The organism is Gordonia sp. NPDC127522 (assembly GCF_042672305.1).
Taxonomy (GTDB): Bacteria; Actinomycetota; Actinomycetes; order Mycobacteriales; family Mycobacteriaceae; genus Gordonia; species Gordonia hongkongensis.
Window position 1 is genome coordinate 112,038 of sequence record NZ_JBHXVK010000001.1, and the last position, 381,461, is coordinate 493,498.

Here is a 381,461-nt window from a genome sequence, read left to right on the forward strand (position 1 = left end):
CGCTGACGACGATCGTGTTGTAGGTGACGTCGACGTCGACGTCCTCGAGGCCGTACACGCCGGCGACGAACTTGATCTGCGTCTGGGTGTCGATGGCTCCCGTGCCCGAGTCGAGCAGCACCGCCCCGATCTTGGTGGCGAGGTCGAGGACCTCGGTGATGGCCGCGACGTCGAACGGTTCGATCGGCTTACGCGGCGACACCATGATGCTGCCCGGTTCGATGGTGTCGATCGTCGCCTGCCGGCTGCCGCTGAGCCGACGCAGGACACGGCCGATCTGTTCGCGCACGCAGGCCTCCTCGGGTCTATGGTGGAGTGCTCGCGGGGTAACCGACACCCGGCCGGTTCAACCCTGACAGGAGACTGGATACACCTCCTTCGTCCGGACGACTCCGGCAGGGTCGGCGGAGGAGCCGACGGCGGTGGTGACCGGGGTTGCTCGTCTACGATCGCGGCATGTCCTCGGTACAGATCAACGGTCCGCGAGACGGCCACACCCGCAGTGCCACGGTGAGTCCCGGAAGTCTCGTCTTCACGGCCGGTGCGGCCCCCATCGACGACGACGGCGCGACCGTCGCACCCGGGAACGTCCGCGAACAGGCCGTGCAGTGCATGAGAAACCTCGAGGCCGCGCTGATCGAGTCCGGCGCGACGCTGCGCGACGTCGCGAAGGTCACCGTCTTCGTCGCCGAACACCTGCAGGCCGATCTGGTGGTCGCGTGGGACGCGGTGACCGAGGCCTTCGGCGACCACAAGCCGGCCGGCAGCCTGCTGGGCGTCTCGGTGCTCGCCTACGACGATCAGCTGGTGGAGATCGAAGCGGTCGCGGCCATCCGGGGCTGATCGCGGCCCGGCCGGTCCGCCGGGTGCGGATGAAGCGGAAGAGGTGCGGCCGATATACTCGCCCCGCGCGCCTCCTTAGCTCAGTGGTAGAGCACTCGCCTTGTAAGCGAGCGGTCGTCGGTTCAATCCCGACAGGGGGCTCCACGCACGAACGCCGCGCACCTCTTCCGGTGCGCGGCGTCTGTCGTCTCGCGGGTTCGGCTCGCCGGCCCGGGCTACCAGATCACGGCGAGGCCCGCGGCCAGCAGGGACAGGGCGCCGACGGACCAGAACAGGGCGCGCGGTACGGGTTCGCCGGTGCGCTTCTGCCGGGCACTGCCCATGCCGAGGATCCCGCCGAGGACGAGCAGGATCACCAGCTTGATGCCGATCTTCGGGTAGTTCAGCTCGATACCGGCCGGCCACGGAGCCGCGAGCGCGAGCCCGGTCAGCAGGGACAGCAGGAGTCCGTAGTCCATCACGCGGGTGAACCGGAACTCGCGAGCCACGAGTTGGGTGACCCAGCCGCCGAAGGTCACGGCGAAGCCGATGATGTGCAGGAAGATTACGACGTTGCGTAGTAGCTCCATGCGGTCACCATACCCAGCAGACACGGCCGAGTTCTGGATTACGAGAACAGGTTCACGGTGCACGATGGACGGATGAAGCACGACGAACCGGGCACCTCCGCCAACTCGACGTCCCCGACCGACGGCGTGGCTCCGGACGGGACCCGCCCAACGGCCCAGACCCGGGTCGGCACCTTCCGCGGGGTAGCCGGGGAACGGGCCGACGTGTGGCGGGGCATCCGGTACGCCCGTCCGCCCGTGGGGGAGTTGCGCTGGCGCCGTGCGGTTCCCCTCGAGGAGGCCGATGCGCCCGAGGACGTGGTGGATGCCTCGACCTTCGGCGCGGTCTGCCCGCAACAACTCAACCCCGCCGTGCGTCTAGGTCCCGATGTGGTCATGGACGAGGACTGCCTGTTCCTCAACGTCTGGACCCCGCCGGGGGCCGCGGAGCACGCCGACGACGCCGTCGGACTCCCGGTCATGGTGTGGCTGCACGGCGGCGCCTACGTGCTGGGGTCGGGAGCCCAGCCGTTCTACGAGGGTTCGAACCTCGCCGCCACCGGCGACGTGGTCGTCGTGACGCTGAACTACCGGCTCGGTGTGCTCGGGTTCGCCGACCTGTCGTCGATCGACCCGCGGTTCGAGTCGAATGCCGGCCTCAGCGACGTACTCACCGCGTTGCGCTGGGTCCGCGACCACATCGCCGCCTTCGGCGGTGATCCCGACAAGGTGACGGTGTTCGGCGAGTCGGCCGGCGCGGGACTGGTCACCGCGCTGCTCACCATGCCGGCCGCGGCGGGGCTCTTCGGCCGGGCCATCGCGCAGAGTTCGCCCGTGACGTCGATGTACGGCGCCGACCGGGCCGCGCGGGTCGCCGACCAACTGCTCGAGGTCGCCGGGATCGACGCCGGTGAACTCGACACCGGCGAGATCGTCGGGCGTCTCGAACAACTCGACGGCATGACGTGTTCGGCGATCACCACCACGCTGTTCGAGAAGGTCCCCACCGAGGTGCCGGGGACCATCGCGTTCGCGCCGGTCATCGACGGCGATCTGCTGCCCGAACATCCCCTCGACGTCTATCGCGCGGGTCGGGCGCATCCGGTGCCGCTGATCATCGGGACCAACCGCGACGAGGCGAATCTCTTCAAATACATGAAGTCGCCACTGATGCCGATCACCACCGCCGACATCGAGCGCATGTTCGCCGGGATGGCGAAGGAGTATCCGGACGTCGTCCTGCCCGAACGTGCGCAGGTGCTCTCCGCGTATTCCGGTCTGCGCCCGAAGGTCACCGGGCTCGGCGTCGCGCGTGACGTGGCGTTCCGCATGCCCACGCTGTGGCTCGCGGAGGCGCATGCGCGTTCGGCGCCGGTCTATGTGTACCGCTACGACTGGACGACGCGGATGTTCCGGCTGCTCGGTCTGGGGGCCGCCCATGCGACCGAGGTCCCGTACGTGTGGGGGAATCTGGGCAACGGGCCGAAGGACATCACGTTCTTGCTCGGCGGACGTAAGCAGGGAGAAGCGTTGTCGGAGAGGATGATCCGACGGTGGACCGCATTCGCACACGGTCAGGAGCCGGACGCCGGGGCGCTCGGGGATCCCTGGCCGACCTACGACACCGGCCATCGCCCGGTGTTGCGGATCGACGCCGAGGACCGGGTCGTGCAGAACCTCGACGGCGCGATCTGGGAGGCGTGGGGCGACGAGGTGCTCGGCTTCCGCTGAGCCGCAACGGCTTCAGTCCCGACGGCAGTCCGCGCGAGCGTCGATGTGCGGGAGATAGGCGTCGCGCTGGGCGTCGGTGACGGGTGCGGTGCTGGCGCAGATCCAGTCGCGGGCTTCGTCGAGATCGAGCGTGTGCAGGTAGACGTTCCCGGTGGTGTCACCGCCGGAGATGATGTCCTCGTCGGTGGGGAGTTGGGCGGGTAGTTGCCAGGTGGTGGTCGTGTCGGTGGTCGCGAGCAGCGTCCCGACCGATTGCGGGTCGGTGAGCCGGCCGTCGTCGTCGAGGGCGAAACTGATCAGCTCGTGCGTCGCGGTACCCACCGTGAGGCGGTTCGGCGCGACGGACACCGTCGAGGCGAACATGTCCTCCTCCCGGTCGATCAGTTCGGGTTCGGCGTCCGTGCCGGCCGGCGGGAGCCGCCACGTGGAGAGGTCGCGGGAGGCGACCACCAGCACATCGCCGTCGAATACGGCCTGGGCGGCCGGCGCCTCGGCGGTGATGACGTCGACCGGGTCCGCGCCCGGCGACGTCAGGTCGTACAGGTAGACGCGTTTGTCGTCGGAGGTGACCGCGAGCCGCGCGCCGTCGGAGCTGAAGGCGACGTTGCGGATGAGGTCGGTGGGTCCGCGCAGCGGTGCGCCCACGCGTCGCGGGGAGCCGGGCACCGAGGTGTCCCACAGGGCCACGGTGGTGTCGGTGTCTCCGGTCGCGAGCAGATGGCCCGACGGCGCGAAGGCGACCGGGAACGAATAGCGGGTGGCGACGTCGAGGGCCGCGGCGCGTCGCGGGGCCGCGGTGTCGGTGATGTCCCACAACTCGACGAGCCCGCCGTTGTTGTTGGCGGTCGCGGCGAGGGTGCCGGGGCCGTTGAGGCTGACCCGCGGATGGTCGTTGACCCGACGCTGGATGGGCGTGCGCGATCGCAGGGTGAGGCCGTCGGACATCGTCCACAGGTTCAGGGTGGTGTCGGCGCCGACCGTCGCCAGGACTCGTTGCGCGTCGTCGGTGTCCACGCCGGTGATGGTCCCGCCCCGGTCGGGTTCGGTTCGGCCGGGCAGGCTCCAGACGTCGATCGTCCCGTCGGAGCGACCGGAGACGAGTTGGCGGCCGCTGGGGTCGAACCGGGCCGCGAAGGTCCGCACCGAGCCCTGTTCGGAGGTCGTCTGCAGCGCCCACTGCAGGATCGGCGAGGCCGGGTTCGCGGTGTTCCACACCCGGACCAGGCCGTCGGCGCGGGCGGAGGCCAACTGCGCACCCGAACCGTCGAAAGCGATCGACCACGACCCGGCCGTGCTGTTGGGCAGCGACGTGCTCAGCGGGCGGGGTGCGAGCGGGTCGGCCACGTCCCAGAGTTGGGTGTTCGGACTGTCGCCGGTGATCGCCAGCGAGCGGCTGTCCGGGCTGAACGCGACGGCATGGGTGATGCTGGGGAAGCCGGTCAGCGGCCCACCCAGCGGCTGCGGCGATTCGCCGGTCGTCCACAGCCGGACGGTCCGGTCGTCGCCGCCGCTGGCCAGGACGCGTCCGTCGGGGCTGAAGGAGAGGGTGCGCGCCGCGGCGGTGTGGCCGCGCAGGACGGCCGTCTCCCGGATCGCTCCGGTCGGTGAGACGGCGTACATCGTGATCGTGCCGTCGTCGGACGATGCGGCCAGGGTCCGGCCGTCGGCGGAGAACCGCACCATGTAGACGGTGCCGTGGCCCGGGGACACCGTCGTCGCCAGCCGCGGGTTCGGTGCGTCGGTCAGGTCCCACATCCGGACGGAACCGTCCCCGCTGCTGCTCGCCAGCAGTTGCCGGGTCGGGTGGAAGTCGGTGCTGGTGACGTAGTTGCCGAAGCCGCGCAGGACCGCGATCTCGCGATAGTCCGACGAGCCGGACCGGGCCCAGACGCGCACGGTCCGGTCGCCGCTCGCCGATGCGAGCTGCGTGCCCGTCCGGTTGAACGACAGGTCGTAGACCGGGCCGGTATGGCCGGTCAGCGGGGCCACCAGGGGCGTCGTCGCGGCGCCGCGCAAGCGGCTCTGGACGGTCGGGTCGTCGGGATAGACCTCGTGGGCGACGAGCAACAGTCGCGCGGCCAGCGACGGGTTGGAGTACTGGATGCTGTCGATGTGCGACAACAGAGCCGATCGTTCGGCGGCGTTGCGCTGTTGGCGCAGGTCGTGGGCCTGCCGGAAGCCGATGGCGGCGGTGATGGACGCCGCGATGGCCAGCACGACGATCACCGACACCGCGCCGACGCGCGTGATGCGGCGCCGCTGCTGCATGGCGACCGCGGCGTCGAGGAAGGCGTCGTTCTCGTTGCTCAGCAGATGCAGGTAGTCGCTGCGCAGGGTTCGTCGCCGGCGCTTGGCGTCCTCGAGGCGGGACCCGGTGTAGAGGAACGACCGGCCGCGCCCGTTGGCCAGCCACGCCGCGGTGTCGGCGTCGACCTGCTGGCGCCAGAGGTGGTTGTCGGTGTCGTCGGCGATCCACTCGGCCAGACGCGGCCAGGCGGTGAGCACCACGTCGTGCACGAGCATCACCGAGTCGGTGGACACCGTGAGCAGCCTGGCCTGGGCGAATTCGTCGATGACGGTCGCGACCTCGGGCGGGAACCGGTTCGCGATGGTCGACGTGGAGAGTGGCACGCGCAGCGCGATGCCGGCCGGCCCGACGTGCACCAGGGCGAGGAGGACCGCGCGTGCGAGATCCCGATGACGCGGATCGATCGCCGCCCAGGCCGTCTCGGCGGTGTCGGCGACCGCGCGGGCGATACCGCCGGTGGCCCGGTACCCGGACAGGGTCATGCGGTTACCGGTGCGGCGTGCCCAGGTCGCCTGGAGAACGTGCGCCAGCAACGGGAGGCGGCCGGCGCGGTCACCGCCGGTCGACGCCTCGTACAGCTCGGTGATCATCACGTCGGCGAGTCCGGTCTCGATGCGGCCGCCGGCGAGTCGGACGGGCGCGGTGATCACCTCGCGCAACTGCGTGCGGGTCATCTCCGAGACGATCACGCAGCGGTGCTGCCACGCGTCGGCGAGGAACGGGTGCTCGACGCACTGACTGAAGAAGTCGGCGCGCACGCCGACCACGACCACGACGTCGGACGCCAGTTCTTCGACCTCGCGCAGCGTCTCGGTCCGCAGCGGGTCCTCGAGCGAGAAGACGTTCTCGAACTGGTCGATGACGATGACCGCCTCCCCGGTCGTCGCGGCCGGCGCATCGGTGGCTCCCGGCACGTCCGGGTCGGCGATGACGAGCCCGCTCGGGGTGATCTCGCCGAGTCGGGGCGACGACAATCGTGCGTCCCGGGCGAGACCGGCACGGAGCAGTGACGACTTGCCCGATCCCGAGACCCCGGTGACCACCACCAGCCGCGACGCGGGGGACAGCGGCGGCGGTCCGGAGCGGGCCGACAGGATCGCATCGACGAGGGTGCCGACGACGTCGTCCCGGCCGAAGTACATCTGACTGTCGGCCGCGGTGAGGGTCGCGAGGCCGGGGAACGGCCGGGCATGCTGCGGTGCGGGCGGCTCGGCGGTGGGGGTCTCGTCGGGCGTCCGGCGGTCCCACATCTCCCGCCACTGCGGGATGGTCAGGACGTCGTCGGTCCCGGCGGCGACGGCGCGTGCGGTCAGCCAGACGAGCAGCGGTTCGACCGTCGCGAAGTCGCGGGGGAGATGACGGCCGTTACGCCAGTCACTGATCCGCTGCGCCGAGACCCGGGCCCGTGTCGCCGCGGCGCGCAGCGTGGGCCGGCCGGCTTGCACGAACAGTCGCGTGAGTGCCTGACCGAAATCCACTCAGCTGTCCTTGTGCTCGCCCCGACAGATCGACCGCACCATCATGCGATAGCCGATCCCGCCGCGCCACCATCGGCGATCCGATGTGGTGACGGCCACACCGCGGACCGCGGATCACCGGACGTGCCGCCGGATCCGGAACCGGTTCTGTCCGGTCCGGATAGTCCGTTAGGGGCGTGATCTGCGCTTATGTGCCGGTTTCCGGAACGGGGGTGGAGTGGGTCGCGTTCGTGGGGTCTGCTGGTGGGGCGCAACTCGACGGGGGTCGGGAAGCGCACAGGTTGCGTCGGTCGAAGGACACACCGAAAGTGTCGCGAAACACTGCCCGTCGGGGGCTGTGTGTCGTTCGGCCCACACGACCGCGCGGGTGCCGGACACCGGGTCGACGGGGGTCGGCGGTCTCCGGCACCCGCGTCCCCTCCTCGCCTGCCGGGTCACCCGTGGTGTCGGCTCCGATCACTACGATCTGTCCATGCGACCACCCCGGGTGCCCGTGCGATGAGCCGCCGCCTGTCGATCACCGACGCGCAACGCCGCGCTCGCCTCATGCGCCGGCAACACCTCGATGTCTCGTCCCGAGCCGCCGACCCCGTCGAAGCCGCCGCCACGATGGTCGGTTTGCACGCCACCACACCGTCGACCGTTTACCTGGCCGCATGGGCCCGGGTCGGTCCGGAGCTCACGCGCGAGTCCGTCGACGCCGCCCTCTACGACGACCGGTCGCTCGTCAAGCACCTCGCGATGCGTCGCACGTTGTTCGTCTTCCCGCGGGACATCCTGGCCGAGTCCGTCGGAGCCCTCGGGCCGCGGATCTCGGCGTCGGAACGTACCAACATGTTGCGCGACCTCCGGCGCAGTCCCGACTTCGACGACCCGGAGGGCTGGATCGAGACCGCGCGGCAGGCGGTCCTGGCCGAACTCGCCGGTGGTGAGTCGCTGACCTCCACCGAACTCCGCGAGCGTCTGCCCGCACTCGACGGCTACATCAGCCACGGCGTGGGCACCACGTGGGCGGGACGCGCCCCGATGGGGCCGCGCGTGCTCAACATGCTCGACGCCGAGGGGGCGATCGTCCGCGGACCCAACCGGCTGCGCTGGCATCTGTCGCGGCCGGCGTGGACGTCCATGCCGCTCTGGCTCGGCGAGGACCTGTCGTCGATGAGCGTCCACGACGGGCACTGCGCGCTGATCGGACGCTGGCTGCGGACCTACGGACCCGGCACCGAGACGGACCTGGTGTGGTGGCTGGGGTCGACCAAGACCGCGGTGCGCGCGGCGCTGGCCGAACTCGAGACCGTCCAGGTCGACCTGGAGGGTGGCGGAGTCGGCCACGTCCTGCCCGACGATCTACCCGAGGGCACCGGGGCCGACGGCATGGGGGACGAGCCGGTCGAACCGCAGGCCGTGCTCCTGCCGGAACTCGACCCGACCACCATGGGTTACAAGGAGCGCGGCTTCTATCTCGGCGGCCACGCGCCGCAGGTCTTCGACTCCGCGGGCAACGGTGGCCAGACCGCCTGGTGGGATGGTCGCATCGTCGGTGGCTGGTATCGCCGCGCCGACTCGACGATCGACGTCGTCCCGCTCGAACCGTTGTCAAGGGAAGCGCGTCGGGCTCTCGATGCCCGGGCCGAGGAGCTCGCGGCGTGGCTGGGGGACGAACCACTGAAGACCGGCTACGCCGCGCCGTATGCGAAAGGGTTGTAGGTCGATGCTTTCGCTTGGTTCGACATGTGTCAATATTGATGAATGTCGAACCAGAACCTGCTGGCGACGGTCTCCCGCGGCATGACGACCGACGAGGCGGAGACCGTCGCTCCGGCGTTGAAGGCACTCGCGGACCCGGTCCGGTTGCGGTTGTTGTCCGAGATCTCCGCGCATCCGGGAGGTGAGGCGTGCGTGTGCGACATCTCCGGACCGTTCGACCTCTCGCAGTCGACGATCTCGCACCATCTGAGAGTGCTGCGCGAAGCGGGTCTGGTGACGAGCGAGCGACGCGCGACCTGGGTGTACTACCGCGTGAACACTTTTGCACTACAAGAATTGTCGGGGCTGCTCGGCTGTCTCGCCACGGTCGTGGGGGAAGCGCGTTCGTGTGAGGCCGGACGATGAACGTCACCGAAACCGCCGTTGCGGGCAGGCTGTCGATTCTCGACCGGTTCCTGCCGGTGTGGATCGGTGCCGCGATGGTGGTGGGTCTGCTTCTGGGTCGCAGTGTTCCCGGCGTGGGCGACTCGCTGGCGGCGGTCGAGCTCGACGGCATCTCGTTGCCGATCGCACTCGGGCTGCTGATCATGATGTATCCGGTGCTGGCCAAGGTGCGCTATGACCGGCTCGACTCGGTCACCGCCGACCGTCGCCTGCTGCTCGGGTCACTGGCATTGAACTGGATCATCGGCCCGGCGTTGATGTTCGCGCTGGCCTGGCTCCTGCTCCCGGACCTGCCGGAATACCGGACCGGACTGATCATCGTCGGGCTGGCGCGGTGCATCGCGATGGTCATCATCTGGAACGACCTGGCGTGCGGTGACCGCGAAGCCGCTGCCGTCCTGGTCGCGCTGAACTCGGTATTCCAGGTGATCATGTTCGCCGTGCTGGGCTGGTTCTACCTTTCCGTGTTACCTGGCTGGCTCGGCCTCGAACAGACGACCATCGACGCCTCGCCGTGGCAGATCGCGAAGTCGGTCCTGATCTTCCTCGGCATCCCGCTGGTCGCCGGCTACCTGACCCGCCGGATCGGTGAACGGACCAGGGGCCGCGAGTGGTACGAATCCGCGTTCCTGCCGCGTCTCGGTCCGTGGGCCCTCTACGGGTTGCTGTTCACCATTGTCATCCTGTTCGCGTTGCAGGGTGAGCAGATCATGTCGCAGCCCTGGGACGTCGCGCGTATCGCTCTGCCGCTGCTGATCTACTTCGCGGTGATGTGGGGCGGTGGGTTCGTGCTCGGCGCCGCGATGGGGCTGGGGTATGCACGCACCACCACACTCGCGTTCACCGCCGCCGGCAACAACTTCGAACTCGCCATCGCCGTCGCGATCGCCACCTACGGTGCGACCTCCGGTCAGGCTCTCGCCGGGGTCATCGGACCGCTCATCGAGGTCCCCGTCCTCGTCGCCCTGGTCTATGTGTCCCTCGCGTTGCGGAAACGGTTCTCTGCAACACCCGACTCGGCCGGGGAGCCCGTGCGCCATGTCTGACCCCATCGATGTGTTGTTCGTGTGCGTCAGCAACCGTGGCAAATCCGTGATGGCCGAACGTCTCTCGTCGACGGTCACCGACCGGATCGCGGCGTCGTCCGCCGGAACCAACGCGAAGATCGGCGGGCAGGTCAACGAACTGTCCGCGCAGGTGCTCGCCGAGGTCGGAGCCGACGCCGGCGGACACCGGCCACGACAGCTCACGGACGAGATGATGCGAGCCGCGGATCTGGTCGTGGTGGTCGGCACTGCCGAGGTCACCACGCCCGACGGGGTCCGTGTCGAGGTGTGGAACACCGACGAACCCTCCGATCGAGGCATCGACGACCTCGAACGGATGCGGTTGATCCGCGACGACATCACCACCCGCATCCGCGACCTCACCGACCGCTTGGAGCGGTGAGCGTTCAGAACGGTGGTGGGTTGGCGGCGTTCCACGCGTCGATCTCGCGACGGTGGGTGGTGGTGCGGGTTTCGCGCTGATCGGCGAGCTTGCTGCGGGCGGGGTGGTCGGGTGGCCGCCCGGGGACGAGGTAACCGAACAGGTCGCGGCCGTTGCAGGCGTTACCGATGAAGGTGTGTCCGGTCGGGGACTGGAACCAGGCCGTCATGTACTCGTCTTGGTAGTCGCGCCACATGCCGAAGGTTTTGATGCGGTGGTGAAAACGGCACAGCGGTTTGAGGTTGCGCTGCGTGGTGGCGCCACCGGCCTGCGGCAAGTCGTGGTCGAACGGGATGGTGTGGTCGAGATCGGTGGTCCACACCGGCTGATTACAGCCGGGGAAGGTGCAGCACAATTCGCCGCAGCGCACCAGGGTCTGGAGTGTGCGGCTCGGGGTGTAGCGGGATTCGGCTGCCGCATCGGCGTGGATGTCGGTGGTGACGAAGGAACGACGGGCATCGGCGAGCAGTGAGCGCATGGTGTCGGCGTCGATGAGGCCGTGGCCGTCGAGGAATCCGGGGTCGTCGTCGACGCCGAGCAGAGTCGACAGGTTCACCACGATGTGGAACGTCGGCACCGGCCGATGCGGTCCGGCGGTGGGTGCCGGGGCCGGTTCGGGTGCCGGAATCGGGTCCGGTGCTTCCGCACTGGTGTCGCCGGATTCGACTGCTGCCGAGAGGCTTTCCATCTCCGGCTCGTTGTCGGTGTCGTCGAGGTCGACCGGTTCGGGCACCGGAGCGCAGTGCGGGCAGCGGCACGGCAGGGTGTCGAGGTGGGCGGCGAGGGCGATCATCGCGTCGACGCGTCGTTGCCTTGTGTCGCGGGGGTCGTCGGGGTGCACGGAGGCGGCCATCGCGTCGAGTTGGGCGTTGAATGCGGCGGCGTCGGTGACCGGCAGGCTGCCGGTGATGCGGGCTTGGCCGGGTTGGAATCGGTCGGGTGCGATGGTGATGTGGCGATCGCGGGTGGCGCGGTCACGGCGGCGGCGGACCGCGTCGGGGGCGTGTTGGGCGACGATGGCGTCGACCAGGGTGGTGAACTGGGTCGTCGACATCGGCGGGCGGGCCAGGATCGCTTCGGCGAGATGGGCATCCACGGTTTGCATGTCGGCGTCGGAGACGTAGTCGGTGCGTTTCATGGCGATGGTGAAGCGGCGTTGGTCTATCCGTCCGCAGGCCATGGTGTTGCCGGTGAGCATGAGGCGGTAGCGCAGGACGTCTCCGGTGCGGATGAGGTCACGGGCTTGCGCGGCGGGGATCATCAGTGCCGCACCGAGTTCGGCGGTGGCCTGGTCGAAACCGTCGGGACCGAATTCGGCGTAGGGGTCGATCCCGGCGGCGGCCTCGGCGGCGCGGCGGTGCAGGTCGTCTGCGGAGGTGGCCTGACCGTCATGACTTTCGGTGCGGCGTAGGTGGTAGTCGAGTTCGCGTTCCTCGTGCAGCAGGCTTGCCGCGGTCAGGAGACGGTACGAGGCGGCGGAGGTGATCGACGCGCAGTGGGTGATGACGTCCACGAGTTCACCGGCAGACAACTCGGTATCGGAAAGCGCTGCGGGCAGCAATATTTCGTCTTCGGGATCGATACCCGAAGCGTCTGCGTCACCGCCCCCGAACTGCATGACATCACCATACGACCGCCCACCGACAAGAACGACGACGCTCGGTCAGCAGCAGGCTGTGCGAGCGTCGGCGGGGTCGGTGGCGCTACCGCCGCAGCACACCGACCCCTCGGCGGATTCGTCGACACCGCCCTGGGCCAACAGCTTCGGGCTGGTTCCGAAGGTGTCGGAATCCGCGAGCACGGTGTAGATCTCCCACTTTTCGTCGCTCGGACCGGTGACCCACACCTTGTCTTGCGTCGCAAAACAACAAGTGGAGTCGATCTCCTGCTGTGTGAACATGCCTTCGCCGGACAGTCGGGCGATCTCGGCATGCACCGTCTCGCTCGATTCGACCTCCACCCCGAGATGATTGATCGTGCCTCCCTGACCCGGATTCTCCAGGAGCACCAATTTCAGCGGGGGTTCGACGATCGCGAAGTTCGCGTATCCGGGCTTTCGCTTGGCCGGTGCGGTGTCGAACAGCTTGGAGTAGAACTCGATCGCGGTATCGAGGTCATCGACATTGAGTGCGAGTTGCATGCGGGACATGAGGGGAACCACCTTCACCTGTGAGACATATGTCGAATCAGGACGTTCTTGCAGAATGCCACCTTTTCGACATATGTCAATAGGGAGGGTAGGGTCGGATCATGCCCAAGACCCTGCCGATGGTCGACATCAGCGCACCCATCTGCTGTGCGCCCGTGTCGGCAGCACCACTCGACGACGCCACGGCTCTCGAGATCGCGTTGCGGCTCAAGGCTCTTGCCGATCCGGTGCGAATCAGGCTGGTCTCGATCCTTCTCGCCGACAGCGGAGACGGGATCTGCACCTGCGATCTCGCGACCGCGGTCGGGCTCACCGAAGCAACGACGAGCCATCACCTGGGTCAACTACGTAAGGCCGGAATGGTCTCCAGTGAACGTCGCGGGATGAATGTCTACTACCGATCACGGCCGGAGTCTCTGGAAGCGCTGCGCCGGGTACTCAGCGCGACCACTGGGTGCTGCTGACCGCCGGAGCCGCATCACAAGGACGCGACCCCGGCCCGGCTCACTCCCCGACGTGCGGCGGGACAGTGGTCGGGTCGGCCATCACGTCGGTGCCGCCGAGAGCCTTGTTCGCGCGGCGCTCCACCAGCAGCGGCACGAAGTCGCGGACTTCGGTCCCGCTGAAGTGCTCGTAGGCCTGCTCGACCGCGGCGGCGACGTCTTCAGGTCGTCGGTGTGAATAGAGGCCGATCAGCCGGTCCTGTACTTCGCTGATCTGACGCCGCTCGTCATTAGCATCCATGCACACAATTTAGTGCGAATGCGACAACGTCGACTGTCACGACGGATGGATTCACTGACAGTTCATCTCGTCGCCATCGGCACTCAATGTCGGCCGGCGGCCCGGTGGCCGACGGTGATCCTGAGCGGTCGACGAATGGGGAACCTACGATGACACCCATGGTTCCGTCACGGCGACCCATCGACCCGGCCGCGCAGGCGCAGGCGCGGGTGCTGGTCGACGAGCTGGAACGCGTCGCGGACTCGCTCGTGGACCGGCTGCAGGCCGGTGTCGGTGGCGAGAAGGCGCAGCGAGCAGCGCGCCGGGAACTGTACGAGGTCCGCGAACACGTGCGCCGACTCCAGAGCACGTACGCCCTCTCCACCCCGTAGCGGGGTGCGCTGCCGTCCGATGAATTCCGCCACGGGCGGGGGTCAGACCCGGTGGACTGTTCTCCCCACCGAGCGAAAGGCATCGTCATGACCGCGGCACTCCCACCCGTAGCCGACCGCGAGACCTGGGCGGCGGCGCTGGCCGACCTACGCCGCCGCGAGAAGGCGGCCACCCGAGAACTCGACGCGGTGGCAGCGCAGCGTCGTCGACTCCCGATGGTCGAGATGGACGATTACGTCCTCACCGGGCCCGACGGGCCGATTCGACTCGTCGACGTCTTCGACGGACGGTCACAGCTGATCGTCTACAACCACATGTGGACCGACGGCGCCCGGTTCCAGTGCCCGGGCTGTACCGGGTTCACCACCCAGTTCAGCCGGCTCGACTACCTCGCCGACTACGACGCGCGGTTCGTCATCATCACGCACGGGCCGATGGACGAGATCCTGGCCTACAAGCGGCGCGTCGGTAACCGCATGGACTGGTACTCGTCGGCGGGTACGACCTTCTCCGCCGACGTCGACGCCGCCCCGGGCGAAGGCTTCGCCCTCAACGTCTTCCTCCGCGACGGCGACACCGTGTATCGCACCTGGCACTCGACCGGTCGTGGTACCGAACAACTCGGATTCACCTTCGGACTCCTCGACGTCCTGCCCTACGGACGCCAGGAGGAGTGGCAGGATTCGCCCGACGGCTGGCCGCAGAGCCCGACCTACTCGCGCTGGCGCGCCTCGGAGGAGATGGCCGCCGCATACGGTGATCCGGAGGCGTAGATCGTCGTCCTGGAGAGAAACCGCAGGTCAGCGTTCACAGGAATCTCCCAGCGTGCCTACAGTGAGGTTCCAGGGCCGGCTGGGACTCTGGTCGTGTGAGTGAAGCGGCGAAACAGAACGGCACGCGCGGCGCGAAGGTCCTCGTGGTCGACGACGAGGAGAACATCCGTCAGCTGCTGTCTGTGTCGCTGAGGTTCCAGGGCTACGACGTCGAGACAGCGGCCGATGGCCCGGCGGCCATCGACCGCTGCCGGACCGCCAAACCCGACGTCCTCGTCCTCGACGTGATGATGCCGGGGATGGACGGGTTCGGGCTGCTGCGCCGGCTGCGTGCCGACGGGGTCGAGGCGCCGGCCCTGTTCCTGTCGGCGCGCGACACGGTGGAGGACAAGATCAACGGCCTCACCATCGGCGGGGACGACTACGTCACCAAACCCTTCAGTCTCGAAGAGGTCGTCGCCCGGCTACAGGTGTTGCTGCGCCGCAGCGGTTTCGACGACCAGAGGCGCGCGTCGTCGAAGATCACCTTCGCCGACATCGAACTCGACGACGAGACCCACGAGGTGTTCAAGGCGGGCGAACTGGTCGCCCTCTCGCCGACGGAGTTCACGCTGTTGCGCTACTTCATGGTGAACGCGGGCACGGTGTTGTCGAAGCCGCGCATCCTCGACCATGTCTGGAACTACGACTTCGGCGGCGAGGTGAACGTCGTCGAATCCTATGTGTCGTACCTTCGGCGCAAGCTCGACACCGGGGACAGGCGACTCATCCACACCCTCCGCGGCGTCGGCTACGTGATGCGTGAGCCCCGTGACTGATGCGACGGTGCCGAGTACCGGCCGTGGCACGCGGAAGCGCGGTGTCCCACTACGGGTCTCGCTGGTGGCGCTGACGGTGTTGCTCGTCGCCGTCGGACTCCTCGCCTCCGGTGTCGCGGTGACCTCGTCGATGCGCCAGGATCTGATCTCGCGCGCCGACGAGGGCCTGGAGAACGCCGTACGCACGTGGGCCGAACCCCGCGGGTTCCTGGGCGACGGCCCGGGCCCGCCCGGGCCGCGCAGGCCCCCGTCGCCCTACTACGTCGAGTCGGTCGTCTACGGGCCCGGAGGGGTGTCCGCGGACAACGTCTACAACCAGTTCGACGACGCTCCCGACCTCGACGGGCTGACCCGCGACAATGCCGGACCCGTCACCGTCCCGTCCGTCGACGGTGACGGGCCGCAGTGGCGGGTCATCAAGCACAGCAACGGCTTCGGCAGATCCATCGTGGCCACCCCGATGTCCGACATCGACGACACGGTCAGCAGGCTGATCTGGCTGCAGCTCGCGATCGGTGCGCTGGTCCTCCTGCTCATCGGGGTGCTGAGCTACGTGCTGGTCCGCACGAGCCTGCGCCCGCTTCGCCGGGTCGAGGAGACCGCGCACGAGATCGCGGAGGGCAATCTGACACGGCGCGTCCCGCCGGCACCGCCGAACACCGAGGTCGGCAGTCTGTCGGACTCGCTGAACCGGATGCTCGGCCAGATCCAGCATGCGTTCGCCTCGACGGCCGCGTCCGAACAGCAGGCCCGCGCCTCCGAGGAGCGGATGCGCCGTTTCGTCGCCGACGCCGGCCACGAACTGCGGACCCCGCTGACGTCCATCAAGGGATTCGCCGAACTCTATTCGCAGGGCGGCGTTCCCGATGTCACCGACGCGATGCGGCGCATCGACGACGAGGCCGGCCGGATGAACCTGCTGGTGGAGGATCTGCTGATGCTCGCGCGCCTCGACGCGCAACGGCCGCTCGACTCGGCGCCCGTCGATCTCCTCGGCCTGGCCGCCGATACCGTGCAGAGCGCCCGTGTCGCCGCAGCCGAGCGCGAGATCCGGCTCGACGTCGTCCCGGGCGACCGTCCGCCGGTCGTCCTCGGCGACGGGCCGCGCCTCGTGCAGGTGCTGCGCAACCTCATCGGCAACGCCGTCAACCACACCCCGCCGGACGCCTCGATCACGGTCGGGGTGGCCGTCGACGACGGTGCAGGCGAAGCGGTGCTGACCGTCGCCGACACGGGTCCGGGCATCTCGGCGGAGGATGCCGAGCACGTCTTCGAGCGCTTCTACCGCGGCGACTCCTCGCGGCATCGCGGTTCCGGCGGCGGTAGCGGCCTCGGCCTCTCGATCGTCGCGGCACTGGTCGCCGCGCACGGCGGCCGCGTCGGCGTGGACACGAGCCCCGGTGTGGGAGCGACGTTCTGGGTGCGCCTACCGCTCGCGGAGGCCGATTAGATCAACCGGCGCAACGTGGCGAACTCGGTGACGTCGTCGCGGAACCGGTCGAGTCCGACGAGCGTGTACATCCCGTCTATCTGCCGGTTCGCCCACAGCTGATGGATGCGGCGCAAGTCGGATTGCCGTGACTTCCAACCGATCCCGTCGATCACCGCGAGGACGAGCTGGGTCGGCAGCCGCACCTCGGCCATCTCCTCGATCTCCCGGACCGCGTCGGTGAGTTTGGAACCGGTCGAGTCGAACCCCTTGGCCGCCACCACGATGTCGGCCGACGCCGGATCGCCGACGATGAGGTCGGCCGGCGCGGTCCGGCCGTTGCGTCCCGCGAACCGCGAGCGGGTGACGTAGTCGAGACCGATGTCGCGGGCGATGTCCTCGATCTCGTCCTCGATGCGCCGACCCGACGCGCCCGCGCGGGTGGCGGTTGCGCGGGTGCCGGCGCGGGCCACGAGGATGTCGGCGAAGGTGAACGTGCGGGACAGCTGGGTGCGCAGCATGCGGACCAGGTCGAACTCGGTGTCGAGCCAGGTCACCAGCTCGACCGGTTGTGCGCGCGCCAATGCATGCCAGCCGCTGGTGTCGAACCGGTCGCGCAGGGCGTTCTTCAGCTTCTCCTGGGACAGCCCGACGGCGAGCCCCAGTACGGGGACATCGGTGGGGTTGTCGCGCACCCACGCCGCCAGGCCCGCGATGTCGGTGTCGAGGAGCTCGCCGAGGCGCGCCGTGGCCTGGGTGATCCGCTCGGCCTCCGGCGTCGACGCGGTCGGGTCGACGTGAGAGGTCAACCGTCCCAACGATTGCAGATAGTCGTCGAAGTCGCCCGCGGTGCTCATCGTGGATAGTCGTCCAACTCAGTCCCGGCCGATGAACAGGTACTCGCTGACGTCGCGACGGGTCGCTGCCGCGTGGGTGCCGAAGCTGTACTTGTGGTCGATCGCGATGACCTCCACCGACGGCTTGACCTTCCCGAGCAGGTCGACGATGCGATCTTTGCCCGGCAACGCATTCGACGAGTACGAGAGCACGATGGCGCCGGCGTCCTCGAAGTGTTCGAAGGTGCGCAGCAGCGCGTCCTCGATGGTCCGCTTGTAGGCGAAGGGGGTGAAGCGTTTCGGCAGCTTCTTGGTCTTGGTGTTCTCCATGATGCTCATCCCGCGCCAGTAGGCCGACAGGCCTTCGAGGAAGTGGTAGCGCTTGATGTAGTCGTTGTCGTCGGTCGGCGGGGCGTACGGAGGATCGAGGTACACGAGGTCCGGTGCTGCCCAGGGTAATTCGAGGTCGAAGATGTCGCCTTGCACGCTCCGGCTGTTGCGTCCGTTGCTGAACACGGTGGCGTTGTAATCCGCGGCCGCCCGCAGACGGAAGTGGTCGCGCAGCGACATCGTCAGGTCGCGACGACCGTCGGCGTAACGCGTCGAGTCGGTGAAGGTGAACACGCCACGGGGTTGTTTGCGCGCTGCCGAGAGGACGAGGGCGGCGATCGCGAGATCGCGTCGGTAACCGCGCAGTGCGTCGATGTGCGACCACGCGGAGTCCAGGAACGCACGGTCCTCGGTGGTGAAGTACAGCCCGTCAAAGGTCCGCGAGATGTAGTCGCGATCGTCGGCGGGCGGACCGCAGATGGCATCGATCAGTTCCGGCTCGAGCCGGACACTCGAATTGGCCACCGACGCGCGGGTGATGATGTGCGGGAAGTTGAGGAAGTCGTTGCCGACGACCTCGAAGCCCTGCGCCTTCAGCAGGTAGGACACCACCCCGGAACCCGAGAAGGCGTCGACCGCGGTGGATCCGCCGATCTCGGCGAAGGTGCGTTCGAGGTGGGGCAGCAGCCGGTACTTCGACCCCATGTACCGGAGGCGGGGGAACCGTTGGGCGCGGGCCAGGACGTCGCTGGATCCGACGACGGCTCGGGACGTGCGTCCTGCCCGGGATGATTCTGGCCCACTCACACCGAAAAGAATGTCATGGACCCCCGACATCCCGGGACAACACTCGCCGTCGCCCGCAGCGTCACCGTGGCGACGGCCGCAACACCTAGACTCGGCCCATGGCATCGGTCTTCAGCATGATCATCAACGGCGATCTCCCCGGTCGATTCGTCTGGAAGGACGGCGAGGCGGTCGCGTTCCTCACGATCGAACCGGTCACGCCCGGTCACGTCCTGGTGGTTCCCCGCGCCGAGGTCGACCACTGGGAGCAGATGGACACCGCCGCATTCGCGCACCTCAGCGCCGTCGCGCAGAACGTGGGTCGCGCGGTGAAGGACGCCTTCGACGCTCCGCGGATGGGCCTGCTCATCGCCGGCCTCGAAGTCCCGCACGTGCATGTCCACGTGTTCCCGGCGCTGACGCTCGAGACCTTCGACCTCGCGAACGCGAACAAGAACGCCCGTCCCGAGGACCTCGACGCCGCGGCCGAGAAGATCCGCGCGAGTCTGCGCTCGCTCGGTTACGGCGAGTACGTCGCCGACTGAACTACACCGTCCGGTGGATCAGCAGCGGTAGCACCGCGGTGGCGCCGGCCTCGCGGAGGGCGGCGGCGGCCAGCGTGATCGGCCAGCCCGAGCCGTTGGCATCGACCACGAGCATCACGGTGCGGCCCGAGACGTCCGGCGCGTCGCCGAGGTGGTCCCGCCAATATGCGGCCTCGACCGCGCCGGTCGCGTCGGTGGGCGGATCGCCCATGCGCACGGGAAAACTGCCGCCCTCGCGTTTCCCGACCTTCCGCAGGTGGTCGGCCAAGGTCTCGGCCAGGACGGTGCCGGTCAGACGGAGCGACACGATGACGTCGGCCCGGATGCCGGTGTCGCGCACCCACGCGGCCAGCGTCGCGACCGCGGCGTCGCCCAACTCGGCGAGCGCGCGCTCGTCGCCGTTGCGGGCCGCGGCCAGCACCTCGATCCACTCCGGGGCGTCGGCATGGGCCAGGACACGACCCGGCTCAGCCAGGAGATCGGCGGAAATCCTTCCGCGACGCCCGAATTCGCCGCCGGGCCACATCTTGCGGGGGTCCAGCGTCTGGGCCTTGCGGCGCAGCGTCGAGGTCACGGTGCGCACGACCTCGGCGTCGACCGAATCGGGGAGTCCTTCGCTGAGGGCGCCCCGGCAGACCGAGCAGCGTCCGCAGTCCGCGGCCTGCGGGTCGTCGAGGGACTCGGTCAGCAGCCGCATGAGGCACGTGCGGCCCGCGATGTAGGCGCGCATGATGTCGGCCTCCCGACGGCGCACGGCGAGGATGCCGTCGTAGTGCTCGGCGTCGTAGGTCCAGGGCTTGCCGGTGACGACCCACCCGTCGGCGGTCCGGTCGGTGACGCCGTCGACCGCCAGCTGCTTGAGCATCAACTCGATACGCGTGCGCCGGAAGCGGGTGGCGGCCTCGAGCTGCACCACCGACTGCGGCTCCGCCGCGGATTCCAGGGCAGCGAGCAGGTCACGCATCTTGTCCGGGTCGGGAATCGTCGCCGTCGCGAAGTGGTCCCAGATCCGGTCGTCGGTCTGCGACGCCAGGAGCATCACGACGGCGTCGTCGAGGGCGCGTCCGGCACGGCCGACCTGCTGGTAGTAGGAGACCGGCGACGGCGGTGACCCGACGTGCACCACGAAGCCGAGATCGGGCTTGTCGTAACCCATTCCGAGCGCCGACGTCGCGACCAGCGCCTTGACCTCGTTGCGCAGCAACGCGTCCTCGAGTTCGTGGCGGCGGTCGGCGTCGAGCTGGCCGGTGTAGGCGGCCACCGCGACGGTGTCGCCATGGACGGCCCGGATCGCCTCGACCAGGCGGTCGGCGTCGGCGACGGTCAGCACGTAGACGATGCCCGATCCCGGCAGAGCCGGCAGCGACTGCGCGACCCACCCGTACCGCTGGACCGGGGAGAGGCCGTCGAGAACGTTGAGATGCAACGACTTCCGCGCCAGCGGTCCGCGGAGGACGAGTGTCGGCTCACCACCGGACCCGGCGTCGAGCTGAGCGGCGACGTCGTCGGTGACGCGGGCATTGGCGGTGGCGGTGGTGGCCAGGACCGGCGTCGTCGGGTTGACGGTACGCAGCACGTCGGCGACGCGGCGGTAGTCCGGGCGGAAATCGTGACCCCAGTCGGACACCGCGTGCGCTTCGTCGATGACGAGCAGGCCGAGGTGGCCGGCCAAGGCGTCGAGGACCCGGCGACCGAAGCCCGGATTGGCGAGCCGTTCCGGTGACACGAGCAGCACGTCGAGGTCGCCGGCGCGCAGCTGTGCCTCGATCATCGACCACTCGTCGACATTGGACGAGTTGAGCGTCGCCGCCGACAGCCCACCGCGAGCGGCGGCGGCGACCTGGTCGCGCATGAGCGACAGCAGCGGCGACACGATGAGCGTCGGCCCCCCGCCACCCGCCCGGATGATCGCGGTCGCCGACCAGTAGACCGCCGACTTGCCCCACCCGGTCGCCTGGACGACCAGCACGCGGGCGCCGCGCTCGGTGGGATCGGCGGGCCGGCCGGCCAGTGCGGTCACGGCCCGGAGCTGGTCGTCGCGCAGCGCGGCGCCCTCACCGGCCAGGCTGGTGATGACGCGGTTGGCGGCGGTCAGCTGGTCCGGGGCGAGGGTTGCGGCCATGCGCCCCAATGTAGTGGCGCCCTCGGACACGCCGACGCCCTCCGTCCACACCGCGGCGTGCGCGCGGCGAAGCGTTCACAGGAACCCGGCAGTTCACCTGCAGGGTGACGCGAGGCTGGGAACCGAGAGTTGTCCGCATGATCCCAGAAGCACCGCCGGACGCCCCGGCGCAGATGTACACCGTCGCCGACACCTCCACGCCGAATCCGGTACTCGACATCGTGGTCCCCGTCTACAACGAACAGGACGACATCGCCTCGTCGGTGCGTCGTCTGGCCGACCACCTGCGCGCGCATGTGCCGTACGCGTCGCGCATCACCGTCGCCGACAACGCCAGCACCGACGAGACCCTCGAGATCGCCGTGGCGCTGGCCGGTGAACTCGAGGGCGTTCGCGTCGTCCACCTCGAACAGAAGGGCCGCGGACGCGCGCTGAGCGCGGTGTGGCAGCACAGCGACGCCGAGATCGTCGCGTACTGCGACGTCGACCTCTCGACCGACCTCAACGCCCTGATGCCGCTCATCGCCCCGCTGGTGTCGCGGCACTCCGACATCGCGATCGGGACGCGCCTCAACCGCTCCGCACGCGTGGTCCGAGGGCCCAAGCGCGAGTTCATCTCCCGCTCGTACAACCTGATGCTGCGCACTGCGATGGGCGCCCGGTTCTCCGATGCGCAGTGCGGATTCAAGGCCACGCGCACCGACATCGCCCGCGAACTGCTGCCGTTCGTCGCCGACACCGGCTGGTTCTTCGACACCGAGCTGCTGGTCCTCGCCGAACAGATCGGTCTGCGCATCACCGAGGTGCCGGTGGACTGGGTCGACGACCCCGACAGCACCGTCGACATCGTGCCGACCGCGATCGCGGATCTGAAAGGCTGTGCGCGCGTGGGGCTCGCACTCGCCATGGGTCGGTTGCCGATCGCCCAGCTGCGCGCCTCCATCGGCCGCGACCGGGCCGCGGGACCACAGCTCGACGGGGTGCCGACGGGCATGGTCGGGCAGCTCGCCCGCTTCTGTGTGGTGGGCGTCGCCTCGACGCTGGCCTACGCGGTGCTGTTCCTCGCGCTCCACTCGTTCCTCGGCGCCCAGATCTCGAACGTGGTCGCCCTCGCGATCACCGCGGTCCTCAACACCGCTGCCAACCGGCGCTTCAGCTTCGGCATCCGCGGACGCGACAACGCCCTGCGTCACCAGCTCTTTGGCCTCGGCGTCTTCCTCTTCGGCTGGGTCGTCACCTCGGGTGCGCTCTTCGTTCTCCACACCGTCGCCCCCGACGCGACGAAACACATCGAACTGATGATCCTGGTGGTCGCGAACCTGGTGGCGACGCTCACCCGGTTCGTCGGTCTCCGCTGGGTGTTCCGCAAGGCACCCGCTCACCACACGGAGGTTGCCGCGTGAGTACCACCCTCGTATTCCCGGCGGGCTCCGTTGCGGCGCCCGCAGATTCCTCAGTAGTGACGCGCTCCCCGGCGAAAAGTGCCATCTGGGAACGTCTCTCGCTGGCGGCGCTACTGGTCGGCACCACGGTGGCCTACCTGTGGAACCTGTCGATCAACGGGTGGGCCAACTCCTTCTACTCGGCTGCGATCCAGGCCGGTTCCCAGTCGTGGAAGGCGTGGTTCTTCGGGTCGTCGGACATGGCGAACTCCATCACGGTGGACAAACCGCCTGCCTCACTGTGGATTCCGGGGCTCAGCGCCCGGATCTTCGGGGTCAACTCGTGGTCGATCCTGGTGCCCGAGGCGCTGATGGGTGTCGCCTCGGTGGCGCTGCTCTACCTGATCACGCGGAAGTACTTCGGCCACTGGGCCGGCATCCTCGCGGGGGTGATCCTCGCGGTGACACCGGTCGCGGCGATGATGTTCCGCTTCGACAACCCCGAGGCGCTGCTCATCCTGCTGATGATCGCGGCCGTCTGGTCGATGATGAAGGGCCTCGAGGACGGCCGCCGGCGATGGTTGGTCCTGACCGGCGTGTTCGTCGGCTTCGGTTTCCTCACCAAGCAACTCCAGGTCATGCTCATCGTGCCGCCGCTGGCGGTCACCTACCTCGCCTTCGGGCCGCGTGGTTGGTTGCGTCGGATCGGACAACTGTTCGCCGCGCTCGGCGCGATGATCGTCAGCGCGGGCTGGTGGATTCTCGCGGTCGAGTTGTGGCCCGCGTCCTCGCGTCCGTACATCGGCGGCTCGCAGAACAACTCGATCCTCGAGTTGACCCTCGGCTACAACGGCCTCGGCCGGCTCAACGGCAACGAGACCGGTGCCGTCGTCCCCGGCGGTGGGGGAAACGCGATGGAGGGCATGGGCGGTGGACCGGGTGGGCCCGGCGGTGGGGGCGGCGCGTGGGGCGAGACCGGCTGGCTGCGGATGTTCGAACCCGCGCAGGGCGGTCAGATCGCCTGGCTCATCCCGACCGGCCTGGTCCTCGCCGCCGTGGCACTCGTACTGGTCGGCAGGGCCCGCCGAACCGACCCGCGCCGTGCGTACCTGGTCGTCTGGGCGCTCTGGCTGCTGGTCACGATGGGTGTCTTCAGCTTCATGGCCGGGATCTTCCATCAGTACTACACGGCGGCACTGGCTCCCGCGGTCGCCGCGGTCGTCGCCGGCGGCGCCGCGGTGTGCTGGTCGCACCGGGACCGGCTGTGGGTGCGGATCGCGCTCGGGATCTCCGTCGCGGCTGCCGCGATCTGGGGCTTCGTCCTGCTCGATCGCACACCCGACTTCGTGCCGTGGCTGCGATACGCGGTCCTCGTCGTGGGGCTCCTCGCCGCGGTGGCCATGGTCTTCACCCGGCGTCGGAGCATCGCGACCGCAGCGCTCATCGGGGCCATCATGGCGGGCCTGGCCGGTCCAGTCGCCTACACCGTCGACACGATCGCAACCGAGAAGAGCGGATCCATCATCACCGCCGGACCGCGCGTCGAGGGTGAATTCGGTCCCGGTGGCGGTGGACCGGGTGGACGAGGTGGCCCGGGTGGTCCCGGCGGACGGGGCATGTCCGGCATGCCACCGCAGGGATCGGGAGCACCGGGGCGGGGGATGCCCGGTATGGGTCAACAGGATGGGGGCGGTCGCGGTGGCGACGGCGCCGGAGGACTGCTCCGCGGTTCGACGCCGTCGGCGGCGCTCGTGGACAGGCTCACCGCCGACGCCGCCGAGTACACGTGGGTCGCAGCTGCCGTGGGCTCGATGTCGGCGTCGGGCTACCAGCTCGAGACCGGACACTCGGTCATGCCGATCGGCGGATTCAACGGCAGCGATCCGTCGCCGACCCTGGCCGAATTCCAGCAGCTCGTGGCCTCGAAGAAGATCCACTACTTCATCGGTGGCGGTTCTGGTCCCGGTATGGGGGGCGGCATGGGCGGCAACTCGTCGCTACCGTCGTCGCAGATCAGCACCTGGGTGCAGGAGAACTTCACCGCCGTCACCGTCGACGGCGTGACCCTGTACGACCTCACCCAGCCCACGAGCTGACCGGCGGCGACACCGTTTGGGTGGTCACGGGTACCGGCGTTTAGAGTCATGGACGTGCGCGTACTCGTGATCGGCTCGGGCGGCCGCGAACATGCCCTCCTCATCGGTCTGGCGAACGATCCGGCGGTCACCGACCTGCACGTCGCCCCGGGCAACGCCGGCACCTCGTCGATCGCCACCAACCATCCCGTCGACGCCGTCTCCGGCGACGCGGTCGTGGCGCTGGCACGCGAGATCGGCGCCGACCTCGTGGTCATCGGTCCCGAGGTGCCCCTGGTCCTCGGGGTCGCCGACGCCCTGCGCGCGGCCGGCATCGCGACCTTCGGCCCGAGTGCCGAGGCCGCGCAGATCGAGGGTTCGAAGGCGTTCGCGAAGGACGTCATGAAGGCCGCGGGGGTCACGACCGCCCACGCCGAGATCGTCGACAACCCCGCCCGGCTCGACGCCGCGCTCGACCGCTTCGGCCCGACCTGGGTGGTCAAGGACGACGGACTCGCCGCGGGTAAGGGCGTTGTCGTCACCGCGGACCGCGACGTCGCCCGCGACCACGCCGCCGAGTGCCTCGAGAGCGGCCACCCCGTCCTGCTGGAGAGCTTCCTCGACGGGCCGGAGGTGTCGCTGTTCTGCCTCGTCGACGGCGAGACCGTGGTGCCCCTGCTGCCCGCGCAGGACCACAAGCGGGTCGGGGACGACGACGCCGGACCGAACACCGGCGGGATGGGTGCCTACACGCCGTTGCCCTGGCTGCCCGCCGAGATGACGACGCGCATCGTCGACGAGGTCGTCAAACCCGTTGCCGCCGAGATGGTTCGACGCGGCATCCCGTTCTCCGGCCTGCTGTACGCCGGCCTGGCAATCGGGTCGGACGGGCCCGCCGTCGTCGAATTCAACTGTCGCTTCGGCGATCCCGAGACCCAGGCGGTGCTGGCCCTGCTCGAATCGCCGCTCGGGCAGGCACTGCACGCGACCGCCACCGGCGCTCTCGCCGACCTCCCGCCGCTGCAGTGGCGCGACGGGGCCGCGGTCACCGTCGTGGTCGCCGCGGAGAACTACCCCGGCAAGCCGCGCACCGGCGACCTCATCACCGGTGCCGACACCGACGGGGTGCTGCACGCCGGCACCGCGCGCAACGCCGACGGCGCCGTCGTCTCCTCGGGTGGGCGGGTGCTCGCGGTGGTGGGCACGGGCGCCGATCTTGCCGAGGCCCGCGAACAGGCCTACGCGCGGATCGCCAACATCAAGCTCCCCGGTTCGCACTTCCGCCGCGACATCGGCCGCAACGCCCTCGAGGGCCGGATCAGCATCTGAGTCTCGCTCACCCGTTCCGTTCCCGCTCACCGAAATCGGGTGAGCGAGAACGGAATAGGTGAGCGAAGGTCGACTCAGGCCGCCAGGTTCCGCCCGAGGAACTCGACCTGCTCGGGCAGGACGCTGCGCCAGTAGCGGTTGGTGTGACCACCCGCCGCGGTCCCGAACGCCGCCGGTGGGCGGAGTCCGGCGGCCCACTGCCGCGTGTAAGTGTAGAACTGATCGCTCGAGCCGATGTTGATCAGCAGCGGGATCTTCGCGAACTTCGGCTGGGCACCGAACAGTGAGTTCGCCTGGTAGTCGGCGAGGCCGTCGAAGGCGCGCGGCGGGAAGTTGCGCGGGTCGGCCCACATCGCGGGGGAGCTGACCGCGACCGCGGCGACCCGCGGCGAACCCAGCATGGCGGCCAGGCGCAACGCACCGTACCCGCCCATCGACCATCCGAACAGGCCGATGCGCTCGGTGGACAGGTCCAGGTCGGGGTTGCTCGCGAGCATCGGCAGGAACTCGTCGAGGATCATCGCGCCCCCGTCGGCGCCGTCGGTGCGTCGGTGGTAGTAGTTGCGCCCGATGTCGGCGGCGGCCAGCGCGAACGGCGCGTTCCCGGCGTCGACGTACTGCTGCATCACCGACTGCATCTCGAGCTTCGGCCCGAAGATCGACTTCTCGTTGGTGTTGAGCGCGTGCAGCACGACGACGACGGGCAGGGTGCCCGTCACCCCGTTGGGCCGGGCGACGGCCCAACGCGTATCACGCCCGGCCATGCGCGCCGAGCGGAAGCTGCCGGTGATCAACGGTGGGCCGCCGGTGACCGGTGGCGGCGACGCCTCGACCGGTAGTTCGTCGTCGGCCCGGCCCTCGAGCTTGCGGGGCTCCACCGACGTCGGCGGGGTCGACCCCGAGCACGCGGCGACCCCCAGCGCGGCGGCGCCGAGGCCGGCGGCCAGGACAGCACGACGCCCGACGAACGCACGGGCGTATTCGTCGGGATTGCTGGGGAGGGGTGGCACTCGGGTCATCGAGTCAACAGGGTAATGGCCGACCCCCGTCCCGCCGCAACGGAATGGCTCCCGACGCGCACCGTTGTGAGGAATCTCCTCTCAGCTGTGCTGCCAGAAACCGGCGTGGACCTCATGTGCGGCGTCGAGCGCGAACGGACCGCGTACCACGATCGGCCGACTGCCCGCCTCGAAGATCCGTCGGCACGGCATCGCCAGCGTGGGGTTGGCGGGATCGTCGCCGGTCATCTCCCGCAGTTCGTCCTCGCCGAGCGCGTAGACGACCGTCCCGACCCCGGCCCAGTAGATCGCGCCGGCGCACATGGCGCACGGCTCGGTGCTGGTGTACAGCGTCAGCCGGCGCGCGTATCGAGATCGAGGTGCCCGACCGCACGGACGACGTTCGTCTCGGCATGCCCGGTCGGGTCACCCGCGGTGCCCACGGAATTCATCGCTTCGGCGACCACGCTGCCGTCCGGCGCCACCAGGAGTGAGCCGAACGGGTGGTCGCCGCGCGTGCGGGCCCGGGCGGCAAGGTCGATCGCCTGCCGGAGATGGGTGATGTCGGGGTCCTCGTGACTGTCGGGGGACATGTCCCGATCGTCGCACGGTTCCGCACGCCGGCGCGGGGCGAACGGCGAGTGTCTCAGGCCTGCCCGACGAGTTCACAGCTGAAGTCGACGGGCCGCGCGCGCCGGTCGAACTCGACGTGCGCCACCGACTCGCCGTCGGTGACGTCGCAGATCGGCGACCGGCCGCCGTCGGAGCCGGTGCGCCAGCTGATGTGCCAGCCGCGCCGGGCGGCCATCCCGTGGATCGCCACCCGATGATCATTGACCGCAAGTGATCTCATCATCGTCGGCATCGTGGTGGCGAAGTCGGCGAAGGTCGGTTCGGGCAGCGCGACGTCGTCGAGGAGGTACACCGCGAGATCCCCGTCGTCGTGCTGTGCCGTCCAGTACGGACTGATCCCGGTGCTCTCGACCGCGGCCGCGGCCACGATATCGATCGCCTGTGTCCGGTAGTCGGCGATCTGGTCGCGAGACAGGCTGGGCGGCAACGATACCCGGGGAACGGCGAAATCATCGACGCCGAATCGGGAGCCGACGTCGCGCAGCGCCGCGGCAGGACCCGCCGGTTCGCCGCGGGGATGGGCCCACCCCCACACGATCGCGTCCGATTCGATGACCGCGATCAGGGTGGCACGCGAACGGACACAGTCGCGCTGCCCGTCCGGGTCGGACGAGGCCGTCGAGGTGAAGACGACGGACCGCTCCGCCTGGTCGCAGCGCGACTCGAAGCTACCGAGCCGTTCGCGCAGGAAGTCGGCGAACGCGACCTGTCGCAGACAGGTGTAGAGCGCCGCGTAATCGGCGACAGCATGGAGGCCGTCGAACTGCATGAGGTCACGGTAACCGCGGGTGTGGTCCTCGTACCCCTCTGTCCGACGTCCGACTGACGACCGACCGCCGTCGGCATTCCGCCGAGGTCAGCGGGCTTATACGGGAATCCGCCTGGGCGTGTATCGCTTTGGTGAAAGCGATACGACGGTACCGGCCCTTTGGCAGCATTGTCTCCCATGATGACCTCGGCGGCGACACCGAAGGGTGCGCGGCGGCGGTCTCGACTGATCGAGGCTGCCGGCGAGTTGCTGCTCGAAGGAGGCTTCGACGCGGTGCGTCATCGCGCGGTGGCCGAGCGCGCGCAACTACCGCTGGCGTCGACCACCTACTACTTCGGGTCCCTCGACGACCTGATGGCCGAGGCCGCCGCCAATCTGTGCGCGCACGACGAGACCGCAGTCGCCGCCCGCTGCAACGCTCTTCCGCGCCGGCACCGGGGCAGCACGGCGACGGCGGGTGCCCTCGCCGACGTCTTCGTCGGTTCCGACACCACCCTCCAGCAACTGTCCGCGCGGTACGAGATGATCGCGCTCGCGGCCCGGTATCCGCTACTGCGCGAGGTCGTCGCGAGCCGAGGACAATCGCTGGCGTTCCACCACTGCGAGGTCCTGGTGAAGTCGCACCGGGTCGCCGATCCGGCGCATATCGCGCAACTGATCGGCATCGAGGACGGAGCCATCGTGGGAGCGTTGTCCCAGACGGCCGTGCGGCCGGTCGACGCGGTGCGCGACGCCCTGCTCGACGTCGTCGACGTCCTCGCCCCGCGGGAGTGACCGGACAGGGTGTCCGGGCCGAACCTCGCGAACTCACCGCGCGGTGGACGCGGCGATGACACGATGGGGCGTCAGGTCACCGACGGGGAAGGGGATCGCGTGTCAGCGAGACGATGGATGGTGGGAGTCGGGGCCGCGCTCGGCGCCGCGGTCATGGGAGCGACGGCGTTCGTCGCCCCGACGGCGCAGGCGGCGCCGGCCGGACGGGTGGATGCGTCGATCCCGTTCTCCTCGGCGGTCTACGGCACCGGCTGCACCTATCCGCTGACCGTGGCGGTCAACTCGTCCGGCTGGGTCGAGTTCTTCGAGGTCAAGGCGGGTCTGCCGCCGCGTTTCGTGGGACGCGACCTGCCGCAGGGTGCTCTCGCCTCGACCACCTGGGTCCCGCACCGGACCGGTGACAAGTATCTGTATGCCGTGCAGAACGGCAAGGTGTCGGCGCCGACATTCGTCCGCGTGCGACAGGGTTACGGGTCCAACGGGGCGTGCATCGCGTTCTGACCGTGTGTGCTCGGCCCTCGCCGGGTTTTGAGGATCGCGACGGCCGCGACCTACACTGACCGGGTGTCGAAGCCCGTCATCGCCAACGTCCTGGCCAGCCGCTATGCCTCCGCCGATCTCGCCGAACTGTGGTCGGCGAGCACCAAGATCGAGCTCGAACGGCGACTGTGGATCGCGGTCCTCAAGGCGCAGCGCGACCTGGGCATCGATGTACCGGCCGACGCCATCGCCGACTACGAGCGCGTCGTCGACCAGGTCGATCTCGCCTCCATCGCCGAACGTGAGCGGGTCACCCGCCACGATGTGAAGGCCCGCATCGAGGAGTTCAACGCGCTGGCCGGCCACGAGCAGATCCACAAGGGCATGACCAGCCGCGACCTCACCGAGAACGTCGAGCAGCTGCAGATCCTGCGTTCGCTCGAACACGTCCACGCCCACGGCGTGGCGGTGCTCGCGCGCATCGTCGCGCGCGCCGCCGACTACTCGTCGACGGTGATGGCCGGACGCAGTCACAACGTCGCCGCCCAGGCCACCACGCTCGGCAAGCGGTTCGCCTCGGCGGCCGACGAGCTGATGATCGCGCTCACCCGGTTGCGCGAACTCATCGACCGCTACCCGCTGCGCGGGATCAAAGGGCCGATGGGGACCGCGCAGGACATGCTCGACCTGCTCGGTGGCGACGCGGTGAAGCTCGCCGACCTCGAGGGCCGGGTGGCCGATCATCTCGGGTTCGCCCGCTCGTTCACCTCGGTCGGCCAGATCTATCCGCGGTCGCTCGACCACGACGTGGTGTCGGCACTCGTGCAGCTGGCGGCCGCGCCGTCGTCGCTGGCCCACACCATCCGACTGATGGCGGGCCACGAGCTGGTCACCGAGGGCTTCCAGCCCGGTCAGGTCGGCAGCTCGGCGATGCCGCACAAGATGAACACCCGCAGCTGCGAACGCGTCAACGGGCTCGCGGTCGTACTCCGCGGATACGGCTCGATGGCCGCCGAACTGGCGGGCGCGCAGTGGAACGAGGGCGACGTCTTCTGCTCGGTCGTCCGTCGCGTGGCCCTGCCCGACGCATTCTTCGCGATCGACGGACTGATGGAGACCTTCTTGACCGTGCTCGACGAGTTCGGCGCCTACCCGGCCGTGATCGCCAACGAACTCGACCGCTATCTGCCGTTCCTCGCGACCACCAAGGTCCTGATGGCCGCGGTGCGCGCCGGCGTCGGGCGGGAGACCGCGCACGAGGCGATCAAGGAGAACGCGGTCGCGGTCGCGCTCGCCATGCGCGAGGAGGGACGCGAGCCCGACCTGCTCGACCGGCTCGCCGCCGACGACCGTATCCCGCTCGACCGCACCCAGCTCGAGGAACTGCTGGCCGACAAGACGGCGTTCGTGGGCGCCGCCGAGCAGCAGGTCGCCGACGTCATCGCGGCCGCGGAGAAGATCATCGGGCAGTACCCCGACGCCGCGGGCTACTCGCCGGCGCCGATCCTGTAGCGCGTCTGCCACCCCTGCGAGAACCACAAGACCGCTGGTCGTCAGGCCCTGCTCCCTGAGGAGCGAGCTTGCGAGCGTCACGAAGGGTCTTGGTGAGTCGGGTTGCGAAGACCTTTCGTGACGCGCCCTCCGCAAGCTCCGGGCGCTCCTCAGGGAGCAGAGGGCAGGTCGTTCGTTCGGATCAGGGAGCAGAGGGTCGGCACTGTCACTCGGGGGTCGAGACGTCGGAGTGCCCGAGGTTCCAGTCCGGGAGCGCGGTGTCGCGCACGCGGCGCTTGAGTTCGGGAGCACCGGGGAAACCGCCGTCCCGCTTGCGTTCCCAGATCTGGGTGCCGTCGACGTCGATGGCGAACACCCCGCCGGTGCCGGGGACGAGGGTCACCGAGCCGATCTCGGTGCCGAAGGTGTTCAACAGTTCCGAGGCCATCCAGGACGCCCGCAGCAGCCAGTTGCACTGCGTGCAGTAGGTGATGGTGATGTGCGGCTCGCTCATCGGTCCAGGATCGCAGACCCCGGGGCTCACGGCCGGACGGGTGGTCCCTGCCGCCCCGCAGGGTCACCTCACCCTCTAGGGTCGAGTCCATGCGTCCTGAACTGCAGTCCTACCGTCATCTGGCGTCGGGGAAGGTCCGCGAGATCTACGAGATCGACGCCGACACCCTGCTGCTGGTGGCGTCCGACCGGATCTCGGCCTACGACCACATCCTCAGTCCCGCGATCCCCGACAAGGGACGCATCCTGACCGCGATGAGCTTCTACTGGTTCGACGAGCTCGGCGTGCCCAACCATTTGGCCGGCGGCCCCACCGACGAACGGATCCCGGCGCATGTGGTGGGCCGGTCGATGGTGGTCCGTCGACTGCCGATGGTGCAGGTCGAATGCGTCGCCCGCGGCTACCTGACCGGGTCGGGCCTGCTCGACTACCAGGCGACCGGGTCGGTGTGCGGTGTCGAACTGCCGGCGGGACTGGCGGAGGCGAGCAAGCTCCCCGAACCGATCTTCACGCCGGCCACCAAGGCCGAGCAGGGTGAGCACGACGAGAACATCAGTTTCGAGCGGGTCGTCGAGCAGGAGGGGGAGGAGTTGGCGCAAGCGCTACGGTCGGCCACCCTCGACATCTACGCGCGCGGCGCCGCGGTCGCCGCCGAGCGCGGAATCATCCTCGCCGACACCAAATTCGAGTTCGGCCGCGGGGCCGACGGTGAACTCGTCCTGGCCGACGAGGTGCTCACCCCCGACTCGTCGCGGTACTGGGAGGCCGCCACCTACGAGGCCGGCAAGGTGCAGCCGAGCTTCGACAAGCAGATCGTCCGGAACTGGCTCACCGGTGCCGAATCCGGGTGGGACCGAGCGTCCGATGAAGCGCCGCCGCCGTTGCCCGACGACGTCGTCGACCGCACGAGGCAGCGCTATATCGATGCCTACGAATGGATCTCGCGAAAGTCCTTCGCGGACTGGCCCGATGCAGAGGTGATCTGATGACCGACGAGAAGACCATCATGAACGCCGCGCCGGTCACCGCGCCGGTGGCCAAGAAGGTGCCCACCGAACGCACCCACCACGGTGACACCTTCGTCGACGACTACGAATGGTTGCGCGACAAGCACGATCCGGAGGTCATCGCCTACCTGGAGGCGCAGAACGCCTTCACCGAATCGCACACCGCGCAGCTGGCGGACCTGCGCACGCAGATCTTCGGTGAGATCAAGAGCCGCACCAAGGAAACGGACATGTCGGTGCCCAACCGGCGCGGGCGGTACTGGTACTACGGGCGAACCCATGAGGGCAAGCAGTACTCGACGTCGTGCCGGTGCCCGATTCGGTCCGAGGACGACTGGACCCCGCCGGAGGTGGGCGACGACCCGCTACCCGGCGAGGAGATCCTGCTCGACGCCAACGTCGAGGCGGAGGGTCACGATTTCTTCAGTCTCGGGGCGCTGACCGTCAGCGACGACGGCAACTGGCTCGCCTACAGCATCGACATCGTCGGGGACGAGCGATACACCCTGCGCGTCAAGGACCTTCGCACCGGGGAACTCCTCCCCGACGAGGTTCGCGACACCTCGGGGGGTGCGGTGTGGTCGGCGGACGCCCGGCACGTCTTCTACTCGACGGTCGACGCCGCCTGGCGCCCGGACACGGTGTGGCGACACGACATCGGTGCCGGGACGGCCGACGTCAAGGTCTTCCACGAGCCCGACGAGCGGTTCTGGGTCGGGATGGGCACCACCCGGAGCGACAAGTACCTCGTCATCGGCGTCGGGTCCAAGATCACCTCGGAGAGCTACCTGCTCGCCGCCGACGACCCGACGGGTGAATTCCGCAGCGTCGCACCGCGGGTCGACGGGGTCGAGTACAGCGTCGAGCACGCCGTCATCGGCGGCGAGGACTATCTGGTCATCGTGCACAACGACGTCCGCGACGGGCAGAAGGCGGAGAACTTCGCCATCGACCTCGCGCCGGTCGCCGACCCGTCGGACCGTCGCCCGCTGATCGCGCACGACCCCCAGCGCCGGATCGAGGACCTGGACGCCTTCGCCGACTACCTGGTGCTGTCCTACCGCCGAGATGCGTTGCCGCGTCTCGCCATCGCCGATCTGCGGCAGATCGACGGCGTCCCGGTCGAATCGGATTTCCGCGAGGTGACCTTCGACCAGGAGCTCAGCTCCGCGGGCCTCGGCGCCAACCCGGAATGGAGTGCCCCGAGGCTCCGGATCGGATACGGCAGTTTCATCGAACCGGCGGAACTGTTCGAGCTCGACGTCGCCTCCGGCGAGCGGACCCTGCTTAAGCGTCAGCCCGTGCTCGGCGGTTACGATCCGGCCGACTACGTGCAGTCGCGGGAGTGGGCCGTCGCCGAGGACGGCACCCGTATCCCGCTGTCGGTGGTGCGGCGCAAGGAAACCGACGCCGCCAAGCCGGCGCCCCTGCTCCTCTACGGCTACGGCTCCTACGAGGCGAGTATCGACCCGTACTTCTCGGTGGCGCGACTCTCGATGCTCGATCGCGGCATGGTGTTCGTCCTGGCCCACATCCGCGGCGGTGGGGAGATGGGGCGCTACTGGTACGAGAACGGCAAGGAACTCAGCAAGCGGAACACCTTCACCGACTTCGTCGCCGCAGGACGGTATCTCGTCGACACCGGGTGGACGACACCGCAGCAGATGGTCGCCGAGGGCGGGTCCGCGGGCGGATTGCTGATGGGTGCGGTCGCGAACCTCGCGCCCGAGTTGTTCAACGGGATTCTCGCGTCGGTGCCGTTCGTCGACGCGCTGAACTCGATCCTCGATCCGTCGTTGCCTCTCACGGTGATCGAGTGGGACGAGTGGGGTGACCCGCTGCACGACCAGAAGGTCTACGAGTACATGAAGACCTACACGCCGTACGAGAACGTGGACGCGAAGCCGTATCCGCCGATCCTCGCCCTGACCTCGCTCAACGACACCCGGGTGCTGTTCACCGAGGCGGCGAAATGGGTTGCGAGACTGCAGGAGAAGACCACCTCGGACAATCCGGTACTGCTCAAGACCGAGATGTCCGCCGGCCACGGTGGCGTCAGCGGACGCTACAAGCAGTGGGAAGAGGTCGCCTTCGAGATCGCGTGGATCCTGCAGCAGTCGGGCGCGCTCGATACCCCCGCTGGTTGAGCTCACCTTCCGCTGGTCGAGGTCACCTTCCGCTGGTCGAGGTCACCTTCCGCTGGTCGAGGTCACCTTCCGCTGGTTGAGCTCACCTTCCGCTGGTTGAGCTTGTCGAATCCACAAAGCCCCACCGACCCGGAAATCGGTGGGGCTTTGGTTTGCGATCAGCAGGAGATGATCAGTGCATCATGATCGGACCGCGGTCCATGTCCTCTTCGGTGAGGGGCGACGCGATCTTCTTGCGGGGCAGGAAGAACGCGGGGATCAGGGTGAGGACGATCAGGACCACCGAGATGGTGAACGTACTCGAGAACACGTCCGCGGCCGTCTCGAAGAACGACTCCGGCAACGGGTTCGGCACGCCCGGCGGCAGCGGATCGTCGGAGGTGTTCGCCATGATCGCCAGTCCCGCCTCGGGCCGGCTCGCCAGGCTGCTGGCCAGGATCACCGAGATGACGGCCGTACCGATCGACGTGGCCGACTGCTGGATCACGTTCAGCAGCGTCGAACCGTCCGGGACCTGCGGGTTGCTGAGGGTCGCGAGAGCCGCGGACATGATCGGCATCATCGTCATGCCCATGCCGAGACCCTGCACGAACAGCGAACCGCAGATCAGCCAGTACGAGGTTTCGGCGCCGAGGAACATGAACGTACTCAGGCCCAGCACGATCAGGACGATGCCGCCGAGCACGAACTTGCCCGGACCCATCTTGTCGGTGAGACGGCCGGCGATCGGCATGGTGAGCATGGCGCCGATGCCCTGCGGGGCCAGCAGCAGACCGGCGGTCAACGTGGACTCGCCGCGCACGCCGATGAAGTACTGCGGGAACAGCAGCGCCGCACCGAAGAACGCGACCATGAACAGCACCATCGTGATGACGGAGATGCTCAGTGTGCGGTTCGCGAAGAGCCGCAGGTCGAGCAGCGGGTTCTTCTTGCGCAGGGCGTGCACGATGAAAGCGACGATCAGGATGGCACCGATGATGGTCGGCACCAGAACCGATGCGGTGACGAACGTGCGGTGCTCGGCGCTCGAGGAGATACCGAACAGGAACAACGCGAGACCCGGCGACAGGAGCAACAGACCGACGACGTCGATCGAGGGGCGGCTGGTCTCCGCGTCATCGCGCAGGACGATCCATGAGTAGACCAGGGCGATGATGCCGATCGGGACGTTGATGAGGAAGATCCAGTGCCAGCTCAGCTGCTCGATGAGGACGCCGCCGAGGATCGGGCCCGAGATCGGACCCAGAAGCATCGGGATACCGAGAACGGCCATGACCGAACCGACCCGCTCGGGACCGGCCGCCTTGGTCAGCATCATCATGCCGATCGGCATCAGCATGCCGCCGCCGAGTCCCTGGATGACGCGGAAGGCCACGAGCATGCCGATGTTCGGCGCCAGCGCGCACATCACCGAACCCACCGTGAACAGGACCAGCGAGACGAGGTAGACGCGCTTGGTGCCGAAACGCGAAGCCGCCCAACTCGACAACGGGATCACCGCCGCCAGCGCCAGGGTGTAACCGGTCGCGGTCCAGGCGGCGCCCGCGGCGTCGGTGCCGAACTCCTGCTGGAAGGTGTTCTGGGCGACGGCCACCACGGTGACGTCGAGGATCGACATGATCGCGCCGAGCACGACCACGCCGGCGACCAGCAGGACGTGACGGTCCAGCTTGGTGTCGGGTGGGCCGTCGTGCAGATGGCCACCTGTGGATGAGGTCATTCGCGTGTTCCTATCGGTCGGGCGAGAAATGAGCGTGCCGCGGCCATCCGCGGCAGAGAAGTCTGTGGGCCCGACCCCGTGAGGGTCGGTGGTCAGAGATCAGGGAGCGACGAGCTAGGAGAGGGAGTCACGAGGCCTGCCGTCCGTCGGTGGGCAGACAGAAATGGTCGACGCCGTCGTCGACGATGGGACGCAGTGCCGCGCAGAGGTTGTCGCGCATGTCTGCGGGCAGGTTGGCGACGAAGTGCCGGATGGTCCCGCGCTTCACGGCCAGATGGGTCTCGAGGTAGCGCCGGCCCGCGTCGGTGAGGGAGATGCGCTTGACCCGACGGTCGGACGGGTCCTCTCGACGGTCGACGAGACCTCCGGTCACCAGCTTGTCCACCGTCCGGCCGGCGGCCGCGAGGGACAGCTGAACGTGATCGGCGATCGCGTTGACCGGCATCGGCCCGGGTTGACATGCAAGCGTGGAGAGGATCCGGAGCTGCGAGAACGTGACCTCGCTTGCCGCCAGACTCTCCAGTGCCTCGGGCCGGCTCAGATCGATGAGCCGCTCGAGGAAGGCGTTGAGCGCCGACGACGCAGCGTTCACCGACTCGTCGGCGCCGCTGTTCGACCTGCATTCTCCGGACACCGAAAGATGCTAACCCGAATGCAACTATTGCCGAAACGCAATTAACGGTGACCTTGCGCATACCGTGGCGGCACCTGTGACCCGGGTCTCCCGAAGGCGGCGCGGGCGCCGTCTAATCTGGCAGCCATGGCCAACATCAAGGACATCCCCGTTACCGCTCTGGACGGCTCCGACGTCTCGCTGAAGGACTTCGGCGGACCGCTGCTCGTGGTGAACGTCGCCAGCAAGTGCGGCCTCACGCCGCAGTACGCCGGCCTGGAGGAACTCGCCAAGACGTACGGAGACAAGGGACTCACCGTCGTCGGAGTGCCCTGCAACCAGTTCATGGGGCAGGAGCCGGGTACCGCCGAGGAGATCGCGACCTTCTGCTCGGCGACCTACGGGGTGACCTTCCCGCTGCTGGAGAAGACCGACGTCAACGGCGAGGCGCGTCACCCGCTCTACGCCGAACTCACCCAGCACGCCGACGCCGACGGGGAGGCCGGCGACATCCAGTGGAACTTCGAGAAGTTCCTCGTCAACGCCGACGGTGAGGTGGTCAACCGCTTCCGTCCGCGCACCGAGCCGACCGATCCGACGGTCGTCGCCGCCATCGAATCCGTGCTCTGAGCCGATTTGGTGCACCCGGTAAGCTGACCGGCGTGAACTGATCGGGAGAACACCGGTCAGGCGACAACCGACCAGCAGACATTGAGGAGCGGTCCATGGCGCGAGTGGTGGTCGACGTGATGCCCAAAGCCGAGATTCTCGACCCGCAGGGGCAGGCCATCGTCGGCGCCCTGGGCCGGCTCGGGTTCAGCGGGATCGGCGACGTCCGTCAGGGCAAGCGCTTCGAGCTCGAGGTCGACGACACGGTCGACGACACGACGCTGGAGCGCATCGCCGAGGAATTGCTGACCAACACCGTCATCGAGAACTTCAACGTCTCGCGCGTCGCGGAGTAGAGAGCAGCACATGACAGCACGCATCGGGGTCATCACCTTCCCCGGCACCCTCGACGACGTCGACGCCGCCCGCGCGGTCCGGCTGGCCGGCGCCGAGCCGGTCGCGCTGTGGCACGGCGACGCCGACCTGAAGGGCGTCGACGCGATCATCGTCCCCGGCGGATTCTCCTACGGCGATTACCTGCGCGCGGGGGCCATCGCCCGCTTCGCTCCGGTGATGGGATCCGTCGTCGAGGCAGCCGGCAAGGGGATGCCGATCCTGGGTATCTGCAACGGTTTCCAGGTGCTCTGTGAGGCCGGGCTGCTGCCGGGCGCGCTGACCCGCAACGAGGGCCTGCACTTCATCTGCCGCGACGAGTGGCTGCGCGTCGAGTCGAACACCACGGCCTGGACGACCCGCTTCGAGCAGGGTGCGGAGATCCTCATCCCGCTCAAGTCCGGCGAAGGACGTTACGTGGCCTCGCAGCGCAAGCTCGAGGAGCTGGAGGGTGAGGGGCTCGTCGTGTTCCGGTTCCCCGAGCGGAACCCGAACGGCTCGTCCCTCGACATCGCCGGTATCTCGAGTCCGAACGGGCGGATCGTCGGCCTGATGCCGCATCCCGAGCACGCCACGGAGCCGCTCACCGGTCCCAGCGACGACGGCCTCGGACTGTTCTACTCGGCGATCGACTCGGTCCTCGCCTCGGCGTGAATGCGCGTTCGTCGATGAGTGCGTCCGCCAGGATTCCGACCAGCGCGACCGCACGCGGCCTCGGCGAGTTCGTCGACGCCTCGCCGTCGCCGTTCCACGTCTGCGCGACGGTGGCCCGCGAACTCGAAAGTGCCGGGTACACAAGGCTGTTCGAGGATCAGCCGTGGGCGGACGCCGGCCTCGACGCCCCGTCGGCGCGGCACTACGTCATCCGTGGCGGCTCGATCATCGCCTGGGAGACCGGGCAGACCGGCGCCTTCCGCATCGTCGGCGGACACACCGACAGCCCGAACCTGCGGCTCAAGCAGCATCCCGACCGCTCGTCGGCCGGGGTCGCGATGGTCGCGCTCGAACCCTACGGCGGCGCCTGGCTCAATTCCTGGCTCGACCGCGATCTCGGCCTCTCCGGCCGCCTCGCGTACCGATCGGGGAACTCGGTGGCGCACACGCTGGTTCATGTGACCGAACCGGTGGTGCGGGTACCCCAACTCGCCATCCACCTGTCCGAGGACCGGAAGGGCGTGACGCTCGATCCGCAGCGGCATGTCAACGCGGTGTGGGGGATCGGCGACGACGTCCCCGACGTCCTCGGCTGGGTGTCGGAGTACGCGGGCATCGACCCGGACGCGCTCCTCGGCTGGGAACTCATGACCCACGACGTCGCGCCGTCGGCGATCATCGGCGCCGACGGAAACCTGCTCAGCGCACCGCGATTGGACAACCAGGGCACCTGCTACACGGGTCTGCGCGCGCTGCTCGACGCCGGCTCGTCGGCGCACACGAAGATGCTGGTGCTGTTCGACCACGAGGAAGTCGGCAGCGGTTCCGAGCGTGGTGCCGCCTCGGACTTCCTGGGGTCGATCTGCGAACGAATCGTGCTCGCGCGCGGCGGATCACGCGCGGACTTCCTCCAGACGATGGCCGCGAGCATCTGCCTGTCCGGCGACATGGCCCACGCGACCCACCCGAACTATCCCGAGCGGCACGAACCCGGTCACCGCATCTCGATCGGCGGCGGACCGGTGCTGAAGGTGAACCAGAACCTGCGCTATGCGTCGGATGCGGTGGGAGAGGCCGTCTTCGCGCTCGCATGCGACGCCGCGGGCGTCCCCATGCAGCGATATGTCCATCGCGCGGATCTGCCGTGCGGGTCGACGATCGGGCCGATCACTGCATCGCGCACGGGTCTCACCACGATCGACGTCGGTGCGCCTCAGCTAGCGATGCACTCCGCGCGTGAGCTCATGGGTGCCGACGACGTTCCTATGTATTCGGCTGCGCTGCAAGCGTTTCTGACGCAGGGCTAGGAACGACGCGCGAGTCGACGAGCGCCCCTGAGGAGCGAGCTTGCGAGCGCCTCACCTCGCTCCCTGAGGAGCGAGCTTGCGAGCGTCACGAAGGGTCTCGCAAGCCCAGTCGCCGGACCCTTCGTGGCTCGTCGCTTGCGCTCCTCGCACCTCAGGGAGCGGTGGTGGGCGTTCCTCGACTTCAGGGAGCGGTGGTGGGCGCTCCTCGACTTGAGGGAGCGGTGGTGGGTGCTCCCCGACTTCAAACCGGTGGTGGGCGCTCCCTGCATTTGTAGGTGGCGCGAGGTCGCCTACCGCTCCCTGAGGAGCGCCCGGAGCTTGCGGAGGGCGCGTCACGAAGGGTCCTGGTGAGGCAGCGGGATCAGTATTCGCGGGCGAAACCGAGGACCTTGTTCACGTACTCCATCGAGTTGTTGTACCGCAGGACGGCGGTCACCAACGAAGACGAGTCGCGCAGGTCGAGGTTGTCGTCGCACAGGTAGTTCGCGGTGGTCAGCGCGGCGTCGAAGATGTTCTGCGGGTCGGACTTGCCGTCACCGTTGCCGTCGGCGGCGTACATCTTCCACGTCGACGGCAGGAACTGCATCGGGCCGACCGCGCGGTCGTAGACCGGGTCGCCGTCGAGTTCGCCGCCGTCGGTGTCACCGATGACCTGGTTGCCGGCGAGGGAGCCGTCGAGGCGCGGACCGAAGATCGCGCTGCGCAGCACGCCGTCGGGGTTCACGTTGCCCTGGTCGGCGTGGTGGGACTCGACCCGGCCGATCCCGGCGATGACCTTCCAGTCGATGCCGCAGCGCGGGTGGGTGCTCGTGACGGACTTCGCTGCCGCCTCATACGCGTCGTAGTTGGTCACCGGGACCGCACCGGTGGTGACGCTGGCCGGCCGAACCGGCGGCGGCGGGGGAGTGGGTGCCAGCGGGTGGGCCTTCACAGCCGGCGTCACGGACGGTGGCGTGGTCGGGGCCTCGGACGTCACCTGCGGCGCGGACACCGGCGTGGGGGCCAGCGTGTTGCCGGAGAGTTCGGCCCCGGCGGTCGCCGCGCCGGCCAGAACGCCCACCGGCAGCAGGGCGGTGGCCCACAACGGTGTGCGTGACTTCTTCCGTGGCTTGGAGTGCTTACCCAAAACTGATCGACCTCGCGTGTACATCTCGTGGTTCGTGCTTGCGGAACCGAGCCGACCGTACACGCGGCCGTGAGCAAAGCGTTACCTTGTCGTGATCAATTCAGGTCTGGACACCGCCACCGATTCGTGTCTGTGCAGGTGAGGCCGGAAGCTCGGCCCGGCATGTGAAACGGCCCACAAGAGGGATTGAGACCCTCGGGTTCAGGGGAACGGCGAGGTCAATTCGGGCGGAGCATCGACAGGGTGCTGCCCTCGCTGACGACGATGTATCCGTCGACGACCCGCACGAGTCCGGGGGAGGACAGGCCGCGCTCCCAGGCCGCGGTGTTCGCCGGGGTGAGCCCGGTCAGCACGCCCTGGTTGACGACGACCATGGTGGTGCCGCTGGACCCGACGCACCGCGGGTTGGCGAGGATCGGCTGCTGCGGTCCCGGCGGCGGTCCGCTGCCGATGTGCGTGCCGTCGGCGAGCGCGTAGGTCGTCCGCGAACCGTCCAGGCGACCGAAGTTCACGAGGGACCCGCACGCGATGGCATTCGCCTTGGACAGTTCACCGTCGCGGATCTGCCACAGCGCCCCCGGACGTGCCGGGTCGCGGACCTCGTACTGCCCCTCGGCGGCGAAGACCAGGTTCGCCGCGTTCAGGACCGGGAGGGTCGACGGCCCGGGCAGCACGCTCAGACCGTCGGCCTCGGCGACCGGATCGGCGTCCACCCGGCCGTTGACGGTGGCGTAGGTGACCACCTTCTCCTCGCCGTGCGTCTGGTGGTCGACGGTCACCCCGGTCGGGTAGAGCTTGATGCTGCACTGATCGCAACCGATGCGGTCCTCACCGGTGGCGGGGTTGACCAGGTGCTCGCTCGCGTCGGCGGTCCTGATGACCACGGTGTCGCCGGTGACCTCGATACCGACGACCGGCGCCGCGAAGGTCCGAGCCCAGATGCCGTTGCCGGCCGGCGTGTTCAGGGTGACCTGGTGCCCGACCCGGTTGACGCGCAGGAAGTTGTTGCCGAGGCCCTCCACCGATTTGGTGTCCAGGTATTCGGCGGTGCGGGTAGGGATGCCGCCGTCGTCGACGAGGTAGAAGCCGTCCTCGAGTGGGGTGCCGAGCTGTACCGCGCAACCGACCTGGCCGGCTTCGTTGACCGCGCAGTCGCCCTGCCCCGCGTTGATGGGGCTGTCCCACAGCAGGTTTCCCGATCGCCGGTCCACCATCATGAACGAGCGCCCCAGCCCGGAGGGGTAGGTGATGAGCCATCCCTCGTCGGAGGTGTCGGCGATCTCGATGGTGACCTCGCCGGAGTGGTCCGGTAGATCCTCCTGCCCGACGATCGTCCAGGCGGTCCCCGGTTCGCGTTCGTAGCCGCGCAGCTCGCCGTAGGCGTAGTCGCCGTCGTCGGTCTGGGCGGTGCCGCTCGCCAGCACCACGCCGCCGGTCACGACCAGTGCGGCGCACAGAGCGAAGACGACGGTCCCGATGCCGAAGGGCAGACGCGCGGACAGGGCCCGGACGCGGGAGCGAGAGGACATGGGTAAGAGTCAACCATGACGGTGGTGGCCGCTCCGGAGCCGGGAGCCGGACGGCGGAGCAGGAAATTCGCCGGTCCGGTCATGGTTTTCGCGCCCGCAGGGCACTGGACTGTTCCCATGGACCTGTTGCGTGATGTGTTGGTGACCCTGACGGTCGTGACCACCGGCCTCAGTGCCGGCGTACTGGCGGGGTTCGGCTATGCCGTGATCCCCGGCCTGACCCGGGCCGGCGCCGACGTCGCGGTCGCGGCGATGCAGCGGATGAACAGCGCCATCCTCAACCCGCTCTTCGCGGTGATCTTCGGCGGCGGCGTGGTGTTCGGCGCGCTGACCGTCTGGGCCTCGTGGGGTTCCGGGCTCCGATGGTGGGTCCTGACCGCGACGGTCCTGACCGCGCTCGGTGTCGTCATCACGATGGTCGTCAACGTCCCGGCCAATGACCGCCTCGACGCCGCGGGTGTTGTCCGCGGCGACGAGGCGGTGCGGGTCTGGACGCGGTTCACCGCCGTCTGGGGGCCGTGGAACATCGTGCGGTCCGTGCTGACCACCGCCGCGGTGGCGGTGCTCGTCGTCGGGTTGACCGTGGGGTGACTCAGAACAACTGACCGAGGTAGAACTGAGCGCCCTGGTCGTCGGTGCACCGCGCCGAGATGCCGTAAGGGGCCGCGTTCGGTTCCTCGAGCACCGTGCCGCCCGCGGCCCGGACACGTTCGACCGTGGCCACGACGTCGTCGGTCGTCCACATCGGCACCGCCACCGAGCTCTCGGCGCCGCCCGCGAGCCCGACCTGCGGTCGCGAGTCGTCGACCTCCCAGCCGTCGTCGATGCGTCCGCCGTGGAACGTCCAGCCGAGGACCGATCCGTAGAACGCGCGGAAGCGTCCGCTGTCGGGCGTCAACACCGTCAGGTAGGTCATGGCCCCGGGATCGCGCGGGTGTGCCTGCGGCCGTTCGTCGGCGGGGTTCGCGGCGTAGACCGCGAACCGGACGCCCTGATCGTCGACGGCGTCGACCAGGCGATGACCGTCGGGACTCGAACCGAACTCGCCCCGCCCGCCCGCTGCGACGATGCGCTCATGTGCGGCCTCGAGATCGTCGACGGCGTACGCGCAGAAGATCGTCGGTGCGCCGTCGGTCTCGAAGATGCCGAGGCGATGGCCGACGTTGGTGACGCGTCGGCCCTCGGCGTCGAACTCCCAGCCCAGGACGTCGGCGTAGAAGCGTCGGGCGCGGGCGGCGTCGGGCGTGTTCAGGGACATGTAACCGATGTCGCCCTGATGGACCATCTCGGTACCCACGGTCTTCGACGGTCCACTCAGCATCCAGCGGTGGCCGAACGGGTCGACGATCACCGCGGTGCGGGTGCCGTGGGCTTCGTACGGCTCTCGGGTCACCGCGGCTCCCGCGCGGGCGGCCGACGCGACCGCGTCGTCGGTGTCGTCGACGGCGACCATCAGGCTGACCGAGACCTGTCCGGGTGCGGGCGCCCGGAGTCCGAGGTCCGGGAACTCGGCGGCGAGATAAACGGCGCCGCCGCCCAGTTCGAGTTCGGCGTGACCGATCACGCCGTCGGACATCACGATCGGCTCGCCGCGCAGCCGGGCGCCGAGCGTGTCGACGTACCAGTCGATCGCGGCCTGCGGTTCGGCGACGACGAGATACGGGAGGGCGCCGGGGCGTTCGACCGTCGGTTCCGGTCGGGCGGGCGCCTCGGTCCGGACGGTCTCGGTTGCGTCGAGTTGTGTTGCGGTGGCCATGACGACTCCTTCGGGTAGGGTCGCCCCGCGCTCGAGGCGGTCCCGCAGCGCGGCGGCGAAATCCAGGTCGGGACGGACCGGATCGTCGAAGCCCGGCGTGCGCGCTGCGTTCAGGACGTGCAGCGGATCTCGTGCTGCGTCGAAGCGCGAGCTGTTCCGGGTGCTCATGCGTGACCTCCTCTCCCGCTGGGCTGGGGTTGTGTTTCGGGGTACGCGGCGCGAAACGCCCGCTTGGCCCTGGTGAGTAGCGCCTCGGTCGCGCCGACCGTGCGGCCCAGGATCTCCGCGCACTCGCCGACGGGGAGGTCGTCGACGTAGCGCAGCGTCAGCACCGAACGGTGCACCGGCGACAACTGGCCGAGGGTGTGATGGGCGACCATCCGGTCGAGTTCGGTGTCCCACGGGTCGTCCCCCTGGTCGGGCAGGTCGTCGACCGGTTCCGGCGTGCGCTGTGCACGTCGCCAGTGGTCGGCGAGCTTGTGCCGGGCGATCCCGATGAGCCACGGAGTGGTCGGTTCGGTGTCGCGGCGTCGTCGGACGGAGTCCATGGCGGCCAGGAAGGTCTCCGAGGTGACGTCCTCGGCGGTACGACGATCCGTGCAGCGCCGCACGACGAAGCCGTACACCTCCGGCAGTGCCTGGTCGTAGACCGCCAGCAATCCCTCTGGTCCCCGGGCCGAAGAAACCGGTTGGTCGCTGCTCACACCTCTATCGTCGCGGCCGGACCCGATGATCCGACGCCCGTGGCGAAAAAAACTTGCGCCGTTCTCCGGGTGGTCACGGAGCGGTGCGTTCTCCGACGGTGAGCTCGATGATCTCGTCGGCCAGAATCTGTGGCTGGTCGAGTGAGACGAAGGTCCGGGCGTCGGGAACCTCGACGAACGGCGCCCCGCCCGGGAAGGCGGCGGCCAGGCGGCGTCCGTGGGCCGGGGTGAAACACCGGTCGTCGCGACCCCACACCATTCGAACCGGGAGGTCGACGCGCGACATCCGCGGGGTGATCTGCGCCAGTTCGGCGGGGCGGATGCCGCGGAGGAACGCGATGAAGTCGTTGCGGATGCGTACGTCGCGCTGCAGCGGTTCGAAGACCGAGCCGGTGAGGTCGGGATCGGGATCGTTCAACAGCAGACCGACGCCCAGCGCGGAATGGCGCAGTGCACGCAGGCGCATCGCCTCGGCCAGCGGTTTCAGCAGAAGTCGGTGCTTCATCAGCGCGAAGTGCAACCGGAACGGCTGCGGCGGAAAGAGATCGAAGGCGTCGCAGTTGGTGAACACCAGCCGGCTGACGAACGCAGGATCGTCGTCGAGGGCGAATTGGGTGATGGCGCCACCGGAGTCGTTGGCCACGAGGGTCGCGTCCGACAGGTCGAACCGGTCGACGAACTCACGTAGGAGCGTGCTCATCCCGCGCGGCGAGCGGTCGGCTCCGGGGCCGAGCGGGATGCGGTGCGAGCCCAGCGGCATGAGGGGCACATGGCACCGGAATCCGCGCTCGGCGAGCAACCGTGCCGTCGGTTCCCACAGCCGGTGGTCGACGACGGCGCCGTGGACGAAGACGACCGGCGGATGCGCCGAGTCGTCCGGACCGTAGGTCGCGTACTCGACGACGCCGGACGGAAGTTCGACGGTCGGCAATGCAGTCGTCATGGCGAGACCCGCTTCTCGTAGACTCGGTAACTTACGAACACTCAGTACGAAAGTTACGTGCAACCTGTATGAAAGTCAACCGTCGTACCCAGGCCGAGCGGACCGCGGCGACCCGCGCGTCGTTGATCGGCGCCGGCCGGAAGCTGTTCGGCGAACGCGGCTTCGCCGACGTCGGCACCCAGGAGATCGTCGCCGAGGCCGGCGTGACGCGCGGTGCGCTCTACCACCAGTTCGACGACAAGAAAGGGCTGTTCGTCGCCGTCTACGACGACGTGGAACAGTCGATCGTCGCGCAGATCGCGGCGGCCGTGGGGGAGCGCGCCGGCGAGGACCCGCTCGCCGCGCTGAAGACGGGTATGCGTCTGTTCCTGCGGCTGTGCACCGAGCCGGAGGTGCATCGGATCACGCTCGTCGAGGCGCCGTCGGTGCTCGGATGGAGTGAATGGCGTGCTCGCGGAGAAGAATTCGGGTTCGCACTCGTCGAAGGCCTGATCGCGGCCGCGATCGCCACGGGCCAGGCGGTCGAGCAGCCCACGCGCCCGCTGGCCCACGTCGCGATCGGCGCGCTCGACGAGGCGGCGCTCTACGTCGCCGCCGCCGACGATCGCGAGGCCGCCACCGAACAGGTCGCCGCCGTCCTGGAACGGATCGTCGACTCCTTCGCGACCTAGTCGCTCCTGGCGGTCAGTTGCCGCCGGCGCGCACCAGCTCGGCGCAGCGTTCGCCGACGAGCATCACGGTGAGGTTGGGGTTCACCGTCGTGTGTTCGGGGAACACCGATGCGTCGGCCACCCGAAGTCCTGCAACACCTTTCACGCGGAGTTCGGGATCGAGGGGTGACAGCTCGTCGTCGGGCGCACCCATCCGCACGGTGCCGACCGGGTGGTAGACGGTGTTGTGGGTGCGGGTGATGTAGTCGGCCAGTTCGGCATCGCTCGTGGCGGCGGGGCCCGGATAGAGTTCGCGCGCAACCCACGTCGCCAGCGGCTCCGCGGCGGCGATCTCCCGCGCCTTGCGCAGGCCCGCGATCATGATCCGCATGTCGTAGCCCTCGAGGTCGGTGAAGTACCGCGGGTCCACGCGGGGCTTGTCGCGGAAGTCACGGGAGCGCAACCGCACCGTGCCCCGTGACCGCGCGTGCGTCACGTTCGGTGTCAGGCAGAAGGTGTTGTCACTGGTCGGATAGCCCTGACGAAGGGTGTGCATGTCGAACGGCACGCTGCCGTAGTGCATCATCAGGTCCGGCCGGGTCAGACCCCCATCGACGGTGGTGAAGATGCCCGCCTCCCACCACTGGGTCGACTCGCGGACCATCGGCTTCGCGGTCTCGAACCCGATCACCCCTTCGGGGTGGTCCTGCAGGTGTTCACCGACCCCCGGCGCGTCGACGAGGGCCTCGATCTCGTGCTCGCGCAGATCGTCGGCCGGCCCGATTCCCGAGAGCATCAGCAACTTCGGGGAGTCGATCGCCCCCGCCGACACTATCACCTCGCCCCGGGCCTCGATCCGTGTCGTGCGACCGAACGCGTTGTCGGTGATGTCGACGCCCACGGCGCGTAGCTCGCCGTCGACCCGCTCGATCACCACCCGTTTTGCCCACGACCCGGTGCGGATGGTGAGGTTCGGCCGGTCGAGGTGCGGGTGCAGATAACTGACCGACGACGAGGCGCGCACACCGTCGGGTCGTCGGTTGATCTGGAAGAAGTTGGCCCCGTTGACAACCGTGCTGCCGCTGTTGAACTCGACGCGGGGGACGCCGACCGACTCGCAGGCCTCGAGCAGGGCGACCCCGCACGGGTCGTTCGGCGGCACCGTCATGACGTGGACGGGCCCGCTGCGACCGTGGTGCGCGCCCGGCGCGTCGTTGGTCTCGATCTGCGGGTAGAGGCGGTACAACTCCGCCGAACCCCATCCCGCGCACCCGAAGTCGCGTTCCCAGGAGTCGAGGTCCTCGCGCGGCGCCCAGAAGGCGATGCAGCTGTTGTGCGAACTGCAGCCGCCGAGGACCTTCGCCCGGGCGTGGCGCATGAAGTCGTTGCCGTTCTCCTGCGGTTCGATGGGATAGTCCCAGTCGTAACCGGATTCGAGGAGTTCCATCCACCGGTCGAGCCGCAGGATCGCGTCGTCGCCGACATCGGACGGACCCGCCTCCAGCAGGCACACCGAGACCGAGGGGTCCTCGGACAGCCGCGACGCCACCACGGCACCCCCGGAGCCGCCGCCGACGACCACGTAGTCGTAGGTCTCGCTCATCGTCGCTCCTCGCCGTCTCCGGACCGGTCCGCGAACCAGCCGGTCACGCCCGGTCGGAGATTCTCGTAGACATGTTTGGCTTCGCGGTACTCCGCCAGACCGGACGGTCCGAGCTCCCGCCCGAAGCCCGACTGGCCGTAACCGCCCCACTCGGCTTCCGGCAGGTACGGCCCGAAGTCGTTGACCCACACCGTTCCGGCCCGGATTCGTCCGGCGATGCGGCGGGCGCGTGCCGCGTCGGCCGACCAGACGGCCCCCGCGAGACCGTAGACGGTGTCGTTGGCCAGGGTCACGGCCTCGTCCTCGGTGGCAAAGGTCTCCACGGTGACGGTCGGTCCGAACGCCTCGTCGTGCACGCAGGCCATCGAACGGTCGGCGCGATCGATCACGGTGGGCAGATAGAACCATCCGTCGTCCAGGCGCCCCGAACCCGCATCGCCCGTGGCGAACGCGCCACCGGTGCGGATGATCGCGCCATCCGCACGAGCCTGTTCGACGTAGGCGTGCACCTTGTCTCGGTGTGCCGCCGAGATGAGCGGTCCGGTCTCGGTGCCCTCGGAGTAGGGCAGGCCCAGCCGGATCTGCTCCGCGCGGCGGACCAGCTCATCGACGAAGCGATCGTGTGCGGACTCCTCGATGATGAGCCGCGCTCCGGCCGAACAGACCTGCCCCGAATGCAGGAACGCCGCGTTGAGTGCGTTGTCGACCGCTGCCGCGAGGAGTTCGTCGGTGGCGCAGGCGTCGGCGAAGACCACGTTCGGGTTCTTGCCCCCGAGTTCGAGCGCGACCTTCTTCACCGTCGCCGCCGCCTCGCGGGCGATGACCCGGCCGGTCACGAGCCCACCGGTGAACGAGACCAGGTCGACGTCAGGATGAGACGACAGCGGAGCGCCGGCCTCGGCGCCCGCGCCCAGGACGAGGTTGCCCACGCCTGCCGGGAGACCGACCTGCTCGAGGACCTGCATGAGCAGGATCGACGTGTGCGGGGTGAGTTCGGCGGGCTTGAGCACGAAGGTGTTGCCCGCCGCCAGTGCCGGCGCGACCTTCCACGCCGCCTGCAACAGCGGGTAGTTCCACGGTGTGATCAATCCGCAGACGCCGACCGGTTCGTACACGATGCGCGAATCGGCGTCGGGTGACCCGGTGTCGACCACACGCCCGGCGTCGGCCGCCGCGAGCTTGCCGAAGTACCGGAAGCAGTTCGCGATGTCGGTCATGTCGATGTCCGACTCGTAGGGCCGCTTGCCGGTGTCGAGGGTCTCGGCGCGGACGAACTCGTCTCGGCGCTCGTCGATCTGGGCGGCGACGCGGAGAAGGAGGTCCCCACGGTCGGCGGCGGGTGTGGCGCTCCACTCGCCGGCGTCGAACGCCCGGCGGGCCGCCGCGATGGCCTGCTCGGTGTCGGCCGCACCGCCCTCGGCCACCACACCGACGAGCGAGTTGTCTGCGGGACAACGGATCTCACGGGTCTCGCCGGAGGCGGCGGGCCGCCAGCGGCCGCCGATGTAGAGGGTCTCGCTCATCGAGCCGGTGCTCCTTCGGAACTGCTGTCGGGGATGTCCGTGTCGCTGTCGGGCACGGTACCGTCGCCGCCGGCCGGATCGGGTCCGGGGTCGTGGTGATCACCGGCCGCATCTCGCAGGTGCAGATAACCGAGATGGCGTTCGTACTGGTCGAGGATGTCGCCGATGATCTGGTCGCGGGTGTATCCGGTGAGTGAGTAGCCCTGGGACCCCTCGGTGAGATACACCTCGCACCGGAAGTAGCGATCGTCGGACCGCTGGGTCCGGACCGCGTACGTCGGGGTCGGCGCCGAGACCGGCCACACGCAGTACTCGAACCGGGGGACCTCGGCGAGTTCGACGACCAGGCGCGGCGACGGCAGCCCTTCGTTCTCGGCCGACTCGTCCACCGTCGCGGTGATCCCCTCGCGACCGAATTGTTCGGCGACCTCGGTCATCGCCGGAACGACGTTGGCCCCGATGAATTTTCGGGTGGCGACCGGGCCGGGGAAGCGGAGGGTCCCGATGAGTCGTTGCCGCCAGCTGCCGTGTTCGGTGGGACCGCGACCGACGGCGATCACCTTCGGCAGGGTCGTCCGGAAACTGTCGAGTTTGACCGACTCGTTGCGGACGGCGCGCAGCAGGGAGATACCGATCAGCCCGAGGACGAAGGAGAACGGCAGTCCCATGATCACCGTGGCGGCCTGCAGGGTCAGGATCGAGCCGTCGCCGCCGCCGGCGAACAGCATGGAGAGCGTCAGCAGCCCGATGGCCACCGACCAGAAGACGCGCAGCGAACGGGCGCAGTCGGCCATCGGGTCGCCGAGCCGACTGGTGAAGTTGCCCATCACGAGCGACCCGGAGTCGGCGCTGGTCACGTAGAAGAGCAGGCCGGTGATCGTGGCGATCCCGATGAGCAGCGTCGAGCCGGGGTATTGCTCGAGCAGCGAGTAGAACCCGGCCTCGGGTGTGGACGCGGTCGTCTCGGCGAAGTCCGCATCGCCGCGGGCGACCTGCAGGGCGCTGTTCCCGAAGATCGAGATCCACACCAGGATGAAGCTGAACGGGACCACCAGGACGCCGAAGATGAATTGTCGCAACGTGCGTCCGCGCGAGATGCGGGCGAGGAAGAGTCCCACGAACGGCGCCCAGGCCACCCACCAGGCCCAGAAGAACAGGGTCCAGCCGTCGACGAAGGCGCGGGCGTCGTTGCCGGGCGGTGGGTTCACCTGGTCCCATGCGAAGGTGTCGAGCGTCCGGTCGGCGAAGGTGGAGACGTAGTCGCCCGCATTCTGGACGAGGCCGTTGAGGAGGAAGTCCGCATCCTTGGCGACTGTGATGTAGACGAGCATGCAGATCGCAAGGATCACGTTGATCTCGGAGAGGCGTCGAATGCCTTTGTCCACGCCCGACGTCGCGGACGCGGTCGCGATCACCACCGCCAGGACGATGAGACCGATCTGGGCCGCCTTGCCCTGTTCGATCCCGAAGATCTCGTTCAGCCCGAAGTTGAGCTGGACGACCCCGATCCCCAGCGACGTGGCGATGCCGAAGATGGTGCCGAGGACGGCCGCGACGTCGATCGCGTCGCCCCACCGGCCTTCGACGCGCTTGCCGAAGATCGGGTACAGCGCCGCCCGGATCGTCAGCGGAAGATTGTGCCGGAAGGCGAAGTACGCAAGCGCGCCACCCATGAGCGCGTACATCGCCCATCCGGTCACGCCGTAGTGGAAGACCGTCCAGGTGACCGCCTCACGTGCCGCTTCGTTGGTCTCCCCGGCCCCGGTCGGCGGGTTGAGGAAGTGGGTTACGGGTTCGGCGACGGAGAAGAACATCAGATCGATGCCGATGCCCGCGGCGAACAGCATCGACGTCCAGGTGAAGAGGCTGTACTCCGGACGCGACTCCTCCGGCCCGAGCCGGTAACGCCCGTACTTGCTGAGGCCCAAGAACACCACGAGGCCGACGATGGCGGTCGCGAGGATGAAGTACCACCAGCCGAACCATCGGGTGATGAAGTCGCGTACGTCGTTGATCGTCGACTCGGCCGTCGCCGGGGCCGCCAGCGCCCAGGCGGCGAAGGCGACCACGATGACGGCCGAGGCGAGGAAGACCGTCAGGTTGACCCGGTGCGACCGGGGCCGGGCGTCGCTGCTCATGGGCTACGACGCTAGTCCGATCACGCGTGGAACGGGCGGTTTGGGCGAATCAACGGATGCCGAGAGCGCCGGTCACCTCGCGAACCGGGCGAGGAGTTCGGCGGTCTCGTCGCCCTCGCCGAGCTGCGCGATGGTGGCCGCCTCGTCGTCGAGATGCTCGGCGAAGGTCCGGCTGTAGGAGGCTCGGGCGAGGCGTCGTGCGTGCCCGATCGCTGCCGTGGGCCGTTCGAGTAGATGCGCGACGAGATCGTCGGCGGCACTCTCGAGTTCCTCCGCCTCGACGATCTCGTGGACCAGGCCCCACTCCAACGCGGTTGCGGCATCGATCTTCTCGTTCCGGACCAGCATGCGCAGCGCGCGCCCCAGGCCGATGGTCCGGGGCAGATTGACCGACACACCGCAGTCGGGGGAGAGGCCGATCGTGGAGTAAGCGGCCACGAATGCGGTCTTCGGCGTCGCGATCACGATGTCGGCGGCGAGGACGAGACCCAGACCGCCGCCCGCGGCGGTGCCCTGGACCGCGGCCACGACGGGAACCGGCAGGCGGTCGAGCGCGATGAGCGACCGGTGGACCGATCCGGCGAGTTCGGCGAGGAACTGTCCCCGGTCCGTCGCGGTGGCCATGCCGTGGACATCGCCGCCGCCAGAGAAGAGCCGACCGGCCGCGGACAGTCGGATGACCCGGACGCCGCCGTCGCTTTCGATGGTCTGCACCGCCGCTGCCAATCCGTCGGCGAGATCCATGTCAAGGGCGTTCGCGGCCTCCGGCCGGTTCAGCCGGATGGTGGCCACCCCGCGGTCGTCGATGGTGAAGTCGAGGCCCGTGGTCATCGAGCTGCTCCCGCGGTGGTCGCGAGTTCGGCTCCGGCACCGCGTGTCTCGGCAGCTGCTCGCAGCACCTCGTCGACGGCGGCCCGCGCCCTGGTGCTGTCGTAGGCCCGTGCGATCTGCATCTTCTCCGCCTCCAACGAACCCTCGGCATGGGTGGCCAGGACCGACTGGTAGCCGCCCCACTGACCTGTGGTCAGGTCGCCGATCAGATGGATGAGTCGCAGGCGCTCCTGAGCCGGACGCGCCGCGGCGAAATACTTCTCGAGCACCGTGCGAACTTCAGGGTCATCCCAGTCGTGTCCGCCGGGTCCGGTGGCCACGAGGCCGCCGGCGAGGTCGAGCAGCGTCGCCGCGGCCTGGTGGAAACCGTGTGCGAAGTGGTACTTCGCCATGTTGACCGCCAGTGGATCCGGTAGGTGGATCCCGTTGCCGCCGTTGCGCGCTCGAACCGCGGCCAGCTCGGCGAAGCCGCGTACCGTCTCGGCGTAGGTGATCAGTTCGGTCAGTTTGGTCTTCACATGGCCGGCGCCGGCGATGCCGTTGGCCTCCGCGATGCCGATGGCGGCACCGACCAACAGGTCGAGAATGGGGAGTTTGTAGTTCACCGCCGTGAAACGGTGGTAGTCGACGAACGCGAGTGCCAGCGGGCCCGCGAGTTCGGGCTCTCGGTTGAGGAACACGCGTTCCTTCGGGACACGGACCCGGTCGAACACCGTCAGGCTCTCGAGGAGCTTGTGCCGGGACGAGATCGGGTGTTCGAAGGGGTGCTGGTCGCCGTGCAGGTACGGGGACACATAGAGGGTCAGGCCCTCGGTGTCGACCGGGATCGCGAAGCTCACCGCCCAGTCGCGGTCGGCCTCCGACATCGCGCGGGTGGGCAACACGATGATCTCATCGGCGTTGGCGCTGAACGAGGTGTGGACCTTTGCGCCGGACACGGTGATCGAATCGGCGTCCTCGTCGACGATCCGCAGATAGTGGTCGGGATCGGGCTGCCGGTGCGGCGGGAGTGACCGGTCGCCCTTCACGTCGGTCTGGGCCACCGCCAGGGCGACGTCGTTCTCGCAGCAATACCGGTAGTACGCCTCGGCTTTCGCCAGACTGTCGCCCGACAGCGCGCGCAGCAGGGCGAACAGCGCGTCGCTGCCGACCTCTTTGAGCACGATCGTCCCCGCACCCATCCGGGACAGGGTCTCGATCAGACGGCCACGGTCGGCGATGTCCGCCGCGGTGCGCGGCACCCGGTAGAACGCGGTGTAGGGCCCGTCGCCGTCGTCGGCGACCGCGAGATCCGGCTCGGTGCGCGAGATCTCGTAGGCGAGCGACGAATGGGCGATAGCATCGGCGAACTCGTCGAACGCGGTGACGTCGTCGATCTTCTCGCCGCGGTAGACGACGCGCCGGTTGTCGCGCAGGCCTTCTCGATAGGCCTGCGGGTCGCGGATGGCCACAACTGTCCCCTCTCGATTGATCACTGCCGTGAGCGAGCGATCGCTCGGACAGCATGCCTGCCCAGTTGCGCCGGGGTCAAGTTCCATCCGGTGAACACTTCGGCGTGACGGGGGCGCACGGCATCGGATGTGCGCGTGCCCGGCTCGACGATGTGAGCGTGACATGGGTATTGATTGCCTAGGAGTGCATTCGAAAGCTACGCTCGGCGGAGCCGAACGGGTGTGCCCGGGGCCGGGAACGGTCGTGCCGCCCGGGCTCCGGGGCAATGCGGGACGTCATCCGCCCGTCTTCGGAATGTTTAGATAAACCAAACAGGCAGCGCGTGGTGGTGGTCGCGTGAATCGGCCCTCGCGGCGCTGTCCCGACCGCTCACACTCTCCACGGGTGTGCGCACCGAGAGGACTCACCGTGACACCGACCCACACCCCCGACGATTCGCTGCGGGGACGGACCCTGTTGATCTCCGGCGGCAGCCGAGGCATCGGCGAGGCCATCGCGGTGGCCGCCGCCGCGCGGGGCGCGAACATCGCGCTCCTGGCGAAAACCGCGGAGCCGCACCCGAAACTGCCCGGGACCATTCACACGGCGGCGGCCGCGATCACCGAGGCCGGTGGTCGGGCACTGCCGATCGTGGGCGACGTCCGCGACGACGCCTCGGTGGCCGACGCCGTGGCTCGTACCGTCGAGCACTTCGGCGGCATCGACATCGTGGTCAACAACGCCAGCGCGCTCGATCTGACGCCCGCCGAGAAGATCGACATGAAGAAGTACGACCTCATGCAGGACATCAACGCGCGCGGCGCCTTCGCGCTGACGAAGGCGGCGATCCCGCATCTGCGTGCGTCGGAGAACGCGCACGTGCTGACGCTCTCGCCGCCGATCGATCTCGATCCCAAGTGGTTCGCCCAGATCGGCACCGCGTACACCATCTCGAAGTTCTCGATGTCCATGGTCACCATCGGCCTGGCTGCTGAGCTGAAAGTCGATGACATCGCGGTCAATTCGCTCTGGCCGCGGACCACGATCAACACGGCGGCGGTGCGCAACATCCTCAGCGAGGAGCTCGTCGCGCGGAGTCGCAAGCCGAGCATCATGGCCGACGCCGCGATGAGCATCATCACCAAGCCGGCCTGGCTGGCGACCGGGCAGTGCTTCATCGACGACGACGTCCTCGCGCGCGACGGTGTCCGCGACTTCGAGCAGTACCGCGTCGTGCCCGGGGATCAGGAACTCGAGCTCGACTTCTGGATGAACTGGAACTGAGTCACCACGACGGCGCCGGGTCATCGACAACGATGACCCGGCGCCGCCGTGTTGTCCCGGGTTTCCGGGGAAGTCCCGGATTACCGAACAGGTGCGACCTGGGGAGCCGCGTCGTCGACGCCGGCCGAGACCGATGCGTCGAAGTCGCCGTGATAGCGCTTCTTGACGATCACGTACAGGCAGAGCAGCGATGCGGCGGCCAGGAGGGCGAGGAAAAGCCCGACGCGCCAGGCGTTGTCCGGGTTGCCGTTGATGATCGCGACCATCACGAAGGGTGCGAACCCGCCGACGATCGCCGAGATCTGATAACCCAGGGACGCGCCCGAGAATCGGATCTCCGGCGGGAACAGCTCGGCGAAAAGCGTTCCCTGCGTACCGGTCTGGAGTGCCATCGCCACGACCCCGACGAGAACGGCGACTGCGAACGGCCAGATGGACGTCGGTGACGACGATCCGATCAGCAGCCACATCGGGATCGCCCAGATCATCATGGCCGCCGAACCGATGGCGAAGACCAGCTTGCGTCCGATGCGGTCCGACAGCCAACCGAAGGCCGGGACGAGCGGGACCATCACGACGCAGGAGATCAGAATCCAGGTGAGCACGGTGGACCGGGCGACGTCGAGATAGGTCGTCACGAACTGCACCGAACCGGTGATCATGATGTAGAAGAAGACGATTCCGATCGTGTTCGCTCCGGCGGCCATCAGGATGGTCCCCGGGTTGCGTCGGATGACGTCGAGCATCGGTGAGCGCTGCACCTCCGGTGTCTGCGCGATCTTGGCCGCCACGGCCTTGAATTCCGGTGTCTCCTCGAGGAATCGGTGGATCGCGAAGGCCACCGGGAGCATGACCAGGCTGATCCAGAACGGGATCCGCCAGACCCAGGACAGGAAGGCGTCCGAACTCGACAGGCCGGTCGCGAGCAGGAACGCGACGTTGCCCAGCACGAGACCGATAGGCACGCCGAGTTGCGCGAAACTGCCGTAGAAGCCGCGCAGGTGCGCCGGTGCGTTCTCGGTGGCGATCAGGACGGCGCCGCCCCACTGTCCGCCCACGGCCAGGCCCTGGCAGATGCGCAGGATCACGAGCAGGGTCGGTGCGAGCCACACCGTCTGGGTGTTGGGGACACAGCCGATCAGGAAGGTGGCGACGGCCATCAGGCAGACGGCGCCGACGAGGACGGGCTTGCGGCCGTAGCGATCACCCAGCTGGCCGGCGAGGATGCCGCCGATCGGACGGGCGATGAAGCCCACGGCCACGGTGGCGAAGGAGTTGAGCGCGGACACGACGGTGCTGTCGGTGGCGAAGAACGTCACGTTGAACACCAGCGCGGCGGCGGTGGAGTAGATGAAGAAGTCGTACCACTCGAGTGACGTCGAGATCGCGGCGGCGATCGACGCTCGAGCCGAACGGGGTGCCGGCCGTACGCCGGCAGGATCAGTGGGCACGGGATCAGTGGGCACGGGGATGCTCCTGGCTCAAGGGGGTGCCGGGCCGACGAGATTCGGGCCCACGGCCGTCTGGCGGGGGTGCCGTGGGGTCGTCGAATGGAAGGCCGTCGGACCGGATTGGGGTGTCCCCGGACACAGTGGGCGCCGAGTGTCGGTCACGGCGCAGCTCCGGGTAGCAGGAGATTAGCCAACCTGCGACGAAACAGTCAAGACGTACTCTTACGTCCCCGTGGCGGCGTCAGACCTCGAGCAGGACGAGGGCGGTGTCGGTCCACTGGGGCAGGTGGGGGTCGCGTCGTGGATCGCGACGGTCGAAGGTGTAGGCCAGTGCGACGCCGCGCATGCTGGTGAAGAGGATCTCGCGCAACTGTGCGTACCGGGGATGGCCGACGAGCTCCGGACCCCACATGCGGTCGATGCTCGTACGGATCACGCCCCCGAGGTGGCGCTCCACCGGAAGCAGTGCCCCGGCGATCCAGTCGTTCGTGCGCGACGCGGTCCAGAGTTCGACGGCGGCCCAGAAGTGCGGCTCGTGGAACGACATCCACATCATGTCGACAATGGCCGTGACCCGCGCAGACCCGGTCGCCTCGTCGTCGATCGCGGCCACGACGCGGGCGGTCGTCGCCGCCACCCGCTCGGCGGCCAAGTGCTCGGCCGCCGCGACGAGCAGGTCCTCCCGCGACGGGAAGTGGTGGAGCAGACGGCCGCGGGAGACCCCGGCGCGCGCCTGGATCGCCGAGGTGGTCGCACCGGCGAAGCCGTGCTCGATCAGGCAGTCGACCGCCGCCTCCAGGATGCGTCGTCGGCTGGTGATGGTGCGCTGTTCGCGACGTGTCGGCGCCGGCCCGGCGGGAGCTGCCGTATCGGAGGGCGCCTCGGGTGAACTCACAATGCCACTTTACAAGTCAGGTTTGACTTGTTCGCGCATTCGGCAGCGGGTACCGCATGATGCCCAGCGCGTAGTCGACATATTCGGTCGCCAGCTGCTCGGGAGTCAACCGGCCATCTGGCTGCCACCAGGTCGGCAGGGCGGTGCACATGGTGACGACCGCACGAGCGGCGTCGGCCGGATGTGCGGGGCCGAAGAGGCCCAGCGCAGTGGCGGAGTGGACCTGCTCGTCGACCAGCGCCTGCTGACGGTTTCGTCGTCGACTGACATCTCGGTGATTCGGCGGCTCGAGCGCCCGGACCTCGCTGGAGCCCAGGAAGCCGAGCTGACGGCGGTGGGTGTGGTAGAGCGCCAGATTCTCGACGAGTGCGCAGAACCGGCCGACGGCGTCGGGCTCGCTCGTCCGCGCGGCTTCCGCTCGCCACTCGAGATCGTTCATCGTGCGGTCCAGGATGTCCATCAGGATGTGCTGCTTGCTCGGGTAGTGGTTGTAGATCCCGGGCACCGACATCCCGCATCGCGTGGAGATCCGTCGCATGGTCGTCCCGTGGTATCCGACAGCGAGGAACTCCTCGACCGCTGCCTGGAGGATCGGGGAGAAGTCGAGCGGGTCGTAGCGCCGCCAGTCTCGGTGCGCGACCGGAGCGGCCGGTGCGTCGCCCGGTTCGCGGAGCGGCACGGTTCCCGAGATGATCTGGGGGACGCCGATCCCGAGGGCGGACGCGATCGCCTCGAGCCGATCGACGCGCAGACCCGTCTTGCCGTTCTCGATCTGACTCAGGGTCGCGGGACTCACGCCGATCGAGGCCGACAACGACCGCAGACTCACCCCCGCGGCCTGCCTGGCCTGGCGAACCCGCATCCCGGCGGACCGGGCCGGGCTGTCGTCTGCGTGGACGTCGGTCGACTCTCCCGGGGGCACGCACCGCAGTGTAGGGACGCACATCGGGGGCGTCGACGCCGCGTTCGCTCTCGGCGTAGCGACCCGGGAACACAGCCCCGGCCAGCGCAGTTGTACTGGGCACATCCCCGCCGCAACGGGGGATCCATGCACTCTGCGCAGGCGTTAACTGCAGGTGCACCCCAGACGACCTCTAGAGTGGAAGCAGGCTGGTCGTCGTCTATCCGCACCGGTTGTCCTCCGGGACCTCCGAGGTGGTCTCCGCGGCGGCCGGGGCGCTAGCAATGTGAGGGAGAACAATGTTCGAACGGTTCACCGACCGCGCGCGTCGGGTTGTGGTTCTGGCCCAAGAAGAAGCGCGCATGCTCAACCACAACTACATCGGTACCGAGCACATCCTCCTCGGCCTCATCCACGAGGGCGAGGGCGTGGCGGCCAAGGCGCTCGAGTCGCTCGGGATCTCGCTCGAAGGGGTTCGCAGCCAGGTCGAGGAGATCATCGGCCAGGGCCAGCAGGCGCCGTCGGGACACATCCCGTTCACCCCGCGTGCCAAGAAGGTGCTGGAGCTCTCGCTGCGCGAGGCGCTGCAGCTCGGCCACAACTACATCGGTACCGAGCACATCCTGCTCGGCCTGATCCGCGAGGGCGAGGGCGTCGCCGCCCAGGTGCTGGTGAAGCTCGGCGCCGACCTCAACCGGGTCCGCCAGCAGGTCATCCAACTCCTCAGCGGATACCAGGGCAAGGAGCCGCAGGAGGCGGGCACCGGCGGTCGCAGCAGCGAGTCCGGCACCCCGTCGACCTCGCTGGTCCTCGACCAGTTCGGTCGTAACCTGACCGCCGCGGCCTCCGAGGGCAAGCTCGACCCGGTCATCGGCCGGGAGAAGGAAATCGAGCGCGTCATGCAGGTGCTCAGCCGCCGCACCAAGAACAACCCGGTGCTGATCGGTGAGCCCGGCGTCGGCAAGACCGCCGTCGTCGAGGGCCTGGCGCAGGCCATCGTGAACGGCAAGGTCCCCGAGACCCTCAAGGACAAGCAGCTCTACACCCTCGACCTCGGTTCGCTGGTCGCGGGCAGCCGCTACCGCGGTGACTTCGAGGAACGCCTCAAGAAGGTGCTCAAGGAGATCAACACCCGCGGCGACATCATCCTGTTCATCGACGAGCTGCACACGCTCGTCGGCGCAGGTGCCGCCGAGGGTGCCATCGACGCCGCCAGCATCCTCAAGCCGAAGCTGGCCCGCGGCGAGCTGCAGACCATCGGCGCGACGACCCTCGACGAGTACCGCAAGTACATCGAGAAGGACGCCGCACTCGAGCGCCGCTTCCAGCCCGTGCAGGTGGGCGAGCCGTCGGTCGAGCACACCATCGAGATCCTCAAGGGCCTGCGCGACCGGTACGAGTCGCACCACCGCGTCTCGATCACCGACGGTGCGCTGGTCGCCGCCGCCACGCTGGCCGACCGCTACATCAACGACCGGTTCCTGCCGGACAAGGCGATCGACCTCATCGACGAGGCCGGCGCGCGCATGCGCATCCGCCGGATGACCGCGCCGCCAGACCTGCGTGAGTTCGACGACCGCATCGCCGATGCGCGCAAGGAGAAGGAAAGCGCGATCGACGCGCAGGACTTCGAGAAGGCCGCCAGCCTCCGCGACAAGGAGAAGCAGCTGGTCGCCGAGCGCGCCGAGCGCGAGAAGCAGTGGCGCAGCGGTGACATGGACGTCGTGGCCGAGGTCGACGACGAGCAGATCGCCGAGGTCCTCGGCAACTGGACCGGCATCCCGGTGTTCAAGCTCACCGAGGAGGAGACCACGCGTCTGCTCCGCATGGAGGAGGAGCTGCACAAGCGGATCATCGGGCAGGAGGACGCCGTCAAGGCGGTCTCGAAGGCGATCCGTCGTACCCGTGCCGGCCTGAAGGATCCGAAGCGGCCGTCGGGCTCGTTCATCTTCGCCGGTCCGTCCGGTGTCGGTAAGACCGAGCTCTCCAAGGCGCTGGCGAACTTCCTGTTCGGCGAGGACGACGCCCTCATCCAGATCGACATGGGCGAGTTCCACGACCGCTTCACCGCGTCGCGTCTGTTCGGTGCCCCTCCCGGGTACGTCGGCTACGAAGAGGGCGGGCAGCTCACCGAGAAGGTGCGCCGCAAGCCGTTCTCGGTGGTGCTGTTCGACGAGATCGAGAAGGCCCACTCGGAGATCTACAACACCCTGTTGCAGGTCCTCGAAGACGGTCGTCTGACCGACGGTCAGGGTCGCACGGTCGACTTCAAGAACACCGTGCTGATCTTCACCTCGAACCTCGGTACCTCGGACATCTCCAAGGCCGTGGGCATGGGCTTCTCGTCGAGCGAGGGGACCCAGTCGAACTACGAACGGATGAAGCAGAAGGTCAACGACGAGCTCAAGAAGCACTTCCGCCCCGAGTTCCTCAACCGCATCGACGACATCGTCGTGTTCCACCAGCTCACGCGTGAAGAGATCATCCAGATGGTCGATCTCATGCTGACCCGCGTGGAGGGTGCGCTGAAGAACAAGGACATGGCTCTCGAGGTCACCGACCGCGCGAAGGCCCTGCTGGCCAAGCGCGGCTTCGATCCGGTGCTGGGTGCGCGTCCGCTGCGTCGCACCATCCAGCGCGAGATCGAGGACCAGCTCTCGGAGAAGATCCTGTTCGGCGACATCGCTCCCGGACAGATCGTCCTGGTCGACGTCGAGAACTGGGACGGCGAGGGCGACGGCGACGACGCCCGGTTCGTCTTCACCGGCTCGGAGAAGCCGCGCATGGTTCCCGACGCACCGGTCGAGCTCACCAAGGCCGGCGAGGCCGACGCGAGCTGACACCAGGCCCGTCTGAGCTGATCTGACACGATCGACGGCGGCGTCACCCGACAGGGTGGCGCCGCCGTTGTGTTGTGCCCGGCTGGTGCGCGGCTCCGCGGATTGACACAGCCGACGCGGAGTGTCCCAGCGCCCGATAGCATCGATCTGTGACGAGCGATACATCAGAGGTCGGGCGCAAGTCCCGACAGGACCAGCCCACCATCACCGTCGAGCGAGACGGGGAGATCGCGATCTTCCGGCTCGATCGGCCCGACCGGCTCAACGCCTTCACCATGCAGATGGGGGAGGAACTGCGTGCCGCGTTCGACGACACCGACGCCGACGACTCGGTGCGGGCGGTGGTGATCACAGGCAACGGCCGTGCGTTCTGCGCCGGAGCCGATCTCGAGGCGGGCGGGTCCACGTTCGACGCCTCGTCGGTGGTGGAGTCAAACGAGGTTCCGGCGGACGAGGGCGGCAAGTTGACGCTGCGGATGTTCGCCTCGCTGAAGCCGATCGTGGTGGCGGTGAACGGTCCGTCGGCCGGTGTCGGCGTCACGATGACGCTGCCCGCCGACGTCCGGATCGCCTCGGAGGATGCGAAGTTCGGGTTCGTCTTCGCCGCCCGCGGCCTGGTGCCCGAAGCCGCGTCGAGCTGGTTCCTGCCGCGGCTCGTCGGGTTGCCGACCGCACTGCAGTGGACGATCGGCGCGAAGATGGTGCCCGTCGCCGAAGCCCATGAACGCGGGCTGATCCAACAGGTGGTCCCCAAAGACCAGGTGCTCGAGACCGCGATCGCCGTCGCCCGCGAGATGACCGCGAACAGCGCCCCCGTCTCGGCGGCGCTGACCCGACAGCTGTTGTGGCGGATGGCCGGTGCGCCCAGTCCGCTCGATGCCCACCACGCCGACTCGAAGGCGATCTTCTACCGCGGGCAGTCCGGTGACGTGTACGAAGGTGTCATGTCGTTCCTGGAGAAGCGTCCGGCGACCTACCCCAACACCGTGTCGGAGGATCTACCCGAGATCTTCTGATTACTCAGTCGAGGGTCCCGGCCTGGATGCCGATCTCGAGTACCACGAAGATCATCGCCAGCTGGATGGCGCAGCACCACGCAGCGGCCGGCCAGGCCGGGAGTCCTCGGCGCACGCGGCGGACGACGAGGGTCACCGACACCGCCACCAGCACCACGGCCGACCCGATGCCCACCCCGATGGCGACCTCGGTCCAGACCGGACTCCCGCACGCTTCGTAGGCGCAGGCGTCGGTGACGAAGACCGTCAGACCTGCGGCGGCGATGGTGATCAGGGCCAAGACGGCGTGCACCAGTCCCAGCATCACCGACGCGAACGCGTCGAGGGTCGACACGGGTGGCTGCGGAGGGGGAGTCTCGGCGGTCTCCTCGGTGGGCATCCGCCGACGATAGCGCCGGATATTTTCCCGCGGGACCGGCACGCGGTGAAAAACTCCTGCAAACAGCCCGTGTGAACTGGGTGAACATCCGAACACGCCGGACATAAACGGTGGCAGCGTCCATCGACCGCGGTTATCGTGGCGACAGAGCAGGCCAGACCAACGAGAGGAGGTGACGCAGATGTGGATGGGTGAGAAGGCTTTCGCCGGCGAGTGGCGGACGGCCCCCTCCGACCGTCCGTGCGGACTGGAATCCGACGGTAGGCCGGGACCGATCACATCACGCGTCACCAGTTCCTGAGGTCATGAACCTCGGTGGTCGGCGCTTCACTCGCCCACGCATCGAGGAGCTGTCATGACCATCTTCGTCACCAATGCCGGACTGCAGATCCTGGCGCGAGTCACCTGGCGTCGCGCCGCGGTTCTGTTGACCACCGAGGTCGCGCGGAACGTCGAGGGCACGCCGCTGGTCCGCGTCGTCCATTCGCCGACGTTGTCCCTGCCGATCCACAAGGTGGTGGCGATCAAGCGAGATGCCTACCGCCCGTTCGCGGGTAAGACGATGGACTCCTACGCGTCGAACGCGACGATCCTGCGGCGCGATCAATGGATCTGCGCCTACTGCGACGGTCCCGCCGACACCGTGGACCACATCGTCCCGGTCTCGCAGGGTGGGCCGAGCACCTTCGGCAACCAGGTCGCGGCGTGCAAGTCCTGCAACGGTTTCAAGGCCAACCGGACGCCACGCAAGGCGGGCATGGCCCTACGGCACGCGCCGTTCGTCTACGACCCCTGGGCCGCGGACCAGAAAGAGGTGTGGGAGATGTTCATCCTGCATCCGAAGACGGACTAGACGTTCGATCCGTTGCCCCCTGCGATCAGGTCGGCAACGGATCGGCGCCGCGTTCCGCGAGCAGCATCGTCATCAGACCGATCTCGTCGCCCTGGTCGCCGATCATCATGAGCGCGAGGTCCTTCGTCGCGGAACCGGTCCGCTCGTCGTTGTATGCCGCCTGGGCCATCGACATTCCGCCGCGGTGATGCCGGATCATCAACTGCAGGAACAAGATCTCCGCCTCGCCGGGTGGCAGGGTGGAGAGACGGCCGATCTCGTCGATACTCGCCATGCCGGGCATCGGCGGAGGGGATTCGTCGTGATGGGTGCCTTCGTGGTGAGGGTCCCCGCCGGACATCCACGACATCGGCTCCGGCGCGGTCACCGGTTCGTCGAACCACTGCAACCAGCCACGCATCGTGGCGGTTTCGGCGGTCTGCGTGTGGATGATCCGGTCGGCGACGCCGCGGATCTGCGGCGCGACTCCGGGCACCGCACCGATCGTCCGCGACATGAGGATCGCCTGGTCGTGGTGCGCCGACATGTCCTGCGCGAAGCCGATGTCGGACAAGGTCATCGACGATGAGTCGTGGTCGCGTCCCTGCCACACCGCCCCGACGACGACACCCATGGTGACGAGCAGGGCCGCGGTCACGCCGAGGACCATCGCCCGCACCAGTGGGACGCCCAGGCGAGAAGTGCTCATCCGATCGAGGAGTTCTGGTCCGGCGGTGGCGTGTACACCGCGGGACTCAACCGCAACACCTGGAAGCCGCCGTCGGAACAGGTGACCCGCAGCTCGTTTCCGCGGAACTCGGGTGGGGACATGCACCAGTCCGTCGACATGTCACCGCCGACGACCATCCCGCTACGTGGACCGACCATCTCGTTCAACCGGACCTTGCCGTTCGCGATCGACATTCCGAGGCTGAGGAATTCGACGGCGGGCAAGCCCATCAGCGAGCCGACGACGTGCGGTGAGTTGGGTGACTCTGCGATCGTGGTGCCCTTGCGGGCCGGCGGGTTGTAGTAGGCGATCTCGCGAATGCGGTCGAGGTCGCGGATGTCGAAGACCCGGATACCCGACGATTCCCAGCCGCACGCGAGCGCGGTGGGATCGGTCGCCCGGTCGACCGTGCAGTAGTGCGGGTTGCTGCTGAACAGCGACCCGCCGGTCGACGACCGCAGATTGGTGTCGAGGTGCTCGGGGAGATTGATCTCGAGTTTGATCTGCGCGGTGTAGACGGGCTTGTTCACCCTCGTCACGTCGAAGATCTTGACGCCGCCCGAACCTGCTTCGTCGGCGGTGACGATGTGGGGCCGGCCCCGGTAGGTGATCGGGATGGAGTGCTGATTCAGCTGGCCGTCGGGCCAGAGATAGGCCGCGGTGTGGGGGACCTGCGGGTGCGGCCGCCGCTCCTGGATGTCGCTGACGTCGAGCACGGTGACGCCGGCCATGTTGGACAGGTACATCCGGTTGCCGTCCGGGGACATGCCGAACCCGTGGCCGAGGAACGAGTGCAGACCCTGCCAGATCACGCGGGGCGACCGGGGATCGGCGATGTCGATGGCGCTGAGGTGCCCGGGGAACACCCCGGACGCCCAGTAGGTGCGGCCGTCGGGGGAGAAGCCGCCCTCGTGTGAGGTGAACGGCAAAGGCGTCGTCGTGCCCGGGCCCGTGTTGAGGAGTCTGGGGCGGGTGCAGTCGGAGATGTCGTATACGGCGAAGAACCCGCCGCCCCAGAGCAACGGCACCGACGTGGCGGCCAGGAGCTTGCGTTCTTTGTTGACCTTCAGCGTCTCCCACGTGCCGCCGCGCATCGCCGGATCCGTCAGGGACCCAACGACTCGCGGTGCGCTCGGGTCGGATGCGTCGATGACCTGTACGCCCGGCGGGTTCACCCAGTTGTTTCCGGGGAACAGGCTGCCGGTGTAGCTGCAGTGCTCGAAGTTGGCCGAGACGATCCCGCCGCCGGCGCCGCGGACACCGCCGATCCGTGTGATGTTGCATCGGTAGCCGCGCATGCTGCGTCCGGACAGGCGGTCCTCGGCGCTGACGTCCCCCTGCAGGCCAGGTTCGGGGAGCGAGCCCGGTCCGCAGTCCGCCTGGGGAACCGCGACCTCGGAGATGTCGGGGAAATAGTGGTTGGCCGCGCCGGCCGGTGCCGCCACCAGCATCGTCGAGAGAAGTGTCGCGCCGGCCAGGAGGCAGGTGACGGCATGGCGACGGCGGCGCCGGCGGACCCCCGAACGGGCCGTGTGTCGCGCGTCGAACCGAGTAGGCATCATCGCATCCCCCGATCGTGATCTGAGACACCCTAGTGGGCGAGTCGAGACGACATCGGCGAATCGTCGAATCCGAACGGACGAACAGAGCCGGCCCGGGGTTCCCGGGCCGGCTCGTGTCGGGTGCGGGTGCGTCGGACGTCAGACGGCGTCGCCGCCGTCGATGCTGCCGAAGTCGCCGACCTCGACGTTGCCTTCGTCGTCGACGGCGGTGTCGAAGGTGCCGTCGCCGTCGGTGTCGGCGACGGCGATGTCGGTGTAGCCGTCGGCGTCGGTGTCGGCTTCGATGATGTCGATCTCGCCGTCGGCGTTGGTGTCGTAGGCGATGGAGTCGGCCTGGCCGTCGCCGTCGGTGTCGAGGATGGCGTCGGTGGTGCCGTCACCGTCGACGTCGGTGAGTGCGGCGTCGACGGCTCCGTCGCCGTCGGTGTCGATGAGAACGGCGTCGGCGGGGATCTCGGTGCTCATGGGGTATGTCCTTCCAAGTGGGGTGAGTGCTTCTGGGCGGTTCATGTACTTGGAGGCGACGTCGGGGACGAATGTTCCCGGGGTGCCGGGAGTCGTTCGGATGACCGATCCGGCGACCGACTACCGTTTGGTCTCGTATCACTCGACTTCGGAGGTTCACTGTGCAACAGATCGGCGTCATCGGCGGAGGCACCATGGGGGCGGGCATCGCGGAGGTGTGTGCGAAGGCCGGCAGCGATGTCGTGATCGTGGAGGTCAAGCAGGAGTTCGCCGACGCCGCGCGGGCGCGGGTGGAGAAGTCGCTGGCCAAGGCGGTCAGCAAGAACAAGCTGGCGCAGGACGACGCCGACGCCGCCCTCGGACGTCTGCGGGTGACGACCGACTACGCCGACCTCGCCGATCGCGAGCTGGTGATCGAGGCAGCCCCGGAGGTCGAGGAGCTCAAGCGGCAGATCTTCGCGAACCTCGACGAGGCGACCGGTGCCGACACCATCCTCGCGACCAACACGTCGTCGATCCCGATCATCAAGGTCGCGACCGCGACCAAGACCCCCGAACGCGTTGTCGGCGTGCACTTCTTCAACCCGGTGCCGGTGATGCCGCTGGTCGAGATCATCTCCACGCTGACCACCGCGCCGGAGACGGCCGACGCAGTGAGCGCATATGTCACCGACACCCTCGGCAAGACCGCGGTCCGCGCGGGTGACCGTTCCGGCTTCATCGTGAACGCCCTGCTCATCCCGTACCTGTGCCAGGCCATCCGGATGTTCGACTCGGGTTACGCTTCGGCCGAGGACATCGACCTCGCGATGAAGGGCGGCTGCGGCTATCCGATGGGTCCGCTGACCCTGCTCGACACCATCGGTCTCGACGTGACGCTCTCCGCCGCGGAGTCGCTGTACGCGGAATTCGCCGAACCCCACTACGCGCCGCCGGCGTTGCTGCGTCGCATGGTCGATGCCGGCCGCCTCGGACGGAAGACCGGTCGCGGTTTCTACACCTACTGACAGCTGGATCGCCGACGCCGAGCCCCGGCTCACCTTCGGGTGAGCCGGGGTTCGGCGTATGGCGGAGTCTTTCGGCTCCGGGATTGTCGGCCCGCGTGCTCCCCGCTAAGCTGACAGCAATCAGACAACAAGCGTTATCAGAATTGGTGGGGTCATGACGCAATCCGATGAGCGGATGTCGCGGGTGGAGATGGACAACATCGACAGCAGCTTCTTCGCGCGTTCCCTGCTCTCGATGGGGCAGACGATGAGCACGACGAACGTCATCATGCAGCTCGCCAATCCGGCGGTCGGCTACGGTGTCGCGCACAGCAAGGTCGAGAACGGGCGGCTCGACAAACATCCGGTCAAACGCGCACGGACCACCGCGTCGTATCTGGCGGTCGCGATTCTCGGCAACGCCGACGACCGGCGCCGGTACCGGCACGCCGTCAACCGCCAGCACGCGCAGGTGCGCTCCGACGAGAACAGTCCCGTGGAGTACAACGCGATGAACACCGACCTGCAGCTCTGGGTCGCGGCGTGCCTCTACTTCGGGTGGGAGGACATCTACGAGCGTGTCCACGGACCGCTGCAGGGCGCGGATCGCGAGAAGTTCTACCAGCAGGGCAAGGTCTGCGGGACGACGCTGCAGATGCCGGCCGAGGCGTGGCCCGCCACGCGCGACGAGTTCACCACCTACTGGGACGACCAGGTCTCGCGCATCGAGATCAGCGACGAGATCCGGGACTTCCTCCTCGACATCGCCAATTTCGGTTACGCGCCGGAACGCATCCAGGAGAAGTACGGTCCGGTCAAACTGCGGCGGACCATCGGCTATCTGCCGCAGCCGTTCCGCGACGCACTCCGGGTCGAGTGGACCGACGAGGATCAGGCGTGGTTCGACGGCTACGTCGGCCGGTTGGTGGAGAAAGAGCGTCGCACTCCGCTGTGGGTGTCGCAGTTGGGTTTCCGGCTCCTGCTGGCCGATGTCCGGCTTCGGGTCAAGATGGGGCGGCCGCTCGTCTAGGAGGCGCCGGCGCCGCTCCGGCGCGCGGCCAGGAAGGCGAGTGTTCCGGCGCCCAGGCACGCAACGGCGCCGACCGCGAGACCGACGCGCGCGCCGAATGTCTCGATGATCGCGCCGACGATCGGACCACCGATCGGCGTCGAGCCCATGAACGCCACCGACCACAGCGCCATCACCCGGCCCCGCATCCGCGGTTCGGAATTGAGCTGCAGGGTCGCGTTGCCCGTCGACATGAAGGTGACACTCAACCAGCCGACCCCGAAGAGTGCGCAGATCGCCGTCGGGAGGTTCGGGGCGAGTGCGGTCGCCGCGACGGCGACCCCGAAGCCGAAGGCCGCCAGCGTGAGTGGGCGCAGTCCGGTGTTCCCGCGAGCCGCGACCACGAGTCCGCCGACGACCGCACCCACTCCCATCGCCGACGTCATGAAACCGAGGGCTTGCGGCCCGCCGTCGAACACGAAGTCCGCGGCGGCGGGCAGCGTGACCGGGAAGTTGTACGTCAGGGTGCCGACGAGCGCCATCGTGGCGAGCGGGATCCACAGCACAGGACGACTCCGCACGTATCGAAGACCCTCGCGCAGCTGGCCTTTGGCGCGCGGAACCGGTGATTCGGCGGTGATCTTCGATGAGTCGAGCGCAAGCAGCGACGCGACCACGGCGATGAAGCTGACCGCGTTGATCGCGAAGCACAGACCGGAACCGACGAGGGCCAGGATCACCCCGGCCACCGCCGGGCCCACGGCGCGAGCGGCGTTCACCATGACCGAGTTGAGGGTGACCGCGTTGCGGATGAGGTCCTTGCCGACGATCTGATGGATGAACGCCTGTCGCGCCGGCTGTTCGAAGGCGTGGCCGAGCCCGAGCATCACCGCCAGCACGCCGACGTGCCAGACCTGCACCACCCCGGTGAGGGTGACGGCGGCGAGCGCCGCGGCCAGCAGCCCCATCATCGACTGCAGGACGATGAGCAGGCGTCGGCGGTCGACGCGATCGGCGATAACGCCCGCGTACGGCCCGATGAGCAGAACCGGTAGCGCCTGCAGAGCGACGATGAGTCCCAGGACGGACGCCGATCCGCTGAGCGTCAGCACGAGCCACGCCTGCGCCGTTGCCTGCATCCACGAACCCGTCATCGAGACGGCCATGCCGGCGTAGAACAGGCGGTAGTTGGGGATGCGCAACGACGCGAACATGCTCGTCCGGTCGGCGTCGTCGGGGCGACGACCGCCCGGTTCGCGCTCCCGCGGCACGTCTCCGATCTCGGGAACACGGTCGTCGGTCATCGACGACCATCGTAGGCGCGTGCGCCGCCACCCAGGGGCCCGCCTCCAGTAGGGTCGGCGGGATGACGCAGACGGTGATCGTGTCGGGCGGGACGGGCGGCCTGGGGTCGGCGGTCACCCGCACGTTGCTCGACGACGGATGGCGCGTGGTGGTGCCCGGGCGCACCGAAGCCGGGTTGTCACGCCTCCCGGAATCGGACCGGTTGGTCGGTGTGCACGCCGACCTCTTCGACGAGGCGTCGGTCGCCGAGGTCGTGGCGATCGCCTCGAGCGACGCGTCGGCGCCGGTGACCGCGGTGGTGAACCTGGTGGGCGGGTTCGCGATGGGGGAGCGGGTCGACGCGACACCGGTCGACGAGTTCGAGCGACTGCTCCGGCTCAACCTGCGGCCGCTGTATCTGCTGTCCGCGGCGGCCGTTCCGAAGGTGATCGAGGCCGGCGGCGGGTCGATCGTCGGGGTGTCGGCGAAGGCGGCGTTCGCACCCTTCTCCGGTGCCGCGGGGTACATCACGTCGAAAGCTGCGGTGTGGGCGTTCGTCAGTGCGCTCGCCGCCGAGTACAAGTCCGACGGCATCCGGGCCAATGCGATTCTGCCGTCGGTGATCGACACCCCGGGCAACCGCGCTAGTCAGCCGGATTCGTCGCGGGCGGGCTGGGTGTCGCCCGAGTCGATCGCTCAGACGATCTCGTTCCTGGTCTCCGACGCCTCGAGTGCGATCACCGGCGCGCAGGTCCCGGTGCCGGGCGTCGGCTGAGCCGGGGATCGGGTGCCCAGTCGACGAAATCGAGCGCCCAGTCGACGGGTTGTGAAAGCTGTTGCGGTGCTGACGATCAGGCGTCAGTGGTCGCGCGACCCGGCCGGGCGTGCACATACGCTTCGACGACGGTGCGCATCACCGGTTTGCCCTCTGTGTTGCGCAACTCGGCCGACGAGGTGACCAGCGCACGGTTGCGGTCGTCGAACTCGATCGCGTCGATGACAGTCGATCCGGTGAGGGTGTCGCCGGGGCGGACGGGACGCAGGAACTCCACGTCGCCCAGTCGCTTGCCGGCGATCACCCGCCAATTGGTCAGCACGCCGGTGACGTTCAGTCTCTGGTAGATCGACATCGTGTGCAGCCCACTGGCGATCAGCCCGCGGTAGGGGCCTCGTTCGGCAACGGCCTCGTCCACGTGGAAGTCCTGCGGATCCCATGCGCGGGCGAAGTCGAGCAGTTCGTCTTCGCTGACGTGATGCGTGCCGAACTCGAAGATCTGGCCCACGGACAGGTCATCGGCCCACAAGCGGTCCGATGCGTCGCTCACCTCAGGTCTGCCGCGATCTTCGGCCAGGTGGTCTCGAGGTCGCGTTCCCAGTAACCCCAGGAGTGGGTGCCGCTCGGCCGGAAGGTGACCTCGTGCGGCACCTTGAGCGCCCGCATGCGCGACACCATCTGCTTGGTGCACTCGTTGACCGCGGCCTCGATGATGCCGCCGATGACCATCTGGTTGGCCAGTGTCAGCGGATCGCCGGCGACCAGCGGTGCCTCGAGCCGGTCGAACTGTCCGGGCATGCCGGTGCCGCTGGTCATGTAGACCTTGGTGCCGCGCAGCTTGTCCGCGTGGATGTACGGGTCGTTGTCCCGCCAGCCGGCCGAATTGACCGGTCCCCACATGTTGTTCAGGTTGCCCTGCCCGCGGTCGGCGACGACCATCCGGATGTAGGCCTGTCCGACCGGGTCGCTGGTGCGGGCGCAGCCGCTGTAGGCGGCGGCCGACCGGTAGAGCTTCGGTGCGGCGATCGCGAGGTTGAGCACCGACGTCCCGGCCATCGAGATCCCGGCGATCGCGTTGACCTTGGTGGTGTCGAATTCCTTGTCCACCAGCGGCGGGAGCTCCTTGGTGAGGAACGTCGTCCACTTGTTGCGGCCGAGTACCGGATCGTCGTGCTGCCAGTCGGTGTAATAGGAGAACGCGCCGCCGATCGGCGTGACGACGTTGACCTCTTTGTCGGAGAAGAACTTCGCGTACTGGGTCTTGGCCGCCCAGGTTGCGGAGTCCTCGCCGCCGCCCGCGCCGTTGAGCAGGTAGAGCGTGGGGCGCGACTTGGTGGTGTCCTTGGGGCGCAACACGTTGACGGGGATGAGTTTGCGCATCGCCGCCGAATACACGATGAGTGTCGACTGCTGGGCGGAGTCGTGGACCACGGTGTCGATGCGAGCGCGATCGGGATCGGGGGTGGGCTCGGCCAGCGCGGCCGGAGCCCATCCGGCGGTCGCGACCGCAACGGCACATCCGACGACGCACAGTCGTCGCAACCAGGAGGATCGCACCACTAGCCCCTTCTGTTAACAGAATTCTCAGACGTAACAAAGGTAGCCGAGTTCGAGTGGCGCTCCCAAGTCGAGAAGGTGCTCGTCACCCAGTTGTGACGTCACGTTCGAGGGGAGAACCCGATTACTTGACGCGATCCTTGAGCAGGAGCCGGACGGTGAGTTCGAGCCGGTTCGTGACGTCGGTCGCCGACGCGCGACGGGTCAGCCACTGCACCAGGTTCGACATCCACACATCGGAGAGGACGCGCGCGATCGCGAGATCTTCCTCGGTGGGTTCGCCGTCGTCGACGATCGCTCCGGCGAGGAGCCGGTCGATGATCCCGGCGACCTGGTCGACCTCGGCGGTCGCCGACGCGTCGGCGAACATGAACGCACGCGTCATCGCCTCGGTGAGAAGCGGATCGCGCTGCATGGCGAAGGTGATCATGTCCAGGACATGACGGAGGCGGTCGATCGCGGTGTCGCCGCGCAACTGCGAACGATCGACCTTCGACTCGACTCGCTCGAACTCTCGGGCGAGCGCGGTGACGAGAAGGTGGACCTTCGACGGGAAGTAGCGGTACAGCGTCCCGACGGCGACGTCGGCCTTGTCGGCGACGGTGCGCATCTGCACGGCGTCGTATCCGCCCTTGGACGCCAGCGCGAGGGTGGCGTCGAGGATGCGGCGGCGGCGTTCGCGCTGCGCGGTGGAGCCGGCTTCGGGCGAGGCGGCCGGCGCCGCAGCCCCGTTGGGGGCGTCGACCGCGGCGTTGCCGGGTGCAGAACGGGCCATGTGCTCTCGAACATCCTCACGTGATCAAACGTCTCAATGGGTGGATCGTGGGTGGCTACCCGATCCGAGTACACCCATGGCATATTAGAACAGGTTCTAATTATTCGTCACAACTCGACATACAGGGATTGCCAGTGACAATCGCCACGTCTTCCGAGCAGATCGCGGTCCGTGACAGCATCGCGTCCTGGGCGCGCTCCACCAGTGTGACCGACATCGTGCGGTCCGACCTCGACAAGCCGAGCGACCAGTGGACCGGTCTATTTTCGCAGATCGCCGATCTGGGCGTGTTCGCCGCAGCGGTCCCCGAGGCGTCCGACGGTCTCGGCGCGAGTTTCCTCGACGTGGCCGCCATGCTCGAGCAGTGCGGGGCAGATCTCGTCCCCGGCCCGCTCGGTCCGACGGTGACCGCAGCGATCGCGCTGGCGGTTCGCCGTGCGGATTCGCCGCAGGGCGACACCGACCGGTCTGCCGGACTGCTGGGCGAGGTGCTGGCCGGGTCGGTGCCGGTGGTGACGCCCGCGACGAGCTACGCCGGGGCGGGTCTCGTCCTGGCCGACGGCGAACTCGACCTCGGGCTCGTCGCCGGCTACGTCGAGGGCTGTGCCGTGCTGGTCGAATTCGGGACCGACGATCGGGAACGGTCCTGGTGGATCCTCCCGCCGGGTGCGGGAGTCGCCGACGTCACGCCGCAGACCCCGCTCGACGGAACCGCGTCGGTCAGCCATGTGACACTGTCCGGGGTCGCCGTCGAGGACCTCGTCGAACTGGGTGACGGGACGTTCGTCGCGGGCCTGTTGTCGGCGACGCTGGCCGCCTATCAGAGCGGCGTCACCCGGTGGGCCCTCGACACCGCCGTCGAATACGCGAAGGTCCGCACCCAGTTCGGGGTGCCGATCGGGTCGTTCCAGGCGATCAAGCACATCTGCGCCGAGATGCTGTGCCGCAGCGAACGCGTCACCGCGGTCGCGTGGGACGTCGCCGGCGCGGTCGACGACGTGCTCGCGGCCGCGGCGGGGGACGAGCTCGCTCCGGCCCTCGAGCAACTCCAGATCAGTAGGCTGGCGGCGGACGTCGTGGTGGGCCGCGACCCGGTCGCCAACACCAAGGACTGCGTCCAGGTCCTCGGCGGCATCGGGTTCACCTTCGAGCACGACGCCCACCTGTATCTGCGCGCCGCACTCGCCGCGCAGGCGTCGCTCGCGAACGCGTCGTCGCACGCCGCCACCCTCGCCCGGCTCGGGCTCGCGGGGGCGCGGCGGCGCTTCCGTCTGGATCTCTCGCAGGTCGAGGACCGGCGCGACGAGGTCCGCACCACCGTCGCGAGGATCGCCGACGCCGAACCCGATGATCGTCGCCGTCTCCTCGCCGAGACCGGCTACCTGACCCCGCACTGGCCGGCGCCGCACGGTCTGGGGGCGGATGCCGCGATGCAGCTGCTGATCGACACCGAGCTCGAGGTGGCCGGGATCGAGCGGCCCGACCTGGTGATCGGCGCTTGGGCGATCCCGACGATCCTGGAACACGGCACCGACGCGCAGCGCGAGCGGTTCGTCGCCCCGACGCTGGCCGGCGACATCGTGTGGTGCCAGCTGTTCTCCGAACCCGAGGCCGGCTCGGACCTGGCCGCGTTGCGCACACGGGCGGAACGGGTCGACGGCGGCTGGCGCCTGGACGGTCAGAAGATCTGGACCTCTCAGGCACACAACGCCCAGTGGGCGATCTGCCTCGCGCGCACCGATCCCGAAGCGCCGAAGAACAAGGGCATCACCTACTTCCTCGTCGACATGGGTTCGCCCGGCATCGACATCCGGCCGCTGCGCGAGCTCTCCGGGCGGGCCAACTTCAACGAGGTCTTCCTCGACGGTGTGGTCGTGCCGGATGACTGTGTCGTCGGCGAGATCAACGGCGGCTGGCGGCTGGCCCGCACCACCCTCGCGAACGAGCGGGTGGCGATGGGCGGTACCGGTCTCGGCAAGGAGATGGAGTCGCTGCTCTCGCAGGTGCGGTCGATGGATCGGGAGCTGACCGCCGAGGAGTCGGCGTCGCTCGGCACCCAGCTCGCCGACGCCCACGTCGGCCGGGTCCTCGACGCGCGGGCGGCGACCAGGCAACTGGCCGGGCTCGACCCCGGTGCGTTGTCGAGCGTGCGCAAGTTGATCGGCGTCGAACATCGCCAATCGGTACCCGATCTCGCGCTGCGGCTCCTGGGGGTCGCGGGTCTGGCGGCGACCGAGGCGTCCGACGCGGTCCTGCAGAACCGCTGCCTCTCGATCGCGGGCGGCACTACTCAGATCCTGCGCACGGCCGCGGCGGAACGCATTCTCGGTTTGCCGCGGTAACCGGCTGCGGCGACAGTGCCGAAACCGCAGATAAGCGCCGATTCCGACACCCTTGCGCGCGGACTCTGATACAACTAGAACAGGTTCTAGTTCTTGACGGGTTCATGGTGAGGGAGGCGCAGGGTGGACTTTGCCCTGGACGGCACGGCGATCGCGGTTCGCGACGTCGCCGAGGACGTGTTCGCGCGACGGCAGCCCGACTGGGAGTCGACGTTCGGTGGGCGTCATTCCGGTGGGACGGCAGCGGCCGAGCCGGAGGCGACCCGCGGCGGGTTCGAGGCCGATGGCTGGCAGGCGCTCGTCGACGCCGGACTGCTTGCCCTGCCCCTGCCGGCCTCGCTCGACGGTGACGAGGTCGACGAGGCGGGTCTGCTCCCGTTGTTCCGCCGGATGGGCCGGGCCGCGGCGGTGACGCCGGCCCTCGGATCGCTGACCGCGGCGCTTGTGTTCGCCAGGGCCGACGCCCAGGACGGCGAGGGATCGGTGTGGTCGCGGTTCGGCAGTTCGCTCACCGGCGGCAGCTGGGTGTCGGTGGCGATCGGCGAACACGGTGACGCCCTGACGGCGCATCCGCGGACCTCGGTCCGCGACGGGCGGCTCAGCGGCACGAAGGTCGGCGTCCTGCACGCCGACGGTGCCTCGCTGTTCCTGGTGGCCGCCGATGCCGGTGTCGTTGCCGTCTCGCCAGCCGCCGACGGGGTCACCATCACGCGCACGCCGACCTCGAGCGGCTGGGGCGAGTACACGGTGGCCTTCGACGACGTTCCCGTCGACGACGCCGACATCGTGGTCCGCGACCTCGCGATCCTCCGTGACCGCTACCGCCTGGCGTTGTGCGCCTACGCCGACGGCCTGGTCGCCGGCGCCACCCGACTGACCGCCGACCACGTCTCCACGCGAGAGCAGTTCGGCAAGCCGATCGCCTTGTTCCAGGCGGTGGGCCAGCAGCTCGCCGACATCTACGTCGTCGGCCGGTCGATGGAACTCGCGACCACCTCGGCGGCCTGGCGGTTGTCCGAAGGTCTGGACGCCGCAACCGATCTCGCGATCGCCGCCTACTGGTTGGCCGAGGAGGTCCCGCCGACCACGCGGACGATGACCCACCTGCACGGCGGCATCGGCGTCGACATCACCTATCCGCTTCACCGCTACTTCTCGCTCACCAAAGACCTCGCGCGTCTGGTGGGCGGAGCGCACGTGCGGCTCGACGAGCTCGCCGACATCACCGACGTCCCCGCCGACGACACCCGTATCGCAGAGGTGCCCGATGTTCATTGATCTCACCCCCGAACAGCGCGCGCTGCGCGCGGAACTGCGCGAGTACTTCGCCGACCTCGTCACTCCCGACGAGGCGGCGGTGATGCTGACCGAACGCCACGGCCCGACCTACCGCAAGGTCATCAAGCGGATGGGTGACGACGGCTGGTTGGGCGTCGGATGGCCGACGGAGTTCGGCGGCAAGGGTTTCGGTGAGATCGAACAGCAGATCTTCACCAACGAGGCCGTGCGCGCCGACGTCCCGCTGCCGGCGGTGACGCTGCAGACCGTCGGGCCGACGCTGCAGGTCCACGGCACCGAGGAGCAGAAACAGAAGTTCCTGCCCGCGATCCTGGCCGGTGATGTGCACTTCGCCATCGGCTACACCGAACCCGAGGCCGGCACCGACCTGGCGTCGTTGACCACCACCGCCGTCCGCGACGGCGACCACTATGTGGTCAACGGCCAGAAGATCTTCACGACCGGCGGTCACGACGCCGACTACATCTGGCTCGCTGTCCGCACCGACCGGGATGCTCCCAAGCACAAGGGCATCTCGATCCTCATCGTCGACACCTCCGACCCCGGTTTCACGTGGACGCCGATCATCACCGCCGACGGCGCGCACCACGTGAATGCCACCTACTACCAGGATGTCCGGGTTCCGGTGTCGATGCGTGTCGGCGAGGAGGGGGGCGGGTGGAAGCTGATCACCACTCAGCTGAATCACGAGCGCGTCATGCTCGGCCCCGCCGGCCGCATCGACGGGCTCGCGGCCCGGGTGCGTGCCTGGGCGCAGCGGCCGGGCCCCGACGGGACGGTCATCGCCAAGCATCCCGACGTCCGTCGCGCGCTCGCGACCATCGACGCCTACGGCCGCATCAACGAGTTGCTCAACTGGCAGGTGGCCGCGACAGGTGAGGCCATCTCGATGGCCGACGCGGCGGCCACCAAGGTGTTCTCGACCGAACGCATCCAGACCGTCTGCCGGATGGTCGACGAGATCATCGGGCGCTACGGCGATTTCGCCGATCCGGAGACCGCGGCGCTGGTGAACTGGCTCGACGTCCAGGAGAAGCGTCACGTCGTCATCACGTTCGGCGGTGGCGTCAACGAAGTCATGCGCGACATGATCGCGACCGCCGGCCTCGGACTCCCGCGGGCCAAGCGGTGAGCGCGCCCGAGCTCGCCCGCGACGGCGTCGCCGGAGACGAGGCGATCAGAGCCGCCGCGCAGGAGATCATCGACGCCGGACCGAGCGCACCGGTCACCGGGCGGGACCCGATCAATCAGCCCATGATCAACAACTGGGTCGAGGCGATGGGCGACACGAACCCCGTCTACACCGACGACGCGGCGGCCCGGGACGCCGGCCATCCCGGCATCGTCGCACCGCCCGCGATGGCGCAGGTGTGGACGATGCGCGGCCTCCACGGGGTGCGGACCGCGGACGACCCGCTGGGTCGCGCCAGCGAACTCTTCGACGAGGCCGGCTTCACCTCGGTGGTGGCGACCAACTGCGACACCGTCTATCACCGCTACACCCGCCCGGGCGAGGAGGTAGCGCTGTCGGCCGAACTCGTCGAGGTCGTCGGGCCGAAGAACACCGCGCTCGGTGAGGGCTGGTTCTTCACCACCCGCAACGTCTGGTCGGTGGGCTCAGGCGACGGGTCGCGTGAGGTCGTCGCCGAGATGCGCTTCCGCATCCTGAAGTTCCGTCCCGCCGCACGTGCTGCTGCCGAGCCGGCTTCCGACGCGGGGGTTCCCGACGACCTCGACCCGGCGCGGCTGCTCAAGCCGAGCGCATCCCGGGACACCGCCTTCTTCTGGGAGGGCGTGGCCGCCCACGAGCTGCGCATCCAGCGCGACGGAGACGGGGTGCTGCGTCATCCGCCGGTCCCGGCGACCTGGAAGCCGCGCGAGGCCGACGGAACCGTCCCGCCAACGGATTACGTGGTCGCGGCCGGGACCGGCACCGTCTACAGCTATGTCGTGCATCGAGCGCCGAAGGTGCCCGGGCGGCAGCTGCCGTTCGTGGTGGCCCTGGTCGAACTCGACGAGGGAATCCGCATGCTCGGTGAGCTCCGGGGCGTCGAACCCGAGCAGGTGGCCATCGGCATGCCGGTGCGCGCGACCTATCTCGACTTCCCTGCCGATGACGAGGCCGGGACTCCGGCCTGGACCCTGCACGCGTGGGAACCGGCCGTGCCTACCGAAGGGGAGCCCGCATGACAAGCGTTGCCACCGACCCCGCTGCCGTCGGAACGATGCTGCCGGCGTTGACGATCGAGGCGACCCCCACGTTCGTCGTGGCGACCGCGCTCGCCACACGCGACTTCCAGGACGTGCATCATGATCGCGACCTCGCGCAGGCGAAGGGGTCCAAGGACATCTTCGTCAACATCCTCACCGACACCGGGCTGGTCGAGCGGTTCGTGACCGATTGGGCTGGCCCGACCGCCCGAATCCGCTCCATCGCGCTGAAACTCGGTGTGCCCTGGTACGCCTACGACACGGTCACCTTCACCGGCGAGGTCACCGCGGTCGACGCCGGGGTCATCACCGTCGCCGTGACCGGGACGAATTCGCTGGGCAAGCACGTCATCTCGACCGTCACGCTGACGATCGGCGCCACCGAACCCGACACGGTCGGTTCGCCCGCGGGTCGAGGGGAGGGACTCTGATGGGGTCACTGTCCGGTCAGGCGGTCATCGCCGGTATCGGTGCCACCGAGTTCTCCAAGGATTCCGGGCGCAGCGAACTGCGACTCGCCGCGGAGGCGGTGTCCGCGGCGATCGCCGACGCCGGTCTCACACCCGCCGACGTCGACGGTCTCGTCACGTTCACGATGGACACCAACAGCGAGATCTCCGTCGCCCGGGCCGTGGGGATCGGGGACCTGACCTACTTCTCGCGCATTCACTACGGCGGTGGTGCGGCGTGTGCCACGGTGCAGCAGGCCGCGATGGCGGTGGCCACGGGTGTCGCCGACGTCGTGGTGGCCTACCGCGCGTTCAACGAACGGTCGGGACTGCGCTTCGGGCAGGTGAATTCGGCGGTGGCGAACCAGGAGAACTCGTCCGGCACCGAGAACGCCTTCACCTACCCGCACGGGTTGTCGACACCGGCCGCGTTCGTCGCGATGATCGCGCAGCGCTACATGCACGACTTCGGCGCCACCAGTGAGGATTTCGGGCGGATCGCCGTCGTCGACCGCAAACACGCGGCGGTGAACCCGGACGCGTTCTTCTACGACAAGCCGATCACCCTGGAAGACCACCAGAACTCGCGGTACATCGCCGAGCCGTTGCACCTCCTCGACTGCTGCCAGGAATCCGACGGCGGTGTCGCGCTGGTGATCGTGTCCCCGGAACGCGCGAAAGACCTGCCGCACAAGCCCGCCGTGATCGCGGCCGCCGCGGCCGGCAGTGCTGCCGACCAGTACATCATGACCAGCTATTACCGGGACGAGCTCGCCGGTCTGCCGGAGATGGGGCTCGTCGGCCGGCAGCTGTGGTCGCAGTCGGGTCTGAACCCCGACGACATGGACATGGCGATCCTCTACGACCACTTCACCCCGTACACACTCCTGCAGCTCGAGGAGCTGGGATTCTGCGGTCGGGGCGAGGCCAAGGACTTCGTCCGGGAACCGGGTGCCCTCGAGGTGGGTGGCCGGTTGCCGCTGAACACGCACGGCGGTCAGCTGGGCGAGGCCTACATCCACGGCATGAACGGGATCGCCGAGGGGGTCCGGCAGATCCGCGGGACCTCGGTCAACCAGGTCGAGGCGGCCGAGAAGGTCGTCGTGACCGCCGGGACCGGCGTTCCCACAAGCGGATTGGTGCTGACCGCATGACAGCGGCCGATCTGAGAATCCCAGACGACCCTTCGAGGCTCGTCGCTATCGCTCCTCGCACCTCAGGGAGCAGATGGTCGACCGCTATCGCTCCTCGCACCACGAAAGAACTCCGCTCCCTGAGGAGGCCCGGAGCTTGCGGAGGGCCGTCACGAAGGGTTGTCGGCGTCATCGCTCCTCGCACCTCAGGGAGCAGATGGCGAACCCCCACCAATTCACTCCGTATGACCAAGGAGCGCGCACGATGAAGTTCAACCTCGCCGATGTCTTCGAGACCGTCGCCGACTCGGTGCCCGAGCGGATCGCGCTCAGCTACCAGGGCCGCCAGATCAGCTACGCCGAACTCGACACCCTCTCCAACCAGGTGGCACATCTGTTCGCCGGCGCGGGGATCGGTGTGTTCGACAACGTCGCGCTGTTCCTGAAGAACAGCATCGAACACGTGACGAGTCTGCTGGGGCTGCTGAAGGTGCGCGCGGTCCCGGTCAACGTGAACTACCGCTACACCAACGCCGAACTGCAGTACATCTTCGACAACTCCGACTCCCGCGCGATCATCGTCGAACTGCCCGAGCACCAGCGCAGCGTCGCCGCGCTGCTCGCCGAGACCCCCACCGTGCGAACGGTGTTCGTCATCGGGGACATCGTCGAGGAACTCCGTGCGGCGGTCGCCGACCTGCCCGACGACCGCGTCGTCGAGATCGTGTCGTTCGCCGACGCGGAGTCCAAGCCCGACGGCCGGGACTTCGAGCCGCGCAACGGCGAAGAGCTCTACCTGCTCTACACCGGCGGCACCACCGGGTACCCGAAGGGCGTCATGTGGCAGCACGACGACTTCTTCCGCAAGCCGCTTTCCGGCGGCAACCCCTACGGCGAGGCCCGCAAGGATCTCGCGGAGATCGGCACGGCGGTCAAGGATTTTCCGCCCATCGCGTTCCTGCTCGCGGCGCCGCTCATGCACGGCGCGGCGTCGTACTCGCTGTTCACGTTCTTCACCCTCGGTGGCCGGCTGGTCATCCAGCGCGACTTCGACCCCGAGGCGATCGTGACCGAGATCGAGAAGGAGAAGGTCAACATCGTCCTCATCGTCGGCGACGCCATGGGCATGCCGCTCGTCGAGGAGCTCGAGAAGCGGAAGGACTCCGTCGATCTGTCGTCGATGTTCTCGATCACCTCCGGCGGCGCGATCTGGTCCCAGCACGTGCGTGACCGGATGCTCGCGGTGAAGCCGGATCTGGTGCTGCGCGACAACTTCGGCGCCTCGGAGTCGGGTAACGACGGCGAGATCATGATGGACGAGAACGGGAACCTGAAGGTCCCGCCGACGGACCGGATGATGGTCGTCGACGAACGCCACAACAAGATCGAGCCGGGCTCGGGCGAGGTCGGTTACATCGCGCGCATCGGCAACGTCCCGCTCGGCTACTACAAGGACGAGGAGAAGACGGCGAAGACCTTCCCGACGCTGGCCGACGGCACCCGGATCTCGATCCTGGGCGACATGGGCACCGTGGAGGCCGACGGTTCGATCGTGTTCCTCGGACGCGGTTCGCAGTGCATCAACACCGGCGGCGAGAAGGTCTACGCCGAGGAGGTCGAGGCGGTGCTGCACGCGCACCCGGCGATCGCCGACGCACTCGTCGTACCGGTTCCCGACGAGAAGTACGGGCAGCGGGTCGCGGCGGTGGTCAACGTCGCCGACGGGGCCGACGAGCCGTCGCTGGAGGAGATCCAGGACCACTGCCGGGAGACCCTCGCCCGCTACAAGGTGCCCCGCACGGTCGTCTTCGTCGACGAGGTAAAGCGGACCCCGGCCGGCAAGGCCGACTACCGCTGGGCCAAGGCCGCAGCCGCGTCGAACGAGACCGCCCCGGTCTGATCAGCCCTCGAGTGCCAGGCGCACTCCGAGCCCGATCAACGCGACTCCGCCGATCGCTTCGACGCGACGGCGGATTCGTGCGCTCTGCAGCCATCCGGCGATTCGGCCGGCGGCGCCCACCAGCACGGTGAAGTACGCGGCGGTCAGCGCGATGTAGATCGCCCCCAACCCGAGGGTCGTCCCTCCCGTCGAGTAGCCGTCCGGCACGAAGCCGGGCAGGAGACTGATGAACAGGATGCCGATCTTCGGGTTGAGGATGTTGGTGAGCAGGCCGGCGGTGAAACCGGAGAACAGCAGGCCCGCCTTCCGGCCCGCGGGCGGCGCGGCCGCGTCCTGCGATGCTGCGAGATCGGGTGCGGCGCGCAGCAGCGCGCGGACCGAGCTGATACCCATCCACACGAGGTAGCCGGCCCCGACGATCTTGAGGATCTCGTAACCGGTCTCGCTGGCCTGCAGCAATGCCGACAGGCCCAGGACGGCGGCGGTGACCCAGACCATCAGTCCGCACACGATGCCGGCGGCGGTCCGGAAGGCTTCGCCGCGTCCACCGCGGACCACTCCGCGCAGGACCACCAGGGTGTCCGGACCCGGCAGCAGCACGATCAGCGTCGCGGTGACGATGAAGGACAAGAGCGCGGCGAGCATGAAGGTCATGGTAGGAACCGGGGCGCGGGCGAGCGCGCCGGGGCTGCCGCCCCGCGGACTGTCGAGGGCCCGCGGGGCGCGTCCGACGGCGGCGGGGCGCCCGGATGACTACGCCTGGATCGGGAAATTCGTTCCCGACGCCGCCGCGGCGAATGCCACCCCGAAGCCGCCCGGTGTCCCCCCGCTGATGAACCATCGTCGGGTCACGGCTCGATCACCAGCCGGCTGATCAGGGCGCCGTCGAGAACGAATCGGTAGTGCAGATCGGCAACGCCTCCGGGGAAGTCGCCCTGCAGATGCTGTCCGACGTCGACGGTGTCGCCGGTCGCGGTCGCGCCGGTGAACTCGGACGTGTAGGTGTACCCACTGCCGCTGACCGAGGCTGCCAGCCAGGCGCTGATCCCGTCGCGTCCCGCGTGGTCATGGCCCTCGTCGGTCACCACCGCATCGGCGGTGAACAGGTCGAGCGCCCGGTCGTCGTCTCGGGCGTCGAGCGCGGTCATGAAAGTCCTGATCGTGTCGGGGAGTGCATCCCATTCTGTGTTCATGACCCCACCGTGGGGCTTCCCCCAAGGGGAGAGTCAACCCCGCATGCTGCAGTGTTGACCTTGCCCCGGGGGAAGGTTGCACGATGTTCCCACCTGGCACACCGGATCACCGAGGAGGACGCACATGGGGGCACGGGTCTCGATCGGTGACTTCGCGGTGATGACCGGCTTGAGCCGGAAGGCGTTACGGCATTACCACGACATCGGCATTCTCGAACCGGTCCAGGTCGATTCCGACACGGGTTATCGCTTCTACGACACCGGCCAGGTCGACCACGCGCACATCATCCGCCGGTTCCGATCTCTGGGCATGTCCATTCCCGACATCAAGGCGCTGCTGAGTGCAGACGATGCCGCGACTCGCACCGACATCATCACCACTCATCTCGAGCAGATGGAGGCGCAGCTCCAGCAGACTCGAGACAGCGTCGGCGCCCTGCGCGAACTGCTCTCGCCGGTACGCACCCCCGCGCCCATCGCGGTACGTCATGAACCTGCGCTGGCCGTGTGGTCCGTCGGCGCCACCATCGAGACCGCGGAGATCGACGACTGGTTCGAGGCGGCGCTGAGCACGCTGCGGGACGCAGTTGCCTCGGCAGCCGGGGCACCTGTGGCGGTCGTGCCCGGAGGCCTCTACGACCGGGCACTGTTTCTCGAATCACGGGGCGAGGCAATCATGTTCGTGCCCGCGCCGCCATCGGCGACCCCGCCGGCAGGCGTCCGTGCCGACGTGTTGCCGCGGGCCGAATACGCGGTGCTCACCCACTCCGGCGGTCACGACGGAATCGACCGCAGCTACGGTGCCCTGGGCACGTTCGCGAACGAGCACCTGATCAGCCGCCAGGGGCCGATCCGCGAGCACTACCTCGGCGGCACGATCGCCGATCCGACCGCGTTCACCACCACCGAGATCTGCTGGCCGATCCTCGGCACGAGCACACCGCCGGAATGACGGCAGCCCGACACCGTGGACCGCGGGCGGCGCCGTCAGGTCAGCCGGAGCACGCCCCACAGCGCGACCACCGCGACGACGAGCGTGGCGGGCACGGTGAGTGCGCCGAGGCGTAGGTACTCGCGCGAGGTCGGGGCGCCCGTGCCCCCGCCGGAGCCGTCGCGGTGCATGATGTCGCGCCACAGCAGGTTGGCCAGCGACCCGAAGTAGGCGAGGTTGGGTCCGAGGTTGACGCCGAGGAGCATCGCCAGGACCAGGCCGGGCTCGTGGGCGACGAGCGGGATGAGCAGCAGGGTGGCGGGCAGGTTGTTCACCAGGTTGGCGAGGACCGCGGCCAGGGCGGCGACCGCGAGCAGCGCGAGGAGCGATGAGTCGTCCGGGATCAGGTTGCCGATCCAGTCGCCGATCGGGCCGGTGCGCACCGGGAGGATGACGACACCGAGCACGGCGACGAATCCGAGGAACGGGATGTTCAGGGCCTGCACCGTCTCCCGCGCAGTGGGCAGCGGTGAGTCGAGCAACCGCGGCACCGTGAAGGCGACCGCGCCCACGCCGGCCACCGCGGCCAACGGGACGCCCAGCGGTTCGGTCACGACGAAGGCGAGCAGCAGCAAGCCGAGCATCACCAGCATGAGGGTGGGGCGGGGCGGCGCATCCACCGGAGCCGGCTCGCCGGCGGTCGAATCGGCTGCCGGGGCAGTGCGCGCGAGCGAGTCGGCGAAGTAGATCCGGAAGATGAGGTATTCGACGACGATCGCGGCGACCCAGGGTGCCAGCATGACGCCGGTGAAGCCGAGGAAGGTCAGCCCGGTCGCGGTGAACGCCAGGAGGTTGGTCAGGTTCGACACCGGCATGAGGGTCGACGCGGTGTTGGCCAGGTGTGCGTTCGCGAACGCGACCGGGGTCACCGGCGCGCCGATCCGCCGTGCGGTGGCGACGGCGACCGGCGTCAGCAGGACGATCGTGGTGTCGAGACTGAGGACCGCGGTCGTCGCCGCCGCGGCCAGGAAGACGATGCGCAACAACCGATGTGGTGAGGCCCGACTCCACCGGGCCAGGAGGGCGCCGATCCAGGTGAAGACCCCGGCGCGGGCGCAGGCGTCGGCGATCACCAGCATCGCGGCCAGGAAGCCGATGGTCGGCGCCATCGTGGCGATCTCGTCGGCGGCCTGCTCGACGTCGGCCAGGCCGAGCGCGAGGAGCAGCGCGGCGACCGGTGCGGCCACCACAACGGCCGGAACACGCTGGGCGACAACGGTCGCGACGATCACCACGAGCAGGGCGGCGACTCCGACCAGGGTGCCGGCGATGCTGTCCGCGGTGAGTACCACCGGGACAGGCTACTCAGTCGCGGGCGTAGGTGTCGTCGCGGTCCTGGTCGGGGTCGGACTCGATGGTCGGCGGCACCTCGACGACACGTCGCGGCGTGAGCCACAGCAGCGCGACCGAACTGACGAGCATGATCCCGCCCAGGACGAGGCAGGCGTACTCGAACGGCACGTAGAACGCCTCTTGACTGCCGTCGGCGATCTTCTCCGCGAGCGATGCGGCCTGACCGGACAACCGGTCCACGACGACCGTCGCCTCGGCGAGGGATCGCTCGATCAGCGTCCCGGCCTGTTCGGCCTGGGCGACCATGGCCTGGCCACCGGCGGTGTCGCCGGCGGCGATGCGCTGCTCACCGGCGGCGGTCAGTTGATCGCGGGCCAGTTGTGCGGTCTCGCCGATGCGCGACTGGTATCCCGCGGCGACGATGCTGCCCGCGATCGCGATACCGATCGCGGCGCCGATCTCCCGGGCGGTGTCGTTCACGGCCGAGCCGACGCCCTGGTTGTCGAGCGGGGTGTTGGACATGATGGCCGTCGTGGCGGGTGCCGACGCCAGACCGATCCCGACCGCGATCAACGCGACCACGCCGGCGAGCGTCCAATACGTCTCGTACCGGAACATGCCGAGGAGGATCAGCCCGACGCCGGACAGCAGGGCGCCGGCGGCGATGACGAACTTGAGCGAATCCAGTCGTACGGCAAGCCAGTTCGCGATGAGCGTGGTGAGGCCGACGCCGGCCACGAACGGCATCAGCGCGACCGCCGACTGCAGCGGGGTGTAATCGAAGACCAGCTGCAGCAACTGCAGGAGCAGGTAGAACATGCCGAACGAGGCGAGGAACTGGACCGCGACCGACAGCGCCCCGGACCCGAAGGCGCGGTTGCCGAGCAACCGGACGTCGAACAGCGGCGACGTCGAACGCAGTTCCACGGCGACGAACCCGCCCGCGAGCAGGACGCCGCCCACAATGCAGATCAGGACAACGGGATCCGCCCAGCCCCGGTGAGGTGCCTCGAGCAGACCGAGGACGACGCCGGTGATGGCCAGGACCGAACAGACGGTCCCCGGGATGTCGAAGCGACCGGGGTCGCTGTCCTTGGAGGTGCCGATCGTCAGACACAGCGCGGCCGCGACGGCTGACGCCGCGGCGAAGGTGATGAAGATCGAGTGCCAGGAGAAGAACTCCAGGAGAAGCCCGGTGACCAGGAAGCCGGCGATGGCGCCGCCGCCGGCGATCGCCGACCAGATGCTGATCCCGACCGCGCGTTGACCTTCCGGCATCCCGGACGTGATGAGGGACAGCGTGGTGGGCATGATCAGCGCCGCAGCGGCACCGGCGAAGCACCGCGCCAGGATCAGCTGGGTCGGGCCGTCCACCCAGATCGCCACCAGTGAGGCGATGCCGAAGAGGAGAAGGCCGGCGATCAGTACCTCACGGCGCCCCAGCCGATCGCCGATCGCGCCCGCCGGGAGCAGGAGCGCCGCGAGCGCCAGGGTGTAACCGTCGACGATCCAGGTCATCTGACCGGCGTCGGCGCCGGTGTCGATCGCGATGTCGGGCAGGGCCGTGTTGAGGGCGGCCATGGCGGCCACGACCATGCTGACCGACAGACAGGCGACGAGGACGAGCCACGCGGACCGGGCGTCGAGGCGGATGGCGGACGGTAATCTCATTCGGCGTCCTGCGCTTTCGGGGTCGGCATACGGAACCGGTTCGGTCGGCACGTTCGCCGCCACCGCGGTGTTGCGGTTTCGTTATCGCGACACGCTATGTGGGCGCCGACGCTACTCGAGTAACTTGTGACACATTTATCACTGCAGTATCGATACCGGGCGAACGCGAGACCGCGCCGGTCCCCGTTGGCCCCGGACAACCGAAAGTGGTGACAGGTCATGGCCTCACCCCGAATCGCACGAACCCCCGCCGCTGCCGCGACCGCGGCCGCATCGCCCGACGTCGCCCCGAACGGGACCGAGATCTCGCCCGCCCGCGTCCATGTGTGGCGTGTGCTGTCGATGCTCGCCGCACTCATCGGCGTCGTCGTGGCACTCGTGGCAATCGCGTCGTCAGCGGTCTGAGCCGACTCCCTCGGGAGGCCGGTGTGACCGCCGACGACGCGCGCGCCGACTCCTAGGCGGCGTGCCGCTCGATGGCGGCACCCAGACGCGGCAGTGCCGCGATCACGTACTTCTTCCCCTTGCCGCGCAGCGAGTTGTACGCCTTCGCGAGTGCGGGCTTGGCGGTCTCGGCCTGCTGGTCGGTCACCGTCAGCAGGGCCTCGGCCGCGGCGTCGCCGTTGGCCGAGAGGTGATCGCCGAAGGCGACACCGGCAGGCTTGGAATCCCAGAAGGGCGCCAGCACCTTCAGGAAGTCCTCGGCCATCTGATCGGTGGCGCTGCGCACGACACCGGGCTTCACCTTCTGCACCGCGGAGTAGGCGGTCTTCACAGCAGCGCCGCTCAGACCCGACTGGTCGGCCACCTCGGCGTCGATGACACCGACGAGGTCGGTCACCAAAGCACTGCGGTTGTCGGCGAGTAGGGGCGTCAGCGAATCGCTCATGGGCGTCTCCTCGGGGATATGCGACGTGGAACCTGCGGGCCGCCTCGCGGTCCGCAGGTGTAGCGTACTGGCCCCACCAGACAGCGGCTCGGGGCTGCGCCCGGGCCGCCGCGGCGTAGGTACTACTGGCGACGTTCGCAGACCACATTGCCGAGGGCCTTCGCGCCGTCGCGTTCGACGACGGTCGCGGTGGCCAGCAACCGGGGGCCGTCCTCCCAGACCTCGACCGCAAGGGTCTCGCCCGGGAACACCACGCCCGCGAACGACGCCGAGTAGTCGGCGACCGCGGTGACGTCGCCGCCGAGGACCTCGTCGACGATCACGCGGCAGACCGTGCCGTAGGTGCACAAGCCGTGCAGGATCGGCCGGGGAAAACCGGCGCGAGAGGCGAATTCGGGGTCGGAGTGCAGCGGGTTGCGGTCTCCGCACAAGCGGTAGAGCAGTGCCTGCTGGGGGAGCGTCGCAACGGTCAGGCGATGATCCGGCGCGCGGTCGGGGTAGTCGACCTTCGCCGACGAACCGCGTTCGCCGCCGAACCCGCCCTCGCCCTTGGCGAAGATCGACGAGCGGGAGGTCCAGAGCGTCTGGCCGTCGTCGCCGGTGGTCACCGACTCCTGCACGATCACCGCGGCCGAACCCTTGTCCTGGATCTCGGCGATCCGGGTGCGGGTGGTCGCCTTGCCGGCGGCCGGCAGCGGCCGGTACGCGGTCACCTGCTGGCTGCCGTGCACGACCTTCGCGAGGTCGATGTCGATGCCGGGGAACGACACCTTCGGGGGCTCGGTGGTGTGGAACCCGGCGGCCACGGTGGCGAAGGTGGGCAGCACCTTCGGCGTCGCGTCGTGGATGTACTCGAGCCCGGTGGTGTCCATCGGGTCGGCTGCGGCACCCACCGCGAGGTTGTAGAGGGCGGCGTCGGAGGCCGACCATTCGAAACTCACCTCGGGCAGCTCGGCACCGAGGGCGACGGAGAGGTCGATGGGCATCGGGTCAGGCTCCTGTCGATGTCGCGGTGGCGGCCTTGGCGGCGATGTCGGCGGCGGCCAGATATCCGAAGACCATGGCCGGACCGATCGTCGCGCCCGGGCCGGCGTACGTGTGCCCCATGACCGGGGCGCTGGTGTTGCCCGCCGCGTAGAGGCCTTCGATGACCGAGCCGTCGGCCCGCAGCGCGCGACCCGAGGCGTCGGCGTTGATCCCGCCCTTGGTGCCGAGGTCGCCGGGCACCATCTTGACCGCGTAGAACGGGCCCTTGCTCACCTCGCCGAGGCTCGGGTTCGGCTTGTTGGTGATGTCGCCGTAGTAGTGGTCGTAACCGCTTGTGCCACGGCCGAAGTCCTCGTCGACACCCGTGCGGGCGAAGCCGTTGAACCGCTCGGTGGTCGCGGTGAGCGCGTCGGCCGGGACGCCGATCTTCTCGGCGAGTTCCGCGATGCTGTCGGCCTTGACGACAACGCCTGACTCGAACCACTTCTTGGGCAACGGCTGTCGCGCGTTGATGCCGGCGAAGAGGTAGCGGTTTCGGCAACGCTGGTCGAAGATGAGCCACGACGGCACGTTCTCACCGGGGCCCTCGCCCTGGCCGAACTCGCCGCCGTACATCTGGTGCACCGCTTCGACATACGGCAGGGACTCGTTCATGTAGCGCTGTCCGCGCGTGTTCACCATGAAGGTGCCGGGTACAGCTCGCTCCGACAGCGCGAACCACGGACCGCGCGGCAGCGGGATGGTCGGACCCCACCAGGCGTCGTCCATGAGCGACACCGCCGCGCCGATCTTGAGGCCGGCGTTGATGCCGTCGCCGGTGTTGCTCGGGGCGCCGGTGGTCCACTCGGAGCCGATCGGGTCGCGCTGGTACTTCTTGCGCATCTCGTCGTTGTGCTCGAATCCGCCGCAGGCGAGGATCACGCCGTGGCGGGCCCGGATCTCGACGCGCTTGCCGTCGGATTCGGCGATCACCCCGACGACGCGACCGTCTTCGGTGATGAGGTCGGCCAGGCCGGTGTTCAAGCGCACCGGGACGCCCGCCTCGCGGACACCGAGGAGGAGCTCGGCCGCGAGGGCTGCGCCCATGGCGATCAGCTTCTTGCCGCGGCTGCGCGCCCAGAAGAACCGGCTGCCGACCTTCGCCATGCGCAGCGGACCGCGCCAGTGACGCAGGCCGGTGTTGAGCCAGCGGTAGTCCGACTGCAGGACGACCATGTTCAGCGGCGCCTTGGTGTACTGCGGGTGCAGGGTCTTCAGGTCGTCCCCGAGCCGCCGCGCGTCGAACGGGCGCGGTTCGATCGACCGTCCGCCGAGCCGGCCGCCGGGTGCCTCCGGGTAGTAGTCCGAGTAGTTCTTGACCCACTCGAGGTCGAGGGGCGCGTGCGCCATGAGGAAGTCCAGCGCCTCGGGTCCGCGGTCGATGTAGGCGTCGATGCGGTCAGCGGGCGCGTGTTCGCCGATGATCGCGTGGACGTACTCGCGGGCCTTGTCCGGGGTGTCGGTCACGCCGTCGCGGCGGAGCACCGAGTTGTTCGGGATCCAGACCCCGCCCCCCGAGCGCGACGTCGAGCCGCCCCAGTACGGCGATTTCTCGATCAGGACCGTCGACAAGCCCTTCTGAGCTGCGGTGATCGCCGCGCTCAGGCCAGCACCGCCGGCTCCCACGACGACGACGTCGAAGGTCTCGGGTTCGGTACTGGTCTGTTCTGGTTCGGTCGAGCCGGCCATGGGGTCCCCTTCGTGCGGGCAGCTGGAACGTGTTCTACCTGAATTAGAACACGTTACAGAAATGCCACGCCAGGGGTGCTCCCGATCCCGTCGACTGTGCACCCGAACTCGTTCACTGTGCGCCCGGATCCGTCGACTGTGCGTCTGTTCCCGTCGACTGTGCGACGGGATCGGACGCACCGCTGATGAGGTGCCACGAGTCGACGCCGTCGTCGAGGATGCGCGCCGCCAACTGCTCCGACCAGTCGTGCTCGGTCCCGTACCGATCGCGCCACGTCCACAACGCGGTGGTGAAGCGCCCCAGCGCGTGCTCGGCGGTGAATCCGATGGCTCCATGGATCTGATGAGCCGCGGCCGCCACGTCGTGCGCGGACCGCGATGTGACGATCTTCGCGGCGGCGATCGCGTCGCGGGCCGTATCGATATCTTCCGACGCCGCGGCGGTCGCCGCTCGTGCGGCGGTCTCCATCAGCGTGGTCTGCGCGGCCATGTGCGCGAGAGTCTGCTGGATGGCCTGGAACTTGGCCAGCGACCGGCCGAACTGGACCCGCTCGGTGGCGTAGCGGACGGTCCGTTCGCGCACGGTCCGCGCAGCGGCCGCGAGGGCGACGGTGTAGACGAGCGCCCCTCGAGTGCGCAGCTCGTCGACCGTGACCGGCGACGGGGCGGAGAACGTGACCACGGCATCGTCGAAGACGATGTCGCTGTATTCCGATCCCGTCAGGTCGGTGCCGGGTTCGACGCGCAGCCCCGGTCCGCGACCGTCGACCACCGCGATCACCGCGCCGTCGGCGGTCGAGGCCAGGATCACGATGACGTCCGCCGACGCGGCGTACGGGACTCCGATCGCGCTGCCGCTGAGTCGAATTCGCTCGTCATCTCCTCGGACGGTCGCCTCGTCGACGACCGCGACGGTCGCACTCAGCCCGTCGAGCGCGTGATCGACGCGTCCCGCGAGCCACGCAGCCAGCAATGCGTGTTCGACATACGGGGTGATCGCGCCGGCCTCGGTGAGGGTGTCGAGGACGGCGAGAGCGTCGGCGAGGTCGGCGCCCTGACCGCCGGCCCCCTCGGCGACGTCGAGGGCGGTGAACCCGGCGTCGACCAGGGCCTTCCACAGCGCGGGGTCGGGTTCGGTGGCCGGGGCCCGCAGGTCGACGGGAAACCGTGTCACCATCGCGGCCGTCGCGGCGGCGAGTTCTGTTGCCAGATCGGTCATCGCATCCCCAGTCCGCGCGCGACGATGCCGCGCAGGATCTCGTTGGTACCCCCACGCAGGGTGAAAGCCGGTGTGTGCAGGACTGATTGAGCCAGCAGGCGGTCGAAGTCCGACCCGCCGGTGCGTCGCGGGGTCGCGCCGGACGAGTCCCGGATGGCAGTGACGAGGTCGCCCTCGAAGGTCGACCCGAGGTCCTTGACCATCGCAGCAAGTACATCGGGCTTGTCGCCGACGGACAACTGCCGCGCCACCTGCAACGACATCTGACGCAGCGCCCAAGCCTGCGCGGTCAACTCACCCAGGACCTTTCGCTGCTGCGGCGTCGCACCGTGTTTTCGAAGCAAATCGGTCCACGCGCGCAGAAGGGGCAACGTGCTGAGATACCGCTCCGGCCCCGACCGTTCGAAGGCCAACTCGCTCATCACCTGTCGCCATCCCTGCCCGCGCGCGCCGAGCAGGGCCGAGGAGTCGACGACGGCGTCGTGGAAGATCACCTCGTTGAAGTGCGCGTCGCCGTCGATGCTCGCGAGAGGACGGATCTCGATGTCGGGGTGCGGGAGGTCGACGACGAACTGCGACAGTCCCTGCTGGCGGTCCTCGGTGGTGCCGTCGGTGCGTGCGAGGAGCACCATGGCGTGCGCGATGTGCGCACCGGTGGTCCAGACCTTGGTGCCGCTGATCGTCCACGAGTCCCCGTTGTCGGTGGCCCGGGTGCGGACCGCGGCCAGATCGGACCCGGCGTCGGGTTCGCTCATCCCGATCGCGAAGAACATCGTGCCCGCCGAGATCTGCGGGATGTAGTGCTGTTTCTGCGCGTGCGTCCCGTTGGCGAGGACGCCCGGGGCCATCTGCCGATCGGCGATCCAGTGCGCGGCGACCGGCGCGCCGTGCGCGAGGAGTTCCTCGGTGACCACGAAACGCTCGACCGCCGAGCGCGCCTGTCCGCCGTACTCGGCGGGCATGGTCATACCCAGCCAGCCCCGATCGCCGAGTCGTCGACTGAAGTCGGGATCGAAACCCGTCATCCAACTGTCGACGTCGGGACGGAAGGCGCCCCCGGCGAGTTCGATTCGCAGGAAGTCGCGCACCTCCTCGCGGAGGGTGCGCAGGACGTCGTCGGAAACGTCCTCTGCTCCCGGGCTCATGGCCGGCCGGGACCGGGCTTCTGCTCCCTGAGGAGCCGCGGAGCTTGCGGAGTGGCGTGCTTCTGCTCCCTGAGGAGCCGCGGAGCTTGCGGAGTGGCGTCTCTCTGCTCCCTGAGGAGCCGCGGAGCTTGCGGAGTGGCGTCTCGAAGGGTCTGCCCCGTTCTGGCTCATGACCGGCCGGGCCCGCGGGACGACCAATTCTGGCCCTTGCGCGCCATCGACCACATCTGGGTGCCGCGCTCGATCTCGATCGCCGACTCCCACGTCACCGCCGGTGGGCCGAGTTCGAGGCGGACACTGGCCATCACGCGACGCGTCAGCTCGGGGTCCCGGGCGGCGGGTCCGGTCAGACCGCCGACGATCGCCGGGATGTCCGCCGTCGGCGCGCACGCATACGCCAGGCCCCGCTCGACGGCCTGCTCGCCCGTGAGCGACTCGCCGCAGGCCGCGAGCGCGATGGTGTTCGCGCGTCCCACCGCGCGATTGAGGAGGGTGAGATGGCCGCCGCCGGGGTGGATCCCGCGTGCGAGGAACCCACTGTCGAGGACGGCATCGGGCGTCGTGATGAGCAGGTCGACGGCGAGCGCGAGGTTGAGACCCGCCCCGACGGCCCCGCCGACGACGACCCCCACCGTCGGCACCGGCAGCGAGCCGACGCGTACGAACGCACGGTAGACGGCCGACAGCTGGGCCACCGACTGCGGCGCAGCGGGGTCCGCGGACGCGCTGGCGAGGATCCGCGTGTCGGCGCCGCTGCAGAAATAGGAACCGGCGGCGTCGACGACCACCGCGCCGATCTTCTCGTCCTCGGTGACCCGGTCGCAGAACTCCTCGATCGCCGCGGCCATCTCGAGGGTGATGGCGTTCTTGCGGCGTGGGTTGTTGAGGGTCAGCCTTCCCACGCCGTCGTCGAAGGAGGTGAGGACGGCAGCCGTCTCGTCGCAAGCCGAAGGTGCGGGTCTCGAGTCTGGGCTCATGGCTCGACGGTAGCGGCTGTGCGTGGACCGCCTTACGATTTCCGTCTGAGCGGGCAACCGCACGCGTCCACTGGTCGCACGGTGGGGTCAGAGGACTTTGGCGATGGCCTCGGCGATGTCGTCGATCTGCGGGACCCGCGCTTCGACCAGCTCCGCGGGCGTCGGAACGTTGACGAAATCCGCGGTCAGTCGGATCGGAGCAGCACGCAAGCTGTCGAGGCAGTTCTCTGCCACCAGTGCACATACCTCGGCGGCGATGCTGCACGGAGCCGTCGCCTCCTGGACGACGATGAGCCGCCCGGTCTTCTCCACGGACTCCAGGATGGTTTGGGTGTCGAGCGGCGAGATGGTCCGAGGATCGATCACCTCGACCGAGATACCCTGCCCGGCAGCATGTTCGGCGGCGTCGAGGGCACGATCGACCATCCGTCCGGTCGCCACGATGGTGATGTGTTCGCCGGGACGGCGGATCTCTGCAACGCCCAGTGGGATCAGGAAATCCGGATCGAGTGGTGTCTCCCGACGCACGGTGAGGAGCCCGTTGGTCTCGATCACCAGTGTGGGACTGTCATCCCTGATCGCCGACTTCAGAAGCCCTTTGGCATCGCGAGCATTCGACGGCATCACCACGCTGAGGCCCGGGATGGCACAGTACCAGGACTCGAAGCTCTGACTGTGCTGCGCGCCGTATGATCCGCCTGCGCCGCTCATCGTGCGGATCGTCAGCGGCAGCGGGTTCCCGGTGAAGTACTCGAACTTGGCAGCTTGATTGACGATCTGGTCCATCGCGATCATGCAGAAATCGAAGAACATCAGCTCGACGACCGGACGGAAGCCCATCGCCGCAGCGCCGACACCCATGCCGACCAGCGTTGCCTCGCTGATCGGTGTGTCGCGAACGCGGTCCTTGCCGAAGGTCTTCTGCAGGCCACGCGTCACCCCGTAGGGCCCGCCCGGGGCGCCGACGTCCTCCCCGAACAGGATCACGCGCTCGTCCCGTTCCATCTCCTGGACAAGCGCCTGGTTGATGCCCTGCCAGTACTTCAGGTCCTTCGTCGCGTTGTCGACTGGCGTGCTCATGCGATGTCCTCCACTGACACAGGTTCACTCTTGAGTGCGCGGCCCAGCGCGTCTTGGATCTCGGCCTCGACCTCGGCGTCGATGCGATCTGCCTCGCCGTCGTCGAGTTCGCGTCGAGCTATTGTGAGAGGGTCGCGCGCGCGCCACCGCTCGGCCATCGGGTGATCACGATTCGACGGATCTCCGACATAGTGGCCAGACAATCGGTAGGTCATCACTTCCAGCAATGTGGGCCCACCGCCCGCTCGGGCTCGCGCGACCGCAGCACGTGCCGTGGCGGCGACGATCGACACTTCGGTGCCCTGCACGCGCATGCCAGGAAAGTCGTGTGCATCGGCTCTCCGCCACAGTTGGCCGGCGACATGGACAGAGGTCGGGGTCATCTCGGCGAATTGGTTGTTCTCGCAGACGAAGACGATCGGCAACTTCCACAGAGCGGCGATGTTCAGTGCCTCGGCGAAGTTACCGGTCGCGGTGGCGCCGTCACCGAAGAAGCACACGGCGACGTCGGATGAGCCGCGAAGCTGTATCGCGAGAGCGGCTCCGACCGCTATCGGTATTCCGCCGCCGACGATTCCGTTGGTTCCCAGGAGCCCGATGGAGGTGTCGGCCAGATGCATCGACCCATTGCGCCCCCGGGAGTATCCGTCCTTGCGGCCAAGCAGCTCTGCCATGAGTTTGCCGAGGTCGGCCCCCTTCGCCACGCAATGGTGGTGCCCGCGATGCGTCGACGTGATGACGTCAGTGTCGGTCAGTGAAGAACACACCCCGGCCGCGACCGCCTCTTGCCCGATCGAGAGATGGAGTGGACCTGGGACATTGCCGAGGTCGTACTGCTCGTGCACGGTTTCCTCGAAGCGCCGGCACAGGAGCATGCTCCGGTAGTGCCACGCGGCGTCCCTGCTCGGTCCCGGTCCGGACATGGTCGGTACCTCCGTTGTCGACGTAGTTGCCAGGTGCGCTGATCAAGCAGATCCGGCGTTGGCAGTGTCCCGACCGTTCGGTCGGTCGGGAGTCGGGTTCACGGTATGCCACGCGCGAGGGTTGGTGCAAGGCTCTGGAGGACGGGTTGGCGCAAGGCCTTGGAGGGCGGGTTGGTGGCTTGGTCACTGGGGGCGCCGGCTCGACCCGCTGTCGACCACCGACATTGACGTGTGACTCCGATCACGGCTAGTATTCGACGGTACCGACCGACCGGTCGGCTGGGAATGATCACACAGCAGTGCTTGTGGGCCGGCGATGTGCGGCCCCAGGCCTGCACTCGACAAGGAGGCTCGAGTGAAAGCTGTCAGGATTCACGAGTTCGGTCCGCCGGAGTCATTGCGGGTCGATGAGATCGACGTGCCAGAACCCGGCCCCGGCGAGGCGCTGATCCGAGTTCGGGCGGTGGGTGTGAACCGGATGGACGTCGAGCAGCGCGCCGGTGTGTACGGCAAAGAGTCGTTGATGGATTTCTATTTCGGTCAGGCCATGGCGTTTCCGCACATTCCCGGCATCGAGCCGGTCGGTGTCGTCGAGGCGCTGGGCGAGGGTGTCTCCGGAATCGCGGTGGGCGACCGGGTTGCTCCGCACTCACACATCTCGTGCGGACGTTGCCGGGAATGCCTCGCCGGGCACGACAACGCGTGCGGGTCGATCGAGGTCCTCGGAGTGTCCACGCCGGGTCGCGGCGGTTACGCGGAGTATCTGGCATGGCCTGCCGAGCTGCTCATGCCGCTTCCCGACCACGTGTCCTTCGAGAGTGCCGCGGGTCTGCTCGTGAACTACGCCCCGGTCTGGACCGCGCTCATCGAGCGCGCGGAAGTGCGTCCCGGTGAAGTGATGCTGGTGACCGGTGCGACCGGTGGATGTGGCCACGCGGCAATCCAGATCGGGAGACTTGCGGGCGCGCGTGTGCTGGGCCTTGGCGGCTCGGACGAGAAGCTGGCCGAGCTCGAGGCCCTCGGTGCCGAGCCGATCGACTACCGGTCGGATGTGCCCGGTCAGGTCAGTCGGGCCACGGACGGCAGGGGAGCTGACGTGTTGCTCGAACTGGTGGGTGCGGACACATGGGCCGACACCATCGCCAGTGCCGCCCCCCGGGCCCGACTGGTGGTCGTGGGTTCGCACGGCGGTATCCGCGCCGAGTTGAACCTCGGAATGCTGTTCGCGCTCAATCTGCAAGTCCATGGAGCGACGCGCGCAAATCGCGCGGCGACCGCCGAACTCGTTCGCCTTCAGGGAACCGGACAGCTCGACCCGACCATCTGGAAAGTCCTCGGTCTCGAAGAGGCCGCAGAAGCTCACAGATTGATGGACGAACGCCGCCACAGCGGCAAGATCGTCCTTTCTGTCTAGACGCGGACGATCAGATCGGACTGAAGATGGACTACTCCTACCCACTGCTGTGCGCTTGTGAGCGGAACCCTGCGCGTATCGCTCTGATCGGTCCGGGCGAGAACGTCTCCTTCGCGGAGTTGGAAGACCGGATCGCTGCGATGGCCGGCGGATTCGTAGCGACCGGAATCGGCGGTTCGGCCGTCGGGGTGATGATGTCGAACACTCCTGCGGTCGTCGTCGTGCTCATGGCGCTCGCTCGGGCGAATTGCATTGCAGTGCCGATCAATACGCGACTCACCGCGAAGGAGCAGTCGGTCATCGTCGTGGACGCCGCCGTCGAACGGATCGTCGCCGACGATGCACAGGCAGAGCGCGCGGGGCGGCTGCTCGGCAGCGACGGCGGTGTCATCGCGGTCACCGGTTCGCCATTCGCGGGAGATACGCTGACGGCGCTTGCCGGCCGCGGCACGCCGGTCAAGCCATGCGCCGACTCCGACGGTGACGACCGTATCGCGACGGTGACGTACACGTCCGGTACCACTGGAACGCCGAAAGGTGTACAACGAACCCATCGCGCCAACACCTGGAACGCGGTGAACTCCGCCCTCGGGTCGCCACGCGACAGCAACGATGTGGAGTTGTTCAACTTACCGGCGTTCGGCATCGGATTCGTGCATTTCGTCCTGCCCGCATTGATCGGTGGCGCGACTGTGGTTCTCGACGAGGCCTTCGACGCGGTTCGAGTATGGCAATTGATCGAGAGACATCGGGTGACGAGGACCTTTCTCGCTCCCACCATGATCTCCGCCATGCTGAGCGTTCCCGCCGAGCAACGATCCGATACCTCGTCGCTGACGACGATCTACACCGCGTATGCCTTTCCATCGCGGCTACGCGCCGCGGCTCTGCAGGAGTTCGGGGATGTGTTCGTGTATATGTATGGCCTCACCGAAGCGCAGTTGACGTGTGCGGTCGCGGACCAATTCCGTTCGGATCCAACAAACGTCGGTGTGCCGATGGGCGTTGCCCGCATCGGGGCGTTCGACGAAGACGGCAACAAGGTAGGGCCGAACAGCGTCGGCGAAATCGGCTTCTCCGGCCCGTCGACGATGACCGGGTATCACCAGCGGCCGGACGAGACCGCCGCCGTCGTCCGCGGTGAGTGGGTCATGACAGGGGACCTCGGGACCGTCGACGACAACGGTCATCTTCGCTATGTCGGTCGGCTGAAGGAAATCATCAAGACGGGCGGCTTCAGCGTGGATCCCTTCGAGGTCGAGGAGGTGATTCTCGAATTGCCGACGGTATCCGAGGTGGCAGTGGTCGGAGTTGCCGATGATCATTGGGGGGAGGCGATAGTCGCGTTTGCGGTGACGAGCGGTACCGACCTCGGAGTCGATGAAGTCCGCGAGTTCTGCCGCGACAAGATCTCCGGGTTCAAGGCGCCGAAGGCATTGTTCAACGTCGAGGAGTTGCCGAAGAACGCGACCGGGAAGATCGATCGAGGCCGACTACGTGGCCTGGCCGCCAGCCTCTACCCGACCGGTTGAGTTCGCTCCGAACCGGTCGGCCGGACAGAATGAGGCGGCCACGCAGATCTCGGAACGGTGGTTTCGGCGGATTGTCGTTGGCGCCGGGCCGAATTCGAGGCCCGTCGCCGCCGTCGACCTCGGTTCGCGACAACCTTCGTAATACGCATACATCGTAAGGAGAAATTCATGCGCGCTGCTCTGCTCACCGGTTACGGTGAGGACTTCGCGATGGCCGACGTCGACGATCCCGCGATCGAGAACCCAGACGACGTCATCGTCCGAGTCGGTGCAGCCGGTTTCTGTCGTACCGACATTCATCTCTGGCGCGGCGAATTCGATGCCATGCACAAGGATGCGGGGGTGGGCCTTCCGTTCATCTGCGGGCACGAGACCGCGGGCTGGATCGAAGAGATCGGCCCCGGCGTCAAGAACGTCTCGGTCGGCGACGCGGTCGTACTGCACATGTATGCAACCTGCGGATTCTGCAAGGCATGCCGAGCGGGAGACGACATGCACTGCAAACAGAGTACCTGTGCAGGAGTGTTCGCCCCCGGCGGATTCGCCCAGTACGTGCGTACGAATGCCCGTGCCGTGGTGCCTCTTTCAGAGGGCATCACGCCGGTCGAAGCCGCGCCACTCGGCGACGCGGGCCTGACCGCCTACCGGGCAGTCCGCAAAGCCCTTCCCCTCGCGGTCCCGGGCACGAGGACTGTCGTCATCGGAGCGGGAGGTCTCGGTCACATCGGAATCCAGGCCCTACGGGCTCTGAGTGAAACCGAGATCATCGTGATCGATCAGAACGCGGCGGCCCTCGACCTGGCCCGTGGGTGGGGTGCGGACCATGTCGTTCTCGCTGAAGCTGATCACTCGCATGTCGAGCACGTTCGTGAACTGACGAAAGGTGTCGGCGCCGAGGTCGTGATCGACTACGTCGGCGAGGGGGGCGCGCAGCGCGACGCCGTGGACCTGCTCGCGGACAACGGCATGGACCTCATGGTCGGATACGGGGGAAAGTTGGAGGTGGAAATCCTCACGCAGGCCATATTCCCGGAGACGAGCTTCGTCGGCAACGTCGGCGGAAGCTACAACGAGATGGTCGAACTGACCGCATTGGTCGCGCGTGGGGTCGTCGAATTCACCACCACGACATATCCGTTGAACCGGATCAACGATGCGCTCAGAGCCTTGGATTCCGGACAGCTACGCGGCCGAGGTGTATTGATCCCCGACTGACGGCTCCGTTCGCTCCGGACCGGAACACGAAGAATCAGACAAGTGGAGGTGTTATCAATGGGACGAGTAAGTGGGAAAGTCGCATTCATTACCGGAGCCGCTCGCGGACAGGGCCGAAGTCATGCACTACGCCTGGCCGCCGAGGGCGCGAAGATCGTCGCAGCTGATCTCTGCGCGCAGGATGACGGTATTCCGTACGAGATGAGCAGCCAGAGCGATCTGGATGAGACCGTCCGGCTGGTACAGGAGCAGGGCGGCGAGATCCTGGCACGGGTCGCCGACGTTCGGGACACGGGTCAGCTGGACGACGTCGTGCGCGACGGCGTCGAGGAGTTCGGCAAGATCGACATCGTGGTCGCCAATGCCGGCATCGTCAGTTTCAGTCCTCTGGTGGACATGGACGACTTCATGTGGCAGCAGATGATCGATGTGAACCTGACCGGCGTGTACAAGACGGCGCGTGCCGGTATCAAACAGATGATCAAGAGCGGGAATGGCGGTTCGGTCGTGCTGACCGGATCTGTTTTCGGGCTCAAGGGGGGTACGACGATCGGCCACTATGTCGCTGCCAAGCACGGGGTCATCGGACTCGCCAAGGCGTTCGCCAACGAACTCGGCGAACATCGGATTCGTGTGAATGCCGTGCTGCCCACGAATGTCGGTACGCCGATGATCCTCAATACCGCGACGATGCGGATGTGGCGTCCTGATCTCGAGTCCCCCACCGAGGCCGACGTCCTTGAGCCGATGTCAGCGGTGCACGTGTTCGACAAGCTGCCGTGGGTCGATTGTGAGGACATCAGCAACGCTGTCTTGTATCTCGCCTCGGACGAGGCGCGCTATGTGACCGGAACGAGCCTGGCTGTCGACGCGGGGTGTCTTGCTATGTAGGTCGCCGCAGCGGCCACCCACAGCAATGAGATACGAGGAGTCCCGATCGGGACTCCTCGTATCTCATTGCTGCACAACAGGGCTCGCGGCCCTGCTCCGCCCGTTCAGTTCCGGGTGAGGAACTCGACAAGGCATTTGTTGTAGACCTCGGTCTGCTCCCACTGGGGCCAGTGACCCGCGTTGCTGATGAGCTGGAACTCTCCGTTCGGCATCTCCTCGGCCATACGCATGCCCTCTCCCGCCGGGCCGGAGGGATCGTCACTGGTCCAGACGACCAGGGCGGGCGTCGAAATCGACGGCAGGTCGCCGGAGACGATATTTCGAGCGCGGATCGTCGGGTTCTGCAGGCAGAGAATATGTTTCATCGAATCGGCGAAGCCGGGTTGGGAGTAGATGCCCCGGCGGATCGCGACCAACTCGTCTGTCACCGAGGACGGATCGGCCATGAGCCACTCGAGCCGGGCGCGAACGGTAGCCGGTTGCGGATCGTCGGCCGCGGCCTGGCTCAGCGAGCGGATGCGCTCCATCACCTCAGGTGTGGCCATGGTTCCGCCCGGCGTGTTGAGGACCATCCGGTCGACGAGTTCTGGATGTGTGGCGGCGAATTTGATGGAGACCCATCCACCGAGGGACTCGCCGCTCAGATGTGCCCGCTCGATACCGAGCTCATGCATGAGCTCCTTCAGATGTGACACGTATTCGGGCGTCTCCAGGTCGTGATCGGAGAAGGTGGTGTAACCGTGGCCCGGGAAGTCGTAGGCGATGACACGGAAGTGTTCGGCCAGCGCTTCGATGTTGCGACTGTAGGCCTCGAGGTGCCCGCCAGTGCCGTGCATGAGAATCAGAGCGGGCCCCGAGCCGGCTTCGAGCACGCGGGTGTTCCAGTCGCCGACCTGCACATGCCGGAGGGTGTAGTCGACGTTGTTGAGTGTGTTCCAGATGCTCATGGCTCTCCTGGTGATTGTCGGAGCTCAGGTGGTCGGTCAGCCGGCGTTCACCAGTCGGTTCCCGGACGGTGAACTGCCGCGTGCATCCCATACTCGTTCGCCACTCTGCAGCGCTCAAGGGAGTGTTTCAACGGCCGGAACGCGTGGCTCGCCGGCGGTCGGCGAACAGTGACGCGCTCCGTCGAGGGCCGCTCGCGGCGGGCTACGACCACGAGCGTGATGTGGATCTCGTAGAGGAGGCGGTGCGGCGAGCCTGCTGGTCGTGGTGTGTTTGGGCCCATGCGACGAGCAAGGCCAGGCCATCGGCGGTGGGGCTGTCGGGGTCGGCGGTATAGGTCGTGATCGACACCGTCGGGTCCCCGGGCAGGACGAGGTCGGTGTAGACGAGGTCCAAGGCGCCCACGCCCGGGTGGTGGAATGTCTTGCGGCCGTGGGAGTGGCGGTGCACGTTGTGTTTGCCCCAGCGGGCCGTGAAGTCCTCGCTGCGAGTGGCCAGCTCGCCGATGAGGCCGCTGAGTGCGGTGTCGAGGGGGTCTCGGCCGGCGGCGGCGCGCAGCACCGACACCGTGAAGTTCCGGGCTCCTTCGTAGTCGCCGTAGAAACTCGCGGCGCGTGGATCGAGGAAAGCGAACCGTGCGAAGTTCGGCTGTCCGGTCATGCTGTAGGGCCCTGGGTACAGGGCGCGGCCGAGAGCGTTGGCCGCGATGAGGTCCATGCGCGCGTTCTGTACGACTGCAGGCACCGTCATCGAGTCGATGACCTGCTGGACGGCCTCGGTCACTGCAGGCCGCGACTGGGACTTTCGCCGATTCCTCGACGAGGCACTGGCGCTGCGCGCCAGGTCGTAGAGGTGAGCCCGTTCGTCCTCATCGAGTTGAAGCACTCGGGCCAAGGCCTCGAGCACGCTTTCGGAAGCACCACCGAGGCTGCCCCGCTCGACTCGCGTGTAGTACTCGACGCTGATCCCGGCGAGCATCGCGACCTCTTCGCGCCGTAGACCAGGAACCCTGCGATCGCCGCCGGCATAGGGAAGCCCGGCCATCTCGGGTGAGATGCGGCCCCGGCGGCTCATGAGGAAATCGCGGATCTCGCGCCTGATGTCCATGCGTCCATCGTAGGACCGGTTCGGGCGAGGCGAGGGTCCCTGACAGTGCCTGTCACTGACTCGCCGATCGACGCACTCTGGTCATCGACCCAGGGACTGCACGCCACGTACGGCGCACAGAAGCGCGAGGAATCGGTGACGCCGCCGGTTGACGAAATGCCAACAGCCGGTTCCGTTCCTGACTCTGTTGGCCGACAACAGCAGTCGAGGGTCACGTCATGGGATCGGCATCGAGAAGGAGAAACACATGAAAATCGCTGTCATCGGCACCGGTGGCGTCGGCCGCACACTAGCAGCCGCGTTGACGGGCGCCGGGCACGACGTCGTCATCGGCACCCGCAATACCGACACAACCCTGTCCAACACCGATTCCGACGCGTTCGGCAACCCGCCCTACAGCCAGTGGCAACGAGACCACGACAACATCGCGCTGGTCACGTTTGCGCAGGCAGGCGCGTTCGCGGAGGTCGTGGTCAACGCGACCAACGGTGCGAACTCGCTGGCGGCGCTGGAGGCCGTCGGGGCAGACAACCTCAGCGGAAAAGTGCTGCTCGACGTCGCGCTGCCGTTGGACCTGTCGCAAGGTATGCCACCAACCCTGACCGTGGCCAACACCGACAGTTTGGCTGAACAGATCCAGCGCGCATTTCCGGCCGCCAAGGTCGTCAAGGCCCTCAATTCGGTTGCCTTCCCCCTCATGGTCGACCCGAGCCGCATCCCGGGCGAGCACGACCTGTTCGTGGCCGGCGATGACGAGGACGCAAAGGCGACAGTACGCAGTCTGCTAGGGGGGTTCGGCTGGCCTGCGGGGTCAGTGATCGATCTCGGCGGTATCACCGGAGCACGCGGGGCAGAGATGTACTCGCGCCTGTACTTCACCCTCGCAGGTGCCCTGGACACCTTTGATTTCAACATCCACGTAGTACGAGCCTGATTGCTGCGTGCGGGCCCGACACCCGCGACACAGCCCCCGCCAATCGTCAACGCGTCACCACGCCCACCCCATGTAAGGAACTCGGATGGAGACCATCGCCCTGAATAGCGGCATTGACTGGCGAAGATCGGCCTCGGCGTGTTTCAGATGACCGATGAACAGGTTCGCGACACCGTGCCGAAGGCCATCGAGGCCGGTTACCGGTTGTTCGACACCGCATCTCGCTACTACAACGAGACCGCTCTCGGCCGGGTCCGCGCGATCGGCGTGTCGAACTTCTATCCCGACCGGTATGCCGACCTGATTGCCCACAACCGGGTTGTGCCCGCGGTGAACCAGCGCGAGACGCACGTGTTCAACCAGCAGAAGGACATGGCTGACCTCGCCGGGAAGCACGGCACCGTTCTGCAGGCGTGGGCGCCGCTCGTGCAGGGCAATCCAGAAGCACACCGCAACCCCATCCTTGCTGAGATCGCCTCGGCACACGGCAAGACTGTTGCCCAGGTGATGTTGCGTTGGCTGACCCAGCGCAACGTTGCCCTGGTGGTCAAGTCCACTCACGAGAGCCGGCTCAGAGAGAACATCGACATCTTCGATTTCTCCCTGACCGACGAAGACATGACGGCGATCGCGGAACTCGACAGAGAACAACCAGCTGTCGGGTTCACTCACCGCGACCCACGGATGCTCGACATGCTTCGTCGCCTCGAATAGACAACCTCCGCGCAGCCCACCGGCGGCGGTGCCGACCCTCCGGCGGTGTCAGTACCGGACACCCGCTGCCACTGCGTGGCCACGCGACAGATCGACCCCCGACCGCGACCCGCGGCCGTCATCACGGGGCGATGAGCCCTGAAGTCGGCAGTGTCGCGTCATGGACCCACCATTTCCAGGAGAACCCATGTCAACTTTCACCTCCCCCATCACTTCGCGGAATCGGATCGTCCTCGGTGTTGGTGCCGTCGCGGCGGTAGCTGCGCTCACGCTGTCCGGATGCTCGACAACCACTGAGGACCCCCGCAACGCGGAACAGTCACACAGCGAGGCCAACGAGCGGCTGGTCCGTGAACTGTACGAGTCCAACGGTGACCCGGCAGCATTCGAAGAGCTGGCCGCGCCCGATCTGGTCTGGGATATCACTCCCGGCTTCCCGTTCTCTGGTGTGTACACCGGGCCACAAGGAGTCGTCGAGTACTTCGGCCAACTGATGCCGGCGGTTGACGAGTGGCCCACCATTGTCGAGGACTACTTCGCAGCCGGCGACGAGCGTGTGTTCGTCACTGGTCACTACGCGCCGACCAACGACGGAGAAACCGTCCAGATTCGATTCGTTCACGAATGGACGGTCGAGGACGGCGTGCTCACCGGCATGAGACAGGCCGCCGACAGCGCGATCGCCAGAGACATCGTCGACAACTGAAACACGCGTCGGAGAGCCAGGTGTGGGTGGGCGCAACTGGTGAAGGCAGAACGTGCGTGCTCTCCCGCTCCATCCGCCGCAGGTTCGAGAGCCTCCAGCAAAGCCGATGCGCTACAACGCCGCGACACGACGATCAGACGGCGGGCGTTCCAGGCGCTGGAACAGAGTGCCGCGCGGGCCTTGCAGGTCGGCCAGAATCCCAGAGGTGCATACAGCCGGAGACGGACGGTATCGAGTAGCTCACGAGCTCGATCGCCCTCGGTCCCGGTGCGGTGAGGTCTGGTTCGGCAGAACATGGCCGGCGCCCTCGAATCGAGAACCACCGTCGACGCCCTGACGGTCAGGAAAGGAAGACACCATGAATTCAGGTCCTGTGGCGGATCCTGTCGACACCGATGTCCTGGTAGTGGGTGCAGGCCCAGTCGGGTCCACGATCGCGCTCGACCTCGCGCAACGCGGCGTCGACGTCGTGTTGGCGGAAGCGGCGCCGGAACCGCGCAAGCTGCCCAAGATGGAGCGGTGCAACGCCCGAACGATGGAGATATTCCGCCGGCTCGGGGTGGCTGACACGCTACGGGAAGCAAGCGCGTTCACCCCGTATCCGATGGATGTATTCGTTGTGGCCGACACCCGGCACGACGCCCTCCTGCATCTCAAGTACCCCTCGGTGCCGGAGGCGAAGGAACTGGCTCGACAGAGTCGTGACGGATCGCTCCCCTTCGAGCCCCAGCAGCTCGTCTCGCAGTACACCGTGGAGCCGATCCTTCGCGGTGCCGCGATCGACGCGGGCGCGGATTTGCGTGCGGGTGCTGAACTCATCTCGTTCGAACAGGACGACGACGGCGTGACCAGCCAACTTCGACTGCACACCGGAGACACGTTGGTCGTGCGGAGCCGGTGGCTGGTCGGCGCCGATGGTGGTCGCAGCACCGTGCGCAAGCAGCTCGGAATCGCTCATCAGGGTGACGGGCGGATCCGGCCGGTCCGGCAGGTGTTCTTCCGTTCGACGACACTCTTCGAGAACATGCCGTTCGGACCCGGACGCCATTACTACTTCACCTCGGGTGCGCTCGTGGTCCAGGACGACCTCAAGCATTTCGTCGTGAACTTCCTCGACTGGAAGGACGGCGACGTCGCGGTGGACCGGCTCAAGGACCTGCTCGGCGACGTCCTCGACGAGGTGGAGGTCCTCCACGAGGGCGATTGGTACCACCACCTACTCGTCGCGGACAGCTACCGCGACCGCCGAGCGTTCATCGCCGGCGACGCGGCACACCTCGTGATTCCCCAGGGTGGCCTCGGTATGAACACCGGCATCGGCGACGCGGTCGACCTCAGCTGGAAGCTGGCGGGCGCGGTCAAGGGATACGCGGGTGAACACCTGCTCGACTCCTACGAACTCGAGCGCCGCGAGATCGGATTGTTCAACCGGGAGGCGTCCCGGGCTGCAGCCCAGGGGGTCGGCCGCTGGCGCTCGGCGGCCACCGAGGAATTCAAGAAGGACACGCCGGCCGGAGAAGAGAACCGTCGTCGTGTCGCAGAGCTGGCGGCCGAAGGCCAACCGATCGGCCACGAACTCGCGGGCACCGAGACGTCCTATCGGTACTCGCAGTCACCGGTGATTCTGACCGAACCCGGCTCTCCGGAGAATCAGATCCGGCGCTACACCCCAGGTGCGTACCCGGGCGTGCGTCTGCCCCACATGTGGCTCGACGACGGCCGACCCATCCAGGACGCGCTCGGACAGGATTTCACCCTGCTCGATCTCGGCGCCGCAGCGACCGACACCGCGCCATTGGAGCGGGCATTCGCAGCGGTCGGCGCCCCGATCGAAATCCTGCGCGTCCCGGATGCCCGGCTGCGTGAGGCGTACGGACGTTCGCTTCTGCTGGTGCGCCCTGACTTGCACGTGGTGTGGCGAGGTGACGTCCTCCCGGACGACGCGGACAGGATCGCAGGCGTGGCCACCGGACGGGTCGATGCGCGCGAGCAGACTCTGGCTGCCGTGTGATCAACCACCATCGATGAAAATGCCGAGGCCGTACCCATGGATGGGTGCGGCCTCGGTCTGCTGTCACCAGCACGACACGGAAGGAGCGGAGCAGCCCATGACTCCCTCGCAGAGCCCGCCGATGGGCCGGGTCGACATCCACTCACACTTCATGCCTTCTCGGTCCCAGCGTGGCGATTCCGACCTCCCGCGTCTCGTCGTCGATCCGGGCGAGGGTCGAATCATGATCGGCGAGAGAATCTTTCGTACCGTGCAGCCGGCATTGTGGGACGTCGAGAAACGTCTGACCAGCCTCGACGAGGCGGGCATCTCGCACCAGGTGATCTCGCCGGTACCGGTGACGCTGGCGGGCTCCGCGTCCGAGGCGGACACGACCAGGTATCTCCAGGCCCAGAACGATGGATTGCTCGACGCGGCTGCCCGGTCAGGCGGGCGACTGCTCGTGTTCGGCGCGGTCCCGATGTTCACGATCGCCGGTGCGGTCAGGGAACTCGACAGGCTGGCAGGTTTCCCCGGTGTCGTCGGCGTCGAGATGAGCAGTCTGCCGGGCGGTCGGGAGCTCGACGACCCGGAGTTGTGGCCGTTCTACGCCGCAGCCGAGGAGCATGATCTGGCGCTGTTCGTGCATCCGACGCAACAGCAGAGTGCGGTGCGGGGACGTGAGAAGCCATATCCCTTCGCCATCGGAATGCACACCGACACAGCGCTGGCCGCATCGGCGGTCGTCCTCGGGGGAGTGCTCGAACGATTCGCGAACCTTCGTCTGGCATTCGCGCACGGGTGCGGCTCGCTCCCATGGACATATCCACGTCTCCGTACGGCCGCCTGCGCCGACGATCCGGCGCAGAGTGAACGACTCGACGCGCTGTTGGCGCGACTGTGGTGCGACACCCTGGTGTTCGAGCCCCGATTACTCGAACTCCTCGCCGCACGGTTCGGACCCGACCACCTGCTCATCGGCAGCGACTACCCGTTCTACCGGACGCCACTGGCCGAACTCGTTGCGATAGGGGACAAAGCAGGCGAAGCCGGCGCCATCGACGACGACACGGTCGACGCCATGTCGTTGCAGAATGCTGCCGCTTTCTTCGGTCGCCGGTCGCCCCTTGGTCCTCCGAATTCCTGATTTCGTCAGGTCTGCGCGTGTCGGCGGCACATCGGGTCCACGCTGTAGAGATGGGCGGCATCGGGCCGGTCGTATGACGTCAGGAAGTCGAGGTGACCGCGCGCCATGGGACGGGGCCACCTCTCGGGTATGGAGCAGCATCAGGTGTCGAGGTCGATGCGTGCCCGGTTCCACCTCCCCGATCTTCCTGACCACGGGCCGTTCCAGCGCCCGGAACATGCGGTGGTACGCCTCACATCGGTCCTCCACTATTCGATGAGTCGCATTTTTGGCACCAGGAGGGCGCGCAACCGCGACCCGGTTCACGGGGTGACAGCCCGTCGTCTGTGACCCGGACGTCGGCCTCGACGGACCTGGCCCCGCGCGTACCTCGACGAGGAGGAGACAGCAGTGAACAATTTGTCCAGACGATCTTGGCTGGTCGTCGTCGGCAGCACTTTGGGACTCATGGTCGGGGTCGGGCCGATCATTCTCCAGACCGTCGGCATCTTCATGATCCCGCTCGGCGAGGAATTCGGTTGGAGTCGGACCGAGGTCAGCGGCGCGAAGAGTCTTGGCGGCCTGTTCGCCGCTGTCGCGGTGATCCTGGTCGGCTACGGCATCGACAGGTACGGACTGCGCCGGGTGATGATTCCGCTGATCGGGTTGTTCGGTCTGTCGCTGATGGCGATCTCGCAGGTACCCAACAGCCTGGTCGTCTTCTACGTCTTGTTCATCATCACCTACTGTGTCGCCGCGGCACAGAACGTCCCGCCGTACGTGAAGGCGGTGTCAGGGTGGTTCGACAACCGGCGAGGGCTGGCCATCGGCCTGGCCATCTGCGGCATCGGACTCGGGACAGCCGTGGTTCCCAGCTACACCCAGTTCGTCATCGACAACTTCGGTTGGCGCGCGGCCTATGTCGCCCTAGGCATCCTGGTCGTCGCGGTCGGTATCCCGTGCTGGCTGTTCCTGGTCCGCGAGCCGAACGCCAAGGAGCGCCTTGCTCTCGAGGTGGCAGCGGACGAACGGGCCTCGGAGGTCGCCGACGGCTCGTCTCCGGCGCCTGAGACGGTTCCCGGACACACACGCGCCGAAGCGTTGCGGACGCGCCAGTTCTGGATCCTGGCGGTATCGACGATCATCGCTTCGCTGGCGATCAACGGCGCGATGGCGCATCTCGTGCCGATGCTTCGCGACGGTGGCATGTCCGCCGCCGAAGCGGCCGGTGTGCTCGTACCGGTGGGCATCGCGTCGTTGCTGGCCAGACCTCTCGCCGGGCTGCTCGTCGATCGCTTCCACGGTCCGACGGTCGCGGCCATCCAGCAGGTGCTGCCCATCGTCTCCTTTGTGCTGATCGCGAGTGGACAGTTTTCCGTCATCGGTGCATTGCTGCTCGGACTTGTCATCGGCATCGAGGTCGATGTGACGTCCTACCTCACCACCAGATATTTCGGGCTTGCCCACTTCGGCAAGATCTACGGCATCATCTTCGCGGTGTTCACGGTCGGCTCCGCCGCCGGCGCGCTCGCCTTCGCGTCCTCGTACGATCTCTACGGCACTTACACTCCGACCTTTGTGATCGTCGGTGTGGGACTGGTGATCACCGCTGTCGCGTTCTTGTTCCTGGGGCCGTACACCTTCCCGGTCAAAGGCCGGTCCGGCCGTTCCTCGAAGCTGGTCAAGACGTCGTCCTGATCGGCTTGCGGGACAGTCCGTGCCACAGCGGCCGGTGAGCGCAGAATCCGCGCTCACCGGCCGCTTTGCCTACGGATGAATCACGGTTCCGAGGGCCGGAACGTGCTCTTGGTGGCCACCCCGGGGGGCGGCATCATATTCAGTGAACGCGACCGTGGCACTCGTGCAGGCGGCCCCATGATCACTGAACTAGCGCAACGAGGAGGTTGCCACCGATGGCATCGTCACTTGGTCTCGGATTGACCCACTACCCACTGCTGGCCGGAACCGATGAGAACATGGCCAACCTCCTTCGGTGGACCCTGCAGGACCCCGACATCCCCGAGCATCTGAAAGACGTGGCCTCGTGGTCGGATGAGAAGAAGCGCGAGTGGTCCGACGACAACGGGCGGGCCGCCGCAGCCGAGCACCGGGCCGCACTGGTCGAGAACCTGGCGACATGTCGTGCGGCTCTCGACGAATTCGACCCGGACATCGTGGTGGTGTGGGGCGACGACCAGTTCGAGAACTTCCGCGAGGAAGTGATTCCGCCGTTCTGCATTTTGGCCTACGACGATCTCGAGGTCCACGCGTTCGGCAAGATGGTCGACCGCGGTCTTCCCAACGTCTGGGGGTTGCCGGCAGAGACGAAATTCACGTTGAAAGGGGACGTGGACGCTGCCAGGGAGTTGACAGATGGTCTGCTCGAGTCCGGCTTCGACATGGCCTATTCGTACCGGAAGCGGGAAGAGACGCACTTCCCGCACGCCATCGCGAATACGCAGCTGTTTCTGGATTACGACAACGCCGGCCGGGAATTCCCTTACCCCATCCTGCCGATCACAGTGAATTGTTATGGGCAGCACGCGATCGCGCGCCGCGGCGGCATCGCGCGGTTTGCTGAGATCGCCGACGAGAGGCTCGATCCCGCGGGTCCGAGTCCCGCGCGATGCATGGCACTCGGGTCGGCGGTGGCCAAGTGCATGTCGCAGACGGGCAAACGTGTTGCCTACGTGGCGTCTTCGAGCTGGTCGCACGCCTTCCTCAACGACAAGGACTGGCATCTGCAACCGGACATCCCGGCCGACCAGAAGTTCTTCGATGCGATGGTCGACGGCGACCGCGAGTACTGGAGATCGGCGACTGGCCGTCAGATCGTAGAGGCCGGACAGCACGAGATGCTGAACTGGTTCTGCATGCTCGGTGCTGTCGACGAGCTCGGTTTGAAGCTCACGCACTCGGATCTGGTCACAACCGAGATCTTCAACTCCAACAAGGCATTCGCCGTCTACAGCGAGTAGATCGAGACAGTCGACCGGCAATGGTTCCGCTGGCCTGCAGTGGGTCGGCGGTGGCTGCCCGGTCGCGGGCGGCGAGCGGGCAGTAACAGTGGCGTGAGAAGTGGGGATTGACAATGCACTCGGATTCAGGCGGACTCCTCGCCGGATCGGCGGCATCCGCCGTGACACCCTCGCTTGCGGCATCGGGGCCGTCACGGCCCGCGCCGGACGCGGTCGCCGCAGCGATGTCGGCGGTGAGACGTAGCCGGATCGAGGCAGACGACTCGGCGCTCACCAGGTCGTTGTACGCGTCGGACGCCTCGGTGTACCGTGTCGCGCCCAGCGCTGTGGTCTTCCCGCGCGACCTCGACGAAATCCACTCGGTCGTAGCAGCCTGTTCGGAGAACGGCGTCCCGATCACCAGCCGAGGTGCCGGCACGTCCATTGCCGGCAACGCCGTCGGTGCCGGAGTCGTGATCGATCACAGCAGATATCTGTCAGCGGTGCTCGCTGTGGATGCGGAGACACGGTCGGCACGTGTCGAACCGGGTGCCGTGCATGCGACTCTCCAGCGCCACGCGGCCGCCGAGGGATTGCGGTTCGGACCGGACCCGTCGTCGCACTCGAGGTGCACTGTCGGCGGGATGATCGGCAACAACGCATGTGGCTCGCGAGCCCTGGGATACGGCCGGACCAGCGACAACGTTCGTGGGCTGGCGCTTGTCACGGCGTCGGGGGAATACCTCAGGTTGGGGTCGCTGGCCGGCGCCGGCGACGATCGGTCGGCGACACTCGACGCTCTGCGGAGAACGGTCTCGGGATCGCTGGCGACGATACGAACGGAGTTCGGACGATTCGGTCGTCAGGTCTCCGGCTATGCCCTTGACCCGCTACTGCCGGAGAACGGGTTCGACGTCACGAGATTGATCGTCGGATCCGAGGGAACTCTCGGTGTGATCGTGGAGGCGGATGTGGCGCTGGTCACCGACCCGGGTCACCGGGTCATGGGGGTACTCGGTTTCGAGAGCATGGTCGCCGCAGCTGCGGCAGTGCCGGCCCTGCTGCCGTTGTCGCCGATCGCCTGCGAAGGACTCGACAGCAGGATCACCGACGTCGTTCGTGCCGTACGGCCGGGTGGGTTGCCGGACATGCCGCGCGGGGCGGGATGGCTCTTCGTGGAGTTCGCCGGCGAGGACCGGGCCGAGCTCGAGGCCAGGATCTCGCTCGCCGCATCTGTCAGTGACGCAATCGATCACCGCCTCGTCGGTTCGACCGCGGAGGCCGCGGCGCTGTGGAAGATCCGTGAGGACGGGTCGGGATTGGTTGCCCGTACTCCGAGTGGTCGGCCGGCCCACGCCGGTTGGGAAGACGCCGCAGTTCCACCGGAGCACCTCGCCGACTATCTGGAACGGTTCGAGGAGTTGCTGACCGACCACGGGCTGAGCGGGGTGCCGTATGGGCACTTCGGTGATGGATGTGTGCACGTGCGCATCGACTTCGACCTCGATGTCGATGCAGGTCGACGACGCTACGAGGATTTTCTCGACGATGCGGCACGGCTGGTCGGCAGCTTCGGGGGATCGATGTCGGGCGAGCACGGCGACGGGCGTGCCCGGAGTTCGCTGTTGCCGCACATGTACTCCGGCGATGCCATCGCGCTGTTCGAGCAGGTGAAGCATCACTTCGATCCACACAATCTGATGAACCCCGGGATCATCGTCGATCCCCGGCCCGCGTCGGACGACGTGCGTTACACGGCCGCGCCGGGCGCGCCGTTGCCGCTGGCTTTCGCGTATCCACACGACGCCGACGGTCTATTCGGTGCGGTCCATCGCTGTACCGGTATCGGCCGTTGCGTCGCACCCAATCCGTCCGCGAGCGTGATCTGCCCGTCCTATCAGGCCACCAACGCTGAGAAGGATTCGACCCGAGGGCGAGCACGTGTACTGCAGGACGCGGTCTCCGGACACCTCGGGCCGGCAGGGCTTGCTGCGCCGGAGGTTCACGAGGCACTCGACCTGTGTCTGAGCTGCAAGGGTTGCAAGTCGGATTGCCCGACCGGTGTCGACATGGCGACGTACAAGGCGGAGGCGCTGCACCATAGATATCGAGGCAGGATTCGGCCGCGTTCGCACTATTCTCTCGGCTGGCTTCCCATGTGGCTCCGGTTCGCCCGGCGTATGCCCCGCGTTGCCAACAGGCTGAGTCGCGTGCGTGCGGCGCATCCGCTGGTCGCCTGGGCCGCCGGTATCGACGCGAGGCGCAGCATCCCGACCATCGGGGCGAGCGCGGATCGCCGGACCTGGCGCAGAGCCCAGGAGAAGACCTTGTCCGCTCCGGCAGGCAAGGATGTGGTCCTGTTCGTCGACACGTTCACCGACAGCTTCACTCCCACCATCGCGAGCTCGGTGATCGAGGTGCTGGAGGGTGCCGGTTACCGGGTGCATCTGCCGGAGCGGAGCACGTGCTGCGGACTCACCTGGATCTCGACCGGGCAGTTGGACCGTGCCCGCACGCGGCTGGAAGACACGGTGGATGCACTGCATCCGTATGTGACCCGGGGATTCACCGTCGTGGGCATCGAGCCGTCGTGCACGGCGGCGCTGCGTTCCGACCTGCCTGAGTTGGTGAACACACCCGAAGCGCATGCGGTGGCGCGTTCGACGAGCACGTTGTCGGAACTGCTCGTCGCTGATCAGGACTTCCGCCTACCAGATCTGACCGGAGTGAAGGTGATCGCGCAGCCGCACTGTCACCATCACGCGGTGTTCGGCTGGGACGACGACCGTCGGCTTCTGGAAAAGGCCGGAGCCTCGGTCAAGACTCTGGGGGGTTGCTGTGGCCTGGCCGGCAACTTCGGTGCCGAGCGCGGCCACTACGACGTGTCGGTTGCGGTTGCCGAGACGCAACTGATGCCCGCGCTGCGCGCGGCCAGCTCGACCACTGTTGTTCTGGCGGACGGGTTCTCGTGCCGGACGCAGATGGAACACCTCGCCGGTACCCGGGGCGTGCATCTCGCGGAACTCCTCTCCGGCGCGGTGGCCGTACGAGACAGTGAGTGACGATCGACGACACCGGGGACTCCCCGGTCGGCATCGGCAGACTGCGATCGCAGTGGTCGTCACAGCACCATCGACCTCGAGTCGCCCAGCTGCGCCTTGACGGCTGCTGCGATCCCGGCTGCGGTCTTGCGCAGCGCCAGTGAGAGGTCCTTGGGAAGCGGCGAACCGAGTTCGAACGAGGCGGAGACGGCGGCAACCGTGGAGCCGTTGACCACGACCGGAGCGCCGAAACAGGTCATTCCCAGTTGTGCTTCCTCTCGTTCGACGGCGATGCCCTGATGACGAATCGTCTCCAGGTCGGCGAGCAGCGCAGCGACGTTGCCGACAGACCGGGGTGTCAACCGGGGGAGGGGATCGTCGAGCTGTGAACGCAGCGCCTCGGGATCCTCGTAGGCGAGGAGAGTTTTGCCCACGGCTGTGCAGTGCGCCGGCAGCCGTGCTCCGATCTCGGAGATCACCGACACAGACCGGACAACCGGCACCTTCTCCAGATAGACGACGTCCGTACCGCGCAGCACGCCGAAATGCACGGTCTGACGGGTGTAGCGATGGAGGGCCGCAAGGTGTGGAAGCGCTCTGTCACGCATGTCCACCTCGGGGGGGAGCGCGCCCAGCTGGAACATCGACAGAGCGATTCGGTAGCCGGCGCCTTCTTGTTCGATCGCGCCGAGCTCGATCAGCCGCGCCAGCAGTCGGTGGACTGTCGACTTCGGGAGGCCGGATGCGAGTGCCAGGTCCCGGAGGCTCATCACCCTGTTCCGCGAATTGAAAGCGTTCAGGACATCGAACGCCTTCGACAGGATGGAGGGGGTCGGCGTGCTGACGTTGTGAGCCATTGTCTCTCCTCTACGTACGGGAGTATCCGTCGACAGGGCGGACGGTGGGGTCCCGCGTTCGGACTGTCATCCGGATCAGGCGCGGTCGAGGTGCCAGCGGAGTGTGACGTCGGCCACGCCCTGGGGTCGAGGCTAATGGTAGAACCATTAGAAGTCAAAGGTCGGAAATCTTCCGCCGAGGGTCGTAAGGTGAGGAGCCGAGAAAGTGGCAAGTCCATCCGATCCGAGGAGGTCGAAGCGGTGACCGAGCCTGTCGGCAGTGAGGTGCCCGTGCCGGCGAGTAACCTACCCGAGAGCGGATTCACCCCGGTCGCCCGCCCGAAACGGGGCCACGAGTACATCACTGCCCAGATCCGCGAAGCCATCACGAGCGGTCGGTATCGCCCGGGGGACCGATTGCCCGCCGAGCGTGAGATGGCGGCGATCTTCCAGGTGAGCCGTAATGGCGTTCGCGAAGCGATGCGAGGTTTGGAGTCGCTGGGATTGATCGAGATCCGCTTGGGCGTGCACGGTGGCGCCTTCGTGGCGACCGGTCACCACGGAATGGTCACTCAGTCGGTGAAAGACCTCGCGTCTCTCGGGGCACTGTCGGCGGACAGTTTGCTCGAGGCCAGGATTCTGCTCACGTCTGACGTTCTACGTCTCGCTTGCGAACGTGCCACCGAGGAAGATCTCGAACGACTGGAAGAAAACATCCGGGTGATCGAACGCTTACGCGATCAGCCCGACGTCCGCAGGGCGCGGATCACCGAATTCTATCGACTGTTGGCCGAGGCCACCCACAACGACGTCCTCGTCATGTTGAACGACTCGCTCGCCCAGGCAGTGCATGTCCGGATAGTTCGGGGTGGGCCACCGTTGTTACACCACGTCGGCGAGCTACGGCGTCGCGTGGTCGAACACATCCGGGCGGGTGAACCGGAACCGGCGATAGCCGCTATGACCGCACATCTTCGGGCTGTCGAGGATTCGATGCGGGACGAAACTCCGACCGCCCTCGCCGAAGCCTAGATCGCCCGGACGGGCGAGGGCCTCCGAGCCGGTCGGAGGTCGATCGCGGACTCCCGCTCAGTGGTAAGGGGGCGCGCGACCCCGACGTCCTGGTGCGATGATCTTTCTATTCGCTGCGGTGCCAGCCGGTTTGAGCGGTGTCCGGCGTGTGTGGGTACGTGTGCGTCTTGCCGATGCGTCGGTCATCCGACCCCCGGCGGCGGGCTTGTCCCGAACGACTCGGTTTCCCATGTGGCGACGCTGTGCAGGCGTGACGGGCGGGTCGGCGAGACAACCTGAGGCGGGGATCGCCCGCCGAACTGCAACGTGTTCTAAAATAGAACACGTTCACATTACGGAAGTGGGAGTGGAATGGCGGTTGAGCAGGGGATCCGCGAGCAGATCGCTGCCGATCTGGCGCGGGCGGAGGCGTCGGCGACCGCGATCGACCGGCCGAGCGATGCGTATCCCGACCTCGACGTGGTCGATGCGTACGAGATCCAGCTGATCAACATCCGCAAGCGACTCGACGCCGGGGCGAAGGTCGCCGGGCACAAGGTCGGCCTGGCGTCCGAGGCCATGCAGAAGATGATGGGCGTCGACGAACCGGATTACGGCCATCTGCTCGACGACATGCAGTACTTCGAGCACACCCCGATCGACGCGAAGAGGCTCTGCTACCCACGCGTTGAGGTCGAGGTCGGCTTCATCCTGGGCGAGGACCTGCCGGGGGAGGGGTGCACCAACGAGGACGTCATCGACGCGGTGGCCTGGGTGGTGCCCTCGATCGAGCTGATCGACTCCCGGATCAAGGACTGGAAGATCACGCTCTGCGACACGATCGCCGACAACGCGTCGTCGTGTGGCTGGATTCTCGGTCAGCAACGCGTCCCGATCTCCGAGATCGACACCGGTGACATCGACGCGACGCTCACGCGTAACGGAGAAATCATCGCCAAGGGCAATTCGTCTGCGGTACTGGGACATCCGCTCAACGCCGTGAGTTGGCTCGCACGCAAGGTCGAGGGCTTCGGGGTGCGCCTGCGCAAGGGTGACGTGATCCTTCCCGGCACCGCGACGCGGGCCATCGACATCTCGTCGGGCGATCACTTCGTGGCCGACTTCGCGGGACTGGGCAGCGTCACCCTCGATTTCACCTGACACGAAGTGTTCTTCGAATTCACCGAGACACGAACAACTTTCACAACAAGCAAGAGGAGGAACCCGTGGCAGCCAAACTGACCGCTGCGATCATCGGGTCGGGCAACATCGGCACCGACCTGATGTACAAACTGGAGCGCTCCGAGGTGATCGAGCCGCGCTGGATGGTCGGCATCGATGCCGCCTCCGAGGGTATGAAACGCGCGGCCGATCACGGCCTGATCACGATGAGTGGTGGCGCCGACGAACTGCTGGCGTCGTCGGAACGTCCGGATCTGATCTTCGAGGCGACCTCGGCCTATGTGCACCGCGAGTACGCGCCGAAGTACGAGGAGGCGGGCATCATCGCCGTCGACCTCACCCCGGCTGCAGTCGGCCCCGCCGTGGTGCCGCCGGCCAATCTCCGCGAGCACCTCGATGCGCCGAACACCAACATGATCACCTGCGGCGGTCAGGCGACCATCCCGATGGTGCATGCGGTGAGTTCGGTTGTGCCGGTGCCGTATGCCGAGATCGTCGCGTCGGTGGCCTCGGTGTCGGCCGGGCCGGGCACCCGCGCGAACATCGACGAGTTCACCGCCACGACGTCGGCGGGTGTGGAGACGATCGGCGGGGCGCAGCGCGGTAAGGCGATCATCATCCTGAATCCGGCCGACCCGCCGATGATCATGCGCGACACCATCTTCTGCGCCATCCCCGAGGATGCGGACACCGACGCGATTGCCGAGTCGATTCACCGGCGGGAGAAGGAGATCCAGGCCTACGTACCGGGATACCGGTTGCTGCAGGACCCCCAGTTCGACCCGCCGAGCGTCCTGAACGGCGGACATGCCCGGGTGTCGATCTTCGTCGAGGTCGAGGGTGCGGGGGACTTCCTCCCGCCGTACGCCGGGAATCTGGACATCATGACCGCTGCCGCCACGAAGGTCGGCGAAGAGATCGCCAAGACCAAGTTGGGAGTCCCGGCGTGACCACCAGCGTGAGTGCCCTCGAAACAGCAAAGACCAAGTTGGGAGTCCCCGCATGAGTACCAATGTGGTTCTGACACCGCGTGACCCGAAGCTGATGGCGAACGCGCGCAAGTACTCCGACACCCTCGACATCCGCATCACGGACTCGTCGCTGCGTGACGGCAGCCACCACAAACGTCACCAGTTCACCGAGGACGAGGTGCGTGCGATCGTCGGTGCACTCGACGAGGCCGGGGTGCCGGTCATCGAGGTGACCCACGGTGACGGTCTGGGTGGGTCGTCGTTCAACTACGGCTTCTCCAAGACCCCCGAGCAGCGGTTGATCAAGGCTGCCGCCGAAACGGCGAAGCGTGCGAAGATCGCCTTCCTGATGTTGCCGGGGCTGGGTACCAAGGACGACATCCGCGCGGCGCAGGACAACGGCGGTCAGATCTGCCGCATCGCGACGCACTGCACCGAGGCCGATGTCTCGATCCAGCATTTCGGACTCGCTCGTGATCTCGGCCTGGAGACCGTCGGGTTCCTGATGATGAGCCATAGCCAGCCTCCGGAGGTCATCGCCAAACAGGCCCGCATCATGGCCGATGCCGGGTGTCAGTGTGTGTACGTCGTCGACTCCGCAGGTGCGCTGGTCCTCGAGGATGTGACGGTCCGGGTGGAGGCCCTGGTGGCCGAACTCGGCAATGACGCGCAGGTCGGGTTCCACGGGCACGAGAATCTCGACATCGCGGTGGCCAATTCGGTGAACGCGATCCGCGCGGGCGCGCAGCAGATCGACGGCTCGATTCGGCGTTTCGGAGCAGGCGCCGGCAACACGCCCACCGAGGCCTTCGTGGGTGTGTGTGACAAACTCGGCATCACCACCGGCGTCGATTTCATGAAGATCGCCGACGCCGCACAGGATGTCGTCCGTCCGGCGATGCCGTCGGAGTGCCTGGTGGATCGTTCGGCGATGATGATGGGCTACGCCGGGTGCTACAGCTCGTTCCTCAAGCACGCCGAGGGTCACGCGGAACGCTACGGCGTCTCGGCCGCAGAGATCCTCCTCGAGGCGGGCAGCCGCAAGCTGGTCGGTGGCCAAGAGGACCAGCTCATCGACATCGCGCTCGAGCTCAAGAAGAAGCAAGACGCCAACGCCGGAGTCTGACGGGATGGCCGCTCATCGGATCGGCCGTGCGCCTGGCGTCGCTGCGTGGGCGAGAGCGCGGTATCCGATGAGCGGCCACCCGCGTCGACGACAATCGCGATGCCGGTGTACCGACTCAGGAGTTGCGGTACACCAGCATCGCGATCGGCAGGCCACCTCGAACGGGCTGGTCTGTCGGCTTTCCGTCAGAGCCAATCTTGATTTCTGCTCAGCGGGAGAAGGCCGGCGATCGATTCGGCATTCCAGGACGGCTTTCGCGTCGGCGGCGCGGGCACGGATTGGGCGCGACGAAACGGCTTCGAGTTCGGATCAGCGGGAACCAGTTCCTGGGTGATCTTGTGTGCCGCTTCGACGAGCAGGCGGGCGTGTTTGTGCAGCAGGTTGTCATGTGCGGCGCCGACAATCGAGATGGCTCCGAGCGGACCGGCCGGCCCGCGAAGCGCAATTCCGGCACACGCGATGTTGGGGAAGCACTCCCCACGTTCGAACGAGAGGCCGTGGTTGCGCCGGATGTGATTGAGGTTCTGATGGAGTGCGCCGAGACTCGACACCGTCTGCGGCGTGCGAGCCGAGAGCGTGTGGAACCGATCGTCGACGTGTTCCGGTTCGAGCCACGCGAGCATCGCCTTGCCCAGGGCGGTCGCATGCGCCGGCGCACGCCCGCCTACTCGCGACGGTATCTCGACGGCTCTACGCCCGCCGAGCTTGTCGAGGTAATAGACCGCGTTGCCATCGAGGACACCGAGGTGGACGACAAGATCGGTCCGCACGGCGATGTCATGAAGAACCGGCGCCGCGGCCGCGCGAAGCGCGCTGTGCCCGATCTCTCGCCCGCCGAGGCCGAGTGAACGCGGCCCGAGACTGTACAAATCGGCATTTCGATCGAGCCACGTCATTCGCACCAGCTGCTCGAGAATTCGGTGAGCTGTCGAGCGCGGCAGGCCGGTGGTCTGGACGACAGACTCGAGATGGAGTTGGCTCTGCGGGCAGTCGAAGCAATCCATGATCAGCGTCATTCGTTCGACCATCGACGACGGGATGGTCGGCTGGTCCTTCACGGGCGGCGGGGCTAACACCGTCACGATCACACCTCGTTCCTAACTGAAAAGTTTTCTAGTTCTGCACTGTAACAGTGATGTGCGCCACTGGAAAGCTCGACTTGGTGCTGCGACACTGCCGCCGCGGTCACCAGTGCCGCGGGCTGCGCTTTCAGCCGCGCGACAAGTAGTCTTCGCTGAGGCGGACGGCTGAGGCGGACGATGGCCGCGGACGACGTCCGAGCGGGTGCGTGGAATTAAGATGAGACGCCAGCCGCGCCACGATCGGCGGTGAGGCCGATGAAGGGAGTGTGGTGGGTAGACCGCCAGACCCTGACAAAGTCGCAGCGGAGCCTGCGAATCAGGGTCAGATGTTGCGCCGCGAGAAAATACTCGCGGCGGCGGCGACCCTCGGTGACCGTGATGGGTTCGAGGCCGTACAAACCACCGAGATCGCGCGAGAGGCCGGTGTCGCCATAGCGACTCTCTACCGGTACTTCCCGACCAAGCCGCAGCTCTACGCAGCGGTGCTGGATTCGGAACTACGTTCCTTCGCGGCGGACTGGGAGGACATGGCGACGGCCGGGACCCCGCTCGAAGATGTCGCAGAGCACCTCGAGTACCTCACCGAACGACTCGCCGCGCGGCCCAAGCTCGCAGCGGCGATGGTGCAATCCGCGTCTGCGGGGTACGTGGGCGCGAGCGTCGGTGAGGTGTCGATGCAGCAGATGCCGTTGCGGGATCGTATCCTTCGCGCGTTGGGTGTTGTCGATCCGACCGTCGAGGATCAGTCCCGAGTGAAGCTGTTGCAGTACGCATGGTGGGGCGTTCTGTTCTCGGTCGTCGACAGCAAACTCCCGCTGGCGGAGGGGAAACGCGAGATAAGGACTGCTGTTCGTCTGATCCTGACAGACTGTGATTGCTGGCGGACCGACAGGCGGACGTCTGACGCGGTCGGCGCCGGCCGCGAACTCTGACCGGCTGGCAGCCATAGCGCCCGTATAGAATCGTCACCGGGTGGATTCCGGTCAGTGGGACAACTCGGTGGGCGTGCGTCGGCGGCGCTTGGTGGTCGGCGATTGTGGGATGAATCGGCCGTTCAGCGGAAAGTCCGGCTCCGATGGGCATCACGCACTCATATCGTCCGATGTATGACGATCACAGTCCATGGACAACATGACGGTAAAGGCATCGAGCCGACTGAGTTTCGTTTCGCGATGGCGGAATTCGCGACTGGAGTCACGGTCGTGACGGCCCATGACTCTGGCGGCCCCGTCGGTTTCGTCTGCCAATCGTTCGCGTCGGTGTCCCTGGATCCCCCCATGGTGCTGTTCTGTGTGGATCACCGCAGTCGCTCATGGCCGCGGATTCGGGAGGCGGGACGGTTCTGCGTCAATGTTCTCGCGGACCATCAGCGTGAGGTGTGCCAAAGTTTCGGCTCGAGTCAAGGGAAAAAGTTCGACGGCGCGCAGTGGGAGCTGTCGGGGTGGGGTGTGCCCGTGCTCTCTGATGTACTCATGCGCGTACACGCGGATATCGACTCCGTGACGACTGCCGGCGACCATGATGTCGTCATCGGTCGTGTCATCGACGTCGAGCGGGTCGACGGTGGACACCGACCAATGGTGTTCTTCCGAGGGGCGTTCGGCTCGTGAGGACTGCCGCCGCCGCAACGATGGCCGGGCGTCGTCGACCGACAGTGGCGGGATCTGAGACGCCCGCCGGTCGACCGACCATGCGGTAGTGTGTGACTGATTGTGGACGATGGACCTGTCCACGCGCCAACGGGAAGGAGCGGGATCGATGCCCACGTCGCCAGTAGCCACAGGGCGTCAGTCCCAGATCACCGAGGTGGCCGCGCGCCTGTTCAACGAGAACGGTTTCCACGAAACCTCGATGGACGACATCGCGCAGGCGGTCGGGATCAAGAAACCCACTCTGTATCACCACGTTCAGAACAAGGCGGCCATCGTGGCCTGGATTCATGACGAGTGTGTGCGGGCGATCCTTCCCCCTTTGGAGCGGTACCTCAAGGAAAACCTGCCGCCGGCGGACATTCTTCGCCTGGTGGCGGTGGACATCTTCACGCTGCTCGATCAGCGCCCGGGTTACCTTCGAGTGTATTTCGAGCATCATCGCGACCTGGACAGTCGTGCCAGGTCGCGCAGCAACAAGAAACGTGACAAGTACTTCGATGGCGTGCGTACCGCAATCGAGCGGGGCAATGCCAGCGGCGAATTCGCCTTGGAAGACTCGACGCTGGCGACGATGGCATTCTTCGGGATGTGCAACTGGGGCTACCAGTGGTACCGCCCGGGTGGGCCGCAGACCGCCGAAGAGGTCGCACGACAGGTGTGGTCGGTGTTCATGGGCGGAGCGCTGACGCCCGGTCCGACGCGGATCGACGTACTCTCGGCGTGAATCCGACGCCTCCCTGATCTGCTCGAGTCGCGGTCTGCCCAGGAGGGCGGGATCGGGTTGCGCGCAGATCGTCAGCTGCGTCTGATGGCAGCCAGGCGTACCTGGCGACGGCAGACGATCGCTGCGGGTCTCGAGACCGCTCAGGGACATGTCTCCATGTCGATTCGTGCGTTATCCGTGTTGCGCCGCTCGTGGCGCGATCTCCAGGTCCAGACGCCTTGACTCGCCACGGGCTTCGGGGTTTAACTGGAGTCGCCCGACCGGTCGGTTGGGCGACTTCCGCGACCGGAGATCGACGGATCGACGCCGTGTTCGTCGACCACATGCCCGAGATGAGGAACGAAGATGGACTTCTCGCTGTCCCCGGAACAGAGTGAGTTCCGCGACCACCTGCACAATTGGGTCGAGAAAAAGCTGCCGAAGGCAACCGCAAGGGAATGGGAAGCCAAGGAGCACGAGTACCCGGACGAGCTCTGGGATCTGATGTCCGAACAGGGTCTGCACGCTGTCGGACTGCCCGAAGAGTACGGCGGCTCCGGGTCGGATGTGATCTCACAGGTCATCATCGGCAGGGAACTCTCCCGCACCCTGGGTGGCCTTGTCTGGACCTGGGGGCTGTCCTCGTTTTGTGCTCGATCGGTGGCCGAGTCGGGTTCGGAGGAGATCAAGGCCGAGCTCCTGCCCAAGCTGGCGGCGGGTGAGATCAAGATCGCCATTGCGGTGACCGAGCCGTCCGGAGGCACCGATCTGCTCGGCCAGATGCGGACGACCGGCAAGAAGGTCGAGGGCGGCTGGCAGATCCGGGGACAGAAGATCTGGTCTACCGCGGCCCACGTCTCGGACTACCTGCTCTTGCTCGCCAAGACGGACACCGGGGCGGAACGAGCGAGTCGGGCGATGACGCTGTTCCTCGTCCCCAACCCCGCGAAGGGCCTCGAGATCCGTCAGATCCCCAAGCTCGGTATGCGGGCCGTGGGGTCGTGCGAAGTGTTCCTCGACGACGTTTTCGTTCCGGATGCAAACGTGTTGGGCGAGGTGAATGCCGGCTGGCAGGGCATCCTCACCAGTCTCAACAACGAACGGATCATCGTGGCCTCCCTATGTCTGGGAGTCTTGGACGGAGTCCTCGAGGATGCGGTGGAATACATGAAGACCCGCGAGGCCTTCGGCCGGCCGATCGGGCGTTTCCAATCGTTGCAACACTACGTCGCGGACATGGCGATGTGGCAGCGCCAGAGTGAACTGGCGATCTACTACGCCGCCTGGCTGCAACAGTCGGGACGTGAGATCGGTTCGGCCGCAACCATGGCCAAGGTCATCGCCTCGGAGTACGCGACTCAGGCCGCAGACCTGGGAATCCAGATCCTGGGTGGTATGGGCTACGCACAGGAGACCGACATGCAGCGGTACTGGCGCGACGTCCGGCTCTACCGGATCGGTCCGATCACCAATGAGATGGGTCGGAACGTGATTGCCGAATCCTTCGGTCTCGGCCGATCGTTCTGACGTCGTGAATGTGAACCGAATATCGCCGGCCGTAGCGTTCGAGGGTGACGCTCGGACCGGTGAGGTGCCGGCCGTAATGCGAGCGTGGGTGTTCGCCGACCACGGAGAACCCGATGCCGTCCTCCGGTTGGTCGACGATTGTGCCGTCCCGCGACCCAGGGCGGACCAGATCCTCGTTGCCGTCGAGTCTGCGGCGGTCAACTTCGCCGATGCGCTGATCATCGGAGGCACCTACCAGTCGAGCCCGCCACTCCCGGCGGTCGCCGGCATGGAGCTCAGCGGTACCGTAGTCGCCGCCGGGCCCGACAGTCCCGTGGTGCGAGGCGATCGGGTTGCCGGACTCGGGGCACACATGAGTGGAGCCTTCGGTGAGTATGCCGTTCTCGACGCGGGCAGCTACTTCGTCCCGCCGGCCGACTACTCTGCCGTAGAGGCAGCCTGTTTCACGGTCGCTTATCAGACGGCGTGGTTCGCGGTCCACGTTCGCGGAGGTACCCGGAGCGGGGATGTCGTGCTGGTCCATGCTGCCGCTGGAGGGGTCGGCCTGGCCGCAGTGCAGATCGCCGCGGCAGCGGGTGCCCGCGTCATCGGGGTCGTCGGGAGCCCGGACAAGGTCCCCGCGGCGACCGCTGCCGGTTGCTCTGATGTCCTGGTCCGGGACGGTGGAGATCTCGTCGCCGCCGTCAAGGCGGCCGCTGGAGGTAGCGTCGACGTCGTCGTGGACCCGGTCGGCGGGCGGTCTCACACGGTCTCCGAGCGAGTCGTCGGCTTTGCCGGCCGGATTGTCATCGTCGGATTCGCCAGTGGCGAGATCCCCCCGGTGCGCGCCGATCTCCTGATGGTCAAGAACTATTCGGTGGTGGGGCTGCACTGGGGCCTGTATCGGGATCGCCGGCCGGACATCGTGAGCGGCGAGTACGCGAATCTGTCCGCCTGCGTGACTGATTCGACAATAAGGCCACTCGTCGGTGAGGAGTTTCCGTTCACCGAGGTGCCGGCGGCGCTGCGTGCGGTGACCACGGGTCGGAATGTCGGCCGCGTCGCGGTCCGCGTTCGGTGACGAGCGCTCCGCTCGCCTGATAGGTCTTGAATCTGGCGACGACGTTGCGTTAGAGTGAACAGCAGTACCGACCGACTGGTCGGTTGAATGATCGCCCATCAGACGATGAGTTCGCAGAGGAGTGAGTCCACATGACAGCAGGCGCTTCGAAACCGACCCGCTTCGGACCGGCTTCCGCGCACACTGCGGACAACGACGCCAAGCACCTCATCGCGTTCGCGTTGGCATGGGCACCGTTCGGAGGGCCGTCATCCGAGGACATCTTCCTCGGGTTCGGCGTCACGCGGGCGAGATTTGTCGAGAAGTTGTGGCACTACGTCCGCGAATCACAATGCACATCATGGGAAGTCGACACCCTCACGCGTGCATATCCGTTTCAGACCCCGGACTCCTGGTGGCGGCGCCACACGGACGAGGCCGCGTTGAGGAGACGGGCGGGATAGCGCTCTGGCGTCGCCTCCGACGTTCGGACAAGTCGCCGCGTGGGGTCCGGCGGTCAGCTGCCAAACGGCATCGGTCTATTGCGGGGCAACGATCAGAAATTGGGCGGCGAGACGACGGCGAAGATACGCGCCGTGGTGTCGCCACCATTGACGACGGTGTGCCCACGTTCTCCCGAGTACCACGCGGTGTCGCCCTCGAAGAGCTCGATCACCTCGGAATCGGGTTCGAGGACGAGATGTACCGTGCCGGCGAGAACATGGATGCACTCTTCGCCTGGATGCCGTCCCACGTCTGTGTGCCCGCCACCGGGGCGCATCTCGACGATCATCGGCAACATCGACCGACGTTCGTCGCGCGACAGCAGGTAGATGCTCAAATCCTCCGCAGGAGACGGAAGTTCACGGAGCTCGTCGCGACGAATGAGGTCGTAGTCGCCCTCGCTGATATCTGCGATCAGTTCGCTGATGTGTACTTCGTAGTGGCGAAGAAGCCGCATGAGTCGACTGACCGAGATCTCGTTCGCGCCTGATTCCACCAGCGACAGGAACGACCGCGAAATCCCCGTTGCGCGTGCCACTCCTGCGAGTGGAAGGCCCTTCTCCGTTCTGATCGCTTTCAGCCGTGCTCCTAATGCGGGCTGTAGGTCGTGGTCATCCGGTTGGATGTGTGGTTGTGCGCTCATGGATCCTCGTGTCATGTGGAACCGGAATGAAGCCGGGGCACCGGTCTAGGCCGGGTCCACGACTGCGTGGCCGAGTGGTCCGAGCATAGCAACGGCCGGTCGGGAGTGTTTCTGCAAAACCGACCGAACCATCGCTGGTCCGGCCGGTTTGCCGACGAGAACGTGCGTCAGCCGATGGCTGTCGCGGTGCTGCTCCGGGTCGCCCCGGTCATCGATTCTGTGAGTGAGTATTCGGTGAGTCGCGCGCCTGCCAGCTCCTCCACGACCCGGCCTCGTCGGATCACCACGACCCGCGAGCAGAGCAGCGCGAGTTCTCGAGGATCGGACGAACCGACGACCAACCCCATTCCTTCGGCGGTGAGCGACCGAAGGACGTCGTGAAGTTCCTGACGGGCCGAGATGTCAACGCCCACGGTGGGGTCCTCGAGGACGAGGAAGTGAGGTTTGCCGAGAAGCCTCCCGCCGACCAGAGCTCGTTGCTGATTGCCTCCCGACAGCTGTCCGATCTGGCGTTGATACACCGGGGCCAATCCGAGACTGTCGGCGATGGTCCGACAGAAACGGGCCACCCCGCCGGTGGTGAGGAACGATTTCCACGACCCCTCGGACAATGCGGACAGCACCATGTTGCTGGGCACGCTCTCCTCGGCGAGAAGGACGTCGCGACGCGACGCTGGTAGCGTCGACACACCCATCCTGGTCGCGGACCGCACCGAGCGGATGACCCGCGGACCCAGACGTACCGACCCCGAATCCGGCCGGGAGGCGCCGGAGAGGATCGCGAACACTTCTTCGACACCGGAACCTGGAAGGCCGGCCACCCCCACGAGCTCGCCGGGCGCGACGTCGAGGTCGAACTCGGTCAGAATCCCACGAGAGGTGCCGTGGGCGACGAGATGGTCGCCGATGTCGGACACCGTCACTTCGCTGACGTCGGCCATAGGCGGCGCGGCCTGCAAAGCCTTCTCGTCGTCACGCATCATGATCCGGACCAGGTTCGAACTCTCCGTCTCGGTGCCGGTCAGCGTCTGGATCTTCTTCCCGTCTCGTAGGACGGTCACCTCGTCACAGAGGCGCTCGACCTCTTCGAGGCGGTGGCTGATGTAGAGCACCGCGACACCGTGGTCACGCAGATCCTCCACCAGCTGCGCCACTCGCTCGGCGTCGTCGGGGTTCATTGCCGAGGTCGGTTCGTCGAACGCGATGATCCGGGACTTGCGGTAGAGCAGCTGCGCGACCAGCACGATCTTCTGCCACGACACCGGGAGCGAGCCCACCGGCGACTCGAGGTCGAGATCGAGGCCGAGGCCGGTCACGATCTTGTGCACCTCGCTTCGCTCGCGACCCCGGCCGATGAGGCCACCGCGGTGGGGCTCCGCACCGAGGGTCACCGCCTCACGAACGGTCATCTGCATGGGCAGGATGATCTCTTGCGGGACCGCGACGACCCCGTGGGAGGTCGCCTGACCTGGCGAGGAGAAGGTGACCGGTTCGCCGTCGAGCACGATCTGGCCGGCATCCGGGGCGTGCCTCCCGGTCAGCACACCGACGAGTGTGCTCTTGCCCGCACCGTTCCGCCCGATCAGCCCGTGCACGACGCCGGGACGCAGGGCGAGGTCGACGGAGTCGAGAACTGTGCTGTCGCCGTAGGTCTTGGTGACGCCGCGGAGCTCGATCAGTGCGGTACTCATACCTTCTGTTCCTGTCGTGCCAGGATGACCGCCGCGATGAGGACGCCGCCCTCGATCAACTGGATCACCGCACCGGGCTTGTTCATCATGACCAGACCGGTTTCCAGTGCGGCGATGAAGAACACGCCGTACACCGTCGCAAGGACCGAGAACCGGCCGCGACCCACCAGAGCCGCGCCGAGGAAGACCGCGGCGTACGGCGGCAGCAGCAGACCGGTGCCGCTGTTCGGGAAGGACGAACCGCCCTGGGACGTCAAGAACACACCCACGATGCCCGCGAACAGACCGAGTATCACGAAGGCGGAGATCCGGACGGTCGGAACCGAGATGCCGGCGAGACGCACTGCCGTGCGGTTCATTCCGGTCGCACGAACCCGACGTCCATAGGTGGTGTAGCCCAGTGCGACACCGACGACGACGACGAGCGCCAGTGCGAGCCAGGTCGACAACGGGAAGCCGAGAGTTCGCTCGAGCGTCAGATCCGTGTACGTCGAGGTGACACCCTCTGAGATGGTCTTGTCGTCGGTGAGCAATCGTTCGACGCCGGTGGCGATGAATCCGATGGCCAGCGTTGCGATGAAGGCGGGAGCCCGTCCGTAGGTGACGGCGAGACCGTTCAGCAGGCCGACGATCACGCCGACCGCGATCGCCGCCAAGATGGCGACCCCGGTGGGCCAACCCATGGCCGTCATGCTCAGGATGCCGACGGCGCCGGAGAGCCCGATCGTCGATGAGAACGACAGGTCGAACTCGCCGATGAGCAGGACGATCGTCACGCCGAGAGCAAGTACCAACAGGCCGACCTGCTGGTCGATGACCGACCGCAGGTTTTCCCAGGTGGGATAGGTGTCGGGCAGCTGCCAGCTGAAGAAGGCGACCAGCAACACCGCCAGGACGAGTCCTGGAACCCAGGGGTACTTGTGCAGGAGGCGCATGACACCGGGCTTGCCGGGCTGCTCGTTTCGTGCGGAATCCGTGTCGGCACGTTCGATTGATGTAGTCATTACTTTCACTGTTCTGTCGTCCCGAGGAGGGATTGGAGAAGTTCAGCCGAGCTTCTGGATCAGCTTGGTCTCGAGGAACTCGGACATGCCGTCGAGTCCGCCTTCACGGCCGAGTCCCGACTGCTTGAACCCGCCGAAGTTGTGCAGCACGCACATGTCCCACCCGTTGATGCCCACCTGTCCGGTCCGGATGCGACGGGCGATCTGCTGGGCCAGCTCGTCGTCCTCTGCGAAGACTGCGCCGGACAGTCCGTATTCGGAATCATTGGCGATCGCCACCGCCTCGTCGATCGAGTCGAACGGGATGACACAGATGACGGGGCCGAAGATCTCTTCCTGCGCAATCCGCATGTCGTTGCGCACGTCTGCGAAGAGGGTCGGCTGGACGAACCAACCGCGGTCGCGGTCGGCCGGGCGGCCACCACCGGTCACCAGGCGGGCGCCCTCATCGATACCGATGCGGATGTAGTCCTCGACTCGGTCTCGCTGGCGCTCCGAGATCACCGGTCCGAGGGTGCTGTTCGGATCTTCGGGTCCACCGACCGTGAAGTTCCGGAACTCCGCGGCCATCGCCTCGACGATCTCGTCCTGGCGCGCTCGCGGCACGAGGACGCGGGTGATGGCGGCGCACACCTGTCCGGTGTGGCCGACGCCTGCACCCACGAGTTGCGGCACGACCCTGTCGATGGCGATGTCATCGGCGACGATACCGGCGGATTTTCCGCCCAGTTCCAGTGTGACGCGGGCAATCCGGGCCGCCGCACTCGCCATGACCTCGCGTCCGGCCGTTGTGCTGCCGGTGAAGGAGACGGCGTCGACATCGCGATGCGCCACCAGATGCCGTCCGGTGTCGCGGCCGCCCGACATGATGCTCACGACGCCTTCGGGGAGTTCGGCGGCGGCGACTGCCTCGGCCAGGATGTGGGTGCCGACCGGCGCCTCCTCGGCTCCCTTCACCACCACGGTGCAGCCGGCCGCAAGTGCCGGGGTGAATTTCAGGCTCGCGGTCGGGACGGGCCCGTTCCAGGGCACGATCACGCCCACGACCCCGACGGGCTCCTTCACCAGTGTGCCTGTGGTGCCGTCCCATTCGCGCGGCTCCTCCATGTCGACGCGCTCATGGAGCGATGCGGCGTCTTCCCAGATTCGAAGCGCCATGTTGTGGAAACCCTCGCTCAGCCCACGGGGAGCGCCCAACTCGGCGGAGAACGCATCGACGAGTTCGGGAATGCGCTTGGCGAGCTCATCCCGCACGCGGAGTAGCGCCTCGGCGCGTTCTGCCGGCGTCATCCGCGGCCACGGACCCTCGTCGAAGGCCTTGCGCGCCGCGGCAACCGCGGCGTCGACATCGGCAGGCGCAGCGGCGGGCACGGTCGCGACCTCCTGTTCGGTGACCGGCGAGACCACGGAGATCACGTCTGATGTCGAAGGGTCGACGAACTTCCCGCCGATCAGGATCTGGGAGAAGCTGCGGATCGTGTTGTGGGTATCGGTCGTGGACTGCTGGGCCGTCATCTCTGTCTCCTACGAGGTGAATCGCTCGGCAACCGCCGAGGTGTGAGTGCCGGGTTCGGTCCGATGTCATCGGTGTGTCGATCACACGGTGGACTCGTCGGCAGGGGGAGGGTGCTGCTGGTGACGCGGCGGGGCGAGGCGCCCGGCCGCTCTGGAACGCGCGGTCGCCGTTGTCATCGGCGACAGCCTCGATCACACTCGAGAGCGGGTGTAACGCATCTCACATGGCAGCGTAGGCGTCCAACATACTGGCGTCAACTACCGGAATTCTCTTGCAAATGGCGAACATATTGACCACCGAGGTGTGATCGTGGTTACATCAAGGGCGCAGAAGCAACCGAGACCACCATGCTAGCGCAAAGTACCGACCGTCCGGTCGGGCGAGGCGAAATTCGTCCCAACCGAGGTCGGGACAGGTCGGTGTCCGGGACGCGATCGCATTCGACAGATCACTGATGCACCACGCGGGCATCAGACCCCGAAGGAGAACACCATGCGAAGTTTCAAGGGCCGCGGCGTGGCCGTCGCCATCAGTGCGTGCGTTGCGCTGGCCGTTGGCGCATGCAGCAGCGGGGGCGACGCCTCCAGTGGCGGCACGGACGGAGTCGTCGAACCCATCACGATCGGATGGCTCGATTCGACTCTGGCCGGCGAGTTTCAGCAGCGTCTCTACCAGACCGCGACTGCCGCAGCCGAAGAACTCGGCTGGGAGATCAAGACGGTGGACACCGCCGGCGATCCGAGCAAGGCTGCTGCCGGCGCGGTCACCTTGGCGAACCAGGGTGTCGACGCCATCATCATGTCCTCGGTGAATCCGTCCAATGCGCGCGCCGGACTGACCCGCGCGGCCGCCAAGGACGTCCCCATCGTGATGATCGGGTCCGAGGTGGACGGCTCACTGAACGAAGAACTCGGCATTGTCTACTACGGCAAGAAGGAAGCCGACCTGACGGCCCCGCTCGCCCAGGCGATCGTCGACGATCTGGCTCCCGGCGACCAGGTGGGCATCCTCAACTCCACTCAACTCATCAGCGGCACAATACGATCCGACGGTATCGAGGGGCCGCTCAAGGATGCGAACATCGAGGTCGTCGGTACGGTCGACACTGGTTTCGCATTCAATGACGCGCTCGGCAATGCCAACTCGTTGATCGCGCAGAATCCGAATCTGAAGGCGATCGTGCCGGTGTACGACATCTGGACCGCGCCGGTGGTTGCGGCCGTCAAGGCATCCGGCCGGGACATCAAGGTCTATCCCTTCGAGGCCGACCCGGTGAATGTCAAGCTGATGCGTGAGAACCCGTCGATGATCCCCGCGCTCACCGATGGCAACCTGATCGACAGCCCGCTGATCGCCTTCGACCAGCTTCTGAAGCACTTCGTGGAGGGTCAGGACCTCGACCCCAACGCGGCGGATGGCGCCTTCGACATGTCGGCCATCCGTTTCGAGCAGCTCCCGCCGGGATCACAGAACGGCCCGGTTGCGATGCAAGATGCCCTGCAGCCCTACCTCGACCGATGGAACGCCAGCTACCAGCTGCCGTGACGTCGTCGAGTCAGTTCACCTGATCACCAGCGCAAGGAGAGTATTCGCAATGTCATCGACCATCCGACGTCAACCGCATGCAGCAGATGCGCTCGTCGATAAGACCGTCATCGTCACCGGTGCCGGATCCGGAATCGGCAAGACCGTTGCCCAGGTTGCCGCATCCGCCGGTGCGACGGTGATCGTCACCGACATCAAAGGCCATGAGGCGACGGCGGAAGCGATCGCCGCGGCAGGTGGTTCGGCGCAGGCCCGCGAACTCGACGTCACCAGTTCCTCGGCGTGGAAGTCACTGGTGGAGGCGGTGATCGGGGACCGGGGCAGTGTGGATGGCCTGGTCAACGTCGCCGGCATCGTGTTGAACCCGGATTCGCTGCTGACGCAGGACGAACGTGGTTGGGACCGCGTGATGGACGTGGATCTGAAGGGCCCGTTCCTCGGCATGCAGGCGGTGGTACCGCACATGCTCGAGGCCGGGTTCGGACGAATCGTGAACGTGTCCGCGGTGGCCGGTGTCCTCGGTATGCCGCACGTCGTTTCGTATGCTGCTGCGAAAGGTGGGGTCAACGCGCTGACCCGGCAGGTGGCCGTCGAATTCGCGGACCGAGGTATCCGGGTGAATGCGATCGCGCCGGGAGTGATCGACACGCCCATCCTCCAGACGGTCACGCCCGAACTCATCGCCGAGGCCAAGAAGGGTGCTCCGACAGGAGAACTCGGAATCCCAGAGGACATCGGGGACATGGCTGTCTACCTACTCGGCCCGGCGGGGAACTTCATCACGGGTCAGACGCTGGTCATCGACGGCGGATGGACCGTTGCCTGACTCGGGCTCGGTACACGCAGAACCAAGACAGAACAGATAGACGAAAGGACAGTCGTAATGAAGTCGCTAGCCGCAATCATGTGGAGCAGCACCGGCAATTTCGAGATCGAGGAAGTCGAGCTCGATCCGCCCAAGGAAGGCGAGGTACTGGTCAGGTGGGAGCATGCCGGCCTCTGCCACTCCGACGAGCATACCCGTCACGGAGACCTTCCGGTCACGCCCCCGATCATCGGTGGACACGAAGGCTCCGGTGTGGTCGAGGAAGTCGGGCCCGGCGTGACACGCGTCAAACCCGGTGATCGCTTCATCAGTTCGTGGATGCCGCAGTGCAATCAGTGCATCTACTGCCTGCGCGGTCAGCACAACATGTGTGTCAACGGTGCATACATGATGACCAGCACCATGCTGGATGGAACCCAGCGCGCACATGCTCGCGGTCAGGGTATGGGCGGCGTGGACCTGCTCGGGAGCTTCTCTCAGTGGAACGTCATCCCCGAGGCCGGTGTGGTGGTCGTGGACGAGAGTGTCCCGCTCGATGTGGTCGCCATTCTGGCCTGCGGTGTCCCGACGGGTTGGGGATCGGCGGTCAACGCCGCCGACACCCGCCCCGGCGACGTGGTGGTCGTGTTCGGTGCCGGTGGCATCGGCATCAACGCGGTCCAGGGTGCGGCATTCGCCGGTGCCCGCATGGTGGTCGCGGTCGATCCGGTCGAGTTCAAGCGCGACACGGCCCTCAAGCTCGGTGCGACGCATGCGTTCGCGACGGCCGAGGAAGCCCAGGATTTCGTCATGGCCGAGACCTGGGGCCACGGTGCGCAGTCGGCGATCATCACGATCAGTGTGGGGACGACACAGATCGTGACCGAGGCGTTCAACATCATCGGCAAGCGCGGCACCGTGGTTCTGACTTCGGTGTCGAATCCGGCAACGCAGCTCTCGCTGCCGATGCTTGACACGGTTCTCTACGAGAAGCGGCTCGTGGGAAGTCTTTTCGGGACCGGAAGTCCGCACTACACGATCCCGCAGCTGCTCAAGCTGTACCAGGACGGACACCTGCGGCTCGATGAGCTGATCACCAACCGGTACCCGCTCGAGAAGGTCAACGAAGGGTACGACGACCTGATCGCGGGCAAGAACATCCGCGGCGTGCTCGATATCGCACATTGACCGGAACCGTTCGGCGGTGGCGACTTCCGGTCGCCACCGCCGAACGTCATCTCCCGATGTCAGCGCTCCGGGCGTTGACATGTCACCGCAAGAGGAAGGACGCCGACATGGGGCGCGTCGACAACAAGGTCGTGTTCATCACTGGAGCTGCCCGAGGGCAGGGCCGTGAGTTCGCGCGGCTGCTGGCAAGCGAGGGTGCTGACATCATCGGCACCGACATCTGCGACGACGTGGTGGGTATGCCGTACCCGATGGCGAGCCGCGACGAGCTCGCGGAGACGCAGAGGCTCGTCGAGGCCGAAGGTCGACGCGCCCTCATGATCGAGGCCGACGTTCGCGACGGTGACGCGATGGACGAGGCAGTGCGTCGTGCTTACGAGGAATTCGGCAGGATCGACGTCGTGATCGCCAACGCCGGCATCTCTAATCCGGGACCGAAGATGTGGGAGATCACCGAGGACGCCTGGAACGCGCAGATCGACATCATGCTGACCGGTGTGTGGCGAACCATCAAGCCGGTCATCCCCCGGATGATCGAGGACGGTACCAGGGGCTCGATCATCATGATCAGCTCCGTCGCGGGGATCAAGCCCGAGCCCCACGTTTCCGCTTATGCCGCCGCCAAGGCCGGTGAGGTGGCGCTGGGCAATTCGCTCGCCAAGGAGGTCGCAGAGTACGGAATTCGCGTCAATACCGTGCATCCCACATCGGTGGACGCCGACATCATCCGGCTGAACTACCCGCTGCAGCGGTCGGTTCGGCCCGACCTCGACCGACTGCCGACCAGGGAAGAGTTCGGCGAGGCGGTGTCGAAGATGAACATCATGCCCGTCTGGTGGCTCGATCCGATCGATGTCGCGTACGGCGTGCTCTACCTCGCGTCCGATGAGTCCCGCTACGTGACAGGCACGCGACTGTCCATCGACGCGGGGGCATCGATCCGCTAGGGAGCGAAAGCAGCTTCTGCGCAGTGGATTTCGGCGCTACGAGGCCCTGATCTGAAATCGGTCGGCGGCTTGACCCGACTGGGAGCACTCGCTACCATCGATAGGCGACCGACTGGACGGTCGGGAAGGATCGAAGATAGATGACGACGTACAACACCATCAGCGTCGAGCGTGACCAGGGAGTCATCCGGGTCACCCTCGATCGGCCGGAACGGTTGAACGCGCTCAACCCGGAGATGCTCGACGAGTTGGTCTCGGCTCTGGACGAGGTGGCACGTTCGGATGCGAACGCCATGGTCCTCACCGGGCGAGGACGACTCTTCTCGGCCGGGGTCGACCTGGACACCCCGTTCTTCATGGAGCACGTCGACGACCCGTCGATCTACTCGGGCAAGCGACTTCTGGATGCACAGCATCGTGTGATCGAGGCGATCTACGAACTGCCGATGCCTACGCTGGCCGTTCTGAACGGACATGCCTGTGGCGGTGGCGGCCTCGGACTCGCGATGGCCTGCGACCTGCGCTTCGCGGTGCCGGGGGTCAAGATCTGGATGGTTCCGGGAGCGCTCGACGTCGTCCAGGATTTCGGTTTGTCGTGGCTTGTGCAGCGGGTGTCGAATCCGTCCCGTGCGCTGCACATGGCACTCACCGGCTATCGGGTGTCGGCCGAGGAGGCCCTGGACTGGGGTCTGGTCAACGAGGTCCACGCGGACGCCGAGGCGTCCGCGGCAGCCGTGGCCGATTTCGTCTCCACGGTCACGACGATGAGCCCGGATGCGGTCCGCATGCTCAAGACCGTCATACGGCTGGGCCACACCTCGAATCTGCGCGAGCAGATGCAGGTGGAAGCCATCGCCAACGGGCTTGCGTTCCAGTCCGACGAATTCAAGACCAAGAAGAAGAACTACCTCGACAAGCTCGGAGGAAAGTGATGACCGTCGTCGACGACACCAAGCTGGCGGTGGTCCCGACCACCATGAGAGCGGCGCGACTGCACGAGGGGACGAACGGACTCGAACTGCGCGTCGACACCGATGTCGCCGTCCCGCAATGCGAGCCGGGACAGGTGCTCATCAAGGTGCGCAGTTGCGGCCTGAACCAGGTCGACCTGCTGACGCGTACCGGCCAGACCCCGCAGGCTGTTCCGCTGCCCCACATCTCGGGTACCGAGGTCGCCGGCGATGTCGTCGCGGTCGGTGACGAGACGGACAGCCATCTGGTGGGCACCGCCGTCGTGGTCGATCCGGTTGTGGCCTGTGGCGAGTGTGCGCAGTGCTTTCGTGGCGAGACCAACATGTGCCGTCACGGACTCATCTTCGGCGTGCAGACACCTGGTGGTTACGCCGAGTATGTGGCAGCCCCCGCTCGCCAGATCGTCGCGCTGCCGGCTTCGCTGACCTACGAGCAGGCGACCGCCATGGCGGTCACCGGGCCGACCACGTGGCACATGATGCACACGCGCGCACGGCTGCGCGCCGGAGAGAACGTGCTGGTCATCGCCGCCGGCTCCGGGATCGGCAGTCTGGCCGTCCAGATCGCACGCTTCAGTGGCGCGCAAGTCGTCGCCACGGTCGGCGGCGCAGAAAAGGTGCGTAAGGCGAAGGAGCTGCTGCCCGCGCATCACGTGGTCGACCACTTCGACCCGGATTGGCCGAAACAGGTTCGTGCGCTGACCGGCGGTCATGGGGCCGATCTGGTCTTCGAGCATGTCGGGGCCAGTACCTGGGAGGGCAGTCTCACCGCAATGGCTCGTGGTGGGCGCCTGGTCACCTCGGGCGGACATTCGGGTTTCGAGGTCGGCATCAACCTCTGGCATCTCTTCATCAAAGAGCAGACGCTCATCGGCTCGTACGCGGGTTCACGGACGGACTTCACGACCATCATGGGTCTGGCCGAACGGGGAGTCGTCTCGCCGATCATCCAGCAGGTCTTCGGTCTGGAGGAGATCACCGACGCGCAGACACTGCTCGAGCAGCGCAAGGTGTTCGGCAAGCTCCTGCTCGATCCGCAACGTCTCCTCGGAGACGCGGGCAACGGGAGCAAGGCGTGAGCGTCACCGCGTCGACGCTGATCGAGAAGGTATTCGCCTCGGCGAGCGCGGTCGTCGGCGAGGTTTCCCGGATAGAACTCGGCACCGTCCGCGAGCTCGACCTGCAACGATTCGATGTGGCGGTGTCCGGAAGCCTGGACGGGCTCACAACAGGGCTGTCGAGACAGCTCTACCTCTCCTCGGTTCTCGCTTGGAGCGATGGCCCAGCCGAGAGCGATCTGCTGCCCGACGGCAACGCTGCGGACCCGTTTTCGGGATTCGACGTGGCCGGCCTACGTCTCATGGCCGGCGGTCAGGATCTGACCTTTCATCGCGACCTCACTCCCGGGTCTTCGGTGACCCTCGACGTCAAACTCGCCGACGCGCAACTGAAGGACACCAAGAGTGGCCGCCTGCTCGTGCTGCGGGTGGAGCGGGTCTACTCCGACAGTGACGGACTGCTCACCGAATGCCGAGAGACCTTTCTCGGTCGAGAGGCGCTGGCATGACCGACATCACCGTAGGTCTCGAACTCCCGCTGCTCGAGGTGCACCCCACCCACATCACGCTGTTCCGGTTCAGCGCGGTGACCTGGAATCCGCACCGAATCCACTACGACGAGCCGTATGCGGCCACCGAGGGTTACCCGGGTGTGCTCGTCCAGGGTCATCTCCACGGCAACTGGCTGCTGAGCGCGGTGCGCCGCTGGCTTGGTGACCGGGGTCGGGTGGAGCAATTCTCTTGGCAGAATCGACATTTCGCCATCCCGGGCGACACCTTGACGATCTCCGGACGGATCACCGAGATCGACGGACGGTCGGTGACAGTCGAACTGCAGGAGACCAACCAGGACGGCGTGATCTGTGCGCCCGGCCGCGCGGTCATCCAGCTGGCGGAGGGGCAGACGCCGGCATGACAGCGACCAACGCCGTCGACGCCGTGGACATCGATCGCGGTCGCGCGCTCGAGTTGTACACGACGATGGTGACGATCCGTGCTTTCGAGACCGCGGCGGGCGAGCTTTTCGCCGCGGGCAAGCTGCCCGGATTCATCCACCTGTCGATCGGGCAGGAGGCGATTGCCGCGGGCGTCTGCGCCGCTCTGTCGGACGACGATTACATAACGACCACTCATCGGGGGCACGGGCACTGCATCGCCAAAGGCGGGCACGTCCTGAAGATGATGGCCGAGCTCTACGGCCGTGAGGGCGGGTACGCGCTCGGACGGTCGGGTTCCATGCACATCGCGGACAGCACCGTCGGCATCCTGGGCGCCAACGCCATCGTGGCCGGCGGGATTCCGATGGCGCTGGGGGGCGCCCTCGCCGGGCAGCTACGCGGCGACGGTCAGGTCTCGGTGTCGTTCTTCGGTGACGGCGCGGTCGCCGAAGGTGTCCTGCACGAGTGTCTCAACATGGCAGCGCTGTGGAAGCTCCCGCTCGTTTTTCGTCTGCGAGAACAACGGCTACGCGGAGATGACCCCGGTGACGACGCACCTGGCGAATACCCAGGTGGTCGAACTGGCGGCGGTGTACGGCATCGCCACTCGCCTGGTGGACGGCAACGACGTGGCCGCGGTGCTGACGGCCGCCGAGGACGCGGTCGCCCGCGCTCGCGCCGGCGCAGGCCCGACCCTCATCGAGGCCCAGACCACCCGCTGGCGGGGGCACTTCGAAGGCGATCCCCAGAAGTACCGATTGCGAGAGGAATTGCACGCGATGACCGAGCGCGACCCGATCACCGCCTGGCGGACCGTGCTCGAGAACCACATCGGTGTGGCCACCGTCGAGCTCGACCGGATCGAGTCGGAAGTGACAGCCGCAGTCGCCGCGGACGCCGAAGAAGCCGAAGCGATGCCGCTCAGCGATGCCGATGGGCTCGACCGTCATGTCTACCCGGGAGATCCGCGATGACGACGGTCAAATACTGGCAGGCGATCAATCGCGCACTGCGTGAAGAGATGGAACGCGACGAGAAGATCATCGTCCTCGGCGAGGACGTGGCCGCACCTGGCGGGCCGTTCGGCGCGACCAAGGGACTGTTGGACGCTTTCGGAGCCGACCGGGTCCGTGACACACCGATCAGCGAGGCGGCGATCGTCGGCGCGGGACTGGGTGCCGCAATGGCCGGGTACCGGCCCGTCATCGAGATCATGTTCTTCGACTTCGTCACCGTCGCCATGGACCAGGTGGTCAACCAGGCGGCGAAGGTCTCGTACATGTCCGTCGGGAACTTCGCGGCACCGATGGTCATCCGATCGGTGTGCGCGAGCGGCCGTCGGACGGGCCCCCAGCACTCGCAGAATCTCGAGGCGTGGCTGGCTCACGTCCCCGGACTGAAGGTCGTGTGGGGTTCGACTCCGGCAGACGCCCGGGGCCTGCTGAAGGCCGCGATCAGGGACGACGGTCCGGTCTACGTCATCGAGAGCCTGGCGGAGTGGTCCACTCGTGGCGAGATCTCCGAGGGCGAGGGTGTGGTGCCGATCGGCCAGGCAGCGGTACGCCGTGAGGGCACCGATCTGACGCTCGTCACCTGGGGTGGCGCCGCGCCGAGGTCGCTCGCGGCCGCCGAGGCGGCCGATCACCTCAGCATCGAGGTCATCGATCTGCGAACGATCTCGCCCTGGGATCGGGAAGCTGTGTTCGCCTCGGTCCGCAAGACCGGGCGGCTGCTCGTCGTCCACGACGCGGTCATGGAATTCGGTGTGGGAGCCGAGATCGCGGCGACGGTCGCCCACGACTGTTTCGTCGACCTCCGAGCGCCGGTCGAGCGACTCGGTGCGCCCTACGCGCCGTCGCCGTTTGCGCCGCACCTCGAGGCGGCGTACCTCCCGCACCCCGAAGCGATCATCCGGGCGGCGGAACGCACGGTACAACCAGTCAGGAGTGCATCATGAGTGACATCGTGGTCCCGCAGTGGGGCCTCACCATGGAAGAGGCGACCCTGGTCTCGTGGCTCAAGGCCGTCGGAGACCACGTCGACGAGGGTGAGCCGATCGCCGACCTCGAGACGGACAAGACGAACGCCGAGCTCGAATCCACGGTCGCCGGAACGATCACCGAACTGCTCGTCGAAGAGGGCACCGAGGTCGTCCCGGGGCAGGTCGTCGCGAAGGTGCAGGATGACTGACGGGGTGACCGAGGTCAAGTACGACCGGTTCCGGCGTGCTACCGCGCGGTACATGACCGAGTCGGTCACGACGAAACCGCAGGTCACCCTGCATCGCGGTGCCGATCTCACGGAACTCGACGCAGCCCTGCAACGTGAGCGCGATCGTGTCGGCCCGCGGGCCCCGGGTTTCACCGCGGGTCTGCTCGCGGCGATCGTGGCAGGCACGACGTCGAGCCGAGTGAACGGGACGGTTGCCGAGCAGGTCATCTCCCTCCATGACGGTGTCGATCTCGGCGTGGCCGTCGACGTCGACGGCTCGTTGGTGGTCCCGGTCATCCGGAACGCCCAGGGCCTGTCGGTCGCCGAGATCGGATCGGAACTGGCCAGACTCGCCGACGCGGCCCGCGCCCGCCGACTCCGCCCCGAAGACGTCGGACGTGCCACGTTCACCGTGACGAGCCTGGGGCCGTTGGGTGTCGAGTACTTCACGCCGATCGTCAATCCGCCGCAGTTGGCCATCATCGGTATCGGCGCGATCCGCGACCAGGTGGCCGTTGTCGACGGAGAGATCGGAGTCCGCCGCACGATCGGCCTCAGCCTCAGTTTCGATCACGCCGCCACCGACGGTGCCGACGCGGCCCGAGCCCTGGACGCCATCACCCGCGCCATCGAATCACCGACAAACCTCCGCTGGGTCGATTCGGTCGACACCAGTGGACAACTAGCCGCCCCGGCAGGGACCGGGAACTGAGAGGACGCACAATGTCCAGCCCCACCATCGACGTCGTCGGAAACCGCACACTTCGTGATCTGCTCGACGAACGGGCTGATCGGTACGCCGACAAGCCATTTCTCGTGTTCGAGGACAAGGACGGCGTGGTCAGCGAGACCACCTACGCCGAGTTCCGGCAGAAGGTCGACAAGGTCGCCGCCGCGTTGACCGATCTCGGAATAGTGCAGGGCGACAAGGTCGCCGTACACATGCCGAACAGCCCGGAGATCCTCGAGGTGTGGTTCGCGCTGGCGACCATCGGCGGAACGATGGTCCCGTCCAACACCGCCAACACCGTCGGCGAACTCCAGTACGTGCTCGACTACTCCGGAGCGATCGCGGTCGTGACCCAGCCCTCCTTCCTCGAGACGGTCGCCAGTGCTGCCGACGCGGCGCCGGCGGTCAAGCATCGGATCCTCGCGCGGACCACCGAGGTCACGCCCGGTACCGTGCTGCTCTCCGACATCGTGAACACCGACACCGTTGCTCCTCGGCCGGAGGTCGACAGCGAGGACGTCGTCCAGATGCTGTTCACCTCGGGTACCACCGCACGTCCGAAGGGGGTGCTGCTGACCCATGCCAACGCGCTGCACGGCGGCGAGCGCGAGTCGCGTGGTCTGCTGCTCGACGAGTCCGATCGGTGCATGACATCACTGCCGATCTTCCACGTCAACGCCCAGGTGATCACCGTGTTGTCGAGCATGACCGTCGGCGGCACCGCGATCGTCCTCGAGGAGTTCCGCGCGTCCAAGTACTGGGATCAGTTGCGCAAACACGGCGCGACGCAGACGAGCCTGGTCGCCATGCAGGTCCGTACCTTGCTGGCTCAACCGGCGCGCGACACGGACCGCGATCATCGTCTCCGCCGACTGTTCTACGCGCTGAACGTGTCCGACGAGGAGAAGGACGCTTTCCAGAACCGTTTCGATGTCGAACTCATCAATGCCTACGGGTCGTCCGAGGCCATGACCCTGGTGACCCTGAGCCCGGTGTTCGGGCCCAAGAAGTGGCCCTCTATCGGGAAGCCGCTGGTGGGACGGACGGTTCGACTGGTCGACATCGAGGGCAACGATGTCCCGGTCGGCTCGGTGGGTGAGATCATCGTCCAGGGCGTGCCGGGGCGAACCCTGATGAAGGGCTACCACAACAATCCGGAGGCGACCGCGGCAGCGTTGCGGGACGGCTGGTTGTGGACAGGGGACAACGCGTACGCAGACGAAGACGGGTATCTGTACTGGTTCGACCGCCGGTCGGACATGATCAAGCGCGCCGGCGAGAACATCTCGACCGCCGAGGTCGAGTTCGCGATCAGCGAGCACCCCGATGTGGAGGAGGTCGCGGTCATCGGTGTTCCCGACCCGCTGCGTGACGAGGCGGTCAAGGCCGTGGTGGTGCCCAAGCCGGGCGCCGAACTCACCCCGGAAGCGATACAGGAGTTCTGCGAGGGACGGCTGGCCAAGTTCAAGATCCCGACTGTGGTGGACCTGCGTGAGGCACTGCCCAAGACGTCCATCGGCAAGATCTCCAAGGGGGTCCTCCGAAAAGAGTCCGCGGCGAACAACGCTGGCTGACAGCGTCATCCGGTGTCGACGACGCATCATCATCGGAGGCGCGTCCACCGAGATCGTTCCGTGCCGGCGAACAGAGAGGACACCGTGTCAGCCAGGCCCGACGGTCGCAAGCTCCTCCGCCTCGAGGTGCGGAACTCGGCCACCCCGATCGAGGCGAAACCGGATCCGTCCGGCCTTCGGGTACGACCGGTCGCTCGACGTGCTGAGACGGGCGCGCGATTCGGGTCTGGTGACCAAGTCGAATCTGATACTCGGCATGGGTGAGACGCGCGCCGAGGTGTCCGCGGCCCTGGTCGATCTGCGTTCTGCCGGATGCGAACTACTCACCATCACCCAGTATCTGCGTCTGACCGCGCGTCACCTCCCGGTCGACAGGTGGGTGAAGCCGGACGAGTTCGTCGACCTCGAGGTCGAGGCCGAGCAGGTCGGATTCGGCGGGGTGTTGGCTGGTCCACTGGTCCGGTCGTCGTATCGGGCGGGGCGGCTCTACGCGCAGGCGATCGAAAGTCGACGATCCGGAGTCGCCGGAACCCGGTGACTCGACTGCACACGGAAGGAAGGAACTGACATGGGAATCTTCGACGGCCAAGTTGCCCTGATCACAGGTGGAGCGCGCGGCCAGGGGCGCTCACACGCGCTTCATCTGGCTGAGTTGGGTGCCGACGTCGCGCTTGTCGACCTGCTCGACGACCCGACCTTCACCCAGTATCCCGGAGCGACCGAATCCGATCTCGCCGAGACGGTTCGTGCGGTCGAACAGCTCGGCCGGCGCGTGTTGGCGCGCAAGGTGGACGTTCGTGACCTTGACACGATGACGTCGTTCGCACAAGATACCGTCGCGGAACTGGGCAGGGTGGACATCTGTATCGCAAATGCCGGCATCCTCTCGATGAGCGAGGTGTCGACGATGTCTGCCGGCATGTGGTCGGAGATGATCGACATCAATTTGACCGGCGTGTTCAACAGCTTTCGCTCGGTGTTGCCATTCATGATCGAGGCGCGCTATGGCCGGATCATTGCCATCTCATCGGCTGCCGGCCACATGGGATTCGCGAATCTGGGCCACTACACGGCGGCAAAGTGGGGGATCATCGGGCTGGCGAAGGCAACCGCGATGGAGGTGGCGGACAAGGGGATCACGGTCAATGTGGTGACGCCGACCAATGTCAACACCGGCATGATCCGGAACCAGGCGACCGAGAGACTGTTTCTGCCCGGAATCGAGAATCCGACCGAAGATCAGGTCCGCGAGGCATTCGTCAACAATCCGATGGGTGTTCCGTGGGTCGAGTCGATCGACGTGTCCCGGGCAGTTGCATTTCTGGCTTCACCGGAATCCACATACATCACGGGTGAAACCCTCGGCCCGCTGGCCGGGATGGCGGCTGCCAACGGGGCGGCTTGAGCTGATCACCGGCCGCCGATGGCCGGCAGAGGTGGAGCGTCCGAGCGTCTGCTCGGGCGGCTCCACCTCGCAGGATCGTCGAGCTCCGGTGGTTCGTCCATCAGGGGCGTTGCGCATCCTCGATGAGTTCGTAGAAGTCCACCGACATGTCGCGGTCGAGTGCATCGATGAGCGGGACCTGACCGTTCTCGAGCGCGGACTCGAGATCTGCTGCCGCGGTGGCGAGATCATCGACCTCCACCTCGTAGATCGCGAGGTAGCGAAACCGTGACTCGCCGACCCCGGGCAACGGACGGACAGGATGCAGCCGATAGCGTGTTGCGCGGTTGTATCCGGGCACCGAGATCACGTCGTCCAGGTGCGTGTTCGTGTACCAGTCGTTGAAATCCTGCTCGGTGTCGGCACTCGTCGGGTTGCTGCCGACGACCATGAGCGCTTTGGGCATTGCGCATCCGTTCTCTGTTGTCGAGGAAGTGGATGACCTCTCGGCCGACCGGTCGGTCGAGAAGTCGTCTCAATAGCGTAATGTGACCCGGAGCACATGGCAAGGTGTCCGCCGGATACCCGATTCAACCGAGACGGCGGAACAGCGCGGCCAATGCCTGCCCGCCGCCGATGCACATCGTCACGATGCCGAACTCGCCACCCGAGCGCCTGAGATGCTTGACGACTCGGAGTGTCAGAATGGCGCCGGTGGCCCCCACGGGATGACCGAGCGCAATCGCTCCGCCGTACGGGTTGGTGCGCTCAGGATCGAGTCCGGAATCTCTGATCACCGCCACCGCCTGGGACGCGAACGCCTCGTTGAGCTCGACGATGTCGATGTCGGCGGGGGCGAGTCCGGTCGCTGCGAACAGCTGCCTCAGGGCAGGTGTCGGGGCGTAACCCATCAGGCTGGGTTCCATCGCAGCAACCGAGACATGCTCGAGGGCTACCAGCGCCGAGTGCTGACCGCGTTCGCGCGCGATCGGCTCACGTGCGAGGACGACCGCGGCGGCGCCGTCATTGATCCCAGAGGCGTTTCCGGCGGTCACGGTGCCGCCCGACTGGAATGCCGGGCGGAGGCCCGCCAGTGTCTCGAGAGTCGTATCCGGCTTCGGATGTTCGTCCGCGGCGATCACACGCGACGTGCGACCCGATGTCGTGAACTCGACGATCTCTTCGGCGAAAGCGGCTCGCGCGGCTTCGGTTCCGGCGCGGCGCTGCGATTCCACTGCGAACTGGTCTTGTTGCAGCCGGGACACGCCGTACTTCTCTGCGACGGCTTCGGCGGTGACGCCCATATGGGTGCCACTGAACGGGTCGGTGAGCATGGCAACCGTCCCGTCGACCAGACGTCGATCCCCGAGTTTACGACCGTCGCGCGCGTTGAAGTCGTAGAACGGCATGCGCGACATCGACTCGTCGCCACCGGCGACCGCGAAATCAACCGCATTCCAGCGCATTTGCTGCGCAGCGGACCAGATGGACTGGAGGCCGGACCCGCACAGGCGGTTGACGGTGAACGCAGGCGTCGATTCGGGAAGGCCGGCTGCGAGCGCGACCCGTCGGGCGTTGTACGCGTCGGCTCCCACCTGGCCGATGCAGCCCATCACCACCTCGCCGGGCTCGGAAGGCTCGACACCCGAACGACCGAGGGCCGCCGCAACCGCCGCAGCGCCGAGTTCGTGTGCGGGCACGGATGACAAGCAGCCGCCGAAACTGCCGACAGGAGTTCGGGCGCCGTCGAGGACGATGATTCGGTCATCGGTCATGGATCTTCTCACTTTCAGGAATGGGCGTGCAGGGGAGTGCCGCTGAGGACGAGGAGGGCCTCGCCCAGCGCCTCGTTCTGGGTTGGGTGGGCATGAATGAAACGCGCGGCGTCCTCCGGAACGAGACCGTGGTTCACGAGTACCGAGGCTTCGCCCACCTGCTCGCCCATCCGGGCGCCGATCATGTGGACGCCGACAACGGAGCCGTTCTCGGCACGCACGACCTTGACGCCGCCGGAGGTACCGAGGATCTGTGATCGCCCGTTCCCCGCCAACATGTACTCCGCGGTCCGGACGGTTCCCGAGCCGAAACGGTCGATGGCCTGCTGTTCGGTGAGTCCCACCGAGGCGAGCTCGGGGTTGCAGTACGTGACTCGGGGGATGGCCGAATCGATGATGGGCTCCGGCCGTAGTCCGGCGATCTCCTCGGCCACGAAGATGCCGTGTGCGAATCCGCGATGGGCGAGTTGCAGTCCCTGAACCAGATCGCCTATTGCATAGACGCTTTCAAGGTTCGTACGTAGCCGTTCGTCGGTCACCACCCACCCGCGGTCGGTGGTGACCCCGGCGTCGGACAGTTTCAGGTCCGCCGAGTTGGGTCCACGACCGACGGCGATCAGGGCGACATCGGCCTCGACGACGTCGCCGTCGTCGAGGTCAACGGTAACGGCGTGCTCGGTCTCGACCACCCTCTGCACGCGGGTACCGGTGCGCGCGAGAATCTTCCGTCGCCGAAATGCACGGGCCAGCTCCTTCTGCAGGAACGGATCCTCGAGTGGGGCCAGCCCGGGCATCTCCTCGACGATCGTCACCTCGGATCCGAAAGATCGCCAGAGCGAGGCGAACTCGACACCGATGACGCTGCCACCAACGATCACCGCGCGGGCCGGCACCTGTGCCAGCGCGAGTGCCTCGGTGCTCGTGAGCACCCTTCTTCCGATCTCCAGACCCATGGTCCTCGCCACCGATCCAGTGGCCAGGACGACGGAATCGGCGCAGTACCGGTCGTCGGCAACGGCCACCGTGTGACGGTCGACGAGTCGCCCGTCGCCATCGATCACGGTGATCCCGCCGGCGCGGATGAGTCCCTCGAGCCCCTTGTGCAGTCGTGCTACGACCTTGTACTTGTGCGCGTGCACTCGGCTCATCTCGATGCCCTCGAATGACGCCCGGACCCCGACCTGCTCGGCATGGGCCACCGCGTCGGCCACTTCCGCCGAATGCAGCAGCGCCTTTGTCGGTACGCAGCCGCTGTGCAGGCACGTTCCCCCGAGTTCGGCGCGTTCGACGACGGCGACCTTCTGGCCCAGTTGGGACGAGCGCAGCGCGCAGGCATAACCAGCGCTTCCGCCTCCCACGATGATGACGTCGAAATCCACGGTCGACATGAAACTCCCTAGGCGAAAGTGAGGTGCGCATACCCGACCGTTCGGTCGGTCGGTCGATACAGAGGCGACTGTATGTCCTGTCGTGCGGGTAATCAAACGTGGGCTTCGCGGGTTCGGGAGGTCGCTGTTGTGATCGCCAGAGCTGAACATGATGGGCAGCAACGAATATCACGAAACGGGTTGACCGCCACTTGGTGCGGACCTAGGTTTGAGGCGTTCGACCGACCAGTCGGTTTACGATAGGAGTATTCTCATGACTCAGGTGTCCATGAACGAACTGCTTGGCGACAACCCACCGTCGAACTGGGGTAAGTGGGGACCCGACGACGAATTGGGGTCGCTCAACTATCTCGACGCGAACGAGGCACTCCGGGGTGTGCAACACGTCGAGACGGGCGAGGTTCACACGCTGCAACTGCAGATGGGTCGAACCGATGCTCCCGGCGATCCAGGATGGCCGACTCGCAAGAAGTTCACGCGACACAACGTCCTGGACCAGAGTTCGTGGGAGGGCGACGCCGAAGGCGCACCGCAGTTCGCCGGCGGGGCACGATATGCCGACGACGCCGCGGAGATGTTCCTCCAGGGGTCCACTCAGTACGACGCGTTGGGGCATGTCTGGTACGACGGCAAGATCTGGAACGGCTACGACGCGGACACGACCGTCGACGCCATGACGAGGGCATCGGTCCTCCCGATCGCGGAGAAAGGGGTCGTCGGGCGTGGCGTGCTGATCGACATGGCCCGCCACCGCGGGAAGAAGTGGCTCGACAAGGGCGAGTCCTTCACCCACGAAGACCTGCAGGCTGCCGCGGCAGAGCAGGGTGTGCAGATCGAGAAGCGCGACATCTTGCTCATCCGAACCGGGTGGATGAAGGCGTGGTACGAGTTGAACGACGTGTCGTATTTCTATGACGACTTCAACGAACCCGGGCTGACCTACTCGCGCGGACTCGCGGAGTGGTTCCAGGAGAGGGAGATCCCCAACCTCGTCACGGACACCATCGGCAACGAGGTTTTCAAAGAGCCCGAAACGGGAATCACCGTCTCGGTGCACTGCTCCCTGATGCGCAACCTTGGTATCGCGTTCACGGAACTGGCGTGGCTGGAGGACCTCGCCGACGCCTGTGCGGCGGACCGGCGCTGGACGTTCATGTACACCGCGTCGCCGTTGAAGGTCGTGCACGGAACCGGCGCGCCGGTCAACCCCATGGCCATCCGTTGATCGGGAACACGCGAGAGTGAGAACCGGTACGGTGCAGTCGCACTCGTGGCCGATGAGTGCCGATGCGGTGTGGTGTCGTCGTGGATTCGACTCTGAGGTGTGACCGATGTCGACAACCCCGTGTGCACCCCGGCCGACCGGCAGTCAAGTCGGTCGGCCGCCGTCGATGTCTGTTCGTGAGTTCGAAGCACTCACCCAGCGTTACCGGCGGGGACTCGACCTGTGTCTTCCGCCGGCTTTGGCGAGCAACTGGCAGTGGCAGATCGGTGCCGCTTGCCGAGGCGAGCCGATCGACTGGTTCTACCCGCCTCTGGGCGTTCATGGTAGTAGGCGAAAGGCCCTCGAGCACAGGGCGAAACAGGCGTGTGCCCGGTGCCCGGTACGAGCGCGGTGTCTCGACCACGCGCTGCGGGTGCATGAGCCGCACGGCGTGTGGGGCGGGCTCACCGCCGAGGAGCGGGCAGTTGCCGACCGTGCCGATCGGTGCGCTGACCCCTGATCTCGCGCTGTGATCGTCCGCCCGGTGATTGACGTGCCGGTGTCATCGCTCTAGTGTGGGGCGTCACATAGACCGACCGGACGGTCGGGGCCCGACGCGACCACGCGACGTCGCAGTGCAACCTCGCGGAGGAGAACCGATGAATGTCATCTCGGCTGTGCAACGCAGCCCAATGGGTTTCTGGCAGTACGTGGTGGTGGGAATCTGCTTCCTCGGCAACATGGCAGACGGATTCGAGTTGGCCGTCATCGGGTTTGCGCTTCCGCGTCTCCCCGAGGATTTCGCCACCACCGGGCAGAAGGGCTGGCTCGCCAGCGGTGCCCTCATCGGAATGGGCCTGGGCGCGATGTTCCTGACCCGGTTCGCTGATCGCTACGGACGTCGTCGAATGCTCATCCTCGCATCCGCGACAAGCACCATCGGCATGTTCCTCAGTTCGATGGCTCCAAACGTGTGGGCCCTCTTCGGGTTCCGGCTGGTGACGGGACTCGGCGTCGGGGTGATCGGCGCGCTCACCATCGTTGTGGCGCAGGAGTTCTCCTCCCTGAAGAACCGCAACATGAGCACCGCGATGACAACCATCGGGTACGCAACCGGCGCTTTCCTCGCCGGGTCGGTCGGGCTCGTACTGCTCGATGCCCTGGGTGGTGGGTGGCAGACTCTGTTCCACACCGGCGCCGCCATCAGCCTCATCGGTACCGTCGCGATGATCTTCCTGTTGCCGGAGTCATTGGAATATCTGGTGACCCGGGACGACGACGCCTCTCGCGCGAAGATCGCCCGGATCGCGGCAAAGCTCAATCTCGACGGTGTCGACCCGGCGGCCAAGCCGCCTGTTGACGAGTCCGGCCGGGTCCATGACTCGGACGATGCGGCGATGACGCCGTTCTCGGCTCCATACCTTCGGACGACACTCATGCTGACATTCGGCTTCACGATGCTCATCGCCGCGTACTACTTCGTCACCAACTGGACTCCCCAGCTCATCACCGATGCGACCGGCGACGAAAGGACCGGCACCCTGGTCGGCACCGTCGTCACCTTCGGTGGTGTCATGGGCGCTGTTGTGTTCGGTGTGCTCGGAATGAAACTGTTCTCGACGCATGTCGCATGGCTGATGCTGACGATCGCGGTGATCGCTCAGCTCACCTTCGCCTTGACGATGGCGGGCCCTGTCGCGATCGTCGCGGCCGCGCTCTTGGGTATGGGCGGTTTCGCCGCCATGTCTTCATACATGGCGTCCACCCCGCCGCTCTATCCGGCTGCACTGCGAGCGCGTGCCGTCGGTGCAGTCGTGGGTCTGAGCCGGGTCGGGTCGATCATCACCCCGATCGCTGCCGGCTACTTGCTGTCTTACGTCACCGGTTTCACCCTGTATGTCGGCGCATCGGTGCTCTTTGCGGTGAGTGGCGTGACCATTTTCCTCCTCTGGCGGAGGACACGCAGCCGCTTCAGGCGGGAACGCGACGGCACTGTCGACTCCTCGGCTGGCCGATCGGCACTCCGGGAAGCGATGGTCGGTGAGTGAGTGAGTGAGGCGACGATTGCGCGGCGCTGTCGAAGTCTTGCTCGTGAGTGTGGTGACCACGCCACAGAACCATCACGTGGGCGTTGGCTCGCCCTGCACTCCGTCTCGGCGGGCTGCGAGCGCCACCCGCAGCGACCCCAGAACCCGGCCGAATCTGTTGACTAGGTCACAACAATAGCATACTGTGAGCTGGGTAACCGACTAGTCGGTCGGGAACGGCGGATGCGCAAGGAGAACCATGTCGACTCAAGAACTCACTGAAACGGACCGCTTCGTCCGGAATCTGGAGAATGACGCAGACTTCCGTACCCACACGGAGTGGTACGACGGTTCGATCTGCCTGCGTAACGGAGATGACGTTCTGTGGCTCAAGGTATACCGCGGGAGGATTGTCGAAGCGCTCGATCACGAGCCACCGTTCGGTTCGGTCGTGACGATCGCGGCGTCTGGTGAGGTCTGGCGTCGGGTGAGCGCGGGTGAACTGATCTTCACGGATGCCATCGCCGCAGGTTCCCGGCACCTTGTCTCGTACGAGGATGCGAACGCCGAAGGGGGCGGTTACCGCACTCCCGAGGTCGTGATCTCGGGCAACCAGTTCGAGGCGGGTCGAATCCACATCGCGTTGCGCGCGTTGTACAACGTGTATGCCCGCAGCTTCGCCTGACGACCCTGTTGCCCTATCGATCCACGCCGTCACGGCACCTCACCAAGGAAAACAATGATTTCGAATAACAGCTTGACTGGCCACTACATCGAAGTGAACGGCACCAGAGCCTTCTATGACGAGATCGGCGAAGGTATTCCATTTCTCGGCATCCATACGGCGGGGTCTGACTCTCGCGAGTACCAGTATCTGCTCCCCGAGCTCGCCAAGCGCGGCTACCGCGCCGTTGCAGTCGATCTGCCAGGACACTCGCGATCATATCCGGTCAACTGGGAACCAACGCGTACGCTTCACGAGCACGCCGAGTTCGTGCATGCATTCTGCGCCGCGACCTTTGGTGACGAGAAGCCTGTGGTTGCGGGGTGCTCGATTGGTGGGAGTATTTCTTTCGACCTCATTGCCAATCACAGTGAAGACTTTCGCGCGATCATCCCAATGGAAGGGTTGGCCTGGGGTAGTCCGATTCTTCCTCACCCAGAGCCGCTGCAATTCCCGTCGTGGTCGACAGCATGGAAGCCATTCCTCGAATACGCTGCAATCGATTCCCTGGGGACGAAAACCCTCGCTGACCCGCTCAAGGTCAAGGAGTTGTGGTGGCAGCACCAGAACGCCCACGAGGCCGGCAACGGGGACATTCAAGGTTGGGCGTCGCATGATGTCAGAGAGAAGTTGCAGGCACAGGGCTCGGCGAAATGTCCTGTCCTGATCGTGAAGGGTACCGATGACTTCTGGCTGCCAGAGGAGCTCATCCGTAGGTCTGCTGCGCTCGTCGGTCCGGACGCCGAGGTCGCGATCCTTGACGGTATCGGTCATTACCCGATGTTCGAAGATCCGGTCGGAATTGCTGAACTCATCGACAGCTTTGTCACGAAGTCGACAGGTAAGTAGTCAGTTCTGACCCTGGCAAAGAGCACCCGAATTGTCCATGACGGACGCTTCGGGGTGGAGTCCTGAGTGCCCTCCGGGCCGTTCGATCCGACACATCGAGGTGGTCGTACGGCCCGGACGGGACATTGTGTAGTTCACGCCACACGGGCCGCGAAAGGTGGCCTGAGGGTTGTAGTCAATCAAGGAAATGAGAACAATGCCCCTCGACATCGAAATTCCGGAGTTCCCGCCGGTGCCTGTGGACGATATCGTCCTGGTGCTCACGCATATGCAGAATGACTTCTGGCATCCGGAAGGCAGTGGATTCCAGTTCACGAACGACAACCTTCCATTTCCTGACACGAAAGAGCGAATTGCCTCAGTGGTGCAGGGGTGTCGCGAGCTCGGTGTTCCCATCATCTATCATAATGAGACATTCCGCCCAGGCCACCCAGAACTGAAGGTGCGCCGCAACGGCTATGTCCGTGGCACCGGTCGAGTACTCAAGTGTCCGGAGGAGAACATGGCCGTACGAGGCGAGTGGGGCGCGAACACACTCGATGAGATCGCGCCGCAACCGGGGCGCCCCGAGTTTGTGGTGGACAACGCGAAGGTGGACCCGTTCACCTGCAGCGAATTCGACGTACTACTCCGCAACTTGGGACGCAATATCGTGGTCATTGCCGGTCTCGCAACGGATTTCGGAGTCTCGATGACTGCGCGCAGCGCCAATGAACGTGACTATGGAGTCGTCGTGTTGTCCGACTGTACGGACCGGATGCTCGGTGAGTACAGCGAGATGACGATGCAGAAGCTCTTCCCATTTCTCGGCAGGGTGATGACCTCCGCCGAACTGCTCACCGAGTTGAAGTTCTGATCGATGCGAGCTTGCGGTAGCTGCGGCATACCAACGACTGTCGTCGATGGGACTCAGCTCCCGCAAGACGCATTGCCATGGACGCCAACCGGGGTTCGAGCACCCCGATCGGGTTGGCGGTCGTGGTGAACCAACGCCCTGGGCGTGGTCACGAAGACCGAGTATCGTGTCGAGGGGTCTGGACCGTCGAGGCTATCGATCGCTGAGTCGTTCTCGTCTGGTGAGAACGTTGCCGAGCTCGTTCGCAGCGGCCCGTACCGATGCCGCGTGAGCAGCGGGATCGAAACGTACGGCGGGTCCGGTGACGCTTATCGCGGCGATCGCGTCGCCGCCGGCGAGGCGAACCGGCGCGGCGACGCATACGATTCCGAGAGTCGATTCCTCGGCCTCGAAGGCCACTCCCTCGACCACGATGCGCTCCAACTGCCGGTTCAGCACGCCGGGGTGCACGATCGTGTGCGGGGTGTGCCGTGGCAGTGGACCCGCCAGTACTGCGTTGCGAACATCCGGCGCTGCATGCGCCAGAAGGACTTTGCCGATCGCTGTGCAGTGCACTGGCATCCGCCCACCAAGTTTCGACGGAGCCGCGGCCTGGCGATGACCGCCGATCTTCGACAGGTACATCACCTCGTTGCCGTCCAGTACGCCGAGGTGGACGGTCTCCCTGGTTCGTACGTAGAGGTCTTCGAGGAACGGGATCGCCAGCTCGAGCAGGCCGCGCCCGACCGAGGCGCGCATCCCGAGTTCGAAAAGCTGCCCCCCCAGGCGGTACCCATCATCCGCCCTGTCGAGCAATCGGACCTCGACCATGTCTCCGAGGACTCGGTGTAGCGTGCCTTTCGCGATGCCGGTACGTCGTTGGATCTCACTGAAAGACAGTGCAGCGTCATCTATTCGAAAAGAGTGCAACGTCACCATCACCTTCCCGAGGACCGTCGACGAGTCGAAGCCGGGTTCGGCGCTCCCGGGGTTCGACATCGGGGGTCGATGGTTGGTCACGGCGCCCATTTTACGGCCGCGTTCTGCTCAGTGGAACTGTTTGCTGGCGTACCGGGGGTCCCGGAGGGACAGTGGGTCGTCCGGATCATCTGACCGGGTTCGCACCGAGAGTTGGACTGAATTGATGAGTGGTACCCCTGACCTCCAAGATCCGCGTGTGGCCGGCGACGCGATCGCGGTCGCGGCCGATCGGCTCCGAACGGCGGAGACATCGCGCATCCCGACCGTCCCCGTCCGGGACCTGATCGGCTCCGACGACCTGAGTGCGGCGTACTCGGTGCAACAGCACATCGTGGGCGACCGCGTGGCCGCGGGCGCGACCATCGTCGGCCGCAAGATCGGGCTGACTTCGCCTGCTGTCCAACGTCAGCTCGGCGTCGACCAGCCCGATTTCGGCTTCCTGTTCGACGACATGGCCTACACCGACGGTGGCAACGTGCCCCTGTCCCGGCTGCTACAGCCCAAAGTCGAGACCGAGATCGCGTTCGTCCTCGGCCGGGACCTCGAGGACGGTGCGCTGGACGTCGCGGACGTGGCCGCCGCGGTCGCCTATGCAGTGGCCGCAATCGAGATCGTGGACAGCCGGATCGCGAACTGGGACATCACCTTCGGGGATACCGTGGCCGACAACGCCTCGAGTGGGTTGTTCGTTCTCGGGGATCATCACACTCCGCTCGAGACATTCTCCCCGGTCGCCTCGGCGATGCGAACTCTCGTCGATGGGCACGAGGTTTCGACGGGTACCGGAGACGCATGCCTGGGAGACCCCCTGAACGCGCTGAGCTGGCTCGCTCGGGCCGCGCGCGAACACGGTGATCCGCTCCGAGCCGGTCAGGTCATCCTCTCCGGTGCGCTCGGCCCCATGGTGCCGATCACCGGCCCCTGCACTGTCCGAGCCGAGATCACCGGTCTCGGTTCGGTTTCGGCGAACTTCGTGAAGGAATGAGCAGCATGAACCCCACACCCAAGACCCGGGTCGCCATCATCGGCTCGGGAAACATCGGCACCGACCTGATGATCAAGGTCCTGAGGCATTCTGAGCACCTCGAGATGGGCGCGATGGTCGGCATCGATCCGGAATCCGACGGCCTGGCCCGCGCGGCGCGGCTTGGCGTGCCCACCACCGCTGCCGGCGTGCATGGCCTTCTCGATCTCCCGGAGTTCGACGACATCGGCATCGTGTTCGACGCCACCTCGGCCCGCGCGCACGTCGCCAACAACGAGCTGCTCGCACCGTTGGGCAAGCGAATGATCGATCTGACCCCGGCCGCCATCGGCCCCTTCGTCGTTCCGGCGGTCAATCTCGCCGAGCACCTCGACGCTCCCAACGCCAACATGGTGACCTGCGGCGGGCAGGCGACCATCCCGATAGTCGCCGCGGTCTCGCGCGTGGCACCAGTGCCCTATGCCGAGATCGTGGCGTCCATCGCCTCGAAATCGGCCGGCCCCGGGACTCGGGCGAACATCGACGAGTTCACCGAGACCACGTCTCATGCAATCACCAGTGTCGGGGGAGCGGAGCGTGGCAAGGCCATCATCGTGCTCAACCCGGCCGACCCGCCATTGATCATGCGTGACACCGTTCTGTGTCTCGTGCACGCGCCAGAGGCGGAGACGCACCAGGCGATCCGCGAATCGGTGAACTCGATGGTCGCTGATGTGGCCGCGTATGTGCCCGGCTATCGCCTGAAGCAGATGGTGCAGATCAGCGAGATCCCCGCCGACCAGCCCGTGCAGACCCTGCTGGCGGAGACCTCGACGACAGTCCCCACCCACCAGGTCAGCGTCTTCCTCGAAGTCGAGGGCGCAGCACACTATCTGCCGGCGTACGCGGGCAACCTCGACATCATGACCTCGGCCGCGCTGCGATACGCGGACAGCATCGCAGCACAGGCAGCAACCCTGGCAGGAGCCACCACATGAGTACCACCCAGCTGTACATCCAGGACGTCACCTTGCGCGACGGCATGCACGCCGTGCGACATCGTATCTCTCCGGATTCGGTGGGCCGGATAGTGAAGGCCCTCGACGCCGCCGGCGTGGACGCCATCGAGGTCGCCCACGGTGACGGTCTCTCGGGCGGCAGCCTCAACTACGGGCCCGGCAGCCACACCGACTGGCAGTGGCTCGAGGCCGCCGCGGACAACATCACGCACGCGCGACTGACGACGCTGCTGTTGCCCGGGATCGGCACCATCGAAGACCTCACCCGGGCTTATGAACTCGGTGTTCGTTCGGTGCGCGTGGCCACCCACTGCACCGAGGCAGACGTCGCCGCCCAACACATCTCCACCGCCCGTGAGTTGGGCATGGACGTCTCCGGCTTCCTCATGATGAGCCATATGACCTCGGCCCCGGCCCTCGCCGACCAAGCGAAGCTGATGGAGAGTTATGGGGCTCACTGCGTATACGTCACCGATTCGGGCGGTCGACTGACCATGGACGGAGTTCGCGAGCGGGTCCGTGCCTACCGCGAGATTCTGGACGAGGCCACCGAGATCGGCATCCACGCGCACGAGAATCTGTCCTTGGCAGTGGCGAATTCCGTTGCAGCGGTAGAAGCCGGCGCCCTGCGCGTCGACGCCTCCCTGGCCGGGCACGGCGCCGGTGCGGGCAATTGCCCCATCGAGCCGTTCATCGCGGTGGCCGACTTGTACAACTGGAAGCACAACGCGGACCTCTTCGCGCTCCAGGACGCCGCCGACGACATCGTGCGGCCCCTGCAGGATCGTCCCGTCCGCGTCGACCGTGAGACGCTCACGCTCGGTTACGCGGGGGTCTACTCGTCGTTCCTGCGGCACGCCGAGGCCGCGGCCGCCCGCTACGACCTCGATGTCCGGGACATTCTCCTCGAGGTCGGCCGGCGAGGACTCGTCGGCGGTCAAGAGGACCTGATCGTGGACATCGCGCTCGACATGCGGTCCGGCGAGACCGCGAACTCGGCCGACTGAGACAGGCTCCTGACCGCCGGCTCGTCAGAACTCGATTCGAAGCGAATCCGAGGTCGGACGAGCCTGGCAGGCCAGGATGTAGCCGTCGGCGATGTCCGCGTCGTCGAGGGCGCCGGTCACCGCCATCTCGACGGTGCCCTTGGTCAGCGAACACGCACACGATCCGCACTCACCTTCGCGGCACGAGTAGGGTGCGTCGAGCCCGGCCCCCAGCATCACGTCGACAAGGGTTCGTGAGCGGGGCCAGGACAGCTGATGGGTGTGCCCGTCCAGCTCGACCTCGACCTGTGCCGCCGAATCGACCTCCTCGTCGCTGAGTTCGCCGAGCTCGACGTCCTCGAAGGGATCGCCGGACAACGAGGTGTACACCTCGTTGTGCACGCGCTCATGACCGAATCCAGCTTTCGACAACCCGGCGTGGACGGCATCCATGAACGGACCGGGGCCGCAGACGTAGGCCGAGTGCGTCGCCGACAACGGTGCGATCAGGTTGGCGACCTGGTCTTCGGTCAGTCGGCCCTGCACCGAGTTCAGCCAGTGGATCACCGTCAGTCGATCGGCGTGACGGGTCTGCAGTTCGCGGAGCTCGGCGGCGAAGATGACGTCACGTTCGCCGCGATTCGCGTAAAGGAACGTGACGGGGCCGGTGCCGTCGGCGAGGACAGCCTTCAGGATCGACATCACCGGGGTCACCCCTGAACCCGCGGCGATCAGGAGGGTCGGAGCGTCGATGTCCGACGGAGTGAACACACCCGACGGCGGCAGCACCTCGATCTGTGCACCCACCGCGAGGTTGTCGCAGATCCAGTTCGATCCGTAACCGTCAGAAGTTCTCTTGACCGTGATCTTCGGTCGTTCATCGTGCCCGGCGGTCGATGACAACGAATAACAGCGGGCGACCGACCCGATCTGCTCGCTGGGGATCCGCAGAGTGAGGAACTGCCCGGGCAGGTAGTCGACGAACTTCTCCGCGTTGTGGGTCGGGAGGTCGAAGACGATACTGCGGGCGTCCTGGGTCTCGTCGATCACCTCGGCGACGGTGAGGATCACGCTGCGATTGCTGTGCGGGTTCAAGTCGGTGGTCATGTGCTCTCTCCGAGGCGGGGGTCTGTATGTCGGCCGGCCATGGGGGCGACCCAGACAGCGGTCGCCCCCATGGCCGCGAGGTCACTCGACCAGCGTCAGCGTGCGGGTGTGGAAAAGCCAAGCGCCGTCTTGATAGCGGAATGTGTCGACGTAGCGACCCACCGCCTGTACCGACCATGGGTCGCCGCCGAGAACGATGAGATCGCTTGTCGCAACTGCTGTGTCGGCTGTCCACGACGAGACATGGGTGTTCGCGAACACGTGCCTGCTGCGGTGATCCGACACCAGATCCGAATACAGCCGCTCGATCGCCTCGAGGCCGCTCACGACGCCGATGCCCGGAAGGTCGATGGTCGCGTCATCGCAGTACAGGGCCACGACGTCGTCGACCAGACCGTCATCCCAGGCATGCGCGTAAGCGGCGATGGTCGAGGCGACGTCGGCAGCGACGCCGGAGTAGATGGGAGCCCTTGTCATGTCGACTACTTCTCGTAGGGGCGGTACTCGTGGCCCCAGTAGCTGTCCGCCGTGATCTCGTCGGCGGAGTAGGTCGCCTGATCGACGAGCTTGCCTTCGCACCCCACCTCGAGATCCCAACCGCTCGGTGTGCGGACATAGAACGACACCATCTTGTCGTTGGTGTGGCGTCCGAGCGTGACGGAGACATGGAATCCGGCAGCGGTCACTCGGTCGAGAGCGCGACCGACCTCGTCGAGCGTCTCGCACTCCACCATGACGTGAACGAGCGCCGGCGGCTCGATCTCGGTCGCGGGGATGATGGCCATGCTGTGGTGGCGGGCATTCACACCCATGAACCGAAGGCGCTGGCCGCGGTACTCCGGCGTCGGCGGCAGACGGAAGGCGCCGCGGGTGTAGAAGCCGAGGACCTCGGTGTAGAAGGAAAAGGCGGCGTCGAGGTCGGTGACCGGAACCACCGCGTGGCCGAGTCCCAGATCTCCGGTGACGAAACGGTTGCCATAGGGCGTCGACAACGGCGAGTGGTCAAGTGCCGCACCGTGAAAGACCTCGATCGGGGTGCTTCCCGGAGCAATGAACCGGAACGCTGCCTCGACCCGGCGGATGTCCAGCTCGTCCTGGCTCAGTGGCGTCGTCTCGATGCCGCTGGCGTCGACCGCCTCGCGGACCGCATCGAGCGCTGCGCCGTGCGGCGCCTCCCAGCCCACTGCCGAAACGGCATCCACCTCATCGGGGAGAACGACGATTCGCCCGGCTCGCTCGTCCATCCGCAGGTAGAGCGCGCCGTCCTCGTCGCCGGAACCGTAGGCGAAGCCGATGGCGTCGGCGAAGCGTTTCCAGCTATCCATGTCGGTGGCTCGGGTGCGGACATACCCGAGTGCTTGGATGTTCTTCATTCTGTTCTCCTTTGAGAGCTAGTCGCCCCGGGTGAGGAACTCCAGGACGAGTCGCTCGAACTCGTCCTGTCGCTCCTGCATTGCCCAGTGGCCGCAGTTCGGGAATACGTGCAGCTCCGCGTTGCGGATGTTGCGCATGGGGTGGAGTGCGCCCTCGAGCGGGGTGACGCGATCGTCGCGCCCGTAGGTGAGGAGCGTCGGCTGGTCGATTTCGTGCAGTCGTGCCCACACCGGGACCTCGGCGAGCTGGGCTGCGGACGGTGGGCGCATTGCAGCCCGGAAGAAGTCTCGGATGAAATCGATCCCACCGGGAGCCGAGGCGACCTGCCACCGGCTCTCGACCAACTCCTCGGTGAGGAACGACTGCTGGTCGCCCACCATCGCCTGCATCCAGGTCACCAGACGATCGCGAGTCGGGTCCTCACAGAACTGGACGAGTAGCCGGATCCCTTCGCTGGGGAGCGGGGACAACAGCTGTGGCGAGATCCCGCCGGGCCCCATCAGCACCAGGCGCCGGACGCGATCTGGATGGTCGAGGGTCAGCAGGGTGGCCACCGCACCACCGAGCGAGTTGCCGACGACATCGACCTGATCGAGTCCGACCTCGTCGATGACCCGCAGTGCAGCCTCGACTGCCAGCGGGATGTACGGGGTGGTGAGGTCCGGGGTGTAGCTGGCGCCGAAACCCGGCTGGTCCGGGATCACGACGGTGCTGGTCTGAGAGAACGTGGGGACGTTGGGTCCGAAGTTCGCCCAGCCGGTCACTCCGGGGCCCGATCCGTGGAGCATCAGGAGCCCGCGGCCGGTACCGGCGAGGTGATAGGTCAATTCATTCGGACCTTCGATGGTCCGTCGGGTGTTTTCCGGTGTGAACGTCTTGTTCTCGGTCACTCGCACAACCGTTCTCAGATCAGGACTCGTTGAGCGGGAGTGGGTTCGACACCCATCTCGGTCAACGCAGTCGTGTGGTAGGTCGGGCCGGGCACGTGTATCGCGTGATGCAGACCGGCTCGGGCGTCCCGCCAGAATCGTTGCATCGGATTGTCCAGGCGCAGAGCGCTACCGCCGGCGCGGGCGAAGATCTGGTCCGCCGCTCCTACCGCACGCCACGCGCAGCTGACCTGATTGCGTCGGATGAGGGCCCGATGCTCGAAAGTGATCGGCTTGCCCGAGTCGGCGAGGTCGTATGCGCGCGAGATGCCGTCGAGCAGTTGGGTCCGCGACGCGGAGATCTCGGCGGCGGCCTCGGACAGCGCTGACAGGGTGTACGGATCTTCCTTGACCTTCACACCGCTGGCATTCGTCCTGCTCGCCTGGTAGTTGTACACGCGCTGCAGCAGACCTTCGGTCGTGCCGATGACCGATGCGGTGATGCCCAACGGGAACATCGCCCAGAACGGCAGACGGTAGAGCGTCTGAGTGCGTCCGGCCCGCTCTGCGGCGATCTCGCCTTCGGCCACCTCGTTCGCGTCGATCGTGCGATACGTCGGGATGAACGCGTCCGTCACCCGGATGTCCTTGCTACCGGTTCCGCAGAGCCCGAACACCTTCCACGAATCGTCGACGATCGTGTAGTCCTTGCGCGGGAGGATCACGTGCAGGACCTTGGGCGGCATGAGCGGATTACCGTCCGCGTCACCCACCATGGCGCCGAGAAAGATCCAGTCACAGTGGTCGGTTCCGGACGAGAACTGCCAGTGGCCGTTGAGGATGTAACCCCCGTCGGTCGGCACGGCGATCCCGCCGGCCATGTACGGCGAGGCGATCCACGTGTCGGGGTTCTCTCCCCACACCTCTTCCTGAACGCGGCGGTCGCACAGCGCCATCTCCCATGGATGGACGCCGCCGACGCCACACACCCATCCGGTCGACCCGCAATTGCGCGCAACGGCCATCACGGCTTCGGCGAACTCCACCGGATGAGCCTCGAAGCCGCCGTACTCTTTCGGTGCGAGCATTCGCATGACGCCGGCCTCGCGGATGACCGCGACGGATTCGTCGGATAGTTTTCCGAGCCGTTCGGTCTCGTCGGCCGCATCGGCCAACCGCAGTCCCATGCTCTCGACCTTCTGCACCACTTCGTGAGTCATCTCTTGCCTCCTGGGCTATCACCTCGCCTCATCGGCGCTGCGGTCGAGGCTAAGAAGTCCGCGCAGGTCGGAGCGAGCCGCTTTTCCGGTCAGCGGGAGCCCCGCCGGGGTTTCCACTCACCGGAAGTCGCAAAACCGCAGTGGCCCAAATCTCCTACGGTCAGTGGCAGTCATCACACTACGAACTCCGCCGGTCCGGCGAGTCCGTGGGAACGATTCGGCGAAGGTCCTCTGCCCGGGACCCATTGCACCGTGTGATGTCGGATCGCGCCGCGCGTGCCCCAAGCTGCTCGAGTCGGCAGCTCCGGCTCAAACCGCGCCGCCAACAGTAGCTACCAGGAGGTCACATTGACGTCTACCCAACCGATCCCCGCCGAGTCGGACGAGGTTCGAGTCATCGAGACGGCCGCTCCGCCCGCGCGGTTCGCACGTGGTTGGCACTGTCTCGGTCTGGCAGATTCGTTCCGGGACGGCAAGCCACACAGCGTCCAGGCTTTCGGCACCAAGCTGGTCGTCTTCGGCGACAGCACAGGCAAACTCAATGTGCTCAACGGCTATTGCCCGCACATGGGTGGTGATCTGAGCCAGGGTGAGGTCAAGGGCGATGAGATCGCCTGCCCGTTCCACGACTGGCGGTGGGGTGGCAATGGCCGATGCAAGGACATTCCCTATGCCCGGCGTGTGCCACCGCTGGCTCGCACCAGGGCATGGACCACGCTCGAGCGGAATGGCCAGCTGTTCATCTGGCATGATCCCGAGGGCAATCCGCCTCCCCCGGAGGTGACGATTCCCGAGATCGAGGATTACGGGACCTCGGCGTGGTCGGAATGGACGTGGAGCTCGGTGCAGATCGATGGCTCGCACTGCCGGGAGATCGTGGACAACGTCGTCGACATGGCGCACTTCTACTACATCCACTACGCCTTCCCCGTGTATTTCAAGAATGTGTTCGAAGGGCATATCGCCGCGCAATCGTCGAGGTCGGCTCCACGGCCGGATGTCGATGTGACGCCAGGCGCTGAACCGGTCAGCATCGACCTCGATCCGGGTCGCTCCGAGTCTGCGTATTACGGGCCTTCGTACATGATCGACCGCGAGTACACGAGCCTCGAGGGTGGCGGGGAGATGGAGACCATCCTCATCAATTGCCACTACCCGATCTCCGCAACATCTTTCGTGTTGCAATGGGGTGTGCTCGTGCGTAAACCCGAGGGGATGAGCGACGAGGCGTCGGCGCAGACGGCGGAGGCATTCGCCGGATTCGTCGAGAAGGGTTTTCTGCAGGACGTCGAGATCTGGCGTAACAAGACGAAGATCGACAACCCCCTCCTGTGCGACGAGGACGGACCGGTCTATCAGTTGCGGCGCTGGTACGAACAGTTCTACGTCGATGTCGCCGACGTGACCCCGGAGATGGTCCAGCGGTTCGAGTTCGAGATCGACACCGACCGTGCCAATTCGGCGTGGCGCAAAGAGGTTGAGGACAACCTCGCTTCCGGCCGCTACATCAGCAGCGCGCCCGCCGGTTCCTTCGATTCGGTCGACGCCTGACACGCCTGAGAGATCGTCTGAGGCTCGTCGCGGGGCCGTCCGAGAGGATTCTTCCCGCGGCGAGCCTTCACGTGTTCGACCGACACGTGTCGGACCACAGCACGCTTTCGCAAAGGAGAAGAGATGCAACCGTTGGCATGTCGTCGTTGCGGCACCGGCGTTCTGGTCAAGAAGAACAGTCTCGCGCAGACCTCGGTCCAGTGGGGCGACTCGTCGTCTTGCGTCGAACTCGGACGGATCGCGGACGTCAACGAACGCGCCCGATACGCGGGGTGTTCATACCTGCGTGACTCCATCGACGAGGCAGTGCGCGCGCGGCTCGTCGAGGTACCCGACCTGGACGGCTGACGCGGGCGTCGTGGTGGACCGAGGGCCTCTCACTGGCCGGGAGGACACCGACATGCTAATAGTCTTGCGACTAAAGTCCCCGCTATGGAAACGCAACTGTTGGCCGGTGTCCGAGTCGTAGAGATCGCCGATGAGCAGGCCGAGTACTGCGGGCTGGTCCTGGCAGGTCTCGGCGCCGACGTGGTCAAGATCGAACCGACCGGCGGCAGCCCCACGAGAGAGATCGGGCCGTTCTACGGCGGTGTGGTCGACCCCGAGAGGTCGCTGTACTTCTGGAACTACAACCGCGGAAAACGGTCTGTGGTCATCGACGTGGACACACCGGACGGTGCCGTCGAGCTGAAGACCCTGTTACAGGGGGCGGACGTGATCATCGACTCGAGGTCGCCGTCGGAGGGCGACTCCCGGCGGGCGCTGGGCACCGATGCCGAGACGCTTCGGCGGGAGTTCCCGAGTCTGGTCGTGGCGCGCATGACACCGTTCGGCGAGACGGGTCCGTGGCGGGACTACCGAGGTTCGGATCTGGTGCATCTCGCCCTCGGTGGTCAGGCGATGAACTGCGGTTACTCGCCACAGCCGAGCGGAACGTACGATCTACCGCCGATCGCGCCACAGCTCTGGCACGCCTATCACGTTGCGAGCGAACAGTTGTTGATCGCGATCGTCGGGGCTCTCGTGTACCGGCAGCAGTACGGTCGGGGGCAGATCGTCTCGTGCGCCGTCCACGAGGCCGTGGCGAAGAACACCGAACTGGACCTCATGAATTGGGTGATGCGGCACGTCCCGCTGTACCGGCAGACCTGCCAGCACGCCGGGGAGACGGTGGCGACCGGGACCAATCTCCTGCACACCAAGGACGGCCGCTGGTTCATCTTCACGCTCGTGGGAAATCGCGACCGCACCAAGATGATCCGGTTCCTGGAGAGCTACGGGATGGCGGCCGATCTGGAGGTCGATGAGAGCGCCGTCGACCGTGGGGGCCGCGCGATTCCCGGCAGTGGTCCGAGCACCGAGCCACTCAACCACCTCCAGGACGTCGTCCAGCGGCTCTTCCGGAGATTCACCTACGAGACCGCTCCGTGGCGGGAAGCGCAGGAAGCGGGGGTGATGTGCGTACCGATCCGGAAGCCGGAAGAGAACCTGGCAGACCAGCACTGGACCGCCCGGAGCACGTTCAGCGAGATCGAACATCCTGAACACGACCGCTCATTCACCTACGCCACCAGCAAGTGGTTGTCGTCGGAGACGTCCTGGTCGCCCGGCCGGCGAGCGCCCCTGCTCGGCGAGGACACCGGCGAGGTCGCTGCCGATTCCACCGCGGCAACGACGAGCGTCGGGGCTGCGCGATGGCATCGGAACCGGCCCTCTGTCCACGGCAAGCCGATGGCGCTCGACGGCATCCGCGTCCTCGATTTCACCTGGTTCCTCGCCTCGGCCGGGGGGACCCGCTTCCTCTCGGCGCTCGGGGCGGAATGCATCAAGGTCGAGTGGGCAGCACATCCCGACACGCGGCTGGGAGCGATGGCGCCGGTCGGCGGCCGCGCCGCGAGACAGGCTGCCACGGAGCCGATCCCGGGCGTGACCGACAGCGACATGGGTGGACAGTTCAACAACAAGAACGCGGGCAAGCGGGGCCTCTCGCTGAATGTCCGGCATCCCGACGGCCTGAAGATCGCTCGTGAACTCGTCGCCGTGTCGGACATCGTCGCCGAAGGCTTCTCGCCGGGTGTGATGGATCGCTGGGGACTCGGATACGACGAGCTCCGCTCGATCAAACCCGACATCATCTACGCGCAGCAGTCGGGGATGGGGACGGCGGGCACCTACGGACGTTTCCGGGCCGTCGGCCCGATAGCCGCCGCGCTGTCCGGGCTCAGCGAGATGTCGGGACTTCCGACACCGGCGATGCCGGCCGGGTGGGGATACTCCTACCTCGACTGGATCGGTGCCTACAGCTTCTCCCTCGCCATGCTCTCGGCCCTTCATTACCGTGGCCGAACGGGCAAGGGCCAGTGGATCGATGCCTCGCAGACCGAGACCGGGATCTACCTGTCCGGGCTGGCGATGCTCGACCACAGCGCGAACGGGACGTCGTGGGAGCGCATCGGCAACCGGTCGCCGCACAAGGCGGCGGCTCCGCACGGGATCTATCCGTGCCACGGCGTCGACCGGTGGATCGCGATCGCGTGCTTCGACGATGCCGACTGGGCCGCAGTCACCACCGTCGCGGGGCATCCGGAGTGGCGTGATGATCGGCGATTCGCGACGCTCGCCGAGCGGATGGCACACCAGGACGAACTGGACTCGTTGATCTCCATGTGGACGAGCGGCCGGGATCGGTATGAGCTCATGCACACGCTGCAGGGTGCGGGAGTCGCGGCGGGAGTCTGTCAGACCGCCGAAGATCGATGCGAATCCGATCCCCAACTGGCCGAGTTGCGCTGGCTCACCGAGGTCACCGGCACGAAAATCGGTACCTGGCCGGTCGCGGAGTTCCCCGTCGAGATGAGTGAGTCGCCGTCCCATATCGGCGGCATGATCGATCGTGGCGCACCGTGTTACGGCGAGGACAACGAGTACGTGCTCGGCGAGATCCTCGGCTACGACTCGCGCACGATCCGCGAATTCAGCGAGAACGGCGTCATCTGATGGGTGCGGAGGACGTGGCGCTTCTGATGCTCCGGGTGACGCTCGGCGGCACGATGATCATGCACGGCGTCAATCACTGGGTGGGTGGTGGACGGATCGAGGGAACTGCCCGGTGGTTCAGCGGACTGGGCCTACGGCATGGCGTCGCGCAGGCATGGCTGAGCGTGGCGACCGAGATCGGCGCGGGCGTGCTGCTGATCCTGGGCCTCGTGACTCCACTGGCCGCCGCCGCGGTCGTGTCGGTGATGCTCGTCGCCGGGCTGCTGGCGCACCGGACGAACGGTTTCTTCGTGTTCAAAGACGGATACGAGTACGTGATGGTTCTCGCCGTCGTCGCGGCGGTGATCGGGGTGATCGGTCCCGGACAGGTCTCGATCGACCACGCAGCGGGCCTCGTGGTGGACGGGTGGGCCGGTGGCGCCGTCGCTGTCGGCGCGGCCATCGCGCTCACCGCCGTCCTCCTCGCGCTGACCTGGCGTCCGCGAGCGGCCTCGGAGTGAATCACCGAAGAAAGCCCGTGAGCGACAAGCCGACACGAAAGGCGGTGCAGGGATGGACATCATGACAGGCGGCGGGGCGGCGCCCCTGGTCGTCGACGGCGTCGACGGTCTTCGAGACGCGGTGGGAGCCTCCATCGGACCGACGGGCTGGCTGGCGATAGAACAGCCGCGGATCGATGGATTCGCCGATGCGACCGGGGACCATCAGTGGATCCATGTCGACACGACTCGTGCCGCGTCATCGCCATTCGGGTCGACCATCGCACATGGGTATCTGACCTTGTCGCTGTGCAATCTGTTCCTGCCCCAGATGCTGAATGTCGAGAACGTCAGCATGGGTGTGAACTACGGCGTCGACAAGGTCCGGTTCCCGGCACCGGTCAGGGTCGGTTCCCGTCTGCGGGGCCGCGGCGAGATCCTCGATTGCGCGGACGTACCGGCCGGCGGGGTTCAGGTGAAGATCCGCATCACCGCCGAACTCGAGGGTTCTGACCGTCCCGGATGCGTCGTCGAGACGCTCAATCGTTGGTTGCCGTAACAGACAGGAGAACATGATGGGGATGCTGGACGGGAAGGTCGCGTTCATCACCGGAGCCGCGCGTGGTCAGGGTAGAAGTCACGCGATCCGGTTCGCGCGAGAGGGCGCGGACATCGTCGCCCTGGACATCTGCGACCAGGTGCCGACCGTCGCGTACGATCTGGCGACGTCGGACGATCTGGTCGAGACCGCCGCGGCAGTCGAGGCCCTCGGGCGCCGAATCATCGCTCGGCAGGGCGATGTTCGTGACATCGACCGACTCAAGGAAGTGGTGGCGGAGGGCGAATCTGAGCTGGGCGGGTTGGACATCATCGTCGCCAACGCCGGGATCGCCGCGATGGGTTCGGAGGACGATCCGTCCGCGGTGTTCCGAGACCTGTTGGACATCAACCTCGTCGGCGTCTACAACACCGTGATCGCGGCAGTCCCGAGTCTCATCGAGAAGCGATCGGGCGCAATCGTGTTGACCAGCTCCACCCAGGGACTCAAGGGCACCGGCGGAAATGGCAGCGGCGGAGCGTCGGGCTACGCGGCGTCGAAGCACGGGGTCGTCGGACTGATGAGGTCGTTCACACACTGGCTCGGCCCGATGGGCATCCGGGTGAACACCGTGCACCCGACGGGTGTGGCCACACCGATGATCCAGAACCCGCATGTCGAGCGGCTGTTCGCCGAGAACCCCGAGGCATTCGGTGATTCGGTCAGCAACATCCTCCCGGTGCCGTGGGTCGAATCGAATGACGTCTCGGATGCGGTCCTCTACCTCGTCAGTGAGATGGGCCGTTACGTGACCGGGGTCGCGTTACCCGTGGACGCCGGATTCACTGCTCGTTGAGCATTCCGGTGCTCGTCGTCCATCGATGGTGAGCACCGAAATGCCTCAGCGGGCGAGGATTCCGAGGTCGACCCGAACTTCGGATCCAGTCATGTGCCGAGACTCATCGGACGCGAGGAAGGCGACTGTGTCCGCGATGTCCTCGGGCTCGGACACCGTGTACGGCAACGCGTTCATGAACATCGGTGCGAGCGTCTCGGCGTACTGCTCCAGGTACGGCGACATGTCCGGGATCGTCATCTCGGTGTTGACGCCACCCGGATGGACTGTGTTGACGCGGATCCGGTGGCTGCCGAGTTCGTTCGCCATCGTTCGCGCCAAGCCGACGATGCCGTGCTTCGACGCGGCGTAGTGGCCGACGAATGGCATCCCGCGGAGCCCGGCGGCCGAGCTGATGACGATGATCGAGCCACCGGTGCCCTGCTCGATCAGGATGGGGACCGTCGCCTTCGCCGTGTAGAAGACACCGGTGAGGTTGGTGTCGATGGTCTCGTGCCACTGCTCGAGGGAGATCTCCCACGACATGGCGGCCGAGCAGATGCCCGCGTTGGCGACGACGATGTCGAGTCGACCCAGTTCGGCGACGCCGTCGTGTACCGCCGCGGACAGCCCTTCGAAATCTCGTACATCGACCTCGCGGGCGACGATGCGCCGGCCGGTCGCCCGGACCAGGCGGGCGGTCTCATCCAGGTCGGACGGGGTCGGTCCGGCGTAGGCGGTGGTGTCGGCGGTCTTGTTGTTGTCGATCGCGATGATGTCGGCACCTTCGGATGCCAGTCGTATCGCGTGTGCCCTGCCCTGACCGCGGGCCGCGCCCGTGATGAAAGCGACCTTGCCCTCCAGACGACTCGTCATCGCCAACCTTTCGCTCCATACGAATGACCGCGGGATGCGGCGTTCCACGGTGCACAGACCACGTGCCGGCGAGGCTATTGGATCGGTGGCCGACTTCGGATCGAGACTTCCGGCCAGTGGAAGAGGAGATCGATTGGACGTCAGAATCTTCCGCCCATCGGGAACTCCTCGGTGAACTCTTCGCGGCCGTGACTAGCGTCACCGCAGTCGAGGTTTGTACGAACGATTCAGAGAGATGGGTGTCATGGGCGATACCGCGGATGGAAAGACCTTGCCGACCGAGGTCGACGTCATCGTCGTCGGATCCGGTGCGGCGGCACTGACCGGGGCGTACACCGCCGCGACACGTGGGATGCAAGTGCTCGTCCTGGAGAAGGCGCCCGTCATCGGTGGGATCAGCGCATACTCGGGCGCAGGCATCTGGTTGCCGGGCAACGCCGCTCTCCGTCGGGCCGGCGTCGATGACACCGTGGATGCCGGCGTGGCGTACGTACGCGCCACGGTAGGTGACCGCACGCCGCGGGACCTGCAGGAGACCTACGTGCGCACGGGCCCGGATCTCGTGGAGTTCTTGGAGGCAGACGAGGCGATCGAATTCGCCCACCATCGTTTCCCGGACTACTTCGATGCCCCGGGGCGGGCTCTGCCCGACGGTCGCACGATTCGGCCGCTCCCGCTTGCCGGGAATGTGCTCGGAGAACGACTGACGCTCATCAGACCCATGATCGGTGCAGACATGTTCGGACTGCCCGAGTCCAGGGATCTGCTCGACGGCGGTCAGGCTCTCATCGGGCGACTCCTGCTGGCACTCGACGGAACCGGAAACGCAGATCTCCGTACGCAGTGTCCGATGCACTCGCTCGTGCTGACGGACGGGCGGGTCACCGGAGTGGTGGCGGGGGAGGGACGCGAATCGGTGACGGCACGCAGCGGGGTGCTGCTCGCTGCCGGTGGGTTCGAGTGCGATGAGAGCCGTCGGCGAGAGCATCACGGGTTGCCCGGCGCCGCCTGGACGTCCTCGCCGGTTGGGTCCAACACCGGCGATGCCATGGAGGCGGCTCGATCGGTCGGAGCCGCCGTCGATCTGCTGGACGAGGCGTGGTGGTGCCCCTCGGTCTTGTTCCCGAGCGGGCACTCGGTCTTCGCCTCGATCATCTCCGGTGGGATCTTCGTCGATCCGGACGGGCAACGGTTCGCGAACGAGTCGCTGCCGTATGACCAGATGGGGCACGCACTGAAGCAGCAATACGCGAAATTCGGACCGGAGGCCGAGTTCTGGTGGATCTTCGACTCCCGTACCGAGAGCATCCCGGGCTTCTGCGGCTTCTCCGGACCGCTGCCCGACGCGACGGAATTCCGAGCCGCGGGTCTGTGGCGCAGCGGTCGGACGCCCGAAGAGCTCGCGGAGCGAATCGGAGTGCCCGCGAGGAATCTACGGGCCACGGTCGACCGGTTCAACGAGTTCTCGAAAGTTGGATTCGACAGTGATTTTCACCGAGGCGAGGACGACTACGACAGGTTCTTCGGCGTCGGTGACGGACCGAATGGCGTGCTCGTCCCGTTGACCGAGGGGGACTTGCACGCGGTCCGGATAGTGCTGGGTGATCTCGGTTCGAAAGGCGGTGCCGTCATCGACCGTGACGGCCGTGTCCTCGGCGACGACGGAGCCCCGATCCCGGGCTTGTTCGCCGCGGGTGGCTCCACGGCATCCGTGGCGGGCCATGTGTACCCCGGTCCAGGAGTACCACTGGGCCTCGGGATGGTCTTCGGTTATCGAGCGGCATCGGAGATGTCCGCTTCAAGACAGTGAGCAGTATCGGGGGCGGGTTGTGCCGACCTCGCCGAACGTGCGTCGAAAGACGAAGGAGCTGAGCAACGTTGAACTATTCCGGACGACGTCCCAAGGTCATGCTGGCGATGAGCGAGCTGCTGACCCTTCTCGAGCCCAAGGACGAGCGCCGCCATCTCGACATGGCCAAAGCGGCTGAGGACGAGGGCATCTCGAGTCTGTTTGTCAGCGAACACGTGGTGATGGGTGGCTCGGCGAACGCGCTGGGAGCACCCGAAGAGCCGAGGGACTGGGTGCGACCAGGAATGCAGGATCCGGCCACCCCGTGGCCGTCGCCGCTCATCAAACTGGCGGCCATTGCGGGAGCGACGTCGACGATCAGGCTCGTCGCTGCCGCGCTCATCGCGCCGTTGCGGCACCCGATCATCGCGGCCAAGGACATGGCTACGTTGGACTTGATCTCGGGCGGGCGACTCACTGTGATGCCTTCGGTGAGTTGGCATGTCGAGGAGTACCAATCCCTGCAGGTCGACTTCGCGACTCGGGGGCGACGCCTCGACGAGCACCTGATGATCTGGGAGGCGTTGTGGCGCGACACCCCCGCGACACATCATGGCGAATTCTACCAGTTCGACGACACGTACTTTTCGCCGAAGCCGTCGTCCGGCAGGGTGACCACCTGGTTCGGCGGCGATTCGCTGAGTCCGGCGCTCCTGCGTCGCGTCTGTCGACACGGAGACGGACTGTTTCTGGGTTTCCCCCTCGATACGGACGACCGAGACCGACTCGACGCCGCGATGCGGGACGTCGGTCGCCGTGCTGACGAACTGGAGATCGTCGGATGGGTGGCGCCTCCGGAGTTTCCTCGCGGCGGGGGGCCTGCCGATATCGAGCGAGCGCTGGAGGCCGTGGCACCCACGCGGCTGGCAGCAGGATGTGACACCTTGGCGATCAAACCGTCGGCCTACATCGATTCCCCGGACGAGATGGCTGATTTCTGCCGCTCGGTGAATCGCACACTCGCGAACCTGTTTCCGGAGTCCTGACGGATCCGAAACAACTACTACTCGACACCGAAAGGTTGACATACCGATGACAGAACTCGATGACTATCGGACGCTCGGGCGGACCGGGCTCCGGGTGAGCAGTTTGGCGCTCGGAACCATGACTTTCGACGACGGGACCTCGGGCACTGCTCCGGAGGATGCCTTCGAGCTACTCGACTGCTATCTCGATTTCGGCGGGAACTTCCTCGACACGGCAAATCAGTACAACGGTGGTGCGTCCGAAACAACTCTCGGACAATATTTTTCAGCGCGGCCCGGTCGCCGTGACCGAGTGGTCTTGGCGACGAAGTTCGGGTCCTCGTTGTCGCCTGACGACCCCAATGCCGGGGGCGCGGGGCGCAAGGCGATTCACACTCAGGTCGAAGCGTCTCTGCGACGGCTGAATTCGGATTATGTGGACGTACTGTGGATGCACCATTGGGACCGCAACACCCCGCTGGAGGAAACTGTTGCCACGCTGGACAGTCTCGTCAGAGCCGGCAAGATCCGCAGCTTCGGTGTGTCCAACACCCCGGCCTGGTGGACCGCCCAGGCCTCGACGACTTCTCGGTTCCAGGGTTGGGAACCACCCGCGGGCATTCAGGTCGAGTACTCCCTTATGCGGCGGTCCGCGGAGGGCGAGCAATTCAGCGTGGCTCGTGAGCTGGGGCTCGGTGTCACCACGTGGAGCCCCCTGGCCTCAGGTGTGTTGTCGGGCAAGTACACCCGTGGATCGGAAACGGTGACCGACTCCCGACGGGCCGTGTTCGCCGGCGCGCAGCTGACCGAGAAGGACTATGACCTTCTGGATGTCGTTGCTCGGATTGCGGACGAGCTCGGCACCACCAGCGCCGGGGTGGCGCTGGCGTGGGTGCGTCAGCAGGATGTCGTCACATCCGTGCTCGTCGGTGCGAGAACCGTGGGACAACTGCGCGACAATCTGGCTTCGGCCCAGGTCACGTTGTCCGATCATCAGCTCGAGGAGCTCTCCCGCTTGTCCCGTCCGGAGCTGGACTATCCCTACCCATTCCTCAACGACTTCTCGGTCAGTTATCAACAGGGAAACACGACTGTCAACGGTCGGCGGTCAACGGCTTTCGGCTTCGGCTATCTCGGCTGAGTCGAGACACGACAGTGTCGACTGGTGCCGCGGCGCAGGTTCGGGATCATTTCCGAACCCTCGCCGCGGCATTGGTGTCCTAATCGGAGATCGAGCGGAGATCCGCCAACAGCGTCTGGGAACTGGCCAATTCGTGCTCGTACTGACGTCGGCAGTAATCCATGACCGCATGGTGCCAGGCGGCTCGCCCGGCGTAGGTTGCCATGTCCGTATCGTCGAAGGTCGGCAGTTGGTCGATTGCCAGGACCCGCTCCTTGTGGGCTCTGGCCTCCGCGCTTGCTTGCGCGGCCAGGGACGCGAGTTCCTCTTCGACGTGGGCGATGTGGCGCTCGAGTGCGGCCAGCACACGGTCGGGGTCCTCGGCCCGACGACCGAGCCACAGCCGGAGGAGAACTGTGTTCTTGATGATCATCGGGTCGGCGTCCGGCCGTTCGGTCCACTCGGCCAGAGCCCTTGATCCCAGGTCGGTGATGCTGTAGCGGAGGGTGCGTTTCACCCTGCCCTGCTGGACCACCGTCGCATCGATGTAACCGAGGTCCTCCAAACGGCGCAGTTCTCGTCTGATGTGGCTGAGCGCCGGCGTCCAATAGAAGTGCCGCAGCTGATTGTAGGCGCGTTCTTGGATCTCGACCGCGGTGAAGCGCTCGTTCGGTGACAGCAGTCCGAGTGTCGCGTAGCCGGTCATCGGGATCGATGACGGACCCGCGTCGGACGCGTCCGCGGGCCGCGTAGAGGTGCTTCTGTTTCTCATTGGTACCGATGATCTCCGATGTGGACGCGTGCGGCCGTCCTCCCATGGTCAGCCATCTCTGCAGGATGATACGTCGTGACCGGCACGCGCAGCGCGGAGCCGCGGACCGTCACGTCGGGGAGGCCACCGGCGAGCGCGCGGGCTTCCCGGGCAGCAGGATCGCCGCGGCGATGACGATCGCGCTACACACACAGCAGGTGAGGTATGCCGCGGTGAAACCCGACCAGGACGGGGACCCGTGGGCATCGCCGGCAGCGAACACCGACAACACCGCAGCCACCATGGCGCTGCAAGTGGTGCTTCCGACGGTGCGGATGACAGCGTTCATCCCGGTGCTGGCCGCGATCTCGTCGGCCGGTGCGGCCTCGACGATGAGCAACGGCAGCGTGCTGTAACAGATCGCAGTGCCGACCGACGTGACGAACAAGGCGCCGATGACACCCCACAGCGGCTTGTGCGGGACGGAATGGATGCCGTAGCCGACGGTCAGGAAGGCCGCGCCCACGAGCATCGTCCGACGCGCGCCGAACCGGGTAGTGGATCGCGCGGCGATCCGTGCCAACGACATCATCGCTACGCTCGCCGGGATCTGACACGCCGCCGCGACCACCATCGAGAGCCCGTAACCCGCTCCACCGTCCCGCCCGCCTTGCAGGAGTTGGGTGGTGATCAGCAGGTTGCCGAAGAAGGCGAATCCGACCAGAAAAGTGATGAGGTTGGGTACCAACAGCTTACGTTCGGCGAGAAGCCGCAGGTTCACGAGCGGGTATCGATGACGGAGCTGCTGAAGGGTCCAGCAGCAGAACAGTACTGACGATGCCGCCGACAGCGACCACACCAGGGGGCTTGTCCATCCCCAGTTCGCGCCTTGGGTGATCGGGAGCAGGAGCGCGACGAGTGCGACGGACAGTCCGATGGCGCCGATCCCGTCGAACGTGCCGACAGGGTTGCGTGCGGACTCCCGGACGACGAGCCCGGCCGCGACGACCGTCAGCGCGCCCAGGATCGTGGTGATGACAAAGGTGACATGCCAGTGCAGATACTGCGACACGACGGCGGAGAACGGAATCGCCACCGACGCACCGAGTCCCAAGGACGCCGCGACCATCGCGATCGCCTGCCCGGCGACCGCCTTCGGCAATTGGTCGCGGAGCAGTGCGATGCCCACCGGAACGACGGCGGACCCGGCACCCTGTAGGCCCCTGGCCATCAGAAGCCAGCCGATGTCCGAGGTGGCGGCGCACACCGCCGATCCGGTGGTCATCATGACGAGGGCCGCGATGAAAATCAGCTTCTTGCCGTACATGTCGGCGAGGCGTCCGAAGATCGGATTGACCACGGCGCCGACCAGGAGGGTGATGGTGACGAGCCATGACACCGTTGCCCGGTCGGCTCCGGTGATCGCCGGGAGAACCGGAAGAAGCGGGAGCATGACTGTCTGCACGCACGCTTGGAAGAGCGTTGCCGCAACGACGATCGCCAGCAGCGGTGCCGTTTTGGTCGTAATGTCGGGCGACGCTCGGTGCTGGCTGCCTTCCATCAGGACGCGACGGTCACGGCGTCGCTCGGCGACGTGTGGGCCATCGCGCCGGACGAGAGGCCGGCATCAGGCCTTCGCGATCTCGGTGAGTACGGGGTCCAGCGTCTGGGTGAACGCAACCGGGTTCTCGGACGGGCCGAAGTGTCCGGCGCCCGGGTTGACCTCGAAGTGCACCCCGTCGATGGCCTCGGCGAGACGCTTGCTGCCCCCGGTGATCGCCAGGGCATCGTATTCACCGGTCAGCAGGTACACCGAAGTCTTCTCCGTGTCGATCTCGGCGGCCTGCTCGGCCGTCAGGTCATGGTCCTGCATGTAGTAGTAGATGTCTCCGGTGAAGACCGGCGGCGCGCCCTGGCTGTAGGTCCAGGCGGTTTCACGGCGGTACGCCTCCGGACTGGTCGGTGCCATGACGCCGAGCATGCTCGACGACTTCCATTCGTTGGACACGCGCGGATGAAACCAGCTGCGGACCCGGTCCGGGCTCGCCAGATGTTCGGTAGGCATCGCGAGCGCGCCGTTGAGCGCGATCACTGCCCGATACTTGCCGGGGCGGTAGTAGGCGAGGTCGGGTGCGAGCATGCCACCGACCGAGCAGCCCATGAAGGCAGGTCGGTCGAGTTCGAGCGCCTCAACGAATGCGTCGTAGAACTGGAGGAGGAAGTCGCGCGTGAGTTTGTAGTCCTCGGTCCACCAGGCGCGGCCGACCGGGGGGAGGGACTTGCCGTGAAAAGGTAGGTCGACGGCGATCATCTGGAACTTGTCCTGGTAGTCCCTGTTCTCCAGGATATGTCGCCACTGGCGACCGTCGGCGCCTGCGGTGTGCTGGAGCAGCAACGGGATTCCGGTGCCGGTCTGCTCGTAGTAGACACGGTATTGGACGCCGTCGACATCGAGATACAGGTAGCGGCCGACGGTGTCGTCGAACTTCCGGTTAACCCGCTGCGGAGTGGTGTCCGCGGGTATTCCGTGAAGCTGGTCCCGCATCAGATCGACCAGGCGTCTGATGGCTGCGTAGTACGGACCGAACACGAGGAAGTCCGCGTCGACCGTGAAGCCGTGGGCCTTGTAGAGGTCATGCCAGCCGGCCTCCGGAACGGCGGCCAGCAGCTTGGTCCACTCCTGCGCCGGCGCTGTGATGAGGACATCGTCCGGACCCAGCTCGGCGTCAGCCGGCCCCACACTGATGTGTCCGTCGTCGAGACGGAAAGTGACCGTCTCCCGGCCGAACGACAGACGGAGAAGACACGTCCAGTAGCGCGCTACCCGGGGGAATTCGCCGTCGGCGTTTGCCGCCGTCACGACGGCGTCAAAGTCGAGGTTCAGCATGTGGCCAGCCTTCCGTTGTATTCGTCTGCTGCGATGACGGAACATTAGGTTTGGTTCGAGAACCGGGTCAATCGATCCTTCTACTCAGTGGGCAGGCCGCCGAGATCGTGCCGGCGACTGTGTGATCATTCTGTTCAGAAGCGTTTTCCGTTCGGTCCGGCCGTTGCACGCGTGGAGGCAGGGCTTCCACTGAGCGGTCAGGAGAATGGACGGACTAATAGTCCGCAAACTAATGTTCTAGAAGTCCGCATGACTGGAAGGAACCCCGAAAAATGGCTACACCCGAGCAGCTACTCACCGGCCCGCTCGCCGGCATGAAGGTCGTCGACGCCGACACCCACCTCACCGAGCCGGGTGATCTGTGGACCTCACGCGTTGCGAAGAAGGACCAGGATCGCGTGCCGCGCAAGGTTCGTGACGAAAACGGCCGCGACACTTGGTATTACAACGGTGATGACGTTTTCGCTCGACCGGCCGGCGCGGGCTCGGTCATCCGCAAGGACGGCGTCAAGCAGTCGTTCCTCGACTGGAACATCGAGAACGGACTGCAGTGGGACGAGGTGGACGTCGGCTCGTATGACACCAAGACCCGACTCGAGCGGATGGACGAGATGGGCATCTGGGCCCAGATCGTCTACCCGAACGCAGCCGGCTTCGGTGCGCACCGCCTCACCAAGATCCCTGATCGTGACCTCGCGCTCCTGATCGCCAAGACGTACAACACCGCGATGGCCGACATCCAGGAGGAGTCGGGTGAGCGCATGTTCCCGATGGCACTCTTGCCTTTCTGGGACATCGAGGCCTCGGCCAAGGAGGTCGAGCGATGTGCCGAACTCGGACTTCGTGGCATCACGATGTGCAGCGAGCCGCAGTCCGCGGGGTTCCCGAATCTCCTTCAGTCGGACTGGAACCCACTGTGGGAAGCCATCACGGATACGGAGATGGTCGTCAACTTCCACGTCGGCGCATCGGAATTCGGCATGGAGGCGTACTACAAGGGCACCTGGGAGGGTGGCGACAAGTGGCGCCAGGGCATCGTCGGCGCGGCGATGATCGAGCTACACAACGCCAAGGTCCTCGCCAACATGCTCACCAGTGACCTGCTCGACCGCTACCCGAAGATCAAGTGGGTGTCGGTGGAGAGCGGCATCGGGTGGATTCCCTACGTCCTGGAGCGACTCGAGTACCAGATGCTCGACTCGGCCATGCCCGGCAAGTCGTTGCCGAACCCGACGCAGCAGTTCCGTGACCACATGTACTCCTGCTTCTGGTTCGAGGAGATCGGACCGAGCCGCATCCTCGACCGGATCGGCTTCGACAACGTGCTTTTCGAGACCGACTACCCGCACCCGACATGCCTGTATCCGAGTCCGGTGGAGCACGGCATCAAGGTGCTCGAGCCCTGGGGTCCGGAGGTCACCCGCAAGGTCATGAGCGAGAACTCGATCAAGTTGTACCGTCTACCGGCCTGACGACGCCGCAGAGGAGCAGACACGAGATGTTGGGGTCAGCCGCGGTGGTCGGCGTGGGTGAATCGGTGTACTACAAAGCTGGACGTGCGCCCGACACCGTTGAGCAGTTGGCCTCGACGGCCATTCGCAACGCGGTTGCGGACGCCGGCCTGGAGATGGCTGACATCGACGGAGTCGTCACGTACAACACGCCACTCGACTCTGCCGGCCTCAAAGCCGCGAACATGGCGTCCTGGCTGGGGTTCGGCGATCTGAAGTTCGCTGCGAACCCCACCAGCGGCGGCGGCAATCTCGGTGCGGCAACGGTGGCGATGGCCGACGCCGCCGTGAGCTCCGGGTACGCGCGCAATGTCGTCGTCTACCGCGCGCTGGCGCAAGGGACAAAACGATACGGGCTCGTGCACGGTCCGAACCTGGTCGGCGGCGAGGCCGCATACCGAACGCCGTACGGGTTGGGTGCGCCGGTCGCGTTCAACGCGGTGTTGGCGATGAAGTACATGCACGATCACTCGATCTCGCAGGACGCGCTCGCCGAGATCGCGTTGGCGTCCTACGCCCACGCTCAGCAGAACCCACGTGCGGTCATGTATGGGAAACCGTTGTCCCGGGAGGTCTATCACGCGTCACGGTGGATCGCCGAGCCTTTCCACCTGTTCGACTGTTGCCAGGAAAACGACGGCGCCTGCGCGATCGTCGTCACCAGCGGTGAGCACGCACGCGATCTGCCGAACACACCGGCCTACATCCGGGCGGCAGCGAGCGGGATGCAGCCGAAGGGCGGCTACTGGGCGTTCAACGACGACGCGTTTCCCAGTGGCAGGTACGCAACCATCGGCAGGGATCTGTGGAACCGGGCGGGAGTACGGCCGGAGGACATCGATGTGGCGCAGTTCTACGAGAATTTCACCGGCACAACGCTGATGGCCATCGCTGATATGGGCTTCTGTCGCCCGGAGGAGCTCGAGGCGTTCGTGTCGGACGGCCGGCTCCGGGCACCCGATGGCGGTCTGCCGATCAACACCAGCGGCGGCAACCTCGCCGAGGCCTATATTCACGGGTTGCAACTGATCAACGAGGCCGTGCGCCAGATCCGTGGCGAATCGGTGAACCAGGTGCCGGATGTCGAGCTGAGTCTGTCCGTGGCCGGCCCCGGGACACCGCCGGGCAGTGCCGTTCTGTTCTCGAGGAGCGCAGCATGACCGACGGAAAGCGTCACCTTCCCGATGACATGCCGTTGCCGCTGTTGGACGACCGGAATCGGCAGTTCTTCACGTCCGGCACCCTGGCGCTGCAGACATGCCGCTCCTGCCGGGTTGTGCAGCATCCGGCCGGTGAATTCTGTTTCACCTGTGGCAGTTTCGAGTTCGATTATCCGGAGGTGCCGCCGACGGGTGTGATCAGCAGCTACACGACGGTTCACCACGTGACCCATCGAGCATTGACCGACTCGGTACCGTACGACGTGGTCATCGTCGAGATCGATGCGCATCCAGAGGTCCGTCTGGTCGGTAACCTGATCGGCGAGGTCGCGGCGCCGCGGATCGGCGCCCGGGTACGAGGGGAGTGGACTGAGCCGCTCGTCAGCGCCGAGCAGGAACCGGTCCGGCTACTGCAGTGGCGTCTCGAAGAGTAAGGCAATCGGATGCGTCTTGCCGGCAGACCGCCGCTCCCGAACCAATCGCTTCACGACCGGCCCGGTGCATGCGGGCACTCATATCGGTGAAAGGAACACCTGACGTGGATCAAGCAGAGCGGGTGGCGCAGATCGCGATCATCGCCGACCTCATGTCGCGGCTCGCGCAAGCGGCCGACTTCGGGACGCTGGAGGAGTACGTGGACCTCATGACCGACGACGTCGTATGGGAGTACCCGGGGTCCAAGGTCATCGATCTCGCGCCCCAAGCGCGGCGAGGTCGGCAGGACGTCCTCGACGGAGCCCGGGAGCGACGCGAGAGTGGGCTCCAGGGTCCGGGTACCGGCACTGTGCACGTGGTGACCAACATCTCGGTGACGCCGGGTGACATCGAGGCCCACTCCATGGGCTACTTCCACTTCTATGTCGGAATCGACGTCGGCACACCGACTTTGCAGGCCATCGGTGTCTACAACGACAGATATCGGAAGCATGAGGGTCGCTGGAAGCTGGCACATCGCAGGCTCAGTTTCGGCTAGGACGACGAGTCGCGCGAGTCGCGGACACGTACGGGTGAGGAGTGAAGACGATGACGGAGTTCGGGTCACGGGTCGGTGCCGCGTTGGTCACCGGTGGGACAGGCGGTATCGGCAGCGCGGTCTGTCGTCGACTCGGAGAGCTCGGTTCCGACGTCGTCTTCACCTACCGGAACAACGGCACCGTCGCGCGCAAGGTGGCCGCCGACATCGAGTCCGGCGGGCGGTCTGCGCGAGGTGTCTCGATCGATCTGACCGACAGCAGCGCACTGGAATCTCTGATCGCCGAGGTCGTCGAACAGTTCGGCGGAGTACACACCGTCGTCCACGCGGCGGGCCCGCACGTCCCCATGGTTCATCTGTCGAAGGTTTCCCCGGATCAGCTCGGTACTGCATTGCAGGGAGAAGTGACCTCGTTCTTCACGGTGGTCTCCGCGGCCTTGCCCGAGCTACGCCGCGCACATGGCTCGGTGACTGCCGTGACAACTGCGGCGACGGCGAGGTTCCCTGTGCGGGACGGACTCTCCGCCGGTCCGAAGGCGGCGGTCGAGTCCCTGGTCAGGGCTTTCGCAGTCGAGGAAGGACGTTTCGGGGTGCGGTTCAACAGCGTGGGGCCCGGGATGCTGACCGATGGTATGGCCGACCGACTCATCTCGACCGGTGCCCTCGATGCGCGTGCGCTCGAGGTGACCCGCTCGAACATCCCGCTCCGGCGGTTCGGGGTGGCCGCCGACATCGCCGAAGCCGTCGTGTTCCTGGCATCCGATCGAGCGAACTTCATCTCCGGGCAGAAGCTCGATGTGGATGGTGGATACGGGGTGTAGTGGTCAGACACCTTGCCTCAGAACACTCGTGACCTACCAGACGGTGGCCGTCGCCACCCCGCTGCAGCCACCTCCGGCTCGCTCGGCTTCGGGCCCGAGCACGAGCGGGTGTCACACTGTGGTTCGGTGGGCACCACCCGCCGAGGCAAGCGCAGGCTTGCCGTCCTCTGCTGCGAAGTCCTCTGCGGCGGAAGCTGCCTCGCGCCCGGCGACACGCCCGAAGGCGAGAGCGTCAGCGATGTGAAAACCGCCGTCCTTGTTCCAGCTGTAGGTGGCGCTCAACTCGCCGGCGGCATACAGGCCGCTGATGACCTCGCCACGGGTGTCGACAACCCGTGCGCGGCCGTCCCGCCTCGGTCCACCGTCGCTCCATCCCAGAAGCGGGCTGACAGTCAACGCGTAGAACGGTGGCGTTCGGACAGCACCCAACGAGTCCGAGCGCCGGCCGAAGTGGTCATCCCGCCGCGCATCGCATGCATTGTTGTACATGGCAATACTCGTCACGAGCGTAGCGGCATCGATACCGAGTGACGGAGCCAGTTCCTCGATCGACTCGGCTCGCACGATGAGTCCTCGTTCGATCTCTGCCGAGTTGTCCGGCGACCACTGATGCCGTTCCATGAGGAGCTTCCAGCCGACCTGCATGGTATCGAGCCCGGGCGCCACAGCTCCGGCGTTGCGGAATTCCTCATCGAAGACCATGAAAAACGGAGACTTGGGAAAGAGCTCTTCCTGCCCGTTACGTGACACGTGGCCATGCCTGTTGGGGAGGGATTCATCCATGAATCGCCGGCCGTCTCTCCCGAGGAAGACGAAGTTGTTTGCCAAGGCTGGATACAGAAGCAGACCCGTCTTGTCGCCGACATCGATACCGGTGATCGACATCATGTTGTCCATATGCCACAGATCCGCCCCGGCCCGCATGGCCAGATGGTGGCCGTCGCCGGTGTTGTGTGGTGATCCCCAGAGGACATGCCCCTCTACGCCGAGAAAATCGTGAACCATGGTGTCGTTTGCCGCGAATCCTCCTGTGGCGAGGACGACTCCACCTCGTGCACGAATGCGGATCAGCTCACCTCGAGACGCCACCTCGACGCCGACCACCGATCGGTCGCCGTCCAGGATCAGGTCCGTGGCCGGCGACTCGTACCACACGTCGATCTGGGCTCGATTCACCGCGGAAGTCAAGAATTGGTGAAGTCTCCCATTTCCGAGCTCGCCGCCGATCGTGTCCATCCCGCCATAGCAATCCGAACCCTCGTGTTCGTAGAATTCCGGTGTTGCGTGAAAGTGAGGATTCGGCTTGACATCCGCACCGATATCACGCAGCCACCTCGAGTTCATGGCGGTCTCTGAAGCCCAAGTCGTCACGACATCGTCCGGAACACGACGCACCCCGCACAGCGAACGAAGGTAAGTTTTTGCTCTGTCCGGGTCGGAATTGATGAACCAGCCCCCTCCGGTCACTCGGGTGTTTCCGCCGGCGATCTCGCTCGGACACTTCTCGACAACCAGCACGCGAGCGCCTTCGGTTCGTGCGCTGATCGCGGCGGCGGCGCCGGCCGCTCCCAACCCGATCACAACCACGTCGGCTACTTCATCGAAACCCTGATCGTGCACTGTGCAACCTCCATTGTGTGTGGTGGATCACAGCATTCCCCGTCGTCGTCGTCGTGCAATATCCCGATTCCCATTGGGTGGGAGACGAATTGGGCGTGTCGAGAGGCGCTCAGCGGGGATTGTCACGATCCGGAGAGGGTCGGTGTCAACTCAGGCGACCAGGTGTAGGGTAGCTCCGCAGTGACAACGGGATACGGCCGTTCTCGGCGAGTTGCTGGATCGTTCGACGCAGGTTCGGACAAGCCTCTTGTGCTTGGGCGGGTCTGCCGGCGTCGCAGTGACGCGCGAACTCCGCACACGCCGTCGAAGACCGTTTTATCCATTGGACACTGGTATGTTCTGGACTGTACTTCTCCACGAGTACTCGATTCTCGCAGCTGCTGCAGCCGATTTCATCCAACATGAAGGTCTCCTGTCGACATGACGAGCTGTTCGGTGACCGAACAGCTACTCCGACTCCGGGTGCCTGTCGCTGGCTGGCGTCCGTAGACGCTCCTGAGTCAAGTAAATTCAGTAGAACACCGGCAGCGACGAGCCAGCACCCTGACGTCCCACTGGGCGGGCGTTCGGTTGATGGGTGTGCGGTTGATCGCCGACGAAGGAGGATGGGGCATGCGGCCAGAGGACGAGCAGGACACCGATGACCTACCGTCCACCAGTTGGGCGGTTCTCGGCATCTTGACCTATGGATTCGAACTCACGGGGAATGATGTCAAGCGATGGGCGGACTACGCGCTGGCGTTCTTCTACTGGAGTCCGTCGGTGAGTCAGGTATACAGCGAGCTGAAGAAGCTCGAGAAGCTCGGACTGGTGAGTTCGCGCGTGATCCGCGAACCGGGCGAACGTGCAAAGCGGGTTTACGTGATCACCGATCAGGGTGCGGCCGCAGTCCAATCGTGGGCGCACAGTGTCGACATGGACCCGCCGGTCCTCAAACACGGTCTGATACTGAGATTGTGGATGGGGAACATGAGCGACCCAGCCAGGCTGAAGAGCCTGGTCGAGACGCATATCGCGAATACGGAGTCACAGCTGCTACGAGCCCGGAGTGATGAAGCCGAGGCCGGCGACGAGCCGGCTTGGGCCTACGTGCGGCTGACGTTGAGATGGTCGGTCCGCCGCCTCGAGTCCGAGCTGGCGATCGCCCGCGATCTGTTGGCCGACATCGATACCGCTGCGGAAGAACTCAGTCATGCGACGGTCGTGAATCGTCATGGGGTGCCGGTCCCACCGCATTTTCGAGCTCGACTCTGATCCGGCGCCTGGCAACAATCTCAGGCACCGCAGGGTGCGGGAATGGGAAAGTCATGGCCCGTCGGTCGAACCGGATGCAGTCAGAAACCGGTGTGGCTCGGTCGACTTCGGCATGTCGAAGTCGACCGAGCGCCACATAACCGGCAGCGGGGGGTATGCGTGGTCGGTTCCGGAACTCGGACGACGCGACATCTCTGCGCACCGGGCAGTGCGGCCTGAAATGTCATCGACTGGTGGCCCCGCTCCCGACTGAAGTGCCGTCAATGACTTGCGAGGTGGCGGCGCCGGGAGCGGACAGCTGGGTGAAGACTCTGGGAATCGCAACCGCGGCAGCGCATCCGACGAGTGCGGCGCCACCAGCCACCATCCACGCGAGGGTCATACCGGTCTGCGAATAGACGGGATAGCTGGTGCTCGATGATTGCGTCATGTTCGCATTAAGGAAGGCGAATGCTATGACCGGGAGAATTGCACTCATCAGAGACTGACTCGTTGCCACGATACTCGCGGTGGATGCCTGGAGCTGAGGGGGTACAGCGCGTATCTGGATGTTCGGGATGGAGCCGTAGACGATGCCCATTCCCAGTCCGATGAGGACGAAAGCGAGCAAGACTCCCGATCGGCTTTCCATGACCGGAATCACCAACAACGATGCGAGCCCGAAGAGTGCGGACCCTGAGATCGCGGTGACACGAGGGCGAGTTCCGCGCGACACCAGCGCACCGACAATCAATCCGCCGATCATGGTGGCGGCGCCGTATGGTGACTGAAAGAGCGCATACTGTTCTGCGTTGACACCGAAGCCATAACCGACGGCGAGGCCGACGGGCGCCATGCACATGAGGGGCATCAACGTCAGCGAGACCGCACTGCTGCCGTACGCCATGCCAGCCATGATTGTGGTCATGCCAACGGGGCGATTCAGAACCAGCCTCAGGTCGATGAGTGGTTCAGAGATCCTGGTCGCCGAGTAAGCCCACAGAATGAGTAGAGCCGCGCCGCCGAGCACAAACATCAGTGTCTTGGCGTCGGTCCATCCCCAGCTCGTGCCGAAGCTGACTGCGATGAGAACGGCCCCGATGCCGCCTCCGAGAAGAACGGCGCCAAGGGGGTCGATACGGGCCTTGAGCCGGTAGAGGCTCTCGTCGGTTGTGACGAGAATCAAAACGCCGGTCACCGCGATGACGATTGCGAAGAACCAGAAGATGCTCCGCCATCCGAACGAGTCAATCAACCAGCCGGTCAGGAACGGGACCGGAATACTGATGAGACCCATCCCGCTGGTGGCGATGGCAACGGACATCGGAACGGTGCGCGGGGGATAGATGTCACGGATCAACGAGTAACTCAGGAACAAGCAGGCGACCAAGACCCCACTGAGCGCTCGGCCCGCAAGCAATACCCAGTAGGAAGGGGCCACAGCTGATAGCAACGCACCGATCGATGCGATCACGGCGCAGGCCAGCAGGACCTTTCGCTTACCGACGGTGTCGGCGATCTTTCCGAGTGCTGGGCTGATCACCGCTCCGACCAACAGGAACGATGTCTGGATCCACGCGCCCTGGTCGGTATCGAAGTCGACCATGATGCTGGGCAGCCCTGTCGCTATCATTCCATAGTTGAGCGCAAGGGTCTCGAGTAGAATCACGAGAGATATCAGAGACAGTACGAGTCGTACGGTCCATCCGTTGCTATCCGACAATCTCGGCTTGCTGTCGCGTTGCTGCGGTAGGCGCATTGGGACTACTTTCTGATCCCGTATCCGTCGGGTTGCGGGCATCTGGGATTGCTCTGGTGAAAGAACGCCAGCCGGATTGACAATGCTGGCGGAACAGACGAGCCGCGTTACCGAGGCTCGCGACGACGTTTCAGTGCTCGTGGTATGTCCACAGCGTGTTCACGCCGAGAACGCGGCTGTCACCGCCACCGATTGTTCGCATGCCGGACTCGAGGGGGGGTTCGACGACGTACACGTCTCACGGCCGTACGACCCGGAACAGGATGCTGTCGTCCTGCCCCAGGTCGTACTGGACTCAAGGTTGCAGAGCCGGGAGCGGCTCGCTGGCGGACCAGTCGTGACCCCAGTAGCTGTCGGCCGTGATCTCTTCTGTCGAATAGTCGCGTTGGTCGACGAGGCGTCCACCTGTTCCGAACTCGATATCCCAGCCTCCAGGTGTCCGGACATAGAACGACACCATTTTGTCGTTCGTGTGCCGGCCGATCGTCGACGAGATCGAATATCCGTCTTTGACGACTCGATCCAGTGCTTGGCCGACAGCGTCGAGGGTGTCGACCTCGACCATGATGTGGATCAAACCCGGGTCTCGATCTGCCGCTGCGGGACCGATGGCCAAACTGTGGTGACGCCGGTTCACTCCCAAGAACTCGAACCTCTTGACCTCCGTTTCGTCGTCGGTGGGAATCCGGAACGAGCCTCGCGGAGAGAAGCCCAGCACTCCGGTATAGAAGTCGAACGCCTCGAGCGCATTCGTCGTCGGCAAGACGACGTGACCGAGCCCCTCGGCCCCGGTGACAAACGTTGCACCGTAGGGTGTGATGAGCGGGCTGTGGTCGAGGACGGCCCCGTCGAAGATCTCGACGGTGGTGCCGCAGGGATCGGTGAACGCGAGCACTTCACGTACCTTCCGCCTATCGGCCTCGGCCTGCGAGAGCACCTTGAATGGCACCGATGCGGCAGCTAGTTGCTCCTGAACACGTTCAAAAGCAGGAGTATCGGCGACTTCCCAACCGACCCCGGTGATGCGGTCGCGCTCGCCGGGCGAGATGACGATACGTGATGTCCGCTCATCCAGTCGGAGGTAGAGCGAGCCCTCATCGGGACCGGTTCCCTCTGCGAATCCCAAACCGGCGAGGGCAAACTCCCGCCAGCTCTTCATATGCTGTGTCTCGACCCGGACATAACCGAGGCCTTTGATTTCGGATACGACCATAGTGCTGTACATCCTCTCCATGGGAGGCAATTTCTTGGTGACGCAGAGCGTGGGTCAGGGAATCTCGAGAGACGACCCTCACTCGGTGATGATGTAGTGACCGTTCGCAATGTTCTCTGCGACCTCGGCCTCCCACGACTGCACCGCCCTGGTGGTGTCGATCTCGAACTCGAAGCGATTGGTCATATCTTCTTGAACGTCGTCCACATCGACGTAGAACTGTTGGTACCACCGGCGAAGCTGATAGACCGGACCGTCCTCTTCGGAGAGGAGGGGGTTGTCGATCTTCGCCTTGTTCTGCCAGATGACAACATCTTGCATAAACCCTGCAGTCACGCCATCCGCCTGCACTCTGGCGAAGGCATCTGTCTCTTCCGGGCTCATTCCCGGCGGCTTTCGGATGCTCACTCCCCACTGCAGAACAAACGAGTTTTCACTCACCGGATAGTGGCAGTTGATCAAGAATGTGGAGGGCTTGTCCATCTCTTCGGTGTGGAATGCCTTACTGATCATGTACGAGGGTCCGAAGTAGGACGCGTCGTTGTACAGGACGTTGTTTTCGTTGTAGTTGGTGCCGACAGAAACGTCGTCGCGAGCGCGTGCATGCATGACCTGTCGGGCGACGTGGTCCTCGAATATGGTGATAAAGTACAGCGGAAACGTGTAGTGAATGTAGAAGAAATGTGCCATATCGACGACATTATCGACGATCTCGCGGCAATTCGATCCGTCGATCACAACCCTGTGCCAAACCCAGTCGGTGTACTCCCCGCTGCTGTATTCAGCGATCTCGGGAATCGCCTCCGACTCGATTGGTGGGTTTCCTTGCGGATCGTTCCAGACGAATAAGTGACCGTGGAGCTGTGTGGTGTGCCAGCGTCTGGTCTTGGCCAGTGGGGGAACGCGCCGCGCATACGGAATGTTCTTGCAGCGCCCGTTTGCTCCCCATTCCCAGCCGTGAAACGGGCACGCGATGGCATCACCTTTCACGGTACCGTCAGCAAGGTTTCCACCGAGATGCCGACAGTATGCGTCCAAGATCCGGATGGTGCCCTTCGAGTCTGCGAAGGCAACGAGGCTGGTTCCGAACGCGTTGATCTGATGCGGCTTGCCATCGTCGAACTCCTTGACCGGACCGAGGCAGTGCCACCCGCGCGCAAACCGCGTCGGATTAGGTGCGGCTTCGATGTAGCGAATGTCGCCGGAGTCCTCTGCGGCGGTCGCGTGATTCTGAACCATGGGGACCTTCCTGGTGTAAATCGGGGCTGGTAGCTCGTCTCATAGAACGGATTTCGGCTGGCTGCGCCTAGGTGCCTTCCCGATAACCGGGAGATTCCGCTCGCAGACGAGATGGCCCCAGTAGCTACATGTTCCGGCGTCGCTGACCACGAGACGATGGGGTGCCGTCGACCGATGGGGCTTGCCTGTGAGCGGCTGGCTCCCGCTATCCGGGATCGTGTCTACCTGCGCGTCCGTGCGAGTGGCAGTCTCGGCGTCGGAGACAGGATGGCGACCGCTGTGGACAGCCCGAGCACATGAGTCGATCGTGTGCGTCGGTGTTCTTGCGCGTATCCGAACGCTGAAGTCAGCCGGCTGTTGCGGGTTTCTGTGTTCGCGTCCATCTCGAGTTGCGCAATATCCGTATGGAGTCAGGAGAGCACAATATGAGCTTCACACTCGAACGCATCGAAGAACTCTCATCGGAGGTCCGGGATGGGGCAGCCGACGGCGAGAAGGAGATGCGGCTCGCGGACTCGAATGCGAAGGCCCTTCGTGACTGCGGTGTGATCAGGATGCTGCAGCCGCGCGACTTCGGTGGGCAGGAGGCAAGTCCGCGTGAATTCGCGGAAGCGACAATGGCATTGGGTGCGCTCGACGGTGCGACCGGTTGGGTCAGCGGTATCGTCGGTGTACACCCCTGGGAGCTCGCGGTGATGGACCGCAGACTGCAGGCTGAAATCTGGGCCGAGGATCCGGATACCTGGGTCGCCTCCCCGTACGCGCCGATGGGGACTGCCCGGCCGGTCGCTGACGGTTACATCGTCAGCGGGCAGTGGACCTTCTCCACGGGAAATGACCACTCCGACTGGGTGGTCACCGGTGCGACCTTGATCGACGCGGAAGGCGTGCCGACGTCGCCGCCCAGGACGCTTCACGTCGTCATCCCGAAGAGTGACTACGTCGTGGACCATGCGAGCTGGAACGTGGTGGGACTTCGTGGAACGGGTTCTAAGACCTTCAAGGTCGATGGAGCATTCGTCCCCGACTATCGAACCATCGACAGCGAATTCGTGACTTCGGGCGACGCTTGGCGTGAGAGCGGGCGAGAGGGGAGTCTGTACAAGTTTCCGTTCTGGACGATCTTCCCGCTGGGTATCACCTCGTCACTGATCGGAATGGCAGAAGGTGCGCTGGCGACGTACTTCCAGGCGCAACGTGAGCGGGTCACCGCAGCCGGCACCAAGATCAAAGAGGACCCCTATGTCCTGTTCGCGCTCGGGGAAGCCGCTGCGGACATCGCGGCGTCGCGGGCCGCGATCCTGGAGACCGTCGATCGGTTCTGGGACACCATCGAGCGTGGGGAGACCGTCACTTTCGAAGAGCGCGCGGCGGGTCGACGGACACAAGTTGCCGCTGCGTGGCGCGCGGTTCGCGCGACAGATGCCGTCTTCGCAAATGCCGGCGGAGGATCCTTGCAGTTGTCGTCGCCTCTTCAGCGGTTCTGGCGTGACGCACACGCAGGTCTCGCTCATGCGATCCACGTCCCGGGACGCACGTATCACGCCAGCTCACTCACGAGAATGGGCGTCGAGCCCGAGGGACTCCTACGGGGTCTGATCTGAGTGACATGTGGTGGTGACGTGGAGGTGAGTCGTACCCGCGCCCTCGATGACGTCGACATCGCGGACATCGGCCGCCGCGCAAGGCCCCTGCCCGACATCATCCGGATCGATTTCAGAAGAACGTGACTGCATCGCAGATCGCAGGTGGAGAGGTTCTGTCCAGGCCCGAGCTGACAGTCGCACGACAGCGCATTGCAATACTGGTCGTGTCGATGGGCGGTTTGGTTGCTGCCTTCATGCAGACGCTGGTTTTCCCGATAGTCGGTTACCTGCCGGTGTACCTCGACACCTCAGTCGAGAACGCTTCATGGGTCGTCACCGCCACGTTGATCTCCGCGACGATCGCGATGCCAGTGTCGGGTCGCCTCGCCGACATGTTCGGAAAACGGCGGGTCATTCTCGGTTGCGTAGCCTTCATGGTGGTCGGATCCGTCATTTGTGCTCTCACCAGCGAACTCGTTCCGGTGATCGTCGGACGCGGACTCCAAGGTGTGGCGATGGGTGTCATCCCCTGCGGCATCAGTCTGATGCGCGATCTGATCGACTCCTCTCGTGTGCCCGGCGCCGTAGCGGTCGTGTCGGCGACGATGGGTATCGGAGGCGCGATCGGCCTTCCGGTTTCGGCGTGGGTCGCCGAGGTGGCGGACTGGCACATGTTGTTCTGGTCGGCAGGTGCGCTCAGCGCGGCGCTGTATCTGGCTTTGCGGTTCTTCGTTCGCGAGTCACCGATGCGAGCGAGTGGACCCTTCGATCGACTCGGAGGGCTGACTCTCTGTGCCGCCTTGATCTGCTTGCTCGTGCCCGTCTCAAAGGGAGGGCAGTGGGGCTGGTTCGCGCCGATGACGTTGGGCCTTGCACTCGTGGGAGTGGCATTCTTCGCAACGTGGGTATTCGTTGAACTCCGACACCCTGCTCCGCTGGTCGATCTACGAACCTCGGTGAAACCCATCATCCTGCTGACGAACTGCGCATCGTGTCTACTGGGTTTCGCGATGATGGCAAGCGCGGTGAGTTTGCCGCAACTGCTTCAGCTTCCGCGTGTCCCGGGAGTCGTCGACGGAATGAACCTCGGGCTGGTCACGGCTGGACTCGTCCTTGCTCCGACCGGCCTGATAATGGTCGTGGTGGCTCCGGTTTCGGGAAGGTTGATCTCCCGATGGGGTCCCCGTGTATCGCTCGTGGCCGGTGGATCACTGATGACCGTCGGTTACGCATCGCTGATTCTTCCGCCGGAGAACATTTGGCATGTCGTTGCATCGCAATGCGTCGCTGGTGCGGGTACTGCATTGTGCTATGCGGCAATGCCGTCGCTGGTGATGTCGGCTGCTCCGCCTGAACAGTCGGCCTCCGCGAATAGTGTCAATGCACTGTGTCGGTCTGCCGGAACCGCGGTCGGGTCTGCGGCGGTGGCATCGATCCTGGCGTTCACAACGAGCAGTTTGAGTGACTCATCGGCAGGGAGCGTGCCGCCGACAAGTGCTTTCCAGCTGGTCCTCGGTGTCTCGGCGGCAGCTTCGTTGGCTGCGACGACCGCTGCCCTGGGTATTCCGTACCGACATGGGACCGCCGTCGAGGTGAACCGCCCTGCATCTGGTGGCGACCGGCTTCGACCTTCCGATGCCGACCGGGATGGGCGTAACCAGACCTCGCGTAAGTGACGATCAAGGATGACGATCAAGGGTGATCCATGCGGTCGAGGATGCGAGCGCGTTGAGCGTCTCGACGCGCTCGCATGAACCGTCCTACCGAGATTCTGATGGCGCCCAAACAGCACTCATCCCACGGACCGACCTCGATGGCGGATCATTTGCGTTGGGCGGCAACACCGTCGATTGAGCTTCCGAGAAGACGGTGTCCAACGCTGTCGCTCGATTCCTTCCTCGCCGCCGGCGCGCGCCTCATCGACACCGCCGTTGGCGACTCCAGCTGGGTGCCGGGAAACAGCGGTGGCGAGTCCGAGACGACCTTCGGCGCCTGGATCGCGGCTCGCGTCAACCGGGCGACGCCTTGATCGCGACGAAGGTCGGGTGGTGCCAGGGCGTCTCGGGCCGTCTCACGACAACGTCGACGCTGCGGTGAAGGACTCGCTGAGGCGCCTGCAGACCGACTGCGTCGACGTTTATCACGACCACCGTGACGAGACTCGGTCGAGATCATCGATCAGGTCATGACCTTCCGCGACCCGGTTGCGGACGAAACTTGCCAAACGCATTGCGCTACAGCATGTCGCACCCGAATGCTGAGGGGAATGATTCGAGTCCGCCCAGCGCGAGGGGGCGCCACACCGGTGGCGATCCGATCGCTGTACGCCTGCTGGATGAAATGCCGCCGCCGGCGATCGATGAGCCGGCCGCCCGGCCGTGGGTGCGTGTGAGAGTAGAGCATGAACGTCGTAAAGCGACTGTCCGGCTCATGGACCGCGGCGACTCGTCAGGCTGGGTTCCTTCTGAGGCTGAAGTGGGCTTTCCCCGGTGGTCATCGAGCAAACCCGACGAACCACGCCTCATGTGTTCGACCGAGGCGCGATTCGTCGGGGTACATCGGCGCACGAGAACGTTGGCCGTGCGTTTGATGCTGGGACATGAGGATTCGAGCTGTCCCAAATGTATCTAACTGGTTGATGCTGCCTCGTTGGCGGCGATGTACCCATAGACGATGCCCTGACCGATGGTTGCACCAGCTCCGGGATAGACGTGGCCGAAGGCGTTGGCCGCACAGTTCCCTGCGGCGTAGAGTCCTGGAATCGGTGAACCACTCTCCGAGATGACTCGCGCCCGTTCGTCGGCAATCAACCCGCCGCAGGTTCCCAGGTCACTCAACACAATTCGCACGGCGTACAACGTTTCCGTGTCGAGCGCGCGCAGATTCGGATTCGGCTTGATGGTCGGATCACCGTAGTAGCGATCATATGGGCTGTCCCCTCGCCCGAAATCGCTGTCGACCCCTATTGCTGCGCCTGCGTTGAACCTGTTGAGGGTATCGTCGAAGGCGGCTACGGGAACCCCGATCGAGTCAGCCAGTTCTGCGACTGAATGTGCCTTGACGGCCATCTCGGATTCGATCCACTCAGTTGGTAGTGGCTGCCTCGGGAAGAGGAATCCTGCGAGCATGTAGCTGTTTCTGTATTGCTGATCAAAAACCAGCCAGGCATCGGTGATCTCATCGTCTGTCTGTTCACGATCAAGGATCAGTTGTCCGTAGCTCATGTAGTCGATGGCTTCGTTCACGAATCTCTTGCCGCGCTGATCGATGATGATCGATCCAGGCAGTGCTCTTTCTGCGAGCATGACCAGGGGTCGGCCCCCCGGAGGTGCTGCGAAGGCCGGAAACCACCATGCTTCGTCCATCGATCCGACCGCGGCGCCGACTTCCTGTCCGATTCTGATCGCATCGCCGGTGTTGGATTCCGCGCCGAAGCTGGCGTGATCCAGCAGTTGCTCGGACTGATACTTGCGGCGCGTCTCCATGTCATGCTCGAAGCCGCCGGCCGTGAGCACAACTCCGCGGCGAGTCGAGATCTCGTACTCCTCGCCATGCTGAGAGACAACTGCGCCGACCACGCGAGAGGTCCCGGTCTCGTCATCGGTCTCGGAAAGGAGGCGGACCAAGGGGGTTTCGGTCCATATCGGGATGCCGGCCGCGAGCACTCCGGCGAACAATCCGCCCGCAATCGCCTGTCCACCCGCCGCGTACTCTCGACCGATGGCCTTTCCTCCGAGGCCCTGAGTCATGCGACGGATGATTCGAGGAAGCGCTTTCAAGGGCTTCTTGGCCATCAGATTCATCCATTTGAAGTCTGCAGAAGTGATCGGCATCGGCACGGATGCCTCCATGATTCCGCCTCGGAGCCTTGCTCTCTCGGTTCCCAGCACGGAGAGATCGAACGGCCGGCTCTCGCATGTTCGACCGGCTTCGGTGCCGCCATCGACGTTGGCGTGGTAGTCCGAATACCCCTTGGTCCAGGCGAACTTGAGAGGTGTGCGGCGCATCAACATGTCAACAGCTCTGGGCCCGTTGTCCAGGTACGCCGCCGCTCGCTCGGGCGGTGCTGTGTCGCGCACAACATTCCGGAGATATGTTCTCGCTCTGCGTAGATCGTCTGAACGCGACTCCGCAGGGAAGATCGAGCTACCCGGGATCCAAAACGCGCCACCGGAAAGCGCGGTCGAACCACCTACGAATTCGGACTTCTCGACTATCAACGTTGACAAGCCGAGCTCGTCCGCGGCCAAAGCCGCGGCCATCCCGGTGCCACATCCGACTACCAGCAAGTCGACGGTGATGTTCCGGGCTCTGGTGGTCGGCGGAACTGGACTCTTCGACATCGACACTCACTTCCTGATCTGTGCGCAGGCCACTCGCTAATGAGGCGTCCCATCACAGCCGATATCACTCGCAGCCCACACGGGAGACAAGGGTTCCTCCCGGTCATCGGTCGGTGCACCGAAAACACCCGGGGGGCTTTGCTCGCCGTGGAGTGGGGTGAGTCATCGAAGGTTCCGCTTGTGCTCTGTGTCACATCCGCGTACGGTGGCCTTCACCAGCCTATTTTGAACAGAAACAGCCTGCTCATCGGTGGTGGCCGTTGTAAAGGAGAATCTCTTGACCCTCACTACGATCATGTCGTCCCCAGACTCCGACAGTGGGCCCGGTGTGCTGAACCGGGCGTCGCTCATCCTTGATGCGCTGGCAGGCGGTACGCGGTTGAGCCTCGCCGACCTCGTCCGCCGGACCGGGTTACCGCGGTCTTCGGTCCATCGCATGCTCGAGCGACTCGTCGCCTTGCGGATCCTCGAGCGTGAGGGAAACACGTATCGTTTGGGGTTGCGGCTCGTCGAACTCGGTTCCCTTGCCCTGCAGCAGGACTCGATACGCATGTCCGCCGCCCCGTATGCGTACGACCTGCATCGGACGACGGGGATGATCGCGCACGTCGGGGTGCTGGACGGGACAGACGTCGTGTACCTGGAGAAAGTCGGCGGCCAGTTCGGGCCGAAGTTGCCGACTCGTCCCGGCGTACGGTTACCCGCCGAGATGTCAGCGCTGGGCCGTATCTTGCTCGCGTACGACACCAGTACCGACGCGGATTGGTCGAGCCGTTCGGCCTCTGAACTGTCGCATATTCGGGAGAGCGGAATCGCCTACGAAAGAGGGGATTCCGTACACGGATTCAGTTGCGTCGCTGTGCCGATCGGCCCGCCTGGCGCCCCTGTCGCGGGTATCTCGCTGTGCGGACCATCGGCCAGGATGAGCCGAATGAATCAGTTCGTGAGTCCGCTACGCATGGCGGCGGCAGGAGCGTGGCATCGTCTCGACCGAGGTGTCAGGTCATCTGCACAGCTCTCGCACGCTCGACTCGAGGTGAGGTCGACGCCGTCGCGCCCATTCGACTGAACGCACATGGCTCCGGTGCACCGTCGCGCGGGTGCACCGGGCACCGAGTCGCTGCTCGGCTGTGCTGCGGGTCATCTGATGAGCGCCCGGCCGTTGAACGTCGCTATCGCTGGAGAAATGCCAGACTGGTGTCCTCGAAGGCCGCTTTCTGCTCGATCATCGCCCAGTGGCCGCATCTGCTGAACACGTGAAGTTCGACGTCGGGGATCGTGCGCAGCGGAACGAGGGCCATGTCCAGCGGGGTCACCCGATCGTCGCGACCCCACGCGAGCAGCGTGGGAGCCTGCACCTTGTGCAGCATCGACCACGGTGGAGGTGTGGCAGAGTTCTCCATGGACTGCATCATGGCCGCGAAAGCAGCCGAGCTGTACATTCGCCGCGCGCTGTCCAACGTCCGGGGTTCAGTGGCTTGCGACCACCGCTCTTCCACGAGTTCGTCGGTGACCATGTCGGGGTCGAACACCATCGAGTGCAACCATCTGACCAGGCGCTCACGTGTCGGGCTGTCGGTGAATTCCTGTAGGAGCTTGATCCCCTCAGTGGGCGTCGGACCGAACAGAGCTTTTCCCACCCCTCCGATCGACACGATGCGCGAAACCCGTTCAGGGTGCTCAGCCGCATAGTTGAGCGCGATACCGCCACCCATCGAGTTGCCGATGATGGAGACTGTCGAGAGACCTGTCGAGTCCACGAAGGTCTCGACGGCGTCGAGCGCTGTGACCATGGGATGGCCTCCGAAGTCGTCGCTCACACCAAAGCCGGGGAAATCCACGACATAGCAGGTGAAGTGCTCGGCGAATCGAGGGAGATTACCCCCGAAATTCCGCAATCCCGTGACTCCTGGTCCAGATCCGTGCAGGAGTAGTAGTGGAGGCCCGTCTCCTGTGACCTGGTAGCGCAGTACACCCTTCTCGGTTGAGATTTCGTGATGCGCGAGGGTCGTCGCTGTGTGGGTCATGAGTACCTCTCGTTACGGAGCAGGGGAAGATTGATTGCACCTGTAGGGGAGCGGTCGGTCGGTGCGGTCCCACTCAGCCGACGAGCCCCCCGAGTGCACCGCGGAAGAAGAGAAGTGGTGATGTCCCGTCGTCTGCCGTGACTCCGGTGACGCGAGCGACCACGATCGTATGGTCACCCGCGTCGTGTTCGGCGGTGATGGTTGCATCGAGGTGCGCCATCGCCCCCCGAATTGCCGGTGATCCGTTGCTCGTCGGCGTCCATTCGACGCCCACGAATTTGTCTGTTCCGGTCCGGGAAAACCCCATGCAGGCGTCGTGCTGGTCTGCGGCGAGGATGTTGACGCAGAACCGTCCGACGGATCGGACCCTCGGCCACGTCGTCGACGATTTGGATGGACACAGCGACAGCAGCGGTGGATCCAGCGATACCGACACCACCGACTGGCAGGTGAATCCGATCGGTGTAGTGCCATCGGCCGCCGCAATCACTGCGACACCGGTGGCGAAGTTGCTCCACACCTTCCTCAACGCCGCCGGACTCAGGTCATCTTCGAGTACCAAGACATTCTCGCTGTGCATCGAACCTCCGAAAGTCGTTCTTCCGCTCAAGGATCGACTGCTCGTGGAATTCGCACAACAGCGTCTCCCGTTCAGCGGGGACTTCGTCTCGGCGGCTCGACTGATAGTGACGCGAGTGCACGTCGTGACAAGCGTCAACCCGATGCGCCCTTGCTCGGGGTGTGCCGACGACGGGGAGAGTCGCGAGCGGTTCCCACTGAGTGGGCAACGGTGCGTGGGGCTTCCACTGAGCGGATCGAGTGGGTTCAGCCTCGACTCGGCGTGTGTCACGATCCCTGGGTGCCGGAGGTGGCCGACAATTCTGCCGACAAACCGTCGGCTACGAACCCACCATCTCGTCCAGAAAGGCAGCGTTGACATGAACAATTCCTCTCCTCTATCGGTTGCGGCGGACGATGTCGAGTGGTCGGAGGAAGCTGACGTCATCGTTGTTGGACTCGGGATCGCCGGGGCGACAGCTGCTATCGAGGCGGCACGCGCGGGTGCAGAGGTTGTTGCACTCGAGCGGCTCGGCGCCGGCGGTGGCGCTGCGTCGATGTCGGGCGGCTTCATCTACCTGGGCGGTGGTACGGCGCTACAGCATGCGCTGGGATTCGACGACTCCGTTGAGAGCATGAAAGCCTTCATGAAGGCTGCGCTCGGCCCGGGCGTCGATGAGGCAAAGATCGATGCCTACTGCGACGGAAGTGTCGAACACTACGACTGGCTGGTCGAGGCCGGTGTTGTGTTCGCCGAAGCATTCTGGGGAGAACCGGGCTGGGAGCCACCGCATGGCGAGGGCCTGATGTATTCCGGCGGCGAGAACGCTGCTCCCTTCCTCGCGACGATCGCGCCGGCGCCGCGTGGACACCTTCCGCGTCGACACGAGACGGGAGACGCCGACCAAGCCGGCGGATACATGTTGATGAAGCCGTTGCTCGAACTGGTCGAGGAGCTCGGCGTTCGAACGCACGACAACACCCGCGTTCAGGCCCTGGTCGTCGATGGCGACGGCCGTGTGGTGGGTGTCGTCTCGCGTAGTTTCGGAGAGGACAGAGCAATCCGCGCGCGGCGCGGTGTTGTCCTCGCGGCCGGAAGTTTCGCCTACGACGACGCGATGCTGCGTGATCACGCCCCGCATATCGAAGGTCGTCCGGCCGCATCGATCGAGAGTCACGACGGATCGGCGATCCTGATGGCCCAGGCGTTGGGCGCCGCGACGGCACATATGGACGCCACCGAGGTGGCCATCTTCTGTGACCCGCAGATCATGGCCCGGGGAATCCTCGTCAACGGTCAGGGGCAGCGCTTCATCAACGAGGACACCTACCCTGGACGCATCGGACAGGCGACGTTGCTGAAGCAAGGAGGGGAAGCCTTCGTGGTCCTCGATGAGGACGCCTATGAGGAGGCGCTCACCACCGATTCGACGACTGCCTTCCTGCGTACCCCGCCGAAATGGGTGTGCGAGAGCGTGGGAGAGCTGGAGACCGAGATCGGGCTACCGGTCGGAGCGTTGTCGTCGACGATCGAGTTGTACAACACCCACGCGGAACTCGGGTCTGACCCCCTGTTCGGCAAGAAGGCCCAATGGCTCAGGCCGATCGGAACACCAATCGCGGCCTATGATCTCCGCGGATCAACCGGCGGATTCACGCTCGGCGGACTCAAGACAACGGTCGATTCAGAGGTGCTCCACGTCTCCGGTGCGCCGATCGCAGGGTTGTACGCAGCAGGAAGATGTACCTCGGGGGTGTGCGCTGGAGGCTACGCGAGCGGCGCCAGCATCGGGGACGGCAGCTTCTTCGGACGACGCGCCGGAGTCAGCGCCGCAGCCGGTTGACGCAGCGAGTCCGGGTGCGACGTCGTGCGACGTCGTGCCCACTCAACGGGAACTCCCGCCTCCCGCTCGGGCAGCGAGTGACATCATCTGTCCACAGGCACGTGACAAGAGCCCGGTCGTCGCGTGAAGCAGGTCCCGCCTGGTCCGCGCCGCCGTTGCGGACTTGTCGACATCCAACCCGACCCCCGATCGTCTCGAGGCCATGCCCGACGCGGCGATCGTCGGTCCTGGTCTGTTCTGAGGAGCTTGATCTCGATGACAACCACATCCAGCGCGTCGCTGTCCGATACCGACCGCACGGTCGACGTAGTCGTTGTCGGTTCCGGTGCTGCGGCGCTCACCGGGGCGTACACCGCAGCGGCGAAGGGACTCGACGTCTTGGTCCTCGAGAAGACCGACTTGATCGGAGGGACGAGCGCCTACTCGGGTGGTGGATTATGGTTGCCGGGCAACGCAGTTCAGGCTCGAGGTGGTGTGGAGGACTCGCCGGCGGACGGTCTGCGTTATCTCCGGGCCACCGTCGGGGACCGCACCCCCGTCGAGCTCCACGAGGCCTTCATCGAGACGGGACCTGAACTCGTCGCGTTCCTGGAGAAGGATCCGGCTCTCGAGTTCGAGACAATGGCGTTCCCCGACTACTTCGAAGAGCCGGGACGCAACAAACCGGTGGGACGCTCGATCTGCCCGTCGCCGATCCCTGGAGCGGTTCTCGGCGATCGTCTCGAGCTGATCCGCCCGACGATGGGTGTCGACAAGTTCGGTCTCGAGGAGTCCCGCGAGACACTGAGCAATGGTCAGGCCCTCATCGCCCGACTGGTGCTCGCGATCGACGCGACCGGCAACGCCGAGATCCGCACGGGATGTGCGTTGGAGTCGCTGATCGTCGTCGACGGGCGTGTGGCCGGCGTTCGTGCCGACGGAAGAGGCATCGGTGCGCGAATCGGCGTGCTCGTCGCCGCAGGCGGATACGAGGGAAACGCCGAGCTGCGCCTCAAGCATCATGGGCTGCCGACGGCGCAATGGACCTCGGCGCCAACCGGCGCCAATACCGGGGATGCGCTCTCCGCGGTCGTGGACGCCGGCGCGGCCACCGACCTTCTCGACGAGGCATGGTGGTGCCCGGCGACCCTGTTCCCGAACGGATCGGCCGCCTTCACTCTCGGCCTGAGCGGAGGGATTTTCGTCGGACCCGATGGCAAGCGCTTCGGCAACGAGTCGCTTCCCTACGATCGCATGGGACACATCCTGCTGCAGAAGATGCGTGAGGCGGGACCGGACGCGGAGTTCTGGTGGGTCTTCGACTCCCGTACCGACAGTGTTCCGGGAATCTGTACACCCGCACCCGATCGGGTTGCTTTCGAGAATGCGGGATTGTGGCGCAGCGGTGACACTGTCGAAGAACTGGCGACTGCGATCGGTGTCTCGCCCGAAGCGCTGGGCGCGACAGTTGCCCGCTTCAACGACTTCGCCACTGCCGGAGAGGACACCGACTTTCACCGCGGCGAGGACGACTACGATCTGTTCTTCGCCGGGGGCGAAGGACCAAACCCGGTGTTGGTACCCATCGACCGAGGACAGCTCCACGCAGTCCGAATCGTTCTGAGTGATCTGGGGTCGAAGGGTGGGGCGCGTATCGACACATCGGGCCGAGTCCTGGGTGAGGACGGTGGGCCGATCGAAGGACTCTACGCCGCAGGCAATTCCGCGGCCTCCATCGCAGGTGAGGTCTATCCAGGGCCGGGTGTGCCACTGGGATCAGGGATGGCCTTCGCCTACCGCGCCGCGATCGACATGGATTCGCGTCGCGCGTGACTTCGGCTCGCACGCAGACCATCTGGAGATACAGGGAGACTCAGATTGAAGTATGACGTGGCGCTGCCGGGGACCAATCATCTCCCCGGCAAGTTCGAGTGGGCCTGGGACCTTTCGTCCGAGGAGACGAAACGGATCCTGGTTGCCATCGACGAATTGGGTTACGACACCGTCACGGTGTCGGAACATCTGGCCATGCCGTATTTCGAGGTCGACCGACTGGGGGACTACTGGCAGGATGCACTGAGCGTCATGGCCTTTGTCGCGGGCGCCACTTCCAACGTCCGCATCGACACGACCGTTCTGGTTCTGCCGTACCACCATCCGCTGCGTCTGGCAAAGGCGATCTCGACAATGGACGTGCTGTCCGGGGGCAGAATCAACTTGTCGATCGGTGTGGGCCATGCCGAGGCGGAGTTCGCGGCCCTGGACGTGCCGTTCACCACACGCGGCGCGATGACGGACGAGGCGCTGGCTGTCCTCCTGGAGCTGTGGACCGAGAAGGAACCCGATTGTCGCGGTGAGTTCTTCACCGTGTCCGGACTGGCGTTCGAGCCGAAGCCCGTGCAGCGGCCCGGCCCGCCGATCTACGTCGGCGGCAACTCGAAGCCGGCTCTCCGGCGCGCCGCCCGTCACGATGGCTGGCAACCGAATCCCTATGCGGCGGAGATCGACGAGCTCCCGGCGTTGTTGGACTATCTACGATCACAGCCCGAGTACGAAGGCAAGGACGACACCTTCGACGTGAACTGGATGTTCGCGCCCTCCGACGTGCCGGTGCCGGACTCCTTCGGTAGTGCCTCGGCTGTCGAACTCAAGGACTATCGTGACCAGCTGATCGAGCGCTACCACGGCACGTTCGCTGAAGTCGGCATCACCAGAGCAGGGGTCGGTGTCCCGAGCGGTATCGCCTCTGTCGAAGAGTTCATCGACTTCCTGGGATGGTTCGCCGTCGAGGTCATCGGCGAACGCGGTTGAGCGCCGCTGTGTCCACGGTGCTCGGCCCGCGAGCGCAGTGCTCCCACTTCCCTCAGCACTCGGAAAGACAATGAAATGAGCACCATCTCAACGGCTGCGGCATCGACACGACCTGACGGCGGATCCGATTGGAGCCCGCGGCTCGTCTTGTCGTTGTTCTCCTTCGTGATCGTCTTGGAAGTCATCACGTTGAGTGCGGCGATGACAGCGATGGCGATCCCAGCGGTCACGGCGGAATTCACGACGACGCAGGGTGCCTGGCTGCTCGCCTCGTTCCTACTGGTGGGTGCGGTGTGCAGTCCGGTGCTGGGCAAGCTGGCCGACACCAAGGGCAAGCGACGAATTCTCCTCCTGTGCATCACTCTCGGTACGATCGGATCTGTGGTGTGCGCCGTCGCACCGACCTTCCCGATCCTGATCGCGGGCCGGGCCATCGCCGGGTTCTTCGGTGCGGCATTGTTTCTGAGCTACTCGCTCATCCGGGACGTGTACCCACGACGAACCGTGCCGCTCGCCGTGAGCATCGCGACGAGCGGGATGGGTGTCATCACCGTGCCACTACCCTTTCTGACCGGCTGGTTCCTGGACAACCACGGCTTTCGGAGCATCTACTGGTTCATGGCGGCCGTACTCGTCGTCGGAGGCATCCTCATCGCGGTCTCGACACCGGAGAGTCCGGTGCGGCTGCGCTCGCGGATCGACCCCGTCGGAGCGCTTCTCCTCGGCGGCGGTATCGGCGGACTCCTCGTCGGGGTCAGTTTCGGTACCTCGTGGGGTTGGACCGGCACGGGCACACTCTTCGCCTTCGGGATCGGTGCCGTTCTTCTGATCTCCTGGTACATCACGACGCGGGTCGTGGCGGAGCCGTTGATCGACCTCGCAGTCGTCGGTCGGCGCCGAGTACTCACGATCGCGGTCGCCGCGGGATTCTGTTACGGCACGGCGGCTGTCGCCACCTTCATTCTGCCGATCATGATCATGGCACCGCCGATGCCGGGTCTCGGCTACGGCTTCGGTGCGACGGCATCGGAATTCGCCTGGTATCAGTCCCCGTTGGGGCTGGTCGGAGTCGCCGGCGGCGTGCTCGCCGGTTACCTCATCGGTCGCTCGCTCACGCGTCCCCGTACGACGATGATCATCGGTCTGAGTCTGCTCGGCGGCGGATCGACGGTGATCGCGATGGCGCACGCCAGCACGCTGCCTGTGCTGGTGGGGATCGGTCTCACCGGCCTGGGTATCGGGGTGGGGTATGCCTCGATCCCCAACCTGCAGATCGAGGCGGTGTCGCCGGAACTCCAAGCGACGACCGCCAGCATGGTCTCGGTGACACAGAACCTCTGTGCGGCAGTGTTTCCGGTTCTGGCGGTCGCAGTGATGAGCGCGCACATGATGGAACTCGACGGTGGCGTACGGATCTACTCGGGTACCGGAATGACCGGCGGATGGATCTTCGCTGCGTGCGTCGGGTTCATCGGTGCGGTGGTCGCTCTGTTGCTGCCGCGTCGCCCCGCGGACGCCGGGTTCCGCCCGGCCGGTTGATCCTGGCGCATTCGATTCGTCGGTCCACTCTACTGCCAGGAGGCCCCAGATGGCTCGCAGATCTTTCCCAAACGCTGACGACGTCGTCCAGGTGAAGGTGTGGCATTCCGGTGTGGTGCCACCAGAGCATGTCGACGCAAACGACCACTTGAACATCGTGGGCTATCTGCAGATCGCTGCCGACGGTTTCGCCCGCAGTGGCGCAGACGTCGGTATCGATGCCGACTACTTACGGGAGCGGCGATTGTCCACATTCGTTGCCGAACACCACATCACCTATCTGGCGGAGTTGCAGGCAGGCGAACGGTTCTCCGTCCACATCCGATTCCTGAGCCGATCGGACAAGGTGTATCACGCGATGGCGTTCGTGCTTGCGGCCGACCGTAACGTCCTGGCTGCGACGTGTGAGGCCACAGTTGTCCACGTGAGCCTTAAATCGAGGCGGCCACAGGAGTTTCCAGCAGACGTGGCAGCGGCGATCGATCTCGAGGTCGACCGTTCGGAGAACTTGCCGTGGCCGGCGCCGGTCTGTGGTGCAATGGGAATTCGTCGCTGACGTGCCCACCGGCCTGGTGTCGGTGAGCCGGTCGAGGTCCTGCGGACGGCTTGTTCGGAGTTCCGCGAAAACGGTTCTGCTCCAAGTGTTGTGAACATAGTATTGCGGAGTCCCCGACGGAACTGCTACCTATGCTGTCCCCCTGCGGTTCCTTCGATGCAGCGGCTGCGGCCGGACCTGCCAACCGCCCGTGTCTGCGCCTGAGGCACGCGCTGTTGACCAACGTTTCTGGTGCTGATCGTCTTTCGCAGTGAATCGCGGGGCTGTCCACTGACACGGTCGGGGCAGGATTCGGTGCGCGACTTTTCCACCGTGTTCTCGGCGAGCACACCGTGCACCGTGAAGGACCATCGCCTCCCCGCAAGCCGGCTGCATGCCCGACCCGCTGTCGGATCTGTCACTCGCACAACAGGAGAACCATCTCATGAATCTCAAGTCAGCCGTCGCCACGGCAACTCTCTCGCTCACGATTCTCGGGGCGACGGGCACGCTGGCACACGCCGCCCCGGTCGTCGATGCGCCGCCCAGGGACAACTCGGTGGTGTCGACCGACATTGTCCCCGGTGTGCACTACACCTCCGATATTGTCGACAGAACTGTCGTGATCAGCACCAGCAACGGGTCTTTCCGCAAGACCGAGAACTCAGTCCAGATCGTCGACGCGCGGGGCGGTGTCGTTGCGAAGCTCCCGCTGAGGTACCAGATCGGCAACCGGGCTTACCCTATCGAGGCATCGATCGCTCATCGATCGCTCACCCTGACCCCGGTTCTCGCCTCGTCTGCTGCATCGCAGGCGCGAAGTGTATCCCCGACCTCTGCGGTGACCCGCGACCTGGCTCCCGAGAAACTGGTCGCCACCGTGGCCCAGACTCGTCAGCAACGCGACGCAGCGGCGCTGGGGATGCTCGTCCAACAGGTCACCATCGCGTCCATCGTCGGAAGCATGATCGGCACGATAGCGGGCGCGGGAATCGGTTGTCTCGCAGGCCTGGCCGTGGGCGCGGCGGCCACCGCGCCCGTCGCATGGCTACTCGGTGCAGGGCCGGTCGCCGGGTGCATCGGCGGGGGTGTCCTCTTGGCGCCCGTCGGTGCGCTTGCGGGAACCATCGCGATCGGTGGTCCGATCCTCGCGGTGTCACTGTTCCAGTACTTCCAGGCGGTCAGCGCCCCGCTGAACTAGTAGACGGCTCCACCTCCACTGAATCCCCGATCTGCCGGTGCGCACTGCAGTAGGTGCCGACGGCGAGGCTCGGGGATCAGTTGTCGGCGCTCCTCCGCTGCACTCAGTCGGCTGCTTGTCTCTGGAGCCTGGCTCGGAGGTTTCGTCCGCCGGCCGGCGGCGACGAGGCTGCGACACGCAGGTTTCCGCTCAGCGGGAGGCCGCAAGTGAGCTGCGCCACTGTATCTCACAATGGTGATCTCCACCTCGCCTGAACTTTCTCTCCCAATGTCTGTTCCGGGGGCCGTCATGTATGGAGACAGGGCAGCCGAGTGCTCACTCCGAGCGCTGTTGGGCATCACACCAGCGGGTGGAATCTGATCGATTCCGGGAACCGGAATCGCCTCGAATTGGAGAAGGAATGCCAAACCAATCCGTGCAGTCACCCGGGCAGAGTGACACGACGACGCCGAACGGTGGATGGACGAACGCCATAGTCATCTCGTTCATCGCGATGATCCTCGTGCAAGAGTTCATCGCGCTCAGCTACACCACGGTCGCGATCGCAACGCCCGAGATCACCGTCCATTTCGCAACGACACAAGCCGGGTGGCTACTCACCGGATTCCTCTTGGTCAGCGCGGTGGTCTCGCCCCTGTTCGGCAAGCTGGCGGATCTGCACGGCAAGCGGCGAATGCTGTTGATTGCCATGAGTATCGCGCTGGTCGGCGCTGTTGTGTCGGTGACCGCGCAGAACATGGCGATGCTGATCATCGGTCGGTGCCTCGAGGGTGCGGTCGGCGTCGGCCTCTTCCTCACGTACTCGCTGATGCGTGACGTCTATCCGCCGAAGGTGTTGCCTCTTGCCGCGAGCATGTCCCTGACCGGCTCCGGTATCTTCGGCGCCTTCGTTCCGTTGATGGCCGGCTCATTGCTCGACGCGTACGGGTTCCGCGGATTGTTCGCCCTCGACGTCGTCATCCTCGCCGTTCTCCTGGTGTTGGTGCGCCTGTCGACGGCGGAGTCCGATGTCCGCAAACCCGCGACCCTCGACATCGTCGGAAGTCTGATGATCGGTGCCGGGCTCGCGATGATCCTCGTCGCGATCAGCAAGGGCGCCGACTGGGGTTGGGCGTCCGGTCGCGTGATCGGTCTGTTCGTCTTCGGTGCGGTGCTGGCCATCGGCTTCGTTCTCCGGTCCAGGCGAGTCACCGAGCCGCTGATCGACCTGAGGTTGTTCTCGCGCCGCCCGATCCTGATGGCCGCGATCGCAGGTGCTCTCGCATATGCCGGCTTCACGATCACCTCGTCGATATTCCCGATGATCGGGCAGACTCCTGCCGGCCTCGGGGGTGACTACGGGCTGGGGATGACTGCAACCAAGTACGCGGCGCTCGCCACGCCGTACGCGCTCTCGATCGTCGCCGGCGGAATCATCGTCGGGAAACTGGTTGTACACGTGGGTGGCCGCACCCTCATGGTCGTCGGCTGTCTGCTGGTGACACTGGGTGGTCTGTCGGTCTCGCTCTTCATGGTCAGTTACTGGCAGCTCGCGGTCGGCGCCGTGATCACCGGTTTGGGTGCGGGATTGGTGATGGGCGCCGTCCCCAACATCGTGATCGCACACACTCCGGCGGAGGACCAGGGCTCCATCTCGTCGGGTGTCACGACGGTTACGAGCATGATGACCGCCACCGCGCCGATCGTCATGTTCGCGATTCTCAATGCCAACGCGACCGAGATCCCGGGCGTATACCTCAAAGCAGGCTACTCGCATGCCGCTCTCTTGGTGGCAGCCCTGGGCGGAGCCGCGTTCGTGCTCCTCCTCACGGTCTTCGCCAAGAGGCGGATGACGGCACCCCTTGCTCCGACGGATTCTTGACCGATACAACCGGATCGCGTCCGCATCGGCACTACACCTCTCCGGTGTGGCGCCGATGCGGCGCGACAGAGGAGAAACCTGTGGCACCCGCAGATCACCCTGCAACCCCGCAGTCAGACTGCGTCGAGTGTTGCGCAATCCACGAGATACAGCGGCTCTTCGCCCAGCGTCTTCAGGTCATGGACATGAGGCAGTGGGACCGCTACGGTTCCCTGCACACCGAAGACGTCGTCAGTGAGTCCTGGGGTGAACTCCCGGACGACAAGCAGCCGACGACCGGTGGTACCGCGGGACGAGTCGTGGGACGAGAGGCCCTCGCCGCGACCATCCGGAAGACGCTCGACGGGCCGGTGCGGATCACAACAGTGCATCACGGACACACGCCGCAGATCGAACTGACGTCGACAACGACCGCTACGGGGTTGTGGGCGATGGAGGACCATCTCTGGTGGACCGACGGAGACGAGGAGCATCATCTCCATGGTTATGGCCACTATCACGAGGAGTATCGGAGAGTCGACGGTGAATGGCTGTTCAGTTACCGCAGACTCAGTCGGCTCCGTGTCGATCAGTCCCCGGGGTTCTTCCGGTTCATGACCGGGGGGTGATCATGCGGTCGTCGATTCTGTTCGAGCCGTTGACGATTGGCTCGATGACGGTTCGCAATCGGATAGTGATGTCCCCGATGACCCGCGCGTATTCACCGGCAGGGGTCCCCGGCGCCGATGTCGCGGCGTACTACCGGCGCCGGGCACGCGGTGGCACCGGGTTGATCATCACCGAAGGTACGGCGATCGAGCACCCAGCTGCGGTCGACAGCGATGCCGTACCCCACATGTACGGCGCCCAGGCGCTGGCGGGTTGGCGTCATGTCGTCGACGAGGTGCACGCCGAGGGTGCCAAGATCGTGCCTCAACTCTGGCATGTCGGGCCGCTGTGGGGGGCCATGAACGCCGTGGCCGACGACGTCGCACCCATGCGGCCGTCAGGTCTGTGGGGCGATGTCGGTCCGACCCTCTACCGAGACGACTACGTGGACCGGATGCGGCGGCCCATCGCGGCGATGACCGACGAAGACATCGTCGCAATCATCGACGCCTATGTCGGTGCGTCGGTCAGTGCCCTCGAAGTGGGCTTCGACGGCATCGCGATCCACGGCGGGCATGGTTATCTGATCGACTCATTTCTCTGGGCGGCTACCAATAGACGCGACGACGCCTGGGGCGGGGACCTCCGGCGTCGCACCGCGTTCCCCGCCGCTGTCGTGTCCGCGATCAAAGCCGCCGTCGGGCGCAACGTCCCCGTCTTCTTCCGGTTCTCGCAGCACAAGCAGCAGAATTACGCAGCGCGCATCGCGGATGATCCCAGGGAGCTGAGCGTGATCCTGAATGCGTTGACCGAGGCCGGCGTCGACGTCCTCGACGCAAGCATCCGGCGGTTCGATGCCCCTGTTTTCGACGGGAGTGACCTGTCTCTGGCCGGGTGGGCGAAGCGACTGACCGGCGCTGTGACGATGGCGGTCGGCAGCATAGGCATAGGGCGGTCGCTGAGCGACACCCGTTCTGGTGAGTCGGCTCCCATCGTCGACAACATCCCCGAACTGGAGCGCCGGATCACCTCGGGCGAGTTCGATCTCGCCGCGATCGGGCGGCTTCATCTCGCCGATCCGGCGCTCGCGACGACCCTCCGAGACGGATGCCCGTTGCCCGCCTTCGATCGTGCGGTCCACGAAGCAGGACTCGTGTGACCGGGTGCGGACTCGACGCGGTTCCGTAGGGGCGCCGTGTCGAGGATCCGCAGCAGCACGGACGGCGGGCGGTGCGCGTCGGAACTACTAGTCTATGGACTAAGGTTCTGGTGTATCGATCCCGGGAGCTCCTATCGGCGATGGTGGTCATGCGGTGACCGCAGCGGTGGAGTCGTCCGCTCCGTAAACCGACGCCGGCGCCACGGCCAATGCAGGAAGTTGAGTCATGAAGAAACGCGTTCAGAATTTCATCGATGGAGAGTGGCGCGCCTCGTCCGGAACCGAGACGATCACCATCGTCAACCCGACGACCGAGGAACCCTACGGAGTCGTGGGTGTCGCGACGCCCGAAGACGTCGATGCGGCGGTGACCTCCGCGCATCGAGCTTTGAACTCAGACCCGTGGCGCGGCCTCTCGCTGACTGATCGGCGCCGGATAGTCGCGCGAGTCGGGGATCTTCTCGCTGTGCGTTCGCCGGAGCTGGCACGCATCGCATCCGAGACGACGGGTGCGGTGTACCGCAACTGGCTCAGCCTCGGGGACTCGGTGAACTTGATCCGTATGTACCTCGAGGCGGTCGAGAAGATCCAGTTCGAGTATGTGCGTCGGGACGCGCACGGCGACTCGTTGATAACGCGTCGCCCGGTCGGCGTGGTGGCCGGAATCGTGCCATGGAACGCGCCGATCCGCAGCGAGGTCAAGAAGGTCATACCCGCGCTGCTCGCGGGCTGCACGATCGTGGTCAAACCGTCGCCCGAGGTCACCTTCGGTGCGGCCGTGTTCGCCGAGATCTGCAGCGAGGCAGGGGTTCCTCCCGGGGTGGTCAACATGGTGCCGGGCGGGCCGTCCACAGGCGACGCCCTCGTGCGTCACCCATTGGTCCGCAAGGTCGCCTTCACCGGGAGTACTGCCACGGGAGCGCGAATCGCGGAGGCGTCGAGTGACACCTTCAAGCGGTTGCAGCTCGAGCTCGGTGGGAAGTCGGCCGCGGTGTTGCTGGACGATTTCGAACTCGAGGCCACGATGCCCTGGATGGTCAGGGGCAATTGGTCGAACAGCGGGCAGATCTGCGTCGGTCTCACGCGGGTGCTGGTTCCGAGATCACGCCACGATGAGCTCGTGGGCGCCTTCGTGCAGGCAGCCGCCGAGCAGGTCGTCGGCGATCCGCTCGATGAGGCAACGACGATGGGTCCCCTCGTCACCCAGACTCATCGTCGTAAAGTGCTGAATCTGATCGCCGCAGGCGTCGCCGAGGGGGCCGATCTCGTTGCCGGCGGTGGCGTGGCCGACCGCCGAGGGTGGTTCGTCGAGCCCACCGTCTTCGCGGGCGTGTCCAACGACATGCGAATCGCCCGCGAGGAGTTCTTCGGTCCCGTCGCCACGATCATCCCGTATGACACCGTCGACCAGGCTGTCGCGATCGCCAATGACTCCGACTACGGGCTTCATGGCGCGGTGTTCGGTGCGGACGAGTTGCGGGCGCTCGACGTGGCCCGCCGCATCGACACCGGGTCAATGGGGATCAACCGCGCATTCATGCCCCACTCGGCGCCGTTCGGCGGGGTCAAACAGTCGGGCATCGGTCGTGAGCACGGGGTCGAAGGGTTCGACTCGTTTCTCGAATACGTGTCCTACAACCTGCCGCCGACGCTCGCCGACCGTCTGACCTGATGCACGGGGACGCGCGCCCCTACGAGTTCATTGCATTTCGGCCCGGCGGCGTTCCGACGTCTCGCCGGCGGGCAAGCGAGACGGGTTCGGTCGTGGGCCATCGGACGAGTGAACCTCTAGGGACGTAGAACGATCTTGCCGGTACTGTGGCCTGCTTCGACAGCTCGGTGCGCATCGGCGACATCGGCGAGGTCGAAGGACTCGGAGACAGTCGGGGACAGCTGACCCGCGGCGGCGAGACCGACGACCCGCTCGAGCCACTCTGGTTGCGTGTGGACGTGAGTGGCAACGGCCCGAACACCGGCGGCGTCGGCAACGGCTCCGAAATCGCCTGCACCGGCGCCGAGGCCGATGAGCGTACCGCCCGAGCGCACCGCTGCCAGCGCAGCGTCACGAGAACCTGCGGCCAGACTGAGGGCGACGTCGATGGTGCCCGCCAACGCTGCGACGGCCTCGGTCTCGCGGTAGTCGACCGTCTCGTCGGCACCGAGATCTGTCAGCCAGTCATGCTTGCCCTTGCTGGCAACCGCGACGACGTGCGCTCCGAGATGGTGCGCGATCTGGACGGCCAGGTGGCCGACACCGCCGCCGGCGCCGGTGACCAGGACCCGATGCCCGGGACCAACCGTCGTGGTGTCGGCGAAGGCTTGCCACGCGGTCATGGCCGCCATCGGCAGCGCACCAGCCTGCTCGTCGGTCAGGTTCTCGGGTGTCGGGACGAGGTCCGCGGCTGGGACCACGGCGTGCTGGGCGTACGCGCCACCTTCGTGCGGGAACCGCGCCAGGCCGAGTACTCGTTGGCCGGGGCTGAGGCCAGTGACCGCTGAGCCGACGGCCTCGACAGTGCCCGCCACGTCCCAACCGGGCGTGAACGGCAATGTGATGACCCCGGCCGCGGCCATTCCGCCGCCTTCCCGGGTCATGATGTCGATCGGGTTGACCCCGGCCGCGGTGACCGCGACGAGGACCTCCGCGGGCCCGACGCCGGCGGCGGCCGGCACCTCTCCCTCGACCAGTTCGAGGACTTCCGGGCCTCCGAACGCGCGCTGGATGATCTTTCTGCTCATAACTGCTGTCCCTCCGTTGCCGTTCGATTGCGGTGTCACATCTCGTGTTCCCAGGCGCCCCGAGTGTCGACCTTCGCCTCGGCTGCCAGCGACTCGATCTCAACGATCTCATCGCCGGTGAGGTCGACGTGCGCGGCTCGCACGAGCCCGTCGACGTAGTGGGGTTTGGTGACGCCGATGATCGGCGTGGTTCCCTTGGCGATCGCCCACGCGGTGGCGACGTCGGCGGCCGACGCATCGTGGCCGCGCCCGATCTCGGCGAGCCGGTCTGTGAGGTCCGTGAGATGCGGCAACAAGGCGTTGTAGGTCGCACCGCGGTTGGTGCCCGCGGGCATCGGGTTCGCCGGGGAGTAGCGGCCGGTCAGCGCGCCCTGTTCCAAGACCATGTAGGAAAAGAATCGGATGCCGTTCTCACGGCAGTGTTCGAGGACCCCGGCGCGCTCCGAGCTGCGGTACAGCAGGCTGTAGTGGTTCTGCACGGCCTCGACCCGGTACCCGGCCTCGCCGAGGATACGGTCGGCCGACCTGATCTGTTGCAGGTCGTGATTGGAGACACCGACATGCCTGACCTTTCCGCTCTCCAGCAGCGGGATCAACTGTGGAGTCCACTTCTCGACGTCGGCGGGATTGTGAATCCAGTAGAGGTCGATGTAGTCGGTGTCGAGGTTCGCCAGGCTCTTCGCCAGCATGTGGGCGACCGGATCGTGGCCATCACCGGCGATCTGCGGGGTGAACTTCGTGGACAGCTGGTATTCGCTCCGATCGAACCGGCGGAGTACCTGCCCGAGGACCTTCTCGGAACGGCCCATGCCGTAGACGAGTGCGGTGTCCCACAGCGTGAGTCCGGCGGCCTGCGCCGCGTCGGCGGCCTCGGCCAGGGACGTATCGGTCAGCGTGCTACCGAAGTACCCGTCTCCGGCATCCCCGCTGTCACCCCAGGCCCACGTGCCCAGGGCGACCGCCGGTGCGTTCAGTTCACTGTTCGGCACTATCGTGTCCTTCCGGTCTGTGCCGGGCCCTCCGCGGCTCCGGGTCTCCACCACACATGGTCCGGTGGAGTCGCGTGGCGTGCCAGGCACGGTCAGGGATCCCCACATCGACGGCGTGCCGCATACCATCGCTCGCATGGACATCGACCGGGAGATCAGGGAATTCCTGATGAGCAGAAGGGCACGGATCACTCCTGAGCAGGCCGGGCTGCCTTTCGTCGGCGGCAGGCGTCGCGTTCCCGGGCTGCGGCGCGAGGAAGTCGCGATGCTCGCGGGCGTCAGCGTCGAGTACTACACCCGGCTAGAACGCGGCCGGCTCGGTGGCGCGTCCGAGAGTGTGCTCGATTCCGTGGCGCAGGTACTTGAACTCGACGACGACGAGCGCTCCCACCTGTACGCCCTTGCCCGCAACGCCGTCGCCTCGAAACGGCGCAGCGGGCACCGGACGCGGACGACGGCCATCGACCCGACCGTCCAGCACATTCTCGACTCGATGAGTGTGCCGGCCTTTGTGCAGAACGCGACGCTCGACGTTCTTGCCGCCAACGAACTCGGTCGTGCCCTCTATCCCGGCCTGTTCGCGATGGCCGGGTCTCCCCCGAACCTCGCCCGCTTCGCGTTCCTGGACTCGGGAGCCAAGTCCTTTTACGCCGACATCGACTCCGCCAGGGACCTGACCGTCGCGATCCTCCATGCCACAGCGGGCCGTGATCCGCTGGACCACGCGGTGACAGACCTGATCGGCGAACTCGCTGCCCGCAGTCCCGACTTCGGCGTTCACTGGGCCAAGCACAACGTGCGCCGCCACATGCGCGGCCGTAAGGTGCTCAATCATCCCGTCGTCGGTTTCCTCGAACTCGAGTACAACGATCTCGCGTTACCCGGAGATCCCTCGACAGTGATCACGACCTACACCGCGACCCCAGGCAGCAGCACTGCCGACGGGCTCGCCGTGTTGGGCACGTGGGCACAGACCGAGAAGACAATTGCGGCCGCGAGGCGTATGTCGAGCTCGTGAGCTGAGGCACCGGGTCGAAGCACGGCTCGCGCTCACACCTCGGTGGCTTCGCGTCCGGCGCGGATGCAGTTCGCATGTTCGTGTCACCCGTCGGCTTGCTTGCGGTTCGTACAATCGTGGAACCCCATCCGGACACCGGGCCGTCCGTTCAGGACATCGGCGGACCCGCCGCCATCCGCCGACCGTGTGCGAGGTCCGGACTGAGATGTCCCGTCAACCAGGCGGTGTCCACATACCGTGACCGTCGCCGGTCGCGGCCGTGCTGCCCCAGACCGGGACATCACGGAGACCCAGATATTCGCGCACCATCTCGGCGTCGCCCTCGAATCCACCGGTGGTGAGGACGACCCCGCCCCGCACGCCGATCGTGTCGCCCGCCGAGGTGGTCACACCGACGACTTCGCCGTCAGCGCTGGTCAATTCGACAGCCGCGGTCTCGTAACGCACCGGGATGCCGCGTGTGGACAGGGCGTCGGCGAGTGCTGCGTGCAGTCGGCCACCGCCCATCACGCCGTCGACGACGTGCACACCCAGGTAGCAGTCACTACCTTCCAGCTCGGGGAATTCCGGAACCTGATGAAACTGGGTGTGGCGGGACGTCGAGATCCCCAGCGTGCGGAACCACGCGGTCACCTGAGATGTCCCGTCAGCCCAGGCAGTGACGACGGGCTCGGGTAGCGTGCGGTCCCCGCAGAGCGAACGAAGGTACACCGCAGCACGTTCCGGATTCTCATGATGGAACCACGCGCCGCCGGAGACCCGGGTGTTCCCGCCCGCAGACTCGGCCGTCGTCTTTTCCAGCACCATCACCGATGCGCCGGAGTCGTGGGCTTCGATGGCTGCGGCACAACCCGCAGCACCCGTCCCCGCCACCACGACATCGGCGGTGTCGTCAGTGTGGGTGAGCGACATGGACGGAGACCTTCCGGTTGTGGAGCCCGCCGGTCGCAGGCGGAGGTCATGCGACCGGCGGGCGGATCAGCGGATCGCCAACGTCGGGTCCGGCGAGGCCGTCGCCTCGGTGGGAGATGACTTCGTCCGTGCGGTGGGCAGGTCCAGCGGGTACGCATCGTGCTCGCCGGTGGGCACCAGCACGCATCGGCTTCCGGTGAAGGTCGTGACCATGCACTTGTTGTTGTGGTTGCACAGCGAACGCGTCGTGCGGTCTGCGGCGATCCTGTTGATCAGGTCGGGCTCGCGCAGCAGTGCGCGGCCCATCGCCACGAATTGGAATCCCTCGGCCATTGCCGTGTCCATGATCTGACGATCGGTGATGCCACCGAGCAAGATCAGCGGAAGGTCGACTGCGGCCTGGATCTGCTTGGCGTCGTCGAGCATGTATCCGTCCTTGTACGGGTACGACTTGACGACGTGGCTGCCGAACAGCTTGATGGCGGTCTGCATCGGCTGCGGCATCACCATTGCGAAGTCGTGAATCGGCGCTTCACCCTTGAACAGGTACATCATGTTCTCGAGGGAACTGCCGACCGTCATCTCCAGGGCGTCGACCGTGCCTGCTTCGTCCAGCCACTTGGCAACGACGATGGCTTCGTCCAGCCAGAAGCCTCCGGGCACGCCGTCGTCCATGTTCAGCTTCGCGACGATGGCGATCTCGTTCCCCACGGCCTCGCGCACCGCGCTCACGATCCGGAGGGCGAGTCGTGCTCTGTTCTCCAGGGATCCGCCATATTGGTCTTTGCGCTTGTTCAGCTTCGGGCTCAGGAATGAGCTGGCCAGATAATTGTGGCCGAGATGAATCTCGACTGCGTCGAACCCCGCTTCGACGGCCATCCGTGCAGCATCTCCGTGCGCACGGACGACGCGGTCGATGTCAGTAAGCGTCGCCGGTTTGACCATCGTGCGGGACATCGGATTGAACATCTTTGATGGCCCGAGGGCGGGGTACCCCGTCAGCTTCGGAGCATTGCACGGGCCCGAGTGTCCGATCTGTGCCGAGATGGCCGCACCCTCGGCGTGCACTGCGGCGGTCAGCTCCTGCAAGCCCGGGAGGGCCTCCTTGCGCCACACGATCTGTTCGCCATCGGTCCGTCCGTCGGGCGTCACGGCACAGTAGGCGACAGTCGTCATCGCGACGCCTCCCTTGGCGTGGCGGACGTGGAAATCGATGAGTGCTGGGGTCACCAGTCCATCGCGGGCCATGTTCTCGTACGTCGCGGCCTTGATGGTGCGATTGCGTAGGGTCAAAGGGCCGAGCTTGGCTGGTGCCAGGACGTCCGGGATCGCTTTGACACGGGGAAATTCGGTGGACACTGGATGGTCTCCTCACAGGTGCAATACAGGCTGTTGCACCGACGGGCTTCGTACTCTTGTGCATTAGATCACTCTGGATCCAACAACGTTCGCACGTCGCTCACTCAGTGGAAATCCGCAGCTGGAGTGATGTTTTGACGCGGAACAAGCGCTGGTCTCCCGATCAGTGGAAGATCCTCGGCACGAGTGTGATCCGTCGTATTACGTAGGGAATGTCCCGATGCCGTCGCTGGTCGGATCGGCCGCCGCCGATTGCTCGCAGCGGCTTCGTCCCAGGATCGACGGGGTGCTTTCGGGAGGGGATTTTTTCATCAAATCGGAGGACTCACGCCCGTGGAAACCCAGTTGCCGGTCACGCCGGCTCGCGATATGACCGTCGACCTCGTTGTGATCGGATCGGGCACTGGTATGGCCGCCGCGCTCGCTGCCCATGAACGCGGCCTGTCCACGCTCATCGTCGAGAAGACGGAGTTCGTCGGCGGGTCCACAGCTCGTTCCGGTGGCGCGTTCTGGATTCCCGGAAATCGGATCATGCGCGACAGCGGCTCACACGACACGACCGACCGAGCGGCGGAGTATCTGAAGTCGCTCATCGGCGACCCGGCTCTGGAGGAGCGTTGGACGACGTACCTCGCGAACGGTTCGGCGACGGTCGACATGCTACTCAGGACAACCCCTCTGGAGTTCTTCTGGACGAAGGGTTACTCGGACTATCATCCGGAACTTCCGGGCGGGTCGGCCGTCGGCCGTACCTGTGAGAGCAAGCCGTTCAATGCCTCGATCCTCGGCGCGGAGCGCGCCCGGGTGCGCCCGTCGTCGATCGAGGGGCCGGTGCCGCTACCCATCGCGGGCGCCGATTTCAAATGGTTGAACATGATGGCTCGCGTCCCGTGGCGTGGCATTCCCGCGCTCATCAAGGTGCTGGCAAAGGGATTCGGCGGCAAGGCCCGTGGGCGTGAATACATCACGGCGGGTCAGGCTCTCGTCGCAGGCATGTATGCAGGAGTCCTCGATGCCGGAATTCCGGTCTGGACACGCACGTCCTTGGACAGAATCCTGACCGAGGACGGCCGGGTTGTCGGAGTGTCCTTGACGCAAGACGGTCGTAGGGTCACGGTGACGGCGAACGAGGGCGTCGTACTGGCTGCCGGAGGGTTCGACCATGATGTGGAGATGAGACGCGAACACCAGCTCGAGTCCTACGAGGCCGGTTGGAGTCTGGGAAACGAGGCGAACACCGGCGAAGGGATCAAGGCGGCCGTGGACGTGGGAGCCGAACTCGGGAGCATGGACCAGGCGTGGTGGTTCCCCGAGGTCGCACCTGTTCCCGGTGGAGATCCGTTGGTCATGTTGGCCGAACGGTCGTTGCCGGGATCGTTCATCGTCGACGGCTCGGGTCGGCGATTCATCAACGAGTCCACTGACTACATGACGTTCGGTCAGGCCGTACAGGCCCGTGAGCGTGCAGGAAATCCCGTCGGCGACATGTGGATTGTTTTCGACAAGCGGTACCGGAACAGCTACATGTTCGCCGGCGCGGTTTTTCCTCGCATGGATCTGCCCGCAGCCTGGTACGAGTCCGGGGTCGCCCACCGCGCATCGACCGTCGAGGAGTTGGCGCGGTCCATCGGCGTCGATCCCGGAACGCTGGCTGCCACATTCCACCGGTTCAACGAACTGGCCGAGACAGGGTCTGACGACGACTTCAACCGTGGTGCAAGCGCATACGATCGATACTACGGCGACCCGACTGTCGTTCCGAACCCGTGTCTACGGCCGTTGGGTGGCGACCTCTATGCAGTCAAGGTCGTTCTCGGTGATCTCGGAACGTGTGGCGGCGTGTGCGTCGATGAGTTCGGGCGTGTGGTGCGGTCCGACGGTGAGGTCATCGAGGGACTCTATGCTTTGGGCAACAATGCCGCGAACGCTTTCGGGAAGTTCTACCCAGGCGCCGGAGCGACCATCGGCCAGGGGCTCGTGTTCGCATATGTCGTCGCTGAGCACGCAGCCCGTCAGAGAGCCGCCCTGCGGATTCCCGCTTCGAACTGAGGTGGACGCCATGTAGGTGTGCACTCAGCTGCGGCTGATGTGCGCGAGGAAGTCGCGCGCGGCGCCGGCGGTCGGTTGCGGGCCCGAGAGCCACACCGCGCGGAGCGGCCGGGCGAGATCGAGGTCGGCGATGGGGATGTGGGTCAGCCGGTGCCCGAGATCATCGGCGACGGAGAGGTTGCTGAGTACTGCCGGCCCGGCCCCCGCGATGACGGCCGCCCGCACCGACGCGGTCGTCGACAGTTCCAGGATCGGGGGAGCGGTCTCGTGTCCTGGTCCGAGAACCCTTGTCAGGGCTCGTTCGAGGAACTCCCTTGTGCCGGAACCCTCCTCGCGCGTCACCAGCGAGGTGTGGGCGAGGTCGGCGGCGGTGACGGGACGCCGCAGCCTCGACCACGGATGGCCCGGCGGCACGACGAGAACCAGTTCGTCACGCGCGACGGTCCGGCTACGCAGACCGGTCGGGACGCGCGAGCCCTCGACGAAACCGAGTTCGACGTCACCGGCACGGACCAGGTCGTACACGTGGTCGGAGTTGCTCGCCGTGAACGAGACCTTGGGTGCCGGTTCGTGGAGGGCGGCGAACGAGACGAGCCAACGGGGCAGGAGATGCTCGGCCACGGTGAGACTGGCGGCCAGTCGCAGCTGATCACGTCGCTCCAGGCGTAGCGCGGCCAGCCCGGCGTCGAACTCGCCGGCCAGGGTCAGCAGCCGATCGGCCCATTCGGCGACGAGTCGTCCGGACTGGGTGGGCACCGAGCCGCGCGGCGTGCGCGTCAGCAGGGCGACGCCGAGCTGGGTCTCCATCGCGCGGATGCGCGCCGACACCGCCTGCTGGGTGATGCCGAGCCGGGCCGCGGCCGCGTTCAGACTGCCCGTCTCGACCACTGCCTGCAGGGTCTCCAGCGACGCGAGGTCGGGCATCCGCGGACTCAGCACCATCGCTCGAGGGTACAAGCACCGGTGGTACCCGGGATACAAACGACGGTTGTACCCTGCCAACGTTTCGGGTCCTACCGGCGTCGTGGGTTTCGCGAGAACGTGATGGACATGACCACGACCACTGCCTCCGCCGGACTCGCAGCACCGGACCTCGGGACCGCAACAGCCCGCGTGGTGGGGCGGCGTCGCGCCTCCTACGTGCCGCCCAACTGGTTCGCCGCGGTGATGGGCACGGGGATCATCGCGATCGCCGCGCACAGCCTGCCCTGGCAGCCCACGGGTATGGCGGAGGTGGCAACCGTCTTCTGGCTGTCGGCCTGCGCGGTGTTCGGCGTCGTGCTGGTCGCCACGGTCCGGCACTGGGTTCGCGACCCGGAGGTCGCCCGCGGTCATCACGCCCACCGCGTGGTCGCCCACTTCTACGGTGCGGTGCCGATGGCGATCATGACGGTCGGGACCAGCACGATGGTCGTCGGAGCGACGGTGATCGGCCGGGATCTGGCGCTGGGGATCGACCTCGTGTGCTGGGTCGTCGGCACGATGGGCGGGGTTGTCACCGCGGTGGTCATCCCGTACCGGCATCTCATCATCGGGCGCCCGTCGGTCGGCGACGCGTTCGGAGGCTGGTTGATGCCGGTCGTCCCCCCGATGGTCTCGGCGTCGGCGGCCGCGGTGCTGACCGCGCAACTGCCCGCGGGTTGGGCATCGCATGTGGTGATGGGGATCGGTTGCGCGATGTTCATGCTGGCCGCACTCGCCTCGCTCCCCATCATGTGGGTGTTGGCGGCGCGACTGCGCACCGGTGACGTCGGTGCCGCGCCCATGATTCCGACCTGGTGGATCGTCCTCGGACCGCTCGGCCAGTCGGTCACCGCCGCGTGCCTGCTCGCGCACGTAGCACCGCAGGTCGTCGCCGCGCCCATGGCTGAGACGTTGCATTCGTTCGCGGTCGGCTATGGCCTCGCCGTCTGGGTGGCGGCCACCCTGTGGATCGGCGTGGCTGCTCGGCTCACCGCGCGGACCCTGAGGTCGGGAATGCCGTTCGCGATGACCTGGTGGGCGTTCACCTTCCCGCTCGGCACCTACGTCACGGGTTCGAGTGCGCTGGCCCTCACCGTCGGCGGCACGGTCTTCGAGGTCGTGGCCGTCGCCGGGTTCGGACTCCTCGTCCTGGCATGGAGCGTCGTGGCGGTCCGCACGGTCCGCGGGGTGGTGTCGGGAGAACTCCGCCGGGTACCGGGAGCGCCGGTGCGGTGAGGACCCCCCGCAAACCCACCCCTTTTCCGTAAACCCATCGCGCTCGGACCGGGTGGGTTTACGGAAAACGGCTGGGTTTGTCGGAAGGGCGGGGCTACGAGATCCCGGCAGTAGCGGGTTGCGGAGTGTGCGCGGGCGGTGACCTGCGCGGTAGGACTCGGCGCGCACCGAGTCCTACCGCGGCCGCACCTCACATGCCGGCGGGCGGATGTCCCAGGCAGATCAGGGCGCCCATCGGATCCTTGATCGCGGCCAGCGTCCCGTACGGGGTGTCCTCGCCGGCCATGAGGATCTCCGCGCCCAACGACTCGGCCTGCTTCACCGTGGCAGCGACATCGTCGACGGTGATGTAGACCTGCCAGAACGACGGCACCCCGGCCGGGAAGAGCTTGACCGAATCCATGATCCCCGCGTACGACGCCTCACCGTAGAAGATCTGGCCGTAGCTGTCGGGCCCGACGGCGTCCGGGCCGCCACCGGTGCCGACCTCCTCGATGCGCGCGCCGAGCACGGTCCGGTAGAACTCGACGGACTTGGCGTAGTCCATGCTCTGACACTCGAACCAGTAGGGCGTGCCGTGCTCGCCGAACTCGGTGTATCCCTGATGATTTTTCGGTTGCCAGAACCCGATCGCCGCCCCCGCGGTGTCGAAGGCCATCAACATCGTGCCCTCCTCGCCGATGGCCATCGGCGGCACCATGATCGAGCCCCCCGCCGACTCGACGGCTTTCACCGTGGCGTCAGCATCCTCGGTGTGGAGGTACACCGTCCAGATGTCGGGCGGCCCGGCCCCTTCCATCACCGGGCTCAGGCCGGCCACCCGCTTACCGTTCTTGTGGAAGTTGCGATAGCCGCCCATCTCCTCGTCGGGGGCCTCGGCCTCCCAGCCGAAGATCGCGCCGTAGAACTCCTCGGCTTTCGCGGTGTCGCTGCTCATCAGGTCGAACCAGATCGGTGCCCCGGAGGGGGCTGCATACTCTGCCATTGCTGGGTCCTCTTTCTTGCTCCGCGTGAACTGGTGGACGACTGCCCGTCGACACTTCTGACTGACAGGGTCGCGCAAACTCATCGGTCGCGGACGGCGTTGCGGAGAGTCGACTCATATCCACCGACATCGACTCATGGCACCCTGATCGGGTGACCAAGCATGCAGGGACGATGGAACGACTCCGCGGCCTCGCGTGGCCGACGATGCTGGCGGGTGGTCTGCTGCTGGTCCTGCTGGCGCAGGTGCAGTGGGGCAGTACCGATGAGGGCGTGGAGCCGTCGATCACGGGGTTGGGACGCGTCACGATCCTGGGCGCCAGCGACGACGATGTCGCGTTCTTCTTCGAGGACAACACCGGCCGCCCGGGCCTGAGCGTGGTGGTGCTCGGTGCCGTGATCGCGTTCGTCGCCGCCCTAGGCTGGTGGCGCCCACGCCTGCGCCCGTCCGCAATCGGCCTGATCGGGCTGGCGTCGGTCATCGTGCTCGTCGTCGGCATCCGCACGCTGAGCGACCCGGCCGAGCATCTGTTCTCCGACCGCGTGTCCGAGGCGCTCGACGCCGACCTCCCCGAGATGCAGGCGGGTTACGGACTGATCGGGACCGTCGCGGTCGCGATCCTGCTCCTGGTCGTCGTCGGATTCTGGGTGCTGAGCACCGTGTGGCCGCGTCCGGGTGCCGGTGCGGGTGCCGCCAACCGAGCCGAGATCAACCGAACCGGCGAATCGTCTTGATGTAGCCCATGTCCTTCAGCTTCGTGAAGCCGATGGGGACGCCGTTGGGGCCGTACGCGTTGAACACCCGACCGGCGCCCGCGTAGATGCCGACGTGCCCGGCGTCGCGGCCGAAGATGATGATGTCGCCCGGTGCGAGGGCGCGGAACGGGATCGCGTGTCCGACCTTCGCCTGTTGCTGGCTGGTCCGGGGGAGCTGGACGCCGGTCGTGTAGAACGCCCACCGCACCAGCCCGGAGCAGTCCCACGAGTGTGGGCCGACGCCGGCCCACTTGTACGGCTTGCCGATCTGGGTGATCGCCGCCCCGAGTGCGTTGAGGCCGACGGTGGTCGGCACCGGCAGATAGATGGGAACCGAGCCGGAGGAATCCGACGAGCCCGCGGCTGCGGCGCGACCGGTGTCGAGGAGAGGGGAGCCGGCAAGGGGAACACCGACCGACAGCGCGGCAGTGAGTGCGATGGTGCAGGTCACGCGCGTGGTGCGCGTCATCGAAACGGACATGACGACAGCTTGGCCGAGGCGGGTCGGTGTGTCGTCGGTCGTTCTCCAGGTGTGACGAACGTGTGACCGCTGTGATGCCTGGGACTTGTGTTATCTAATGTTGCTGCAGTTCTGGTTCATCGATCACCAGTAGCCGTCCGGATCGGTGGCAGGCGACTCGGCGGGGATGATGCCCTCGCTGACCCCGTGGTCGATACTCGCCGACAACCGGGCGCAGGTCGGCATCATCGCGCCGGGGAGCAGCGGGCCGTTCCCGTCGTCGCCTCCGGCGCGCATCTGCTCGAGGCCGAGACAGCGGTCCCGGGCGTCGGCATTCCACTGCACGCTGGTGTGAAACGAACTCGTCTTCTTCACCAGCACGCACGCATGGCATGCCCGACACTCGATCTCGCGCATCCCGCCTTGCAGGTAGTGCTCGCGGTCGCGGCGGGTGGCCTCGTGAACCCGGGCGAGCCGGTCCGGATCGTTCTGGAAGTCGGGCGCCTTCGCCCAACGGTCGGAACCCCCGGGAGCCCCTGCCACCCGAACCCCTGCCGCCCGGGTCACGTCAGACCTCGGCCTTCTCCGTGGATTCCGACGCCGTGGACTCCGCGGCCTTCTCGGCCTCCTGGCGGCGCAGGTTCTCCTGGATCTCCTCGTTCCAGCTCTCGAGGGCCTTGGAGGTGTCGATCTCGTACTCGAACCGGCCGGTCATCTCGTCGGTGACGTCGGCCTTGTCGACGTAGAACTGGTCGTACCAGCGGCGGAGCTGGTAGACCGGGCCGTCCTCCTCGACGAGGAGCGGGTTGTCGATCCGGGTCTTGTTCTTCCAGATCTCGACGTCCTGCAGGAACCCCACCTCGACGCCGGCGCTGATCTTGGTGGCCATCTTCGACGCCTGTTCGGCGGTCAGGCCGTCGGGGACCTTGGCCATCACGCCGTACATCAGTACGAAGGAGTTCTCGTCGATCGGGTAGTGGCAGTTGGTGAGGATGGTCTCGACCGCGTAGCCGCCGTAGTACTGGATCATCGGGTTCAGCATGTACGACGGGCCGTAATACGCCGCGATCGATTCCAGGCGGCTGTCGCCGTAATTGGTGCCGAGGGTGACGTCGGGCCGGCCGTGCGAATTCATGTACTGCGCGGCGATCTCACCCTCGAAGACGTTCTTGAAATAGTCCGGAAGCGCGAAGTGCACGTAATAGAAGTGCGCCATGTCGACGACGTTGTCGATGATCTCGCGACAGTTGGAACCCTCGATGACGATGCGGTTCCACGTCCAGGGCGTCCACTCGTCGGACCCGAACTCCTCGAGTTCGGGGATGATGCACTCCTCCGGCGGCGGGTTGCCCTCGGGATCGTTGTAGACGAAGATCTGGCCGTTGCGGACCATCGACGGCCACGAGCGGGTCTTGGCGAGCTTCGGGTTGCGCTTGGCGTAGGGCACGCCGGCGCAGCGACCGTTGCCCTTCCACAGCCAGCCGTGGAAGGGGCATGCCACGTTGTCGCCGGACAGCTTGCCCTGGGAGAGGTCGCCGCCCATGTGCCGGCAGAACGCGTCGAGCACGTTCACCTCGCCCTTGGTGTCGACCCAGACCACCAGCTTGGTGCCGAAGATCGTGACGGAGTGGGGCTTGCCGTCGTCGAACTCCTCGTGCAGGCCGAGGCAGTGCCAGCCGCGGGCGAAGCGGGTTGGCGGCGCACCCGTGTCGATCTCCCGGATACCCACATCGGCCCCGTCGGAGGCTGCGGCTGCGCTCGGCGTGCCGGGGCTGCTCGGGGTCATCGTCTCGGGTCCTGAAGACATGTGCCCTCTCCTGTCTGTGGCTGGTGTCGCGTCGAAGAACTGTACCCAATACTAGAACACGTTTCAGATTTGTCAGCCCGATCGTCGTCCCGAACCCCGATCGGGCCTGTACATGGGCATAAACTCCCAGTCCTCGACAGAAATGAGAACGTGTTCTAATCTCGAACTCGATGGGTACAGCGGCCGGCTCGTCCGGCCGAGGAGAGACGAGTAGGAGCAGGCGAGATGCCAGCACAACGGAGCGAAGCCGCCGAGCAGGTCCTGGAGAAGATCAACGTCCTGCTCCCGGAACTCGAGCAGCGTGCGCAGTCGACCGAGGATCTGCGTCGAATCCCCGACGAGACCGTCTCGAGCCTCGAGACCGCCGGCTTCTTCCGGCTGTTGCAGCCCGAGCAGTGGGGTGGCTACCAGGTCGACCCGGTCACCTTCTACGAAGCGGTCCGCCGGATCGCGTCGGCCTGCGGGTCCACCGGCTGGGTGTCGGGCATCATCGGCGTCCACAACTGGCACCTAGCCCTCTTCGACCAGCAGGCGCAGGAAGACGTGTGGGGTTCGGACACCAATGTCCGGATCTCGTCGTCGTACGCGCCGATGGGCATGGGTGAGGTCGTCGACGGTGGCTACAAGGTCAACGGTTCGTGGGCGTGGTCGTCGGGTTGCGAGACTGCTGACTGGGTCTTTGTCGGGGGTCCGGTCATCAAGAACGGCAAGCCCGTCGACTTCGTCAGCTTCCTGATCCCGCGTGAGGACTACACGATCAAGGACGTGTGGAACGTCGTCGGTCTGCGCGGGACCGGGTCCAACACCATCGAGGTCAAGGACGTGTTCGTGCCCCGGCACCGCATGCTCAGCATGCGCACGATGTCGATGGGTCAGAGCCCGGGGCTGGAGCGCAACACCGCGCCGGTCTACAAGATGCCCTGGGGCACCATCCATCCCAGCACCATCGCGACACCGATCGTCGGAATGGCCTACGGCGCCTACCGCGCCCACGTCGAGCACCAGGGCAAGCGGGTCCGGGCCGCGTACGCAGGTGAGAAGGCCAAGGAGGATCCGTTCGCGAAGGTCCGGATCGCCGAGGCCGCCAGCGACATCGACGCCGCGTGGCGCCAGCTGTCGGGCAACCTGCAGGCCGAGTACGACCTCATCCTCGCCGGCGAGGAGGTCCCGATGGAACTGCGCCTGTCCGCTCGACGCGACCAGGTGCGTGCGACCGGACGTGCGATCGCCGCCATCGATCGGCTCTTCGAGAACTCGGGTGCCCACGCACTGGAGAACGGGACGCCGATCCAGCGCTTCTGGCGCGACGCCCACGCCGGCCGTGTGCACGCCGCGAACGACCCGGAGCGCGCCTACGTCGCATTCGGTAACGGCGAGTTCGGGATTCCCATCGGCGACACGATGGTGTGACCCTTCGTGACGCTCGCAAGCTCGCTCCTCAGGGAGCAGGGACATGGCCTCGCAGGCTCGCTCCTCAGGGAGCAGGGACATGGCCTCGCAAGCTCGCTCCTCAGGGAGCAGGGACGAGGCTCGTTCTCCGCTCCCTGAGGAGCCCGGAGCTTGCGGAGGGCGTCACGAAGGGTCCGGCCAGCACCGTCGGCAAGAGCACAAAGAGGAGTAGCAGATGAGTGACAGTCCGATCCGCTCGTTGGGATACATGAGGATCGAGGCCACCGACATCGAGGCGTGGCGCACCTACGGCCTCAAGGTCCTCGGCATGATCGAGGGCTCCGGTCTCACCGACGGTGCTCTGTATCTCCGGATGGACGATTTCCCGGCCCGTCTGGTCATCGTGCCGTCCGAGCACGACCGGCTCGCCTGCGCGGGCTGGGAGGTCGCGAACGCCGCTGAACTGCAGGATGTTCGGGATCGGCTGTCGCGTGCGGGTGTGGTCTTCCGCGAGGGCAAGGACGAGGAGGTCGCCGACCGTCGGGTCGCCGAGATGATCGTCTTCGACGACCCGGCGGACAACACCCTGGAGGTCTTCCACGGCGCCGCGCTGGAGCACCGTCGCGTCGTCAGCCCGTACGGGCACCGCTTCGTCACCGAGGAGCAGGGCCTGGGCCACGTCGTGCTCACCTGCTCCGACGACAAGGCCGCGCTCGAATTCTACCGGGACGTACTGGGATTCAAGCTCCGAGACTCGATGCGTCTGCCGCCGCAGGTGGTCGGCCGCGAAGAGGGCGACGAGGTGCCCTGGCTGCGCTTCCTCGGGTGCAACCCCCGACACCATTCGCTGGCCTTCCTGCCGATCCCGAACAGCACCGGCATCGTCCACCTGATGGTGGAGGTGGAGAACGCCGACGACGTCGGCCTGTGCCTCGACCGCGCGCTGCGCAAGAAGGTGCCGATGTCGGCGACGCTCGGCCGACACGTCAACGACCTCATGCTGTCCTTCTACATGAAGACGCCCGGCGGCTTCGACATCGAATTCGGTTGTGAGGGGCGCACGGTGAAGGACGACGAGTGGATCGCCCGGGAGAGCACGGCAGTGAGTCTGTGGGGGCATGACTTCAGCGTCGGGTTCAAGGGCTGAGATGCCCTTGTCCGAGATGCCCTCCGGCGCCACGACGCAGCAGTCCACGCGTTCGCCCTACGGGTCCGCCGACTTCGACTCCCGCCAGTTCCGAACGGCGATGGGCCAGTTCTGCACGGGGGTCACCGTCATCACGACCCTCGACGACGCGGGCAAGCCCGTCGGGTTCGCGTGCCAGTCGTTCGCCGCGTTGTCGCTCGATCCGCCGCTGGTCCTGTTCTGCCCGATGAAGACCTCCCGGAGCTGGAAGGTCATCGAGAAGACGGGCAAGTTCTGTGTGAACGTCCTGTCGAACCGCCAGCAGGACGTCAGCGCCGCCTTCGGCGCCCCCGGCGACGACAAGTTCGCGAACGTCACCTGGGACCCGTCACCAGCCGGCCTCCCCGTCATCCGGCACAGTCTGACCTGGGTCGAGTGCGACGTGGAGACCGTCACCGACGGCGGCGACCATCACATCGTCATCGGCCGAGCGCTGACTCTCGGAGAAGTGCTGCAGGACAAGCCGTTGCTGTTCTACCGTGGCGGCTACCTGTCGACCGAACACCCGCGGGTCACGCCCGCACAGGCAGAGTTGGAAAACTTCCTCACATGGACGGGCGGGGACACCTGGCTATGACCGTCGACGACGCGACGAGCACCCACACCACCACCAGCACCGGCACGACCAGCACTCCGGCACCGCTGGTCACGCAACCCCTCCTCGACGCGATCGCGGAGGCCGAGAAGCTGGTCGCATCAGCCGATTTCGCCGAGACCGAACAAGATCTCGCCGAAGGCTACGACTACCTCGCGGGGAGCATCGCCGCGATCGTCCAGCTGGTGCGCGCCCGGTCCATCTCCCACCCCAACTTCGTGACGTCCACCGGGCCGTCGACGAAGATGGGTCTGGACAACCCGGACACGCTCTACTATCACGCCGACGTCGAACCCACCGGGACCTACCGGATACGCGGACGACGCGGTACCACAGCCGATCTGAGCTTCCAGGTGTTGCGCGGCGACTACACCGCGTCGTCGGTGCCGGGCGGCGAGGATGCGTTCGACGACCGGCGGCTGACGATCGCCGACGACGGCTCGTTCGAGCTGACCTTCGGCCCGCCCATCCCGGACGCGCCGGACGATTACTTCCCGCTCGGCGAGGGCGCGTCGATGCTGGCGGTTCGCGAGGTCTACTCCGACTGGTCGGAGCGCAAGGGGTCGATCACCATCGAACGGGTCGACACCATCGGGACCGCGCCGCCGGAGCCGGATCTGGCCCGGGTGTCCCGCCGGTACGCGACGGCCGGCAAGATGCTGACGGCTCGCATCAACACCTGGTTCAACTTCCCGAAGTGGTTCTACCTCGACGAGCCGGTCAACACGTTCACCGAGCCCCGGCAGACCCCCGGCGGACTCAGTACGCAGTTCTCCTCCGTCGGTCACTTCCGGCTGGGCCCGGACGAGGCGATGATCATCACCATCCCGCGGTCCGACGCCCCGTACCAGGGATTCCAGCTCGGCAGCATGTGGTACATCTCGCTGGACTACGTCAACCACCAGACCAGCCTGAACTCCGCTCAGGCGCAGGTGGATCCGGACGGCATGATCCGCATGGTGGTGTCCCACCGCGACCCGGGCGTCGCGAACTGGATCGAGACGACGGGCCGGTCGAAGGGCATCCTGCAGTTCCGGTGGCAGCGCAGTGATTCGCCGATCGGCCCGGACCTGGGCCCGACCGCGCAGGTCGTCGCGTTCGACGAGGTCGCGGACCATCTGCCGCACCTCGAGCACAACAGGATCGATGCCGACGGCTGGGCGGAGCGGATCGCGGCACGTCAGCGCGCATTCGCCGAGAGGATGCTGGGATGAGCGCACAGGGGGGTCTGCTCGCCGACAAGGTGGTCGTGGTCTCGGGCGTCGGCCCGGGCCTCGGGCGCTCGATCTGTCTGCGCGCCGCCGCTGAGGGTGCGCGGGTCGTCCTCGCCGCCCGTACGGAATCAAGGCTGAAGGAAGTGGCCGCCGAGATCGACGCCGCCGGTGGGACCAGTCTCGTCGTCCCGGCCGACATCACCGACGACGCCACCGTCGGCAACCTGGTCGCCACCACCGTCGCCGAGTTCGGCCGGGCCGATGTGCTGGTCAACAACGCCTTCGCGCTCCCGTCGATGAAGCCGTTGTCCCGCACCGACTTCGATCAGATCGCGAGCAGCATCGACGTCACCGTGCTGGGCACGCTGCGGGTCATCCGCGCGTTCACCGACACGCTGGCCGAGGCCGACGGCTCGATCGTGAACATCAACTCGATGGTCATCCGGCACTCCGAACCCCGTTACGGCAGTTACAAGATCGCGAAGTCGGCGCTGCTGGCGATGTCGCAGTCGCTCGCCTCCGAACTCGGCGACAAGGGGATTCGCATCAACTCGGTTGCACCGGGTTACATCTGGGACGACCAGCTGAAGTGGTACTTCGGCGAGGTCGCCAAGAAATACGGGATCTCACCCGACGACGTCTACGAGCAGACGGCGTCGAAGTCCGACCTCAAGCGATTGCCGGAGCCGGACGAGATCGCCGACGCCGTCGTGTTCCTCGCCTCGCCGATGGCGCGCGCCATCACCGGGCACACCTTGGACGTGAATTGCGGTGAATACCATGACTAGTGCGGCACGCACCGACGTCGGCACGATCGAGGACCTGCATTCCTCGGCCACTCGCGCCACCGGCCTCGACGACTTCGGGGACACCGAGTATCTGGAGCCCCTGGGCATCCTGCTCGACTCCTACCGCTCCGAGGCGGGGCTGACCGAGATCGGCAGCAAGATGTTCCGCTTCTTCCTCAAGGGTGCCTTGGTCGCCCGGTTGCTCAGCGAGGCGTCGTGGAAGGCGAACCCGGGGTACGCCGACGTCGAGGTGACGCGGCCGATCTTCGTGACCGGCCTGCCGCGCACGGGAACGACTGCGCTGCACCGACTCCTGGCCGCCGATCCGGCGCACCAGGGCGTGGAGATGTGGCTCGCCGAGTTCCCGCAGCCCCGGCCGCCGCGCGACACCTGGTCCGACAACCCCGTCTACCAGCAGATCCAGGCCGGGTTCGAGCAACACCACGTCGAGAATCCCGAGTTCATGGGGTTGCACTACATGGACGCCGGCGAGGTCGAGGAGTGCTGGCAGCTGCTCCGCCAGAGCGTCATGTCGATCTCGTATGAATCGCTCGCGCACATCCCGACCTACTCTCAGTGGCTCGCCCAGCAGGACTGGACGCCGGCGTATCTCCGGCACCGCAAGAACCTGCAGCTGATCGGGCTCAACGACCCCGGCAAGCGGTGGGTGCTCAAGAATCCCAGCCACCTGTTCGCCCTCGACGCGCTCATGGCGGCGTACCCCGACGCCCTGGTGATCCAGACCCACCGGCCGCCCACCACGCTCATCGCGTCGATGTGCAGCCTGGCCGAGCACGCCACCCCGGGGTGGTCGACGACGTTCACCGGTGCGCAGGTCGGCCAGGACCAGCTCGAGCTGTGGTCGCGCGGTCTGCGGGAGTTCTCGGCAGCACGCAAGCGCTATGACCCGGCACAGTTCCTCGACATCGATTTCACCGATCTGCGCAACGATCCGATGGGCACGGTCGAGCGGGTGTACGCGGCGCTGGACACCCCGATGTCCGAGGACGCGCGTGCGGCGGTGACCGCGCTCGACGAGGAGAGCCGGTCGGGTGCGCGCAAACCGCAGCACCGGTACCAGCTCTCGGACTACGGACTCGACGAGGCGACGGTCGAGGCGGCCTTCGCCGTCTGACATACCGATCGCCCGTCGGTCGTTCTACAGTGCAACGCATGGCAGAACCGGAGAACCGACAGTCGGCGGAGGGACTGAGCCGGCTCATCGCTTTCGCCGACGCGGTGGTCGCGATCGCGCTGACCCTGCTGGTCCTCCCGCTCGTCGACATCGCCAACGACCTGCGGGAGGATTCGTCAGTCGCGGCCGTGGTGTCCGACAGCTCGATCGAACTGGTCAGCTTCATCATCAGTTTCGGCGTCATCTGGATCCTGTGGCGCCAGCACCATCAGACGATGGAGTACTTCCGCGCCTACGACCACACGCTGATCAATCTCCACTTCATCTGGTTGCTCACCATCGTGGCGCTGCCCTTCGCGACGGCCCTCATCGACGGCGCCCACATCGAACAGGCCAACATCCTCTACATCGGTGTGCTGGCCGTCTCGGTGGGCTCGCTCATCGGGATCGCCGAATGGGGCCGACGGCACCGGGAACTGCTCGCCGACGACGACGCCACCGACCGATGGGTTGCCTCGTCGAGCGGAATCGGCACGCTCATCATCCTCGCGGTCGCGTTGGTCGTCGCGATCGTGTTCCCGCGCAGCGGAAATCTGCCGTTGATGCTGTTGCTGCTCACCGACCCGATCGAGCGGACGCTCGCCCGGTGGCGGCAGCGGAGGCGCTGAGGTCGGTCAGTGCAGCGTGCGGGCCGCTTCGGTCACCGCGGTGTGCGGGGCACCGAACATCTGCGACGTGGCCTGTGCGCGTTTGAAATAGAGCTGGATGTCGTGCTCCCAGGTGATTCCGATGCCGCCGTGCAGCTGGATGGCCTCACCCGCGACACGACGGTAGGCATCGGAGGAGTACACGTGGGCGGCCAGCGCCAGGTCGGCGGCATCGGGGTCGTCGGCGGCGAGGGCGGCCACGGCGGCGCGGGAGATCGACCGCGCCGTCTCGACCAGCACATACATGTCGGCCATCCGATGCTTGAGGGCCTGGAACGAGCCGATGGTGCGCCCGAACTGTTTGCGGGACTTGGTGTAGTCGACCGTGAGCTCGAGCGCCCGCTGCGCGCCCCCGACCTGCTCGGCGGACAGCAGGGCCCAGGCGAGCGCGCGGAGCCGGGACGCGAGATCGTCCGGTGCCGGGATCGCCGTGGACGCCACCTCGTCGAAGCGCACCGAGGACAGCGCCCGGGTCGGGTCGAGGACGGGCATCGGCGACACCGAGACGCCGTCCGCGTCGGCGGCAACCTCGTGCAGGGTCAGGTGCGTCCCGGGGCCGGCCGCGAGCACGAAGAGCACGTCGGCCGACTCGCCATCGACGACGAAGTGGGCTGTCCCGGTGAGGAGTCCGGCGTCGGCTCGCACACCGGGTGCCTGCCAGCCCCGTTCACCGGCCCAGCACACCGCCGCGGTCCGCTCACCGGCGGCCAGGGCGGGTAGTAGTCGCGACGACGCGTCGTCGTCGCCCGCGAGGAGGATCGTGCCGCCGGCGAGTGCGGAACCGAGCGCGGGGACGGGACTCAGCGCGGCGCCCAGTTCTTCGAGCACCGCGGCCGACTCCATCCACGACGCACCGGCACCGCCGAATCGCTCGGGGACAGCCAGCGCGGCGACGCCGATCTCGGTGCACAGCGTCTGCCACAGGCTCGAGTCGATGCGCCCCGGGGCGGACATGGCCGCGCGGACCGTGGTCGAATCGCCCCGACGGCGCAGGAGATCCCGCACCGCCTCGACGAGTGCCTCCCGTTCCTCGGCACCGATGGCCGGGCTTTCGGTGCCGGTACTGACGGTCACAGCGTCTCCAGGATGCGTTGGCGGTGTACGGCAGGGGAGCCCCAGGCGTTGAGCAGTGCCCGGGTCTTGGTGATGTACAGCGAGATGTCGTGCTCGGCGGTGTACCCGATCGCGCCCATCACCTGCAGCGAGCGGCGGGCCGACAGGTCGGCGGCCTCGGCGGCCGCGACCTTCGCCGCCGAGATGTCGCGCGAGACGTCGGTGCCCTCCGGCACCTGGCCGTCGACGCCGAGGGCGGCCGCGTGAACGAGGGGGCGGGCCATCTCGATGGCGATCGCCACGTCGGCGAGATGATGTTTGACGGCCTGGAACGACCCGATCGGTCGGCCGAACTGCTTGCGCGACTGCGCGTATTCCGAGGCGATGGACAGCATCGCCTGACCCAGGCCGAGCAGTTGCGCGGCCGTGGCCAGCGCACCTGCGTCCGCGGCGTCGGACGCATCGACCCCGGTGGCCAGGACGTCGCCGGCGGTGACCCGCGACAACGTCCGGGTGCTGTCGACCGAGGGCTCGGTGCTCTGCACGGTGGCCCGCGAGAGCACTCCGTCCTCGACGAGGTAGACATCGGCGGAGGCGGTGTCGGCGGCCAACGGCTGGAGCGGTCCGATCGCGCAGGTCGCCAGCCGCCCCTCGGCGAGGTCGCTGAGCGGACCCGACACGTCGGCGTCGTGCAGCAGGATCGGCAGCACGGCGACGCTCTCGACGATCGGGCCCGGGGCACAGTGGCGTCCGAGTTGCTCGACGGCGACGACCATCTCGACGGCCCCGGCGCTGCTGCCGCCGTGTGACTCGTCGATCAGGAGTCCGCTGATGCCCGCGTCGGCGAGCTGTGAGTAGACCTTGGCGACGGCCGCACGGTCACCGGCCGCCCAGGCGCGCGTGGCGGTCGGCATGTCGGCCTTGCCGAGCATGGCGTCCACCGTCGAGGCGAGGTCGGTGTGGATGTCTGAGAGTCGGAAGTCCATGATGATCACCGATCTCCACGGGGAAGGCCGAGCAGGCGCTCGGCGATGACATTGCGTTGGATCTCGTTGGTACCCGCGTAGATCGGCCCGGACAACGAGAAGAGGTAGCCGTCGGTCCACCGGTCGTCGAGCTCGGCGGCCGGGCCCTGCAGGTCGAGGGCGGTCTCGTGAGCGGCGATGTCCCACTGGGACCAGAACACCTTGTTGATCGACGACTCCATGCCGAGCGAACCGCCGGCCGCGAGGCGACTCACCGTCTGATACGTGGACAGCTCGTAGGCTCGTGACCCGATCCACGCATCCGCCACGCGCGCATCGGTGTTCGCCGTCGACGGGACGTCGTCCCGGTTCGACCGCCACAGTTCGACGAGGCGGTCGGTGGTGGCCAGGAACCGGCCGGGTGCGCGCAGCGACAGCCCGCGCTCGTTGGCGGCGGTGCTCATCGCGACCCGCCACCCGTTGTCCACCTCGCCGATGACACCCGACTCGCCCGGGTTCGACGGATCGTCGGGGACGAAGACGTTCTCCAAGAACAGCTCTGCGAACCCGGCCTCGCCGTCGAGTTGCGCGATCGGGCGGACGGTCACGCCCTCGCTGCGCAGGTCGAACATGAAGTAGGTGAGACCTTTGTGGCGCTGTGCCTGTCTGTCCGTGCGGAAGAGGCCGAAGGCCCGGTCGGCGAAACTCGACCGCGAACTCCAGGTCTTCTGACCGTTGAGCAGCCAGCCGCCGTCGGTGCGGACGGCGGTCGACCGCAGTGAGGCGAGGTCGCTGCCGGCCTCGGGTTCGCTCCACGCCTGACCCCAGATGTCGTCGGCGTTGGCCATGCGCGGCAGGATGCGTTCCAGCTGAGCGGGACTCGCGTGCTCGAACAGGGTGGGTGCGAGCAGGAAGATGCCGTTCTGGCTCACGCGTCCGGGCGCACCCGAGCGGTAGTACTCCTCCTCGAAGATGACCCAGTGCAGCAGTGGGGCATCGCGCCCGCCGTATTCCTCCGGCCAGCTGACGACCGACATCCGGTCGGCGGCCATCGTCCGCTCCCACTCGCGGTGCGCCTCGAATCCCTCGGCGGTGTCCATCGACGGAAGCGGTTCGCGCGGAACGTGTTCGGCCAGCCATGCGCGGACCTCGGTGCGGAAGGCGTCGGCGGCGTCGTCGAACAGCAGGTCCATGTCAGCTCCCCGATCCCGCGGCGGTGCCGGTCGACGCCGACGCCTTCATCGACTTCGCGTCCATCCCGCCGAGGGAGTCGCCACCCGCCTCGGAGTTCGCCGCGTGCGCGAAGTGGTGCCAGCCGAACACCGAGTCCATCGAGTTGCGCAGTCCCATCTGGTCTTCGCAGATGTTGACGGCCTTCTTGCTGAGAAACAGTCCCTGCATCGGCATGGCGACGGCCTTCTCGGCGATCTCGTTCACCTTGGTCTCGAGGGCGTCCCGGGGGACGACGTGGTTGACCATGCCCCAGTCGGCTGCCTGCGTCGCGGTGAAACGTTCACCGGTGAAGAGGATCTCCTTCGCCCGGCGCGGGCCGAGCACGAAGGCGTGGGCGAAGTACTCGACGCCGGGGATGCCCATGCGGGCGACCGGATCCGAGAAGAACGCGTCGTCGGAGGCGACGATGAAATCGCAGATCCAGGCGAGCATGAGACCGCCGGCGATGCACGCGCCGTGGACCTGGGCGATGAGGGGTTTGGGGATGTCGCGCCAGCGGCGGCACATCCCCATGTACACCTCCATCTCGCGCGCGAGACGCTGGTCGGCGCCGGTCTTGTCGGTGTGGTCCCAGTGCAGGACGGCCGCGTTTTCGTAGTAGGTGTCGAAGTCGCGTTCGGGGGTGCCGATGTCGTGTCCGGCCGAGAAGTGCTTGCCGTTCGCCCGCAGCACGATCACCTTCACCGCGGCGTCGTCGACGGCTTTGCGGAACGCGGCGTCGAGCGAATACGTCATCACCGAGTTCTGCGCGTTGCGGTACTCCGGGCGATTCAGCGTCACATAGGCCACCGCGCCGTCGGGGCCGCCGGTCTCGTAGGCGACCGGTGAGGTGTCCGGGCTCAGATCGTCGGGTCCGAGCGGGGGTGGGATGACGGCGTCACTCATGCCCCCGAGACTAACCTAGCAAGTGCTTGGTTGGTAGTCGGTGTCGGTGATCGCCGGGGTCAGAAGTGCGGTGTGGAGCGATAGGTGAACTCCCGGATCCGGCCGTTGAGGAGGCGGCTGTCGTCGGCATCATCTCGGCGATCTCGCGAAACATGTTGGCGACGATCACCATTCGATGTTTCCTCTGCTGCTTAGCCCTAAAGAACACCATAACCCCTGCTCCCTGAGGTGTGAGGAGCGCAAGCGACGAGCCACGAAGGGCGGGCGAGCATCGAACATGACCCTTCGTGGCTCGCTTCACTCGCACCTCAGGGAGCATGAACAGAACGTTCTCGAGCGTTTGCTGCGTAGTCCACGACGGCCGCCAGGCCGGCGACCGGCAGACTTCAACTCGACTCCTGGACTTCGATCGAGGTCTAAGAGTCGAGTTGAAGTCTGCCGGTCACATGTCGGGGCAGCGCAAGTTCCGTCGAAGTGGCGCCGTTGTGTCGGGCCGGCAGCGTTGCAGGTCTTGCGTGGTCCACGACGGCCGCCAGGCCGCGGATACTGGGGAGCTTGCGAGCGTCACGAAGGATTTCGCAAGCTCCGTCGCCTGCCCTTCGAGGCAGTGAGAATGGGTGTGGTGGTTGTCCGGAGTGAGGTCTGACCTGCTTCGAGGCTGACCTCGTGTCATGGACGAGATCTGTCGACCTCATTCCGCGGGCGATCACCGCAGTAAACGACCTTGGGAGACCGGGGCGGGTGTGACCTAATAAGGGCCGTGTTCGGGCGTGAGCCCGTGACTCCTCACTGTCGTGTCCACCCGCCCCGGCGAGGTCATCCAACACCGCAGTGAAGGAGACATCGCCAGAATGACCGAGACCGCAGTGGATATGCAAGTGGTCGTACTCGGAGTCGACACCCACCAACAAACCCATCACGCAGCGATCATCGACACCCTCGGCCAGCCATTGGCCGATCAGGAATTCTCGGCCACCGCCGACGGCTACCGGCAGCTGCTGGCGTGGGCCCGCACCCACGGCCGCCTCGAGCAGGCCGGGGTCGAATCCAGTGCCTCCTACGGTGCCGGACTCGCCCGCGAGTTGACCGCGGCCGGGGTCGAGGTGATCGAGGTCAACGCTCCGGATGTGCGGGCCCGCCGAGCCCAGGGCAAGTCCGATCAACTCGATGCCTACGCCGCAGCGATGGCGGTGCTCACCGGGCGGGCCAGCGGCCACGCCAAAGACACCTCAGGAGTCACCGAATCGATCCGAATGCTTTACGTGGCAAGGAGAATGGCGGTCGATCACCGCACCCAACTCGGTGACCAGCTGCGTGATCTGTGCACCACCGCGCCCGATGAGTTCGCTGATCAACTCAAAGCCCGCACCACCACCCCGCAACGACTCGCCTTGGTCGAATCGTTGACGGCCCCGGCATCGTTGACCGACCCGCGTGCGGCGTTCGTGTTCACCGCGAAGTCCATCACGCAGCGGTATCGGCAGACTCACCGGGAGGTCACCACGTTGACCCGGGAACTGAAGACGTTGCTGAAGTCGTTGGTGCCGACGGTGCTGGCGCTCCCTCAGGTCGGTCCGATCACTGCCGCACGGTTGCTGATCACGATCGGGCAGAACGCGCAGCGGATGCGTACCGAAGCGACGTTCGCCAAGCTCGTCGGTGTCGCGCCGTTGCCGGCCTCCTCTGGCAAAACCGTGCGTCACCGCCTCAACCGTGGCGGTGACCGTGGCGCCAACAGCGCGCTGCACATGATCGTCGTCGGACGCATCAAATCCCACGCCCCCACCCGCGCCTACCTCACCCGACGCGGCAACGAGAAAACGAAGAAAGAAATCATCCGATGCCTCAAACGCTACGTCGCCCGCGAACTCTACAAAGCCTTCACCACCGACCTCGGAGCGCTTGACAATCTATAGGACCATCTCGTCGCTATCGCTCCTCGCACCTCAGTACCTGCGGCCTGGCGGCCGTCGTGGACTACGAAAGAACACTCTTAAGCGTCCACATCTCTGCTCCCTGAGGTGCGAGCGAAGCGAGCCACGAAGGGCTCCGCAACCTGTCTCACCAGGCCCTTCGTGGCTCGTCGCTATCGCTCCTCACACCTCAGGGAGCAATGGGGTCGCTTTTTTCGGATTAGGGGGCGGTTGGGTGTCCTCTTGTTCCTCGGACCTCAGCGGTCTGTCGGGGGGGCGGTGGCGGGAGCCGGGCTCAGGGGATGACGATGCTCCCGCTGCAGCTCGTGGACGGGACGCTCCAGAGCGCGTTCCGGTTGACCGCGCCGAAGGTCACGTTGACCCGGCCCTTGCCGATCTGGTTCACGGGGATCACGAAGTAGTGGACGCCCTGGTACGGCGGGTTCACGCGGACGTTGCTGACCTTCGAGCCGCGCTTGCCGGTGGTCAGGTTGTGCCAGTCCAGGCGGGCCGAGGACTGGTAGCCGCCGGGGAAGTAGCTGGTGAAGTCGGCGGCGATGTAGGCGTTGCCGGCATACGTGCTCACGATCGTGCGTCGCGCCAGGAACGGGACGTCGACGACGTTCGGGCTGAGGCCCACGCAGGTCGACAACGGATACTCGCGGGACACCGCGTTCGCGTCGCCGGTGGCCGCGACGCCGAGCCCGGCAGCCGAGGTCAGAGCGATGGCGGCGGCGGCCAACCGGGTGATCGTCTTGGTGCTGGGCATATCTCGACTCCCTTGCTGGTGGCGACGGTGACGTGTCGTGATCACCGGTCAGTTTTCCGCAGGAAGTCCGTTTCGTGGGCATTTCCGGGCGCAGTGTTCATTCGTTCGGTCGACCCGCCCCTCAGCTGAGATGACTCGAGATCCCGTCGGCGGCAGCGCGCGTGGCCTCGCCGAGTCGGCGCACTTCGTCGACGTCGAGGGTGGTGTTCGGGCAGACGACGATGGCCGCGACCACCCGACGGGCGGAGTCGAAGACGGGGGCGCCGATGGTGACCACGGGTACCCCCGTGCCATCGGCCGCGCAGGCGTCGATCTCCTCGGGCAGGTAATCGATGACCGACAGCTCGGTGAGCAGGTCGCCGACCCGCGCGCGCAGGGTGTCCGACATGGCGTCGAGGGAGCTCAGGGCCTCGATCATCGCCACGTGGTCGTCGGTCATGCGCTCGATCGAGTAGCCGCGTTCGGCGACGACGTCGAGCACCATGCCCAGCCGGGTGCGGGTGGACTCGGCGGCCTGGCCGATCCAGGTCGACCGGGCGTCGTCCGGATCGAAGGCGATGAACTCCCGACAGATCGGCGGGCGGAGCCGGATGCGGCTGCCGTTCCGCAACCAGGGGTGGGACGCCGACTCCGGCGCGAGGTGGGGTGGAAAGGCGTGCGACGCCAGGCTCACCGCGTCCGCGGAGGTCCGCCGGGCGACGAAGCTCGGGACGGCGAACCGGTCGCAGAGATCGCGCGCTGCCGACGCCGCCCACCGTACGAGGTGGTCGGCGCCGTCGGCGTTCCGGACGAGGCCGACGAAGGCCGGTCCGACGCCGAAGGTGCCTGCCGACGGGTCCCGGATCAGCCATCCGCAGTCGACGAGTTCGGAGACGACGGCGTGCGCGGTGGCGCGCGACATCGAGGTCTGACGCACGATCTCGGCCAGCGTCAGCGACGGTTGTTCGGCGTCGGCGAGGAGTTCGACGATGCGGACGACCCGGGCGGTCGGTGGCGACGCGGCACGTGCCGGTTGACGCGCGTCGGAGAAGTCACCTACGGTTTGTGTCACATTGTCAACACATAGTGTCGAATATTCGACATGTCAAGGGGGTTGCGCGGGTGGCCATCACCATCGACACCGACGACGAACGCCGTCGCGATGACATCGAGCCGGCCGACGACAGTCGTCGTCGCCACCACGGTTACGAGCTGTCGCATCTCGCGGCACTCGAAGCCGAATCGGTGCACATCTTCCGCGAGGTCGCCGCGACCTTCGAACGTCCGGTGCTGCTGTTCTCCGGCGGCAAGGACTCGGTGGTGATGTTTCACCTGGCCCGCAAGGCCTTCTGGCCGGCGCCGATCCCGTTCCCGCTCATGCACGTCGACACCGGGCACAACTTCGACGAGGTGATCGAGTACCGCGATCGCGTGGTCGCCGAGACCGGGGTCCGCCTTCTCGTCAGCTCGGTGCAGGACGACATCGATGCCGGGCGGGTCGTCGAGCAGACCGGCCCGGGTGCCAGCCGCAACCGGCTGCAGACCGCGGCGCTGTTGCGCGGGATCACCGAGAACCGTTTCGACGCCGTGTTCGGCGGGGCCCGGCGCGACGAGGAGAAGGCGCGGGCGAAGGAGCGCGTGTTCAGCTTCAGAGACGAGTTCGGCGCGTGGAACCCTCGCGAGCAGCGACCGGAACTGTGGCGGCTCTACAACGGACGGCATGCCAAGGGCGAGCACATCCGGGTCTTCCCGTTGTCGAACTGGACCGAACTCGACATCTGGCAGTACATCGCGGCCGAGGACATCGATCTGCCCGAGATCTACTACGCGCACCAGCGCGAGGTCATCCCGCGCGACGGCATGCTGCTCGCGAAAACCCGCTTCCTGCAGGAACTCCCGGGCGAGGAGGTGCGGACCGAGACCGTCCGGTTCCGCACCGTCGGCGACGCCACGTGCACCGGTTGCGTGCTGTCGGGCGCCGACGACGTGATGAAGGTGATCGAGGAGATCGAGGTGACGAGGCTGACCGAGCGCGGCGCCACGCGCGCCGACGACCGGATCTCCGAGTCGGGGATGGAAGACCGCAAGAAGGAAGGCTACTTCTGATGGGCGACCTCATCGCTGCCGGCGGCGCGACCGAGATGCTGCGTCTGGCGACCGCGGGCTCGGTGGACGACGGCAAGTCGACACTCATCGGCCGGCTCCTCTACGACTCGAAGGCGATCTTCACCGATCAGCTCGAGTCGATCGAGCGCACCAGCGCCGAGCGCGGCGACGAGTACGCGAACCTCGCGTTGCTCACCGACGGCTTGCGCGCCGAACGCGAGCAGGGCATCACCATCGATGTCGCCTACCGGTATTTCGCCACCCCCCGGCGGAAGTTCATCATCGCCGACACCCCCGGCCATGTGCAGTACACGCGCAACATGGTGACCGGTGCCTCGACCGCCGATCTGGCGATGATCCTGATCGACGCGCGCAAGGGCGTGCTCGAGCAGACGCGGCGGCACGCGTTCCTGTCGTCGTTGCTCGGCATCCCGCACCTGACGGTCTGCGTGAACAAGATGGACCTCGTCGACTGGTCGCAGAAGCGCTTCGACGAGATCTGCGCGGACTTCGTCGATTTCGCGACCAAGCTCAACGTCGTCGACCTGACCTTCATCCCGATGTCGGCGCTGCGGGGCGACAATGTCGTCGAACAGTCCGCGGCGATGCCGTGGTACGAGGGGCGTCCGCTGCTGAATCACCTCGAGCACGTCTACATCGCCTCTGACCGCAACCTGATCGACACCCGTCTGCCCGTCCAGTACGTGATCCGGCCGCAGCGCAGCGACGGCGCCGACCACCGCGCCTACGCGGGCACCGTCGCCGGCGGTGTGCTCGCCAAGGGCGATGAGATCGTCGTCCTGCCCAGTGGTTTCAGCACGACCATCACCGAGATCTGGGCGCCCGGTGGCCAGCCGGTCGACGAGGCCTTCGCGTCGATGGCCGTGTCCGTCGAACTCGCCGACGAGATCGACATCGTGCGTGGCGACATGCTGGCCCGGCCCAACAACCGGCCGTACGTGGGACGCGACCTGGACGCGATGGTGTGCTGGTTCGCCGACGACGCCGAATTGCGACCGGGCAACCGGTATCAGCTGCTCTGCGGCACCCGGTTGACCCGGGCGCAGGTCAACGGGCTCAACTACCGCCTCGACGTCAACTCGCTGCATCGCGACGAGGAGGCGGAGGGATTGTCGCTCAACGAGATCGGGCGCGTCACCCTGCACACCCAGGAGCCGGTGACCTTCGACTCCTACCGCCGCAACCGGGACACGGGCAGCTTCATCCTGATCGATGAGGCCACCAACCGGACCGTCGGCGCGGGGATGATCACGGCGCCGGTGAGTCACGACAGTCACGTCGTGTGGCAGGCGACGAAGGTCGGGCGTGAGCACCGTGCGCATCGCGGCGCGACGATCTGGCTGACCGGTCTGTCCGGCTCTGGGAAATCGTCGCTGGCGGTCGAACTCGAGCGGCGGTTCGTCGCCGAGGGGCGTCCGGCGTACCTGATGGACGGTGACAACCTGCGGCACGGCCTGAACTCGGATCTGGGCTTCTCCGACGACGACCGCCGGGAGAACATCCGCCGCACCAGCGAGGTCGCCGCGCTGTTCGCCGACTCGGGTTCGGTGGCGATCGTCTCGCTCATCAGTCCGTTCGCCGAGGAACGGCAGCGGGCCCGGGAGATCCACGCCGAGCGAGGGCTGCCGTTCTACGAGATCTTCGTCGACACCCCGCTCGCCGAATGCGAACGACGCGACCCGAAGGGGCTGTACGACCGCGCGCGGCGGGGGGAGATCAGCCAGTTCACGGGCATCGACTCGCCCTATGAGCGTCCGTCCGACCCGGATCTGCACATCACCCCCGACGACGGCCCGCCATCCGAGGTCGCCGACCTGGTTCTGCGTAACCTGGGTCTGTGAGTGCAGCCGTCCGGTATCCCGACCGAGAGGAAACCCCGTGACCGACGATCGTGCCCTGGCCGGTGAACTGGCCACCGCCGCAGGTGAACTCCTGCTCGACATCCGCCGCTCCAGCGGACTGACGGGCAAAGAGCTCGGTCAGGAGGGCGACCGCAGGTCCGACGAGTTCATCCTCGGGCGCCTCGCGCAGGAGCGGCCGGACGATGCCGTGCTGTCCGAGGAGTCGGCCGATGACAAGTCGCGACTGTCGGCGTCGCGCGTGTGGATCATCGATCCGGTCGACGGCACGCGCGAGTACGGCACCTACGAGCCCGGTGGCGGGCGTACCGACTGGGCGGTGCACGTCGCGCTCTGGTCGGCCGACGACGGGCTGATCGCGGGTGCGGTGGCGCTCCCGGCGCTCGGGGTGACCTATCTCGACGACGATTCGACCGTCGAACCGGTGGAGGGCCTGGCCTCGCGGCCCCGCACCGGTGTCCCGCGCGTCGTCGTGAGCGGTTCGCGGCCACCGGCCTTCGCCGACGAGGTGGCCGCGGCCATGGCCGGCGAGGTGCTGCCGATGGGGTCCGCCGGGGCGAAGGCGATGGCGGTCGTGCGCGGCGAGGCCGACGCCTACGTCCATGCCGGCGGCCAGTACGAATGGGACTCGGCCGCACCTGTCGCCGTGGCGAAGGCGAAGGGCCTGTGGTGCGGGCGGATCGACGGTTCGCCCCTCGTCTACAACAACGAGGACACCTACCTGCCCGACCTCGTCATCTGCCGGCCCGAGTTCACCGAGGTGATCCTCACGGTCACCACCGAGGGCGCCGGGGGCTGAGCCTCGCCGCGTTCGGCGCGCCACGCCGGGCGTGTGGTCTCAGTGCGTGACCACGACTTTGATCACGACGATCACGGTCGCCACCAGCGTGACCGCCCCGGCGCTGAACAGCGTTGCCCGACTGGGCCGTTCGTTGTTGAGGCGGTCGATGACGAAGACCGTGCCGCCGATGCGCAGCAGGATCACGATCTCCGCGATCAACTGGGCGGTGCGGGGCTCGATCCAGCCGATCAGACCGAGCAGCAGGATCGCGCAGGGCAGGAGTGCCGAGGTCAGGATCGGCACCGAGTCGCGGAGATGACCGAGCACCTCTGATCGCGTGGGCTCGACCCTGCCGTCGGAGACCCGGCGGGCTACGCCCTCGGCGAAGACGTGGGCGATGAACGTCGACGCGGCGGTCCCGAGGAGGATCGCGATGCCGACGAAGTCGTCCTCGACGTGCAATGGGATGAGGACGGCCAGGATGAGGATGTTGCCGTAGATGTAGGCACTGATCCGCGGCGCGGCGTGCTTGCGTTCGAGCGGGTTGTCCCGACTGAACAGCGGTCCGTGCAGTAGGGACCACGGACTGTTGCTCATAGCTGGTGAAACTATCAGCGCGGGACCAGTTCGGCGACGACAGCGGCGATGGTGTCGTCAGGCCGTGTCAGGCAGACCGTCGCCGCCACGGTCGCCACCTGCTGCACATTCGCGGTCACGTCGAGCTCGGTGAGAACCGCCGCCCGCTCCGCGTCGTCGAGTTCGCGGAACTCCGTGCACGTCATGCTCGAGGCGGAGCCGGTCCCGGTGCCGGAGCCGGACTCGGAGCCGCGCGACGGTGACGAACGCGGCGGAGACGAAGTGGTCCGGCTGCCGTCCGTGGATGTGGCGGGTCTGCTGGTCTCGGTGGCGCTCGTGGTCGAGACCGCGCTCTCGGGTGAAGGCGCGGGCGCGGCGTCGTCGGACGAACACGCACCGATCGCCAGCATCATCATCGCGGCCATCGACAGACCCGCGGCCAGCTCGGCGGGGCGGGATCGGCGGGCGGGAACGGACATGGCAGGACTCCTCGGGAAGATTGCTCGGGGTCGAGACCCCGGTGGTGCGGGATAGGATGGGGCGCGGTCACCGCATGAGGCCGGAGAGCACGCCCGAGATGGCGGCCCGGACATCCGTGGTCTCGATGCGCATCAGGTCGTCCTGGCTGAGTGAGTCGAAGTCGCCGGCGGTGCTGAGCCGGAACTCGCGCTCCTCCTCGGCCGCCTCGATGATGTTGCGGATGAAGCGGCCGTTGCCCGCGAGGTCGGTGGCGCGCCGCGCGGTGCCCCGATGCTCGCGGACGTCGTGGTACAAGGGAGCGCACGCCTGCTCGATCTCGAGCATCGCCTCGCGGGTCAACGATGAATCACGTTTGCGCGCAATGAAATCGGCGATGCGGGCGAGCTCGTCGGGAGTGTAGGAGTCGAAGCGCACCCGGCGCGCGAAGCGCGACGCCAGTCCGTCGTTGGAGGCGAGGAACCGATCGATCTCGGCGTCGTAGCCGGCGATGATCACGACCAGCCGGTCACGGTCGTCCTCCATCCGGGCCAGCAGGGTGTCGACGGCTTCGCGACCGAACGCGTCGCCTCCGGACAGCCCCTGCTGGATGAGCGTGTACGCCTCGTCGATGAACAGGACGCCGTCCATCGCGGAGTCGATGAGCGCCGCGGTCTTGATGGCGGTGCTGCCGAGGTGTTCACCGACCATGTCGCGGCGGGTGGCCTCGACGACCTTGTCGGACTTGATGAAGCCGAGGCCGCAGTAGATCTTGGCGACGATGCGGGCCACGGTCGTCTTGCCGGTGCCGGGCGGTCCGGTGAAAGCCAGGTGCAGGCTGCGGGCCGACGTCGACAGCCCGCGGTCGGCGCGGACCTTCGCCAGGGTCGCGGTGGACTGCAGTTTGGCCACCTGCTGCTTGACCGACTCCAGCCCGATCTGTTCGGCCAGCTCGCGTTGCGCCTCGGTCACCAGCGAATTCTGTTCGGCGGGGTCCCCGGAGGCCGAGACCAGGGTCTCGGCGCGATCGGGCACCGACTTCGGGTCCCACCGGTCGGTGCGTTCGGCGATCTGCTCGGGCGTCGTGGGGGGCATCCGATAGGAGGGCGACCGTATGGCGTCGGCCGCGCCGGTCAGCGACGGGTCCCGGGCGTAGGCCTGCTCGAACATCGACTTCGCCTTCTCCTCGTGGCCCTGCTCGCGCAGCGCGAGGCCATAGACGAAGATCGCCTGCGTCGAACAGGACGGGATCGGGCCGTCGACCGCGTTCTGCAGGCGCCGCATGCCCTCGCCGTACATGCCGAGATGCACGCACGACGTCCCGGCCATGAAGTCGGCGACGGCCTGCATGTACGGGTCGTTCCACCGGTCGGACCTGGTCAGCGAGGTCAGGACGTCGGGCCAGCGCTGGGTGGAGAAGTGCAGGAACGCGCGTACGAAATCCACGATCGGCACGCGGTGCGCCGGGGGTACCTCGTCGAGGACCTCTTCCGCACCGGCGAAGTCCGCGCCGCGGACCAGACTGGCCGCGTAGGCGGCCGTCGCCTCGACGGCATTCGACGCCGGGAAGTCGATCAGCATTCCCGTGTACCAGCGCCCCGCGATCGTGCCGGGCGGGAGCCCGAGCCGGCGCTGCTCCGCGCCGATCGATCCGCGGGCACGATAGAGGCCCAGGAGGACCTCGTTGCTGCTGTCGCCGCAGGCCAGCCGGCCGATCCAGGCGTCGCCCAGGGCCGGGTCCCATTCGGTCGCTCGGGTGAAGGCCTTGGCGGCCTGAGCGGGATTGTCGACCGGTTCCTGACCTTCGACCGGGATGTTCAGGGACAGGACGCCGAGTTCGAAGAGTGCCCTCGCCTTGCGGACATCGGCCATCGTTTCCCCCTGTGTCGTCCCATCCCGCACACCGACCCCGAACCGTTCTCCCCGGGTACCACGACGACACACCCCGAGGGCGGTCGCCGGAGACAGAGTATCGCTAGACCGGCGTGACATCCGTCGCAGATCTCCCAGGGTGCGCACCCGAGGCGCCCCGGCGGCCGCAACCGCCCGCGCACGCCTAGACTTGTCCGGGTGAGTGCCCAGGTGGATACCGTCTCAGCCGCTGCCCAGACCCCGGACCATCCGCAACCGTTCCGCGAACTAGGTCTCAAGGACGACGAGTACGCGCGCATACGCGAGATCCTGGGTCGCCGGCCCACCGACGCGGAGCTCGCCATGTACTCGGTCATGTGGTCCGAGCACTGCAGCTACAAGTCGTCGAAGGTGCACCTGCGCTACTTCGGTGAGACCACCACCGACGAGATGCGCGCGAGCATGCTGGCCGGCATCGGCGAGAACGCCGGCGTCGTCGACATCGGCGACGGATGGGCGGTGACCTTCAAGGTCGAATCGCACAACCACCCGAGCTACGTCGAGCCGTACCAGGGCGCCGCCACCGGCGTCGGTGGCATCGTGCGCGACATCATGGCCATGGGCGCACGCCCGATCGCGGTCATGGATCAGCTGCGCTTCGGTCCGGCCGACGCCCCGGACACCCGGCGCGTCGTCGACGGCGTGGTGCGCGGCGTGGGCGGGTACGGTAACTCCCTCGGCCTGCCCAACGTCGGCGGCGAGACCGTCTTCGACGCCAGCTACGCCGGCAACCCGCTCGTCAACGCGCTCTGCGCGGGCGTGCTGCGCACCGAAGACCTGCACCTGGCGTTCGCGTCGGGCGCGGGCAACAAGATCATCCTGTTCGGCGCGCGAACCGGCCTCGACGGCATCGGCGGTGTCTCGGTGCTGGCATCGGAGACCTTCGACGACAGTGAGGGATCGGGTCCGAACCGCAAGAAGCTGCCGAGTGTGCAGGTGGGTGATCCCTTCACCGAGAAGGTGCTCATCGAGTGCTGCCTCGAGCTCTACCACGCCGGACTCGTCGTGGGCATCCAGGATCTCGGCGGTGCCGGATTGTCCTGCGCCACGAGCGAACTCGCCGCGGCCGGTGACGGAGGCATGCACATCGACCTGGAGAAGGTGCCAATGCGCGCCGAGGGCATGACCCCGGCGGAGGTGCTCTCCAGCGAGTCGCAGGAACGCATGTGTGCCGTCGTGACCCCGGACAACGTCGAGAAGTTCCTCGAGGTCTGCCGGAAGTGGGACGTGCTCGCGACCGTAATCGGCGAGGTCACCGACGGCGATCAGCTGGTCATCACCTGGCACGGCGAGACCGTCGTCGACGTGCCGCCGCGCACCGTCGCCCACGACGGTCCGGTCTACGAGCGTCCCGTCGCCCGGCCCGACTGGCAGGACACCGTCATCGCGTCGACGACCGAACCGCTGCAGCGCCCGAGCACACCCGACCAGCTGCGCGAGACGCTGCTGGCCATGCTGGCCTCGCCTGCGCTGTGCAGCCGCAAGTTCATCACCGACCAGTACGACCGCTACGTGCGCGGCAACACCGTCCTGGCCGAGCACGCCGACTCGGGGATGATCCGCATCGACGAGGAGTCCGGGCGCGGCATCGCACTGGCGACCGACGCGTCGGGCCGCTACACGTTCCTCGATCCCTACCGCGGCGCGCAGCTCGCGCTCGCCGAGGCCTACCGCAACGTCGCGGTGTCCGGGGCGACGCCGAAGGCCGTGACCAACTGCCTCAACTTCGGTTCCCCGGAGGACCCGGCGGTGATGTGGCAGTTCCAGCAGGCGGTCCGGGGACTCGCCGACGGCTGCGCCCAGCTCGGCATCCCGGTCACCGGCGGCAACGTGAGCTTCTACAACCAGACGGGCGCGACGGCCATCCTGCCGACCCCGGTCGTGGGCGTCCTCGGCGTCATCGACGATGTGCACCGCCGCATCCCGACCGGCATCGGCACCGAACCCGGTGAGACACTCATCCTGCTCGGTGAGACCCGTGACGAATTCGACGGTTCGATCTGGGCCCAGGTCAGTCATGACCACCTCGGTGGGGTCCCGCCGCAGGTCGACCTCGAACGCGAACGTCTGCTCGCCGAGATCCTGTCCGCATCGTCCCGCGACGGATTGATCTCCGCGGCACACGATCTCAGCGAGGGCGGACTCATCCAGACCGTCGTCGAGGCGGCCCTGGCCGGCGAGACCGGGTGCCGAGTCCTGCTACCCGAGGACGCCGACCCGTTCGTCTGGCTGTTCTCCGAGTCGGCCGGGCGCGTGCTCGTGGCGGTCCCGCGCACCGAGGAATCGCGGTTCACCGCCATGCTCGACGCCCGTTCGATGCCGTGGACACGCATCGGTGTGGTCGACCAGGGCAGCGACGCCGTCGAGGTCCAGGACTACTTCTCGGTGCCCCTCGCCGAACTCCGTGAGGCGCACGAGGGCACCCTCCCGAGGTTGTTCGGCGACACGGTCTAGTTGCATTACGCAACGGTCCCACCTGCCAGGATTCCGTTGTATGTCAATGGAATCAATATCGTCGCGAGGCATGTCGCGCCCGGTGGCGAACGGTTACGCTCCTGGAGTTCTCTGACCGAGTCGAAAGGGCGCAGATGAGCTACCCCAATGATCCGAACCAGCCGCCGAACTACGGCGCGGGTGGCTACGGACAGCAGCCGTACGGCGGGTTCCCGGGCGGGAATCCGGCCGGCCCGGAACCGGACAACAACCTCGTGTGGGCGATCCTGTCCACGGTCCTCTGCTGTCTGCCGCTGGGGATCGTGTCGATCGTGAAGTCGACCTCGGTCAGCAAGCTGTGGGCCGCCGGCGACTACGCCGGTGCGCAGAAGGCGGCCGACGAGGCCAAGAAGTGGGCGATGTGGAGTGCGATCTCGTCGGTCATCATCTGGGTCCTGATCATCATCGTTTATGTCGTCCTCTTCGTCATCCTCCTCGGCGCCTCCGCGACCACGTCCACGTACTGAGCGTTTCGAGAGGGCCGTCCTCGGACGGGTGTCGGCTCTTTCGAAGCATCGGTACCTCGGTCCGGCGACGGTCGTCGCCGGGACCGGGATGGTCTGCGCGGCCGTGTGGTTCGCCGATCCGACGACACCGGGCGGTGCCCTGCCGGTCTGCCCGACCAAACTGATCTTCGGGGTGACGTGCCCGGGCTGCGGCTCGCTACGGACGATCTACTCGCTACTGCACGGCGATGTCCCGGCGGCGCTGCACTACAACGCCGTTGGGCTGCTCGCAATGGGGTTGCTGCTCTTTGCCTTCGGCGCCTACTGCCTGCGACTGTGGACCGGCCGCCGGGTCCGCAGCTGGCAGCACCTCCGCTACTCCGGGATCGTCGTGCTGGTGGTCGTGCTGGCCTGGTTCGTCGTCCGCAACATCCCCGTCGAACCGTTCTGGTCACTCCATGTCTGAGCGTCGGGTGCTGCCGCGGATCCAGCGCACCAACCGCGAAGCGGGATCGCGCGCAGGGGCGTCGAGATCCAGCGTCGCCAGGGCCTCGGGATCATCGGTCGTGATCTGATCGACCCGTAACTCCAGCAGTCGCCTGATGTCCGGGATCACGCGCGGCCCGACCCGCGTCACCGTGTACCCGTCGACGAGCCGACCGCGCTCGTGGAACGCGCCGATCAGGTCGTGGCCGCGGTGGTCGGCCGCCAATATCAGCCGGTTCTCCAGGTACACCATCTCGGCCTCCGGCGATGCCGCCACCGCGTGGTCGACGAAGCCGTCGAAGTCCCCGGAGTGGATCGCCGCGTCGGCGGCACCGTGATGGCAGGGGTCGTAACCGATCCGGATGCCCGGTGCGGCCGAGGTCAACGTGTCGACCGCCGCGGCGTCGCCGCACGACAGGATGTAGTTCCGCGCGTGGGGCGCAACACTGCGGGCGAACAGAGCAACGGCTTCGGGATCGAGCGCGGCGTCGTCCTCCTTGAAGTCGAGCTGGAGGGACGCGGTGGGCGCGATGTCGACGCCGTCGAAGAGTTCGGTCAGGTCCTCGAGCAGCAGGACATGCTCGTCGACGGGCCGGCCGCGGTTGTCCCGCAGGAACAGTTCCCGCAGATACGACGCCGGGAGCGCCGACACCGCGCCGGTCCCGGTCGTCGCGTGGTCGACCGTGCGGTCGTGCAGGACGGCGAAGCCGCGCTCGGCGTGGATCACCAGATCGATCTCGATACTCGCGCCGAGCCGCATGCCCTCGACGATCCGGGTCGCGGTGAACGCCGTGTCGTCGGCGCGCCGCCGGCCGCGGTGCCACTTGAGCATCGTCCGATGGCCGTCGTGGTCGATGTGGATCGGGGCGGCGGGGTCCGGGGGCGACGTGGTGGTCACAGCTCCCGACTCTAGCGAGGCGCATCTCGCCGAATCGGCACGGCGAAGTTGGAACGTGTTCTAGTTTGGATCGCATGACATTGCGCGTGGTCGAGTGGTCGACCGGAACCGTCGGACGACATGCCATCGCCGGGATCGACGCCCGGCCCGACCTCGAACTCGTGGGTGTGTGGGTGTCCGACCCCGCCAAGTTCGGTAGGGACGCCGGCGAGCTCGCCGGTCTCGACCGTGAGCTGGGTGTCGCGGCGACCGGCGACCGCGACGCGCTGATCGCCCTGAAACCCGACTGCATCGTGCACACCGCGATGACCGACGACCGTGTCATGGAGTCGATCGAGGATCTGATCTTCTTCGTGGAGAACGGGATCAACGTGGTGTCGAGCGGACCGGTGGTCCTGCAGTTCCCGCAGGGCATCCAGCCCGATTCGCTGCTGGACCGGATCGCCGCCGCGGGTGCGGCGGGCGGCGCGAGCCTCCACGTCAACGGCATCGACCCGGGTTTCGCGAATGACGCACTGCCGCTGGCGATGACGAGTCTCTCCCAGCGCATCGACGAGATCCGCTGTCAAGAGATCGCCGACTACTCGACCTACTACCAGCCCGTCGTCATGCGCGACCTGTTCGGCTTCGGGCAGCCCCTGGACACCACGCCGCTGCTGTTCGCACCGGGCATCCTGTCGATGGGGTGGGGGAGTGTCGTGCGACAGATCGCCGCCGGACTCGACCTCGTGCTCGACGAACCGCTCGTGGAACGCGTCGAGCGGGTCGAGGCCGACCGCGACTACTCGACGGTGTCCGTCGAGATCCCGAAGGGCACGATGGCCGCGGTCCGCTTCGAGGTCACCGGTCAGGTCGACGGTGTGGATCGTATTGTGCTGGAGCACTACACGCGCACCCACCCCGACCAGTGCCCGGACTGGCCGAACCCGAACGAGGGCGACGGCTGCTACCGCATCGCCATCTCCGGCGAACCGGAGATGACGGTCGAGTTCGGGCACCACGGTGAGAACGGCGACCACAACGTGTCCGGGATGATCGTCACCGCGATGCGACTGGTCAATTCCGTTGCGGCGGTGGTCGATGCGAAACCCGGCCTGGTCACCGCACTGGACCTCCCGCTCGTGACGGGTCGGGGGCTCTTCGCGCAGAAGTAGCCGCCGGTTCCACACGCCGGGATGACAGCCGCCTCCGGGTCGTCGAGCATGCTTGACTCTCGAGGACCAGCCCGGAAGTCAGGAGGCGGCATGGACTTCGCACTCAGCGTCGAGCAAGAAGATCTCGGTGAGGTCGAGCGCGCTTGGCTCGAGAAGCACGATCCGATCCGGGAGCGGCGACGCACCATCGACGACGGGCCCGCGCGTGTTCCCGCCGAACTGCGACGCCACGTCGAACAATCGGGTCTCACCGGGCTGCTCACGGCTGAAGCGGGTGGGACGAACGTCGACCTGTTGGTCCTCACGGAGGCTCACGGCTGGGCGGGTAGTCCGTTTCCCCTGTCCGATCTGGCGATCGGCGCGCGGATCGTCGAACAGGCGGGACTGGTCGCAGACGGAGGGCTGGTACTGCCGCTACTCGCCGGCGGCGCGCATGAGCTGCGGGTCGACCTCACCTCCGACACCATTCGGCTGCAGGGGACCTTCGCACTCGTCCCCGGGGCGCTGGACACCGACGAATTCGTCGTGGTCGCCCGGGCCGACGACGGGCGCGAGGTGGCGGTACTGCTGCGCGCCGATGAGGTACGGGTCCGCGGATGTGACACCCTCGACCTCTTGCGGGCCTGGTCGGAGATCTCTGTCGACATCGAGGTCTGCACGCCGCGGTGGGCGGCGCTACCGGATCGCACCGTCGAGGCCATCTCCGATCAACTCGCCGTATTCCGGGCGGTCGACGCTCTCGGGGCGTCGGACCGTCTGCTCGGGATGTCGGTCACCTACGCCGGACAACGAACCCAGTTCGGCCGGCCGATCGGATCGTTCCAGGCCGTCAAGCACCATTTGGCCGGCATGACGCTCACCGTCGAGGCCGGACGCTCGGCTCTGTGGGCCGCGGCCGCCGCCCTGGATGACCTGGCTTCCCCCGAGACCACCGCGATCGACGCCGCCGCTCGTGACACCGGCGCGCGTGCGGTGTCGGCCGCGCTCGCCTTCGTCGGAGCCGGGGCGGGCGAGGTCGCGCAGCTCGCGCTGCAGGTCCACGGCGGGATCGGCTTCACCTGGGAGCACGACGTGCACCTGTTCATCCGACGCATCAAGACCGACGAATTGACGGGCGGCCCGGTGGCAGTCCATCGTCGACGCCTCGTCGGTCTGCCGACGCCGGGATGAATCGGCCGGCCGGTCCTGACCGTGGGCGCGCACTACGATCGGGTCTGTGTCCACCGAATCGGATCGGGTCCGACAGTCCCTGAGCGGCGATCCCATCCTGCGGATCCCGAAGGCCGCCGAGCAGATCGCTCAGCGCATCCGCGGACAGATCGTCCGCGGTGAGATCGAACCCGGGACGCTGCTCAAACCCGAGAAGGAGCTGCTCGCCGAATACGGGGTCTCCCGCCCGACGCTGCGGGAGGCGTACCGGGTGTTGGAGAGCGAGGGACTGCTGGTGGTCACCACGGGGGCTCGAGGCGGTCCCCGCGTCCAGGTGCCCGACCTCGGTGCCGCCTCGCGGCAGATCGGGTATTACCTGCAGATCCGACGGACCACACTCGCCGACCTGCTGGAGGCGCGCGCCGAGTTCGAGCCCATCTGTGCACGCCTGCTCGCCGGCCGACGCACCGAGCAGGCGCTCATCGACCTCGACGAATGCCTGACGGGACTGCGTACCGTCGTCGATGCCGGTTTCGAGTCCGACGGCCGCTTCGTCAAGTGGGTCGAGATGACGAGGGAGTTCCATGACCTGGTCACCGGGCACTGCGGGAACAACACCCTCGCGGCCCAGGCGCAGGCGATGTCGGCGATGATCCGGGCGCACCACCGGTCCAACCTGCGGTCGGTCAACTACCGTCCGAGTTCGCCGACAATCGGTCCCGAGGTGATCGCCGACTACACCGAGCTTCTCGACAAGGTGCGGTCCCGCGATGCCGAGGGGGCCGAGCAGACGTGGCGTCGCCACCTGCGCGGGTCGGCGAAACTCACGTTCGCGACCCAGGACCCGTCCGCGGTCGTGGATTTCCTCGACTGAGGCGTGCACGCCGAGGGCCGTTCCGGCCACCGGTATCGGACTCGGCGGGTGTCGCGGGCGCTGGTTGAGTGGAGACGAGTCTCGATCGCGCCGAAGGAGTCCCCGTGTCCCGTCCGTCCTCTGCCGGTCTCACCGGAAGACCGTTGCCGCAACCCACACTCCGCACCGCGGAGTTCTGGGCGTCCGGTGAGCGAGGCGAGTTGGTCATCGGTCACTGCCGCGCGTGTCGACGATGGGCGCACCCACAACCGGCCATGTGCCCGCACTGTCGTAGTCGCGACATGGGATCCCACCCGGTGTCCGGTCGCGGGGTCGTGGTGGCGGTGACGGTCAACCACCAGCAGTGGCTGCCGGAGATGCCGCCGCCATATGTCGTCGCGATCGTCGCCCTCGACGAGGATCCGTCGGTCCGTCTGACCACCAACGTGATCGGATGCGAACCGGAAGCGGTCGAGGTGGGCTCGCGTGTCCGGGTGCGGTTCGAGAACGGGGCCGAGGACGTCTGGATACCGGTCTTCGAGATAGATCCCGAAGCGCCGCAGGAGAAATCGCGGGTCTTCGATGACATCCCCGGCCCCGAAGCGCACCGATCGTACTTGCGGGCCATGCCGACCGGTCGCAAGTTCGAGTCCCAGGTCGCTCTCACCGGAGTCGGCCAGTCCCGCGTCGGTCGCCGACTCATGGTCGACCCGCTGTCGCTGACCGTCGACGCGTGTACCGCCGCGGTCGCCGATGCCGGACTCACCTTCGACGACATCGACGGTCTCGTGACCTACCCGGGTGGTGCCGTCGGGGGTGGGCTCACCGAAGGCGGCACGATGCCGGTCGAGGAGGTTCTGCGCATCCACCCGACGTGGGTCAGCGGGGGCGCGGAGTTCCCCGGACAGAACGGTTCGATCATGGCGGCCATGCTCGCGGTCGCGGCCGGGCTGTGCCGGCACGTGCTCTGCTATCGCACCGTCTGGGAGTCCAGTCACACCGCGATGATCCGCGCCGGCGACTGGCACCCGACCGGTGCGCGCGCCGTCGGGATGATGGAGGGCCGTGCACCGTTCGGCGCGATGTCGGCCGCCAATTGGATCGCGATGTGTGCCAGTCACTACTTCGCCCGCTACGGCGGTGACCGGGAAGTCCTGGGGCGCATCGCCGTCAACGCCCGCGCCAACGCCGCGGCGAATCCCGAAGCCGTGTACCGGGACTCGATCACCCTCGACGATTACCTGTCGGCCCGGATCGTCTCGACACCCTTCGGGCTGTACGACTGCGATGTCCCGGTCGACGGTGCGGTGGCCGTGATCGTCTCCGCTGCAGACACCGCCGCGGACCGTCCGCACCCGCCGGTGTTCGTCGAGGCGATCGGCACCCAGATCATGGAGACGCTGTCCTGGGACCAGGGGACGCTCACGCACCTGCCGCAGTCGCTGGGGCCGTCGACGCATCTGTGGTCTCGTACGGATCTGGTACCCGGGGACGTCGACGTCGCGCTTCTCTACGACGGCTTCACCTTCAATGCGCTGTCGTGGCTGGAAGCGCTCGGCTTCTGCGAGTTCGGCGCCGGCGCTGACTTCATCGGGGATGGTGAGGCGATCGGCCGGGACGGCCGACTCCCGCTCAATCCGCACGGCGGTCAGCTGGGGGCCGGGCGGCTGCATGGCTACGGGTTCGTGCGCGAGGCGGTGCTGCAGTTGCGCGGTCAGGCGGGTGACCGGCAGGTCGACAGCGTCCGGACGGCCGTCGTCACCGCGGGCGGCGGCGTCCCGTCGGGCGCGATGCTGCTGCGGCGCTGAGGCATCGTCGCCGCCACGCCGCCTGCGGGTCGTCCGGTTGGCGGGGCTCCCGCAGTCGGTGAGGTATCTTAATAAGTCAACGTCCATGACTTGAGGAGGTGCCGCCGTGGCCGACAATGCCATGGCGCCGGTGTTCCTGACACGAGTCGACGCCGAACGTCAGATCCGTACCCCCAAGACCGCCGAACTCGTGTCCCGCAAACTGCGTTCGCTGATCGTGCGGGGTGAGCTGGGTGCGGGCGACAGTTTACCCACCGAGGCGGAGCTGATGGAGCTCTTCGCGGTCAGCCGGCCCACCATCCGGGAGGCCATCCGCGTGCTCGAGGCCGAGCGGCTCGTCGAGATGCGGCGCGGTTCGCGCACCGGTGCCAAGGTGTGCATCCCCGGGCCGGAGATCGTCGCGCGGCCGGCCTCGCTGCTGCTCGAACTGTCCGGCGCGACGGTCGCCGACGTCTACCGCGCGCTCGAGGCGGTCGAACCCGTCGCGGCACGGATCCTGGCCGAAGAGGGTGCCGAGGACGCTGTCGACGAGTTGGAGCGCATTGTCGACGAGGTGGTGCCGGCCGAGTACGCGTCCGGCCATTTCGGAAGAGCCGCAGCGCATTTCCACCTCAGAATGGTTCAGCTGTCCGGGGTGGCGACCCTCGCTCTCATCTCCGGGATGGTCTACGAGATCTTCGAACGCAACCACGTGGCGTTCGCCGAGGAGCGATTGGTCGCCGACCGGGCGAGGCACGAGGAGAACTACCGATTGTTCGTGCGCTCGCAGCGGCGATTCATCAAGCTGCTCCGGGCGCGCGACGGTGACGCGGCGTTCGCGCACTGGCGGGACCACATGGTCACCGCGCGGCGCTTCGTGATGGCCGATCGCGAGGACCTGCTCGTCCGCGATCTGTTGGACTGACCACCGGAAACGGGGGGTCGGTCCTCAGCGGGGTCCGAATCGTTGCCCGGCGTCGAGGCGCAGGCACTGACCGTTGAGCATGGGGTTGTCGACGATCGCGAGTGCGAGCTTCGCGTACTCGGCCGGCCGGCCCATTCGCTTGGGAAAAGCCGCGTCTTTGACCAGGGGTGTCACCTGTTCCTCGGTGAACGACGCCGTCGCGCCGGTGGAGAACAGGCTGGGAGCGATCGCGACGACCCGGATACCCAGCGGTCCGAGATCCCGTGCCATCACGAGTGCGCTTCCCGCGATCCCGGCTTTCGAGGCCGCATAGGCGACCTGCCCGATCTGGCCTTCGAACGCCGCGAGCGACGACGTGTTCACGATGACGCCGCGCTCGTCGTCCTCGGGGTCGTTGGCACTCATGTGCATCGCCTGTAGGCGATTGAGGTTGAAGGTGGCCACGAGATTGAGGTCGACGACCTGGCGGAACAGGTCCAGATCGTGTGGGCCGCTTCGGCCGAAGGTCTTGGCCACCCGTCCGCCGCCCGCGGTGTTGATCGCGATGTGCAGGCCGCCGATCTCACTCACCGCCGCGCTCAGCGACTCCTCCGCGGCGTCGAAGTCGGTGATGTCGACGGGCGTGAAGACGCCCCGGATCCCGGTCGCGACCTCCTTGCCGTCACTGCTCTCGCGATCCAGGATCGCCACTTGGGCCCCGCCGCGGGCGAGGGCTTCGGCGGTGGCCCGGCCCATTCCGGAGGCTCCGCCGACGACGATCGCCTTCTTGCCCTCAATGTCCACGGTGTGTCTCCTCGTCGTGTCGGCTGCGGTGTCCCAGTGGGTTGTGTCCCAAGTGACAACTTATTAAACTATGTGACATAGTCAGCTAACTCGCAAGCCCCGGGGTGTGGGCCACCCGCGGCGCAGCGCACGTTGTGGACCACGCCTGGCAAGGACGGAACGATGAACCTCTCGATGTTGTTGGACATGGCCGCCGATGGTTTCGCCGACCGCGTGGTGGTCGGCTCCCGGCACGGCGGACTGACAGCCGGTGAACTCGGTGCGCAGGCGCGGGCGGGGGCGGACCGCATTCGTGCGGAGGGGGCTGACTCGGTCGTATACCTCGCGGTCAACGGGCCGGCGTTCCCGGTCGCGATGTTCGCCGCGGCACATGCCGGGGTCCCGCTCATCCCGGTGAACTACCGTCTGGGCCGCGAACAGCTCGATGCGCTGCTCGCCAATCATCCGAACGCTCTCGGCATCGCCGACGCCGAGCACGTCCACATCCTCGAGAGTGCCGGCCTCTCGACGCGGACGCCGCAGCGGTGGCTCGACGATGTACGGGCAGGAGCCGACCGGAACCCGCCGCCAGGTAGCGAGAATTCCTACGCCGCAGCGGATTCGGCTGCCGCGGCCGTGGTCATCTACACCTCGGGCACCACCGCGGCACCCAAGGGGGTGCTGTTGCGTCACGAGAATCTGACCTCATACGTCTTCGGGTCGGTGGAGTTCGCCTCGGCGGCCGACACCGATGCCGCATTGGTGAGCGTGCCGCCGTATCACATTGCCGCGGTGGCGAATGTGATCACCAACCTGTATGCCGGCCGGCGCACGCTGGTGCTCGAACAGTTCGCCCCGGACGAGTGGTTGCGAACGGTGCGGGACGAAGGTGTCACCAATGCCCTCGTCGTCCCGACCATGCTGGCCCGGATCGTCGACTCTGCTGCGGACAAGCAGGTGCCGACGCTGCGGAACCTCGCCTACGGCGGTGCGCCGATGCCGTCACGGGTGATCGAGCGCGCTCTGGAACTCTGGCCCCACGTCGGCTTCGTCAACGCGTATGGACTGACCGAGACCTCGTCCACCGTCACCGTCCTGGGCCCGCAGGACCATCGCGACGCCCTCGAGAGCGACGATCCCGCCGTCCGGGCGCGTCTGGCCTCGGTGGGCAGGCCGCTGCCGGGGGTCGTGGTGGAGATCCGCGCGGCGGATGACACAGCACTCCCGCCCGGTGAAGTCGGTCGTATCTGCATTGCGGGAGAACAGGTCTCGGCCGAGTACGCGGGGGTGGGCCGAGTCGTCGACGACCGCGGCTTCTTCGACACCCGCGACGCCGGTCACCTCGACGTCGACGGCTTCCTGTTCGTGAAGGGTCGCGCCGATGACACGATCATCCGCGGAGCCGAGAACATCGCGCCCGCCGAGATCGAGGACGTGTTGCTGCGGCACCCCGATGTGCTCGATGTGGCCGTGGTGGGGGTACCCGATGACGAATGGGGTCAGCGGATCGAGGCGGTGGTCGTTCCGCGGGGCGACTCGCGGCCCGACGTGGAGGAACTGCGCACACATGTCCGTACGGCGTTGCGCAGCAGCAAGACCCCCGATCGGATCGTCTTCTGGGACCAGGTCCCGCGGACCGAAACCGGCAAGCTCGTCAGACGACACGTCGTCGAGCGACTGCACACCGCCGACGCGGACCTGGCCTCGACCCACCCGGGGCGGTGAAGGATCACCGTGAAATACGGGATGACAGCGGAACTCGCCGAACTCCGTGCGGAGGTGCGTGCGTTCGTCCGTGAGCACGCACCGGCCGTCACCCCCAAAGCCGGGGTACGCAGCGCCGAGGACGCGGAGGAACTGGCCGTCCTGAAGGAATGGACGCGAGCGCTTTTCGCGGCCGGGCACCTCGGCGGTGACTGGCCGGTCGAGTTCGGCGGGAACGGGCCCGGCCACCGTTTCGAACACGATGTCATCGTGGCCGAGGAAATCGCTCGGCACCGTGCGCCGGCACCGGTGCAGGGCGCCGCCAACCTGGTGGCACATGCGCTCATCGACTACGGCACCGATACGCAGCGCGGCGCCTACCTCGAAGGCATCCGGTCGGGCGAGCTGATCTTCTGTCAGCTGTTCAGCGAGCCGGGCGCGGGCAGCGATCTGGCATCCCTGCGCACGAGGGCAGTCCCGCTCGACTCCGGCGGCTACCGGATCACCGGGCAGAAGGTGTGGACGACCAACGGGCAGTGGGCCGACTACGGTTACCTCCTTGCACGCACCGACCCTGATGCGCCGAAGCACAAGGGGATCAGTGCCTTCCTGATCGACATGCGACTCCCCGGCGTCGACGTCCGGCCCTTACGTGAGATGACCGGTACCGCCGATTTCAACGAGGTCTTCCTCGACGACGTCGTGATCGGTGCCGACGCACTGATCGGGGAACCGAACAAGGGTTGGGCGATTGCCAACTCGAGCCTCTCGCACGAGCGCGCTGGTGTCGCCAACAACGCGATCCGATTGCAGCGCAACATGTCCGACGTGGTTGATCTTGCGCGTCGGATACGACGACACGGTCGTCCGGCGATCGAGGACGTGGCTGTGCAGGAGCGGATCGGAGAGCTGTCGGCGCAGGTCGAGGCGCTGTCGGCACTGGTCTACGCGAGCCTGACCCGGGTGTCGAGAGGGCGTTCGCGCGTCGCCGATGCGCCCATGACGAAGCTGATGTTCAGTGAGCTGGGCGTGGCCATCGCGTCGTTCGCGCTCGAGCTGAGCGGCGAGGCCGGGGTCTTCGTCGGCGGCGACCCGGAGGCGGTGGACAACGGGCGGTGGCAGGACGAGTTCCTGTACGCCCGGGCATACACGATCGCGGGCGGGAGCTCGGAGATCATGCGCAACATCATCGCCGAGCGCGGTCTCGGCCTGCCGCGTTGAGACACCGGTGATACCGCACGCACACACTGTGCAGCTCGAGGATTTCCCGATGACATGGAGGCCGGTTTGTCCGTAATCAGAGAGGCCCTCGCCAGGCTGTGGTCGGCGCCGGATGACGCACCGATGATCCAGCAGGGAGACCGCTGGTACACCTGGGGTGAGGTCCGGTCCGTCACCGAACTGATCGACGGCGCACTCGACACGACGGGGAAGGGCGAGGGTGCGCGCGTGGCCGTCGTACTGGGCAACCGTATGGAGTCCGTTGCCGCATTGATCGCCCTCCTCCATCACGGTCGAACGGTGACGACGCTCAACCCGATGCAACCGCCGGCCAGGCTTGCGGCCGACCTGACCGCCTCCGCGCCGGATGCGGTGTTCGCGCCTGCCGACCTGTGGTCGGACAGTGAATTCACCTCCGCTGCAGAAGAGCTCGGTATCGACGGCTTCATGCTCGACGTCGCCGGGCCGGACGGTGTCGTGGCGCGGCGCTCCCGTGGTGAGGTGTCGACGAGCCGCGCCACGGACGCGACGGAGCCGGTGGCCATCGAGATGCTCACCTCCGGTACGACCGGACCGCCCAAACGCATCCACCTCACATGGCGCCAACTCGACGCCGCCATGTCTGCGGTACACCGGCACACCGGGGCCGCCGGCGAGCCGCGGCCGCCCCTGACCGGACGGGTCTCGCTGGTGACCCTGGCCATCGTGCACATCGGCGGGATGTGGAGTGTCCTGCAGTCATTGACCGAGGCGCGTCCGTTCGTGCTGCTGCCGCGATTCACGGTGGACGGTTGGACGCGGGCCATCGAGGAACACCGCCCCCGGATCGCGAGCCTCCCACCTGCCGCGATGAGGTCTGTCCTGAACGAGGACGTGCCGGCCGAGCGGCTCGCCGGCCTGCGTGCGGTGACCGCGGGCACCACCTTCGTCAGCCCCGACCTCGCGGACGAGTTCATCGACAGATACCGGATACCCGTGCTCATCGTCTATGGCGCGACGGAGTTCTCGGGTGCGGTCGCGGGCTGGACCAAACCGATGCACGCCGAATGGTGGACCCGCAAGCGGGGCAGCGTGGGCCGGGCGTTCCCGGGGGTCGGGCTCCGGGTCGTCGACGACGAGGGCCGCGTGCTCCCGACCGGAGAGTCGGGCCGTCTGGAGGTCTGCTCCGGACAAACCGGCTCGGGCACCGACGCATGGGTCCGCACCAGCGACCTGGCACACATCGACGCGGACGGCTTCCTGTTCATCGACGGACGCGCCGACGACGCGATCGTCCGGGGCGGTTTCAAGGTCCAGCCCGAGGTCGTCGCCAATGCGCTGCGTAAACACCGCGGGGTGCTCGACGCGTCGGTGTTCGGGAAGCCCGACGATCGGCTCGGGCAGGTGCCGGTCGCCGTCGTCGAACTCGTCCCGGGGGCATCCGTTCCGGACGAGGCCGAACTCAAGGAGTTCGTCCGGACCGAGCTGACCGGCTACGAGGTGCCCGTTTCCATCCACACCGTCGAATCGCTGCCGCGCAGCCCGTCCCTCAAGGTCGACCGGCGGCGGTTGCTGGAGCTCGTCGCCGAATCCGAGTCGACCACCGCGTGATCCGCCGGGTGGCGCGCACCGCCCGAAACAACCGCCCACACCGACGATCCCGGAATCGCCGGTCGAGAAGGAGTCATCATGTCCGCAGTCATCGTCGAAGCCGTCCGCACTCCGGTCGGACGCCGGCGCGGGGGGCTGTCCGGGGTACACCCGGCCGACCTGTCGGCCACCGTCCTCACCGCGCTCGCGGATCGGTCAGGGATCGACCCGGTGGCCGTCGACGACGTCATCTGGGGGTGTGTTCAGCAGGTGTCCGAGCAGGCCATCGACATCGCCCGGACCGCGGTGCTCACCGCGGGGTGGCCGGAGTCCATCCCCGGGGTCACCGTCGACCGCCAATGCGGTTCATCGCAGCAGGCGCTGAACTTCGCGGTGGCCTCGGTGGAGGCCGGACACTACGACGTCGTGATCGCCGGCGGTGTCGAGAGCATGTCCCGGGTCCCGATGGGATCGTCGACCACGATCGGCGAGTCGCCGTTCCCGCAGGCATACCGCGATCGATACGACGGAGTGATCCCCAACCAGGGGACGGGCGCGGAGATGATCGCCGAGAAGTGGGGACTGACCCGTGCCGACGTCGACGGCTACGCCTCGCGATCACACGAACGCGCGGCGGCAGCCCAGGATGCGGGCTGGTTCGACGAGCAGATCGTGGAGGTGCCCACCGCGGTCGGCGCCGTCGGGCGGGACGAGGGCATCCGGCGTGGAACCGACCCGGAGACCCTCGCCACGCTCAAGACGGTCTTCCGCGAGGACGGCGTGGTCACCGCCGGTAACGCGTCCCAGATATCCGACGGCTCGGCGGGTCTGCTGGTGATGAGCGAGGAGGCCGCGGCCCGGCACGGCGTGACCCCGATCGCTCGGGTACACACCGCCGTCGTCACCGGCGCCGACCCGGTCATCATGCTGACCGGCCCCATTCCGGCGACCGAGAAGGTCCTGGCGCGTTCGGGTCTGAGCCTGTCGGACATCGGCGCGTTCGAGGTGAACGAGGCGTTCGCCACGGTACCGCTGGCCTGGTTGCGTGAGACCGGCGTCGACGAGAAGGTGTGCAATCCCAACGGCGGCGCCATCGCGCTCGGCCATCCGCTCGGCGGCTCCGGCGCTCGCATCCTCACCGACCTCCTCCACCACATGCGGCGCAACGGTATTCGCTACGGCCTGCAGACGATGTGCGAAGGCGGCGGACAGGCCAACGCGACGATCCTGGAACTCGCCGGCACGTGAGCTCGCGCGCGGCGAGCGCGACCCGGGCGCGGTCCCGCTCGCCGGAATCGCACCCGCGGAGAGCGGCCGGCCCGGTGAATACTTCCCCCATCGCCCGGGCCACCGTCAACCGCGTCCGGCCCGCCGTCCCGACCTGAGGAGATGACATGCACCGCCCGATGGAAGGCATCCGCGTCCTGGAGGTTGCACAGTTCACGTTCGTCCCTGCCGCGGGCGCCGTTCTCGCCGACTGGGGCGCCGACATCGTCAAGGTCGAGCACGCCGAGATGGGTGATGCCCAGCGAGGCCTGGTGCGGGTACTGGGTTACGACGCCGGCGGTTCCTCGTTCGCGCCGATCATGGAAGGACCCAATCGGGGCAAACGCAGTATCGGACTCGCACTCGACCGTCCCGAGGCGCGGCCGATCATCGAGGACCTCGTGCGCGACAGCGATGTCTTCCTGACCAACTTCCTGCCTGCCGCACGCCGCAAACTCGGCATCACCGTCGAGGACATCCGTGCCGTCAATCCCGACATCGTGTATGTGTCGGGCAGTGGATTCGGTACGGAGGGACCGGATTCGGAGAAGGGCGGGTACGACTCCACCGCGTTCTGGGCGCGCGGCGGTAGCGCGTTCGGCACCACACCGGCCGGTGCCGAACGGATCAGCTTCATGCCCGCCGGGGCCTACGGGGACAACATCGGCGGGATGACCATCGCCGGCGGGATCGCCGCCGCGCTGTATGGACGCGCCACCACCGGCCAGACCTCCGAGATCGACGTGTCGCTCTTGGCGGTCGGTGCGTGGGCCACCCAGTTCACCGTCAACATGGCACTGATGCGCGGTGAGGCGCTGCCCGCGCAGTCGCCCGACAAGCGATCGGCCAGTGCGGGCAACCCGCTCAGCGGCGCCTACCGCACGTCCGACGGCCGGTGGCTGCAACTGTCCATGCTGCAGGCCCGTCGCTACTGGCCCGAGTTCTGCCGAGCGATCGGGCACGACGATCTGGTCGACGACGAGCGGTTCGCCACCGACGAACTCATCACCCGGAACTACACCGCGGCGCTGGACATCTTCGCCGACATCATCGCCGCGCAACCGCTCGACCACTGGCGCGCCGCGTTGAAGGACATCCGCGGCCAGTGGGCGGTCGTCCAGGACTCATGGGACGTGGGCACCGATGAGGCGCTCCTCGCGAACGGTCGAATAGCCGACGTCGTCGACGCCGAGGGTGCCCCCCGCAAACTCGTGGCCAACCCGGTCAAGTTCGACAACGCACCCGTCGAACTCACCCGGGCACCGCAATTCGCCGAACACACCGACGAGGTGCTGCGGGAACTCGGATACGACGACGAGAAACTCATCGCCCTGAAAATCGCGGGTGCGATCACCTGAGTCGCCTGCCACATCCACTTCCGAGGAGCGAATCATGGACGTCACCGTCGACCTGGACAAATGCGCGGGACACGCGCGGTGTTTCGCGACGTCACCAGAACTCTTCGATCTGGACGACGACGGATATGCGCGCAACGCCGAGATCACCGTGCCCGAGGGGGCCGAGAACCAGGCCCGGGCGGCCGCCGCGGCATGTCCCGAGCGCGCGATCGAGATCCGTTGAGAGTCCGTCGCTCTCGCCCTGCGGCGACGACACAGGAAAGGACCTCTCGGTCATGAACACTTCACGAGACGCCGTCATCGTCGAGGCGATCCGCACACCCATCGGCAAGCGCAACGGTTCACTGGCGGGGGTCCACGCCGCGGATCTGTCGGCCCTCGTGCTCCGCGAACTGATGAGCCGCACCGGGATCGACCCGGTCGACGTCGACGATGTGATGTGGGGGTGTGTCACCCAGCTCGGCGACCAGTCCAGCAACATCGGCCGATTCGCGGTGCTCGCCGCCGGATGGCCCGACTCGGTGCCGGCGGTCACGATCAACCGGGCATGCGGTTCGGGGCAACAGGCCATCGAGTCGGCGGCGCATGCCGTGATCGCCGGTGCCCACGAGATCGTCGTGGCCGGCGGGGTGGAGACGATGTCGCGGGTGCCACTCGGTGCCGCTCGCCAAACCGGATTTCCCTACGGCCAGACCGTCCTCGACCGCTACGACACCGACCGTCTCGACCAGGGGGTCGGCGCCGAACTCATCGCGCAGAGATGGGGGCTCTCGCGCCGTGACCTCGACGAGTATGCGTCGCGGTCCCATGAGCTCACCGCCGCGGCGATCGACAGCGGTGCCTTCGATGCCCAAGTGGTCCCGGTCGCGAGGGACGACGGGACGCTCGATGTCGACGAAGGACTCCGCCGCGGCACCACTCCCGAGAAGCTCGCGGGTCTGACACCGTCCTTCCGTGAGGAGGGTGTCATCCACGCCGGCAACGCATCCCAGATCTCCGACGGTGCGGCCGGCGTCGTGATCATGACGTCGGCCAAGGCCGCGGAACTCGGGTTGCAGCCCATCGTCCGTATCGCCGCGGGGACGGTCGTCGGGGACGACCCCGTAATGATGCTCACCGGACCCATCCCGGCAACCAAGAAACTGCTGGCGCGAACCGGTCTCGCCATCGACGACGTCGGGGCGATCGAAATCAACGAGGCGTTCGCGCCGGTGCCGCTCGCGTGGCAGGTCGAGGTCGGCGCGTCTGCCGATCGGGTCAACCCGCTCGGCGGGGCCATCTCGGTCGGCCACCCACTTGGGGCCTCGGGCGCGATCCTCACCACCCGACTCGTCCACCACATGCGGGACAACGGGATCAAGTATGGGCTACAGGCCATCTGCGAGGGCGGCGGCACCGCGAACGCCACGCTCTACGAACTGATCGACTGACCGCTCTCACAACCGCGGCGACGAACGACAGCGCCGACACAACAGGAAACACCACAGCCGACCGACAAAGGGGATTCCGGTGCCCGCACCGTTCTACGACGCCGATCACGATGCGTTTCGAGAGATCATGCGTGCGTTCGTCACCCGCGAGGTGGCCCCGCACCTCGATGAGTGGGAGGAGGCCCGCGAGACCGGACGCCAGGTGTGGAAGTCCGCGGGAGCGCTCGGCATCCTGGGGTTGCGGTTCCCGGAGCACCATGGTGGTGGCGGCGTGTCCGACTATCGGTTCCGGTGCGTGGTCCAGGAGGAACTCGCGCGTGTCGGCGCCGCCGCGCTGGCATCGGGGTTCTCGATCAACGAGGACATCGTCGGCTCGTACCTGAACGAGCTCGGGACCGAGGAGCAGAAGCAGCGCTGGCTGCCGGGGATGTCGCAGGGCGACGTGGTGACCTCGATCGCCATGTCCGAACCCGCCATCGGCAGCGACCTCAAGGGTATGAAGACGACAGCGGTGCGGGACGGCGACGAGTGGGTCATCAACGGCGCCAAGACCTTCATCACCAGTGGATTCTCCTCCGATGTGGTGCTGACCGCAGCTCGAACCGGCGAGAAGGACGGTCGGGCGCAGCTCTCGCTCATCCTGGTCCCCACGACCGCCCGCGGTTTCGCACGCGGCCGGAAGCTCCGCAAACTGGGATTGCACGCGCAGGACACCGCGGAGATCTCGTTCACCGACGTACGTGTGCCCGCGGAGAACCTGGTCGGCGAGGAAGGACGGGGATTCGCCCATCTCACCGCGCAATTGCCGCTCGAACGGCTGTCGATCGCGTGGCGCGCACTCACGGCGGCCGAGGCGGCCCTGGAATGGACGATCCGCTACACGAGCGAACGAAAGGCATTCGGTAAGCGGGTCATCGACTTCCAGAACACCCGCTTCCGGCTGGCGGAGATGACCACCGAGGTCGAGATCACCCGATCGTTCCTCGAGCAGGGCATCGCGGCGCTCAACGACGGACAGTTCGACGCCACGCTGGGGGCCAAGGCCAAATGGTGGACCACCGAACTGCAGAACCGGGTCATCAACGGGTGCCTGCAGATGCACGGCGGGTACGGATACATGGACGAATACCCGATCTCGCGTGCCTACGCGGACGCGCGGGTCCAGACGATCGTCGGGGGCACCACCGAGATCATGAAGGAGATCATCGGGCGCGATCTCGCCGCCCGGTATCGCGACTGACTCTCGCCCACGACAGTGTTCAGTGGTTCGACCCGTCGCTGGCGTCGCTTGGTACGACGACGTGGACGGTCGGTATCGCGGTGCCGGGTTCGGAATCTTCTTGTGCCAGCGTGACGAACGCGGTCGTGCAGGCGACGATCGCGGCGAATCGCAGGACTGCTCGGGTGCGCGGCGTCACCTGCCTGGTCATCATCGCCTGCCTGGTCATCGTCGTCCGTCTGGTCATCATCGTCTGCCTGCTCGTGGTTGCGGGCTCACTTGTGCACGGTGGTGGTCGGGCGTTCGACCGAGGCGACGACATGCCTGCGGTGCGTCGGCGTCACCGGCGCCCCGCAGGCACGAGGTCACGACGTCAGGACACTGACCTTGGTGGGGTCGGTGAGCTTGCCGTCCTTCATCGTCAGGACGATCAGGGTGGAGCTGCACAGCGACTTGAGCCCGGGCACCGCCTGCCCGTTGCAGGTGAACGTGATTCCGTCACCTGCCGGTAGTACGACGTCGGTGGCCGTCTTTATCGCCTCGCCGATCGTGGCCGGGGTGACCTCACCGGTGAGTCCTGCGGTGGCACGGATCAGGCCCAGCATTCCCTGATACCCGGTGACCGCATAACCCTCGGTGGGGGTGTCAGGCGAGTACTTCTCCATCACCGACCGGAAGAGCACGCTCTCCGGGTCGTCGGACACGGTGTCGGCGGCGCCGATGACCTTCATGTCCTCCATTCCGGATGCGCCGACGGCCGCGACCACATCGGGCGCCGCACACGTCTGCGGGGTCATGATCTGGGCGGTCGAGCCGAGGGTGTTCAGCGACTTGAGGACCGCGGTACACACCGTGGACTCGCCGTAGACCATGACCCCGTCGGGGTCGGCGTCGAGGCCGGCGCTGACCTGAGGGGTGGCGTCCGGCGAGCCGAAGGGGATGGCGATGACCCGGAAGTCGATACCCGCCGCCGCGAAGGCCGGGGCGCCGATGGTCTCCAGCGAACCGGTCGAGGCCGGACTGTCGATCGAGTACGCGACAACGGATTTCATGCCCTGCTCCTTGGCGTGGTTCGCCATGGCCTGCGAGGTGTTGGAGCCGGCCGTCCACACGTAGGAGTTGTCGCCCATGATCTCGGCCTGGCTGCCGCCGAGCGCGGTGACGTAGGGAATCCCGGCGCCGGTGATGATCGGGGTGATGACGCTACCGAGCCCGGTGCTCGTCACCACCACCGCCGCGACCTTCTCCTCGACCATCTGATTGGCGCAGTTGCGCGCCGAGGTCGGCTCCTCGGCGTTCTTGCAGACGATCAGCTCGATCGGCCGCCCGGCGATGCCGCCCAGGTTCTCGTTCGCGTATTCGACGGTGGCCTCGGCGGCCTCGCGGTTCTCGGGCTGCGAGATCGCCTGCCCGCCTTCGTTGTTGATCAGTCCGATCCGTACCGGTTCGCCGGTTGCGACCTTGCCGGGAAAGGCGTCTGACGGTGCCGACGCGCTGGTGTCGCCGCTCGCGGATTCGGTGTCGTCGCCGCACGCGGCGACCGTGGTCAACAGGGCGGCCACCGCGGCGGCGGCCAACAGGCGCGTGGCGGTCACGCGGCGGACGGTTCTCATGTGGTGGTTCCTTTCACCGGGGTGCCGTTTGTCGGCACGTCTGGGTCCGGCCGGGCGCCTCGATGGCGGTTGCGCCGGAAGGGAGTGGTCGTCGACGGAAACGGGTTCAGGGAGCGGTCGAGTCCGGAACCGTTGTCGTGCCCTCGGTGTCGGCAGCGTCATCGTCGTGACCGCCGAGGTATGCGCGTTCGATGAGCTCAGGTGTGCGCGCCAACTCGGCCGCGTCCCCCTCGAGGACGTTGTTGCCGTGCCGGAGGACCAGCGCGGTGTCGGCGACCTCGAGGGCGAGCGCGACGTGTTGTTCGACGAGGATGACGGCGGTGCCGGTGTCATCGGCCACCTGACGCATCACGGGTAGTAGTCGTTCGACGATCACCGGTGCCAGGCCCATGCTCAACTCGTCGACGAGCAGGACATGGGGATGCTGGGCGAGTGCCCGCCCGATGGCCAACATCTGCTGTTCACCGCCGGACAAAGCGCCGGCGGCGACCCGGAATCGTTCGGCCAGCCCGGGAAAGTAGGTCAGGATGCGTTCCTTCTCCGTCGCCCACGCCCGCCGCGAGGAGACGGCTAGGCGGAGGTTCTCTTCGACGGTCAGGGCGGTGAAGAGCGCGCGGTTGTCGGGGACGAGTACCAACCCGGCCTTCGAGGCGGTTCGCGCATGACCCGAGCGGATCGGCCGGCCGGCCACCTCGACGGTGCCGCCGAGGCTCGGGAGCAGGCCGGCGATGGTGAGGAGCGCGGTGGTCTTCCCGGCGCCGTTCGGGCCGAGCAGGGCGAGGATCTCGCCACTGCGCAGCTCGACATCGAACCCGCGGACACAGGGACGTCCCTTGGCGTACCCGGCGTCGAGGTCCTGGCATCTCAGTGCGGTGGTCGTCATGCCGGCAGCTCCTGTCCGCTGTGCGTGGCCCCCAGGTAGGCGCGGGTGACCACGGGGTCGGTCCGGATCTCGTCGGGGGTTCCGATCGCGATCCGCTTGCCGAGATCGAGTACGACGATCCGGTCACACACCGCCAGTACGAGTTCCATGTCGTGGTCGACCATGACGATCGTCGTACCGGCGTCGCGGATGGCGCGTAGCCGGTGCCCCAGCCACGTGCTCTCCGCGCTGTCGAGTCCAGCGGCGGGTTCGTCGAGCAGCACGACCCGGGGACGTCCGGCGAGTGCTCGCGCCACGGAGACGAGCTGACGTTGTCCCTGAGAGAGCTCCCGCACCGGCCGGTCGGCGACCTGTTCGAGATGCAGGACCTCGAAGAGCCGGGCCAAACCGGTGTCGTCGAGTGGCGGTCGATCGTCACGATGAAGCGACGCGTTCGTCCCGACGGATACGTTCTCCCGGACCGACAGATCGTCGTACAGGTCGATGCCTTGGAATGTCCGTCCCAACCCGGCGCGGCTGCGCTGGTGGGCGCGCATCCGGGCCAGGCTCGTGCCCGCCAGCGTCACCGTTCCAGTCGCGTCGGCGAAGCCGCTGATCGCGTCGATGAACGTGGTCTTGCCGGCGCCGTTGGGACCGATCAGGCCGACGATCTCACCGTCGCGGACGTCGAACGACACGCCGTCGAGGGCGGTGACGCCGCCGTACCGGACCCCCACGCCCTGCGCGGAGAGGATGAGGTCACCGATCGGACGGGCCCGTCCCGTGTAGATCTCGTCGGGGGTGAGCGCGACGTCGAGTTCCGTTGCGGCCGGGTCGTGGCGTGTACGCCCGTACCGCGACCGCAGGTCGTCGAGGCGCCGGTAGATGTCGGAGATGATGCCTTCGGGACTGACGATGACGGTGACCACCAGGAGGATTCCGGTGATGACGGAGTAGTACTCGCCGATGTTGGCGACCCGGTCGAGGAAGATGAACATGATGCCGCCCGCGCCCATCACCCCGGCGAGAATCCCGCCGGACACACAGGTGATGCCGGCGAGGTAGCAGACCGCGAACATCGCGATGCCGCCGATCGCGGTGAACGCCTCGGGGACCGCCATGGTCTGCTGGTAGGCCATCAGTGAGCCGCCCAGACCGGCGATGAAAGCGCCGATGGCGAACGCCACCAACTTGATTCGTGACACGTTGATGCCGGACGCGGCGGCGGAGCGCTCGTTGGCCCGCACCGCGAGCATCGAGGCGCCCAACCGGCTGTTGCGCAACAGGGCGACCGCGACCGCGGTGGCGACGAGCACCACCAGGCACACCACCCCGAACGCGATGCGCGGGTACGAGTCGCCGGAGCCGATGCCGAGGTCGAGGCCGAACAGCGTCGGGTTCTCGACCGCGGCGCCATCGATGCCGCCGTTGAACTTGTTGTTGCGGAACCAGAATGACTCGAGGAACACCGCGAGACCCAGGGTCACGACCGCGACCGGGAGTCCACGGACCCGCAGCGCCGGAAGCCCGACGACCACGCCGACCACGGTGGCCACGACGGCCGCGAGGATCGGCGCGATGGGGAACGGGACCCCCAGATCGACGGTGAAGCGGCTCACCATGAAGGCGCCCACACCGCCGAGGGTCAACTGTGCCAACGAGGTCTGACCGGCGAAACCGGTCACGACGACCTGCGAGAGCGCGACGATCGCCAGCGTGAAGGTCATGATGATGGCGCCGCGGTAACTGCCCTGCGTGAAGAGCAGGAAAGCCAGTGCGATGGCCGTCCACACCCCGGTGGTCAGCAGCAGGTTACGCGGTCGGGGCGCGGTGCCGAGAGTGTTCTGGATGATCGCGCCGCGAGTGGGCAGCGGTTTGCCGCGGAACACCAGGAACACCAGGATGAGCACCAGCGGGATCAGCTCGGCCATGCCCGACTGCGGTAGCCAGTCGACGGTCGACTGCAGATGCGTCATCTCCGATTGCAGCACGCCGATGCCCAGTCCCGCGGCGACCGCCGGGCCGATCGAGCTGAAGTTGCCCACCAGCGCCGCAGCCAGGGCGGGCACGATGAACAGTGTGTACGACACCGGGATGAGCGGCACGATCGGCGCGATGAGAATGCCGGAGAGTCCGGCGATCATCGTGCTGAGTGCCCAGTTGGCGTACGCGATGCGTTCCGGGGACAGACCGGTCACCAGGGCGCCGGTCTCGGACTCGGCGGCGGCACGCGTCGCCAGCCCGAAGCGGGTGAGCCGGAAGGCCAGGACGAGCGCAATGGTGATCGCCACGATGATGCAGGCGAACACCAGCCTGTCGGCCGGAATCCGCAGACCGCCGAATTCGATGATCTCGGTCGGCAGGATCGGGTCCACCGACACCGGCGTGGTACCCACGCGGGCCGCCAGCAGCGCCTGGATGGCCAGCATCAGGGCGATGGACGCAACGGCTTTCGCGGTCGCCGGCGCCGTACGCAGCAGGCGGAACACACCGAAGTACAGGAGCACGCCGAGCAGGGCGGCGATGACCAGGGAGACGGCCATCGCCGGCACCAGGCCCAGCGGCCCGCCGAGATCCACTGTCTTCGGCAGCCCTGGGATCGGGATGAGCAGTTCGCCGTTGCGCAGATAGGCGAAGGTGTAGGCGATGTACAGGGCGATCGCGCCGGTGGCGAAGTTGACGACACCCGAACTCCGGTACGTCATCACCAATGCCAACGCCAGGGCGGCGTAGACTCCGCCGTTTCCCAGGCCGAGTAACAGGAACTGGATGTCTTGCATCATGATCGTGACTCTCGTTCGGCTACAGCGAGTGGTTCGGCCCGGGTCGTCAGCCGACGGCGTTCGCGTCGACGAGCTCGCCGTCTTCGATCGTGGCGACCACGGAACCCTTGCCGCACACTGCCTTCAGCATCGGATTCGCGGTCCCGTTGCAGGTGAAGGTCAATCCGCCGCCGGCCGGGAGCACCACGTTCTCGGCCGACCGGATCGCCGCCGCGATGGCCGCGGGCGAGGTGTCCGCGTCGATGGAGGTGGTGGCCCGGACGAGTCCGAGGACGCCCTGATAGCCCACATAGGCGTAACCCGAGATGTCGGCGTCGGGGCTGTATTTGTTCATCACGCTGCGGAACAGGACGGCCTCCGGGTCATCGCCGACGGTCTCGGCGGCCGTGAAGATCTTGGTGCCGTTGATGCTGGGTCCGACGGCGCCGACCACATCCGGTGTCGCGCAACCCTGGATGGCCATCTTGGCGCCGTCGTATCCGAGGGTGCCGAGCGACTTCAGTGCCGACGTGCACAGGGTTCCCTCGCCGACGACGATGACGCCCTCGGGTTCGTCGGCCAGGCCCGCACTCACCTGCGGAGTCGCGTCGGGAGTGCCCGGCGGGATCGCGACGATCTCGAGGTTGACGCCGGCGGCCTGGAAGGCCGCCGCGCCGAAGGCACGGAGTCCGCTGACCGCGGCCGGGACATCGATCGTGTACGCGGTGACGTTCGTCATCTCGTTCGACTCGGCATAGGACGCCATCGACGCGAGGCTCGCGGGGAAACCACCGCTCCACATGTACGCGTTGTCGCCGGTGAGCTCCTGCGTGCTCTGGCCCGAGGTGGACACGTACGGGATGCCGGCTCCGGTGATGATCGGCACCAGGATGTCGCCGAGGCCGGTCGTGGTCACCACCACGGCCGAGACCTTGTTCTCGACCATCTGATTGGCGCAGTCGCGCGCCGACGTCGGTTCCTCGGCGTTCTTGCAGATCACCAGTTCGATCGGGTGCCCGCCGATGCCGCCGAGGTTCTGGTTGGCGTACTCGGCCGCAGCGCTCGCGGCCAGACGATTGTCCGGCTGCGAGATGGTCTGTCCGCCCTCGTTGTTGATCAGACCGATCTTGATCGGCGCCTTGCTCGCGACGACACCGGGGAAGGACTCCGGGGGCGCTGCCGCGTCCGATGTCGTCGAACCCCCGGTGCTGTCATCGGCGCAACCGGCCAGCGCGGTCGCGACGACCGCTGCCGACGCCATCAGCACCCCGAGAGAACGCGCGCTTCGCAAGGTCTTCATCTGTCTTCTTTCTCCGAGCCCACAACGCCGGAAGCGGCGATCGCCGGCAATTCGGCCGGCGCTGCCCCGGGAATATGGGTTACTTCACTAACTATGTGCGATGCGCCACTATTGCATGGGTGGATGGCGCATGTCACCAGTCTGTCTCAGTGAATGGAGGCGAGCTGGCGCAGCGGCATCCCATGGGTAGGGGGCTATCGGAGAGCTGGAAGTGCAGGTGAACCGCCAAATCGATGGAGTTCGCCGTTCGGCCGATGGGTCCGCACGGACGCCGGGATGATACCAGTCATCAACCGTCGGGAGTCGGTTCCGTTTCGGCGTACAAGTGTTCGTCTGCCGCTGAACCGAGATACGCCTGCCGAAAGGGGTGACATAGTGATATAAGTTCACCACGTGTCCATTGCCTGGCGGCGTCACCCGGCGTCGGCCCGCTCCGGCACGAGGACGTCGACCGAGGAGTTGTCCCATGCTCAGAACGCGCTTCACCGAGGAGTTCGGTATCGATCACCCGGTCGTCCAGGGCGGCATGATGTTCGTCGGTCGTGCCGAACTCGCGGCCGCGGTCTCGAACGCCGGCGGCCTGGGCGTGATCACCGCGTTGACCCAGCCGACCCCCGACGATCTGGCGGTCGAGATCGAACGATGTAAAGCGTTGACCGACAAGCCGTTCGGGGTGAACATCACCCTGACGCTGTCGATCAACCCGCCGCCGTTCGAGGAGTACCGCCGGGTGATCATCGATTCCGGGGTCGGGATCGTCGAGACCGCCGGGTCGGATCCGACCGTCCACATCGAGCATCTCAAGGCTCACGGTGTGAAGGTGATCCACAAGTGTACGAGTGTTTCTCATGCGCTCAAGGCGGAGCGGGCCGGCGCGGACGCCATCAGCATCGACGGCTTCGAGTGCGCCGGACACCCGGGTGAGGACGACATTCCCGGGCTCGTGCTCATCCCGGCCGCGGCCGACGCCCTGACGGTCCCGTTCATCGCCTCGGGAGGGTTCGCCGACGGCCGTGGACTCGCCGCGGCCCTCGCGCTCGGTGCCGACGGGATCAACATGGGTACCCGCTTCATGTGCACGGCCGAGAGTCCGGTGCACGACAACATCAAACAGATGGTCGTCGACTCGTCCGAGCGCGACACCCGCCTCATCATGCGCCAGCTCCGCAACAGCATGCGGGTTTCGAAGAACGCCGTCAGCGACGAAGTCATCGAGATCCTGCAGCGGGGTGGTCGGTTCCGCGACATCAAGGAGTTGGTCGCCGGAGTCCGCGGCCGGCGCGTATTCGCGGAGGGCGACCCGGAACTGGGGGTCTGGTCGGTGGGCCTGTCCCAGGGCCTGATCCACGACATCCCGCCGGCGGGCGAGATCGTGCTCCGCGCCGTGGCCGATGCCGAGGCGACGGTCTCCCGGATCGGTCGCGCGATCACCTCCGGTGAACCGGTCGGTGCGCCGGCGCTGACGGCATCGGGTGCGCAGCGGTGACAACGGTTGTCCCGCACTGGCGGGACCGGTTGACCCGGCTGCTCGACGACCACCGCCGACGTCCGCGCCCGGCGACTTCCGCCGAACGGTTCGCAGCCGCCGTGGCCTTCCAGTCCGAACTCGTCGACGCCGGGCTGGCCGCCCCGGGCTGGCCGGCCGCGGTCGGGGGCATGGAACTCGGCCTCGAGGATCAGCTCGACTACTACCGGATGATGACCTCGGCCGGCGCGCCTCGTCATCCGTGTGCCATGTCGATGATCGTCGCCCCGACCCTGATCGTCCATGGCACCGATGAACAGCGTCGGCGGTATCTCGAACCGCTGCTGCGTGCCGAAGAGTTCTGGTGCCAGGGCTTTTCCGAGCCAGGAGCCGGTAGCGACCTTGCGTCGATCTCGACCCGGGCCGTCCGCGACGGCGACGTCTACCGGGTGTCGGGTCAGAAGATCTGGACCACGATGGCCGATCGCGCGGACTGGATCTTCGCGCTCGTGCGCACCGGGGAACCCGGTCGGAGCACGGCGGGGATCACGTACCTCCTCATCGCGATGGACTCGCCGGGCATCGAGGTCCGCTCGTTGCGCGATGCCGCCGGAGGACATCACTTCGCCGAGGTCTTCTTCGACGACGTGGCTGTGCCGACGGCCAACCGCGTGGGAGACGAGGGCGAGGGTTGGTCGATCATGCGGACATCGCTCGGCCACGAACGGGCCACGGCGTTCCTCGCCGACGAGTTCAAATACCGCAGGACCGTCGATCAGGTCTTCCGCCTCGCCGTCGACCGGGGCCATGCCGACGATCCCGTCGTGCGACAAGGGCTCGCGGCGCTGGAGACCGACGTCCGCACGATCGCAAGCAACAGTGCGCGTGCACTCGATGCGGTGCTCCGCGGTGAGGATCCGGGCGGCGTGGCGTCGGTCAACCGCCTCGTGAAGTCGGAGTTCGAGCAGCGTCTGCACCGTCTCGCACTACGCCTGACCGGGTCCGGGGCGATCCTGGGAAGTCGGTCCGCGGGTGCGGTCGACGGGGGGCGCTGGACGTACGGGTACCTGATGTCGCGCGCCGCCACCATCGGCGCGGGTACCGCGGAGATCCAGCGCAACACGATCGCCGAGTCGGTACTCGGCCTGCCGTCCCACCGCGGCGAGGGACGGCGCGCCCCGGCGTTCCGGCCGGGGCGCCCGCTGGCGGCGCCCGCCGAGGACGAGGCGGCCGTCCGAGAAGCCGTGGCGCGCACGGTCGAACAACATGTCAAGGAACCGGACGCATCGGCGACCGAGGACATTCGGCAGCGCTTGTGGAACGACCTGGTGGGCTTCGGTCTGCCCGGACTGGCGATACCCGAGGACCTGGGCGGTGGCGGCGCCACCCTGCGGCTGCTGTGCGCGGCCGTCGAGGAATCCGCACACCGGCTCGCTCCGGTTCCGCTCGTGCCCGCAGTGGGTGCACTGTCGGTTCTGGTGGCCGCGGGCGCCGACGACGAGGTCCGCCTGCTCGCCGGCGGCACCCCGGCAGCGGTCGCCGCCCCGACCGGTGACGCCGGCTGGACGGTCGACGGGACGAGTGCGGTGACCGTCACCGACGGGATCCTGACCGGGGTGGTGGAGCGGGTTCCCGGAGCGGGGACCGCGCAGGTCTTCGTGGTCCTCGCGTGGGATTCGCTCGCGGCCGCGCCCGCCGTGGTGGTCGTGGACCGCGGCGCGGTCGAGGTCGACGAGCAGGACGCCCTCGACCTGACCGCCACCGTGGGGACGGTGCGTTTCGAGGGGGTGACCGGCCGGGTGGTCCGAACCGGTGACGCCGCCGGGCCGGCAATCGAGAATGCGTGCCGTACAGCGCAACTGGCACTGGCCGCGGATTCGGTCGGGATCGCCACGCGGGCAGTCGCGTCCGCGGTCGACTGGGCGGGGCAGCGCGAGCAGTTCGGCCGCCCGATCGGTTCTTTTCAGGCCGTGTCGCACAGATGTGCCGACATGCTCGTCGACGCCGAGAGTGCACGTAATCAGGTGTTGTCCGCGGCCGACCTCCTCGACGCGGCGACATCGCCGGCCGGCGGTCAGGTGCGTGACGGGTCGCGCGGCACCCTGTCCGGCGCCGAGGTGGCGGTGGCCGTGGATCTCGCGGTGGCTCAGGCGTTGTCGGCCGCGGTCCGCGTGAGCGAGGCCTGCGTTCAGGTGCACGGTGGGATCGGCTTCACATGGGAACACCACGCACATCTGCTGCTGCGGCGGGCGCTCGCGAACGAGGCCGCGATGTCGCGCCCGGAGGTCCTGCGCTCCGGTGCGGTGGGCGCGCTGCTCGATCGTTGAGCTCGGCGGCTCAGGCGGGATCGAGGTCCATCGGCCCCCGGCGCGCCGCGGCCAGGAGATCGCCGACGTCCACGCCGAGTTCTGCGGCGACCGATTCCACCGAGGCGAGATCCTTGACGAGATAGCGCGGAAGCCGTTCGCTGTAGTCTGCCGCGCTCTGTCCGGAGCGTGAGATGTATCGGCCTGCGGTGCTTCCCCCGCTGCAGTCGGCAAGCACCGCGAGCAGCGACCCGTCGTCGACACCCAGCTGTCGGCCGATCGACAGGGCTGCGAGTGTGGCTTGCGAACACACGGCGAACAGTGCGTTGTTGAGGAGTTTGGCGACGAGAGCGGCGCCCAGCGGGCCCACCCGGTGTACCGGTGACGCATAGGCCGACACCACATCAGCGGCCCGGTCGAGCGCTGCGGTGTCGTCCGCGGCCAAGAGGACTGTCAGCGCGCCCTGACGGATCGCTTCCGGGGTCCCGCTGAACGGTGCCTCGACGACCGCCACGCCTCGGGAGGCCCCGAGCTCCGCCAGGCGCCTCATGCGCGTGGGGCTTCCGGTGGTGTGCGAGACCATGATCGACCCGGGCCGCATCCGTTCGATGACCGGCGAGATGACCTCGATCAGCTGCCTGTCGTCGAAGAGACACGCGATGACCACCTCGTTGGCGGCGAGATCGGTGGGCTGCTCGACCAGGACGGCACCTCGGCCGTACAACCGTTTTCGTACGTCGTCCCGGCGGGCGTAGACGGAAATCGGGTGCCGTCCCTCGGCCAGCAGGCGCTCCACCATCGGTTCGCCGATGTGTCCCGTGCCGACGAAGCCGACGCGTGTTCTGTTCATGTGGCGTCCTGTCAGGAGTAGACGGAGCAGAAATTCGGACTAACTAGTCATACCAAGTGGAGCGGCCACGACGGCCGGGTCCGTCCGCTCGGTGGGAAGTCGTCCCACTTGACGAGAGCGGTCCCGCAGGGCGGGAGGGTGCGCCGGGGTCTTGCCAAAAGTCCGTAGTCTGCAACATAGTTATATTAGTAACCGGGTCACCCGGATTTGCGAGAGGACCGGACACATGCCCCTTCAGGACCACATGCAACTCATCTCGACGGACGACCACCTGATCGAACACCCCCGTCTGTGGGCGGATCGACTCCCGCGCAGGTACCAGGATGCCGGGCCGCGGATCATCGAGAAGGAGATGCCGCGATCCATTCACGCCGGAGACGGCGGGCGCGCGGACGGCAGTACCAAGGTGGCCGAGGTCTGGCAGTACGAGGGGCGCATCTACCCCTATATCGGGCTGAATGCGGTCGCCGGCAAGAAACCTGAGGAGTACGGCGCCGAACCGACCCGCTACGAGGACATGATCCCCGGCTGCTACGACCCCCGGGCCCGGCTCGGCGACATGGACATCGACGGTGTGCACGCGACCCTGTCGTTCCCGTCGTTCCCGCGGTTCGCGGGCACGGTGTTCCTCGAGGCGGAGGATCGAGACCTCGCCCTTTTGTCGGTCCAGGCCTGGAACGATTACGTCCTGGACGAGTGGTGCCCGACCGACCCGGAGCGTCTCATCCCGCTCACCATCCTTCCGCTCTGGTCGATCGAGGAGTCGGTCAAGGAGATCCACCGCACCGCCGCGAAGGGTTCCCGGACGATCTCCTTTCCCGAGAATCCGCACCCCCTCGGCCTTCCGTCGTTCCACACCGATCACTGGGACCCGGTCTTCCGCGCGGTCGTCGAGACCGGGCAACCCCTGTGCGTGCACTTCGGAACCTCAGGCAAGCCGCCGATCACCGCGCCCGAGGCGCCGATGGCGGTCATGACGGCGCTCTTCGGCTGCAATTCGATGTACGCGACGGCCGACCTGCTGTTCTCACCGACCTTCCACAACCATCCAGAGCTCAAGTTCATGCTCTCCGAGGGCGGCATCGGGTGGGTTCCGTACATGCTCGAGCGGATGGACGGGGTGTGGGCGAAGCATCGGTACTACCAGAACATCAACCAGACCAAGAAGCCGTCGGAGTTGTTCGCCGAACACATCTTCGGGTGCTTCATCGATGACGACTTCGGTCTGGACAATCGCCACCTCGTCGGTATCGACAACATCACGTGGGAGAGCGACTACCCGCATTCGGACTCGAACTGGCCGAACAGTCGCAAGATCGTCCACGATGCGATGCGGGACGTTCCCGACGAGGACGTGCACAAAATCGTCGAGCTGAATGCCCGTCGCCTGCTGCGGTTTCCGCGCACATGAGACGTCTGGAACCGACCCCGAAGCCGTCGGGACGAGGAAGGGAGCGACATGCACGAGCCGATTGAACAGATCCCTCGGCACGACTGGGTCGACCAGGATCTGCTGACCCGCGAACTCGCCGGATCGTTGCTGGACACCGAGATCGCCGCCGAGCGGGAGCGCCTGGCGCGCGTCGATCGCGGCGAGGCGGGCGAGGACATCGTGATGAGTCGGGCGGACATGGAGCGTCGTCTCGCCGCGATGGAGGCGATCCGCGCCCGGGTGCACGACGAGGCGACCATCCGCTTCTGACGCGGACGACCGACACAGCGCCACCGCTCGCGGCACCCGTCGCGAGCACACGAGGGAGGACTCGACGTGACCACGAGAACGACGTCCGGGACCGAGGCGACGCGCGAGCGTGCGCTGGACCCAGACGAGCGGCACACCGGCCAGAAGACGGATCCGGAGCAACCGGAGAAGGTGTACACGTTCAAAGACGAGGACATCGCCCGCGCCCGCGACCTGGTCGGGGTGTATCACGCGGTGCGCAAACGCGAACAGTTCTCGCGCGCGAGTCCGGACATCATGCGCGCCTTCGCCCGGAGTTACGGTGACGACAACCCGCTCTTCGTCGACGAGGACTACGGCGAGACCACGCGATGGGGCGGACAGATCGCACCACCGATGATCAACATCGCGGTGACGAAGGACCTGTATGCCGATCCGATCCCCAAAGAGCAACGGCGCCCGCCTTTTCGGGGCATCCACGTGTTCGTCTCGGGCAGCACCACGGACTGGTATCGCCCAGTGATGGACGGCGACACCATCTATTCGTTCGAGGGGTTCGACAACGTCGAGTTCAAAGAGTCCCGGTTCGCCGGCCGGTCGCTGGTGGTCACCCGAATCCATGTGCAGTTCAACCAGCGCGCCGAGATCGTGCAGATCCAGCGTGTGCTCACCATCCACACCGAGCGGCACGAGTCCAAGAAGCGCAAGAAATACGACACGATCGAACCGGCGTCGTACACACCCGCCGACATCGCCGCGATCGACGAGGTCTACGCCGCCGAGACACGACGCGGGTCCGACACCCGATACTTCGAGGACGTCGAGGTGGGGGAGTCGATGGGCACGATGGCCAAGGGTCCGCTCACGGTCACCGACATGGTCGTGTTCCACTCGGGCGGATACGGTTTCGCGCCGTACACCCCCTGCACCGGCCGACTGTGGCACGAGAACCGGCAGCGGATCGGGCCGTTCTACATACCCAACGAGCAGGGAATTCCCGACGTCGCGCAGCGTATCCACTGGGACGCCGAGTACGCGCGGTCCATCGGCCTGCCGGCCTCCTACGACTACGGCATGATGCGGGACTGTTGGCTCAGTCATTTCCTCACCGACTGGGCCGGAGACGACGGGTGGGTGGAGAAGATGTCAAGCCAGATGCGCAAGTTCAACTATCTCGGGGACGTGCACATGTTCACCGGTGAGGTCGTGGGCAAGCGCGTCGTCGACGACCGCCATCTGGTCGACGTGGAACTGCGCGGAACCAGTCAGCGCGGGGAGGTGACCTGCCCGGCCACCGCCACCGTGTCGTTGCCCAGCCGTGAGAGCGGGTTGGCGCGGTTGCGGACGCCGCCGGCCGAGCTCGAGAGCATCGCGGCCCAGATGCTCGCCCGGCACGAGACACTGCGATCCGAGGCCCGCCGGCATTCGTGACCCCGGTGTCGCGGGGAGATCGGTGAACGATCGCCGTCCGCCGCGCCCGAATCGTGTCAACGACAGAAAAGGAGATCGAGTCGCGATGCGGCTGACCGACAACACATTTCTCATCACCGGCGGGGCTTCTGGACTCGGGGAGGCCACCGCGTCGGCGATCGTCGAGGCGGGCGGCCGCGTGGTGATCGCGGACCTGCCGTCCTCGGACGGCAAGGTCGTGGCCGACCGTCTCGGCTCGGCCGCGGTGTTCGTGCCCGCGGACATCACGGACGAGGACAGTCTGCGCGAGGCGCTCGACACCACGGCGTCGCACGGGCCGCTCCGGGGCGCCGTCCACTGCGCCGGCCGGGGCGGTGACCGCCTGCGGATCCTGGACAAACAGGGTGCGGCCGCCCCCCTGCAGAGCTTCCGGGACGTGCTGGAGGTCAACCTCATCGGCACCTACAACGTGTTACGCCTCGCGGCCGAACGGGTCGCCGCCGCCGAACCCCTCGACCCCGGCGATCCCGAGCGGGGAGCGATCGTGCTGACCGCGTCGGTGGCGGCTTTCGACGGGCAGATCGGGCAGACCTCCTACACCGCGTCGAAGGCCGCCATCCACGGGATCACACTGGTCGCGGCACGCGATCTGGCCAGCGTCGGGATCCGGGTCAACACCATCGCGCCGGGCACGTTCGATACGCCGATGCTCGCCAGATTGCGGTCGGACATCCGCGACGGACTGGCGACGTCGGTGCCGTTCCCCAAACGGCTCGGCCGGCCTGCGGACTACGCGGAGATGGCGCTGTCGCTGTTGCGGAACCCCTACGTGAACGGCGAGACCGTCCGGCTCGACGGCGCGATCCGGATGGCACCGCGATGACGGCGACCGAGGTGCTGACCGAGGTTCTCGGCGACGTCCTGACCATCACGATCAACCGTCCCGAACAGCGCAACGCGATGACGAAGAGCGCCGCGGAGCACATCGCCACCGCGTTGATCCGGCTCGACGACGATCCCGGCCTCGCGGTCGGGATCATCACCGGCGGACGCGAGACATTCTGCGCCGGGATGGATCTGAAGCGGTTCCAACTGGGCGAGCGGCCGGTCGTCGAGGGGCGTGGGTTCGGCGGTCTGGTCACCGCACCTCCCAGCAAGCCGCTGATCGCGGCGGTGGAGGGCTGGGCGCTCGGGGGCGGATTCGAGATGGTTCTCGCCGCCGACCTCGTCGTCGCGGGTGCGAGTGCCAGATTCGGGTTGCCGGAGGTGAAGCGCGGACTGATGGCCCGGGCGGGCGGGGTGATACGGGTGCCCCGTGTGCTGCCCCGTGCAGTGGCTCTCGAACTGCTCATGACCGGGGAGCCGATGAGTGCCGCGAAAGCCGAACGGTTCGGTCTGGTCAATCGGGTCACACCGGACGGCGAGTCGCTCGACGGTGCCCTCGATCTCGCGCGGGCCATCGCGTCGAACGCGCCGCTCGCGGTGCGTGCGAGCAAGGCGCTCGCCGACGACTCACGGCTGTGGTCCGTCGCCGAGATGTTCGACCGGCAACTGGAGTACACCGATCCCGTGTTCGCCTCGCAGGATGCCAACGAGGGCCCGGCCGCGTTCGCCGAGCGGCGCGCACCGCGCTGGACCGGGCGCTGACCGTCGGGCGCGGGCCGCTGACGGCCGGCCGGCGGGGTGTCAGCGACCCAGGTGACTGTCGAGCAGCAACTGGGCGGTCGAGCGGTAGTCGCCGTATCCGCCTCGGAAGAACAGCAGCGGACCCTTGACCGATGACTCCACCGTGAGGTCCCCGATCCGCCCCACCACGAGGAAATGGTCCCCCAGTTCGACCGTCTTCTCGATCGTGCAGTCGACCCAGGCGACGACGCCACCGAGGATCGGGTTGTCGTGATCCGACCGGGTCCACGCGACGCCGTCGAATCGGTCGACCCCCTTTCTCGCCATCTGCCGGCACAGCCATTCCTGATCGGCCGCGAGTGCGTTGGCGCAGAAACGGCCCGCCTGCAACACCTTCGGCAGAGTCGACGACGACCGGTCGACGAGGAAGGACACGAGGGGCGGATCGAGCGAGACCGAGGTGAACGACCCCACCACCATGCCGACCGGCGCACCGTCGTCGTCATCGATCGTCGTGACGGCGACGACGCTGGTCGGAAAGTTGCCGAGCACGTCGCGCAGATAACGCGACTCGAAGGCAGCGGCAGCGGTGGGGTCGGTCATCGGAACTCCTGACGGGAAGCGAGAACTGGCGGTCAGATGGTGACGAGCATCCCGGGTGGGGTCTCGAGGCCCATCTTGTGCAGGGCGTTGGAGTGGTAGGCGACCCCATCGACGTGGATCATGTGCTGCAGTCCCACGTGCGCGTCGCGCCAATACCGTTGCATCGGACTGTTCTTCCGGATCGCGACACCGCCCGAGCGGGCGAAGATCTCGTCGAGCGCCTGCACCGCCCGCCATGCGCACCGGACCTGATTGCGACGCTGGTTGGAACGCTCCTCGATCGACGGGGTACCGCCGTCCTGGATCAGGTCGTGCAGCCGGCTGACCCCTTCGATGAGCTGGACTCGGGATGCCTCGATCTCGGCGGCCGCTTCACCCGCGGCGTGCAGTACGTAGGGATCGTCGCGGACCTGGACGCCGGTGACCGCCACCCGGTCCTTCTGGATGTCGAGGTGGGTGGCCAGCGCACCTTCGCAGATGCCGATGACCGCGGCGGTGATGCCGAGGGGGAACATCACTCCGAAGGACAGCTTGTAGAGCGCCTCCTCCCGCCCCGACCGCGCCGACGCCGAACCGTCGGAGATGTCGGCCTGGGTGACGGTCCGGTACGACGGGATGACGGCCTTGTCGACAACGACGTCCTTGCTGCCGGTTCCGCAGAGCCCCACCACATCCCATGAGTCCTCGATGAGCTCGTAGTCTGAGCGTGGCAGCACGACGTGCATGACCTCGGGCGGCATGAGCGGCATGCCCTGCCCGTTGCCTTTCATGGCGCCGAGGAAGTCCCACTGGCAGTGATCCGAACCGGACGAGAACGGCCACCGTCCGCTCAGGACGAACGAGTCCCCGTCGACCGGATCGGCGACACCGTTGGGCATGTACGGCGAGGCCACCCAGGTGTCCGGATCCTCGCCCCAGATCTCCTGCTGCAGACGCCGATCCATCTGCGCCAGTTCCCATGGGTGCACGCCGACCACGCCCGCGACCCAGCCGGCGGCGGGATCGTTGGCCGCGATCGCCATCACTGCCTCGGCGAAGTCGCGCGGATGAGCGGCATAGCCACCGAAGTCGGTGGGCTGCAGCAGCCGCATCACCCCGATCTGCCGGAGCAGATCGGCGGTCTTGTCGCTGAGCTTGCCCAACCGCTCGTTCTCCTCGGCCAGCGCCGCCAGCTCCTGGGCGGACTCTTCGACGCGTTTGACCACTTCGTGTGTCATCTCGTCGTTCCCCTTGTCTTTCTCGTGGTGTCTCCCACCTGGCGGCAGGATGATGTGATTGTGTGCCCGCCGCCCGATGCGGAGTCGCCGAATACCGCTCAGTGAGAACAGGTCGTGCGCAGCGGGATTCGGGAGATCAGACGGCTGTCCGCGTCAGGAACTCGCCGACCACGCGTTCGAAGTCGTCCTTGCGCTCCACCTGGATCCAGTGACCGCAGCGGGCGAAGGTGTGCAGCTCGACGTCGGGCAGCCAGCGCGTGGCGAAGTGGGCCTGATCGTAGGGCAGCATGCGGTCCTCGCGCCCCCAGAGCATGAGCGTCGGCGTGGTGATGGACTCGACGTTCTTCCACAGCGGTGTGTACGACTCGCGGAGGGCGGGGTTGAACATCGCTCCGAAGATCGCGCGGGTCCGGTCGAGGACGCCGTCCGCGGTCGCGTTGCTCATCCGCTCGTCGACGAGTTCGTCGGTGACCAGTGACTGATCGTGGACCATCGTCCGGATCCATTCGATCATCCGCTCGCGGGTGGGGTCCTGGAGGAAGGCGAACAGGCGCTGGAAGCCTTCGCTGGGTTCGGTCTGGAAGAGGCTCACCGACAGACCGCCGGAACCCATGATGGCCATCCGCTCCACCCGGTCGGGGAACAGCGACGCCATCTCGGCGACGACCGCGCCGCCCATCGAATTGCCCACGAAGGCCGCGGATTCGGTGCCGAGATGGTCCATCAGTCCGACGATCCGGCGGGCCGAGGCGACGGTGTACACCTCGTCGAGTTCGGGCAGCGCGGTCCCGCCGAAGCCGGGCAGGTCGGGCATGATCACCCGGAACCCGTCGGCGAACACCGGGAGATTGTGCCGAAAGTTCGACCACGCGCTGACCCCGGGCCCGGACCCGTGCAGCATGATCAGGGGCCGGCCACTGCCCGCCTCGTGATAATGGATGTCGAGTCCGTCGATTGTCGCGACGGTGCTGGTCGATTCGTACGTCAGCGTCTCCGGGGGCGCGGTCTGGGTCGGTGTGCTCGTCATCTGAGGGTCCCTTCGCTCGGGTGCGGCTGCATCACGTCGACGCTAGGTTCGGCACCGGCGCCCGTGCGGGCGCGGTACCGGACAGCGGGACCCGAGACGGTGTCGTGCCGGTCTCGGTCACCGGAAGCGGAACCGCGGGTGATGTCCGAATCCGGACAGACTGAGGCAGATCCCACGCGAGGAGCACCGCACGATGAGTGAGTCGACCGTCGAGACACGCGATCGGGCGGACCCGCCGGACGGTGCCGGAACGATCCCGGGCGAGCCGGGACTGTGGGTCTTCCTCCTCGGCGACATGGTGATCTTCGCCGTCATGTTCGTCGCGTTCCTGACCGAACGTGCCGACGACGCAGCGGCGTTCGCAGCGGACCGGGCGTCGGTCGACCTCACGATCGGGCTGACCAACACGATGGTCCTGCTGGTGAGCTCGCTGCTCGTCGTGCTGGCGCTGAATGCTGTCCGGGCGGGTCGATTCGGGTCCGGATCGTGGTACTTCGCCGCCGGCATGGGATGCGCGGTTCTGTTCACCGCATTGAAGGCCGTCGAGTACACGCACCTCATCTCGTCGGGACACGGTCCCGACACCGGTCCGTACTTCATGTGGTTGTTCATCCTCACCGGAGTCCATCTCTTCCACGTGGTCCTCGGGATCGCGGTGCTCGCCGTTCTCTGCCTTCGTGCGCGACGCCGGCTCTCGTCCGAGGGCCCGCGGCGTGTCTTCTACGAGGGCGGAGCCTGCTATTGGCACCTCGTGGATCTGCTGTGGATGGTCCTCTTTCCCCTCGTCTACCTGGTGGCCTGAGATGACAATGAGAACCGCCCTGGCCCAACGTCCGGTGCGCACCTGGATCGTCCTCGTCGTCCTCGCAGTGGTGATCCCGATCATCGGCCTCGAGTTCCACGCCGGCACGGCCGCGGCCGTCGTGATCCTCGGACTGGCGTCCTACAAGGTCCGGCTCGTCGGACTGGATTTCATGGAGTTGCGTGACGCACCTCGGGAGCTGCGGTGGGTGTTCGAGGCCTACTGCCTCGCGTTGTGGCTCGTGCTCGCGGGGTGTCTCGTCCTCCTCTGATGTTCGTCTGCCGACGTCCCGTTCCGACGCAGAAGCACTGTGCTCCCGCCCCGGTCGGGGCGGGAGCACAGTGTGGGAGATCGGGGTCGGTGCGGCGCGGTCAGGCGTGCGTGACGGCGACCTTGTCGAGGTCCGCGTCGGTGTTCTCGGCCTCCTCGCTCTTGACCGCCTTGAGCAGCAGCAGCGGGGTCGAGATCTTCCAGACGGCGTATGCGAGGCACGGAATCCAGAAGGCGAACAGTCCGTTCCATGCGAGCGGGCCCGACATGAAGACATAGATGAACGCACCGGGGGCGAGCACGACCGCGAGGATGAAGTTCAGGTAGCCGAACCAGCGCGGGAAGACCGGCGAGGTGCGCTTGTCGATCAGGACGGCGATTCCGATCACGACGCACTGCAGGCAGAAGATGAAGGCGAAGCCGACGTAGGCGAAGTAGAAGAGGTCGGTGAAGAGTTGCAGGATCTCCGCCGAGCGGTCCTCGGCGCGGTAGGCGGCGGCCGAGAGGATGAACATGGGATAGAAGAAGCCGATCGGCGCGACCACACCGGTGAGCACCTGCGTCATCGAGAGGACACCCCAACCCTTTTCGATGCGGTTCATCTGCCAGCTCGTGGTGACGACGAAGAAGTACTCGAGCGGGATGACGAACGAGCAGATGACCGTCGTCCACAAGATCCCGGAGCGGTTGTCGACGATCCACGCCTTGACCTCTTCGGCGGAGTCCTGCGGATCGATCGGCGGCTGGACCTTGGAGAGCATGAAGAAGCAGACCCCGACGACGGCCATGACGAGAAAGCCGGACCATGCCGAGAATCGTTGGTATTTGTACAGGTATGACTTGTCCACGTCCATGGCATGTCTCCTTCGAACGGTGTGAACCGCGGTCTTCGGCGAGACCGGGTCATCGGTGGGGGTCGTCGCATGACGATCAGGCTCAGTGTGAGCAGTTTCGACGGCCCGACGATGCCCGGTTCCGTTCACCGGGACCATCTCCGCAGCGCATCCCACCGGCCGGCGGGTCGGCGCCGGCCGGTTGAGGGGTACCGCTCAGTGAGATCGTCCGTGCAGCAGCCGAAATGGAGTTCTTACGCTCCACGACAAGGACGAGTTCGAACACTTGAGGAGACAGTCATGACCCAGGAACGGCCGGATCGGCCACGGATCGCGCAATGCGGGGCGGTCGCTCTCGGAACCCCGAAGCTGGAGACCTCCGTGGCCTTCTTCCGTGACCTCCTCGGCATGGAGGAGGTCGAGCGCGTCGGGGAGACCGTGTATCTCCGCGGCTACCAGGAACTCAAACACCACTCACTCGTCCTGTTCCAGAACGACACCGCGACAGTGGATTCCTACAGTTTCCGCGTCGAGCGCCCCGAGGACGTCGAACGCTTCCACGACTCACTGCTCGCCCAGGAGGTGGAGGTCGTCGAGTTGCCGTCCGGCCACCAGGCCGGCCGGGGTACGGCGATCCGATTCCTCGTCCCGCACGCCGGTCATCCCTTCGAGCTGTACTACGACATCGACGCGCCGGCGGCGCCGGAAGAGATCAGCTCGCGGTTGCCGAGCAACAGTTCGCGCCGGCGGGGGCTCGGTGTGCGACGGATCGACCACTACAACATCCAGGCGTCGCCGGAGAATGTCGGTCAGGCCGAACAGTGGCTGCGCGACGCCCTGGGGTTCAAGCGACGTGAGTACGTCTTCGTTCCGGAGAACGACATGCTCATCGCGTCGTGGACGTCGGTCACGTCGCAGGTGCACGACCTCGCGATCGCGATGAGCCTCACCGGCCAGAACGCGCAGATGCACCACATCGCGTTCAACCTCGAGAACCACAGTGACATGTTGGTGGCCGCTGATGTCCTGCGTGACCACGACGTGCACTTCCACTGCGGCCCGGGCAAGCACGGGATCGGCCAAGCGATGTACCTGTATCTCGAGGAGCCCGGCTCGGGTCATCGGATCGAGCTGTACTCCGGCAACTACCACATCTTCGATCCGGATTGGAATGCGTTGGGCTGGACCCCGACCCAGCCCGACGGTATGACCTGGTTCGGCCAGGAACTCGACGTGACCGCCGGCGGCTCGATGTCGACGTCCACGGACTCGGTGTCCTCGCTGACCTCCCTGCTCGGCAAGCAGGTGGCCGGCGCACAAGCCTGACGCCCGGTCGGATCGCCCGCGCACGGTTCGCCGACCACGGCCGGACCGGGCGTCGCCTCTCACAGTCCTCGCGCCCCGGAGACGGTCTCCGGGGCGCGAGGCCGTTTCGTGTCGGGACAGGTTGCGCGAGGCGAACCCGACCGAGCCGTGTCCAGAACACCGAAAGTGCCACCGCCCAACGGCGGTGGCACTTTCGGGAGATCTGTGTTCGGTGTCAGACCCGGGCTCAACCGGTGGTCACGTCCCACTCGAGGAAGATCTTGCCGGTGGGTCCGAGCTGGCCACCGGACTCGGTCGGAGCCGATTCCGGGGACAGCCGGTACTCCGGGATGAGCCGGTGCCACTCCTCGAGTGCGATGCGCAGTTCACGACGTGCGAGATGCGAACCGACGCAGCGGTGCGGGCCCGCGCCGAAGGCGATGTGGTTGTTGGGACTGCGATCGAGTTGCACCTCGCGGGCGTCCTCGAACGCGGTCTCGTCGCGCGTCGCCAGGTTGAGCGGCAGGCACACCATCTCCCCGGCCTTGACGGGACAGCCGGCGATCTCGGTGTCTTCGAGAACCTTTCGGGACGGGATCACGATCGCGTACGCGCGCAGCATCTCCTCGATGGCAGAGGGGATGAGATCCGGATCGTCGACGATCGCCTGCCGGTCCTCCTGGTGGGTGGCGAGGTGCAGGAAGGTGGTGCCCAGGGTGGCGGTGACCGTGTCGAGTCCCGCCATGAACATCAGGATGCAGAACGACTCGAGGTCCTCCTGCGTGGCCGGCTCGCCGTCGATCTCGAAGGCGATCGCCTTGCTGATCAGATCGTCTCGGGGTTCGGCGCGACGCTCGTTGATCAGTCCACGGAAGTACTCGGTCAGCTCGGCTGTGGCCACGGCCCGGCGCTGAGCGGTCTCTTCGGCGCTACCCGAGGCGTGGAGGATCTCGTCTTCCCAATGCAGGAAGGTGTCCAGATCCTCGAAGGGCATACCCATAAGGTCGAGGAAGATGAACGACGGATACTGCAGGGCGAAGTCCTGCATGAAGTCACACGACCCCTTGGCCGCAATGGACTGGATCAGGTCGCGGGCGCGTTCGCGGACCTTGTCCTCGAGACGCTCGACGTGCTTGGGCGAGAACAGTGGATTGAGCTGTTTGCGCCACTGCTTGTGCTCGTCGCCGTCGAGCATCTGGGGGATCCAGCGGAAGGTCGGGTTGGGGTTGAACACCGTGACCGCGCTGTTGGAGAACACCTTCCAGTTCTGGTAGGACCGCAGGATGTCCTCGTACCGGGTCACCACCCAGTGCCCGTTGGCGAACTCGTTGCGGATGATCGGCGCCTCGTCGCGCAGCTTGTCGTAGAACGCGAGCTTCTCGCCGAACGGCAGTTCGGCATAATGGTTGAATTCGTGTACGGGACATGCCGATGCGGGCTCGGTGGTGCTCATGTTCTCCTCCTGGATCGATCGGCCGGCTGGGTCGGCCGTGGTGTGCGGCGGTGATGCGAGGACGCGGGTCCGGCGGACGGGTGCGGTCTGTGTGCGGTCATCCTCCGGCGACACCCCAGATCATCGTCTTCTGCTGGAGGAATTCATCGAGTCCGGCCGCGCCCCGCTCACGTCCGAGCCCGCTCCGTTTGTAGCCACCGAACGGACCGTCGGGATTCATCCCACCGCCCCCGCCGTTCACGGTCACGTATCCGGCCTGCATTCTCTTCCCGATTCGGTACGCGCGCACCGGATCACGTGCCCAGACGCCGCCCGCGAGGCCGTAGTCGCTGTCATTGGCGATCCGGACTGCTTCGTCGTCGTCATCGAACGGCATGATGATCATCACCGGACCGAAGAACTCGCGACGGGCGATGGTCATCGAGTTGTCGACCCCGACGAACAGGGTGGGCTCGACGAAATACCCGGTCGCGAGTCCCGCCGGACGGCCACCGCCGATCGCGATCGTGGCACCTTCGGCGACGCCGGTGGCGATCAGCCGTTCGACGTGCTCCCGTTGCGCGGCGGTGGCGAGTGGACCCATCGACGTGTCGGGTTCGGCCGGGTCCCCGACCTTCACGGCGGCGAGCGCCGCGGTGACGAGTTCGACGAGTTCGTCATGACGCGACCGGTGGACCAGGGTGCGGGTGAGGAACGCACACCCCTGGCCCGCGTGCAGGATGGTGTCGCGGACGACGCCCGGTACGACGCGCGTGAGATCGGCGTCGTCGCAGACGATGTTGGCCGATTTGCCCCCGAGTTCGAGGATCACCTTCTTCAGCGTCGGCGCGGCCTGCTCGAAGACGCGGCGGCCCACGACGTCCGAGCCGGTGAAACTCACGACGTCGACCTGGGGGTTGGCGGTGAGTTCGGCCGCGGCGTCGACATCGCCGGTGACGATGTTCAGGACACCGCCGGGCAGACCGGCCTCTTCCGCGATCTCCCCGAGGACGAAGGCCTCCAGGGGGGTGGACGGGGCCGGTTTGAGAATTGTCGTGCACCCCGCCGCGAGCGCGGGACCGAGCTTCATCAGATTGAGGTACAGCGGAAAGTTCGACGCGGACACCAGTGCTGCGACGCCGATCGGTTCGCGCAGTACGACACCCTGCCCGATGCCGTTGCCGACATGGGGGCGCAGCGGGGTCTCGAACGGGAACGACGGCAGCACCCGTTCGGCCATGTCGCGGAAGTGGGCGATGGGTATCGCGGTCTGGAAGGTCTCGGCACCGATTCTCGTGCAACCGGTCTCGGCGATGTTCAGATCCACCAGTTCGGCATGGCGCTTCTCCATCAGCTCGGCCATGCGGACGAGTACGGCCCCGCGGTCGGCGGGTGACATGTGCGGCCACGGCCCGTCGTCGAACGCACGCCGCGCCGCGTCGATCGCCCGCACGGTGTCGCCGACACTGCCGGCTGGTGCCACACCGATCGCGTCCTCGGTCGCGGGGTTGATGACCGGTTCCACCCTGCCGGTCTGCCCCTCGACCCATCTGCCGTCGATGAACAACCGGCGGTATTCCTTGATCATCGGGGGATCCTCACTGCTCGGGGTCGGCGGCGCCGCGTCAGCGGAGCGAGTACGGATTGGTGTGCACCAGAGCCGCGCCCGCGTCGACCTTCAGCTGCAGGCCGGTGACGAACCGTGAGTCGTCGGAGGCGAGGAACACCACCGCGGCGCTGACGTCGGAGGGCTCGACCCAGGGGACGCCCATCGGTTGATTCGTCGCGAACGCGTCCACCGTGTCCTCCCGGGTCGGGGCTTCGAGGTCCGGGCGGAAGACGTGGTACATCGGATCGCTGTGCAGCATGTCCGTGTTGCAGTTCGTCGGGTGCACACAGTTCACCCGGATGGACTCGGGTGCCAGGGCGAGGGCGCAGTCGTGCACGAAGGTGGCCACCGCACGTTTGGCGTGGCTGTAGCCGAAACCACCCGGGCCGAGCACATCGGTGCCGCTGCCCTTCATCAGCGCGGCCACCGAACCGGTGGCGATGATCGACCCGCCGGCCGACAGGTGCGGGTACGCGGCACTCACCGTGTTGACGACGCCGACGAGATCCACGTCGACCGCGTCGAGAAATGCCTGCCGGGGCACGTCTCCCAGCGGACAGATCCCGGCGTTGGCGACGACGATGTCGAGTCGGCCCAGCTCGGCGACACCCTCGGCGATCGCGTTGCGGAGCTGCTGCGGTTCACGCACATCCGCGACGACGGGGAGGCATCGGCGGCCCTCCTTCTCCACGGTCCTCGCGGTGTCGTTCAGATCGGCCTCGGTCGCGAGGGGATAGTCGTTGGTCGCGATGTCGGCGCAGCGGTCCAGGGCGATGACGTCCGCCCCCTCGGCAGCCAGAGCCGTTGCGTGACTACGCCCTTGACCGCGAGCCGCGCCGGTGACCACCGCAACCCGGCCGTCGAGCTTTCCCATCGTGGCTGTCTCCTCTTGTCGAGCTTTCCCGGGCCAACAGGGGCAGGTTCGCAGTTCACGCCTACCCGCGCGGGTTCGGGTCCCGGTCATCGGGACCTTCGGCAGCAGGGTCGACGGGCCACGCGCCCGGTGGTTCTCACTGAGCGGGAGAAGCGCCCGGGCCCGACGATGTGCCGTCCAGACTGTCGGAGGTCCCACACGGTCACCGATACCGCGGCCCGCCGGACCCTCCGGGATGGACGCCGCACATGAGCACAGGAGGAGATCCATGAGCGAGCACGAGGAGAGCTACGACGTCGTCGTCGTGGGTTCTGGCGGGGGCGGGATGATCGGCGGTTACCTCGCCGCCGCCCGCGGTCTGCGCACACTGATCATCGAGAAGGAGGCCCAGGTCGGCGGCACGACGTCGTACTCCGGTGCCGGACTGTGGTTCCCGGGCAGTGCACCGACCCACCGAGCCGGCGTCCCCGACACCGACCTCGACGTGGCCCGGGAGTACCTGCGTGCGGCGGTGGACGACCCGACCCGCGAAGCGTTGCAGGACGCCTACCTCGCCGCGGGCGTCGCGCTCATCGACGAGCTCGAGAGCAATCCGCGGTTCGGCGAGTTCAGCCATGCGCCGGTTCCGGACTATCTCGCCGACCGGCCGGGTGCCACGCCCCACGGCCGTACCGTCTTCCCCGCCCCGATCAGCCCCGGCGAACTCGGCGACGACCGGGCCGCGCTCGTGCGCAAGTCGATCTACACCGAGCGGTACGGACACTCCGAGAACGAGATCCTGGTCGGGGGACGCGCGCTGATCGGTCGGGCGCTCGCGGCCTTCCTGGAGACGGGAAACGGTGTCCTGCAGACGAGTACCGCTCTGACCGGACTCGTGGTGGAAGACGACCGGATCGTGGGCGTCGATGCGGTTCGCGCCGGCGAGCAGGTCCGGTTCCGGGCCGGACGCGGAGTTCTGTTGGCCGCCGGCGGTTTCGAGCACAACGCCGAACTGCGCGCGAAGTACGGCACCCTGCCGTCGACTGCCGAATGGTCCGACGGCGCGGACGCCAACGTCGGTGACGCCCTGACGGCGGGCATCGCGGTGGGAGCCGCGACCGATCTCCTGGACGAGGCATGGTACGTGCCCGGGACTGTCCAGACCGACGGGAAACCGTTGTTCCAGACGGGAATCCGCGGCGGGATCTGGGTGAACGGCGCCGGCCGGCGTTTCGTCAACGAATGCAGCCCGTATGACCAGGCCGGCCACGCCATCCGCGACGGCGAGCGCACCGGCGAGGGTACGCACGCCCCGTCGTACTGGGTGCTGGACCACAAGACGATCGAGCGGGACGGGTTCGGGGCCAAGGCGCCCGGTGAGCAGATCGATCCGGAGTGGTTCGAATCCGGCGCGCTGAAGAAGGCCGACACGCTCGAGGAACTCGCCGGTCTGATCGGCGTCCCCGCAGACGAGTTGACCGAGTCCGTCGCGACGTTCAACGGGTATGTGGACAGTGGCGTCGACGAGGCCCACCACCGAGGTGAGACCGCGTGGGACCAGATGTTCCAGTTCGTGGTCGGCTATCCGGCGCTGCCCGAGCAGAACTACATCGTGCCGATCGAGGCCGAGGGGCCCAATCCGCTCATCACCGCCCTCGACACCCCGCCGTACTACGCGGCGACGATCCTGTTGAGCGACATCGGCACCAAGGGCGGACTGAAGACGGACCCGAGGGCGCGTGTCCTACGCCCGGACGGCACACCTATCCCCGGTCTGTACGCCACCGGCAACACCATGGCCGCCATGTCGGGTGCGGTGTACCCCGGCGCGGGGACACCGATCGGTTCGTCGCTGGCCTTCGCCTACCAGGCGGTCGTCGATCTCGCCGGCGCCGACCTCGCCGACAAGACCGGTTCCGTGTCGGGCTGAGCTGCTCTCACACGATGCAGGGCCATGGACCCCCCGACGGGTCCATGGCCCTGCGCCGTCCGGGCAGATGCCGGTGATCTCGACGATAACGCCTGATACAGGCCACTTTTGGACGGTCTCATCTACCGGGACCGATCGAGCTGACCGCGGCTGCCCACTCTTACGCTGAGCCCAGGCTTGCGGGTCGTGCGGGTCAGGACCCCTCGACCATCAGCACCGCGAGGCCGATTCGCCTCGAACGTCGAAGACGGAGAGCAGAAGACGGAGAGCAGATGTCACAGCAACGCTACCTACACTTGAATCTGGTCGGCAACGAGATCAACCACCACCAGGGTGCTCCGGCCTATGAGCGCGACAACGGCGTCGGTCCCAGTCGCCGCAACGCCTACCTGCCGATCCTGGAGATGGGTGAGCTCGCCGAAGAGGGGCTCTTCACGGCCATGTTCCTCGGTGACATCGCCGGTACCGCAGGTTCTCCCGCCCCGGACGGCGGCCCCCCGGAACCGATCACCGCCTTCGCCGCACTCGCCCGGGACACCCGCTACCTCGGTCTCATCGCGACGGCCTCGACCTCGTTCTACGACCCCTACAACCTGGCACGACTCCTCGCCTCACTGGATCAGATCTCCGACGGGCGGGCCGGTTTCAACGCCGTCACCAGCGTGAGCGAGGAATGGGCGCTCAACTACAGCCGTGAGGGACACCCGGACCGACAGACCCGCTACGCGATCGCCGATGAATTCCTCGACGTCGTCACCGGACTGTGGGACAACCGCGAACTCCGATACGACGCCGACGGTATCCGCCGGTTCTACGCCGAGCCGATCAACCACCAGGGCAAGAACTTCCAGGTTCTGGGCCCGCTCAACGTGGCGCCAAGCCAGCAGGGCCGGCCGCTGATCGCGCAGGCCGGCGGGTCGGGCCCCGGCATCAGGGTCGCGGCGAAGCACGCCGAGATGGTCTTCACCAACGCCAACACCCCCCAGCAGGCGGCCGAGTATCGCGCCGCACTCGATGCGGCGCTGGTCGAGGCCGGGCGCCGAGCCGGGAGCGTCCCGCCCATCCCGGGTCTGATCCCGTACCTGGGCCGCACCGCCGACGAAGCACTGGAACGACAGAAGGCGCTCGACGAGTACGTTCCCTACGAGCTCTACGCCCCGTTCGCGCTGATCCAGTTCGGCCTGGAGTACACCTTCGACGACATCGACGATCCGTTCCCGGTCGATCAATTGCCGAAGCCGGAGGACGTCGCCGACACGATCAAGAGCACCTATGGCAACTACGTCGGGCTCTACACCTGGATCACCGAGCGTCCGGGTGTCACCGTTCGTCAGGTCACCGCGCAATCGCTCGCGCAGGGCGGCGCCCAGCACCGGAAGTTCGTCGGCTCCTACGACGAGTTCGTCGACGACCTCGCGTCCTGGCACGCGGACGGACATGTGGGCGGTTTCAACCTGATGTTCCCGACCGGGGTGGTCGCGATCCGTGAGTTCGTCGACGAGGTGGTTCCCCGCCTGATCGACCGTGGGATCTATCGCGGCACACCCGATTCGCGTCCCCTGCGGGAACGTTTCAGCGGCGGGGAGAGCAAGTGAGCGCGGCGATCGCCGATCCGGGGCCCCAACCGGAGACCTACGATCCGGACTGGGTCCGCGCGAAGTACGCGCATGAGCGGGCCAAACGACTGCGCCCGGATTCCGTCGGGCAGTTCATCGAGGTGACAGCGGAGTTCTCCCACTACGCCGACGATCCCTACACCGAGCGGGTGGAGCGCGACGCGGTGTCCGACGAGGTCGGAATCCTCATCATCGGAGCGGGTCTCGGCAGTCTCCTCGCCGCGGTCCGGCTCCGTGAGGCGGGGTTCGACGACATCCGCATCGTCGACAAGGCGGGTGACGTCGGCGGGACCTGGTACTGGAACAGATACCCGGGTGCGCAGTGCGACATCGAGTCCTACATCTACATGCCGCTGCTCGAGGAGCTCGGCTACATCCCGAAACGGCGCTACGCGTTCGGTCCGGAGATCCGGCAGCACTGCATCGCGATCGCCGAGCACTTCGATCTCTACCGGAACTCCCTGCTGCAGACCGAGGTCACCGGGATGGTCTGGGACGAGCAGGCGCGGCGCTGGACGGTGTCCACCGATCGCGGTGACTCGGTCGCCGCCCGGATCGTGCTGGTGTCACCGGGACCGCTGAGTCGTCCGAAGCTGCCCGGCATTCCCGGGATCAACGAGTTCGAGGGGCACACCTTCCACACCAGCCGGTGGGACTACGGGTACACCGGTGGCGACGAATCGGGCGACTTGACCGGACTCGCCGACAAGAAGGTCGGGATCGTCGGAACCGGTGCGACCGCACTGCAGTGTGTTCCGCACCTGGGCCGATCGGCGGAGAAACTGTATGTCTTCCAACGCACCCCGGCCGCCGTCGATGCCCGCAACGACCGGCCGACCGACCCCGAGTGGGCTGCGTCGCTCACCGCGGGTTGGCAGCGCGAGCGGATGGAGAACTTCACCCGGATGACCGCCGGGATGGGCGCCGACGTCGACCTGGTCGACGACGGATGGACCAAGGTCGCCGTCGAACTGACCGGCCCGGCGGTGATGAAGGAGATGGAGCGCCGGGGCGGCGCGATGACGATGGAAGAGATCGGGGAGTTCCTCTACGAGGAGGACTTCAAGTCGATGGAACAGGTCCGCAGGCGGATCGAGTCCATCGTCGACGATCCGAGAACCGCACAGGCGTTGCTGCCCTGGTACAAGCGGCAGTGTAAACGTCTGAGTTTCCACGATTCCTATCTGCAGACCTTCAACCGCGACAACGTCGAGCTCGTCGACACCGACGGCCGCGGCCTCGAGCGTCTGACCCGGGACGGGGTCGTCGTGGATGGCACCGAGTACAAGGTCGACGCCCTGGTCTTCGCCACCGGGTTCGAGGTGGCCACCTCCTACACACGCCGGACCGGATTCGACATCACCGGACGAAAAGGTTTGCGGCTCAGTGAGAAATGGGCGAAAGGACCACGCACTCTGCATGGCCTGCTGACCCATGACTTCCCGAACTGCTTCTTCCTCGGGTACACCCAGACGGGCATCGCGCACAACTACGTGCACACCGCCGATGAACGTGCCCGCCACGTCGCCTACATCCTCGCCGAATGGGCGGGCAAGGGTGCCACGCTGGTGGAGGCCGAGGAATCGGCGGAGAACGAATGGTGCCGGGTCATGGCCGAGAGCTCGGAGATGGGCAAGCAGTTCTTCGCCGACTGCACGCCCAGCTACCTCGATGCCGAGGGGAACACCGACAACCCCGACAGCCTCCTGTCCGCCGGCTACGGCGGAGGCCCCGTCGCCTTCTTCGAGATCCTCGAGAAATGGCGTGCCGCTGAGACACTCGAGGGGGTGGACCTGGCCTGAGTTCACCGCCCACGCTCTCGCCGCTCCATGACCGGGAACCTCGCACGGCCGGCGCCGTGCGAGGTTCGCTCTCTCCCGGTCCCGGCACCTCGGCACGTAACAAATCACCCATCGACTCTCGGTAAGGACCATGCGCAGATGAAACTCAACAGCGGCCTGCGGGCCGCAAACCTGGTGGCTGCCACGCTGGCCATCGCCGCAGCCTCGACACTCGTCGGCTGTAGCAGTGACGACACCTCAAGCGGCGGTGGTGATTCCACGTCCGTCGCGGCTCCGCCCGGATCGTTCCCCGGTAAGGCCGCAACCGGTGAGCCGGTGAAGATCGGTCTGATCAACCCCGAGGACGGCCCCGCGATCTCGCAGCCGGAGAACCGGGAGGCCGCCGAGGCGGTGGTGACCTACGCGAACGAGAACACCGGCGGCATCGGCGGCCGCCCGATCGAACTGGTTGTCTGCAAGAACCACGAGGACCCCGCGTCCGCGCGGAACTGCGCCAACCAGATGGTCGAGAACAAGGTGTCGGCGGTGGTCGTCACGGCGACCGCGATGAGTCCGGTCATGGTGCCGATCATCAGCTCTGCCGGCATCCCGTATGTGTCGGCAGTGGGCAGCGGCCCGGAGAACACGGCCGACGACGCGTTCATGTGGTCGGGCGCCTCCATGGCCTACGCCTACATGGCCCAATACGCGAGCGAGCAGAACCTGAAGAACGTGACCGCCTACACCATCGATGTCCCGGCCGGGATCGCCGGCTTGCAGCGCGTGGCCGAACCGGCGTTCGACGCGAAGGGGATCGGGTTCCGGATCGTCCGGATCCCGCCCGGTACCCCTGAGGTGAGTCCGCAGGTCAGCGCGGGGCTCGACGACGGTACCGATGGTGCGATAGTCGTCGGCGACACGACACTGTGTATGTCGATCTTCTCCGCTCTGGGCACTCTGGGGGCGGATGTGGTCAAGATGACGCCGCAGTCCTGTGCGAACTCGCAGGTCCGCGAGAAGGTGGGGGCCTCGATGGACGGCACCCGCGTGTTCAGCACCGCCGACACCGTGTCCGACGATCCGGAGACGCAACTGTACCGGGCGATCATGAGCCGGTACGCCCCCGACACCGACCCGTACGGATACGCGGTGACCGGTTATCAAGGCATGCTCGGTCTGGTCCGTGCACTCGACGGCTGGGACGGTGCCGATGCCTCGCCGGCGACGATGATCACCACCATCCGCACTGCCGAGAATGTGAAACTCCCTGCCGGACATGGATTGACGTTCACATGCGACGGTAGCGCGCAACCGATGCTCAAGGCCGTGTGTGGCAAGGGGGCGATCGTGCTGACCATCGAGGACGGCCAGCTGGTCGATCCACAGGTCGTTCAGTGAGTGCCTCGACCGGCGTGCCGACGACATGACAGAGCAGTCCGGTTGCCGGGGAGGCCCTCGGCAACCGGACTGCTGATCCGCACCCGGTGTTCGTGGTTCAGGAGTGTGGTGAGATGGGTGGCCGACACCGCGATCGCCGTCGGCCTCGTGGTCAGTACGCCTCGTGTGCGCGACTCAATGCGTCGGTGATCGCGCGGGCGGCCCGCATCACCAGCGGTGCGAGTGGCTCGAGCGCACAATCGCTACGGGTCACGATGGAGACCGCACCCACCGGTTCGGCCCCGTTGCGTACGGCGCCGGCGACGCACGCCAGGTTGTCGAAGCACTCTCCGCGCTCCACTGCAAGTCCGCGACGCGCTCGAATCCGGGCCAGCTCCTGGTGCAACCGCGCGATGTCGCGGATGCTGTGGGCAGTGCGATGACCGGTCACGCCTGTTCCGAGGTACTGATTGTCGACGTACTCCGGGGTGAGGCCGGCGAGGATCGCCTTGCCCGCGGCCGTACAGTGCGCCGGTGCGCGGCCGCCGACCTGGCCCGGCATCCGGCTGCCGGTTCGGCCACCGAACGTGTCGAGGTAGTAGATCTCCGAACCGGCCAGGGTGGAGAGGTGGACCAGCGCGCCGGTGCGTAACGCCAGCGGCTGTAGGACATCCGCGGCGGCGGTTCGCAATTCGTGCTGGGCGAGTTCACGGCCGCCGAGCGTGAGGGCGCGGCTGCCCAGACTGTAGTGCGTCCTCGCGTGGATCAACCAGCGGCACTGCACCAGTTGATCGAGGATGCGATGCACCGTCGAGCGCGGGAGCCCGGTGTGCTGGGTTACCTCGTCGAGGGTCAGCCTCGCCATGGGCCGGTCGAACGCGCCCATGATCAGCGTCATCCGCTCGACCATCGACAGCGGCACAGTGTTCGGGGTGCCGAGGGGAGTCGTCTCCTCGGTGATCACGGAGTCGTGAGTCAGCAGGGTGGTCATCGTGCACCGTCCAATGCAGTGTGCCCAGCAACGCTGGGTCAGGGGTTGGTGGTCATGGCTGGAGTCGGAACCCGCGCCGGGGAGTCGGTCACCGTCCGGAGTCGGGCGACGTCCGCCAGGTCGGAATCGGAGATGATCGTGAGTCCGAATTCGGCGGCGAACCGGGCTGCCTCGGCATCGGAGAGTCCGGACGCATATGGGTCGGCGCTGACGACGGTGGCGAACACCGCGGCGATGGAGCCGGCCCGTTCCGCGAGGTCCAGTGCGATGGCCGCCGAGTCGTGCCGGCGGGGATGCGCGGCCACCCGGACCGGGAGGACGTGGCCCGGCCGCGTCAGGTTCTCCCTTGTCGTCGCCGGTGACCCGAGCAGGGCGATGGTGCGGGACCGATCGGCGGCGGAGATCCCGGTCCCGATCCCCTCGGCCGCGTCGACTCCGACGCACTGTTGTGACGCCAGCCGGTCTGCGCCGGGCGCCACCGGGGGGATCTGCAGCGTTTCCGCCCGCGAATCGCGCAGCGCCACCTGGAGGAACCCGCTCGTGTGTCGCACGAGGAAGGCGGTCTGGATGGTGGTCAGGCGATCGGCGGCCGCGACGAGATCGAATCGTCCGGGGTCGCCGGGATCGGCGCGGAGCATGACGACCTCGCCGCACGCGAGTCGACGCACCCCCTCGGCGACGGAGACGGCACCGGCCGGCGGCATGCCCCGACCGGACGCGGGCAGATCGAGCAGTGAGCCGCTATTCATCCGTTCAGTCCGATGCCGGTAGCGGGGTGGCGGTCTTGATCTCCAGCGCGACGCCGGCGATCGCCAACACGCCGGGACCCGGCTTGGTACACAGGAGTTCGACGGCCCCGTCCGGGGTGCAGTACCGCTTGCCGAGCTGGGTCGCGATCCCGGCATCAGTGGTCGCCGCCGCCGCCGACGGGGTCTCCGACATCTCGGTACCGCCGCAGGTCAGATCCAGATCGTCGTCGCCCCAGCGGATGACGACCACGGAGGTGGTGTCCACCTGGCTGAACAGCGACTTTCCGGGGGTGGGTCTCATGGCTGCGCCTTTCTGTTCGCGTGCATTGCGTGTCCGGACGTTCGTGATGTCTCAGAACGTGACCGAGTTGCCGATGATCCTGTCCTGCTCGAGTTGTTCGATGTCGTTCTCGGACAGTCCGATACCGAGGAACACCTCGGCATTGTGTTGGCCCAGGGTCGGTGCCGGCCGAACCTCGAGTGGCGTCGGCAGACCGGCGAAGCGGACCGGGATCGTACTGTGGGACGCCGTCGGATTGACCGGGTGTTCGACCTGCACGAAGAAGTCGCGTGCGGCCAGCGGCGGCAGTTCGGTCTGCCGGTGCGGTTGCATGACCTTGGCCACGGGAACCCCGGCCGCCCAGAGGCGTTCGACGATCGTGTCGCTGTCGAGTTCGCGGCACCAGGCGCCGAGGTGATCGTCGATCAGATCGTGGTGTCGTCGTCGGCCGTCGGCAGTGGCGAGGTCGGCGTCGCGAGCCCATTGCGGATCGTCGAGTGCCTCGCGCAGGGCTTCCCACTGCAGGTCGGTCGCGACCGCAATGGCCACCCAGCAGTCGTCGCGGCCGAACTCGTCGGTGCCCGCGGCCTGGTACAGGTTCTGCGGTGCTGCAGCCGGACCGCGGTTGCCGGCGCGCATGAGGGTCTGCCCGTAGGCCGAGTGCTCGATCACCTGTTCCGCGGACACGTTCAGCGCGGCGTCGATCATGCTCGCCTCGACGAGCGTTCCCTCGCCGGTGCGGTCGCGGTGTTCGAGCGCCAGCAGCAGGCCGTTGAGCGCATGGATGCCGGCGTTGGGATCGCCGATCGAATACGGTTCCACCGGATTCTGCTCCGGGTGTCCGGTGAGCCAGGTCAGGCCGGAGGCGTCCTCGATGACATAGGCGAAGGCCGCCTTGTCCCGCCACGGCCCGTCGAGACCGAACCCCGGCATCCGAACCATGATCAGCTCTGGGTTGAGGGCCCGGACGGAGTCGTAGTCCAATCCGACCTGCTCGAGGACGCGCGGCGTGTAGTTCTCCACCAGCACATCGCAACTCGTGATGAGGTCGCGGAGCAGTTCCTGTCCACGCTCGGTCTGGATGTTGACCGTGACACCCTTCTTGTTGGTGTTGAGGCCGGCGAAGATCGGCGACTTCTCCCACCAGGCGTCCTCGGTGAAGGGGACGCCGGCGATCATCCGCGTGCCGTCCGGGCGCGTGGTCGATTCGACGTGGATCACCTCGGCACCGAGCAGCGCGAGGATGTGGGTGCACGACGGTCCGGCCCAGAACGCGGTCATGTCGAGCACACGCAGCCCCGTGAGTGGCAGGGTTGTGCCCTGATCCGTGTGATCCGCTGCTGTGCGAGCGGATTCGACGCCGGCGTCTTCCGTCGCCCGGTACCGGTCCGTGTGCTCGCCGAGCAACGGCGCCGGATCCGGCGGTGCCAGGTCGAAGGAGGACATCCGGTACGGCGGGCCGGGCTGGCTGAATCCGAGGGCGGGATTCTTGACGAACGAGTCCCTGGCGTCGAAGTGCGGCAGCCCGGTCAGGTTCGCGCCGTTGGCGACATGCGCGTTCGGGATGCGGAACGTGGTGGCCAGTTCGCACACCTCGTCGACTGTCCGCTCGGCGATCCACGCGTAGATCTGGGGGGCGAGTTCGAAGGCGCGGGCGGTGATCGCCAGTGGGGCATCGGGATCGACCCATTCCGGGTGACCGACCATCACGCACAGATCGGACCATTGCTGTGCGGTCGCACAACCGAGGGCGACCATACCGTCGGCGGCCTGCGAGACGCCGGGAACGAAGATCATGCGTTCGGAGCGGAACGGACGGCCGCTGATCTCGAGGAAGCTCACCGGGTGGTAGGTGAGACCGAGGATCTCGGTCTCCAGCATCGACAGATCGATCAGTTGCCCCGATCCGGTCTGCTTGCGGTGACGGAGCGCGGTCAGGGTGGCGGCGGATGCATGGGCGCCGGCGAACCACTCGCCGATCTGACCGCCGACGTGGACCGGTGCCCGGTCCGGTGCGCCGCGGCCGAGTCCGACGATGCCGCCGGACCAGGCCTGGATCGTGAATTCCGTTGCGGGCCGGTCACTCCAGGGGCCGTCGAGCCCGAACGGTGTGATCGCCGTGACCACCAGGCGTGGATGCGCGGCGGCGATCGCCGACGGCGACAGCGTGCCTGCGAACGGGGAGTCCCGCGACCAGATGACCGCGTCCCCCTCGGTCAGCAGGGCGTCCAGGTCCGCGTCGTCGGCGGGATCGACGACGACGCTCTTCTTGGTACACGCCAGGTAGTTGAAGAGCGCACCACCGGCCGTCGTGTCGACTGGTGAACCCGATGCCGACCACTTACGCATCGGATCACCCTGTGGCGGTTCGACTTTGATCACCTCGGCGCCGCCGTCGGCGAGGAGTTTGGTGCAGTATGCGCCGGCGATCCCCACGGACAGGTCGATCACGCGGTATCCGTCCAGAGGCGGGCGGGTGCTGGTGGACATCGGTGTTGCCTTCCGCAGAGGAGGTGAGAGGTGGGGGGAGGGCGGGCTCAGTCGGCGCGACGCCGGCCGGACTTGCTGAGCCGGAAGTCGGGCGGGAAGTGGTCGTCATTGCTCTTCACCGCGTTGTTGATGCCGGCCGACATGGTGTCCTCGTCCAGGCTGAGGGCGTCGGCGTCGGGATGGGCAGTCCCACCGAGCGATTCGAAGAGCGCGGTCAGCATGCTGCCCATGTATTCGCCCTGCGACTGTTTCATCAGCTCGAAGAAGATCTTCTGCATGAACACCGTGTCGGTGGGCCGTGTCCGAGCGCAGGCGCGGGCGTACTTGTCGACCTCGGCCTCGAGCTGATCACGCGGGACCACTCGGTTGGCGAAGTTGCAGTCGTACATCTCCTGTGCGGTGAACGGGCGACCGGTGAAGACCATCTCCTGGAACTTGCGGATACCCATGGTCTGCGCCCACGTCCACATCCGTGGGCCGAATCCGATGTACCGGAACGCCGGATGCCCGAAAAGCGTGTCCTCCGAGGAGATCACGATGTCGGCGTCGGCGGCCTGATAGAAATGCCAGCCGTAACAGTAGCCCTTGGTCTCGACGATGCTGATCTTCTTGAACTCCTGCAGGCTGCGACATCCCGCGGCGGAGTTCGCGTACCACTGCGTGATCATCGCCCCGTGCCGATACGAACCCGGCGGCGGGAAGTTGATCGCGGATTCGTCGTCGACGCGCAGCTCGCGGATCCGGCCCAGCGAGGTGGGATCGGCCTCCATCTCCATCGCCTCCGGGATGTCCGCACCCGAACCGAGATTCGACCCAACACCGCGGATGACGACCACCTTGACGTCGTCGTCGACCGTGGCGCGACGGAGCAGGTCGGCATACCGTAGGCGGGCGGCAGCAGTCGGCGCGTTGAGATGATCCGGCCGGTTGAACGTGATCGTGGCGATCTTCGTCGTCGCGTCCTTCTCGTAGAGGATGATCTCCTCCGCCGATGGGCGATCGTCGGCGATGGCCGCTGCATTCGTCATTGATTCCTCCGGGTCGATGAAAAAGGCGAGTCGATGAAAGGCGGGTCGGGAGAAGGTGGTCGAGCCGTTCGGACCGCGATGTGGCCGAGGTGTGGCGGCCGGGCCACCGAGCCGAGGACGCGGCATCGGAACGACGGCGGGGTGGCCGCCGTACCGGGATACCGGTGTGGTCAGCCGAGTCGAATAGGGGGCTGCAATGCAGGGAACGAACGGTGACGGCCTGTCCGTCGCCGTGTCGGCTCGTCGCCCCCGCTCTGCATGAAGCCAAGTGAACCGCATCACACCAGCAAAGTCAATCAACTGCTTGATTTAGTTGCTCACGCGAACCTGTGAACGCTCCGATGGCACTCGACGCGCACCCGATCCGCGCTCCGCGCCGGCTGCGCCGGTGGTCAGGATCGCATTCGTCGAGGTCGCCGGCCGCTCACCGCCGCGGTGGGGTCACGCGGGCGTGACCGGCGCCGTCCACATACCGACCAGGATGTCGACGAGCCCGGTCGCCATCTCCGCCCAGGTGGACCGGATGAGGGTGGACCCGTCGGCGAGGGCGCGCTCGCGTTGGGCGCACATCTGGATGATCAGGAAGGCCGCGCAGTCGGTCCGCTCGGGCTGCACCTGTGCCGGCAGGTACGGCAGGCACTTGAGCAGTCCGTCGAGAGTCTGCTGTAGCGAGGGGGATTCGCGCCAGGACTCCTCGAACAGGAGGTTTCGCAGCTCTGGGTCGGTCATGAGCTGCGCGCCGAAGCGTGCGAACCAGGTGGGCGAGCCGAGATCGTCGAAACGGGAGGTGATCGGCACCACCTGGCACTCGAGCCAGTCCCGGATGTTGGTGGAACCGCTGATCTGCTCGAGCATCTGCTCGCGACGAGGCTCGATGCCGAGGTGGAAGCGGTTCACGAGCCTGCGGATGAGGTCGTTCCGGCTGCCGAAGTGGTACCCGACGACGGCGGTGTTGCCCTGACCCGCGGCATCGGCGATCTGTCGGTTGGAAACCGCGTAGATGCCGTTCTCGGCGAACAGGCGTTCGGCGGTGTCGAGGATGAGCTCCTGCGTCGCTTCCTTCTTTCCCTGCCGGATCGAGGTACGGCCACGTCGAACGGTGTCGACACCGCTCGACGTGTCGTCGTCGTCGGCCGCCGGTTCGGGGGTCAGGGGATCTGGGGTGGTCGTCACCATGCGTGATGTCCTCACCTGGTCGCGGCCGAGCGGCCTGCCGTAGGTGCCGTCGCTGTCCGGGCCGTCGGCGGCCACGAGCGGGGCGTGGATGTTCTCCAGTGTAAAGCGCGTGTTTGACTTCGTGCCCGCGGTGGGACGCCAAACGAGGTCCGCGGACCGTCGGCGGGCCGAGTGGGACACGCCGCGACATCTACGAGGCGTCTGTGTATCGAGAATTTCAATCAATCGCTTGACATAGGGGCCGCGGGACTGGGACTCTAGGTGCGCGAGAATGAGACGTAGGCCACACCCGATTGGACGCGGGTCATCGAATCCGGCGGCATTCGGTTCTCTGCGCCGGTTCTCACCGTGGTCAGAGGGTTGCAACCGTCGCGTCGCCGATCACATCGCGTCCACCGTCCCGGCGGCACCAGTCCATCCAGCCCTTGAAGAACAAGTCATTTCCATCATCGCCAGGCACCTGCATGTCACCATGCACGACATTCGAAGGACGACCCGCAAATGACCGATGAGTTGGCAGGAAGAGTCGCGATCGTCACCGGCGGGGCATCCGGCCTCGGGCAGGGGATCGTCGAGAAGTTCGCCGCCGAGGGTGCCATCGTCACCATCGCCGACGTCGACGAGGAGGGCGGACAAGAGCTCGCGGCTCAGTGCGGTGACCAGACCCGCTTCCGCCGAACAGATGTCGCGGATCGGGCGGACCTCGCCGCACTCGTCGACGAGGTGGTCGCACGCGACGGTCGCCTCGACGTCATGGTGAACAACGCCGGGATCTCCGGGACCATGCACCCCAGCTTCCTCGACGACGACCTCGCCGATTTCGAGCGCGTGCTGGCTGTCAACCTGCTCGGGGTCATGGCCGGCACGCGCCTCGCGGCGGCGAAGATGGCGGCGGCGGGATCGGGATCGATCATCAACATCTCGTCGATCGGTGGTATCCAACCGGGCGGCAGCGTCATGTCCTATCGCACGTCGAAGGCCGGTGTCATCCACTTCACCAAATCGGTCGCGATCGAGTTGGGACAGCTCGGCGTTCGCGTGAACTGCATTGCGCCGGGCAGTATTCCGACCCCGCTGTTGGCCTCCTCGGCGGTCAAGATGGGCGCGGACGCCGAGACCTTCACCGCCATGATCCGCTCGATGATGGCGGCCAATCGACCGCTCACCCAGGAGGGCACCCCGCAGGACGTGGCCGAGGCCGCCTTGTACCTCGCGAGCGAGAGGGCGCGCTACGTCACCGCGACGATCCTGCCCGTGGACGGCGGGACCGTGGCCGGACCCCCGCGCTCGGCTCCGCAGCCGGCGTCCGACGAGCGCGATCTCGTCGGAGCGGCGGACGACTGATCCGCCGTTACGCCCATTCGTTCTTTCTCCGTAGGAGTCTCACATGAAGATCACCATCGACCAGGACAAGTGCATCGCCTCGGGACAGTGCGTCGCCGCGGCATCGGACGTGTTCGACCAACGCGACGAGGACGGTATCGCGGTCCTCGTCAACGACGACCCGCCGCCGTCCGAGGCCGACGACGTCAAACATGCCGCGGCGATGTGTCCGGCACTCGCCATCCACGTCCAGGACTGATCACTCGAACCCCAGCCAGCAAAGGATCCCCCGCCGATGTCCGAGACCGCAACGCAAGTCCGCAACGAGACCACTCCGCACTTCCCGATGGACCGCGACATGCGCTGTCCGTTTGCCCCGCCGGACGGCACGCGTGTGCTCCGTGAGTCCAATCCCGTGAGCCGCGTGGAGATCTGGGACGGCTCCAAGCCCTGGCTCGTCACTGGTCACGCCGAACAGAAGGCACTGCTGGCCGACCCCAGGATCAGCGTCGACGAGTCCCTGCCGGGATTCCCGCACTGGAACGAGGGAATGGCGGCGAACGTCTCGATGCGGCCGAAGTCGGTGTTCAACTCCGACGGCGAGCAGCACTCGCACTTCCGGCGGATGATGACCAAGGCGTTCACGTTCAAGCGTGTCGCCGCATTGCGACCTTTTGTGCAGGAAACCACCGACGGGTTGATCGACGCGATACTGGAAGGTCCGAGGCCCGCCGACCTGGTCGCCGCACTCGCCTTGCCGCTGCCGACGATCGTGATCTGCCAGATGCTCGGCGTGCCTTACGACAGCCACGACTTCTTCCAGGAGAACGCCGTCCGCAGCGTCGATCGGTATGCGACACCGGACGAGAACATGCAGGCGTTCGCCGCGATGTTCATGTTCATGCACGAGCTGGTCGAGAAGAAGATGGAGGAGCCCACCGACGATGTCATCAGCGACTTCGCGCTGCGCGCGAAGTCGGGCGAGATCGATGTCGCCGAGGCCGCCCAGATGGGTTTGGGCATGCTCATCGCCGGACACGAGACGAGCGCAAACATGATCGCGCTCGGCACCCTGGCGCTCCTCGAGAATCCCGGACAGCTCGCGATTCTCACCGCGGCCGACGGTGACCCGGACGTGATCGGCAACGCGGTCGAGGAGATGATGCGATTCCTTGGGATCATTCACAACGGGCAGCGACGAATCGCTCTGGAAGACATCGAGATCTCCGGTCAGACCATTCACGCCGGCGACGGCGTCATCATGGAACTCGGATCCTCCAACTGGGATCCGGCGGCCTTCCCGGAGCCGGACAAGCTGGACCTCACCCGTGCAGCCCGGCACCACACCGCCTTCGGCTTCGGGCCGCATCAGTGCATCGGTCAGCAGCTGGCGCGTGTCGAGCTCCAGATCGTCTACACGAGTATCTTCCGGCGGATCCCCGACCTACGACTCGCGGTCCCGATCGACGAGATCGAGTTCAAGTCGGACCGCCTGGCCTACGGGGTGTACTCCCTTCCGGTCACATGGTGACGGCCGAGGACGAGGGGGACGGGGCGGTGTCTGACACGGATCACGCAGCGGACGAGGATCGTACGAACCGGGATCGCACAAGCCGTGAACACACCGGGTGGGACCACACGACGGACTTCCTCGTGATCGGCTCGGGTGGCGGCCTCGTCGGCGCGCTGCGAGCATCCGCGCTGGGCATGGACGTACTCGTGGCCGAGAAGTCGGAGATGATCGGCGGCTCGACGGGAATGTCCGGGGGTGTCATCTGGATACCCAACAATCCACTGATGGCGGCGGACGGGGTGGCGGACTCGTACGACGAGGCCACCGCGTACTTCGACTCCGTCGTCGGCAAGGCCGCCGACAGCAGCCCGGCGTCGTCGGACGAGCGCCGCCAGGCGTACTTGCACGGCGGCAACGCGATGTTCGATTTCCTCGTCGGAGAGGGTGTCCCGTTCATCCGCATAGACGGATACAGCGACTACTACGCGGGGGTTCGCGGCGTCGACGGCGGTAAGGCGCACAGCCGGTCGGTCGAGGCGCCCGAGTTCGACACCCGCCAGCTCGGCGAGCTCGCGGGACGGCTGCGACCGCCGGTCGCCGGTGCGATGACGATGTACACCGGTGAGGCCGCGTACATGTCGAATCTGTTCACCCGACAAGGTTTTGCGACGATGACGCGTGTCATGTCGCGCACCGCGTGGGGCCGGTTGCGTGGGAAGCGCAACGTGACCAACGGGGCGGCATTGATCGGATTCGTGCTCAAGGCGTTACGTGCACGCGGTGTCGATCTGTGGACGCAGACCGCACTCGCCGACCTCGTCGTCAGCGGTGGCGAGGTCGTGGGGGCGGTGCTCGATCGTGGCGGCTCCCGTGTCCGCGTACGCGCCCGGCACGGTGTGCTCATCGCGGCCGGGGGCTTCTCCCGTAATCAGGAGATGCGCGACGAGTTCGCGGGCGGTCAACCAGGGCGGGTCGAGTGGACCAGCGCCAATCCGGGAGACACCGGTGAAGCACTGCGCATCGCGATGGCGCACGGCGCCGCCACCGACATGATGGACGAGGCGTGGTGGTTGCCGTCGTGGCTGATGCCCGACGGGGAACCGTCGATGTGCATCAGTGAACGATCCAAACCGCACTCGATCATGGTCGACTCCCACGGGAATCGGTACTTCAACGAGGCGATCGCGTACCAGGAAGCCGGGCAGCGAATGTTCGCCCGGAATCGCTCCGGTGGTGGTGCTCTGCCGAGCTGGCTCATCATCGACAGCCGGCATCGGTCGCGCTACACCTTCGGCTTCGCCCCGCCCGGCAGGACGCCCAAGGATTGGATTCGCAGCGGGGCCATGAAGAAGGCGGCGACCCTGGATGAGCTGGCCCGGCAGTGTGGCATCGAACCCGATACGTTGGCGCGCACCGTCTCCCGGTTCAACGAGTTCGCGCGTTCCGGCGTCGACGAGGACTTCCACCGCGGCGAGGGCGATCACGAGAAGTATCAGGGCGACGCGTCACACAAACCCAACGCGTGCCTGGGCGAGGTCGCCAAGGGGCCGTTCTACGCGGTGGCGATGTATCCCGGTGACATCGGCACCAACGGCGGGTTGCTCTGCGACGAGCGCTCGCGCGTGCTCGACGAGGCCGGGGAGCCCATCGGCGGCCTGTACGCGGGGGGAAACTGCACGGCATCGGTGATGGGCCGCAAGTATCTCGGTGCCGGCGCCACGATCGGGCCGTCGGTGGTGTTCTCCTACCTCGCGGCCGACGACGCGCACCGGAACAGCGGGGTCGTCGGCGGTTAGGCGCCGCCCTGGCGCTCCCGCGCGATCACCGAACACCGATCCGGCCCCTGTCCGATGGACAGGGGCCGGAGCCGTCTTCGGCGTCAGCTCATTTCAGACACGCGCCCGCATCGACGGGGAGAGTGACCCCCGTGATGTAGCGGGCCTCGTCAGAGGCCAGGAACAGCACGGCGTTCGAGATGTCCTCGGGTTCCACCCACGGCACGGGTAGCGTGTTCATCATCTGCGACAGGGGTGCGAAGTCGTCGGGACCGGGATTCTCGAGATCGGGCCGGAACATGCTGTAGGTGGCCTGATTCATGATCATCGGGGTGTTCACCTGGGTCGGGTGAACGGAGTTCACCCGGATGCTGTTCTGCGCCAACTCGATTGCAAGTGTCCGCATGATGCCGATGACGCCGTGCTTGGCAGCGACGTAATGACCGCAGAACGGGTAGGACTTCAGACCGCCGACCGAACTGGTCAGGACGATCGACCCGCCACGTCCGCCGGCGACGATGTGCGGGATCGCCGCCTTGGCCGTGTGCCAGACGCCGGTCATGTTGACGTCGATCATGTCCTGCCAGATCTTCGGTGTCATCTCCTCCAGAGACGAGCCGTTCGTGGCGATCCCCGCGTTGGCGGCAACGATGTCGAGCCGACCGAGCTGCTCGACCCCCGACTTGACGGCCTCGGTGAGCGCGTCGAGGTCGCGGACGTCGACCTTTGCGGTGACCACGCGGCGGTCGTGGGACTTGACCAGCTCCGCCGTCTCGGCCAGGTCGTCCTCGCTGGCCAGATCGAAGGGGACGTTGTCGACCGGCCCGCAGATGTCCACGGCGATGATGTCGGCACCCTCTTCGGCCAACCGCACGGCGTGACTACGGCCTTGGCCGCGGCCCGCGCCGGTGATGAACGCGACCTTGCCTTCTACTCTTCCGGACATGTAGATCTCCTGGTGGTGGGGACCGGCCGCGGTCGGCCGGTTCTTGTGATTCAGAAAGTGGCGGGCAATGTGTCCCAGCCGCGGACTGTCGAGGTGGGTGAGAGTGCGGCGTCGGTCAGGTCGACGTCCCACTCCGGAATCCGCTTGAGGATCTCTTCCAACGCGATCCGACCCTCGAGGCGGGCGAGCGAGGAACCCAGGCAGAAATGCGTTCCGATACTGAACGTCAAGTGCTGTTTGGTGTCCCGATGGATGTCGAAGGTGTCACCGGCCGGGTAGCGGCGATCGTCGCGGTTGGCGGCGCCGATCAACATCATCATCACGCTGCCCTCGGGCACGGTCTGGCCGTGGTATTCGACGTCGCGCGTGACATACCGCGCGACGTGGGGCGCCGGGGGCTCGAAGCGCAGCAGTTCTTCGATCGCATTGTGGATGAGCTCGGGATTCTCCACGAGCTCGCGACGCTGGTCCGGATGTTCGGCGAGAACCTTTCCCGCCCAGCCGATCAGACGTGTGGTCGTCTCGTTGCCTGCTCCGGCGACCACGTTGACGTAGGTCAGGAGCTCGTCACGACTCAGTCGGCGGACTGTTCCGGTCTCGTCCTCGAACTCGACATTGAGCAGCTCGGTCATGATGTCGTCGGAGGGGTGCTCGCGGCGCCAGTCGATGTAGGCGCCGAAGATGTCGCCGGAGACCATACCCTCCTCGGCGGCCTTCATCGGCTTGCCTTCCTCGGTTCGCATCTGGTCGTTCGCGAAGTCGCGGATGGCGGCCTGATCCTCGTCGGGAATGCCCAGCAGCATGCCGATGACCTTCATCGGCATCTGGGCGCCGAGGTCCTTCACGAAGTCGATCCGGCCCGTCCCGATCAGGGGGTCGAGGCTGTCGGCACAGAACTGCCGGATCTGCGGCTCGAGGTCGAACACCTTGCGCGGGGTGAACATCCGGGCGAGGAGTTTGCGGTGGATGTCGTGAATGGGCGGATCCTCGAAGATCAACACCCCCGGCGGTATGTCGATGTTGGCCTTGATCAACTCGAGGATCGCGCCGCGCGCCGAGCTGAACGTCTGATGGTTGATGAGAGCCGCGTTGACGTCGGCGTGGCGACTCAGGGCATAGAAGTCGTGGTCGGCGTTGTAGTAGAGCGGCGCCTCCTCACGGATCCTTCGGAACATCGGGTACGGGTCGGCGTTGAGCTCGACGTCGTACGGGTCGTATCGAACGTCGTTCGCCGTTCCGCTCGTCACGGGACTGGTCGTCACTGATCTGGCCTCTCGCGCGGACTGCATCTGATGGCAGTGCGGACTGCTCGGGGAAGAAACTGTCGTGTCCCGTCGTCACGGTGCCGAGAGCACTTCGTCCCGTCACGGCAGCGGACACGTTCACGAAGTGTGGCCGAATACGGAGCTGCGTGCAAGCGAAACTCTTGCTGAATGAGAATTAGCTTCTCATAGGCGGCTCATGTCGCATTCGCGGCCATGCGCTGATTTCGTCGCAGTTCCATTGATTGTCGAGCGCGGCAGATGGGGTGTTCCCTGATCGTGCATCCCGGGAGTCGGGACGGTGGTTGTCGGCGATCGCGTGTCGTGAGTACATTGATCGCATTCACTGAGAATGTTGTTTTCACAATCTTTCACGACGAAGGGGCGGGGATGCGTCTGACCGGCGGTACGCTCACCCGGTACTCCGAGGCGCCTCTGCGGGCGGTCGGCGGCCTGTTCATGATGGGCGCCGATGCCACGAGGTTCATGTTCCGGCGGCCGTTCCAGTTCGGCGAGTTCCGAGAACAGGCGTGGTTCGTCGCCCGGGTCTCGCTCGTCCCGACTCTGCTGGTGGCGATCCCGTTCACGGTGCTGGTCAGCTTCACCATCAACATCCTGCTGCGTGAACTGGGTGCGGCCGACCTCAGCGGGGCCGGCGCCGCCTTCGGCGCGGTGACCCAGGTGGGGCCGATGGTGACCGTGCTGATCGTCGCCGGAGCCGGAGCCACCGCGATGTGTGCCGACCTCGGATCACGCACGATCCGAGAGGAGATCGAGGCAATGGAGGTGTTGGGGATCAATCCCGTGCAGCGGCTGGTGACGCCGCGGGTGCTCGCCTCCGGATTGGTGGCCCTGCTGCTCAACAGCCTCGTGTGCGTCATCGGGATCCTCGGCGGCTACATCTTCTCGGTGTTCGTCCAGGGTGTGAACCCGGGTGCGTTCGCCGCCGGGATCACGCTGCTCACCGGGACGACCGAGGTGATCATCTCCTCGGTCAAAGCGCTGGTGTTCGGTCTCATCGCCGGGGTGGTCGCGTGCTACCGAGGGCTGATCGTCACCGGTGGAGCCAAATCGGTCGGCAACGCCGTCAACGAGACGGTGGTGTACGCATTCATGGCCCTCTTCGTGGTCAACGTCGTGATCACGGCGATCGGCGTCCAGTTGTCGGCGGGGTGAGCAGCAATGGCCATCATCTCCTCTCCCAAACTGTCGCAACGTACTTCGACGCCCAGCGTGCGGTTCCCTCGGCTCAACCGCGGGGCGCGGCGACCGGTCCAGATCCTCAGCGGCTTCGGTGACCACGCGATCTTCTACGCACGCGCCCTGCGCAGCGTCCCCCACGCGGCGATGCACTATCGCCGGGAGACCATCCGGTTGATCGCCGAGACGAGCATGGGCTCGGGCAATCTCGCGCTCATCGGCGGAACGGTGGTCATCGTCGGCTTCCTGACCCTCGCCACCGGCAGCACTCTCGCCGTGCAGGGGTACAGCACGCTCGGCGACATCGGAATCGAGGCACTGACCGGGTTTCTCGCCGCGTTCATCAACGTGCGCATCGCGGCACCGGTGATCGTCGGCATCGGACTGGCCGCGACCTTCGGGGCGGGCGCGACGGCCCAGCTCGGTGCCATGCGGATCAGCGAGGAGATCGACGCGCTGGAGTCGCTCGGCATCGATCCCATCGCCTATGTCGTCGGCACGCGCATCGCCGCCGGGATGATCGTGATCGCCCCGCTGTACGCGATCGCGCTCATCGCGTCCTTCGCCGCCTGCGAGTTCACGACGGTGGTTCTGTTGGGCCAGTCGACGGGTCTCTACGGCCATTACTTCACGACGTTCCTCAACCCCCTCGATCTCGTGTGGTCTTTTGTCCAGGCGTTCGCGATGGCACTGCTGATCCTCTTGATCCACACCTATTACGGCTACTACGCCCGCGGTGGGCCCGCGGGCGTCGGCGTGGCGGTCGGTGACGCCGTGCGCACCTCGCTCGTCGCGGTTGTCAGTGTCACCCTGCTGATCTCGCTGGCCATCTACGGAACGAACGGCAACTTCAACCTCTCTGGCTGAACATCACATTCTGGCGTGAAGGGCAACATGTCGAACGGAATACTCCGGCCGCTGGCCGGGACAGCGATGGTGCTGACCGTCGCGCTCCTGGTCGGTCTGGCCGCAGCGATGTTCACGGGTACCACGACGCGATCGGAACCGGTCACCGTGGTGGCTCCCCGGGCGGGGCTCGTCATGGAAGTGGGTGCCAAGGTGCAGATGCGCGGGGTGACAGTCGGACGCGTCTCGTCGATCGACTACGACGAACCCACGACTGCGCGAATCGAACTGGCCATGGAACCGGATCAGATGGAGCAGATCCCGAACAACGTCTCCGTTCGCATCGCCGGTGCCACCGTATTCGGCGCCAAGAGTGTCGAACTCGTCGCCCCGCCTGCACCCTCGCAGGCACGGCTCGGTGTCGGCCAGGTCCTCGACGCCGAGGACGTCTCCGTCGAGATCAACACCGTGTTCGGCGAACTCACCCGTGTTCTCGCGCAGATCAAGCCCGCCGAGCTCAACGCCGCACTCAGCGCCATCTCGACCGGACTGAGCGGGCGGGGTGAGCAGTTCGGGCAGATGCTCGTCGACCTCAACGGATTCCTCGGCGACGTGAACCCGGCCCTACCCTCCCTGCGCCGCCTGCTGCGCGACGTGCCGGATGTGCTCGATGTGTACGCCGACACCACCGATCCGCTCCTGGGCACCGTCCGGAATGCGAGCTCGATCAGCGACACCCTGGTCGCCGAACAACAACGCCTCGACGCATTTCTCACCAGCCTCATCGGACTGTCGGACGTCGGCACCCAGGTACTCGGCGACAATCGTGAGCGCCTGGCGAGCGCCCTGTCGGTGCTGGTACCGGTCACCGCTCTGACCGATGAGTACAACGAGTCACTGACGTGCTCGCTCAACGGTTTCGCCGATCTCGCCGTCTCACCGCCGGCCGACGTGCCCGGGCTGGGGTTGTCGGCGAACTTCTTGTGGGGCACCGATCCGTACCGCTACCCCGAGGACCTGCCGAAGGTCGCGGCGACCGGCGGGCCGCAGTGCTCGGTGCTGCCCGTCGGGTTCCAGGAGAAGCCACCGTTCGTGGTGGCCGACGTCGGGGCCAATCCTTTCGACGCGGGCCGGACGTCGGTGGAACTCAACGTCGACAGCCTCCGACAGGCACTCTTCGGTCCGATTCCCGACGGGGCGCCGAGACGGTCGGAGCGGTCCGGCGGGCCGGGTCGGCCCACTCCCTCCCGGGCGCCGCGATGAGCGGGCGCAGGTCCGACACGGACACAGTCAAACTGATCGCATTCACCACCGTGATGCTCCTGGTGGCGGGTTCGCTGCTCGTCATCTTCAGCGATCACCGCTCCGGGGACACCAAGGAGTACTCCGCGGTCTTCAGCGACGCCTCGGGCCTGAGCCCGGGGGACACCGTGCGCATCGCCGGCATCCGGGTCGGCACCGTCGGCGACGTCGAGCTGCGGAGCGACGAGTCCGTCCGGGTCGTGTTCGACGTCGACAGCGACATCGGCATACCGACCGAATCCGGCGCTGCGGTCCGGTATCTGAACCTGGTGGGGGACCGGTACCTCGAGCTCACCGAAGGAGCAGGCGACACCATGCTCACCGCCGGCACCGAGATCCCGGCCTCCCGGACGAAGCCCGCCCTGGATCTCGACGTCCTGCTCGGCGGACTCAAGCCGGTCATCGACGGTCTGGAACCGCAGCAGGTCAACGCTCTCAGCGCGTCGGTACTCGACGTCCTGCAGGGGCAGCGCGGCACGGTGCGCACCCTGTTCGAGGGAACCTCCTCGCTCTTCGCCACTCTGGGTGAGAATGTCGACGTCATCGAGGACGTGATCGTCGAACTGCAGAAGGTCATGGCGACCCTCGACCGCGACAGCGAACGATTCGGCGACGCCATCGATCGATTGGACGTGCTCATCGGTGATCTCGCCCGCCGGCGCGATCCCATCGGCGAGGCGATCACCGCACTGGACAACGGGACCGCCACGGTCACCGATCTGCTCACGCAGGCCCGGCCGTCCCTGTCCGGCACGATCGATCAGCTGGCCCGCCTCGCACCCGCCCTCGACAGCGACAAACCGGCGCTCGAGAACGCGCTCGTCCGTGCCCCGGAGAACTTCCGCAAGCTGGTGCGCACCGGAACATACGGCAACTTCATCCAGTACTACGTCTGCGCCGTCACGGTCCGGGTGTCCGACCCGTCCGGAAAGGTCGTCGAGTTGCCCTGGATCGAACAGACGGAGGGGCGGTGCTCGGGTTAGATGTACAAGTATCGAGGCTCGAAACTCTTCCGATTCGGTTGCGTCGGACTAACACTCATCGTCCTGATCGTCGTCGCCGGGTTGAATGCCGCCAAGGTGATGAGCTGGTTCGGGTCGGTCACCTATCAGGCCGACTTCGCGGAGGCCGCGGGGCTGTCGTCCGGAGCCGACGTCCTGGTGTCCGGGGTACGCGTCGGAACCGTGGCCGAAGTGGAACTGGTGGACGGTCGTGCACGGGTCACCTTCAGCGTCCGCGAGGGCACCCGGCTGGGGGACAGCACGTCGGCACAGATCCGGACCGGCTCGCTTCTCGGACAACGCATCGTGACGGTGAAGCCGTCCGGGCAGGGAATTCTACGGCCCGATGACGTGATCCCCGTCGAACGGACCGCGTCGCCCTATTCGCTGAACGAGGCGATCGACGACCTGACGACCAACACCCGCGGGATAGACACGTCGCAGCTGAACGAGTCCCTCGATGTGCTGTCGACGACTCTCGACGACGTGGCACCCGAGTTGAAACCGACCTTCGCGGGCCTCGCCGAGATGTCCCGCGGAATCAACTCGCGGAATTCGACCCTGGCCGAACTGCTCGGCGCGACGAGCGATGTCACCCAGGTTCTCGCCAGCCGAGCCGGACGGATCAATGCCTTGTTGCTGAATGCCAACCTGTTGCTCGGCGTGCTGTCGAATCGACGCCAGGAGATCGCCTCGTTGCTCGCGAACACCGCGGCGGTGAGCAAACAGCTGTCGATCCTGGTCGCCGACAACGAGAAAGAGCTGGCACCGACACTCACCGCGCTCAACTCGGTTGTCGCCATGCTGGAACGAAACCGCGACAACATCTCCCAGGCCATCCCCGGCCTGGCCAAGGTGTCCCAGACGCAGGGCGAGGCGGTGTCGGGTGGGCCGTTCTACCAGGCCTACGTCGCCAACCTGATTCCCGGGCCGTTGCTGCAGCCGTTCATCGACCGAGCCTTCGGTGTCGAGCCGCAGTCGAAGCTGCCACTACCGGGCGGGAGTGTCGGATGACCGGCGGGGACCGGATTCGCATCGTTCTCGCCGCGATGCTCGTGGTGGTCGTGGTGGCCGGCGGTGTCTTCGCGTTCCGGCAGTTCACCGCACCCACACGCATCGTGGCGATGTTCGCGACCACCACGGGGATCTACGTGGGTGACGACGTCCGCGTCTCCGGTGTGAAGGTGGGAACGATCTCCGACATCGACCCCCGGGGCGAGACCGTGGCGATGACCCTCGACGTCGATCGCGGCGTGCAGATCCCGGCGGAGGCGCAGGCGATCATCGTCGCGCAGAACCTCGTTGCCGACCGCTTCGTCCAACTCACGCCCGCCTACGTCCGGAGCGGACCCGTGCTGGACGACGGTGCGACGATCCCCCGGGACCGTACGGCGGTGCCCGTCGAGTGGGATCAGGTCAAAGAGCAGCTGACCAGGCTGGCGACCGAACTGGGGCCGAAGGGGGCCGACTCCTCGAGCTCTCTCACCGAGTTCATCGACAGCGGTGCGAATGCGCTGCGCGGCAACGGTGAGACGCTGGGAACGGCGTTGACCGAGCTGTCCGAGATGGGTGCACTCCTCGCCGAGAACACCGGGAACATCACCGACGTCATCCGGAATGTCGGGACGCTGATGTCCGCGGTCCGCGACAGCGGCACCCAGATCGTGCAGTTCGAGAACCGCCTGGCGACGCTGTCCTCCGTGCTCGACGGGAGCCGGTCCGATCTCGATGCGGCACTGAAGAACCTGGCGGTGGCCGTCGCCGATGTCCAGCGGTTCATCGCGGCGAACCGCGACGGGGCCTCCGAGCAGGTCCGCCGGTTGGCCTACATCACCCAGCTCCTCGTCGACCAGGACGACGATCTGGAGCAACTGCTGCACGCCTTCCCCACGAACATGGCGAACTTCTACAACATCTACAACCCGGCCACCGGGACCGAGGCCGGGGTGTTCACGGTGAACAACTTCTCCAACCCGGTCCAGTTCATCTGCTCGTCGGTCGCGAGCATCGAGAATCTCACCGCGGCCGAGGGAGCCCGACGATGCGCCGAGTACCTGGGGCCGATCGCACCCATGCTGACGTTCAACTACCTTCCGGTGCCGCTCAATCCGGTCCTCGGTCCGGATCCTGGTCCGGACGACCTCATCTACACCGAGAGGTCGCTGATTCCGAGCAAGTCGCAGAGCACCTCGGCGCGCTCCCGCGGTCAACTCCTGTTGCCGGGCCTCGGGGGTGGACGATGACACCGCGCGTCGCCCGTGGCCTCTGGATGACCGTCGCGCTGCTGTGTGTCTCGGTGCTCGCCGCCGGATGTCAGTGGCAAGGAATCAACTCGGTGGCGCTCCCGGGCACCGCCGGCACGGGGAGCGACGACTACCAGATCACGGTCGAGATCGCCGATGTCGGCACTCTGTCGCAGAATTCACCGGTTCTGATCAACGACGTCGAGGTCGGGAGCGTGGGACCCATGCGGGTACGCCAGTGGCACGCCGAGATCGACGTGCGCCTCGCCCGGGGCACCGTGGTGCCGGCCAATGCCGAGGCCGTCGTCGGTCAGACGAGCCTGCTCGGTTCGATGCACCTCGCGCTCAACCCGCCGGCCGGTGACGCGCCGGTCGGCCGGCTCGAGCCGGGTGCACGCATCCCGCTGGAGCGTTCGGCGTCCTATCCGTCGACGGAGGAGACGCTGGCGTCGGTGTCGGCGGTGGTCAACGGCGGCGGCCTCGGCCAGCTCGGCGGGATCATCGAGGCACTGAACGAGGGTTTCGGCGGTCACGAGGCCGATGCCCGTCAGCTGCTCGGAAATCTGTCGGAGTTGGTGGGCACGCTCGACCGGCAGCGTGCGGACCTGGTGGCGTTGCTCCAGCAGGCGCGTCGTGTCAGTACCGGCTTCGCCGAACAGGATTCCGTCATAGAAGACGCATTACGACGCATCCCGCGCGGCCTCGAGGTGTTGCAGAACGAGGTGCCGGACCTGACCACCGCACTGGATCGGCTCCGCGTGTTCAGCAACACCACCACCGGCGTGATCGATCAGGTGCGCGACGATCTGCTGGCCGACCTGCGACACCTGCAGCCGACCCTGCGCGCGCTCGCCGACGTGGGTCCCCGGATCGATTCGGCGCTCGCCTACGCCACGGTCTTTCCCTACGGTCAGAAGGTGATCGACCGCGCGGTGCGCGGCGACTACATCAATCTCCACGCGACTGTCGACCTCACCGTGCCCCGACTGCGACGCGAGCTGCTCCTGGGTACTCCGTTCGGTGATCCGGACGCGACCGTGCCGTTCGCGCCGGGGGACCCCGGGTACAGCCGTCAGCCGACACATGATCCGCTGCTCGCCCCGCTGGGCCGACCGGGACGAGGTGGCCGATGATCCTGTCGCGGTTCGTCAAGATCCAGCTTGCGATCTTCACGGTGCTGGCCGTACTGGGCAGCTGGTTGATGTTGTTCTCCTACATGCAGATCCAGGCACCGCTCGGCGTCGGACGCATCAACGTCACGCTCGAGGCGGATGCCGCGGGCGGACTGTACCGGTTCGCGAATGTCAGTTACCGGGGGGTCGACGTCGGACGTGTCACCGACGTCGAACTCACCGACACCGGTGTTCGCGCAGACCTGTCCATCTCGAGTTCGGTGGACATCCCGGCCGACCTCGATGCGTCGGTGCGGAGCATGTCGGCGATGGGCGAACAGTATGTGGAGTTGCGTCCCAAGACCGACAGCGCTCCCTATCTGACGGACGGGTCGGTCATCGACGCCGACCGGGTGTCGATCCCGGCTCCGGTTGCGCCGATGCTCGAGAAGCTGAACGCGTTGGTCTCGAGCATCCCGCAGGAGCAACTCTCGACCCTCGTCGACGAATTGGATCGAAGCCTCGGTGGTCGCGGATACGACCTGCAGACGTTGCTCACCTCGTCGGCCTCCCTGTCCGCGGGTCTGCACGATGTGGGTGAGGAGACCCAGAGCCTGATCCGGGATTCGGTGCCACTGGTCGACTCCCAGGTCCGCAGCATCGACGCCATCCAGATCTGGACCACGAATCTCGAGGGCGTCACGGATCAGTTGGTGACCGACACCCCGGAGATCCGCAGGCTGCTGGCGTCGGGCCCGGGATTCGCCGACGAGGTGTCGGGCCTTCTCGATTCGGTGAAACTGACCCTGCCCGTGCTCCTGGCGAACATCACCACGGTCGGCCGGCTTGCGGTGACCTACAACGCGGGACTCGAACAGATCCTCGTCTTGCTGCCGCCCGCGATCTCGATGATCCAGGCGGTGCAGCCGAATCGGAACGGCACTCAGTGGGGGCTCGGCGACTTCCGCATCAGCGGCATCTCGGATCCGCCGGCCTGCACGGTGGGGTTCCTGCCACCCGACCAGTGGCGCCCGCCAGAGGACACCTCCGTCATCGACACCCCGGATGGTCTGTACTGCAAACTGCCGCAATCGAGTCCGATCGGGGTCCGCGGGGTCCGCAACATCCCCTGCGCCACCAAACCCTGGAAGCGGGCACCCACCGCCGCGATGTGCAACAGCGACGAGAACTTCACCCCGCTGGCCCAGTCGCAGCCGCTTCTCGGTCCGTACCCGCCCGATCCCGGAACGGGACATCCGGCCGTACGCCCGTCGTCGCACATGCCCGCCGCCGGGGGTCCCCCCGTCGTCGCCGCCGAGTACAACCCCGCCGACGGATCGTACGTCGGCGCGGACGGCCGGAGGTATCGGCAGACCGACCTGGTGGACAACGGTGCCGTCGACTGGCAGGGCATGATGCCGCGCTGACCCGCGGCGCCGGGGTGACAGGGACGACCCGGCTGCCGGTGGTCTCGCGCGGTGCTCGGCTCAGGGGGCGGGCCGGCACGGAGGATCGGCTCCCCTGGCAGCGGGGAGCGGGCGATCACACCGGATCGAACGAGGAGATCCGCCAGTTGCCGTCCACGCGCTGTAGGGACACGCGCACGCTGCTCGATGTCAGCTCGGGGTCGGGTTCGGTCTTGCTGGTGGTGGTCTGGTTCACGAAGGCCAGCACGTGTGCTTCGTTCTCGCCGAGGTCGGAGACAGCGGATCGCACGACCTCAGCAGTCGTGTTGACGGTGTTGTCGGTGGCCGCCGGGGTGACCACCTTCTCGGTGAATTCGTTGTAGTACGTGAGGAACTGGCCGGTCAGGTGTTCTCGGGCCTTGGCGAAGTCGGCGTTCAGCGACTTGTGGCCGTAGGAGAGGAGGGCGACGGTGCCGTCGTTCGCCGCGTCGACGACGGCGGCGCGGGTCGCATCGTCGGTCGCCTGGTCCGGACGATAGAGCTCCATGTAGGCCACGCCCGCGCCGGTGACGGAGGCGATCATCGCCACCGCGACCGCAGCGGGGACAGTGCGTCTGCTCCGCCGGATCCGAGTGAATCGGCCGGGCGTCAGGGGATCGGTGACCGTCTCGAGACCGGTGACGTCGGCGGTGATCGCGTTGACGTCGGGTTCCGGGGTGCCCGTGGCGGTCTGGGACGTGTCGTCCTCGGGCGTTTCCGATTTCGGTTCGGGTGCGGTGCTTTTCGTTGTCAAGGTACGAACTCCACATTCGAGATCTTGGTGGTGCCGTCGACGTCGGTGACCGTCACCCGAAGGCGCCACACTCGTGGCTCCTGTCGTGCGCCTGCAGCATTGGTGACCTCCGACGTGGCGGCGACCAGTACGATCGCATCGTCATCGGTCGTCGATTCCAGCGCGGTCGAGGTGACCTTCCCGGTCGTGGTCACCTGGGACTGCTCGATGACCTTGGTGAAGTCCGGTGCCCGCTTGCTGAAATCGTCGTAGAACGGACCGCTCGATTGCGCGACGATCCGGTCCACGTCGCGTTTGGCGTGCCGGAAATCCAGCGAGGTGATGGCGGTCACGCCTCGTTCGGCTGCGGCGACATATTCTGCGGCACGGGACGTCTCGGCCTGCGCTTCCCGGTGTTGCCACCCCATGACGGCGGTGGCGACGAGTGCGGCCGCGGTGATGAGCCCCATCACGGCGATCAGCACCGTTCGCCGGCTCAGGCGCCGGATCGGAACCCGCAGAGCCCGGAAGCGGCGGACGGTGTCACGCGCGGTCGTGCGGCGATCGCGCGACGGGCGTTTCCCCGCGTCGGCCGCATCCGTGCCGGGGGAGTCCCCGGCAGGTTGTGCTTCGGTGGCGTCGGTTTCCGCATCTTCTCGAGTCCGGTCCGAAGTGTCCGACGACTGCTGCGCGGGAGCCTCGACGTGCTGCGCCGTCCGCAATCTGGTCAGACGGGCGTGGGCACGTGCCGCCTCGGCGCGGGCATCCGCGGCGTCGGCCTCGGCTTGGGCGGCAGACGCCTCGGCCTGCGCGAGTGCCAACTCGTCGCTGGGGGCGAGAGATTGGGTCATGACGGCTCCGAACGTCGTCGCTGCGATGGTGTGAGGGTCATGGTGGCGCAGCTCACAGAGAGTGAGGCTATCACATGGAAGAACCGACGATGACGAATGAGAGAAGGGCATTCTCTAGGAGTTTCCCGACCACCGAGACCTGTGCTGTGCGGGGCGGCGCGGCGTCCATAGGGTCCGTTCAGCGGACCGGTGGGCAACTGGTCGGCGCGACCTCCGGCCGGTGGCTGTCGGTGGGTCTCAGAGCCCGGTCCTGCACCGGACCCCGTAAACGACGGATTACGTCAGTTGATTGAAAGGAACCACCATGTCGGTTCAGTCTGTGTTGGACGAGATTCGAGGATTGCCCGGCACGGGTGATGTGATTCCCATCGTCGACCCCGTCACCGAGGAGCAGATCACCGAATTCACCGACGCGGGACCGGAAGTCGTCGACGACGCGGTCGCGCGGGCCAAGGAGGCGTCGGAGTCCCGGGTCTGGTCGGGCAAACCCGACTACGAGCGGGCCCGGATCCTGTGGAAAGTCGCCGACCTCATCGAGGAGAACAGCGAACTGCTCGCCGACCTCGAGTCGGTGAATGCCGGGATCCCGGCCTCGCAGGCGGCCGTGATCACCAAGGTCGGTGCCGAATGGTTCCGCTATTACGCCGGCTGGTGCACGAAGGTCGACGGTATCGCCCGGGACGTGAACACCGGCGGCTTGATGGGCATCGAGTCCCACATGCACGCCTACACCCTGCGGGAACCGTATGACGTTGTGGGACTGATCTTCCCGTGGAACGGTCCGGTGTTCAACTACTGTGCCAAACTCGCCCCCGCGCTCGCCGCCGGCTGCAACACGGTGGTCAAACCGGCCGAGGAGACCCCGCTCTCGGCCCTGGTGCTCACCCGTATCCTCGCCGAGGCGGGGGTTCCCGACGGTGTGGTGAACCTGGTCAACGGATACGGCCACACCGCAGGCGCCGCGATCACCGCCCACCCCGATGTCGACAAGGTCGCGTTCACCGGCTCGACCGAGGTCGGGCGGGAGATCGTGCGCGCCTCGGCAGCGAGCAACCTGAACAAGATCACGCTCGAGCTCGGCGGTAAGTCGCCGGTCCTCATCTTCGACGACGCCGATCTCGACACCGCCATCGCGATGGCCGGCTTCGGATGCTTCCTGCACTCGGGTCAGGTGTGCATGCTCGGATCACGAATTCTCGTGCAGAGCAACATCTATGAGCGTGTCGTCGAGGGGGTGGCGACGATCGCCGAGAACCTGCAGCTCGGTGGCCCCGAAGAGGAGGGCTCGATGATCGGTCCGCTGATCAGCGAGAAACAGCTCAAGCGCGTGCTCGGCTACCTCGACATCGGTCGGGCGGACGGCGTCGAACTCGTCACCGGCGGCCATCGGCTCGATCGGAAGGGCTACTTCGTGCACCCGACCGTGGCGACCAAGGTCGATCCGACGTCGAGCAGGCTGTTCCAGGAGGAGATCTTCGGTCCGGTCGTCACCATCCTCCCGTTCGAGGACGAGGACGAGGCGATCTCGTTGGCCAATGACACCGACTACGGACTCGCGGCGACGACGTGGACGCAGAACCTGAGTCGGGCACATCGGTTGGCGAAGCGACTCAAGGCGGGCACCGTCGGACTCAACTGCCAGCTCCAGTTCGATCACTCGATGCCGTTCGGTGGGTACAAGCAGTCGGGCTGGGGATACGAGGCCGGCAAGGCCGGCGTCGAGAGCTACCTCCAGTCGAAGACCGTGTGGGCGCAGCTCTGACCTGGCGCTGACTTCCCCGAGTGAGAATGTAATTCTCACTCGGGGAAGTTGGCTTTCCGTTTTTCCGTCCTCCGCGCCGCCCGCCAGTGGCGGATGGATATGATTCCCCAATGAATTCCGTGCGCCGGTGCCGAAGTCTCCTGTCATGACCGCAGGCGACGAACCCGTATGGAAGCAGCGTGCTGTCGAACGCTCCCTGCGGACGGCCCGGGAGCGGGCGGGTAAGCGGGTGCAGAAGTTCCTCGACGCCGCCCAGGCGATCATCGTAGAGAAGGGGACGACCGACTTCACCGTCCAGGAGGTGGTCGAGCGGTCCAAACTGTCGCTGCGGAGCTTCTACTTGCAGTTCGACGGCAAACACGAACTCCTGCTCGCGCTGTACGAGGACGCCATCGGCCGTATGTCCGCCCAGATCCGGGCCGCGACGGAGAACGAGGATGCCCCCCTGTCGAAGGTCCGGACCGCGACCGGGCTGCTGTACGAGCTGTCGCGCCCGGACCCCGCGGCCCGCCGGCCGCTGTTCACCGAGTTCGCCCCACGGCTGCTGATCTCACACCCGGTTGAACTCAGGATCGCCACGACGGCCCTCTATGAGTTGTTCGCCGAACTGCTGACCGAGGTCGACGCGACGGACGGCCTGCGCGCCGGAGGTGATCCGCGGAGGCTGGCCGCGATGATTATCCAGACCGTGATGTTCATCGCGCCGCAGTCCGGTGGCGGACCGGCCGAGGACCGGATCACCTCCGACGAGGTGTGGGAGTTCTGCGCTCACGGCTTCGCCGGCTGAGAACCGGGTTCGCCGCCGGCAGCCGGTCACCTCGGTCCAAGAGACGAGCTTTAGGTTTCCTTCGTCACCCGGCGGGGACGAGGTCGGCGCCGACCCACGAGCGGACGGCGCTCGCCGTGCGGAAGTTCTCGGCTGCGGTGATCGGGACGAGGCCGACCCCGGCAGCGGTGAGGGCCTGGGCCTTGAAGGCCCGGGCCGCAAAGCTCAGACGGTGAGTCGCCGGATCAGGCGTGCCGTCCAGTTCGTGAGGCCAGTCCTCGCCCCACAGGATGATCTCGGCCTCACGGGTCCGCATCGCCGAGCCGAGGTCGGCGACGAGGTCCGGATGAAGCCTGCACAAGCGGGCCGAGGTCGCGATCGCCTGCGGACATCGCCCGTGGAAACCATCGGTCGGGCTCACCACCTCGGTGTGTGCGCCGAGGATGCGCATCGGCCGGGGGTCGTCGCCGGCGGGCAGCAAGACGGTCACCCTCCACCCGGCGGCCACCCGGTCGTAGATCCAACCTCCGGCATGGCGCACGAGCTCTCTGACGTCGTCACCGATGATGTCGAGCTGATATGTCATTTTCACTCCCCTGCAGTGAAATCGGTTTCCAGATTCCGGACGTAGTCCTCGAAGATCTCGGTCAGCGGGATCGTGGGGTCGAGGAGCCATGACATCTCGACGCCGTTGATGAAAGCCACGATCTCCATGGCACGGACACGGGGTGAGATCCCCGCGCGGTACTCGCCGGCCGCCTGGTGGTGGGCGATGACCTCGGCGACGATGTCGACCGCGGTTCGCCAGCGCTGGACCAGTCGATCGTGCAAGGGAGCGTCAGGTGCGAGATTCTCCACGAGCAGGACGGTGAACGTCCCCACGAGTTCCGGTGAGCGTTCGATTCGTTCGGCGACGCGCCGAATCTGGACGAACAGGTCGCCGTTGAGGTCCGCCTCGGCGAGATCGGCGTTGTCGCGGGCGTCGATGACGGCGTGGAGCAGCTGTTCTTTGGAGGAGAAGTGGTGTAGCAGGCCCGCAGGGGTCATGCCCGCGTCGGCGGCGATCTGGGCCAGGGTGGTGTTTCGCCATCCCTGTCTGGCCAGTCGCCGTGCCGCCACCTCGAGTATCTGCTGACGTCGCTCCGCGCCCTTGGCGAGCAGCGTGGCATAGGGCCGTTGCGCAGTCACAAATGTCCTCCAGACAAACCTTCTGAACGCACAGTAGGTTGGTTGATGCGGTGTGACAAGGGTCTCATCGAAGTCGTCGGATACCTGCTCGTGGATGAGGTCGATCGTTCGGGAGCCGGTCCCATTCAGCGAGACCGGGTCACGTGTTCATCGCCGGGTCACGGGACCGTTGCGTCGTGCCTGGGATCTACGGACCTCGATGGGCTGGTTCCCGATGTGGGTGTAGGACATGCCGTTCTGTAGTGCCGTCGATCGCGTCATGTCCAGCGATTCCCAGATCGCACGAACCGTGCCCTGGACAGCCACCGGGTTGCGAGCCGCGATGGATGCGGCGATCGAATGCGCCCGGCTCCGCAGCTCGCTCACCGGGACGACCTCGGTGACCAGGCCCAAGCGCAGCGCGGTGGTCGCGGTGATGCGTTCCTCGGTTCCCATCAGCGCCCAACGCAGGACGTCGCCCAGGGGAACGCCGCGGTGGAGCATGCCGATCGGCTCGAGTGCGGACACGATCCCGCCGTTGGCATGCGGATCGAAGAACTCCGCGTCATCGGCCGCGAGGATGATGTCGGACTCGTTCAGGAAGTACTGGGCACCTCCTGCCACCATCCCGTGTACCGCTGCGACCACCGGTTTCCAGACGCGGTGGTGGAGCTTGGGCGACAGGGTCGACCCGGGGTCGAAGGAGTTCCAGACATTGCTGCTCAGAAACCACGGGTCGCCGTTCTTGATGTCGGCGCCGGTGGAGAACGCCCGATCGCCGTTAGCCCGGATCACGACGGCGTGGACGGCGTCGTCGTCGCGAATCTTGCGCCAGGCCCACGCCAGCTCCGTCGCCATCGTGTCGTCGAAGGAATTGAGTGCCTCGGGGCGGTTCAGTGTGATGGTCGCGACGTGGTCGTCGGTGTACGCGTACTCGATCGCCTCGAGGTCGGACGGGGTCGCGCCGGCGCCGTCGTCGGGAGGTGTCGTGATGCCGGGGATGAGCTCGTCGGTCATCGAACGACTCCGGCCGGCGTGGACTGGGGCGCCCGAGCGGCGCGTGTGCTCTCGATCACCCGGGCCAGCGTACAGTCCGTCTCGCAGCGGAGAACACCCCTTGCCAAGGAGGAGCATGACATTTTCGAAGCCGCCCGAGGATGCGTCGAGCGACGGTCACACACTGCCGGAGCTGGCGGCCTGGCGCGGGGGAACAGTTCTCGAAACCGGGACCGAGGTGGTCTCCGCGATGATCGTCGACCGGGTCGGTTTGGTGGTTCTCGACCAGCCGGATCGACGGAACGCACTGCATCCGGGCATGTTCGAGACCGTCCCGCGGCTGCTGGAGGGATTCGCGGCGGACCCGGAGATCGGGGCGGTGATGATCACCGGGGCGGGCACCACCTTCTGTGCCGGTGGCGACGTGCGACGGAAGGTCGAGAACGCCGGCGGCACGGTGGCCGAACGGACCGCCGGGTTGACGCACAACGCACGGATGGCGACGCTTCTGAGCGACATTTCGAAGGTCACGATCGCAGCCCTTCCCGGCGCGGCCGTGGGCGCCGGGCTGAGCATCGCCCTCGCTGCCGACCTGCGGATCGCGGCATCGTCGTCGAAGCTGATCGCCGGATGGGGCGATCTCGCATTCTCCGGTGACTTCGGCGGGACGTGGTTCTTGACCCGACTGCTCGGACCGTCCCGCGCCATGGAGTTCATGGTCTCGGGTGCACCGATGACGATGCCGCAGGCCCGGGAGTGGGGACTGGTCAACCGGGTGGTGCCCGATGCCGAGTTCGCGGCCGCCGCGCTCGACTGGGCCACCGCCGTCGCCGGTGGTCCGCGGCTGGCCTGGGCGGCCACCAAGCGCAACATCGGTCGTGCGACGACGATGGATCTGGCGCAGGCCCTTCCCGCGGAGAGCGAGGAGATGGTGCGGTCGGGACTGACCGATGAGCATCGGGATGCCGTTCGGGCCTGGGTGGAGCGCGCCCGCAGCCGGCAGGGCCGGCGCGGGTAGCGCGACGGCCTTCGGAGATCACCGGTGATACACGACCCGGCCGCGGATCATCGTGCACTGCACCGCGTCTGAACCGGCCTGCAAGGCGTCGTCCACCGAACCGTCGAGCACGACGAGGTCCGCCGACTCGCCGACCTCGACGCGTCGAGGGGCGGCCCCCGGGTTCGCCGGCGGGGCCAGGTACAAGCGCAGCGCGGTGCGGTGGTCGATGCGCTCGTCGGAACCGACGATCCGGCCGTCCGGCGCCGCCCGGTGTACGGCCGCGGTCATGACGGTCCATGGGTCGGTCGGTCCGTACGGGGCATCGCTCGACAGGGCGACCCTGACTTGTCCCGCCACGAGGCTGCGGCACCGGTAGAGGTCGTCGACGTCGGAGGGCGCGAGCCGGTCGAGATAGTCGTCGCCGCGATCGACGATGAAGCCGGGCTGGGTCACGACGGGGATGCGGCGGCGGCGTAACTCGGCAACTGTCTCGGGCGCGATGACGGCACCGTGCTCGATCCGGTCGTCAGGGTGCGGCCCGACCGCGTCGAGTGCCGCGAGTAGGAGCAGCAGCGACTCCCTGGTGGCGCAGTGGGCCGCGACGCCCCGGTGGTTTTCGTGCACCTCGCGAATGCGGTCACACAGCGTGGGGAAGTCGGGCAGGTCGGAGTCGGCGAGCACGATCTTGTACGGCCCGACGGTCACCGTCGGGTGTCCTCCGGGGATCTCCGGCGAGGAACCGAGTAGGTGAAGTCGTTGTGGCAGAGCCGATGTCAGGTGTTCGGCGACGAGGTGTCCGACGCTGTCCGCGGTGAGGTCGGGGGTCGCGTCGGTCACGCCGGTCACCCCCAACCGGGCGAGTTCGGTTCCGACGTCCGACAGGCCGGGTGGCCCGGTGCCTCCCAGGCGTTCCCGGAGCCAGTCGTCGGCTCGCCACAGCCGCCCGGTCGGCACTCCTGCGTGGTCGCGCTCGATCCCGGGGTGGTCCCCGGCCGCCAGATCTGCCGCCGCGACGGCCGCGGAATTGAGGAACCACACCGCGCCGCTGCGGTGCTGTAGCCGGACGGGTCGCCGTGCGTGCAGGCGGTCGAGGACCTCGCGATCCAGGAGTCCGGCAACGGTTTCGGTGTACCCGACGCCCCGCACCCATGTCGTGCCGGGGCCGGGTGACGCCGCGTCGAGTGCCGCCGCGAGGTCGCCGGGGTCACTCACGTGCGGGGGTCCGCACGGAACCGAGTGGGCGGCCGCGGCCATCGCGTGCAAGTGCAGGTGATGATCGTGCAGCCCAGGGATCACCGCCCCGCCCCGACCGTCGATGACCTCCGACCGACGGGCATCCAGTGCCGATCCGATCTCCGACACCACCCCGTCGACCACCCGGACATCGCGACGCCCCTGCGGCAGGGACACATTCGCGATGATCAATCCGTTCACGTCGGCGTCTCGAGGCGGGACAGGACTGCCGAGGTGTCGCGACCCGGCGGCGGTGCGGCCGAGAGCGCCGATCGTGATACGGGGGCGGCCAGGGCCACCGGCCCGTCGTCGGCGTCGACGACCCACTGCCCCCTGCGTCGGTACACGCGGGGCGGGGGCGGCCCGCCGAGGGTTTGCGCCACGGTCGCCCGCATCGACAGGTCCCAGAGCACGCCACCGTCCGTCGCGCACATCGCCAGGGCGGCTGCGGTCATGCCGGACAGCGGATCGGCGATCGCGTCACCCACGAACATCAGTCCGGCGTCATCGTCTGCCACGAGGCCGGCCGACGCGGAGACGTCGTCCCCGAAGCCGATGCGATCGGACTGCCGGCCCGCTGCGGTGATGGAGATCCAGGTGGCGCCCGCGGCTACGAATTCCGCACTGTCCAAGCCGAATCCGCGTAACGCGCGCGGCCGGGAGGCCTCGATCACGATGTCGGCGGAGTGAACGAGTCGGTGCAGGGCGTCGCGTTCGGCGGGTGCCGCGGGGTCCAGCAGAACCGACTCGTGTCCGCCGTGCAGCAGGCGGTAGAAATCGGCATTGCCTCGTCGGGCGCCGTCCGGGCGCTGCGGGGTCTCGACCTTGATCACCTGAGCTCCCGCCAGTCCGAGCAGGTGCGCGCACAACGGGCCGGCCCACAGCGCACTGAAGTCGACGACCCGGAGGCCCGACACCGAGCGCGACGTGCCCGCCGGGCGTAGCGCCCGTCGGGCCGCCGACCCGATCTCCTCGCCGCTCGCCACACCGCCGGCGGCGATGCCGAGCAGTGTTGCGCGTTCGTCGAATTCGGCCCGGCTGTGGCCGGTGAGCCAGTCCGCGACGGCGGGCCATGGGTCGGTCCCGATGTCGCGCCCGACGAGGGCACCGAGACGTGCCGCGTCGTCCGGGCGGGCGCAGTTCACCGCCACCCAGCCGTCGGCGGCGGGCAGCAGTCGTCCCGAGCCTCCCACGGTCACCGCCCCGCGGCGTCGGCGCCCGGTCAGGGCCGCTCTCTCGCCCAGTAGGGTGGCCCCGTCGACGTCGACCGAACCGTTGCTGGCCCGGCGCATCCAGTCGGTGAGGCGTCGGGCCCGTGCCGCGGCGTCGCCCACGGGCACGATCGGGGCCTCGTCGGCCCGGCCCGTGAGATACGGAATCCCGCTGTCCGCCCACGCACGAACCGGGTCGTGGAACGCGTCGCCTGGCACGGGCGAGATGCTACCGTCCGCACGGACACCGAGGAGGTCATCGGCCATGAACAGGCGGCGCATCACGATCGACGACCTGGCCGTGCAGCCAGCCCTCGGTGGTGGCGACCTGCTCGGACAAGGCAGCGGGGCAATCGATCCGACGACGATCGTGGACCTCGACGTCCCCGTCCGGCGTCGCGAGGTGTTCACTCGTGCCGTCGACCGGGCCGGGGCTTCCGATGTGATCCTGATCGGGGTGTCCAACCGACCGGTGACCGCCGAGTTGCACCCCTTGCTCACCGCGCTCGACGTCACCTACGCGCCCGGCGGCGATCACCGTGCCGTCGTCGACACCGGGGACGCCGAGGGGGCCGCCGAGCGTTTTCGGTCCGCGGCCAACGCCTGCCCAACCGCCTCCTTGGTGGCCGCGCAGGTCGTCCGGGCCGGCGAACCGCTCGATCGGATGTCCGCTCTCGATGTCGAGTCGCTGGCCTACTCGGCGTTGCAGGGTGGCGCGGAGTACGGCAGCTGGCTGGCCGAACGGCGCGCCCTGGGCCGCCCGCGACCTGCGGCCGCACCCGATGCCGTGCTCGTCGAGCGCGTCGAGGACACCCTGCACGTCACGCTGAACCGGCCGGAGCGACGGAATGCCTACGGTGCAGGTGTACGTGACGCACTGGTGCAGGCCCTCGGGGTGGCGATCGTCGACGACTCGGTCAGACGGGTAGTGCTCGACGGCGCGGGACCGTCGTTCTGCGCCGGCGGTGACCTCGACGAGTTCGGGCACATGCCCGACGCCGCGAGCGCCCACCTCATCCGCACCCGCGGTGGGGCAGGACGTCTGGTCGCGGCTCTCTCGGCCCGGGTCGAGGCCCGGCTGCACGGTCACTGTGTGGGTGCCGGTATCGAGATCCCGGCCTTCGCCGGTCGCGTCGTGGCGCGCCCGGACGTCCGGCTCAGGCTTCCCGAGGTGTCCATGGGACTGATCCCCGGTGCGGGGGGCACCGTGAGTGTGCCCCGGCGCATCGGACGCTGGCGTGCGCTGCACCTCTTCGTCACCGGCGCCGAGATCGATGCCACCCAGGCGCTTGCGTGGGGGCTGCTGGACGCGATCGAGGACTGATCGCGGTCCCACGCGCACGTCTACCGGCGGCCGGGACAAGCCCTGTCCAGCGGTGGTCTCGATGCGTAGTGTCGGCGGGAATCGGCTGCCGCCCGATGTGCCGCCGGTCGGTGATCGAGGTACGGGCGGTCATGCGAGCGGCGGGCGCGAGGACATGCACGCGAGACGACAGAGGGGACGAGAGATGAGTGGATCGAGCGCGGGCGTGGTCGTCGTGGGCGCCGGACTCGGGGGGATCCGGGTGGCGGAGAATTTGCGCAACAACGGGTTCACCGACCCGATCACGCTCGTCGGGGCCGAGGCCCACCCGCCGTATGATCGTCCGCCGCTGTCGAAGTCGGTGCTGCTGGGCAAGGACGACCGGGTCGACCTCAAGCCCGCGGAGTTCTACGAGGAGTCCGACATCACGCTGCGGCTCGGGGACGCGGTGACCGCGGTGACGCCGGCGGGTCGGACGATCACGCTGGCCTCGGGTGCCACCGTCGCCTACGACACGCTGGTGCTGGCGACCGGCCTCGACCCGCGGCCGTTCCCCGGTCTGACCGAGAAGGTCCGGGGCGCCCATGTGATCCGTACCTACGACGATGCGGTGGCCCTCCGTGGCGAGATCGACTCGGCGAGCGCCGCGGTCGTCATCGGTGCGGGTTTCATCGGGTGCGAGGTCGCGGCGGGCCTGTCGACGCGCGGCCTGCGCGTCAGTCTCGTCGAACCGGCTCCGACGCCGCTGTCCGCGGCGCTGGGCGAGGAGATCGGCGCGCTGGTGTCGCGGCTTCACGTGGCCAACGGCATCGATCTGCGGACCGGTGTCGGCGTGGCCGAGATCGTGGTGTCCGAGGGTCGGGTCAGGGCTGTCGAACTCGCCGACGGCACCACGCTGCCCGCCGACATCGTGGTCGTCGGCATCGGTTCGACGCCGGTGACGGGGTATTTGGAGGGCTCCGGGATCGAACTCGCCCCGCGTGAGGTGGGCGGTGGGATCGCCTGCGATGCAACCGGGCACACGAGCGCCGAGAACGTCTACGCCCTCGGTGACGTGGCGAACTGGCTCGACGAGGGCGGCACACCCCGCCGTGTCGAGCACTGGAATCACACGGTCGAGCAGGCCTCGGTCGTCGCCCATCAGATCACCGGGGGCGAGGCGGTCACGGCATCGGTCGCGTATTTCTGGAGCGATCAGTTCGACCTCAAGGTCCAGGTCCTCGGAACTCCGCTCGCCGGCGACGACGTCCACGTCGTCGACGACGACGGAAGGAAGTTCGTCGCGTACTACAGCCGTGGCGGCATCCTCACCGGAGTCGTGGGTGCGGGCAAGGTCGGAGCCGTGATGAAGACCCGGCCCAAGCTCCAGACCCCCACGCCCGTCGCGGACCTGTTGTAGCGTCACGGACGGGACGGGACCACCCGCCGCTGCTACTCAGTGGGACCCGTGGTGACCCGCGCACAGGTCGAGCAGGTGGCGTCGGGTACTGCTGTCGCAGTTGACGTCCGGCCGACTGAGCACATAGGCGAGAACCGAGTAGTACGAGTTCTGGGTCAGACCGAACCTCGCACGGATCGCGTCGGGACAGCCGCCGCGGGGCAGGGCCTCGATGGCAAACGCGACGATGGACTCGAAGAAGCCCATCGGAGCCGGCGAGCCGAGTGCCGGTGTGGCGGCAGAGTGGTCGCTGGCGCCCGAGGATGCTTGTCGCCCACCGTGGGACGAGATGAACCCGCCGCCGACCATCGAGAAATCGGCGGTCATCGTCGTCCCGCACTCTCGCAAGACGATGTGGCGAGTGGTGCCAGCGTGTCGATGTCGATGGCATCGGCCATGGCCCGGTAACCGGCGAGGCTGGGATGCAGACTGTCCGGGCTCGCGAACTCGGTCCTGAGCTGTGACGGTGCAGCAGGGTCGCGAAGTGCACGGTCGAAGTCGATGACACCGTCGGCCAGGCGTTGGTGCCGAATCCAGGCGTTGGTTCGTCGACGCTGGTCGTCTGCCCACGGGGCCAGCGTTCCGTTCACGAGAGCGTTCGACGCGGGCAGCAGGGTGCCCAACCAGATCTTGACCCCACGGCCGCGGGCCATGCCGATGAGTCGGCGGTATCCGGATATGAGCTGGTCTGCCGACGCCGGCGGAGGCAGGCCCAAGTCGTTGATGCCGATCTGGACGATGACCCCCGCCACCCCGGCCTGATCGAGGGCATCACGCCGGAAGCGCGACAAGCCCGAGGGTCCGAGCATGAGCGGTTCGCCACTGGTGAGGAGCCGATTGCTGCTCAGTCCCGCATTGAGGACCGACAGTCCGACCCCGGCTGCGTCGAGTCTCCGCTGCAGCTGATCGGGATAGCGGGCGTCGGTGTCGAGGATCCCCCGGTCCGCAGGCACACTGAGCGGGGTCGCGCCCACGAACCCGTCGGTGATCGAATCCCCAAAAGCGACAACGGATCTGTTCGTCGTGGGGGCCAGAACGTCCAGACCGTTCAGGTAGAGCCAGGAGCCCACACGAGTGGTGAAGCCGGCGTTGCCGACTCGTCCGGTCAGGTCGCCGGAACCGGTTGGACTGAGATGGGTGGCCGCGTTGGCGTTCCAGTGCTTCGACGGCGCGGCTGATGTGCCGGAGACGTGGATGCTGACCGTCAGCGGTGCGAACGCGACCACCGGGTGCCGGGCCGGATCGCTGAGCACCTCTTCCCCGGCCGCCACGGTCACGCGCGGTTCGCCGTTGAACGACAACGGAGTCGGTGCAGCGGTGGGCGAGGCGGTGACGGTGACCCGCCCGAAGGTGACGGGGCCGGCGCCGAACCGGTTGGACAGTCGGATGCGGAACTCGTCCCCGCCCAGATGCGGCGCGATCGTGGAACGGATGGTCTGATCTCGCAGTACGGTCGGTACGACGCCGCCGTTGGCGTCGACCGGAACGATGCCGTCGCTGGAGCTCGCGAACCACGATCCGACGAAATGCTCAGAGGCACAGCTATTCCTTGCGGTCGGTGCGGCGTGCGAGGTGGCGAACGTGGTCGAGGCGACGGCTACGAGGACGATGCTGATGCACGTCGCGCACCGTCGCCATCGACGGCGGACGGAGGACGATGGCTGCGTGGCTGTCGTCGAGACGAGATGTCGACGTGGTGCGATGCCCATCAGATCCGGCTGCCGGTGTCGTGGGCAATGATCTCGTCGAGTGCGCGTTCGGCAGCGTCGGCGATCCGTTTGTCGGGGCCGGCGGCTGCGGCCGTCCCGATGAGAAGTGACCGGCGATCTAACCTCGACATGACTGACTCCCGACCTCGTGACTGTGAACGCCCCGGGTGATGTCGGGGCTCCGCGATGTCGGGACCCTTCCGTCCCCTCTGCGGGAGGGTCCCGACCGCGGACCAGTGATGACCCAGATCACAAACTAGACACTTGTTTGGCCAGGTGTCAATCTGTGCGGACCGGTCGGTGGCAGGTGTGCGCGATGCCGGACGTCGGACGTGTGCCGTGTCCGAGCGAGTCGCGGTCTCGCGGACCGGAATCCGTAGGCGACGAGCCGTCGACGCTCCGCCGTTCGGCGGTGATGTCGAGTGTCGTTGCAGTGAGCAAGGTTTGAGAATGGATCGGTCATCGACTCGGCAAGCGCGGGCGGTGCGCGCCCAACCGCATCGTCCCGACAAGCCCAGGTTGCGTGGGTGGGTGGGTTGTCGGCGCGCCTGAACGGGTGCGCGTGAAGGTTGCAACTCGACCTGCGCGGTTGACAGATCGCATCGCAGGCGTCAAGCGCCTGGGGAGCGGATCAGATCCGGATCCAGCTCGCCAGGAAGGTCCGCAATTCCGCGTCGTCGCGATCGGAGTCCAGGAGCATCACCGAGAGATTGAGGTGTAGCACGAAGTCGGCCACGTCGGCGAAAGAACGCCCGTCGAGGGGGAGGTTGGTGGACGTGCCCATGACTTCATGTGTCACGGCGCGCGCGCGACTCCAGGTGTCTGTGTGGAAAAGCGGATTGGCATTCCCGGATCGAAAGACCGCCATCAGAGCGGGATTCGCTGCCACCAGTCGTCGGCTGGTGACGACGAACTCGATCACGTAGTCGCGGAGAGTCGTCGCCGTTGCCAGCTGTGCTCGCAGGTCGTCGAGCAGCCGGAGTGTCAGTGCCTCAAGTGACTGGGACAGCATGTTCTCGCGGGTCGCGAAGGTGGTGTAGATCGTCTGTCGCGAGACTCCCGCCCGGTCCGCCACCGCTGACACGGTGACGCCCTCGAAACCTCGATCGGCAACCAGTTCGAGGGTTGCTTTGACGATCCGCTCCTGTGAACGCACGTGATCGAGTATCGCAGCGCAGCGGGGTCCGGACCTCTGGTAGGGACCAACCTGGATGTGTGCCTGACCGGATCAGCCCTGCCGTGCCTTGAATCGCGGGTTGTTCTTGTTGATCACGTAGATGCGCCCCTTGCGCTTGACCAACTGTGACCCGGGCTGGTTCTTCAATGAACGGATGGATGCACGAACCTTCAACGACGCCTCCCTAATGGTAATTGTTTCCATTAAAGCATGCGTCGGGTCGGGCGGCGGACGGGGGCGGTCAGACCTCCCAGGTGTGCACCGGCTCGCCCTCGTGCATCTGTGTCACGTAGTCGCGGAGCATCCCGTGCAGCGCCTGTGTCCGGCTCTCGCCCGCGCGTTCGCGGGCCGCGACCGCCTGGCGTTGCCAGACCGACCCGGTCTGGCGGGAGATGCACCGGCCCTCGATGACCGACAGGTAGCGCTTGCGGGCCTTGTCGGAGACGCCGAATCTCTGCAAACCGTCCTCGGCGAGCACGAGCAACCGGCGCAGGACGAGTTCGTCGGGTCGCACCCAGCCGACGTCGGGCCAGTAGAGCTGCGACTCCATGCCGGTGCGGGCGCCGGACTGCAGGTTCTCGGCGGCGGCATTGAACGACATCCGCGACCACAGCGGCCGATCGGATTCGACGAGGCCCCGGACGACGCCGTAGTAGAACGCGGCGTTGGCCATCGTGTCGACGACCGTGGGACCGGCGGGCAGCACGCGGTTCTCGACGCGCAGATGGGCCTGTCCCTCGTGGATGTCGTAGACCGGGCGGTTCCAGCGGTACACGGTCCCGTTGTGCAGACGCAGTTCGTCGAGGGTCGGGATGCGTCCGTCGTCGAGTTCGGCGAGCGGGTCGGTGTCGGTGCAGACGGGAAGGAGTGCGGGGAAGTACCGCGTGTTCTCCTCGAAGAGGTCGAAGATCGTGTTGATCCATCGCTCCCCGAACCACACTCGCGGCCGGACGCCCTGGTTCTTCAGCTCCAGCGGCCGGGTGTCGGTGGCCTGTTCGAAGACCGGGATGCGGCTCTCGTGCCACAACGCGGTCTCGGCGAGGAACGGCGAGTTCCCGGCCAGGGCGACCTGCACCCCGGCGATGGCCTGTGCCGCATTCCAGTGCGAGGCGAAGTCTTCCGGCGCGACCCGCAGGTGTAGCTGTAACGAGGTGCACGCCGCCTCGGGCAGGATCGAATCGGTTGAGGTGCGCAGGTGCTCGGTGTGGTGCCCATCGGTCAGCGGGACACCGGTGATGTCGATCTCGAGATCCTCGCCGCGGGCGGCGAAGATCTGCTCGTTCAGCAGGTCGTAGCGTGGGTTCGCCGAGATCCAGTGGTGCGCGAAGTGTTCGGACTTCAGCGTCGGCAACATGCCGATCATGACCAGGTGGCTCGACGTCTGTGCGGCCCGCTGCTCGGCCCGGTTGAGCGACGTCCGCAGCGCCTGCTCGAGCGAGATCGTGTCGTCGGTCGTGAACGGTCGCGGCGAGACGTTGATCTCGATGTTGAACTGGCCGAGTTCGGTCTGATAGTCCGGATCGGCGATCGCCTCGAGCACGGCGGCGTTCGCCATCGCGGGCTGCATGTCCTCGTCGACGAGATTCAGTTCGACCTCCATGCCGAGCAACGGCTTCGGCGGACGGCCCTGATCGGTGAACAGACCGTCGGCGAGCATCCGCGCGATCGCTTCCGTGCCGCGACCCACCTGACGCCGGAAACGAACCCGGTCCTCGCCGGTGAACTGCTGTTTGGACACCTCGGCTCCCATGCGGTCAATACTGCCCGATCCGCAACGGCACGAATCCTCTTGCGAAGATGGCAGGGTGCCACCACGCAGGAGAGTGGACCCCGCCGAGGTCCGGGCCGCGGTGCTGGCCGTCTCGGACTGGCTCGTCGACCCGACCGTGCCGACCCCGGGGCGCGCCGCCCTCGCCGACGCCGTCCGTCGATCGGCCCGGACGCTCGAGCAGCTCGCCCCCGGGAACTCGGTCGAGGTCCGGGTGCCCCCGTTCGTCGCGGTCCAGTGCATCGAAGGTCCCCGTCACACCCGCGGGACGCCGCCGAACGTCGTCGAGATGGCGCCGCGGACCTGGTTGCTCCTCGTCACCGGTGTCCTCACCTACGACGACGCCCTCGCCGCCGGCCTGGTGGATGCGTCCGGGCATCGCGCGGCACTCATCGCCGACCTGCTGCCGCTCATCCCGATCGGCCCGCCGGGCGGTCGGGAATAGGAGTGTGATGCATCACTCGGTCGGGGCGTCGGGAATGACCCGCCGGTCGACACCGCTGGAAGATTCGCATCGGGAGCCGACCGACCCGTAAACTCACGAACGTCTCCCAGCCCACTCGACGGACCGATTCGCAGCCCCAGGGAGCTAGTCGATGCCTGATCATTCGATCGCCCACATGAACCTGCTCGCTGCCACGACGCCGGCGGGCGGATGCTCCGCACGCGGCGCGGGTGCGGTCAACCCGGCCCCGCTGGACGAACCCGAGAACGAACCGCGTGAGGAATGCGGTGTCTTCGGGGTCTGGGCGCCGGGCGAGGACGTCGCCAAGCTGAGCTACTACGGCCTCTATGCCCTGCAGCACCGCGGCCAGGAAGCCGCGGGCATCGCCGTCGGCGACGGCAGCCAGGTGGTCGTGTTCAAGGACCTCGGACTCGTCAGCCAGGTCTTCGACGAGCAGACGCTGGGTGCGATGAGCGGGCATGTGGCGATCGGCCACTGCCGGTACTCCACCACCGGCTCGACGACCTGGGAGAACTCGCAGCCGATCTTCCGCACGACCGACGCCGGGACCGGCGTCGCCCTGGGCCACAACGGCAACCTGGTCAACACCGCGGACCTCGCGGCGCGTGCACGTGAGCAGGGGATCAAGAGTTCGGCGGCGACGTCGGACTCCGATGTCGTCGGTGCGCTCCTCGCGCACGGCGCCGCGGACAGCTCGATCGAGCAGGCCGCGATGGAACTACTGCCCACGCTCAAGGGCGCGTTCTGCCTGACCTTCATGGACGAGCACACGCTCTACGCCGCGCGCGACCCGCACGGGGTGCGTCCGCTGTCGCTGGGCCGCCTCGACCGTGGCTGGGTGGTCGCGTCGGAGACCGCCGCCCTCGACATCGTGGGTGCGTCGTTCGTCCGCGACATCGAGCCGGGCGAGCTGCTGGCCATCGACGCCGACGGCGTGCGCAGCACGCGCTTCGCCGAGCCGACCCCCAGCGGGTGCGTCTTCGAATACGTCTATCTCGCCCGTCCCGACTCGGTGATCCACGGTCGTTCGGTGCATTCGACCCGCGTCGAAATCGGTCGCCGACTCGCCAAGGAACACCCCGCCGAGGGTGACCTGGTCATCCCGGTACCGGAGTCGGGCGTGCCGGCGGCCGTCGGGTTCGCCCAGGAATCCGGGATTCCGTACGGCCAGGGACTGATGAAGAACGCCTACGTCGGCCGTACCTTCATCCAGCCCTCGCAGACGATCCGCCAGCTCGGTATCCGCCTGAAGCTCAATCCGTTGCGCGAGGTGATCCGCGGCAAACGGCTCGTCGTCGTCGACGACTCGATCGTGCGCGGCAACACGCAGCGCGCGCTCATCCGGATGCTGCGCGAGGCCGGTGCCGCCGAGGTGCACGTCCGCATCGCGTCGAGCCCGGTCCGGTGGCCGTGCTTCTACGGGATCGACTTCGCGTCGCCGGCGGAACTGATCGCCAACGGCATGGAGTCCGAGGCCGGGATGGTCGAGGGGGTCCGGCAGGCCATCGGTGCCGATTCGCTGGGCTACATCAGCATCGACGAGATGATCAACTCGACCGGGCAGGCCGCGTCGACCCTGTGCGCTGCGTGCTTCGACGGCAAGTACCCGATCGAGCTGCCCAAGGAGACCTCGATGGGCAAGGCGGTCCTCGAACAGATGCTGGCGAGCGCGGCCGGCGACCGCTCGGTGGACCCGCTGACCCAGCCGAACGACAACGTCAGCGCGGTCATGCGGCCCTGATTTTGTGCCGTAGGCCCTCCGGTACCGTATGACCCGTCGGCGAACACGCCGGAAACAACGTTCGACCGAGATTTTCTGGAACGGGAGTGCTGCGGTGATGACGGAGCGGGATGCTGCTGCCGACGAGACGGCCGGGAGCTCGACACCGGCGTCGTATGCGGCGGCCGGGGTCGACATCGACGCCGGTGAGCGGGCTGTGGAACTCATCGCGCCCCATGCCAAGCGTGCGTCTCGCCCGGAGGTTCTCGGCGGGATCGGCGGTTTCTCCGGTCTGTTCGCACTCAAGGGCAACTATCGGGAGCCGGTCCTGGCCGCTGCCAGCGACGGCGTCGGCACCAAGCTCGCCGTTGCACAGGCCATCGACAAGCACGACACCGTCGGCCGCGATCTCGTCGCGATGTGTGTCGACGACCTGGTCGTCTGCGGCGCCGAGCCGCTGTTCCTGCAGGACTACATCGCGGTCGGCAAGGTGGTCCCCGAGACGGTGGCCCAGATCGTCGCCGGCGTCGCCGACGGCTGCGTCGAAGCCGGTTGCGCCCTGCTCGGCGGCGAGACCGCCGAACACCCCGGCCTGATGCAGGACAACCACTACGACATGTCCGCCACCGCGGTCGGTGTCGTCGAGGCCGACAACGTGCTCACCCCGGACCGCGTCCGCGCCGGTGACGTCGTCATCGGCATGGGGTCGTCGGGATTGCACTCCAACGGGTATTCGCTCGCCCGCAAGGTGCTGCTCGAGTGGGGCCACATGGACCTGTTCGGCCACGTCGAGGAGTTCGGTCGCACCCTGGGGGAGGAGCTGCTCGAGCCGACCCGGATCTATGCCCGCGACTGCCTGGCCCTGATCGCCGAGGCGGATGTGCGTACTTTCGCGCACATCACCGGCGGCGGCCTCGCCGAGAACCTCGCGCGCGTGATCCCGAACGGGCTCGTGGCCGAGCTCGAGCGCAACACGTGGACGCCGGCCCCGATCTTCGCGCTCATCGGTCAGCGCGGTCGGGTCGAACAGCTCGAGATGGAGCGCACCTTCAACATGGGCGTCGGCATGGTGGCGGTCGTCGCGCCGGAGGACACCGACCGCGCGCAGGCCGTGCTGACGGCACGGCACGTCGACAACTGGGTCCTCGGCACCGTCAAGCGCGCGAGTGACCGCTCGGACAACGACTCTCGCGTGACCCTGCTCGGGGAGCACCCGCGCTTCTAGCGATCGGTGAATCCGCAACTCTCGCAGGAGTATTGGAGCGGGGGGCAGCCGCACACACAACACCGACGCCCGCCGGAGGGGATTCCCTCGGCGGGCGTCGGTGTCTGTTCATGACGGGATCACCCCGGAACGTGCGCATGAGCACGCACCACCCATCAGAAACGGGTGGTGCGTACGAAGTCATGGTCCCGCGTCGCCGCGGGTCCGCTCATGCGGAGAAAATGTGGGGTGATCCCGGGCGTCGAGAGATCAACGCCCGAAGAGTGTGCGCGTCAAGCGCGTCGCCACTCCTCTTCGTCCACCCAGTCGTCCACCGGATCCGGTCGTTCTACAACCGGATCGCCCTGTCCGGAGAGCTCGCGCTGCAAGCTTTCCAGGTCGGTGTTCGGAGTGGAGTACTTCAGCTGACGTGCAACCTTCGTCTGCTTTGCCTTTGCCCGGCCGCGGCCCATATGGGACCCCCTCGCACAATGACGGGGCGGCCAAACAATTGGCGGCCCCGTTCTCTTGAAGTAATTCTGTCGTGGGGACCAGTCTAGCGCGCCTCTAGGATTTGTGTTGTCCACCCTGTGTTGCCGCGCCGACGCGTCTTTGCGACTTGTTCACCATCTTGGTCGCCTCGCGGCGGACCTTCGCGGGTAGACCGTCCTGCGCGAGCAACGACCGGATCGCCTCGACGTCACCGCCGGCGAGCAGATCACGTGATCGCACACCGTGACCGGGGCGGTGGACGACGGTGACCCGATCGCCCTGCGCCACCGTGCCGTTGCGGACAACGCGCAGGTAGGTGCCGAAATCTGCCTGCGCCAGGAACCGCTTCATCCACCGTGGCTCGCCCGCCCACACCGCGAAGGTCTTGCAGGGGACGCGAGGGATGGTCACCTCGAGGACCAGCCCGTCGGTGCCGACTTCCCATCGCTCCCCGACGACCGCATCGGTGACCGCCATCCCGTCGATGCGCAGGTTCTCCCCGAACCATCCGTAAGGAAGCTCACGTCCGAGCTCGTCGGCCCATCGGCGCGCCTCGGGATCGGCGTAGGCGTACACCGCCTGATCGACGCCGCCGTGGTGTCGCTTGTTACCCACGTGGTCGTCGACGAGGCCGAGTTCGTCGACGTCGAGGCGCCCGCTGCGGGGCCGCTTGTCGATGGCGGAGGGGCCGATGCCCTCGAGGATCACGTCGTCGCCGGCCGCGCACACGGCCAGCACCACACCCGTGCTCAACCGTTGCGTCCCGGCGCCGCCGAACCGCTGCGGAGTCGTTCCACGGCCGCGCGTCCCGCCTGGACCCGATCGTCGTCGCGGATCGAATCCGGATCGATCCGCGCGCTGACGGCGGACTCGGCCCCGACCGACAACTCCACGTCGGCGCCGACGTTGCGCTTGACGAGTGCCAGCGCGATGGGACCCCACTCATGGTGGTCGACGACCGTGCCCACCCGGCCGACGGTTCGTCCGCCGGCGGTGACCGGGTCGCCGGGGACCGGTCGCTCGTCGACGCTCCCGTCCAGATGCAGCAGGACCAACCGTCGAGGCGACTTGCCGAGGTTGTGGACGCGGGCGACGGTCTCCTGGCCGCGGTAGCAACCCTTGTCCAGGTGGACCGCGCCGAACTCGTCCGGACCGCCGATCCAGTCGACCTCGTGCGGGATCGTGCGTTCGTCGGTGTCGGCGCCGAGCCGGGGTCGGCGGGCGGCCACGCGCAGGGCTTCGAAAGCCCAGCTGCCGGCCATTCGCGCGCCGGCCTCGGTCAGCGTGTCCCACCAGCGGGTCAGCACGTACTCGGGTACCACGAGGTCGACGACCGGCAGGTCCCGGTACTCGCCGAGCGGGGGCATGCGCCGCCAGAAGCCGAGTGGTTCGTCCTCGTGGTGCGACTCGGGCAACCCGCCCGCCTGGTACACGACGGCGTCCGCGCCGATCTCCAGGAGATCGGCGACCGGACCGTCGAGGGCCCCGGGCCCGATCAGCGTCAGGACCTTCATGTCCGCACGCGCGGCGGGTTCGGCCTTGGCCCAGAACACCATCTTGGTCAGGAAGTCGAGCAGCGGTCCGCCGCGGGAACCCTCGGTGTCGATCCACGTCACGCCGTCTATGTCGGTGAGGACGAAATGCTCTTCGACACGACCGTTGAGGTCGAGAGAGAGGTCCTCGGCGCTCGACCGGTCCGCGAGGGTGGCGATGTGCTGGCTGCTGATGGTGTGCAGCCAGGTCAGGCGTTCGGCGCCGGCGATCTCGAGAACGGCGCGGTCGGACCTGTCGACGATGATCACGCCACGCTGTGCGGCTCGTTGTTCGCCGAGGGGGTCGCCGTAGTGCCACGCGGTGTCGGCGGAGAGGAGGTCGCCGGGGCCGGGCACCGCCCCGCCCTCGGAATGCCTGGTCAGGATGGGTGAGCGGCTCACGCGTCGATTCTACGGGTCGATTCGGCGCGGGGCTGCGACGCATGACAACCTTCTATCCATGGCGGATTCGATCCTTGTCTCCCTCGACGGCACCCGACACGATGCCGACGCTCCCTTCCTCCACGCCGACGACCTGGCCGCGGTGCGCGGTGACGGCATCTTCGAGACGCTTCTCGTGCGCGGCGGCCGGGCGCGATGCGTCCGACTGCATCTCGAGCGACTGGCCCGGAGTGCGGCCGCGATGGAACTCGACAAGCCCGATCTCGACGAGTGGCGGGCGGTGATCGAGACCGCGACGCAGGCGTGGACGGAGAAGCACGGGTCGTCGGGTGAGGCACTGCTGCGGCTCGTCTACTCCCGCGGACGCGAGCACGGTTCGGCGCCGACCGCGTACGTCACCGTCGACGCGGTGCCCGACCGGGTGTCGGCGGCCCGTGCGGAAGGGGTGCGAGTGGTCACCCTTGCCCGCGGCTTCTCGATCGACCTCGCCGCCTCGGCACCCTGGCAGCTGCTCGGGGCCAAGACCCTCAGCTACGCGACGAACATGGCGGCACTGCGGCACGCGGTTGCCGAGGGCTATGACGACGTGATCTTCCTCAGCAGCGAAGGCGCTGTCCTCGAGGGGCCCCGGTCCACGGTCGTCGCCGCCTACGCCGACACCCTGGTGACGCCGCCCACCGAGATCGGGATTCTCGAATCGACCACCGTGCGTGCGGTTTTCGATGTCGCGGAACAGGAGGGTTGGACGACCAAGACCGACGTCCTACGGCCCGAGGATCTGGTGGCGGCCGACTCGGTCTGGCTGGTCAGCAGCGTGACCCTCGCGGCGCGGGTCACCCATCTCAACCGGTACGTGATGCCGGTCGCCCCCGACGCGGCGAGATTCACCGATCTGGTCGATCGGGCCATCTCGGTGGACGACAATTGACCCCGGTCACTCGCACCTGATCTCACCCTCCTGGAGCACATGCCGCAGGCGGTGAGTCCGAAGACACCGCCGCAAGCCGGTCAGCGGGACCTTTGGCGCTTGTCCAAGCCTGGTGACCAGGCGTAACGTCGCGCCTACGACTTACTACTACTCGTAGTAGTAGGTTCCCGGCAGGTTTCGACCTGCCCCCGCAGCCCGGGGGCCGGCAACTCGATTCGAGGCGATATGGACGCTCTGGACGTCTCCAGATGGCAATTCGGGATCACGACCGTCTACCACTTCATCCTGGTGCCGCTGACCATCGGCCTCGCGCCGATGATCGCGGTGATGCAGACGGTGTGGCATGTCACCGGCAACGAGCAATGGCTGCGCGCCACGAAGTTCTTCGGCAAGCTCTTCCTGATCAACTTCGCGCTCGGTGTCGCGACCGGGATCGTCCAGGAGTTCCAGTTCGGCATGAACTGGAGCGAGTACAGCCGGTTCGTCGCCGATGTGTTCGGCGCGCCACTGGCCCTGGAGGGTCTCGTCGCCTTCTTCCTCGAGTCGACGTTCATCGGGCTCTGGATCTTCGGCTGGGACCGCCTGCCGCGCCGCGTGCACCTGGCCTGCATCTGGTTGGCCGCCATCGGCGTCAACGCGTCGGCGTACTTCATCATCGCCGCGAACTCGTGGATGCAGCACCCCGTCGGCGTCGCATGGGATGACGAACGCGGCCGGCCCGCCATGAACGACTTCGTCGCGGTGCTCACCAACAACACCACCCTGGCGGCCTTCCCGCACGTCATCGCCGGCGCCTTCCTCACCGCCGGCACCTTCGTCGCGGCCATCGGCATCTGGTGGATGGCGCGGAACTCATGGCGGGCCAAGAAGATCCGCGAGGCCGCCGACACCGGTGACCCGGCCGAGATCCCGGACAGCACCTCGCCGAGCCACGTCGACGCCACACCCGAGGACCTCGAGTCCGACGCCCGCGACCTCTGGCGGCCGGTCACCAGACTCGCGTTGTGGATCACCATCGTCTCCGGTGTCGCGCTGTTCATCACCGGGGACATCCAGGCGCAGATCATGTTCAAACAGCAGCCGATGAAGATGGCGTCCGCCGAGTCCCTGTGCGAGACCGAGACGGGTCCGGGTTTCTCGGTTCTGTCGATCGGCCGCCAGAACAACTGCGAGAACATCGAACACGTCATCGAGATCCCGAAGATGCTGTCGTTCCTCGCGAATCACGACTTCGATTCGACGCTGCAGGGCGTCGAGGAACTACAGGAGCAGTACACCCGGGCCTTCGCCGGACAGCCGAACGTGCCGGCGAACCAGAACTTCGCACCCAACCTCTTCGTGACCTACTGGGCATTCCGGGCGATGATCACCTGGGCGCTCGGCTCGGTGGTCGTGGCCCTGGGCGGGCTGTGGTTCACCCGACGCAAGCGGGTGGTCGAATCCAGACGGTTCGGGTTCATCGCGTTGCTGATGATCCCGACCCCGTTCCTGGCCAACAGTTCCGGCTGGATCTTCACCGAGATGGGACGCCAGCCGTGGGTCGTGGCGCCCAACTGGGAGGACGACCTCGACCCGCTGCGGATCAGCATGCTGGTGCAGAACGGTGTCTCCAACCATTCGGCGAGCACCGTGCTCGTCACGCTGATCGGGTTCACGCTGCTCTACGGCGCCCTCGGCGTCGTGTGGTTCATGCTGCAGCGGCGATATGTCATCGAGGGTCCGGCCGCACACGATGCGCGACCGCCGGGCCACACCGACGACGAGTCCGATTCCGATGAACCCAAACAGCTCTCGTTCGCATACTAGAGGAGCGTGCTCATGAGTCTCGAAGAAATCTGGTTCCTGGTCATCGCGTTCCTGTTCGTCGGGTATTTCGTACTGGAGGGCTTCGATTTCGGCGTCGGCATGCTGATGCCGATCCTCGGTTCGAGTCACACCGGTGGCGACGACAAGGTCGCCGCCGACGATCCCGAAGCCGACCCCGACAAACGGCGCCGCGCGCTCCTCAACACCATCGGCCCGGTCTGGGACGGCAACGAGGTCTGGCTCATCACCGCGGGCGCGGCGTTGTTCGCGGCCTTCGGCGGTTGGTACGCAACCATGTTCAGTGCGTTCTACCTACCGCTGTTCCTCATCCTCATCGGGCTCATCGTGCGGGTCTGCGCGATCGAGTGGCGGGGCAAGATCAACAACCCCCGCTGGCGCGTGTGGTGCGACGTCGGAATCGGACTGGGTTCCTGGATTCCGGCGATCCTGTGGGGTGTGGCGTTCGCCAACATCGTGCGCGGGCTCCCGATCGACGCCGACGCCCAGTACACGGGTGGGTTCTTCAACCTCCTCAACCCGTATGCCCTGCTCGGCGGCGCCACCACCCTGCTCGCGTTCCTCACCCACGGTGCGGTGTTCATCTCGCTGAAGACCTCCGGTGTGCTGCAGGAGGATTCGGCTCGCTACGCTGCCCGGCTGGCCTGGCCTACGCTGATCGCGGCCGCCGTGTTCCTGCTGTGGACCCAGTTCGCCTACGGCAGCTCGTGGACCTGGATTCCGGTGCTCATCGCCGCCGTCGCCGCGGTGGGCATGGTGGCCGCCACCCAGATCCGCCGCGAGGGTTACGCATTCATGTTCACCTGCGTCGCGATCGCCGGCACGGTCGCCACGCTGTTCGCCGTTCTGTTCCCGAACACGATCCCGTCGACCCTGAATCCGCAGTGGAACCTCACCATCGAGAACACGTCGTCGAGCGATTACACCCTCACGATCATGACGTGGGCGGCCGTGCTCATCACCCCGGTGGTGATGGGCTACCAGGCCTGGACCTACTGGGTGTTCCGAAAGCGACTGTCGGTCGCGCACATCCCGGACCCGGCCGGACTTCCGTCGTTGCGAATCCCGAGCAAGTGAGACGCACCGCCCGGCCCCCGCTCGACCCCCGGCTGCTGCGGTATTCGCCGACGACGCGGCGGTATGTCGGGGTCACCGCGGCGTTCGCGGTGGCCGAGGTGGTCGCGCTCATCGTGGTGGCCGCGATGGTGGCGTCGATCGTCTCGGAACTGATCGTGTCGCCCGGGGCGCGGTCGTTCGCCGCGCAGGGCGTTCACCTGATCGTGTTGGCCGCAGCACAGGCGGCCCGGGCCGCGATGGCATACGGACACGACCGGTACGCGCACCGCGCCGCCGAGCGTGCGATCGCGGAGATGCGTGCCGAGGCCCTCGATGTCCTCACCGATCCGGCCCGCATGTCACCGCAATCGCTGACGGCGATCCGCGAACACGCGAGCACCGTCCTCCTGCGCGGGCTGGACGCCCTCGGGCCGTATCTGTCGGGTTACCTGCCGGCCCTGGTGGCCGCGGCGGTTCTGACGCCGACGGTCACGGTGGTCATCGCATTCGCCGACTGGCCGTCGGCGCTCGTCATCCTCCTCACCCTGCCCCTCATCCCGCTGTTCATGGTGCTCGTCGGACTGATGACGCGCGATCGCACCACCCGCAAGCTGGCGACGATGAGCCGGCTGAGCGCCCAGCTCCTCGACCTCATCGCCGGATTGCCGACGTTGCGCGCACTGAACCGGGCCGGCGCCCCGGCGGTTCGGGTCGGCGAACTCGGTGAAGCGCACCGCCGCAGCACGATGAGTTCGCTGCGGGTCGCGTTCCTGTCGGGCGCTGTCCTCGAGTTACTGGCCACGCTCTGCGTCGCACTGGTCGCCGTGGGGATCGGTCTCCGTCTCGTCTATGGGGAGATGTCTTTGTACGCGGGCGTTTTCGCGTTGATCCTGGCGCCGGAGGCGTACTTGCCGCTGCGTCGGGTCGGCATGCAGTTCCACAATTCCACCGACGGCCTCACCGCAGCCGAGCAGGTCTTCGAGCTCATCACACCGCCGTCTGAGGCGGCCCCGCTGTCCGCCACCGGGAATCGCGGGGTCAGCGTAGCCGGCGAACCGATCACCGTGCTCGACGTCGGCATCCACGGGCGCGACGGATGGGCACCGGAGTGCCTCCGCACGACGATCGAACCCGGGGCGCTGACCGTGTTCGCCGGACCGAACGGGTCGGGCAAGTCGACGATGCTGGCGGCGATGATGGGCCTGCTCGCTCCGGACGCGGGATCGGTGCTGATCGGGTCCACCCCGGTCGGTCAGGCCGATCCGGCGGCGCTGCACGAACAGATCGCCTGGCTGCCCCAGCAACCGGTGATCGTGCCGGGCACGGTCGCCGAGAACCTGGAGCTGTTCGGCGCGCTGGACCGCGACGCCTTCGAATCGGTGTCCGCGGCAACAGGCTTCGCCGCAGTCCTGGGTGAACTGCCGGGCCGGTTCGGCACGGTGCTGGGAACCGGCGGGGTCGGGCTCTCCGCGGGACAACGGCAACGCCTCGCCCTGACCCGAGTCCTCGCCTCGCCGGCGCCGCTGCTGCTGCTCGACGAACCGACCGCCCACCTCGACGAGGCGTCCGAGCGCGACGTGTTCGCCGCACTCCGCGATCGCGCTCGGGCCGGGGACACCGTCGTCGTGGTGGCGCACCGGGGAGTCGCCCGCGAGTACGCGGACCGGGTGGTGTACTTCCCGGCGGCCACCGGCACAGCAGCCGCGGGCACGGCCGAGGAGGTGGACCATGCGCGGTGATCCGTTGATCCGGGCCCTGGGCTTCCTCGGCCTGCGCCGGCGTCCCGCGCTCACCGCGCTCGCGCTCGGTGTCGGCGGCTCGCTCTCGGCCCTCTTCCTGGCGGCGCTGTCGGCCTGGCTCATCACCCGTGCGTGGCAGATGCCGCCGGTGCTGTACCTGTCGGTCGCGATCACCGCGGTCCGGGCGCTGGGTATCTCGCGCGGAGTGTTCCGCTATCTGGAACGGCTGGCGACCCACGATCTCGCCCTGCAGGCCATGGCCACCGCGCGGCAGCGCGTGTACACGGCGTTGGCGTTGGGCGCACCGGGTTACTCGGTCACGTTGCGGCGGAGTGAACTGCTCAACCGGACCGGTGACGACGTCGACGAGATCGGCAACGCCCTCATCCGCGGCCTCATCCCGATCGGCATCGGTGCCACGACATCGCTTGCGGCAGTGGTGGTGATGGCGCTGGTCTCGGTGCCCGCGGCCGTGGTGCTCGCACTCGCGCTGGCCGTCAGCGGCGGTGTGGCGCCGTGGCTGGCCGCACGCGGTGGTGCCCGGTCGATCCGCGACGGCGCGCAGGCCGCGTCCGAGGCCACGGAGGCCGCCACGACGGCGCTGTGGCACGCGCCTGAACTCGTCGTCGCACGCAGACGCCATCGCGCGCTGGCAGCGGCCGCAGCGGCGGATCGCCGCCATCTCGACGCCACGGACCGGGGTATCCGGTGGCAGGCATCCGCCGCGGCGGCGACTCCGCTGGCACTGGGTGCGTCGTTGATCGCGGCATGCGTCATCGCCGTCGAATTGGCCTCGGCGACCTCGGGTTCGCTCGCCGGGGTGAGTTCGGGGGCGGGACTGACGCCGATGATCCTCGGTGTGCTCGTCCTGCTGCCGCTGTCGGCCTTCGAATCCACGGCGCCGCTCACCGAGGCCGGGCTGCAGATCGAGCGGAGCCGACAGAGTGCGGCCAGGCTCATGGCGCTGGTGGACGGGGCGCACGCCGACGGAACAGTCGATGTGACCGACGCCGAGGTGTATCGGTCTCCGGTGCGTCTGAGGACCACGGGCTTGCGCTGGGGACACCGAGATCGGGAGGTCCTCGGTCCCGCGGCTGGCGTGGATCTCGACCTGCGACCTGGTTCGCGTCTGGTGGTCACGGGCCCGAGCGGGGCGGGGAAGTCGACGCTGCTCCTCACCCTCGCAGGTTTGTTGCCGCCGATGGCCGGGGACGTCGAGGCGGTCGATGTCGGCGACGGTTCGATTATCGGGTTACGTTCGGCGGGATGCTATTTCGCCGAGGAGGCACACATCTTCTCGACGTCGGTCCGCGAGAACCTGCGCGTCGCCCGCGGTGACATCACCGACGAGGAGATCGACACCGCGCTGGCGGCCGCCGGGCTGCAGCGCTGGGCCGCAGCACTTCCCGACGGTCTGGACACCGTCCTCACCGGTGGGGCCGATGCGATGAGCGGCGGGCAGCGGCGGCGACTGCTGCTCGCCCGCGCACTGCTGCACCCCGGGCGTGTCGTCCTGCTCGACGAACCGACCGAGCATATGGACGAGGCGGACTCCGACGAGCTGTTGCGGCGCCTCCTGGGGATCGAACGGGACCTGTTCGGGCCCGACCGCATCGTCGTCGTGGTGACCCACCAGCCGCCGGCCGATACCGGTGCGGCAGCGGTGCTCGAGTTGGCGGGCGGGCCCCTTTCTGCTCCCTGAGGTGCGAGCGAAGCGAGACGGTCCTATAGCTTGTCAAGTGCTCCGAGGTCGGTGGTGAGGTCGCGGAACACTTCGCGGGCGATGTAGCGCTTGAGGCAGCGGAGGATGTCTTTCTTCGTTTTGTGTTCCGCGGAACGGCGCTCGACGTAGGCCAGGGTCGGTGGATGGGATTTCATGCGTCCGACCGCGATCATGTGCAAAGCACTGTTGGCTTGCCGGTCCCCGCCCCGGTTGAGCCGGTGGCGGCTGGTTTTGCCCGATGATGCCGGTAACGGGGCGGCGCCGACGAGTTTGGCGAACCGTGCCTCGGTCCCCATCCGCTCGACGTTGTCACCGGCGGTGATCACCAGGCGGGCGGCGGTGACCGGCCCGATCTGCGGTCGCGACAACAGCGTCGGCACCAGCTTTGCCAGCAGTCTGTTGAGTTCGCGGGTCAGGGCACGGACTTCCTGTTGGGCGAGCCGGTGTCGGTCGAGCAGCGAACGTGCCGCACGCACGAACGCCGCAGCCGGCGCCGACAGATCAGCCTTCTCAGCCGGCACCGGTAGGCCCTTGATGAACGCTGCCCGCTTGGCCACGGTGCGCGCCTGGCGGGCCTGATCGGCGAACTCGACGGGCGCGGTGGTACACAGATCCCGGATCTGGTTACCGATCCGGGTGGCTTCCTCAACGGCCGAAGTCCTTGCCACAGTGAGCATTCGAACCGATTCGACTGTGCCGCGGGTGTCTTTGGCGACCGCGGTCGCACGGCCGGTGATGACCGCCATCGCCGCGGCGTAGGCATCGAGTTGATCGGTCTTACCCTTGGCGTAGCGGCGCGGCAGGTCCGGGGTGTTGACCTCGATCACCGTCACCCCTTCGGTGGTGAGCATGCGTGCCAGACCGGCCCCGTAGGAGGCGCTCGATTCCACCGCGGCGAACTCGACTCGACCGAAGCCACACGCCCACTGCCACAACTCGGTGTAGCCGGCGGTGGTGGTCGGGAACTCCCGATCAGCCAGCGGGCGGCCGTCGGTGGCGACGATCGCGGCGTGATGGGTCTGTTGATGGGTATCGACTCCGAGTACGACCACTTGCGTGGTCACTGTTGTCTCAGCCATTCTGGCGGTGTCTCCTTCACTGCGGTGTGGGATGACCTCGCCGGGGCGGGTGGACAGGACAGTGAAGAGTCACGGCCTACCAGCCAGACAGGGTCCTAATCAGGTCACACCCGCCCCGGCCCTCAAGGTCACTTGGTGCGGGTAGCCGACCGAGGTTCCGGGCCGACACATCTCGCCCATGACAGCACCGTCAGCCACGAAGTAAGTCAGACCCAGACCCGGTCAACCACCCACACCCATTCTCACTGCCACGAAGGGCTCCGCAGCGTGCCTCACCAGGCCCTTCGTGGCTCGTCGCTATCGCTCCTCGCACCTCAGTATCTGCGGCCTGGCGGCCGTCGTGGGGGTCGAAGAGTTCGTGCTGGTCACCGGCGCGTGGGGGGTTGATAGTGGAGGGGTGGGATGCGGTGACCTTGAATTCCTCCCTTGTGCCGAAGAGCCAGTACCTCAGTGTGAGGCGCGGGGCCTGCCACGGGAATCGTGGATTGTTGCTACGAGCACGCGGATTAGACTCCTGCATTTGTTCGCCCCGTCCGCAGCCCACTTTTCGAGGACTCGAAAGGAGACCGAGATGGAAGTGCTGCATCCCCGATGCGCCGGGATGGATGTCTCCAAAAAGGATGTGAAAGTCTGTGTCCGCCTGGCTAGTCCGGGCCGAAAGACGGTGCAAGAGACCACAACCTGGTCGTCGATGAGCCGTGACATTCTGCGGCTGCGGGACTATCTGATCGCCGAGCAGGTGACGTGTGTGGTCATGGAAGCCACCGGCGACTACTGGAAACCGTTCTACTACCTCCTCGAAGACGCCCCCTTCGAGGTGATGTTGGTCAACGCCCACGACGCCAAGAACCTCCCGGGCCGCAAAACCGATGTGTCGGACGCGGCGTGGTTGGCGCAGCTGGCCGCCCACGGATTGTTGCGGGCCTCGTTCGTGCCGCCTGAACCGATCCGACGGTTACGCGATCTGACCCGCACCCGCACCGCGATCACCCGCGAACGCGGCCGCGAGATTCAACGGTTGGAGAAAGTCCTCGAAGACGCCGGCATCAAACTGTCGGTGGTGGTCTCCGATATCAACGGAGTCTCGTCGCGATTCATGTTGCAGGCGCTGGTCAACGGTGAACGCGATCCCGCCGTGTTGGCGGAGTTGTCGGTGAAACAACTCCGCCGCAAAATCCCCGCGTTGACCCAGGCGTTGCAGGGCCGCTTCACCGACCACCACGCGTTCCTGGTCGAGTTGCATCTGGATTTCATCACCGAACACACCACCCGGATCGACGCGTTGACCGAGCGCATCGAGAAGGTGATGGCGCCGTTTCAAGCCAAACGCGACCTGATCTGCACGATCCCGGGTATCTCCACCACCACCGCCGATGTGATCATCGCCGAGACCGGCGGCCAGATGGCCCAGTTCCCCACACCAGGCCATTTGGCCTCCTGGGCGGGGGTCTGCCCCGGCCAGCACCAATCCGCCGGCCGGATCAAGAACGTCAAAACCCGCCCCGGTAACCGTCACCTCAAAGGTGCTCTCGGGGCTACAGCGTTATCGATCGCCAGCCACAAAGGCACCTTCCTCAACGCCAAATACCGGCGCCTGGTCCGCTCTCGCGGCAAACCCAAAGCGATCGTCGCCCTCGAGCACACCCTGCTCACCGTGGTCTGGATCATGCTCACCGACAACGTCGTCTACGACGAACCCGGCCCCGACTACCACCAGCAACGCCACCCCGAACGCACCAAGAACCGCGCCATCTACGACCTACACAAACTCGGATACGAAGTCACCATCACACCCCACGGAGCGGCCTGAGCAGCCACCTCACCACACTCTTCGGATTAGGGAGCAATAGTCAGCGGCTCTCTGCCTGTGGGCGGGCACGAAACAAGAATCGGGGCCGAACGTACACGTCGTCCGGCCCCGGTTCCCCCCTGTGAGAGGCGGGAGGTCTAACCCGTGGACACCTCGTATCCCATCGGCAGCATCGTCGACTTGTGCTCGAGGAAGGACTCGAGACCTTCGCGGCCGTTCTCGCGGCCGATGCCCGAGTTCTTGTAGCCGCCGAACGGTGACTCGGGATCGATGGCGTACCAGTTGATCCCGAAGGTTCCGGTGCGGATCTTGGTGGAGATCTCGATCCCGCGCTCGACGTCGTTCGTCCACACCGTGCCGGCGAGCCCGTAGCTCGAGTCGTTGGCGATGGCGATGGCCTCGTCGACGTCGTCGTAGGCGATCACCGACAGTACGGGCCCGAAGATCTCCTCCTGCGCGATGGCCATGTCGTTGGTGACGCCGGTGAAGATCGTGGGGGTGAGGAAGTAGCCGGAGTCGAGTCCGGCCGGCCGCTCGCTTTCCAGAACCGCGGTGGCGCCGGCCTTCTTGCCGAGTTCGACGTACTCCTCCACCTTGTTCCGTTGGTTCTCGGTGATCAGGGGTCCGAGCTGGGCCTCCGGATCGGACGGCAGCCCGACCTTCATCGCCTTCGCGGCCTCGACCATCGCGGCCACGATCTCGTCCTGTCGGCTGCGCGGCACCAGGATTCGCGTCTGGGCGACGCATGCCTGGCCCGTGTTGAACAAGCCGAGGAACGTCAACATGAAGGCGTTCGCGGCGAGGTCGACGTCATCGAGGACGATGGCGGCCGACTTGCCACCCAGCTCGAGCGAACACCGCTTGAGGGTCTGGGCGCACGCCGCGCCGATCGCCTTGCCGGCCGCGGTCGAACCGGTGAAGGTGATCTTGTCGACGTCGGGATGTGCGACGAGCGCCTGCCCGGTCTCGGTGCCACCGGTGACCACCGAGATCGCCTCGGCGGGAACGCCTGCCTCGATGAACAGCTGTGCGACATAGTTGCCGGTCATGGGGGTCTCGGGTGCGGGTTTGAGCACCACCGAGCAGCCCGCGGCCAGCGCGGCACCCATCTTGTTGCAGGTGATGAACAGTGGGACGTTCCAGGCGCATATCGCGCCGACGACGCCCACCGGTTCGCGGGTGATCCGCGTGGTGCCGAACAGGCCGGTGCGGTATTCCTCCCACTGATAGTCGCGGGCGGCGTTGGCGTAGGCGCGCAGGACGCCGGTGCCGGGGAGCTGTTGGAGGGTGCTGATCGCGCTCGGCGGCGCGCCCATCTCGGCCGACACGAGCGCGGTGATCTCGTCGCCCCGCTCGTCGATCAGATCGGCGACCTTCGCGATGATGTCGGCGCGCTGTGCGGGCGGCGTCGAACTCCAGATCCCGGAGTCGAAGGCCGCGCGCGCCGCGCGGACCGCGGCGTCGACGTCGGTGGCATCGGCGAGCGGTACCGAACCGACGCGCTCACCGGTGGCGGGGGAGTGGACCTCGAGGGTCTCGGTGGAATGGGGATCGGCCCACCGGCCGCCGATGAGCAACTGGGGTTGATCGCCCCCGCCGGTGAGGGTGGCGGGTTGGGACTCCACGGTCTCGGTCATTACGCGTGTGCTCCTCAGAGGACGGGGCCCTGTCCGGGCGTGGGCGGCTGACAGCCGCCGACGGACAGGTGTGAACTACGGCACACGCAATACTAGAACACGTTCTAACTCTGATGCCAGGGGTGGTCGTCAGGAACTCCCGAAGGCCACCCGGGCCTCCATCCCCTGCATCACGTCGTGGAGGATCTCGATCTGATCGGTCGGGTCCTCGGCCTCGAGGATTCGTTGCTGGTCATGCGGTTGTCCCGCCGTCTGCGCCGCCCACCGGTGGATGGGCGAGAGGTCCGCGGCCCGGGGATCGGAGTCGATGAGGGCGAAGGCGGCGATGATCGGCTCGGGGTCCTCGCCGGCGGCGCGGAACTTCCGCCGGATCAGCTCGCGGTGTCGTTCGGCGAGGTCGCGCAGACGGGCAAGATCGGAGCGGCTCGGGGTCCGCTCGGGCAACACCGTGATGCGGGCGCGGGGATATGGATCGTCGGGCAGCCACTCCTCGACCCGGAACCGGCGTCGGCCGATCGCGGTCAGCGTCGCGCGGCCGTCCGGCAGCCGGCCGGTGATCTCGGCGTGTGCCAGGGTGCCGACGCGGCAGCGTGACTCGCCGCCGCCGACCTCGGAACCGCGCTCGATCAGCACCACGCCGAATCGGACCGTGGGTGGATCGGTCGAGGTGTCGACGTGGTCGTCGAGCATCTGGCGATACCGCGGTTCGAAGATGCGCAGCGGCAGTTCCGCGCTCGGCACCAGGGCGGTGCCGAGCGGGAACATCGGTGCGACGAGCGTCTCGCCCGCCGCCGGTTCAGGGGTCAGGGCGTGCTCGTCTCAGGACCTGGGCCGAGCGTCGAGCACGACCTCGAACTCGAGCAGATCGGCACCCGAGGCGACCGGCTTCGCGCGCTCACCGGAGTGCGCCTCGCGGGCCGGGCCCGCCGACCAGGCCTGGAAGTCCTCTTCGGACTCCCACTCGGTGACGACGAAGTAGCGGTCGTCACCCTTGACCGGACGCAGCAGCTGGAATCCGAGGAACCCCTTGGACCCGTCGACCGAGTGGGCGCGATTGGCGAACCGCTTCTCCAGTTCGGGGCCCGCACCCTCGGGGACGGAGATGGCATTGATCTTCACAACAGACATGCGTCCACCATAGGCGCTGCGCGGGGGCGGTCGTCTGCGGAACGACGACACGGCGGTCGGGCCCGTGCCGGTCGTCGGTGGCATTGAGGTTCTGCGACTACAGTTCTGACATGTTCGACGGTGAGGTTCCGCAGGAGACCGGACTTCGCGACCACGGCGGTCCCGAAGTCGCGGACGACGCGAACGGATCGTCGACCACAGTCGAGCGCGCGGCGCCGCCCATCGTGTTGGTGCACGGCCTGATGGGCCGCGGACGGACATGGCGCCGCCAGGTCCCGTGGCTGCGCCGGTACGGCCGGGTGTTCACCTACGACGCCGCCTTCCACACCGGCGCCGACGCCGAAGAGCCCTGCGACGACAGCGAACTCGCGACGGAGCGGTTCGTCGCCGACCTCGCCGAGGTCCTCACCTGGATCGACCGCGGGCCTGCGGTCCTCATCGGGCATTCGATGGGAGCCCTGCACGCCTGGTGCGCGGCGGCGGAGTACCCCGAACTCGTCGCAGCGCTGGTCGTCGAGGACATGGCCCCCGACTTCCGCGGCCGGACCACCACGAGCTGGACCCCGTGGTTCGAGTCCTGGCCGGACCGATTCGCCTCCGAGGCCGAAGCCGTCGAGATGTTCGGGCCGGTGGCCGGCCGCTACTTCTTCGAGGCCTTCGACGACGGCCGGTTACACGGTCGGATTCCGTTGTGGGCCGCGATCGCCGAGGAATGGGGCCGACGCGACTTCTGGACGCAATGGCGTTCGGTCGGCGTGCCGGCGCTGCTGATCGAGGCCGAACACGGGGTCACCCCGCCGGGGCAGATGCGGACGATGTGCGCGGCCAACGACCACGCCCGGTATCTCCGCGTGCCGGATGCCGGACACCTGATCCACGACGACGCGCCACATGTGTATCGCGGTGCGGTGGAGGCATTCCTGTCCGGCCTCGACCGCTGAGACCGCTGCGCAACGTGATTCGGGGCGTACACGACGAATCGTGTACGCCCCGAGAAGGAACGGGTGGCGTCAGGCCGGGTCGGCCGGCGCGATGGGCGCGCCGTTGAGCCGGCGCCAGCAGTGCACCAGGAACAGCTGGGCCACCGGAGCCGCGACGATGAGTCCCACGTAGCAGAGGAGCACACCGACGAGGTTGATGGCGTAGGTGACCAGCAGGGTCAGGATCGAGTCGCCGACCTTCGACTTGGTCAGCTCGAAGGACGCCTTCATCGCGTTGATCGGCGACAGGCTCTTGTCGATGGTCGCGACCACCGAGAACATCAGGAAGAACATCGCGACGATGCCCGGGATGATGCACAGCGCGTAGCCGATACCCGTGATGAGGCCGACGAGGATCGCGGTGCCGATGACCGGCCCGAAACGGATCGGGGTCAGGAACGACTTCGCCGTCACCGGTTCGCCGTTGGCCACCCGGACCGCGCCCGAGATGATGCTCGCCTGGATGTAGAGGAGGCCCAGGATGAAAACGAGGTACACCAGGCCGAGGAGGATCCCGCCGCCAAGGCCGAGCGACGTCTCCTCGTAGTAGAAGCCGTTGCCGTAGTCGACGGTCTCGGTGGTGCCGAAGAGCGAGACCGCGGAGAACCCCACCGCGATGAGTGCCGCGCCCAACAGGAACACCGCGAGGCCCGGCAGGATCATCGCGCCGACGTTGTTCTTGAACTTGCCGAAGGCCCACGAGAACGCGGTGCCCACGTCGATCTTGCCCGAATCCCCCGGTGCGCCGTAGGGATCGGGAGCTCCGGGGTACGCTCCGGCATCGCCGTACTGCGGCCCGCCCGGAGGCGGCGGAGGCGGCGCCTGGCCGTACTGCGGCTGCTGGCCGTACGGCGGTTGCTGGGGAGGCTGCTGCCCGTACTGCGGCGGCTGCTGCCCGTATTGGGGCGGCTGCTGCCCGGGGAAGCCGCCCGGTTGCTGCGGGTCCGGCGGCGGGACAGGGGGATACGGCGGCTGACTCATGGATCGGGACATTAGCAACGATCCGGGCGTGGTGGGAGACTATCTCCGAACGATCAAACGACTGGTCAATGAACCCGGCACGGATTATGAGGTCTGTCATCGCCGGCTCGAGCGGAGTTCCGGTACAGCCGTCTCAGAGCCGTTCGGCGGAGTCCCGCGGAGCTATGCCTCGCCGGCGAGGCAGTAGCGTCCGCTCGCGGTGATCTCCACGAGCCCGTCGACGAGCAACGAATCCAGGGCCCGGTCACGCTGGGCGGTGTCGGAGGTCCATACGACGTCGAGTGCGGCGCGGTCGACGGCGTCGTCGGTGTTGCGCAGGACATCCAGGAGCAGACCGCGCACCTGACGGTCGGTGCCGGCGAACTTCTGCACCCGGCGTGGCGGTCCGGCGTGCGTCGGCCGGCCGAGGCCGACCCAGGTGCAACCGTCGACGAGAGGGCACTTGTCGCACTTGGGGTTTCGGGCCGTGCAGACGAGCGCGCCGAGTTCCATCAGCGCCGCCGAGAAGCGGGGCGCGTAGGCGGCGTAGGTGCCGTCGGCGGACCGGGGGAGCAGCGCCTGCGCGTCGGCGAGATCCCGCCGCGACGGATTCGCCGGTTGTTCGCGCCCGTGGACGGCGCGGACGATGACCCGCCGGACGTTGGTGTCGACGACCGGCACGGCCTGCCCGTAGGCGAAGCAGGCGACCGCCCGGGCGGTGTAGTCCCCGATCCCGGGCAACCCCAACATGGTCTCGACATCGTCGGGAACCCGATCGTCGTGATCGGCGGCCAGCACCTTGGCGCACTCGTGGAGGCGGAGCGCGCGCCGCGGATAGCCGAGCTTGCCCCACGCCCGCAGGACCTCCCCGGCCGGTTCAGCCGCCATCGCCGACGGGACCGGCCACCGCCGGACCCACTCCCGCCAGGGTTCGACCACCCGGGACACCGGCGTCTGCTGCAACATGATCTCGCTGATGAGGATCTGCCAGCCGCTACACGACGGGTCACGCCATGGGAGATCCCGTTCATGCATATCGAACCAACCGAGCAGATGGCCCGATGGCACACTATTGGGCATGACCGCAACGACACCACGGCAGGCCTGGCGCATCCTGCGCGACGGCAACGACCGATTTGTGACAGGTGAATCTCAGCATCCCAGCCAGGGTATCGAGGACCGTGCGCGGCTGGCCGCCGGCCAGCACCCGCACGTCGTGCTGTTCGGTTGCGCCGACTCGCGACTCTCGGCCGAGATCATCTTCGACCAGGGCCTCGGCGACATGTTCGTCGTCCGCACGGCCGGCCACGTGATCGACTCGGCCGTCCTCGGCTCGCTTGAGTATGCCGTCGAGGTACTGCAGGTGCCGCTCATCGTGATCCTCGGGCACGACAGCTGCGGTGCCGTCAAGGCCACCCTCGACGCGCTCGACGACAACCAGATCCCCGGCGGATACATCCGCGACGTCGTGGAGCGCGTGACCCCCAGCATCCTCGCCGGCCGAAGCGAGGGCCTGTCGCGGGTCGACGAGTTCGAGGCCCGCCACGTGGTGGAGACCGGGCAGCTGCTCATGCAGCGCAGCCGCATCATCGCCGACCGGATCAGCACCGGACGCCTGGCGATCGTCGGCCTGACCTACCGGCTCAGCGAGGGACAGGTCAGCGTGCAGGGCGTGTACGGGGATATCGGCGAACGTCCGTCGCCCACCGCGGTGGCGGCCGAGTCCGCCTGACGCCGTATTCGTCTCCGTATGCGGTGGACCTGAAGGCGAACTCTAGACTTTGCCTGCTCGGGACCGCTTTCCCGCTGCGACACGCCGCACGTGGTGAACCAGAAGTCAAGACCCGGCCGTTAGCGTTGTGGTCGTGATCGAACCCCAGGGCCCACTGCCACCCGAGATCTACTGGCGACGCCGCGTCGTCGCCGTGGGTGGTGCGCTGGTCGTGGTCGGTCTGGTCGTCGCACTGATCGTGTGGATGACGTCGGGAAGCGGGGATCCGCAGAACACCGCAGCCACCGCGAGCGTGTCGTCGAGTTCGTCGGCCTCGTCGACGACATCCGCGCCACCCGCGTCGGAGCCACAGGCGGGTGGCGCCTCCGGTGAACCGGATACGGGGGGCGGCGCCGGCGGCGGGGCGGGTGCTCCGGCGGGGCCGCCCGCGGGGTCCGCGACCCCGGTCGAATCGGCAAGTCCAGCAGGCGTTCCCGGAGCGGCCGGTGGGCCGGCCCTGTGCCCGGATCAGGCGATCTCGGTGGTCCTCTACACCGACAAGCCCACCTACACGATCGGGCAGAACCCGGTGTTCACCATCGTGACCACCAACGCGGGACTGTCCGAGTGCACCCGCGACGTCGGCAAGGCCGTGCAGAACGTCATCGTCCGCACCCTGGACGGCACCCGGACGCTGTGGTCGGCGCGCGACTGCTCGCCGCTGAACACGGTCAACAACGTGGTGCTCAAGCCTGCGCAGCAGGTCAAGGACACGATCACCTGGTCGGGCACCACCAGCAGCCCCGGTTGCGAGCGCCCGCGGACCCAGGTGCCCGCCGGCTCCTACTCCGCCATCGGCAAGATCGGCGAACGCGAATCGTTCCCGATCACGTTCAACATGGTCGCCCCGGCCCAACAGCCCTGAGCGACGGTCACGTTCGCCGGGCCAGGCTACTAGTCGTAGCGCTCGATGCTGGTCTCGGCCAAGCGGGACAGCCCCTCACGGATGTGGCGAGCCCAGATGCTGCCGATACCCTCGACCGCCTGCAGATCGGCCGACGAGCTCGCGAGCAGCGCCTGTAGGGTCCCGAAGCTACGCACGAGCCGGTCCACGTGGGCGAACTGCAGTCGCGAGATCCGGGCGAGCAGACGGTAACCGCGGGGACTCATCGCCGTGTCCTGGGCCTCGATCGTCGTCGGGTACCCGAAGGCCCCGGCGAGCAGGGTGAGGTCGAGAAGGTCTGCGTCGCTGAGGTTTTCGACGACCTCGAGCGCCTGCCGGACATCCTCGGCGGTCGCCGGCTCAGGGCTGGCGTAGTAGTCGCGGACGAGCAGTTCGCGCATGGTGTCGTTGTCGCTGATCAGCTCCTCGAGCTGCAGGCTGACCTGCCGGCCGTTCACACCCAGTTCGAGGACGTACTCCTCGATCTCGGCCGACACACGACGGACCATCTCCATGCGCTGGGCGGTCGACATCGCGTCGCGCAGCAGCACGTAGTCCTCGATCTCCGCGCGCGACAGCGCCGAGATCACCTCGTCGAGCCGGGCCTTGTACCGCTCGAGGGTGGCCAGCGCGACGTTGGCGCGGGACAGGATCGGGTCCGGGCTCTCGACGACCCGGCGGGCGCCGTCGACGTAGACGCTCACGATCGACATCGACGCGCTCACCGAGATCACCGGATGCCCGGTCTGGATGGCGGTCCGCTCCGCCGCGCGGTGGCGGGTGCCCGACTCCTCGGTCGGGATGGAGGGATCGGGGACCAGCTGGACGTTGGCCCGCACGATGCGCTTGCCGTCGGTGGAGAGCACGACGGCGCCGTCCATCTTGGCGAGCTCGCGCAGTCTCGTCGGCGCGAACTCGACGTCGAGGTGGAAACCGCCGTCGCAGATCTTCTCGACGTCGGAGTCGTGTCCCAGCACGATGAGGGCGCCGGTCCCGCCGCGCAGGATGCGTTCGAGGCCGTCACGAAGCGGCGTGCCGGGCGCGACGCGCGCCACCGTGTCGCGCGTCAGCTCGGATCTGACCACCTCGGCAACCATGACTTCCCTCCAGTGACCCGTCCGTCCCGCCGGGACGGCGCGCCCACCCGCGCCGGGCCGGATGCCAGCGGCGTCGGCCGTTCTGATGGTGACTAGGGTACCGGGGTGTGAAGAGCAGCAGTTTCGTGGTGCCCGACGACCTGGACGAGGTGGAACGCCACCCGAAGGCGGCCAAGCCGGGCGAACCCGTCCGCATGCACAACCCGACCTGCTACGGCTGCGGACCGGACTCCCCGCAGGGCCTGCATCTGGTGGTGCATGCGGGTGAGGGGTTCACCGTCGACGCGTCGATGGAGGTCGAGACCCGGATGGAGGGCGGCCCCGGCGTCATCCACGGCGGCATCCTGAGCACCGCGTTCGACGAGGTGATGGGCACCATCCCGCTCCTGATCGGGCCCTCCGGGGTGACCGTGCACCTCGAGGTGGATTACATCCGGCCCATCCCGGTGGGCTCGACGCTGCAGTTCACCGGCACATTGCTGGGCCGACAGCGCCGCAAGATCTTCACCGAGGCGGTCGCCCACATCGGCAATCCGGACGAGCCGGTTGCCAGCGCACACGCGATCTTCGTGACGATCGATGTGCGGAAGCACTTCGCCGCCCATGTCGAGAAGAGCGCCCGGGCGGAGGAGTACAAACGCCGGATGTACCCCTAGGCGTAGCGGCCAGGGGGCCGGGTCAGAAGGGCGCGTCCACCGGATCGGCGTCGCGGAGACCGACGGCGTCGCCGAGGTTCGCGACGCGCAGGATCCGGATGCCCGTCGGCAGTTCCTCGTCGGTGGCCTCGGGGATGATCGCCTCCCGGAAGCCGAGACGCCTCGCCTCGGCGAGTCGGCGCGCGACCGCCGAGACACGACGGACCTCACCGCCGAGCCCGACCTCGCCGATGACCACCGTCGACTGCGGGATCGGCTGGTTCTTCACCGTGGAGTACACGGCGAGCGCGATCGCGAGATCGGCGGCCGGCTCGGTCACGCGCATGCCGCCCACCGTGGAGAGATATACCTCGCTCTTCGCGATCTGCTTCAGACCCCCGCGTGCCTGCAGGACCGCGAGCACCATCGAGACGCGGTTCATGTCCAGGCCGGAGACCGCCCGACGCGGAATGTTCATCTCGGTGCCGTTCGCCAGCGCCTGGACCTCGCCCACCAGCGCGCGTTTGCCGTCCATGGTCACCAGGGTGGCGCTGCCACTCACATCCGAATCACGTTGATGCAGAAAGATTCCGGAGGGATCCGGGACCTGATGGATGCCGTCGTCGCGCTGTTCGAAACACCCCACCTCGTCGGCCGCCCCGAACCGGTTCTTGACACCGCGGACCATGCGTAGCGTCGAGTGCCGGTCACCCTCGAACGCGAGTACGACGTCGACGAGGTGCTCCAGCGACCGCGGGCCGGCGACCGCGCCCTCTTTGGTGACGTGGCCGACGAGGATGACCGCGACCCCGCGGTTCTTGGCGAGCGAGACCAGTGCGGTCGTCACCGCCCGGATCTGGGTCACGCCGCCGGTGACGCCGTCGGCCCCGGAGGCGACGAGGGTCTGTACCGAGTCGACGATCATGAGCGACGGCGCGACGGAGTCGACGTGGCCGAGGATCGTCGCGAGGTCGGTCTCGGCGGCCAGGTAGACGTTCGGATGCACCGCGCCGGTGCGCTCGGCCCGCATGCGGACCTGCCCGGCAGATTCCTCGCCGGTGATGTAGAGCGCGGTGCGGCCCTGTGCCGCCCAGTGTTTGACGGCTTCGAGCAGCAGCGTCGACTTGCCGACGCCGGGCTCACCGGCCAGCAGGATGACCGAGCCCGGGACGACGCCGCGGCCCAGCACCCGGTCGAGCTCGCCGATGCCCGTGGGGATCGCGGCGGACGATTCGGCGTCGACGTCGGTGATGCGCAGAGCGGGGCTCGACGGCGCGACCGCGGCGGTCGAGCGCGCCGACGGTGCCGGCCCGGCCACCTCGCCGATGGTGCCCCATTCGCCGCACTCGGGGCAGCGGCCCACCCACTTGGGCACCTGATGACCACACGCGGTGCAGCGGAAGGACGACTTGGTTCTGGCCACCCGGTCAGCCTAGGTGGCGAGGCCGACAGAACGAGCGAGGCCCGGCGTGTGCCGGGCCTCGCTAGTGGAAGTTGTTCGACCGGTGGTCAGTGGCCGCCTTCGCCGTGACCCTCGCCGTCGGCGCCGTGTTCGCCGGTGCCGGCCCCGGAGCCCTCTTCGCCGTGGCCCTCGTCGCCGTGATGCTGGTTGTAGAACGTCGGCTCGGCGTTACGTGCCACGTCCTGGCGCTCGAGTTCCGCGCCGCCGTCGACCGGGGCGTCGACGGTGGTCTGGCCGGCATCGACCCAGCGGCCGTCGGCTTCGCGCTTCTCGAACACGAACGTCAGCTCGGTCGTCAGACCCGCCGCGACCGTGTCACCGGTGTTGTCGAGCTCGACGCTGAGGCGCTTCTCGAACTCCGGGTTGGCGCCGACCGGGGTGCCGCCGCGCAGCGCCCCGGTCGGCGGGATGATGCGGTCATCGGCCTCGGCGCCCTCGATGAAGGTGACCTGGCCCTCCTCGGGGTTGATCCCCTTCAGGCGGTAGTAGACCAGCGGATCGGAGTTGGCGATGACGAACGCCAGCTCGAACGGTCCGCCGTCGCCGAAGACCGTCGATGCGTCGTTCTCGGGGTAGAGGATCTGCACGTCGCGGAGCTCGAGTTCGTCGTAGTTGACGTTCGCGCCGTTGATCGCGGGCAGCTGATTGGCGGTCTGCGAGATCTGACCCGCACCGCAGCCGGTGGTGCCGAGGGCGACGGCGATGCCGATCGCGGCAACCGCGGTCACCATGCGAGATGGCCGAACCGCCGACCGCCGCGCGGAAAGTGATAGCACTGACACCCGATCCTCCCAGGTCAAACGAAGCCGACATGCAGCGCGCGAAACCCTGCACTACGCAGCGTAGTGGGCGCGGTGCGGAAAAGTCCGGCCGGGTACCCGATTGGTCTGTCGCCGTCGCCGGCGCCACGGCCCCGCAGCGGTCGCCGGGTGGTCGAGCCCACGTCGTCCCAGGGGTCGGCGGGCGGTGCCGGGGAGCCCGGTCGACACCGTGGTGGGGCGTACCCCGCGCCAGGCCGACGGGGAGCTCCGGTGGGGTAGCCCACCCTCACCGCGCACCCCTCGCGACCTCGCAAGAGCCTGTCATGAAACCTGTTCACCGCGTTGACCTGCACCGTTGGGTGGGTGCCTCGGAACGCCCGTGCTAGACTGGCTTCACTCGAAAGGGGCAAGGAACATTGAATTTCAAAGTTGGCGACACCGTCGTTTACCCCCATCACGGTGCTGCCCGGGTCGAAGACATCGTGACCCGGACCATCAAGGGTGAGCAGATCGAATACCTTGTTCTCAAGGTTGCCGACGGTGACATGACCGTTCAGATTCCCTCGACGAAGCTCGAGTACGTGGGCGTTCGCGACGTCGTCGGGCAGGAAGGTCTCGATCAGGTCTTCCAGGTTCTGCGGGCCCCGCACACCGAGGAGCCGACCAACTGGGCGCGCCGGTTCAAGGCGAACCAGGAGAAGCTGATCTCGGGCGACATCATCAAGGTCGCCGAGATCGTCCGCGACCTCTGGCGTCGCGAACAGGATCGTGGGTTGTCGGCCGGTGAGAAGCGGATGCTGACCCGAGCCCGTCGCGTTCTGGTCGACGAGTTGTCACTCGCCCAGAACACCGACGACGAGAAGGCCACCAGCATGCTGGACGAGGTCCTCGCCGCCGCTTCCTGACCGCCGGTCGCACCTGGTTCAGGACTCTTCGTGACACCTACGCCGGAGCTTTTCGGCGCAGAAGTCTGTGTCATCATCCCGGCCGCCGGGTCGGGAACCCGACTCGGTGAGCCGGTGCCCAAGGCCTTCGTGGATGTGGGTGGACGGACGATCATCGAGCGATGCGTTGACAACATCCCCGCCTCGCTGGGGGCGACCGTGGTCGTCGTGGTGCCCGCCGACCTCGTCGAGCGGGCATCGGCGTTGCTGACCGGCGTGCGCGTCGTCGCCGGTGGCGCTCACCGGTCGGATTCGGTGCGCGCCGGCATCGCCGCCGCCGGTGGCGCCGGCATCCTGCTCGTGCACGACGCCGCGCGACCACTCACCCCCGCGCGGGTGTTCACCGACGTCGTCGCCGCGATCCGCGCCGGGCATCAGGCGGTCGTCCCCGCCGTTCCCGTCGTCGACACCCTCAAACAGGTCGAGCCCGGCCCGGCCGGTCTCGAGCGCGTGACGCGGACCGTCGACCGCGAGGAGTTGCGCGCCGTGCAGACCCCTCAGGGTTTCGCCCGTGACGCCCTCCTCCGTGCGCACGCCGATGACGCCGGTATCGCGACCGACGACGCCGGCCTCGTCGAGAGATGCGGAATCGATGTCCACCTCGTCCCTGGAGACCCGCTTGCCATGAAGATCACCACGCCCTGGGACCTGCGTATCGTGCGCGACATGGTCGGTGGGCGATGAGGGTCGGCATCGGTACCGACGCCCATCGCGTCGACGCGTCCGCCGAGTGCTGGATGGTCGGTCTGTATTTTCCCGACGAACCGGGGTGTGAAGGCCACTCCGACGGCGACGTCGGCGCCCACGCGCTGTGCGATGCGGTGCTGTCGGCGGCGGGTCTGGGTGACGTGGGTTCCGTGTTCGGCACCGGTCGCCCGGAGTGGGAGGGTGTCTCGGGAGTCCAGATGCTCTCGCACGTACGGACTCTCATCGAGGCCGACGGGCTCCGCGTGGTGAACGCGGCCGTACAGGTGGTGGGCAATCGGCCCAAGATCGGACCGCGCCGTGCGGAGGCGCAGCAGGTGCTGTCCGACGTGCTGGGCGGCCCGGTGTCGGTGTCGGCGACCACGACCGACGGCCTGGGCATGACCGGCCGCGGCGAGGGGATCGCCGCGGTGGCCACCGCGCTGTTGGACGCCGCGGGCTAACCCCCCGCGCTCAGCAGGATGTCGCAGGCCCGGCCGGTGGCCTCGGCCGGCGGGGTGAGACGCGCGGCGAGACCGGCCGCGCCCGCCGCCACCGCGGGATCGGTGAGGGGGGCCAGATCGTCCGGGCCGAACCGGGCGAGACGATTGCCCGCTCCGGCGCCGGCTCTGCGCAGGGCGGCCGCCCACATCGGCTGATCGGCGCTCAACCACGCGACCACCGACGGGATACCGGCGCGCGCCACGGCCGCCGTGGTGCCGGCGCCACCGTGGTGAACGGCACCGCCGCACTGCGGCAACAGGAGCTCGTGGTCGACGGGCCCATCGATGTGCAGCAGCCGGTCGTGGTGTGGCAGCGGGTGTTCGGTGTGCCCGATGACGCGCAGGCCGCGGGCGAGCAGAGTGGTCACGATGGCGGTGATCTGCTCGCTGCTGATCTTCATGCTGCCGAAACCGACATAGACGGGCGGTTCGCCCCCGCCGATCCAGTCCAGCGCGGCGGCCGTCGCGTCGTTCCCGGTCGCCATCGCACTCCGGGTCGCGTTGTCGGGCAACAGGAATCCGACCAGCGGACGCTGCGCGCCCCACTCCTCGTCGAGACCGGGGAAGAGCGCGGCGTCGTAGGCCTGGATCTCCGGCACGCCCCGCGCCCGGAGTCGGCTCCCGAGTTGGCCTTTCGCGGCCGGTAGGTCGAGTTCGTGGCGGAGTCGACGGTCCGCCCCGCGCACCGTCAGCCAATAGGTGCGGTCGGCGAGCAGCCACATCGCTCGCGAGACGGGCCGGGGGTAGCGGCGGTAGCGGACGTCGAGGCTCGCGTTGGGCCGCAGCGGACAGAAGTGCAACGGCACGAACGGGATTCCACGACTCTGTGCGATCGCCTCGCCGCGGTCCTGGGCGAGCGGACCGGTCACGAGCAGATCCGAGGAGTCGGCGAGCTCGCGCATCACGCGCTCGGAGGTCGCGCGCCCGTGTTCGGCGACCTCGCCGAGTGCACGCAGACGTACGCGCGGGTTCTTCGATTTGAGGCGTTCTTTAACCAGAGGGCTCGCGAGGAGCTCGGCGGTCGACGGTGCCAGCACCTCGGTCGGCAGACCCGTCGCGGCGGTCATGTCGACCAGATCCTCCGGTACGGCCAGACGTACCCCGTGTCCGCGCCGGGTGAGCTCGGCGCCGAGCGCGATCGCCGGCTGGATGTCACCCCGGCTGCCGTGGACCGCGAATGCGAACCTCATGCGCCCCAGGGCTTTCCCGAGATCCCCCAGGCGGTGAGCTCGTCGTCGACGAGGGACCGCAGGGACGCGGCGTCGGGGATGCGGACCGGGTCGAGGGAACTGACGCTGAACATCACGTGGCCGTCGTTGATCGCGAGCCAGCCGCTGACACCGCCCTTGCGGTCGCGCAACCGCACCGGGTCGCCGGTCGCGGTGATGGCCCGGATCGACAGTGCACCAGCGGTTCCGGTGCCGAGCGTCGCGAACTCGTCGGGGGCCTGGCCGACGTTCGACGCCAGGCACAGCGGTGTGGTCACCTTGGACGCCAGGCGCCGCGTGATCGACGGGCTCAGCGCCTGCAACACGACGGCTCGTTGCGCGACGGCGCCCGAGTTCGCGGCGAGTCTGCCGTAGGCGTCCTTGCATGCGGTGCGCACCGCGGTGAGGTCGTCGTAGCGCCCGGGGACGACCTCCACGAAAGCCGTTGCGCCCGAGCTGGCGTTGGCCCGCCGGTCGTCGAGCGTGCGGGAGGAGACCGGCAGCGAGACCGGGACGACGTCCCCTTCCGACACGCGACCGCTGCGCTCGAGGATGCCGACCATCAGGGCGGCGAAGAGACTGTTGTCGGTGCCCCCGCGGGACTTCGCCGCCCCGGTGTAGTCCGCCTGCGGGATCAGGACCGTGACATTCGGCGCGGTCTCGGCGCTCGAGACGTCGGTGTCGGGTGTGGGCCGGCCGGTCACCCGCACGGGGGAGGGCGGCGGGGTGGACCGGCTCGCCCGCCAGATCCGCGCCGCGGTCGTGCCCGCGGTCCACAGCAGGTCCGCCGCATCGCGGACGTCGGAGACGAGGCCGGGTTCGGCGCCGGGCACGTAGTCGAGGCCGTGGATGGCCTCGATGACCGCGACCGCTCCGGTGCCGCCGTCGGCGATGACATGGGAGATGATCAGCGAGACCAGCACCGAGTCGTCGGCGGCCGCGCGGGCGACGACGAGCCGCCACGCCGGCCCGTTCTCGAAGTCGAGTGGGGCGTCCGCCTGTGCCCGCCCCCAGGCCTCCTCGTCGCCGGCCGGTACCGGTTCGGTCTGCACCGAGACCGCGCCCGCCTCCGGGGTGTAGCGCCAGTACGCGCGGCCGGGTCCACGGTGTCGGGTGACGAGCCTGCTCAGGCGCCCATAACGCAACTTCTGGCCGAGTGCGGTGATGGTGTCGACGTCGACCGTGCCGGGGAACCGCCAGAGCGTCTGGTTCACGACGGGGAGGCCGAGGACGACGTCCATCCGCACGAACAGGTCGTCATCGGCGGTCAGGCGGTCGACGACGACCTCCGGTGCCGACGTGCGGTCGGGGCGGACCAGGGATGTGAAGTTCATGTCTGCCTTGCCGTTGGTGGGTGTGCGCGGTCCGTTCGAGGGTGCCCGCGGTCGTGGGTGCCCGCATGGTCGGTCCCGGTGCGTAGCCATGCTAAGGTAAGCCAACCCTAGGTCGGCGACGGGTGCCGACAGCGCCCCGATGCCGCAGGCTGCCTACCACAGGTCGCGCTGTGCCGCCCGTCTGGTGATTGTCGAGGATCAGTGTGCGATTGGCCAATTAGTACGCCGAACTATCAATTCGGGGTCGATCGCGTTACTGTCGTGACCATCGTGAGACCCGCCGGGTGCTGCCATGGCCTCTGTCAGCCCCAAAAGCTTTGTCAGAAGATGACTTTCCCGCAGAACTCGGAGGACGCGACGACATGACGGGTACCACCCGCCGTACAATTCATCGCCGCGGAACGGTCCGCCTCGTATCCGTGATCGGAGCCCTGACGGCCGCGATGAGCGTCGTCACCTCGCTGGTCGCGGCCGGGCCCGCCGCGGCTGCGCCCGATCGCCCCGTCATCGAGCGGGTGGCCGCCGACGGGCCGCACCAGTACATCCTCGACGTCTACTCCGCTGCGATGCAGAAGACGATCAAGGTGCAGGTCGTGACGCCGCGCGCGGAATCCGGACCGCGCCCGTCCCTGTACCTGCTCGGCGGGTTGAACGAGGAGGACCCGAACAACAGCATCTGGACGATCAAGACCGATGTGGCCGGGTTCTACGCCGACAAGAACGTCAACGTCGTGATGCCCATCGCGGGCGACGGCAGCTTCTACACCGACTGGCAACGCGACGACCCGAAGCTCGGGCGAAACAAGTGGGAGACATTTCTCACGCGCGAACTGCCGTCCCTCATCGACGAGCGCTTCGACGGCAACGGCGTCCGCGGGATCGCCGGCCTGTCGATGGGCGCCGGTGCGGCGCTCGTGCTCGCCGTCCGGAACCCGGGCTTCTACGACGCCGTGGCCGCCTACAGCGGTTGCTTCACCACCACCGGGCCCGCGGGTCAGGCCTACCCCCGCGGCATCGTGACGGCCTTCGGCGGCAACCCCGACAACATGTGGGGTCCGCCCACCGACCCGGCCTGGGCCGAGCACGACGTGGTGGCCAAGGCCGCGAACCTGCGCGGGTCCACCGTCTACGTCTCCACCGGGACCGGTCGTGCGGGTCGCTACGACGCGCCCGGTTACCCGGGCAACGAGAACCCGACCGATCGCCAGATCGTCGGCGGCGCGATCGAGGTCGGTTCCCTGTGGTGTACGCAGCAACTCGATTCCCGGCTCGATCGCCTGGGCGTCCCGGCGACCATCCGCTACGTCGACCCGGGCACGCACTCGTGGCCCTACTGGGTGGACCAGCAACGCGAGAGCTGGCCGACCCTCCGACGCGGACTGGGTTTGTGATCCGCACCGACAACGACTCCAGAAGGTAGGTGGACTGCAATGGAATACACCGAGCTGACCGACTATTCGATGCCCGGCGGCACCGTCACCGCCTGGGAGCCGCAGGTCGACGCCACCGAGTGGCAGACGGACTCCCGACAGCTGTCCTACATGCACCTCGAACACGCCCGCCGGGCGGTCCGCGAGGGGTCGGAGTGGTACAGCCAGTGGATCGGCACCGCCTTCCGGATCGAGCATCCGCTCGACCGGGAAGCCCTCTCCCGCACCATCATCGCGTGGTATCGCCGGCACGAGGCCTTCCGGACCTCGGTACGCGTCCACGAACCGGAGCATCCGCAGGGCGACCTGACCCGGATCACCATCTCGGCCGATTCGATCACCGTCCGCGAGCGCGACTTCGGGTCGGACCTGGCCGCCGACGAGGTCTCCGGCCTGGTCACCGAGTACTTCAACCGCACGGTCACGCCGCTGAGCTGGCCGCACTGCATCGCCGTGACCGTGGAGCCGACCGGTGACGACACCGGGTTCCTGCTCGTGTTCGCGGCCGACCACACCGTGATGGACGCCTACACCCAGGTGTTCGCCATCCGCGAGCTCACCGCGCTCTACGCCGCCGAGGTGACCGGTGAACCCCACGCGCTGCACCAGTTCGGCAGCTACCTCGACTTCAGCGACGCCGAGCGTCGACTCGGTGAGCAGATCGACGCCAACAACGTCGCGGTCAGTCAGTGGCGGGACTTCTTCGACGACACCCCGACCGCCGTGCAGCCCGAACCCGTCCCGCGTTTCCCGCGCTTCGAGGTGCCCGCCGGGTCGCCGCGCACCATCGTGTCGGAACGCCTGCCGGACAACGGGTTCCAGGCGACCTTGTCGCACTGGCTGCTCGACGCCGCGGACACCAAGCGCTTCGACGCGGTGTGCAAGGGTGCCGGATCGTCGATGACGGCGGGGATCTACACCGCGCTGTCCATGACCTCGGCCGCGCTGTCGGGTAGTGCCGATCTGCGATTCATCGGCCCGGTGCACACCCGTAACGCCATCGAGTGGGGCGAAGCCGTCGGCTGGTTCGTCGGCATCATCCCCGTCGCGATCCGGCCCGGCCGGCCGGCGAAGTTCACCGACGCGCTGACGGCCGTCGCGGCGACCTCCGCGCAGTACAAGAGTGTGGGTGCGGCCCCGTTCGCGCCGGTGGCCGAACTCATCGGCGGCGACGTGACGCCGCCCGGCTTCGTGGTGTCCTACATCGACCTCCGTCATGCCGAGGGTGCGGCCGACTGGACACCTCGCCAGGCGCGCGTGCTGCGCAGCGCGACGCGCGACGCCGACGAGGTCTACTTCTGGATCAACCGGATTCCGACCGGGCTCAACGTCTCCGCGCGGTTCCCCGCCGACGAGAACGCCGCCGCGGTCGAGGTCTTCCTCTCCACGTTCCGGGAGATCCTGACGACGATCGTCGCCGACGGTGACTGCGAGTACACCTACCGTGCGGTCGAATCCGTGCCGGCCGGAGCGCACACCGGAGGGTCGACGGCCGCACTCGGCAGCTGATGACCGGCGCCGTGCGGACCGTCTTCGCCACGCCCCGGTTCGGTGCGCCTGGCTCGGTGGTGGTCCCGCTGCGCGACCACCTGATCGGCGGTCGGACCGTCGAATGGGAACTGCGCGACGCCGATCGAGTGCGCCGTGCCGCGCAGCAGTGGGGGAGCGGGGTCTCGTTCCTGCAGTCCGACCACCTGGCGACGATGGGTGACAAACGGCGTCGGGGCGAGGTGCACACCGGATTCCTGCTCGCCGCCCTGCGTTTCGACACCGTCCTCGACGAGGGCGCGATGGCCGCGGCGCTCACCGACTTCGTGCGTCGGCACGAAGAACTGCGCGCGCACTACCGCCCGGGACCGGACGGTCCCCAGCGGTGGGTGGCGCCGCCCGAGGAGTACGTGATCGAGGTCGCCGACACCGAATCCGTCGTCGTGGACGGGGCCGATCTCGGCACCTGGGTCGGGCGTCGGGCGTCGGAAAAGGCTCGCGCGGAACTGGTTCCGGGGTCCTGGTGGGCGGCGACCGTCGGCGACGCCGGTTTCACCTTCTTCGTGGCCACGGATCACGCACACGGCGACGGATATTCGTCGGTGCTCGCACTGACCGAGATCACCGCGCTCTACCGCGCACACTGCGCGGGGAGGACACCCACACCGCCGGCGCCGGGCGCGTTCGGCGAAGCCGTGCTCGCCGAACGGTCCGCGGCGACCGCGCTCCCGCCCGACGACGAGCGGGTGGCGATGTGGCGAGAGGTGTTGCTGGCCAACGACGGTCGCGCACCGCGCTGCCCGCTCGACCTGGGCCTCACCGACGACGCCCCGGCCCCTGCGGTCGCGGTGGAGCAGTGGTTGCTCGACCCGTACGCGCTCGCGCGCTGCGACGCCCGACTGGACCGGACCGGCGGGGGATTCGCCGGTCTCCTGTACGCCGCCCTGGCGGTGCGTCACCGCGAGATCACCGGGGAGTCGCGGTTCTTCGTCTCCACGGTGCTCGCCACCCGCGACGCCGGGACCGCGTGGACCCAGGGCTGGCTGTGCAACTTCGCCCCGATCGCCGTGGAGCTCCCCGCCGAGCCGACGCCCTTCGACGACGTGGTGCGCGCGGCCGGGCGCAGCGTGCGTGCCGCGCGCCGCGCGAGTTCGGTGCCCGCACACGGGGTCCTGGCGTTGCTGGCCGCCGAAGGCGTCTTCCGGGGTCTGGACGGCAGCCCGTACATGGTGTCCTATACCGATCTGGGGCGACTACCGATCGGTGACGACCCGGCCCTGACGACGATGCAGACCTCGAGTGGCGTCGGCCCCACGCGCAACGCCAACCTGTGGTTCACGCGGACCCCCGCGGGCCTCGTCGTCCGGTGTCATCTCCCCGACAACGAGGTGGCGCGTACATCGGTCGCCGACCACCTCGCACGTGTCGGCGGCATCCTCGACGACTATGCGAGCGGGGGGCCAGAGCGGTGAAGCTCTCGAGTTCGGAGACCTGGGAGGTCGAGCCGGGGGAACTGATCCGATGGCTTCCGGTACCCGGCGGCTGCGCGGCGTCGTCGAGCGCGCCGGTCTCGGAGAACGAGCGATTCCACCTGGACTCGATCGCGCAGGGGCAACCCGGCTGGATCGCGCTCACGCTCGACTTCCCCGAGCGGCTCGAGCTCGCGCGCCTGGGCGCGGTGGTGTCCACCGTCATCGCGCGGCACGACGTCCTGCGCAGCCACTACGTGGCGACCGACACCGGATACCAGCGAGTGCTGCACGGCGGCGTCGACGTCAAGGAGGACTGGCACGAACCCGACGCCGGGCTCGGGCCCGCGGAGTTCGCGGCCGAACTGGCCGGACGGATCACCGCCACGTGCAACCCGTTCGAGCCGGTGCCGCACTTCCTGGCCGCCGTCCGCAGAGCGTCGAGCACGACCCTCGTCTGCGGGTTCGACCACTGCTACGTCGACGCGCGCTCGATGGCGCTGCTGTCCTCCGAGATCTGCGATCTGCTCGCCGGCGCGGCCCTGGCTCCCGCGGAGTCCGGGCTGGACGCGCTGCGTCGGGTCGCGGGCGACGAGGCGGCGGTGACCCCCGACGACCCCCGACTGGGCGAGTGGGGACGATTCCTGGCCGCGACCGACTGGCAGGTTCCGGAGTTCCCCGTCGACCTCGGTGTCCCGGCGGGCGAATCGGCGAAGATGCGCACGATCGTCGAGACCCTCCTGCCGGGCGATTCGGCGCGGGCATTCAGTTCGGCGGTCCACCGCCACGGAGGACGGACGTACCCCGCGGTGCTCACCTGCGCGGCGATGGCGATCAAGTCGCTCGGCGGGCCCGACGAGCTCGCCACCGTGGTGCCCACCGGCACCGGCGCGGGCCCCGGCTGCGTCGGCTGGTCGGTGGGCAACGCGCCCCTGCGGATCACCGCCGGCGACGATCTGTTCGGGGCGGCCCAGGTCAACACGGTCCGGCTCGCAGCCGCCCTGCCGCTGGCCGAGATCGGGCTGACCCCGGTCTACCTCGCGTTCGGCAACCGGCTCCGTCAGCGCCGGTCGGACGTCTTCATGATGTCCTACGTCGACTACACGCGCCTGCCGGGTCCGCACCGGGGGGTACGGGCCGAACAGGTCTCCAGCGCCAAACCGACGGACACCGCGCAATGGTGGTTCTGGCGCGATGCGGACGGGATCCACGTCCGCGTGCGGTATCCCGCCACGGAGCGGGCGGTCGCGGTCCTCTCCGCGACCATCGCGGAGATGAGGGCGATCGCCGCCGCCGTCGCCGCGGAGCCGGCCGGCCCGGTCGGCGTCTGTCGTGGGCGTGCGTGAGGTGCGCGCACCTGCGGCTCGGGCCGTCGGTAACCAGGTCAGGGTCCGGTAGGATTGCCGGTCGTGACCCTGCGCCTGTATGACACCGATTCCCGAGAGGTGCGCGACTTCGTGCCGCTGCACCCAGGCCAGGCGTCGGTGTACCTCTGCGGGGCGACGGTCCAGGGAGTTCCGCACATCGGGCACGTCCGCAGCGGTATCGCCTTCGACATCCTGCGGCGCTGGCTGACCCACCAGGGCCTCGACGTGCTGTTCGTGCGCAACGTGACCGACATCGACGACAAGATCCTGCGGAAGGCCGCCGAGGCGGGACGGCCGTGGTGGGAGTGGGCGGCCACCCACGAGCGTGCCTTTGACGACGCCTACCGCGCGCTGGGGGTCCTGCCGCCGTCGGCCGAGCCGCGGGCCACGGGTTTCGTCACCCAGATGGTCGAGTACATGGAGCGCCTGATCGACCGTGGGCACGCCTACGTCGCCGACGGCAACGTCTACTTCGACGTCGTGAGCCTGCCGGAGTACGGGTCGCTGTCCGGACACCGGCTCGACGACGTGCACCAGGGCGAGAGCGCGGGGACCGGCAAACGCGATCCCCGCGACTTCACCCTGTGGAAGGCGGCCAAACCCGACGAGCCGTCGTGGCCGACGCCCTGGGGCCCCGGCCGTCCCGGCTGGCACCTCGAGTGCTCGGCGATGGCCACCTCGCTGCTCGGCACTGAGTTCGACATCCACTGCGGCGGGATGGATCTCATCTTCCCGCACCACGAGAACGAGATCGCGCAGGCGCACGGTGCGGGAGATGCGTTCGCGCGCTACTGGTTACACAACGGCTGGGTCACCATGGGTGGCGAGAAGATGAGCAAGTCGCTGGGCAACGTCGTGTCGATCCCCGCGATGCTGCAACGGGTCCGGGCGGTCGAGCTCCGCTACTACCTCGGCAGCGCGCACTACCGGTCGATGCTGGAGTATTCGCCCGGTGCGCTCACCGAGGCCGCCGCCGGCTATCGGCGCGTCGAGTCGTTCGTGGCCCGGGTCGGCGCGCGCGTGGGTGAGGTGATCGTCGGGGACGTCGACCCCGAGTTCGCCGCCGCACTCGACGACGACCTCGGCGTCCCGGCCGCACTCGCGGTCGTGCACAACGTGGTTCGGCAGGGCAACACCGCCCTGGAGTCCGGTGACGGAGCCGCCGCGCTGGCGGCGGCGGCCACGGTCCGCGCGATGATGGGGATTCTGGGCGTCGACCCACTGGACGACCGGTGGGCGGGTGCCGCCGACGAGTCGGCCGCCACCTCCGCGCTCGACGTGTTGGTGCAGGCGGAATTGCAGCGACGCGCCGACGCGCGCGTCGCCAAGGACTGGGCGACCGCGGACGCGGTGCGGGATCGGCTGGCGCAGGCCGGTATCGAGGTCACCGACACCCCCGACGGTGCGCAATGGGCATTGAAGGGTGAGGCGTGATGGCAGGGAATTCCAAGCGCAGAGGCGCTATTCGCAAGGACGGCACCAAGAAGGGGCAGACCGTCGGCTCGGGTGGTCAGCGTCGCCGCGGCCTCGAGGCCCGTGGCGCGACACCGAAAGCGGTTGACCGGCCGTATCATCCGGCCCACAAGCGAGCCAAGGCGGCGTCGAAGTCGGCGGCCGGCCGCGGCGGGGCGCGGGCCCGGGACGAAGGCCCCGAGTACGTCCTCGGCCGCAATCCGGTCGTGGAATGCCTGCGTGCCGGCGTGCCGGCCACCGCGCTGTACATCGCCACCAACTCCGAGCCCGACGAGCGGGTCGCCGAGGCGGTGAAGATCGCCGGTGACTCGGCGATCTCCATCCTCGAGGTAGGCAAACCCGAACTCGATCGCCTGTCCACCAACGGAATGCACCAGGGCATCGCGCTGCAGGTGCCGGAGTTCGAGTACGCCCACCCGGACGACCTGATGGCGGAGGCAAAGGCCAGCGGCACCCCGCCGCTGCTCGTCGCCCTCGACAACATCACCGATCCGCGCAACCTGGGCGCGGTGATCCGCTCGGTCGCGGCCTTCGGCGGGCACGGCGTGGTCATCCCCGCACGTCGCAGCGCGAGCGTGACGGCCGTCGCCTGGCGGACCAGTGCCGGTGCCGCGGCGCGTCTACCGGTCGCCCGCGCCACCAATCTGACTCGCACTTTGAAGGATTGGGCCGACGCCGGGGCGCAACTGGTCGGTCTCGACGCGGACGGTGACGTCACCCTCGACGACTACGACGGCAGCGGCCCCACCGTGATCGTGGTCGGTTCGGAGGGCAAGGGGCTCTCCCGCCTCGTCCGCGAGAGCTGCGACTCGATCCTGTCCATCCCGATGGCCGACGACGTCGAGAGCCTCAACGCCTCGGTCGCCGCCGGTGTGGTCCTCGCCGAGTTCGCCCGCCAGCGACGCCGCTAGCACCATCCCTCAGGCCGGCGGCGCGCCGATGACGATCCCGGCGGCGGTGAGCGCGTCGCGCACGGCCTGCGCGTGTCCGACCGCGCCCGGGGTGTCGCCGTGGAGGCAGACCGACCCGGCGTCGACGTCGATCAGGGTTCCGTCGATCGCGCCGATCCGGCCCGTCGTGACGAGTTCGACCACCCGGCGCGCGATCTCGGCGCTGTCCGACAACACCGCGCCGTCGGTTCCGCGCGGCACGAGGGTGCCCGCCGGGGTGTAGGCGCGGTCGGCGAACGCCTCGGAGATGGTGTCGAGTCCCGCGCGTCGGGCGCGCGACAGCACCTCCGACCCCGGTAGCCCCATGACCGCCAATCCGTCGTCGACATCGCGGACCGCGGTGACCACGGCCTCCGCCTGCTGCTCGTGATGGACGATGGTGTTGTACAGCGCGCCATGCGGTTTCACGTAGGTGACGGCGCCGCCGACCGATCGGGCGAGGGCGTCGAGCGCGCCGATCTGGTACACCAGGTCGGCGACGAGGTCGGGAGTCGTCATCTCCATGAACCGGCGTCCGAAGCCGCTGCGATCGGGATAGGACACCTGGGCGCCGATCCGGACCCCGGCATCGACCGCGGCCCGGCAGGTGGCGAGCAACTGCGCGGGGGTGCCGGCGTGGAAGCCGCACGCCACGTTGGCGCTGGTGACGATCGCCAGCATCGCCGCGTCGTCGCCGATGCCCTCACCGAGGTCGGCGTTGAGGTCGATGCGTGCCGCGCCGGAACCCATGAGCGCATCGTAGTGGTGGCCGACCAGCGGGGACCGCCCGATCGGTGTGTGCGCGACGGCGGGTAGACGAAGTCGTCGTTTCGTCTACGGTGGTGGGTATGGCATTACTCGACAGTAAGGTGACCACCCGTAACGGCGTGGTCGAGGGCGCCCGGGGGAAGCGGCTGCGCAAGGGGACCATCAGCTGGCGAGGCATCCCGTTCGCGGCACCGCCGGTGGCTCATCGCCGGTTCCGCGCACCGGAGCCCGCCCACGACTGGCCCGGCGTCCGCGACTGCACCAAGGTGGCCAAGGCGGCCATCCAGGAGAAGCGGTTCACGGCCATCGCGCCGGGCAAGTTCGCACCGATGGCCGAGGACTGCCTGACGCTGAACGTCTACTCGCCCGAGACCGCGTCGTCGGCACCGCGACCGGTGATGGTGTTCATCCACGGCGGTGCGTTCATCCTCGGCACGGCCGCCACCCCGCTCTACGACGGCGCCTTCCTCGCGCGTGCCCAGGACGTCGTCGTCGTCACCATCCAGTACCGGTTCGGTCCGTTCGGCTTCCTCGACCTCGGTCAGTTCGCCACCGAGGACCGTCCGTTCGACTCCAACGTCGGACTGCGTGACCAGATCGCGGCCCTGCAGTGGGTCCAGGGCAACATCGAGGCGTTCGGCGGGGACGCGGAGAACGTCACGATCTTCGGCGAGAGCGCCGGCGGGTCGTCGGTGCTCTCGCTGCTGTCCGCACCGTCGACGACCGGTCTGTATCACCAGGCCATCGCGCAGAGTCCCGCCCCGGAACTGATCGTCGAGCAGGACGCGGCGAAGATCTACGCGGACGAGTTCGTCCGGCTGTTGCGCGACCCGCAGCGTCGGGCGACCTCCCTCGAACGGGACGAGCCGCCGGTCGACACGGTCCACGCCCAGCGTCTGCTCACCTCGCCCAACCCGGCGTTGCTGCTGGCCGCGGGGAACCGGCTGATGCGATTCGCCACCCAGACCGCCGGTGGTGCGATCCCGTTCGCGCCCGTCGTCGACGGCGATCTCCTGCCGCGGTCGCCGCTCGCCGCCGCCGCGGGTGGGCTCACGCAGCCGGTGCCGCTCGTGATCGGCAGCAACCGCGACGAAGGGAAGCTGTTCGCCAAACTCTGGAACGTCCTGCCCGACGCCGAACGCACCCTGATGCGCGTCGAGGACGAGGAGGTCCGGCGCGAGATCGCCTCGCACTACGAGGACGGCGACCGCGATCGCATCCGGCTGGCCGGCGACTCGATCTTCTGGGCACCGATGAGCGCCTTCGCCGACGGGCACAGCGCCGTCGCCCCGACCTACGTCTACCGCTACGACTACCAGACGAAGGTGCTCGAGGCCACGGGCTTCGGGGCCACGCACGCCACCGAGCTGTTCAGCGTGTTCGGTGCCTACCGGGCTCCGATGGGTGCCGGTCTCGCCCTCGCCGACTGGCCCGCCACCGGCCGGGTCACCAGGAACGTCCAGACCCGCTGGGGCGGGTTCGCCCGCACCGGCGACCCCGGTTTCGGCTGGCCCGCCTACACCACCGCCGACCGCAAGGTCCTCGTCCTCGACGACCCCGACCACGTCGAGGCCGACCCGGACGCCCTGCGGCGCCAGGCGTGGTACCGGGTCCATTCGCCGGCCTGACCCTTCGTGACGCGCCCTCCGCAAGCTCCGGGCGCTCCTCAGGGAGCGGTGGGGTAGCGCGCTCCGCAAGCTTCGGGCGCTCGTCAGGGAGCGGTGGGGTAGCGCGCTCCGCAAGCTCCGGGCGCTCGTCAGGGAGCGGTGGGGTAGCGCGCTCCGCAAGCTCCGGGCGCTCGTCAGGGAGCGGTGGGGTAGCGCGCTCCGCAAGCTCCGGGCGCTC

At 67.0% G+C, this 381,461-nt stretch carries 346 protein-coding genes, 1 tRNA gene and 2 pseudogenes (1 of these 349 only partly in view); 203 read left to right on the top strand and 146 right to left on the bottom strand.

Annotated features, from left to right (window positions below; all coding sequences use genetic code 11):
• Positions 1-289, bottom strand: partial view of a threonine/serine exporter ThrE family protein gene (locus ACFVHY_RS00550; RefSeq protein ID WP_137810482.1) — the 5' end (the start) only. It extends 1,208 nt beyond the left edge of the window; 289 of the gene's 1,497 nt are visible here — the first part of the coding sequence; its start codon is at positions 287-289; the stop codon falls past the left edge of the window.
• Between the two features lie 167 nt (positions 290-456).
• Here ACFVHY_RS00550 and ACFVHY_RS00555 point away from each other — a divergent pair, with 167 nt between their 5' ends.
• Together ACFVHY_RS00555 and ACFVHY_RS00560 are read left to right on the top strand one after the other, a co-directional pair.
• A complete protein-coding gene (locus tag ACFVHY_RS00555; RefSeq protein WP_058251249.1) occupies positions 457-843 on the top strand; it encodes a RidA family protein in 387 nt (128 codons plus the stop codon).
• Between the two features lie 69 nt (positions 844-912).
• A tRNA-Thr gene (locus tag ACFVHY_RS00560) sits at positions 913-987 on the top strand.
• Positions 988-1,058: 71 nt separating this feature from the next.
• Here ACFVHY_RS00560 and ACFVHY_RS00565 read toward each other — a convergent pair.
• Positions 1,059-1,412 (bottom strand): Fe-S protein, encoded by a 354-nt coding sequence (locus ACFVHY_RS00565; RefSeq protein WP_065631513.1) that lies wholly within the window; start codon positions 1,410-1,412, stop codon positions 1,059-1,061.
• Positions 1,413-1,484: 72 nt separating this feature from the next.
• Here ACFVHY_RS00565 and ACFVHY_RS00570 point away from each other — a divergent pair, with 72 nt between their 5' ends.
• Positions 1,485-3,122: a carboxylesterase/lipase family protein gene (locus ACFVHY_RS00570; protein ID WP_390266991.1), complete on the top strand. Its 1,638-nt coding sequence runs from the start codon at positions 1,485-1,487 to the stop codon at positions 3,120-3,122.
• A gap of 12 nt (positions 3,123-3,134) precedes the next feature.
• Here the strand turns inward: ACFVHY_RS00570 and ACFVHY_RS00575 are convergent, their stop codons facing one another.
• On the bottom strand, positions 3,135-6,908 hold the full coding sequence (locus ACFVHY_RS00575; protein WP_390266994.1) for a hypothetical protein: 3,774 nt from the start codon (positions 6,906-6,908) through the stop codon (positions 3,135-3,137).
• A 498-nt stretch (positions 6,909-7,406) separates the two neighbouring features.
• On the opposite strand from ACFVHY_RS00575, the gene ACFVHY_RS00580 reads away from it, so the two are divergent.
• Genes ACFVHY_RS00580 through ACFVHY_RS00595 form a run of 4 tightly spaced genes read left to right on the top strand, consistent with a single transcriptional unit; the run spans position 7,407 to position 10,508 of the window.
• The gene (locus ACFVHY_RS00580) at positions 7,407-8,615 is read left to right on the top strand and encodes a winged helix DNA-binding domain-containing protein (protein WP_390266996.1); all 1,209 of its coding nucleotides are present in this window, start codon (positions 7,407-7,409) and stop codon (positions 8,613-8,615) included.
• Positions 8,616-8,657: 42 nt separating this feature from the next.
• The gene (locus tag ACFVHY_RS00585) at positions 8,658-9,020 is read left to right on the top strand and encodes an ArsR/SmtB family transcription factor (RefSeq protein WP_390266999.1); all 363 of its coding nucleotides are present in this window, start codon (positions 8,658-8,660) and stop codon (positions 9,018-9,020) included.
• A complete protein-coding gene (gene arsB, locus ACFVHY_RS00590; RefSeq protein ID WP_390267002.1) occupies positions 9,017-10,105 on the top strand; it encodes an ACR3 family arsenite efflux transporter in 1,089 nt (362 codons plus the stop codon). Before ACFVHY_RS00585 ends, arsB begins: the two co-directional genes overlap by 4 nt.
• Complete coding sequence (locus ACFVHY_RS00595; RefSeq protein ID WP_390267005.1) at positions 10,098-10,508, top strand: low molecular weight phosphatase family protein; 411 nt, start codon at positions 10,098-10,100, stop codon at positions 10,506-10,508. Before arsB ends, ACFVHY_RS00595 begins: the two co-directional genes overlap by 8 nt.
• Before the next feature lie 4 nt (positions 10,509-10,512).
• Here ACFVHY_RS00595 and ACFVHY_RS00600 read toward each other — a convergent pair whose 3' ends face one another.
• Positions 10,513-12,165: a DUF222 domain-containing protein gene (locus tag ACFVHY_RS00600; RefSeq protein ID WP_390267008.1), complete on the bottom strand. Its 1,653-nt coding sequence runs from the start codon at positions 12,163-12,165 to the stop codon at positions 10,513-10,515.
• Between the two features lie 45 nt (positions 12,166-12,210).
• The gene (locus ACFVHY_RS00605) at positions 12,211-12,696 is read right to left on the bottom strand and encodes an ArsI/CadI family heavy metal resistance metalloenzyme (RefSeq protein WP_390267011.1); all 486 of its coding nucleotides are present in this window, start codon (positions 12,694-12,696) and stop codon (positions 12,211-12,213) included.
• A gap of 101 nt (positions 12,697-12,797) precedes the next feature.
• Between ACFVHY_RS00605 and ACFVHY_RS00610 the strand changes: the two genes are divergently transcribed.
• Positions 12,798-13,160 (top strand): Rv2640c family ArsR-like transcriptional regulator, encoded by a 363-nt coding sequence (locus ACFVHY_RS00610; protein ID WP_390267014.1) that lies wholly within the window; start codon positions 12,798-12,800, stop codon positions 13,158-13,160.
• 40 nt (positions 13,161-13,200) lie between these two features.
• On the opposite strand, the gene ACFVHY_RS00615 is transcribed toward ACFVHY_RS00610, so the two are convergent.
• Positions 13,201-13,440 carry a three-helix bundle dimerization domain-containing protein gene (locus ACFVHY_RS00615; protein ID WP_065631505.1) on the bottom strand — a complete coding sequence of 80 codons (240 nt, stop codon included), beginning with the start codon at positions 13,438-13,440 and terminating at the stop codon, positions 13,201-13,203.
• Positions 13,441-13,598: 158 nt separating this feature from the next.
• On the opposite strand from ACFVHY_RS00615, the gene ACFVHY_RS00620 reads away from it, so the two are divergent.
• The 4 genes from ACFVHY_RS00620 to ACFVHY_RS00635 all read left to right on the top strand — a co-directional run bounded on the left by ACFVHY_RS00620 (position 13,599) and on the right by ACFVHY_RS00635 (position 16,853).
• Complete coding sequence (locus tag ACFVHY_RS00620; protein ID WP_390267017.1) at positions 13,599-13,811, top strand: hypothetical protein; 213 nt, start codon at positions 13,599-13,601, stop codon at positions 13,809-13,811.
• 87 nt (positions 13,812-13,898) lie between these two features.
• Positions 13,899-14,585, top strand: coding sequence for a DUF899 domain-containing protein (locus ACFVHY_RS00625; RefSeq protein ID WP_390267020.1), 687 nt, complete (start codon positions 13,899-13,901; stop codon positions 14,583-14,585).
• Between the two features lie 95 nt (positions 14,586-14,680).
• Positions 14,681-15,403 carry a response regulator transcription factor gene (locus ACFVHY_RS00630; protein WP_390267023.1) on the top strand — a complete coding sequence of 241 codons (723 nt, stop codon included), beginning with the start codon at positions 14,681-14,683 and terminating at the stop codon, positions 15,401-15,403.
• The gene (locus ACFVHY_RS00635; RefSeq protein ID WP_390267026.1) at positions 15,396-16,853 is read left to right on the top strand and encodes a sensor histidine kinase; all 1,458 of its coding nucleotides are present in this window, start codon (positions 15,396-15,398) and stop codon (positions 16,851-16,853) included. Before ACFVHY_RS00630 ends, ACFVHY_RS00635 begins: the two co-directional genes overlap by 8 nt.
• Here the strand turns inward: ACFVHY_RS00635 and ACFVHY_RS00640 are convergent.
• Positions 16,850-17,689: a hypothetical protein gene (locus tag ACFVHY_RS00640; RefSeq protein WP_165630595.1), complete on the bottom strand. Its 840-nt coding sequence runs from the start codon at positions 17,687-17,689 to the stop codon at positions 16,850-16,852. The two genes, ACFVHY_RS00635 and ACFVHY_RS00640, sit on opposite strands and share 4 nt — an antisense overlap.
• An 18-nt stretch (positions 17,690-17,707) precedes the next feature.
• Positions 17,708-18,703 carry a DNA adenine methylase gene (locus ACFVHY_RS00645; RefSeq protein ID WP_390268753.1) on the bottom strand — a complete coding sequence of 332 codons (996 nt, stop codon included), beginning with the start codon at positions 18,701-18,703 and terminating at the stop codon, positions 17,708-17,710.
• A gap of 200 nt (positions 18,704-18,903) precedes the next feature.
• Here ACFVHY_RS00645 and ACFVHY_RS00650 point away from each other — a divergent pair, with 200 nt between their 5' ends.
• The gene (locus ACFVHY_RS00650; RefSeq protein ID WP_277244257.1) at positions 18,904-19,329 is read left to right on the top strand and encodes an HIT family protein; all 426 of its coding nucleotides are present in this window, start codon (positions 18,904-18,906) and stop codon (positions 19,327-19,329) included.
• Between the two features lies 1 nt (position 19,330).
• Here ACFVHY_RS00650 and ACFVHY_RS00655 read toward each other — a convergent pair whose 3' ends face one another.
• The gene (locus ACFVHY_RS00655) at positions 19,331-21,451 is read right to left on the bottom strand and encodes a RecQ family ATP-dependent DNA helicase (protein ID WP_390267031.1); all 2,121 of its coding nucleotides are present in this window, start codon (positions 21,449-21,451) and stop codon (positions 19,331-19,333) included.
• 137 nt (positions 21,452-21,588) lie between these two features.
• Between ACFVHY_RS00655 and ACFVHY_RS00660 the strand changes: the two genes are divergently transcribed.
• The 3 genes from ACFVHY_RS00660 to purD are packed head-to-tail and all read left to right on the top strand — an operon-like array spanning position 21,589 to position 26,237.
• Positions 21,589-22,854, top strand: coding sequence for a glycosyltransferase (locus ACFVHY_RS00660; protein WP_390267033.1), 1,266 nt, complete (start codon positions 21,589-21,591; stop codon positions 22,852-22,854).
• A 56-nt stretch (positions 22,855-22,910) separates the two neighbouring features.
• On the top strand, positions 22,911-24,929 hold the full coding sequence (locus ACFVHY_RS00665; RefSeq protein ID WP_390267036.1) for an ArnT family glycosyltransferase: 2,019 nt from the start codon (positions 22,911-22,913) through the stop codon (positions 24,927-24,929).
• 54 nt (positions 24,930-24,983) lie between these two features.
• Complete coding sequence (gene purD / locus ACFVHY_RS00670) at positions 24,984-26,237, top strand: phosphoribosylamine--glycine ligase (RefSeq protein WP_390267039.1); 1,254 nt, start codon at positions 24,984-24,986, stop codon at positions 26,235-26,237.
• Between the two features lie 74 nt (positions 26,238-26,311).
• Here purD and ACFVHY_RS00675 read toward each other — a convergent pair whose 3' ends face one another.
• From ACFVHY_RS00675 to ACFVHY_RS00690, 4 genes are all read right to left on the bottom strand, one after another.
• The gene (locus ACFVHY_RS00675) at positions 26,312-27,256 is read right to left on the bottom strand and encodes an alpha/beta hydrolase (protein ID WP_390267041.1); all 945 of its coding nucleotides are present in this window, start codon (positions 27,254-27,256) and stop codon (positions 26,312-26,314) included.
• A gap of 81 nt (positions 27,257-27,337) precedes the next feature.
• Entirely contained in the window at positions 27,338-27,559 is a 222-nt protein-coding gene (locus ACFVHY_RS00680) for a hypothetical protein (RefSeq protein ID WP_390267043.1), read from the bottom strand.
• Between the two features lie 29 nt (positions 27,560-27,588).
• Positions 27,589-27,828, bottom strand: a complete 240-nt coding sequence (locus ACFVHY_RS00685) for a hypothetical protein (protein ID WP_390267046.1) — start codon at positions 27,826-27,828, stop codon at positions 27,589-27,591.
• Positions 27,829-27,881: 53 nt separating this feature from the next.
• Complete coding sequence (locus ACFVHY_RS00690; protein ID WP_390267050.1) at positions 27,882-28,637, bottom strand: DUF6882 domain-containing protein; 756 nt, start codon at positions 28,635-28,637, stop codon at positions 27,882-27,884.
• Positions 28,638-28,817: 180 nt separating this feature from the next.
• Here ACFVHY_RS00690 and ACFVHY_RS00695 point away from each other — a divergent pair, with 180 nt between their 5' ends.
• The 3 genes from ACFVHY_RS00695 (at position 28,818) to purB (ending at position 31,403) form a co-directional block, all read left to right on the top strand.
• Positions 28,818-29,411 carry a TetR/AcrR family transcriptional regulator gene (locus ACFVHY_RS00695; RefSeq protein ID WP_171011670.1) on the top strand — a complete coding sequence of 198 codons (594 nt, stop codon included), beginning with the start codon at positions 28,818-28,820 and terminating at the stop codon, positions 29,409-29,411.
• 99 nt (positions 29,412-29,510) lie between these two features.
• Positions 29,511-29,912, top strand: coding sequence for a hypothetical protein (locus ACFVHY_RS00700; RefSeq protein ID WP_065631490.1), 402 nt, complete (start codon positions 29,511-29,513; stop codon positions 29,910-29,912).
• 63 nt (positions 29,913-29,975) lie between these two features.
• Positions 29,976-31,403 carry an adenylosuccinate lyase gene (gene purB, locus ACFVHY_RS00705; protein ID WP_390267053.1) on the top strand — a complete coding sequence of 476 codons (1,428 nt, stop codon included), beginning with the start codon at positions 29,976-29,978 and terminating at the stop codon, positions 31,401-31,403.
• A 205-nt stretch (positions 31,404-31,608) separates the two neighbouring features.
• Here purB and ACFVHY_RS00710 read toward each other — a convergent pair whose 3' ends face one another.
• The gene (locus ACFVHY_RS00710; protein ID WP_065629099.1) at positions 31,609-31,896 is read right to left on the bottom strand and encodes a SelT/SelW/SelH family protein; all 288 of its coding nucleotides are present in this window, start codon (positions 31,894-31,896) and stop codon (positions 31,609-31,611) included.
• 89 nt (positions 31,897-31,985) lie between these two features.
• On the opposite strand from ACFVHY_RS00710, the gene ACFVHY_RS00715 reads away from it, so the two are divergent.
• Both ACFVHY_RS00715 and ACFVHY_RS00720 read left to right on the top strand, forming a co-directional pair.
• A complete protein-coding gene (locus ACFVHY_RS00715; RefSeq protein ID WP_390267056.1) occupies positions 31,986-32,882 on the top strand; it encodes a phosphoribosylaminoimidazolesuccinocarboxamide synthase in 897 nt (298 codons plus the stop codon).
• Positions 32,882-35,050, top strand: coding sequence for a S9 family peptidase (locus ACFVHY_RS00720; protein ID WP_390267059.1), 2,169 nt, complete (start codon positions 32,882-32,884; stop codon positions 35,048-35,050). The genes ACFVHY_RS00715 and ACFVHY_RS00720 overlap by 1 nt, the downstream gene beginning before the upstream one ends.
• Positions 35,051-35,222: 172 nt before the next feature.
• Here the strand turns inward: ACFVHY_RS00720 and ACFVHY_RS00725 are convergent, their stop codons facing one another.
• Complete coding sequence (locus tag ACFVHY_RS00725; protein ID WP_374613332.1) at positions 35,223-36,770, bottom strand: DHA2 family efflux MFS transporter permease subunit; 1,548 nt, start codon at positions 36,768-36,770, stop codon at positions 35,223-35,225.
• A 127-nt stretch (positions 36,771-36,897) separates the two neighbouring features.
• Entirely contained in the window at positions 36,898-37,404 is a 507-nt protein-coding gene (locus tag ACFVHY_RS00730) for a MarR family winged helix-turn-helix transcriptional regulator (protein ID WP_058251222.1), read from the bottom strand.
• Positions 37,405-37,530: 126 nt separating this feature from the next.
• On the opposite strand from ACFVHY_RS00730, the gene ACFVHY_RS00735 reads away from it, so the two are divergent.
• From ACFVHY_RS00735 to ACFVHY_RS00750, 4 genes are all read left to right on the top strand, one after another.
• A complete protein-coding gene (locus ACFVHY_RS00735) occupies positions 37,531-38,013 on the top strand; it encodes a glutathione peroxidase (protein ID WP_137810230.1) in 483 nt (160 codons plus the stop codon).
• Positions 38,014-38,108: 95 nt separating this feature from the next.
• Positions 38,109-38,348, top strand: coding sequence for a phosphoribosylformylglycinamidine synthase subunit PurS (gene purS, locus ACFVHY_RS00740; RefSeq protein ID WP_010844201.1), 240 nt, complete (start codon positions 38,109-38,111; stop codon positions 38,346-38,348).
• Positions 38,349-38,358: 10 nt separating this feature from the next.
• Positions 38,359-39,039, top strand: a complete 681-nt coding sequence (gene purQ / locus ACFVHY_RS00745) for a phosphoribosylformylglycinamidine synthase subunit PurQ (RefSeq protein WP_058251220.1) — start codon at positions 38,359-38,361, stop codon at positions 39,037-39,039.
• Between the two features lie 14 nt (positions 39,040-39,053).
• The gene (locus tag ACFVHY_RS00750) at positions 39,054-40,346 is read left to right on the top strand and encodes a M18 family aminopeptidase (protein WP_247451305.1); all 1,293 of its coding nucleotides are present in this window, start codon (positions 39,054-39,056) and stop codon (positions 40,344-40,346) included.
• A gap of 361 nt (positions 40,347-40,707) precedes the next feature.
• On the opposite strand, the gene ACFVHY_RS00755 is transcribed toward ACFVHY_RS00750, so the two are convergent.
• Together ACFVHY_RS00755 and ACFVHY_RS00760 are read right to left on the bottom strand one after the other, a co-directional pair.
• Positions 40,708-41,472, bottom strand: coding sequence for a lytic transglycosylase domain-containing protein (locus ACFVHY_RS00755; RefSeq protein ID WP_065629105.1), 765 nt, complete (start codon positions 41,470-41,472; stop codon positions 40,708-40,710).
• Between the two features lie 218 nt (positions 41,473-41,690).
• Positions 41,691-43,001 (bottom strand): hypothetical protein, encoded by a 1,311-nt coding sequence (locus ACFVHY_RS00760; protein WP_390267066.1) that lies wholly within the window; start codon positions 42,999-43,001, stop codon positions 41,691-41,693.
• 117 nt (positions 43,002-43,118) lie between these two features.
• Here ACFVHY_RS00760 and ACFVHY_RS00765 point away from each other — a divergent pair, with 117 nt between their 5' ends.
• Positions 43,119-43,592, top strand: coding sequence for a DUF1772 domain-containing protein (locus tag ACFVHY_RS00765; RefSeq protein WP_390267069.1), 474 nt, complete (start codon positions 43,119-43,121; stop codon positions 43,590-43,592).
• 1 nt (position 43,593) lies between these two features.
• Here ACFVHY_RS00765 and ACFVHY_RS00770 read toward each other — a convergent pair whose 3' ends face one another.
• The 3 genes from ACFVHY_RS00770 to ACFVHY_RS00780 form a co-directional block, all read right to left on the bottom strand.
• A complete protein-coding gene (locus ACFVHY_RS00770; RefSeq protein WP_390267072.1) occupies positions 43,594-44,925 on the bottom strand; it encodes a VOC family protein in 1,332 nt (443 codons plus the stop codon).
• Positions 44,922-45,416 (bottom strand): RNA polymerase sigma factor, encoded by a 495-nt coding sequence (locus ACFVHY_RS00775; RefSeq protein ID WP_390268756.1) that lies wholly within the window; start codon positions 45,414-45,416, stop codon positions 44,922-44,924. Before ACFVHY_RS00775 ends, ACFVHY_RS00770 begins: the two co-directional genes overlap by 4 nt.
• Positions 45,417-45,534: 118 nt before the next feature.
• The gene (locus ACFVHY_RS00780; RefSeq protein ID WP_390267075.1) at positions 45,535-46,404 is read right to left on the bottom strand and encodes an alpha/beta fold hydrolase; all 870 of its coding nucleotides are present in this window, start codon (positions 46,402-46,404) and stop codon (positions 45,535-45,537) included.
• A 68-nt stretch (positions 46,405-46,472) separates the two neighbouring features.
• Here ACFVHY_RS00780 and ACFVHY_RS00785 point away from each other — a divergent pair, with 68 nt between their 5' ends.
• Positions 46,473-47,075, top strand: coding sequence for a TetR/AcrR family transcriptional regulator (locus tag ACFVHY_RS00785; RefSeq protein ID WP_288816270.1), 603 nt, complete (start codon positions 46,473-46,475; stop codon positions 47,073-47,075).
• Positions 47,076-47,088: 13 nt separating this feature from the next.
• Here ACFVHY_RS00785 and ACFVHY_RS00790 read toward each other — a convergent pair whose 3' ends face one another.
• The 5 genes from ACFVHY_RS00790 to ACFVHY_RS00810 all read right to left on the bottom strand — a co-directional run bounded on the left by ACFVHY_RS00790 (position 47,089) and on the right by ACFVHY_RS00810 (position 54,600).
• The gene (locus tag ACFVHY_RS00790) at positions 47,089-48,657 is read right to left on the bottom strand and encodes a GMC family oxidoreductase (protein WP_390267078.1); all 1,569 of its coding nucleotides are present in this window, start codon (positions 48,655-48,657) and stop codon (positions 47,089-47,091) included.
• Positions 48,654-50,180 carry an aldehyde dehydrogenase family protein gene (locus ACFVHY_RS00795; protein WP_390267081.1) on the bottom strand — a complete coding sequence of 509 codons (1,527 nt, stop codon included), beginning with the start codon at positions 50,178-50,180 and terminating at the stop codon, positions 48,654-48,656. Before ACFVHY_RS00795 ends, ACFVHY_RS00790 begins: the two co-directional genes overlap by 4 nt.
• Positions 50,177-52,318: a choline BCCT transporter BetT gene (gene betT / locus ACFVHY_RS00800; protein ID WP_390267084.1), complete on the bottom strand. Its 2,142-nt coding sequence runs from the start codon at positions 52,316-52,318 to the stop codon at positions 50,177-50,179. Before betT ends, ACFVHY_RS00795 begins: the two co-directional genes overlap by 4 nt.
• A gap of 72 nt (positions 52,319-52,390) precedes the next feature.
• Entirely contained in the window at positions 52,391-53,149 is a 759-nt protein-coding gene (locus ACFVHY_RS00805; RefSeq protein ID WP_390267087.1) for an enoyl-CoA hydratase/isomerase family protein, read from the bottom strand.
• On the bottom strand, positions 53,146-54,600 hold the full coding sequence (locus ACFVHY_RS00810; RefSeq protein ID WP_390267090.1) for a 4-hydroxyphenylacetate 3-hydroxylase N-terminal domain-containing protein: 1,455 nt from the start codon (positions 54,598-54,600) through the stop codon (positions 53,146-53,148). Before ACFVHY_RS00810 ends, ACFVHY_RS00805 begins: the two co-directional genes overlap by 4 nt.
• 409 nt (positions 54,601-55,009) lie before the next feature.
• On the opposite strand from ACFVHY_RS00810, the gene ACFVHY_RS00815 reads away from it, so the two are divergent.
• Complete coding sequence (locus tag ACFVHY_RS00815; protein ID WP_390267093.1) at positions 55,010-55,864, top strand: SDR family oxidoreductase; 855 nt, start codon at positions 55,010-55,012, stop codon at positions 55,862-55,864.
• Between the two features lie 80 nt (positions 55,865-55,944).
• Here ACFVHY_RS00815 and ACFVHY_RS00820 read toward each other — a convergent pair whose 3' ends face one another.
• The 3 genes from ACFVHY_RS00820 to ACFVHY_RS00830 form a co-directional block, all read right to left on the bottom strand.
• On the bottom strand, positions 55,945-57,315 hold the full coding sequence (locus tag ACFVHY_RS00820) for an MFS transporter (RefSeq protein ID WP_390268759.1): 1,371 nt from the start codon (positions 57,313-57,315) through the stop codon (positions 55,945-55,947).
• Between the two features lie 241 nt (positions 57,316-57,556).
• Positions 57,557-58,210 carry a TetR/AcrR family transcriptional regulator gene (locus ACFVHY_RS00825; protein ID WP_058251206.1) on the bottom strand — a complete coding sequence of 218 codons (654 nt, stop codon included), beginning with the start codon at positions 58,208-58,210 and terminating at the stop codon, positions 57,557-57,559.
• 16 nt (positions 58,211-58,226) lie between these two features.
• Positions 58,227-59,132 carry a TetR family transcriptional regulator gene (locus ACFVHY_RS00830; RefSeq protein WP_390267096.1) on the bottom strand — a complete coding sequence of 302 codons (906 nt, stop codon included), beginning with the start codon at positions 59,130-59,132 and terminating at the stop codon, positions 58,227-58,229.
• Positions 59,133-59,410: 278 nt separating this feature from the next.
• Here ACFVHY_RS00830 and ACFVHY_RS00835 point away from each other — a divergent pair, with 278 nt between their 5' ends.
• Positions 59,411-61,951 (top strand): ATP-dependent Clp protease ATP-binding subunit, encoded by a 2,541-nt coding sequence (locus ACFVHY_RS00835; protein WP_390267099.1) that lies wholly within the window; start codon positions 59,411-59,413, stop codon positions 61,949-61,951.
• Positions 61,952-62,100: 149 nt separating this feature from the next.
• Positions 62,101-62,967: an enoyl-CoA hydratase-related protein gene (locus ACFVHY_RS00840; RefSeq protein ID WP_390267102.1), complete on the top strand. Its 867-nt coding sequence runs from the start codon at positions 62,101-62,103 to the stop codon at positions 62,965-62,967.
• A gap of 4 nt (positions 62,968-62,971) precedes the next feature.
• Here ACFVHY_RS00840 and ACFVHY_RS00845 read toward each other — a convergent pair whose 3' ends face one another.
• On the bottom strand, positions 62,972-63,346 hold the full coding sequence (locus tag ACFVHY_RS00845; protein WP_390267105.1) for a hypothetical protein: 375 nt from the start codon (positions 63,344-63,346) through the stop codon (positions 62,972-62,974).
• Between the two features lie 355 nt (positions 63,347-63,701).
• Here ACFVHY_RS00845 and ACFVHY_RS00850 point away from each other — a divergent pair, with 355 nt between their 5' ends.
• The gene (locus ACFVHY_RS00850; protein ID WP_058251202.1) at positions 63,702-64,199 is read left to right on the top strand and encodes an HNH endonuclease; all 498 of its coding nucleotides are present in this window, start codon (positions 63,702-63,704) and stop codon (positions 64,197-64,199) included.
• A 25-nt stretch (positions 64,200-64,224) separates the two neighbouring features.
• Here the strand turns inward: ACFVHY_RS00850 and ACFVHY_RS00855 are convergent, their stop codons facing one another.
• From ACFVHY_RS00855 to ACFVHY_RS00865, 3 genes are all read right to left on the bottom strand, one after another.
• Positions 64,225-64,887 carry a DUF305 domain-containing protein gene (locus ACFVHY_RS00855; RefSeq protein WP_390267108.1) on the bottom strand — a complete coding sequence of 221 codons (663 nt, stop codon included), beginning with the start codon at positions 64,885-64,887 and terminating at the stop codon, positions 64,225-64,227.
• Positions 64,884-66,470, bottom strand: coding sequence for an LVIVD repeat-containing protein (locus ACFVHY_RS00860; RefSeq protein WP_390267111.1), 1,587 nt, complete (start codon positions 66,468-66,470; stop codon positions 64,884-64,886). The genes ACFVHY_RS00855 and ACFVHY_RS00860 overlap by 4 nt, the downstream gene beginning before the upstream one ends.
• 138 nt (positions 66,471-66,608) lie before the next feature.
• Complete coding sequence (locus ACFVHY_RS00865; RefSeq protein WP_065629118.1) at positions 66,609-66,935, bottom strand: hypothetical protein; 327 nt, start codon at positions 66,933-66,935, stop codon at positions 66,609-66,611.
• Positions 66,936-67,096: 161 nt separating this feature from the next.
• Here ACFVHY_RS00865 and ACFVHY_RS00870 point away from each other — a divergent pair, with 161 nt between their 5' ends.
• A complete protein-coding gene (locus ACFVHY_RS00870; protein WP_226512514.1) occupies positions 67,097-67,942 on the top strand; it encodes a 3-hydroxybutyryl-CoA dehydrogenase in 846 nt (281 codons plus the stop codon).
• Positions 67,943-68,096: 154 nt separating this feature from the next.
• Positions 68,097-68,951, top strand: coding sequence for an oxygenase MpaB family protein (locus ACFVHY_RS00875; RefSeq protein WP_390267114.1), 855 nt, complete (start codon positions 68,097-68,099; stop codon positions 68,949-68,951).
• Here ACFVHY_RS00875 and ACFVHY_RS00880 read toward each other — a convergent pair.
• Complete coding sequence (locus ACFVHY_RS00880) at positions 68,948-70,234, bottom strand: MFS transporter (protein ID WP_068970480.1); 1,287 nt, start codon at positions 70,232-70,234, stop codon at positions 68,948-68,950. The two genes, ACFVHY_RS00875 and ACFVHY_RS00880, sit on opposite strands and share 4 nt — an antisense overlap.
• 62 nt (positions 70,235-70,296) lie before the next feature.
• Between ACFVHY_RS00880 and ACFVHY_RS00885 the strand changes: the two genes are divergently transcribed.
• Positions 70,297-70,989 carry an SDR family NAD(P)-dependent oxidoreductase gene (locus ACFVHY_RS00885; protein WP_390267117.1) on the top strand — a complete coding sequence of 231 codons (693 nt, stop codon included), beginning with the start codon at positions 70,297-70,299 and terminating at the stop codon, positions 70,987-70,989.
• A gap of 76 nt (positions 70,990-71,065) precedes the next feature.
• Here ACFVHY_RS00885 and ACFVHY_RS00890 read toward each other — a convergent pair whose 3' ends face one another.
• The 3 genes from ACFVHY_RS00890 to kstR all read right to left on the bottom strand — a co-directional run bounded on the left by ACFVHY_RS00890 (position 71,066) and on the right by kstR (position 73,321).
• Positions 71,066-71,539, bottom strand: coding sequence for a MaoC/PaaZ C-terminal domain-containing protein (locus ACFVHY_RS00890; protein ID WP_390267120.1), 474 nt, complete (start codon positions 71,537-71,539; stop codon positions 71,066-71,068).
• On the bottom strand, positions 71,536-72,546 hold the full coding sequence (locus ACFVHY_RS00895; RefSeq protein WP_068970501.1) for an alpha/beta hydrolase family protein: 1,011 nt from the start codon (positions 72,544-72,546) through the stop codon (positions 71,536-71,538). Before ACFVHY_RS00895 ends, ACFVHY_RS00890 begins: the two co-directional genes overlap by 4 nt.
• Before the next feature lie 124 nt (positions 72,547-72,670).
• Positions 72,671-73,321, bottom strand: a complete 651-nt coding sequence (gene kstR, locus ACFVHY_RS00900) for a cholesterol catabolism transcriptional regulator KstR (protein WP_065629124.1) — start codon at positions 73,319-73,321, stop codon at positions 72,671-72,673.
• Positions 73,322-73,455: 134 nt separating this feature from the next.
• Here kstR and ACFVHY_RS00905 point away from each other — a divergent pair, with 134 nt between their 5' ends.
• From ACFVHY_RS00905 to ACFVHY_RS00935, 7 genes are all read left to right on the top strand, one after another.
• A complete protein-coding gene (locus ACFVHY_RS00905) occupies positions 73,456-75,663 on the top strand; it encodes an acyl-CoA dehydrogenase family protein (protein ID WP_390267124.1) in 2,208 nt (735 codons plus the stop codon).
• Positions 75,664-75,786: 123 nt separating this feature from the next.
• Positions 75,787-76,941 carry an acyl-CoA dehydrogenase family protein gene (locus ACFVHY_RS00910; RefSeq protein WP_390267127.1) on the top strand — a complete coding sequence of 385 codons (1,155 nt, stop codon included), beginning with the start codon at positions 75,787-75,789 and terminating at the stop codon, positions 76,939-76,941.
• Positions 76,931-78,094 carry an acyl-CoA dehydrogenase family protein gene (locus ACFVHY_RS00915; RefSeq protein WP_058251187.1) on the top strand — a complete coding sequence of 388 codons (1,164 nt, stop codon included), beginning with the start codon at positions 76,931-76,933 and terminating at the stop codon, positions 78,092-78,094. The genes ACFVHY_RS00910 and ACFVHY_RS00915 overlap by 11 nt, the downstream gene beginning before the upstream one ends.
• Positions 78,091-79,152, top strand: coding sequence for a bifunctional MaoC family dehydratase N-terminal/OB-fold nucleic acid binding domain-containing protein (locus ACFVHY_RS00920; RefSeq protein WP_390267130.1), 1,062 nt, complete (start codon positions 78,091-78,093; stop codon positions 79,150-79,152). Before ACFVHY_RS00915 ends, ACFVHY_RS00920 begins: the two co-directional genes overlap by 4 nt.
• Positions 79,149-79,604 (top strand): MaoC family dehydratase, encoded by a 456-nt coding sequence (locus tag ACFVHY_RS00925; protein WP_137810204.1) that lies wholly within the window; start codon positions 79,149-79,151, stop codon positions 79,602-79,604. The genes ACFVHY_RS00920 and ACFVHY_RS00925 overlap by 4 nt, the downstream gene beginning before the upstream one ends.
• Positions 79,604-80,776, top strand: coding sequence for a lipid-transfer protein (locus tag ACFVHY_RS00930; protein WP_065629128.1), 1,173 nt, complete (start codon positions 79,604-79,606; stop codon positions 80,774-80,776). Before ACFVHY_RS00925 ends, ACFVHY_RS00930 begins: the two co-directional genes overlap by 1 nt.
• Positions 80,777-81,020: 244 nt before the next feature.
• Positions 81,021-82,655: an acyl-CoA synthetase gene (locus ACFVHY_RS00935; protein ID WP_390267134.1), complete on the top strand. Its 1,635-nt coding sequence runs from the start codon at positions 81,021-81,023 to the stop codon at positions 82,653-82,655.
• Here the strand turns inward: ACFVHY_RS00935 and ACFVHY_RS00940 are convergent, their stop codons facing one another.
• A complete protein-coding gene (locus tag ACFVHY_RS00940; protein ID WP_390267137.1) occupies positions 82,656-83,300 on the bottom strand; it encodes a LysE family translocator in 645 nt (214 codons plus the stop codon).
• A gap of 203 nt (positions 83,301-83,503) precedes the next feature.
• On the bottom strand, positions 83,504-83,848 hold the full coding sequence (locus tag ACFVHY_RS00945) for a nuclear transport factor 2 family protein (protein ID WP_390267139.1): 345 nt from the start codon (positions 83,846-83,848) through the stop codon (positions 83,504-83,506).
• Positions 83,849-83,972: 124 nt separating this feature from the next.
• Here ACFVHY_RS00945 and ACFVHY_RS00950 point away from each other — a divergent pair, with 124 nt between their 5' ends.
• Complete coding sequence (locus ACFVHY_RS00950) at positions 83,973-84,800, top strand: MerR family transcriptional regulator (protein WP_390267142.1); 828 nt, start codon at positions 83,973-83,975, stop codon at positions 84,798-84,800.
• A 35-nt stretch (positions 84,801-84,835) separates the two neighbouring features.
• Here ACFVHY_RS00950 and ACFVHY_RS00955 read toward each other — a convergent pair whose 3' ends face one another.
• Together ACFVHY_RS00955 and ACFVHY_RS00960 are read right to left on the bottom strand one after the other, a co-directional pair.
• Positions 84,836-86,131, bottom strand: coding sequence for an SLC13 family permease (locus tag ACFVHY_RS00955; protein ID WP_390267144.1), 1,296 nt, complete (start codon positions 86,129-86,131; stop codon positions 84,836-84,838).
• A gap of 13 nt (positions 86,132-86,144) precedes the next feature.
• The gene (locus ACFVHY_RS00960) at positions 86,145-87,803 is read right to left on the bottom strand and encodes an MFS transporter (protein WP_390267147.1); all 1,659 of its coding nucleotides are present in this window, start codon (positions 87,801-87,803) and stop codon (positions 86,145-86,147) included.
• A 219-nt stretch (positions 87,804-88,022) separates the two neighbouring features.
• Between ACFVHY_RS00960 and ACFVHY_RS00965 the strand changes: the two genes are divergently transcribed.
• Positions 88,023-88,208 carry a hypothetical protein gene (locus ACFVHY_RS00965; protein ID WP_390267150.1) on the top strand — a complete coding sequence of 62 codons (186 nt, stop codon included), beginning with the start codon at positions 88,023-88,025 and terminating at the stop codon, positions 88,206-88,208.
• 52 nt (positions 88,209-88,260) lie between these two features.
• On the opposite strand, the gene ACFVHY_RS00970 is transcribed toward ACFVHY_RS00965, so the two are convergent.
• The 8 genes from ACFVHY_RS00970 to ACFVHY_RS01005 form a co-directional block, all read right to left on the bottom strand.
• Positions 88,261-88,692 carry a DUF6918 family protein gene (locus tag ACFVHY_RS00970; protein ID WP_390267153.1) on the bottom strand — a complete coding sequence of 144 codons (432 nt, stop codon included), beginning with the start codon at positions 88,690-88,692 and terminating at the stop codon, positions 88,261-88,263.
• A gap of 122 nt (positions 88,693-88,814) precedes the next feature.
• Positions 88,815-89,678 carry a MaoC/PaaZ C-terminal domain-containing protein gene (locus ACFVHY_RS00975; RefSeq protein ID WP_390267156.1) on the bottom strand — a complete coding sequence of 288 codons (864 nt, stop codon included), beginning with the start codon at positions 89,676-89,678 and terminating at the stop codon, positions 88,815-88,817.
• 4 nt (positions 89,679-89,682) lie between these two features.
• The gene (gene kstD, locus ACFVHY_RS00980) at positions 89,683-91,407 is read right to left on the bottom strand and encodes a 3-oxosteroid 1-dehydrogenase (protein ID WP_390267159.1); all 1,725 of its coding nucleotides are present in this window, start codon (positions 91,405-91,407) and stop codon (positions 89,683-89,685) included.
• Positions 91,408-91,519: 112 nt separating this feature from the next.
• Complete coding sequence (locus tag ACFVHY_RS00985; protein ID WP_390267162.1) at positions 91,520-92,626, bottom strand: acyl-CoA dehydrogenase family protein; 1,107 nt, start codon at positions 92,624-92,626, stop codon at positions 91,520-91,522.
• Positions 92,623-93,771, bottom strand: coding sequence for an acyl-CoA dehydrogenase family protein (locus tag ACFVHY_RS00990; protein ID WP_390267165.1), 1,149 nt, complete (start codon positions 93,769-93,771; stop codon positions 92,623-92,625). Before ACFVHY_RS00990 ends, ACFVHY_RS00985 begins: the two co-directional genes overlap by 4 nt.
• A 167-nt stretch (positions 93,772-93,938) precedes the next feature.
• Positions 93,939-94,748, bottom strand: a complete 810-nt coding sequence (locus ACFVHY_RS00995; protein WP_390267168.1) for an enoyl-CoA hydratase-related protein — start codon at positions 94,746-94,748, stop codon at positions 93,939-93,941.
• Positions 94,749-94,835: 87 nt separating this feature from the next.
• Complete coding sequence (locus ACFVHY_RS01000) at positions 94,836-95,828, bottom strand: alpha-ketoacid dehydrogenase subunit beta (RefSeq protein WP_390267171.1); 993 nt, start codon at positions 95,826-95,828, stop codon at positions 94,836-94,838.
• On the bottom strand, positions 95,825-96,751 hold the full coding sequence (locus ACFVHY_RS01005; protein WP_390267174.1) for a thiamine pyrophosphate-dependent dehydrogenase E1 component subunit alpha: 927 nt from the start codon (positions 96,749-96,751) through the stop codon (positions 95,825-95,827). The genes ACFVHY_RS01000 and ACFVHY_RS01005 overlap by 4 nt, the downstream gene beginning before the upstream one ends.
• Positions 96,752-97,106: 355 nt before the next feature.
• On the opposite strand from ACFVHY_RS01005, the gene ACFVHY_RS01010 reads away from it, so the two are divergent.
• The 4 genes from ACFVHY_RS01010 to ACFVHY_RS01025 all read left to right on the top strand — a co-directional run bounded on the left by ACFVHY_RS01010 (position 97,107) and on the right by ACFVHY_RS01025 (position 101,803).
• Positions 97,107-98,165, top strand: a complete 1,059-nt coding sequence (locus tag ACFVHY_RS01010) for a zinc-binding alcohol dehydrogenase family protein (protein WP_390267177.1) — start codon at positions 97,107-97,109, stop codon at positions 98,163-98,165.
• A gap of 26 nt (positions 98,166-98,191) precedes the next feature.
• Complete coding sequence (locus ACFVHY_RS01015; RefSeq protein WP_390267180.1) at positions 98,192-99,697, top strand: class I adenylate-forming enzyme family protein; 1,506 nt, start codon at positions 98,192-98,194, stop codon at positions 99,695-99,697.
• A gap of 168 nt (positions 99,698-99,865) precedes the next feature.
• The gene (locus ACFVHY_RS01020; RefSeq protein WP_390267183.1) at positions 99,866-100,912 is read left to right on the top strand and encodes an NAD(P)-dependent alcohol dehydrogenase; all 1,047 of its coding nucleotides are present in this window, start codon (positions 99,866-99,868) and stop codon (positions 100,910-100,912) included.
• A 57-nt stretch (positions 100,913-100,969) separates the two neighbouring features.
• Positions 100,970-101,803 carry a mycofactocin-coupled SDR family oxidoreductase gene (locus ACFVHY_RS01025; protein ID WP_390268762.1) on the top strand — a complete coding sequence of 278 codons (834 nt, stop codon included), beginning with the start codon at positions 100,970-100,972 and terminating at the stop codon, positions 101,801-101,803.
• A gap of 104 nt (positions 101,804-101,907) precedes the next feature.
• On the opposite strand, the gene ACFVHY_RS01030 is transcribed toward ACFVHY_RS01025, so the two are convergent.
• Both ACFVHY_RS01030 and ACFVHY_RS01035 read right to left on the bottom strand, forming a co-directional pair.
• Positions 101,908-102,750, bottom strand: a complete 843-nt coding sequence (locus ACFVHY_RS01030) for an alpha/beta fold hydrolase (protein WP_390267186.1) — start codon at positions 102,748-102,750, stop codon at positions 101,908-101,910.
• A 202-nt stretch (positions 102,751-102,952) separates the two neighbouring features.
• Positions 102,953-103,855 (bottom strand): helix-turn-helix transcriptional regulator, encoded by a 903-nt coding sequence (locus ACFVHY_RS01035; protein WP_390267189.1) that lies wholly within the window; start codon positions 103,853-103,855, stop codon positions 102,953-102,955.
• A 247-nt stretch (positions 103,856-104,102) separates the two neighbouring features.
• Between ACFVHY_RS01035 and ACFVHY_RS01040 the strand changes: the two genes are divergently transcribed.
• The 8 genes from ACFVHY_RS01040 to ACFVHY_RS01075 all read left to right on the top strand — a co-directional run bounded on the left by ACFVHY_RS01040 (position 104,103) and on the right by ACFVHY_RS01075 (position 115,344).
• Positions 104,103-104,789 carry an NADPH-dependent F420 reductase gene (locus ACFVHY_RS01040; RefSeq protein WP_390267192.1) on the top strand — a complete coding sequence of 229 codons (687 nt, stop codon included), beginning with the start codon at positions 104,103-104,105 and terminating at the stop codon, positions 104,787-104,789.
• Between the two features lie 204 nt (positions 104,790-104,993).
• The gene (locus ACFVHY_RS01045) at positions 104,994-105,503 is read left to right on the top strand and encodes an aldo/keto reductase (protein ID WP_390268765.1); all 510 of its coding nucleotides are present in this window, start codon (positions 104,994-104,996) and stop codon (positions 105,501-105,503) included.
• Positions 105,504-105,690: 187 nt separating this feature from the next.
• Entirely contained in the window at positions 105,691-106,209 is a 519-nt protein-coding gene (locus ACFVHY_RS01050) for a nuclear transport factor 2 family protein (RefSeq protein ID WP_390267195.1), read from the top strand.
• Positions 106,210-106,567: 358 nt separating this feature from the next.
• The gene (locus ACFVHY_RS01055) at positions 106,568-108,220 is read left to right on the top strand and encodes an FAD-dependent oxidoreductase (RefSeq protein ID WP_390267198.1); all 1,653 of its coding nucleotides are present in this window, start codon (positions 106,568-106,570) and stop codon (positions 108,218-108,220) included.
• Between the two features lie 97 nt (positions 108,221-108,317).
• Positions 108,318-109,346, top strand: a complete 1,029-nt coding sequence (locus ACFVHY_RS01060; RefSeq protein ID WP_390267201.1) for an amidohydrolase family protein — start codon at positions 108,318-108,320, stop codon at positions 109,344-109,346.
• Between the two features lie 390 nt (positions 109,347-109,736).
• On the top strand, positions 109,737-111,023 hold the full coding sequence (locus tag ACFVHY_RS01065) for an MFS transporter (protein ID WP_390267204.1): 1,287 nt from the start codon (positions 109,737-109,739) through the stop codon (positions 111,021-111,023).
• Between the two features lie 215 nt (positions 111,024-111,238).
• Positions 111,239-112,303: an extradiol ring-cleavage dioxygenase gene (locus tag ACFVHY_RS01070; protein ID WP_390267207.1), complete on the top strand. Its 1,065-nt coding sequence runs from the start codon at positions 111,239-111,241 to the stop codon at positions 112,301-112,303.
• A gap of 224 nt (positions 112,304-112,527) precedes the next feature.
• Entirely contained in the window at positions 112,528-115,344 is a 2,817-nt protein-coding gene (locus tag ACFVHY_RS01075) for an FAD-binding and (Fe-S)-binding domain-containing protein (RefSeq protein WP_390268768.1), read from the top strand.
• Between the two features lie 59 nt (positions 115,345-115,403).
• Here the strand turns inward: ACFVHY_RS01075 and ACFVHY_RS01080 are convergent, their stop codons facing one another.
• Positions 115,404-116,180, bottom strand: a complete 777-nt coding sequence (locus ACFVHY_RS01080) for an IclR family transcriptional regulator (protein ID WP_390267210.1) — start codon at positions 116,178-116,180, stop codon at positions 115,404-115,406.
• Between the two features lie 240 nt (positions 116,181-116,420).
• Between ACFVHY_RS01080 and ACFVHY_RS01085 the strand changes: the two genes are divergently transcribed.
• The 4 genes from ACFVHY_RS01085 to dmpG (ACFVHY_RS01100) all read left to right on the top strand — a co-directional run bounded on the left by ACFVHY_RS01085 (position 116,421) and on the right by dmpG (ACFVHY_RS01100) (position 120,449).
• Entirely contained in the window at positions 116,421-117,191 is a 771-nt protein-coding gene (locus ACFVHY_RS01085) for a FadR/GntR family transcriptional regulator (RefSeq protein WP_390267213.1), read from the top strand.
• 351 nt (positions 117,192-117,542) lie between these two features.
• Positions 117,543-118,331, top strand: a complete 789-nt coding sequence (locus ACFVHY_RS01090; protein ID WP_390267216.1) for a 2-keto-4-pentenoate hydratase — start codon at positions 117,543-117,545, stop codon at positions 118,329-118,331.
• Between the two features lie 65 nt (positions 118,332-118,396).
• Entirely contained in the window at positions 118,397-119,302 is a 906-nt protein-coding gene (locus tag ACFVHY_RS01095) for an acetaldehyde dehydrogenase (acetylating) (RefSeq protein WP_086533665.1), read from the top strand.
• 52 nt (positions 119,303-119,354) lie between these two features.
• Positions 119,355-120,449: a 4-hydroxy-2-oxovalerate aldolase gene (gene dmpG, locus ACFVHY_RS01100; protein ID WP_390267220.1), complete on the top strand. Its 1,095-nt coding sequence runs from the start codon at positions 119,355-119,357 to the stop codon at positions 120,447-120,449.
• A gap of 185 nt (positions 120,450-120,634) precedes the next feature.
• Here the strand turns inward: dmpG (ACFVHY_RS01100) and ACFVHY_RS01105 are convergent, their stop codons facing one another.
• Positions 120,635-121,531, bottom strand: a complete 897-nt coding sequence (locus ACFVHY_RS01105; RefSeq protein ID WP_390267223.1) for an IclR family transcriptional regulator — start codon at positions 121,529-121,531, stop codon at positions 120,635-120,637.
• 326 nt (positions 121,532-121,857) lie between these two features.
• Here ACFVHY_RS01105 and ACFVHY_RS01110 point away from each other — a divergent pair, with 326 nt between their 5' ends.
• The 5 genes from ACFVHY_RS01110 to ACFVHY_RS01130 all read left to right on the top strand — a co-directional run bounded on the left by ACFVHY_RS01110 (position 121,858) and on the right by ACFVHY_RS01130 (position 126,473).
• Entirely contained in the window at positions 121,858-122,463 is a 606-nt protein-coding gene (locus tag ACFVHY_RS01110; protein WP_390267226.1) for a TetR/AcrR family transcriptional regulator, read from the top strand.
• A 174-nt stretch (positions 122,464-122,637) separates the two neighbouring features.
• Positions 122,638-123,141, top strand: coding sequence for a flavin reductase family protein (locus tag ACFVHY_RS01115; RefSeq protein WP_390267229.1), 504 nt, complete (start codon positions 122,638-122,640; stop codon positions 123,139-123,141).
• Between the two features lie 148 nt (positions 123,142-123,289).
• A complete protein-coding gene (locus tag ACFVHY_RS01120) occupies positions 123,290-123,907 on the top strand; it encodes a TetR/AcrR family transcriptional regulator (RefSeq protein WP_390267232.1) in 618 nt (205 codons plus the stop codon).
• A gap of 345 nt (positions 123,908-124,252) precedes the next feature.
• Positions 124,253-125,413 carry an acyl-CoA dehydrogenase family protein gene (locus ACFVHY_RS01125; RefSeq protein WP_390267235.1) on the top strand — a complete coding sequence of 387 codons (1,161 nt, stop codon included), beginning with the start codon at positions 124,253-124,255 and terminating at the stop codon, positions 125,411-125,413.
• A gap of 76 nt (positions 125,414-125,489) precedes the next feature.
• Positions 125,490-126,473, top strand: a complete 984-nt coding sequence (locus tag ACFVHY_RS01130) for a zinc-binding dehydrogenase (RefSeq protein ID WP_390267238.1) — start codon at positions 125,490-125,492, stop codon at positions 126,471-126,473.
• Between the two features lie 535 nt (positions 126,474-127,008).
• On the opposite strand, the gene ACFVHY_RS01135 is transcribed toward ACFVHY_RS01130, so the two are convergent.
• The 4 genes from ACFVHY_RS01135 to ACFVHY_RS01150 form a co-directional block, all read right to left on the bottom strand.
• The gene (locus tag ACFVHY_RS01135; RefSeq protein WP_390267240.1) at positions 127,009-127,614 is read right to left on the bottom strand and encodes a helix-turn-helix domain-containing protein; all 606 of its coding nucleotides are present in this window, start codon (positions 127,612-127,614) and stop codon (positions 127,009-127,011) included.
• 152 nt (positions 127,615-127,766) lie between these two features.
• Complete coding sequence (locus tag ACFVHY_RS01140) at positions 127,767-129,290, bottom strand: ATP-binding cassette domain-containing protein (RefSeq protein ID WP_390267243.1); 1,524 nt, start codon at positions 129,288-129,290, stop codon at positions 127,767-127,769.
• Complete coding sequence (locus tag ACFVHY_RS01145) at positions 129,287-130,294, bottom strand: ABC transporter permease (RefSeq protein WP_390267246.1); 1,008 nt, start codon at positions 130,292-130,294, stop codon at positions 129,287-129,289. The genes ACFVHY_RS01140 and ACFVHY_RS01145 overlap by 4 nt, the downstream gene beginning before the upstream one ends.
• A gap of 42 nt (positions 130,295-130,336) precedes the next feature.
• Positions 130,337-131,809, bottom strand: coding sequence for an aldehyde dehydrogenase family protein (locus ACFVHY_RS01150; RefSeq protein WP_390267249.1), 1,473 nt, complete (start codon positions 131,807-131,809; stop codon positions 130,337-130,339).
• A 493-nt stretch (positions 131,810-132,302) separates the two neighbouring features.
• Between ACFVHY_RS01150 and ACFVHY_RS01155 the strand changes: the two genes are divergently transcribed.
• From ACFVHY_RS01155 to ACFVHY_RS01230, 16 genes and pseudogenes are all read left to right on the top strand, one after another.
• Positions 132,303-133,355, top strand: coding sequence for a sugar ABC transporter substrate-binding protein (locus ACFVHY_RS01155; protein WP_390267252.1), 1,053 nt, complete (start codon positions 132,303-132,305; stop codon positions 133,353-133,355).
• A gap of 49 nt (positions 133,356-133,404) precedes the next feature.
• Positions 133,405-134,181, top strand: a complete 777-nt coding sequence (locus tag ACFVHY_RS01160) for an SDR family NAD(P)-dependent oxidoreductase (RefSeq protein WP_390267255.1) — start codon at positions 133,405-133,407, stop codon at positions 134,179-134,181.
• A gap of 57 nt (positions 134,182-134,238) precedes the next feature.
• The gene (locus tag ACFVHY_RS01165) at positions 134,239-135,348 is read left to right on the top strand and encodes an NDMA-dependent alcohol dehydrogenase (protein WP_390267257.1); all 1,110 of its coding nucleotides are present in this window, start codon (positions 134,239-134,241) and stop codon (positions 135,346-135,348) included.
• A gap of 107 nt (positions 135,349-135,455) precedes the next feature.
• Positions 135,456-136,295, top strand: a complete 840-nt coding sequence (locus tag ACFVHY_RS01170) for a mycofactocin-coupled SDR family oxidoreductase (protein WP_390267260.1) — start codon at positions 135,456-135,458, stop codon at positions 136,293-136,295.
• 140 nt (positions 136,296-136,435) lie between these two features.
• On the top strand, positions 136,436-137,227 hold the full coding sequence (locus tag ACFVHY_RS01175; RefSeq protein ID WP_390267263.1) for an enoyl-CoA hydratase/isomerase family protein: 792 nt from the start codon (positions 136,436-136,438) through the stop codon (positions 137,225-137,227).
• Entirely contained in the window at positions 137,227-138,345 is a 1,119-nt protein-coding gene (locus ACFVHY_RS01180; RefSeq protein ID WP_390267266.1) for a zinc-binding dehydrogenase, read from the top strand. Before ACFVHY_RS01175 ends, ACFVHY_RS01180 begins: the two co-directional genes overlap by 1 nt.
• Entirely contained in the window at positions 138,342-138,833 is a 492-nt protein-coding gene (locus ACFVHY_RS01185) for a MaoC family dehydratase N-terminal domain-containing protein (RefSeq protein ID WP_390267269.1), read from the top strand. Before ACFVHY_RS01180 ends, ACFVHY_RS01185 begins: the two co-directional genes overlap by 4 nt.
• A complete protein-coding gene (locus ACFVHY_RS01190) occupies positions 138,830-139,240 on the top strand; it encodes an acyl dehydratase (protein ID WP_390267272.1) in 411 nt (136 codons plus the stop codon). Before ACFVHY_RS01185 ends, ACFVHY_RS01190 begins: the two co-directional genes overlap by 4 nt.
• A gap of 65 nt (positions 139,241-139,305) precedes the next feature.
• Positions 139,306-139,707 (top strand): annotated as a pseudogene (locus ACFVHY_RS01195) (thiamine pyrophosphate-dependent enzyme); the annotation flags it as partial.
• Between the two features lie 100 nt (positions 139,708-139,807).
• Complete coding sequence (locus ACFVHY_RS01200; protein ID WP_390268771.1) at positions 139,808-140,236, top strand: thiamine pyrophosphate-dependent enzyme; 429 nt, start codon at positions 139,808-139,810, stop codon at positions 140,234-140,236.
• Complete coding sequence (locus tag ACFVHY_RS01205; protein ID WP_390268774.1) at positions 140,233-141,219, top strand: alpha-ketoacid dehydrogenase subunit beta; 987 nt, start codon at positions 140,233-140,235, stop codon at positions 141,217-141,219. The genes ACFVHY_RS01200 and ACFVHY_RS01205 overlap by 4 nt, the downstream gene beginning before the upstream one ends.
• Complete coding sequence (locus ACFVHY_RS01210) at positions 141,216-141,452, top strand: lipoyl domain-containing protein (RefSeq protein WP_390267274.1); 237 nt, start codon at positions 141,216-141,218, stop codon at positions 141,450-141,452. Before ACFVHY_RS01205 ends, ACFVHY_RS01210 begins: the two co-directional genes overlap by 4 nt.
• On the top strand, positions 141,445-142,185 hold the full coding sequence (locus ACFVHY_RS01215) for a 2-oxo acid dehydrogenase subunit E2 (RefSeq protein WP_390267277.1): 741 nt from the start codon (positions 141,445-141,447) through the stop codon (positions 142,183-142,185). The genes ACFVHY_RS01210 and ACFVHY_RS01215 overlap by 8 nt, the downstream gene beginning before the upstream one ends.
• An 11-nt stretch (positions 142,186-142,196) precedes the next feature.
• Positions 142,197-143,777 (top strand): AMP-binding protein, encoded by a 1,581-nt coding sequence (locus ACFVHY_RS01220; protein WP_390267280.1) that lies wholly within the window; start codon positions 142,197-142,199, stop codon positions 143,775-143,777.
• A 160-nt stretch (positions 143,778-143,937) separates the two neighbouring features.
• A pseudogene (locus ACFVHY_RS01225) lies at positions 143,938-144,315 on the top strand (lipoyl synthase); the annotation flags it as partial.
• A 30-nt stretch (positions 144,316-144,345) separates the two neighbouring features.
• Complete coding sequence (locus ACFVHY_RS01230) at positions 144,346-145,182, top strand: mycofactocin-coupled SDR family oxidoreductase (RefSeq protein WP_390267283.1); 837 nt, start codon at positions 144,346-144,348, stop codon at positions 145,180-145,182.
• 100 nt (positions 145,183-145,282) lie between these two features.
• Here ACFVHY_RS01230 and ACFVHY_RS01235 read toward each other — a convergent pair whose 3' ends face one another.
• The 3 genes from ACFVHY_RS01235 to lpdA form a co-directional block, all read right to left on the bottom strand.
• Positions 145,283-145,627, bottom strand: a complete 345-nt coding sequence (locus tag ACFVHY_RS01235; RefSeq protein ID WP_390267286.1) for a hypothetical protein — start codon at positions 145,625-145,627, stop codon at positions 145,283-145,285.
• Positions 145,628-145,751: 124 nt separating this feature from the next.
• A complete protein-coding gene (locus ACFVHY_RS01240) occupies positions 145,752-146,936 on the bottom strand; it encodes a thiolase family protein (RefSeq protein WP_390267289.1) in 1,185 nt (394 codons plus the stop codon).
• Positions 146,937-146,950: 14 nt separating this feature from the next.
• Positions 146,951-148,324: a dihydrolipoyl dehydrogenase gene (gene lpdA, locus ACFVHY_RS01245; protein ID WP_390267292.1), complete on the bottom strand. Its 1,374-nt coding sequence runs from the start codon at positions 148,322-148,324 to the stop codon at positions 146,951-146,953.
• 253 nt (positions 148,325-148,577) lie between these two features.
• Here lpdA and ACFVHY_RS01250 point away from each other — a divergent pair, with 253 nt between their 5' ends.
• From ACFVHY_RS01250 to ACFVHY_RS01275, 6 genes are all read left to right on the top strand, one after another.
• A complete protein-coding gene (locus ACFVHY_RS01250) occupies positions 148,578-149,549 on the top strand; it encodes a cyclase family protein (RefSeq protein ID WP_390267295.1) in 972 nt (323 codons plus the stop codon).
• Positions 149,550-149,715: 166 nt separating this feature from the next.
• A complete protein-coding gene (locus ACFVHY_RS01255) occupies positions 149,716-150,048 on the top strand; it encodes a WhiB family transcriptional regulator (RefSeq protein ID WP_390267298.1) in 333 nt (110 codons plus the stop codon).
• 139 nt (positions 150,049-150,187) lie between these two features.
• The gene (locus tag ACFVHY_RS01260; RefSeq protein WP_390267301.1) at positions 150,188-151,576 is read left to right on the top strand and encodes an MFS transporter; all 1,389 of its coding nucleotides are present in this window, start codon (positions 150,188-150,190) and stop codon (positions 151,574-151,576) included.
• 238 nt (positions 151,577-151,814) lie between these two features.
• Positions 151,815-152,240 carry a hypothetical protein gene (locus ACFVHY_RS01265; RefSeq protein WP_390267304.1) on the top strand — a complete coding sequence of 142 codons (426 nt, stop codon included), beginning with the start codon at positions 151,815-151,817 and terminating at the stop codon, positions 152,238-152,240.
• 54 nt (positions 152,241-152,294) lie between these two features.
• Positions 152,295-153,128 (top strand): alpha/beta fold hydrolase, encoded by an 834-nt coding sequence (locus ACFVHY_RS01270; RefSeq protein ID WP_390267307.1) that lies wholly within the window; start codon positions 152,295-152,297, stop codon positions 153,126-153,128.
• Between the two features lie 196 nt (positions 153,129-153,324).
• Positions 153,325-153,984: a cysteine hydrolase family protein gene (locus ACFVHY_RS01275; protein ID WP_390267310.1), complete on the top strand. Its 660-nt coding sequence runs from the start codon at positions 153,325-153,327 to the stop codon at positions 153,982-153,984.
• A 192-nt stretch (positions 153,985-154,176) separates the two neighbouring features.
• Here the strand turns inward: ACFVHY_RS01275 and ACFVHY_RS01280 are convergent, their stop codons facing one another.
• Positions 154,177-154,962 carry an IclR family transcriptional regulator gene (locus ACFVHY_RS01280; protein ID WP_390268777.1) on the bottom strand — a complete coding sequence of 262 codons (786 nt, stop codon included), beginning with the start codon at positions 154,960-154,962 and terminating at the stop codon, positions 154,177-154,179.
• Between the two features lie 145 nt (positions 154,963-155,107).
• On the opposite strand from ACFVHY_RS01280, the gene ACFVHY_RS01285 reads away from it, so the two are divergent.
• From ACFVHY_RS01285 to dmpG (ACFVHY_RS01295), 3 genes are read left to right on the top strand one after another with little or no spacing between them, the layout of a single operon-like run.
• Positions 155,108-155,929 (top strand): 2-keto-4-pentenoate hydratase, encoded by an 822-nt coding sequence (locus ACFVHY_RS01285; protein WP_390267313.1) that lies wholly within the window; start codon positions 155,108-155,110, stop codon positions 155,927-155,929.
• Positions 155,926-156,906 carry an acetaldehyde dehydrogenase (acetylating) gene (locus tag ACFVHY_RS01290; RefSeq protein WP_390267316.1) on the top strand — a complete coding sequence of 327 codons (981 nt, stop codon included), beginning with the start codon at positions 155,926-155,928 and terminating at the stop codon, positions 156,904-156,906. The genes ACFVHY_RS01285 and ACFVHY_RS01290 overlap by 4 nt, the downstream gene beginning before the upstream one ends.
• A complete protein-coding gene (gene dmpG, locus ACFVHY_RS01295) occupies positions 156,903-157,934 on the top strand; it encodes a 4-hydroxy-2-oxovalerate aldolase (RefSeq protein ID WP_390267319.1) in 1,032 nt (343 codons plus the stop codon). The genes ACFVHY_RS01290 and dmpG (ACFVHY_RS01295) overlap by 4 nt, the downstream gene beginning before the upstream one ends.
• Before the next feature lie 24 nt (positions 157,935-157,958).
• On the opposite strand, the gene ACFVHY_RS01300 is transcribed toward dmpG (ACFVHY_RS01295), so the two are convergent.
• From ACFVHY_RS01300 to ACFVHY_RS01320, 5 genes are all read right to left on the bottom strand, one after another.
• A complete protein-coding gene (locus ACFVHY_RS01300) occupies positions 157,959-159,020 on the bottom strand; it encodes a 2Fe-2S iron-sulfur cluster-binding protein (RefSeq protein WP_390267322.1) in 1,062 nt (353 codons plus the stop codon).
• Positions 159,021-159,101: 81 nt separating this feature from the next.
• Complete coding sequence (locus tag ACFVHY_RS01305; RefSeq protein WP_390267325.1) at positions 159,102-159,497, bottom strand: nuclear transport factor 2 family protein; 396 nt, start codon at positions 159,495-159,497, stop codon at positions 159,102-159,104.
• 5 nt (positions 159,498-159,502) lie between these two features.
• Positions 159,503-160,393: a VOC family protein gene (locus ACFVHY_RS01310; RefSeq protein WP_390267328.1), complete on the bottom strand. Its 891-nt coding sequence runs from the start codon at positions 160,391-160,393 to the stop codon at positions 159,503-159,505.
• A gap of 18 nt (positions 160,394-160,411) precedes the next feature.
• Complete coding sequence (locus ACFVHY_RS01315) at positions 160,412-161,284, bottom strand: alpha/beta fold hydrolase (protein ID WP_390267331.1); 873 nt, start codon at positions 161,282-161,284, stop codon at positions 160,412-160,414.
• Between the two features lie 14 nt (positions 161,285-161,298).
• The gene (locus ACFVHY_RS01320) at positions 161,299-162,483 is read right to left on the bottom strand and encodes an acyl-CoA dehydrogenase family protein (RefSeq protein WP_390267334.1); all 1,185 of its coding nucleotides are present in this window, start codon (positions 162,481-162,483) and stop codon (positions 161,299-161,301) included.
• 348 nt (positions 162,484-162,831) lie between these two features.
• Here ACFVHY_RS01320 and ACFVHY_RS01325 point away from each other — a divergent pair, with 348 nt between their 5' ends.
• The 6 genes from ACFVHY_RS01325 (at position 162,832) to ACFVHY_RS01350 (ending at position 168,904) form a co-directional block, all read left to right on the top strand.
• Complete coding sequence (locus ACFVHY_RS01325) at positions 162,832-164,034, top strand: Rieske 2Fe-2S domain-containing protein (protein WP_390267337.1); 1,203 nt, start codon at positions 162,832-162,834, stop codon at positions 164,032-164,034.
• A 123-nt stretch (positions 164,035-164,157) separates the two neighbouring features.
• Positions 164,158-164,382, top strand: coding sequence for a hypothetical protein (locus tag ACFVHY_RS01330; protein WP_390267340.1), 225 nt, complete (start codon positions 164,158-164,160; stop codon positions 164,380-164,382).
• 84 nt (positions 164,383-164,466) lie between these two features.
• A complete protein-coding gene (locus ACFVHY_RS01335; protein WP_390267343.1) occupies positions 164,467-167,031 on the top strand; it encodes a CoA transferase in 2,565 nt (854 codons plus the stop codon).
• Positions 167,031-167,531, top strand: a complete 501-nt coding sequence (locus ACFVHY_RS01340; RefSeq protein ID WP_390267346.1) for a DoxX family protein — start codon at positions 167,031-167,033, stop codon at positions 167,529-167,531. The genes ACFVHY_RS01335 and ACFVHY_RS01340 overlap by 1 nt, the downstream gene beginning before the upstream one ends.
• 52 nt (positions 167,532-167,583) lie before the next feature.
• Positions 167,584-168,069 (top strand): MaoC family dehydratase, encoded by a 486-nt coding sequence (locus tag ACFVHY_RS01345; RefSeq protein WP_390267349.1) that lies wholly within the window; start codon positions 167,584-167,586, stop codon positions 168,067-168,069.
• A gap of 13 nt (positions 168,070-168,082) precedes the next feature.
• A complete protein-coding gene (locus ACFVHY_RS01350; RefSeq protein ID WP_390267352.1) occupies positions 168,083-168,904 on the top strand; it encodes a mycofactocin-coupled SDR family oxidoreductase in 822 nt (273 codons plus the stop codon).
• Positions 168,905-168,949: 45 nt separating this feature from the next.
• On the opposite strand, the gene ACFVHY_RS01355 is transcribed toward ACFVHY_RS01350, so the two are convergent.
• Positions 168,950-169,759, bottom strand: a complete 810-nt coding sequence (locus ACFVHY_RS01355) for a mycofactocin-coupled SDR family oxidoreductase (protein WP_390267355.1) — start codon at positions 169,757-169,759, stop codon at positions 168,950-168,952.
• A 244-nt stretch (positions 169,760-170,003) separates the two neighbouring features.
• Here ACFVHY_RS01355 and ACFVHY_RS01360 point away from each other — a divergent pair, with 244 nt between their 5' ends.
• The 3 genes from ACFVHY_RS01360 (at position 170,004) to ACFVHY_RS01370 (ending at position 173,714) form a co-directional block, all read left to right on the top strand.
• The gene (locus tag ACFVHY_RS01360; protein WP_390267358.1) at positions 170,004-171,569 is read left to right on the top strand and encodes an FAD-dependent oxidoreductase; all 1,566 of its coding nucleotides are present in this window, start codon (positions 170,004-170,006) and stop codon (positions 171,567-171,569) included.
• Positions 171,570-171,637: 68 nt separating this feature from the next.
• Positions 171,638-172,594, top strand: a complete 957-nt coding sequence (locus tag ACFVHY_RS01365) for a TIGR03619 family F420-dependent LLM class oxidoreductase (RefSeq protein ID WP_390267361.1) — start codon at positions 171,638-171,640, stop codon at positions 172,592-172,594.
• A 46-nt stretch (positions 172,595-172,640) separates the two neighbouring features.
• A complete protein-coding gene (locus ACFVHY_RS01370; RefSeq protein ID WP_390267364.1) occupies positions 172,641-173,714 on the top strand; it encodes an aldo/keto reductase in 1,074 nt (357 codons plus the stop codon).
• Between the two features lie 79 nt (positions 173,715-173,793).
• Here the strand turns inward: ACFVHY_RS01370 and ACFVHY_RS01375 are convergent, their stop codons facing one another.
• From ACFVHY_RS01375 to ACFVHY_RS01385, 3 genes are all read right to left on the bottom strand, one after another.
• Positions 173,794-174,465, bottom strand: a complete 672-nt coding sequence (locus ACFVHY_RS01375; protein ID WP_390267366.1) for a PadR family transcriptional regulator — start codon at positions 174,463-174,465, stop codon at positions 173,794-173,796.
• A 109-nt stretch (positions 174,466-174,574) separates the two neighbouring features.
• Positions 174,575-176,005: an MFS transporter gene (locus ACFVHY_RS01380; protein WP_390267369.1), complete on the bottom strand. Its 1,431-nt coding sequence runs from the start codon at positions 176,003-176,005 to the stop codon at positions 174,575-174,577.
• Between the two features lie 66 nt (positions 176,006-176,071).
• Positions 176,072-177,331 (bottom strand): alpha/beta fold hydrolase, encoded by a 1,260-nt coding sequence (locus ACFVHY_RS01385; RefSeq protein WP_390267372.1) that lies wholly within the window; start codon positions 177,329-177,331, stop codon positions 176,072-176,074.
• 272 nt (positions 177,332-177,603) lie between these two features.
• Here ACFVHY_RS01385 and ACFVHY_RS01390 point away from each other — a divergent pair, with 272 nt between their 5' ends.
• The 5 genes from ACFVHY_RS01390 to ACFVHY_RS01410 all read left to right on the top strand — a co-directional run bounded on the left by ACFVHY_RS01390 (position 177,604) and on the right by ACFVHY_RS01410 (position 181,796).
• The gene (locus tag ACFVHY_RS01390) at positions 177,604-178,803 is read left to right on the top strand and encodes an amidohydrolase family protein (protein ID WP_390267375.1); all 1,200 of its coding nucleotides are present in this window, start codon (positions 177,604-177,606) and stop codon (positions 178,801-178,803) included.
• Positions 178,804-178,829: 26 nt separating this feature from the next.
• A complete protein-coding gene (locus ACFVHY_RS01395) occupies positions 178,830-180,002 on the top strand; it encodes a lipid-transfer protein (protein ID WP_390267378.1) in 1,173 nt (390 codons plus the stop codon).
• A complete protein-coding gene (locus tag ACFVHY_RS01400; protein WP_390267381.1) occupies positions 179,999-180,436 on the top strand; it encodes a Zn-ribbon domain-containing OB-fold protein in 438 nt (145 codons plus the stop codon). The genes ACFVHY_RS01395 and ACFVHY_RS01400 overlap by 4 nt, the downstream gene beginning before the upstream one ends.
• Before the next feature lie 104 nt (positions 180,437-180,540).
• A complete protein-coding gene (locus ACFVHY_RS01405) occupies positions 180,541-180,975 on the top strand; it encodes a nuclear transport factor 2 family protein (RefSeq protein ID WP_390267384.1) in 435 nt (144 codons plus the stop codon).
• A 50-nt stretch (positions 180,976-181,025) separates the two neighbouring features.
• Entirely contained in the window at positions 181,026-181,796 is a 771-nt protein-coding gene (locus ACFVHY_RS01410; RefSeq protein ID WP_390267387.1) for an SDR family NAD(P)-dependent oxidoreductase, read from the top strand.
• A gap of 111 nt (positions 181,797-181,907) precedes the next feature.
• Here the strand turns inward: ACFVHY_RS01410 and ACFVHY_RS01415 are convergent, their stop codons facing one another.
• Positions 181,908-183,416, bottom strand: a complete 1,509-nt coding sequence (locus ACFVHY_RS01415) for an FAD-dependent oxidoreductase (protein WP_390267390.1) — start codon at positions 183,414-183,416, stop codon at positions 181,908-181,910.
• Positions 183,417-184,001: 585 nt separating this feature from the next.
• Here ACFVHY_RS01415 and ACFVHY_RS01420 point away from each other — a divergent pair.
• The gene (locus ACFVHY_RS01420; RefSeq protein WP_390267393.1) at positions 184,002-184,670 is read left to right on the top strand and encodes a helix-turn-helix transcriptional regulator; all 669 of its coding nucleotides are present in this window, start codon (positions 184,002-184,004) and stop codon (positions 184,668-184,670) included.
• Positions 184,671-184,893: 223 nt separating this feature from the next.
• Here the strand turns inward: ACFVHY_RS01420 and ACFVHY_RS01425 are convergent, their stop codons facing one another.
• The 3 genes from ACFVHY_RS01425 to ACFVHY_RS01435 all read right to left on the bottom strand — a co-directional run bounded on the left by ACFVHY_RS01425 (position 184,894) and on the right by ACFVHY_RS01435 (position 188,860).
• The gene (locus ACFVHY_RS01425; protein ID WP_390267396.1) at positions 184,894-186,408 is read right to left on the bottom strand and encodes an MFS transporter; all 1,515 of its coding nucleotides are present in this window, start codon (positions 186,406-186,408) and stop codon (positions 184,894-184,896) included.
• Positions 186,409-186,703: 295 nt separating this feature from the next.
• Positions 186,704-187,621, bottom strand: a complete 918-nt coding sequence (locus ACFVHY_RS01430) for a VOC family protein (RefSeq protein WP_390267399.1) — start codon at positions 187,619-187,621, stop codon at positions 186,704-186,706.
• Positions 187,622-187,699: 78 nt separating this feature from the next.
• Positions 187,700-188,860 (bottom strand): Rieske 2Fe-2S domain-containing protein, encoded by a 1,161-nt coding sequence (locus tag ACFVHY_RS01435; RefSeq protein WP_390267402.1) that lies wholly within the window; start codon positions 188,858-188,860, stop codon positions 187,700-187,702.
• A gap of 425 nt (positions 188,861-189,285) precedes the next feature.
• On the opposite strand from ACFVHY_RS01435, the gene ACFVHY_RS01440 reads away from it, so the two are divergent.
• From ACFVHY_RS01440 to ACFVHY_RS01450, 3 genes are all read left to right on the top strand, one after another.
• Positions 189,286-190,464: an acyl-CoA dehydrogenase family protein gene (locus tag ACFVHY_RS01440; protein WP_390267405.1), complete on the top strand. Its 1,179-nt coding sequence runs from the start codon at positions 189,286-189,288 to the stop codon at positions 190,462-190,464.
• Between the two features lie 122 nt (positions 190,465-190,586).
• Complete coding sequence (locus tag ACFVHY_RS01445) at positions 190,587-192,122, top strand: MFS transporter (RefSeq protein ID WP_390267408.1); 1,536 nt, start codon at positions 190,587-190,589, stop codon at positions 192,120-192,122.
• A gap of 98 nt (positions 192,123-192,220) precedes the next feature.
• Positions 192,221-192,475: a hypothetical protein gene (locus tag ACFVHY_RS01450; RefSeq protein ID WP_390267411.1), complete on the top strand. Its 255-nt coding sequence runs from the start codon at positions 192,221-192,223 to the stop codon at positions 192,473-192,475.
• A gap of 598 nt (positions 192,476-193,073) precedes the next feature.
• Here ACFVHY_RS01450 and ACFVHY_RS01455 read toward each other — a convergent pair.
• Positions 193,074-194,789, bottom strand: a complete 1,716-nt coding sequence (locus tag ACFVHY_RS01455) for a 3-ketosteroid-delta-1-dehydrogenase (protein WP_390267414.1) — start codon at positions 194,787-194,789, stop codon at positions 193,074-193,076.
• A 295-nt stretch (positions 194,790-195,084) separates the two neighbouring features.
• Here ACFVHY_RS01455 and ACFVHY_RS01460 point away from each other — a divergent pair, with 295 nt between their 5' ends.
• The gene (locus ACFVHY_RS01460) at positions 195,085-195,858 is read left to right on the top strand and encodes an IclR family transcriptional regulator (protein ID WP_390267417.1); all 774 of its coding nucleotides are present in this window, start codon (positions 195,085-195,087) and stop codon (positions 195,856-195,858) included.
• 103 nt (positions 195,859-195,961) lie between these two features.
• On the opposite strand, the gene ACFVHY_RS01465 is transcribed toward ACFVHY_RS01460, so the two are convergent.
• Together ACFVHY_RS01465 and ACFVHY_RS01470 are read right to left on the bottom strand one after the other, a co-directional pair.
• Complete coding sequence (locus ACFVHY_RS01465; RefSeq protein ID WP_390267420.1) at positions 195,962-196,816, bottom strand: alpha/beta fold hydrolase; 855 nt, start codon at positions 196,814-196,816, stop codon at positions 195,962-195,964.
• A 73-nt stretch (positions 196,817-196,889) separates the two neighbouring features.
• Positions 196,890-197,822 (bottom strand): flavin reductase family protein, encoded by a 933-nt coding sequence (locus tag ACFVHY_RS01470; protein WP_390267423.1) that lies wholly within the window; start codon positions 197,820-197,822, stop codon positions 196,890-196,892.
• Between ACFVHY_RS01470 and ACFVHY_RS01475 the strand changes: the two genes are divergently transcribed.
• From ACFVHY_RS01475 to ACFVHY_RS01520, 10 genes are all read left to right on the top strand, one after another.
• Positions 197,755-199,218: an FAD-dependent oxidoreductase gene (locus tag ACFVHY_RS01475; RefSeq protein ID WP_390267426.1), complete on the top strand. Its 1,464-nt coding sequence runs from the start codon at positions 197,755-197,757 to the stop codon at positions 199,216-199,218. The genes ACFVHY_RS01470 and ACFVHY_RS01475 overlap by 68 nt on opposite strands.
• 255 nt (positions 199,219-199,473) lie before the next feature.
• Positions 199,474-201,030 (top strand): FAD-dependent oxidoreductase, encoded by a 1,557-nt coding sequence (locus ACFVHY_RS01480; protein ID WP_390267428.1) that lies wholly within the window; start codon positions 199,474-199,476, stop codon positions 201,028-201,030.
• A 45-nt stretch (positions 201,031-201,075) separates the two neighbouring features.
• Positions 201,076-202,008 carry a TIGR03619 family F420-dependent LLM class oxidoreductase gene (locus ACFVHY_RS01485; protein WP_390267431.1) on the top strand — a complete coding sequence of 311 codons (933 nt, stop codon included), beginning with the start codon at positions 201,076-201,078 and terminating at the stop codon, positions 202,006-202,008.
• A 75-nt stretch (positions 202,009-202,083) separates the two neighbouring features.
• Positions 202,084-203,547, top strand: a complete 1,464-nt coding sequence (locus ACFVHY_RS01490; RefSeq protein ID WP_390267434.1) for an MFS transporter — start codon at positions 202,084-202,086, stop codon at positions 203,545-203,547.
• 49 nt (positions 203,548-203,596) lie between these two features.
• Complete coding sequence (locus ACFVHY_RS01495; protein ID WP_390267437.1) at positions 203,597-204,103, top strand: thioesterase family protein; 507 nt, start codon at positions 203,597-203,599, stop codon at positions 204,101-204,103.
• A 424-nt stretch (positions 204,104-204,527) separates the two neighbouring features.
• Positions 204,528-205,283 (top strand): hypothetical protein, encoded by a 756-nt coding sequence (locus tag ACFVHY_RS01500; protein WP_390267440.1) that lies wholly within the window; start codon positions 204,528-204,530, stop codon positions 205,281-205,283.
• 400 nt (positions 205,284-205,683) lie between these two features.
• A complete protein-coding gene (locus tag ACFVHY_RS01505) occupies positions 205,684-207,144 on the top strand; it encodes an MFS transporter (protein WP_390267443.1) in 1,461 nt (486 codons plus the stop codon).
• An 80-nt stretch (positions 207,145-207,224) separates the two neighbouring features.
• Positions 207,225-207,752, top strand: coding sequence for a nuclear transport factor 2 family protein (locus tag ACFVHY_RS01510; protein ID WP_390267446.1), 528 nt, complete (start codon positions 207,225-207,227; stop codon positions 207,750-207,752).
• Between the two features lie 2 nt (positions 207,753-207,754).
• On the top strand, positions 207,755-208,891 hold the full coding sequence (locus ACFVHY_RS01515) for a 12-oxophytodienoate reductase (RefSeq protein ID WP_390267449.1): 1,137 nt from the start codon (positions 207,755-207,757) through the stop codon (positions 208,889-208,891).
• Between the two features lie 226 nt (positions 208,892-209,117).
• A complete protein-coding gene (locus ACFVHY_RS01520) occupies positions 209,118-210,563 on the top strand; it encodes an aldehyde dehydrogenase (protein ID WP_390267452.1) in 1,446 nt (481 codons plus the stop codon).
• A gap of 116 nt (positions 210,564-210,679) precedes the next feature.
• Here ACFVHY_RS01520 and ACFVHY_RS01525 read toward each other — a convergent pair whose 3' ends face one another.
• Both ACFVHY_RS01525 and ACFVHY_RS01530 read right to left on the bottom strand, forming a co-directional pair.
• Positions 210,680-211,630 carry an NADP-dependent oxidoreductase gene (locus ACFVHY_RS01525; protein ID WP_390267455.1) on the bottom strand — a complete coding sequence of 317 codons (951 nt, stop codon included), beginning with the start codon at positions 211,628-211,630 and terminating at the stop codon, positions 210,680-210,682.
• Positions 211,631-211,665: 35 nt separating this feature from the next.
• A complete protein-coding gene (locus ACFVHY_RS01530) occupies positions 211,666-212,619 on the bottom strand; it encodes an aldo/keto reductase (protein WP_390267458.1) in 954 nt (317 codons plus the stop codon).
• Positions 212,620-212,755: 136 nt separating this feature from the next.
• Between ACFVHY_RS01530 and ACFVHY_RS01535 the strand changes: the two genes are divergently transcribed.
• A complete protein-coding gene (locus ACFVHY_RS01535; RefSeq protein ID WP_390267461.1) occupies positions 212,756-213,637 on the top strand; it encodes a helix-turn-helix transcriptional regulator in 882 nt (293 codons plus the stop codon).
• A gap of 213 nt (positions 213,638-213,850) precedes the next feature.
• Here the strand turns inward: ACFVHY_RS01535 and ACFVHY_RS01540 are convergent, their stop codons facing one another.
• Positions 213,851-214,549 (bottom strand): FAD-dependent oxidoreductase, encoded by a 699-nt coding sequence (locus tag ACFVHY_RS01540; protein WP_390267464.1) that lies wholly within the window; start codon positions 214,547-214,549, stop codon positions 213,851-213,853.
• A 66-nt stretch (positions 214,550-214,615) separates the two neighbouring features.
• Entirely contained in the window at positions 214,616-215,908 is a 1,293-nt protein-coding gene (locus tag ACFVHY_RS01545; RefSeq protein ID WP_390267467.1) for an NADH:flavin oxidoreductase, read from the bottom strand.
• Between the two features lie 333 nt (positions 215,909-216,241).
• Here ACFVHY_RS01545 and ACFVHY_RS01550 point away from each other — a divergent pair, with 333 nt between their 5' ends.
• Positions 216,242-217,957: a 3-ketosteroid-delta-1-dehydrogenase gene (locus ACFVHY_RS01550; RefSeq protein ID WP_390267470.1), complete on the top strand. Its 1,716-nt coding sequence runs from the start codon at positions 216,242-216,244 to the stop codon at positions 217,955-217,957.
• A gap of 24 nt (positions 217,958-217,981) precedes the next feature.
• On the opposite strand, the gene ACFVHY_RS01555 is transcribed toward ACFVHY_RS01550, so the two are convergent.
• Positions 217,982-218,899: a LysR family transcriptional regulator gene (locus ACFVHY_RS01555; protein ID WP_390267473.1), complete on the bottom strand. Its 918-nt coding sequence runs from the start codon at positions 218,897-218,899 to the stop codon at positions 217,982-217,984.
• A 102-nt stretch (positions 218,900-219,001) separates the two neighbouring features.
• Between ACFVHY_RS01555 and ACFVHY_RS01560 the strand changes: the two genes are divergently transcribed.
• Positions 219,002-220,156 (top strand): TDT family transporter, encoded by a 1,155-nt coding sequence (locus tag ACFVHY_RS01560; protein ID WP_390267476.1) that lies wholly within the window; start codon positions 219,002-219,004, stop codon positions 220,154-220,156.
• A gap of 190 nt (positions 220,157-220,346) precedes the next feature.
• Here ACFVHY_RS01560 and ACFVHY_RS01565 read toward each other — a convergent pair whose 3' ends face one another.
• Positions 220,347-221,141: a VOC family protein gene (locus tag ACFVHY_RS01565; RefSeq protein WP_390267479.1), complete on the bottom strand. Its 795-nt coding sequence runs from the start codon at positions 221,139-221,141 to the stop codon at positions 220,347-220,349.
• Positions 221,142-221,293: 152 nt separating this feature from the next.
• On the opposite strand from ACFVHY_RS01565, the gene ACFVHY_RS01570 reads away from it, so the two are divergent.
• Positions 221,294-221,875 carry a hypothetical protein gene (locus ACFVHY_RS01570; protein WP_390267482.1) on the top strand — a complete coding sequence of 194 codons (582 nt, stop codon included), beginning with the start codon at positions 221,294-221,296 and terminating at the stop codon, positions 221,873-221,875.
• Here ACFVHY_RS01570 and ACFVHY_RS01575 read toward each other — a convergent pair.
• The 3 genes from ACFVHY_RS01575 to ACFVHY_RS01585 form a co-directional block, all read right to left on the bottom strand.
• Complete coding sequence (locus ACFVHY_RS01575) at positions 221,850-222,377, bottom strand: C40 family peptidase (protein ID WP_390267485.1); 528 nt, start codon at positions 222,375-222,377, stop codon at positions 221,850-221,852. The two genes, ACFVHY_RS01570 and ACFVHY_RS01575, sit on opposite strands and share 26 nt — an antisense overlap.
• A gap of 123 nt (positions 222,378-222,500) precedes the next feature.
• Positions 222,501-222,923, bottom strand: coding sequence for a hypothetical protein (locus tag ACFVHY_RS01580; protein WP_390267488.1), 423 nt, complete (start codon positions 222,921-222,923; stop codon positions 222,501-222,503).
• A gap of 1 nt (position 222,924) precedes the next feature.
• Positions 222,925-224,163 carry a Rieske 2Fe-2S domain-containing protein gene (locus tag ACFVHY_RS01585; RefSeq protein WP_390267491.1) on the bottom strand — a complete coding sequence of 413 codons (1,239 nt, stop codon included), beginning with the start codon at positions 224,161-224,163 and terminating at the stop codon, positions 222,925-222,927.
• A gap of 225 nt (positions 224,164-224,388) precedes the next feature.
• On the opposite strand from ACFVHY_RS01585, the gene hsaA reads away from it, so the two are divergent.
• The 7 genes from hsaA to ACFVHY_RS01620 all read left to right on the top strand — a co-directional run bounded on the left by hsaA (position 224,389) and on the right by ACFVHY_RS01620 (position 231,138).
• Positions 224,389-225,573 carry a 3-hydroxy-9,10-secoandrosta-1,3,5(10)-triene-9,17-dione monooxygenase oxygenase subunit gene (hsaA, locus tag ACFVHY_RS01590; RefSeq protein ID WP_065629140.1) on the top strand — a complete coding sequence of 395 codons (1,185 nt, stop codon included), beginning with the start codon at positions 224,389-224,391 and terminating at the stop codon, positions 225,571-225,573.
• A 214-nt stretch (positions 225,574-225,787) separates the two neighbouring features.
• On the top strand, positions 225,788-226,699 hold the full coding sequence (hsaC, locus tag ACFVHY_RS01595) for an iron-dependent extradiol dioxygenase HsaC (RefSeq protein ID WP_058251167.1): 912 nt from the start codon (positions 225,788-225,790) through the stop codon (positions 226,697-226,699).
• Positions 226,700-226,715: 16 nt separating this feature from the next.
• A complete protein-coding gene (gene hsaB, locus ACFVHY_RS01600) occupies positions 226,716-227,315 on the top strand; it encodes a 3-hydroxy-9,10-secoandrosta-1,3,5(10)-triene-9,17-dione monooxygenase reductase subunit (protein WP_390268780.1) in 600 nt (199 codons plus the stop codon).
• Positions 227,312-228,547: a hypothetical protein gene (locus ACFVHY_RS01605; RefSeq protein ID WP_390267495.1), complete on the top strand. Its 1,236-nt coding sequence runs from the start codon at positions 227,312-227,314 to the stop codon at positions 228,545-228,547. Before hsaB ends, ACFVHY_RS01605 begins: the two co-directional genes overlap by 4 nt.
• Positions 228,544-229,335 carry an SDR family oxidoreductase gene (locus ACFVHY_RS01610; RefSeq protein WP_390267498.1) on the top strand — a complete coding sequence of 264 codons (792 nt, stop codon included), beginning with the start codon at positions 228,544-228,546 and terminating at the stop codon, positions 229,333-229,335. The genes ACFVHY_RS01605 and ACFVHY_RS01610 overlap by 4 nt, the downstream gene beginning before the upstream one ends.
• Positions 229,328-230,470 (top strand): sulfotransferase family protein, encoded by a 1,143-nt coding sequence (locus tag ACFVHY_RS01615; protein ID WP_390267501.1) that lies wholly within the window; start codon positions 229,328-229,330, stop codon positions 230,468-230,470. Before ACFVHY_RS01610 ends, ACFVHY_RS01615 begins: the two co-directional genes overlap by 8 nt.
• Positions 230,471-230,508: 38 nt before the next feature.
• A complete protein-coding gene (locus ACFVHY_RS01620) occupies positions 230,509-231,138 on the top strand; it encodes a TMEM175 family protein (RefSeq protein WP_390267504.1) in 630 nt (209 codons plus the stop codon).
• A gap of 6 nt (positions 231,139-231,144) precedes the next feature.
• Here the strand turns inward: ACFVHY_RS01620 and ACFVHY_RS01625 are convergent, their stop codons facing one another.
• From ACFVHY_RS01625 to ACFVHY_RS01640, 4 genes are read right to left on the bottom strand one after another with little or no spacing between them, the layout of a single operon-like run.
• Entirely contained in the window at positions 231,145-232,251 is a 1,107-nt protein-coding gene (locus ACFVHY_RS01625; protein WP_390267507.1) for an acyl-CoA dehydrogenase family protein, read from the bottom strand.
• Positions 232,248-233,216 carry an acyl-CoA dehydrogenase family protein gene (locus tag ACFVHY_RS01630; protein WP_078111956.1) on the bottom strand — a complete coding sequence of 323 codons (969 nt, stop codon included), beginning with the start codon at positions 233,214-233,216 and terminating at the stop codon, positions 232,248-232,250. Before ACFVHY_RS01630 ends, ACFVHY_RS01625 begins: the two co-directional genes overlap by 4 nt.
• Positions 233,217-233,221: 5 nt before the next feature.
• Positions 233,222-234,388, bottom strand: a complete 1,167-nt coding sequence (locus ACFVHY_RS01635) for an acyl-CoA dehydrogenase family protein (RefSeq protein WP_390267510.1) — start codon at positions 234,386-234,388, stop codon at positions 233,222-233,224.
• Between the two features lies 1 nt (position 234,389).
• Positions 234,390-235,313, bottom strand: coding sequence for an enoyl-CoA hydratase (locus tag ACFVHY_RS01640; protein ID WP_390267513.1), 924 nt, complete (start codon positions 235,311-235,313; stop codon positions 234,390-234,392).
• Between the two features lie 851 nt (positions 235,314-236,164).
• Here ACFVHY_RS01640 and ACFVHY_RS01645 point away from each other — a divergent pair.
• On the top strand, positions 236,165-237,229 hold the full coding sequence (locus ACFVHY_RS01645; RefSeq protein WP_390267516.1) for an IS110 family transposase: 1,065 nt from the start codon (positions 236,165-236,167) through the stop codon (positions 237,227-237,229).
• Between the two features lie 292 nt (positions 237,230-237,521).
• On the opposite strand, the gene ACFVHY_RS01650 is transcribed toward ACFVHY_RS01645, so the two are convergent.
• Positions 237,522-237,995, bottom strand: a complete 474-nt coding sequence (locus ACFVHY_RS01650; RefSeq protein WP_390267519.1) for a hypothetical protein — start codon at positions 237,993-237,995, stop codon at positions 237,522-237,524.
• A gap of 121 nt (positions 237,996-238,116) precedes the next feature.
• Positions 238,117-239,046 (bottom strand): helix-turn-helix domain-containing protein, encoded by a 930-nt coding sequence (locus tag ACFVHY_RS01655; RefSeq protein ID WP_390267522.1) that lies wholly within the window; start codon positions 239,044-239,046, stop codon positions 238,117-238,119.
• A 95-nt stretch (positions 239,047-239,141) separates the two neighbouring features.
• Here ACFVHY_RS01655 and cysD point away from each other — a divergent pair, with 95 nt between their 5' ends.
• Genes cysD through ACFVHY_RS01670 form a run of 3 tightly spaced genes read left to right on the top strand, consistent with a single transcriptional unit; the run spans position 239,142 to position 242,759 of the window.
• Positions 239,142-240,080 (top strand): sulfate adenylyltransferase subunit CysD, encoded by a 939-nt coding sequence (cysD, locus tag ACFVHY_RS01660; RefSeq protein ID WP_390268783.1) that lies wholly within the window; start codon positions 239,142-239,144, stop codon positions 240,078-240,080.
• Positions 240,080-241,942: an adenylyl-sulfate kinase gene (gene cysC / locus ACFVHY_RS01665; RefSeq protein WP_390267525.1), complete on the top strand. Its 1,863-nt coding sequence runs from the start codon at positions 240,080-240,082 to the stop codon at positions 241,940-241,942. The genes cysD and cysC overlap by 1 nt, the downstream gene beginning before the upstream one ends.
• Positions 241,943-241,979: 37 nt before the next feature.
• Complete coding sequence (locus tag ACFVHY_RS01670) at positions 241,980-242,759, top strand: 3'(2'),5'-bisphosphate nucleotidase CysQ (protein WP_390267528.1); 780 nt, start codon at positions 241,980-241,982, stop codon at positions 242,757-242,759.
• Positions 242,760-242,798: 39 nt separating this feature from the next.
• Here ACFVHY_RS01670 and ACFVHY_RS01675 read toward each other — a convergent pair whose 3' ends face one another.
• The 3 genes from ACFVHY_RS01675 to eccA form a co-directional block, all read right to left on the bottom strand.
• Positions 242,799-243,338, bottom strand: coding sequence for a hypothetical protein (locus ACFVHY_RS01675; protein WP_390267531.1), 540 nt, complete (start codon positions 243,336-243,338; stop codon positions 242,799-242,801).
• A 14-nt stretch (positions 243,339-243,352) separates the two neighbouring features.
• On the bottom strand, positions 243,353-243,796 hold the full coding sequence (locus ACFVHY_RS01680) for a hypothetical protein (protein WP_390267534.1): 444 nt from the start codon (positions 243,794-243,796) through the stop codon (positions 243,353-243,355).
• A 67-nt stretch (positions 243,797-243,863) separates the two neighbouring features.
• The gene (eccA, locus tag ACFVHY_RS01685; RefSeq protein WP_390267537.1) at positions 243,864-245,645 is read right to left on the bottom strand and encodes a type VII secretion AAA-ATPase EccA; all 1,782 of its coding nucleotides are present in this window, start codon (positions 245,643-245,645) and stop codon (positions 243,864-243,866) included.
• 198 nt (positions 245,646-245,843) lie between these two features.
• Here eccA and purL point away from each other — a divergent pair, with 198 nt between their 5' ends.
• The 3 genes from purL to ACFVHY_RS01700 all read left to right on the top strand — a co-directional run bounded on the left by purL (position 245,844) and on the right by ACFVHY_RS01700 (position 249,089).
• Positions 245,844-248,138: a phosphoribosylformylglycinamidine synthase subunit PurL gene (purL, locus tag ACFVHY_RS01690; RefSeq protein ID WP_277244195.1), complete on the top strand. Its 2,295-nt coding sequence runs from the start codon at positions 245,844-245,846 to the stop codon at positions 248,136-248,138.
• A gap of 134 nt (positions 248,139-248,272) precedes the next feature.
• Complete coding sequence (locus ACFVHY_RS01695; RefSeq protein WP_247451375.1) at positions 248,273-248,644, top strand: CD225/dispanin family protein; 372 nt, start codon at positions 248,273-248,275, stop codon at positions 248,642-248,644.
• Positions 248,645-248,732: 88 nt separating this feature from the next.
• Positions 248,733-249,089 carry a DUF2752 domain-containing protein gene (locus ACFVHY_RS01700; protein WP_390268786.1) on the top strand — a complete coding sequence of 119 codons (357 nt, stop codon included), beginning with the start codon at positions 248,733-248,735 and terminating at the stop codon, positions 249,087-249,089.
• On the opposite strand, the gene ACFVHY_RS01705 is transcribed toward ACFVHY_RS01700, so the two are convergent.
• Positions 249,075-249,941, bottom strand: coding sequence for a glycerophosphodiester phosphodiesterase (locus ACFVHY_RS01705; protein ID WP_390268789.1), 867 nt, complete (start codon positions 249,939-249,941; stop codon positions 249,075-249,077). The two genes, ACFVHY_RS01700 and ACFVHY_RS01705, sit on opposite strands and share 15 nt — an antisense overlap.
• 140 nt (positions 249,942-250,081) lie before the next feature.
• Between ACFVHY_RS01705 and ACFVHY_RS01710 the strand changes: the two genes are divergently transcribed.
• The 5 genes from ACFVHY_RS01710 to ACFVHY_RS01730 all read left to right on the top strand — a co-directional run bounded on the left by ACFVHY_RS01710 (position 250,082) and on the right by ACFVHY_RS01730 (position 255,875).
• The gene (locus tag ACFVHY_RS01710; protein WP_390267542.1) at positions 250,082-251,161 is read left to right on the top strand and encodes a diacylglycerol kinase; all 1,080 of its coding nucleotides are present in this window, start codon (positions 250,082-250,084) and stop codon (positions 251,159-251,161) included.
• 90 nt (positions 251,162-251,251) lie between these two features.
• The gene (locus ACFVHY_RS01715; protein ID WP_390267545.1) at positions 251,252-252,331 is read left to right on the top strand and encodes an acyl-CoA dehydrogenase family protein; all 1,080 of its coding nucleotides are present in this window, start codon (positions 251,252-251,254) and stop codon (positions 252,329-252,331) included.
• 46 nt (positions 252,332-252,377) lie between these two features.
• Complete coding sequence (locus ACFVHY_RS01720; RefSeq protein WP_390267548.1) at positions 252,378-253,184, top strand: FadR/GntR family transcriptional regulator; 807 nt, start codon at positions 252,378-252,380, stop codon at positions 253,182-253,184.
• A 104-nt stretch (positions 253,185-253,288) separates the two neighbouring features.
• The gene (locus tag ACFVHY_RS01725) at positions 253,289-254,971 is read left to right on the top strand and encodes an OB-fold domain-containing protein (RefSeq protein ID WP_390267551.1); all 1,683 of its coding nucleotides are present in this window, start codon (positions 253,289-253,291) and stop codon (positions 254,969-254,971) included.
• Between the two features lie 106 nt (positions 254,972-255,077).
• Complete coding sequence (locus tag ACFVHY_RS01730; RefSeq protein WP_390267554.1) at positions 255,078-255,875, top strand: FadR/GntR family transcriptional regulator; 798 nt, start codon at positions 255,078-255,080, stop codon at positions 255,873-255,875.
• Between the two features lie 24 nt (positions 255,876-255,899).
• Here the strand turns inward: ACFVHY_RS01730 and ACFVHY_RS01735 are convergent, their stop codons facing one another.
• Positions 255,900-256,658 carry an SDR family NAD(P)-dependent oxidoreductase gene (locus tag ACFVHY_RS01735; RefSeq protein WP_390267557.1) on the bottom strand — a complete coding sequence of 253 codons (759 nt, stop codon included), beginning with the start codon at positions 256,656-256,658 and terminating at the stop codon, positions 255,900-255,902.
• Positions 256,659-256,820: 162 nt separating this feature from the next.
• Between ACFVHY_RS01735 and ACFVHY_RS01740 the strand changes: the two genes are divergently transcribed.
• The 8 genes from ACFVHY_RS01740 (at position 256,821) to ACFVHY_RS01775 (ending at position 266,425) form a co-directional block, all read left to right on the top strand.
• Entirely contained in the window at positions 256,821-258,362 is a 1,542-nt protein-coding gene (locus ACFVHY_RS01740; protein WP_390267560.1) for a class I adenylate-forming enzyme family protein, read from the top strand.
• Positions 258,363-258,371: 9 nt separating this feature from the next.
• On the top strand, positions 258,372-259,562 hold the full coding sequence (locus ACFVHY_RS01745) for an acyl-CoA dehydrogenase family protein (RefSeq protein ID WP_390267563.1): 1,191 nt from the start codon (positions 258,372-258,374) through the stop codon (positions 259,560-259,562).
• Between the two features lie 66 nt (positions 259,563-259,628).
• Positions 259,629-261,152 (top strand): class I adenylate-forming enzyme family protein, encoded by a 1,524-nt coding sequence (locus ACFVHY_RS01750; protein WP_390267566.1) that lies wholly within the window; start codon positions 259,629-259,631, stop codon positions 261,150-261,152.
• Between the two features lie 75 nt (positions 261,153-261,227).
• Entirely contained in the window at positions 261,228-262,379 is a 1,152-nt protein-coding gene (locus ACFVHY_RS01755) for a thiolase family protein (RefSeq protein ID WP_390268792.1), read from the top strand.
• A 146-nt stretch (positions 262,380-262,525) separates the two neighbouring features.
• Positions 262,526-263,755: a CaiB/BaiF CoA transferase family protein gene (locus tag ACFVHY_RS01760; protein WP_390267569.1), complete on the top strand. Its 1,230-nt coding sequence runs from the start codon at positions 262,526-262,528 to the stop codon at positions 263,753-263,755.
• 34 nt (positions 263,756-263,789) lie between these two features.
• Positions 263,790-263,978 (top strand): ferredoxin, encoded by a 189-nt coding sequence (locus tag ACFVHY_RS01765; protein WP_390267572.1) that lies wholly within the window; start codon positions 263,790-263,792, stop codon positions 263,976-263,978.
• Positions 263,979-264,030: 52 nt separating this feature from the next.
• Positions 264,031-265,185, top strand: a complete 1,155-nt coding sequence (locus ACFVHY_RS01770) for a thiolase family protein (RefSeq protein ID WP_390267575.1) — start codon at positions 264,031-264,033, stop codon at positions 265,183-265,185.
• A gap of 79 nt (positions 265,186-265,264) precedes the next feature.
• Entirely contained in the window at positions 265,265-266,425 is a 1,161-nt protein-coding gene (locus tag ACFVHY_RS01775; RefSeq protein ID WP_390267578.1) for an acyl-CoA dehydrogenase family protein, read from the top strand.
• A gap of 19 nt (positions 266,426-266,444) precedes the next feature.
• Here the strand turns inward: ACFVHY_RS01775 and ACFVHY_RS01780 are convergent, their stop codons facing one another.
• The 5 genes from ACFVHY_RS01780 to ACFVHY_RS01800 form a co-directional block, all read right to left on the bottom strand.
• A complete protein-coding gene (locus ACFVHY_RS01780) occupies positions 266,445-266,654 on the bottom strand; it encodes a hypothetical protein (protein WP_390267581.1) in 210 nt (69 codons plus the stop codon).
• Between the two features lie 115 nt (positions 266,655-266,769).
• Positions 266,770-268,017 (bottom strand): ABC transporter substrate-binding protein, encoded by a 1,248-nt coding sequence (locus ACFVHY_RS01785; protein ID WP_390267585.1) that lies wholly within the window; start codon positions 268,015-268,017, stop codon positions 266,770-266,772.
• 106 nt (positions 268,018-268,123) lie between these two features.
• Positions 268,124-268,900 (bottom strand): ABC transporter ATP-binding protein, encoded by a 777-nt coding sequence (locus ACFVHY_RS01790; protein ID WP_390267588.1) that lies wholly within the window; start codon positions 268,898-268,900, stop codon positions 268,124-268,126.
• Positions 268,897-271,662, bottom strand: coding sequence for an ATP-binding cassette domain-containing protein (locus ACFVHY_RS01795; protein ID WP_390267591.1), 2,766 nt, complete (start codon positions 271,660-271,662; stop codon positions 268,897-268,899). The genes ACFVHY_RS01790 and ACFVHY_RS01795 overlap by 4 nt, the downstream gene beginning before the upstream one ends.
• A gap of 46 nt (positions 271,663-271,708) precedes the next feature.
• Positions 271,709-272,941: an ABC transporter substrate-binding protein gene (locus tag ACFVHY_RS01800; protein WP_390267594.1), complete on the bottom strand. Its 1,233-nt coding sequence runs from the start codon at positions 272,939-272,941 to the stop codon at positions 271,709-271,711.
• 466 nt (positions 272,942-273,407) lie between these two features.
• Here ACFVHY_RS01800 and ACFVHY_RS01805 point away from each other — a divergent pair, with 466 nt between their 5' ends.
• Both ACFVHY_RS01805 and ACFVHY_RS01810 read left to right on the top strand, forming a co-directional pair.
• The gene (locus ACFVHY_RS01805; RefSeq protein ID WP_390267597.1) at positions 273,408-274,427 is read left to right on the top strand and encodes an NAD(P)H-dependent flavin oxidoreductase; all 1,020 of its coding nucleotides are present in this window, start codon (positions 273,408-273,410) and stop codon (positions 274,425-274,427) included.
• A complete protein-coding gene (locus ACFVHY_RS01810; RefSeq protein WP_390267600.1) occupies positions 274,424-276,733 on the top strand; it encodes an acyl-CoA dehydrogenase family protein in 2,310 nt (769 codons plus the stop codon). Before ACFVHY_RS01805 ends, ACFVHY_RS01810 begins: the two co-directional genes overlap by 4 nt.
• A 10-nt stretch (positions 276,734-276,743) precedes the next feature.
• Here ACFVHY_RS01810 and ACFVHY_RS01815 read toward each other — a convergent pair whose 3' ends face one another.
• Positions 276,744-277,562 (bottom strand): NAD(P)-dependent oxidoreductase, encoded by an 819-nt coding sequence (locus tag ACFVHY_RS01815; protein ID WP_390267603.1) that lies wholly within the window; start codon positions 277,560-277,562, stop codon positions 276,744-276,746.
• Between the two features lie 226 nt (positions 277,563-277,788).
• Between ACFVHY_RS01815 and ACFVHY_RS01820 the strand changes: the two genes are divergently transcribed.
• From ACFVHY_RS01820 to ACFVHY_RS01840, 5 genes are all read left to right on the top strand, one after another.
• Positions 277,789-278,973: an amidohydrolase family protein gene (locus ACFVHY_RS01820; protein ID WP_390267606.1), complete on the top strand. Its 1,185-nt coding sequence runs from the start codon at positions 277,789-277,791 to the stop codon at positions 278,971-278,973.
• Between the two features lie 48 nt (positions 278,974-279,021).
• Positions 279,022-279,264 carry a hypothetical protein gene (locus tag ACFVHY_RS01825; RefSeq protein ID WP_390267609.1) on the top strand — a complete coding sequence of 81 codons (243 nt, stop codon included), beginning with the start codon at positions 279,022-279,024 and terminating at the stop codon, positions 279,262-279,264.
• Positions 279,265-279,378: 114 nt separating this feature from the next.
• On the top strand, positions 279,379-280,674 hold the full coding sequence (locus ACFVHY_RS01830; protein WP_390268795.1) for a MaoC family dehydratase N-terminal domain-containing protein: 1,296 nt from the start codon (positions 279,379-279,381) through the stop codon (positions 280,672-280,674).
• 85 nt (positions 280,675-280,759) lie between these two features.
• On the top strand, positions 280,760-281,536 hold the full coding sequence (locus ACFVHY_RS01835; RefSeq protein ID WP_390267612.1) for an SDR family oxidoreductase: 777 nt from the start codon (positions 280,760-280,762) through the stop codon (positions 281,534-281,536).
• Positions 281,533-282,300: a crotonase/enoyl-CoA hydratase family protein gene (locus ACFVHY_RS01840; RefSeq protein ID WP_390267615.1), complete on the top strand. Its 768-nt coding sequence runs from the start codon at positions 281,533-281,535 to the stop codon at positions 282,298-282,300. Before ACFVHY_RS01835 ends, ACFVHY_RS01840 begins: the two co-directional genes overlap by 4 nt.
• A gap of 39 nt (positions 282,301-282,339) precedes the next feature.
• Here the strand turns inward: ACFVHY_RS01840 and ACFVHY_RS01845 are convergent, their stop codons facing one another.
• From ACFVHY_RS01845 to ACFVHY_RS01855, 3 genes are all read right to left on the bottom strand, one after another.
• Entirely contained in the window at positions 282,340-282,882 is a 543-nt protein-coding gene (locus ACFVHY_RS01845; RefSeq protein ID WP_390267618.1) for a flavin reductase family protein, read from the bottom strand.
• Between the two features lie 32 nt (positions 282,883-282,914).
• Complete coding sequence (locus tag ACFVHY_RS01850; RefSeq protein ID WP_390267621.1) at positions 282,915-284,099, bottom strand: hydroxylase; 1,185 nt, start codon at positions 284,097-284,099, stop codon at positions 282,915-282,917.
• 136 nt (positions 284,100-284,235) lie between these two features.
• Entirely contained in the window at positions 284,236-285,126 is an 891-nt protein-coding gene (locus ACFVHY_RS01855; protein WP_390267624.1) for an alpha/beta fold hydrolase, read from the bottom strand.
• 193 nt (positions 285,127-285,319) lie between these two features.
• Here ACFVHY_RS01855 and ACFVHY_RS01860 point away from each other — a divergent pair, with 193 nt between their 5' ends.
• Entirely contained in the window at positions 285,320-285,928 is a 609-nt protein-coding gene (locus ACFVHY_RS01860; protein ID WP_390267627.1) for a cytochrome c oxidase subunit 3, read from the top strand.
• Between the two features lies 1 nt (position 285,929).
• Complete coding sequence (locus tag ACFVHY_RS01865) at positions 285,930-286,199, top strand: cytochrome C oxidase subunit IV family protein (RefSeq protein WP_390267630.1); 270 nt, start codon at positions 285,930-285,932, stop codon at positions 286,197-286,199.
• Positions 286,200-286,299: 100 nt separating this feature from the next.
• Here the strand turns inward: ACFVHY_RS01865 and ACFVHY_RS01870 are convergent, their stop codons facing one another.
• The gene (locus ACFVHY_RS01870; protein ID WP_390267633.1) at positions 286,300-287,052 is read right to left on the bottom strand and encodes a hypothetical protein; all 753 of its coding nucleotides are present in this window, start codon (positions 287,050-287,052) and stop codon (positions 286,300-286,302) included.
• Between the two features lie 279 nt (positions 287,053-287,331).
• Here ACFVHY_RS01870 and ACFVHY_RS01875 point away from each other — a divergent pair, with 279 nt between their 5' ends.
• On the top strand, positions 287,332-288,357 hold the full coding sequence (locus tag ACFVHY_RS01875) for a VOC family protein (protein ID WP_390267636.1): 1,026 nt from the start codon (positions 287,332-287,334) through the stop codon (positions 288,355-288,357).
• A 226-nt stretch (positions 288,358-288,583) separates the two neighbouring features.
• On the opposite strand, the gene ACFVHY_RS01880 is transcribed toward ACFVHY_RS01875, so the two are convergent.
• The 3 genes from ACFVHY_RS01880 to ACFVHY_RS01890 all read right to left on the bottom strand — a co-directional run bounded on the left by ACFVHY_RS01880 (position 288,584) and on the right by ACFVHY_RS01890 (position 292,251).
• Positions 288,584-289,789 (bottom strand): cytochrome P450, encoded by a 1,206-nt coding sequence (locus tag ACFVHY_RS01880; protein ID WP_390267639.1) that lies wholly within the window; start codon positions 289,787-289,789, stop codon positions 288,584-288,586.
• Between the two features lie 97 nt (positions 289,790-289,886).
• A complete protein-coding gene (locus ACFVHY_RS01885) occupies positions 289,887-291,356 on the bottom strand; it encodes an aldehyde dehydrogenase family protein (protein WP_390267642.1) in 1,470 nt (489 codons plus the stop codon).
• Between the two features lie 37 nt (positions 291,357-291,393).
• Complete coding sequence (locus ACFVHY_RS01890; protein ID WP_390267645.1) at positions 291,394-292,251, bottom strand: mycofactocin-coupled SDR family oxidoreductase; 858 nt, start codon at positions 292,249-292,251, stop codon at positions 291,394-291,396.
• 268 nt (positions 292,252-292,519) lie between these two features.
• On the opposite strand from ACFVHY_RS01890, the gene ACFVHY_RS01895 reads away from it, so the two are divergent.
• The 4 genes from ACFVHY_RS01895 to ACFVHY_RS01910 all read left to right on the top strand — a co-directional run bounded on the left by ACFVHY_RS01895 (position 292,520) and on the right by ACFVHY_RS01910 (position 298,955).
• Positions 292,520-294,160, top strand: coding sequence for an FAD-binding protein (locus tag ACFVHY_RS01895; protein WP_390267648.1), 1,641 nt, complete (start codon positions 292,520-292,522; stop codon positions 294,158-294,160).
• 272 nt (positions 294,161-294,432) lie between these two features.
• On the top strand, positions 294,433-295,755 hold the full coding sequence (locus ACFVHY_RS01900; protein ID WP_390267651.1) for an NtaA/DmoA family FMN-dependent monooxygenase: 1,323 nt from the start codon (positions 294,433-294,435) through the stop codon (positions 295,753-295,755).
• Entirely contained in the window at positions 295,752-297,578 is a 1,827-nt protein-coding gene (locus ACFVHY_RS01905; RefSeq protein WP_390267654.1) for a flavin-containing monooxygenase, read from the top strand. Before ACFVHY_RS01900 ends, ACFVHY_RS01905 begins: the two co-directional genes overlap by 4 nt.
• A gap of 138 nt (positions 297,579-297,716) precedes the next feature.
• Positions 297,717-298,955, top strand: coding sequence for an ABC transporter substrate-binding protein (locus ACFVHY_RS01910; protein WP_390267657.1), 1,239 nt, complete (start codon positions 297,717-297,719; stop codon positions 298,953-298,955).
• 151 nt (positions 298,956-299,106) lie between these two features.
• Here the strand turns inward: ACFVHY_RS01910 and ACFVHY_RS01915 are convergent, their stop codons facing one another.
• The 6 genes from ACFVHY_RS01915 to ACFVHY_RS01940 all read right to left on the bottom strand — a co-directional run bounded on the left by ACFVHY_RS01915 (position 299,107) and on the right by ACFVHY_RS01940 (position 305,648).
• On the bottom strand, positions 299,107-299,925 hold the full coding sequence (locus ACFVHY_RS01915) for an IclR family transcriptional regulator (protein ID WP_390267660.1): 819 nt from the start codon (positions 299,923-299,925) through the stop codon (positions 299,107-299,109).
• 38 nt (positions 299,926-299,963) lie between these two features.
• Complete coding sequence (locus ACFVHY_RS01920; protein WP_390267663.1) at positions 299,964-300,674, bottom strand: 3,4-dihydroxy-2-butanone-4-phosphate synthase; 711 nt, start codon at positions 300,672-300,674, stop codon at positions 299,964-299,966.
• A gap of 4 nt (positions 300,675-300,678) precedes the next feature.
• Complete coding sequence (locus ACFVHY_RS01925) at positions 300,679-300,975, bottom strand: hypothetical protein (RefSeq protein ID WP_390267666.1); 297 nt, start codon at positions 300,973-300,975, stop codon at positions 300,679-300,681.
• Between the two features lie 51 nt (positions 300,976-301,026).
• The gene (locus ACFVHY_RS01930) at positions 301,027-303,444 is read right to left on the bottom strand and encodes a CaiB/BaiF CoA transferase family protein (RefSeq protein WP_390267669.1); all 2,418 of its coding nucleotides are present in this window, start codon (positions 303,442-303,444) and stop codon (positions 301,027-301,029) included.
• Positions 303,445-303,491: 47 nt separating this feature from the next.
• Positions 303,492-304,472, bottom strand: a complete 981-nt coding sequence (locus ACFVHY_RS01935; RefSeq protein WP_390267672.1) for an enoyl-CoA hydratase/isomerase family protein — start codon at positions 304,470-304,472, stop codon at positions 303,492-303,494.
• 441 nt (positions 304,473-304,913) lie between these two features.
• Positions 304,914-305,648 (bottom strand): TetR/AcrR family transcriptional regulator, encoded by a 735-nt coding sequence (locus tag ACFVHY_RS01940; RefSeq protein WP_390267675.1) that lies wholly within the window; start codon positions 305,646-305,648, stop codon positions 304,914-304,916.
• Positions 305,649-306,149: 501 nt separating this feature from the next.
• On the opposite strand from ACFVHY_RS01940, the gene ACFVHY_RS01945 reads away from it, so the two are divergent.
• The 4 genes from ACFVHY_RS01945 to ACFVHY_RS01960 are packed head-to-tail and all read left to right on the top strand — an operon-like array spanning position 306,150 to position 310,280.
• Positions 306,150-306,992: an SDR family NAD(P)-dependent oxidoreductase gene (locus ACFVHY_RS01945; protein WP_390267678.1), complete on the top strand. Its 843-nt coding sequence runs from the start codon at positions 306,150-306,152 to the stop codon at positions 306,990-306,992.
• A 43-nt stretch (positions 306,993-307,035) separates the two neighbouring features.
• On the top strand, positions 307,036-307,230 hold the full coding sequence (locus ACFVHY_RS01950) for a ferredoxin (protein WP_390267681.1): 195 nt from the start codon (positions 307,036-307,038) through the stop codon (positions 307,228-307,230).
• 36 nt (positions 307,231-307,266) lie between these two features.
• Positions 307,267-308,502 carry a cytochrome P450 gene (locus ACFVHY_RS01955; RefSeq protein WP_390267684.1) on the top strand — a complete coding sequence of 412 codons (1,236 nt, stop codon included), beginning with the start codon at positions 307,267-307,269 and terminating at the stop codon, positions 308,500-308,502.
• A 26-nt stretch (positions 308,503-308,528) separates the two neighbouring features.
• Positions 308,529-310,280, top strand: coding sequence for an FAD-binding protein (locus ACFVHY_RS01960; RefSeq protein WP_390267687.1), 1,752 nt, complete (start codon positions 308,529-308,531; stop codon positions 310,278-310,280).
• 88 nt (positions 310,281-310,368) lie between these two features.
• Here ACFVHY_RS01960 and ACFVHY_RS01965 read toward each other — a convergent pair whose 3' ends face one another.
• Positions 310,369-311,205 (bottom strand): mycofactocin-coupled SDR family oxidoreductase, encoded by an 837-nt coding sequence (locus tag ACFVHY_RS01965; protein WP_390267690.1) that lies wholly within the window; start codon positions 311,203-311,205, stop codon positions 310,369-310,371.
• Between the two features lie 50 nt (positions 311,206-311,255).
• Positions 311,256-312,380, bottom strand: coding sequence for a cytochrome P450 (locus ACFVHY_RS01970; protein WP_390268798.1), 1,125 nt, complete (start codon positions 312,378-312,380; stop codon positions 311,256-311,258).
• Positions 312,381-312,857: 477 nt separating this feature from the next.
• On the opposite strand from ACFVHY_RS01970, the gene ACFVHY_RS01975 reads away from it, so the two are divergent.
• The 8 genes from ACFVHY_RS01975 to ACFVHY_RS02010 are packed head-to-tail and all read left to right on the top strand — an operon-like array spanning position 312,858 to position 321,598.
• Positions 312,858-313,643, top strand: coding sequence for an MlaE family ABC transporter permease (locus ACFVHY_RS01975; protein WP_390267693.1), 786 nt, complete (start codon positions 312,858-312,860; stop codon positions 313,641-313,643).
• 6 nt (positions 313,644-313,649) lie between these two features.
• Positions 313,650-314,534: an MlaE family ABC transporter permease gene (locus ACFVHY_RS01980; protein ID WP_390267696.1), complete on the top strand. Its 885-nt coding sequence runs from the start codon at positions 313,650-313,652 to the stop codon at positions 314,532-314,534.
• Between the two features lie 27 nt (positions 314,535-314,561).
• Positions 314,562-315,776, top strand: a complete 1,215-nt coding sequence (locus ACFVHY_RS01985; protein WP_390267699.1) for an MCE family protein — start codon at positions 314,562-314,564, stop codon at positions 315,774-315,776.
• A complete protein-coding gene (locus ACFVHY_RS01990) occupies positions 315,773-316,798 on the top strand; it encodes an MCE family protein (RefSeq protein WP_390267702.1) in 1,026 nt (341 codons plus the stop codon). The genes ACFVHY_RS01985 and ACFVHY_RS01990 overlap by 4 nt, the downstream gene beginning before the upstream one ends.
• A complete protein-coding gene (locus ACFVHY_RS01995; protein WP_390267705.1) occupies positions 316,799-317,830 on the top strand; it encodes an MCE family protein in 1,032 nt (343 codons plus the stop codon).
• Positions 317,827-319,059, top strand: a complete 1,233-nt coding sequence (locus ACFVHY_RS02000; RefSeq protein WP_390267708.1) for an MCE family protein — start codon at positions 317,827-317,829, stop codon at positions 319,057-319,059. Before ACFVHY_RS01995 ends, ACFVHY_RS02000 begins: the two co-directional genes overlap by 4 nt.
• Positions 319,056-320,192: an MCE family protein gene (locus ACFVHY_RS02005; RefSeq protein ID WP_390267711.1), complete on the top strand. Its 1,137-nt coding sequence runs from the start codon at positions 319,056-319,058 to the stop codon at positions 320,190-320,192. The genes ACFVHY_RS02000 and ACFVHY_RS02005 overlap by 4 nt, the downstream gene beginning before the upstream one ends.
• Positions 320,189-321,598, top strand: coding sequence for an MCE family protein (locus ACFVHY_RS02010; RefSeq protein ID WP_390267714.1), 1,410 nt, complete (start codon positions 320,189-320,191; stop codon positions 321,596-321,598). Before ACFVHY_RS02005 ends, ACFVHY_RS02010 begins: the two co-directional genes overlap by 4 nt.
• A 115-nt stretch (positions 321,599-321,713) precedes the next feature.
• Here ACFVHY_RS02010 and ACFVHY_RS02015 read toward each other — a convergent pair whose 3' ends face one another.
• Positions 321,714-322,370 carry a hypothetical protein gene (locus ACFVHY_RS02015; RefSeq protein WP_390267717.1) on the bottom strand — a complete coding sequence of 219 codons (657 nt, stop codon included), beginning with the start codon at positions 322,368-322,370 and terminating at the stop codon, positions 321,714-321,716.
• The gene (locus ACFVHY_RS02020) at positions 322,367-323,200 is read right to left on the bottom strand and encodes a hypothetical protein (protein WP_390267720.1); all 834 of its coding nucleotides are present in this window, start codon (positions 323,198-323,200) and stop codon (positions 322,367-322,369) included. The genes ACFVHY_RS02015 and ACFVHY_RS02020 overlap by 4 nt, the downstream gene beginning before the upstream one ends.
• Before the next feature lie 304 nt (positions 323,201-323,504).
• Here ACFVHY_RS02020 and ACFVHY_RS02025 point away from each other — a divergent pair, with 304 nt between their 5' ends.
• Both ACFVHY_RS02025 and ACFVHY_RS02030 read left to right on the top strand, forming a co-directional pair.
• A complete protein-coding gene (locus ACFVHY_RS02025) occupies positions 323,505-324,962 on the top strand; it encodes an aldehyde dehydrogenase family protein (protein ID WP_390267723.1) in 1,458 nt (485 codons plus the stop codon).
• Between the two features lie 145 nt (positions 324,963-325,107).
• Positions 325,108-325,749, top strand: a complete 642-nt coding sequence (locus ACFVHY_RS02030; protein ID WP_390267726.1) for a TetR/AcrR family transcriptional regulator — start codon at positions 325,108-325,110, stop codon at positions 325,747-325,749.
• A 64-nt stretch (positions 325,750-325,813) separates the two neighbouring features.
• Here ACFVHY_RS02030 and ACFVHY_RS02035 read toward each other — a convergent pair whose 3' ends face one another.
• From ACFVHY_RS02035 to ACFVHY_RS02045, 3 genes are all read right to left on the bottom strand, one after another.
• Positions 325,814-326,314 carry a hypothetical protein gene (locus ACFVHY_RS02035; RefSeq protein WP_390267729.1) on the bottom strand — a complete coding sequence of 167 codons (501 nt, stop codon included), beginning with the start codon at positions 326,312-326,314 and terminating at the stop codon, positions 325,814-325,816.
• A 2-nt stretch (positions 326,315-326,316) separates the two neighbouring features.
• Positions 326,317-326,916, bottom strand: coding sequence for a TetR/AcrR family transcriptional regulator (locus tag ACFVHY_RS02040; protein ID WP_390267732.1), 600 nt, complete (start codon positions 326,914-326,916; stop codon positions 326,317-326,319).
• A gap of 147 nt (positions 326,917-327,063) precedes the next feature.
• Positions 327,064-327,912, bottom strand: a complete 849-nt coding sequence (locus ACFVHY_RS02045; protein WP_390267735.1) for an enoyl-CoA hydratase/isomerase family protein — start codon at positions 327,910-327,912, stop codon at positions 327,064-327,066.
• Positions 327,913-328,027: 115 nt separating this feature from the next.
• On the opposite strand from ACFVHY_RS02045, the gene ACFVHY_RS02050 reads away from it, so the two are divergent.
• Complete coding sequence (locus tag ACFVHY_RS02050) at positions 328,028-328,909, top strand: enoyl-CoA hydratase-related protein (protein ID WP_390267738.1); 882 nt, start codon at positions 328,028-328,030, stop codon at positions 328,907-328,909.
• A gap of 18 nt (positions 328,910-328,927) precedes the next feature.
• Here ACFVHY_RS02050 and ACFVHY_RS02055 read toward each other — a convergent pair whose 3' ends face one another.
• A complete protein-coding gene (locus ACFVHY_RS02055) occupies positions 328,928-330,325 on the bottom strand; it encodes an amidohydrolase family protein (RefSeq protein ID WP_390267741.1) in 1,398 nt (465 codons plus the stop codon).
• Positions 330,322-331,554, bottom strand: a complete 1,233-nt coding sequence (locus ACFVHY_RS02060; RefSeq protein ID WP_390267744.1) for a CoA transferase — start codon at positions 331,552-331,554, stop codon at positions 330,322-330,324. The genes ACFVHY_RS02055 and ACFVHY_RS02060 overlap by 4 nt, the downstream gene beginning before the upstream one ends.
• A gap of 46 nt (positions 331,555-331,600) precedes the next feature.
• Between ACFVHY_RS02060 and ACFVHY_RS02065 the strand changes: the two genes are divergently transcribed.
• Both ACFVHY_RS02065 and ACFVHY_RS02070 read left to right on the top strand, forming a co-directional pair.
• Entirely contained in the window at positions 331,601-332,659 is a 1,059-nt protein-coding gene (locus ACFVHY_RS02065) for an enoyl-CoA hydratase/isomerase family protein (RefSeq protein ID WP_390267747.1), read from the top strand.
• A 184-nt stretch (positions 332,660-332,843) separates the two neighbouring features.
• Entirely contained in the window at positions 332,844-334,037 is a 1,194-nt protein-coding gene (locus ACFVHY_RS02070; RefSeq protein ID WP_390267750.1) for an NAD(P)/FAD-dependent oxidoreductase, read from the top strand.
• 36 nt (positions 334,038-334,073) lie between these two features.
• On the opposite strand, the gene ACFVHY_RS02075 is transcribed toward ACFVHY_RS02070, so the two are convergent.
• The 6 genes from ACFVHY_RS02075 to ACFVHY_RS02100 all read right to left on the bottom strand — a co-directional run bounded on the left by ACFVHY_RS02075 (position 334,074) and on the right by ACFVHY_RS02100 (position 338,712).
• Positions 334,074-334,403, bottom strand: a complete 330-nt coding sequence (locus tag ACFVHY_RS02075) for a hypothetical protein (protein ID WP_390267753.1) — start codon at positions 334,401-334,403, stop codon at positions 334,074-334,076.
• Positions 334,400-335,785 carry a GDSL-type esterase/lipase family protein gene (locus ACFVHY_RS02080; RefSeq protein WP_390267756.1) on the bottom strand — a complete coding sequence of 462 codons (1,386 nt, stop codon included), beginning with the start codon at positions 335,783-335,785 and terminating at the stop codon, positions 334,400-334,402. The genes ACFVHY_RS02075 and ACFVHY_RS02080 overlap by 4 nt, the downstream gene beginning before the upstream one ends.
• A complete protein-coding gene (locus ACFVHY_RS02085; protein WP_390267759.1) occupies positions 335,785-335,916 on the bottom strand; it encodes a hypothetical protein in 132 nt (43 codons plus the stop codon). Before ACFVHY_RS02085 ends, ACFVHY_RS02080 begins: the two co-directional genes overlap by 1 nt.
• Positions 335,917-336,416: 500 nt before the next feature.
• Positions 336,417-336,941, bottom strand: a complete 525-nt coding sequence (locus ACFVHY_RS02090) for a TetR/AcrR family transcriptional regulator (protein WP_390267762.1) — start codon at positions 336,939-336,941, stop codon at positions 336,417-336,419.
• Between the two features lie 72 nt (positions 336,942-337,013).
• Positions 337,014-337,136, bottom strand: coding sequence for a type B 50S ribosomal protein L36 (gene ykgO, locus ACFVHY_RS02095; protein ID WP_390267765.1), 123 nt, complete (start codon positions 337,134-337,136; stop codon positions 337,014-337,016).
• A 67-nt stretch (positions 337,137-337,203) separates the two neighbouring features.
• The gene (locus tag ACFVHY_RS02100; RefSeq protein WP_068972217.1) at positions 337,204-338,712 is read right to left on the bottom strand and encodes a glutamate--cysteine ligase; all 1,509 of its coding nucleotides are present in this window, start codon (positions 338,710-338,712) and stop codon (positions 337,204-337,206) included.
• A 55-nt stretch (positions 338,713-338,767) separates the two neighbouring features.
• Here ACFVHY_RS02100 and ACFVHY_RS02105 point away from each other — a divergent pair, with 55 nt between their 5' ends.
• The 3 genes from ACFVHY_RS02105 (at position 338,768) to purM (ending at position 342,141) form a co-directional block, all read left to right on the top strand.
• On the top strand, positions 338,768-339,175 hold the full coding sequence (locus tag ACFVHY_RS02105; RefSeq protein ID WP_390267768.1) for a sterol carrier family protein: 408 nt from the start codon (positions 338,768-338,770) through the stop codon (positions 339,173-339,175).
• 151 nt (positions 339,176-339,326) lie between these two features.
• Positions 339,327-340,937, top strand: a complete 1,611-nt coding sequence (purF, locus tag ACFVHY_RS02110) for an amidophosphoribosyltransferase (RefSeq protein WP_390267771.1) — start codon at positions 339,327-339,329, stop codon at positions 340,935-340,937.
• 97 nt (positions 340,938-341,034) lie between these two features.
• Positions 341,035-342,141, top strand: coding sequence for a phosphoribosylformylglycinamidine cyclo-ligase (gene purM, locus ACFVHY_RS02115; protein ID WP_390267774.1), 1,107 nt, complete (start codon positions 341,035-341,037; stop codon positions 342,139-342,141).
• Positions 342,142-342,413: 272 nt separating this feature from the next.
• On the opposite strand, the gene ACFVHY_RS02120 is transcribed toward purM, so the two are convergent.
• From ACFVHY_RS02120 to ACFVHY_RS02130, 3 genes are all read right to left on the bottom strand, one after another.
• Positions 342,414-342,593 (bottom strand): DUF3073 domain-containing protein, encoded by a 180-nt coding sequence (locus ACFVHY_RS02120; protein WP_010842099.1) that lies wholly within the window; start codon positions 342,591-342,593, stop codon positions 342,414-342,416.
• Positions 342,594-342,687: 94 nt separating this feature from the next.
• Complete coding sequence (locus ACFVHY_RS02125) at positions 342,688-343,365, bottom strand: MOSC domain-containing protein (RefSeq protein ID WP_390267777.1); 678 nt, start codon at positions 343,363-343,365, stop codon at positions 342,688-342,690.
• Positions 343,362-344,546: a YgfZ/GcvT domain-containing protein gene (locus ACFVHY_RS02130; RefSeq protein ID WP_390267780.1), complete on the bottom strand. Its 1,185-nt coding sequence runs from the start codon at positions 344,544-344,546 to the stop codon at positions 343,362-343,364. The genes ACFVHY_RS02125 and ACFVHY_RS02130 overlap by 4 nt, the downstream gene beginning before the upstream one ends.
• A 58-nt stretch (positions 344,547-344,604) precedes the next feature.
• Between ACFVHY_RS02130 and ACFVHY_RS02135 the strand changes: the two genes are divergently transcribed.
• The 5 genes from ACFVHY_RS02135 to cydC all read left to right on the top strand — a co-directional run bounded on the left by ACFVHY_RS02135 (position 344,605) and on the right by cydC (position 351,795).
• On the top strand, positions 344,605-345,474 hold the full coding sequence (locus ACFVHY_RS02135) for an aminodeoxychorismate lyase (RefSeq protein WP_390267783.1): 870 nt from the start codon (positions 344,605-344,607) through the stop codon (positions 345,472-345,474).
• A gap of 225 nt (positions 345,475-345,699) precedes the next feature.
• Positions 345,700-347,280 (top strand): cytochrome ubiquinol oxidase subunit I, encoded by a 1,581-nt coding sequence (locus ACFVHY_RS02140; RefSeq protein ID WP_390267786.1) that lies wholly within the window; start codon positions 345,700-345,702, stop codon positions 347,278-347,280.
• A gap of 12 nt (positions 347,281-347,292) precedes the next feature.
• Positions 347,293-348,375: a cytochrome d ubiquinol oxidase subunit II gene (gene cydB / locus ACFVHY_RS02145; protein ID WP_390267789.1), complete on the top strand. Its 1,083-nt coding sequence runs from the start codon at positions 347,293-347,295 to the stop codon at positions 348,373-348,375.
• Positions 348,372-350,093, top strand: a complete 1,722-nt coding sequence (gene cydD / locus ACFVHY_RS02150) for a thiol reductant ABC exporter subunit CydD (RefSeq protein WP_390267792.1) — start codon at positions 348,372-348,374, stop codon at positions 350,091-350,093. The genes cydB and cydD overlap by 4 nt, the downstream gene beginning before the upstream one ends.
• Positions 350,083-351,795 carry a thiol reductant ABC exporter subunit CydC gene (gene cydC / locus ACFVHY_RS02155; protein ID WP_390267795.1) on the top strand — a complete coding sequence of 571 codons (1,713 nt, stop codon included), beginning with the start codon at positions 350,083-350,085 and terminating at the stop codon, positions 351,793-351,795. Before cydD ends, cydC begins: the two co-directional genes overlap by 11 nt.
• Positions 351,796-351,818: 23 nt before the next feature.
• Here the strand turns inward: cydC and ACFVHY_RS02160 are convergent, their stop codons facing one another.
• Positions 351,819-352,895: an IS110 family transposase gene (locus ACFVHY_RS02160; RefSeq protein ID WP_390267798.1), complete on the bottom strand. Its 1,077-nt coding sequence runs from the start codon at positions 352,893-352,895 to the stop codon at positions 351,819-351,821.
• Between the two features lie 571 nt (positions 352,896-353,466).
• Here ACFVHY_RS02160 and ACFVHY_RS02165 point away from each other — a divergent pair.
• Positions 353,467-354,705, top strand: coding sequence for an IS110 family transposase (locus ACFVHY_RS02165; RefSeq protein ID WP_390268801.1), 1,239 nt, complete (start codon positions 353,467-353,469; stop codon positions 354,703-354,705).
• Positions 354,706-354,842: 137 nt separating this feature from the next.
• Here the strand turns inward: ACFVHY_RS02165 and ACFVHY_RS02170 are convergent, their stop codons facing one another.
• From ACFVHY_RS02170 to ACFVHY_RS02180, 3 genes are all read right to left on the bottom strand, one after another.
• Positions 354,843-356,342 (bottom strand): aldehyde dehydrogenase, encoded by a 1,500-nt coding sequence (locus ACFVHY_RS02170; protein ID WP_390267801.1) that lies wholly within the window; start codon positions 356,340-356,342, stop codon positions 354,843-354,845.
• A 129-nt stretch (positions 356,343-356,471) separates the two neighbouring features.
• Entirely contained in the window at positions 356,472-357,107 is a 636-nt protein-coding gene (locus ACFVHY_RS02175; RefSeq protein ID WP_390267804.1) for an LON peptidase substrate-binding domain-containing protein, read from the bottom strand.
• 54 nt (positions 357,108-357,161) lie between these two features.
• A complete protein-coding gene (locus ACFVHY_RS02180) occupies positions 357,162-357,470 on the bottom strand; it encodes an antibiotic biosynthesis monooxygenase family protein (protein ID WP_390267807.1) in 309 nt (102 codons plus the stop codon).
• A gap of 110 nt (positions 357,471-357,580) precedes the next feature.
• Here ACFVHY_RS02180 and ACFVHY_RS02185 point away from each other — a divergent pair, with 110 nt between their 5' ends.
• Positions 357,581-358,411, top strand: coding sequence for an alpha/beta fold hydrolase (locus ACFVHY_RS02185; RefSeq protein ID WP_390267810.1), 831 nt, complete (start codon positions 357,581-357,583; stop codon positions 358,409-358,411).
• 69 nt (positions 358,412-358,480) lie between these two features.
• Here the strand turns inward: ACFVHY_RS02185 and ACFVHY_RS02190 are convergent, their stop codons facing one another.
• Entirely contained in the window at positions 358,481-359,431 is a 951-nt protein-coding gene (locus ACFVHY_RS02190) for a hypothetical protein (RefSeq protein ID WP_390267813.1), read from the bottom strand.
• Between the two features lie 162 nt (positions 359,432-359,593).
• Positions 359,594-360,490, bottom strand: coding sequence for an A/G-specific adenine glycosylase (locus tag ACFVHY_RS02195; RefSeq protein WP_390267816.1), 897 nt, complete (start codon positions 360,488-360,490; stop codon positions 359,594-359,596).
• Between ACFVHY_RS02195 and ACFVHY_RS02200 the strand changes: the two genes are divergently transcribed.
• Positions 360,489-361,142, top strand: coding sequence for a carbonic anhydrase (locus ACFVHY_RS02200; RefSeq protein WP_390267819.1), 654 nt, complete (start codon positions 360,489-360,491; stop codon positions 361,140-361,142). The two genes, ACFVHY_RS02195 and ACFVHY_RS02200, sit on opposite strands and share 2 nt — an antisense overlap.
• Before the next feature lie 133 nt (positions 361,143-361,275).
• Entirely contained in the window at positions 361,276-362,046 is a 771-nt protein-coding gene (locus tag ACFVHY_RS02205) for a hypothetical protein (protein ID WP_390267822.1), read from the top strand.
• A gap of 29 nt (positions 362,047-362,075) precedes the next feature.
• Here ACFVHY_RS02205 and disA read toward each other — a convergent pair whose 3' ends face one another.
• Complete coding sequence (gene disA / locus ACFVHY_RS02210) at positions 362,076-363,161, bottom strand: DNA integrity scanning diadenylate cyclase DisA (protein ID WP_055475230.1); 1,086 nt, start codon at positions 363,159-363,161, stop codon at positions 362,076-362,078.
• A 107-nt stretch (positions 363,162-363,268) separates the two neighbouring features.
• On the opposite strand from disA, the gene ACFVHY_RS02215 reads away from it, so the two are divergent.
• Complete coding sequence (locus ACFVHY_RS02215) at positions 363,269-363,817, top strand: PaaI family thioesterase (protein WP_055475229.1); 549 nt, start codon at positions 363,269-363,271, stop codon at positions 363,815-363,817.
• A 22-nt stretch (positions 363,818-363,839) separates the two neighbouring features.
• Here ACFVHY_RS02215 and radA read toward each other — a convergent pair whose 3' ends face one another.
• Positions 363,840-365,219 (bottom strand): DNA repair protein RadA, encoded by a 1,380-nt coding sequence (radA, locus tag ACFVHY_RS02220; RefSeq protein WP_390267826.1) that lies wholly within the window; start codon positions 365,217-365,219, stop codon positions 363,840-363,842.
• An 86-nt stretch (positions 365,220-365,305) separates the two neighbouring features.
• On the bottom strand, positions 365,306-365,989 hold the full coding sequence (locus tag ACFVHY_RS02225) for a hypothetical protein (RefSeq protein ID WP_390267829.1): 684 nt from the start codon (positions 365,987-365,989) through the stop codon (positions 365,306-365,308).
• Between the two features lie 446 nt (positions 365,990-366,435).
• Between ACFVHY_RS02225 and ACFVHY_RS02230 the strand changes: the two genes are divergently transcribed.
• The 3 genes from ACFVHY_RS02230 to ispF are packed head-to-tail and all read left to right on the top strand — an operon-like array spanning position 366,436 to position 368,111.
• Positions 366,436-366,924 (top strand): CarD family transcriptional regulator, encoded by a 489-nt coding sequence (locus ACFVHY_RS02230; RefSeq protein ID WP_004020903.1) that lies wholly within the window; start codon positions 366,436-366,438, stop codon positions 366,922-366,924.
• Positions 366,925-366,954: 30 nt separating this feature from the next.
• Complete coding sequence (gene ispD, locus ACFVHY_RS02235; protein WP_226512552.1) at positions 366,955-367,647, top strand: 2-C-methyl-D-erythritol 4-phosphate cytidylyltransferase; 693 nt, start codon at positions 366,955-366,957, stop codon at positions 367,645-367,647.
• Positions 367,644-368,111 (top strand): 2-C-methyl-D-erythritol 2,4-cyclodiphosphate synthase, encoded by a 468-nt coding sequence (ispF, locus tag ACFVHY_RS02240; RefSeq protein WP_055475225.1) that lies wholly within the window; start codon positions 367,644-367,646, stop codon positions 368,109-368,111. Before ispD ends, ispF begins: the two co-directional genes overlap by 4 nt.
• On the opposite strand, the gene ACFVHY_RS02245 is transcribed toward ispF, so the two are convergent.
• Positions 368,108-369,340 (bottom strand): nucleotide disphospho-sugar-binding domain-containing protein, encoded by a 1,233-nt coding sequence (locus ACFVHY_RS02245; protein WP_390267834.1) that lies wholly within the window; start codon positions 369,338-369,340, stop codon positions 368,108-368,110. The genes ispF and ACFVHY_RS02245 overlap by 4 nt on opposite strands.
• The gene (locus ACFVHY_RS02250; RefSeq protein ID WP_390267837.1) at positions 369,337-370,692 is read right to left on the bottom strand and encodes a hypothetical protein; all 1,356 of its coding nucleotides are present in this window, start codon (positions 370,690-370,692) and stop codon (positions 369,337-369,339) included. Before ACFVHY_RS02250 ends, ACFVHY_RS02245 begins: the two co-directional genes overlap by 4 nt.
• A 362-nt stretch (positions 370,693-371,054) precedes the next feature.
• Here ACFVHY_RS02250 and ACFVHY_RS02255 point away from each other — a divergent pair, with 362 nt between their 5' ends.
• The 6 genes from ACFVHY_RS02255 to rlmB all read left to right on the top strand — a co-directional run bounded on the left by ACFVHY_RS02255 (position 371,055) and on the right by rlmB (position 378,830).
• Positions 371,055-372,083, top strand: coding sequence for an alpha/beta hydrolase (locus ACFVHY_RS02255; RefSeq protein ID WP_390267840.1), 1,029 nt, complete (start codon positions 371,055-371,057; stop codon positions 372,081-372,083).
• Positions 372,084-372,122: 39 nt separating this feature from the next.
• Positions 372,123-373,631, top strand: a complete 1,509-nt coding sequence (locus ACFVHY_RS02260; protein WP_390267843.1) for a condensation domain-containing protein — start codon at positions 372,123-372,125, stop codon at positions 373,629-373,631.
• On the top strand, positions 373,631-375,082 hold the full coding sequence (locus ACFVHY_RS02265) for an acyltransferase (RefSeq protein ID WP_390267846.1): 1,452 nt from the start codon (positions 373,631-373,633) through the stop codon (positions 375,080-375,082). Before ACFVHY_RS02260 ends, ACFVHY_RS02265 begins: the two co-directional genes overlap by 1 nt.
• Positions 375,079-376,425: a condensation protein gene (locus ACFVHY_RS02270; protein WP_390267849.1), complete on the top strand. Its 1,347-nt coding sequence runs from the start codon at positions 375,079-375,081 to the stop codon at positions 376,423-376,425. The genes ACFVHY_RS02265 and ACFVHY_RS02270 overlap by 4 nt, the downstream gene beginning before the upstream one ends.
• Positions 376,426-376,488: 63 nt before the next feature.
• Complete coding sequence (cysS, locus tag ACFVHY_RS02275) at positions 376,489-377,880, top strand: cysteine--tRNA ligase (RefSeq protein ID WP_390267852.1); 1,392 nt, start codon at positions 376,489-376,491, stop codon at positions 377,878-377,880.
• Positions 377,880-378,830 carry a 23S rRNA (guanosine(2251)-2'-O)-methyltransferase RlmB gene (rlmB, locus tag ACFVHY_RS02280; RefSeq protein WP_390267855.1) on the top strand — a complete coding sequence of 317 codons (951 nt, stop codon included), beginning with the start codon at positions 377,880-377,882 and terminating at the stop codon, positions 378,828-378,830. The genes cysS and rlmB overlap by 1 nt, the downstream gene beginning before the upstream one ends.
• Before the next feature lie 9 nt (positions 378,831-378,839).
• Here rlmB and ACFVHY_RS02285 read toward each other — a convergent pair whose 3' ends face one another.
• Positions 378,840-379,598, bottom strand: a complete 759-nt coding sequence (locus ACFVHY_RS02285) for a LamB/YcsF family protein (RefSeq protein ID WP_390267858.1) — start codon at positions 379,596-379,598, stop codon at positions 378,840-378,842.
• Between the two features lie 98 nt (positions 379,599-379,696).
• On the opposite strand from ACFVHY_RS02285, the gene ACFVHY_RS02290 reads away from it, so the two are divergent.
• On the top strand, positions 379,697-381,244 hold the full coding sequence (locus ACFVHY_RS02290; RefSeq protein WP_390267861.1) for a carboxylesterase/lipase family protein: 1,548 nt from the start codon (positions 379,697-379,699) through the stop codon (positions 381,242-381,244).
• Positions 381,245-381,461: the final 217 nt, after the last annotated feature.

Bases quoted from the DNA above. Each gene is read 5' to 3' on its own strand.
- ACFVHY_RS00985 (WP_390267162.1), bottom strand. From the start codon at position 92,626: ATGACCGATCTGGCAACAGAACTCGCCGCCGCGACGGCCGCGATGGTG.
- ACFVHY_RS00790 (WP_390267078.1), bottom strand. From the start codon at position 48,657: ATGAGCGAGACCTACGACTACGTGGTCGTCGGCGGCGGCTCCGGGGGT.
- ACFVHY_RS00970 (WP_390267153.1), bottom strand. From the start codon at position 88,692: ATGAGCGATTCGCTGACGCCCCTACTCGCCGACAACCGCAGTGCTTTG.
- ACFVHY_RS01260 (WP_390267301.1), top strand. From the start codon at position 150,188: ATGAATGTCATCTCGGCTGTGCAACGCAGCCCAATGGGTTTCTGGCAG.
- ACFVHY_RS01970 (WP_390268798.1), bottom strand. From the start codon at position 312,380: ATGTTCCGAAGGATCCGTGAGGAGGCGCCGCTCTACTACAACGCCGAC.
- ACFVHY_RS01910 (WP_390267657.1), top strand. From the start codon at position 297,717: ATGAAACTCAACAGCGGCCTGCGGGCCGCAAACCTGGTGGCTGCCACG.
- ACFVHY_RS02290 (WP_390267861.1), top strand. From the start codon at position 379,697: ATGGCATTACTCGACAGTAAGGTGACCACCCGTAACGGCGTGGTCGAG.
- ACFVHY_RS01535 (WP_390267461.1), top strand. From the start codon at position 212,756: ATGGACATCGACCGGGAGATCAGGGAATTCCTGATGAGCAGAAGGGCA.
- ACFVHY_RS01265 (WP_390267304.1), top strand. From the start codon at position 151,815: ATGTCGACTCAAGAACTCACTGAAACGGACCGCTTCGTCCGGAATCTG.
- ACFVHY_RS01865 (WP_390267630.1), top strand. From the start codon at position 285,930: ATGACAATGAGAACCGCCCTGGCCCAACGTCCGGTGCGCACCTGGATC.
- ACFVHY_RS00925 (WP_137810204.1), top strand. From the start codon at position 79,149: ATGACAAGCGTTGCCACCGACCCCGCTGCCGTCGGAACGATGCTGCCG.
- ACFVHY_RS01480 (WP_390267428.1), top strand. From the start codon at position 199,474: ATGACAACCACATCCAGCGCGTCGCTGTCCGATACCGACCGCACGGTC.
- ACFVHY_RS01605 (WP_390267495.1), top strand. From the start codon at position 227,312: ATGACCGTCGACGACGCGACGAGCACCCACACCACCACCAGCACCGGC.
- ACFVHY_RS00805 (WP_390267087.1), bottom strand. From the start codon at position 53,149: ATGACCACGGGCCTCGACTTCACCATCGACGACCGCGGGGTGGCCACC.
- ACFVHY_RS02035 (WP_390267729.1), bottom strand. From the start codon at position 326,314: ATGACATATCAGCTCGACATCATCGGTGACGACGTCAGAGAGCTCGTG.
- ACFVHY_RS01515 (WP_390267449.1), top strand. From the start codon at position 207,755: ATGCGGTCGTCGATTCTGTTCGAGCCGTTGACGATTGGCTCGATGACG.
- ispF (WP_055475225.1), top strand. From the start codon at position 367,644: ATGAGGGTCGGCATCGGTACCGACGCCCATCGCGTCGACGCGTCCGCC.
- ACFVHY_RS00845 (WP_390267105.1), bottom strand. From the start codon at position 63,346: ATGCCCACCGAGGAGACCGCCGAGACTCCCCCTCCGCAGCCACCCGTG.
- ACFVHY_RS00835 (WP_390267099.1), top strand. From the start codon at position 59,411: ATGTTCGAACGGTTCACCGACCGCGCGCGTCGGGTTGTGGTTCTGGCC.
- ACFVHY_RS02020 (WP_390267720.1), bottom strand. From the start codon at position 323,200: ATGACCCAATCTCTCGCCCCCAGCGACGAGTTGGCACTCGCGCAGGCC.
- ACFVHY_RS01000 (WP_390267171.1), bottom strand. From the start codon at position 95,828: ATGAGCACGCCAGTCGACAACGCGACGAAGGACCTGAAGTACTGGCAG.
- ACFVHY_RS00595 (WP_390267005.1), top strand. From the start codon at position 10,098: ATGTCTGACCCCATCGATGTGTTGTTCGTGTGCGTCAGCAACCGTGGC.
- dmpG (WP_390267319.1), top strand. From the start codon at position 156,903: ATGAGTACCACCCAGCTGTACATCCAGGACGTCACCTTGCGCGACGGC.
- ACFVHY_RS00795 (WP_390267081.1), bottom strand. From the start codon at position 50,180: ATGAGCGAGACCCTCTACATCGGCGGCCGCTGGCGGCCCGCCGCCTCC.
- ACFVHY_RS01080 (WP_390267210.1), bottom strand. From the start codon at position 116,180: ATGGCTCACAACGTCAGCACGCCGACCCCCTCCATCCTGTCGAAGGCG.
- ACFVHY_RS00675 (WP_390267041.1), bottom strand. From the start codon at position 27,256: ATGACCCGAGTGCCACCCCTCCCCAGCAATCCCGACGAATACGCCCGT.
- purM (WP_390267774.1), top strand. From the start codon at position 341,035: ATGACGGAGCGGGATGCTGCTGCCGACGAGACGGCCGGGAGCTCGACA.
- ACFVHY_RS00770 (WP_390267072.1), bottom strand. From the start codon at position 44,925: ATGAGCACCCGGAACAGCTCGCGCTTCGACGCAGCACGAGATCCGCTG.
- ACFVHY_RS01955 (WP_390267684.1), top strand. From the start codon at position 307,267: ATGTCCGAGACCGCAACGCAAGTCCGCAACGAGACCACTCCGCACTTC.
- ACFVHY_RS01215 (WP_390267277.1), top strand. From the start codon at position 141,445: ATGACTGACGGGGTGACCGAGGTCAAGTACGACCGGTTCCGGCGTGCT.
- hsaA (WP_065629140.1), top strand. From the start codon at position 224,389: ATGCCAGCACAACGGAGCGAAGCCGCCGAGCAGGTCCTGGAGAAGATC.
- ACFVHY_RS02245 (WP_390267834.1), bottom strand. From the start codon at position 369,340: ATGAGGTTCGCATTCGCGGTCCACGGCAGCCGGGGTGACATCCAGCCG.
- ACFVHY_RS01310 (WP_390267328.1), bottom strand. From the start codon at position 160,393: ATGAAGAACATCCAAGCACTCGGGTATGTCCGCACCCGAGCCACCGAC.
- ACFVHY_RS00615 (WP_065631505.1), bottom strand. From the start codon at position 13,440: ATGGATGCTAATGACGAGCGGCGTCAGATCAGCGAAGTACAGGACCGG.
- ACFVHY_RS02265 (WP_390267846.1), top strand. From the start codon at position 373,631: ATGACCGGCGCCGTGCGGACCGTCTTCGCCACGCCCCGGTTCGGTGCG.
- ACFVHY_RS01135 (WP_390267240.1), bottom strand. From the start codon at position 127,614: ATGACACGAGGATCCATGAGCGCACAACCACACATCCAACCGGATGAC.
- ACFVHY_RS01270 (WP_390267307.1), top strand. From the start codon at position 152,295: ATGATTTCGAATAACAGCTTGACTGGCCACTACATCGAAGTGAACGGC.
- ACFVHY_RS01235 (WP_390267286.1), bottom strand. From the start codon at position 145,627: ATGCCCAAAGCGCTCATGGTCGTCGGCAGCAACCCGACGAGTGCCGAC.
- ACFVHY_RS00610 (WP_390267014.1), top strand. From the start codon at position 12,798: ATGCCCAAGACCCTGCCGATGGTCGACATCAGCGCACCCATCTGCTGT.
- ACFVHY_RS00640 (WP_165630595.1), bottom strand. From the start codon at position 17,689: ATGAGCACCGCGGGCGACTTCGACGACTATCTGCAATCGTTGGGACGG.
- rlmB (WP_390267855.1), top strand. From the start codon at position 377,880: ATGGCAGGGAATTCCAAGCGCAGAGGCGCTATTCGCAAGGACGGCACC.
- ACFVHY_RS01930 (WP_390267669.1), bottom strand. From the start codon at position 303,444: ATGTCCACCAGCACCCGCCCGCCTCTGGACGGATACCGCGTGATCGAC.
- ACFVHY_RS01335 (WP_390267343.1), top strand. From the start codon at position 164,467: ATGGAAACGCAACTGTTGGCCGGTGTCCGAGTCGTAGAGATCGCCGAT.
- ACFVHY_RS01460 (WP_390267417.1), top strand. From the start codon at position 195,085: ATGTCGTCCCCAGACTCCGACAGTGGGCCCGGTGTGCTGAACCGGGCG.
- ACFVHY_RS01790 (WP_390267588.1), bottom strand. From the start codon at position 268,900: ATGACGACCACCGCACTGAGATGCCAGGACCTCGACGCCGGGTACGCC.
- ACFVHY_RS00655 (WP_390267031.1), bottom strand. From the start codon at position 21,451: ATGGCCGCAACCCTCGCCCCGGACCAGCTGACCGCCGCCAACCGCGTC.
- ACFVHY_RS00555 (WP_058251249.1), top strand. From the start codon at position 457: ATGTCCTCGGTACAGATCAACGGTCCGCGAGACGGCCACACCCGCAGT.
- ACFVHY_RS02100 (WP_068972217.1), bottom strand. From the start codon at position 338,712: ATGGGAGCCGAGGTGTCCAAACAGCAGTTCACCGGCGAGGACCGGGTT.
- ACFVHY_RS00725 (WP_374613332.1), bottom strand. From the start codon at position 36,770: ATGACCTCATCCACAGGTGGCCATCTGCACGACGGCCCACCCGACACC.
- ACFVHY_RS00720 (WP_390267059.1), top strand. From the start codon at position 32,882: ATGACCGACGAGAAGACCATCATGAACGCCGCGCCGGTCACCGCGCCG.
- ACFVHY_RS01765 (WP_390267572.1), top strand. From the start codon at position 263,790: ATGGACGTCACCGTCGACCTGGACAAATGCGCGGGACACGCGCGGTGT.
- ACFVHY_RS01280 (WP_390268777.1), bottom strand. From the start codon at position 154,962: ATGTCGAACCCCGGGAGCGCCGAACCCGGCTTCGACTCGTCGACGGTC.
- ACFVHY_RS02045 (WP_390267735.1), bottom strand. From the start codon at position 327,912: ATGACCGACGAGCTCATCCCCGGCATCACGACACCTCCCGACGACGGC.
- ACFVHY_RS01160 (WP_390267255.1), top strand. From the start codon at position 133,405: ATGTCATCGACCATCCGACGTCAACCGCATGCAGCAGATGCGCTCGTC.
- ACFVHY_RS00660 (WP_390267033.1), top strand. From the start codon at position 21,589: ATGATCCCAGAAGCACCGCCGGACGCCCCGGCGCAGATGTACACCGTC.
- lpdA (WP_390267292.1), bottom strand. From the start codon at position 148,324: ATGTCGACCGTGGATTTCGACGTCATCATCGTGGGAGGCGGAAGCGCT.
- ACFVHY_RS00690 (WP_390267050.1), bottom strand. From the start codon at position 28,637: ATGCAGTTCGACGGCCTCCATGCTGTCGCCGATTACGCGGCGCTCTAC.
- ACFVHY_RS01705 (WP_390268789.1), bottom strand. From the start codon at position 249,941: ATGCTCAAGTGGCACCGCGGCCGGCGGCGCGCCGACGACACGGCGTTC.
- ACFVHY_RS01020 (WP_390267183.1), top strand. From the start codon at position 99,866: ATGCGCGCTGCTCTGCTCACCGGTTACGGTGAGGACTTCGCGATGGCC.
- ACFVHY_RS01465 (WP_390267420.1), bottom strand. From the start codon at position 196,816: ATGACCCACACAGCGACGACCCTCGCGCATCACGAAATCTCAACCGAG.
- ACFVHY_RS02005 (WP_390267711.1), top strand. From the start codon at position 319,056: ATGACACCGCGCGTCGCCCGTGGCCTCTGGATGACCGTCGCGCTGCTG.
- ACFVHY_RS01425 (WP_390267396.1), bottom strand. From the start codon at position 186,408: ATGCGCCTACCGCAGCAACGCGACAGCAAGCCGAGATTGTCGGATAGC.
- ACFVHY_RS00915 (WP_058251187.1), top strand. From the start codon at position 76,931: ATGTTCATTGATCTCACCCCCGAACAGCGCGCGCTGCGCGCGGAACTG.
- ACFVHY_RS00935 (WP_390267134.1), top strand. From the start codon at position 81,021: ATGAAGTTCAACCTCGCCGATGTCTTCGAGACCGTCGCCGACTCGGTG.
- ACFVHY_RS01880 (WP_390267639.1), bottom strand. From the start codon at position 289,789: ATGAGCACCACCGAGCCCGCATCGGCATGTCCCGTACACGAATTCAAC.
- disA (WP_055475230.1), bottom strand. From the start codon at position 363,161: ATGGTTGCCGAGGTGGTCAGATCCGAGCTGACGCGCGACACGGTGGCG.
- ACFVHY_RS02250 (WP_390267837.1), bottom strand. From the start codon at position 370,692: ATGAACTTCACATCCCTGGTCCGCCCCGACCGCACGTCGGCACCGGAG.
- betT (WP_390267084.1), bottom strand. From the start codon at position 52,318: ATGAGCAGCGACGCCCGGCCCCGGTCGCACCGGGTCAACCTGACGGTC.
- ACFVHY_RS01450 (WP_390267411.1), top strand. From the start codon at position 192,221: ATGGCGCCCAAACAGCACTCATCCCACGGACCGACCTCGATGGCGGAT.
- ACFVHY_RS02260 (WP_390267843.1), top strand. From the start codon at position 372,123: ATGGAATACACCGAGCTGACCGACTATTCGATGCCCGGCGGCACCGTC.
- ACFVHY_RS00680 (WP_390267043.1), bottom strand. From the start codon at position 27,559: ATGTGCGCCGGCGCGATCTACTGGGCCGGGGTCGGGACGGTCGTCTAC.
- ACFVHY_RS01560 (WP_390267476.1), top strand. From the start codon at position 219,002: ATGGACATGACCACGACCACTGCCTCCGCCGGACTCGCAGCACCGGAC.
- ACFVHY_RS01615 (WP_390267501.1), top strand. From the start codon at position 229,328: ATGACTAGTGCGGCACGCACCGACGTCGGCACGATCGAGGACCTGCAT.
- ACFVHY_RS01175 (WP_390267263.1), top strand. From the start codon at position 136,436: ATGACGACGTACAACACCATCAGCGTCGAGCGTGACCAGGGAGTCATC.
- ACFVHY_RS01585 (WP_390267491.1), bottom strand. From the start codon at position 224,163: ATGTCTTCAGGACCCGAGACGATGACCCCGAGCAGCCCCGGCACGCCG.
- ACFVHY_RS02075 (WP_390267753.1), bottom strand. From the start codon at position 334,403: ATGACCGCCGATTTCTCGATGGTCGGCGGCGGGTTCATCTCGTCCCAC.
- ACFVHY_RS01205 (WP_390268774.1), top strand. From the start codon at position 140,233: ATGACGACGGTCAAATACTGGCAGGCGATCAATCGCGCACTGCGTGAA.
- ACFVHY_RS01920 (WP_390267663.1), bottom strand. From the start codon at position 300,674: ATGAATAGCGGCTCACTGCTCGATCTGCCCGCGTCCGGTCGGGGCATG.
- ACFVHY_RS01165 (WP_390267257.1), top strand. From the start codon at position 134,239: ATGAAGTCGCTAGCCGCAATCATGTGGAGCAGCACCGGCAATTTCGAG.
- ACFVHY_RS00975 (WP_390267156.1), bottom strand. From the start codon at position 89,678: ATGCCCATCGACCTCTCCGTCGCCCTCGGTGCCGAGCTGCCCGAGGTG.
- purQ (WP_058251220.1), top strand. From the start codon at position 38,359: ATGACAGCACGCATCGGGGTCATCACCTTCCCCGGCACCCTCGACGAC.
- ACFVHY_RS01785 (WP_390267585.1), bottom strand. From the start codon at position 268,017: ATGAGAACCGTCCGCCGCGTGACCGCCACGCGCCTGTTGGCCGCCGCC.
- ACFVHY_RS01030 (WP_390267186.1), bottom strand. From the start codon at position 102,750: ATGAGCATCTGGAACACACTCAACAACGTCGACTACACCCTCCGGCAT.
- ACFVHY_RS00880 (WP_068970480.1), bottom strand. From the start codon at position 70,234: ATGACCGACGACCGTGTTCCCGAGATCGGAGACGTGCCGCGGGAGCGC.
- ACFVHY_RS01760 (WP_390267569.1), top strand. From the start codon at position 262,526: ATGCACCGCCCGATGGAAGGCATCCGCGTCCTGGAGGTTGCACAGTTC.
- ACFVHY_RS01005 (WP_390267174.1), bottom strand. From the start codon at position 96,751: ATGTCCGGACCGGGACCGAGCAGGGACGCCGCGTGGCACTACCGGAGC.
- purS (WP_010844201.1), top strand. From the start codon at position 38,109: ATGGCGCGAGTGGTGGTCGACGTGATGCCCAAAGCCGAGATTCTCGAC.
- ACFVHY_RS02180 (WP_390267807.1), bottom strand. From the start codon at position 357,470: ATGTCTGTTGTGAAGATCAATGCCATCTCCGTCCCCGAGGGTGCGGGC.
- ACFVHY_RS02255 (WP_390267840.1), top strand. From the start codon at position 371,055: ATGACGGGTACCACCCGCCGTACAATTCATCGCCGCGGAACGGTCCGC.
- ACFVHY_RS01285 (WP_390267313.1), top strand. From the start codon at position 155,108: ATGAGTGGTACCCCTGACCTCCAAGATCCGCGTGTGGCCGGCGACGCG.
- ACFVHY_RS01650 (WP_390267519.1), bottom strand. From the start codon at position 237,995: ATGCCCAGCACCAAGACGATCACCCGGTTGGCCGCCGCCGCCATCGCT.
- ACFVHY_RS01275 (WP_390267310.1), top strand. From the start codon at position 153,325: ATGCCCCTCGACATCGAAATTCCGGAGTTCCCGCCGGTGCCTGTGGAC.
- ACFVHY_RS00685 (WP_390267046.1), bottom strand. From the start codon at position 27,828: ATGTCCCCCGACAGTCACGAGGACCCCGACATCACCCATCTCCGGCAG.
- ACFVHY_RS01090 (WP_390267216.1), top strand. From the start codon at position 117,543: ATGGCGGTTGAGCAGGGGATCCGCGAGCAGATCGCTGCCGATCTGGCG.
- ACFVHY_RS02010 (WP_390267714.1), top strand. From the start codon at position 320,189: ATGATCCTGTCGCGGTTCGTCAAGATCCAGCTTGCGATCTTCACGGTG.
- ACFVHY_RS01715 (WP_390267545.1), top strand. From the start codon at position 251,252: ATGGACTTCGCACTCAGCGTCGAGCAAGAAGATCTCGGTGAGGTCGAG.
- eccA (WP_390267537.1), bottom strand. From the start codon at position 245,645: ATGGCCGATGTCCGCAAGGCGAGGGCACTCTTCGAACTCGGCGTCCTG.
- ACFVHY_RS00605 (WP_390267011.1), bottom strand. From the start codon at position 12,696: ATGTCCCGCATGCAACTCGCACTCAATGTCGATGACCTCGATACCGCG.
- ACFVHY_RS01875 (WP_390267636.1), top strand. From the start codon at position 287,332: ATGACCCAGGAACGGCCGGATCGGCCACGGATCGCGCAATGCGGGGCG.
- ACFVHY_RS01630 (WP_078111956.1), bottom strand. From the start codon at position 233,216: ATGGACTTCCGACTCTCAGACATCCACACCGACCTCGCCTCGACGGTG.
- ACFVHY_RS01350 (WP_390267352.1), top strand. From the start codon at position 168,083: ATGATGGGGATGCTGGACGGGAAGGTCGCGTTCATCACCGGAGCCGCG.
- ACFVHY_RS01375 (WP_390267366.1), bottom strand. From the start codon at position 174,465: ATGAGAAACAGAAGCACCTCTACGCGGCCCGCGGACGCGTCCGACGCG.
- ACFVHY_RS01475 (WP_390267426.1), top strand. From the start codon at position 197,755: ATGAACAATTCCTCTCCTCTATCGGTTGCGGCGGACGATGTCGAGTGG.
- ACFVHY_RS01945 (WP_390267678.1), top strand. From the start codon at position 306,150: ATGACCGATGAGTTGGCAGGAAGAGTCGCGATCGTCACCGGCGGGGCA.
- ACFVHY_RS01440 (WP_390267405.1), top strand. From the start codon at position 189,286: ATGAGCTTCACACTCGAACGCATCGAAGAACTCTCATCGGAGGTCCGG.
- ACFVHY_RS00570 (WP_390266991.1), top strand. From the start codon at position 1,485: ATGAAGCACGACGAACCGGGCACCTCCGCCAACTCGACGTCCCCGACC.
- ACFVHY_RS02225 (WP_390267829.1), bottom strand. From the start codon at position 365,989: ATGGTGACCGCGGTTGCCGCGATCGGCATCGCCGTCGCCCTCGGCACC.
- hsaB (WP_390268780.1), top strand. From the start codon at position 226,716: ATGCCCTCCGGCGCCACGACGCAGCAGTCCACGCGTTCGCCCTACGGG.
- ACFVHY_RS01525 (WP_390267455.1), bottom strand. From the start codon at position 211,630: ATGAGCAGAAAGATCATCCAGCGCGCGTTCGGAGGCCCGGAAGTCCTC.
- ACFVHY_RS00930 (WP_065629128.1), top strand. From the start codon at position 79,604: ATGGGGTCACTGTCCGGTCAGGCGGTCATCGCCGGTATCGGTGCCACC.
- ACFVHY_RS00965 (WP_390267150.1), top strand. From the start codon at position 88,023: ATGGCCTCACCCCGAATCGCACGAACCCCCGCCGCTGCCGCGACCGCG.
- ACFVHY_RS01455 (WP_390267414.1), bottom strand. From the start codon at position 194,789: ATGTCGAAGAGTCCAGTTCCGCCGACCACCAGAGCCCGGAACATCACC.
- ACFVHY_RS01980 (WP_390267696.1), top strand. From the start codon at position 313,650: ATGGCCATCATCTCCTCTCCCAAACTGTCGCAACGTACTTCGACGCCC.
- ACFVHY_RS01935 (WP_390267672.1), bottom strand. From the start codon at position 304,472: ATGACGAATGCAGCGGCCATCGCCGACGATCGCCCATCGGCGGAGGAG.
- ACFVHY_RS01500 (WP_390267440.1), top strand. From the start codon at position 204,528: ATGAATCTCAAGTCAGCCGTCGCCACGGCAACTCTCTCGCTCACGATT.
- ACFVHY_RS01430 (WP_390267399.1), bottom strand. From the start codon at position 187,621: ATGGTCGTATCCGAAATCAAAGGCCTCGGTTATGTCCGGGTCGAGACA.
- ACFVHY_RS01210 (WP_390267274.1), top strand. From the start codon at position 141,216: ATGAGTGACATCGTGGTCCCGCAGTGGGGCCTCACCATGGAAGAGGCG.
- ACFVHY_RS02190 (WP_390267813.1), bottom strand. From the start codon at position 359,431: ATGAGTCAGCCGCCGTATCCCCCTGTCCCGCCGCCGGACCCGCAGCAA.
- ACFVHY_RS01575 (WP_390267485.1), bottom strand. From the start codon at position 222,377: ATGTCCGTTTCGATGACGCGCACCACGCGCGTGACCTGCACCATCGCA.
- ACFVHY_RS01410 (WP_390267387.1), top strand. From the start codon at position 181,026: ATGACGGAGTTCGGGTCACGGGTCGGTGCCGCGTTGGTCACCGGTGGG.
- ACFVHY_RS02080 (WP_390267756.1), bottom strand. From the start codon at position 335,785: ATGGGCATCGCACCACGTCGACATCTCGTCTCGACGACAGCCACGCAG.
- ACFVHY_RS01140 (WP_390267243.1), bottom strand. From the start codon at position 129,290: ATGAGTACCGCACTGATCGAGCTCCGCGGCGTCACCAAGACCTACGGC.
- ACFVHY_RS01360 (WP_390267358.1), top strand. From the start codon at position 170,004: ATGGGCGATACCGCGGATGGAAAGACCTTGCCGACCGAGGTCGACGTC.
- ACFVHY_RS01035 (WP_390267189.1), bottom strand. From the start codon at position 103,855: ATGGACATCAGGCGCGAGATCCGCGATTTCCTCATGAGCCGCCGGGGC.
- ACFVHY_RS00750 (WP_247451305.1), top strand. From the start codon at position 39,054: ATGAGTGCGTCCGCCAGGATTCCGACCAGCGCGACCGCACGCGGCCTC.
- ACFVHY_RS01800 (WP_390267594.1), bottom strand. From the start codon at position 272,941: ATGAAGACCTTGCGAAGCGCGCGTTCTCTCGGGGTGCTGATGGCGTCG.
- ACFVHY_RS01060 (WP_390267201.1), top strand. From the start codon at position 108,318: ATGACTCCCTCGCAGAGCCCGCCGATGGGCCGGGTCGACATCCACTCA.
- ACFVHY_RS01345 (WP_390267349.1), top strand. From the start codon at position 167,584: ATGGACATCATGACAGGCGGCGGGGCGGCGCCCCTGGTCGTCGACGGC.
- ACFVHY_RS01895 (WP_390267648.1), top strand. From the start codon at position 292,520: ATGAGCGAGCACGAGGAGAGCTACGACGTCGTCGTCGTGGGTTCTGGC.
- ACFVHY_RS02000 (WP_390267708.1), top strand. From the start codon at position 317,827: ATGACCGGCGGGGACCGGATTCGCATCGTTCTCGCCGCGATGCTCGTG.
- ACFVHY_RS01620 (WP_390267504.1), top strand. From the start codon at position 230,509: ATGGCAGAACCGGAGAACCGACAGTCGGCGGAGGGACTGAGCCGGCTC.
- ACFVHY_RS01115 (WP_390267229.1), top strand. From the start codon at position 122,638: ATGACGATCACAGTCCATGGACAACATGACGGTAAAGGCATCGAGCCG.
- ACFVHY_RS01695 (WP_247451375.1), top strand. From the start codon at position 248,273: ATGAGCTACCCCAATGATCCGAACCAGCCGCCGAACTACGGCGCGGGT.
- ACFVHY_RS01250 (WP_390267295.1), top strand. From the start codon at position 148,578: ATGACTCAGGTGTCCATGAACGAACTGCTTGGCGACAACCCACCGTCG.
- ACFVHY_RS01825 (WP_390267609.1), top strand. From the start codon at position 279,022: ATGCACGAGCCGATTGAACAGATCCCTCGGCACGACTGGGTCGACCAG.
- ACFVHY_RS01390 (WP_390267375.1), top strand. From the start codon at position 177,604: ATGGCTACACCCGAGCAGCTACTCACCGGCCCGCTCGCCGGCATGAAG.
- arsB (WP_390267002.1), top strand. From the start codon at position 9,017: ATGAACGTCACCGAAACCGCCGTTGCGGGCAGGCTGTCGATTCTCGAC.
- ACFVHY_RS02085 (WP_390267759.1), bottom strand. From the start codon at position 335,916: ATGTCGAGGTTAGATCGCCGGTCACTTCTCATCGGGACGGCCGCAGCC.
- ACFVHY_RS01190 (WP_390267272.1), top strand. From the start codon at position 138,830: ATGACCGACATCACCGTAGGTCTCGAACTCCCGCTGCTCGAGGTGCAC.
- ACFVHY_RS01490 (WP_390267434.1), top strand. From the start codon at position 202,084: ATGAGCACCATCTCAACGGCTGCGGCATCGACACGACCTGACGGCGGA.
- ACFVHY_RS00940 (WP_390267137.1), bottom strand. From the start codon at position 83,300: ATGCTCGCCGCGCTCTTGTCCTTCATCGTCACCGCGACGCTGATCGTG.
- ACFVHY_RS00760 (WP_390267066.1), bottom strand. From the start codon at position 43,001: ATGTCCTCTCGCTCCCGCGTCCGGGCCCTGTCCGCGCGTCTGCCCTTC.
- ACFVHY_RS01610 (WP_390267498.1), top strand. From the start codon at position 228,544: ATGAGCGCACAGGGGGGTCTGCTCGCCGACAAGGTGGTCGTGGTCTCG.
- ACFVHY_RS01700 (WP_390268786.1), top strand. From the start codon at position 248,733: ATGGTCTGCGCGGCCGTGTGGTTCGCCGATCCGACGACACCGGGCGGT.
- ACFVHY_RS00585 (WP_390266999.1), top strand. From the start codon at position 8,658: ATGTCGAACCAGAACCTGCTGGCGACGGTCTCCCGCGGCATGACGACC.
- ACFVHY_RS02195 (WP_390267816.1), bottom strand. From the start codon at position 360,490: ATGCCCAATAGTGTGCCATCGGGCCATCTGCTCGGTTGGTTCGATATG.
- ACFVHY_RS00995 (WP_390267168.1), bottom strand. From the start codon at position 94,748: ATGAGCCCAGACTCGAGACCCGCACCTTCGGCTTGCGACGAGACGGCT.
- ACFVHY_RS01860 (WP_390267627.1), top strand. From the start codon at position 285,320: ATGAGTGAGTCGACCGTCGAGACACGCGATCGGGCGGACCCGCCGGAC.
- ACFVHY_RS00715 (WP_390267056.1), top strand. From the start codon at position 31,986: ATGCGTCCTGAACTGCAGTCCTACCGTCATCTGGCGTCGGGGAAGGTC.
- ACFVHY_RS00650 (WP_277244257.1), top strand. From the start codon at position 18,904: ATGGCATCGGTCTTCAGCATGATCATCAACGGCGATCTCCCCGGTCGA.
- ACFVHY_RS01400 (WP_390267381.1), top strand. From the start codon at position 179,999: ATGACCGACGGAAAGCGTCACCTTCCCGATGACATGCCGTTGCCGCTG.
- ACFVHY_RS01040 (WP_390267192.1), top strand. From the start codon at position 104,103: ATGAAAATCGCTGTCATCGGCACCGGTGGCGTCGGCCGCACACTAGCA.
- ACFVHY_RS01110 (WP_390267226.1), top strand. From the start codon at position 121,858: ATGTTGCGCCGCGAGAAAATACTCGCGGCGGCGGCGACCCTCGGTGAC.
- ACFVHY_RS02030 (WP_390267726.1), top strand. From the start codon at position 325,108: ATGACCGCAGGCGACGAACCCGTATGGAAGCAGCGTGCTGTCGAACGC.
- ACFVHY_RS01025 (WP_390268762.1), top strand. From the start codon at position 100,970: ATGGGACGAGTAAGTGGGAAAGTCGCATTCATTACCGGAGCCGCTCGC.
- ACFVHY_RS00645 (WP_390268753.1), bottom strand. From the start codon at position 18,703: ATGGGGTCGAAGTACCGGCTGCTGCCCCACCTCGAACGCACCTTCGCC.
- ACFVHY_RS01435 (WP_390267402.1), bottom strand. From the start codon at position 188,860: ATGGTTCAGAATCACGCGACCGCCGCAGAGGACTCCGGCGACATTCGC.
- ACFVHY_RS00710 (WP_065629099.1), bottom strand. From the start codon at position 31,896: ATGAGCGAGCCGCACATCACCATCACCTACTGCACGCAGTGCAACTGG.
- ACFVHY_RS01505 (WP_390267443.1), top strand. From the start codon at position 205,684: ATGCCAAACCAATCCGTGCAGTCACCCGGGCAGAGTGACACGACGACG.
- ACFVHY_RS02065 (WP_390267747.1), top strand. From the start codon at position 331,601: ATGAACAGGCGGCGCATCACGATCGACGACCTGGCCGTGCAGCCAGCC.
- ACFVHY_RS01125 (WP_390267235.1), top strand. From the start codon at position 124,253: ATGGACTTCTCGCTGTCCCCGGAACAGAGTGAGTTCCGCGACCACCTG.
- ACFVHY_RS01495 (WP_390267437.1), top strand. From the start codon at position 203,597: ATGGCTCGCAGATCTTTCCCAAACGCTGACGACGTCGTCCAGGTGAAG.
- ACFVHY_RS01170 (WP_390267260.1), top strand. From the start codon at position 135,456: ATGGGGCGCGTCGACAACAAGGTCGTGTTCATCACTGGAGCTGCCCGA.
- ACFVHY_RS01640 (WP_390267513.1), bottom strand. From the start codon at position 235,313: ATGAGTGACGCCGTCATCCCACCCCCGCTCGGACCCGACGATCTGAGC.
- ACFVHY_RS01300 (WP_390267322.1), bottom strand. From the start codon at position 159,020: ATGACCACCGACTTGAACCCGCACAGCAATCGCAGCGTGATCCTCACC.
- ACFVHY_RS01255 (WP_390267298.1), top strand. From the start codon at position 149,716: ATGTCTGTTCGTGAGTTCGAAGCACTCACCCAGCGTTACCGGCGGGGA.
- ACFVHY_RS02025 (WP_390267723.1), top strand. From the start codon at position 323,505: ATGTCGGTTCAGTCTGTGTTGGACGAGATTCGAGGATTGCCCGGCACG.
- ACFVHY_RS01990 (WP_390267702.1), top strand. From the start codon at position 315,773: ATGAGCGGGCGCAGGTCCGACACGGACACAGTCAAACTGATCGCATTC.
- ACFVHY_RS01940 (WP_390267675.1), bottom strand. From the start codon at position 305,648: ATGGTGACGACCACCCCAGATCCCCTGACCCCCGAACCGGCGGCCGAC.
- cydB (WP_390267789.1), top strand. From the start codon at position 347,293: ATGAGTCTCGAAGAAATCTGGTTCCTGGTCATCGCGTTCCTGTTCGTC.
- ACFVHY_RS01555 (WP_390267473.1), bottom strand. From the start codon at position 218,899: ATGGTGCTGAGTCCGCGGATGCCCGACCTCGCGTCGCTGGAGACCCTG.
- ACFVHY_RS00625 (WP_390267020.1), top strand. From the start codon at position 13,899: ATGACCGCGGCACTCCCACCCGTAGCCGACCGCGAGACCTGGGCGGCG.
- ACFVHY_RS01220 (WP_390267280.1), top strand. From the start codon at position 142,197: ATGTCCAGCCCCACCATCGACGTCGTCGGAAACCGCACACTTCGTGAT.
- ACFVHY_RS01340 (WP_390267346.1), top strand. From the start codon at position 167,031: ATGGGTGCGGAGGACGTGGCGCTTCTGATGCTCCGGGTGACGCTCGGC.
- ACFVHY_RS01885 (WP_390267642.1), bottom strand. From the start codon at position 291,356: ATGATCAAGGAATACCGCCGGTTGTTCATCGACGGCAGATGGGTCGAG.
- ACFVHY_RS00855 (WP_390267108.1), bottom strand. From the start codon at position 64,887: ATGAGCACTTCTCGCCTGGGCGTCCCACTGGTGCGGGCGATGGTCCTC.
- ACFVHY_RS01675 (WP_390267531.1), bottom strand. From the start codon at position 243,338: ATGAGCAACAGTCCGTGGTCCCTACTGCACGGACCGCTGTTCAGTCGG.
- ACFVHY_RS00600 (WP_390267008.1), bottom strand. From the start codon at position 12,165: ATGCAGTTCGGGGGCGGTGACGCAGACGCTTCGGGTATCGATCCCGAA.
- ACFVHY_RS01680 (WP_390267534.1), bottom strand. From the start codon at position 243,796: ATGTCCGTTCCCGCCCGCCGATCCCGCCCCGCCGAGCTGGCCGCGGGT.
- ACFVHY_RS01075 (WP_390268768.1), top strand. From the start codon at position 112,528: ATGTCGGCGGTGAGACGTAGCCGGATCGAGGCAGACGACTCGGCGCTC.
- ACFVHY_RS01015 (WP_390267180.1), top strand. From the start codon at position 98,192: ATGGACTACTCCTACCCACTGCTGTGCGCTTGTGAGCGGAACCCTGCG.
- ACFVHY_RS01900 (WP_390267651.1), top strand. From the start codon at position 294,433: ATGTCACAGCAACGCTACCTACACTTGAATCTGGTCGGCAACGAGATC.
- ACFVHY_RS01845 (WP_390267618.1), bottom strand. From the start codon at position 282,882: ATGACCGACCCCACCGCTGCCGCTGCCTTCGAGTCGCGTTATCTGCGC.
- kstR (WP_065629124.1), bottom strand. From the start codon at position 73,321: ATGGCCCGTTCTGCACCCGGCAACGCCGCGGTCGACGCCCCCAACGGG.
- ACFVHY_RS01985 (WP_390267699.1), top strand. From the start codon at position 314,562: ATGTCGAACGGAATACTCCGGCCGCTGGCCGGGACAGCGATGGTGCTG.
- ACFVHY_RS01120 (WP_390267232.1), top strand. From the start codon at position 123,290: ATGCCCACGTCGCCAGTAGCCACAGGGCGTCAGTCCCAGATCACCGAG.
- ACFVHY_RS02160 (WP_390267798.1), bottom strand. From the start codon at position 352,895: ATGGCTGAGACAACAGTGACCACGCAAGTGGTCGTACTCGGAGTCGAT.
- ACFVHY_RS00960 (WP_390267147.1), bottom strand. From the start codon at position 87,803: ATGAGATTACCGTCCGCCATCCGCCTCGACGCCCGGTCCGCGTGGCTC.
- ACFVHY_RS02165 (WP_390268801.1), top strand. From the start codon at position 353,467: ATGGAAGTGCTGCATCCCCGATGCGCCGGGATGGATGTCTCCAAAAAG.
- ACFVHY_RS01380 (WP_390267369.1), bottom strand. From the start codon at position 176,005: ATGGAAGGCAGCCAGCACCGAGCGTCGCCCGACATTACGACCAAAACG.
- ACFVHY_RS01855 (WP_390267624.1), bottom strand. From the start codon at position 285,126: ATGACGAGCACACCGACCCAGACCGCGCCCCCGGAGACGCTGACGTAC.
- ACFVHY_RS00695 (WP_171011670.1), top strand. From the start codon at position 28,818: ATGACCTCGGCGGCGACACCGAAGGGTGCGCGGCGGCGGTCTCGACTG.
- ACFVHY_RS01795 (WP_390267591.1), bottom strand. From the start codon at position 271,662: ATGATGCAAGACATCCAGTTCCTGTTACTCGGCCTGGGAAACGGCGGA.
- ACFVHY_RS01370 (WP_390267364.1), top strand. From the start codon at position 172,641: ATGACAGAACTCGATGACTATCGGACGCTCGGGCGGACCGGGCTCCGG.
- ACFVHY_RS02135 (WP_390267783.1), top strand. From the start codon at position 344,605: ATGGCGGATTCGATCCTTGTCTCCCTCGACGGCACCCGACACGATGCC.
- ACFVHY_RS00620 (WP_390267017.1), top strand. From the start codon at position 13,599: ATGGTTCCGTCACGGCGACCCATCGACCCGGCCGCGCAGGCGCAGGCG.
- ACFVHY_RS02070 (WP_390267750.1), top strand. From the start codon at position 332,844: ATGAGTGGATCGAGCGCGGGCGTGGTCGTCGTGGGCGCCGGACTCGGG.
- ACFVHY_RS01740 (WP_390267560.1), top strand. From the start codon at position 256,821: ATGAACCTCTCGATGTTGTTGGACATGGCCGCCGATGGTTTCGCCGAC.
- ACFVHY_RS02175 (WP_390267804.1), bottom strand. From the start codon at position 357,107: ATGTTCCCGCTCGGCACCGCCCTGGTGCCGAGCGCGGAACTGCCGCTG.
- ACFVHY_RS01395 (WP_390267378.1), top strand. From the start codon at position 178,830: ATGTTGGGGTCAGCCGCGGTGGTCGGCGTGGGTGAATCGGTGTACTAC.
- ACFVHY_RS01770 (WP_390267575.1), top strand. From the start codon at position 264,031: ATGAACACTTCACGAGACGCCGTCATCGTCGAGGCGATCCGCACACCC.
- ACFVHY_RS01130 (WP_390267238.1), top strand. From the start codon at position 125,490: ATGCGAGCGTGGGTGTTCGCCGACCACGGAGAACCCGATGCCGTCCTC.
- dmpG (WP_390267220.1), top strand. From the start codon at position 119,355: ATGAGTACCAATGTGGTTCTGACACCGCGTGACCCGAAGCTGATGGCG.
- ACFVHY_RS02120 (WP_010842099.1), bottom strand. From the start codon at position 342,593: ATGGGCCGCGGCCGGGCAAAGGCAAAGCAGACGAAGGTTGCACGTCAG.
- ACFVHY_RS00885 (WP_390267117.1), top strand. From the start codon at position 70,297: ATGACGCAGACGGTGATCGTGTCGGGCGGGACGGGCGGCCTGGGGTCG.
- kstD (WP_390267159.1), bottom strand. From the start codon at position 91,407: ATGGCCGGCTCGACCGAACCAGAACAGACCAGTACCGAACCCGAGACC.
- ACFVHY_RS01780 (WP_390267581.1), bottom strand. From the start codon at position 266,654: ATGATGACCAGACGGACGACGATGACCAGGCAGGCGATGATGACCAGG.
- ACFVHY_RS00860 (WP_390267111.1), bottom strand. From the start codon at position 66,470: ATGATGCCTACTCGGTTCGACGCGCGACACACGGCCCGTTCGGGGGTC.
- purF (WP_390267771.1), top strand. From the start codon at position 339,327: ATGCCTGATCATTCGATCGCCCACATGAACCTGCTCGCTGCCACGACG.
- ACFVHY_RS01635 (WP_390267510.1), bottom strand. From the start codon at position 234,388: ATGGACCTGCTGTTCGACGACGCCGCCGACGCCTTCCGCACCGAGGTC.
- ACFVHY_RS01890 (WP_390267645.1), bottom strand. From the start codon at position 292,251: ATGGGAAAGCTCGACGGCCGGGTTGCGGTGGTCACCGGCGCGGCTCGC.
- ACFVHY_RS01645 (WP_390267516.1), top strand. From the start codon at position 236,165: ATGACCGAGACCGCAGTGGATATGCAAGTGGTCGTACTCGGAGTCGAC.
- ACFVHY_RS01240 (WP_390267289.1), bottom strand. From the start codon at position 146,936: ATGACCGATGACCGAATCATCGTCCTCGACGGCGCCCGAACTCCTGTC.
- ACFVHY_RS01150 (WP_390267249.1), bottom strand. From the start codon at position 131,809: ATGACGGCCCAGCAGTCCACGACCGATACCCACAACACGATCCGCAGC.
- ACFVHY_RS01975 (WP_390267693.1), top strand. From the start codon at position 312,858: ATGCGTCTGACCGGCGGTACGCTCACCCGGTACTCCGAGGCGCCTCTG.
- ACFVHY_RS01805 (WP_390267597.1), top strand. From the start codon at position 273,408: ATGCTCAGAACGCGCTTCACCGAGGAGTTCGGTATCGATCACCCGGTC.
- ACFVHY_RS01320 (WP_390267334.1), bottom strand. From the start codon at position 162,483: ATGACTCACGAAGTGGTGCAGAAGGTCGAGAGCATGGGACTGCGGTTG.
- ACFVHY_RS01950 (WP_390267681.1), top strand. From the start codon at position 307,036: ATGAAGATCACCATCGACCAGGACAAGTGCATCGCCTCGGGACAGTGC.
- ACFVHY_RS01520 (WP_390267452.1), top strand. From the start codon at position 209,118: ATGAAGAAACGCGTTCAGAATTTCATCGATGGAGAGTGGCGCGCCTCG.
- ACFVHY_RS01330 (WP_390267340.1), top strand. From the start codon at position 164,158: ATGCAACCGTTGGCATGTCGTCGTTGCGGCACCGGCGTTCTGGTCAAG.
- ACFVHY_RS02285 (WP_390267858.1), bottom strand. From the start codon at position 379,598: ATGGGTTCCGGCGCGGCACGCATCGACCTCAACGCCGACCTCGGTGAG.
- ACFVHY_RS01850 (WP_390267621.1), bottom strand. From the start codon at position 284,099: ATGACACACGAAGTGGTCAAACGCGTCGAAGAGTCCGCCCAGGAGCTG.
- ACFVHY_RS02200 (WP_390267819.1), top strand. From the start codon at position 360,489: ATGACCGCAACGACACCACGGCAGGCCTGGCGCATCCTGCGCGACGGC.
- ACFVHY_RS02140 (WP_390267786.1), top strand. From the start codon at position 345,700: ATGGACGCTCTGGACGTCTCCAGATGGCAATTCGGGATCACGACCGTC.
- cydC (WP_390267795.1), top strand. From the start codon at position 350,083: ATGCGCGGTGATCCGTTGATCCGGGCCCTGGGCTTCCTCGGCCTGCGC.
- ACFVHY_RS00850 (WP_058251202.1), top strand. From the start codon at position 63,702: ATGACCATCTTCGTCACCAATGCCGGACTGCAGATCCTGGCGCGAGTC.
- ACFVHY_RS00565 (WP_065631513.1), bottom strand. From the start codon at position 1,412: ATGGAGCTACTACGCAACGTCGTAATCTTCCTGCACATCATCGGCTTC.
- ACFVHY_RS01925 (WP_390267666.1), bottom strand. From the start codon at position 300,975: ATGAGACCCACCCCCGGAAAGTCGCTGTTCAGCCAGGTGGACACCACC.
- ACFVHY_RS01385 (WP_390267372.1), bottom strand. From the start codon at position 177,331: ATGCTGAACCTCGACTTTGACGCCGTCGTGACGGCGGCAAACGCCGAC.
- ACFVHY_RS01835 (WP_390267612.1), top strand. From the start codon at position 280,760: ATGCGGCTGACCGACAACACATTTCTCATCACCGGCGGGGCTTCTGGA.
- cysC (WP_390267525.1), top strand. From the start codon at position 240,080: ATGGGCGACCTCATCGCTGCCGGCGGCGCGACCGAGATGCTGCGTCTG.
- ACFVHY_RS02185 (WP_390267810.1), top strand. From the start codon at position 357,581: ATGTTCGACGGTGAGGTTCCGCAGGAGACCGGACTTCGCGACCACGGC.
- ACFVHY_RS01995 (WP_390267705.1), top strand. From the start codon at position 316,799: ATGTACAAGTATCGAGGCTCGAAACTCTTCCGATTCGGTTGCGTCGGA.
- ACFVHY_RS01470 (WP_390267423.1), bottom strand. From the start codon at position 197,822: ATGACGTCAGCTTCCTCCGACCACTCGACATCGTCCGCCGCAACCGAT.
- ACFVHY_RS01055 (WP_390267198.1), top strand. From the start codon at position 106,568: ATGAATTCAGGTCCTGTGGCGGATCCTGTCGACACCGATGTCCTGGTA.
- ACFVHY_RS01180 (WP_390267266.1), top strand. From the start codon at position 137,227: ATGACCGTCGTCGACGACACCAAGCTGGCGGTGGTCCCGACCACCATG.
- ACFVHY_RS02050 (WP_390267738.1), top strand. From the start codon at position 328,028: ATGACATTTTCGAAGCCGCCCGAGGATGCGTCGAGCGACGGTCACACA.
- ACFVHY_RS00990 (WP_390267165.1), bottom strand. From the start codon at position 93,771: ATGAGCCCGGGAGCAGAGGACGTTTCCGACGACGTCCTGCGCACCCTC.
- ACFVHY_RS01230 (WP_390267283.1), top strand. From the start codon at position 144,346: ATGGGAATCTTCGACGGCCAAGTTGCCCTGATCACAGGTGGAGCGCGC.
- ACFVHY_RS01155 (WP_390267252.1), top strand. From the start codon at position 132,303: ATGCGAAGTTTCAAGGGCCGCGGCGTGGCCGTCGCCATCAGTGCGTGC.
- ACFVHY_RS01870 (WP_390267633.1), bottom strand. From the start codon at position 287,052: ATGGACGTGGACAAGTCATACCTGTACAAATACCAACGATTCTCGGCA.
- ACFVHY_RS00765 (WP_390267069.1), top strand. From the start codon at position 43,119: ATGGACCTGTTGCGTGATGTGTTGGTGACCCTGACGGTCGTGACCACC.
- ACFVHY_RS01820 (WP_390267606.1), top strand. From the start codon at position 277,789: ATGCCCCTTCAGGACCACATGCAACTCATCTCGACGGACGACCACCTG.
- ACFVHY_RS00580 (WP_390266996.1), top strand. From the start codon at position 7,407: ATGAGCCGCCGCCTGTCGATCACCGACGCGCAACGCCGCGCTCGCCTC.
- ACFVHY_RS00780 (WP_390267075.1), bottom strand. From the start codon at position 46,404: ATGACGACTGCATTGCCGACCGTCGAACTTCCGTCCGGCGTCGTCGAG.
- ACFVHY_RS00865 (WP_065629118.1), bottom strand. From the start codon at position 66,935: ATGAGCACCGAGATCCCCGCCGACGCCGTTCTCATCGACACCGACGGC.
- ACFVHY_RS01965 (WP_390267690.1), bottom strand. From the start codon at position 311,205: ATGTCCGGAAGAGTAGAAGGCAAGGTCGCGTTCATCACCGGCGCGGGC.
- ACFVHY_RS00735 (WP_137810230.1), top strand. From the start codon at position 37,531: ATGGCCAACATCAAGGACATCCCCGTTACCGCTCTGGACGGCTCCGAC.
- ACFVHY_RS00875 (WP_390267114.1), top strand. From the start codon at position 68,097: ATGACGCAATCCGATGAGCGGATGTCGCGGGTGGAGATGGACAACATC.
- ACFVHY_RS00945 (WP_390267139.1), bottom strand. From the start codon at position 83,848: ATGAACACAGAATGGGATGCACTCCCCGACACGATCAGGACTTTCATG.
- ACFVHY_RS01050 (WP_390267195.1), top strand. From the start codon at position 105,691: ATGTCAACTTTCACCTCCCCCATCACTTCGCGGAATCGGATCGTCCTC.
- ACFVHY_RS01815 (WP_390267603.1), bottom strand. From the start codon at position 277,562: ATGAACAGAACACGCGTCGGCTTCGTCGGCACGGGACACATCGGCGAA.
- ACFVHY_RS01710 (WP_390267542.1), top strand. From the start codon at position 250,082: ATGACATTGCGCGTGGTCGAGTGGTCGACCGGAACCGTCGGACGACAT.
- ACFVHY_RS01070 (WP_390267207.1), top strand. From the start codon at position 111,239: ATGGCATCGTCACTTGGTCTCGGATTGACCCACTACCCACTGCTGGCC.
- ACFVHY_RS01355 (WP_390267355.1), bottom strand. From the start codon at position 169,759: ATGACGAGTCGTCTGGAGGGCAAGGTCGCTTTCATCACGGGCGCGGCC.
- ACFVHY_RS01305 (WP_390267325.1), bottom strand. From the start codon at position 159,497: ATGACAAGGGCTCCCATCTACTCCGGCGTCGCTGCCGACGTCGCCTCG.
- ACFVHY_RS01540 (WP_390267464.1), bottom strand. From the start codon at position 214,549: ATGTCGCTCACCCACACTGACGACACCGCCGATGTCGTGGTGGCGGGG.
- ACFVHY_RS01145 (WP_390267246.1), bottom strand. From the start codon at position 130,294: ATGACTACATCAATCGAACGTGCCGACACGGATTCCGCACGAAACGAG.
- ACFVHY_RS01565 (WP_390267479.1), bottom strand. From the start codon at position 221,141: ATGGCAGAGTATGCAGCCCCCTCCGGGGCACCGATCTGGTTCGACCTG.
- ACFVHY_RS00950 (WP_390267142.1), top strand. From the start codon at position 83,973: ATGGGGGCACGGGTCTCGATCGGTGACTTCGCGGTGATGACCGGCTTG.
- ACFVHY_RS01840 (WP_390267615.1), top strand. From the start codon at position 281,533: ATGACGGCGACCGAGGTGCTGACCGAGGTTCTCGGCGACGTCCTGACC.
- ACFVHY_RS00785 (WP_288816270.1), top strand. From the start codon at position 46,473: ATGAAAGTCAACCGTCGTACCCAGGCCGAGCGGACCGCGGCGACCCGC.
- hsaC (WP_058251167.1), top strand. From the start codon at position 225,788: ATGAGTGACAGTCCGATCCGCTCGTTGGGATACATGAGGATCGAGGCC.
- ACFVHY_RS01290 (WP_390267316.1), top strand. From the start codon at position 155,926: ATGAGCAGCATGAACCCCACACCCAAGACCCGGGTCGCCATCATCGGC.
- ACFVHY_RS02170 (WP_390267801.1), bottom strand. From the start codon at position 356,342: ATGACCGAGACCGTGGAGTCCCAACCCGCCACCCTCACCGGCGGGGGC.
- ACFVHY_RS01915 (WP_390267660.1), bottom strand. From the start codon at position 299,925: ATGACCACCCTGCTGACTCACGACTCCGTGATCACCGAGGAGACGACT.